The sequence below is a fragment of the Agriterribacter humi genome (genome assembly GCF_009192765.1).
GTDB lineage: Bacteria > Bacteroidota > Bacteroidia > Chitinophagales > Chitinophagaceae > Agriterribacter > Agriterribacter humi.
The window spans coordinates 1-461,373 of the sequence record NZ_VOHQ01000001.1 but is presented as its reverse complement, the minus strand read 5'-3'; the positions used below and the strand labels follow the sequence as shown (position 1 = coordinate 461,373).

The window sequence follows — 461,373 nt, the reverse complement described above, 5'->3', positions numbered from 1 at the left end:
AGGCTTCACTATTCTTTTCAAAAAAATGTTCCATTGTGGTTTCCTGTACAAATGACTTGATCACCCGTATGCCCGAATACGATTCCTGCGCATTGGTAGTAAGGGTGCTGAGCTGCGCCTGGATATTCTCGCTTCTTTTATGAATAATGGTGTTAACAATATAAATGGTTATGGCAAGAATGGGAAGCGGCGCAAGCACATAAATGGTGAGCTCCCAGTTTTTCTGGAACATATAAAAAAGGCTGAGTCCAATAAGGGCTACGAGGTTAATAAAATACATCATGGCAGGACCGGTATACATTCTAACGCGGCTTACATCTTCGGCCATGCGGCTCATTAAGTCGCCGGTGCTGTGTGTTTTATAAAAAGCAGTATCCAATTGCTGGTAGTGCAGGTATACCTCGTTTTTCTGATCAAATTCGATCAGACGGCTCATTACGATGATTGTTTGCCGCATAAAGAACATAAAAACACCCCGTAATAAAGCCAGCACCAGTAAAGTGACGCCACACACCATAACCAGCCAGGTAAAATCGTGGGCTTGTATTCTTTCTTCAGCCTGGTTTATAAAAGCTTTAACAAGAGGGTCATATTCTTTTGAAAAAGCTTTTGTATACACCTGCTGCTCATCATTGATCTGGCTTATTTTTATCTGTACCTTATCCATTACATAACCCGTAACCTGTGGTGCCAGTATGCCAAAATAGTTGGAAACGATTACGAAGATGATGCCAAGCAAAAAACGCCACCTGTACTTTCTGAAATATTTGTTAACGGCTTTTAAATGCTTCAATACAGTTTAATTTGTGCAAATGTAGTAAAACAAGGTCAGGACAGCATGGAAGCGTACATTACATTTTCTATGTGTTTTTATGTTGGTATATTTGAAAGGAATACTGCTATTGTATCACAGCTTATATTCCGGAAGCCTGTTATTGCGTTTTTACCGCTAAGACCGCAACGAAAGTGGAATATTTTTTGTCTGTGTGAAAAACAGTTTTAAAGCTATGAGATTTCTCCTTATATCATGCATGCTTCTTTTCTTTTTTACGCATCCGGGGCTTGCCCAGCAACCGCCGGGGCGTCCTAAAATAGGCTTAACATTAAGTGGTGGCGGGGCAAAAGGACTTGCACATATCGGTATATTAAAAGCAATTGATTCAGCAGGGCTCAACATTGATTATATTACCGGCACAAGCATGGGTGGTGTTATTGGCAGTTTATATGCTGTTGGTTATTCTGCCGATTCCATTGAAAAAATAGCAAGAAACATTGATTGGGAACTCTTATTAAGCAACCAGTCATCCCTTCGGAGTGTGTTTATGGAGGAAAAGGATGAATATTCAAAATATGTGGTAGAACTACCCTGGGTAAACCATCGGTTTACCTTGCCCACCGGTATATTGGAAGGACAGGAATTATGGCTGAAATTTTCAGAATTGTTTTTCCCGGTAAGTCATATCAAAGATTTTTCACAGTTCAGCATTCCTTTTAAATGCATCGCTACCGATGTAGGAACAGGTGAGGCCGTGGTTATGGAAAATGGGGAAATTGTTTCATCCATAAGGTCCAGTATGGCTATACCGTCTTTTTTTACGGCAGTTAAGATGAACGACAGATTCCTGGTAGATGGTGGAATAGTGCGGAACTTTCCTGTTCAGGATGTAAAAAGAATGGGCGCCGATATTGTTGTAGGCAGCAATGTATCTACGGGACTGCTGGCATCTAATAAAGTGCGCAATGTGATACAGGTGCTTTTGCAGGTGGCTTTTTTCAGGGAGGCGGAAGACCACCGTACGGAAGTTCCGCTTTGTGATATTTATGTAACCTACCCGCTGGAAAAATACAATATGGGCAGCTTCGGACAATCCGAAGATATCCTGGAAGCCGGCATTAAAAAAGGAAGGGAATTGTATCCGCGGTTGAAGGAGCTTGCCGATTCCTTAAATGCATTATATGGTACTACCCCGCCTAAAATGAACCGGTTGCCTGAAATGAAAAAGGTTAAAATATCATCCTTTGAATTAAGCGGCCTGAAAAATACCACTATTGAATTTTTTATTAACACCCTTAGCTTGTTTATGGATGAGTGGTACACAGCAAAGGACATATCGGAAATGATACGGCATGCATTTGGTACAAGATATTATAACCGTATATTATATTCATTGCATGAACAACCCGATGGCAGCTATAAAATTGTTTTTGACATTGTGGAGAACCCGCTGACTTTTGCAAAGCTGGGTTTGCACTATGATAAGTTCAGCGGCATCAGCGCTATTGTTAATTTTACCAGTCGTAATTTTATTACTACCAATTCCAGGAGTCTCGTTACACTCAATATCGGCGATAACATTCGGGCAAGGGCGGAACACCTGCAGTATATAGGGAGACATAAAAACTTTTCTTTCTCGCTGGGCGCTCAATACGACAGGTTTGATATCAATACCTACAATTTATTTCAGGCCAATAACGCATACAAGGAAACGGGGTTGTATAAAAGGCAATATTCGGTGTTTAATGCTAAAACAACCTTTTCATCGAACCGGAAATTGTCAACCGGGCTGGGCTTTCGTATGGAGTTTATTAATTATTCACCTGTTATTTCTGCACCGCTTGAATTGAATGGCAACAGTAGTTTTCCTACCGCCTATACTTTTTTAAAATATGACATACTGGATAAACCGGTTTTTCCCACAAGAGGAGTAAAAATAGACGCTGAAATAGGAAGAGTGCTGAAACAACATGAGCATGTTTCTATTCTTAAAGATGGCTTACCTGGTTCCCCCGATCAATACGCCGTTGCTACTCATCCCTATTGGCGGACTTCGTTAAGCATAGAATCCTATTATCATATTACGCACAGAACTACGATGCTGGCTTCCATGCAATCCGGAATTAATTTTAACTATACCAATAATGTAATGAATGAGTTTTCTATAGGGGGGCTTATTCCCCTCTATCAAAACCAGATTACGTTTGCAGGATTGCCTGAAGCCATAACCTATGCGCCTACGGTAGCTGCCTTTATGGGCGGTGCGCGATATGAATTTTTGTCGAACACCTATGCTACTGCCCGGGCCAATGTACTGTTTACCAATTTTATTAGCAGCAGTGTATTTTTCGATAACCCCAGTTTCTTTTCGGGATATGCCCTTACTTTCGGTTACAACTTTGCTTTAGGTCCGCTGGAAATCAGCGCCATGTACAGCGATCAGTTGCGAAAAGTAAGTTCCTATGTGAGCTTAGGCATCAGCTTCTGACCAGTTGTGGCGGGCTTTAATAAAATCACTCACCAGTTCACTGATGAATTTGCCTGCCAGCGGGTTGGTTTGCCCGTTAACCAGTTGTTCGGCCCCTTCGCAAATATGGAGGTAAGCCACTTTGGCGTAGCTGCCGGACAAAGAGATGTATTGCCTGGCCTGCAGGCTGGTAAAGCCCGAAGGCCCGGCAGCGCTGCTCAGCATTTGTGCAATGCTGTCTATGTCCAGTTCTATGCCCGTATAGCCGTCTTCAGTAAACGATATAGCCTGTACCACTGCCTGCCTGAAATTGAGCTTTTCCCTGATGAAAATATCTTCAAATGTGCTGTATTGAATGGTAATGTCATTATACAACTCGTCCAGCATACCCTGGTTGTTGTAATTTTCCTGCAGGCCAATAACAGCGTACCTGTTAAGAAACCCTTCCTGCTTCGCATACCGGAAGCCGTTACCGCTATGCCGCCCTTCCATGCTGCGGTAGTCGGCATGTGCGTCTGCATTAATTACATTTAAGTGGGCAGCAGCAAGTTTTCCCGCTTTAAGAAGTCCTTTAACAGTTCCCTTAATAAGCGGGTAGACGTTGTTGTGACCACCGCCTATTACAACCGGTGTTTTACCGGCTGCGGTAACCAGCTTGATCAGCGCTTCAACTTCTGTATCTATGATATTGGCAACGGCATGTCGGCAGGCATCCACCAGTTCTTCTTCGTTCTTTGCATTGGAAAGTATCATTGACTTAATATCGCTGAAATCAAAATGTCCCAATGCTATTGTTTCTTCTCCTGTAAAGTAATCGGTGCTCTGTATATTGCAAAACGCTTTCAGAAAGGGCAGCCATGCCGTATCTGCCCCGCCCGTACCGCAATTGGCCATTACGCCAATATCTTCCGGAATCCCTATTAAAACAAAAGCTGCTTTGGATTGAAGCAATGATTGAGAAAGATCTGCGTCATCTGCGGTTTGCAAACATTCGCCCAATTTGGTTTCAAAGCGGCGCAGGCGGGTAAGACTGAGTATATCCTGTCTTTTATAAAAACGGAAATGCGGATAACCCATAAGCCGGTTATTTATTTGATGTGTGAATGTGAAGTGCGATATAGCTGCCTGACCATGAGATTTACGTAGTGCAATGGCATCCGCTAAAAATCTTAAGATCAGAAATGCCATCAAAAGATACGTATTTCTGTTCAGGAAATAAATTCTCCGGCAATCATTACCCTGTTGATGCAATTGGTGCTGAATGCATAGGGCAGGTATGCAAGGGAGGAAATGGGCCGGGTGAATATAAGATTGGCTTTTTTGCCAGGCGTAATGCTTCCCAGTGTATCGCCCAACCCCATAGCATAAGCGCCATTTAATGTAGCGGCATTAATAGCTTCTTCGGGAAGCATTTTCATTTGTATACAGGCCAGTGATACCACAAAGTTCATATTGCCGCCCGGCGATGAACCGGGATTATAGTCGGTGGCCAAAGCTATAGCGCAGCCTGCATTTATCAGTTTACGGGCAGGCTGGTAAGACATGCGCAAAAAGAAAGCTGCAGTGGGCAGCAGCGTGCAGATACCCTTCCAGTTTCCGTTGCGTGAAGCATCGCCCACCAATGCAATATCCTGGTCAGTCATTGTTTCTAAATGATCCAAAGAAAGGGCATTGAGTTGAAGCCCGGTTTCAATGCCACCAATGCTGTTCAACTGGTTTACATGCAGCTTGGGTTTTAAACCATATTGCATGCCTGCCCTGCATATCTTTTCTGTCTCCTCCGGGGAAAAGAAATCCTTTTCACAAAATACATCAATATAATCTGCTAATTTTTCTGTTGCAATTACAGGGAGCATTTCATCAATGATCTGGTCTATATAGCCGGTGTGGTTATTTTTATAGGGGAGGGGATAGGTGTGAGCACCCAAAAAGGTGGAACGGATATGAAGTGTAGATTTTTCTTTAAGCTTTTTAACCACCCGGAGCATCTTCAGTTCCCCTTCTACCGTTAACCCGTAACCGCTTTTTATTTCAATGGCGCCGGTGCCCAGCTTGCGTACTTCATCCAATCGTTGCCATGCCCGGGCAAACAACTCATCTTCGGAGGTTTCATTTAATTTTTGAGCCGAATTGAGGATGCCACCGCCATTTGCTGCGATCTCCGCATAACTCAGTCCCTTGATCTTATCCACAAACTCTTCCTCCCTGCTGGCAGCAAATACAAGATGCGTATGGCTGTCGCACCAGGCGGGCAGCACGAATTGCCCGGATACATTGAGGGTTTCCGCTGTATTAAGAGGCATATTGTTCATTGAACCAAAAGCGGCTATCTCATCATCTTCAACCAGCAGCCAGGCATTGTTGATGCAAGGCAGCTCAGCCAGGGCATTGCCATAAAGTATACCCGAAGTTTCGCGTGTGTTTACCAGGCATTTAATATGGGTGATGAGTGTAGAGGGCATTTCGCAGTTTAGATGCCAAAAATCGGAATATTATATGAAATGAGTTTTTTAATATCAGTATCCTGATGTGCATTGTGAGTTCTTCATTCATAATGAATGCTTTTACAGGGTTATTGTATCAATACTGCTACGGCCGGCAAAAGGAATTTCATCAGGTAATACTTCAGCATCAAATCCAAGATTTTTTAAAAAATCTATGAGCAAAGCGGATTGTATTGTTCCTGTTATGCATTTCACACGAAGAATCCGATCACAATCTTCAAGGTCGAAATTAACCTGGTAATTAAAGAAAGATTGTTGTATCTGTTCAATTAGCATATTGGCATCACAGCGGTCGCAAACATTGGTTTTGAACACTTCTATCATTAAGACAAACCTACTATCCCTGAGGCAACAAATGCGGGGGTTAATACGGCAATTTCGGGGGTTGATTACGACAAAAGAATGTTTTACATTTACCCTATGAAACGCGCGTATAAAGAGCTTTTCACACAAGGGAATGCCTAAGGGCGTCCCATCCGACAAAAAATAAAAAACAAAAAATATACGGATGAAACATGTATCCATTCTTGTTCCTTTAGGACACAGCAGCTTACCCAATATTGACGGTACCCACCAGATACTTTCCGAAGCGAATGGTTTTCTCACTGCAATGGGGAGATCTCCTATGTTTAATATCAAACTGGTAGGACTTTCTAAGGAAACAAGCCAGCGTAACGGGTTGTATACTGTGAGCCCTGATTGTTTAGTTGGTGAGGTGTCGAAAACAGACCTCATCATTGTTCCTGCTATGCATGGCGACCTGCCAAAAGCTATAGAACTCAATAAGGCATTTATTCCCTGGATACTGCAGCAATACAGCAGGGGAGCAGAACTCGCCAGTTTTTGCATTGGCTCTTTTTTCCTGGCATCTACAGGATTGTTAAAAGGAAAGCAATGCGCTACGCATTGGCAGTTGGCCAATCAATTCAGAAGTATGTTTCCTGATGTGAACCTGGTAGATGATAAGATCATGACAGAAGCCGATGGCATTTATACCAGTGGCGGCGCCTATTCGTTTTTAAACCTGCTGCTGTACCTTATTGAAAAATACGCAGGGAGAGATATCGCTATCCTTGTTTCCAAAGCATTTATGATTGATATAGACCGGTACAGCCAATCGCCATTTATTATATTCGAAGGACAGAAAGCGCATAAAGATGAGCCTGTGAAAAAAGCCCAGGAATTTATTGAGAAGAACTTCGAAGAAAAAATAACCGTTGACCAGTTGGCGTCTATGTTTGCGCTGGGCCGCAGAAGCCTGGAACGCAGGTTTAAAAAAGCTACCAGCAATACGGTTACGGAATATATACAAAGAGTGAAAATTGAAGCGGCAAAAAAAGACCTGGAAACCGGCCGTAAAAACATTAATGAAGTGATGTATGAAGTGGGCTATAACGATGTGAAAGCCTTCAGAACAACATTCAGAAAAGTTACCGGCTTATCGCCTGTTGAATATAAAAATAAATACAATAAAGAAGTATTGACTGCATAGTATATGTCTTCGACAGGAGATAGTTTTGAATCTTTCATTTTCTTCTAAAGGAAACAGGGGATGAGCATGATGCCAATGGCGGGCTTATGCGTTATTGACATTAATGACGGATAAAAATCGCTTCACGATAATCATCTATTCCAGGTCTTGCTGAATCGCCTTCGAATCCATATAAATGGTTTCCCACAGGTGTCCGTCTAAATCCTGGAAGCCGTGGCCGTACATCCATCCCTGGTCCTGTTTCTGATTTGGGATTGTTGCTCCTGCTTTCAGCGCCTTGCTTACGAGTTCATCTACTTCTTCCCTGCTGTTGGCCGACAATGCCAGGATGGCTTCCGTACTTTTGGTAGCATCGGCAACTTGTTTTTTGGTAAATGTTTTAAAGAATTTTTCTACAAGCAGCATTACAAATATATCCTCACTCACAATCATGCATGCGCCCTGGTCGTTGGTATAGTGCGTATTAAAACTAAATCCCAGTTGAGTGAAAAATTTTATGGACCTGTTGAGATCTTTTACGGGTAAATTCACGAATATTTTGGTTGACATGGTTGGGTTTATTTTGGTTTGGGTATAAATAAATTCAGCGAAATCCATAGTACTTCCACAGGTAACATTGACTATTGTTTCCTGTCATTCCGTTTGCCTTGTGCTATATGCGCCATCTGTTTAATTATATTTCATTCCCGGATAACCCAACAGCCTCCGCCATAGCGCGATCTGTCCGATGCAGTTCGCTTCACGATAAGAACAAAAAGAGATGAGATCATAATAGGTCATGCTCATTCCCGGCATCATCTCAAAAGATTCATCGAGTTTTTTATCGTCTGCACTGATCAGCGCTTCTCTTAAAACAGGCGTAATGTTTTCCCAGTCTTTTTTAAATTCGGTCAGCGAAGGATAAACAACATCATCCTGTATACCCTTATTGTCTTTAAAAAGCTCATGCGCCGACTGTTTAAGATCAGCGCCCAGTATATTCGCAATTTCGTAGCGCTGTTCAACCAGGCTTCCGGTAAGCCAGGCAACATGATTGGCTTTTGTATTCAGCCGCTTATGCCTGTCTTCATCAGAAAGTCCTTCAATGGCATTCGCGAAAAAAGTTGTCTGCATATCATACAACACAACAATAGAAAACATCCGGTTGCTGACTGTTTTTGTTTCCATATTTTTAATTTGTTTGTTACCTGGTTATTCTATTGTTCCAGCATTGGTTTTTTTAGGATCACCTGTTGCGGCGCTCCATTCGGGGTTCTGTTCACTATTGTTCAATGCACCTGCCAGCATTGATTGGAAAATTCAATATAGTACGACAAACCTAATACCATTAAATGGTTTTGTTAGGGTATAAATACGGCAATTTAAGGGGTTGGCTGCGACAGACATTTACCTGGTATTCTATTGTTGGTGGTACTTAGCTGCATAGCCCACTCACACCATGTAACAATAACAGTGCTGCGCGGCACACTAACACATGATCAAAAACGTATCGGCCGGACTAGCAGGCGACCCAACCTTCATTAATGTTCAATGAGAAGCAAAAGTGTGTAAGCCCAATCCTGGCGAAGCGGCATTTTATTTCCCCAAAAGCTAAACATTATCCGTACTGCAATTGCAGTGCGGATAACGGAGAATGGGCTTTTTTTTTAAAGGGCTAACTACTATCGCCTGTTCTCGCATCAGCTTGCGGTAATATTCCGCGGTGGTTATTCTATTGGTATACGTTGCGCATTTTCCGAAAGCCAGGTTTCAAACGATTTTAATTCAGGATTTAGTTCCCTTGAAAATTTTACATCGCGAACGCCGTTGCACACTTCATCAAAATCGCGGTAAAATTGAAACATATTTCCCAGGTCGTCTGCTCCCGGAAAACCAAATCCACGGTAGGTTTCGGGGGTTACATTGTTGTAGCCAACTTCCTGCCCCAAAGCTTTTGTAAGGGCTTCGGCCATTTCTTTGCCGGTAAGCTGTTCGCCGGCAATACCAACCGTTTTACCCAGCAAAGATTTTCCTTTCTTAAAAATGCCATAGGCGCATTTCCCAATATCTTCAGATGCAATGCCCGCCATTTTTTTGTCATCCATTGGAAACGTAATATACAGTTTACCATCTGGTCCTTTTTTAGGACCACTGCCAAAATAAATTAAGTTATCCCAGTAAAAAGAGGCTCTCATAAAAGTAACCGGAAGGCCTTTGTCTGTAAACAACTGGTCGGCTTCGCCTTTGGCGTCAAAATGCGGTACTTTATATTTGCCATGCAGGGTGGGCATTCTGTCATCATTCAGCGGAACCCATTTTCGGGTGTCTTCCAGCGTTGACCATATTAAATGTTTTAAGCCGGCGGCATTAGCGGCATTAGCAAAATTTTTTGCCTGCTCATATTCTTTTTCAGGCGAAAAATGATCCCAGAAAAAAGTTACAAAATAAGCGCCGTAAGCACCCTGTAACGCCCCTGTAACGCTATCTATATCATCAATATCGGCAGCCACTACTTCCGCCCCCAATGCGGCGAGAGCTTTGGCCTTATCGGAACTGGGATCTCTTGTTACAGCCCTAACGGCGAATTCACTATTTTTATCGTTTAGTATGGCGTAAGCAAGTCCGCCACCCTGCGCGCCGGTTGCTCCAAATACAACAATGATTTTTTTAGGCATAAAAAATATTTGCTTTAAAGTTACAGCGCAAATAATGCAATGTTCTTTTTTTAGGCGATTTATATTCTGGGGTATCTACTTTAAAGTGATATAATTTTTTTGCATGTGGGCCATTCCGGACTAAAACAAAGCCTGCAGATGGGTCATTTTTTAAATTTATCACAGCTACAAATTATCTTGCTTTCCGGCATCTTTATGCAGTTATATCGCAAATTATGGCTTGAATTTGGTAGCAAATTTGCAGTCAGTATTCTTTTGATATAAACAAATATTATGACCGATGCCATTTTTAGCGAAGCATTTGTAAAAGAACTGGAAGCAGAAGTTACCGCCACCCGTAAATGTTTAGAGAGGATCCCTGAAAGTTTATTTGACTGGAAGCCCCACGAAAAATCTATGACCATGGGTTACCTGGCTTTGCTGGTGGCGGAAATTCCTAAATGGATCACACATATGATCGAGAAATCTGAAATTGATTTTGCCAGTTTTGAACATTTTAAACCAACAAACGCGGCTGAGCTGGTAGCGCATTTTGATGAAAATGTGAAGGGCGCAAAAAAAGCATTAAGTCTTATTAAAGAAGGGGAACTTGCCGAACCCTTCTCTCTTAAAAACCAGGGAAAGCTGCTTTACAGTTCTCCTAAAAAGGAAAATATCGAATCAACGATTAATCATATGGTTCATCATCGCGGGCAATTAACGGTATACATGCGCCTGAATAATATACCTGTGCCTGCTATTTACGGTCCTTCGGCAGATGACAGAGGGTTTTAGACCATATATCCATACCTTCCTTTAAGCAGGCACCGGCTTTAAAAAGGAACCCAAACTTTTGAATTTGTAACCGTTTTACAGGGAAATTATCAATTTCCCTTTTTGCCGTATCTGCAAACCAACCACATACCTTTGATAAATCTTTACCCCTCTGTTTTTTTAACAAGGGTAAAAATTTAGGGTTGCTGCGCAACCTTTGCTCAGCAAACCCCGTAATTAATAGCAATAAAGTTTACCGCGGTTTGGAACAATTGTTATATCTGATAAAGGGCTGTGCTGCCAATGATGCGAAATGTCAGAAGGTTTTTTACGAAAAATACCTGGGATTTGCATTGAAAACGGTATACCGTTATCTCAGTTCCTATGAAGCCGCCGCTGAAGTTACGAATGATGCTTTCATAAAGATATTCCGGGCTTTCGGCAAATTTGAATACCAGCATGCTGCTAATGTGGAAAGCTTATTGATGGCCTGGATGCGCAGGATAATAGTTAATACGGCTATAGACCATATACGTGTAAACCAGGCACAAAAAAAGTATCAACCTATAACAGAAGATGCGTGGAACGGTCATGAAGCGGAAGTAAGATCGGATGAGCAGTTGCTGTATAAAGAAATCATTGAACTGATAAGAAAGTTGAGTCCCTCATACAGGGCCGTGTTCAATATGTATGTAATTGACGGTTATTCGCACCAGGAAATCGGGAAGATACTGGGCATATCTGTTGGTACATCAAAATCGAACCTTGCCAGGGCCAGGGCGTTTCTGCAAAAATACCTTGTAAAAGATAATAAGGATAATGTGTTATGTTTTACCTGAAGAACGATGATATGGAAGAGGTTTTCCGTAAAGCTGCGGAAAACTATGAGGTGGATACCCAAAAGGCGTCTGACTGGGAAGGGGTGCATGCCACTTTACATGGCGGGCAAAACTTACCGGAAGCGGGCAAAAAGAAGAAACGCCGGTTTATTTTCTGGTGGTTCCTGTTGTTCCCTGCCGGGTGGATGGCGCATAACACCTGGGAAAAAAACTTTAATAAACGCCCGGTAAAAAATGCAGGTGAAGTTACTTACCAGCAGCCCGGCGCCATTAAGATGCAGCCTGCTGGTGCAGCGCATGACATTGATTTTACAGGCGCAAATAAAACAAAATCAGGCAGCAGTTCCGTCCATGACCAAGCCAATAGCAGTTCTTTGATAAGAGATGTAAACAAAACCGGCGATTTGCATTTGGGCCATAACGTTAGTAAAAAGCGGAACAATGCACTATCAAAAAATGATCCTGAAAATCAATATACCCGTTATAAAAGGGCAAACGCCGCACCTTTACCTTATGTTAATGGAAGTTCACAGCATGAAGCCAGTTACAAGGGCAAGTTGGGAAATATGCAGGACAAAGCAGGAGAGTCATTAAGGGGTTTGTCGTATGCACCTGCTTTGCTCCTGCAAAAAATTGGCATGAGGAGCATGGTATTGCCCGCGCTAACAGTGGAACAATATATAATGCAAAGCAGCACGGTTCAACAGGATCCGCTGCCACGGGAACAAACAAAACCGGTTTCACCTTTAACCAAAAACCGGTATTTCTATGTGCAGGCACTACTATCTCCCGATATAAGTACGGTTAAGTTTCAAAAAATATCGGGTTTAGGATATGGTGCGGGGTTATTGTTCGGCTACCGGATCAATAAACGGTGGAATGTGGAAGCCGGGGCATTATGGGAAAAGAAATTATACTATACTAAAGGTGAATATTTTGATAAATCTAAACTGGGTCAATACTGGAACAATGCAGAAATTTATTCGGTTGACGGGAATTGCCATATGATCACTATACCGGTTAATATACGCTATAATTTCAGTACCGGTAAAAGGAACGACTGGTTCATTACGGGCGGCATGTCTTCTTATTTGATGAACAAAGAATATTACGATTACACGTATGAATACTATGGAGATGTACATACAAAAGGGTATACATACAAAGAAAATTCACAAGCCTGGATGGCAGCTATAAACCTGGGGCTGGGGTATGAACGAAGGATCGGGAAATCCTTTCAGTTTCGTGTAGAGCCTTATTTCAGGTTGCCTGTTTCCGGTATGGGCAAGGGTAATCTTTCACTAAACAGTGGTGGTATATTTATAGGTATCGGAAAAAAATTCCATTAACCATAGCAATAGCATTGAAGTATATGCGAAAAAAAATAATTCTTTTTTTGGCAGTGGTAGCCGTATGCCTGGCAGTTGCCTGGTACTGGTACAATAAGCCCCGGGAAGGCATAGCCGGTAAAGACACACAACTGACTATCAGCGCCGCGCTTTTGTATGAAGGTTATAGTACCGATGAGACTGCGGCGAATGAAAAGTTTTTAAACAAAGTAGTTGAAGTTAAAGGAAAGGTGGATGATATTATCCTTAATGGCAATGATGCAGTGTTAATACTGGGTATGCAGCCGGAGGGAGGAGGTATAAGTTGTTTTTTTTCACCGGCATCAGCATTAGAGTCGAATCATGTAAAAAAAGGGATGGAAATAGTGGTGAAAGGAAAATGCACAGGCTTTAACATGGATGTTAACTTAACCGATTGCATCATCATTTTATAAAATCTTAAGCGTATGATCCGTAGTCTTCTATATATATGGGCTCTGATTCTTTTTATTTCAGCTTTGGGTAGCTGTTCCAAAGCATCCGAAGATATGTTGATGACAGTACAGCAATGCGATACCAGCGGCATGAAATACAATGCAGATATTTTACCCATTATTACAACCAATTGTTATTCCTGTCATGCCAATGGTATCGTAAATGGTAATGTTAGTTTAGATGGATATGCTAATCTTAAAACGCAGGCCGATAACGGCAACCTCGTAGGGGTAATTACCCACGCCAGCGGCTATCCTCCGATGCCAGATAACGGAGGCAAGCTCTCTGACTGCGAGATCAATAAAATAAAAGCGTGGATAGTGGCAGGAGCGAAGCAGGATTAGAGACAGGTTGCAGGTTACAGGACAAGTTACAAGTTGCAGGTTGCAGGGTGTCCATCCCTGATGAAGGAAGAGAATCAACCAACCAATCAGCAAATCAACCAATTATGAAGAAATCTGTATTACTTATTGCGTGCTGCGGACTTATAATTTCGGCGGCATCAGCACAGGTGTATATCACCAGGACGGGTGTGATCAATTTTTTTTCCAAAACACCAATGGAAGACATTAAGGCAGAAAATAACCAGGTATATGCCGCTATTGATCTTTCCAAAAAGACAATCGCTTTTTCCATGCTCATGAAAAGTTTTTTATTCAGGAAGGAACTGATGCAGGAGCATTTTAATGAAAATTATGTAGAAAGCGACAGGCATCCCAAATCTACTTTTAAAGGAACATTTACCGGCGATGTTGATCCGCAGAAACCAGGAGTATACAATGTTCAGGCGCAGGGTGTGCTTACATTACATGGTGTGGAAAAATCTGTTAATACTCCGGCAACTATTGAGATTACCGGGGATGGTTTAACGGGAACGGCCCGTTTTAATCTTTTGCCGCAGGATTTTGATATCGAAATCCCGGGTATTGTAAGAGACAAGATTGCCAAACAAATTGATGTGCAGGTAAAAATTGACTGCAAACCTGTAAAATGAATCGTATGAAATATTATGCATTGTTTTTCTTTTTATGCACTGGCTTCGGTAAGATCGCAATGGCGCAGGATTCCAGTTTGCTGAATATGCTGGAAGATTCCATGATGGTGAATAAACAGGGCGGCCATGTTACCGGAACATTCAAGGCCACGCATATCATTAATACACACTCTGTGGAAACACCGGCCAAAGGAGTGCTGTTGTTTATGATCATGCATCGTTTTGGAAAAATAAATGAAGGCGCATACGAATTTTTCGGATTAGACAATGCTACCATGCGTATGGGATTTGACTATGGATTAACCGATGAACTAACGGTGGGCATTGGCCGAAGTACATTTCAGAAAACTTATGACGGATATTTAAAAGGTAAGCTATTGCGTCAATCAGAAGGCCCCGGAGGGCGTATTCCGCTTTCGGTTACCGCGCTGGCAGGTATAGCTTATACTTCGTTAAGGTATACTGATAAACCGTATCTCAATGCCAGATACCGCACCAATTATACTTTGCAATTGCTGGTAGCTAGGAAGTTGAACAGGAATTTGTCAATACAATTATCTCCGGCTTACCTCCATTATAACCTGGTGCCAACGGTAGCCGATAAAAATGATGTATTTGTATTGGGCATAGGAGGTAGAATGAAGATCACCAAACGTTCAAGCATAAATGTAGAGTATAATTACCTGCCGGATAACCAGGTCAATTCATTTAAAGTGTACAATTCATTTTCGGCCGGCTTTGATATTGAAACGGGGGGACATGTTTTCCAGGTGCATGTTACCAATTCGCAGGGTATGGTGGAACCTTTGTTCCTTGGACGTACCACCGGAAGCTGGGGCAAGGGTGATATTTATTTTGGCTTCAATATTTCACGTGCTTTCAATCTTGCTAAAAAACGTTAATTGTTCATCATAAAAAAAATATATGGAACGCAGGGATTTTCTTCATGACATCAGCCAGGCAACCGTAGCCATATGCGCGGGAAGTTTATTAGCGGCCTGTTCCAAATCTTCAGATAATAATGTTACACCTCCTCCACCCGGCGGCGGAAATGCTTTGATTACAGCCAATCTTAATTCGGAACTTACTTCAGTAGGAAGTTCAAAAACCGGCGGCAGTGTAATTGTTATCAGAACGGCAGCAGGCAATGTGCCGGCTTCTTTTGTGGCATTAAGCCTTATTTGCACACATATGCAGTGCACCGTAAATTACGATGCCGGCGCCAGCGGATTCAAATGCCCCTGTCATGGCAGTGAGTATAATCTCAGCGGAGCTGTAACCCAGGGACCAGCTCCATCATCGTTGAAAAAGTATACCGTTGCGGTTAATAACAATACCCTGACGGTTAGTTAAGGTGCAGGGTACAGGTTGCAAGGTGCAAGTTGTAGGGTACAAGTTGCAGGGTACAAGGCATAAGGTGCAAATTGCTGCAGGTTATGACACCATAGCGGTCTTTGCCCGCCCGAATGGCGTTCAGTCGGGCGAAAAATTTTGTATTTCTTTTGCGGTTATATTTTTTACCGCAAACCTGCTTGCCGGCAGGCAGGGAGCACTAAGAAAAAACGCAAAGAATACAAAGTCTGCCGTGCGCCAGCGCTGAAGCCAGAATGATTCGATTCAGCAATAAGCTGAATGGGAGTTCACTTTTAGATATTTAAGAACTGTGATTATTCAAACAGACCTTCTCAATGATTCGCAAAGGCTTATTCCCCTTTCTCCAAAACTTCAAACTGCCTTGTAATCCGTTCGCCCGTTTCGTCTACAATTGTTAAAAAATGTTTGCCTGGTTTGGGATCCAAAGCCATTTGATGAAAATGGACTGTAGTTCCGATATATTCATCGTCTAAGTGCCAGAAAATTTTTGCATCCTTTTTTTGATGGGCGGCTGTAAACACGGTTCGGCCTTTTTCTCCGGTTATCTCACGGGGAACATAAATTTTGGCATAAGGTTCCGGGTAAATAAGCGCCATTGGTTTACGCATTTCCAAAACAGCGCAACCCGGCAGGTATGGGGGCAGCGTCCGGTAATCCAAATGTTTTCTTTTGTAATACCATTCTATGGCGGGTGGTAACACAAACCAGTTTTTATGTACCATAGATGAAGGAGCCGAGCAATTTTCGGTTACCCGGTATTGTTGGGTTACATCTAAGTGAATGATGGTGTGATAGGGGCAAAGCGGGACATTTATGCTATTGGGTGAAACCTTTATCGTATCAATATCACCGCAATTAATATTGGCCCGGAACCCGCTTTGACGGCACATGGCAATATTTGTATATTGTAATCCGGGTTCAGCAAACCATGGCGATGATGGCAGGGCACGCACTATATCAAACATGATGGGCGCTGCAGCCTGCACACCAATGAGCCCGGGCCTTCCTTCTCCGTTACCATTACCTGCCCATACGGCAATTACGTAACGTGGCGTTACCCCAATAGCCCATGCATCCCTGAAGCCGAAGCTGGTGCCGGTTTTCCATGCTACCCGCTGCGATGAACTGAACTGTTTCCACAATCCCTCTTCTCCCGGGCGCATTACTTCCTCCATTGCATGAAACATATACCAGGCAGATAGGGGATCTATAAAGTTGAGGGTTGGCTGGTTGGTTGGCTGAGTAGTTGATTGGTTGATTGGTTGGCTGGTAGCGGAAAGATAATAGGGCGCATGAAAATCCTTTGCCAGTACTTTTCCATTATTTCTTTTTGCATGATTGAGCACTCTGGCCATTCCGGCATATACGCCTGCTAAATCCCATAGTGTCACTTCACAGCCGCCCAATATAAGCGATAGTCCGTAATGATCTGCCGGCTGGTTTAAAGTAGTGATGCCTGTTCTTTTCAGCAAATCATAAAACCGGGAATATTTATAGTCACGCAACATGCGTACTGCGGGCACATTTAGTGATCTTGATAAGGCACGGGACGCCGAAACTGCACCATTGTAATCGCGGTCGAAATTTTGAGGAGTATATCCACCGATCTGTGTGGGAATATCAGGCACTAAAGTATGGGGTAGCAACAATCCATTGGTAAGCATGCCGGCATATAATAAAGGTTTTAAGGCGCTGCCCGGGCTCCTGGCCGATGTAATGATATCAACATGGCTTTGCAGTTCAGGATTTTCGGGATGATAGGCATTGCCCACGTATGCTAGGGTTTTACCGGTTTCAACTTCCAGCACTAATGCACAGGCGTTGTTAATACCATTGCCTTTTAAAAAACGATGGTGCTGCTCAACAATTTGGCTAACCGTGTTTTGCAGGTTGCGGTTAATCGTGGTTTGAACACGGGTATAATCGCCCGGGGCAGCTTCTTTTTTAAAGCGCTGCAATAAATGGGGCGCCAGTTGAGGCAGAGGCTTAGGTTCATCCGGCAAAGGCTCCAGTTTCGCCAATTCACAAGTGGTACTGTCTATTTTTTCCTGTTCTTTCAATCTGTCGAGTAAACGATTTCTTTTTCTTAATAATACCTGCCTGTTTTTTCCCGGATGCACCAATGCCGGAGCGTTGGGCAATACAGCCAGCATTGCCATCTCGCCCCAACTAAGCTTATCCGCACTTCTTCCATAATACCGCCATGCTGCCGCATCCAGTCCTATTATATTACTGCCAAAGGGTGCATTAGATGCATACAATGCAAGGATGTCATTTTTGGAACGGGCTATTTCAAGGCGTACGGCTAAAATACCCTCGATCAGCTTTTGGAAAATATTCCTGTTTTCATTACGTGATAAGCGGATCACCTGCATGGTAATGGTACTGCCACCGCTCACTATTTTGGAAGAGCGTACATTTTGCCGTATAGCCCTTAATATAGCTAAAGGATCAATGCCGGGATGGTGGTTGAAACGCCTGTCTTCAAAACTTATAATGCATTGCCTGAATTTTTCCGGCACGTTTTCATTGTAAGGGAAACGCCATTGCCCGTCGGCAGTAATGCTTGCGCCCAACAATTCACCCTGTGCATCTTCAATAACATAAGAAGTGGGCGAATGAAACAGGGGATCAGGTAAACAAATCCAAAACCATAGCAATCCGGCAATAGCAATAACCCCAATAATTTTGGTTTTTCTTTTCAGTTTGCGGATCCGTTGATATATGGAAGAGAAAAACAGGTTCATTTAAAAATATATCATCCAACCTTTAATTGAGTATTAACAATAAATCACAAATCTGTATTAACAATAAACAATAAACAATAAACCAAAAACTATAAATTGTATTTACAATCTCAAATCATAAGTCACTTTACTTCCACCCACTTCCCTTTTACCCCCGCACTGATGGTATTGTCGTACATGGCTTCACAATAACCTCCCGGTAAAAAATATTTCCCCAGGTAAGCCGCGTTCAGCATTACATAATATGTATTTGTTTCGCCTTCTTTAATGTCAAAGTGCGTATATACTCTGTCATCGCGAATATCCTGGTAATTGAATGGAGAAGGTTTAAAACTTCCTTCATTATCCAGCATCCGTGTATTCAGTATTTCCCACCCGCCGGGAAAAATTTGTGAAAGCGTCATATTGTTGTACCTACCCCGTATACCCGGATTACGAATACTTACTTTAGCAACAAAATCAGTTCCCTGTTCTATAGCTTCGATATTCAGCGGGCTGCCGTTTAGATTAAGGTAGCTTACATGCATTGACAATACATCAGCATTGTTATTTACTGCTATATCTTCCCCGGTAACCGGCTGTCCCTGCGTGATCAGCCGTGCATATAAAACGTTCGTTCCTTTATTGGTAACGGTTATTTTTTTATTGATGTCTGTAACACTTACAGGTGTTTGTGTAATATAGGAGTGTGAATTGATATTTACAGTTTTACCGTTTACACTGGCAGTTGCCACTATTTTTTCTCCACTGACGTTTGTTCCGCAATAAGCGGCAATGGCTATCAGGCTATAGGCCGTGGTTTGTGTGCTGTACCAGCTTTCGGTTGCCAACTGCGCCAAAACAAATTGCAATACAGCAGCTGCTTCTTTCCGCTTACCCATTAATGTTAGTGTTTCCAAAACCATCGCTTCATCGCGCAAGCCGGAGCCATATGTATTGCCTGGCGATTTGCGTTGTTCGAAGCGGGTTGGTAAACCCATGATTAGCGCTGTGGCAACTTTTTGCTGACCTGCCAGTTGATATGCAGCCGCCAGCCGCCATTTGGCTTCGGGCGAAAGATATTTGAATTCTTTCAACCGGTTCATGGCGCCCAGCTCAGGCGATTTGGCTAAAGCCAGAAGGTATAAACGATAGGATTGTGTAAGATCACCGCCGTAAAAATTAGTGGTAGATGGTGACCACCTGTTGGCTTTGCCGCGTTGATAAGTAAGCCACTTTTGCAGCATATCTACCGGTACAATATATCCTTTCTCCCGTGCCTTCAGTAAAAAATGTCCGGCATAATTGGTTCCCCATTCATCACTTTCCGGCAACCCGGGCCAATAACTGAACCCGCCATCCGGAAGCTGAAAGTTTTTATAACGTTCAATACCAGAACGGATATTTCTTTCTGTTTCCGCTTTTTTGCGGTCGCTCAGATCCGTTAGCTGGCCAAGTACCAATTGCGGAAATACTGCAGAAGTAATTTGCTCAATACATCCATGCGGATATTGTATAAGGTAATCTAATCTTTTTTCGAGATTAATAGGTGGTATACTTGAAATTTCAAGTGTAGCTTTTCCGTTTTCCGGAATGCCAACAGGTTTTACTGTTTCATTCCATCGCTGACCTGCATTGAGTACAGATGAAACTACATTGGTTATTGCCGGATTAGGATTGCGCACATCTAATTCCACTTCATAATTAGCCTTTTCATTGCCACTTGTTGCCAGCAATTTCACTTTACCAATGCCTGTATTTTCTTTCACTTTTACGTCAAAATAAACCATCTTTTCACCGGGCGATGCAAAAGATACCTGTTGAAAAGCGCTGCCAACGGTTTCGAGATAAGCATTGTTTTGCAGGGTTACCGTAACATTGCGTACATTATTTTCCATCGCAAAAACTGTTACCGGCAGCTTAATGGTTTCTGTTGGGCCCAATACCCTGGGCAGCGTACCCAATAACATTAAGGGCTTCTTTACGGCTATTGTTTTTTCTGCAAATCCATAGGCGCCTTCTCCGGCGGCAACTACCATTGTTCTTACTGAACCTACATAAGGTGGCAGTTGAAAGTTGTGTGTTTGTTTTTGGCTTTTATTCAAGTGAAACGGACCGAGATATTTTACCACGGGTTTAAAACGGTTGGCTCTTCTTTCCTTTGCCCCGCCACTCGCTTCCTCGTCGCCACCAATGGTTAAAATTCGTTCCAGCCCATTGCCCCATGCGCCAATTACATTATCGAACAGGTCCCAGCTTTTTACACCAAGCGCTTCTCTTGCGTAAAGTGAAGCATGTGGATCAGGTGTTTTAAAACGGGTAAGATCAAGCAAGCCTTCGTCCACAATCGCTACGCAGTAGGTCATCGCCCTGCCTGAAATTTCAGAAACTGTAACGGAGGTTTTTTGTTCCGGGCGTATTATATCGGGCATATTGATCACCGGTTTGATCACTGTATTTTTATCTTCAATTAAAATTGGAATAACACCATACATGCGGATAGGTAAATCGTTTGCGGTTTGTGCATGGGGTTGCAGTAAACTTACATTGGCATATATGTTGGGCGCCATGCCTGCTTCAGCTTTAAATGTATAAACGGTTTGGCCTTCCTGTGTTTCGATCCAGTCTGTTTTTATAATACGGCTTCCCGATTCAATGCTGATCAACGCCCTGCCGCCCTTACTGCTTGGTATATGAAGCGTAATATCTTCATTCACATTATACTTTTCCTTGCCGGAGGTAAACGACAGCATTGCTGCCGCCGAAGGATCGGTGGCATTGCCGCGGGTTTGCCACCAGGGATCATCGAAGTATACTACCTGGCCAGTAGTGTGACCGCTGCTCCTGTCTCTTACTAAAACAAGGTAGCGGCCCCATTCGCTGCCGGGAGCAGAAAAATGCCATTTGCCCGCGCCATTGGTTAAACGAACAGTATCTTTCTGTAATAATTTATTATAGGTGTCCTGTGTAAAATTGCTGAAGCCATCGCCTGTATTATCCCACCACCAGCGCCAGCTTACCCGGTACAGCTCTACTTCCATTTGTTGCGTGCCTTTTAACGCATTGCCATTGACATCCACATTTACAATTGGCAGTTCATAGCTTTTGTCTGTTAGCAAAAAGCCCCAGGGTTTTTGTCCTTCGGGCATATTGATGCCCGCGTAGCTTTTATAAGGGCTGTAGGGTATAACCATATTATCCACGCTGAAAGCGCCGCCCGGCTCAAATACTTTTACCAGCAGGCTGGCGTTGAGCATACCCGGTGCATTCTTTATGGCGCCAAATTTTGTATTCACAGACGCAGCACCTTCTTCATTCAGCTTTCCATCGAAGATGGTTTTGGTTTCAGTAGTATATGCTGCCGTAGGATCATCAAAATGATAGGCCGGGTATTTTTTGAAAACCGTTCTCCTTGCATACAATGAGGCGTCAACCTTTGCTGCAAGGTTTCTTGCCGGCGTGCCAAAAAGCCATTGCGATTGGAGTGTGCCCAAAGTACCATCTTTACCCAATATGGGATCCTTACCAAAATCCAGGTCAATCTTCAGGCGGTTAGGCATTACCGTTTCCACCTTTAACCTTTTTTCGAATACTGCGCCGCCTACCTTAATTTTTGCCAGCCAGTTGCCTGTTGGCGAAGAGGCATCGGTGGATGCAGTAAAAAGATAAAAGCCATGTTGGCCGGAGGTTTCCACCAGGCGTTTGTATAATTGTCCCTGCGGTGTAATTAAATTAAATTCTACAGGATGATCTGCAGGCAGTTTACCCGCTTTATCTTCCATAATAAAATTGATATACATTGTATCGCCCGGACGCCATACCCCGCGTTCCCCGAAAATAAAACCTTTCAGTCCGTTTTTTACTTCCACGCCCGATACATCAAAACGGCTCAGCATAAGCGAACTGCCATCGTCTAATTTCAGGTAACCTCTTTCGTTGCCTTTTTTGGCAACCAACAAATAGGGCTTTTTCTTCAGGTCAAAATTTGCCAGTCCGTTCTTATCACTTTTGGTTTTAAAAATCACCTGCTGCTGGTAATCGAGCAGTTCCAGTTCCACATTGTTCATTGGACTGGCAGTAAGAATATCGGTTACGGCAATAAGCATGCTGTTATCGCCGGCACGCTTGGCCGTTAGCCCAATATTGGAAGCAATGATATTGCGGCTGGCCCATCTTTCTTTATTGTAATAAGAGGGGCTGCAGGGATTATCGCGCTGCTTCCAGTTATAACCGTAGGGATAATACGTGTTGTATACTTTCCAGAAATCATTATCACTATCCAATCCATCCTGATCGCCGCCGTCATACCAACCACCTGGTTCATCTTCCTCTTCACTTGTTTTATCAGCCGCGCGACAGGTATACAACGAATATTCCGGTCTGAATCCTATGGTTATGTGATATATGGCGCCGGGTTCCGCTTTCAGGTATTTGTCAATGTCTAATGAAAATTTCTGCTTACGGTGCAGGTCAAGTGTTTTATCGTTATCCAGCCGCAGCGTTTGCTGTACAACAGGAGTAGCTACCCGACGAAGATCGGATTCGCCGTCAAAATTATTGGACTGAAAAAACTGGGGAATATTATTTTCATATACTTTAATGATGCTGATATCTACGGCGCTGAGGTTAATACTTTCAAAAGGCAATACCAGCTTCCCGGAGTTGGGTAATATAACGCCGCGACCGCGAATGGTGACAGAAGGTAACCGGTTTTCAAAAAACAAGTTGGCGGAAAACGCTTTGTTTAATTTGGTGCCCCACACCGTTTGTACTCCTTCATGTACCGTAACGGTATAATTACCGTCAAAGCTGTCGGGCACATATAATTTAACTTCGCTTCCATCAATACTGTAGCTGAGATCCGTTTTGTTGCTCACGGTGATCAGCCCGTTCAGTTGCTGGTTGGTGGCGATGGCTCCGGAAAATTGTACAAGTACATAATTCTCCGTTTCCTGCACTGCCCGAACGTTCAATATTTTAAAATCACCCACTGCCGGTATTTCTACTTCCTTGCTGTCTTTTTCCTCCAATCCTAACGGAGTGCCATCCCACTGTAATTTTAAGGAAGAAGTGCTGGTGGCCCGTTTAATGTCTTCCACAGTAAAGCGATGGATACGGGTGCTTTCATTGTGTTCCCATTTTATTGCAGGCGATTTACCCCCGTACTCAACAGTCAATATTTTTTCAACTGTGGCAGACGATTCGATATCCGCAGTTTCAATTGCACCATTCAATGCCATCATTTCTTTTGAATTGCCAACTACTTTCAGCCCGGTTTCTTTTACCAGGAAGCCAGGCTTTACAGCCTGTACATTAAATGTAAAAGTTTTAAAAGCATCGGGCACATCGGTTGCCTTGTCGAGTTTGAAATTTACAGTATACAACTGTCCCGGTGTAAGGTATTCATCGGGTTTGAATTCGATGGTTCGGGCATCTACCCAATATGCTTTGCCTTTTATGGAAGGGGAAAAAAAAAATAGAGGATCTTTTAGCACTTCATTCAGTACATGAGCAGAAGGAGCTTCTGCGGCCAGGCGTATCCGTATGGCCGCCGCTTTAGAAATAACGCCCGAAGTATACCCGTCTATATATTTACTGAAAGCAGGATCAACCCCCGCTATTTTTTCTTTTTTATTACAGGCAAACAACAGCACAGAGATTAATAAAAAAGGAATATACCATTGTTTACAAAGAACGATGCAGCGCTTGATAATATTCATGATGCAGGAAAGGTTTAAACTTGCATAAAGCAAGGTAAAAATTTTATATAGTGCAAACCGCGAATTTGGTTAAGATTAAGATAAATAAACCCGGTGATTGCCAAAGGACTGTGCCGGTAATATATAGATCGTTTTTAAAACAGGTCAGGTCATCACCCAAACTAAGCATATCTCCTTAAAATTAATAAAGGGTAGTACCAATGATAAAGTGCGGCGCTTTAAAAACGAACCATTCATCTTTCCTTTTCCCGGTATGGACAGCACATCGTCGAGCGGTTGTAGCCTGATCTGATCACTAAAATCCACTTCACCATTGCCATACCATTTGAAAACTGCTTCTTTTGCACTCCATAACAACGTTAATTTACGGAGAAAAATATCTTCAGTTGCAGCATCCGGTGAAGGAAACGCACTGCTTTCTTTTCCTATATTGGCCAACTCTTCTGCATGCAGGAATTTATGGCGTACACGGGCAACTTTGGGCGTAGGAATTTCAATATCAATGCCCACGCGGTTTGTGCGACTAACAATAGCAGCGGCATAATCGCCACAATGTGAAATGGAGAAATGAAAAGCTTCATCGGCGAGGAAAGGCTTTTTGGTACTGGCGATCTGGATCAATTCGTTGGGGAAATCGGGAAATAAAAAGCGCAGCAGGTAGCGTCCTGCCAAATGTTGCAGACGTTTATGTGGATGAGTGATGTCATGCTGCAGCGGAACCTTGGCCAGAAAGAAATCTTCGGGCTCGGCAATATGCCAAACCCCTAATTTTGTTGATTCGTTGATATTATGTTGATAAAATAAAGGCATTACAAGAAACGAAATCCGAAATTCGCCGCGAAAAGGATTCCGGAAACAAATAAACAAATAAATCAGGGAATGATACTATCTGATACAAGAATACTCGAAGAAATAGAAAAAGGAACTATTAAATTAGTGCCTTACGACAGGGAATGTTTGGGGAGTAACTCTTACGATGTGCACCTGGGTAAATGGCTGGCTACGTACCGCGAACATATATTAGATGCCAAGAAGCATAACGAAATAGAATATTTTGAAATCCCTGATGAGGGGTTTGTATTGTACCCGCATATTTTTTACCTGGGTGCAACGCTTGAGTATACAGAAACCCATGCCCATGTACCTTTCCTGGAAGGCAAATCTTCTACCGGTCGCCTGGGTATTGATATACATGCCACTGCCGGCAAGGGAGATGTTGGTTTTTGCGGTAACTGGACGCTGGAAATATCCGTTAAGCAGCCGGTGCGTATTTATAAAGGTATGCCGATCGGTCAATTGATCTATTTTCCGGTGGATGGTGAAATTGAAGTAAAATACAACCAGAAAAAAAATGCCAAATACAGCGGTCAGCCTGAAAAACCTGTTGAAAGTATGATGTGGAAGAACAGTTTTTAATAGTTACAGGTTGCAGGGCACAAGTTGCAAGCTTTGTACAAACTTCAAACAATAAACCACAAACAATAAATATGAGACTGGTCTTACTGGTCTAATAGTTTCATCACTGCTTCATCACCCATTACTGCATTGGCTGGCCGTGGGTGTGCTGCATTAAAAACTTCCAGCTCTTTCTGATCCAATACTTTTGCGGGTGTTTCATCAATATTTCCATTGGAGCCTGTAACAGCTTCCAGGTTCAGTTTAAGGTGTTTGGCCATAAAAGGGTACATGGCTTTTCGCTTGGATGGGCCGTAATCATGTTTTTCGTTGGCCAGGTGAACCAATGCAACATTGTTTTCTTTTTTATACAAACGATAGACTTTCTGCATAAACGGGTATTCCACCGTGGGATTATTTTTTGTCCAGTCATCACCGTCTGAAATTAGCAGCATGGGACGTGGAGCAGCTAATGCGGCTATCTCCACGTTATTGGTTTGAAAATCGCCTTTCTTGTGAATGGGCATACCACTTTCGCAAGTGCAGCCGCCAAAGAAATGCGCAGATACCATTACACAGGGTACCGAAACTTTAATGCGCGGATCGAGCGCCGTTAGTAAAAAAGTTTGCGTACCACCGCCCGATTCACCCGTCATACCGATCCGGTCAGGATCAACGCCGGGAACAGACAACAGGAAATCCAATGCTCTTGTACTGTTGATGGTTTGCAGCTTCAATCCCTTTTTCAAGCTGTGCTCACATTGCTTTGAATCGCCCTGCCCGATCATATCCCATACAAATACTATGGCGCCCATGCGGGCCAAAGTGGCACATCGTTTTTGGGTTTGTTCGCGAAACCGCCCCTCGGGATTACTGCCATGTCCGTGGGGGCAAAGAATACCAGCGTAGGATTTTTGAGGCCTGAGCGGACGATATAAATTTCCTGTAACATAAAAACCGGGCAAGCTTTCAAACGCTACATTTTCTACTGTATAACCATCCATTATCTTTTTGCTGTGAATGATGGGTTCCGATACGGGCTTAGCCGGCAATGTTTCTAATTGCATGCCTTCGCGTATGCGTGCCCGTATTTGTTCTGCACGGTACTGCCAGTCGTTTAAAGAAGCAGGCGTATGCTCCTCTAAAAATGCTTTACCCTGCGCTTCGGTAAAATAAGCGCCTTTACACAATTCATCCTGGGCGGTCAGATTGCCTGAACAGAGCAAGCAAAAGCAGGCGAGTGCCAGTATTTTATTCATGATATAAAATGAAAAGGTACTTTATACAGATAATAGTAGCTACAATTTAGGATTTTCTTTCTTACTGCCGAAAGGAATAGAATAAATAGAAAACTTTCTGCCGGAAAACCTATTTTTATTAAATGTCTTTGGAATTGCGGGTTAGTCAATTCAACAATAAAAAATTCCAGAATGAATACAAAGCCGTCAGGAATTCGCTTTTTTTCAGCGACTGGTGCCATAGTAGCCTGGTCAGCAGTGATCCTTCAATTATACCTGATCATAGTGAACAGAACCGTTTCCGTTCCCGAAACCCTTTTACGTTTTTTTACCTTCTTCACTATACTCTGTAATATATTGGTAGCAATTTGCTTTACAGTATTTGCATTTAAGCCCGGCTCTGAAAAAGGAAATTTTTTTTCGCGTCCCGGCGTATTAAGTGCAGTTGCTGTGTATATAGCTGTGGTGGGAATAGTATACCAGCTTATTTTACGTCCATTGTGGGAGCCGCAAGGTTTACAAATGATTGTTGATGAATTGCTGCACAGTGTTATGCCTGCCTATTTTATATTGTTCTGGTTTTTATTTGTACCTAAATTAACATTGCGATGGCAACAGATTTTGCCCTGGCTGATCTTTCCGTTATGCTATTTGATCATCATCCTGTTGAGGGGAGCCGTGGCAGGCTATTATCCTTATCCTTTTGTAAACGTCACTAAACTGGGATATGGAAAGGTGTTTTTAAACTGCGGCATTGTGCTGATTGCATTTTTGTTTTTTTCAGTATTGCTGGTAGGTATTGGTAAGCTTTCAAAAAAAGCTTCTGATTGAATTCAAAAGCTTCTTTGATCAGTTATCAGTTGCTGCCATTGGCAGATCGGTGCATTCAAATGCTGTAACCAACCACTCGCCAGCGGTCATCAAGGCAATACCTGATCATGGCTGGACAAAAGCTATTTTAATACCCTGATCTTCAGGCTTCTGAAACTTACTTCATCGCCATGATCCTGCAATAACAACCTTCCTTCTTTTCCCTCACCGAAATTAGGACGGTTTTTAAATTTACTGCCGGCTACCAGTTCGCGAAAAGCCTGTGATCCCCTTTCGTACTCCAATACTTTTACGCCGTTCAGGTAATGTTCTACATGATTATTAGGGTATACAATTATCCTTCCTTTATTCCATTCTCCTATGGGCTTCACAAAACGATCGGTTTTTTTGGCGGGAATCAAATCATATAAGGACGAAAGCGTTCTGTTACCTGCTATACCCATTTTGGCATCAGGATGATTTTTATCATCAAGCACCTGGTATTCTAAACCAAGTGCCGAACCCACATTATTTTCGGAAAGCGTAACAAAATATTTCACTCCGCTGTTTCCACCAAAGGAAAGTCTGAATTCAAAAGAAAAATCAAAAGCACTATATAAATCTGTAGTTACAATATCGCCGCCATTAGCAGATTCTTGTCCTTTTGAAGATAGTACTGTAATATTACCGTCTGCAATTTTCCATCCTTTTTCCGGGAAGCTCATTATTTTGGCGCCCCTCCATCCGTTGGAACTTACACCATCGAATAATAACTTCCACCCATTTCTTTTTTCGAATGCAGTTAATGTATTGTGTTCATTGTTCACTACAAAAACGGTGGAAGGGAAGGGTGCCGGTGAAAGATCACCGGTTTGGATGCGGATGTTTTTCCACTGGATTTTTTTCCCGGCATCTTCGGGTTTATTACCAATGCTATGCACCTGCAAGGCGATAAACCCACTGGCATCGGCATCGTCTACCAGGTAACTGGCGGGTACGCCATTGATCCATGTTTTGATCGTATTTCCAATGCACTCTACTTTTACTTTATTAAATTTTCCCCGTTTGTATGCTTTTTGAGCCTCGTGGTTCAGATCCAGGGGATATAGCCAACCCCGCCTGCCTTCATCATATATTCCGGCTGTCCATGCCCGCGCGGAAGCATCAAGCTCATACTGGTAACCAAATACCCTGCCCTTTCCGTCATTAGCGGCAGGGTCAAAATGACTCCTGATCTGTATGCCGGAATTGGTAACCGTATCCGGGATCAGTACTTCCAGTTCTAAAATAAAATCGCCATATTCTTTTTCAGTTACTAGAAAACTATTAGGCGTAGATGCCACAGTTGCGCCTGCAATAACGCCATTTTCAACGGAATACTTTGCACTGCCGCCAAGCTGTTTCCAACCCTGAAGTGTTTTGCCGTCAAAGAGTTTTGTCCATTTGGTTTGTTGTGCGTTAACAGAAAGCGAGCTAAAACAGAGAAGAAGAGATACAGAGAAAAAAAATACATTTTTCATATCCAAGCTGGTTTACATTTCCGCTAATATATTCATAATATCTTATTTTCAACATTTAAACAGCAATCATTCAAATTAAAAGCGCATTCACCTGATTCAATAAAACACAATGGCAAAAGGGTTAGGAGCAATGCCAACACCACGCCAGGTTATGTCCCTGGATTATGAAATATCATTGGAATAAGTATACCCACCTTCAATGACTACATATAAAAACTAATGAAAGACTATTGGAAAAACGCTGAAGAAACAGTGGGGATATATAAAAAAGCAATAGTGAATGGTTAACGTGACAACGATTCACAAGGTTTCATGCGAATAAAATCAGGTAATTTAAGGCCACCTTGCGGCTTATAGGGTAATATGTATACCATATTGCCTTTTTTATACGAAATAATGGAATTTGGTAATTTGGTTTGCTCGGAAGACGATTTGTAATTTGCTGTTTTCCAATTTTTATCGTTAAAAGTATAATTATCTTTTATTGAAAAGGTAATGGTAGATTTCAGATCAGAAAATACACCGGACGAACGATGTGCTTCTTTATTTTTATCTTTTTCTCCTGAACTCAACCTGATTCCACTCACCGCAAATACATACTGCGCAATTGCAAACATAGCCACCAATATCAGGCTATTTTTAACAATCCTTGAATGTATGTTTTTGTTTGATTTCATTGTTCAGCAAAAATAATGATTTATATTCAGTATTTCCAATACCATTCATCATAAATTTTACATGTTATTTAACGTTTATCTGATAAAAAAGTTACAAAAAAAGATTTTTTCTGAATAAAGGCTTAACTTTCACTAACTTACACAACAATGCAGGACAATCCTTATCGAAACGACAGAGATGAGATGAGAGATTTACTAAGGCAATTTGAAAATCTCCGCGCGGGTCAAAGCCATGGCTTCCTGGAAGAAGAGTCTTTTGAAAAAATTATAGATTATTTTGATGATAAAGATGAAATCGCCCGGGCGCTTGAAGCCGTTGAGCTGGGAGTTGGACAATTTCCTTATTCTGCATCTTTAATGGTTAAAAAAGCCGATTTGCTCATCGTTACCCGGAAATACAATGAAGCCCTTGAAATATTAGAAAGGGCTGAGATACTCGATAGCTCCGATATTGATATTTACATTCTTAAAACCGATGTTTTTCTCGCGTTAGACCAGCATGAAAAGGCTGTTGGGCTTTTGGAAGAAGCTATCCACTCGTTTGAAGGTGAGAACCGGATAAACCTGTTGTTTGAACTGGCAGATGTATATGATGATTACGAAGAATTCGACAAAGTATTTGACTGCCTGGTACATATATTGGAATACGAGCCCAATAATGAAGAAGCGTTGTATAAAATATGTTTCTGGACAGATTTTACGGGCAGGAGCGAAGAAAGCATCCGTTTACATCAGCATATTATTAATGAATTCCCTTATAATGAACTGGCATGGTTTAATCTTGGCGCGGCTTACCAGGGCCTGAAATTATTTGAAAAATCAATTGACGCGTATAAGTATGCCCTTGTAATCAACGAAAAGTTTGATTATGCATACAGAAATATGGCTGATGCATACATCAGGTTAAGAAAGTATCGCGATGCTATTGAATCGTTGGAAAAGGTAATTGAACTTGCGCGGCCGGAAGATGTGATTTACGAAGCAATTGGCCATTGTTACGACAGGCTTAAGCAGTATGCACAGGCAAGGTTCTATTATAAAAAAGCTTCGCATCTCAATAGCGATGACAGTAAGTTGTATTATAAAATTGCATGTACCTATATTAATGAGATGTCGTTGAATAAAGCGGTGCAATACCTGGAGTCGGCTATGCGCATACATCGCATGCAACCCGAATATAATTTAGCTATGGGCGAATGTTTGATGGAACTTGGTAATATAAAGGATGCGATTATACACTTTTCCAATGTTGTAAAGGCGAAGCCCCGTGGAATTGGCGGGTGGGAAGCGCTTATACGGTGTTTATACAAAGAAGATTTCCTGGACGAAGCGATAGAACAGGTTGACAATGCGCAGCAGGTTGCCGGGGATAAACCTTTGTTCCTGTTTTACAAAAGCGCTGTTTTGTTTGCAATGGGGAAAAGTAAAGAAGGGCTGTTGCTTCTGCAAACTGCTATGGAACAGGCGCCACGACTACTTAAGAAGTTTATAGAGTTGAATCCCATTATACTTCAAAACCAGCAGGTAGTTGATCTTATCGCCTATTACAAAAGAAAACGTTCTTTCTGAGGTGGAATATATACATGCATAAGGAAGCAGAATCTTCCTTATTTTTGCGCATTCTTTAAAACATCTCATCTTTCATGAATTTTAATTTAAGTCAGATACCCGAACGAAAAAGTAAACCGCGTCGTTCAGGTATCACAATGGTAATGGACAAAGGCTTAAGTATTGAAGAGTCAAAAAATTTTTTAAGTGTTGCTCATCCTTATGTTGATATTGTTAAGCTGGGTTTTGGAACCTCATTTGTTACGCCTCAACTCCGAGAAAAAATTGAAGTATACCAGTCGTACGATTTGCCTGTATATTTTGGGGGTACCTTGTTTGAAGCTTTTTTGATTCGCAACCAGTTCCAGGATTACATCAATACCCTCAAAGAATACAACATCTCTTATATGGAGGTGAGCGATGGCTCCATTACGATCCCGCATGCCGAAAAATGCGGCTATATTGAAAAACTCACCAAATATGGTGTTGTGTTTAGTGAAGTGGGAAGCAAGGATGCGGAACATATTATTCCTCCGTATAAATGGATTGAATTAATGAAGACAGAGCTGAATGCAGGTTCAACTTATGTAATTGCTGAAGCACGGGAGGCTGGAAATGTAGGTATTTACAGGGGTACGGGCGAAGTGCGGGAAGGCCTTGTACAGGAAATACTGACACAAATACCGGAAGAAAAAATTATTTGGGAAGCCCCGCAAAAAGCACAGCAATTATACTTTATTGAGTTGTTGGGTTGTAATGCTAACCTGGGGAATATAGCTCCTTCAGAAGTAATACCGCTTGAATCAATGCGTGTTGGGTTGCGGGGAGATACTTTTCATTTGTTTTTAAATAAAGATGATGTGGAATGAAATGGTATGGATTGATTGGTTATCCGCTGGGACATTCTTTTTCAAAAAAATATTTTACACAAAAGTTTGAAAAAGAGCAATTGAACTGCCGGTTTGAGAATTTTCCTATAGAAAACATTGAATTGCTTCCTGCAGTATTGCAAAATAATCCTTTATTGCTCGGCTTGTGCGTAACCATTCCTTATAAAGAAAAAGTTATTCCCTTTCTTCATGAATTATCCCCCGATGTTCAGCAGATTGGTGCATGTAACTCTATCCGGATAAGAAATGGCAAGCTTACAGGGTTTAATACGGATACAACAGGGTTTAAACAATCGTTGCTGCAACAACTGCAGCCATATCATACCAAAGCTTTAATACTTGGCACCGGCGGCGCTTCGAAGGCAGTTGAATATGTATTGCAGCAATTGGGTATAGGATATACATTTGTAAGCCGTACTGCAAAGCAGGGTGTAATTACTTATGAAACGCTCAACGCGGATATTGTTAAAAGCCATTTGCTGATAATTAATGCATCTCCGGCAGGCACTTTTCCCGATACAGAAAAGTGTCCTGATATACCTTATGAAGCCATAGGAAATCAGCACTTTCTTTTCGATTTAATTTATAATCCCGGGAAAACATTATTCCTGAAAAAAGGAGAGGAGCGTGGCGCAGCAATACAAAACGGGCACGATATGCTGATTGCACAGGCCGAAGCCAGTTGGAAATTATGGAATGCATAGAAATCCATCCTGTTTAAAGATTGTATTTTCATTTTTCAACGCGTTGTGTTGCATCCATTTACACCGGACTATTCATTTTCAATCATAATCGAAGCAGTGGAGCCTGCATAATTCAACTGTGGAAGGAAACATGTTAATTCTTTTACTTTTTTTGTGCCGGGTAATTTTATTTTAACTGTTATATTGTTGTATTGTTGCGTAGGGTCTGCAATATATAAGGATGTTCCCTTTTTGTTACTTATGTGTTTCAAATATACGATGCAGGGTTTGTCAACTGCAATGCTGAGATCAGAAGTGGTTAATGCAGATGCTTTGTAAAATACACACTGGAGCATATCTAATTTTGAATGCCTGACCGCCTGGATAGAATCTGAGTTCCTTATTATATGAATATCCGCCAAAGAATAAGCCTGCATTTTGGTTTTACTTTCAATTCCCGGAACCACGATATAGGCATAGCTGCCGGAAGCAGACTGTGCTCCATGATTAAACCAGAGTTTAAATACATTACCTGATATTTCATCTTTTGAATTGCGATGGTTTATTTTATGCCAGTTGCCTGTTTGTATGGCATTGCTTATTTGTATATTTCCACCAGCCGGGAAAAAATAGCCTATGCTGTCATGCAGTATCCATCGGGGATTGTTGTATTGCGATGAGCTGTTATCTTGTAATGTTGTTGCATTGCCCGATCTTTCAGCTACGGTTACCTTGCCGTTCAGCCAGCACTGGTTAATAGTAGTAGTAATGTTTTCGGGCATTGTACTGCCGATACCTGCACCGAGGCATACCACTTCATCATCAAAAAAGAACCACGCCTTCTTAGCAGTTACACTGTCATAATTCAATGTATAGGCGGTCGCGCCATATGCGCTATCGGATACACCACCGGCAAAGTTTGTAGTACCTTTAATCCCCCATTCTTTTTGTATGGTTGCGCCTTCATCCGAATCGTAATCCCGGTTTGTAACTCCTGGCAATTTATCCCATTCCCACAGGGGCATTATATTATAATATTCACTTCCGCGACGTTGAATATTTGTAGAGCCATCCGGCAAAAATTTGCCGAGGATATTTTCATTGTTCCCTCTTTCTGTTCTTATAGTACGTGTAGAAACCGTACGTATATTAAATGAATAAGCCGGTCGCTGATGAATATCATAATCGCCTCTCCAAAAATGGGTGTGGGTGGAAGTTACATTATAAGAAGGTGGTTGCAGCCCCCTGGTTCGGGCAATTGCAGCATTCCATGCATCGCTGTGTACAGAGTCTAATAATATGGCTTTTTGCAGGCGTACAATTTCATCTGTTTTTTTAAGAATATCCGGGCGGCTGAGGCCGCGCCCTTCTGTATTAAAATCAATAAAACTCCCCCGGATCGTGCGCAAATATGTATTCCTGTAATACCCGGAAAGTATATTTAGCTTATTGTTTTGCAAGGCATAAGGCGTTCCCAGAAGATAAGCAGCAATCCTGAGTACATCAGATAAAAAAACCGATCCGTAACTGGATATCTGCAACTGATTTCCATGCTCCAGGTTTGAATAATCATATTGCAAACCTTCCGGCTGATTTTTTAATCGTAAAGGAGCAAAAGACTGATCAACGGCAGTATCCAGTAATGTCTTATTTTGTGTAAGGCATGCACGATATAAAAAGTGCAGGGCAATATCCGTTTTATTTGCGCCATGATACTTAAAAGGATCTCCGATAACCATTTTTTTTATCAAATCCATTTCCAGGGAAGGAGGGAATGGCTTTGCTGCATGGCGCATAATAATCAGTATTTGTCCAATAAGCTGCGGATATGATATGCCGTTGTACCACCAGTTTTTGGCCATATAATTAAGACCATTCCAGTAGGATAAGGTCTTTAAAATAACGGATTGCAGTGACCCGTCATTAAAATAGCTGCTTTTGGGTGCCGTATAAGCTATGGCAAAAATCTTTATGCGGCTTAAATGTCCGCCATTTTCATTAATATAATCAAGATCCGACCATGCACTGTCATTATTAATAAGCGTGGACCTGTGGGTGGCTACTAAACGATCCAACCCAGCAATGGAGCTTACAATGTGGAGATCTGCATTTACCCTGTTCATGATAGTATCAAACAGGTACGATTGGCCGAAGCCGCTGACAGAGTGTAGAGAAACTGCTATCAAAAACCACAATGTTTTATATTTAATGGGCAACAATGCTGTTATTTTTTTCATTGGGTTAAATTGGGACAGGCAAATTGGATATCCTGCAAAAAAATATGCATTGAGCCCGGATGATTCCTGTATTTACAAACAAATCATTCTGTTTCCAACAGCTTTTTGATTTGAACCAATATAGGGTCCCAGCTGCCACCGTCTGCTGACTCCCTGTATCTTTTTTCGCCATCACCCACTGTTGCATAATCGCCCTGGGTTACGGTTAAAACAGTTTGTTCGTTTTGTGATGATAGTGTGTAGGTTACTGTGAGATAATTTTCAGGAATATCGGGAATTTCTGAGTTAGGATCCATGGTTGTATAAGCCAGCAATTTTTCCGGCTCAATGTTTACAATATTACCTTTTACAAAAACCATTTCTTTGCCTTCGTAATTACCTTTCCACAATAAGGCACTTCCGGGTTCCCAGTCGGAAACAGTTTCGCAGCCAAACATATATTTTTTCGTTTGCTCAGGATTGATCAACGCATCCCAAACCCTTTCAGGAGTGGCATTGATAGCGACGCTGCTTTTTACAATTAAGGGAGTACTCATTTTTACGATATTTGGTCAGTAATGTGTTTTATAGTTTTGTTGATTAAAGTTAGCTGAACTTTCTTTAAGCCATCATAAATACAACCCGGTGATGAAGTAAATGAATTTTAGAAGTTTACTTTATGGCGCAGATGCGCAATTATAATACCAAAGGTGAAACCTGCAATCAGCAGGTGAGGCGAACTACCCTTGGTGATACGGCTGCGTATGCCGGTAATTGTTGTTAAAGCCTGTTTCAATAACTACCTTTTAACAAAAATGGGCAGGCATTAAATAATTGTATTGCAGTTCCTGCACCGGCATCAATCTATGATAAATCCCTAACATTTTTCCGGATGAATAATGTTATTTGACGAAATGAACTTACATTTATCCTTCTTAAAAAAACGTTTCAACGATTCCACAATGAAGAAAAACTTCCCGCTCCTTTTATGTTGCACTATGCTCTTTTTTTTGTTGGCCTGTAACAAACGCAGTGGTAAACCACGCGTACTGGTGTTTACCAAAACGGCAGGATTTCATCATCAGTCTATACCCGCAGGCGTTTCCGCCATTCAGAAACTGGGTGCTGAAAATGATTTTGAGACAGATACCACATCTGACGCCAATATGTTTGTGGAAGACACCCTGCGTAAATATTCCGCGATTGTTTTTTTAAATACCACAGGCCCTTTATTCAATACGGTTCAGCGCATTGCACTGGAACGATACATACAGGCGGGCGGAGGCTATATGGGAATACATGCCGCTACTGATGCAGAGTATGATTGGGGCTGGTATGCCCGGCTGGCAGGTGCTAATTTCGAAAGTCATCCCCGTCAGCAGGAAGCTAAATTAATTGTCAAAGACAAAAGCCATGCATCAACCAAACATTTGCCGGATGTATGGACAAGAAAAGATGAATGGTATAATTTTAAAAAGCTCAATAAGGATGTTCATGTGCTTATTGCTATTGATGAAAAAAGCTATGAAGGCGGGAAAAATGGAGACAATCATCCCATGGCCTGGTACCACGAATATGACGGGGGAAGAGCGTTTTATACGGAACTGGGACATACGGATGAGTCGTACAGTGATCCCCTGTATTTACAGCACATCCTGGGAGGCATTCAATACGCAATTGGTGGCAATGAGAAGTTAGACTATAGCGGGGTAATTTCACAATATCCTCCTGATGAAGACAGGTTTACCAAAACACCTTTAATTCAGGGTGGTTTTTTTGAGCCCACCGAAATGACCATTCTTCCCAATTTTGATATACTTGTTACACAACGCAGAGGGGAGATCATGTTGTATAAAAATGAAACCAAACAACTGAAGCAGGTTGGTTTTTTAAATGCATACTTTAAAACAAGCACCGCCGGTGCAAATGCCGAGGAAGGCGTTTTAGGCATTAGTAAAGATCCCGATTTTAGCAAAAATCATTGGGTATATATTTTTTACAGTCCTGCTGATACTTCAGTAAACCGCCTTTCCCGGTTTAAATTTGAAAACGATACGCTTGACGTAAAAACAGAACAGGTGATCCTGCAGTTTTATTCGCAGAGAGAAATCTGCTGCCATACCGGCGGCTCTATCGCGTTTGGACCAGATGGATTATTGTATGTGTCTGCAGGTGATAATTCCACACCTTTTAATGAGCCCAATCAAACCTATACTAACCAGGGATATGGCCCATTGGATGATCGTCCGGGACATGAGCAATACGATGCCAGGAGGAGTTCGGGCAATACCAATGACCTGAGGGGAAAAATACTCCGCATCAGAGTGAAAGAGGATGGTACATACGAAATTCCTGATGGGAATTTGTTTGCCAAAGGAACCAGTAAAACCCGGCCTGAAATATATGTAATGGGCAATCGCAATCCTTACCGTATTTCCGTAGATCAGAAGAATAGTTTCCTGTATTGGGGCGAAGTAGGTCCGGACGCCAGCACAGACAGCTTTGGCGTGAGAGGACCACGCGGTTATGATGAACTCAACCAGGCACGCAAGGCAGGTTATTTTGGATGGCCCTTATTTGTAGGGAAAAATTACGCTTATAACCGTTACGATTATGCGACAGGAACTTCCGGTGAAGCATTTGATGCGGAAAAGCCTTTGAATGAATCGCGTAACAATACAGGCTTAAAAGAATTGCCTGCTGTAGCTCCGCCTTTTATCTGGTATCCGTATGCCGCCTCAGCCGATTTCCCACAGGTTGGAACGGGTGGCCGCAATGCCATGGCAGGGCCGGTATATTATACAGATATGTGGCCTGCTAAAACAAGATTGCCTGACTATTACGATGGTAAATTGTTTATTTACGACTGGATAAGAGGATGGATGAAAGCTGTAACCATGCTGCCAAACGGCGACTTTGACAAGATGGAACCTTTTATGGAACATACTAAGTTGCACAATGCGATTGACATTGAACTGGGACCTGATGGTAAGTTATACATTCTCGAATACGGAACCGGGTGGTTTGCGAAAAATGAAGATGCAGGACTCAGCCGAATTGATTATAATGGCGGCAACCGTCCGCCCAAAATAGCTGCAATTAAGGTGGATAAAACTTCCGGAGCCCTGCCTTTAACTCTTAAAGCTACAGTTGATGCAACAGATCCTGAAAATGATGCCATGACCTATACATGGACTACCGGAAGCGGGCAAACGAAAGAAACCCAGTCTCCTGATGCGGAGCTTGTATTGGATAAACCCGGCGATTATATGCTATCGGTGGAAGTGAAAGATAAAAAAGGCGCTGTTTCAAAAAGCAATACAATAAATGTATATGCGGGCAACACGGCGCCGGAGATAACTGTACAAATTACGGGCAACCAGTCTTTTTACTTCCCGGGTAAACCTGTAAACTATACCGTTACAGTTAATGATAAGGAGGAGGGAAGCGCTATTGACGCAGATAATCTTTACGTTACAGCCGACTACTTAGAAGGCGCTGATAAAGCAGCAATACCCCAGGGACATCAAATGGCTGCGGCAACAGTAAGCGGAAGAAGTATTATGCTTTCGTTAGATTGTAAAACCTGTCATAAAACAGATGAAAAATCCATCGGGCCATCCTTCACCGAAGTGGCAAAACGCTATCATAAAAATGGAGACGCGGTAACTTATCTCACAACTAAAATTATTAAAGGCGGTAGTGGCGCATGGGGTGAAGTAGCCATGGCGGCGCATCCCAACCTGCCAGAGGACGATGCAAAACAAATTGTGCAATGGGTGCTTTCACTGGCAAACCCGGCCACTACTAAAAAATCATTGCCTGAAAAGGGATCAATTCCTGTTAAAACGGTAAAAGAAAATGAAGCCCTTTACATTTCTGCCACTTACACTGATAAAGGCGGTGCTTCAATAAAACCCCTTTCGGGAGAAGCGGCTTTTGCATTGCGCAGCAGCAAGCTAACTTTTGGTGGAGTAACGAATATGGATGCATACAGTACGGTTAATGCCGGCGGGATGAGATTTATGGTAGTACCCAGTGATAAACAAGGCTGGTTTAGAATTGACAGCATAGACCTGCATGGTGTAAATGGCGCGGAGCTGTTGGTAGCATGGCAGAACGATAAAGATGCACCAAAGACCGGATATATATTTGAATTAAGGCTGGACGCACCGGATGGCAAAAAGATATCGGAAGGAACGCTTGACGCTGCTTCAGTTAAAGACAAACAAAAAATGACCAAACTTAAATTTAGCTTTGAGACAATTACTGATCTCAAAAAACAAAATCTCTATATACTTAGCCGGCCAAAAGATAAAAATGATGACAGCACCATAGGAGTGGGGCTGCTGGAATTGACGGCGAAGTAGTGAGTAGTGAATAGTGAGTGGTGAGTGAAAAGCAGGATATTAGGTCCTGCTTTTTACCTTTTTTTTGCATGCAGGTAATTGATAGCAAGCACTCCTGCAAGTATAATCAACCCAAAAAATTCCCTTGTGTCTTCTATCCATGGCGTTTCGGCTTTCATGGCTGCTGCAATATTCTCTGCATCATGTTTTGTTAGCCAGTCCCAGGCGCCATCTCTTTCAAACAATTTATATAGCCCATATAGTACATAAGCTCCTACTCCCAGGAGACAGGCACGCGGGTAGTACTTTCCGCGAAAAGCCAACCAGCACAATACTGCGCCATACAGGTATATGGGCATCCACAGCCAGGGGTCGGGGTCGTTGTATTGCAATGCGGCCGAAATAACAAATAGAATACAGAAGATAATATTAAAGAGTTTCATAGCACAATATTAAAAAAAATGAGCACAACAGGTAAAAAGTGAGGATTCATAATGCGATAACCTTGTTTCCTTCCCGAAAACAAGGTTTATCTAAGTTGGAATAATGTAATAAGGGAGATTTGTCCATCCTTTGGTGTCTTTTGTCTATTTGACGGAAGCTATATAATAACCAGTTTTGCATTTCGCAAATATCGAACCTATTATGAACAAACTTTTTAATTATGCTGCGGGGCTGCAGAATGCAGGAATACAGCTTTCAAGATTGGGATTGGTAATTGTGTTGTTATGGATTGGAGGGTTAAAGGCTTTCAGGTACGAGGCAGCAGGTATTGTACCGTTTGTGGCCAACAGCCCCACGATGAACTTTTTTTATAAATATGATGCCCCGGAATATAAAAAGCATATGAACAAAGAGGGAGAATATAAACCGGCAAATATAGAATGGCATAAAGAAAATAATACCTATTTGTTTTCTTACGGATTAGGTTCTGTAATTGTGTTGATAGGATTGCTTATTGCACTCTATCCTGTGTTTCCCGGCGTTTCGGCTGTAGGTAGTTTTTTGTGCTTTGGAATGTCGTTGATAACGCTTTCGTTTTTAATAACTACTCCTGAAACATGGGTGCCTGCGCTGGGCGATACAGAGCATGGGTTTCCTTATTTAAGCGGCGCAGGCAGGCTGGTAATAAAGGATGTGATTATGCTGGGAGCGAGTGTAGTAACCATGGCGCAGGCGGCAAAGGTTCATTTAAAAAGGAGATCGCCAAGTGTAGCCTGATTGATTCAATAATATAAGGGCGAAAAATGTTAAATCCGTGGGAATGCGAAGAACCAGGCGACAAATCACAAGAACCAAACCTGCCTGCGGCAGGCAAGCTTGTCCGCCGGGGTGGATAAATTTCAAACCTCAATTCCGAAGATGATCCCGCATGTGTGGAACAAAATTCGAAGGAAATGCGGTCTTCTCGCCTCTGACCTTGTAACCTGCACCTGTATCAATCTCAAAAATTGTAGCCCATGGTAAAGAATGCTTTGCTGCCATAAGGCGAACGTGACTCCTGCAGTACATCATATTGAAGCATAAGCAGCAGGGCTCCGTTTCCGCCTGTAGGAATGGCGGCGCCACCACCTATTAATAAGGAAGGAATAAATTGACCTTTTAATTTTTCAGTGGAGCGGTTATCAGAGTATTTTATGGAACCCCAGCTATAATTAAGTTCGGGTTGTGCCTGTATTAATATATAAGGAATGGGGTATACCCTGCCAAAAATATTTAAGCCTGTATATCCCGATCTGGTTTTTGTTTCCAGTCCGTTACTCCAATTGGTTGTGTAGCTATAATAATTAAAATTAACGCCTGCACCTGCCGCCAGGTAAGGATTAAATCTGTAACCCACCTGGGGCGATACGATTATCGAAGAAGTATTGCTTCCAAATCCTAATCCAAAATTACCACCAAAAAACAATTTTGATTTGTCGAATCCTTTTGGTGCCGTTTCTTCAGGCTCATCCTGTGAATAAGCGGTTTGAGTCGTTGCTGTAGCGGCAAACAATAGTAAGAATATTATTTTTTTCATCAGTCAAAAATTTTACCCGCATTTAAAATATTATTGGGATCGAATACTTTTTTAATTCCACGCATAAGTTGTAACTGTGTTTCATTCATTACAATATCCATGTACCCTTTCTGCACCAGTCCAATACCGTGTTCGCCACTAATGGTGCCTCCTAAGCTTTTTACCAGCTCAAACAATACACGTAAACTTTCAACCATAGCAGGTTCATTCATACTGTTCGCCGTGCCTTCTTTTTTTATGCGGATATGCAGGTTGCCATCGCCCGCATGTCCGTAACACACAGCTTGGAAATTGTGCTTTTTGCCTAATGTTTTTACGCCTCTTATAAGAGCGGGCAAAGCAGCACGCGGCACTACCGTATCTTCTTCAATAGTATAGCCCTTTACTTTTACCGCTTCCGCCACCCGCCTGCGAAGTTTCCATAAGGTGGCTTTTTGCTGTTCATCGTCTGCAAAATAAATCTCTCCGCAATCATAACTTGTTAAAAGTTCACTAATTGCTTCCATTTCTGCCATCAGCGTTTCGATGTGATTACCGTCTACTTCAATAATAAGGTGTGCTTCCGTATCTGTTGTTATGGGGATAGCCGAACCCTCCGTCATACTGCTTACAATCAGCAAGGCATCTATTTCAACCAGTTCCAGCGCGCTGGGCGTAAAGCCTGCCCTGAATATAGCGCTTACGGCCTCGCCTGCTTTTTCGAGCGAACGAAAAGGCGCCAGCATCAGCAAATCATATCTGGGAAGGGGAATCAGCTTTAGTACTATTTTAGTTACGATAGCCAGTGTTCCTTCACTACCTACTATTAATTGGGTAAGATTATAACCCGTAACATTTTTCAGCACATTGGCTCCCGTCCATATAATATCACCATTGGGCAATACGATTTCAAGATTGAGCACATAGTCTTTTACCACTCCATATTTCACCGCTTTGGGGCCGCCACTGTTTTCAGCTATGTTTCCTCCTATAAAGCAGGAGCCGCGACTGCTCGGGTCGGGAGGATAAAATAATCCTTTAGCTTTAACCGCATCCTGCAACACTTCGGTGATCACACCGGGCTCGGTAATAACCTGCAGATTGCTTTCATCAATTTGCAGGATGTTGTTCATTCTTTCGGTAGAGATCAGTACACCCCCGAGATGAGGCAGCGCGCCACCGCTTAAACCCGTTCCGGCCCCCCTTGGCGTTACCGGGATCAACGCTTCATTGCATATTTTTAAAATTTCGCTTATTTCGGAAGAGCTGTGCGGCAATAATATTATTTCAGGTAGGAACGATAACTCCTCTGTTTCATCGTGCCCGTAATGAATTCTTGATTCTTCATCGAGCAATACATAATCATTGCCAACAATTGATGTAAACAGGTTGATATGTTGTTGTGTAATAAGACCTTTTTCTGTAGAAATGCCCATCTATGCTATATTTCCTGTAAAAATCGGGAATCGCTTTCACTTTCCTTGTTAAAAAACAGCAAGGCTTTTTTCTATAATGCCGGCACATTCTTTTATTTGTTCTGCTGTGATCACTAAGGGCGGAGCAAATCTTATTTTATCTCCGTGAGTGGGTTTAGCCAGTAAACCATTTTCTTTTAACTCCATGCAAAGCCTCCATGCTGCGTCAGCATCGGTGTGCTGAATAACAATAGCATTTAATAAGCCTTTGCCACGAATGGTATGAATATGCGGTGAATTGATTTTTTTCAAAGCTGTTCGCAGTAAGATGCCCATTTGTTCAGCGTTTTCAGCCATTTTTTCTTCTTTTAAAACCAACAGCGCTTCTATGGCTACTTTGCATGCAAGCGGATTCCCTCCATAGGTAGAGCCATGTTCACCAGGTTGTATGGTAAGCATAATTTCATCGTTAGCCAATACCGCGCTTACAGGTAATGCGCCTCCGCTTAATGCTTTTCCCAATAATAATATATCGGGGGTAACGCCATCATGATCGCAGCACAACAATTTACCCGTGCGGCATAGCCCTGTTTGAATTTCATCGGCAATGAATAATACGTTATTTTCTGCACAAAGTTCTTTTGCTTTTTTAAGATAACCCTCATCCGGAACTGCTACTCCGGCCTCGCCCTGTATGGGTTCAACCAAAAAGCCTGCAACGTTTTTATCCTGCAAAGCAGTGTCGAGCGCTGCAAGGTTATTGTAAGGAATAATTTCAAAACCAGGTGTAAATGGACCAAACTGCTTTGTTGATGAGGTGTCGGTGCTGAAAGAAATAACAGAGAGGGTTCGCCCATGAAAATTATGAGCGCAAACAATGATCTTCGCCTTATTTTCGGGTATGCCTTTTACTTTATACCCCCATCGCCTGCAAAGTTTGAGCGCTGTTTCCACGGCTTCAACACCCGTATTCATGGGTAATACTTTATCGTAACCAAAATATGCTGTAATGAATGCTTCAAATTCCCCTAGTATATTGTTATGAAATGCCCTTGAAGTAAGTGTGAGTTGCTGCGCCTGGGATATAAGCGCATTAATGATCCGCGGGTGGCAATGGCCCTGGTTAACTGCTGAATACCCACTTAAGAAATCATAATAACGCTTATCATCAACATCCCAAACAAATACGCCTTTTCCCCTGTTAAGCACTACAGGAATGGGATGATAATTATGAGCGCCATACTTTTCTTCAAGAGTTATATAATAAGTCGTTTTTTCAGTGAGTGATATAGTAGCTGACATAATAATATTGCTTTAAGATTTTTAAAACAATTAAAATGAATAATTGAAAAATTTGCAGCAAACGTACAGAATACAGTTAGCAACTGGGTTGTTAACCGAGCAGTACAGTATGAAAGCTATTGATGATCGAGAAAGTCGAGATTACGATCAAGAAAGGATAATATGTATGCACGTGTTATGATAGCAATAAATTGTGGTGCAAGATACAAATAGTTTGGAAGTTTAGGGTTTGGAAGTTTAAGGTAGAGAGGTGCAGGGTACAGGTCACAAGTTGCAAGGACAAAGGTACAAGTACCCGGATGCCCCCTGATACCTGCAACCTGAAACAACCTGCCTTTATTCCCGGCCTACTGTATTATTTTCTGCGTATAATTTTTATCCCACTTCAGATCAGGTACTTTGTTTTTGCTGAATATGCCATATACCGATGACCCGCTTCCCGACAGAGATGCGTATAAAGCGCCATTATCATAAAGTGATTTTTTTATCTGCGCTATTTGCGGGTATTGACTGAATACAGGTAGTTCAAAATCATTTACCAACTCATCTTTCCATGTTTCAACAGGCTGCTGAACAATCGTTTTAACCGGCTTTGGCGAACGGGCAGGTGTGACCCGGGAAAATGCCCATGCGGTGTTGATATGGATTGCGGGGTACACAATCAGAAAAGAATGCGAAGAAAGGTTGAGTGCTAGCATTTCCATTTTTTCTCCGCGTTCCATTGCATAACAGGGCTGATTATTAATAAAAAAAGGGCAGTCGCTGCCCAATTGCAACGCATATTGGATCAGTTGTTCAGACGAAAGGTTGAGATTGAATTTTTTATTGATCAGCAGCAAAGTAAATGCGCCATTGGCAGATCCCCCACCCAGGCCCGCACCAGCAGGAATTGTTTTATGCAGATGCATATTAACGGGGGGGATTCCCGGAAAATCCTTTTTTAGTATCTTGTATGCTTTCAAACAGATATTATCGGCTTCTTTGCCGGGGATGAGAAGACCCGATTGTGTGAAATGTAAGGATGCAGACAGCGCGTTATTATCGGGAAGCGGCACTATTTCAACTGCGTCATACCAGTGCATGGGATAAAAAACGGTTTCTATATCGTGATAGCTGTCCGCTCTTTTTAAGATGATATTAAGCCCTATATTTATTTTGCAATTGGAAAAAAGAACCACGGAGATTATAATTTGATAAGGATATGCCCATTAATATTTCTTCTTCCTGTGGTTGATCTCGTCGCGGATAGCAATTGCCCTGAGGTAATCTTCCTGTTCAAGCACTTCCCCCAATAACTGGTTGAGCTCGTCTAACGACATAGCTTTCAGGTCGTCTTTTGAACCTGTTTCTCTCACTAATTGTTGCTCTTCCTCCGGCTTTTTCTTCTTACCTGAATCTTCCATTAGTATGCCCGCACTTTCCAGGATATGTTCATAAGTATAAATAGGGCATCCAAAACGAACCGCTAAAGCCAACGCATCGGAAGTACGGGAATCTATTTCAACGGTATCGTGCTCATTGCTGCATAAAAGTTTCGAATAAAATATGCCTTCCTGCAGATCGCTGATGATAATTTCATGAAGTTCTACATTAAATGCCATCATGAAGTTTTTCATCAGGTCGTGCGTTAGCGGCCTGCTGGGTTGCATTCTTTCCAAAGCTACAGCAATGGCCTGGGCTTCAAACCCGCCAATTACAATGGGCAGGCGCCTCAACCCGTTTGTTTCGCCTAGTACAACGGCATATGAATGTGTCTGAGTAATACTGTGCGATAGTGCTACTATTTCCAGTTCTATTTTCTTCATAATCTGTTGCGAATGTACAAGAATTTTGTAAAACGGGTAATGCCGGGCAGGCATTAAATAAAAAACCGTCCCGTTTTAAATCGGGGCGGTTTGGTGTAAAGGAACGTGTTTTCTCATGCTACGCCTTTTAGCTTTTTAACTTCTTCTATTATTTTGGGCACTACTTCAAAAGCATCACCAACAATTCCATAATCCGCGGCTTTAAAAAAGGGTGCTTCGGGGTCTTTATTAATAACAACAATTGTTTTACTCCTGTTTACACCCGCCAAATGCTGTATGGCGCCCGAAATGCCAATGGCAATATATAAATTGGGCGCTATCGCTAATCCTGTTTGCCCGACATGTTCATGATGCGGGCGCCAGTGTGTATCAGCAACCGGGCGACTGCATGCGGTAGCAGCTCCCAGGAGTTTAGCCAACTCCTCAATCATACCCCAGTTTTCAGGGCCTTTTAAGCCTCGTCCTCCGCTCACTACAACTTCTGCTTCACTCAAAGGCACTTCACCTTTCACCATATTGGTTGAAATAACCTTTACTTTGGTTGCATCTATGGTTGCCTTAAATGGAATAATTTCAGCTTTTGCATTTCCCGAAGCTGCTGCAGGAAATGAATTGGCATTTAAGGCAATGATCTTGATCTCAGTATTCAAAGCAATATTGGCAAACGCTTTTCCTGAAAACACCGATTTTTTTACAACAAATCCATTAGCAGCGTCGGGAAGAGCTATTGCACCTGCTACCAGGGCTGCTTTTAGGCGGGCCGATAAACGTGGGGCAATTGTTTTGCCATCTGCATTATTGGCGAATACGATTATTTTGGCGCCTGTTGCCTGAACTGCCTGTGCAATTACATTTGTAAATACCTGCGCATCCAGATGATCCAATTGAGGGTCGGATACATGATGTATTTTTTTTACACCATATTGACCCAAAGCCGGCAGATCATCCTGCACGGAACCTAAAACAATACCTTCCGCCTGCATTCCTATTTGTTCGGCCAGTTTTGAACCGTAGCAAAGTGCTTCAAGGGATGCTTTCTTTATATGTCCTTCCGATTGATCGATAAATATGAGTACTGACATACGTAAATTTGAGATTTTAAATTTGAAATTTGGTAGGGTGGAGGTGCTTAAATCACTTTCGCTTCTTCGTGCAGTAACCTTATCAGTTCACCCGGATCATCTGCAGGAATGAGTTTTACGCCTGCTTTTGCCGGGGGCAACTCAAAATTTACGATGCTGGTTAAGCTATCTGCAGCTACCGGCTCCACTACTTTTAGCGGTTTGGTTCTGGCAGCCATAATACCCCGCATGTTCGGGATTCTTGCTTCAGCCATCCCCTTTTGGCAACTTACCACCACAGGGGTATTTGCTTCGCATACTTCCTCACCTCCTTCAATTTCACGGGTAATAGTTGCTGTATTTCCATTTAATTCAAAATGGGTTGCCTGGGCAACATAGGGTAAACTGAGTAATTCTGCTACCATGCCTCCAACAGAGGATCCGTTGTAATCAATGGTTTCTTTACCAGTAAACACAAGATCGTAACCGCCTTGCCGGGCTATTTCGGCTATTTGTGAGGCAATATAAAAGCTATCCTGGCTGTCGGCGTTTACACGAATGGCTTCATCGCCTCCTAATGCCAGGGCTTTGCGGATAACAGGTTCTGTATCTGCGCCTGCCACGGTTACAAGATGCAGCACAACAGAACTGTCTTTTTCTTTGAGTTCAATAGCTCTCACCAGGGCATACCACTCGTCATAAGGGTTTATGATCCATTGTACACCGGCAGTAGCGAATTTGGTATTGTTATCGGTGAAAGCGATTTTTGCTGTAGTGTCGGGAGATTTGCTAATACAAACAAGTATTTTCATCTGTTGTCCATTTTAAATTATAGCTTGGTCAGTTGGCAGTACCTGAAACTTAAATAAGCATAGTGAGCATTGAACGAAGGTTACACACGCCAATAAAGTTGTTTATGCAACCATTTGTATGTTACAAATATAGCAAGTGATTTATGATTCCGGAAGAATTTTGGAAATTGTTTTTTGCCAAAGTTCGAAGAACTCTGGCAAAAAATTATATAGACTGCTGGTTTATACTATATCAATTTGGAGGCTTCTAAACTTGAGGGATAGATTGTAATTGGAGTGTCTGGGAATGAATACTGTTTATTATTCTTTAAATGGTAAATAAAAAAACTAGGTCAAATTAATTCCTTATAACTTTATCAGTTTATGTATTGTTTCTTTCTTGTTATACTGAACCTTTAACATATATACACCCTGTTGAAGATTTGCAATATTCAGTTCCTGATCTCCATTTACATTTTGCCACTGTTTAAATATTTGTCCTGTTGTACTATAAATGATTACTTTTTCCGCTTTTACTATTCCTCTTAATTTTATAAAATTATTGGCGGGATTAGGTGCTATCGTCAATACACCTTTAACGCTTATTTTTGCACTCACAACGTCACTATATGTAAACATCCCGTCTGCATCTACCTGTTTAATCCGATAAAAATTTATGCCATGCGCGGGAGAATAGTCTGTTGCATCGTAACTGTGCTTGCCAGGTGTATTTGCTGATACCCGGGTGCCGATTTGTTCAAAGTTTTTTCCATCAGTACTTCTTTCTATTTCAAAATGAGACGTATTTTGTTCGTTTTCAGTAAGCCATCGTAAACAAATATTGTCCGAACAATTTACAACAGTAAAATCCAGCCAGTTAAGCGGCAGTATAATATTGCTGCTTACGTCAAGCTGATTGCTGTAAAGTGTTAATTGATCAGCTAAATCATTGGTAACTTCTACCCAGTATTTTCCTCCTTCAGCTACTTGAAAAGCAGAGTCCCCTTTAAGCGTTTCCAGTAAAACACTGTCTTTGTAAATGTAGTAGGTATTATTTGCAAGATTTCCCCCCGCTGTAAGTGAAAGCTTGGAATTTTTATAGTTAAGTGTAAGTTTTTTTTGATTTGGATAAGTATAATCTGCAAACATAGATAGAATAACTTTTTGCCCTACACATTCCATACCATCAAACGTAAATTGATTATTGCTTAACTGCAAAAACTGCAAATCAGGTAAGCTACACAATCCGTCTGGGATGCTACCCGAAAGTTGATTATTCATAAGGTTTAAATGCATAAGCCTTTTCAGGTTGCTAAATGAAGAAGGTATGGAGCCCGTTAATTGATTACTATCAAGTTGTAATGATTGCAATGCGCTCATTTCACTTAAAGATGGGATTTGTCCTGTTAGCGCATTGTTGCTGAGATTAACGTGAGCTAAGGTACTATTACTGCCCAAGTCCGAAGGGATGCCTCCGGTAAGATTGTTTGAACTAAGATCAAATAAATAGCATATAATAGGAGCTAATCCGGTGGGTATTTCACCTGTTAACTCATTATTGTTCAACTTTAAAATTGTGAGATTACGGATAATTCTTAATCTTGCAGGAATGCTGCCACTGAGTTGGTTGTTATTCAATTCCAATTTTTGAACTTGTAAATCACCCAATTCTCCCGGAATGCTTCCTGTTAGTTGATTGTATGCTAATATAAGTTCGTCAAGATTCCCGAGGTTTCTTAAAGTAACGGGTATTTCTCCGGTCAATTTGTTATATTCAAGATGAATTTCTTTTAATGAGGTAATATTGCCTAAAATACTGGGAATATCGCCTTCTATTTTGTTGTTATTTAAGTAAAAAGATATAAGCGCAGATAAATTACCAATGCTGTTGGGTATAGGGCCGTTTATGTTATTACCGCTAAGATATATATATCTTATTGCAGTAAGATTACCCAAAGAGGTCGGCAGGGTTCCACTAAGCTGATTATCAACTAAAGAAAGTCCGGTAACTCTGTTGTCCGTTACAGTAACACCAAACCATTCACTTACTCTGCCATTAAGCCAATTATTATTGTTTTTCCAGGATGTGCCGTTTGTACTGTTATATAAATTTACTAAAGCGATACTATCCCCAATATTTACCTGGGCTATAATTGAGAAATGGATGAACAACAAAGAGAAAATAAAAGCTGTTTTTTTCACAGTGATTTAGGATTTGACTCGGGAATGATTTTTTAGACAGATATCTGCACAAAAAGCATGCAGAATTTTAACAAAATACGAAAAAGCTATTTTATATTATGTGCAGTTTATATATAATTAGAAACCTATAATAAATAAATATTTAAATATATTTACTAACCAATATAATATAAATATATATGTTTGCGTATTTGTAATGATTGATAAAAGTTAAATAAGAAATATCTTATGAAATACATTTGTAAAATGTGTGATCCAAGCTATCCCTGCTAAATCTAACAAGATCGGAATGAATTGCGATAAGCAGGACTAAGTATCTTTGCCGTATTGAAAAGTTATGGGAAAAATTGAAAAATTGTTAGACTATTTAAATGCTTCGCCCAACGATAATTTTTTGCAGCATGCCCTTGCATTAGAATACATCAAAGAAGGAAAAGATACAGAAGCAAAGAGACTTTTTAATGAAATTTTGAAAAGAGATCCTTCTTATATAGGCTCATACTACCACCTTGCAAAATTATTGGAGCGCAATGGAGAAATAATCGCGGCTTTACACTGGTGCCGGAAAGGGATGGATGCTGCAAAAGAAGCTGGTAACATGAAAGCATATCATGAACTGCATGCAGCGTGGGAAGAGTTAAGCTACGAATAGCCCTTCATGAATTGATTTATGAACAGTATATGAATGATTTATTATATTTATTTAAAAGAAATATTCAAAGTGAACGGCTTTTTCAGCCTGGTAATGTATTGTTGCTTGCTGTAAGCGGGGGAATTGATTCCGTAGTTTTATGTGAATTGTGCCATTTAGCAGGATACAGGTTTATTATAGCCCATTGTAATTTTCAGTTAAGAGAGGAGGAAAGCGAACGGGATCAGCGTTTTGTGAAGGCATTGGCTGATAATTATAGAGCGGAAATATTTTTAAAGCGGTTTGATACAGAAGCATATGCCTTGCAAAAAAAGGCTTCTATACAAGTAGCGGCAAGAGAGTTGAGGTATCAGTGGTTTTATGATCTTGCAGCGCAACTGGAGGCCCAAAAATCTATTCCCATACATATCCTTACCGCTCATCATGCAGATGATAATATAGAAACTGTGCTGATGAATTTTTTTAAAGGAACAGGGGTCGCGGGTATGAAAGGAATGTTGCCTAAAACAGGCAAAATAGTAAGACCTCTTTTGTTTGCTCGCAAACGAGTGTTAATTGATTTTGCAAAAGAACGGGAGTTGCTTTTTGTTGAAGACTCCAGTAATGCATCCGATAAGTATTCCCGGAACTATCTACGCCACCGCGTCATTCCTTTTATCGAGGAAATTTATCCCGGAGTTGAAGGTAATATTACTGCTAATATTGAGCGCTTCCGCGAAATAGAATTGTTATATATGCAATCCATCGCAGTACACAAGAAAAAGCTGATGGAACAGCGGGGTAATGAAGTATATATTGCGGTACGCAAACTACTAAAAACAGTACCTCTGAAAACAGTCGTTTTCGAGATTACAAAAGCGTATGGCTTTACTGCAAAACAAGCCGAAGAAGTGATTGCACTTTTGCAATCTGAGACCGGTAAATTTATATTGTCTTCCACACACAGGATCTTACGAAACAGGGGTTGGCTAATTATTTCGCCTTTTCCTCAAAGTGAAATGCAGGTAATGGTTATTCATGAAAATGAGAGAGAAGTGATTTTTGAAGGGGGGAAATTAGATATAAAAACCAATGAGATGAATAATAAAGACATAGAATTGCCTGTTTCCCCTGCTATAGCATGTTTGGATTTAAAATTGATTAAATTTCCGCTGATTTTGCGTAAGTGGCAAAAGGGTGATTATTTTTATCCACTGGGAATGCAAAAGAAAAAAAAAATAGCGCGATTTTTTATCGATAAGAAGATGTCATTGTTTCAAAAGGAAAATACCCGGGTAATAGAAATGAATAAGAAAATTATTTGGATAGTAAATAATAGGATAGACGATCGGTTTAAGATTACAACGAAAACTCAATTTGTTTTAGAGATACATTTTGTAGGTAAAGCCAATTAGTAATTTTCAGGATAGGGCTTTTATGTTGGATAAGGATTTTATTTTTATTTGATTTCGGGATTATCGGCTATAACCATTATGCAGGTGCATATCCTTCATATAAAATTGATTTATTTTAAGGGGATCAATTCAAACAACAGCTCAATATATATTCTCCTATTTTCTTACTTAAAATACGTCCTGATTCTTTGTAAAGATGATTACCATCAGTAAACCGGTATTTGGTAGAATCATTAATGAAACTCAGGTATGCGATATTATTTTCCTTTGCAAGGCTGGTCATAAGAGAGTCGAACCGGGGACTTATTCTGTCTTCTAAGTCTTTAAAATTTGCATGAACCGGAAGGCGAACAAGAAATACATCGCCATGATTACGGAAAAGTTCAATTGTTTTTCTAAGGTATTCATATCTCACAGGAGACAGATGAAAATAAGGCACTTCGTTAGTTTTATAATCATTAATTTTCCTTTCTATTCTTTTTTGTACCTCAGCTGAATCCATACTTACAGATACCTCAAGCCATCCGTCTTTGTGTAAATATAAACGCTCCTTACCATCCATGTGTAAGGCTGATAATGTTTTGGTCATCCAAATCATTAGTAATGGACTGGAATAAGAATGTATGAGATATTCAAAATTTGGATAACAGTTTACATGCCTGGTTTTTCCAACCGCCATATCATTTTCAGGAAAGATATTTTCATCATTCAATTTTTCTTTTTTTAAAGATAGACTCCAGGGGTCTACAGCAATAATAAACTTTCCATCTTTTGAACTTTTGTCAAGCTTCCTTTTTATTGATTCATAATAAGCGGGGCCATAGGGAGAATGCGCAACTGTAAATGAGTAGTTAAATAGAGCAGAGGTTTGTTTGTTCTTATTTAAGATACTGTCAATTATAGAAGGTTGTATACCCTGGGCAGCTCTTGAAGTGCCCACAATCATGCTTTTCTGTTCAGGAGTTGTGAACCGTACATAAAACTCATCTGTTGTTCCATCGGCGATAAAAAACGACAATGCCAGCAAAAGGAAAGGGAAGAGCGAAAATAATATGATTTTATTTATGAAGTATTTCATTGCAGCTAAAATTGAAAATATATGAATTCGTGCTTTTTGCCATAAGAGAGTAAAATAGAAATTATTATCGCGTAATAAAATGCCCATCGGATTAGCTTATGAGATGTTAGCCACATTCTTTCAATAGCGTATTTATTTGACCTGCCAGTCCATTCTATCATCAAAAAAAATATGATCAGGAAAATACAAATTACTGACTTTTTCAGTTCCGGATGAGTGAGAAAAGGAACCGAAAGTAAGTTCTTTGAGAAGATACCTGATATATAACTAAATGCATGATGGAGATCGTTTGCTCTGAAAAATATCCATGCAAAAGTCGTTAAGGAAAATGTAATGAAAATTTGAATGGCCTCTTTGACGGATGGGAATAATTTTCCCTGTGCAACAATATCAAGATGGGTTCTATTGGTCTTAAAAATAATGGACGGCATAATATATACGGCATTTAATAGTCCCCAAACTAAGAAAGTCCAGTTCGCTCCATGCCAAAAGCCACTAACCAGAAATATAATAAGCGTATTTCGCATTTTCATATAAATTCCCCCATGGCTGCCCCCAAGAGGAATATATAAATAATCTCTGAACCATGATGATAAAGAGATATGCCATCGTCTCCAAAATTCTGCAATGTCCCTTGAGAAATACGGAAATGAGAAATTTTTCAGTAATTCAAAGCCCAATAGCCGGGCAGATCCTAATGCTATATCTGAATATCCTGAAAAATCACCATAAATTTGAAAAGCGAAAAGGAGCGCTCCTAATATCAGTGTACTTCCTGAATAACTGTCTGAATTATTAAAAATAATATTGGCATATTCAGCACAACTATCTGCGATAACAATTTTTTTAAATAAGCCCCATAAGATTTGCTTCAATCCATCTACGGCTTTTGTATAATCAAATTTTCTTGGCTTTTCGACCTGGGGCAATAGATGAGTTGCCCGTTCGATAGGACCAGCAACGAGAAGTGGAAAGAAGCTTACAAATAAGGTATAGTTGACCCAGTTTGTTGTTGGTTTAATTTTTTTATTATAAATATCAAATACATAGGAAAGCCCATGGAAGGTATAAAAGGAAATACCAACAGGAAGAATAACGTTAAGAGAAGAGAAATGAGGCTTTAATCCAAATGATTGTAATAATTCTGCAAAGGATTCAATAAAAAAGTTATAATATTTGAAAAAGCCAAGAAATCCCAGATTTATAAAGACACTAATAAATAGCCATATTTTTTCCTTATTCCGGGATGTTGCATTAAAAATTTTCAGGCCGGTAAAATAATCCAGGAATGTAGAGAAAGCCAAAAGAAAAAGAAAGCGCCAATCCCAGAAACTATAAAAAAAGTAGCTTGCTGTGAGCAAAAGAATATTTTGGAGTTTGAGCGATTTTTTGCCCGCTGACCAGTATAAAAAAAAGACGATAGGTAGGAAGATCGCAAATTCAATAGAGTTGAAAAACATACTTTATCTTTCAGAGTTTTTTATAGTAAAGAGATAACGTTTTAGGGGCGCATATAAGTATAGCTAAAAATAGAATATTCTTTTAAAAATAATTCTTGTTGTCCTGAATCCTTTTTCTGCTGATGCAATGCTGCAAACCGGGTTAAAAATTAGTGATGTATGATTTTACAGATTCCATGAAAGCAGATAGTAAATTGTTATCAGCGAAAAGAAACGCTGCTATTATTAGAAACAAAATGCCATACACCGCTCCCCAGATGTGCGCAGAGTGATTAATATTGCCTCCGCCCTTTCTATCTAAATAGGAGGAAAGAATTATGTAGAGAAATCCGAAAATAAAGCCAGGTATCATGAATTCTCTTGGCAAAAAAATTAGCCCTATTCCCTGTAGTGGGTTAAGAAATATAAATGCAAATATTACTGCTGAAACAGCCCCGGAAGCGCCAAGACTTCTATAATGGTAGTTGGTTTTATTTTTAAAGTAGGTGGGCAGCAAACAAACTACAAGGGAGGAAATATACATGAGCAGATAATACCACCGCCCAATAGGCCCAAATACCGTCATGAAAAGTATTTCAACATATTCTCCGAATATCCAGAAGGAATACATGTTAAAAGCGAGATGGGGGACGTTGGCGTGTATAAAACCACAGGTAATAAAGCGGTAATACTGTTTTCTTTCCGTTACTGCTGGTGGATAAAAAATAAGATCATCAAGTAGCTTCTGATTATTAAAAGCAATAATTGAAATGATGCAGGTGAGAATAAGTATAATGAGCGTTATTGACATGTAAGACTTTTGCCGAAGATAGTGGAAACCCTGTTAAGCCTAGTTATCCTTCCTTAAAATTATGCGTGATGATACTTTTCATTTCTAATAATAGTGCAGGCCCGGTAAACCTGTTCGACTAATATTAATCGTACTAACTGATGCGGAAAAGTAAGCGGAGACAAAGACCATACAAAGTTCGCCCGTTTAATAACAGATTCATCTAACCCGTATGCCCCGCCAATTAAAAATACCAGTTGCTTTATGCTTTCATTGGCCCTTGTCTGCATCCATGAAGCCAGCCTGACCGAATTGAGCATTGTACCTCTTTCATCTAACGACACCAGAAAGTCGTCCTTCTTAATGCTTCCCAATATCCAAGCTGCCTCTTTTGCTTTTAATTCCTTTTCCGGTAAACCGGTACTGTTTTTAGGAGTCGGGATGAACTTCCATTCAACAGGATAATAATAGCTGATCCGCCGGGTAAATTCTTCAATTCCGGTCTTGATATTCAGTCCATTCTCTTTACCAGTGCAAAGAAGCTGGATTTTCATGTAAATTTCTTTTAGTTCATTTTACTTATAGCCAATCAGTATTTTCAAATGCAAATGGCTCTCTGCCTATAGCTAATCCCATTTTGCCACTTCTTCCAGAAGTGTTACAAATTTTGCTGCCAGATCTTTCCTTGAAAATTTTCTTTCAGCTATTGCTCTGCTGTTAATACCCATTTGAATTCTACTTTTGCTATCGTTAGCCAATTCTATAACGGCATCGGCAAAAGCATGTGGGTTATCCGGTGGGACAACTACTCCACATTTATATTCGGTTATCATATCAGCCAGCCAGCCAGGATAATTATTTACAATGGGTAATGAGGCTGATATATAATCGAAGAATTTATTCGGGGAAGTACCATAGTAAAAAGCAGGAATATTTTTTAGCACCATAAGTCCGATATCCGCTCTGCTCATTATTCGATTTAATTCGTATTTAGATACCTTATCTAAAAAAATACAATTATTGATTTTTTCGTTGCTTGTCCTATTGATGAGGTGAGGCTTTTGTTTTCCTTTTCCTACAAATAATATTTTGATATGATTGATTTCTTTTTCAATCAAAACTTTTGCCATATCCAGAACCGAATCTAATCCATTAGCTACACCATGAACTCCAGGATAAATAGCAACAATATCGTCCGTTTTAATTCCTTCTATTTCATATTTACCTGTAGTATCTCTTGTAAACAAATCTATGTCACAACCATTTGGAATCATCTCTATTAAATGACCTTTAGGCGTTTTTTTCTTTATACCCTCGCATATACCTGGCGATAGCCCAATACAAGCATCGGATTTTTTATACGATACTTTCTCCAGTACCCCCATGCCCCATAGCAAGAACGGATTCTTTAGACCTAATGCCTTTGGCAGTTCGGGCCATAAATCACGAACTTCAAATACGAATTTAAATTTCTTCCTGGAAAACCATTTCGCAAATATTCCTGGTATGCCGGCACTAAGTGGTGTGGAAGTTGCAAAAAGTAAATCATATTCTTCATTAAAAGCAAACTTAATGCTTAAAAAGCCAAACTTAACGAAATCAATTGCCCGTTTTGAAATCTTGTCTTTGTTTGTAGTATTTATTCGTATTTGGATTACTTCAACTCCATCTACAAAGCCTCTGTTAAAATACCTGGAGACTTTTGGGAGATTGAATTTTTCATCAGCACCACCACATATCATAGTAACATGGTGCCCTTTTTTGACTAATGCCTGGGCAAATTCATACGACCGAATTCCACCGCCTATTGATGGTGTATTAAAGTATTGGTGAAAGTATAAAACCCTCATAAGTATTAAATATTTTATAGTATTTTAAATGGCCGATTATAAAATAAATATTTCAATCAGTTTCCCCACGATCCTTTCCGCCGTTTTCCCATCCCATAAAGGAATTTCCTCCCCTTTTTCCAATTGCCGGCAAATAATTTTTTAATAGCGGGTTGGATGGCTTTGGGGTCAGTACCTAATAATTCATTGGTACCTATTGTCATTGTTTCGGGCCTTTCAGTGTTATCTCTTAAGGTCATACAGGGTACGCCCATAGCTGTAGTTTCCTCTGTAATCCCTCCCGAGTCTGTTATTACAGCTTTGGCTCGCTCTACCAGGTAATTAAATTCGAGATATCCTAAGGGTTCTATTTTATGGAGCCGGGGATAATCAATTTCCAGGTGGGATAGTATTTTTGCTGTTCGCGGATGAACAGGAAAAATCAGTGGTAAGGGATCAGATGCGCTCACAATCTCATCCATCAGCGCTTTTAATTTACTTTCTTCATCTATATTGGCCGGACGATGAAGTGTCATTACGAGATATTCTTTTTCCTTCAGATTCAGCGTATCCCATAGGGGTGGCTTTTTAAAGCGGGGGCGGTGTTTCAGAAGGATGTCAATCATAGTATTACCCACAAAAAAAATACGGTCATCTGACAACCCTGTTTTTTTCAAATGAATAGTAGCAGTGTCAGAAGTAGTAAAGAAATAATCTGTAATGGAATCCGTGACCATGCGGTTGATCTCTTCCGGCATGTTTAAATCTCCTGAACGAATACCTGGTTCCACATGAGCAACTTTAGTACACAGTTTTTTGGCTACAATTGAGTAAGCCATAGTAGCGCTTACATCTCCAACCACCAATACGAGGTCTGCCGGATTTTGCAACAATTCTTTTTCAAAATGCACCATGATGTTAGCCGCTTGTTCAGCCTGAGATCCACCACCACATGCAAGATTCACATCGGGGGCGGGAATGTCCAGTTCTTCAAAAAAGGAAGCACTCATGTTTTTGTCATAATGCTGGCCGGTATGAACCAGGCGATACTGGATATTCTTGCCTTTTTGCGCTGCTTTCTTTATAGCCTCAATAATAGGCTCTATTTTCATAAAGTTGGGGCGTGCGCCCGCGATGACGGATATTTGCATATTCAGGTAAATGTCGACTTGCTATTTAAAAAATTCTCGTAAGTTTTTTTATCAGCCTTTGCGTAATTCAAGACTTGTTCTTTCGGGTTATTGAATGGTATTCTTATTTACTGATTTTGAAGTAAATATGACTGCATGATGTCGATTAGTTAACGAATAGTTGTATCGTTTGATTGTATGTGAGGGAAGATGTTCAAAGAAACTGAGTTGTAAATAGCGCTATATTTTTCCGCAATGCTGGTCCAGTTAAATGCACAGGTAATTTTTTGAGGTTCAAAACAGTATATTGAATAATTTTCTAATATTTTTCGAATCTTGAAACTTATATCGTCTTCGTCATCGCAATTTACCGATTCACCGGTTTCTGGGGGAAAAAAGCCGTCAATTCCTTCATTCTTGGTATAAATGACAGGTATTCCCTGTGACAGCGCTTCCACGTATACCAATCCGAAGGTTTCCTTCCTGGACGGCATCACAAAGAGGTCGGATTCCCTGTAAAGAGATAACAGCGAAGCCTTGTCTGTGATAGCTCCATGATATACCAAAAGTTCCCGATGCTTTTTGATCAAACTGGCAACAGCCTGGTAATATTTTCCCGAACCGCTTCCCGCAATATGCAATACACATTTAATACCACTGCTGTTAAGCCTTATGACCACTGTAATCAGTCTTAAGAGGTTCTTGCCCCTGCTAATTTTGCCTACATAAAGCAGGCGTGCAGGAGCCTGTAGCTTTTGATGAGATAAGATAACGGCATTATTGAGCCAATAGGGGTCAATACCATTAGGTAAGACTATACTCTTTGCTGCCAGCTCATCCCTATAATTCGAAAAGTAGGGATGGGCGAGCAGTCTTTTCCTGTAAGCTTCAGAAATAAATATGATTTTCTTGGCAGACAACAAGGTATTCCTGGCCTGGCTTCTTAAATGTAAAAAATAGCGAAAAAAGAAGTTGAGGTCGGTGTTCCTTATGGCCACTATATAGGGAGTACCATACCGTTTATATAAATTATAAGCTACCCTGCCGTCACTGAATAAGGTGTGCGCATGTAAAACATTGAATTTTTCATCTGAAATATATTTCAGTATATCAGCGGTTATTTTTTTTGTCTTATGTCCATAATTTAGCCGGGTATAGGTATTGAGGATTGGCCGGTATATGATCTTTGAAGCGGGAACTTCCAGTTTGGGTTGATTTGCTCCAACCAGATGCTGTCCGGCAAATGCTGTATAAATAGTTTGTTCCACGCCAATTTGATCTAACGCCAATACAAGGTTTTTGTACACTTTGGCGCCAATGTAATAATTGGCGATATGTAATATTTTAGTTTGCATTAATTATTTAATTGAATATAATATTCATTCAGTGCAAGATTTGCATAATACTGGAAGCTTTGAGCATATTTGTTCAGTAAGTTTTCCTTTGTGGCTGCGAAATGAATATACAGATTCTGGAGGTCCCTGTCGTAACGTCCCAGTTTCAGCCAGCCGTCTGCCTGGAAATTACCACGCTCGGGTGTTATTAACGATGAGGTGCCGTCAACCAGGTCAGAAAAAATATGTTTTTGCCGGTCATAAATCACATATTTAACTGTATTAATGAATTTGTTGATATCCTCCCTGGTCCAGTTTGGACTACCCATTTCAAGTGCTGTGATTATATAGGAGATAACGTGGTTACCGTGTGAAACATCCTGTATTATCGCTTTGCTGTCTTTTCTTGCCTGTACATTATCGTTATCGTCCCATGTACAATTCCATAAATAGGCAGTGGGGTGTGCAGGATTAGGCTGCAGATTCCTTTTTAAAAGGGTATCGTAGGCTGTGTACAGCTCCCTACACTGTTTTTTTATTTCACTGTTTTGAGAAAGCTGCTCCAGCACCAGCGCTATTCCCGCCCAGTGCGCCGCCATGTGGGTACGTATGCCCAGGAATATGCGGTAAGAAAGACCGGATTGCCGGATACTTCTATTCACCCATTTCTCCCAAATATTTTTTTCGGTAAAAAACAAGACATTATTATACCATTGTGTACGCTCCGGAGAAAAGGATACCCAGCCAGATTCCTTTAACTGATATAAGCATTTCACAATATACTGGAAAATATAGCTCTCAAACAACTGCGCTTCATTTTTATAGGCCCGGTCAGGTGTGTTAGATATCCATCCCAGGTAATCATCTTTAATTTTATAAGTGTTTCCGGGGATGGCAGCGGATACTTTCGCTGAACTGATCACATTGTCAATTATTTTTTTTTCATCATTAAAGTAAGTACTGTCTTTTGTAACAGTGTAAATAGCCTGCAATGCATCCAGCCCGGTGCTGACGAACATGAAATCATAGGAATTCGCGGAAATGCTTTGAGTAAAATAGATATTTCTGAAACCAGTGTTATATTCATTTATGGATTTTTCAATAAATAGCGATTGCGTGAAGCATCTGTTACTCAATTGCATGGTAAGAATTAATATGACTATTGATCTCAATTTTTGTGGATTGCATTAATAAAATGAAAGCGTTAAATCGATTTGTATCCGGCAAAAGTACTTGATTGATAAATTAAAAGGAGGCGAGAGGCCCCCTATAATTTACGACACAAAAGCCGATGAGTAAAGATTGGTTTACCGGACAGCAATATGCCTTCAAATTGAAACTCAATATATGCCTGTCTTAATCCAATATACTTTTGCAAAGTTATTTCATCAAATACTCTGTATACAGCAGATTAGCATAGTATTGCAGTTCCATTTCCCGTTGTCTCACCAGAGGTTCCCGGCGAAATGCAAAGTCTATATACAAAGCCCGTACTTCCTTATTAAACCAACTTAATTTAATCCATCCTTCAGCCTGGTATTGACCTCTGCCAGGAAACATTGATGAGGAACTGCCATCTACCATGTCGAAAAAGGAAATTTGTTCCTTATCGTACACAACTTGTTTAAGCGTATTACAAAGGCTGTCCATTTCAGCATCACTCCAATTTGTATCTGCCATTTTTTTTGATATAGCAAGATAGCTCAGTACATGATTGCCATGGGAAACGTCCTGCAGCGCCACATCGTTGGGAATACTTGCCTGTGTTCCACTTACATCATCCCAACTGCAATTCCAGATATACGCCTGGGGGAATTCCGGATTGGATTTTAAATTCCTTTTTAAAAGTAGGTCGTACATGTTATACATTTCGATGCATTGCGTTCTAATTACGGGGTCGCTGGTTATTTCTTTTAAAAAAAGCGCTATATATGCCCAATGAGATGCAGTATGTGTTCTTCTTCCCAAAAAAAGTGTGTAAGGTTTATAATGAACCCTATTGCTTCTGCTAACCCACTTTTCCCAAATATTTTTCTCTATGAATTGCAAAGTATTATTATACCAGGTTTGGTTTGCTTCTGATATATTTGTCCATCCCGACTTATGGAGATTATAAATAAACTGAGTTATATAGCGGAATATATAGCCTTCAAGAAGGGGAGCTTCATTATGGTATGTATTTATGTTCTTTGAAATCCAGCTCAGGTAATTATCCTTATATGGGTAGATGTTATCAGGGATATCCTTTGAGGTAAACGCGGTAGATAGAATGTTATCTATGATTTTTATCAGATCATTGCGATAAGAACTTTCCTCCGTGCTTAGATACATGCATTGCAGCGCATCAATAATATTGCTCATCTCCATGAAGTCGAAAGAATCTCCCGATGCGCTTTTTTCCAGAAAACCTTCCCGAACAGTTTTAGTTGAAATACACATCTCTGAATATTTTTTATCGAAAAGATTTTTCCAGTTTTTCTGAGCTATTGCATCAGAACACAAGATAAGTATCCCTATTAAAAGAGCTATTTTTTTCATGGAATTGAATGAATTAGAAACAATATAAATCAATGATTAATGAAATGCACGGCAGTGTAGTATTTTGTATGTTATTTTTTAACCATTCAGGCAAATATAAAACATATTTTTACATGCAAATATTGTACCCGGTCAGGAAACATTGTTGAAACATATACCCTGTCTTAATTGAGTTTTCCGGTTTATGGAAATAGGGAAGAGGACCGCAACTACTCAACCCCTTCATATTCAACATTATAATTCATGATATATATCAAGGCAAAAAGGCTGAAAATAAATCCCGTAAAAGGGATAACATTCATAAAAACATAGAAAGCTGAATAAAGGCAAAATCCTAAGACGAACAGAATGATAATATCAGCTTTTTTCTTATAATCCGGATTATTTGTTTTTCTCTTAATCGCCAGGATATTTTGAATAGTAGTAACAAAAATCAGGACATAAACAATAAAGGAAAATATGCCGTTATTTACTAATATCTCCATAAAATTATTATGGCTGAATAAGTAATATTGATTATGTAAGCGAAAATTCCCGCTTCCCACGCCAAGAAAAGGATATTCCTGGAATTTCTCAAAAGCGAGTTTAACCAGAACTACTCTTATGGTGTTTTCTCCTTCTTCGGCAAGCACATTGAACCTTTTTCCGATATTTGTTTCTTCCAGTATTGTGTTTGTTGAATAGGTGAGAACCGGAAGAGATATTAGAAGTGTTAGTATAAGCTTTACAGTAGATTTAATGAAGTTGCGGACTTTTCCGAGTCCGATATAAAACCAATATAAAATTTGAATAAGAAGGAAAATAATAAGACCGCCCCTGCTTCCTGAAGAGAAAATGATGTATAAATAAAGTGGAAGAGATAAAAGATAAATGTATTTGATCGCTTTGCCCTTTTGAAATTGAAACAGAAAAAAAAAGGAGAAGGAGGCCAGGAAAATGTAATAAGGGAACATATTTGCATTAAAAGTTTCATCGTCTATTCTGTAATCTAAATTATCTTCTATTTTTAGACTTAACGTATCACTGCTAAACAGGTATATTGCTAAGAAGTAAGTAGTTAAAATGCAGGAGAAGAAAAAATATTTAATATGGGCAGGATTGATGAGTATATAATTAAACAAAGCAATCCCGAAAATAATGCAACCAATTTGTGTTTTTACTTCAGCAAAGAAGAAGTCAGTATTAATGGCGTTATATACAGATGCTAAAGAGAGAAGGAAAAATAAAAGATAAAGTCTTATTTGTGTGGATTTAATAAAATGACGATTTTTGTTCGAGAACAGGGATAAAATAAAGAAAAGAGGTATGTATATGGAAGTAACGAAAGCGCTTATATTATAAACGTGCCCGATCACAACTAGCAAAGGAACGCTTATAATTATTAGTGACTTGATGATTATATTGGCTTTCATATAACCAAAAGAGATTTTAGTTTGTTTACCAGTAAGGTATAATTGTTCTCGGCATTAAATTTTTCTTTCCAGGTCATCTGCGCATTTTTTCTTTTTGCCTGATAGTTTTTATCATAGCATGAAAGAATATATTTTTCAAGCATTTCATCCGTAACGTTTATATCAATTAATTGTCCGTTTGTTTCATTCACTATTTCTGAAGTCGCGCCTGCATTTGTTGCAATAGCTGGTATTCCAAACGAAAATGCTTCCATAACACTTACAGGAACGCCTTCATATTTACTAACATTTATTAGCCATGTTATGTAATGTGAATTGTAAAAACTATATATATCTTCAGTAGATGACCAGCCATGAAAAAAAATGTTTGCATTAATGTTATTATATTTTTTAATTAATGCTTGAATATTTTCCATTTCGGGGCCATCCCCGAAATGGTGCCACTCAATTTTGATATTGTTTTTCCATTTGCATATTGTTGATGCGATAATGTGGACTCTTTTTAATGGAAATAAATTACTGCATGATACGATCCTTATGACGTCACTGGCGGCAGTATCGTTGATGGTTTCATAGTTATTTACTCCGAGATAGTTCAGAAATATTTTTTCTGGAACGATCCTGTATTCTTCGCGTAATATCCTGGCTATGTCATTGGATATCGGAAGCAGTAAATCAGCAGATTGGTATATTTTTTTTCTTAATGGCAAATAGCCGTTATTTCTGTTCAGGTAAAAATCTGCTCCGTGCATACGTATAACTTTCTTATATCGTTTGCACAAGCTTGTAATGAACACCGAGGGGCCTCCCCAGTAGGAATAGAGCAAAGCATCTGCTTCTACCGTTTTTAAGAGTTGATGAAGCTTTTTGTATTTTATTCTGAATACCAAAAAGGCATTGAACCATTTTGCAAAACTTGCTCTCTTTTTATATACTTTATGTTCCAGCATGTCTGCAAGAAAGGGTTTTATTGGGCTTAGATTTAAAATTCCCTGTACAATTCTTGAAACCCCCTGTGGCGAAGCTATCGGTAAAACTATTGTATTCAGAGGTACTTTCCTCTGCGTATTTGATTTTGTAGGATTATAAGCAGGCATGATATAAACCCGGTCAAATGCTTTTGAAAGATATTGTAACTCATTAGCAAAGTAAGTTTCTCTTGTACCATAAGGGTAAGATGCTGTAAAACAGATTATTGTTCTTTTTGGAGAGGAACTCATTTTAATATATTTAATATATTTTTTTAACGGTTTAGTAATAAACGTTTTACCTCCACGATAAATGTTTTCTTTATTACTATATGGATAAACGCTAACAGGGATAAATAAAGTAATAATACAACAATAGCAGTGGAAAAGTTGTGCGCTGGGAACAGAAAATGCAATAGGGGGAAAAGTAAAACTGCGGGAATAAAGCTTAAATAAAGTGGCTCCCAGAATACAGCATTAAACTCAATAAAATCAGCCGCGCAAAGAGGGTTTACCATTACTTTCCAACTGATGATAAATAATATAGATTGGATACCCAGTAGGGTATAGCAAACTCCCAAAATTCCGCCCCGACTGCCTAAGTATACGGCAACTATTAAAATTACAGATTGAACAAGGTTCCAGTAGAATCCCTGATCGGCTCTTCCTCTTGCCAGTTGTAAAGAACCAATGGGATTCATTGTTGAACGTATCATAGCATAAAGTGATAAAATACGTAAAGGCATTGCCGCATCGAGCCATCTGCTTCCAAAAATCAATAAAATAACTGCTTCCGCATAAAAGAACATAAAGATGAAAACAGGAAAATTAATGAATGCCAGAACACTCTGCATTTTAAGATAAATGCTTTTCAGCTTGGGAATATCATTCTGAACTTTTGCCATAACGGGAAAAGCCACTCTGGTAAGAATAGGATTAATTACCTGGAATGGCTTCAAAACAAAGTTTTTGGCAATATTATATATACCAAGTGTCTCAATCCCAAGAAATTTTCCGATGATTAAGGTATCAATATCGCTATTGATATAGTTGATCATTTTTTCTCCCATTTGATACATCCCAAAAGAAAAAAAAGGTTTAATTTCTGTTAATCTGAAATGCAACGAGGGTGAATGTATCTTGCGGCCAAGAATAACGAGCAATAACATATCCAGGAATGCCATTGCAATAGTCGAATAAACCAGGGCATAGATGCCATAACCATAGAATCCTAATAATGCCCCAATAACCAACCCAATAGTTCTCGAAATAATATTTCTTATAGCAAGCTCTTTAAAGTGAAGTTCCTTACGGAGCAAAGTAGAAAACTGCATTCCAAAAGGCTGTATTAGGAAGGTGAGTCCTACCCAACGAATTATGTTCTTTAACAATGGTTCCTTATAAAAACCGGAAATTAACGGAGCAAGGGTGAATAAGAGTCCGAATAAAAAAAAACCAATGATTATATTGCACCAATACAGACTACTTAATTGATTATGTGTAACAGTTTGCTTATGAATAATCGCATTGGATATACCAATGTCTATAAATAATTGAGAGAAATTTATAACGAATAAAGCTATTGCCATTAATCCGAAATCCTTCTTCTCTAAAAAATGAGCCAATACTGCCGTAAGTAATAATTGAGATGCAGCTCCCGCAATAGCCGATGCCGTTGTCCATTTTACCCCTGCTCTTGCTTTTATTGCTAGACTCATTTACAAATTAATTTCAAGTTTTATTTCCACTTATTTTCGCCACCAATTTTTCTTTTTGACCGGGGTGTCAAAATATTCTGAGTACCCGTATCCGTAACGTTTATAGCTTCCGTATTGTTTTTTTTCACCTACCCTGTTAATAACGGTATAGAGGGGTTGAGCGGGATTGTCTGTGAGTTTTTTATTGAGTTCCTGCAGTACCCAGTTAAAAGTAAATCCCTGCCTGAGCACTACGATGCTGATGTCTGCATGAGCACCCAGCAGCGAGGAGTCGGTAACGAGTCCGTAAGGGGGTGTATCCAATATAATATAATCGAACTTTTTATTGAGTTGCTCCATAAGCTGTTTCATATTATCTCCCAGGATAAGCTCAGCGGGATTGGGCGGAATGGGACCTGTAGGCAGGAGCCAGAACCGTTGTTCAAATCCGGGCACTTCATGCAGAATGTCATCAATGGCAGAGGTGCTTCCTGCCAGGTAATTACTGATGCCCGCTTCGGAATGGATATTGAGGGCTGCGCTGAGCCTGGGTTTACGCAAATCAAATTCAAGCACCACCACTTTTTTATTAAGGAGGGCATAACTGGCAGCAAGGTTAAGGCTGGTAAACGACTTGCCTTCTTCGGGCCGGTGTGAGGTAACCAGGATGATCCTGGGGGAATGCCCTGGTCTGGCAAAGCTGATATTGGTTCTGATCACCCTGAACTGTTCGGCGACAATGGAGCGGCTTCCTTTTTGCACCACAATGGGAGAGGCATCTTTTTTCACGTAGGATATCTCTCCGAGTACGGGGGCTTTACATTTTTGCTCTACTTCATCTTTGCTTTCAATTTTATTGTTGAAGTAATTAATGAGGTAAATAATGCCAACGGGAATAAGTAAGCCCAATAAAAAGGCGATGGCCAATATAAGGGCCTTCTTAGGGCTAACAATGCCGGTTCCCCTGGGTTTTTCAATACTCCTGGAATCAGGGGTGGTAGAAGCCAGGGTGATGGCAGACTCTTCTCTTTTTTGCAGGAGTAAAAAGTAAAGCTGTTCTTTTACGGACTGGTCGCGCTGTATCTGCACGAGGTTTTTTTGTATTTGCGGTATATTTCTTATGCGGGCATTAAGTTCAGCATCCTTGCTGGTAATGTCGTTTAAAGCAATGCGGTAAGCCTGTTTGAGGTTTCCGATATTAGCGAGCAGGCTTGCCCTGAGGTTAACGATCTGGTTACCGAGGTCAACAGGTATAGGATTCTTAGGTCCCAGCCTTTCAGCCTGGCGCTCTTTTTCGAGTACCAGGCGATTGTGAGCCTGTATCATTTCAGCCAGGGAGGGTTCAGCGATTCCCGATCCGGAGGGTACAAGTTTGGGATTGTCCTGGTTGGCTTTCAGATTACTTTCCAGGGATTCAAGAATACTTAACTGGGTTTGTTGTTCCGCTTTTTGGAGGTCAACCTGCTTTGCCTGGTCCAGGTATTGCTGTGCTTCTGCCGATACATCGGTGATGCGGTTACTGCTTTTAAAGCGTTCTACCTGTCCTTCTACGGTACGTAATTCTTTTTCTATGATTGCCAGCCTGTCGTTTAAGAACTCCAGGGTATTGGTGGTTACCTTGTTTTTATCTTCGAGAGCCTGGCGGTTATAAATATCAATAAGGGTGCCCAAAGCAGCCTGAGCCCTGGCATCATTATAATCAGTAAGTTCCATGCCGATGATAGAGGCGGTTTTACTAACAGCTTGTATAATTAATGCTTTTGAATAATTGGTAACGGTAGTTTTTACAGGGCTAAAATGCAGTAGATATTCACTGACCCGGCTTACACTGTCGGCATGGATCAAAAAAGCAGGATTATCTGTTGCCTGGAAGAGCAGTCCGTTAATGCTGTACCATCTGCCCCTGGTAAGGGAAAGCCCTTGATTGTGTCCGCCATAGTTTAAATTCCATTTACCGTTGGGTTGCCTGGCGATGCTCCATTGCAGAGGCAGGGTAATGGTATCAGGGTTGGCAACCCGTATAATGAGCGGAACCTCTTTACCAAAAACGGACCTGTTGGTAAGATTGCCCCTGCTTTTGATGTCAAGGAACAATTGCTGCTTACGCACCACATCCTCCATGAGATCATAACTTTTGAGCACTTCAATTTCATTGTCAATAAGCTTACCGCTTCCGCCGAGATTCAGTTCTTCAAGCAGTGGATTGTCCAGCAGCCCGGCGCCACCTTTTTTTTCATCCTTGATCATGATGGATGCCGTAGCCTTGTATACGGGCTCGGCATAGCGGTTATAGAGCCATGCGGCGGTAATGGTTGTTATGCGCGATAATACGATTCATGTCCAGTTGCGCAGGATTTTAAACAACAACTGCCTGATGTCTGCAGACTCTTCGGGCAGGTTACTTTGGAGTACAGGGGGAAGATGGGTATTATTTTGCACAGCCAATATGATTTAGATAGCGTAAATAAAGAGAGACTTAACGGAAACGGGTAATAGCCACGATGATCAAAGAAAGGATGCTGGTAGCCGCGGGCACAATAATGTTTAAACCTTCGGCCTGCAATCCTTTCCGTTTACCGGGTTCTACGAGCACCACATCATTTTGACGGAGGTTATAATATGGGGAACGCATAACGCTGCTGTTATTAAGGTTAAGGTGGGCTACTTCCACTTTGTCGGCAACTTTACGGATGACCTTTATATTCGTTCTTTTGGCGAATACAGTAAGGTCACCGGCCATGCCAATGGCCTGGAGCACGTTGATCTTTTCCCCGGCTACCTGGAAGGTGGATGGGCGGGTAACCTCACCCATTACCGTAACACGAAAATTGATGAGGGTAACGCTTATAACAGCGTCTTTTAAGTATTCACTTACCACTTCTTTGATTTGAGCTTTAGCTTCATCGGTGGTAAGCCCTGCCACTTTTACATCCCCGACTACGGGGATAGTAATATTGCCGGATGGAGATACGGAGTAAACACTCTGCATGTTTTGTGTATTGTTATTGCCTGTAATAACAGCCGACCCCATGAGGTTGAACAGTTGAGATGCCTCAGGACTGATGCTGCTGATAACGATCTGCAACTGGTCGTCGGGCTGCAGGCGCAGGGGATCAAAAGCGGCTGTTCTTACCTGCTGTACTTTGGCATCCTGTTCGGAGTTCAGATCCTGGAATAATGCCAACTCCTTACCTGTACGGCAGGAACTGAACAATAGCAGAATAGCCAATAGCCCCAATAGTGATTTGCATATATAAGGTATAGCTTTAATATTTATTGACATATTCGCAGCAAAATTGCAGGGATTCATCTGATAATTCATATTCTTTTAAAGAATTATTTCATTGATGGATATGATTAAGGATAGTCTGATAGGTAATATTTACTGTAAGATATTTAAACAAGTAATTATAGCCATTTTCTCCCATTTGTTTACGTAATGCAGAGTCATTATAAAGCGTATCGAAATTTTGTTTATATTTTTCCATATCTCCCGTTAACGACCATAATCCTGCACCCGCTTTTTCCAGCAAGGCTCCGTAATCCGTGTTAGCGTCTATCGCAGCCAGCACGGGTATCCTGGCATTAAAATAGGACAAAGTTTTAGAAGGGATGTTGGGAATGGTAAATTTTTCGCTTAACGAAATTAGACCAACATCCGCACTGCATACCAATTTTTGATAATCCTGCCGGGGAACAGCATCTTTTATTACTAAATTGGTTAAAGCATAATCCGCTGCCATTTGTTCGAGATACTTTCTTCTTGTACCGTTTCCCATGACCAGGAATATAATATGATTATTATACAGATACGCCCTGGCGAGGCTTACTATATTTTCTATTTTTTGGGGCTCACCAATATTTCCTCCAAAAATGGCCACGTACTTTCCTGCTAATCCGTATTGCTTTTTTACCGATTCATCTCTTTCAGACAAGGCTTCTGCCTTTTGCCAGTTGGGCAGGAGAAGGAGTTTCCTGGTAAGAACTTCAGGGTTATGGCGTATGACATAATTTATGTTGCCCTGTGACATGCACCCAATATAATCGGAATAACGGTACAGCTTTTTTTCTTTTTTCCTGAAATAATTAAAAAGAAGCGGGTTCTTCATCATTCCCAGGTCGCGTGCATTTTGAGGAAATATATCACGGAGGATAAGATACGATTGTAATGGGTGTTTTTTTTTAAGCCATACTACAACGTCTACAAAAGTTATAGGGGGAGTGGGCGTAACAACCAGGTCGAACTCATATTTTGATAAGTATTTTTTAATTGCCCTTTTAAACTGGTAAGGCATACGCACGGTGGCTATTCCCTTTAAAAGAGGGTGTACATTAAAAATTTTCTGTGTTTTAACCCGCAATACTTCTATATCCTTCTCCCTTTTTAAAGTTGAGGGTTGATTTTCCTTAGCGGCGCTCACTACTGTTACTTCATGCCCGTTTTTTTCGAATTCATCTATCAGGTCTGCATATAGGTTCGATGATTCGTACGGCTCCGGATGGTATAAAAGCAAAAAGAGTACACGCATGCTAAAAGTTTTGCCAGGTTACTCTTTTAATATAATCTACATAAGAAATAATTATTCTAACCACTTTGTCTGAAACATTGGGCATCATATAGTCTGAAACCGGCCTGAAATTACGGGGTTCTTTTTGCTGGTACTCCAGTTGTTTTAATCCCTGGAGTATGCGTTCAGGGTTTAACCCTACCATCATTACAGCAGCTTCTTCCATTGCTTCAGGCCGCTCATGTGCTTCCCGGATATTTAATGCCGGAAAATTAAGTATGGATGATTCTTCTGAGATGGTTCCACTGTCAGAAAGAACCGCTCTGGCATTTACCTGTAGCGATAGATAGTCGCTTAATCCGAATGGCTTTTGCAATTTTACCAGGTCATTAAATACGATGTTCTTTTCCTTAATCATATTTCTTGTTCTGGGATGCGCAGATACAATTACAGGCAACCGGAATATTTCCGCGATGCTATTCAATGATTTGACAAGATTGTTGAAGTTTTTTTCAGCATTGATGTTCTCTTCCCGGTGTACTGACACAACAAAGTAACTGCCTTTTTCAAGGGAAAGTTGCTGAAGTATATCTGAACTTTCAATTTTAGGCATATAATGATGCAGCACTTCGTACATGGGACTTCCTGTTTTAATTATTCTGTCTGGTGGTAATCCCTCTCTGAGCAGGTATTCCCTCGCTATATCGGAATACGTGAGATTGATATCGCTTACATGATCAACAATTTTCCGGTTGGTTTCTTCAGGTACGCGCTGATCAAAGCAACGGTTGCCGGCTTCCATATGAAATACCGGTATCTTTCTTTTTTTTGCAGGGATGGCGCATAAGCAGCTATTGGTATCTCCCAGTACTAAAAATGCATCGGGTTGTTCTTCTTCCAGGACGGGATCAATATTGATCAATATCTGACCAACAGTTGTAGTGGCATTTTTTCCTGCTGCGTTCAAAAAATAATCTGGTTTTCTCAGTTCAAGATCTTCAAAGAAAATCTGGTTCAGTTCATAATCGTAGTTCTGCCCGGTGTGTACCAATACATGATCTATAGCTTCAGATTCATCTAATTTTGCCAGCACCCTGGACAGCCGTATGATTTCCGGCCGGGTACCCACTACCGTAAGCACTTTCAGTTTTTTTGTAATTGTATTCATTAGGTGAAGATGTAATGCTTATTAAACGGTGTCGAAATAGGTATCCGGGTCGGCAGGATCAAAAAATTCATTGATCCAGAATATCGTATACAATTCATCGGTACCTGTATTTGTAATGTTGTGCGTATACCATACCGGCATATCCACATAAGATGCTTCATCTCCGCTTAATTCAAAGTTGAGCACTTCATCTGTATTGTATCTGCGCAGTTGAATCAGCGCTTTCCCTTTTATTACGGCAAATCTTTCAATTTTGCGGGTATGAAAATGATTTCCGCGCGTAATGCCAGGGTGCGTTGTGGAAAATGATATTTGTCCTCCCTGTTGTAATTTTATCAGTTCCACGAATGTTCCCCTGTTATCAGTATTTTGCTTTAGCTTATATGGAAAATAATGTTTAAGGTTTATATAACTCCTAAAGGTGTTGAACAGGTCAACACTGAATTTGTTTTGGAGTGAAGGAAATATCCCGTTTTCGAAATATTGCTTTTTAAATTCCTGTAATTGCAATAATATTTGCGATACATGGTATTCGCTGGTATGCTCAACTTTCCATTCCGGGTTATGGCTGTCATTTCTTATGGCGTCAATAATCACCTTAGCCAGCTCACCTACGTATATTAGTTTAATAAGGCCGTCCGTATCTATTTTAGGTTCCTGGTTGCTGCACAATTGGTGACAAAAAGTAGCTACTACGGAGTTATAAAAAGGTTTGCCAAACGGGCCAAACACATTGGGAACGATGAGTCCCGCAAACTTTCCTCCACGTGCTTCGGCCCAGGCTGCCAATAAATTTCTTCCTTCTTTCTTTGATTTGCCATAGGGATTATCTCTTTCTTCCTGGGTGGATGAAGAAAAAATAATTTGCGGTTTGGTCTGTGTTATTTCCAGTGAAGCCAGGAGTTTTTTTATAAGGCTAATATTGGTATCATGAATTACCTGCGGATCCGTATGCCGGTTCATAGCGGCCAGGTGAACTATCGTATCGCATTGCTTTACCCAATCCTGTAATTGATTTTCGTTTTCAAAAAAAGATTTTTCAAAGGGGATAAGTTGGAATTCATCTTTCAGCAGGCTTATGGCGTTGAAGAGATAAGTGCCTGCAAATCCATTTTGTCCCGTTATTCCTATTTTTTTCATCGTTGCTGCTTATATTAAAATAAGGACCAGTCAAGCCATAGCGACTGATCAAAAGACCAGCGGTCGTTTTCCGAGGCGGCAAGATCAAGGTCAGAATATACACTAAGCACTGAACCTGGCATTAAGGCTTTTATACCATTGGCATACCCCGGTGGGATACACAAAACACACGGCTCATTTTCTGATAATATGCTATGAGAAGCTTTCAGGTGAACGGATGGCGTATTCCAGTCGTCAATGCATACCCAGGCCAAAAGAAATTTGCCATGCGGCACAAAAAAATATTTATGTTCAATGCGATGTCCCTGCCAGGCTCTGATTGTTTCGGTATGGGAATGCATAATATGATAACATCTTTTTACTTCCTTAAAAGTAAAATCATTTACAAAAGATATTCTTCCCCTTTCGTCCGCATAAGCGCCACCCTCATACATCTTTATCTCAGGCATGTATTAAATTTAAGTCCTTTTGAATCATCTCCAGTCTTAATAGTAATTTTTTGGTTTCCTCCAGCCCAATTTGATTGGTATTATGAGAATGGTAATCTTCTATTTTTGAAACATCTGTATCGCCCACGGAAAAGTACTGCTCATAATTGAGTCCCCTGTTATCTGCCGGAATCCTGAAATATTCTCCCATATCAATGGCTTTTGTCATTTCCTCCCTGTTTACCAGGGTTTCATATAATTTTTCGCCATGGCGGGTGCCTATAATTTTAATTTCATTGCCCGCATTATATAATTCTTTTAGAGCTGTTGCCAGCAATTCAATTGTAGTAGCCGGGGCCTTTTGTACAAAAATATCGCCCGGCTCTGCATTAGTGAAAGCATATAATACAAGATCTACTGCATCTTCAAGCGTCATCATAAAGCGGGTCATATTAGGATCGGTAATGGTAATCGGTTTGCCTGCTTTGATCTGGTCAATAAACAGGGGAATAACAGAACCGCGTGAAGCCATTACATTGCCGTAACGCGTACCCGAAAGTACGAGCTGGTTAGCGGAAACTGTTCTGGATTTTGCAACCATTACCTTTTCCATCATGGCTTTGCTCATGCCCATTGCATTAATGGGGTATACAGCTTTGTCGGTACTTAACACTACTGCATTCTTTACGCCGTTTCTTATTGCTGCATCTAAAACATTAGCCGTTCCTTCTACATTGGTTTTTACTGCTTCGAGGGGGAAAAACTCGCAGGAAGGAACCTGTTTCAGTGCAGCAGCATGGAAAATATAATCAACACCTCTTACGGCATTTTCTACCGAATTGTATTCGCGAACATCACCGATATAGAATTTTACACGCGGATCGGTATATACTTTCCGCATATCGTCCTGTTTTTTTTCATCACGGCTGAATATTCGTATTTCGTCAAAATTGCTGTTGAGAAACCGGTTGAGAACTGCGTTGCCGAAAGAACCGGTGCCACCTGTTATGAGAAGTTTTTTATTACCGAACATATGGTATGTTATTATTTTATGCTGTCATTACTTTAAGAGGATACCGGTCAACCGGTCTGCATTTTCCGTACTTAATTCTTCCTGAAAGGATGTTATATTTTTTTGAAGAAAATCATCGGAACGATTCCACCATTCCGATTTTTGCAAAGTCTCAATAATACTATCATCAAACCTGTATTTAATTATTTTAGACGGAACGCCTCCTACTATGGCATAAGGCGGAACATCTTTTGTTACAACAGAATGAGCTGCTATGATTGCACCATTACCAATAGTAATGCCTCCCATTATGGTAGATTTCATCCCAATCCAGACATCATTACCAATCACTACTTTTTCAGGAACTGAATTAAACAGGTCTTGTTTTGACCATGAATAGCCAGTGCCATTTTGTATATTAACGAACAGGGGAGACGTGGATATGAATTTTGTGGGATGTGATGGAAGTCCTATACATACATCTTTTGAAATGGAACAAAATTTTCCTATACTCGCATTGTAAATATTGGTGTTGTAACCTATATACGAATAATCGGAAACAACGCATTTTCTTAAAATTACAAATCGTTGAATGCGTGATTTATTGGAAACGACTGATTCTTTATCGTAGAACATCAAAATAGATATTTTTTTGTTCTGATATTGTTTTTTCAGACGATTAAGACTAAAATAATTTTTGATCAGGCTACACATTCATTATCTGATTATGAGATATGTTAATGCAGAAGTATAAAGCTTTGGCAATGACAAAGCATTCCTTCTTATTTATTAAGTACATATTCTATGGAATCTTTAATAGCATTTGCCATATCAGAAGGCTTTCTAAACTGATCATAATGCGCCTTAGCATTTCTGCCCATGGCCAAAACTTTATCCCGATTGTTAATGATCCAGATAATTGTCTTTTTTAAATCTTCTTCAGTTCCGTTATAGATAAATCCATTCTCATCTTTTTTTATATTAAAAATCTCACCCCCTGTTATTGCATCAAAGCTTGTCAGAAAGGGCACACCATAGCCCATACTCATCAATACGGAAAGCCCTGCCTGTGTAGGAGAAATACAAACCAGGCTTTTTGAAAAGAAGTTTATTAGTATTTTTTGATCATAAATGGCTCCATGAAGAATTACTTTATCCTGTAATTTGTTCACCTCAATCCGTTCTTTTAGCGTGCTTTCCATGGGGCCTGCCCCTATGATTTGTAAAGTGGGAAGTGCAATGGTTTTGTTTAGTTCAATGTATGCATTCAGTAATATATCAATGCCCTTTTGAGGATATAATGTACCAATGAATAAAAAGTCGGTTTTTGAATTTTCTGTTTTAACCAGATTAAAATGTTCATCAATAGCAACCGTATTATTGGCAACGAATAGCTTTTTGGACTCAATTCCGTTTTCGATATATTTTTTGATAGGATAATTGCTGTAAAATAGTATAGCATCTGCCTTTTTTGCAAAGAAGAACCGAACCCTGTCCCAGGTAGTCTTTGAATCCAGCTTGTTTTCATAACTGGCGGATACGCCAATGCCCCACAATATAAATTTAAATTTCCTTCTTCTCAATGATAAAAGCATTAAGGATATCCACCTGACATTGGATATTGCAATGACAACATCATAATCCCCGGCTAATTTTTTTAAATTGGTCTTATGAAAAAACAGGGGGCCAATGTCATAGCCTGGTGTATATACTGTTTTGAAATCAAATTTTTTGTCTACAAAACTTTTATCGGAATAAGCAACCGTCAGGTCGTAGTGCTGATTTAAAATATCAAAAATCTTAAGCCTGTAAGACCAGACCTTATTATAGATTATAAGCACTTTTTTATTTCTCATAAACGGTTTAACGATAAAAGATGTTTTATTATTCTTTCAGCGGCATGGCCATCCCATAAATCAGGAATACTTCCTTTTTTCCAATTTCCCCCGAATAATTTTTCCATAGCCGGTTTTATTGCTTTCGGGTCAGTTCCGATCAATTCATTCGTTCCTAACGTAATCGTTTCAGGTCTTTCGGTATTGTCTCTTAATGTCATGCAAGGTACGCCCATTACAGTCGTCTCTTCAGTTATCCCGCCTGAATCTGTTATTACGGCTTTTGCTTTTTCCACCAGGTAGTTAAACTCTAAATAACCCAAAGGTTCGATCATGTGCAACGATGGGTGCTGAATTCCCATGTTTTGAAGGATTTTTGCTGTTCTGGGATGTACTGGAAAGATCAATGGTAATCCCCTGGAATGCGTAATGATTTCATTCATTAATTCTTTCAACTTTTTTTCTTCATCAACATTTGCCGGGCGGTGCAATGTCATAACCATATATTGACCCCTTTCCAATCCTATCTCTTTCCAAATAGAAGGTTGTTGAAAGCGTTCCCTGTTTTTTAACAATGTATCTATCATGGTATTGCCTACAAGATAAATACGGTCATCCTCAATACCATTTTTTTTCAAATTGTCATTTGCAATTGTAGTGGTTGTGAAAAAGTAATTGGTAATGCTGTCTGTTACCATGCGGTTAATTTCTTCAGGCATTGACCAGTCGCCTGAGCGGATGCCCGCTTCAACGTGTCCTACTTTTACATGCAGCTTTTGTGCAACAATGGCACAAGCCATGGTAGAAGTAACATCGCCTACTACAAGACAGAGATCGGATTTTTCCTGTAGCAATAGCTTTTCATAACCAATCATAATATTGGCTGTTTGCTCTGCTTGTGTTCCCCCGCCGGCGCCTAAGTTTACATCAGGATGCGGGATACCCAATTGCTCAAAAAAGCTGTCACTCATATTTTTATCGTAGTGCTGGCCTGTGTGAACGAGCCTGTATCGAATATCAGCCCCGGTTTGCTGATTCCTTTTGATCGCTTCTATAATAGGTGCAATTTTCATGAAATTTGGTCTGGCACCTGCTATAATATCAATTTTTAAATTTTTCTGCATATAAAGTTTAAAAGAAGTGATTGGAATTATGTTATTGAATGAAGTTATATGAACGGTGTTTGGATTGAAATCAGGCAATGCATTCACTTGCGACATTTATTTTATTTTTTTTAAAACCGTTGCTTTCGAAAAAATTTCATTTTCACTTCTTGCGAAAGCTGCAACTATAGCCATAGACATCATAAGCCAACTGGCTGAAGAAATACTTCCGCTAAACATGTTTTGTGCAAAGCACTGAATAAAAAGGATGCTGATCCATGAATATTGCGGGGTGTATTTTAAAATTTTAAATGATTTCATAAATATTATGATGAGTAAAATAGAAAAGGGAATAAACCCGAGAAAGCCTGTGCATTGCAATATTTCAAATAGAATATTATGCGGGTAAATATTAAAGCCATCCAGCTTTAGCCTGTCTCCCATCACGGGGTTATTGGTAAACTGATTAAAGGCATTTTGCCACATAATTGTTCTTACGGCTGATTCATTTCCTTCGGCTATATCCGAACTTGTACTGGTAAACCTTTCAATTAAACTGCTTCCAAATTTGTCGGAAAAATAAACAATTCCAATCAATCCTATTACCAGCATCAACATCGTACGAAAATTGGTAAATACATTTTTTTTTATGATTAAGATAAAAATGAATGGTAAAATTAAAGCAATGAGTGACCCTCGCGAAGAACCAAGAAAAAATGGAGTAACGGATAGTCCAATTAAAAGCAAAAAGAACAATTTCTGCCTTAAGGATATTACATTTTCTATCCAGTAACTTACTGCAATTCCTATTGTAAGTGAAGAGCAATAAGACAATGCTAAGGGAGAAAGCATTTCAATATCTGCTGTTTCTGAAGTAAGACGTCCGACTGTTCCAATATAATTTCTGAAAAAAATGATAGCCAGAATGGCAAAGAGAAAACCGGAGAGTAGAATCCCTTTTCTGATGATATTATAATCGGCCGCCTTAAATTTTATATTGCTTAGCAATAAAAAAGGGATCATGTCAAATGATAAATAATAGAGTAACAGCCTTGATGTTCCTAAATAGTAAGGCAGTCCTTTCAAAGCATCGCTAAAGATCCTGGCTAAGTAAATCAGTGAAAAAAACAGGAAAATATATGTTTCAGATTTTGCCTTTAACCTGGTGTTTTGTAAAAAAAAAACAGTTAAACATGCCAGTATTAGTAATCGCAGGGGAATAGAAACGCTTAATGACAAAGCCCCGAAACCCATATAAAAAAGCAGCATCAGGCATACATAGTATCCTATGAAGTTTAAAAATGCGGCTGTAAATATGTATCTGCTCCCCATTGATGTATTATGCTATTGAAGATGCTATTTTCTTCGGTTCTTAAAATATCCTGTCCGTTTATAATGTATTTACTGCCATTTTTAAAGTGGGAATCTGTTTAATGCTTAAAACAGAAAGTACAATGAACAATGCAAATAAACCTCCGCTTGCCAACCATAATTCACTAATCATAAAGTTTGCATATATTACTGCGGTGTTAACAAAAAGAAATAGCATGGCAGTATATTTCAGATAATTTCTGGAGATACCTGAAGCTTTTATTGCCCAGGCATTACCCGCTAACGCTAAAAAAATATAGGTAAAAAAGGTGCTAAAAGCTGCTCCTGTAATTCCCCATTTGGGAATAAAAAAGATATTCAACAATATATTTAAAATGGCTGAACCAATAGTAGAAAAAGCTATGAAAGCAGTTTTATTTAATACGGTAAGTTCGTAATTGCTGATGTGATAAAAAGGCATCATCAAATGCGCACCCAAAATAATTGGTAAAACGGTAAATCCCGATATGTAATCTTCAGAGATAAGATGAAATGCGAAATACCTGGTGCCGATCAAAATAGCAATACTAAAAAGTGATGCGCACATTAACACGAAGGTTAAATAGAATTTGAGAATTGTATGATACTTTTCCTTGTCTGCGGAAAATTTGTAAACCAATGGTTCAAAATAAGTAGCCACTGATCCATAAAAGAAAAAGATACTGCTTCCCAGGGAATATGCAAAAGTGTATATGCCGAGTTGGCTTTTGTTTAAGTACCCTTCCACAAAGAAGCGATCAGCATAACTTAGAATGTTACCACTTAATGCATGAAATATCAGTGGCAAACCAAAAACAAATAAAAATTTAAGGTTTTTATCAAAAACAAATATTTTTTTGAAATTAAAATGATAAAATATGTCTTTATAAAATAGGGAAATAAATATAATGCCCGCTACCAGGGATCCGTAAATATAGCCGAGGCCGCTACCTGTATAAAAGCATATACCAATAACAGCCAGCAATTTGGTGACAGCATACCATAATCTTGATTTTCTGAAAAACACCGGGTTATCGGTTGCGAGTGCATGTGAAATCATTAACCCTGAAAGGTTGTAAATTAATAAACTTATAAACAGTATAAAAAAGTGAGGAATAAAATTAATGCCCATGATCTCTTCTCTGAACAAAGAAATAATGACGCATATAAGAAAAAGGCCCAATACTGACAATATGTTTAACTGCAATGCATATGGTAGCATTTTTTCTTTGAAGGTAATGGTATGCCGCAGGATGGCTCTTCCCTGTCCCAATGTTAAAACAGTATTCATTATGCCTTCAATGGCGACCAATAATCCTACTGTACCATATTCTTCTGTAGTCAAAAAAAGAGGCAGAAGCGCAATAGTTAACCAGTTCAATCCTTTGGCGAACCCTTCTATGCCCGCATAGGAAAAGAACTTTTTAAACATGCTGTTTCAGCGTTAATGAATTTAATATCTGTTTTATTTCCACTTATTTTCGCCACCAATTTTTCTTTTTGACCGGGGTGTCAAAATATTCTGAGTACCCGTATCCGTAACGTTTATAGCTTCCGTATTGTTTTTTTTCACCTACCCTGTTAATAACGGTATAGAGGGGTTGAGCGGGATTGTCTGTGAGTTTTTTATTGAGTTCCTGCAGTACCCAGTTAAAAGTAAATCCCTGCCTGAGCACTACGATGCTGATGTCTGCATGAGCACCCAGCAGCGAGGAGTCGGTAACGAGTCCGTAAGGGGGTGTATCCAATATAATATAATCGAACTTTTTATTGAGTTGCTCCATAAGCTGTTTCATATTATCTCCCAGGATAAGCTCAGCGGGATTGGGCGGAATGGGACCTGTAGGCAGGAGCCAGAACCGTTGTTCAAATCCGGGCACTTCATGCAGAATGTCATCAATGGCAGAGGTGCTTCCTGCCAGGTAATTACTGATGCCCGCTTCGGAATGGATATTGAGGGCTGCGCTGAGCCTGGGTTTACGCAAATCAAATTCAAGCACCACCACTTTTTTATTAAGGAGGGCATAACTGGCAGCAAGGTTAAGGCTGGTAAACGACTTGCCTTCTTCGGGCCGGTGTGAGGTAACCAGGATGATCCTGGGGGAATGCCCTGGTCTGGCAAAGCTGATATTGGTTCTGATCACCCTGAACTGTTCGGCGACAATGGAGCGGCTTCCTTTTTGCACCACAATGGGAGAGGCATCTTTTTTCACGTAGGATATCTCTCCGAGTACGGGGGCTTTACATTTTTGCTCTACTTCATCTTTGCTTTCAATTTTATTGTTGAAGTAATTAATGAGGTAAATAATGCCAACGGGAATAAGTAAGCCCAATAAAAAGGCGATGGCCAATATAAGGGCCTTCTTAGGGCTAACAATGCCGGTTCCCCTGGGTTTTTCAATACTCCTGGAATCAGGGGTGGTAGAAGCCAGGGTGATGGCAGACTCTTCTCTTTTTTGCAGGAGTAAAAAGTAAAGCTGTTCTTTTACGGACTGGTCGCGCTGTATCTGCACGAGGTTTTTTTGTATTTGCGGTATATTTCTTATGCGGGCATTAAGTTCAGCATCCTTGCTGGTAATGTCGTTTAAAGCAATGCGGTAAGCCTGTTTGAGGTTTCCGATATTAGCGAGCAGGCTTGCCCTGAGGTTAACGATCTGGTTACCGAGGTCAACAGGTATAGGATTCTTAGGTCCCAGCCTTTCAGCCTGGCGCTCTTTTTCGAGTACCAGGCGATTGTGAGCCTGTATCATTTCAGCCAGGGAGGGTTCAGCGATTCCCGATCCGGAGGGTACAAGTTTGGGATTGTCCTGGTTGGCTTTCAGATTACTTTCCAGGGATTCAAGAATACTTAACTGGGTTTGTTGTTCCGCTTTTTGGAGGTCAACCTGCTTTGCCTGGTCCAGGTATTGCTGTGCTTCTGCCGATACATCGGTGATGCGGTTACTGCTTTTAAAGCGTTCTACCTGTCCTTCTACGGTACGTAATTCTTTTTCTATGATTGCCAGCCTGTCGTTTAAGAACTCCAGGGTATTGGTGGTTACCTTGTTTTTATCTTCGAGAGCCTGGCGGTTATAAATATCAATAAGGGTGCCCAAAGCAGCCTGAGCCCTGGCATCATTATAATCAGTAAGTTCCATGCCGATGATAGAGGCGGTTTTACTAACAGCTTGTATAATTAATGCTTTTGAATAATTGGTAACGGTAGTTTTTACAGGGCTAAAATGCAGTAGATATTCACTGACCCGGCTTACACTGTCGGCATGGATCAAAAAAGCAGGATTATCTGTTGCCTGGAAGAGCAGTCCGTTAATGCTGTACCATCTGCCCCTGGTAAGGGAAAGCCCTTGATTGTGTCCGCCATAGTTTAAATTCCATTTACCGTTGGGTTGCCTGGCGATGCTCCATTGCAGAGGCAGGGTAATGGTATCAGGGTTGGCAACCCGTATAATGAGCGGAACCTCTTTACCAAAAACGGACCTGTTGGTAAGATTGCCCCTGCTTTTGATGTCAAGGAACAATTGCTGCTTACGCACCACATCCTCCATGAGATCATAACTTTTGAGCACTTCAATTTCATTGTCAATAAGCTTACCGCTTCCGCCGAGATTCAGTTCTTCAAGCAGTGGATTGTCCAGCAGCCCGGCGCCACCTTTTTTTTCATCCTTGATCATGATGGATGCCGTAGCCTTGTATACGGGCTCGGCATAGCGGTTATAGAGCCATGCGGCGGTAATGGTTGTTATGAGCGATAATACGATCCATGGCCAGTTGCGCAGGATTTTAAACAACAACTGCCTGATGTCTGCAGACTCTTCGGGCAGGTTACTTTGGAGTACAGGGGGAAGATGGGTATTATTTTGCACAGCCAATATGATTTAGATAGCGTAAATAAAGAGAGACTTAACGGAAACGGGTAATAGCCACGATGATCAAAGAAAGGATGCTGGTAGCCGCGGGCACAATAATGTTTAAACCTTCGGCCTGCAATCCTTTCCGTTTACCGGGTTCTACGAGCACCACATCATTTTGACGGAGGTTATAATATGGGGAACGCATAACGCTGCTGTTATTAAGGTTAAGGTGGGCTACTTCCACTTTGTCGGCAACTTTACGGATGACCTTTATATTCGTTCTTTTGGCGAATACAGTAAGGTCACCGGCCATGCCAATGGCCTGGAGCACGTTGATCTTTTCCCCGGCTACCTGGAAGGTGGATGGGCGGGTAACCTCACCCATTACCGTAACACGAAAATTGATGAGGGTAACGCTTATAACAGCGTCTTTTAAGTATTCACTTACCACTTCTTTGATTTGAGCTTTAGCTTCATCGGTGGTAAGCCCTGCCACTTTTACATCCCCGACTACGGGGATAGTAATATTGCCGGATGGAGATACGGAGTAAACACTCTGCATGTTTTGTGTATTGTTATTGCCTGTAATAACAGCCGACCCCATGAGGTTGAACAGTTGAGATGCCTCAGGACTGATGCTGCTGATAACGATCTGCAACTGGTCGTCGGGCTGCAGGCGCAGGGGATCAAAAGCGGCTGTTCTTACCTGCTGTACTTTGGCATCCTGTTCGGAGTTCAGATCCTGGAATAATGCCAACTCCTTACCTGTACGGCAGGAACTGAACAATAGCAGAACAACTGAAATAAAAAAGAAGAGGAATCGTAATTTATACATAGATAAATGCATATTTAATGGACTTAATATAGTTAAAAAGCACGAAAGCAGTAGCAATGCTATGCTTTTTAATTAAAAATATTGCTCTCATCGTGGCAATAATTACAAAGCTTCGCCCACTCAGCCCCATTTTAATGTTACTGGTATTCAGAGCAATAACGCAGGTTTAGCATCAATATGTGGTATATACCCATATCTTTTTAAGGGGTATAGGAAAATAAGTGGAAAATGACAGAGCAGGCTTTTCTTTTTTAGGCGATCCTGGCAGGAAGGCTTCAAAAAAATGTGTTTTGCATTTAACCCATATGGATACTGGTTATATTACATTATCAGAGGCGCAAAGATAGAGCTACTTTTTAAACCCTATATTATTATTGATCAGAATTTATTATATATCAATATTATAGAAAGAAAACAGTATGGAAGAATTTGTTTTTTAAAAAACACACGATAAACAAAGAAGAAAGAAAAAGGATAGTATAAAAAAACCGTATGGCATTGGTTTACAAAAAATAATATAAGCCGATAATATAAAAAGAATGATATTGGGCAATAAATTTGCATTTATTAAACCTTTGGGTTTTTAAATAAAGAAATAAACATAGTCAAGATATCCTACAAAAACTCTATTTGATTGGAAATAATAAAATTAAAGCAGAAAACAACATCATTTTTTAGATACCAATACGTTAAGTATGTTTTCCTTGTACATATCTGATTTGGGGCTCAGGAGGCGAAGCTGTGTCCTTTAATGATATATAAAATATAATTTATAATGAAGATTTCGGTTGTAATACCTCTGTACAATAAGGAAAAGAGCATTAAAAATACCATCAGGTCGGTTGTAGCACAAACGGTTACAGATTTTGAATTATTGGTTATAAATGATGGATCTACCGATACAAGCCGCGAAATTGTGGCTGGCATACATGATAGTAGAATCAGGATAGTGGACAAACCTAATGGTGGCATATCAAGTAGTCGAAATGAAGGTATTATGCTCGCCCGGCATGACTATATTGCGTTCCTGGATGCGGACGACCATTGGGAACCAGATTTTTTGGAAACGATAAAGGGATTAATTACTGATTATCCGGATGCAGATTGTTATGCAACTGGTTATGCCTGTAAATATAGTAATGCTACATTAAATGTGTTTGGCGCCAATAAGCGTGGTATAATCCGGGATTTCTTTAAGCAGGTGTACAAAGGGCCAGTGATGCACTCTTCGTCAATATGTGTGAAAAAAAGCACGTTTACGAAGGTCGGATATTTTAATACAACCATTCGCCGGGGAGAAGATTATGATATGTGGGCGAGGTTGGGCAGGGCAGCCTGTATAGCCGCAACCCCGGAAGTTAAGGTGTGGTATAGGCTGGATGCAGAGAATAGCGCGATGGCAGCGGTGCACAAGCCGCAAGTACTATGGCTCTATAACATCCCACCTGAAAGTTACAAAGATGAAGACCAGAAAAAATACTATAGAAGATTTTTGCATCGCCAGGTTTTAGAATACTTCATTAAAGGAAAATTTAAGTGGGCATGGCAAATTGCTTCTCACAATTGGAAGGTGGCCGGTTGGTATTCTTACTTACTCTTCCCGGGCAATATTCAATTTCGCCAATTCATCAGTTGGGGGAAACTTCTGGTTGAACGATTTTCTGGAGGAAAAAACAATCTTTCCTCCAGATAGAGGGCCTTTGTCCTTCTCCTTTCTATGATTACGAGAACTAAACAAAATTAAAGATGAGGAAAATTGCTATTGCCGGAGCCGGTGGATTCTCAAAAGAGATTTATTTGACAATTAACGATATTAATAAAATAGAGGATAAATGGGAATTCATAGGTTTTTTTGATGATAATGTTCCTAAAGGAAAACTTTTTATGGATTTCCAGGTACTTGGCAACATGAATGATTTGAATCATATAGATGAAACAATTGATGTAATAGTGGCGGCTGGCAAATCTTATAATATCATCTCGATATTAAAAAAACTCCATTCTGATAAACTGGATTTTCCCAATCTTTTCCATCCCTCCTGCCAGTTTTTACATTTTGAATCACTTAGTATCGGTATAGGTAATATCATTCAGCCTTATTCATCGCTCTCAGCAGATAATAAAATTGGTAATTACAATGTTTTTAATGCGGGAGTACGAATAGGACACGATACTATCATTGGTAATTATAATACATTTGCTACTGCTACTCTTATTTCAGGAGGGGTGGAAGTTGGTGATCAAAATGATTTTGGCATGAATTCTGGGATTTTACAATATAAAAAAGTGGGAAGCAGGAATGTTATAGCGCCAATGTCAATTTTGTTTAAAAGTATTAAGGATGACGGACATTATCTGGGTGTGCCTGCGATGTCTACAGGCGTATGAGATTTTATTAAAAACCGAAATATCATTTCTTAGATAGTAAACTAACTTTAAGAAAATACCGGGCAATTTCAATATTTAAGCTAATTAATATGGATAAAAATCAGTTTTTACAATCTTTTGCAGAGCAATTTGATGAAACCGATCCCTCTGCTATTACTATGGACGCCAGGTTTAAGGAGATAGATGAATGGAGCTCTATGGTTGCGCTAATGATTATCGCAATGGTAGACGAGAATTACAATAAAAAAATAACGGGTGCAGATTTGAGAGAAGCCAATACTATTGAGCAATTGTTTGAACGGATAAACGCAAAGTAGCTCACACCATTTTAATTGAGAAACTGATTGCAGATGACCGAAAAGACACCTTTCTCCCTGCAGGGCAAAAAAATTCTTGTGACAGGCGCTTCCTCGGGCATCGGATTAAATATTTGTAAATCTGTTGTGGCTTCCGGAGGGGAAGTAATTGGCGTAGCCCGAAGAACAGACCGTTTGAGCGCAATGGTAAAGGAATTGGGCGAAACAAGAGCATCTTTTATAAATGCAGATTTATCTGTAGATACCGGTATTGAGAAAATAATTGCCGAAATACCAGAAATAAACGGGCTTGTGTACGCTGCCGGAATAACAAAATTATCGCCATTGAAATTCATTAAGCGGCAAGTCTTGGAAGAGGTAATGAATGTTAATTACTTTTCAATGGTTCTTTTGCTTGCCCAGATTACCCGGCATAAAAAGCTGAAGAGAAACGCAGACTCGTCCATTGTATTGATTTCTTCTGTAGCACAACAAATAGGAACCAAGTCGTCGTTATTGTATACCGGAAGCAAAGGTGCGATGTCTGCTGCCAGCAGGGTTATTGCCAATGAGCTTTCATCACAAAAAATAAGAGTGAACACTATAGAGCCGGGTATGGTGCAAACTGCAATGGCTTCGGAAATGGAAGATATGCTTTCAAGTGAAGCCGTTGAAAAAGACAGGAAACAATATCCCTTAGGCTATGGTACTCCGGAAGATGTGGCAAATGCGGCTATTTTTTTGCTCTCGGATGCTTCCAAATGGATGACAGGTCAATCACTTACCCTTGATGGCGGTAGGTATAAGCTTCTTGATTAATTTCATTTTTATGGCTTTACTTCATAATAAATACGTTACAATAAAAGGTGTTAGCGCATGTGTGCCTAAAAATGTAGTGAAGAATATGGGCAATGCCCATTTTGCACTTAATGATATCAATGCATTTATCAGCAATGTGGGGGTAGAGGAGCTTAGGATGTCGGGAAAAGAAATATGCACTTCGGATTTGTGTGTTGCAGCGGCCGAAAAACTACTGGAAGAATTGCATACCGATAAAAACGATATTGGTATTCTCGTATTTGTTTCACAATCTCCCGATTATTATTTTTTACCCAATACAGCCTGTATTATCCAGGACAGGTTGCAGTTAAGTAAGGAAACGCTGGCTTTTGATGTGCCATTGGGATGCAGCGGCTATGTGTATGGATTAAACCTGATCGCTTCTTATCTTTCTTCCGGGCAAATTAAAAAAGGACTTTTATTAGTGGGCGACACTGCTTCAAAAATCCCTAATCCTAAGGATAAAAGCAGCAGTATGTTATTTGGGGATGCCGGGGCTGCCACGATCCTTGAGTATGATGAAAAATCGGAAGGGGTGCATTTTCATATGGCTACCGATGGCTCAGGATATAAAGCTATTATTGTTCCTGAAGGAGGTTTTCGCAATCGGTTTTCAGAAAAATCACTGGTGGACTACACCAACGATGACGGGTTGGTAAGATCGCCCAATAGTTTACATCTTGACGGGTTTGACGTTTTTTCCTTTGGCATTAGTGAAGCGCCAAAAACCTGCAAAAAATTGATGGAACATCTTGCCATTACCAATGATGATATTGACTACGCTGTATTTCATCAGGCAAATAAAATGATGAATGAAAAGATCAGGAAGAAATTAAGCCTTCCGGAAAACAAAGTTCCTTACTCGCTTAAACATTTTGGAAATACAAGTTCTGCATCAATTCCACTTACAATGGTTACAGAGATGAGAAATGATTTACAGCAAAAAAAGAACAGGCTGCTACTTTGCGGTTTTGGGGTTGGCTTGTCGTGGGGAACTGCTTATGCTCAGTTTAATAATATTGTTGTTCCCGAATTAATTGAAATATAAAGGAAGAATAAATAAATGTCAGGCCATTCATTTGCATATATATCGGGCATCTCGTATTATCTGCCTGCTGCCTCTTTAACCAATGAACAGCTTAGTAAAGCTTTTCCTGAATGGAGTGTAGATAAAATAATGCAAAAGGTAGGTATATCCACCCGAAGGATTGTGGCGGAAGATGAGTTCACATCTGATTTAGCTGTATCTGCATCTCAAAATCTTTTTAAAGAGCACAATCTACAGACATCTGAAGTTGATTATTTAATATTGTGTACTCAAAGTCCTGACTATTTTTTGCCTACTACAGCTTGTCTTGTACATGAAAGACTGCAATTGCCTTCAACAGCAGGCGCTATAGACATTAATCAGGGTTGCTCAGGCTTCGTATACGGGCTTAGTCTTGCAAAAGGATTAATAGGGTCCGGAGATATCAGCAATGTACTTTTGGTTACTGCAGAAACATATAGTCGTTTTTTGCATCCTGATGACAAAGGGAACAGATCAATTTTTGGTGATGCAGCAGCTGCAATATGGGTATCAGCTAGTCCGGGAGGAGCCGCTATAGGAAAAATAGCATTAGGTACAGATGGAAAAGGGGCAAAAAACCTGATTGTAAAAAATGGTGCTATCCGATATGCAAAAACCGCAGATCAATCTTTACAATCTGATAAAGACGGTAATCTTTTTAATGATAATTATCTTTACATGAATGGGTCCGAAATTTTTAATTTTACATTGGAGTCTGTGCCCGCTCTCGTAAGACAAATTCTTCAAAAAAACCAATTACAACAGGAAGATATTGATTTATTTATCTTCCATCAGGCAAATAGATTCATGCTTGAGTATCTTCGTAAAAAGATCAAAATTCCTCAGGAAAATTTTTTTATAGCTATGGAACATTGTGGCAATACGGTTTCATCAACTATCCCTATTGCCATGAAACAGGCTTTGCTTGAAGGAAAAATTAAAATAGGTTCAAAGGTGCTTGTGGCAGGCTTTGGAGTGGGGTATTCGTGGGGGGGCGCTGTACTTCGTTTCTGATTTTTTCTGCAATAATATTTTTGCTTTTATAAATCAATCCCGGGGCAACATTATACTGTTTTAATCTGTTATGTATATATGTATAGGTCTTTTTTTAAAAGATATTTTGATTTCTTGATTGCGACTGTAGTTTTTATTATCGCTTTCCCCTTTTTTGTCATAATAACAATATTGCTTTTTATTGTAAACCGAGGTAAGCCGTTTTTCTTTCAGGAAAGACCTGGTAAAGGTGAGCGCATATTGAAAGTTATTAAGTTTAAGACGATGACTGATGAAAGGGATGCTGATGGAAAGTTATTGCCCGACAATTTGCGAATGACCAGGATCGGAAGGTTTGTAAGGAAACTGTCGCTTGATGAAATTCCTCAACTTTTGAATGTTATTAAAGGAGATATGAGTCTTATTGGACCCAGACCCCTGCTATTATCTTATTTACCTCTGTATAATGAGATACAAAGGCGTCGCCATGAAATAAGGCCCGGTATTACTGGTTGGGCACAGGTAAATGGACGAAATGCAATTAGTTGGGAACAGAAATTTGAATATGATGTATGGTATGTTGAACACTGCTCTTTTTTATTGGATATTAAAATTATTGTATTGACAATATTTAAAGTTTTGAAAAGTGAAGGTATTAATGCAGAAGAGGGCATACCTATGCAAAGGTTTAAAGGAACTCCCGTGGATTCCTCAGAATCTGAGTCTTATACAAATTAATTTTTCAGAAATGCATGTTGTCAATAACTCCACTCTTTGAATAATTCGAAATTAATTAAAGTGATAAAAAATAGATTGATATACCTTATTTATTATATTCTTGAAACACCAAGAGTGCAATTTTTCAAATATTTTTCCTATGTGAAGGAAAAGAAGGCAATATCATCCATTAATTTATACAAAGAGGTTTTTGTTTCGTCAATGAAATATAATATATCATTGATGGATTATTTTCAGCTTCGGTTTTATGAACAGAATGAGTCCCAAAAACAAAAGTATGCGGGTACAGGTTTTATGTATGAGTACCAATTACAAATGAATCCCCCCAGGTACCGTGATATTCTTGAAGATAAAATAAAATTTTTAAACCATTTTAATGCACTCTCCGGAAGGAAATGGGGGACATTGGAAATGATAACAAAGGATGCTTCACTTGCAGGCGAGATAATAAGTGGCGAGCCGTATAAAGTAGTTTTGAAAAAATCAAAAAGTAAAGCAGGGAGAGGTATAATGATTCTGGAATCCAGGAATACGTCTGTTTCTGAAGTTTTACAATTGATGCGGAAAAAAGGATTTGATCTTATTGAAAAATTTGTATTACAGCATGATAATCTTATGCAACTTTCCCCTTCTGCATTAAATACAATAAGAGTTATAACCCAATTACATGATGGGGGAGTAACTGTTATAGCTGCACGGCTTCGTGTAAGTGTGAATTCGAATATAGATAACCTCACAGCCGGTAATTTTGCAGCTCCGGTTGATATAGAAAAAGGTATAGTATCAGGCCCGGGTGTGTATGGTGATATTACAAAGCCTGATGTTTTTATTCATCCTGTAACTGGTGTAGAGATAAAGGGGTTTCTTATTCCACATTGGAAGGAATGCATTGAAATGGTATCAAAAGCTGCCTTATCCATACCTCAAACCAAATCTGTTGGATGGGATGTGGCAATAACGAATGAGAAATCTATTTTAATTGAAGGGAATCATGACTGGGGGCGGGTCTTGTGGCAACTTCCTGTAAAAGAAGGATTAAAAGAAGATCTATTGAAATATTTATAACGCTGTACTAACAAAAATGACTGAAAAATGAATAAGCTAAAACTATTTATAGTGGGTTGCGGAAATGTTGGAGGATTTGTTGCATATAACTTTGATAACTTTAATAAGGAGAATTTTGAGATACAAGGATTTCTTGATGATGATTCCCAAAAGCATGGAAAATTTTTTTTTGGCTATCCGGTTTTAGGCGATATTGGCCTGCTCGAAAATGAAAACCAAAAAATAGCTGTGGTTATAGGCATCGCTGATCCTGTTATGAAAAAAAATGTAAAAGAAAGAATTAAATCACCCAATATTACTTTTCCTGCCCTGGTCTCAAAAGATGCATGGATATCAAATGAAGTGACGATTGGAGACGGTGCTGTTATATATCCCGGTGTAACGATTGATTATCATGTTAGAATTGGAGACTTTGTATTGGTAAATAAAAATTGCAGCCTCGGGCATGATTCCCAACTTTCAAGATTTTCAACGCTTGCACCAGGTGTTTGTCTTGCAGGATTTACACATCTTGAAGAATGTGTTAATATTGGAATCAATGCAGCTACAAAACAAAATGTTCATATTGGCAAAGGTTCCATCATTGGAGGCATGTCTATGGTAATAAAAGATATGCCTGAAAACATTACTGCCGTTGGAGTGCCTGCAAGAATTATTAAGCAAAAAAAAGAATAATAGACATTATTTAAAACACAAAATAATACATCAGGAATATTTTATCTATGCATTCAAAAATATGGCTCTCTTCGCCCCATATGGGTGGTAATGAAAGGAAATTTGTAAATGAAGCTTTTGATACAAACTGGGTGGCTCCCCTTGGCCCGCATGTAAACGGACTTGAAAAAGATATCGCCCGGTTCCTTTTAGCTGAAAATGAAAATAATATTCATGTAGCGGCATTAAGCTCCGGCACTGCTGCCATTCATTTGGGCTTGATATTACTTGATGTTAAGCCTGGCGATGAAGTGATCTGCCAGAGTATGACTTTTTCGGCATCTGCTAACCCTATTGCATACCAGGGTGCAACGCCTGTTTTTATTGACAGCGAATCCGACACCTGGAATATGTCTCCTGAATTTTTGGAAAAAGCGATCAAAGACAGGGTTGCCAAAGGGAAGAAGCCAAAAGCTATTATTCCCGTTCATTTATATGGTATGCCTGCAAAAATGAATGAGATTATGGCAATTGCCAACCAGTACGAAATTCCTGTACTCGAAGATGCAGCAGAGGCATTGGGAAGCCATATAAATGGGAAAAAATGTGGTACATACGGTGTAATCTCAGTGTTGTCATTCAACGGAAATAAAATCATTACAACCTCCGGAGGAGGAGCAATGGTTGCACATCAACCTGAACTGGCGGAAAAGGCCCGCTTTCTTTCTACACAGGCACGTGATGCTGCACCCCATTATCAGCATTCTCACATTGGTTACAACTACAGGATGAGTAATATATGTGCTGGCATCGGGCGTGGACAAATGGAGGTTTTGCAGGAACGCGTTTCGCAACGGAGGGCTAATTTTGAATGGTATAATAAAGCTTTGGCCGATATAGATGCTATACAGTTTTTAAAAGATCCTGAAGGATATTACTCCAATCACTGGCTTACTACTGCACTGATTAAACATCCTGCTATCACCCGGGAAATGCTTAGACTGGCTTTGGATAAAGTAAATATTGAGAGCCGTCCATTGTGGAAACCTATGCATTGTCAGCCTGTTTTTAAAGATGCTCCTTTTTATGGCGATGGAACAGCAGAAAATCTATTTAAGGACGGATTGTGTTTGCCCTCCGGTTCTAATTTAACGGATGAGGAGCGCGACCGCATTTTAAAAGAAATAAAAACGGTCTTTTCTTAGCAGATCATTGTAGAGCGATAAAACGCAAAACAAAAAGGTCAGGGGTGGTATTCCTGACCTTTTGTTTTATATTATATACTAATGTACTGTTGTCATGCGTGCCTATTACTACTACCATCCGGATCCCCCGTTCGATTAATATTTAAATACCTTTCCTCCTGCCATCACTTCCTGTGTTTTTTCATCGAATGTAACCTTTTGCCCTGTGCGGTAAGCCGCATTTGACATGATAACCGCAATGGCATGGTTATAGCCGGCTTCTATCGGTGCATTTGGCTGCTTGCGGCTGCGCACGCAGTCCATCCAGTTGCGTACATGCGATAGCGTTAGGTCATCGCTGCCGGTATTGGCATCGGTGGTTACTTTCGTCGCCATGTCATTCAGCGAAACGGAAGGCAAAAGATTGGCCTTCATTCCCATGGCTTTTGCATGATTTTCATTTAATCCGCCTTCAGGACTAATTTGGTTGGTATCTAAGTTGAGGGTGCCGCCATTGGAATAATAAATCTCTTTAACATCTCCGGCTGCATTGGTCATACGCGAACTAAAAATTACCTGGAATCCTTTAGATGGATCATTAATCGGTCCGTAGTCAAAAACGGCAGTTAAAGTATCCGCATTCTTTCTGCCGTCTTTCCAGGCATAAATACCACCATTAACGGCTGCGCTGCGTGGATGCGGCAGGTTGGCGAACCAATGTACCGTATCAATCTGGTGGCACATCCATTGTCCGGGGATACCGGAAGAATAAGGCCAAAATAAACGAAACTCAAGGTATTTCCTGGGGTCGAATTTTTCGAAAGGACGGTTCAGCAAAAAACGTTTCCAGTCTGTATCTTCTTCCCTCAATTGCGGAACCAGCGAAGGTCTGCGCCAGCGCCCGGGCTGGTTTACATTCCATATGAGTTCCACCATTACAATGGGGCCAAACTTTCCCTGTTGTATAAAATCATACGCGGCTTTGTATGTGGCCCCGCTTCTTCTTTGGGAGCCGATCTGAACAATTTTTCCACTGTCTTTCACCGCTTTTAGCACTGCTCTTGCATCTTCCATGGTTTCGGCCAACGGTTTTTCAGTATACGTGTCTTTGCCGGCTTTTACGGCTTCAACGGTATGCAGGGCATGCTGAAAATCTGCAGTACTGATAAAAACAGCATCAATATTTTTCAAATCGTATAAGGCCTCATTATTCACACAGGCAGTAATGTCGTGCTCCAGTTGCTGTTTAAGATAGGCTTGCCCGTCCTCCCGTCTCTTTTTCCATATATCCGATACGGCAACCATATCAAAGTTTAGTTCTTTATGCAGTTTAACGAATGAGGGTAATAAGGAACCTCTGAACCTGTCGGAAAAGCCGATAACGCCCACGTTCACCCTATCATTTGCGCCTATGATATTACGATAGCTTTTAGCGCTGAGCCCCATGGTGCCTATATAAGTGGCCAAACCTGCCATTGAACCTTTTTTAATGAACTCCCTGCGTGAATTTTTCATATGCGATCCTTTGATGAATAAATTTAAGTGAAAGAATAGTAGTTTTATCTTTTACAGGCTGTAAACAAATCAGATTATAGTATTTTGCAGCACCCGTAACCAATGTTGTCTGGTAATGAGAAGCATTTGTTTAACGGATACTAATTTATAAATGTTTAATTATGGAAAAAAGAAATTCCTTTTTTTTAGGGCAATTGATGCTGGTGCTGGGCTGTATTTTTACTGTAACGGCTTACGGGCAAACTTCCAAAAGCAAGTTACAGGTATATAATATAGAAGTAACGCCGGTTGATGCATCAAAAAAAGTGACCATCACCGCCGATGGCAAACCTTTTTCGGAACTGGTGTATACCGACACGCTCGAAAAACCCTTTTTGTATCCTATATATGCGCCCGATGGACAGTTGATTACCCGCGGCTTTCCTTTTGCACCACGCAAAGATGAACCTACAGACCACCCTCATCATACTGGCTTATGGCTGAACTATGAAAGCGTGAACGGCCTTGATTTCTGGAATAATTCTTATGCGATCCCAGAAGATAAAAAAAGCAAATACGGCTGGATAAAAACAAAGAAGATCGTTAAAACCAAAAGTGGCAAAAAAGGGGAATTAAAGATGCAGGCGACCTGGGAAAATCAGAAAAACCAGGTATTGCTGAATGAAACCACTACTTATTTTTTCAGAGCGGATGAAAACAAAAGAATAATAGACCGGGTAACTACGCTTACTGCAGCACAGGATGTAAACATGCCGGATGTAAAAGATGGGATGCTGGGCCTGCGTTTGGCCCATGAGTTGGAACTGCCGTCTAAAGAGAAGAAGGAATTTAAAGACGATAAAGGAAATGTAACTGTAGTAGAGGGCAGTGCAGACGGAGTTCCATCCGGAAATTATATTACAAGCGAAGGTAAGGAAGGCGATGCCGCATGGGGCACCAGGGCGCAATGGTGCATGTTGTACGGAAAACAGGGGGATGACACTACCAGTATTGTTATTATTGACCATCCGCGTAATCCGGGCTACCCTACCTATTGGCATGCACGGGGTTACGGGTTGTTTGCGGCCAATCCCTTAGGACAAAAAGCATTCAGTAATGGAAAGGAAACGCTGAATTTTGCTTTAAAACAAGGACAGTCTGTTACCTTTCGCTACAGGGTAGTAATAGCTTCGGGAAAACAAAGGCTGAGCAATGAAGACATCAACCTTGTGGCGGGAGATTTCTTTCAGAATACGAGGTAAACTTTTGCAGATATTAGTATTTTGATATGTACATTTACTAAATAAAAACACTACACATGAAGTCGAGAAATCTTATTTTAATTGTTGTTATAGGTGCTATATTGTTGTTGGGTGGTTGTGGTTGCGGAGGATACAATAAAATGGTTGGATTAGATCAAAACGTAAAAGGCAAGTGGGGCAATGTGCAGAGCGAATACCAGCGCCGGTCTGATCTTATACCTAATCTTGTAAACACAGTGAAGGGTGCGGCCAACTTTGAGCAGGAAACCCTCACTCAGGTTATCCAGGCGCGGGCCAATGCCACCAAAGTAAATATTAACGCAGATGACCTTAGTCCTGAAAAACTGGCGCAATTTCAGCAGGCACAAGGTGAGTTAAGCGGCGCATTGAGTCGTTTGCTTGTAACGGTGGAACGATATCCCGAACTAAAAGCCAATCAGAATTTTCTTAACCTGCAGTCGCAATTAGAAGGCACTGAAAATAGGATCAAGGTGTCCCGCAACGATTTTAATACAGCCGTGCAGGATTACAATACCGTGGTAAAAACATTTCCTAATGCATTGTACGCCGGAATGTTTGGGTTCAAAGAGAAAGGATTTTTTGCCGCTGAGCCCGGTGCTCAGACTGCACCGGAAGTAAATTTTTAAATTTTACCCGAATTCATGAGGCTTTTTCCATCCAGAATCAAACACTTTTTTTCTCCGGAAGAGAACCAGCGTATCGTATCCGCTATCCGGGAGGCTGAAAGGCTTACCAGTGGAGAAATACGGGTATATATAGAAAGTCATTGCCGTTTTGTGGATCCTGTTGACAGGGCCATCGAACTTTTTTATGGCTTAAAAATGGAAAAAACAGAGCAACGCAACGGGGTTATATTATATATAGCCATTAAGGATCACCAGTTGGCTATATATGGCGATGAAGGCATTCATCAAAAAGTAGGGAAAGATTTCTGGAACAAAGCGGTACAGCATATTCTCAGCGAATTTAATGCCACCCATTATGGTGATGGCATTACACATATTTTAAAGGAAATAGGGGAGGTGCTGCACGAGCATTTCCCTTATCATTCTGATGCCGATAGAAATGAATTGCCCGATGAGATTGTGTTTGGCAAATAAGCGTAGTAATTTGGGATTTGGTATTTGAAATTTGACATTGGCTCAGCCTGTGCTTTTGAAGTTTATTATACTTCCTTTGGCTTTATGTATTGATTTCGAATTTCGGATTTTAAATTTTGGGGTTTATACAGCCTCTCATCATATGATTGGGATATTTTCTCAGGGTATGGAATTTTATAATTAATGAAGAAGTATTTATTCGTCATATTGTTCTTTCTCTCTCTTGGTGTTTCTGCACAGGTTGATAAAATCATTCCTGCTGCGCCAAATCCGCCACGATTGGTTAACGATTATACCGGTACACTTACTCAACTACAGCAGGAAAATCTTGAGCATAAATTAAAAAATTATGACGACACTACGTCTAACCAGATTGTAGTAGTTATAGTAAAAACGGTTGGTGATTACGACCCATATGAATATGCTACTGCATTGGGGCGCAAGTGGGGTGTGGGCAATAAAGAATTTAATAACGGCGTAGTTTTTTTAATTGCCAAAGACGACAGGAAGGTTTTTATTGCGCCCGGTTATGGATTGGAAGGCGCTTTGCCCGATATAACCTGTAAGCAGATCGTTGAAAATGAGATCCTCCCTAATTTCAGGGGCAATGATTATTACCGGGGCATTGATGAAGGCACCACTGCTATTATGAAAGCTGCTGTTGGCGAATACCAGCCACCTGAAGGATATGCAGACAGGGGAAAGAAAAAAGGAGCACCATTACCACTTATCATATTCATTATATTCATAATCGTTATTATCATTTCCCGCATTGGCGGGGGCGGGGGCGGAGGTTCATTTATGAGCCGGCGTGGTTACCGCGAAACGGGCATCCCTCCTGTATTTTGGTTCCCGGGTGGCGGCGGAAGCCGGGGAGGCGGAGGCTGGAGTGGTGGCGGCAGTTCTGGTGGCTTTGGTGGTTTCGGCGGTGGTAGTTTTGGTGGTGGCGGTGCAGGTGGCAGCTGGTAACAAATGCTTTAACTCTTCAATAAATATTTTATCAATTCCCTGAGCTGCGAAGTTGACTGAAATCCTGTAACGCGTTTAAGCTCCTTTCCGTTTTTATAAACCGCTATTACGGGAATGCTTTCAATATTCAGCTTGCGGGCTAATGGTTTGGCTTTATCCAGGTCAATGCGTGAAAAAATTACTTTGTCTTTGTATTCTTTTGAAAGCTTTTTCAGCGATGGTTCCATTTGCCGGCAGGGAATGCACCAGGGCGCATAAAAATCAACCAGTAATATTTTATTATCAGTAAGCAATTTATCAAAATCAGACGGTGTAAAACTGTTTGCTTCGCTTTTAATGCCTTTCTCAACTGCTGCTAAAGGAAGCTTATTGCTTTCCCACGCCATAATGCCACCCTGCAAATCAAACACAGTAGCAAAACCCAGCTCATGCAATGTTCTGGCGGCTTTCGCACTTCTGCCACCAACCTTGCAGTAAACGAATACAGGCTCTTCTTTGTTTAGCTTTTTAAGCTGATCTTTAAAATCCGCGTCATAAATATTGATATTCTTTGCTGTTGCAATATGGCCGGATTGAAATTCTTCAGGTGTTCGAACATCAACAACTTGTTTTTGCAGAACTGAATCTAAGCTTTGCGCAAACGCTTTTGCAGGTAATAGCTGTACGCCGGTTTCCTGTGCTGCAACGTTCAATGAAAAGACTGCGAAAAAAAGGATGGGCAGGATAAATAATCTATGCATTACCATTATATTGATTAATGATTTGTTGAAGCTGATTGGACTGTACAACGCCGGATTGACGCCACAATACTTTTCCCTGCTTAAATAAAATAAGTGTGGGTACACCCTGCACCTGGTAGGCAGCAGCGGTTTGTGTATTTTTATCTACATCTATTTTTATGATGGTAGCCGCATCGCCGATACTTTTCTTTAAAGTTTCAAGGATCGGTGTCATCATCTTGCAGGGACCGCACCATGTGGCATAAAAATCAACCAACACCGGTTTGTCGCCATTAATAAGTTCTGAAAATGTTGCCATTGTTTCTGTGTGCTATTTGTAGCTGTAACAGTGCAAAGATAAGAAATGACTGAGCTTGGTAAATGTTATATTAAAAGTGGATGTGATCATATCGTTCCCTTGTATATTGCTTTCTTGCTTACAGCAATTCTTTCAGCACAGCCCAAACATTTTCAGCCACTATCTTTTGTCCTTCGGCTGTGGGGTGTATGCCGTCGGACTGGTTCAGCCCTGGCTCACCACCTACGCCTTCCAGCAAAAAGGGCAGAAAGGCAATTTTGTTGCTGCTTGCCAGATCTCCGAAGATTTTGTGGAAGTTTTCACTGTACGGCTTCCCCATATTAGGCGGAACCCGCATACCTGTGAGCATTAGCTTTACATCGGGGTATTTTTCTTTTACTTTATCTAATATCTGTTGCAGGTTTTTGGCGGTTTCTTCAAGCGGTATTCCACGCAAACCATCGTTCCCGCCTAATTCAAGTACAAAAACATGTACAGGTTGCTTCAATATCCAGTCAATCCTGCTGCTGCCACCGGCTGTGGTTTCACCGCTTAGTCCTGCATTAATAACTTTGTAAGGGAGGTTTAATGAATCAATTTTAGCCTGAATCAATGCGGGATAAGCCTCAGAAAGGTCAAGTCCATAACCTGCAGTGAGACTATTTCCAAAAAAAATGATATTTTTTATTGAAGATGAAGGCGGTGGCGTTTCTTTTTGAATACTGTCTTTTGCAGTGCCTGCCGGTGTTGAATTTGGGTTGCTGCAGGCTGCACATAATATCAGCAGTAATATTCCATACGGTTTTATTTTCAGCATAACATCACTAATTTATTCTATAAAGCTGTTAAGTATATTTTAAAAATACATTAATTTAAAGAGCGCTTACCCAAACATAGTAATTTGAATGCTGCTTCTTTCAAAATAAAATCACAAATGGATACTATACTCAGTTTACATGACGTAAGTAAAACCTATCAAAGCGGTACTAAAAGGCTTACCGTGCTTCATGACATTAATTTTACAGTGGAAGCGGGCTCTATTGTAGCTATTGTGGGACCTTCGGGCAGCGGGAAAACCACGTTGCTGGGCTTATGTGCCGGGCTCGACAGGGCCAGTACCGGTACAATTGAACTGAATAAGTTAAAGCTTGATGACAGGAGTGAAGATGAAAGAGCATTTATCCGTAATCGTTATATAGGGTTCATTTTCCAGAATTTTCAACTGATGCCTACGCTTACGGCTCTTGAAAACGTAATGGTTCCTTTGGAACTACAGGGAGAAAAAAATATTCGTTCCCGGTCTGTAACACTACTTGAAAAAGTAGGATTGGCAGATCGTTTACATCATTACCCGGCACAATTATCAGGAGGGGAGCAACAACGGGTTTCCATAGCAAGAGCTTTTTCTACCAATCCTAAAATATTGTTTGCCGATGAACCTACCGGTAATTTAGATGATGAAACAAGCGGAAAGATCGTGCCTTTGCTTTTTGAGCTGAACAGGGAAGCCGGAACCACATTGATCATTGTTACCCACAATTCCGAACTGGCAGAGAGTACCCAACGCATCATTCGTTTAAAAGGCGGGCATATTATTGCAGACGAACGCACCAGCAATACAACACTGGCGGTTTAAAAATTATACATGAGCACAGATCAATTTTTACCCAAAAAAAAACTGAATATCCCCTGGCTTTTAACCATGGCATGGCGCGACAGCCGCCGTAACCGTTCCAGGCTGTTGCTGTTCATGTCTTCTATTGTACTTGGTATTGCAGCGCTCGTAGCCATTTTTTCACTGGGCGATCATGTACGCAACGATATCAACAACCAGGCAAAAGAATTATTGGGTTCCGATTTGGTTATTGAAAGCAATAAGGCGCCTGACTCCACCATACAAAACATGCTGGATACCCTGGGCGACCAGCGTTCGCAGGAATGCAGGTTTGCCTCCATGGTTTATTTTACAAAAAATAATGGAACAAGATTAGTGCAGGTATTGGCGCTTGAAGGAGATTACCCTTATTATGGCCGTTTTGAAACAGTTCCGGCGGCAGCAGGTATTGATTTTCGCAAAGGGAAACAGGCATTGGTAGACAAAACACTGATGCTGCAGTTTGATGCAAAAGTGGGTGATTCCATTCGCGTAGGCGAGCTTAGTTTTGTTATAGCCGGCATGCTTACACAGGCACCCGGCCGCTCCGGGCTTTCAACCACTATTGCTCCGCCGGTATATATCCCTTTTCAATACCTGCAACAAACCGGGCTGCTGCAAAAAGGAAGCAGGTTTACGTATAGCTTTTATTTCCGGTACGATGCCCAGGCAGAAATGGATAAGCAACTTGCTGCTGTGGATTCCACACTTGAAAACAAGGGACTGGATTATGAAACGGCTGAATCCCGTAAAAGAGATACCGGCAGGCAATTCGAGGATGTTTCACAATTTCTTACACTTATTGGTTTTATAGCTTTATTATTAGGTTGTATCGGGGTAGCCAGTTCCATTAATATTTACGTCCGCGAAAAAATACCGGCTATTGCCATACTGCGTTGCCTGGGCGCCAGTACAAAACAAACCTTTCTGATCTATCTTATACAAATAACCGTGCTTGGACTGATAGGCGCAGTAACAGGAGCATTTTTAGGAACAGCGGCGCAGCAGGCCTTACCTTTTGTATTGAAAGATATTTTACCTTTGGATATCAGTACTTCTGTTTCATGGCCATCCATTGCCAAAGGAGTAGGGTTGGGGATTGTCATATCGTTTTTGTTTGGATTGCTGCCTTTGCTTTCCATTCGCAGCATTTCTCCGCTATATACTTTACGGGTATCTGTTGAGCAGGTGCCGGCATGGCGTAACCCCTGGCAGATCCTGTTGTTTGCTGTTATCCTTTTTTTTATCGCCTTATTTGCACGATTGCAGATGCAAAGCTGGCCGCAGGCGCTTGTTTTTACAGCAGGTATACTCGCAGCTTTTTTGCTGCTCACGGCCGTAGCTGTGGTGTTGCGCGGTGCTGTACGCCGGTTTTTCCCATCGGGCCTGAATTATTTATGGCGGCAGGGGTTTGCTAATTTGTATCGTCCCAATAATCAAACGATACTATTGGTAGTTACGATAGGTTTAGGTACACTTTTTATCGGCACGCTTTATTTTATACAGGACATACTCATGAGCCGTGTATCCATGTCGGCCAGTAATAACCAGCCTAATATGGTGTTGTTTGATATTCAAACCAGCCAGAAAGATGCTGTAGCAAAGCTTGTAAAACAATATCATCTGCCCGTATACCAGGATGTGCCTATTGTTACCATGCGCATAGAAGAAATAAACGGAATGAATGCAGCAGAAGCGAAAAGCGATTCCGCATCCGGTATCCGGCCAGGGGCATTTGAAGGAGAGTTGCGTGTTACTTACCGCGATTCATTGACCAACACCGAAAAAATAACCGCCGGCAAACTGGGAACTAAAAAATACGCACCGGGCGATAATATTTACATATCGCTGGAAGAAAGATATGCGCAAAGACTTAGGGTATCCATTGGGGATAGTATTTTGTTCAATGTGCAGGGAGCATTAATACCAACGATAGTGGGCAGCTTCAGGGATGTAGACTGGAGGCGCGTGCAAACCAATTTCCGTGTTATTTTTCCTGTTGGTGTACTGGAAACAGCGCCACAGTTTCATGTGCTCGTTACCCGGGTGTCTTCGAACGAAGCCTCTGCGGCTTTTCAGCAGGCAGTTGTACGCGGGTTTCCCAATGTTTCTATTATTGACCTGGGCCTTATATTAAAAGTATTGGATGAGGTACTGGATAAAATTGGTTTTGTAATCCGGTTCATGGCTGCTTTCAGTATCATTACAGGATTGATCGTGCTCATTGCTTCCGTATATGTAAGTAAGTTTCAGCGCATACAGGAAACCGTATTATTGCGCACGCTGGGCGCCAGCAGGAAACAATTGTTTATTATCGCCGGCCTGGAATATTTTTTCCTGGGTGCGCTTGCTGCCGGCACCGGCATATTGCTTTCGCTTGCGGGTAGCTGGGCTTTGGCCAGGTATAGTTTTGACGCTGCTTTTAGTCCCTCGTTCATGCCCATACTTATATTATTCCTCTCCGTATCCTTACTTACAGTTGCCATAGGACTGTTTAACAGCAGGGGAGTAGTGAATATGCCGCCATTAGAAATATTGAGAAAAGAAGTTTAATTGCAGCTAAAGTGCTTCAGCTCCTCTGTAAAATTTAAATTAGGGTATTGATCCTGCAATGCCTGAACTTTGGTAAAATAACTGCTTAAAAATTGCCGGTGTGCCGCAGATGCAGGATTGAAAGGACGATGTTTTACGGCGATATTGATCTTTTCCATTTCCTTCATTAATGCATAACAGGATGGATCAATACATGCAGCGGTAAATTTCTCCCATACATAGGCCGTGGCCAGGTAATTGGGATGCACCATGTCTTCCGCGTAAAAACGATAATCCCGCAGGTCATCAATTACCAGTTCATAAGCCGGGAAATAAAAATGATTTTCAAATTTTTCAACCATATGATGAACAGCCTGTATCAATATGGCTTTGCTTTTATTATTCTCAACCAAACCATCCCTGGCATGGCGTACCGGGCTTATGGTATATATAACTTTAATGCTGGGATTAAACAGCATTAGCCTGTACCGGAGGTTATCCAATACCGTGAATATCTCTTCGGTGGTCAGCAGCCTTTTCCTGAACCTGTTTGTGGGTACTTTATGGCAATTGGCTACAATATCATTATCCCTGTTTTTTACCGGGTATAATGGTGATGGCTTTTCTATCCATTCATATACAAATGCTGATCCTAAAGTAAGTATCAGCCAGTCGGCCTGTTTTAAAAACGCGTGTGCGGCCTGCTGTGAAGCATTGATTTGCTTTAACGCAGTTAGCTGATCGGGGTCTGAAAAACGGCTGTGATGATCCCAACTGTTCCAAAGCTCATTGTAATAAAACAAGTCATCCTCGCTATACAGTTTTTGCTCTATATAAGATACTACAGATGCTGCAATGCTGGCCGGATTGAAAAGAATACCATTTGGATTTTCAATTGTGGTAAACTTATTATTGCTGAGTTGTTTGGTAATATGTTCTGTAAAGCAGGAGCCCGATAAAAACAGCTTGTGCCTGTGATTAATTTTTTGTGTAAAGGGCGGTATGTTCAATGTTAATCTGAAGTTCGTCATGCTAAACAAAAATTGTCTGGGCCATAATAATGCTTTGCTGCAGGGCTTCTGTATTGATTTGGTTGCATAATTTCAATTTTGAGAAATACGCGATCATTTGTTCCGTATCCATATTACCTACCAGGTCATCATTAGCCATCGGGCAACCGCCAACGCCCATCAATGCTCCATCAAAGCGGCGGCATCCCGCCTTAAATGCCGCATCAATTTTATGTGCGCGGTGAACAGGCGTAGAATGCAGGTGCACGCCAATTTCAATAGCCGGTAGTGTTCTAACCAAATGCCCCGTAATATGATTTACCTGTTCGGGAGTTGCCAGTCCAACAGTATCTGCAAGGGAAATAATATTGATGTCTAATTGTTGTATGGTATTGGCCCAGTTAAATACAATGTTTTCGTTGTACGGGTCGCCATAAGGATTTCCAAACCCCATGGAAAGGTATATTACCAGTTGCTTTTTGTGTTTAATGCAAAGTTGCTGTATCGCTTCTACCCTTGTAAGTGATTCGGCAATGGTGCTGTTGGTATTGCGCAGTTGAAATGTTTCGGAAACAGAAAAGGGAAAACCAAGGCAGCTAATTTCATCGTATTGCACCGCTTCTTCTGCCCCGCGTTCATTGGCTACTATGGCCAGTAATTTTGTGTTTGTGCCGGAAATATCCAGTTGCTTTATCACCTCATGTGTATCTGCCATTTGTGGTATGGCTTTGGGCGATACAAAGCTTCCGAAATCTATCGTGTCAAACCCTACTTTCAATAATGCATTGATATAATCTATTTTTTGTTGGGTTGAAATAAAATGCTTCCAGCCCTGCATGGCATCGCGCGGGCATTCAACTAGTTTTACCGTATCAGTTGGTTGGGCCATATCAGCATGCAATTTAAGTAAAGAATGGAAAAGCTTATGAAAATGAAAGTTCCCGTACATTCAGTTCCCGCATCAGTTTCAGCACGGCTTGCCTCATGTATGTTGAACCGGTTAAGAAGCAATATATTTTCTCAGAAAATTTCCTCAGGGTTATTCCGGTAAAGGAAGTGGCGCCGCATAAATATAAATTGGTACTTCCCGGCGGGCATAATAATTTTTATACTTATAAAAGTATTTTGATATTTTTGCGCCCATCAGACTCCGTAGCTCAGTTGGTAGAGCAGCTGACTCTTAATCAGCGGGTCCAGAGTTCGAGTCTCTGCGGGGTCACGCAGTGAACCCAATCCCGGCAAGCATTGCCGGGATTTTTTTTGCTTTGCAAAAAAGCAGGATCCCGCCGTTGGTATTCATAATGTATTTAACCATTGCCATTTTTTAACTTTCCCCCAATTTCAATAACGGCTTCTATATACCAGTACAGTTCATTGCCGTTCTCCGGCGCTTTGCTCGATTTTAGATCATTGATATCGGAGCGGTACTGCTCATTGAAGCGTTTGTAGTCATCATGAACATAGCAAAGTTCCTGCAGGGTTCTGTCAAATTCAATGGCGAGATTCCGGACTTCGGTTGCATCAGCATTTTTTAGCTGTTGATTTATTTCATGCAGTGTCATAAAAATTAACTTTCAAAAATCGTTCCCTTCAATGCATCCAATTTGTATTTAATATATTATTCTATAAAAAATGTAATATTGCACCAACATTTCAGACATGAATTTTTCAATTGATCACAAAAACCACATACCACTACACATACAGGCGGAGGAGCTTTTGAGAAAGATCATACGTAACCCGCAATACGCAAAAGGAAAGTTACTGCCCAATGAAGTTGAGCTTGCCAAACAGTTGGCTATATCCCGAACCACTTTACGCCTGGCCATAAATAAGCTCGTATATGAAGGGCTGCTTATAAGGAAAAAAGGTGTTGGAACGAAGGTTAGCAACAGTATAGTAAGCTCAAAATCGGTTAATTGGCTAAGTTTTTCCCAGGAAATGGCAGCCCGGAAGATACCCATTAAAAATTTTGAACTCAAACTGAGCTGGGTTAGACCGGAAGAAACGGTAGCTAATTTTTTCGAGATCAGGGCAAATAAAAAGGTTTTGAAAATGGAAAGGTTAAGGGGACGCCCCGAGGGCCCTTTTGTGTATTTTGTCTCCTATTTTCATCCGCGTGTTGGGCTTACAGGAAAGGAAGATTTTCAAAGACCGCTGTATGAAATATTAGAAAAAGATCACCTGGTGGTAGCCAGCCTTTCTAAAGAAGAAATTACTGCAAAAGCGGCCGATAAATTCATCGCAGGTAAATTGAATCTTACTCCGGGTACTCCTGTACTGTGCAGAAAAAGGTTTGTTTTTGACCAGGGGGAACGTCCTATTGAATATAACCTGGGTTTTTACAGGGCCGACAGCTTCGTTTATACCATTGAGAGCAGGAGATAACAATAATTAGAACCTGTTCAAAAACTAAAAATACGTACGAAGACGATCACAAGAAATCAACAACTTACGAAATAGGAACTGCAACATTTTGATTAAAAGTGGGGAAATTCTTATTGGATTAAAAATCCAGCTTCCTTGTTCTGCCTTTGCTATCCGAAATAATTACGGAGGCAATATGCTTATCAATACTCAAAAATCTTGCTGATTGCGACAGAAAGGAAAAACCATAATAACATTCCTGCCTTTGCTTTTTCCCATTTCTGTAAACTATTTCAATACTTACCTCATGCGGTTGCAAAGGAATATTAATAATATCTTTTTTAAGCGTGTACACTTTCAGCGGGGCACGGTTTTGTGCCGCAGCCAGCAGGTATTTGCCATTTGCACTTCTCAATTTTATTAATGCCTTGCCATTACCCGGAATAAAAATGCCGCTTTCAAGAATGGATTGAGGGATGAAGTTTCCTTTGCCGTCTCCTTTCAGTATCAAACCATTCAGTGCATCGTAACGTCCTGTTGTTACTTCCGATCCATAGTCATTGGTATTCATAGCTACATCAAGGTTGCCATCTCCGTCAAAATCATCTGTTATCATACCGTTCAAAGCAGACATTTGAGCCACAAAAGGCAGGGGTACTAAAGTGAATTTACCATCACCATCATTTCTGCAATAGCTCGAACTGAAGTTATTGGCCCTTAATATTAATGCATCTTTTAACTGGTCTTTAGTAAGCAACTGGTCCATCGTAGCCCCGGCATACGATTTGAAATTCTGGAACTTCGCCTTTATGGCTGTCATCTGCTTTATAGCATCATCTCTTAAGTGCGCCGGAAATTCTTTTTTTGCAAGAGAGTCCTGGCTGGCGGGAAGATATAACGACATGAAGGCATCGTAGCTATTGTTTTTATCAAAGTCTTTGGCATACACAGATACCGGGTATTGGGCGCTTGCCTTATAAAAAGAATTCTGACCCAGGTTGCCGGCTATATAATCAATATCTCCATCATTGTCAAAATCGCCTGCCGCAATGCTGTTCCACCATCCAACTTCATTGGACAAACCTGTTTTTGCAGTTACATATTTAAAATTACCCTTATCATTTTTAAAAAAGGTAAGCGGCATCCATTCTCCGGCCAGCACCAGGTCCGGCCAGCCATCATTATCAAAATCTGTAAACAGGGCATCGCACACCAGCCCGATGTTTTTTAATTCACCCGCAATATCGCCGGTTACATCAGAAAATTGTATACGCCCGTTTTTTGAATCGTTCCTGTAAATAGAACTGGATACTGCTTTGGGATAATTCCAGGGTTCTATCCTGCCGGCAATAAAAAGATCAAGGTCTCCATCCTTATCATAATCTGCAACTCTTACACACGATTTGCTTACAAAATTTTTTGGCAGCGCCAGGGAATCGGTTGTAAAATTGCCTTTTCCGTCATTGATGAAAAACTGGTCCCGGTAAGCCGCCGTATTAGGTTTGCTTTCATATCCACCCCGCGCCAGGTAAAGATCCAAGTCACCATCTCCGTCTGCATCAAACAGGATGGTTCCCATATCCTGGTAATGCACATCCCTTAATTCGGTTGGCTGTGTTATCGCTTTTTGTAAAAATGAACCGTTATGCTGTTGCAATAACAGCGTTGTTGCAAATAAAGAATTCCCTCCGGCAATTATATCATCCAACCCATCGCCATTCACATCTCCGGCAGCCAGGGATGGCCCATATTCAGAAAATTTGTGGGGCAATAATTTTTGAATATTAAAATCAATATAATCCATTTGCGAATGTTTATATTGAATGCCCAGTGATGCTGTAACATCTTTAAATAGCGTGTGTTCTGCTATAGCAGGGATTCGCCAGTCATAACGGTCTTTGGCATTCTTTTTATTCAATTTTAATGTTTGGTCAGCGGCTACATTTTTTATCAGCTCTTTGCTTCCGTCGGGCCATTTAATGATCAGGGAGTCTATCAGGGCTACTGTGTCAAGTCCAAAATGAGGATTTAACTGGATAGAAGAGAGGTAGCCCCGGTAAGGCGTTTGCTCATACGCCTGCTGGTTATTACCATAATAAATTTCGATCCACGCACCTATTCCATTTACGTTTAAACTATCACCTGCTAATTGCACGGATAAATAATGCTTCTTATTTTCCTTTGAATCCATCAATGTATTCTCGTAAACAAAAGCCTCATCGTTGATATTATTGATAACCATATCCAGGTCGCCGTCATTATCCAGGTCCGCATATACCGCGCCGTTTGAAAAGGAAACTTTGTTTAAGCCCCAATCGCCCGACACATCGCTAAAGCTGCAATTGCCTTTATTCTGAAAAGCGTAATTGTGAATTTTTACTTCCGGGATCTGCGCCAGGATGCTGGATTTGGAAGCAATAGGTGTAGGTTCCTGCCGGTAAACGATAAAGTCGTGATCCGTTATATCTTTTGGAAAACCATTGGTAACTACCAAATCCCGAAGTCCGTCATTGTTAAAATCGACAACTAACGGAGCCCAGCTCCAGTCTGTTTCCGAAATGCCTGAAAAGAAACCGACATCACTAAAAACCGGGTCGCCAATTGAATCATTTGATTGTACACTTGGTCCCAGGTTAACCTGTAGTGTATTTCTTACATACTGGTATTGGTATTTAAAGAAGTCGTTCAGTTGAAATATTTGATAACTCCCTGAATTGAGCATCATTTTTTTACGGTAATTGTCTTCCGGGCTCATGTCTAATTCTATTATATCAGACAGCCCATCGTTATTGATGTCTATAATATCCTGTCCCATTCCGTTTGCAGAAGTATGTTTAAGATAAGATGCAGCTTTATCTGTAAAAGTTCCGTCATGATTATTTACATACAACAGATCGTTTGAAATAAAATCATTGGTCACAAAAATATCTTTCCAGCCATCTTTATTGATATCTGCAATCGTTACCCCATGTGCATATCCTTCTAAAGTAAGTCCTGCCTGTTTGGTAACATTGGTAAATACGGGATGGCCTGCCAGGGTATCCATAGTATTCCTGTAAAGCCTTCCTGTACTGGGAAAAGATCCGTCTGTAATTTTGGGTTTAAAAACGGAGGGGTTTATGTTTGGGAGGATCTCGTTCACCGCCAGGTACATATCCAGGTCGCCATCGTTATCGTAATCAAAAAAACTTGCCATGGTTGAATGCGTAGTATCATCTAATCCATAAGCGGCAGCCTGTTCCTTAAAAAAAGGCAATCCTTTTTTATCCAGACCCTTGTTAATGTAAAGCAGGTTTTTTCTCCTTTCTGGGTTTTTATCCATGGATGCGCAAACATACATATCCATCCAACCGTCATTATTGATATCCACAACAGCTATTCCCCTGCACCATTTACCATTGCCATCTACCCCCGCACTATTTGTAATGTCCTCAAATTTTAGCTTTCCCCTGTTCAAATACAATTTATTGGGTACCCTGCTTCCCGTAAAGTAAATATCCTGTAAGCCATCATTGTTAAAATCACCCGCACCAATGCCTCCACCGTTATACAAGTTGGTTATGTCAATAGGATTAATAGAATCATTCTCTGTTATCTTATTATTAAAGCGAATGGCAGAATGTTCAGGGGAGATCAGTTGAAACAGTTCAGTATTTTGCCTGCAGGAAGAAAAGAAAAGAAAAAACAGCGTGCAGTAAAAAATGGATTTCATACATTGAATCATTTGGCAATTGAAGTTGTGGAATTAATTTGAGCTGGTTTGATTTGGGGTATAAATATTTTTTTATGGCTGATGGAGCCGAAAAATCATATATGGGGTATAAAATGTTAGAAGTCAATGTCTTACTAAATGGCTCATAAAACTGTTTTAGGAAGAAAACCAATACCATCTCACACCGGATTTTAAAAATAAACAAAAAAAAATGTGAATTGTATTTTTTTCTATTATATTTGAATTAAGTACAAATGTATATACATATTGATTTTTGAGTTTGGCGCTTTGTTGATATGCTACTTACATCGCTACCTGCACTGGCTATAGAATGAATACCCGTAGAATTTTGCTGACTGAACGAAAACCCTCTTTTAAAAGGAAGCCTCTGTAAACAGCCATTTATTATAGTATCAATTGAAACAAAATCAGCAGGTACCAGCATATGGGAAAAAAAATAAACAGCCCTTAGTAAGCCAGGTGAATCTTTAAAATGACTGGTTAGTTGCGAACCCCTGTAACCCCAAAAAACAGATCCAGGTTTAACTTTTATTAAAAATTAATTGCTTGTTATGAAATCAAAACTGCTGCCACGCATTTGGTCCGGAACCAGGTGTGCTCTTTGCGGGTTTATTCTTTCGTTCTTTTCATGTCCGGTATTATTGGCAAATGATAGCAACCCGCCAATAATCAATACCAGAGAAGTCCTCCTTCCTGCCGGGCATAGCGCTTACAATTTTCAGGATATTGTTATTTCGGGAAAAATAACAGACGAGAATGGCGATCCTATAGCCGGGGCCAATGTGCTGGAAAAAGGCACCAGCAATGGCATCATTTCAGATGCGAATGGAAATTACAGGTTAAGCATCAGGAACAGAAGCAGTATACTGGTTGTTTCTTTTGTAGGATATACGGCCAAAGAGATAAAGGTAGGTGCACAAACAAACATAAATGTGGAGCTGGCATCCGTTTCACAAAGTTTGGATGATGTTGTTGTAGTGGGGTATGGTACGCAAAGAAAATCTGAACTCACCAATGCCGTTGTACAAACAACAGGTGCTGAAATAAAAAAATCAACCAATCTTTCTGTTTCCAATTCTTTAGCCGGTAGGCTGCCCGGTTTATTTGTATCCCAGCAAAGCTCCGCTCCGGGTTTTGATGATGCGCAGATTCTTGTACGCGGTGCTAAAACGTATAGAAATACTTCCGCCCTGATAGTAATAGATGGGGTGGCCAATGCCGACCCGGATGGTTTGAACCGTTTAGATCCTAACGACATCGAATCTATCTCTGTTTTGAAAGATGCATCAGCGGCTATCTATGGCGCACAATCTGCCGGCGGTGTTATATTAGTTACTACAAAACGTGGGAAGTCGGGAAAAGCTGCCTTTGATTTTAGTACCTCATTTGGATGGCAATCACCTGCGGCGAAAGTAAAATCAGGAGATGTGTTTGAATATATAGATGTATTAAACAAAAGAAGAGAACTGGAAGGCACTACGCCGGATTTTCCACAGGAAGTGATTGACGCATTTAAAAATGGCACAAGAAGGGCGGAAAACTGGTATGATGCACTGGTTGACGCACCTGCTCCGCAAAACAGGCAATCCATAACCATGCGTGGAGGTACCGATAAAATAAGATATTTTGTATCTCTCGGTACGGCATACCAGGGGGGTATTATGAGGGGAGATGGTAAAACGCAAGTTAAACAATACAATGTAAGAAGCAATATAGATGTTTCCGTGACGGATAATTTTGAAGTTGGCTTTGATCTGTCGGGCCGCGAAAAAAATACGGAACTTCCGCAAAGCGGCCCAGGTGGAGATGTGGGTGCTTTTGCATCCACCAGTCCTTTGCAGGAAGCGTATATCGGAGGGGATTATCGTTATCCCGGCGAGGGATGGTCGCACCTGAATCCCGTAGCAAGATTACTCAGCCCTGGCTACAGAAAGTATAAAGCAGATATTTTGAGTGGTACGATTCGTTTTAAATGGAATATCCCATATGTGAACGGACTGACATTGGATGGATTTTCGAATATAGTTAAAACCTTTAATTACGATAAGGTGTTTAATTATACCTGGCCATATTATGAAAGAGTTCCTAATACTGATTCAATTGTACAGAAGGAGTCAAGGACAGTTGAGGATATAGGCTTAAGAGAAGATTTTTATCAAAGCCAGAGAATTACCAATAATATCAAGCTTTCTTATAATGCAACGATTAGCAGTGACCATAAGATTGGAATTTTTGTTGCTTATGAACAAATGGATTACAAAACCAATAACTTCTGGGCACAACGCCTGGGTTATGATTCTCCATTGCTTGATCAACTATTCGCCGGCAGCACTAACCGCAACAACTGGAATACTGACGGAAGAGCCGCAGAAAATGCGCGGCGAAATTATTTTGGGCGCGCCAGCTACGAATTCAGAAGTAAATATCTGCTTGGGTTCAGTGCCCGTTATGATGGCTCACCTATTTTCCCCAAAGATACCCGGTATGGCTTTTTTCCACAGGCTTCTGCTGCATGGGTAGTCAGCAAAGAATCCTTTATGCCGCAAAACCTGTTCAGTAACTTTAAAATAAGGGCTTCATGGGGGCAACTGGGCAACGACAGGGTAAATCCTTTCCAATATATTGGAGCATTTGGCTATTCAGCAGGATGGGTTGTTAATGGAGCAGATGCCCGCGGCATTGCAGCTACATCAACGCCCAACCCTAATATTACCTGGGAAGTAAGCGAAACAACTGATCTGGGTTTGGAATTAGGTTTTTTGCAAAACAGGTTAACATTTGAACTGGACTTATATAAAACCAAAACGACCAATATCCTCGGAAGGAGACAAGCATCCATTCCCGGGTATACCGGACTGATATTACCGGATGAGAATATTGGAAGAATGGATAATAAAGGATTTGAAGTTCAGGCAGGATACAGACAGAATGTAGGACAGGTAAATATAATGTTAAATGCAAACCTTGCCTATACCGAAAATAAAATTATATATTTTGACGAAACACCGCAATCGGAACCGTACCAGAAACTGGAAGGTCAACCGCTCGGTTCCGCCCTGGTATATAAGGCAACCGGTATTTACAGAACGGAGGCAGATTTAGATAAATACCCCAGCTATCCTGGTGCTACAGTTGGAGCGTTGATCTTTGCCGACCTCAATAATGATGGTGAAATAACCAGCAATGACCGGTATATGTTTAATACAACCGTAAATGCCGGTGCCGTTCTTCCAAAAATGCAGTTTGGATTTAACATTGGATTAGATTATAAAGATTTTGACTTCTCTCTGTTATTCGCAGGGCAGAGTGGGGCTAAGTGGCGCCTGAGCAATGGATTTAATTCGGGCGCCAACGGTAATGGACTGAGGTATGTAGCGCTGAATAGTTTTTCATTAGACGATACAAATGCTGAGCTTCCGATGATTTCTCCAACCGGGTTCGCGGGTTCCAACAGCGATTTTTATTATCACAGTTCAAGCTGGCTGCGTTTAAAAACAGCTCAATTGGGATATACACTTCCCGGAAACCTGATGACAAGATTCAAAATTTCCGCGTTGAGGCTATATGTTTCAGGTGATAACCTGTTTATGGTATTTAATAACCTTAAAAAATATGGCGCAGGAGATCCGGAAACAGCACCGCAAACCGGTAACGGTGGCGTATATCCTATAATGAGAACAGTAAGTGCTGGTCTTAATATTACTTTTTAATAATAGTCGTATGAAATATTTATCAATGGATAAAACAATGAAGAAAATCGCGGTCTTGTCGCTCATTTGCGTTACCACGATTATTTCCTGTAATCGCGACCTGCTGGATAAAAAGCCTTTGGATGCCATATCTGAAGATGCTGTTTTTGGCGATGCCACTTTTTTGCAGAATTACGTATACAATATTTACAATGGTATTAAACCGCCATGGAGTCCCGGCTCAGGTGGTTTTGAAGCCTTAACCGATGTAGCAGTTTCACAACCGGAGACACACGACAGGGCTGCGGGTATCCGCGAATATATAGATGGTATTATCACCCCTGATAATATTACCGATCTTACCAACATCTGGAACGAAGAATACAGCTATATCAGGAAGGCAAATATTTTTTTTGAAAAGGTAGAGACCTCTGATATTGATCAGTCCAAACTTGATCCTATGAAAGGTGAAGTGCATTTTTTGAGAGCATGGATGTACTTTGAGTTAATGCGTACCTATGGCGGCGTTCCACTCATTACAAAAAGTTTTAAGCTCGATGAAGAAAGCTTTGATACACCCCGGAACACCTACGATGAATGTGTTGCATTCGTATTGAGCGAATGCGATGCAGCCATAACGTTGCTGGATGGCGTACCTGTAAATGAAGGAAAGATCAGCAAGAACGCGGCACTCGCTCTAAAAGCAAGAGTATTATTGTATGCAGCGAGTCCTTTAAATAATCCCACCAATGACAAATCAAAATGGCAGGCAGCAGAAGTTGCAACCAAAGCGGTAATAGATGCCGGCTATGCTTTGCATTCGTCAACCGCAGACTTGTTTATAAAGCCATTAAAAAATGACGAGACCATTTTTGGGAAATCGTTTACTCCCGCCACCAGGATACCGGACTGGGGTTATAACTACGATTACTGGCCTTCCGGTTTTGATGCAAGACAACGTTTGATGCCAACGCAAAGGTTTGTCAATATGTTTCAAATGGAAAATGGCGAATATCCCTACCAGGCAGATGGTATAACGGTAAACGCGGCTTCGGGTTATGATCCGCAAAAACCCAATGACAACAGGGACCCCCGGTATTATACTTCTATTCTCTATCCCGGTGCGGGTCCGGTATTTATCCAGGATGGATCAAAAACCACGCACAGGGTTTACGAATATTGGGAGGATGCCAATCCTAATCCCGACAACGCCCCTCCTTATGCCAACCCTAATAAGGTGGATGCCGAAAACGGGCAAACCCTTTTTGATTTTGGCAGGGATTCCAAAACCTATTGGGTAAAAGGGCTAACGCCATTTCACTGGAGAGTGCAAACCGGTTATACATTCAGAAGGCTGCTTGATTTCGATGGTCCTCGTGCAAGCTTTGATTTTAACTATAACCAGGTAACTGTATTTATGCGGTTAACGGAGTTTTATTTAAACTATGCAGAAATTCAGATTGCATTGGAAAACGAACCGTTGGCCCGCGAGTACATCAATAAGATAAGGCAAAGGCCATCTACCAATATGCCGGATATCACCAGTACGGGCGCAGATCTTGTGAGAGATTACAGGAATGAAAGGGCAATAGAATTACAGTTGGAAGATCAGCGTTTCTTTGATCTTATGCGCTGGAAAGCAGCCCCGGGTAACATTGATATTCCTATCAGGGGACTTACCAGTGTTAAGATGGACTGGACCGGCGCTCAGGCAGGCGATCTTTTAGGTAAATTGACCTATACATATGGTGTAATACCTGAAGCGGAAGTAAGAAAGCCGTGGAAAGGAGACCATTACTACCGCTTCCCTATTCCCAATGATGAGATTAAAAAAAGCAATAACGCTTTAGAACAAAATCCGGGCTACTAAAGCTTATCTGTACTGAACGAATTTTTCCGGGTTAATGAAGTTGAAGCCAATGGCGGGGAAACCTGCCATTGGACTTTTATATAAGTGTGGTCTTGAGTTGATATCAAACCCTATGCACCGCCGATACTTTTCTTGAAATAAAAATAAGTAAGCTCAAAAGATCAGTATGATAAAATTATTTTTTTTATGCCTGTTAACGATTTCAATAACGGGATATGCAACAGCAACGGAAAAACAGGATACATTATGGCGTATAGGTGTTGCCGATAATTCGGCAAATGAATTTTCTTTAGCTCCTGATGGGTTCAAAAAATTTATTGAGCATGATTTTGGTTTTGAAGATAAATTTTTCCTGGTTGGGTATTCCCGTGAAAAAAAAGACTTTCCTTATGTGCTTCCCGGCCCGGCGGATACCTGGGGCGGCACCTGGCCAACTTCCGGTTGGCGTACCAACGAGGTTAATATTTTATTTGGCGTAGAAGATGTACCCGGGAAGGGAACCTATACACTTATTATTGAGCTCGCAGATTATGCAAAGAAATTTCTTCCGCTCATCAAAATATCCATCAATAATCAATCTGTAAAACAACAACTAACTGCAACGGGATATGATCCGAGCACACAAAAGTCTCCCTCATTAAACGAGCCTTATATAGATACACTTTCTATAACCGGTAATGGTAAGCATGCAACACATAAAACAATTGAAATTCCGGTTGAAAGCGGGGTAATAAAAAAAGGAGGCAACTGTATTACTATAGAAGTATTGCAGGGATCCTGGATAATGTTTGATGACATCCGTTTGGAAGGCGACCTGTTAAAGATTGAAAAACCCGGTAAATGTTTTGTGCGAAATGTAAAAGCGGCAAACTATGAATTATTACAGGAAGGTAAAAAAGTGCAGCCGCTTTTGGTTAATATCGAACACCTGCAGGGTCTGCCTGGTTTAAACGTTGAACTGGATGGACAAACAATATTTAAAGAGCAGTTGGAAAAAGGCAATTATGAATTTGAAGCGCCAATGCCCGCGGTTGAAACAGCACAGCAAAGTAAATACAGGATACTGGCAGATGGAAAGTTAGTGGAAGAAGGTGTAGTGGAACGTTCTGCCCAAAAATTGCAAACACCGGCCGATTATGTGGATACCCGTATAGGAACCGGGCACTCGCGATGGATGATTGCACCGGGACCGTGGATGCCCTTTAGTATGGTTAAATTAAGTCCCGACAATCAGAATGCAGGATGGCAGGCAGGTTATCAGCCATCGTATGAAAGCATCGGCACTTTCAGCCACATACATGAATGGACGATGGGAGGCTTAGGTATTTTTGCATCCAATGGCACATTAAAAACAACCATTGGCGATGAACTGCTGCCTGGTTCGGGCTATAGATCGGCTATTGATAAAAGCACTGAAGAAGCGCCTGTTGGATATTACAAAGTACAGCTTAAAGATTATGACATCAAAGCGGAACTTACCGCTACTACACGTTGCGGATTTATGCGGTTTACTTTTCCCGCCAACAGGGATAGTTCACGTATTCTTGTGGATTTACACATTCCGTCTGAATATGATTATCAGTTAAAGGAGATCAGTGTTCGCAAGATCAGTGATTACAGGATCGAAGGTTTTGCGCACCAGTTTTCACCCAATGTTTGGAGTACAGATGCCGATCAGGACTACACTGTTCATTTTGTTTTAGAATTTGATAAACCTTTTCAATCCATCGGTGGGTGGACGAATGACAGTGTTAGTTATGGAGATCATTTCCTTGCGAAAGATATAAAAAATGCAGGCTTTTTCCTTCAGTTTGATGCAAAGGCAAACCCGGTTGTACAAATACGATCGGGCATTTCATTGGTGAGTATTAACAACGCCGGATTAAATTTAAAAACAGAAATAACAATGCCTTTCGGATGGGATTTTGAAGCGGTGAGACAGCACCAGTCCCATGAATGGAACGATATTTTTAACCGGGTTAACATTACAACAACGAACAGGCAGGAAAAAGTACGCTTTTATAATTCAATGTACCGGTCAATTTGCAGCCGCAATACCTGGAGCGATATCAATGGACAATGGAAAGGAACAGATGGTAAAATACAGCAATTAAAAAGTCCGGATGATGTGGCTTTGGGCTGTGATGCATTTTGGAATACATTCTGGAACCTGAATCAAATGTGGAATTTAATAACACCCGAGTGGAGCAATCGCTGGGTAAATTCTCAACTCGCCATGTATGATGCCTATGGGCGATTAGCAAAAGGCCCGGCAGGCATGAATTATATTCCCGTAATGGTGGGGGAACATGAAATACCGATGATGGTTGGCGCTTACCAGATGGGTATACGAAACTTTAATGCTTCAAAACTATTAGAGGCGGCAGTTAATATGCAAACAATACCTGCGAAGAAAATATATACCGGTTTTGCAGGCAACCGCGATTTAACGGAATACATGAAACATAAATATGTTCCTTCCGATAAAGGCCGTTTTTCTAATACAATGGAATATTCTTATGACGATTGGACAGTAGGGCAGTTGGCTAAATCATTAGGACAAAAGGAGCTGTATGCAAAGTTTAATGACCGTGGTTATTGGTGGAAAAACACCATAGACGAAGATGGTTACTGTCACATGAAATTGAGCGATGGAAAATGGGCGCCCGATTTTAATCCTTTTCGTAGCGGAGCCAATGAGGAATATGTTGAGGGCAATGCGTGGCAGCTAACTTTTTTTGTGCCCCAGGATGTGCCTGCATTAGTGAATCTTATAGGGAAGCAGAAATTTATTGACAGGTTAGAATGGGGATTTGAAGCAAGCGAACCGTGGCGCTACAATGGAATGAATGACCAGTACTGGGATTACCCGGTGGTGCAGGGAAATCAGCAGTCTACGCATTTTGCATTCCTGTTCAATTGGGCGGGAAAGCCCTGGTCAACACAAAAATGGAGCCGTTCTATTTTGGAACGGTATTATGGATACGGTATTGGAAATGCTTATCTGGGTGATGAAGACCAGGGGCAGATGAGCGCCTGGTTTGTAATGGCCGCGTTGGGATTGTTCCAAACTGATGGGGGATGCAATGCGAACCCGGTATATGAAATCGGCAGTCCGCTTTTTGAAAAGATAGAAATTGACTTAGATAACAGATTTGGCCGGGGTAAAAAATTTGTAATAGAAGCCAAAGGAGCATCCCGCAGGAATATGTACGTTCAAAGCGCGGTGCTGAACGGAAAGGCATTGAAATCGTTTAAATTCCCTGCTTCTGAATTGTTAAAAGGTGGATCTTTAATACTGCAAATGGGAGCAACGCCTAATAAGAAATGGGGAATTGATAATAAACAGAAATAAAAAATGAAAAGAAACTATTTACTGTTGATGTTGCTAATGATCAGCGTAGCAACTTCAGCGCAGGAAAACAAGCATATAGATAAGGCATTGGCTGAAAAAATAAAAAGCAATGAATATTTTAATTTTGTAAAAGCCAAAGCCCTGGAAGTAATGAAAACCGGGTTTAATGCCGGTGATGGTTACCGTGAGGTTTGGATCAGGGATTACAATACGTTTATTGAACTGGCTGCACAGGTGTATGAGAAAGAAGTACTGAAAGAAAACCTGCTGGTTTTTTTAAGAATGCAGGGAGAAGATGGAAATATTATTGATGGGTTTACCCCGGTTAAAAAAGTGGGCGAAGTTGAATATGACTTTATCTATTCACCGCTGGAACCACGATACGCCGGTCATAAAAATACGGTAGAAACCGACCAGGAGAGTTCACTGATTCAGGCGGTTTACAAATATGTGCAACTAACGGGCGACCGGACTATCTTAGATGAAAAGATAGGCAGCAAAACGGTTGCGGAACGGCTTGAATACAGCATGAATTTTTTGATGAACAACAAATTCAACCAGCAATACGGTCTTATTACCGGGGCAACTACAGCCGACTGGGGTGATGTGCAGCCGGAACATGGGTGGGGCGTTGACCTGGATGAAAACACACATCCTGCTATTGACATTTATGATAATGCCATGTTTATAATAGCATTGAATAATTTAATGGAAATGGTTCCTGCAACCAGGCAAAAATGGCAGACCATAAAAAACAATATTGCTCAAAACAGCAGGAAATACCTTTGGGATAAAAACAGGCAGAAATTTATTCCCCATATTTATTTAAAAGGTTCTCCTTTTCCTGCAACGTTTGATGAAGATGAAATCTATTATTTTGGAGGTACTGCTATTGCGATAGAAGCCGGATTGTTAAGTAAGAAAGAAGTAAAGATTTCATTAGACGAGATGATCAAAAGGGTGAAACAGGCCGGGGCGCCATCTATTGGGCTTACGTTGTATCCGCCATACCCCGAAGGTTATTTCGCAAATAAAATTATGAATCCTGTTTACAGTTATCAGAATGGTGGCGACTGGACCTGGTTTGGTGGCCGGATGATACAGCAGTTGATCAGATACGGATTTGTAAAAAAAGCGTATGAGCAGGTATTGCCAATGGTTAAGCGGGTAAAAGACAACAATGGTTTTTATGAATGGTATTCTGTTGATAACAAACCACGGGGGTCGGGAACTTTCAGAGGAGAAGCAGGTGTTTTGTACACTGCTATTGTGATGTTTGAAAAGGCGAAGTAACGTGCATTTGGCCTCATTAGCGATCTATGAGCTTTATGTGTGGAGATATAAACCTCCGGAGAACATAGCAGGCGCGAAGTTGGGAGACTTCACACGGCGGAAATTAAGCACTAAGTTGACGGCTATGGTGGAGACACGTACCAGGGCATCTGAAAATTCGACTCCAAAGGAGTCGCTTTAAACTTTTCTCTTCTTGTTATAAATCTTGTATCCTTTCAGGACAGGAAAGGCCTTTATTCCAATAGCGGTCTGATCCCTTCTGCGGCGGGTGCCGACCGATTTACGTATAAGGACTTGTATTGACCCTAAAAGGGTCTGAACGTTTATAACTACACGATAAAAGCATTACGACCCTGAAAGGGTCGAACAAAATCTTCTTATATATAATGACTCTTTGTTTTTGCCTTCCTTTTCAGTAAATGCGGCTAATAAAAATTATAAATTTTGGCAGCGGGATCCGTTGGCGTTTAAACCTCACACAAAAGAATACAGCTATTCAGAAACTACAATACATTCACGACAATCCTTTGGCAGAACACTGGCAATTAACGGATGATCCTGTTAAGTACTATTATTCATCAGCAAAATATTATGAAACGGGCATTGATGATTTTGGATTTTTGAATAATATTGTGGATATGTTTTGAAGGAATACCATACTGGTACGTGGTGACGTGTACCAGGACATCCGAAAACATCCCGCCCCGGTTCGTGCCTCACGAACCAGGGCATTGGGAATGATTGCCTTCTGCCCCAACGAAGTTCTGCCGTGTCCGTGTTTCCATTATTTCCACGCCTGAATGATTACAGCACTCATTGGAGCGATCATGGGAGCAGCTCCGAATTTTTCAGCAAGTTCTTTTTCCACCTTAATTTTTATCTCATCTATCCAGGCAGGATTACGCTTTTTGATCTCCTCATAAATAAGTCCCCCCTCTACAAGACCATAAGCAGCTTCTTTTGCGGTTGGGCTGACGGAAAAAAGCTTTACTTTTTCAATTGATATTTTTGCAAACCCGGCATCCTGTAATAATGGTGTTATGGCAGCTTCATCACTCATCGAGGTCGAAAGATTATATGATTCAGGCAAGGGCCCTTCCAAATATTCCTGTGCTATAGATCTGGAAGAATAGGACGCAGCGTTATTCTCCAGCTTATCCCAGGTGGTAAATAAAAATAGGCCGCCCGGTTTTAGAACCCGATATACCTCTGCAAATGCCTTCGGCTTATCAGGAACAAACATATATCCGAAACAACAAACAACCAGGTCTATACCATTATCGCTAAAAGGAAGTTGTTGGGCATCTATATTTTGCCAGTCAATATCATGATGGCTTAATTTCTTTTTGGCTACGGCCAACATATCCCCGCTAATATCTGAAGCGATTAATTTTGCCGGGGGTGGAATACGTTCCCGGATATGGCGGGTAACGCGGCCTGTTCCGGCAGCAATTTCCAGCACAATAGATACCAGGGCGGGGTCAATTCGTTTTGCAACTTCTATGGCATATGGTTCAAAGAATAAGGGACCGAAAAATTGATCATAATGAGTAGCAGTTTCTCCCGGCAAATCAGACGAAGAAACTTTAGCCGAAGTATCATTCATAAATTATTGATTTTATTTTTTAAGAAACGGCACAGCGGTTAGCTTCGGCTTCCAATTCATTTGAAGCTGGTCGTGACACGAACCAGGGCATCAGAAATCAGCAGAGAGATTTTTTTATTCCCACAAATATGCAGCCCCAATGAGCGCAGCATTTTCTCCCAATTGGGCAGGCACCAGCATACAGGAAAACATATGTTGCCGGAGCACTTCTTCGCAATAGGGTTTAAATAGATCCAGGGCTTTGGCGATGTTTCCGCCAATAATAATTCTTTCGGGGAAATGATCAAAAAAGCGGTCTTTCAATACTTCACCTAATGTATAACCAAATTCTTCAAACAATTTCCTGGCAGCCACATCATCATTGGCCATAGAAGCCAGTGCTTTTACCCCGGTAACTTTTTCTTTTTTTCTTTTTGCATATTCTGATACAAACCACCTTGAGCTTAAGAATTCTTCGGCCCTGCTCTCACGAAAAGGGAAGCACCAGAGATCTCCCTCGTGGAAAAAGCCATTCTCATACATTGCCGAACCCAATCCTGTTCCCAGCGTAATGCCGGCAACATGATTACAGTCTTTCCCCGCACCTGCTTTCAATTCACCTGCCAGGTAAGCCGTGGCATCATTCATCATACGGATGCTGTTAGAAGCTATGCCCAGTTCAGCAGCCAGCAATTGCTTTACATTCAAACCATACAGGCATTCGTATTTATGCAAACCGGTAATAAGGCTGATGCCTTTTTCATAATCAAAAGGACCGGGCATGGCAATACCCATGCGGTCAATGCTGCTTCCATGCGCTTTGGCACAGGCGGTTATGGTTTTGGCCCATGAGCGGATGACATGCTCCTTATTTTGCAAAGGATCTATTTCTCCCCGCACGCAGGCGCCCTCAATAATTTGTCCGGTATCTGTATTAACCATACACGCTGTAATATGCGTGCCGCCAATATCAACTCCTATAACCAAATTGTCCATCGCTTTTTGTTGATTTGCTTTTAAGGTATACATGCAGGAGGCAGCGCCGCTGTTCCCCATTGTTTGTTGGGTTTATCGCCCATCCACAATTCAAGTATCCCGCCTTTGGTAAAGGTATCATGGCTGAACCAGAAATTATTCAATGTTTGATCATTCAACTTCGCGGACTGTATATAACAATGCTGAGCACTATTGTTATAGGTTTTAATCACAAACTTTTCACCCTTGTAATATTTTCTATCTAATTGAATAGTTACTTCATCAAAAACCGGTGAAGTAATCTCATACACCGGCTGCTGTGCCTGGTTGCCCATAATGTCGAACAAGCCAATTGCCATCAGGGCGCTTACGCCGCCCATTTGTCCCTGGTCTTCATCGTGCCCGCCATAACCCTGGTCTGGCGTTACGCCGCCATACGCCTGCTCTTTCACTCTTCGAACCCAGTATTGGGTAAGCCAGGGCCTGCCGCCATAGCTGAATACATGTGCGTTGGAACATCCCGGCTGATTGGCATAACTAACGTAACCACTGGTATAACCATATACAAAGTCATTCGCCTGCGATTGTTCAAATGCATAGTTCAGTTTATTGCAAAAGCTGTCCGATCCTCCCATCCGGGTTACCAGTTCAGGAATAGCGTGCGACACTCCCCATGTTGCCTGCCAGGCATTCGCTTCTATCCAGCCACTGCCACTCAGCGCATTTTTATGTATGAAAGTGCCCTGTTTATTTTTAGGAAATAATAATTTTTGTGTTGTATCAAAACACAACTCCCAGCCTTTGGATCTTTTATTAAAGAAGGTATAGTCTTTCTTCCTGCCCAGTTTAGCCGCCATCTGAGCGATGCCCCAATCCTGGAAAGCGGCTTCAATGGTGATACCTGCGTTATCCGGCCACCATCCGTTGCGGGTATAAAAATTGATGTCTTCACGGCTGCCGAGCATACCGCCCGGCAGGTGATTTCGCTTCACTACTTCATACGCGTGCTTCACATTTGTTTTGGTTAATAACCCTTTCATGTATGTACTTACGATGAGATTAGAGGCAGGGCAACCCGTCATGATATATGAATACCCGCCGCCGGATGGCCCGCGCGGTAACAGGTAACCATTGTTCGCATATTCAATCATAGAAGACGATAGCTCATCCATCATTTCCGGCCATGCCAAACCCCAGAGTATATTCAGGTTCCACTGGGTAAGCCACCACGCATCGGAGTTATACATGCTGAACATTGGTTTACCTGAAGCATCTTTGGGAACCGTTTTTATTTTAAAAACGGCATCTGTAAAATTGCCTTCTCTTTTACCGGTAGTGCGATCGGGATAATCACCCGATAAATCACTGATTTTTTGTCTGCCCAGTAATACATGCCACAGATCGGTATAAAATTTAATTTTCTGTTCCCGGCTGCCTCCCTGTACGTCTATACGCCCAAGCCATTGGTTCCAGGTATGCTGTGCCTGTTCTTTTACGTTAGCAAAGTCCCAGGTGCTGCATTCCTGCTGCAGGTTATTCCGGGCATTTTCTATTGTGGTATAGGAAAGCCCGATTTTCATTTGTAGCTCATCTCCTTTGTTAAAGTTGTATGCAGCGGCCAGGGTCAGGCTATCGCCGCTTGCGTGATTGATATTTTTTATTGTTTCATTGCCCTGCCATGCATCAAGCGATGTAAAGGGCTTATCGAACCGGATAACAAAAAATATGCGTACATCCTTTGGACCGCCCCAGTATCTTTTTATGGAACTGAAAGATCCTTCTATCGCGGTATCACTGATGCGGGTAATTTTTGCATCAGCCATGGTACTGTTGGACACATGACCAGACAGGTTAATAATGATCCTTCCTGCGGTTTTTTTTGTATAGCGAAACCTGTAATAATTCACTCTTTCTGTGGCTGTCTGCTCTACCCATATCTTATTATTCTGAAGCATCACCCGGTGATAACCCGGCTGCACGATCTCGTCATCGTGACTAAACGCAGATTTCCAGCCTTGTTGACCTTCTGCGGGATTTTCATGTTCAGAAGCGGGCATAATCTCTATCCCGGACATCATCCATGCATGAATTTGTTCAAAACCCAGGATTTCTTTTTCGTTGTAGTTATAGCCTCCGCCAAATTGGTTTTTGTTGCGTGTTAGGGGCGCTGAACTGGCCATTCCAAATGGAAGGCTCCCGGTAATAAAAAAGAAATATCTTCCACGATTGGTTTCAATATAAGGGTCTACCCACGAAACATAATCCTGTGCCTGTTCAGGAGAAGGAAATACTTCTATTTCGGAAAACCCTATATCTCGTCCTGTGGCATCCGTTACCACAAACTTAACCCACTTCACCCTGCGGGCCGTAAACGAAATCGAAATGCCGCTTCCATCGGAAGGTATCTGGTTTACCCATAATATACTGCTGTCGCTGAACATTAGTTTACCTCCGGCAATATTTTCCTTTAACGAAGGACGATCGTATAATACTACTTTATTAATAAGCTGTGTTTGTTCCCATTCTAATTGTATCCATGGCAGCCGGATATAGCCCCAATCGGTGGATACTCCTTCACAAGCCCATTCACCCTTGCCGTCTACACCTATCCAGCCGTCAGTTACATGTTGTGCAGCATACGTTTCACTGGCAATAGTACTTGCTGTAACTTTTGCCAGCGGAGCGATATTACCAGGACCCGCATAACTAAAATTGCTGATGCAGGTTATACAAGACAATAAAAAAATATGACAGAATCGTCTCATGTTTATATTTTTAGAATGGTGATACTACAAAATCCGGACGGTTTTATTAATTGGATACAACGGCAGTTGTTACTTGTATTTCAGTTTTATAAATCGTGGACGGTATAAGTGAGGGAATTTTTTTATATCCCCTAAAAAATCAAACGAGTTGATATTATAACTGATCAGTAATTCACCGGGTTGTGAAAGCACAGGATGCGCCTTGGCATTGTAAGGAAAAAGATTTGGTGAATCTTTCAGATCGTCTTTTACATCATATACGTCTGTAATGTCTCCAAAGGGCCCGGCGGGTGATGTTCCAACCCTTACTGCCACATGGGTTCCGATCGCATCTTTTTGAAACACCATCAGGTAACGGCCATCGGTAAGTGGTGTTACGCTCATTTCGTTGGATGCGCGGTTTGCAATGGGTTGGATGGCTGTTATATCGGCCGTCCACGATTGACCATCCCAGAACTTCCATTCATTAAATTGTTCAATGGCCTGCGGCAGAACCCTTGCTGCTATCACCTCTTTATTTTTACCTCTTACGCCATATATATACAGGTAGCCATCGGCGTTAGGCGCACCGGCTTTTTTTGTGTTAACCAGTACGCCGGCGCCAAACGAACCAAGGGAGTCAGCATGTTCTCCCTGGGAAAAAGGAATTTCCATTTGTGTTATATGCTTGAACGGGGGCTTATCACCTGCTGGTATACGAATGAGCGTATTGCCGGTTTGTTTAAAACCAAACACAGCCTGCCCGGGAATATTTTTTATGCTATAGCCGAAAATATAGATATCATTATTCCTTTCCGTATTTACAAATCCGTCGCCCAGCCAGTAATATTCTCCCTGTTGAGTAACAGGTGTATTGGGTACAAACACGGATGAAGGATGATGATCGGCGCTTTTATTCCAATAAAAACGAATTGCCATGCTATCCGGCTTGCCGCCCGTTAACAGTGCTACGCTGTTGTTGATCATGGTAAAGCCGTTCTCCAGCGAATCATTAATATTTCCCAGCAAGGTATCGCTAAACCATATCAATACACTGTCCTTATTTCCGGTGGCTTCTTTCTCAAGCCCGCTTAAAGCAATTGAATATATACCATCGCCACCGAACCAGCCGTGATTTCTTTTAAACAGTGCCGTCCATTCCGGTGCGGGAACTGCTGTAAATGTCAGCTCAGAAGAAAGTTGTTCATCCTGTTTCGCTTGTGTGAAACAACCGCAGTGTAAAACTCCCGTAAAAAAAATGGATAGACTGATAATAGGTAATCTTAGTATGCGCATCGTTACTAATTGATATGTTATTCCACAAAGGTGAAATGATAAACGTGAAACGACAAGCGTCAGGCATGCACAATCTCCCACGTCTTACATCTCCTTTCTCCTATCTCCGTTTCTCGTTTCACTATTGACCATTCACTATTCACTGCACCTTCCTCCACATCTCCTGTATCTGCTCCAGTGTTTTCCCTTTGGTTTCGGGCACAACATTCAAGATAAAAATAAAGGCCATTACAGAGGTTATCATGTATATCCAGAAAGTGTAAGCGCTGCCTATTGATTCCAGCAGCATGGGAAAGGTTTGTGATACCACGTATACCGAGAGCCATAAAAAAAATATAGCTACGCCCATTGCCCTGCCCCTTATATGGTTGGGGAATATTTCTGCCACCACTACAAATGTGAGGGGTCCAAGAGAAATGGCAAAAAATGAAATGTACAGCAGTATCCCCGCCAGCACCCAGTACCCCCCGGCAGATTCTGTATAAAAAGCCAAACCAACAATTGCCAGGCAAACCGCCATACCTGCAGAACCAATAAGCAGTAATTTTTTTCGCCCGAGCTTGTCTACATATTTTATGGCGATAATGGTAAGCAGCAAATTAATACCGCCAACCCATACGGTTTGCATCAATGCCGAAGAAGAACCGCTTCCTGTAGCCTTGAATATCTCCGGTGCGTAATACATAATTACATTGATGCCGGTGATCTGCGAAAAAACAGATAATACGATACCTATGAACAAAGCCGTACGCAAACCGGGTTTTAGGAGGTCAGAAAAAGGTGCTTGCTTCTCCGTTAATGATTCACGGATGGAAATGATTTCTTTATCAGCATTTTCCCTGCCATTTACTTTGGCAAGTATACGATCGGCTTCATCCCACCTGTTTTGTTTTGCCAGCCAGCGTGGACTCTCAGGTATCGGGAGCAGCAAAAAAATAAATACAAGAGAGGGAACCAGGCCAGAGCCAAACATCCACCTCCATCCGGAATCTACGTTCCAGGCATTATCATGTAATCCTGCGATACCGGCATTTACAAAATAAATCAGCAGTATACCGGTCACGATCCCCAACTGGTAAATAGATATAAGCCTGCCCCTGATAGCGGCCGGGGCTATCTCCGAAATGTACATGGGCGCCAGGATAGAAGCGATACCAATACCTATGCCGCCAATGAAACGGAAGAAAATAAAATATTCAATACCCGAGGGAATAAGTATACCAATGGAAGAAATGGCAAAAGCAAAACCAGATATCATCAGCACTTTTTTCCTGCCCAGTTTGTCACTGAGCACTCCCGCCAGCATGGCGCCTGCCATACAGCCAACCAAAGCACAGGAAGCCGTCCAGCCTGTCATAGCGGGAGAGAGGTTATATTTTTCCTGTATAAAACCGATAGCGCCGGCAACCACAGCAGTATCATAGCCGAAAAGCAAGCCGCCCACAGCCGCTACAAAAGTGTACTGGTATACGTATTTTAAACTATAATTTTCCATATATTAATTGCTGTGATAATCCCCGAGGTTTTCTGTATTTACAAATGCTTTTACCGTACAACAGGTTGTGCCAACACCATCGCCGTATGGGCGAACAGTATATACACCAACAGCAGCCGGTACAATAAAAGTTTCCGCATAATGCACAATAAAAGGTTTAAAAGCGTCTCCGGGACTTTCTACAACCGCTTCCCGGCCTTCTACAAGATTAAGTATATTCACAATGCCATTGGTATTGTGATAAACCTTTCCTGTAAACCAATGCCTTCTTGTTTCTATAAAAGAACCTTTATGAAGTCCGGTCCTTTCTTCTATCCATCCTTCTCCTTCTGCAATTTTTTGTACCTGGTTGAGAATATTATTTTTAGTCCATTGTGTGGTGCGGTTCCATTGAATAGAATGCTGACCGTGCTTTAATGAAATAGGCCTTGGTTTTCCGTCCATGCCCATTCTTCCCCAATCCCACAACTTAAATGTAAAAATGTAGGGCGTGGCGCTGATTTCAAGAACTACACTGTTGGCACCCGAGCAATGCACCGTTCCTGCCGGGATCAGTACATGATCGTGCTTGCGGATCGGCCATTTTTCTACATACTGATCCGCATCAAATGCTATCTTTTTTTCCTGGGCCGCTTCCAGGTCGCTGATCATCCGTTCCGGAACAATTCCTTCTTTAAGGCCGAGGTATACAAAAGAATCATCTTGCGCTTCCAAAAAATAATAGCTTTCATCCTGTGTATAATCCATCCCGAACTTTTCGCGGATGTATTCTTTTAACGGATGTACCTGCAGGCTGAGGTTTCCGCCATGCATCGTATCAAGGAAATCAAACCTTATGGGAAACTCGGCCCCGAAAGCTTCAAATACCTTAAGGCCCAGCAGCGCTTTGGGCTCACTAAAAACAAGATTAATGGACGGTGTTTCAAATAAAATATGATCAAAGCGTATCAGCAAACTGTTTTCTTCCGGCACACAATCAAAGCCCCATGCAAAATTTTTTTCTGTTCTTTCAAGATCACAAACTTCCTTCAGCCATTGTCCTCCCCAGGGTCCGGGATCAAAAAAAGGTACCACCCTGAAAGGCTGGTGCACTATTTCTTTCAACGCATCCTGTAATGCTGATCCGGATACCATCTTAGGGTCATCGGGGTGTGTTGTATCCAGTACATAATCAGCCACGGGCAGTAATTCTTTTTTTAACCTGTCGCATACACGCCAGTCAACAAAAAAAGCTCTTTTATACTGGTACGAAAATGCATCGTTGGGGTTATTGGTTCCCAGGTTACTGATTTCATTACGCCTGAACCGCAGTTGAATTTCCCAGCGGGGCATATCTGCATAAACCAGCATATGCGGAGCTTCATAGACAAGAGAGGCTCCCGTTCCATAAATGCATATTATGCCTTTACTATTTTTAACCTCCTGCTTTAGTTGTTCCAAACGCTCCGGATTAAAGAAGCTTTTTATATTGAGGGAAGTGATACGGCCGAAAACGGGATCATCCGTAACGTAAGGGTATACCAAATGTTCTACCTGCTCTGTTTCGGACATCGCAGGTTGAACCGGAAAAAACTGTATCGTATCGTTGGTATGTTTTTTTAGCTGCTCAACCAGTTGTTCCGCTAACACACCATGATAGCATTCAATAATTATTACGCAGGGTTCTTCTTCTTTTTGATAAATACGGCTTTGCAGCTCGGCTGCAATTTCATTCCAGCCTGTGTATCCGTTATAGCCCTGTATTGCCACCTCGGGGAACTTGTCAAAATTAGAATTATACAAATTATTACTTTTAAAGTGAATGATGAATAATAACAGAGTGCTCCCGCATATGCCTGTGCCAAAGATTTATAATTGAATATAAAACAAAAAAGCAACCCGGAGGATTGCATGCATTATCTGAAAGTGCTCACTGGTAATCGTTATGCAATAAAACAACTCCGTTCATTTAAAATGTACTCCTGTACCGTCTATCACCAAATTAAAAATTGCCATTGCCTCTGAAAGCCGGTGTTTCAATATCCTGGTGCAGATTTGAATGAAAATTGTGCATGGTTATTTAACAGAAGTTCGTAGATTTATGTCTATATGTCCATACATATCAAATGTAGAAACTTTTTTATTCATTCCCAATTATTTTTTAATTTTTGTATGAAGATATTACGCAGATACCATGCGCTTCTTTTGTTGCTGCTGCCATACTGCTTAACTGCTCAAAACCTGCTGAAGTATGTTGATCCCAATATCGGCACAGCACATAGCCGCTGGTTTTTTTACACCCCTGCGGCAGTGCCTTACGGGATGGCCAAGCTGGCGCCTTCTACCAACGGGCATTATGGCAATGCCTCGGGATGGGAAGCTGTAGGATATGATACAAGACAAAATTCTATTGAAGGATTTGTGCATTTCCATGAATGGCAGATAGGTGGGGTTAGCTTTATGCCAACAACAGGAGCATTAAAGGTAAAGCCGGGTAAGTTAGAAGACGTATCCGGTGGTTACCGTTCGCATTTTAACAGGAAGCACGAGGTTGCTGAACCGGGCTATTATAAAGTATTGCTCGATGATTATAATATTACTGCTGAACTAACCGCTACAAAAAGAGTGGGCTTTCACCGGTATACATTTCCTGAAAACAGTCATTCACACATTATACTGGATATTGGAAACAAGCAGGGAGAAAGCGGTGAAGTAACAGATGCAGGTATACATATGATTGATGATACCCGTTTTGAAGGTTTTGTAGTAACGTATCCCCAATATCTTCGTTTGTATGATCCCGAAGGTAAAGTAGCCATGTATTTCTATGGTGAGCTCAGTAAAAAGCCTGAAAGTGTTGGAGCATTTACCGGAAACAGTATCCGGGAAAATACTTTATCTGCCGGCGGAAAAGGAGCCGGGCTTTTTTTAAATTATCAAACCGCTGAAAATGAAAAAATAGAAATTAAAGTTGGACTTTCCTATACTTCCGCGGCCAATGCAAAAGAGAATTTAACGACGGAAGCAGCCGCACTTACGTTTGATGATGCAAAAATAAAAGCGCAAAACGTTTGGCAACAGGAGCTGGGTAAAATTATTGTAGAAGGAACAGATGAGCAAAGCAAGAAAAAATTTTATACCGGTTTGTTTCATGCATTACTGGGAAGAGGTATCGCCAGCGATGTAAACGGCGCTTATCCCAAACATGGCGGGCTGACAGGTCAGTTAAAACGGACGAATGGTAATGAGGGATCCGAATTTATGAATACCGATGCCATATGGGGCGCTTTCTGGAATATCACCCAGTTATGGGCGCTGAGTTACCCCGGGCGGTATAACAGTTATGTGAACACACAGTTGCAGATTTATAAGGATAAGGGGTGGTTTGGAGATGGCATTGCCAATAGTGAATATGTGTCGGGTGTAGGAACAAATTTTGTTGGACTGGCCATTGCAGGCGCTTACCAGGCAGGAATACGGAATTATGATATAGCCCTGGCTTATGAAGCTGTTAAGGCCAACGAATTAAACTGGCGAAGCAGGAAAGTGGGATCGGGAAAGATGGATACCAAAGCATTTGTTGAACATGGCTTCGTTCCCTATCTTGAAAAGAATACAACAGATTCAACCGGGTCGCATTTTTCTGCTTCACATACGCTTGAATATAGTTTTAGTGCTTTTGCCGCCGCTCAAATGGCCAAAGCACTGAGCAAAAAAAAGGATTACCAAACGCTGATCAGGTACGCAGATGGCTGGAAATCTGTTTTTAACCCGCAGTATAAACTCATGCAGCCCAAAAAGGCGGATGGTTCTTTTATAGATGATTTTAATCCACTTGAAGCATGGAGAGGTTTCCAGGAAGGAAATGCAGTACAATACACGTTTTACGTGCCGCACAATCCTGCTGCGTTGATCAGCGCTATAGGGAAGGATCAATTCAATAAACGCTTAGACAGCATTTTTCAATCCTCGCAAAAAAACGGGTTTGGTGGTGGTAAAGAAATAGACGCATTTGCCGGCATAAAATCATTGTATAATCATGGCAACCAGCCCTGCCTCCATATTAGCTGGCTCTTTAATTTTTCAGGTAAACCATGGTTAACCCAAAAATGGACAAGACTGATCTGCAATGAATTTTATGGAACAGAACCCATTCACGGCTATGGCTACGGGCAGGATGAAGACCAGGGCCAGTTGGGTTCCTGGTATGTATTGGCCGCTCTTGGATTGTTTGATGTAAAAGGATTTACAGATGCGAAACCCATCATAGAATTTGGCAGTCCTTTATTTGACAAAGCCACTATCACATTAGGTAATACAAAAACACTGATTATTGAAACAAAAAATAATTCAAAGGGAAATATATATATACAATCGGCTCAGTTCAACGGAAAGCCGTTGAATGATTGCTGGTTGTACAGGGAGGATCTGATGAAAGGCGGTAAGCTCTTATTTATAATGGGAAACGAACCCAATACGGCATGGGGCGTTAAAATACCGCCTCCGTCACAGCAATAATATTTTCCGGGAAGTAGTGTATGATAAAGCCTTTTGCGCTCAGCAGGGCAAAAGGCTTTATAGTATCAAGAACTTAGTTTTTAGCGCTCCAGGTGAAAACTGTTCACTTCATCCATTGTTAACCCCAATGCTTTTGCCACACCCTCTCCATAAGCGGGATCGGCCTTATAGCAATTGCGGATGTGCCGGATCTGTATAAATTTTTGAGCACCACCAACCTGTGCGGCCGTATTTTTAAACAATAGTTCTTTTTTATCATTGGTCAGTAAGCGAAACAGGTTACCCGGCTGTGAATAATAATCATCATCGTCTGCCCTGTAATCCCATGCAGTAGCATCACCATGAAGGGCTAACGGCGGTTCTTTGTATTCGGGCTGCTCCTGCCATTCATTAAAACTGTTGGGTTCATAATGTTTTGTGCCTCCGTAATTACCATCTACCCGCATAGCGCCATCCCTGTGAAAACTGTGATACGGACATTTGGAAGCATTAACCGGTATCTGGTAGTGATTTACGCCCAGGCGGTAGCGTTGCGCATCGCCATAGGAAAATAACCTGCCCTGCAGCATCTTATCCGGAGAGAAACCAATTCCGGGAACAATATTGGCCGGGTTAAATGCAGCCTGCTCCACTTCCGCGAAGTAATTTTCCGGGTTACGGTTCAATTCAAATTCACCAACCGGGATCAAAGGGTAGGCTCCTTTTGGCCATATTTTTGTTAAGTCAAAGGGATGAAAGGGAGAGTTGTTGGCTTCCTCTTCCGTCATGATCTGCACGAACATTTTCCATTTCGGGAAATCACCTCTTTCAATGGCATCAAACAGGTCTCTCTGATGCGTTTCCCTATCGCTGCCAACTAATTTTGCCGCTTCTTCATCCGACAGGTTTTCAATTCCCTGCTGCGTTCTGAAATGGAATTTTACCCAGTGCCTGATGTTGGCCGCATTAATAAAACTGAAAGTATGGCTACCAAAACCATGCATATGCCGGTACGATTTGGGAATTCCCCTGTCGCTCATTACTATGGTTACCTGGTGCAAGGCCTCGGGTAGCAGTGTCCAGAAATCCCAATTGTTATCAGCGCTTCTCAAATTGGTTTTTGGATCTCTTTTAACAGCGTGGTTCAAATCGGGAAATTTCATTGGGTCCCTGAAAAAAAATACGGGTGTATTGTTGCCCACGAGGTCCCAGTTACCCTGGGTAGTGTAAAATTTCATAGCAAATCCGCGGATATCACGCTCAGCATCTGCCGCACCACGTTCCCCTGCTACAGTAGAAAAGCGTACGAACATGTCTGTTTTCTTACCGATTTCAGAAAAAATGGCGGCTTTTGTGTACTGTGTAATATCGTGGGTTGCTGTAAACGTTCCATAGGCGCCCGATCCTTTGGCATGCATACGTCTTTCGGGGATTACTTCACGGTCGAAATGGGCCATTTTCTCCAAAAACCAAAAATCCTGCAATAAGGCCGGCCCTCGTGCACCGGCGGTTTGAATGTTCTGATTGTCGGGAACGGGATTCCCGGTTGTGGTAGTTAATTTCTTATTATTTTCCATGGTTGTTAAATTTGCTGGTTATACAGGCAATATTAGCCTTTTGATACCACAGAAAGGCCTTTAGTGGCTATTTTATATATCTATTGCAGATAGATAACTTCTATCAGTGAATAGTGAAGGGTGAAAGGGGAATGGTGAAAAGTAAATGGTCACAGTTATCAGTTGGTACGCTTTAGCTGAATCTGAATGCTGACGGTTCAGAGCTAAAACAATTCCTGGTAAGCTTTTTCTCCCTGGTTCTTCTCAAATTCATCTATCGCCTTTTTTATAGCGCGTGAAATGTCTCTTTCACTTTCTGCAGAAACGGATTCGCCATTTTTTCGGGCGCCTTTAAGCCATTCCCCTTTTCTTTTTGTTTTGAAAACGAGAAATTCATTTTTGTCTGAAAGCCCTTCCACAATTACGGTATAGGCGATTATTCTCTCTTTGTTCTTGTATTTAAAAAAAAGAAACTTAAAAGGCCGTCTTATTCCAACACGTTTATTAATAACGTGGCCAAGCTTTTTGCTGGGAAGGCTGATATTAAAGGGTTGCATCTGCAGGGTTTGTAACTGCTAAATTATAATCATTTTTTCTGCTGATAAAATTTTGAGAAAACAAAAACGACCAGTTAACAAAATTCTATTCAGCAAACAACAGTAGACCTTATTTCTGACAGAAGGAACTGATCATCTGCTATTTTGCGATTACCGGGCACCTTAATGGTATAATCATTGCTTTATTACTATTACCGGTTATCACTTTTGCATGGATCTGAAGCCTAAAATCATACTTTCCCAACAAGAAATAAACAAGGGATTAAATCTGGTGATCGTTGAAGGGATGACGACAGAAGCGATGATTGTATTTACACAGGGCACCTTTCTTATTGCCTTGGCCCTGCTGACAGGGGCCTCAAATTTTCAGATTGGCTTGTTATCATCTCTTCCCATTTTTACCAATGTTTTTCAACTGGCATCCATCTGGCTGGTGCGGAAATTTAATAACCGGAGGGCGATAAGTATTGTATGCAGCTTACTGGCGCGTATACCGTTAATTATAACAGGATGCATTGTGCTTTTTGCCGGCTCCGCAAAATTGATAAACCTGCTATTATTCTTTCTTTTCTTTTATTATACGTTCGCCTCTGTTTCAGGCCCCACCTGGAATGCCTGGATGAAAGACCTTGTTCCTGAAAATAAATTAGGCGCTTTTTTTTCCCGTCGCGGCCGTAATTCACAAATTTTAAATGTAACGCTGAGCATTATTCTTGCATTAACGGTTGATTATGTAAAGCATTACTTTCCGCGTTTTGAGCTGAATATGTACGGCATCATGTATATAGCCGGCGGAATTACAGGCATAGCAGGCGTATTTTTGCTTGCCAGAACGCCTGAACCACATTCGCATCTTTCACAGGAAAACATTTTTAAATTATTAAAGAGGCCGCTCACCAACAATAATTTTGTAAAGCTGCTTGTATTTAATTCGGCCTGGGTCTTTGCTATAAATATGGCTATTCCTTTTTTTACGGTTTTTATGATGAAAAACCTGGGATTACCGCTTTCATATATTATTAGTTTAACCATCCTGGGGCAGGTATTCAGCATATTAACCATACGTATATGGGGGAAATTTGCCGACCGTTACAGCAATAAAACCATGATTGGTATAGGTGCTCCTTTATACATTATATGTATAGTAGGGTGGTGCTTTGCGGGTGTTTATACGCACCTGTATGCCAATATAATATTACTTGCTATTATTCATATTTTAATGGGCATTTCCACGGCAGGTATTAATGTGGCGCTTATCAATATTGGCTTAAAACTGGCGCCTAAAGAGGACGCCATTGTTTATTTATCGGCCAAAAACATCATCGTTTCCCTGTTTTCTTTTTTAGCCCCGCTTACCGGTGGAATACTGGCGGATTATTTCAGCACACGCCACCTGAATGTTATTGGCCAATGGAAAGGACCGGGGCTCGACAAAACCTTTCATTTATTATTGCTCAATGAATGGAATTTTTTGTTTCTGATTGGCGCACTGCTTGCCTTAATTGCAGTTCAGCTATTACCCCGTGTAAAAGAAGCAGGCGAAGTGCAAAAAGATATCGTGGTAAAAATTATGCGTACAAGTATAAGAAGTAATATAAAGGAAAATTTTATTATTGGCAGTCTGCTTAGCTGGCATTCACTGTTGAAAGACAAAATAAGAAAGAAGCTGTTTTGAGGAATTTAATGCCCAATTTGTGCTTTTGAGAAAACTTATCACAAAATACATCTAATATAAGCCTAACGATGTTTTTTAATTATGGCTCTGGCAACATTCTTGATTGGTAGAGATGTATATTTTTTAAACTCAAAAATTGGATTATGAAAAAGCTAATATTAATAATTGGTGCAGCGCTTTTTATGTTCGCATGCAACAACGCGGGTGATAACAGTAATTTGTCTTCGGATAGCTTACAAAATAACTATGAGAATAACGATTCTATGACGAATAATGCTGATACAACAAACATGCAACAGGATACCAGTATTCAGCAGCCGAATCAATAAAATAGTAAACGTTATACAAACTGATCGCTAACCCGGTCATACCTGTTAAATTAACCAGGCATTATGCTGTTTAATAGCAATCGTCAGGAATCAATTGATTCCTGACGATTTTTTTTCTAACAAATGCTATGGCATATGCTTTGATGCGCTTATGATTAACCTTAATTATCCTATTATGGAAAAAGTCTTAAAAAAAAGAAGCCATGGACCAAGGTTATCTTCTCCCAAAGTTGTAAGACTTTATCCCGGGAAGAAAACGTTGTATGTTAAAAATTCAAAACCTCCTTCAACGAACCCTTTTCCAATTGTACAGATGCCCCCGCAACCGGAAGCTTATTTAAAAGCCAATGAATTTGATTTTTTATAAATATAGCACAGGATGAAAATATTCGCTGTATTGCATCTTTAATTCAAGCTTGTGCAGCTTGTTGCTTAAGCTTCTTTTCCACTACCTGCCTTCTCCTGTTCCATCTGCCAAGTGGTTCGCGGAGAAATAAGGGATTTCCCTTTTTATCGGAAAGCCCGGTTGAGCGAAGAATGGCTTTGCTGAGTTGTGTAATTTTTTTGTTGCCGGCGTGCTTGGAAGAATAATATAAATTTTGAAATGCTTTAATGCCGGCATTAATAACAGCCAGTTCTTTTTTATATTCTTTTTCTTTTCTGAAAATAATCAGCAGCCGGTTATAGGGTAATGCATTGGAAGGGCTATTTTTGATGGACTGCCGGTAAAGAGCGATCGCTTTTTGCAGATCGCCGTCTTTTTCCATTTGCATAGCCTGTTGCTGCCATCCATCACCAGCATCAGTATTACTGTGAATGATTTTCATCTTCAATTATATATTTAAGAAAGAGGATTAAAAAACGTGCCATCCGTTATTTACCGCCGGACGCAGTGGTTTTCAGTACAGGCATTATTATTCCCAAGGCATTCCCAACCTGTGGAAATAATTCCATTCGGCGGTAAAAGCCGTACCCATATTTGTTAGATTGCAAAAATATCTTAGGCATCGCACCCGGCTTTTGAGCAACGGCTTAAAAATTGTGATGGATTGGTTATGGGTATAAGTAAATATTACAGGGAAGGAAATATTGTGGGTTGTATAGATGCGGACAATGAACCGGTCATTTTTAAAATATGCCAGGTATCCGGTGAATGGGTGCGAGGGGTAAATTATTTTACCAATAACGATTTTATAGCAACTGTGCCTGCGCTTATCCCGGTAGAATTAACGGAGGATATACTTTTATTGTGCGGTTTTCAATTTGAGCAGAGAAACAAGGGAAAATATTATGCAAAATTTTGTCATTTTTCAAACGGGCAATACGATGGAATAGATGCCTATACGGATACAGCATCCGTAAAAATTACAAAGCATGACAGGTTTGTTGACTTCTTTTCAACCCTGCATTCTTTTCAAAACACCTATCGCTCCATGACGGGAAAAGAACTTGAATTTTATTTATAGCCAAAGATCATTTTGTATATGAACAATCCTACTATTTTCCAGTTTTTTCACTGGTACTATTCTCCCGAAGGCAATTTATGGAAACATGGCAAAGAAGAAGCTGCCAGGCTTGCTTCCCTGGGCGTTACAGATGTATGGCTTCCTCCGGCTTATAAATCGGCAAAGGGCATTGAAGAACCGGGGTACGCCGTTTATGACTTGTACGATCTGGGAGAGTTTGATCAAAAAGGAACGGTTCGTACCCGCTATGGCACTAAAGCAGAATATCTTGCCTGTATAAAAGCATTCCATGAAAACCAAATCAATGTACTGGCAGATATTGTACTGAATCATAAGCTGGGAGGGGATGAAAAAGAACAGGTCCCCGTTAAAAAGGTAAATGAGGAAAACAGAACAGAAATCATCAGTGAAGAGCGCCATGTTGAAGCATATACCCGTTTTACTTTTCCCGGCAGAAATAAGCAGTATTCCGATTTTATATGGGACTGGCACAGTTTTACCGGTATTAATGAAACCGGAAGCATTGAACTTATCATAAATGAATATGGAAATGGCAACTGGGAAGATGTGATGGAAGAGGAATTCAGCAACTACGATTACCTGATGGGAAACGATATTGAATTTCGCAACCCTCATGTAAGGGAAGAACTGAAAAAGTGGGGCGTTTGGTATACAGAAACTACAGGAGTGGATGGTTTCAGATTAGATGCTGTAAAACATATAAATCCTGATTTTTTCCCCGAATGGCTTGAATACCTCAAAACACATTTTCAAAAAAGCTTTTTTTGTATAGGTGAATACTGGAAAAGCGATGTACAGGCGCTGTTAAAATATATAGATGCAACCAGGGGAATGATCCAATTGTTTGATGTTCCCCTGCACTTTAATTTTTATAATGCTTCGATGCAGGGCGAAAATTTTGATCTGCGAACGATTTTTGATAACACCCTGATAAAAGAAAAACCTGAACTGGCTATCAGCTTTGTTGATAATCACGATACACAACCATTGCAATCGCTGCAATCCACAGTAGATTTTTGGTTCAAGCCGCTGGCTTATGCGCTCATCTTATTAAGAGCGCAGGGCATTCCCTGCGTATTTTATCCTGCACTTTATGAAGCGAAATATTCAGAGATGAAAGACAATAACAAAGTATACGTGGAACTAAATAAGGTGGATGCCGTGGAAAACATGATGAAAGTACGCAAGGACCTCGCCTATGGTACACAGCGCGATTTTTTTGATGATCCCAATACAATTGGCTGGACAAGAGAAGGCATAGATGAAAAGGGCGGCAGCGGATGCGCCGTATTGCTTAGCAATGCCGGAGAGGGATCGAAAACCATGTTGTTGGGTGCGCGGCATGCAAATAAAATTTTTATGGACTGCTGTGGCGGAAGATCAGAAAAAGTGAAACTGAATGATGCCGGGGAAGGAGAATTTTTTGTTAACGGACGATCCGTATCCGTGTGGATACCGGAAGAACAACAAGCGTAAAGCCACTGTAGAAATATTTCCCCCGGCCGGTTAACAGACAGCAGGTTAAAAAATTATTTTTTTAAATAGCGGAATAAACAAACTTGTTTGGGTAATGCAGGCTTGATGCATCTTTAAACACCTTATTGCTTTTAAACAGCGAACTGCTTCCCAGTCCGATTTAGTTGTTATGCAAGCATGGCCTTTGTTTTGAGGAATAGTATGTATTGTTTACCTGACAAGTTTCTTCGCATTCATATTTTTTATCCACTTATAACTTTTGTATATGCCTGTAAAAAAAGGAAAGACTCCGTTAAAAGGGAGTGAAGCAGCAAACCGGAAAACTGAAATAACAAATGAAAAGTTGGATAGCATGGAGCAGCACAAAGAAGCCGGCACCGACCAGTTTTTAACCACTAACCAGGGGTTAAAGATCAATGATGATCAAAATTCATTGAAGGCTGGCGACAGGGGCGCTACCCTGCTGGAAGATTTTATTTTCAGGGAAAAGATCACCCATTTTGATCATGAGCGGATACCTGAAAGAATTGTGCATGCCAGGGGGAGTGGGGCGCATGGCGTATTTAAAGTGTATAAATCTATGGCTACCTACACGAAAGCCAGCTTTCTTAATGATCCTTCAATGGAAACGCCTGTGTTCGTTCGGTTTTCTACAGTGGCCGGGTTTCGTGGCTCAACAGACCTGGCAAGAGATGTTAGAGGATTTGCAGTAAAATTTTATACACAGGAAGGTAATTTTGACCTGGTGGGTAATAATATGCCTATCTTTTTTATACAGGATGCTATAAAATTTCCCGACCTGGTTCATGCGGTTAAGCCCGAACCGCATAATGAAATACCACAGGCCGCCTCTGCTCATGATACATTCTGGGATTTTATTTCTTTAATGCCCGAATCAACCCACATGATCATGTGGCTGATGAGCGATAGGGCAATACCACGGAGCTTAAGGATGATGGAAGGTTTTGGCGTACATACCTTCCGCTTTGTTAATGAAAAAAACGAGGCCTGCTTTGTGAAATTCCATTGGAAGCCATTGCTGGGCGTTCATTCGGTAGCGTGGGATGAGGCGCAGCAGATTTCGGGGAAGGATCCCGATTTTCACCGCCGCGATTTGTGGGAAGCCATAGAGAACGGCGCTTTTCCGGAATGGGAACTGGGTGTGCAGATTGTGCCCGAAAAAGATGAGCATAAATTTGAATTCGACCTGCTTGATGCCACCAAAATTATACCCGAAGAATTGGTTCCGGTGCAAAGGATCGGGAAAATGACCCTGAACCGCAATCCCGATAATTTTTTCGCGGAAACCGAGCAGGTTGCTTTTCACGTAGGACATATTGTACCGGGTATTGATTTCACCAACGATCCTTTAATGCAGGGCCGTTTATTTTCTTATACCGACACACAACTGATCCGTTTGGGCGGCCCTAATTTTCATGAAATACCCATTAACCGCTCCATTGGTACAGTGCACAATAATCAGCGTGACGGCTATATGCGTCAGCAGATCAATAAGGGTAGGGTGAGCTATCATCCCAATTCACTGGGGGGTGGTTGCCCTTTCCAGGCAAAAATGGCGGAAGGCGGTTTTGCTTCCTACGCAGAAAAAATAGATGCGAAAAAAGTAAGAGAAAGAAGCAGGAGCTTTTTTGATCATTTCAGCCAGGCTACCTTATTCTATAACAGCCAGTCGGAACCTGAAAAAAATCATATTATTGATGCTTTATCATTTGAATTAGGCAAATGCGAAGTAGAAGCCATTCGCCAGCGCATGGTGAATATATTAGGCGAAGTAGATAAGGGATTAGCCGCAAGTGTGGCCTATAACCTGGGACTGAGTGTGCTAAAACCCGAAAAGCCCATTAATAAAAGCATACCTGCAGATGGTGTTGAAAAAAACTTTGAGCCATTGAAAGTAAAAAGCAGTTTGTTGAAATCGGAAGCGCTGAGCATGGCAAATACCAAAAAAGATTCTATACGCACCAGAAATATAGCCATACTCGCCGCTGACGGTGTAGACGAAAACGCTGTGACAGTTATGCAAAAAGCATTATTGGCCGAAGGCGCAATGACGGATATTATCGCCCCTAAACTGGGCACTATTACAGCGGAGAGTAAAGCCGTGATCAGGGTTAATCAAAGCCTGCTTACAGCCGCTTCTGTTATGTATGATGCGGTATATGTGCCAGGTGGAACCAATAGTGTTGCTACACTTGCCGGCGAACCCGATGCGGTTCATTTTTTAAACCAGGCTTTTAAGCATTGCAAAGCCATAGCTGCCCATGCCGGAGCAACCCAGGTATTGGAAGCCACTTATTTTGGTAAAAAACTCAGTCCTAAAATACAGGAAGAAGGTTTACTGGTTAACAAAGATGTTAAGGCCCTCGCTAAAGATTTTATTGCGGCCATTGCAAAGCACCGGTTCTGGGAAAGGGAAAAACCACGGAAGGTTCCTGCGTGATAGCCTGCTGAATCCAGGGTAATCTTAAAAATATCCTGGATGCCGGGATCGTCATCAGCAACCAGTATTCTATTGCCATGTATGGCTTGGCTTATATCAAACAATATACCGGTAAAATTCGCCTCACTGCTTACTCAAAAGCGGGTATTTTTATTCGTGGTGATCTTTTGAGATTGATAAGGAGACATAAAATGTCGAACCTTTTCCCTTTTCAGAGGTTACCCATATTTTACCATTTTGACGACGCACGATTTCCGAAGCGATATACAGTCCGAGGCCCAGTCCCGAAAAAGTATTAATCACAGGTTCTGCCACCCTGAAAAAGCGTTCAAACACCAGGTTTAAATGTTCTTTTTCGATGCCCACTCCAAAATCCTGAACAGATATCACAACATTTTTCTTTTCCATTGTGGTCCTTACAATCACCTCACTGGCTTTGGGGGAGTATTTAATGGCGTTACCAAGCAGGTTACTCAATACCTGTCCTGTACGGTACCGGTCGCCTTTCATCAGCACGGAGTGATCTAATTGAGTTATAATAGTATGCTGCTGTGTGGTTCTTTGCAGCTCTTCCGTTAATTCTGCAATCAGTTCATTAAGGTCGTAGCTTTCTTCCCTGAACTTAAGCTGGTTGCCTTCAATACGGTTAAAATCCAGCAGGTCTACAATGAGTGTGGTAAGCCGGTCAACCTGCATGTTCATCTTGCCAACCAACTCTGCCGATTTTGTATCGCCGCTTTTTTTAAACAATGCCTCCAGTATCTGCGAATAGGCTTTAATGCTGGTAACCGGTGTTTTTAATTCATGACTGGCTACACCAATAAAATCATCTTTTTGCTTCTCCAGTATTTTCCTTTCTGTTATATCCCTGTAATTTGCGATAATGCCATTGATCTTATTATTGTTCAAAAAACTTCGGAAAATAGCATCAATAGTGCGGTAGCTGCCATTTTTATGCCGGAGGCGGAACTCACCGCATACATTTTCGTCCGGGTTAGAAGATGCCTTTTTTAATAAGCCCAGTTTATGTTCCCTGTCGTCCGGGTGTACAATCATATCCAATTTAATATTTCGTCCCACCCGCTCATCTGGTTTATAACCCAATACCGCCTCTATTGCCGGGCTTTCATACAAAACGGTGCCATCCTCGGCAAAAACAGTAATGATATCTGAGGAATTTTGCACCAGCAGCCTGAAACGTTCTTCATTTTCAATTAATTTTTCTTCCATTTCCCTGCGCAAAGTAAGATCCTGCGCAGCAAGGATAATCATGGAATCCCGCACATTTTTAAGTATGAATTTAAATCCATTCATCAGCAGGGTCTTACGTCCCACACCACTGAAATTTTGGGTAATCTCCAACTCATTAAAACGAATATTTTTGGTTTGCAATAATTTTAATTTCTGGCGTAGTTCGGGCATATCCCACTGCCCGTCACATAATTCATGCAGGTATAAGCCTTCTGTTTTGCCGGGAACTAATTTGAATGTCTCGTAAAAACTTTTATTGGCATTTTTTATTTTTAAACCGGCTGTCATTATCAGCATTGGGTCATTCAAACTTTCTATGATCAATTTTGGATAATCCCATGCTTCTTTCAATTCTTCATTTCTTTTATTTGATTTTTTATTAATTGCTTTATGTTTTTTATTGGTTGTTCCTGGTTCTTTTTTAGATGTTTTTGAGGCAGGAACAAGAGATTGTTTGGAAGCCTGTTTTGTAAGTATCTGCACTGATTTTTTTTCAGAATGAAGCATTTGCTTTTCCGGAACTCTTTTTTTTGTCATAGATCATCTTTCAGCTTGTTTCAAGCGAAACACAAGTTACAGAAATATGTACCACTATACAGCAAATTGACACAGTGGTTTTGTTTTTTTATTCGTATTCGCCAGGCCGTTTGTAAAAGAGAATAATCCCGCGGGTTTTAGCTGCTGCGCCTGCACTGTACTATTGGATATATTTTTGATGTATACATAAAATATGAACGCAATAAAATGGCATATCGGGTGCTCCGGCTTTCATTACCGGGAATGGAAAAGCAATTTTTACCCGGAAGATCTTCCTCAAAAAAAGTGGTTTGAATTTTATAGCACGCAATTCAATACTCTCGAACTGAATGTTACGTTTTATCGTTTCCCGCAATTATCAATATTGGAGCGCTGGCACAGGCAAAGTCCGCCAAACTTTTGCTTTGCCGTAAAAGCTCCGAGACTAATTACCCATTATAAGCAGTTTAATGGGTGCAAAAGCCTCATAGATGATTTTTACGATACAGTACAGAAAGGGTTAAAAGAAAAGCTGGGTGTGGTATTATTCCAGCTTCCGCCTTCTTTTACTTATAGCATTGAACGGCTGGAACACATTGTTCAAAACCTCCGTTCCGGAGCACATAATGTAGTAGAATTTCGCAATGCCGGTTGGTGGAGGCAGGAAGTATATGAAACGCTGAAAGCAAATAATATAATTTTCAGCGGCATCAGTTATCCGGCACTTCCCGCTATGGTGGTGGTGAACCATACCATTGTATATTACCGGTTTCATGGAGTGCCCGAATTATATCATTCCGCCTATACACACCCGGTTTTAAAGGAAATGGCTGACAGCCTGTTGAAAAATAAAAAAGTAAAAGAAGTATTCCTGTATTTTAACAATACGGCTTCCGTGGCTGCCATTGAAAATGCAATGTGGATTAAAGCGTATATAAATAGCAATAGCCTTTAGGGTTAAAGTCTGCCGCTAATTTTTGATGGATTGTATAGCCCTTCCGGCCGCTTGTGATAATTCTGTTGGTTCAGCGCTGTAATAATCAACCCACACTACCCCGCCATCCTTTAAAGGCATTGCTTTAATAGTAAATATCTTATCGGGTATTGAAATATCATAACTGATGCCCCCATCTTTTTCAAAAGGCGTTGCTGTTGCTGCATATTCCTTCGCGTTGAGCTTAAAGCTGAATTTAAATGAGAGCATATAAATATCTTTAAGCTTAAAAATAAAACTCAATGGAGTTCCTGAATTCTCATTGCATACTAAAATACAAAATCTGAAATTAATATTACAATTCATTCCGTTTTTTCCCGAACCAAAATGCACCCGCCAGATATTTAGGCTAATTAATATTTGAGGTGCTATACCCCTTTTAATTTCAGATAATGTAAAAACCAAGAGGCGTAGCCTCGGCTCAGTTTTGTAACAACAGACTTCAGTCCGTTGCCTAATGAAGATACTAAAGGACAGAGAGCCGTAAGCTCAATTCATTTGCTAAAATGTTTATTTTGCAGTACATCTATGATGTAAACTTACCGGAGAAAGATTTGAAAATCAGGAAGAACATCACCGGATTATAACTTTCAGAGAAATATGTAGAATTACTGAAAGAATTTAATATTATTTATGATTCCTTACAGGTATCTAAATTTTCTATTTGGGGGTAAACCAATTGAAAGCAGTAATATGGAAGCGCTTTGCAAAGAAGCAGGGGCGGATGAACTGCTGAAAAAGCCTTTCGGTATTGCTGAATTGGAACAGATGATAGAGAAGGTAAAATCATAAAGCCACCAGGTCATAAAGGGAAACGCATTGTGTCTTCGTATCTTTGTGGCTATTTTGCTTTTTTTGTTGTAGCTTTTTTGCCCGCCGTTTTTTTTGCGCTGCTTTTTTTGGCTGTCTTCTTTTCAGGCACTTTAGCGCCTTCTTTACGTGCTTCAGAAAGCCCTATAGCAATGGCCTGTTTACGGCTCGTTACTTTTTTTCCGGTCCTGCCGCTTTTTAATTTCCCCTCTTTTTTTTCATGCATGGCCTTTTCAACTTTATCCTGCGCTTTTTTTGAATACTTTGCCATATAAAATAGTTTTATTTATTATTTATGCTGATTAGCCTCCCGTTCTTTTTGTTTATCAATTTGCTTGTTTTCCTTCATGGTTTGCCAGTATGATTTTCCATAATCAACGAGTATTTCTTCACCTGGTTTTATATCCCGGGTGGCTTTAATGTATACCCGTTTTTTTACAGTGGCATACACGGCATTGTTGCGTAAACCCCTGATCTTTCCAACACCCTTTGCATCATTAGCATATCTGGCCAGTGCTTTCTTGTAGGGCAAAGCGTTAATAACATGATCGCGGTTTACATACATAATATAGGCATTGTCCGCTTCTCTTTCTTTTACTTCATTCCACGTTGTTACACGGCCTTTATATTCAATAATATGAGTTCCGGCAGGAATGAAGGATCTGGTAAATAATCCTTTGCCAGCTTGTGGCAGGGTCGAATTCTTTATAACCAATTTTATATCGTTCATCATATACAATAACCTGCTTCAGCTTTATTTTATCGTTTACATGCTTTCCAAAGGTCATACATACCCGGCAACGGCAGACATAAACTTTAGCGTTCAATAAGAAATTCCACACCAACAGGTTCAAGATCCCTGTCTGCTGGTCCATTCAGCACTTTACCTGTATAATGGTACCTGGCGCCATGGCAGGGACAATCCCATGACTTTTCGGCGTTGTTCCATTTTACTTCACAGCCAAGATGTGTACAGGAGGGATTTACACCGAAAAGTTTGCCTTCCTCATTTTTATACAATCCTATTTTGATTTCAAATTATATAAGCAACTGCATTGCTATTTAGTTTAAGCAAGGCTGATCTTGTTCATGTTCATTTGTGTTGAAGCCGTTCCTGTTCCTCCTGCAGATATTTTTTAAGCCAGCGTATAAGATTAGCTCTGAAATAAAGGCAACCTTTGTCACTGCTTCCCCAACGATAAAACCGGCCATCAGGCTCAGTAAATAAGTTGTGCGGCTGATCCCCAAATTGCGGAAAAGGGTTTGGTGGTTTAAAGGTGACAGCATACTTAATTTGTCCTTTATCTTCAAAAGTGCGCATGCAGGAGGCTTCATATTGATTGTATTCCCATTCAAATAAAAAGGTAAACCGGCCAGACATAACAACCATTTTTGATGTTTCCTCTTAGCAAACTTTCTACAGCTAATGTCAATAGAAAAGCCGCAATTTGCAGTTGTTACACGCATCCGTTACACATCCAAACTGATCTGCAAAACTGCGGCTTCACATCACATACACAATAAATCCGTAGGCTGGATGGCTGATAAATTATTGGTTTACGTATGCAATGCTGCATTTTCTGCTTATTCTTCTTCTTCACCTTCCTGCTCTGCTTCCCAATTGATATCATTTTCGGCTATTTCCGTAAGCAACACATCCGTCTGCTTTTCTTCTTCCAGCGTTTGATGCAAAATACCGGCTACATCCTCCAAACCCATAGTACGGGCAAGCTGGGTTAAGCCTCCGTAAGCCGCAATTTCATAGTGCTCTACTTTTTGAGCCGAAATAATAATGCCCACATCTCTTGTCATGCTGCCATCTTCCGTTTCTTCAATAACAGTTTCGCCTTCTTTTACCAGGCCCTCCATGGCTTCGCATTTTTTTGCCTGGGCCTTTTTACCAAGCATTTCAAATACCTCTTCCAAACGGCTTACGTGCTCCTGTGTTTGAGCTAAATGCTCTTCAATAGCATCCTGCAATTGTTCGGTGGTAGCTGCTTTCTTCATTTTAGGTAATGCTTTGGTCAAATGTTTTTCGGCCCAGTAAATATCCTTCAGGGCATCCATGAAAAACTTTTCCAGTTGTGTATTGTTCATTATGGCAGAGGCATTGGCCCCGTCTGCTTTTTGCTTGCGTGCCGGCGCTTTTTTTGTGTTTGGCATAATCGTGAATTTAAAAATGTAATGAATTGTTGAATAGATTGTCTCAAAGTGATTTACAAATGATGTGCCATCGAAAAAAAATGGCTTCAATAATCATATTCACTCCTGTTTTGTTTAATTAAAAGAAATTGTTGTAATGATGCGATTATAATTGGAGGAAAATATTACACAGTTTGTGTAATGGGGAAAGCTGACTCATGATAAAGTGGAAGGCCGGCAGATCCGGGGTAGCTTTATTCTTTAAAATTACGGCATGCCGGATGACTGCTGTACCTGAATTTTAAATTAATGATACTTTACCTGGCAGTTCTCACAAAAAAAGCTTCTTCTGTGGGTTTTACCGCAATGTTTTTTGATGAAGGGAAGATTACACCGGGGGCATATTTTTTTGGTATGCGCCAGCCAGTGTTTTTTTAATTCAAATGCTTTTTTCCATTTTAGAAAATCAAAACTGTAATTACGCGCTTCCGTTATGAGCTCCGTTATTTTGCGGGGTGGAATTTTGCCGAGCATTGTTTCGGGATGAAGCCTTATACGGTACAGCACTTCATTTTTTATAATATTACCCACTCCCGAAAATACCTGCTGATCAAGCAAAGCATCGCATACCATTGTTTCCGGCATTGATTTTAATTTTTTTCTTGCCCGGGCGGCATTCCATACATCACTGAGCACATCGGCTTCCCAGTCATACAACGCATCCAGGTCGCCCTCAATAACGCTTACAGAACAGGTATAGAAATAGACGGACCCATTGGAAAAGACAAGACCCAGCCTACGGCTTTTATCGGGTTTGGTTTGCTCATTTATACTGTATGAACCAAACAGCAGGAAATGAACGCGGATAGTAATGTTTTCAAGGCAAATAAAGATCTGCTTACCCCAACTCCTGATATCCTGTATCTTTTGACCTGCAAAGGAACCAATATCAATCCTGGCATTCCCGCAAGCCATTTTTATCTTTTTACCTTTAAATTGCTGCACCGCTTCCTTAAAAATAACAATACTGGGTCCTTCCGGCATTACCTGTGTTTAATGGTATACCATTCAAATTATAAGCCACAGGTAAAAGTAAAGCGTTAAAGCTCTAAAGTCACGGCACACATCTTGTATATGCATCATTAAGGCAGTATAACCAATAAATTAATTTGCATGGATCTTTTTCCTGGTGGTTATCTCAATAATATAAGCAGTTTTTTACTGGAGCGGAATGAAACGATTGCCGTAGCCGAAAGTGTAACTTCCGGGTTAATGCAGGTGGCTTTTTCTTCAGCGGAAGGATCCATTGGATTTTACCAGGGAGGTATTACAGCCTATAATATTGCGCAAAAGTACAAGCACCTTAATGTGGAGCCCATTCATGCCCTGGCCTGCAATTGTGTATCGGAGAAAGTTGCCATAGAAATGGCTTTACACGTTTGCCCGCTTTTTAGCAGCGACTGGGGGATTGGGATTACCGGCTATGCTACACCCGTGCCCGAATCCGGTAATGAAGTGTTTGCCTGGTATGCCATTGCTTTTAAAGGTGAAATTAAAAGAACAGAAAAGCTTTCACCTCAGAAAGACGAATCATTTAATCTCCAGCTTTTCTATTGTAAGGAAGTATTAAAAACATTGTCGGAAACCATTACCTGAAAGCAATGTATTGAAGCAAAAAAAATGTGTGATAAAATCATGTTGAACCAGTCATTTCAAATAAGTATATGAAAAATATTTTTGTACTTTCGGTATTATCGTTGCCGGGGTTTTCCTGTATGAAAACAGGTGCTATGAGTGTAAGGACACTGCGGGTAATATCAAAGAAAAGGGTTGCGATAAACCGGCAGATGAAATTGTAACATACGGCCAAGCCCAGGGTTGGGAATGCGAAATTTTACCGGATTGATTTTTTTTAACAGGCGACAAGGGAAATGGAATTACCTGACAACCACTATTAATATTTCTAAATCAGCAACTATTTTTGCCTTATGAAAAATAATAATTATCTATTTGATTGCGAGCTTAAAAATTTAGCATAATAATTAGAGCAATGGTTTAACTCAATTTTTTGATGCTCCTGTTTCCTTTACAATATTTTCATACACTTTGCGCGCCCTGTCGTAAGCTGCCCTGGCCGAAGGTTTTTCTTTTGGCCTGATGTTGGGTTCCTTTTTTTCCCAGCACTGATCCAGTGCCTGTATACACCATTCTGCACTTTTTGCTTCGGCTACCGGCTTTTCGTTTACAATAATAAAAATGGGATTGGTATGAGCACTGGCATATATCCTCAATGCCACCCATACGGAGCGGGTTATGCGGCTGGCGAAACTCACCCTGTTGATTTGCCCATCGGCGCTTATTTCAGTGGTGTCAACAGCCCGGCCGTTAACAACCAGCTCAACCCGCACTTTGCGTGATTTACCAATCCTTGCTCTCTCAATATGCCAGTAAGGCGTTTCGGTAAAAGGTCTTTTTTCAATGCCGGTAAATAGCGAAGGCTGTTGTTCGGGGAGCCAGGCAGCAACATCTGCTGTAATATTTATCATTTGTTGCTGCTTAAGCGAAACTTCGTTGTTTTTCGCTTCAACTCCATCCACTTTAAAATTTATAATGTGTGATCCGCCCTCCGATACATAGTTGTTCCCCTTTTTTATGGCTTCCACGAAATTGTCATAATTAACTGTTTCTTTTCCTGCTTTAAAATAAGTACGTGCCTGCCCAATCCGTTCATCGGTAATACACGGAAAATCAGTTTCGCCACTCAATGGTATTTTAAATCCGCAATTAAGGGTATGATACCACATGTTCAATTCCCAGGGCAGAGGTGTATCGCCGGCGCTATAAAAATCTACGGCATTAAGAGCGGCTGTTACAATGTATTCATTGGCTCCTATATAATCCATCTTTGGCACAATATAATTAGGCAATTCACTGGTTGGCTGCATAGGCGCTAAACCCCAGCCGGAATGGGCGTACCCTGCAACAGCACCCTGCAACCTGGCCCAGGTGAGCACAGGCAATGTCCAGCTTGGCCACTCTTCTATTTGAGTGGTACCGGGATAGTCATCTTCCTTAAGCCCCAGCAGTACAAGGTGTCCGGCATGCGATGAGGGGAAACCGGATACTTCCACATCATAACGCATAATGTTTTTTTGGGTAGAAAGCGGATCATCTTTTCCGGTAAAGAAAGATTTTTGATGGTACCAACTTGGGCCCCATGTAAGTACCGAAGCTACATTCAGGTCTTCTCCCAGCGCCTGCCGCCACATGTCTGCAGGCCGAACACCTTCTTCAGGACTGTCGTAATGACTGCAGCCCGCTGCATGCACATGATGGTCGGCGCTGTACCATCCCAGCCGTGACATATTTATCCACCGCCTGAGTGTAAAAGACAACTTCATCCTGTCCACGCCCTGTGGAACAACAACGGTTTTTGTTTGCGGAATATATTCCGGCCCCCTTGTATAAGTGATATGATATTTACCCGGGGGCAGTTGCACATGCTCGCCATTTTTCCGGTAAATCTGCGGCTGAAAGAAAAAATCCGGGTACTCGTCATACGCTGCAACCCTTCTTGAAGGCAATGGATAAACTCCAGATAGCTTTCCGGGGCTGCGGTTAATGCTGTCCGTTATAACAAAGGAAGCCATAACCGGCATCCCGTCCTCATCTTTTACATCGAATATAACGGTTACCGCAGGGCTAATCTCAAAAAGGATACTGATGGTATTGCGAAACCCGATATCCTGCGAACCCTGCCCGGCATTAAACCCCAGCTCCACTTCACGCAGTCCGGCATCTTTACTGTATAGTTGAACAACAGCGTATTCTAATTGCAATCCTGAAAGATGCGGCAATAAAGGCCGGTTGCGATACATTTGTATATCCATGAAGCGATTGGCCACTTCTCCGGCCGTAATCACATTTTCAGGCAATACGCGCGAATCAAACGAGAAACTATGTTGCGGTTTTAACGCATTAGGGCTTTGCACTTCTATTTGTGATGTGGCGCCAGCTTCATTGTACACTTTTATAAGAAAGCTCGTCCAGCCACCCTGCATTAATTTTGCTTTTGCCAATCCGCTCTCTGCTTTTACTCTTCCTTCGGGATTAATATGTACAGCAGCGAGGCAGTAGGGATCCAGGATGTCCTGTACCTGCTTAATGATATCCGGAGTGTGCGGCTGATGCTGCAATGCTTCCAAACGTTTTTCATCGGTGGCCGACAATGAACTGCCTAAAAAAGATAAGGCTTCCTTTAAGCGCAATGCCTGTGCAAGAAAGGGTTGAGCCGCTATACCGCTTTGCGGACTTTGCCTGCCCGGAATGGTTTGCCCGTGGTGCTGGGCGAAAACAAATGCCGGAATGCAAAAACAAAGACTTGCGGTTAAACAAAATAATCTTCCTGTTATTGCCATGGCGTTTTATTTGAAGCAAAATTAAAAACAAAAGAAGCGATAGTTGAGCATATCTGCAAGCCTGCCCATTTTTCCACCGGCAAACAATATAAGGTTAAAAGGCTTAAACTGATAATTACCATTAGTCTTTTTTTTAATAAGTTTGTATTGTTTCTTTACCCAGAAAAACTGGTACATATAATGCGGTAGAATAATCATGAATAATACACTATTCTTATGCCAACAGTAGACAACTTAATTGAAAAGCAATTGATGGCTATTGAGCGGAAATTATGGACCAATGACCCCGTTTTGTATAAAAACAACCTGCTGAAAGGAGCGCTTCTCGTTTTTGGTGAAACGGGGGTAATAACAAGAGATTTTGCCGTGGATGCTATAAAAACTGAAAATGCGGAAAACAGGAAATGGGCTGAAGTTGAATTCGGTGCTATTCATTGTGTGAAACTGACAGAAGACGTTGCGTTACTTACTTATACAGTTTCATCGCGGTGGAATTATGAAAGCACCGCTGTTACGGCACTTGCCAGTAGTGCCTATGTAAAACATGGTCCCGACTGGAAGCTGGCTTTTCACCAGCAAACGCCAATTCCGGTTCATCAAAAAAACAACAGTTGAAAGAATTTTGTTGGGAAATGATATGGATGGACCCGGAATCAGCAGCGGAAGGAACAAATACAGTTGCGGAACAGACACAAGTGCAATAAATTGTAAATACAGGATTGGTATCAGTGTTGGAAACGTATTGAATTATCCTGTAAAATTTTATTCGTAACTTTTGTAAAATCGTTTGGTATGAGTTCCGCATTTGTAAAAGAAGATGATGAACAATGGCTCCATGATGTGGGCCCCGGTATACATGCATTGATTTTATACCTTACCAAGGAAAACAATGGGGTAAGAGTGTACGAAAAGAAAACATATACAGATGCAGCCTCCGGCAAAGATGTACACCTTATGAGCAATGGGTTGAGTTATGCAAAGGATGAAGAAAGCAAATGGTATATATTTTAATGCATCCATTTTACAATGTGGCATTCGAGAGGAGGCTGGAATGCCACTTATTTGTTTTTAAAAGTATATTGGTATTCAATTTTACCTACCAGGCTTTTTTGTTTGTTAAAACAAAGCTCCCTCGTCTTCAATCCATTTTCAGCATATTCATATCTCCAGGTAAGATAATCGCTTCCTCCCTGCTGAACAGCTATCATTTGTGCAAGCCGTCCTTCATCATTGTATTCGAATATATAATCTGGCAGCAGTTTGCCCAGCCTGTTATTGTACCGCACAACATCAGACAAACGATGGAGGGTATCGTAATAATAATATATCTTTTCGTTTGAAATATTATGCCGCCAGCTTTCTTCTTCTGTTACATTGCCCTGCTCATCACAAACAAATTGTACAATAGTGGTATCTGTGCCGTTTTTGATACGAAACATATTTTTGGGGCAGTTATTATCGTATCTCCATTCATGGGTTTCTTTTTGCTGAATTTTACTGGTAAAGCCTTCCGATACATTGGTGGCAGCCAATAGCCTGCCTGTACTATCGTAGCTATATTCATATTTGTTTACCGATTCTTTGCTGCTGTCAACCGAGCGGTATAACTGTCCCTTGAAATTGTAAAAGGCTGTTGATGATGACATTCCGGTAAGGCCTGATTGGGTAAATGTTTTAATTTGAGTGTAACTGTCATTGGAGGTTATGTCGCAAATAAAATCTTCGGATAGCTGTCCGTTGGCTTCATAGCTAAGCAATTTTATACTGACCACGCTGTTTTTTTTGTATAGCTGCCGCTGTTGTTGATTTTGAGCGGTTAGCACGATGTCGTGATAATAATATTGGCTAAAACCCTGCTGACCCGATAGTATGACTATATTTAATAATGCAAGACTGCGTAGAAACGGGAATAAGTGAAGCTTCATAGCTGGCAAAAGTATTATTTTTATCAAAATTTAGGACGGTGTCTCATTTTAAAGAAAGAAAAGAGAAAATTTGTTTGAATTGCGGGGCAGAAGTACAAGGAAGGTATTGTGGTGTATGCGGACAGGAAAATATTGAGCCTCAGGAATCGGCATGGCACCTGGTAACACATTTTTTTAATGATATCACGCATTTCGACGGGAAATTTTTTAGTACGGTTAAATACCTGTTGCTAAAACCCGGGTTTCTTACTGCTGAATATGTTCGGGGCAGAAGAGCCAGGTATTTACACCCAATACGAATGTATGTGTTTACTTCCGCTTTCTTTTTTCTTATTTATTTTTCTTTTATCAGCGGTCGCGGTACTGTTACTGAAAGTGGAAAGGGGTTACAGGAAACCTTAACAAATCAGCAGAACGAACTGCAAACATTGCAGGGCATGTTAACGGCAACGGATGATACCAGTGTAAAAACTGCTATTCAAAAAAGCATGGTCAAATATGAACACCGGATAAGGTTGCTTACCGATAGTTTGAAAAAAGAGAGCGTTCAAAATGAAGAAAATATCAGGCAGGCAGCAGATGCAGCGGACTCTGTTATAACCATCGTTCCCTTCGCCCCCTCCGTTAGATCAAAAATTGACGCTGCCCGGAAAATCAGTAAATCTGACAGTACCAGCAAAGGCAAAGTAGTGATAAATGATAAGGAATTTTTTGACTTTACATTTTACAAAGACGAGGCTACTTATAAAGCCGTGCAGGACGAACTGCCGGCAGAGCGGAAAGACGGCAGGATAGAAAGAGCTGCAAAATTAAAACTGCTCCACTGGCACAATGAAGAAAAAAAAGAAAGCGGCAAATTTTTCAATACCATAATGGAAAAGTTTAAACATTTCTTTCCCACCATGTTGTTCATTTCTCTGCCCCTGTTTGCATTTTTTTTAAAGCTATTATACGTACGGCGAAAATCGTTTTATTATGCCGGCCATGGCATATTTTCCATTCATGCGTACTGCGCGGTCTTTATATTGCTGTTGCTGTATTATATGCTGGATGGGATTCAGATGCAACTGCACTGGTGGTTTTTTTCCCTGATGAAGACAATTGTTGTTTTATATATGATTTATTATGTGTATAAAGCTATGCGTAATTTTTACGGGCAGGGGAGGTTAAAAACGCTGCTCAAATATTTATTATTAAGCTGGATGACTTTTATAGTGATGACTTTTCTGATTGTCATTTTCTTTATCATATCAGCTTACAAAGTGTAAAACAATATATGGAAACAACAGGAGCGTCTTTTTTGCGATTGGTAAAGATCATGGATGAGTTAAGAGCGCAATGCCCGTGGGATAAAAAGCAAACGATACAAACATTGCGATCGCTTACCATTGAAGAAACGTATGAACTGGCGGATGCCATAACGGAGGGTAACTGGAAAGAGATCAGGGAAGAACTGGGAGATATTTTACTGCATATTGTTTTCTATGCTAAAATAGCCAGTGAGCAAAAGCAATTTTCATTAGAGGATGTTATTAATGGCGTATGCGAAAAACTGATCTTCCGGCATCCTCATATTTATGGAGATGTGCAGGTAGAAAATGAAGATGATGTGAAACGCAATTGGGAAAAATTAAAGTTAAAAGAAGGAAAAAAATCTGTTCTGGGCGGAGTGCCTGCAGCGCTTCCCGCAACAGTAAAAGCCATGCGGTTGCAGGAGAAAGCAAAACAGGTGGGTTTTGAATGGGATAACCGCGGGCAGGTTTGGGAAAAAGTTGAGGAAGAGATGCAGGAATTGCAGGAGGCCATAGCGGAAGGCAATGCTGAAAACATTGAAGATGAATATGGCGATCTTGTATTTTCACTCATTAACTATGCACGATTTTTGCATATTGACGCTGAAAATGCATTGGAGCGAACCAATAAGAAATTCATTGACCGGTTTACCCGTATGGAACAGGCGGCAATAGCCAAAGGCAGGAATTTATCGGAAATGTCGCTTGAAGAAATGGATGAAATCTGGAATCTGATTAAAAAGCAAAAAACTGAATCTTGAAAAAATTCTGGACAGATATATTGTATAGCAACGGTTACCTGCTTATTGGAGCGGCATGGCTTTTTACACTATCTTTTATTTTCAGTAATTACTGGTCTTATACTTCTTCACCTGGCGGGGTAAAAAAATCTCTGGAGAAATACATCTGGCGGAATGAGAAAAATTTTGATTCTTTTTTAAGAGATACGGTATTGCTGGGGCGGATACTTAATAAAAAGGAAGATGAAACTGAGGTACAGCGGATCACCCAGCAGGAATATAAAGTTTTTTTGTATGATGAAGTAGTGCCCGGAACCTACAACCTTTTATTCTGGAATACACAATCTGTTTTACCGGAGAATGATTTATTGCAGAAAGAACAACCCAGGTATATCGCTTCCCTGGCAAACGGGCAATATGAAGTGATACGAAAAAAAATCATCTACCAGGGCCGGTCTATTATTGCTTTATACCTTCTGCCTGTTCGCCGGCAGTATGTGCTGGAAAGTGAATACCTTAAGAACGGTTTTGTGAATCATGCCAATATTGAAGAAAATTATGCGCTTGTATTTACGCCCACCCAATACCCGATACAAAGTATCAACGGTACAACCCTTTTTTATCTTCAGCCTAAATCTTTAATTGACCAGCACAATAACGACTGGCTGACCATGCTGTTAAGGATATTGGGATCCTTACTCACGCTCTTCTTCTTACATAATGTGGCCGTGGCTATTTCGAGATCTGCCGGGGCTGTTGCAGGCGTATCTTTCATGGTTATTCTGATGATAGGCTTGCGTGTATTAAGTTATTTTTTTCCTGTACCCGCCAATTTTCGGCAGTTTGAATTATTTGACCCTGTTATATACGGCTCCAGCCTGATATCGCGTTCTTTGGGCGATTTGCTGATCAACAGCATCCTCTTTTTTTGGCTGGTGCTTTTTGCAAGGATCCGGTTTTCAAAGCAAAATATCCGCCTGCAAATACAAAGTATTGCATGGCGCCGCGCAGCAATTATAGCCCTGGCTCTGGTAATGGTGGTGGCCACTCTCATTGGCGGCCATGTAATACGAAGCCTGGTTGCCGATTCACAAATTTCATTTGACGTTACCAATTTCTTCAGTCTTAATATTTACAGCGTATTTGGATTTATTGTGTTATGCTGCGTATCGCTGGGATACTTTATTTTTTCACAGGCCGTCTTAAAAGCCATCAGTATATTAAACCGCAAGTCGCGTTATAATCTCATTTTGATCATTTCCTTTATTGGATTAGTGGGGTTGAGTGTAAGAATGAGCAGCCCTTATATATTGTTTGAATTGTGCATGCTAAGTTGGTTGGTATTGTATGTATACCTTATGAGCAAAGTGGAGCTCAGTTTAAAAAAGAATAATTTCCTGGTAGCGAATGCTCTTTTCTGGTTGTTTATTTTTTCTGCATCCATTGCTTCTATTATTATTTTTCAGAATCGTTCGCGAGAACTGGAATTACGGAAAAGAACTGCAGAGAAATTAGTGATGCAGGCCGACCCTTCCAGTGAGCGGTTATTAAATATAGCCATACAAAGTTTCAGCAATAATTTTTTTCTTACCCATCTCTGGCGGCTTCACGATCCTGTACAGAGCGCCATATTTAAAGACAGTCTTATTAACGCCAACTTTACACCCTATCTTAATAAATACGATACGGAGCTTTTTTTTTATGATGCGGAAGAACGGCCCATTCCCATTGGTGAAAGATTAACTTTTGATGAGTTAAACACAATCTACTCTGTACAGGGCAAAGACACCAAGATACCAGGACTGCGCTATTACGAAACGGCTTTCGATAAATTCAGCTACATCTATCTTAAGGAAATAAAGGATACCATTCATGCTACAAAGTCTTATTTTTTTATGCTGTCCAATCCCAAGCGATATCGCAGCGAGGCTTTGTATCCCGAATTGTTCAGGCAGGCCGAAGATTATTCATTTGAATATGCCCCGGATTATGCCTATGCTATTTACGACAGTGGGGCTTTACAGGTATATGTTAATGACTATAGTTTTCCTACTGCCTTAACGGAAAATGATCTTCCCAAACAGGAATTCTTTGAAAAGATGGTGAATGGGTATAGTGAATTATGGTACAAGTCGGGTAATAAAGTAATTATCATAACGCGGAGAAGCAGCTTCATAATGGAAGCCATTACGCTTTTTGCATACCTTTTTTGTTCTTTTCTTTTACTGGTAGCCCTGTTTCAGGTAGCAAGCATCATTATTCAGTCGGGCTTCCGATGGCGGGCCTTGCGTGAGATCACGGATTTTAATATCCGGTCGCAGATATACGGCACTGTAATTTTTGTAAGCGTGTTTTCTTTTATTGTAGTAGGCGCGGCCACTATTTTATTTTTTACTGCTTCCTATAATAAGAACAACCGCGATAAGCTGAGCCGGTCAATACAGGATATTTCTGGTGCTTTAAAGAATAAGGTAAGCGATCACAGGTTGATGGACGATATAATGCAGGTATATGATTCTGCTTATGGAAAATCGGTACGGCAGCAAATTACGGAAATGGCCCAACTGCATAATGCGGATGTGAATCTTTATAACTCCGATGGGTCACTCCAGATCTCTTCCCAGCCTTTTGTATACAACAAAGGGGTATTAAGCCGTATGATGGATCCGCTTGCCTTTTATAATCTTAACCGGCAAAAAAAGATCCAGTATGTGCAGGAGGAGAAATATGGTAAAATGAATTACCTCAGTATTTATGTGCCGGTGTTGGCCGATAACAGGAAAACCGTTGCATACCTTAATATTCCTTATTTCAATTCTCAAAACCGGCTCAAACAGGAGATATCGAGTTTCCTGGTTACCATTATCAACCTTAACGCCTTTATCTTTCTGTTATCCGGTATTATCGCATTGTTCCTTACCAACAGAATAACCGGTTCGTTTACGCTTATCAGTGCAATGATGAGGGACGTGAATCTCGGCAAACACAATGCAGAAATTGTGTGGACTAAAAAAGATGAGATTGGCGGATTGGTAAAGGAATACAATAAAATGGTTCAAAAGCTGGAAGAAAGTGCGGTGGCGCTGGCTAAAACGGAAAGAGAAGGAGCGTGGCGCGAAATGGCAAGGCAGGTGGCGCACGAAATTAAAAACCCGCTTACACCTATGAAACTGAGTATACAATATTTGCAAAAAGCTATTTATAATAATGCGCCCAACGTGAAGGAATTATCCTCAAACGTAGCTCAAACCCTTGTTGAACAGATAGATCATTTGTCCAGGATAGCTTCCGAATTTTCACAATTCGCCAATATAGGAAACGCCAGGAACGAAGTTTTCGATATGAATAAGCTTTTAAATTCACTGGTATATCTTCATGATGTGCAGGAGAGAGTAACTGTTCAGTGGGAGCCCGGTGAAGAACCTTTATTCGTTGATGCAGATAAAACCCAGATCAACAGGCTGTTTACCAATCTTTTACAAAATGCTATAGAAGCTATTCCTGAAGAAGAAAATGGACTGGTTACTGTAAGAGAAAAAAGAAACGCGCACAATGTAACCATCAGTATCACCGATAGTGGTTTAGGTATTCCAAAAGCAATGCTCATCAATATCTTCACTCCTAATTTCACTACAAAAACTTCGGGTACGGGTTTAGGACTGGCAATATGTAAAGGCATTGTGGAACAATCACGGGGAAGCATCTGGTTTGATACCGAAGAAGGAAAGGGAACTACATTTTATGTGGAGCTGCCTCTTTATGAAAATGGAACAGTGTCCTGATGAGGGGCCAGGTTGCAGGATACATGTTACAGGGCACAGGGTGCAAGTTGCGTGGACAACCTGAAGCCTGCAACCTGCAACTTGTACCTTGTAACCTGCAACTTCCCTGTAACATGTAATTTACTTCAAATTCCTTTTTTCTCTTTTCTCTTTTTTATGAATGCTTCAAACTCAGGGAGGCTATAGCTGCTGAGATTGCTTTGCTTTGTTAATCCTGCTTTTTGTGCAGCAAGCACACCATAGCGTATATCTTTATAACCTTCTGTATTATGCGCGTCCGGATCAATGGAAATAATGGCGTCTTTTTCCAATGCGTAATCTATCCAGCGCCAGTCTATGTCTAAGCGACGGGGGTGGGCATTTAATTCTATTACTACATCATGATCCACGCAGACGTCAATGATTTTTTTATGATTTACAGGGTATCCTTCCCGGCTCAGCAGCAATCTCCCGGTCATATGCCCCAGTATGGTGGTATATGGATTTTGAATAGCTGCGAGTAAACGAAGCATGGCCTTATCTTCCGTCATTTTAAGATTGGAATGAACGGATGCTATTACCAGGTCGAAAGTACCCAATACCTGGCTGTTGTAATCGAGGTTACCGTCATTCAGGATGTCGGATTCAATGCTTTTAAATATTTTAAAGGGATAAAGTTTTTCATTAAGTGTGTCAATATAAAGGTGCTGCTCTTTTATCCTGTCTTCTTTTAATCCATTGGCATAAAAGGCCGATTTGCTGTGGTCGCTGATCACCAGGTATTCAAATCCTTTTTCAATGGCTGCATTTGCCATATCCTCCACGCTTTGCCTTCCATCGCTCCAGTTGCTGTGGCTGTGAATAACGCCTTTTACATCTTCCGGCCGAATAAGTTCGGGCAACGGCCTATTCATTGCAGCAGCTATAATAATTTCTTTTTCCCGGAGACAGGGCAGGATATAGGGAATGCCTGCATTTTTAAAAATCTCTTCTTCGCTGCCATAGGTTTGCATGGCTGGAAATCTTTTTTCCCACTCGTTTAAAAATGCGCCTGCGCAATTGGTATGAAATATAATACTCCCGAAGTTTTCAGTACGGGCAGTATAAAATGTAATGGCAACATTGTTTTCTGCTTTAAAACGAATGCCCGTTTCATTTTTTTCAGTAACTGAAAATGAATTCGCTAAAAAAAACTGTTCCAGTTCACTATTGCCTGCAGTACTTACCCATTCCAGTATGTCAATGGTTTCCGATTGTCTTGCAAAAGCCCCTGTGTGTTCAAACTGATGGTTGGGAAATTGTTTTTTAAGTTGCTGATGCAATTGCAGGGCATAAGGTTCTATTTCAGCATATAAATAGCTTCCTTTGCTGCGCAGGTAAAATTCAATATAGGTTTTTACATTTTGCTGGGTCTTTTCTCCAAACCCTTTAAAGAGCAATAACCTGTTTTCATTGCAGGCATACAGTAATTCTCCAATCGTTTCCAGTCCCATTTCCTTCCATATAACAGCTATCTTTTTAGGTCCCAGTCCTTTTATGTTCAGCATTTCCAGTATACCCACAGGTGTTTTTTGCAGGTATTCTTCCAGTGCGTTTAATTTCCCGGTTTGCCTTATCTCTATGATCTTTTTACCAATAGCATCGCCAATGCCTTTTATGGAAAACACTTTATCATCGGGCAGTTCAGTTAAGGCGGCAGGCATTTTTTCTATGGTATAAGCTGCCACTGCATAGGATTTTGCTTTGAAGCTGTTTTCGCCATGAATATCCATGAGTTTGGAAAGCAAAGAAAAAACATCTGCTATTTGTGAATTATCCATATCGGTAAAAGTTGGCTATTAAATTACAGAATAAAACTTTCGGTATCTGTAACAATAAAAAAAAGTCCCGTAACCGGGACTTTATATTTTTCGCTCTGTAGAGAGAAGCTAAGCTTATTTTTTCTTAGCAGCTTTCTTTGCAGCTTTTTTAGGAGCGGCTTTCTTAGCAGCTTTTTTAGGAGCGGCTTTTTTTGCAGCTTTCTTAGGAGCGGCTTTCTTAGCAGCTTTTTTAGGAGCGGCTTTTTTTGCAGCTTTTTTTGCTGTTGCCATGTTTTTTAGAATTTAATGGTTAGTTAATAATGGATTAACGTCATAAAAGTAAAAACATTTTTCCAACTGCAAAATTTTTTTTTAAGCTGTTGCTTCTACAGCGGCTACAGAAACATAGGTTTTGTTGCTTTTGCCTTTCTTAAATTCAACCATACCATCGTTCAATGCGAACAATGTAAAGTCTCTTCCCACTCCAACATTCTTACCAGGATGGAAAGAAGTACCACGCTGGCGAACGATAATGTTTCCTGCAATAGCAGGTTGTCCGCCAAATATTTTTACACCCAAACGTTTACTTTGCGAGTCGCGGCCGTTTTTTACACTGCCTTCGCCTTTTTTATGTGCCATAATTTTTGAGTTTTTAACTTCAAGAAACAAGAAACAAATTTCAAAAGGTGGTTTGTATCTTGTAATTTGAATTTTGTTGCTTAAGCTATGTCAGTTACTTTAATATGCGTAAACAAAGTACGATGCCCGTGTTTTTTGCGAAAGCCCTTTCTTCTTTTCATTTTAAAGGCGATCACTTTATTACCCTGTACTTCGCCAACTATTTCGGCTTTAACTTTTAGTTTTACATCGGCGCCGGTTGATAAGGTATCACCATTATCTGTCAGCAATACGTCAGTAAACTCTACTGTATCACCTGCTTTTCCATCCAAATGCGGAACGTACAGGTTCTGTCCCTGCTGAACTTTAAACTGCTGACCGGCTATTTTAACTATTGCAAACATGAGGCAAAATTTAAGGAGTGCAAAGGTAGGGTTAATTTTGTTCATGGCAAACAATTGAAAGAAAAAATCTTCGCAGCTTAACGTGCCTCTTTGCAGGCGTAAAGCTATCTTTGCGGTCTCAACTATTCTTGCTGAAAGCACATGAAGATCAAATCCTTTTTGGCAAAGCCGTTTGCCGGATATATACATAAGCAGGTTAAGAAATCTATGTTTACGGCCCTGGCAGACCAGGAACAGATTTTGAAAGACCTGGTTAAAACGGGCAGAAAAACGGAATTCGGGAAAGAGCACTTATTTAACGAGGTAGGTACATACGATGAATTCAGGAAGGCCGTTCCTGTGAGGGACTATGAGGCCTTGAAGCCTTATATTGAACGGATTAAACAGGGTAAGCACAATGTTTTGTGGAAGGGATTGCCTATTTATTTTGCCAAAACCAGCGGTACCACCAGTGGGGTAAAGTACATTCCTATAACAAAAGAATCGGTAGATAACCATTTTGAAACTGCCCGCAATGCTTTTTTTTGTTATATGTCTGAAACAGGAAATTATTCCTCAGCCAATGGCAAAATGATTTTCCTGAGCGGCAGCCCGGTGCTGGAACGGGTAGGCGGCATACCCACCGGCCGGTTAAGCGGCATTTCCAATCATCTTATACCCCGGTACCTGCGTACCAATCAATTGCCCAGTTACGAAACCAATTGCATTGAAGACTGGGAAACCAAACTGGAAAAGATAGTAGATGAAACCATTGACCAGGACATGACCATGGTAAGCGGAATACCGCCATGGATGCAAATGTATTTTGACAGGCTAACGGCACGTAGTGGTAAAAAGATAAAAGACCTGTTCCCCAATTTTAATGTAATGGTACAGGGCGGTGTCAATTTCGAACCATACAAGGCCAGGTTGTTTGAAAGCATAGGTAAAAAAATAGATACCATTGAAACCTTTCCGGCATCGGAAGGATTTTTTGCTTTCCAGGATTCACAGCAGCAGGAAGGATTATTGCTCAATACGGACTTTGGTATCTTTTTTGAGTTCGTGCCTGCACAGGAAATATTTTCTGACAATCCAACGCGCCTTTCACTCAAAGATGTAAAAGCGGGCGAAAACTATGCGCTCATCATTAACAGCAATGCAGGGTTATGGGGCTATAACCTGGGCGATATTATAAAATTTGTTTCAACAGATCCCTACCGTATAGTGGTTACCGGCCGTATCAAACATTTTATATCCGCCTTTGGCGAGCATGTAATTGGCGAAGAAGTGGAATATAGTTTAATGAAAGCGGCTGAAAAAGAAGGATTGAAGATTACGGAATTTACGGTTGCACCTATGATAGACCAGGGCAGGGGTAAAAGCTACCATGAGTGGTTTGTAGAATTTGAAAACACGCCTCAGAGCATTCATGATTTTTCAATAGCAGTAGATAAGAATTTAAGAGAGAAGAATATTTATTATGATGATCTGATCACCGGCAATATTCTTCAAACCTTAAGAATACGGCCGGTTAGAAAAAATGGCTTCATAGATTACATGAAAAGTGTAGGTAAATTAGGCGGACAGAATAAGGTTCCCCGTTTGAGCAACGACAGAAAAATAGCAGATGAATTGAAACATTATCTGCAGGAAGTATAGCCCAAACCGCCTATGTATTATTTGAAATAATGATCAGATAATTTTCACCAATGCTTTTACATGCCGTATCTTGAATACCTGAACTGTATTTGTTCGCAACACAATTGAATGAAAAAACGAATAGCTATATTTGGTTCCACAGGTTCCATAGGCACACAGGCCCTGGACGTAATTGCTTCTAATCCGGATAAATTTGAGGTGGAAATTTTAACCGCCCACTCCAATGATAAGTTGCTGGTGCAACAGGCAAAAAAATTTAATCCCAATGCGGTTGTAATCGTAAACGAAAGCAAATATGCAGCAGTAAAGGAAGCTTTGGCATCCACCGATGTAAAAGTTTTTGCCGGAGAAAATGCATTGGAAGAAGTAGCCGTTTTTGATACCTATGATATGATGGTGGCCGCTATTGTTGGATTTGCAGGACTGAAATCTACCTTAAAAGCGATTGAATCGGGTAAAGCCATTGCATTGGCCAACAAAGAAACGCTGGTAGTAGCCGGCGATATTGTAATGCAGCGAGCGGTAGAAAAAAGGGTGCCTGTAATACCGGTTGATTCTGAGCATTCCGCTATTTTTCAATGCCTGATAGGAGAAACAAGGAATAAAATAGAAAAAGTAGTGCTAACAGCATCCGGCGGTCCTTTTTTGGGTAAAAAACCCAACTTTTTGGTGAATGTAAAAAAGGAACATGCCTTGCAGCATCCCAACTGGAATATGGGTGCTAAAATTTCGGTAGATTCTGCTACATTAATGAATAAGGGGCTTGAAATGATTGAGGCGCGGTGGTTGTTTAACCTGCACCCGGAGCAAATACAGGTAATTGTGCATCCGCAAAGCATCATCCATTCCATGGTGCAGTTTGAAGATGGCAGCATTAAAGCCCAAATGGGTTTACCCGATATGAAACTGCCCATACAATATGCGCTTGCCTTTCCCGTGCGCATACCCAATGCCTTTCCCCGTTATGATTTTTCAAGATCATCTTCGCTGCATTTTGAGCAGCCCGATATTAAAACTTTTCGTAACCTGGCGCTTGCCGGAGAGGCATTACATAAAGGTGGCAATATGCCCTGCGTACTCAATGCCGCAAACGAAATTGCGGTATATGGCTTCCTGCGCAACAGGATAGGTTTTTTAGATATGATGGAAATGGTGGAAAGAGCCATGGAAAAGATACCTTACATAGAAAAACCTTCTTTGGAAGAATATTTTGAGAGCGATGCGGAGGCCCGTAATTTTGCCGCTTCTTTAATCCATATATAACAATCATAATCCTGAAAGCGGAAAATGAAAAAGAGAAGTTTCATTATTATCGTTTCAACTTTCACCAATAAAAAAAGTCAATACACTTAATGATAACATTATTAGCGATAAACTGGGCATCAGTGGGTTTACAGGCAGGGCAATTAATTCTGTCGCTCTCCATTTTGGTTGTGATACATGAGCTAGGGCATTACCTTACCGCCAAATGGTTTAAATGCCGGGTGGAAAAATTCTATTTATTTTTTGATCCCTGGTTTTCATTATTTAAAAAGAAAATTGGCGAAACGGAGTATGGCGTTGGCTGGCTGCCATTGGGGGGATATGTAAAGATAGCAGGCATGATTGATGAAAGCATGGACAAAGAGCAGATGAAAAAGCCTGCTGAGCCATGGGAGTTCAGAAGCAAACCAGCCTGGCAGCGCTTAATTATTATGGTTGCCGGCGTTACCATGAATATCCTCCTTGCATTTTTTATATATAGCATGATATTACTGGTATGGGGAGAAAGGAAAGTGCCGGTAAGTTCTATGAAATACGGACTGGCATTCAGAGACAGTTTAATGTTTGACTTAGGATTTAAGAATGGCGATAAAATATTAGCGGTAAACGACCAGCCTGTAGAAGACTATACCGATATCGTAAAAAAATTGATCCTGGGAAATAATGTAAGTATAGAAAGAGATGGTAAGCTGGAAACGGTTAACCTTCCTGTTGATCTTATAGGCAAATTAGTAGAGAAGAAAAGAAGTCGTATGCCTTTGCTGGAACCGCGCATACCGGTGGTAGTGGATGAGGTATCTGATTCAAGCAACGCCTATAAAGCGGGTTTAAAAAGCGGGGATCAGATAATAGCGGTAAACTCGGCTTCCGCTGTATTTTTTGATGAACTCAAAAATATCCTGGAAAACAGCAAGGAACAAACGGTTCAGGTAAATGTGTTAAGAGGAAAAGATACTTTATCGTTACCTACAGCCGTTACCAAAGATGGCACTATTGGTTTTTATCCCATAAGTGCTATTTCGGATTTAGACAGCATGGGCGTATTGAAATTGCATGTAACCAGGTACACTGCATTGGAAGCATTTCCTGCCGGCGTAAAAATGGCGGGCGAACAGTTGCAATTTTATATAGACCAGTTTAAAAAGATACTATCCCCCGAAACAGGCGCCTACAAAGGAGTGGGTGGTTTTAAAGCGATGGGATCCATATTCCCGGATAGTGGGTGGGACTGGGAGACCTTCTGGAGAATTACTGCATTTTTTTCCATAGTACTTGCCTTTATGAATTTATTACCCATACCGGCATTGGATGGCGGACATGTAATGTTTACCCTGTATGAAATGATATCGGGGCGCAAACCGAGCGATAAATTCCTGGAATATGCGCAAATTGCAGGTATGGTAATATTATTTGGATTGCTTATTTATGCCAATGGCAACGATTGGTTTGGATGGGGGAGAGGGAAGTAATGTGGAAATGGGCAACCTGTCAGGACTGCGGCGTTGTTATGCTGCCTGGCAATCCTAACAGGTTTAGCAGGAGCCTTTGAATTGCTTTGGCATTTAGCGCAGCCGCTTACCGGTTTATTTTTGTATATTTGCAGTTGCTTTGTGAAGAGATTATGTTGCATTCATTTTCAAATTGTCTCATTTTCATATTTTCACATTGTATATCCGGGGCTGACCGGTTTTGACAGCAAAGTTCTTTGTACGTGTAAGCATGCGGTGCGTTGGATAATTAGCACCTTAATCTGAATATTCAACAATTCAAATGGCAATACTCAGTATGCCATGGCTGCCTAATCAGTGATTAGATAGTCATTAGGGCCGCCGGGAAGGTTTACCTGTTACCAATCCCCGCCGCCGACATAAAAACAAAACGGGTTGCTGTTATGAAAGGCTGTGATCATAACTCAAGACCATCCAGCTAAGGGATAGATTGGTTTGTTGATGTCCGGTTTATCTCCGACAATTAATCATCAGATAAGCATGTAGAAAGCGTATGGCGGATTTGTTTGGACCAGGGTTCGACTCCCTGCAGCTCCACGTAAATAAAGTAATAAAAAGCCAGAAATATTGCATTTTCTGGCTTTTTGCTTTTAAGGTACTTGCTTTTATGAAGGCTTATGATGAAAGCATCCGGCGTGATGCGATCATGTTCCTTAGAACTACGGGTTTAGAAATCCCTGTACTCACCGCTTAAAAATTTATTCGCTTCTTCTTCTTTAAAGCGCGCATTTTTCCCGTCCCAGTTAAGGGTTTGACCGGGGAACCTGGCGGCTACTACGCCCAACAAAATCACTTCCGTTAATTTTGCTGCATAAGAAAACGGCGCACTGCATTCAGTTTTTCCCAGGCAGGCATCCACAAATTCATGATAATGCTTTTCGCCTTCAATATCGTAGCTGGTAACGGGTTTTCCGGCTTTGCCTTTTGGATCGTATTTTTTTATATCAATGGCTTCATACTTATCGTTAATAATTAACCTGGGCAGTTCCATAAAATGAGGCAACAACAGGCGTTGTCCATTTTCACCAATAAACATAGCACCCTGATCGGGTAGTTTTTGTCCATCAGGCAACATCAGGTCTTTTTCAAGTTCGGGTGCACCTTTTCCATCAAACCAAACCCACTCAAGCGTTTTAGCCGTATAGGATGTTTGAGGGAACACATAGGTTACATGATTTTTTTCGGGGTGCCCAAATGCATTAGGTGGTCTGCAGGAGTTTTTAACAGTTAATGGAACGCTCAGTTTTAAAGCGTTATATGGCGTGTCAAAAATATGAACACCCATATCGCCTAAAGTACCGCAACCGTAATCAATGCATTTTCTCCAGTTGAGGGGGTGGTAGAACCCTTCTTTATATGGCCTTTCTTTACCCGTGCCCAGCCACAGGTTCCAATTCAATCCTTCCGGTACAGGGTCACTTCCTTCTGGCTCGGGACCGTCATATCCCCACACTTTGGGCGACCAGGCAATTACTTTTTTTACTTTACCGATAATGCCTTTCTGAATTAAAATAGTAGCCAGTTTGTAATCGTAGAAGGAATGCACCTGGATACCCATTTGCGTTACCAGTTTTTTCTGGGCCGCCAATGCGTCCATTTTTCTTGACTCAGAAATATAATGCGTAAGGGGTTTTTGGCAATACACGTTTTTATTCATTTCCATAGCCTTCAAAGCAACCGGCGCGTGTGCATGGTCGGGAGTTGAAACCACTACAGCGTCTATCTCATCGCCTATACTTTTGAACATTTCTCTGTAATCGGCAAAAGTTTTAGCATTGACATAGTTGGCTTTTACTGCATTGAGCTTGCTTGCATCAACATCGCATAATGCCACAATTTCTACCGATGGATGAGATGCAATGTCTTTCAAATCATTTAACCCCATAGAACCCAGTCCAACTTGTGCAACTCGTAGCTTTTTGCCGGGGGCAAATGCTGATGACGGAAATGGAAGCATGAAAGCCAGCGTTCCTGCAGCCGTAGTTTTTATAAAATTTCTTCTTTTCATTGTGCTTGTTTATTTAAAAAGTTTTGCTTTTTATTATCTTTTTCGACAGCTATAAAAATAGGAAACAATTTTGTTATGCTGCTTTTAAATCTCTTCTTCCCCGCAATGAGGAGACATTGCCCGGAAATGCCATAATGTAACCGGCGTCCCCGCACCCCATCATCTCAACTTAGGTCTGCAAAAGAATCATTACCTTAATGCCGCTATAACTATCCTAAAAACTGATGTATGAAATGAGCCGCAAAAAAATGATTATTTTGGCGAATTCCCTGCCCGTCCGGTCAGGCGGGCATCTGACCATTAAAAAATTTAAAAATAAACAGATGAAAACAATCATTGTCTTTTTATTTGCATTTGCCATAAACCACGCAAACGCACAGTTAACAACGCCAGACACTATCGTTACATCACAGGGAAATATTATTGTTCAGCCTGTATTCCATGCAGCTTTGGTGCTGGAATGGAAGGGTAAGTCCATTTACATTGACCCTTATAACGGCGCCGGCGCATATAAGACATTAAAGAAGCCTGATCTGGTTTTGATCACAGATATTCATGGCGACCATATGGATATAAAGACCCTGGAGGCATTGGATCTGAAAAGCGCAATCCTCCTAGTGCCTCAGGCTGTAGCTGATAAATTACCGGGTGAATGGAAAGAAAAAACGGTCATTCTCAACAATGGCAGTACAACCGAACAATCCGGCATTTCAATACGCGCCATTCCAATGTACAATCTTCCGGATGATTCCACTTCACGGCATACCAAAGGCCGTGGCAATGGTTATGTACTCACTTTGGGGGATAAGAAATTGTATATTTCAGGCGATACGGAAGATATACCTGAAATGCGTAGTTTGAAAAATATTGATGTAGCGTTTATTTGTATGAACACACCTTACACGATGACGGAAGAACAGTCCGCCAGCGCGGTACTTGATTTTAAGCCAAAAATTGTCTATTCTTTTCACTACCGCGGACAGGGTGGCTTTAGCGATACAGAAAAATTTAAAATGCTGGTGAATAAGGGTAACTCTTCAATAGATGTGCGGTTGAAAGACTGGTATGCCGGAGAAAAATAATTTTCCGCGGTAATGCATAGGCGATCGCAGGAGCACAGTATCTTCACCAATTCTTATTGTCAACAAAATTGAAGTAATACGAATGGCATCAGGGATATTTGCATTGCTCGATGATATCGCCGCGCTCATGGATGATGTGGCTGTGATGAGTAAAGTGGCTGCTAAAAAAACCGCCGGAATTCTGGGTGATGATTTGGCCGTGAATGCTGAAAAGGCATCAGGTTTTGTTTCGGATCGGGAGATCCCCGTTTTATGGGCCATTACCAAAGGATCATTTTTAAATAAACTCATTATCCTGCCTTTCGCTTTTCTGCTCAGCGCTTTTCTTCCTGCGGCCGTTACCGTTATCCTGGTGCTTGGAGGATTGTATCTCGCTTATGAAGGTGCGGAAAAAATCTACGAATACATTGTCCCGCACAAGCATGCTAAGGTGGTTGCACTGGCAGAAGGTCTCACGAAAGAACAAATTCTATTGATAGAAAAAGAAAAAGTGAAATCTGCAGTTTTTACGGATTTCATCCTCTCAGTGGAAATTGTTATCATCGCATTGGGCACTGTAGTGGGTACACCACTTGCCTCCCAGGTTATGGTGGTTTCATTTATCGCTATTCTTGCCACAGTTGGCGTGTACGGAATAGTTGCCCTGATTGTGCGAATGGACGAGTTTGGGTATAAACTTATCGCATTCAATAAAAAAGACAATAGCTTTTCCGATAAGATCGGAAAAATACTGGTGGCAGCGCTTCCTAAAATTATCAAAAGCATGGGCTTCATCGGCACCGTGGCGCTGATCCTGGTTTCGGGGGGCATTTTTGTACACAACATTGATTTTTTCCACCACCTGTTTCCCATACTTCCGGCTTTTGTGCGTGAATTTATAGTAGGCCTGGCAATCGGTTTTATTGTTTTCCTGATTGTCGAATTGGGAAAAAAGATTTTCAGAAAGGCAGTGAAGAAAAAGGCAGAGTAAATTTCAACTCATAATGACAAATTGTAGAATGTAGTTCGGCTTTTGTACTACAGCCCAACCACTCACTACCGCTTGTCATTGGCATGCAGGAGGAATCTCTCAAAGTGCTTAAGGGCCCGCCTATTGTTTACTCACAGAAGCAAAGCAATGCGACGATTTGAAATGCTCCCAAGTTTTATTCCCGGCTTTTTGCTATATTTATTTTCATACGCTACATTTAAGATAAGTCAATTATGAATATATATCTGCTTTTAACCGGCATCACTTTTTCATTATCTGCTCCTGCGCAGGATAGCATTCCTGTAACAATAAAGGGGAGACTGAATGCTGATACCAATAACGAAACATCCGGTCTTGCCGCTTCATCCGTCAATAAAGGATTGCTTTATATTCACAACGACAGCGGAGATACCAGCAGATTTTTTTTAATTGGAACGGATGGAACATTAAAAGCTATTTACACGTTCAAAGCCGGCCCGCTTACAAAGAATGGTGTAACGGATTGTGAAGATATAGCGGTGAGTACAGGTCCCAGAGGCAAGCGTTATGTTTATATCGGAGATATCGGTGACAACAACGCTAAAAGAAAATACATCACTGTTTACAGGATAAAAGAACCCAAACTTAAGTCCTCCGCAAAACTGTTTACCGGGCACGAAAATGCTGATCCGCTATATCTGAAATACCCCGATGGCGCACGCGATGCAGAAACCCTGATGGTTGACCCGTTAGAGAAATTGTTCTACATCATTTCAAAACGGGAAGATTCGGTAAGCGTGTATACCGCACCGTTACTGTTCAAACGAAATGATACCGCAATGCTTACCAAAAGATGCACTTTATTTTTTGAAGGCGGCAACAATGGTAAATGGATATCCGGCGGAAATATTTCCAAAGATGGAAGCCGGGTGCTTGTAAAGAGTTACCTTAAAGTGTATTACTGGAAGCGCAGAGACAAAGAACCTTTGTGGCAGCTATTGATGACCCCACCCCGCGAAATGCCTTACAAAGTAGAACAACAGGGTGAGGCGATTGACTTTGCAACGGATGGAAACGGTTACTATACGATCAGCGAGGGAATATACCCGGAAGTGTATTACTATACCATAGAGTAATTGCATGAAGGGGTTTACCTCTGTAAATGGTGAATCAGCATATTGTGCAGTATGTTTTTTACGATCTCATAGTATAGCTCCTGCTGCCACATCTCTACTATTTTTAAGCGCGGGCATCTAAACAGTCCGATTTGATCAATACAATCGCGGATTGCAAAAAGATAGGTTCCATAAAAATCAACCTAAAACTTTCAACACAAAATGAAAAGTATTTTTTTATTTATCGCCTGCGCGGTTTTTACCGCCACAGGCATAGCACAAAGACCAGCTCAAAACCCGATGTCGGAAAAACGCTATACCCCTAAAAAATTGGGATATAAATTAATTTGGAAGGATGAGTTTAAAGGGAACAAACTGGATCTCCAAAAATGGGCCGTGCGTGGCATCGGTCCAAGAGCCATAGCATATGTATCGGAAGAAGCGGTTAAAGTAGAAGATGGATATCTTAAATTATATGCTTTGAAAAAAGGCGACAGTTTATTGGGAAGCGCAATTGGTACCCAGGGCTTATTTATGAGTAAATACGGATACTACGAATGCCGGGCGAAGCTGCAAAAATCACCGGGTGTATGGGCGGCATTCTGGATTCAATCCACGGAAATTTCAAAGGGAGAAGATCCGGCGATATTTGGCGCAGAGATTGATATTTTAGAGTTCTTCAAAAAATTAGGACCCGATATTGTTTCGCATAATGTACATTGGGCGTACGGACCCAACCAGCGCACTACACGGGGTATGCAAAGTTATCTTAAAGGTGTAAGCGAAGGCTTTCATACATTTGGTCTGGAGTGGACACCGGAGAAGTATATTTTTTATGTAGACGGATATAAATTTTATGAAGTAACACAGGGTATATCGCATATTGAAGAATATATGATATTGAGCATGGAATATCCTTCTGCCCGGGAAGAAATTAAAAACACGGTATTCCCCGATGTTTTTATTGTTGATTATGTAAAAGTGTACCAGAAAAAAGAAAAGTAAAACCGGTACGGGTCAGCCTATATACCCTATTGGTTTTTCCGGTAATACCGGGCTTTTTTTTAAAAAGAAATAACTTTAATCTCCTTAAATATGCAATCCTTGCTGAATATCAAATGCAATACATGGCGCACTGCTGCACTGATCCTATGCGGCTTACTGTTATTTTCCTGCACTCAAAAGCACTATACTGATGCACTTTCGCCTGAAGAAGCATTGAAACATTTTGAAATTGTTGACGGCTTTAAAATAGAACTGTTCGCATCGGAGCCTGATATAATGTCTCCTGTTGATATGGTATTTGATGAGCAGGGTAATATTTACGTGGTAGAAATGGGCGATTACCCCTATCAACCCGAAGGTGGAAAAGGGAAAGGAAGGATCCGCATGCTGAAAGATACGAATGGCGATGGAAAGCCAGATACTTCTTATGTATTCGCCGATGGTCTTCCCAGCGCAACCAGCATGCTGCCATGGAAAAGCGGACTGATTGTAACAGCAGCGCCCGACATTCTTTACCTGAAAGATACTACAGGCGATTTTCATGCGGATATAAAGGAAGTACTTTTTACCGGGTTTTTTGCAAGCAATTCCGAAGCGCAGATTACCAGTCTTCGTTTGGCGCCCGATAACTGGATCTATGCAAATAACAACGGGCAGGCTGGTACGGTACATGCCGTTAGCAATCCGGATACTGCCGCACTTTCTATGGGAGGAAGCGATTTCCGGTTCTGGCCAGACAAAGGTTTATTTGAAAAGGAATCGGGAAACGGCCAGTTTGGACTGGCGATAGATGATTGGGGGAACCGTTTCTATACACAGAATACCATTCATATTCAACAGGCACCCGTTCCATTGCGGTATTTGCACAGGCATACTTATTTACCTTCTGACCGGCTTGATGTAAACATTTCCGATCACGACCTGGTAATGTTTCAAAAAACGCCACCGCCTTACTGGCGGCTCGAACGCAGCAACCGGCGGCAAAAAGATTATGATGAACGAAAACTGAGCCGGAATGAATATGCTGAAGATCATTTTACCGGCGCTTCGGGGGGCACTTTTTATGGCGGAGACGCCTTTCCTGAATCTTTTCGTAGTTCCATTTTTACAGGAGATGTGGCAGGTAACCTGGTGCACCGGGATTTGCTTACGCTCCAAAATAACAGCCCTTTATTTGTGGCAAAACGGGCTGAAGGAGAGAAAGACAGGGAGTTCCTTGCATCCACTGACCCCTGGTTCCGTCCCGCGAATTTTACCGTTGGTCCCGATGGGTATTTGTATATCATAGACATGTACCGCCAGCATATTGAAACGCCCGTTTCCATTCCGGAAGATCTGAAGAAGGATATGGATTTTACTAACGGTGAACAGTATGGCAGAATTTACCGTGTTGTTCCGGAAGGTGCTGAAAAAAAGCAAACTCAAATTCCCAATCTCAGGAGCAAAGCTCCGGAAGCATTGGTTGCCCTGCTTGCCCATCCCAATCAGTGGTGGCGTTTGCAGGCACAAAGGCTTTTATTAGAATATGGCGATCTGGCTGTAGTTCCTGCATTAAAAAAAATATTTGCTGAGCACACCGATGCAAGAGCACGCTTGCATGCATTGTATACATTAGAAGGTTTAAATGCACTTGATGCCGGATTGATACAACGGGCATTGAAAGACCCGGATCCCGGAATGCGAACCCATGCTATAATACTTTCGGAACGCTACCCGCAATGTCTGCCACAATTGTTAACGATGGTTGGCGATAGTTCGGCGCAGGTAGTTTTGCAGTTGGCACTCAGCCTCGGTGAGTTTGCTTTGCCACAGGTAATCCCGGCATTAGCTAACATTATAGAGCGGTATGGAGAAGCTGCTTTGTTTCAAACCGCTGTACTAAGTTCGGATGCCGGATCCTCTATGGAACTTTTGAAACTGTTGATTAGTCGTGGTAGCTTTTTTAAAGACACCAGTCCTGAAAAAATTGCTTTCGTAAAAGATTATTTATATGTAATTGGTGCACGCAAAAAGAAAGAAGATATCTTAGCATTGATTGCATTGTTATCTCACCCCGAAGTAAAAGAAGCAATCAACTGGCAGCTTGCCGGATTAGAGGGACTCACCAAAGGACTACAAAAATCAGCAAATAAAAGCAAGCCCGACCCGGATCTGATCAGCGCTTTCCAGGTATATGAATCAGGATCAAAAGGGGAAATTAAAAGTGCCTTAAAGGAGGTAATACAGGCGATGGGCGATTCCATACAATGATAACACGGGTATTTGGTGAAAAACGTATAACCGAATAAAAGACCGGACCACAATGCAGGAAATCAATTCACGAAGGTTGTTTTTACAAAAATGTGTTTCTGCCGGCATGCTGCTAACAGGAGGAGCATCAATGCTGCATAGTTGTAATGCTAAAGAAAAATCATCAGCAAAAGAGGAGGGAGGCGCCTCGCCGCCAGATCCGTGCAGCGATTATACAGGCTTATCTGAAAATGATCTGAAAGCACGCGAATCAATGGGATATGTAAAGCAATCACCCATTCCTGAAAAGCAATGCGGTAATTGCAATCTCTGGCTTCCGCCCCTGGCAGGTAAAAATTGTGGAGCATGCCAGCTTTTTAAAGGCCCCGTATATACTGCCGGGCATTGTACCTACTGGGCGCCGCAGGTATAATATTGAGATTACTTCCATACAAATATAAAACAATGGCAAAGGCCTTTTATAAAAAGCATACCGCATTGCATATGTTTTCGAAAATAATATCGTTTTGGCTATTGGTTTTTGTTGTTGCTACAGGCCCGGGACCGGGTTACATTGTTACCAAAATTTCCTATGCACAGGGAAGCTATGAAACCAGCGGTATTGTATCGGGCGTAGCTCCGGAGACGGAAGCCATTATTATGGATGCGATCCGGAAAGTATTGAAGTGAAAATGATCTTCCGTTATCCTGGAGATGAATAAAGACAATACCGGTAACAGTTTTTCTTTTTAAATATTCTTCCAGTAAATGCAGCCCAGGGTATAGCAGTTTTCATCCTGTTGTTTTATCTTTGAAATTACATACAGCAACAGTTTCTTTCGCTGATCCATAAAAACAGGCAGGCATTTTCTTTTTACTTTTAAAAAGATGCATATGCACAGTTTGGCAAACCGGATTAAATTGAAAGGGATCTTCCGGATAACCGGAACCATATTGATTGGGATTGTACTGATCACTCAAAGTTGCAGCACTACAAAAGTGATCAGCCAATACGACTGCGATACTTTTTCCAACAATACTGTATACAAAAGAACAACATGGAGTTATGCATGGGGCCTGGTACAACCAAAGGATATCAATCCCGGCTGTGATCCGAGATTTAATCACCTGAACAAAGTGGTGGTAAAAACCAACCTGGGCTTTGCCATTATTTCCACCCTTACCCTCGGAATTGTTATCCCGCAGCAAGTGGAATGGTGTTGTGCGCCATACAGCCCTCCAACGGATTCATTGGGAAGCAGGCCCTGATCAGACTTTGAAATCTTTTACAATGCCCGACCATATTATTTTACCCGATGGTGTGGAAAAGTTAGACATCACCGATTGGGAGAACGGCCACCAGAATTTCACTCACCGGTTTAAAAAAGGGGCCTCTTTTAAATTAAGGATCCCGTTCCGGCCGGTCACGCCTTCGGATCAGTACAAACAAACCACTTCCAATTTTCAGTGGCTGATCAGCTATGCCATTGAGAATGATATTTCATTACGCGCTATGGGAAATGGCTGGTCCTTTTCGGATGTTGCGGTTTGTGATGGCGGAGTAGTTGATACCAAAGCGCTGCGGTTATCATTCTGGATTCCCCGCAAATTTGTTGCGGATGATTATATCAATACCGGAAAGGGTACTGCCGATCTCTTTATGGCGCAATGCGGAATGAGTATTCTTGACCTGAATGAAAAGCTGGAAAAAGAGGCCAACCCGAAACGGTCTCTTAAAGCATCGGGCGCCAGCAACGGACAATCTATAGCAGGAGCTACGGCCACCGGTACACATGGATCGGCATTCAGGGTAGGAGCTGTGCACGATGCTATAGTGGGGATCCACCTTGTTGTGTCGGCAACGCGCCATGTTTGGCTGGAACGGGCATCTTACCCGGTTGTTTCGGATGAATTTATCGGATGGATGGGCGCTGAACTGATCCGGGACGATGACCTGTTTAATGCAGCGGTGGTTAGCTTCGGAAGCTTTGGTTTCATTCATAGTATCATGATTGAAACCGATCCCGTTTATTTGCTGGCCGAACAACGCGCAGATCAAATGAAATATGACGATGACCTTATTAAAGCAATAGACCACCTTGATTTTTCGGGGATTGAGTTAAAGCTTCCCTATCCCCCCGATGGACCGGATAAAGCATTGTATCATTTTGAAGTGATTATTAACCCGCACAAATTCGAAAAAGACAATAAGGAAAAAGGAGTGTATCTAAAAACAATGTACAAAATGCCGTATACCCCCGGTTACCCTAAAAGAGAAAGGGATGATCGTGGGTTTCAGTATGGCGACAATACCCTCGGCGTTATAGAAACGATTATTGACGGGCTTCCGCCTGATCTGTCGGCAGCGTTGGTTCCGGCTTTGGTAAATGTTATGTTTCCGCTTGCCTTTAAATCGGCCGTTGATGCATTTGGAACAATTGGGGAAACTTTCAGTAATACTAAATTCAGAGGTAAAGCCATCAGTGCCGCGATAGCAATTGCCGCTGAAAATGTGAGCAGGGTAGTGGATGAAGTTATTTTTATCAACGAACAATCGCCATTTCCGGGTGGACTTGCCTTACGTTATGTAAAAGGAACAAAAGCAATACTGGGCTTTACACGGTATGAAAAAACCTGCATACTGGAACTGGATGGCGTGGAATCTGCAGCAGCCAGGAGTTTTTACCAAAAGCTTTGGAACAGGTTAGAATCAAAGAATATTCCTTATACTTTGCATTGGGGAAAAATGAATTTCAATCTCGATCCTCAGCGGGTAAGGAAAATGTACGGCGATGCCGCTGTTGATGCCTGGATTAACTGTCGCCACAGCCTGCTGGGTGAAGCAGAACGAAAAGTTTTTAATAATGCATTTTTGAAAAGATGCGGATTGGATGGGTAAAGTTAAATGCCATTTTAAAGCCGAACCATCCCGGTAAAGCAGGTTGAAAAAAAGACTCCGGGTTGAACCGGAGTCTCTTTTCCTACGCTGGCATTATCCAGATCAGGTATGAGAGTGTATTCTCAGGTACAGCACTTTAAAATTGTCCTTTAATAATTATCAAAATGCGTTTTCATCAGTTTTTCTTCCTGAACAATTCGTATAGCCAGTGGTATGAGATAAAGTGGTAAGCCAACGAACAATGTAAACCATGCCTGGCATATTAATGCAATAGAAATCAGTTCCGGAATAATGTTCAAAAAATAATTAGGATGCCTGAAATATTTGAAAATAGATGATTTATTTATCTTCTGTTCCGGCGCAATCATCAGCTTCATCGTCCACATCTCTTTAAGGCTAAAAATGACGATCCACAACATAGCCATTGAAAAGATAAATAACCCAAACCCCCAAAAGCTAATGCTTTTGATATGCCTGTTCAGCAGAATAGCCTCGCCCAGGCAGGAGATATAGAATAGGGTATGGCAAAAAACAAGCAGTTTTGAATTTTTGCTTCCATATTCTTTTGCACTTGCTTTTTTTAATTTTTTTTCGTTTGCAGCAGATTTAACAAGACTCGCCAGTCTCGTTATTGCAGCCAGCGAAAAGAGGATTAATATGGCAGAATCCAAATGCACATTTAGGAATAAAAGATGAAGATAGTGAATGTTGTTAACCCCGGAGCAGGCGATCACCCTTTAGATGGAAGCGTTTGCCTCCGCCAGTAATTTCCTGCTTCTTTTTATTTGACCGTTCACAAAGGATGCCCGCCGTCCTTTTGCAAAAAAGTCCGGAATCACGCTAAACCTGCCTCTTAGTACATCAGCCATTACCCATTTCATTACGATGGAAGCAGGAATGAAATCAAAAGGTGAAAGCTTATGTTCCATTACAAGGGCTAATTTCTTTTTTAGTTCCGGTTCTTTATCCACATGTTTCAAAACCAGTTTATCCAGGTGTCCGGGCTGTTTAAGTGATCCTTCATCCTGGCCGAAATAAAACAGAGGCATGGCTTCCACATCCCGGGCCCGCCACCATTTTACAAGGGCCATATCAGAGCCCTCAAGAATTGCTTTGGATAAGCGCTTTGCCTGTATCAGCGCCTCTGTAATACCATCGCCAATCACGAATTCTTTATGGTGTCCCGCATCACCTGCCAAAACCCAGCCCGGCCCGGCACCCTGCCGGAAGAAATATCTTTCTTTAATGGTTCCGCGAACTTTACCATCAGGACTTAAACCTTCAATCAATGGAGCTGTTACAGGATCGGAAGAGAGATCGGCGATCAGCGAGCGTAATGGATCAAAACGCCAGGACTGCGCTTTTTCAACCGGAGGCAAACTTCCGATCAATAACTGGTTGTAATCGGTTTGAAAGATAACACGTATATCGCCGGACGTATTTCCCTGGTACATATCAAAAGGATACTGTGAACCGGTCTTCCAGATTTCGGGTGCATTCCAATATGCCCAGTACATGGCCCGGGGTGCATCATATGCGAGGTATTCCGCTGCGCCTGCCATTTGGGCAACTGACGAATGACGACCATCGGCCCCAACGACAAGCCCGGCTGTGAAAACCAGTTCCTGGTTTGTATTTGAATTGATGGCCCGCACGCCTGCCACCCGGTCATTTCCGATTTCAAGTTTAATGAGCCGTGTACGGTCCAACAGTTCAACTCCTTCCTTTAAAGCTGCCTCCTGCAATAGTCTGTCCAAACGTTTACGGCGCGGACAATATTCTGCGCGTCCTTCTGCATGCATAACATCAACCGAATTTCCATTTTTGTTTAAACGAATAATGCGGGATGGGGGGCATGCTTCCCTTATGGCATTACCTATTCCAACCTCATCAAGGATATCTATCCCCGGTGGGTGAATAGTATGTGTTGAAAGGACCTGGTCGCCGGGAAGCTCATCCTTATCTATCAGAAGTACTGATACTCCCTCGCGGGCCAGGTAAACAGCAAGTGTTGCTCCAGTACAACGGGCCCCTACGATAACAACATCAAATTTTTTATTTACCATCGTTACCCAATTTTGTTCAGCTCAGCGCGCCCAATTGCTGCAATAAACTTAATTCATCAAAATTGCTCCAGCATTCCGACACCTTACCATTTTTTATATAATCTATATCAATTGAAGAAACCTTAAAAGATCTCCCGGTAGGAGCAAATCCTTCAAAACTTCCCAGATGCGTGCCTTCCGCAATAAAGTGTGTTACCACTTTATCACCTTCAGCAAACTGGTCTTTAATGGTGAATTTAAGATCAGGGAAAGCAGTGCGCAGCGCAACGATAAAATTCCGGGCACCATCGGGCCCGTGAATTTCCTTATCGGGGTTTAGGGAGTGGATAACGAAATCGCCGGAAACCATTTCGTTCATATGCGTATAATTTCCCCTGTTGTACATCTCCTCAACGGCGCGGCGAATTAGGTTTTTGTTGTGCTCCTGTATTGATTTTCTTTCCTGCACTTCCCCGGCAGTATTCACTGAATTCTGTTCTGTTTTCATGATTGAAATTTTTTTGATTTTAAATATAAAAGATACTGTGGTGTTTGCGCCCGGCATCAACCATGTCGTGCAACACCAACCGTTGGATTATCAGTAGAATTGGGCTGGATTAAAATCGGAGATCATTTTTTAAACTTCAATTGATTTACCAGGGCAGCCACTTTTCTACCTTGCTTCAGGCCTTCGTCCATAGAAAAACGATAGTGAATGCCTGCCTGTAAACGGGAGAACGCGGCTTCTTTGGCATACGCTTCAAACGAATCGAAACTGCGTGGGCCATAACTGTCATCGAAGCTGTGGTCTGTGAACGGGAAATTTTTTCCAAATGCTTCTTCCAGCACAGCAGCATTTGCCACAGATATCGTTGCATGCGCTGATGTATACTCGGGAAATGGCGGAGTATGTATTACAGGGTGCCATTCGCTATGCCCAAGTACGGTACGGATATACGTAATTGGCCGCACCAGGTTATAATAAAATTTTGTTTTAACGCAGGATATAGCAGCGTCATTTGCTGCAATGCCAGCTTTGCAATACAGAATTGCTGCATCCTGCAAAGAAAGTTTTTTTAATACTACCATCTGCGTAGCAATATGGGCTGCATGGGAAGCATCTTCAAATACTGCCACTTCACCGGGAGTAAGCAGTTCATAGGCCCAGAATTTTGCAGTTAATGAATCTTCATGACTAAGGTTTTGAGACATGGTATAAATTTCATTTACTGCATTATAAAAATCTGATCCGGGTTTTTCTGAGTAAGGAGGTGGAGCCGCCGGTTGTGTAGCTTCAGCAAGTTCCGGAATAAAGGTGCGGTTATTGCCCCAGTAAGGGTAAACAGGTTGCGAAAAAGGATATTCACCTGTAGGCACCCATTTACCCGGACCTGCCGGAGGAATATAACTGTCTGAAAAGGGATTTTTATAGGCCTCATGTCCGCCATCTGTTTTGGACCATTCAAAAATGGCACTGGCAATTTGCTTTCCGAAATCAGCAGATCTTTCCAATGTCTGAACATCGTTGCCGGCCCGGAACGCGTTGTAAAAGTAGGCTTCCAGGGAATCAACAGATTGCAGCAATGCCGGGCTTGTATGCGGCAATAAATTTTTGAGCATAAAAGCTAAGGCAGCATTGGCGCTGGCGGGCCAATAGTATAGCTTTCCCTCTGTAATGGCAGGCAATGTTAATGCCCCATTGAGTTGTGGCGCTATGGATTGATAACCCTGCATACCCGGTACGATGGATTCATACATCGCAAGTCCTGTATAGGCACAGACACGCCCGGTAACATGTGGAAGTAAGCCCGGCGTTCCCACAAAAAGCTTTTGCTGCATTTTTATCCAGGCAATAGCTACATCAGCGGGATATTTTTTTGGGGGTGTTCCCGGAACATCATTTCTTTTACAATTGGCAGAAATAAATAAAATTCCGGGTATTAAGAGTATAGCCGCAAATGACAGGACTTTAAAAATTTTCTTTTTCATATCATTTCTTTTTTATGTTATGTTGAATAAACGCAGAGCCGGTATCGCATTACAAAACACACGTTTGCTTTTCAAAAACGGTTGCGTAAATCAGAACATAAAATTAGAATGACAGGAAGAGAACGAAGTTGCTGAAAAGTTTAAAAAAGATGCTGTGAGGTTTTACCCGGGGTAAGACCGTACTTATTCTTAAATGAGCGGTTAAAATGCGACCTGTTCTCAAATCCGCTCATCTCACAAATTTCATCAATACTGCAATCAGTGGTTTCCAGTAAATACCGGCTGTATTCAAGCCGTTTTTCCTGCAGCCATTTACCCGGTGTTGTTTGAAAGATACTTTTAAACTCTTGTTTAAAGGCAGACAGGCTTCTGGCACATAAACGGGAAAATTCATTAAGAGACAGGTTGTTGAAAAAATTGGCTTCCATTATTTCTTTGATAGATGGCTTCGCTGATGTGCAAAGTTCACTTAGAAAACATTTTAAAGTCCGATGGGTATTATTCGAAAGAATATTTACCAGCAATTCTTCAAACTTAAGTTTAAGCAACGTTTCTGAGGGTGGGGTGGGCTGGCGGAAATAGGTAAGTAAAGAATGAAAATAAGCATCCAGCACAGCATCCGTAGTAATGGGAATAATTGTATCTGTTTTTCCTTTAAATTCTGAAGTAACTAAGGGTACTCTATATTTTTGAAATACGTTTTTAATAAAATCGTCCGAAACAAAAACCCGCAACTCACAAAAGTCTTCCTGGATAATATGCCGGTACCCCATTATGCTTCCCTTTTTAATAAATCCGCAGTCACCCGCTTTAACCCTATATTCTCCCCTGAGTGTTTTCAATTCCATTTCTCCGGAAAAGACGTAGGTAAAAAAATTATCATGCCACCAAAGTCTTTCTGCCGGTTCATCTGTCTCAACCGGGCATATAATCTCAACAAATAGCAGTTCATCTATTTTAAATTTTTTGAAGAGGTTGTTATTCCCAATAAAGTCCTGCACATTGATCATGAATCGCTGAATTTATCAGTATATAAAGGTAGGGCTCTTTGCAGCAAATAAAAATAGGGCAGAATATTTACGTTAACAAGTCTCAATCCCGGCGTAGTGCTTATTCATGCGCTGCCCGGGTTTATTTTACCCCATACGGAAAGTAAGTTTTTCCTTCATCATCTCAAACTGTGTAATATTTTCCTCCTGCCAGTAATGCGGGATCTCCTGAAACGTATTATTTATTGCTGAAACCGAAGATGGAAGTATGACGCGCGATGTCGGCATTATTATTTCGGCTCAAAAAGTGGAACATTACGAAATAGCGGCTTATGGGGGATTGGTTCAGCTTGCTCATACTATGGGTCTGGAAGATGTGGCAGGCATTTTACATGAAACATTAGAAGAGGAAAAGCAAGCTGATGTATTGCTTACTGAAATCGCTGAGCATAATATTAATTGGGAAGCTGAGCACGAAGAAATGTAAACACGATATAGGCATAGTACCTGTATGCTTTTAAAACTAAGTTGAAAAAAAACGGGCTGATGCTTATGCATCAGCCCGTTTTTTGTGTAAGCTTATTTGAAAAAAATATTACTTGTTATTGAAAATGGTATAAAATACACTGATTTGTACAGTACTGTTTTTATAATCCGGATTTACACCTCCGCCAAAATCAATATCACCTACCTTGGAAAGTCCCGCTATATAACGTGCACCTATACCCAGACCCATTGAACTGTGGTAACCTACGCCTGCGGCGAGCGCTACATCAAGGTTTTTCACATCTGTATTAACGCCGCTTATCTTATCGCTCACCTTTAATCCAAACTGCGGGCCTGCTTCTACATACAACCCGCCTCCCGGGCTTTGAAGTTTCACCATAATAGGAAGTGTTGCATAAGTTGCTTTAAAATTTTCTTCCTCAGAGGCCTTTTTGAGTTTTGCTCCCTGCGAAGAAACCAATAGCTCCGGTTGAATGGAAAGGATAGATCCAAATTTCATGTTTACAAATGCTCCCGCATGGAAACCAACCATTGTATTGCTTTTTACATCCTGGTAGTCATCGCCACGGAAGTTGCTGATATTAGCACCCGCTTTAAGGCCTAACTGAAAGTTTTGGGAAAAAGCCGGTGCACTGCATAGTGCCACTGCGAGCGATAGCGTTAAGTACTTCATACATTCAAATTTTTTATTACCCTATTCCTTCAATTATATTGCCAATAATGTATTATGAAATGTTATTTGTTATAAACTGTTACCGGGTTGCAGCGTATGCTTAACATCCGGCTTTCGGGCCATTGTAACGGTTTAGATTGGCGGGCTATAATATGTTGTAGAAAATATTACACGTAACTGTTCCTTTTTGTCCTTTATACTACAAAAAGCAAGTGTAAAAAATTGCGGTACGGTTTTTTGAGCTTTTATTTTCGTCCAATGTTGTTCGGATAAGTATATAGGACTAAACCGGGGAATCCGGCAAATGCATATATACATCTTATTGCATGAACAACATTCATTAATCATCTTAAAAAACACAATTATGATCAGTACTGAAAACAATGTGGCTGTATTAAATGATTTAATTCAAATCAATAACGACCGTATAGAAGGTTATGAAAAGGCTGCCAGGGAAACAGAAGTTATTGACGCTGATTTGCGTGCTCTTTTTACACGAATGGCCAATGAAAGCCGGGAATATGTTTCGGAGCTCAGGAGTTATATTCATCAAACCGGGGAGGGAGCCACTAATTCTACCACTGTCAGCGGAAAAATTTACCGGGCGTGGATGGATGTTAAAGCAACTTTTGGTGGAAAAGACAGAAAGTCTATCCTCGAATCCTGCGAATTTGGAGAAGATGCCGCTCAAAAAGCCTATAAAACGGCACTTGACAATGCACCTGATGATGAACTGTCGCCCGATGTAGTGCAGCTCATTGCTGAACAAAAGGCCATGCTCAGAAGATCACATGATGAAATTAAAAGATTGCGCGACAATCAGTCTGCATAATCATTTAAATAATGAATGGCCTTTCTTTTCCGGAAGGGCGGAAATTTTCTGACAGAGAAATGACAGGGAGTTTTGGGATGATTAAAAACCGGAATGGCAACAGGGGACGTTGCTGTTCCGGCTTTTTAAAATGCATTGGATAAAATAGCTGGAATTTTAGCTTTCAGGCATCCCTGGTATATTGCTGCACTGTTGATAATAATTCGTCTATTTCGAAAGGCTTTGAGAGGTAGCCATCTGCCTTGCAATTATGACTGAGTTCCTTAATATTGACGTTGGCAGAAATAATAACTACTGGTATATGTTTGGTTTGGACATTATCTTTTAACTGTCTGCAGATATCTGAGCCATCTACCCCCGACATCCAGAGATCAATCAATAGCAGATCAGGAGCTTTTTCAGAAATACTGTTCAGGTTTTCCGGATTGGCCGAAGTATCTATCTTATATCCTTTAAATTCCAATACCATTCTCATCGAATCAAGGATATCCTTGTCATCATCCAGAATAAAAATTTTTTTTTCTGTCATTTGTTTTGGTCTTTATTAACGGGAAGGCTAAAGTAAAAAGTTGATCCTTTTGTCGGTTCACTCTCGAACCATATTTCCCCCGATTGTTTTCTTATAATTTCAGCCGATATATATAAACCCAGTCCTAATCCCGGGAAAGTATCAAATTTTTCCCCCTCTACCCTGTAAAACCTGCTGAAGATACGGGATTGTTTGCTTTTATCTATGCCAATGCCAAAGTCCTTTACAGCGCAAACTATTGAATCGTTGTGCCTGTTAACTTTTACAATTATTTTATTGGCTTTGGGTGAATATTTAATGGCATTGGTAATAAGATTGATCAATACCTGTCCTGTTCTTTCCCTGTCCCCTGTAAGCAGGCAATTAAAAAATATTTCTGTTACGATAGTATGGCTGGTAGAAATACGCTGCAGTTCTTCTGCTGTTTCATTTACCAGATCGGTGAATGAAAATACTTCTTTTTTGAAGGCCAGTTTGCCTTCATCCAGCCGCGTAATGTCGAGCAGGTCGCTTATGAGTGTATTTAATTTACTTATCTGCACATCCATGCGGCGCATAATGGCAGATGAAGCCTCATCTCCGGCAGTTGAGAACTTCATTTCCAGTAATTGTGTGAAAGCTTTTAGTGATGTTACAGGGGTTTTGAGTTCATGACTTACGATACTCATGAATTCATCTTTTTGCTGCGATAATTTCTTGTTATCCGTAATGTCTGTACAGGATCCTATATACCCTTCAAAATTTTTATCTTCATTATAATTGGGAAGCCCTGAATTGAGAAACCACCGGTAATCTCCTTTTTTATCTTTCAGGCGGAATTCCATTACAAAAGATGTTTCCTTTGGTTTTGCATTAAAAAAAGCGCCTGTTGTAATTTCCCTGTCTGCAGGGTGTACAGCATTAAGCCAGCCATCACCCAGTGCAATTTCCGGTGTTTGACCTGTATAATCGTACCATTGCTTATTAAGATAGGTGCAATTGCCATTGTTATCGGCCATCCAGATTATAACAGGAATGGTGTCGGACAGATTGCGGAAGCGGTTTTCACTTTCAATTAACCGGACCTCCATTTTTTTGGCTTCTGTAATATCAATGCTTACCGTTGTAAGAAAATTAATATTATTGGATCCCTTTATCAGCGATACACTGTTGTTTACCCAAACCACGGAGCCATCGGGTTTGAGATATCGCTTTTCCATTGTAAAGCTTTTCTCTTCTTCTGCACAACGCTTCAATAAAAGTATAATTTGCTGCCGGTCATCCGGATGTGTTACATCCGGAATACGCATTTCTAAAAGGGATGCTTCAGAACGGCCGGTCAACTGGCAATACTGTTCATTTACCGCAATAAACTTACCGGCAATATCGGTTTGTGCTATTCCTGCTCCTACCTGGTTTATAATATTGCCGAATCTTTCTTCACTTAACTGAAGGGCTTTCCGGATTTTTGTATTTTCTGTTATATCCAGTAATAAATTGATAGCGCCGGTTATTTCACCTTCATTGTTCAAAATAGGTTGGGGATAAGGCAATACGTGGCGGCGGCTGCCATCCGGACGTTCAATAATAATTTCAAAAGTTTCAACCCGGTTGTATTTTAATGCAATAGCCATGGGGCATTTATCGAAAGGAAGCAACTCGCCGTTAGTCTGGAATATTTTCCATGATCCGCACCATAATTCCGTACCCACCTTAGGTTCGCGGCCCCAAAGTTCCACGGCTGCATGGTTGTACAGTAAAATCCTTCCTTCTTTATCGCAGGTATAAAGCGCAACGGAGATACTTTGTATTAAGTGGCGGTAACGGAGTTCGCTCGTTTCTATTTTTTTGCGGGCGGTTACATGTTCAGTGATATCATAAGCAGCTATCATTATCCCCAATATGCTTCCGTCTTCTTCGCGGAGCGGTTCAATCACGACCTTTGCAAAAATAGCGTTCGGCTTTCCGTTTCGCAGCAACTGCACCTCTATTTCTTCAATCACCATTCTTCTGCCGGTTTTAAATACGCTGCTGAAAATGGCTTCAAATCCCTGGTTCCTTATTTCAGGCATAGCTTCAAACAGGGGTTGATACATGATTTGTTCCTTCGGCCTGCCTATAATCTGAAGGGCCATTTCATTGATGATCTCAACAATAAAATCAGGTCCATGCATTACAGCTATAGCCACCGGGGCCTGTTCAAATAAATTATTTAGCTGGTGCTCGACATGTTTCCTGGTTTGGGCGATCTTGATTTGGGCATGAACCCTTGCCAGTAGCTCCTTTGCCGAAAAAGGTTTTACTAAATAATCATCAGCGCCGGTTTCGAATCCTTCGATTCTTGATTCTTCACCGGACCGTGCTGTAATAAGCATCACAGGAATATCTTCTGTTTGCCTGTTCTGCTTTATTTCTTCCGTGAGCCGTATGCCATCCATTACCGGCATCATAATATCACTTAAAACAACCAGGGGTTTTTCAGCTTTAATTATGTGTAAAGCTTCCATCCCGTTGCCGGCGGTAAGCACGCGATATTTTTTTTCGAGCAGGCTTTGAAGATATTCCCGCATGTCGGCATTATCATCAACAACCAGTATGCCCGGGGCGCCGATGTTTTTATTTTCATCATCAGTTGTGTCTTTTATTTTTGGTTTAAAGTTTCCCGGTAAAGCAAATGAATCTCCTATATAGGAATCCGAAATGACGTCTTCAATATCTTTGTCGCTGGTATTGATTTGTGAAACGGGCAGGTGTGCTTTGCCGCAAGGTATAGCAACCCTGAAAATGCTTCCCTTTCCTTCCTGGCTTTCCACACTGATAGTACCACCATGAAGACGAACGAGTTCATTGGTCAGCGACAGTCCGATACCCGTGCCTTCATGTGTTCTGCCGGTTACCTGCTGCACCCGGTGAAAACGCTCAAACATGTGCGGCAATTCTTTTTCCGGAATTCCCACTCCTGTATCCTGCACTTCCAGAATAACCTGGTTATTTTGAGCATATAGCGAAACAGAAATTTTTCCGTTGAATGTATATTTAAAAGCGTTCGACAACAAATTAAAAACAATTTTCTCCCACATCTGTTTATCTGCATACACCAGTTCTTTAATGGGCTGTGCTTTTACTTCCAGTGCTAACCCGGCCTTTTCAATAGTGGAACGAAAATTACCGGTAAGGTTAGTGGTGAACGATGCAATGTCTGTTAAGGAATAACGGGCCGTCATTCTTCCTGATTCGATGCGGCTGAAATCGAGGAGGTTATTTACTAATTTAAGCAACCGCATGGCATTGCGGTGGGTGGTTTCAATGCTTTGTCTTTCGCTCTTGTTTAACCTGTCTTCCGGGGCGTTGATCAGTTCTTCAAGGGGGCCCAGCATGAGTGTAAGCGGGGTGCGGAATTCGTGGCTGATATTGGAAAAGAAAACGGTTTTAGCTTTATCGAGTTCTTCAAGCGCATCGGTTCGTTTTCGTTCTGTTTCAAAAATGCGACTGTTATTGATTCCGGATCCTATCTGATCGGCAATAAACTTAAAAAACCTTTGATATTTATCATTAAGAATACGATGAGGATTGATGCCTACTTTTAGAATGGCATAAGGAATTTTTTGCTGGCTATGTGCTACGGGCAATACTAAGGCCTTACGAATTGTACTATCCCATGCTCCTGCAGGTAAATTTCCGAATCTTTCAAGCAAATCATCGGATATTACCGCTACGTTTCCAAGGGCCGCATCGGCCAATCCATGAAACCGGCCCGAATGCTTATCCAGGTCAATTTCATAAGGAAAAAATTTTTCCAGATCCTCCGATGTTTTATCTGCCAGCGAAAGCTTTTTCCCGTCCCGGCTTACCTCATAAATAAGGGCAAAAGGAAAGTCTTTGGGGTTTTGTTTAATGACTTCAATGCTTTTTTGATATACTTCCAGGTCTCCCGTGAGATTTAAAATGTTTTTACCGAGACTGGTAAGTGTTTGCAACTGCCTTTCCAAGGTAACGGCGTCTGTTGTTTCTGTAACGGCGCAGAAAACGCCTTCTACTTTTCCATTCTCACCATAAACAGGACTGTAAGAAAAGGTGAAATAGCATTCTTCCATAAAGCCATGTCTATAAAGCAGCAACAGTTGATTATCGGACCAGGTTGCTTTTCCGGTTTGAAGCACACTCTCCAGCATGGGACCTATAGTATGCCATATCTCCGGCCAAACTTCTTTTCCTCTTGCACCTAATGCATGGGGGTGCTTTGCACCGAGTATAACGCTATATGCATCATTGTAAATTTTTACCAGGTCTTTTCCCCACCACACGACCATTGGAAATTTGGAATTGAGGCACAAACTAACGGCAGTGTGCAGACCTTGGGGCCATTTTTCAAACGAACCTACGGATGTATTGACCCAGTCAAAATTCCGGATACGTCCATTCATCTCACCATCACCTGAAATGAAATGCGTTTTATCAGTTAAAGATTGTGCTGTTGACATAAGTTCAGGAGGCTTATCTATTAAATCATCATAGTAATCAAAATATGTTAAGTTAAGGTTTTATTTATTGCGCAGGATATAAAAACACAACTTTAGCCATTTACAATTTCTCCTCCGTTAGGATGGAGGAACTGGCCCGAAATATAACCGGAATCGGAACAGGCCAGGAATAAATAGCATGGAGCAATTTCAACCGGCTGGCCAGCTCTTTCCATAGGGGCGTTACTGCCGTGCTGCGCTACTTTTTTACTTTTAAAGCTTGATGCTATAAGCGGTGTCCGTACAGGACCGGGCGCCACGCCATTTACCCTGATGCCTTTTTTTATAAGATTGGCCGACAAACTCCTGGTAAAAGAAACAATAGCACCTTTTGTAGCCGCATAATCCATTAAGGAAGGACTCCCACGATAAGCTGTGACGGATGCCGAGTTAATGATGCAACTACCTTTCTTCATATGGGGCAGGCATGCTTTAGTGATCCAGAACATGGAAAACACATTGGTTTCAAAAGTTTTAATCATTTCACGGGTGCTTATTTTTTCTAAAGATTTATTTTCAAAATGCAACCCGGCATTATTAACAAGAATATCTATACGTCCAAATGCTGCGATCGTTTTTTTGATCAGTTCCTTACAATGTTTTTCTTTTGCAATATCGCCGGCAACCAGGAGGCATTTTTTATGATATTGCTGTTCGATAATTTTTTTTGTTTCACCCGCATCTTTTTTTTCGCTGAGATAACTGATCGCTATGTCGGCTCCTTCTTTGGCAAACAAAATGGCTGCTGCTTTGCCAATACCACTGTCTCCGCCGGTTATTAATGCTACTTTATTATGAAGCTTATTGCTTCCTTTTTGTTGAGGGTAATCAAATACAGGCTTAGGTTGCATTTTTTGCTCTGAACCCGGTCTTTGCTGCTTCTGTGGTTTCCTGATCTGCTTTTTTGTTATAGTAGTTGGCATAGTTTATATTTTTGAAAATACAGAATGTTGATCACACAGCTGACTGAAACATGCAGCTTACAATTTTTCCAATTTAGCGATCACAGCTTTCATGCTGATTCCCTTTCCCAGAACCGGCTTAAATAAATCACCTTCCTGCTTTATTCTTGACAACGCATTGTGTATGGTAAAGTCATGCATGCTTAATCCTTTTTTTACTTCCTCCCAATGAAGGGGCATGGATACTGTGGCGCCAGGCTTGGGGCGCAGCGAATACACCGTTGCCAGGGTAGCCTGGGGGCGGTTTTGCAAAAAGTCGAGATAGATTTTTCCTTTGCGTTTTGCAGTAGCTCTTTCAATACTGGTAAACCCGGGTAATTGTTCATGAACAAATGTTACAATCATTCTTGCAAATTCTTTAGACGACTCATAGGTATACGCTGCCTCCAAAGGAATATAAACATGCAGGCCGGTGGAGCCGGAGGTTTTGCAGTAAGATGTAACGCCGGCACTTTCAAGCACCTGTCGTGTAACCTGTGCCGCTTCTATAACCTGGTCGAATTTATTTTTATCCGGATCCAGATCAATAATGCACCAGTCCGGGTGATCAGGCGATTGTATGCGGCTGCTCCAGGGATTCATTTCAATACATCCCAGCGAGGCCATATACAGCAGGCTGGCTTCATCTGTACAAACCATAAAATTCTTATCTCTTTCATCTTCTGCGCTGCGGTATGGAAAAGTTTTTATCCAATCCGGAACTTTACCCGTTACATCTTTTTGGTAAAAGCTTTTGCCATTAATTCCATTTGGATGGCGGTTGAGCGACTGGGGGCGGTCTTTTAAATGAGGCAATATGTAGGGGGCTACCTGGTAATAATAATTCAGCATATCGCGTTTGCTGATCTTTTCTTTGGGCCAATATAACTTGCTTAGGTTAGTAAAAGAAAGCTCATGCCCGCTGATCTTTCTTTTCTGTTGCTGATCATTGGGATTCAGCAGTGTTTTTCTTTCGGTTTTACCCTTTTTTATAAGGATCTTTTTTTCATCCGGCACATGGTTTTTGTTTTTCAGCAATTGTTTGGTTGATAAAGGCTTTTCCGGGTGTACATCCTGTGCTTTTTTATCTTCCCGCATTCCCTCAAAAGATGGATGACGCATTACACCATCGGTGGTCATCTCCGTATAGGATACCTCGCAGATCAATTTTGGCTTAAGCCAGGTAACGGTTGCCCTGGGAGGGTGGGAGCGAAAGCGGGAAGGCTTATTTACGTCAGGTTCAACGGTAAAAGGATTGGTTTTCGTAATAAGGGGTTTAAACCTTTTCATCATTTCCTTTTGCGTCTGCTCCGAAAAACCGGTTCCAATTTTACCGGTATATACAAGTTTATTCTTTTCGTATACGCCTGCCAGTAAGGCACTGAAATGTTTTGGACTGCCTTCATTTTGCGTATAGCCACCAATTACTACTTCATGGCGTTTGGCGGCTTTAATTTTAAGCCATTCTTTCGACCTTGACCCGGGAGTATATAAAGAATCCGCTTTTTTTGCCATGATGCCTTCAAGCTTCATTTTTTTGGCTGCTTCAAAAAATTCCGTTCCCGTAGTGTCAAAGGTCTGGCTGATGTGTATCATAGGATGAGCGGGCAGGGTACTTATTAATTTTTCTCTTCTTTCATTTAACGGAAGTTCCATAAGCGAATAGCCATTCAGCCATAATATATCAAATACATAAAATTTCAGTTCACCGTCAGCTTCACTGCGCCAGTTCTGTAGTTTGCCAAAATTGGACAATCCCTCTTCATCAGCTACTATAATTTCTCCATCGAGTATTGCATTTATTTTCAGATCTTTTAGCGCAGCATAAACAGGGTAAAATTTTTCATTAAAGGATTTATTGTTTCTCGAACGGAGGTCTGTATTTTTACCGTTAAGCAATGCGATGGTACGGTACCCATCCCATTTAACTTCGTAGAGCCAGCCTTCTTCATCAAAAGGTTTATCTACAAGGGTTGCCAGCATGGGTTGAAGTGTGGTAGGGAATTTCATTTTTTTCCCCGTATTGGCTATTGCCTTTTTTCCGGAAAGTGGCTTAATGTTTTTTTGTACTGCACTGAATCTTTTGGTGGTTTTTCCATAAATAGCCGATGAATCATCGCTTTCAATTTGCTTTAAGGTTCTGCCCGAAACCACTGATTTTTCTTTCTTTAATATCTCCGTGGTTTTGGCGTATTTATCTTTTACTTTCATTAGTAACCATGAATTTTCACCGCGGTACGAAGATTTTACGAGCGCAAACTGCCCTTTTAACTTTTCTCCGTTCAGGTTAAAAACGATCTTTCCTTTATGAAGTTGATGCAGTAGTTCTTTTTCTCTTGCTTTTTTTGTTGTAAAATTTCCTTCGGCCAGTTCATAAGTGCCCTCATCCCAAACCATTACTGTACCGCCGCCATATTGTCCTTTTGGAATAACGCCTTCAAAAGTCCTGTAATCAAAAGGATGATCTTCCACCATCATTGCCAGTCGTTTAACCGAAGGGTCTGTGGAAGGACCCTTTGGAACTGCCCAGCTTTTGAGCACTCCGTCCATTTCAAGCCTGAAATCGTAATGCAGGTTGGTGGCCGCATGTTTTTGAACAACGAAGCGCAGTTCATCGCCGCTGGATTTTCCACCGGTAGGCTCAGGAGTTTGGGCGAAGGCACGTTTTTTTTTATAAGTACTGAGTGACATAACATAAGCAGTTTAAAATGCATGCCAAAAAATAATTTTTATCTGCCTGCCGGCAAACATGTTTGAGATTACTTGGGGAATATTTTCTGCAAATGATTTAGCAGCATCTGTTGTTTCCCCGCCTCCCCCTGGGTGATCTGGATAAGGTTCATGGCATGATTTGTGAATCCTGAAGATTAGGAAAGGGAAAGATAATGCAACATTTTCCTGTACAATTTATTTCCAAACACAAAATGAATAAACGTACTTCAAAAAGGAGGGTATCAAATCTTGGACGGGTCTTTAATAAAATTTCTGGTTGGATGACCCGGAAAACCGGGAGCCCCGGGGCTTTTATTCTTGCTTTCAGTCTTATAATCCTGTGGGCGGCATTAGGACCGTTATTTGATTATTCAGACACCTGGCAATTGGTGATTAACACGGGCACTACTATCATTACTTTTCTCATGGTTTTTATTATCCAGCAATCTCAAAACAAGGACACGGCAGCTATCCATTTAAAATTAAACGAACTAATTGCCAGCGATGAAAGGGCGAGTAACCGCCTTGTAGATATCGAGGATCTGACGGAAGAGGAATTAATGATCCTGAAGAAATTTTATATTAAGCTTTCTGAAAGGGCAGAAAAAGAGAAAGATATCCATTCTTCCCACTCGCTTGACGAAACTGGCGATGCTAACTATAAACTGCAACCGAGAAAGAAACCAACGCCCGGGAGGCAGAGATAGACCTTGTTTGTCGGGGTTATGCGGGAAGTGTGACCGGGTTCCTGCTATTTTTATCATTTTTCATCTTCTTTTGCATTCCACCGTTACCGGCACAATAATAGTTTTACAAATCCTGTTTACTTCAAATAAAATATTTGAAATGGAGGCAGATCTTCACTATGCATTAATTACGGGAGCGGCAGATGAGGAAGGCTATGGACTGGCTGATCTTTTTGCAAAAGACGGATTTAACCTGGTAATAATGGCAAGAGACCATGAAGGTTTGAGTAATATAACCGGGGAATTAAAGCAACAATACGGGATTAAAGTAATAACTATTTCCAAAGACCTGTTTTTGTCAAAAAATGTTTTGGGATCTAATAATGAACTTATAACTACTGATATTCAGGTTGATTTATTGCTATCGGTGCAGGGGCGTATTTATATGGTAAGCTTATTGAAACCTATATTTAAAAAAGACTACCGGCTGCTCAATTAACCTGATCTTAAAATATAGATCAATCATTCACCTTATGGAAAGTACTCCCCAAAAGAAAAACATAGTGGTTACTGATGACGATCCCGGGATACGGGATATTTTCAAAATAATTTTTGAAACAGCAGGCTATGAAGTACAATTGATAACAAATGGCGATGACCTCCTGAATAATAAATTTGATATTCCTGATCTTTTTTTGCTTGATAAACAATTGTCCGGTGTTGATGGCATTGACATTTGCCGGTATTTGAAGAAGCAAAATACAACATCTCACTTACCTGTTATTATGATTTCAGCAAACCCTCATATTGGTAAACTGGCTGAAGAAGCAGGAGCAGATGCTTATATTGAAAAACCTTTTGAAGTAAAATATTTGCTTGAAATGGTGGAAAGATATATTTGAAAATTTTCCTTGTCCACTTTACGCCGTGATTTCCGATAAAATCCGGGGCAAACAATTTTTTCATGAAGAGGGGAAATATTTCTACAGTCCCTGTTTTCTAAACAGAAATGCATGCTTCTTCAGCATAACAAGCAGGTGCTTTATTAGGCTGTACTGCCAAAGCTCAACAATTGTTCACTCATATAAACAGATGCATTTTGTTCGATAAAAGCCATGGCAGGGAAATTGACTTATTAGCTGAAAATATTACATATGGAACCTGTTAAATGGGGAATTATCGGACCGGGAAGCATTGCCCGTGAATTTGTATCGGACCTGGCTTTTGTTAAAACGCCGCAGGAGGTTGTTGCAGTGCTTGGGAATAGCAAAGACAGCACCATGGAATTTGCCGGCACATTTAATATTCCACATGTATTTTTTGAGCTCGATGAATTTATTGCAAAAGGAAATATGAACGTGGTATATGTTGCCACTCCTCATACCCTCCATCACGGGCAGGTGATGAAATGCCTGCAACACCGGATACCGGTATTATGTGAAAAACCGCTCACTATTAATGAAACTCAATGTAAAGAACTGGTGGATGCAGCTATATCAGCACAAACTTTTTTAATGGAAGGTATGTGGATCCGGTTTTTGCCCGGTATACGACTGGTTATGTCGTTGCTTAAGGAGGGTAAGCTTGGCGAAATTGTTTCCATCAAAGCTTCCATGGGATATAAAGCGCCGCCTGACCCGGATAGTCGTTATTTTGATCCTGCATTGGGCGGTGGCTCTTTGCTTGATCTTGGAGTATACCCTGTTTTTCTTGCGTTATTGCTATTGGGAGCGCCGGATACCATCAAAGCCGTTGGAACTTTATCGGAAAAAGGAATAGACGAAACCTGTTCGATTCTTTTTCACTATAATAAAGGGCAGCATGCTACGCTGGAATCCTCGCTGAAATCGGAAACGAAGCTGCCGGTAGAAATAGCAGGAGAAAAAGGAACAATTAAGATATTGTATCCGTGGTTTGAAAAAACACCCGGCATTGAGCTGCAATTGTATAATGAGGCGCCTGTAACTTATCCCATACAGTGGGAGGGACATGGACTTTATTTTGAAACAGAAGAGGTACTAAGCTGTATACAAAATAAGCAAATAGAAAGTAAATTGTTATCGCATGCTTTCAGCATCGAAATGATAAAAATAATGGACGAGATCAGAAGCCAGGTAAATGTTAGTTATACCATGCACGAATAGGCGGATCGTTAAGAGAGATTGGGGAATATTATATTTCCCCAATTGGCGTAACAGAACAATAATGATGTTGTTCTATGCTTATACATACAGGTAACAAAAAGAAGGAAACCGCCGCTATTTCTTTCTTGCTTTTGAAATAATCCATAGTATAAGCGCTACAACAATCGCCACCAAAAAGAATGCCCACCACATTCCGGCTTTAAAAATACCTTCCACTACAGTGCAGCCGCTGAATAAAAAAATAACAGCCATAGAAATCATCACGGGAAATAATCTTTGTTTGCTCATACTGATCGTTTACATGATGAATTTCAATTATTGTACCATTTCTATTGTTATTGTGAAACAGGTATGCGGCGGATTCCAATTTTCTTTTTCCTAGTATTACCTAAATAGCTCCTCATACAAAAAATCTGCAGCAAACTGACCAGCTTCCTGCCAGCGGACTTTGGTTGCCTTGCCCGCCCAAAAGGGGTTGAATTTTTTCTGCAGTTCATGCGCATATCCTTCATATACTTTTAAACGGTTGGGAATATGCAGGGCATCCGCATTTTTATGGATAATAAAGCTTCCATAAACGCCATTATCCGTTTTCCTAAACGGTACTATCCTGTCTTTACTGCCATGTACGCTTACTATGGGTACGCCGGCATTTTTTAACCAACTGGTATCGAACATGCCTCCCCAGAAATTAATTACTGCAGCTATATGCAGGGGATTGCGGGTAGCGGATACCGGACTGGAAGCGGCAGCAACCTGCATGCGCTGCCTCATTAATTCCGCATTGCTGTAAACCGATTGCAGGGCTATCATGCCTCCGGCCGAATTGCCGGCCAAAATAATGCGGCTGGTATCAATCCTGTATAAACCATTGTTTTCTTTGAAAAAAGAAAGAACCTGGTTAATATCTTCTATAGCATCCGAACATGCCTTTACCAAAGCTGTGAAATCTGATAAAGTATTTTTTTTACTTAACCTGTAATTTACTGCGGCGCATACGTAACCCCGTTGTGCAAAACGTTTGCTCCATAGGGGTGTTCCTCTTGATTTTTTATTACCGAATTTAAAACCACCACCGTGCATCCAGATGATCAGCGGGCGGCTGCTACTGGTATCATTTTGGGGCTGGTATAAGTCGAGCAGGTAATATTTTTCTTTTGCATGCGCAGGTGGATTGGGCTGATAAACAAGGTCTTTGTTCACTGTAATGCCTGTGAAAACCCGGTCTTTATACCGGGTGGTTTGCCACTGCCCGCCGTAAAGTGGCAGAGTTAAGCATATCATAATACAACCCGTAATAAATAAGTTAAGCATAGTTAAAGTTAAGCGCAATACGCAGAATATCATGCATCTCCCCCTGTTGGTAATGACAATGATCAATTCATCAGGCGCTAATAGCAATTCATACATAGCGTTATAGGCTGCCGCGAAGTTGCACTATACTTTTGATGCCAAATGATTTTTAACTATCAACACTCAATATGATGTTTATGCGTACAATAATTTTTGTTGCTATCTTTTTAATTGCAATTGCTTCAGTTATTATAAGCTGTAATACACGAAGCAAAGCGGAAACAGTTCCCGCCGCAATCAATAAAGACAGCCTTGTAAAAAGAGGGGCTTACCTGGTAACTGTAATGGGTTGCGATGATTGCCATTCGCCCAAAAGGATGGGAACTCACGGACCTGAAATTATTCCTGAGTTAAGACTTTCGGGCTACCAGCAAAATATGCCTTTGGCCCCGGTTAACACCGACGAAATCAAAAAAGGATGGGTTCTCTTTAGTCCGGATCTTACCGCTGCCGCGGGGCCATGGGGCGTTTCATTCGCCGCTAATATTACCAGCGACCTCACTGGCATTGGTAGCTGGACGGAATTGCAATTCACAAAAGCACTGCGCGAAGGAAAGTATAAAGGACTGGATAATACCAGGCCTTTGTTACCACCGATGCCATGGCCCAATTTTGGTCAGTTAAACGATACCGACATTAAAGCGGTTTTTACCTTTTTGCAATCTACAAAACCAGTAAAAAATATTGTGCCGGCGCCGCAGCAACCGGCCCGGATGCAGTAGTATCCGAATGCGTACTATTTGAGAGGGCATGCAGCAGGCTTGTTTGAAAGATACAGTAAGGCAACTTCTTTACGCGTACCCCGCAAATTAATGATTCAAACACCTTGTGGAAGGCTAATTTATACAATTCATACACCGTTTTCCTCAATTCATACAGCCGTAGCCACAGTTTATTTTGTGAAAACCGGTGAAACAGGGAAAAGATGGTAATTTGTAAAAACAAATGAAAATCAGATTACCGCAATATACGAGCAAAGATTATACTGTGATGTTTTGGGTAACCGTTCCCTTTTCATTCATCGTGAATAGTATTATTTTCGGTGGACTGTATTTTTCGGATTGGAGCGTGTTTGTACTGGCTACAATAATAACCTGGGCAGGCGTTTGTGTTGATTTTATACTATGCGGTATTGTAGCGGTTACTTTAAAGAAGCGGTTTCCATTAGAACAGCAGGTAAGTAAAAGGTTGATTCTAATGATACTGAACTTCTGGCTGCTGACCCTTGTTTTTTTATATTCCCTTTTCAGGGGATATGAAAAGATACCATTTTGGGATTACACATTTAATGAAACGGCTTTTATCTGGAGTTGTATCGGTTTGGGTATTCTTAATGTGTTCCTTACTTTTTTAATGGAAGGTGTGGCCCGGTACGATAACTGGAAGGAAAGTATGGAGGAAACGGAAAAATTATCAAAAGCCTATAATCAAAGCCGGCTATTGGGTTTAAAGAGCCAGGTGAATCCTCATTTTTTGTTCAACAGCCTTAACTCACTCTCGAGCCTGATCAGTGAAGATGGCGCTGCAGCCGAAAAATTCCTGGATGAAATGAGTAAGGTGTACCGCTATATGCTTCGCAACGAAGACGACCAGTTGGTTACTTTAGAAACGGAACTGAAGTTTATTGAATCTTATTTTTTTTTATTAAAAGCAAGATATGGCGATGCACTGCAGCTAACTGCAACGATTGAGGAAAAGGATAAGTTAAAATGCATGCCGCCGCTTACTTTGCAGGTGATCATTGAAAATGCATTTTCCCAAAATACGGTAAGTAAAAATGCACCGCTCAAAATCGGCATCAGGTCAAAGGGTAACGGCGTGCTGGAGATCAAAAATAATATCCAGCCTAAAACCGTAACGGAAGAGATGAACTATGAAGCGGGGCTCGACAATCTTGTAAACAAATACCGGCTGCTTGTACAGCTTCCTGTGCGTATTGAAGATAGGGCTGCAGAACGCTGCATACAGGTGCCCCTGATTCATAAAAAAGAGGAGGTAAACTTATGAACAGGTGGATGAGACCAACACTTCTGCAGGTATACTCTTTTTTTACGTCTATGCCGCTTATTGATTTTGTACTCAATTATATCATGTATGACGAAAGAATATTTAAAGATGCAAAAGTATGGCTGATCTCCTTTCCGCTGATATTTGTTATAGGTGTGGCTTCATGGTCGGGGCATGTTGTTATTGGCAACGCAATAAAAAAACGGTATCCCCAACTGGAGCAAACCAGGATAAGGATCATTATTCTTGCCCTGCTTCTTGTTCCCTTTATGTCGCTTTCTGTGACATTCATATTTCTGCTCTACGACCAGCTTGGTATGTTGGGTTATACACTTACGGAAGCTGATCTGAAAGCGGGTTTATTGGTAGGGTTTTGTGTAAACCTGATTTTTGAAACACTTTTTGAAGCCGATTATGTATTGGGCAAGTATAAAGAAAGTATTGAAGAAAAAAACAGGATGCGGGATCTGGCTGTTCAGCAGGAATTTGATACGCTCAAAAGCCAGGTTAATCCCCATTTTCTTTTTAATTGTTTCAACACTTTGTCATCGCTGATCAGTGAAGACAGGCAAAAGGCGGAAAGCTTTTTAAATGAGCTTAGCAAAGTATACCGCTATTTATTAAGGAATAATGAGGATGGGTTAAGTACTGTTGAAAATGAGGTGAAGTTCATTCAATCGTATTACAAACTTTTACGTACCCGCCATGGAGAAGCAGTGCAATTGAACATGGAAATTGATAAGCGATACGAATCGTATTTGCTGCCGTCATTAACATTGCAGTTGCTGGTAGAAAATGTGGTGAAACATAATTCTTTGTCTAAAAATTACCCGGTGGTGATTGATATTTTTACTACCGCGGGAAATAAACTGGTGGTAAATAATAATCTCCGGCACAGGGTAGTAAAAATACAGGGAACCAAAGTAGGGTTGGATAATATAAGCGCCAAATACAAATTATTAAATAAGCAGGGCTTCCAGGTAATGGCGGATGAAAGAAATTTTACGGTGGTATTGCCACTGATATGGAATGGCAGCACCGAAGACAAAGCCGGCCATGCAAACAAAACAAAAACCCTTTAATATGAAAATACTAATTGTGGAAGATGAAGATCTTGCGGTAAAAAAATTGCAGAAAGCCCTGTCCGGAGTAGATGTTTCATCGCAGGTAGTAGGCGTTACCGACAGTATCAAAGCTACGGCCGAATGGCTTCAGCAGCACCCGGCTCCCGATCTGATACTGATGGATATTGAGCTGGCAGATGGCCAGAGCTTTGAGATATTCAACCTGGTGGAAGTAAAAAGCCCGGTAATCTTTACCACTTCTTACGATGAATATGCATTAAAAGCTTTTAAGGTAAACAGTGTTGATTACCTGCTCAAACCTATTCAAAAGGAAGAATTGCAGGCGGCTATGGATAAATATAAAAAGCTGCAATCATCATACAATAACAATAAATCAGGCGATGCCGGTTTAAGCATTGACAACCTTGTGAAAGAACTTCAACGGAAGCTGCAACCCAAAGAGTATCGCAAACGTTTCCTGGTTAAGCAGGCACAGAAATTGGTTAGCATTGAAGTGGATGATATTGCTTATTTCTACAGCGACGGGCGTTTGAACTTTTTTAAAACCACAGATAATAAAAAATTCGTGGTGGATTATACCATGGATGAACTGGAAGAAATGCTGGATGCTGAAAAATATTTCCGGATCAGCCGCGCCTTTTATGTGTCCATAGGTTGTATAGACCAGATCCATGATTATTTTGGCAACCGTTTAATGCTGCACCTGGTTCCTGCTGTAGACAAAGAAGCGCTGGTTAGCCGTGAAAAGGTGACTGAGTTTAAAAAATGGATGGGCAAATAATCAAAGGTTTGCCGGGATTTTTAATATCACTACCGAATGAGATTTATCTAACTGCATCTTAAGCCTGGCGTTAATTTCTTTTAACCGTTTATCCAGGTCGGGTCTTTGCAAAGCGCTACCGAGTTGCTGTATATCGCTGCCATTGTTATCAAACTGGATAGTGCAGATGATATTTGTTTTTTCCAGACCAATATGAATGCGGTTGTTTTGAGCGCCACCTTGAACAATGGTATTGATCACCTCCTTAAATAACAGGAAAGATTCAAGGCGATGTTTCATGTTCAGTTCCAGCCTTTCTACTTTTTTGTCTACCAGTATATCAATTTGCGTGGAATGCCTGTTCTTTAAAGCATCTGTATACTCTTTCATGCGTTCCACTGTTTTACGCATGCTGTCGTTTTCAGGATCAATTCCCCAAAGCATATCATCCATGGCAATGATCATGTTATGACTTTTGGTATGAATCTGTTCCAGGTATTCTATTGATTTAACAGGCTCCTTGCTGGCTTTCAGCTTCGCTATTTCACTCAGTATATTAATATTATTTAAAGCTGTATTTACTTCCTCATGGAGATTGTCTGCGATATCGCTGCGCATTTGCTGCATGCTTTCCTTTCTTTTCATTCTTTCCTTGTCCAGCCAGTATATTATGCATCCTGCCAGTAATGCCAGTATACAGTAAAACAGCCATGTTTGCCAGAAAGGAGAATGCACGATGATTTTAAATTCAGTGGCTTTGGCGCTCAGAACGCCATCTGCATTTTCGGAAATTACCTTAAAAGTATAGGCGCCGGGAGGAAGATAATTGTAAACAGCTTCATTAACTTCACTCGCTTTTTTCCACTCTTTATCAATATTTTCAAGCTTGTAGTAATACGATAATTTATTCCTGTTGAAATAGCTTAAGGATGAAAAACTGATGCTGATGTAATTCTGGGAACTTTGCAATTCGATGCCGCCGTGCTGCAGTAATGAATCAACAGAAAGCGGTTTGTTAAACAGTTTAAATCCGGTAATGGTTACATTCCTGGGCGGTAAATTGGTTTGTATGTCATCGGGGTTAAAAACCAGGAAATCGTTTGTTGTACCGAACAGCATTCTGCCATCGGGTAAATAGTGTGAGGCAATATCGAAGTTGTCGTTTGCTATACCATCATGCCGGTCGTAATATGTAAACGTTTTTTTCTCCAGGTTCATCCTGCATAGCCCGTTTAAAAAGCTTATCCATAAATACCCGTCCATGTCTTTTTGGATGCTGGTTGCGGATTCAGAGGGCAAACCATTCAATGCTGTAATATAGCTGATGGTATGGGTATGGGTATTGTAAATGTTAAGCGCCCCTGTTAGTAAAATCATTATACTGTCATTATACTCCAGTGCAGTTATTGCATCGTTGTTCAATAGCCTTTTTGCCGGCGTACCGTTGCTGGTAATATGTTCAACAATGCTGTCGTTCGCCGGGTTTATTTTGTATATACCTTCAGTTGCAGTACATATCCATATAAAACCTTTGGAGTCTGCTGTGATTCCCTGGATCTTAATATCGGGAATACTATTGACCTTATAAAAACCATCTTCGAAATTTTTTGTTCCGGCGCCGGGTGTCCATTTGTACACGCCTGAGCTATGCATACCGAGCCATATATTTCCCTGCTGATCTTCCGCAACCTGCCTGATGGTGCGCCCCCCGAATATTTTTGGATTGTATTTTTTTACGCTTTGGGTTGGCTGGTCGTATAACATCACTACCGAAGGCTGTCCTACCATCCAGATTGTTTTTTTATCCCTGAGGGTATGCATGTCCCATATGGAATATTTGCAGAGCGAATCCATTCCTTTAATGTTAAACGGAACCGCATTGAGATTGCTGTCATATTGATAAAGGCCATCTCCCCATGTACCTGTTAACAATTGGCCTGAATGAGTGAGTGCAAAAGACATTAAAGCTCCGCGCCCCGCTTTCTGACTGTTGCGGTTAATATGCTTGATGCTGCTAAAGAACTGCTTGGAAGGGTTGAATACATATAACCCGTTATTGTCGGTAGCTACCCAAATGTTTTGTTCGCTGTCTTCAAACAGGCATTTTACGCTTTCATAACTGATACCCTGATCGTTTACATAGCCGTTGTAAACTTGCTGAAAGTTTTTTTGAAGCGCATTGTATTTTATAAAAATGTTCAAACCGGCGATCCATATGGATCCGTCTTTTTGCTGAAGAATGCAGGAGGGTTCAAAATAGCCTTTAACCAAAGGAACCAGGTTGTAGTCTTTAAAAACTGCTTTTTCTTTATTTAAATCATAGCAATAGATCAGCCCCCAGTCTCTTGTATAAGGCCAGCTTAAAAACCACAGCCGCCTTTGGGCATCCACCCCATAATTGCTTAATCCCGTAATATTTCCGAACTGTTCAATAAAAGGTTCCTTTTCTGTATTGTGTCCGCGGTAACTGAGCTGTCGTGTTACTTTATTAAAGACTGCCATTCCCGAATCTGTTGCTATCCAGTATTTTTTTGCAACCGAATCTTCAACCACGTTCCCCACACTCCAGTTGGGGGGTAGGTCAAAAGGATTATGAGCAGCAGCGAATTCATTGTTTTTTTTGCTGAATGTCAGTATCTCTTCATGCGGTATCACGTAAAAGAGGTTGCCACCGCTATCTTCAAGCAAAGACCTGATGGCTGTAAGGTGCCGCTGATTTTTCAGCCTGATCTTCACCTCTTTAAAAATGAACTGGTGGGTATCGAATATGCCAACCTTACCATTGTTTAATAAAACCCACAAATGCTGCTCTTTGTCAATATGCAACTGGTAAATATAATTATCCGGCAAAGCATCCGGATCGGCAGGGTTATGGCGGAAGGTTATGAAGCGGGTACCATCAAAGCGCTGCAGGCCATTAATGGTTGCTATCCACATATAACCCTGCTTGTCCTGCACAATACTTTGGGTATTATAGCTGGCAAGGCCATCTTTTACGGTGTAGTGCGTAAAAGCATATAGCCTGCTGTCCTGTGCAGGCAGGTTTTGAAGGAAATTCAAAAAGCAAAAGAGAAACCAGTATACTTTCCGCAAGTAAGGGAATTTAATAGAGATCAAATTTATATCATGGCCGCTTAATTATGAAATAGTAAGGGCAAAAGCTCAGCATTGGCAGATAAGCAAGTTGTAAGACTTACCGGATGAAACTATTTATCCGGTCTGTGCACTATTTATAACAACTCATTCAGTAAGGCCTTTTCCTTGTCCGTATTCCCGCTGAAATTTGCACTACAATTAAAATGATAAAAAAAATAAAATGAAAAAGTTGTTATTAAAAAAAGTAAAAATGTTCCTGCGGGTATGCAGCGTTTTCTGCCTGCTTACTATCATGTCTTTGTTTATTTATGCTTTTACGTTTAGCAGGCTAAATGACGATTTCTTAAAAGAACTGGGAATTGCCAAAACCGAAGCAGATAAAAAGATATGCGGCAGCATACTGGGCGGATCCCTTGATGTATACGGGGTACGCCATATTAAAAATATAGCTGCCGGCAACCGCAGCGCTGTTGTTAAAGATCTGCTGCTGTATGTAAAGAAATATGTGGTCTCCGGTGGATTTGTTGCTGAATATGCAGCAATGAAGGAAAACAACAAACCCAGGGATCTTCAAAAAGCGGAATCACCCGATGTGATGCGTGCCAATATGATAAAGCAGGGCAAGGAATTTGTGCAGAATGCAGAAGACCTGGTAAAAAAAGCGACCCCGGAAACCAAACCCATGTTCGAGGATGGTCTTAAGGCGGCCAAACAAAATTTAAAAGACGCAGAAGACCCGGAAAATAAATATATAAAAGCATATGCAAAGAACTATGAGGTCTTGCAAAAATCAATTGAACAATCCAATGAAAGCATGCTGAAAGATTGGGAAGCCCGGTATCCTTCCAATCATCTGTTGTTTGTAAAAATAAGACTACAGCAGTTTCTGGATGAAACCGGTGATATAGATTTTAATGCAGGGTTAATAGAAAAAAATGGCAAAAAGTTTTTTGCAAACCCCATATATGAAAGAAAGAGCAACAGGTGGAAAATGGCTTTCCGGGCGGGAAAAGAAGTGATAGAACCAGCAAGGGCATTTGTACAGCAGTGGATTAATGAAATAAAGTAGGGGAATGTGAAAATGTGGAAATGTGAATAGTGAGTGAGGTGAGAAAGAAGTGAGAGGTGAGCGGCCCGTCAATAACGACGGGCTTATGCTTTCATCAATTGTTAACCAGAGCGAAATATAAAAACCAGCAGTATGGCAATCAGCAATAAAATAATTTCCAATTCCAAAACCGGGCAGGTCATCCGCTTTATTCAAACCGCCAAAGATAGCAACGGTGCATTGCTTGAAATGGAATCCGGGTTTGACCCAAAGTCAAAAGAACCCCCGGCCCATTATCATCCGTACCAGGAAGAAGATTTTACGGTTATATCGGGCGAACTGACTGTAAAAATAAATGCGCAAACGATAACGTTAAAAAAAGGCGACAGCTTGCATATACCCCGTAATAAAATCCATTCTATGTGGAACGGTTCGGACAGTAAAACAATAGTGAACTGGAAAGTTCGTCCTGCCATGAAATCTGAAAATTTACTGGAAACATTTACCGGGTTAGCCAATGATAATAAAACAAATGAAGACGGGATGCCCGGTATTTTACAAATAGCGGTAACAGCAAAATTTTTTTCTGATGAATTCCGGCTGGCAAAACCACCCTATGCGGTTCAAAAAATTATCTTTGGGATACTTAACCCCTTTTCCTTTCTCATGGGTTACAAGCCCGTCTATAAAGCATATCTTGACTAACATAAAAGGTCATACGCATTTCAGTATTTGCCAGCTTTAACAGGGCTGGCAATTTTTTTTACAGGATGATTTGCGTTATAGTGTGCGATTAATGAATGATAACTCCGCACTGTTATTTGTCAGGTAATGCTGAAAAAGCAGGCCTGATTTCAAAAAATAGCTTATTTTGACAAATAGTTTGACCTTTAAAGCATGCCATTCCCCTTTTAATATCCCGATATATTGCATAGGGTAATCTCCGCATCTTTAAATAAAGCTACCCTACAGTACAGGTAGGTTCATTAAAAGAAAATACTAATCTTTGGAAGTACTGAAAAAGTTCCTGCCCGGTTTGCCGGGAATTTTATATGTAAATATTAATGCTCAATTATGTATCTAAATTTTTTGCCAGTGAAATCAATTGTAACGGTCGCAGCTTTTGCACTCGTACTTTTTTCCTGTAATGACGGAAAAAGTCCCGAAGCCACAGGCCCTGTAGATCCTAAAGTAGAAAGATTAAAATTACAGCCGGGTTTTACGGCTGAACGTTTGTTTGGGCCTTCTGAAAACGAGGATGGCTCATGGGTTTCAATGACCTTTGATGACAAGGGGCGTATCATCGCTTCCGACCAGTACGGCTCGTTATACCGCCTGGTGGTACCTCCTGTTGGAGATACGACCAAAACTACCATTGAAAAACTGGCCATACCCAATGATAACACACTTGTGGGAGATACCAGTAAAAAGAAAGTAGGTATCGGGTTTGCGCATGGTTTGTTGTATGCATTCAACAGTTTGTATGTAATGGTAAATAGTTTAAATGATGAGGCAACCACCAGAACAAGCGGGTTATACCGCCTGCAGGACACCGATGGAGATGACCAGTTTGATAAAGTAACCTTATTGAAGGCGCTGAAAGGAGAGGGGGAACATGGTCCGCATAGCCTCATACTGTCGCCCGATAAAAAATCCATTTATGTTGTTATCGGTAATCATACTGATATACCGCAGTTGGATGCTTACCAGTTGCCTTCGAACTGGAAAGAGGATAATCTTTTTCCTTTAATAACAGATCCTAACGGGCATGCGGTTGATCGTAAAGCTCCCGGAGGATGGATTGCTAAAGTTGATCCTGAAAGTAACCGTTGGGAATTGATCAGCGCAGGATATCGCAATCCATTTGATATAGCGTTTAATGCCGCGGGTGATTTGTTTACTTATGATTCGGATATGGAATGGGATTTTGGAACGCCCTGGTATCGTCCTACGCGTATTTGCCATGTAACCGGCGGTAGTGAATATGGCTGGCGCACAGGCAACAGCAAATGGTCGCCATCGTACCCTGATAATTTGCCCCCGGTTTTGAATGTCGGGCAGGGGTCTCCTACCAACCTGATGTACAGCGGAAATGCACGGTTCCCTGAAAAATATAAAAATACTTTGTTTGCTTTCGACTGGAGTTTTGGTATTATCTATGCCGTTCATCTTGAAGCCGATGGCGCTTCTTACAAAGCAGCGGGTGAAGAATTCCTTTCCGGATCGCCGTTACCTTTAACCGATGGAGAGATAGGCCCGGATGGCGCAATGTATTTTTTAACCGGTGGTCGCAGGCTGGAATCAGATCTTTACAGAGTATATTATAAGGACAATAAGGAAAAAACAACAGATGAGTTATTGGGCAAACCTGAAGAAACTCCGGAAAGTAAATTACGTAAGCAATTAGAAGCATATCACGGAGCGCCACAAACGGGCGCTGTTGATTTTGCATGGCCTCAATTAAAAAATAGTGATCGTTTTGTACGTTATGCAGCGCGAATTGCCATTGAACATCAGCCGGTGAGCCAGTGGCAGCAACGTGCACTCGATGAAAAAGATCCTGTAACCGCTACGCAGGCCCTTATCGCATTAGCCCGCCAGGGGGATGCCGGACTAAAAAATCAATTGCTGAATGCACTTATGGCCATTGATTATGGAAAACTTTCCGAACCACAGCAAATAGATATTGTTCGCGCCTTTGAACTGGCGTTCTCGCGGATGGGACAGCCCGATGCGGCAACAAAAGAAAAAGTGATTGCATATCTTGATCCGCAATACCCGGCAAAAACCAATGAGCTTAACCGGGTGTTAAGTAAGGTGCTGGTATATATTGAAGCACCTAAAGCCGTGGAAAAAACAATGGCTTTAATGGCTACAGCAAAGGATGAGGATACGCAAAAAACCTTTACTTCGTCTTCCGACCTTATTATGCGTAACCCCCAATATGGAATGGATATCGCCAATATGTTATCGAAAGTGCCGCCACAGCAACAAACCTATTATGCCAATGTATTGAGCAAAGCTAAAACCGGGTGGACACCTGAATTACGCGAAAAATATTTCCAATGGTTCTATAATGCATTTAGCTATAAAGGCGGTCATAGTTTCAGGGGATTTATTAACAAATCAAGAACCAATGCGCTGGAGAATGTTCCAAAAGCGCAGTTTGCACATTTTAATACTATTTCGGGTGATTCGATTGTGAATCGCACAGGAAATGCGCTGGCAGATGCAGCCATACAGCCTAAAGGTCCCGGCAGAAGATGGAAAATGGAAGATGCAGTTGCGGTAATAGACAGCGGCTTGGTTAACCGGAATTTTGAACAGGGAAAAGCCATGTTCGCTGCATCTCTTTGTATCTCCTGTCATACCATGAAGGGTGAGGGGGGTGTAGCAGGTCCCGACTTAACGCAATTGGGTACCCGTTTTTCCGCAAAGGATATACTGGAAGCGATTATTGAGCCGGACAAAACAATTTCCGATCAATACGGATCTACCGTATTTTATCTTAAAGACGGTGGTTCTGTGCTGGGAAGGCTCATCAAAGAAGAGGGTGATAACTATGTTATTTCCCAGAATCCTTTTGCGCCGCAGATCGTCAGGGAAATTCCTAAAAAAGACGTGGCGCGTACAAGGGTGTCCGATGTATCTCCCATGTTGCCGGGCATGATCAACAGGTTAAACAGTGAAGAATTAAAAGATCTGATCGCTTACCTGGTTTCGGGTGGCAATAAAGATCACGAAGTATATACAGGGAAGAAGTAAAATACAGCATTTATAAGTTATCCCGCATAAAAAAGACTTCGCCAGGCTACGATGCCGGGCGGAGTCTTTTTTTACTATTGTTACCTGTTTGAGGAACAGACTCTTTTCAGCGAATGGGCTTTTTCCTTCACTGTAGAAAAACAATTTTCTTCTCCCTGAATTCCCCGTATTTTTTTAAAGCAGCAGCTATTTTTTTAAAGGTGGATTTGTCTGAATTTTCAAAAACTGCGGCTTCAATTTGAATCGTATCTTTTTTTTCTGTTCGTGACCATGTACCGCTTATTCTTCCATTGCGGATAATGATGGGTTTCAGCCCCGAACCGGCTGTTGTGAAAAACTTTGGATACAGGATAGCTGTACGGTCTTTATAGGCAACAGCATATTCATCAAATCCCGGCAATAAAAAAACAGCGTTGTTCTTTAACTTTGATGCTGGTTGTTCAACAGAAAACCAATACGTATTTCCATTTATGTTTGTAAAGTCCAGTTGTCTTTTATTCATTTCAATTCCCTTGCGCGACTCTGTTATACTTAACCCGCTCCACCATGCAAAGTCCTCCATAGTTGCCGGTCCCCTGCTCCTGAAATAGCGACTGGCTAAAGTTGCGATAGCTTCATCCCTGGTAAATGACTTTTCTTTTTTCGATGGTTCATCAAGCAATATATAAGTAAATTGTTTCCCATCTCTTCCGGCATTGCAGATCAGCGCATCTAATTCCGCATCCATTAATATGGCGCCGATTCTGCCATTACCGGTATTTATTTTTTCTTTGTTCAGCAGTAAATCCAATGCTTCACGTGTCATTTTTTTATTTTTTTCCAATGCGCGGGTGATGATGGTTTTGCTGCGCTTTAAAATACCGGGATCAATACCCAGTTGCTTATTGTATCCTTTACTGAAAGATCTGATTTTGGAGGCAGTGAGATGCAGCATCCAATGAATATCCTTAGGCGAAACAAAATGCCAGGTGGGCCGCAACACATGCGTACGGAGGATATTTCCTTCATTGAAATGTTGTTCAATGGCTGCATCAGTAATTTTTTTTATCCTGTTGCCTATCGCCCATTTGGCCCCAGCATAGTCCTGCGCTTGTACACATCCCATCCAACTGACCAGTTTAGCGGGTTGTGTAAATACCTGACCTGCTATTTGCTGATTTGCTAAACGTAACCGGACTATATCTTTGATTGTCATATCTCCTGGGATTGTGTAAAATTATTTATGACTATGAAAACAGTATTGTTTTCAACAGGGGCTGGTTTTTGGGGAATAATTTTTTATTGGTTGTCAGCTACTTATGATTGAGTTATTTATTTATCTCCAAAAAGGCTATATTCTTCCTTAAAATTAATGTTTAAACATTAATTTTGTATTCTAAAACTAAAATAACCAAAAATGAAAAAAGTATTTTTTTCTCTCTCTATTGCTGCCCTTGCGGTAAGTTGTGTAAGCAATCCCGAAGGCGACAAAGCCGAAACGACAGATGCTGCGGTAGCGGCAGCCGTTGAAGGTGATAAATTAACGGTTGATACAGCAGTTTCTACCATTGCATGGCACGGGAAAAAAGTAACCGGGGCGCACACCGGCAGTATTGAACTGCAAAGTGGCGACCTGATCATAAATGAAGGTAAGCTCACAGGCGGCTCTTTTATCATTGATATGACTTCTCTTGAAAATAAAGATATTACTGATCCTGAATTTAAGGGAAAGCTGGAAAATCACCTGAAATCGGATGACTTTTTTGCTGTTGAAAAATATCCAACCAGCAAATTTGAAATTACCGGAGTAAAGGACCTTGGTAATAATAAAATAGCTATAGCAGGCAATCTTACCCTGCGCGATGCAACAAAAAATATTACTTACGAAGCCGATGTAATTGAAAGCAGCGCCGGTAAGTTCGCCGCTAAAGCCGACTTTAATATTAACCGTAAAGATTGGGGTGTAGCTTATGAAGGGATGAAAGACGATCTGATCAGCGATGAGATTAATTTTAAAATAAACCTGGTAGCAGGCGAATAATGCGTTCACAACCTTTGGTACTTCCCCCACCGGATTCCGGTGGGGATTTTTTTGCCATATAATAAGGGATTTTTAAAACTTACCGCTATGAGGCTTAATATTCTCCACTCTTCAAATGAAGGAATAGCAATGCTAAATTTTAAATGGCCTCGACTGTTTGTTTCCTGTGGCCGGAAATGAAATATCTTCACAAAACCAATGGCCGGCATAATTGTAATTCAAAAAGATATTTAAAATGATACAAAAGGTGAATATTATAAAGAGTGAAATCCTGTCTGATAACTGGTACACGCTTAAAAAAATAACTTATGAATATGTAAAGAAAGATGGAACAACGCAAATACAAAGCAGGGAAGCTTACGACAGGGGTAATGGCGCCGTGATATTACTTTATAGCAAAGAACAAAAGACCATTATCCTTACGAGGCAGTTCAGGCTGCCCACGTTTATTAACGGCAATAGCAGTGGAATGCTGATTGAAGCCTGTGCGGGTTTGCTGGATAAAGACAACCCTGAAGATTGTATTAAAAGAGAAACAGAGGAAGAAACAGGATATAAGGTTACAGATGTTCGTAAAATATTTGAGGCGTATATGTCTCCCGGTTCGGTAACAGAAATCTTATACTTTTTTATTGCGGAATATGCGGCATCTATGAAAGTGCATGAAGGAGGTGGGTTGGAACACGAGCAGGAAAATATTGAAGTGCTGGAGATCCCTGTTGAACAGGCGATGCATATGATTGACAATGGAGAAATCAAAGACGCAAAAACAATCATGCTGCTTCAATATATAAAGCTCTATCAAATCTTATAACCAACAAAGCTTTTGGGAACAGTTCGATTGATATGTTAAAAGCATTTGAATTTATTTTGAATGAGATTGCCTGGTCCATCAAGTGCATTTTGGCTGAACAATCCGCAAGTACCTATAGTTCTGGTTAGCGGCATTGTTCAATTGTTAACTTTTTATAGCAAACAAAAATGGTGGTAGTGATAAAGCAAAACACAGCACATATCATCCGGATGTTTTTTAAGAGGCTGAGAAAATATGCCGGGAAAATGAAAAAAGATGGCAGTGCGGAAGCGATTCATCTTTTCAGGGTTGAAATTAAAAAACTGAGGGCATTCCTGCGGCTGCTGTCATTGGAGTTAAAAAAAGAAGATGAGCTGAAGCTTCCATCCAAGATTAAAAAGATGTATAAATATGCAGGAAAAGTGCGTGACAGGCAATTGCGCCACAAACGAATGAAAGCTGCCATTAAGAACAACAAACAGCAGTTCCCGGAAATAAAGATGGTATGGAATGATGTTGCTGAAAAAAGGGGGAAAAGGGAAAATAAATTGCTGTCAGACGAAGATTTCTTAGCAGCAGAACTAAAGTTGAAAAAGAAATTGCCAAATGAAATAGGCGCTGCTGCTGTAAGGACATTTTTTAGGTTAAAGCTGGATAATATTTTATCCATCGCCAATAAAGGATCTTATTCTAATGAAGAATTGCATACGATCAGGAAGGGCCTCAAAGATATCATCTATATTATAAAACTATACCATTCTGAAATGAAAATAAAACTGCCTTTCACTTTCTGGAATAAGCGCCAGGAGAAAGCGGCGGAGCAATTGGCTCAGGCGTTAGGAATATATAATGATCTTTGTGTTGATCTTTCTTTTCTTAAAAGAGCAATGAAGAAAAACGATCATACTAAAAAAAATGAAATGCAATCTTTGCGTAATATATGGCTGGCTGAGAAAAGAAAATTGAAAAAGGAAATTGTGAACAGCATTGCAATGCCGGACCTTTTTTAAATTAAAAAAAGTGGTTTAGAAAAAGATGACAATTGAATTACAGGGTATTACTTTTATTAAATGTTATTCTATATTATGACAAACCAGGCCCACTCTGCAGTCAATACGCTTAAATATCTGCAGATCATATTTTTTGCAGCTATTATACTCTATTTCGGGAAGACGCTTTTTATACCCTTGTTTCTGGGGCTGCTCATTGCCATGATATTGTATCCTGTTTGTAAATGGCTGGAGCAGCGCCATTTTCCCAGGAGTGCTGCCATTGCTGTTTGCCTGTTGATTGTAACGCTTCTTTTTGCGGGGGTTGCAGCGCTGTTGATCTGGCAGATCAATGTATTTCGCCAGGATGCGCCCGAACTAATAAAAAAATTGCGGATTACAGGGGAGGAAGTACAACAGTGGATCACAGAAAGCTTTGGGCTTACTACAGCCAATTGGATGGAGCAGGGTATAGGCAACACTGGCGGAATTGTAAAAGCGGCGATTGATAATACGCTGAACATGCTTTTTATGTTGTTCCTGATCCCTATATACAGTGCATTGTTTTTGTATCACCGCCGTGTATTTGTTCGGTTCCTTCAGAGGATCGTTTCCAGCCGCTACCTGCCGCAACTGAATATGGTTTTGCAGAAAATGATTGATGTTTATTTTAATTATATTAAGGGCATGGTACTGGTATACATTATAGTAGGAGTGCTTAATAGCATTGGCCTGCTTGCGCTTGGTATAGAACATGCTTTTTTGTTTGGAATGCTTTGTGCTATCATGACCATCATTCCTTATATTGGTATTGTTGTGAGTGCTTTGTTGCCTATCTCAGTGGCATGGTTGTCTACCGGTTCAATATGGTACCCGATCGGCGTGGTGGGTATTTTTGCAGTTGTGCAATATCTTGAGGCCAATGTTATTTTCCCGAGAGTTGTGGGTGTGCAATTGAATGTAAGCACCTGGGCTATGCTGGTGGCCATTATTGCCGGGGGTATTTTATGGGGTGTTTCGGGTATGATATTATTTATCCCGTTTGTGGCGCTATTAAAAATAAGTACAGATTATATTGAGGAATGGGAACCGCTGAATATACTGCTTAGCAGAAGCGATGATGCCGGCAAACTGCGGCGGTCAACAAAATAGGGACGTGAACAGTATTACCTCCACAAAGCTATACCACCCATTTCCCTCTGAGCTGCCAGGAGAGTAAGAGGATAAATAGCCCTGCTCCCAAATACAACACCTGCATCCCGCTTACGGTTTGGATCAGGATCATTTGCGCAATGATCCATCCGGTTATTATTGCTCCGGCAGTAATTGACCAACGATACCAGTTGCTTTTTTTCAATAATAGCAGGATTGCCGCAATAACGTTTGTTAATCCAACCAGTAACAGTATCAGGCCTGGTATAAAAAACCCTTTAAATGGAGTGGGTTTTAGAAGATCGCGTGATAATTGAAGTATACTGCCATCAGGATTTGTAATCATAATAATACTGCAAATAACCGAGGTAATTCCTACGGCTGAAAGCAGCAACAATAAAATAATTTTCATGATGCGCTATTTTGGAAAGATGACTCAGGTAGCAAAAAAATTTCTATCCTTTATTTTTTCAAAGCGCCCGGTTTTTTCTGTTACACGTATACGAAAAACAATTCCTTTAATATTGTTTATATCTTCTGGCATAAAAGGCCATTGGGGAGTAAGGTGCATGGTTTCACTGGAAACAATAGGTAAAGTGCGTTCTGTGAGCTTCCTTAGGGCCTGGGTCCTTTCTGCTCCTTCCAGTTCTTCAAATACTCCCCACAAAATTACACTTTGCCAGTTAGAAAGATCATTCGTATTGTCTGTTTGGAAACAAACGCTGGGATTTTTTCGCATCATATTTATTTTCATACCTTCAAAACTACGTGCATAAATATAAGTTCCATCGTACGCGTAACTAATTGGTACAAAATAAGTTAAGTCATCTGCGTGGCATCCGATCCGGCCAACCGGCTGCTGCTGAATTACTGCTTCTATTTCAACGGCATTTAATTTTCCAAACATGTTTTCAATTTTTTTCAAAACTAAATGATATCCGGTTTTGAATAGATGACCCAGATCAGTTTCAGCAGTATTTTCTGTGATTATTATCATACTTGGAGCTACCTGATAAAACTCATGATCAATAATGATACTGGTTCTTTTATGTGCCGGAACTTTTAGAGATATTTGAAAGTAAAACCGCGTCATGCATTTGCGTATTTCTTCGAAGCTGCCAATTAGTGATGTACAAAAGACGTTCAGCAGTACATTTCCTTTTTTGAAAATTGAGTTTTTCAAAAGTAATGGTATGCGCCCCCTGTTGCCAGGCGATCATAACATTGCAGAAGCCCAAAAAAAAATTACAGAAGGCAGCATAGAAATTGTAGGAGAGATGAAAGTAAGGGAACTGGAGCAGGCGCTTGACAAACTGTTTCCTTTACATGCACAGGTTTTTAGGCGCTCGGGGAATATATGGCTGGAAACTACCATGACGGATGACTGGACCCTTGCCCAACAAAATGAGCATGGCAGGGAAATTTCAGCATCAGATAACAAAAAAGATGCTATAAAAGATGATTATGATCTTAGCAGGGATAATGATTAATAAAGCAGGTTACTAAGCTGGTCTGGCTGAGAAACAATGATTTTGCCCTCCCTGATTTCGATCAGTTTCTCGGATTTAAAATCGCTTAAAGTCCTTATCAGCGATTCGGTGGCCGTGCCTACATACTGAGCGATGTCCTCTCTTGATATTTCAATGCGTTTTGAAGGTGTACCTGCATTGAACTTGGTATGGATATCTACCAGCGCCTTTGCTACGCGTTTGCGCAGTGAACTGTATGCCAGGTTCAGTAACCGTTCTTCTTTTTCTTTTACATTTTGTGTTATCAGGTGAATGAATTTTGTAGCTACGGCAATATCATTGTATATCATTTTCTGAAAATCTTCCCTGGGCAACTGCAAAATATCCGCATCTTCAAGTATGATAGCACTATCGTTGTAGTTTTTATCTTCAATGATAGGGGAATAGCCTATAAAATCTCCATCACTAAAGAGGTCGGTAATATATTCTTTGCCATCTTCATGGGTTCGGAACCCTTTTACTTTTCCTTTTACTATATAATATAGAAACCGGGAGCGCTTTCCTTCCTGGTAAAGAAATTGCTTCCTGGTATAAGGTACTACATCATATTGATTGGTAAGTTGTTGTATAAGTCCCGAATCATTTACATCTTTCATGAACTGTGTGATGCCTGAAGCACCCGGTACATATTTCTGAGATAAAATTTCTCTTTTTTTGAGCCGCACTTCCACAGCATTCAGTAGTTCAATTTCTTCAAATGGTTTGGTAATATAATCATCAGCACCCATTTCCATGCCTTTACGCAGATCGGATCTTTCGGTTTTTGCGGTTAAAAAAATGAAGGGGATATTACGGGTATCGGCATTTTTTTGCAACAGGTGCAATACGCCGTAACCATCTAATTCGGGCATCATAATATCGCAGATAATAATATCCGGTTTTTCCCGAAGCGCTATTTCAATTCCCTTCTTTCCGTTTTCCGCAGTCAGGCTTGTATATCCTGCAAGCTCCAGTATTTCTGCAGTATTATCGCGAATATCCGGATTGTCGTCAATAACTAAAACAGATGCCATGGCTTATGATTTTTGACCGGTTTGAGGAATAATAACTGTAACAGTAGTTCCTTTGCCCAAAGTACTTTTTATTTTAATGGTTCCATTTAAAATGTCGGCATATCTTTTTATAATATGAAGTCCCAACCCTGTTCCCTGTATATTAACCGCATTTCTTCCCCTGAAAAAGCTCGAAAACAAATGTTCCTGGTCTTCTTTGGCAATACCAATGCCATTGTCTGCAATTTCAATTTCAAACTGCAAAAGGCTTGTCTTGCTCCTGATATCAATGGATGCGTTTTCGGCTGAGAATTTAATAGCGTTGGCAAGAAGGTTAATGATAATATTTTTGAGCAACCGCTTATCGGAAAAGAGCTCCGGATTTCCTTCGCAGGAAAAAATGACCTGCTGTCCTGCTTTTTGTAAAGGTTTCATCTCCTCAGCCAGTTCTTCCATAAATTCTTCCAGGTTAAACAATACGGGATGTATTTCCACTTTACCCTCCTCTAATTTTCCAAGAGACAGGAAATCATCTAAAATGTCATTTAAATTTCTTACAGCATTTTTAATTTTTTCTACGTGGCGGTCTCTTTTATCCTGCTCGGCTGTAGTGGTATATTTTGAAAGTAAAGAAGCCGAAGATAGTACTGTGCTGAGTGGTGTACGAAATTCGTGGGAAGCTATAGAAACAAACCGGCTTTTAATTTCACTGAGCTGCTTTTCTTTGCTGAGTGCATCATTCAGTTCTTTCTGGGATTGTTCAAGTTTTTGCAATGCTTCTTTTAATATCAGTGTTCTTTCCTCCACTTTTACTTCGAGCTGTGTGTTTAGTCTGCGCATATCGCTGGTCATTTTTTCCAGCTCCATTTGCTGCTGCAGCATGTTTTGCTCTATCTTTTTTCTATGCGTAATATCTACAATAAAAGCAGTTACAAACAATTCATCTCCTCTTTTATAAAAGCTTAAGCTCACTTCAACCGGAATTTCCGATCCGTCACTTCTTTTTCCGTACAGGTCTCTTCCCGAGCCCATAACCCGGTTTTGCGGATGATGGTAAAAACCTTCCCGCTCTTCTGCATGATGCGAGTGAAAACGTTGAGGGATCAGCAATTCAATGGGTTTCCCGATGATCTGGCCGGCTTCATAATTAAACATGCGTTCAGCAGCGGGATTAACGATCGTAATTTGTCCTTTACCATTGGTAAGTATAATGCCTTCGGTTGCATGTTCAAATAAAGATGCGAGATGCGCTGTATCCAGTTCCGTCATATTAATGATTATTGCTGATGCCTGCTATATGAGTGCGTGCACTACCCTTTAATTTAAGTAAGCCACCCGTTTTATACACTGATAGCAGGATATAATTGCCAAAATATAACAATTAATGGAAGTCACCAGCATTTTATGCCCGATCTTTCTGGCTTATTGGTTCGGTTTCCATAGCCATCACTCCCAGATAAAGTATATCATACTCCTGATATAAGTCTTTTTCTTTTCGCCCATTTCCATACTTCAAACCATAATACGGAAATGGCTGCTGCGAAGCAGCAGGTAAGCAAATCCTTCAGGGAAAGCGGTGTAATGGTAAAGAATCGCGCTATTGGCTGAACATACAGCATCAGCATCAGCATAACTACCGTGGCTGAAATTATATACAGCATCAGGGTATTGCGGTTACGCATTTCGGATAGTAACGAATAGTAAAAGGAACGGTTAGCCAGCGTAAGGAAAATGTTGGCAAGTATCACTGTAGAAAAAACCAGGCTTCTTGTCCCGGCTTCATCATACCCATTTTGTACACCATATTGATACATCAGCAGTACGCCGGCAGTAATTGCCAGTCCCTGCACAATACTGATCGTCATTTCATGCAGGGATAAAAAAGTGGAAGTAAACGGACGCGGAGGAACATGCATGGCATTCTGTTCCATCGGTTCATTTTCATATACAACGGAACAGGTTGGACCCATGATCAGTTCCAGGAAGATGACATGTACAGGTGTAAAAATGGCCGGGTATACCCATCCCAGGAAAAGCGGTAATGATACCGTTAGTATAATAGGTATGTGGATGGAAACAATATATTGTACCGCCTTTTTAATATTGGTATATATGCGGCGTCCTATGCCCACTGCATCTGCCATTTTTGATAAATCATCATCCGCCAAAATAAGCGCTGCCGCCTGTTTGGCTATTTCTGTTCCCTTATTTCCCATGGCAATTCCAATATGGGCAGCTTTTAAGGCGGGAGCATCATTCACGCCATCACCCGTCATAGCCACAATTTGCTTATCGTTTTTTAATGCGTTAATGGCAGCTAATTTTGCTTCGGGAAACATGCGGGTGAAAATATTTATTTCTTTAAGCCGGTTTTGCATTTCTGCTTCTGAAAGCTGTAGCAGGTCTTCTCCATTCATGGTTACTCCCGCGTTTTTTAATCCCGCCTGCTGTGCGATAGCCCTGGTAGTAACTTCGTTATCGCCTGTTATAATTTTAACAGCAATGCCTGCCTGGTAAAATTTTTCAAAAACCGATCTGATATTTGCTTTTGGAGGATCGTAAAACGCCACCAGTCCCAACAATTGAAAAGGGAAATCCTGTTGCTTTACCGGAAAATCAGTTCCCTCAAAAGAAGATGAGGCTACACCCAATACACGACACCCCTTTTCCGCTAATACATTCACCTGTTCCAGCATCGCTGTTTTATCTTTTTCAGAAAGCCGGCTTACGGCTATAATAGCTTCGGGTGCACCCTTGGCAGCTATGATGCGTTTGCCATCCTTGTTTTCAAACAAGTGTGTCATCATTGGTGGCTTACCGTTCAGCGGGTACTCATGTATCATATTGTGCCCTTTACGCTCATCTTGCGCGGTACTGTTTTCGTAAGCCTTGTGTAAGGTTTTTTCCATCGGATCGAAAGGAACGGGTTCGCTTGCCCACATGGCATACCGTATTACCAACCGCGCAGCATCATCCTGCCAATTGTTGTTTTCATAAAGGGTGTGGTTGGCGTATGCATATACCGACTGTAAGCTCATCCTGTTTTGGGTAATGGTACCGGTTTTATCTACGCATATAACCGTAGCACTGCCAAGCGTTTCCACTATGCGTATTTTTTTTACGATGATACCCAGTTGCATTAACCGCCATGAACCCAATGCCATAAAGGTGGTGAATGCAACGGGTATCTCTTCCGGCAAAACGCTCATGGCCAGGGTAAGTCCTTTTAAAAGGCTGTCGGCCAAACTCCTGCTTTCCCAATAGTTTACCAGCCATACCAATAAAAAAACAACAACTCCTGCAACCGCCATTGTTTTTACAAACTTTTCAATTTGCAATTGCAGGGGCGTAGCTTCTTCACGAATGCGCGATATGGATTCTCCGATTTTCCCAATTTTTGTTTGTTTGCCTACCTGCTCTACCTGGCATACTGCAAGACCGGAGGCTACCAATGTGCCACTGTATATCAAGTTATCCTTTGCGTCGGGAGATTTAAATACCGAATAGGCTTCGCCGGTGAGCATGGATTCATTAACGGAAAAATCATTGCTATGTACTATTTTGCCATCCGCGTTAATGGTATCGCCCTCTGCTACCAGCAACATATCACCCACCACTATATCCTTAGTGGGTATATTTTGCAGTTGACCGTTCCTTATAACCTGGCTTGAGGGTTGATTTATTTTTTCGAGCGCTTCCAGTGCTTTACGGCTGCGGTTATCCTGGTAAAACGAAATACCAGAGACAATGATAATAGCTACAAGCATAAAATAAGCCTCGCCATATTCACCCATTGCAAAATAAATGGCAGTTACCGCAATTAAAATAAGCAGCATGGGTTCTTTCAGCATCTCCAGCAATACACGCCACCATTGATTAGTATCAGGGGTTATCTGGTGGTTGGCGCCGTACTGTTTTCGGGCTGCTTCAACTTCGGATGCACTTAATCCTGTAATGGATTCGGGTATATTGATGTTGTCGGGCATGATGACTTTTGTATAATGCGGTAACGCAACAGGAAATTATTGATATACCCGCACATAATCAATTAAAAAATATTGGGGTAAATTATCGTCATCTAAATTTCAGCCCATTTGTCTACGATTCCTGCTCCAGTGTTTCTTTTACTTTTTTCTTGGGCTGGCGAAGCCGGTAATTGAAGGTAAGATTAACCTGCCGCAATCTTCCCTGCGACATGTTTTCCGTGTAAAAATTAGCGCCTTCGGTAATGGAGCGGTAACGGCGTGAATTAAAAACATCTAAAACATTCAGCGTAAGGGTGGCTTTATCTTTAAGAATATCTTTACTAACAGCCAGGTCCATTGTAGCTATTGATTTGCGTCTGCCCTGCGGTGTTTGTTGTGGCGCTTCGTAGTTGCCGCGGATTTGTATATCCGTATTCTTCCAAACAGTAGCCCGAGAGAGTAAACGCACCAACCAGCTATACGTATCGCTCCTAAATTCATCATCAAGGTTGCTGCCATCGGTAATGGCGCGAAAAAAATTAATGCTGGCATCTGTTTTCCACCAGGTAAAAGCCGAATATGATCCTGTAAATTCAGCGCCAAACGAATTTTCGGTTGCCAGGTTTTGCGGAAGGGTAACCGAGTTGCCCTGTTCATCCACTCTTTTTACATACAATATCTTTCCTTTCGTATTCCTGTAGTATAATGATGAACTGATGGATGCCCTATCGAGATATTTTATATGGCCTATTTCAAAAGAATGAGTGAATTCCGGATCAAGATCAGGGTTGCCGCTCCAGTAATTGCGGTTATCGCTATAGGTCATAAACGGACTGAGATCATTGTACTGAGGGCGGCGTACCCGCCTGCTGTAGCTTACCTGTATAGCATGTCCTTCGGGCAGATCATACGTAACATGCGCACTCGGGAAAAGGTTCAGGTATTTGCGCGGATTTACTTCATTGGTTTGTTTGAGGGTGGTGGTTACATTGGTGAGCTCACTGCGAAGCCCCAACTGATAGGAAATTTTTTTAACCTTATTGCCCAATATGGCATACAGGGCATTGATGTTTTCTTTGTATAAAAAATTATTCGTCAGCCCCGGCAGTTCAAACCAGTCGCCGTTTGCATCCTCTTCGGTTACCGTATAATTATTGGTCATATTACGGAAGCTGCTGCGCAGTCCCGCCTCAAGCTTTCCCTTTTCTCCAAAAGGATGGATATAATCAATTTGGGTGAGGTATTGTTTTTCAGTTTCATCATTTACGGAGCGCTGCAATATAAAAGGTATATCTGTGTGGCTGCCATCCGGGTTAAAGCTTTGCTGCCCGAAATATTGATCAGAGTTTTCCCAATTATCAAGGTAGCGTACATCGGCGGTTAATTCCTGTCCCTGCCGGGCAAAGGTTCTTTTATAGCTGAGCGCATATTCCGAATTGGGTTCCGTTTCTGTTTCGTCCTGTGTGCGGTGGGTAATGCCGGTAAGATTTTTTATGGTCGATTCATAATCGTGGTAAAAGATATCGGAAAAACGTTTGCCTTTGCTGAGCCGGTAGGTATAGGCGGCCGTTAGTATATTTTTATCATCGAAGAAATAGTCTAATCCTGCTCTTGCGTTATTGTACATGCCTTTTAAATGGTGCTCCATATTTTTGGTGGAGATGAAAGTGCTGTCGTTGCGGTATAGTTCCTGGTACAGGTCATTTTTTCCCGGCGCATTGCGGTAAGAGGCGGAATAATTAACGAAAAAATTAAAATCTTTACGGCGGTAATTTACGTTGGCTGCTATTCCAAAATTTTCAGGATATCCTGCCACTACATCAAAAGAACCGTTGAACCCTTCCTTGCGTTCCTTTTTTAATACAATATTAATGATGCCGCCCATGCCTTCCGCTTCATAACGGGCAGATGGGTTGGTGATGATCTCTACTTTTTCTACCATGCTTCCCTGCAGTTGCTGCAGGCCGCTTCCGCCTTTGATGCTCACTAAACCTGATGGCTTTCCGTCTATCAGTATCCGCACACTGTTGCTGCCTCTCAGGCTTACATTGCCTTCCACATCTACTGCTACTGAAGGGATATTGCTCAAAATATCGGCAGCGGTTCCCCCGGCATTTGCCAGGTCTTTGCCTACATTGAATATTTTTTTGTCGAGCGATAATTCCATTGAGCTTTTCTCGGCCTGAATATATACTTCTTCAAGCGTTTTAGAAGCAGAAATGAGTGGTATAACACCAAGGTTGAACGGTGTATTACCCGGTGTAAGTGTGATAGTAGCGGTTTTAAACGGATTGTAACCAATAAATTCAATCAGGGCATAGTATGTACCCGCAGGTGCTTCAAGGGTAAAATTGCCCGATTCTCCGGTGGTAACAGTAGCAACCGAAGAACTGTCGTGCAGCTTATACAGTTGAACGGTGGCGTATCCAAGTGCCGTGTTGTTCCGTGCCTCCGTAACCTTGCCGGTTATTTTCAGATCCTGTTTTTTTTGCGCCTGCAGTACCGGGCATATGAACAGTAAAAGAAAAAAGAAAAAATTACAAATAATAGTTGAAGAAGAAAGCTTTCTAAAGCGGGCAATCCTTTTTCTTTTAATAATGGCAGATAAATGTTGGTTCAATGGAAACAAGTTTAAAGATGCTGTTGCAAAAGCATAAAATTAATCAAAACTCGTCTCTATTCCATCCGGTACTTACCTGTTAAAGGGATGTTGGAGATCGCTGTTATCCGTAAGATTGCATTAAGAAAAAAGCGCCTGTTCAAAAAAAGTTAAGCGACAAAGTCCGGGGAGAGCATATTTGGCGCTCTCCAAGTGGGGAATTCGTTCTACGTTATGAGCTAAATAAGACTATGGAAGCAAAAATCGGGAGAGCACAAACTTGCTGAAATCGGCTCATGCGATTGCTCGGTCAGAATTTCATCGCAGAACAGCTTATGCATTTATTCTTTCCGTCCGTGTCTGCTCCTTTCATTTTGAAGAAAAATATTAAGGGCGTGTTCCTCGTTATTACAGTAAAATGCGTATGATCTTTTAATTAAAAAAGCTTTCATCTCAATAATCATCAGAATAAACCTGCTTCCGATTTAAGATATATCGGACACTAAAAGCAGCATTAACTGTGGTAAAGCCCTTTTCGCCGGCAAAATAATAACCTGGACTCCAATCCACCTGAAGATTAAGAGGGGAATTCAAAATCCTCCAGTCAAAACCGATAATAGCGGCTAATCCAAAACTATTTCTTTCAAAATGATAGGAAGGTCCACCTCCAATCAATGCCGAAAATCGTTTGCCGGCAAGGGCAGCATGTTTTTCAAATAAACCGGAAATAAAAATACCATCGTTATCTTCTGGAAAATCCTTGGCGGCAATTACCTCAAAAGCGAAATTGCTATTAAAGAATTTTTTGTAAGTAATACCTGTTGCACCTCCGGCACGAATGCCTAATGCTGATTCCCTGGCCGTGTATTGAGCAAAGGAATTATAGTGTTGCACCATGCACAAAAAAATCACACAGAGTATTTTCATGATAAGCAAATATTAATTTTTTGAATTAAAGCAGGTCGCTATTATTGCTTTCCTCTTGGTACAATAATCCTGTATCGAAGGATCAGAACCCCTTCAGCAGGCTTCGTATCTAATCAGGTGGTTAAACCAGGAACGTTAATTTCATAATAGTTCTCTTCAATTAATACTTAGAATAAAATCATGCCAGAATACCGTTTTTTCACATTTCCCGGCCACCCAATGTTCCTAAAGCCGAAGTGTGCGATGCGGGAAATGAATTAATGCCTGGAAATCGGCAATTGCATTAACACACGATTCATATGATGTGAAAGGTATACGGCATAAGACATGTTATACAACCCTGAAAGGGTTGCAGGTCTATAATCCTGCTAACATCGAAATGGTGCGACTCCGAAGGGGTCGAAGACTTTCCCCATAGTTCTTTATAAACCTTGTATCCCTTTGGGATAGAGTGGGGCTATATTGAAGCAATTCGGGGCAGCCTATGGTTAGTCATGCACATTGCTTTTGCTACAGACCAACGGGAGTGAGAGATGTTACTCAACGTTCCCGGCAACTTTGTGCAAATGCTCAACTTTTTTAACCATCGTTGGCGTTAAGCTGAGCCTTGTGATTGACAATGCTTAGTCGTAGTGTTTAAAGCCAATTTTGTTTCGGGTTGCAGGTCTGGCATCTTTTTCTATCAACTCTTTTAGTACGCCAAAAATATTTTCGATGTCTTTGCTGGCCATCTCGAACATAAAATCTTTAGGAAACCGGTCCGCATTTCTTTTAACCGCCTGTTTCAGCACTCTTGTTTCTACTCCATACAGTTCGGCAAGATCTCTGTCCAGCATTATTTTTTCGCCTCGCACCACATAAATGTGATTCAATATTTTTTGCTCCATTACCAGGATTTGTATTTCCTTCTTTGCCATCACTATTGACCAGCGCGAGTGAGAGCGCTGAATTTTACAGTGCTGATAATTAACCTTTCATAAACGTCATTGGTAACCTGCCCGCCAGGGCGGGGCACGAGGAATCTATGGGAATACTTTCCCGTGCTGGCACAGGTTTGATAGCATAGCTTTGTGATTAGCCAGACCTTCTGCCTTTACCGTTACTGCTCTTATTGCTAAACAAGTAATAGATAAGCACCGGTCGGCTCTGCTCTTTGCGCTGCTGCAGACCGGCGCCAGTGCGGGGAGAAGAGAAAAGCAACAATACAAACGACAAGCCCGACAGCACAAACGTAAATTGAGACTTCTTACGGCAGGATATGCCCTCTTTTTAGCACGGCAAATGGATTGAATCCGGCGCTATAAACTCATGCGTATAATCATTTTTCAAAAAACTGATCGGATCATTGGGAACTGTAATAATGTCTTTTTTTGTAAAGCCCCACGGTCTCCAATGCTCTGCCAAAACCTGTGCAAAAATAGAATCATCCCATTTACCGAACAACGGTTTGCCGGCATCTGCTGCTACAGGTAATGTTTCAATGGTAATGCCTGCATTATTCTTCTCAATGTTGTATTTTGGTTGATAATGCAAAAGATAATTTGAATAGAAGAACCTTGCGCATAGCTCCTCAAATTGAACAGGATGCAATACTGCATCGTTTATCTTATCAAGAATCTCTTTTTGCGTTTGCTTTACCAGACCGCTGTCCTGGAGACAGGCTATGAGTCCAAACCCATTCATGCCAAGCGAGAAGATAAGGTTGACGGGATCATCACGGTAATTAAAAATGTCTTTTGAATATTTTAGTCTTACAACGGAAATACTCCAGGGCTCTAACCCTTTAAATGTAACAGGTGAAACCAATGACTGGAGCATCAGGTGAAACAAACCCAACCGTTCTTTTAAACGGGATGAAAGCCGGAATACTTTGTCTTGCTTTTGCAGTCTTGTCTTTTCAAGAAGCAAATCATGATACAAAACACCATATACTATTTTACTCATCCATAAAAACAGGTTTTCAGACGATATGGACTGTACCCCATCATAGCCGTTATTAAAAGCTTCCTGGATTTTAAATTCCAGGTCGTTGAAAGCCTTGGCTACTTTGGCGGAACATGGCAACTTCAGATCTCCGTACAAAATAGAAGTTACCTGATCTATCATTTTAAATTTTTGATCTCTCAGCAGAAAGCGATCAAGTATCCAGGCAGGGAAAACGGTAATATTTTCGTCTGGGTGTATAATATCCACGCCCGTAAGAAAGCAGGTGCTGTCGTTAAGATGTAAATTTTCGAAAGGATTATAAAACCGAAATGGCATAGTGGCAAAAGTATCACATTATCCCCCTTCATACCGTTTGTTGATCTAAATCTGTAATAAATTAGCAAAAAAAGTTCGCTGTATTACAGACCTTTCCCATCATCATTAGGATATGTTTGTAAAGCCGGGTAATATTGCAAAGCTGGAAGTTTAGATCATGACGTTTTATAATTTTCTTTTGTTGATCCATGTTTTTTCTGCCATTTTGGGTATGGGGCCGGGCTTTGTTATGATTTATATTGTGACAAAGGCAAAAACAATGGCAGAGTTAAAACATGCTTACCTCATCCGGAACCGGTTACACCATTTCGTGATGGTGGGGGGAACACTGCTGCTGCTTTCTGGTGTAACGATGGGCGCAATTCGTCCGTATTTATTTCAAATGGGATGGTATGTTACCAGTTTGGTGCTCTTCATCATTGCACTGACATTCGGACCGGTTATTTTATCACCAAGATCGAAGCCGGTAAAGGCATTATTGAAAAACAGTTCAGATGATAAAATACCGGATGCCTATTATGTATTAGCCGGTAAATTGTTCTTTTATGAACGAATAGAGAATATGATTTTCTTAATGATCATTGTACTGATGGTGTTGAAGCCATTTTAAAGCGGATTTACGTGCAGTTCATTTGGATTCCTTTACACCACAGATATGCCTTCGGTGAAAAACAGCGGGTACCGGCGCTCGTCCCGCGCTGACGCAGGGTTGGTCGCACTGTTTTGTGTGTAGCCCGGAATACTTGCGCCAATGGGCATCAGCTTGCCGCGCAATGCTCCTAACGTACAAGTGTGCGACGCAAGGAAAGATGCTACCCGTACCGAACGTCGGGGCCATAAAAATCTCCTTCTTCTTCACATTTATCCCGGTAATACCAACATCCTGCAATCCCGGTCATAAATCCCGCTGCCATTTCGTAATTTCGCGGCTTCCTATACTTTGATACATACTTTACATGGAAATAACAGTTGAAACAGCCGAAAAATTAGGACTTCGCCCGGAAGAATTTGAGATGATCAAAAAGATACTGGGCCGCACTCCCAACTTTACCGAATTAAGCGCTTACTCCGTAATGTGGAGTGAGCATTGCAGTTATAAAAATTCTATTAAATGGTTGAAAACACTTCCACGCGAGGGCGCCAAACTATTGGTGAAAGCAGGCGAGGAAAATGCCGGCCTGGCAGATATTGGTGATGGCTGGGGCGTGGTGTTTAAAATTGAAAGCCATAACCACCCTTCAGCTATTGAACCCTTCCAGGGCGCGGCTACAGGCGTTGGGGGTATTCACCGCGACATTTTTACCATGGGGGCACGGCCCATTGCAGCATTAAATTCCCTCCGCTTTGGCAATATCGGGGAAGAAAAGACGCAACATTTATTAAATGGGGTAGTACACGGCATTGGTCATTATGGCAATTGTTTTGGTGTGCCTACCGTAGGCGGCGAAATATATTTTGAGGATTGCTATCATACCAACCCGTTAGTAAACGCCATGAGCGTGGGCGTGGTAAAAGCAGGACAAACCGTAAGCGCCACCGCGGAAGGGGAAGGCAACCCGGTGTTTATTGTAGGTTCGGCAACGGGCAAAGATGGTATGGGCGGAGCGGCTTTCGCTTCAGCCGATATTACCGCCAGCAGTGTGGAAGACCTTCCCGCCGTGCAGGTAGGTGATCCTTTCCAGGAAAAAAAATTATTAGAAGCCTGCTTAGAGCTTATTCCAACCGGCGCCCTGGTGGGTATGCAGGATATGGGTGCGGCTGGCATCATTTGTTCTACGGCCGAAACCAGCGCCAAAGGTGGCGTGGGTATGCGCATTAATCTGGATAATGTACCTACGCGACAGTCGGGCATGAAAGCCTGGGAATTGCTGCTGAGCGAAAGTCAGGAACGTATGCTGCTGATCGTTAAAAAAGGAAGGGAAGAAGAAGTGCTGACTATATTTGATAAGTGGGACCTGCCCTGTTCACAAATAGGTGAGGTAACTACCGATGGCATGCTTCGCTTTTATATGCATGACCAATTAGAAGCCGAACTGCCTGCAGAAAGTTTGGTGTTGGGTGGCGGAGCTCCCGTATACGAAAGAGAATACCGCGAGCCGGCTTATTTTAGTAAGGTGAAAGCCTTTGATGCTGCTACCATACCGGTTCCTGCCGATTTGAAAGCCGTTGCTGAAAAAATAATTACCATTCCCAATATCGCTTCCAAGCGCTGGATATATACACAGTACGATAGCATGGTGGGTACGGGCAACACCTCTACCAATGCGCCCAGCGATGCGCAGATCGTAAAAGTAAAGGGTACAACAAAAGGACTGGCGGTTACTACAGACTGCAACAGCCGCTATGTTTTTGCCGATCCGTTTGTGGGTTGTATGATTGCGGTAAGCGAAGCGGCAAGGAATATCGTATGCAGCGGCGGTACTCCCTTAGGCGTTACCAACTGCCTCAACTTCGGTAATCCTTACGACCCCGAAGTATATTATCAGTTTGTATATGCGATTAAGGGGATGAGTAAAGCCTGTATAAAATTTGATACGCCTGTTACCGGTGGTAACGTGAGCTTTTATAATCAAAATCCCGAAGGCGCGGTGTATCCCACGCCAACCATTGGCATGGTGGGATTGCTGGATGATATCAGCGATAAAATGACGCTGGACTTTAAACAGCCGGGTGATTTGATTTTCCTGGTAGGACAAAGCAGGAATGATATCAATTCTTCTGAATATATACATAAGCTGCATGGTGTGGAATATTCACCGGCGCCATATTTTGACCTGGAGGAAGAATATCGCTTACAGCAGGCTGTTAGCGGCTTAATTAAAAACAACTTAATTCAGTCTGCACACGACATCAGTGAAGGCGGACTTTTTGTAACGCTTTGCGAAAGCGGGTTTAACCGCGAACTGGGTTATGATGTTCAAACCAATAATACATTCAGACGGGATGCGTTCTGGTTTGGTGAAGCGCAAAGCAGGGTAGTGGTTTCCGTTAGTAAAACACAAACTCCGGCATTGGAAGAAAAACTAAAAGCCGCCGGTATACCCTTTGAAAAAATTGGCGTGGTTACGGAAAATGAAATAGTAGTGGATGGAAAAAGTTGGGGTGAAATAGAAGTATGGAAGGATAAATACGATACGGCCATAGAAAAATATATGCAATATGAGGATCAGGCGGTTTAATATACCCATTTTATTACTGGCAGTTTTTTTCTGTGCGTGCAATACTTCGCCTGATCGTACGAATACCATAGCGGAGCCGGAAAATCCATCCGTAACGATACAAAAGTTACAGCAGGCAGTAAAGGCAAAGCCCGACTCTGCCGGACTTCGCTATCTTTTAATGGATGCACTGTTAAAGAACAACAGGTTTAAAGAAGCGCTTACGCAAAATGATACCATGCTTGCTGCTGACAGTTTAAATGCCGGGCTGTGGTACAGGCGGGGAGCCATTTTTTTGCAGAGCGGGGATACGGTTAACGGCATTACTGCATTAAAAAAATCTGTGGAAAGAGCACCCATGTTCGCGGAGCCTTTATTGCAATTGTCGGCAGTATATGCGAACCAGTTAAAACCAGAAGCGCTTGCCATTGCCGACAGGATCATTAACCTGGCGGAAGAGCCGCGTGTTGCTTCGCAGGCAAGATTCATTAAAGGATTGTATTATTCCAATATCAATAATAAGGCAAAAGCCATTGAGCAGTTTGATGAGTGCATTAAAAATGATTATACTTTTTTAGAGGCTTATATTGAGAAAGGCTTGCTGCTGTACGACCAGCAAAATTATGCTGAGGCACTAAAAGTGTTTGAGCGGGCCATACAGGTGAGCAATACTTTTGCCGAAGCCTATTACCAGTCGGGCAGGTGCCAGGAAGCGCTGGGCAATAAAGCGGAAGCAACATTGTATTATCAAAAAACCCTGGGACTGGATAAAGATTTTGCTGCCGCAAGGGAGGCTTTGGAAAGATTGAAGTAGTGCCTGGGAGTACAAGTCGCAAGTTGCAGGGGAGTAACCAGAAGGAAATACAAAGCACCAGGAAACAAATGAAAAGAACCAAACCTGCCTGCTGGCAGTGAATAGTGTTTTCACTTCTCACGTTTCACCTCTCATTTCTCACCCCGGGAAACGATAAACGTGAAACGATAAATTTACCATTCACCTTTCACTTTTCACCATTCACCCTGAGAGCGGTAACGCAAAGATGCGGTCTGACCCTCCTTATGCCGGGTACCGACCGCATCTTCCTGCAACCACCACTAACCACTAACAACTAATATCCCACCATTCAAGCGTTCATGCTGTCGTTAGTGGCTCCTTGTACCCTGCAACTTGCAACCTGCATCCTGCAACCTGCACCCTGCAACCCGAACCAATCTCAAATTTCAAATCCGGAACACAATGCAACGATAAACTACAAACCACAAATCATAAATAAACTCCCTGTCACTCTTTCCGTTTAAACCGTATGGTTCCGCTTAATTTTTCTGTTGAAGTAATGTATACTTCGTAGCGTTTACCACCTACCGTTACAATCATTAGAGCGGTGTTGGGAGGAATGGCGCCCAGGTTATCGGCATACATTACCAGTTCATTTTCTTCGCGGGTAGTATCAAGTTTAATTGTTAAAGAAAGCGGCTGATCTGTTAAACGGTGATGTGATAACAACAATTTGTTGTTGTAAAAAACGGAGATCGTATCACCGTCAATTTCTCCATTATCATAAAAGTCTACCTTAAATTCCCCGTCTGTTGGAATTTCTATGACCTTTAGAATGTTTTTACTTCTTTTGGCATATCCCGGAAGCTCAGGAGCTGTAATATCTGGTAGCTCAGATCTTGTAGCGCCTTGAACCCTTTGGGTTTTAGGAACGATCGTTTCTTTATCGGGTGTTGCAGCTTTAGGCTTTGTATTATTCTTTTTTACAACCGGTGGATTTTTTTTGGGCGCGGATTTTTTAGTTGTACCCGAACCGGATTTGGGTTTATGAATAAGGTTTTGCTGAGTGGTGGTTTTTTGTTTTGCTATTGACGGAGTGTTTTTTTGGGGTGAAGATTTACGGGGAACAACCCGTGTAAGGGTCTTTCTTTCCAGTTCAGTACTGCCTACCCCACAACCATCCGGACGGTATCCCCGCCATCTGCCTACTAATTTTTCCGTGCTGCCCTGCTTTAAAAAGGTAAGGATATGCGTTTGCAAACAATCGCCCCAGTCGGGTGGTGTATTGCCTTTAATTCTTTCTTCTTCATTTACCACCACCGATTTGCTCGAAGATTCATAACTGCCTTCCAGCCTGCATATCACATAATACTTTTTTTCGGGATAATTAAAATACGAATAAGAATACCCGCTAACCTTGTCGCCCTTAATATACAGCTCCAGCACATATTCTGTTTCTCCTTCCATGGCAACAACATTGCCTGCCGAATTGAATGAGCCACGCCATTGCCCGCTGAGATTCTGACCTATACCATGATAGCTACCCAATACTAAAATCAACACAAACCATCCTTTCATTGCATACAAAACTTTCATAAAGCAAAAATAATCTCAATACTAAGGAAATTGGTGCGGTAAATGAAATGATACGCCAATAGTTCGTTAAATTTGCACTCTTTTTAAGGAACAGGAGGAATTATATATGGTGAAAATTACTTTTCCGGATGGCGCAGTACGCGAATATGAACCAGGCACTACTGCATTGGATATTGCAAAATCTATCAGTGAAGGACTATCAAAAAAAGTACTGGCTGCGGTTGTAAACGGGCAGGTATGGGACGCTACGCGTCCTGTTTATAACGACAGCACATTAAAATTACTAACCTGGAATGAAGCAGAAGGTAAATCCACTTTCTGGCATTCCTCTGCGCATTTATTGGCCGAAGCGGTTGAGGCGCAGTTTCCTGGTGTAAAGTTTTGGGTGGGCCCGCCTGTTGAGAACGGCTTTTACTATGATATGGATTTAGGCGATAGAAAAGTAAGTGAAGAAGATCTGGCGGCCATCGAAAAAAAAATGTCGGAACTGGCAAAGCAGGGCAACCCATATATCCGTAAGGAAATTTCGAAAAAAGATGCCATAAAATATTTTGAAGATAAGGGAGATGAATACAAGCTTGACCTGTTGCAAAACCTGGAAGATGGCAATATCACTTTTTACAGCCAGGGAGCATTTACCGACTTGTGCCGCGGGCCGCATATTCCCCAAACGGGTTTAATAAAAGCCATCAAGCTTACCAATATTGCCGGTGCATACTGGAAGGGCGATGAAAAGAATAAGCAACTTACCCGCATATATGGAATAACCTTTCCCAATCAAAAAGAATTGGATGAATACCTGCATATGCTGGAGGAAGCAAAAAAGCGGGATCATCGCAAGTTGGGTAAAGAGTTGGGCATTTTTGCATTTGATGATGATATTGGACCGGGGCTGCCTTTGTGGCTACCCAATGGGGCAATTGTTATTGAGGCGCTCGAAAAATTAGCCAAAGACACAGAAGAAAGAGCAGGTTATAAAAGAGTGGTTACGCCGCATATAGCCAAAGAAAGCCTGTACCTCACCAGCGGACATTTGCCCTATTACCAGGATAGCATGTATCCGCCTATGGAACTGGATGGCACCAAATACTACCTAAAGGCGATGAATTGTCCGCACCATCATAAAATATTTGCTGCTGAGCCCAAAAGTTATAAGGACCTTCCATATCGTTTGGCCGAATACGGAACCTGCTACCGTTACGAGCAGAGTGGGGAGTTGTTTGGTTTGATGAGGGTTCGCTGCCTCCATATGAACGATGCGCACATTTACTGTACTAAAGAACAATTTTATGAAGAGTTTAAGTCGGTAAATGAAATGTACCTTAAATATTTTAAGATTTTTGGCATTGATAAATATGTCATGCGGCTTAGTTTACACGATGCTTCCAAACTGGGAAAGAAATATGTGGATGAGCCGGCATTGTGGCTGGAAACCGAAGCATTGGTTAGAGATGTGTTGATACGCACCAATACACCTTTTGTGGAAGTGCAGGATGAAGCTGCCTTTTACGGCCCTAAAATTGATGTGCAGATATGGAGCACCATCGGACGGGAATTTACTTTGGCAACCAACCAGGTAGATTTTGCACAGGGCAGGCGTTTTAAGCTGGAATTCACCAATAAGGATAATGCGCCCGAAATACCGCTCATCATTCACAGGGCGCCATTAGGGACCCATGAACGCTTTATCGGTTTTTTGCTGGAACATTATGCAGGTAAATTTCCGGTATGGCTGGCGCCGCTACAGGTAAAGATTTTACCCATCAGTGACAAGTTCATGGAATATGCACAAAATGTTTTGGAATCGTTGAAAAATGCGGATATTCGTGCTGAGATTGACGACAGACCTGAAAAGATAGGCAGAAAGATACGCGATACCGAGTTGGCCAAAGTACCTTATATGCTGGTTGTGGGAGAGAAGGAAGTAAATGAAAATAAAGTGGCGGTAAGAAGACAGGGCAAAGGCGACACTGGCTCAAAACCGGTTGACGATTTTATTAAAGAAACAGTCGTTGAAATAAAGAACAGGGGATAGGGGAAGGAGAAAGGTTAAAAGTGAGAAGAGAAACAAAAAACAATAGCTCATCCGGTTAAACAGATTATTTCAAATCTTAACAATAACAATTAAAACCTCCCTGAAAAGGAGTATCACTTTAAAAATTGTAAATGGCATTTCCACCACGACCGCAATTTACCAGGGGTAATTTCAACCCCCGTTTCAGAAAAGAACAACAGCAGGAGCATCGCACTAATCACATGATAAGAGTGCCCCAGGTAAGACTGGTAGGCGATAATGTGGAAGTAGGCGTATATTCTATACAGGATGCATTAAAGCTTTCTATTGAACAGGGACTCGACCTTGTAGAAATTTCTCCAAATGCAGATCCCCCTGTATGCAGGATCATTGATTATAATAAGTTCCTGTACGAAAAGAAGAAGAAGGAAAAGGAAATGAAAGCCAATTCCAAAGTTTCTGAGGTAAAGGAAATACGGTTCACACCCAATACAGATGAGCACGACTTTAATTTTAAAGCCAAACATGCCGAAGATTTTTTGAAGGATGGCAATAAAGTAAAAGCATATGTGCAGTTTAAAGGCCGTGCTATTATGTTTAAAGAGAGAGGCGAATTGCTCCTCCTTAAGTTTGCCGAAAGATTGAACGAAATGGGCGCTCCTGAAGGATTGCCTAAATTAGAAGGTAAAAGGATGATGATTATTTTTGCTCCTAAAAGCCAGAAGAAGAAAAAGTAATAAAATTTCATATAGTTTTTCAGAACCTGTAAGATTTGCACGGAATATAAGTACGGCAAGCTTACAGGCTTTTTGTTTGTACAGGATCCTGCAGGCTTTTTGTGCCTGTTTTTTCAGCGGTAAAACATTTATTGTTCGACCCTTCCAGGGTCGCAATACATAATCCAACTTTAAATTAGGGGTTGCTCAAAAACTAAAAATACTTCCGAAGACGATCATAAAAAAAGCAATATAGCCACAAAACGTTTTCCTTTGTGATCTTGTAACTTTGTGGCAAAATCACCAATTAACGAAATATGAACTGCAAGTACTGAATCAATTATTAATGCTGCTTCGGGCGGCCATTAACAATTTCTTTTATACTGCGGAATAATTTTTGAATAGCTTCGTTATCATTTCTTACATATAATAATGATAAACCGAATAGCTATATTGTTCTGCATCTGCCTGTTGTGCAGCGTATCTTTCGCCCAGCAATATGATCCTCAGAAAATAAATAAAAAAGCGATTAATTTTTATAACCTGGGGCTCGACCAGGCGCAAAATGGTCATTACAAAGAAGCCCTGCAATTTATAGATCGTGCCCTCGGAGCAGATGAGCGGTACGTGGATGCGTGGCTTACCAAGGCTGGCATTTACGGCGAAATGAAAGCATACGACAGTTGCATAGCTGCTTACGAAAAGGCTTTTGAAATGGACATGCAATATACGGAAGATTATAAGCTGCCCTATGCTATTAACCTGGCAGGAGCAGGACGGTTTGAGCCGGCGCTTAATGCGGTGAATGAATTTCTTGCCAATCCCGATCTTAATGAGCCCAGCCGTAAAGCAGGCGAATACCGCAAACGTTCTTTTGAGTTTGCTGTGCAGTACGATAAGGATCACCCCACTAAAAATTATGTTTTTGCTCCCCGTAATGCCGGCGACAGTATTAATAGTGCAGATCTCGAGTACTATCCTTCTGTTACCATAGATGACAAAACATTGGTGTTTACCCGGCGCGTGAAGGGGTATAATGAAGATTTTTTTGTGAGCGACCGTAACGATAGTCTTTGGTCGAAAGCAAAAGGGATTGATGGAGACATTAACAGCAATTTCAATGAAGGAGCGCAAAATATTTCCCAGGATGGTGAGTGGCTGGTATTTACAGGCTGTAATTTTCCGGAAGGGATGGGAAGCTGCGATTTGTTTTTTTCATCTCTTACCAAAAGAGGATGGAGCACGCCCGAAAACCTGGGAGAATCCGTAAACAGTGAATTCTGGGAATCTTCGCCATGCCTTTCGCCCGATAAGCGGGAATTGTATTTTTCCAGCAACAGGCCCGGCGGATATGGCGGTAAAGATATTTATGTTTCAAAACGTATGCCCAACGGGCGCTGGGGCAAACCCGAAAACCTGGGCTCAAAAATAAATACAGGCGGTGATGAAAGCTGCCCTTTTATTCATGCAGATAATCAAACCATGTATTTCACTTCTAATGGATTAACAGGATATGGTGGCGATGATCTGTTTCTTGCCCGCAAACAAAGTGATGGTACCTGGGATAATATTGAAAACTTAGGCTATCCTATTAATACTACCGAAAATGAAGGCAGCCTGGTAGTGGCGGCAGATGGTAAAACCGCATATTATGCCAGCGACAGGTCGGACACACGTGGCGGACTGGATATTTATACTTTTGAAATGCGGGAAGATATACGGCCCAACAAAACATTATGGGTGCAGGGAAAAGTATTTGACAGCACAACCAAAGAGGGATTGCCCTCTGCAGTGGAATTAATTGATATTGCTTCAGGACAAACCCTTGTAAAAGTACAAACCAATGAAAGCGGTCATTATCTTATTACACTGCCATTGGGCAAAGATTATGCATTTAATGTAAACCGGAAAGGATACTTATTTTACTCAGGGAATTTTCCGTTCAGCCAAAAAACGCCCGACGCTACCTATACCATTGATATTGGACTGCAGCCTATAGAAGCAAATGCTTCTGTTATTCTCAACAATATCTTTTTTGATGTTAACGAGTTTGAATTAAAACAGCAATCCATAGCCGAACTAAACCGTGTAGTGGAATTACTTAACGATAATCCCGGTATTAAGATACTGATCAGCGGGCACACCGATAATACGGGTAAAGCAGCCGATAATGTAAAACTGTCTGACAACCGTGCAAAAGCAGTGGTTGATTATCTTATTACCAAAGGCATTGAAGCTGTACGCTTGCAATACAAAGGCTTTGGCGCGTCTCAACCTGTAACCAATAATACTACGGAAGAAGGAAGAGCCGGGAACAGGCGCACGGAACTGACTATCTTGTCAAAATAAGATTTTGATGATCATAAACTCACTTTTTTGCCGCAGCGTTTTCTTTTCCAATTAGAACAGTATAAAGAAACTATCGTGTTGTTGTTATATTGCAGTCTGCAATATGCATATTAAAAAGAGCAATAGCGATAATCCTTCCAATGCCGAAATTATTTACCACATATTTCAGCGTAGCTTTTTCGATAGCAATGATGACAGGCATGGCGACCTGAACGGGTTGATACAAAAGTTAGACTATTTGCAGGACCTGGGTGTTACTTCCATTTTACTTACTCCCCTCTACAGGTCCGCCTATTATCACAATTATTTTGCGGATGATTTTGAATCCATTGATCCTGCATATGGAACGGCTGAATCTTATTTTACATTAGTAAGGGAAGTACATCACAGGGGAATGAAAATATACATGGATATGGAGATCCAGTATATAACCGAAGATCATGTATGGTATAAAGATACTTACGAAAATCCATCTTCTCCATTTAGTGAATATTTGCTGTATAAAGATGAAGAAAACAAAATACCGGAAACCATAATATTTGATATCAATGGCGTGCATGGGTATGACGCGGTTTACAGGAACATTACCACCGTTAACCTGCATAATAAAAAAGTGCAGGATTATATGTACAGGCTATTCAGTTACTGGACTAATCCGGGTAATGCGGCGGATGGTGTGGATGGTTTTCGGCTGGATCATATGATGGATACGCTCGACAATAAAAAGCGGCTCAGTAATTTGTTTGAAACATTCTGGAAGCCATTGATCAGTAAACTAAAAAAAGATAATCCGGAACTGATCTTTATTGCCGAACAAACCGATTGGAATTCGTTTGGCGAAGATTATATACAAAAGAGTGGTGCAGACCGCGTATTCGCTTTTCCGCTCAGGGAAGCAATGCTTGCATTTGAAAAAGAAAGAATAGCTCAAATAGCTGAAACTACTTTCAATATTATACCTGACATCAGCCAAAATATTGTATTTATAGAGAATCATGACACACAACGTTTCGCTTCGCATGTGTTGAGCGATACCCATAAATTACGTACGGGCGCTGCCTTAAACCTGTTGTTGGGTGGAACAGCAGCTATTTATTACGGGCAGGAACTGGGTATGACAGGAGAGGGGGGATTTGGAAAATATGGCATATCCGATGGAAATGATATTCCACGGCGCGAAGCATTTAAATGGTATAAAGATATTTCCCGGAAAGGAATGGCTTTGTGGTACAAAGATACCGGTCCCTGGTGGCACGACAGTAACCTGAGACAGGATGATGGTATTTCATTGGAAGAACAAAAGAATGATGTGCATTCTTTGTGGAATTTTTATAAACAACTCATGGTTTTAAAAAAATCAAATGCAGCTATTGCACACGGGAAATATAAAACATTGGCCAACCATTCGGACAATGCATATTCCTTTTTGCGATATAGTGAAGATCAGGTTATCATAATAGTAATCAATTTATCGGGCAATGCTGAAATGGTGTACATCAATTCCAGTGCTGATAAAATTTCATTTGCAAATAAACGCCTGCAACATTTATATGGTGAAGCTGCTGCCCTTGTGAAAACGGGGAGTATAGAGGTAGTCGTTTCGCCATACGCGATTGAGGTTTGGGAACTCATTAACTGATGCAAGGTTTTGTAGGAACAGAGGGAAGTAATGATGTAGCTTTTGTACTGCTAAGTATTCAGCTTCATTTCACTGCTGTTCCTCATTTCGCTTCGTTCTTCGTATCCCCTCTCCGCTTTGTGAAGAGGGCTGGGGGTGAGGTATTTTTTTTTGGTTTGATAATTTATTGGGAACTTGTTTCTTTAATATTGTTTCTTCCCTGAATATTTAAAACAAACGTTACTATATGAAAATAGCATTTCACGGCGCAGCCCGTACCGTCACAGGTTCAAAGCATTTGATTACCTTAAAAAGCGGTAAAAAAATATTATTGGATTGCGGAATGTTTCAGGGATTGGGTAAGGAAACAGATGTATTGAACAGGGATTGGGGCTTTAATCCGCCGGAAGTAGAGTACCTGGTCTTGTCGCATGCACATATAGATCACAGCGGATTAATACCCAAATTAGTGAGAGATGGTTTCAGGGGAAAGATATTCTGTACACCCGCCACCCGGGAGCTAACGGAAGTATTGCTTGAAGATTCGGCCGGCATACAGGAAGATGAGGTAAAGTACATCAATAAGCGAAGGGCAGCAGCCGGCCAGGGATATTTGCAACCCTTATACGATACAGAAGATGCAAAAAAAGCCAGTGGTTTTTTCAGAACAGTAGAATATGGCAATTGGTTTACAATAGAGGATGGTATTGAATTATTGTATACCGATGCCGGTCATATTATTGGCAGTGCCGCAGTGCACTTGAAAATAACAGAGAGTGGCAAAACTACCCGTATCAGTTTTAGTGGTGATGTGGGGCGTTACAGGGATGTTATTTTGCGTTCACCCCAAACTTTCCCCCAGGCAGATTATATTTTACTGGAATCAACCTACGGCAACAGCCTGCACGACCAGCATGCTACTACACCCGACCAGATCCTGCAATGGATTGAAAAAGCATGCATACAGAAAAAAGGCAAGCTGGTAGTGCCTGCTTTTAGTGTTGGCCGTACACAGGAAATTTTATTTGCGCTTAACCAGTTGGAGATAGAAAAAAGATTGCCCGACCTGGATTATTTTGTGGATAGTCCGCTTAGTGTCAAATCTACTGAGATCGTAAAAAAATATCCTCAATACTTTAATAATGCTATTCAGAAGATATTGCAATCAGACCAGGATCCCTTTGGGTTTAAAGGGTTGAAGTTTATTAAATCGGTTGATGAATCGAAGCTGCTCAATTTCCGCAATGAGCCCTGCGTCATTATTTCCGCCAGCGGTATGGCCGAAGGTGGCAGGGTAAAGCATCATATCAGCAATACCATTGAAAACAGCCGCAATACTATTTTGTTTACCGGCTATTGCGAACCTCATTCCCTGGGTGGCAGGCTAATAGCTGGCGCAAAGGAAGTAACTATTTTTGGAGTTTATCACCAGGTGAATGCAGAAATTGGTTCCATCCGCAGTATGAGCGCCCACGGCGATTATGAAGATCTGAGCCAGTTCCTGGCCTGTCAAAATCCGCGGGAAGTAAAAACTTTATTTCTTGTTCATGGCGAGTACGATGTGCAGCAGGATTTCAGGAACCGTTTGCTAAAAAAAGATTTTTTGGATGTGCAGATACCCGAAAAGCATTACGAGATTGGATTGGGATAGCCTGATTTGTTATTGTTTGGTTATGCTCAAACTTATTTTAAGAATGCCCTAATCTATGCTTTCCACGAATATGGGCTATAGATTAGCGGCTCAGTAAAATCTTAAAAGTTTCACATCTGTCATCAGCCTCCTCTTTCTTAGTTTTCTTACCTTTGCAAACCTTCTGCCATTATGACTGCCCTTAAAAACAGCATTATATTTGTCAGGAAAAAAGGATAACTCGTGTTAAGTTAATCATATATAACGTATTGTATCGTGAAAAGTGAGAGGATAAAGGTGAAAAAGTGAATAAGCAATGGTGAATGGCAATTCATTCACTTTCACATCTCACTCTCATCTCTGACAACAACCCGGCATATTACAATTAACTCAGCACTATATCATAAGTACATCTTTATTAATACATTCTCAATATGTTGCAATTTATCTCTAAGATATTTGGAGGAAACAAATCGGAAAAAGATATTAAGAGTATTTCGCACTACGTGGAAGAGATCAACACGTATTTTACTTCTTATGCATCACTTTCTAATGATGAACTGAGAAGCAAAACCACGGAATTCAAATCCCGCATTAAACAGCACGTTTCAACAGTTGACAATGAAATAGCGGAGCTTAAGAAAAAGGCAGAAGAACTGGCATTTACCGAAATAATGCAAAAGGATGAAATATACCAGCAAATAGATAAACTGGGCAAGCAGCGCAATGAAAAATTGGAAGAGGTGCTTAATGAAATTCTGCCTGAAGCGTTTGCTGTTATGAAAGAAACAGCGCGTCGTTTTGCAAACAATACGGAACTCGTAGCCACTGCTACGGAACTCGACAGGGAGTTAAGTGTTAAAAAATCGCATATTATTATTGAGGGCGACAAGGTAACGTATAAGAATAGCTGGCTGGCAGGCGGCAATCTTGTTACCTGGAACATGGTGCATTATGATGTACAGTTGCTTGGTGGTGTTGTATTACACCAGGGAAAAATTGCCGAGATGGCTACCGGTGAAGGTAAAACGCTGGTATCTACATTACCGGCTTATCTGAATGCCCTGGCCGACCAGGGAGTGCATATTGTTACGGTAAATGATTATCTCGCCAAACGTGACTCGGAATGGAATGGCACTTTATATGAATTTCTTGGGCTGACGGTAGATTGTATTGACCGGCATTATCCCAACAGTGCAGAACGCAGAAAAGCGTACCAGGCAAGCATAACCTACGGAACCAACAACGAATTTGGTTTCGATTATCTGCGCGATAATATGGTTCATAATCCTGATGAAATGGTACAGCGCAAGCATCATTACGGTATGGTGGATGAAGTGGATAGCGTATTGATTGATGATGCCCGTACGCCACTGATCATTTCGGGTCCCATATCGAAAGGCGGCGATGATCAGCAATATATCCAGTTAAAACCCCGTGTACACCAGTTGGTGGAAGCGCAGAAACAAGTGGTGAACAAAGCGTTGATTGAGGCCAAAAAGTTAATAGCTGAAGGCAAAGATGATGTTCGCGAGGGAGGGCTTGCATTGTTGCGTTCCTTCCGTGGTTTACCCAAGAATACGGCAATAATTAAATACCTGAGTGAACCCGGCATTCGTGTAAAATTACAGAAGGTGGAAAACTTTTACATGGCCGACCAGGGAAAGCACATGCATATTGTAGACGAGGAACTATTTTTTCATATTGACGAAAAAAACAACCAGGTAGAACTTACGGATAAAGGACTGCAATACATTACAAAGGGAGGCGAAGATCCTAACTTTTTTGTACTCCCGGATCTCAGCATCCAGTTATCTGATATTGAAAAGGGCGATGATACTCCGGAAGACAAGTTGCGCAGGAAGGAGGAAGTGTTAAATGAGTATGCGCAAAAAGCCGATCGCATACATACGGTGCAGCAATTACTGAAAGCATATACTTTATTTGAGAATGATGTAGAATATATTGTAGTAGAGGGGCAGGTGAAAATTGTGGATGAACAAACCGGCCGTATTATGGAAGGCCGCAGGTACAGCGATGGTTTGCACCAGGCTATAGAAGCCAAAGAAAATGTGAAGGTTGAAGCTGCTACGCAAACCTATGCTACGGTTACTTTGCAGAATTTCTTCCGTATGTATCATAAACTGTCGGGTATGACGGGTACTGCGGAAACGGAAGCAGGTGAGTTCTGGAGCATTTATAAATTAGATGTGGTTTCTGTTCCTACCAATATACCAGTTACACGTAAAGATGAGCAGGACCTGGTATATAAAACCAAACGCGAAAAGTATAAAGCGGTAATTGAAGAGATTGAGAAATTGCGAAACAGCGGCCGCCCCTGCCTGGTGGGTACTACTTCTGTTGAAGTAAGTGAATTGCTGAGCAAAATGCTGCAGGCAAGGAAAATACCGCACAATGTATTGAATGCAAAACAGCACGCCCGTGAAGCGCAGGTAGTGCTGGAAGCCGGTTTAAACGGGGCTGTTACCATTGCCACCAACATGGCGGGTCGTGGTACGGATATAAAATTAGGACCTGGTGTTAAGGAAGCGGGGGGTCTTGCTATTATTGGTACGGAAAGACATGAGTCGCGCCGCGTAGACAGGCAGTTGCGCGGCCGTGCCGGACGCCAGGGCGATCCGGGTACTTCACAATTTTACGTATCGCTCGAAGACGACCTTATGCGTATGTTTGGCAGTGAACGTATTGCTTCCCTGATGGACAGGATGGGATATAAGGAAGGCGAGGTGATTCAACACAGCATGATCACCAAAAGCATTGAGAGAGCGCAGAAAAAAGTAGAAGAAAATAATTTCGGTATCCGCAAACGCCTGCTTGAATATGATGATGTGATGAACAAGCAGCGTAATGTGGTATATACCAAACGTGAGCATGCATTGTTTGGCGACCGGCTGGCACTTGACCTGGATAATGCATTTTATAATGTTTCGGAAGGGTTGATAAATTCTTTCCGCGAGCAGGAAGATTTTGAAGGCTTTAAACTGGCTGCCATCATTCATTTTGGCATTGATACTACCATTACGCACGATGAGTTTATGAAAGGGGATATCAATAAGATAGCGGATCATTTGTATAGTGAAGCATCTGCGCACTACCAGGAGCGTAAGGAAAACCTTACGAAGCAATCAATGCCCGTATTTCAGAATATTAAGCTCATGCAGGGCAATCATATTGAAAATGTGGTGGTGCCTTTTTCGGATGGCAAAAAAGGAATTCAGGTACTGACAAACATGAAAAAAACCTTAGAATCAAAAGGAACAGAATTGGCAAACGCCCTGGAAAGAACCATTACGCTTGCCGTGATAGATGATGCCTGGAAGGAGCACCTGAGGGCAATGGATGATTTAAAGCATAGTGTGCAAACAGCAGTATACGAACAAAAAGATCCTTTGATTATATATAAAACTTCTGCTTTTGAAATGTTCCGTAACATGGATGGAGAGGTGAACAGGGATATCGTTTCTTTCCTCAGCCACGCTGCTATACCTGTTGAGCAAAATGCGGGACAGATAAGAGAAGGCAGGGAACAGAAAACCGACATGAGCAAGATGAAGGCCAATAAGGACGAGATTGATGCCCGTGGCGATGATTATGCGGCAAATGAAAATGATTATTTTGATCCTTCCGGTGCAGCCACAAAACAGGAGCCGGTTAAAGTTGGACCCAAGATCGGTCGAAATGATCCTTGTCCCTGCGGCAGTGGTAAAAAATACAAGCAGTGCCATGGAAAGGAAGCCTGATGATAGCATACATGCGAAGAAGGCTGTCAGCAGTCGGCGGTCAGCAATGGGCAAAGCATGAGTGAAAAGAGAGAAGTGAAAGAAGGCGTTTTCAGCCTGTCGTTAGTAGTTTACTCAACTATAAACAATAAATTATAAACTACAAACTACAACTAACCTTCGAATTGAATAATATCGCCTCGTATATTGATCACACTTTTTTGAAACCTGATACAACATTAAAAGATGTTGAGCGGGTTTGTGGCGAAGCAATTGAATACCGTTTCGCTGCAGTATGCGTTCCCCCTTTATACGTAAAGAAAGCTGTAAAATTACTTGCTGGTTCAACAGTACAAACAGCTACTGTAATAGGATTTCCATTTGGGTATTCGGCTATTGAAGCAAAGCTGGCGGAAGTAGTATTGGCCATAGTAGATGGAGCAGATGAGCTGGATATGGTAGCTGATATTGCGGCTATAAAAAACAGCGACTGGCAATTTATTGCCGGCGAAATCAATGCTATACTGCCTGTGATCAGGAACAAGAGCCGCGTAATAAAAATTATTATAGAATCGGGGTTATTAACCATTGACGAGATCATTAAATGCTGCGAATTATATGGCGCTGCAGGTGTAGATTTTTTAAAGACCTCTACGGGTTATAGCGGAAAAGGCGCCACGGTTGAAGCTGTTCAACTCATGAGGCAGTATCTTCCGCCGCATATCCAGATAAAGGCATCTGGTGGGATACGTAGTTTCACATTTGCCCGCGAACTCCTTTCTGCGGGAGCAAATCGTATCGGATGCAGCAGCAGCATTGATATTATGAAACAATCGGGCAATAACCTGGTATGATTTTTATATTTAACATTATTAAAAGCTAAAGTGCATTTCTGCGCTTTGGCGCGTATGTAAAAGAGTATGTACATTAGCATTCAGCATCAATGTCATTAAATCGCTCATCATGAAAAAAATATGTATTTCCGCCATCGCTTTTTTTATTGTTTTGGGAGCAATTGCGCAAGATTTGGTAAATGATTCCCTGCAGCATGTTTCCGTAAACAGCGATCCGAGGGTAAATGCACTTGTAAAAAAGAACAGGGAGATTAATGAAGCCACCTATTTAAAAACAATCAGGAATATGTCGGGATTCCGTTTACAGGTAATCAACACCAATGACCGGAAGAAAGCGCTTTCGGTTAAAACCCGGATGTTAAGCGATTTTCCGGGTGAGAAAACGTATTTCATTTATCATTCTCCTTATTTCAAAATTCAAATGGGTAATTTCCGAACGAGGGAAGATGCGGAAAGTCTGCTACAGGAGGTAAAAAAAATTTATCCTTCCGGCGTATTTATTGTGCCATCAAAGATACAGATAAAGCCTTCTAAAGACGGGGAACTTATATTGGGTGTCGTAAGTGATAAGCCCTAAGTAAGCAGTCAGGTTATTATATTATCCCTGTTTTACAGCAACAATTTCGGTTGACCCGGTTTCACTTACGGTTTTAACAATGCCAAATCCGGGGGCATACCATTCCGTTGCATTATAGTTCAGTGGTATGGCAATGGGACCTGTTTGAATATTCAGGTTTACCCGGTAGCTTATCGCTATACAGTTCCAGGTACCGGCCTTTGTGCTTACTTTTTCTGTACCGGTTACTCTCCTGTTAAAGATCTGCATTTTTAAAATTTGCTTTAAACCGTTATTGTCAATCTCCATATTAAATGCCCCGTCTTTTAACTGGTCGCCGGTTTTCATTACAGCGGGATATTCAAGAAATGCATTTTTAACTTTGGCATGTGCTTTATTAAATTGTTCGGTTTGTTGCTGTGGAAGAAATAAGTTCATGTCAATCATGATGATACCATTGCTGCATTTTACATTACTAACTCCCTTATTCACAGATTTTCCTTCCTTATCAAGCAAGTTGGTATGTATGGTGGCTGTAGTTGTATTGCCTTTGGCAGGTTGACTGGAAATTTTATAAATGATTGTTCCGTTTGCGTTTCCTTTTTTGTTGTATACTGCAAGCTCTACAGTTTTATTATTTTGCAAAAGGTAGAACGATGCACAATTTTGTGCACTGGTATCCTGGTTTGCGAATGCAAAAGCAAGGACAAGCAATAAATTTTTCATAAAATGCGGGTTGTTCACTTACGAAAGATAGAGAATTATTCCCTATAAGAGAACAACCATTGAAAACAATGACGGAGAAGTGACGGCAGGAAGAGCTTTAGGCCGCTTTTTTATCTTTAGTGAACAGACTGGTAACGAATTTTTTCCAGATAGATATTTTCGTACCTATTTCTTTGCTGGTTCCTAATTGCAGTGCCGCCCCAATAGCTTTTTTTGCAATGCTTCCTGAAGGATTCCAGAATAAACGGCCGCCTGCATATCCGAGTCCGAATTTAAGAACTGTGTTAAGTATTCCGTTTTTAAATCCCTGATCTGAAGTAATTCCATGAAAGGCGCTTTTTATCAGGTTAGCCGGCTTAAAACTTTCGTAAGTTTCTTTGAACTTTCCTTTTAATTCTCCCTCCATAACAAGGGTTTGCTCTTCCAGTACTTTAATCCTGGCTTTAATATCTTCTGAGCGTAATGGAATATTCATTTCAATATTTTATTGATAACAGCATTATAAAATGGTGTTTTTATCAGGCTCTTCCGTGCCAGGTACAGGATCAGGCCCAATAAAAAATAAAAACCGGCGACAATAAAAAAACCATAATATACTTCACCAAGCCATTTTCCCAATAACAATGCGATACCGGTATTCAACGCTACAATTCCAATAAAAGCAGTAAAGATGACAATAAGCTGCGAAACGAGCGATGCAGCCATCTCCGTACTTTTATCAACTGCTTTTAATTTCCACAGTTCCGTTTTTGCTTCTATATAGCGGCCCGTATCTTCAATTAACATTGTTATATTTTCAGAGACTGATTCTTTCATTATTATGAGTATTTTATGCCGCCGGAATATTAATGGTTGTTAGCGCCACATCAGTGTGGTTTTTTAAGTCATTGAATTTTTTGCCTGGCCGCCAAAGGTGCTCACCTTGCCTTTTTCGGCTACGTCTTCCACTTCATTTTTTGCATTGCGGTATTTGTCTTTTACCGTGTCAACAAAATCATCGAAGCTGTGTTTCAACTGATCACCCATGTCAGTGGTATTCTTCGATATTTTTTTCCTGGTTTCAGAACCTTTGTCGGGAGCGAAAAGAATACCCGCTATTGCACCTATGGCTGCGCCTGCCAATAAGCCCAGCAATACTTTAGAATCTGCTTTCATAATAGTTGATTTTAATAGTGATAATAATCATTTATTTTTTATTACTGTATAGTAATACATTTTCCTGCCAAAAATAAATAGTAGGTTTAACCGCCCCGGTATTGGTTTGTAAAGAAGTGCCCCCGTTTTTTATGAGCAATAAATTCCCCATCCTGTGGAATATCTCCTATGAAAAGCAATAAATGATAGTAAAGTTACACTTTAAAACCGGCTAAAAAAATACTGGCATATTTATTCGATAGTACTATTGTATTCAGGAAGTTAGTTTAGGGGTTTATAAAAGGCCGGGCTTTTTCAGTCCGGCCTTTTTATGTAAAATATTTTATCGGGTGTGCTGTCTACTGTTTAAAAATCTATGCCCAGCCATTTCTTTTTTTTCGTTTTTCCATATTTTTCATAATCAAATCTGTATAATTTTCCCGGCCGGTGAGGTACATTATTTTCCAGCACACCCGTATCAATGAGCAATCCCATACTAAAAAATTTTTTCCGGAAATTTCTTCTGTCCATTTTTTCACCCAGAATATTTTCATATAAAAGCTGGAGATCGCGCAACGAAAATTCTGTTTCCAGTAAGCGTAATCCTAATGGGTGTTCCTGCATCCGGTACTGAAGCCAGTTATAGCATGCGTCTAATATCTCCTTATGGTCAAAAGCCATTTCTTTAATTTCATGCACATCATGCCAGTGTAATTCATTATCCAGGATTTTTAATTCATTATGCCTGATATTAATAAGAGAGCAATAGGAAATGGTTATTACCCTTCCTTTGGGATGCCGGTTTACCTTGCCAAAAGTGCGTACCTGTTCCATATATACATCATTTAACCCCGTGCGGTCTTTTACAATCCGCGAAACAGCAGCATCAATATCTTCATCTGGTTTAACAATATCTCCAAGCAGCGACCAATGATCTTTATAGGGTTGCATATCGCTTTTAATAAGGAGAACTTTCAGTTTATTGTCGTCAAAACCAAAGATCACGCAGTCTACCGACACGCCAACTGTAAAATCTGGTACATGTACCGGTTCACCGGGAATAGGATTGCCGGAAATAACTTGATTTTTTTTCATGATGTAAAACGTTTGCTTTTCTGTGTGCACGGCTCTAATATTGCCGCAAATATAGGTTGAAGATATATAGTAAACCATACATCCGGACAATGGCAGAGCGCATCGCAGAGCGAAAGCACCCTATTTTTACAACTCAAGTACCCATGTAGTATTGGCAGGTATTGAAAATACTTCAGATTGTATTATATCACCTGTAGTAATATTCTTCGCATACAAAAAACAATTGGTACGTTCGGCAAATCGTGCAGATGCTATTGTCCTTGCTTCTTTGGAGTTATTGGATACAACAGCTATGGTTTGCTGCTCATTGTAACGGAAATAAACGTATACCCCGTCTGCAGGAACAAACTGCATGAGCTTACCGGTAGTAAGCGCAGGAGAATGCTTTCTAAAAAGAGCCAGCTTTTTAACAAAAATTGATTTGCATGGTTTCGTCGGCAATATCAAATCCGGCATGTAATAATAATTGTAGTTTGGGATTGTTCATTCCGGTCCACCAGTTGGATGGATATATTTTTGCATACTGGGCACTGGCTTTTGCAGCAAACACAATAAAAAAGATGAAAACTATTTTTTTCATAGTCCGCTTATTTGCGCCTAACCTTAAATGACCAGGTGAAATTAAACACGGCCACTAACTCTCCTGCCTCATTGGTTCCGGAGGTTTGTACAGTAATCATATTATCGCCATTGGCGGCGATGGCTTCCTCTATTGCATCCCGTAGCGCTATCCCGTCTCTGCATACAAAGGATGTAAGATCAGTAGCTTTTTTATAATAGGCTGCGCTCATATCTGTTATCAGCATGGATACAGAGGGGCTGCGCTTGTAAACATTAGCCAGGCATAAGGCACCGGTACTCATTTCGGCGGCCATAGCCAGGCAGGCAAAATATGTGGAACCAAACGGGTTTCCTGAAAACCACTTATACGGTACCGTTACCACGCATTTTTCTTCTGAAATAGATTTTATTCTTACACCCGAAAAATAAGCGCCGGGCAACTTCAAAAATAAGAACATGCGGAACTTTAGCGGGTTACGGACCAGTTTAATAAATGCGTTCATACGGCAGGTTTGTTTTCAGGAAATATTTTTGGCAATACGGTTATTTATTGTTTGCTTATTTCTACCACACATGTGGCTACCTGGTTATTTCCTGCAGCACTCTGGAATTTAATAGTACCTGTTGCTGTGCTTTCGTACCGGATATTGGATGTACTTTGGGTACGTAAAGCATTATTTACCCGTACAGCATAATCAGTTTGTGGTTGCTGGCTGATCGTTTGATTGAGCTTATACCAATCCAATGGCTGTTTGCTTACCACCACCACCATCATATCTTTGGTGCCAATACTGTCGGGCATCATGCTTTTATCTTTTGGAAACAGCCGGTAGCCGGTAATGCCGCAAAAAGGTGAGTACTTTGTTGTCGAAGGATCTTTGGCGTTGGGATAAGGAAATAAGGTATAACTGCTGCCATCGGTTTCCTTACCAAATACATAGATGTAGCATTCGGTAGTATTCTTCACTTCCATTTTAAATTTTGTACCGACTTTAACGGGCATAGTGGTTTCGAAACGATTGCCGGCATTTACGCGTAATGGGATGTAACTCTTCGGACTTGTTTTTTTTCCATCGTATTGCACTTCCATCAAACCAATTTCACATGCAAAAGGGGTATTGGCGGCGCTACCGGCTTTTGCCATAGGTTCTAATCCATAGGCTTCTCTTACGTATCTGTTAAAATCAGGATAGCGCACCCAGGCAAATCCGTTGTTTCCCCATTCGGGTCCCCAGCTATTCATGATTAAAAAAGAGCCGCCATATTTTGTATCGTCATAACCTACTACGCATTGTGCATGGCCGCCAAAGCCCATCATGCCGGCATCACCCGGCCCGGGATACCACACATCTTTTCCCAGCATGTTTTGCATATAACTTTCTCCAACCATCATTCCTATTACAACAGGGGCGCCCTGGGCAAGATTTTCTTTAATAGCCCGCATATCCAGTTCTTCGGTGTTATCCCCTTTGGTTAGCCTGTTAAAGCCGCGCATTTTAAATTCGCCTGCCTGCTGAATTAAATTGGTTGAGGGCTGCTGGGTGCAATTCTGATCATTGTACGGAAATTGTTCATAAGGCAATGAACCCTGCCTGGTCATGTATTCCATAGCCTTTATGATATAAGAGCCCTGGCAGCCATCGAGCCCGATCTGGTTGTACAAAAAAGCGGGGCTGAATTTTACCTGGTCGGCAGCTTGCCCCGTACGGGCGGCTTCCAGTATGCTTCTTGCTGCGTAGGCACTGCTCCAGGCCACGCAACTTCCCTGTTCTCCCTGGTTGCCTACCTGCGGCGCATAGCGTTGCAGGTTAGTAGCTTCGGGTAATGGGTTTTTTGTATCATCTTCTTCTAATGCTTCATAAATGCTGGCTTTCTGAAATTGCCGTGGATCGAGTATTCCTCCGGTAGCCAGTTGCCCTGCCTGGCTTACGATATTCCCGCAACCACTGCGCCCCAGTAAAAAATAACCTCCTATTCCAATAGCTGCGATTACCAAAATTCCTTTAATTCCAAAAATCCGCAGTAAAAGGGGTAAAAAAGCCAACAGCCCGCCACCACCGCCACGTAAACCGCCTCCGCCTCTTTGTTCGCCGCCACCATCATTAAATTGTTCCTGTTGATCCTGCGGATCGTCTGTCATCCGTATGGGCATAACACGATTAGTTTAGTTAACCTAAATGTAAGCGATTTTTTATTGATTTGATGTGTATGCTTTCAGCCCGCAGTTTAACCAGTCTTCGTATTTTTTAACGTCTGGCGTATAGCCAACAGGATGGGTCATTAATTTGCCTTCATGGTTTAAGATAACATACAGTGGCTGGGTAGATTGCCCGAAATTTTCAGATTGAAAAGTAGCCCATTTGTCGCCTATGGTTTCAATATCCTTCTCTTTTCCACCGGGGAAAGTATAGGTGAATCTTTCGGATGGGGGGAGTTTTTTACGGTCATCAACATACAATGAAACGAGGATGAATTTTTCTGTAAGAAGAGATGAAATCTCAGGCTTGGTCCAAACCTGTTCTTCCATTTTGCGGCAGTTTACACAGGCCCACCCGGTAAAGTCAATAAGAATAGGTTTGTTTTGCTCCGCGGATAGCTGCACCGCTTTTTCATAATCATTTATTACATGTGGTTCAACACCTTTGCCATGCACGTTTTTTTTGCCATATACACTGTAGCTTAATGGTGGCGGAAACCCGCTTAATAAGGTAAGATTGGCATAATGCGAAGGAGTGAGGCCCGGCACAAGATATACCGCAAAAATAAAGGATAATATGCCCAGCACTTTGCGCGTTGCCGATATTTTTTGTCCTTTATAATCATGAGGAAGCTTTAACCATCCAAAAAGATAACAACCCAGTCCCAATGCAATCAATAGCCAAATGCCTATAAATACTTCCCGTTTCAACAAGCCCCAGTGTTCTACCAGGTCGGCATTGGAAAGAAACTTAAAGGCCAGTGCCAGTTCTGCAAATGCAAGTATTTTTTTTACCGTATCCAGCCACCCGCCACTTTTGGGCAGCGATTTTAACCAGTTGGGAAACATGGCAAACAACGCGAAAGGCAATGCCAGGGCGGTTCCAAATCCTGCCATGCCGGTGGTGAGCGACCATGCACCTTCGGATGCGGTACCCACAAGCAAAGTGCCCAATATTACACCGGTACAGGAAAAAGATACAATAACAAGGGTTAGCGCCATAAAGAATATACCACTTATACTACCCAAACTACTTTTTGCATCTGCTTTACCGGCGATGCCTGCAGGCAGGTTTATTTCGAAATAACCAAAAAATGAAACAGCAAAAAAAATGAAAACGGCAAAGAAAAAAACATTGAGCCATGCATTGGTTGAAATATTATTAAATATTTCGGGTTGCACATTGCCGATAACATGAAATGGGATACTGGCTAAAACGTAAATAAGGAAAATGAAAAAGCCGTATAATATACCATTGCGTATCGCCTGATTTTTATTTGATGCCCTGTTGGTAAAAAAAGAAACGGTAACGGGGATCATAGGAAATACGCACGGCGTAAGCAGGGCGATTATTCCCCCCACAAGGCCTAGAAAAAAAACAGTAAGTAAACTCTGACCTGATGCATGCGCATCGCCGCAGGGTAATACGGGATGCTTAAGATCCACTCCCTGCAATTTAATCTGGCTGGCAGCAACAGGCGCTATGCCACCTTCGAACTGTATGTTTTTTGTTTCTTCAAGCGGAATAAACGCTTCATTGTTAGAAGCAAAACCATGTAATGCTATTTTAAGCGACGCAGGAACATCGCCTGTAATATTTATTTTTTGGACGAGTGTAAAATTGCCGGTATATACATGCAGTTCCCGGTTTTCAAAAACGGGATCCTTTATTATTGTTGCCCCGGGGGTGGCAGTAGTTTTTCCGTCTTTTTGAATATTGTCGTTGTCCCAGCTTATATGCAATCCTTCCAGTTCCAGATCTGTAATAGAATCTGCATACACATGCCATTTTTCGGCAAGGCTGGCCTTTATCGTAATCGTATAGGAAGCGGCACTGTTTTTTTGGCTGTTTGCCTCCCATTGCAAAGGACTATCCTGCGCAGCACAAAACAGGGGCAGCAGAAAAAGAAGAAAAAGGATAGCGTTTGATTTCATGTAATAAAAATAGTAGCCGTTTGGGTTGTAAATGCTTTTGCAGAGATTATGGCAGTTAGCGATCGGCTTTCAGCGATCAATTCATATCGTTAGTAATTACTCACCCGATAGCTGACGGCTGATAGCTGGCAGCTATCATTCCCCTACTTCATCAAGAGATACCAGTTCCTCCCTGTTTTCATTCCATTCCACGATAAAATTGTTTCTGCCTTCACCGGTAATGATGCTCATGTATTTTTGTTGTACCAGTTCAAGCAAAGAAAGAAAAAGAAAAATGGCGTGTATACGGTTCTCACAAATTTCAAAAACCTTTTCGAATGCCGCCGTTTTTTCAGCATGTACCATATCAAGCATATATTCCCTGCTGCTCTCCATGGTATAATGATAATTATATACCACATGCTGGGGCTTGTTATTGCGATCATGCAACCGTTGCATTACCCTTTCAAAAGCCTTCATCAGCTTAAACATGGTAATGGTTTGTATTTCGGTGCCTTCACCTGCATCTTCACCCACCTGCACCATTTCTTTTTGAATATTACCCCGCTTTACCATCAGCATGCGAATCGCTTCCATTTCTGCCATTTTTATAGAAGCTTCCTTAAACCGTTTGTATTCAAGCAATTTATCAATCAGTTCCTGGCGCGGATCAATTTCATTACCCTGCTCATCTATTTCCTTGCGGGGCAGCAGCATTTTTGCTTTGATGCGCATAAGTGTGGATACAAAAAGTATGAACTCACTGCTCAATTCTATACTTAAATCTTCCGCACCGTGCATGTAGGTTACAAAATCATTGATGATTTTTGTGATCTGTATATCATAAATATCAAGTTCATCCCTTTCGATAAAGAATAATAAAAGGTCAAAGGGACCTTCAAATTGGGGTAGCTTGATCTGGTATGATTCTGTATTCACTATGCAATATTTAAATACTACGTCCCGCCGGTTTTACACAATGTAACCGAAACGGGACGCAGCAAATGTAAGAAACGAAAATCAGTTTTTAAAACGATAAGATAAACCAATGCCCATCAGCTCTTTGAGCTGAAGTTTTGGACCACGCGGATTACCGTCTGCATCAATTGTTTTTACATCATCATCATAAATCATATCCAGTGAAAGACTTACCGTAATCAGTTTGTTTACCTTTACCAGCAGCATATTGGTCATATAAAGATCAATATTCTGTGGATTATTCAGGTAGTTTGAAAACAAATCAAGCCGCCCCACATAAGATGCGTTTTCGCTGATATTGGCTTTGTAATTTACAGAAGCAAAAGCGCCAAATTCAGTTTTTACCTTTTCTCCCGGATCTACACCAAATGCCCCGGCATCCGATAATCCATCATCGTTTACAATCGTCCATCTTGCTGTTGCAGGAGAAAGCGATACGGAAAAATTTTCATTGGGCTGATAAGTTACACCCGGTGAAAGCAATATATAGGCCGGCGAAAGAAAATTTGAAGTCAGTATTTTGTCCTGGTCTTTAGGATAAGCATATCCTTTTGATAGCTGCGTTCTGAAATTAAATAATGCACTGGCATACCAGTTTCCTTTGCCAAGCTGGTAGCCGTATTTGGAAAGAAAATCAAATCGGTCATCTGCTTTTCTGCTTCCAAGGCTGGTTGTGTTTACAAAACCATAAGCAATGTCTAATGTGTTATCCCAGATATGCCTGTCTTTTTTGTAAAAAGCATATAAGTTGAGAAGAGCAGCAACGGATAAAGATGACTTGTCGCCACCCGCAGCCCAGTTGCTTAAAGCGCCCTGGTTTACATTAACACTGAAAAGTCCGCCCTTTTTCCAAACCTGGGGAATCGTATCATTCGGGTCTTTGGTGATAGCTCTTCCTGCCGCATCCCGCATTTCTGATACGGTAGGATCCTGTGCATATAACACAGTGGTAAAAACAAAAGAAACAAGGAAAGCACTAAGTAAGATTTTTTTCATGGTTGTAAAATTTGCGCGAAAGTATAAAAAACGTTTTGTTCCTGTATAAAATAAAAACCTGGTACTCAGGAATACCAGGTTTTTACACAAATAATGCACCAGAGTGGTTGCTACCAATTATTTTTTTAACTCATCGCGTATCTCCATCAGTAATTTGTCGGTAGAAGAGGGAGCGGCAGGAGCAGCAACTTCTTTTTTCTGCAAGCTTTTCATGGCCCTGATAATGAGGAACAGGATGAATGCAATAATCACAAATTTGATGATCGCCGAAAGAAATTTACCATATTTTACAGCGCCCCACATTAACTGGTCGAGGTTTTCTGCATTCGCGGCTTTTAAGGCAGGCGTGAGCAGTAAAGGAGTAATAACGTCATCCACAAGTGAGGAAACAATTGCTCCGAAAGCACCGCCAATGATTACGGCAACGGCCAGGTCTACTACATTGCCTTTTAATGCAAAATCTTTAAAATCTTTAATGAAGCCCATAGTGTTGGTTTTTTAAGATTAGAAAAAAAATCTCACTGAATATAATACTAATATCTATTTCAATGTATAATTTTTTTAATTTGAAGGGAGAGGGGTTATACACAAAAAATACACCGGTAGTTATTATGCTACTTCTTTAAACCGGGATATTGCATGTTGAGCTGTTTCAGCGTGGAGTGCAGAGCAGAAGCAATGAGGTGCTCCTTATACCAGTTTTGATCTGCCGGAATGATATGCCAGGGTACGGCATTGCAATGTGCAAAGCAATCCTCATACATCTTCATATAAATGTCCCAGTGTTTGGCTTCTTCGAAATCTTTCTCATTGTACTTCCACATTTTAGCCGGGTCATGTATTCTTTCGTTTAATCTTTGCTGTTGTTCTTCGGGAGAAATATGAAGGTAGAATTTAAGAATATGGGTATTGTTGTGCTGCGTAAGCAGGGACTCGAAATCATTGATGGCCTTCATTCTTTTTTTAGCCGTTTCATCATCGCACCATTTATGCACCCTGGTTACCAGTATATCCTCGTAGTGCGACCTGTTGAATATCTGTATTACCCCTTTGCGGGGTGCGGCGGCGTGTACTCTCCATAAAAAATCATGTGCCATTTCTTCCTCAGTCGGTACTTTAAATGACTTAACGGTTACGCCCTGCGGATTAAGTTCTCCAAATACATCCCGTATAACCCCGTCTTTTCCACTGGCGTCCATACCTTGTATTACTACTAATATGGCATGCTTGCCTTCTGCAAAAAGCAGGTTTTGCAGGTCATCCAATTCAAGTAGTATTTCTTCTGTCTTTATTTTTGTTTTTTCCTTATTATAACGCTTAGGTGCGCGGGTACTGATGTTTTTTAATTTTATAACAGCCATGATTACCTGATTAAGATTCATCTCGCACCCTGTATTTACTCATCACTCACTATTTACCACTCACCATCTCACCACTCACGTTTCACCTCTCTCTTCTCACCCATGAAACGATAAACTCTATTTATCACTCACTTACCACTCCTCACCACTTACTACCTGCTGTTTACAATCACACCGCCATCATTTCTTTTTCCTTGGAGGCAAGATAATTGTCTATTAACGTAATATATTTATCGGTGAGTTGCTGAATTTCTTTTTCTGCATCTTTGCCCGCATCTTCACTTAACCCGTTTTTCTGCAACTTTTTAATATCTTCTATTGCGTCCCGGCGTATACTGCGCACAGCTACTTTCGACTGCTCTCCTTCGGCATGCACTTTTTTAACCAGTTCCCTTCTTCTTTCCTCTGTTAGCGGGGGAAGAAAGAGGCGTATAATTATTCCATCGTTTTGCGGGGTTACGCCTATATTGGCTCCAATAATAGAACGTTCAATGGGCTGGAGCATGTTTTTTTCCCATGGCTGAATGGTTAAGGTACGGGCATCAGCTACTGAAATATTTCCTACCTGGCTAATAGGCGTTGGCGATCCATAATAATCTACAACCAGTCCGTCAAGCATCTGGGGTGTAGCCCTTCCGGCCCTGATCTTTCCCAGTTCCACTTCCAAATGGCTGATTGCTTTTTTCATGGCATCTTCACCAACATCTAAAACAAATGATACTTCTTCTGACATAATTAAAAAAATTAAATACGTTGCAAAGCTAACAAATGGAAAGAATAAAATGAATATGGAAATCAGTTACGTTCAGCCGCTTTTTTTGCAGGAGTTAAAGGCATGATCCTGGAAGGCTTGGGCTTGGTAAGTTGCAGGATATCTTCAGTATTCCCATTGGCAACAACCATAAGCCTGGGTTTGCGCAGGTATACCAATGCAAAGCCCGCAAATGCAAGTGTTATTAAAAGCGGGATAAGAATATTAATGCTAAGAAAACTTAAGAAATACGCAACGGCAACAAAGAAAATATTTACCACAATTAAAGTAAAACTCACCGCTTTGTGCGTCATTCCTCTGTCTAACAGAATGTGATGAATATGGTTGCGGTCGGGACTGAATGGTGAACGCCGGTTAAATATACGGATGGAAAAAACTCTTAGTGTATCGAACAAAGGAATGATAAGCAGGGCAATCGCAATTGCAGGAGACGCATGCAAAGGTACTGTGGCTCCGGGTGAATCTGCAATATTGATGAACTGAACTACCAAAATGGCATTGATCAATCCTATTAATAAAGAACCGGTGTCGCCCATAAAAATACGTGCGGGTGACCGGTTGAAAATTAAAAAAGCCAGCAGGCTGCCGCACATGGCAAAAGCAAGGGCCGCATATTCTGCATGGGCGGCAACATAAAAATATACTCCAAAAGTTAATGTGGTAAAAATCCCCAGCCCCGCCGCAAGCCCGTCAACACCATCAATAAGATTAAAGGAGTTGATAATTACAATTACGGTAAGATAGGTTAAGGTTAAACTAATTACTTCGGGCAGTTCGTTTACCCCAAGAAAACCGTGCATACTTTTGATAACAATCCCTCCCTTATAAATAATAATAAAAGCGGCTATAATTTGCCCTATGATCTTTTTCATTGGGGTAAGGATAAGAATATCATCCTTCAGTCCAAGAAAAAATATAACCAATGCCGCCGCAAAATAATATTGAAAACCGGGAGCAGAGCTGAAAGAAATGGTCATGAGGCAGGAAATGATAAAACCTGCAAATATGCCCAGTCCGCCCAGTGAGGGAACCGGCATAGCGTGTATCTTTCTTGCATTCGGCAGATCGTACAGCTTCTTTATTTCAGATACATTAATAATTACAGGTATTGCAGTAAATGTAATAACGAAAGCTAAAATAGTTGCCAGCAAAATGATTTCCATCCGGTTCGCTTTAAAGGTGCGAAAATATGATAATTATTTTATTTGCATAAATACAATGCAAAGAACGAAAGATTATACACTGTACTACTGATACGTACTGCCTGTATAAAACGGTTGGCATAATATGTTAGTATTGAGAAATAAAACTATATTTCTCAAAAAATGCAATCCTATCTACTTATATCCAACAGTTTATTTAGCTTTGGCACCATTTTAAAAGCGAAAAATTATGCCAGAATTAAAAGACATAGCCACACAGATCCGGAGAGACATAGTAAGAATGGTACATGCCTGCCAAAGCGGACACCCGGGAGGATCATTGGGATGTGCTGACTTTTTTACCGCACTTTATTTTGATATTATGAAACACGACCCTTCATTTAATATGGATGGTAAGGGTGAAGACCTGTTTTTTCTTTCAAACGGGCATATTTCACCGGTGTTTTATGCTACGCTTGCCAGGTCGGGCTATTTTCCGATCACTGAGTTGGCCAGTTTTAGAAAAATAAATTCAAGGCTTCAGGGGCATCCGGCCACCCATGAGCATTTGCCTGGTATAAGAGTGGCTTCAGGATCGCTGGGGCAGGGAATGAGCGTGGCTATAGGTGCGGCACTCGCTAAAAAATTGAATAATGACGATAAACTTGTTTTTTCCCTGCACGGAGATGGTGAATTAGACGAAGGACAAAACTGGGAAGCTATTATGTTTGCGGCCCACAATAAGGTAGATAATCTGATTTCCACTATTGATTGGAACGGTCAGCAAATTGATGGTCCCACGCAAAAGGTGATGGATTTAGGCGATATAGGCAAAAAGTTTGAAGCCTTTGGCTGGACAATTCTTCAAACCAACGGTAATGATATTGATGACCTGATCGGCACTGTAAACAAAGCAAAATCACTTACCGGAAAGGGTAAGCCCATTGCCATAATGATGCATACTATTATGGGAAAAGGGGTAGATTTTATGGAAGGTCACCACGAGTGGCATGGAATAGCTCCAAACGATGAACAATTACAAAAAGCGTTGGCCCAATTGCCGGAAACATTGGGGGATTATTGAGAGAGGTAGGTGAATTTTAAGATTGATTCAGGTTGCAGGTTACAAGTTACAGGGGAACATCCGTTTCAATTTGAGTTTATCGTTTATTTCAACACTTTTTTAATAGCTTTCATTAATACCTTTTCAACTTCGGGCGCCGTACCTGAAACAATACCACTGGTTTCGTAACCGCCCTGGGTATAGGATATTTTAGTACCAATATAACCCGGACCGTAATCTTCATAGGCGGCTGTGCATACCTGTGCACCCGGTTTTATTTTTTGGGCCGCTAACTGGTATTCTACAAACAGTTCGCCCGGTAAATTCAGCAACCATACCTTGCCTAACCGCAGAGCGGATATATTTACTTTTTGGCCTGCTACAGACCGTTGGTACCAGGCTAATTTTTCTGCCGCCGCCACTTTTTCCGCTGCTGATTTTTTTTCATCCGATAAGGTGGCTCTCAATTCCGCCTCCAATATGTTTTTTCCAAGGGGGAGTTTTACCTCCGTATTTTTCCAGCTCATATCTTTTCCGCTTATTGCTGTTTTTTTAGTTTGCTCCCAGGCTTCATGCATAGCAGTTTCTACCCGGTTTGCCAGCACTGGTCGCATGGCTTTAGAGCCATCGTTGTATTTGCCGGCTGCAATATTGCCGCTGGCGCCGTTAAAATGAATATGTGGAATGCCCCCCGTTTCTTTCTCTCTTGCATTACGGGCTATGCCAATAAATTCGCAGGTTACATCACCGTCTCCATAATAACTTTGAGGATGTGTAGTATAATATGTCATTATGGCTAACGGATTTTCATTATTCCAAAAACTCACGCATTTCAGCCAGGGGTCAATCAGCCCTTCCGGAGCGGCTATAGCGGCGGAATCGGTAGTGGCGCTCCAGCGAATAATTTTCACCTTACCGTTTTCGTCTAATATGCGGCGGTTGGAAGCTACCTTATCAACCTTTGCTTGTCCAAAACCAAGATGCGTAACGGGCTGTGTATTTTTTACAGCCTTACTAATGGCATCGGATACATGCTGAATAGCCGCGTGTAAAAATGCGGTATCAAAGCGGATGCCGCCCATACCATATTCATCCATAATCCTTGCCATGGTAAAATCGCAATGAATACCATCGTGCTGATGCAGTGCATGTACCGACACCCGCTCAATGCTGGTATTAGCCGCTTCCGCCAAACGCCGGCGCCATACTTCCAGCCCTTCATTTCCAATACCTATCCAGTCTACAGCGCATAATACAATGGGCTTTTCATCCGAAAGAATAACGATTCCCCTGGCGCTGAGCGAATCCATAATGGATCGGGCTGTAGCATACGCCACCGGGCTACCGATTGGTGGCGTAACATTCGCATTAAAAACCCCAATGCGTATTTGCTGGGCAAAAGCTGTACCTGCACCAATAAAAAAAATAAAGAATCCAAGCACAATCGGTTTCAGTGGCGGCTTATGCGACATTTGTTTTTTATTACAGATTTTAAGTTTCACTTTCCTGTTCATTGAAGTAAGATAATGGCAGATTCTATACTCACCGTGTCCGGTAACCGCAGTATTAGCGGGATACTTTTTTTAGCAGGCTATCCCCGCTATTCTGTACTTATTGGCGTGAGTTCGATCCGTCTTATCAGCATTTCCGCGCCTTCGGATTGAATTTGTATCCGTCCTTTTGCGGGTTTAACCTGCATGGCCTGATTTACCAGCACGCCATTTAAAAATATAGAGATATCATTTCCTTTGGCAACAACTTCCATCCTGTTCCATTCCCCCACTGGTTTTTCAACATCGCTTTTCCCCCTAAAATCAATTACATCCTCCCAGTCTGCATCGCGGCCATACCAGTTAATGCGCCCGCCATGAATAGTAACAGGCTTGCCATCCGGCTGAAAAAGATAACTGCCTCCCTGTTTTTCAGTTGCTACCGGGCAGGTAATAGCAAACTTTTCAGTTTTATCGCCAACCACCAGTAAGTCGCCCGTGCCGCCTTCTATAATCTGGCATTCAATTCCGTGCATCCAGGTACCATCATAACCGCCATCCATTCCGGTAGAATGTACCAGTATACCATTGTCTCTTGCATTCTTTACACGTGGTTCCCATGTTTTTGTTCCCCATTTAAATTCAACAGTTAGCGTGAAGTTTTCATATTCTTTGTTGGTAGTAATGCAACCCCATTCCTCACCCGAAACCCTAATCATCTTATCGTTAACCGTAAATACTTTTTGGGGATCGCTGCCTCTTCCCCGCCCTTTAATAAAAGTGTACCAGCCTTTTAGATTTTTGCCATTGAAGAGCTCAATCGTTTTGTTGGTTTTTGTGTCTCTGGCACTTAATAAGGATGCATTGGTTTGCGCAAAATTTCCTGTCGCGATAAATGTTAATGCGCAAATGAATGCCAGAAAAATAAGGATTCTTTTTTCCATTGTCTTCAAAGTTTAGTGACTTTTTATTTGTCCCAGTCCGTCAGGTAAAGAAACCAGGTAGGCCATCAGGTTAGCCAGTTCCTGTTTGTCTAATATCTTGTCTAATCCGGGTGGCATCATAGAAACATTTTGCAGTTCAATGGAACTGATTTCGCTGCGCGGTACCCGCATGATGGAACCGGGGCCGGTTGCTACTATGATGGCATCCGGCAATTGTTCGGTGATGATGCCTGTGTACGTATTGGTTTTGGTTATTATTTTTGATGTTTCATGCTCCCGTGCAAAGCTGGCATTGGGGTATACAATGGCTTCCAGCAAATCGTGCCGCGATCTGATTTCACCGATATTTGTCAGGTCAGGCCCAAACTGCCCCCCATTCTTTTCTACAGAGTGGCAGGTGAAACAGGTGGCTTTGCTAAAGAAAAGATTGCGCCCTTCTCCCACATCGCCTCTTTTGAGCGAGGCCTCTAATTGTTCCAACTGCGATAAACGTGACGCCTGCTGATCTTGCAGTGTTTTCATAAGGGGTTCGGCCAATGCCTGCACGGATGACGGGTATGCGTCAAACAATTTTTGCATGTCCTTTACAGACAGGCTGCCCAACCCGTTGGTGGAAGATTGCAGTGCTGCTATCAGTGCCTTGCCTACTTCTTCACTTTTGCTTTTTTCAAACGCAGTAATAAGCGAAGGCAGTAAAAAAACATCCGCCTGCGCCACTTGTTCTTTTGCCAGGGATAGCAATTGCGTGTCGCTTACATTAGACTGGGCAAGCAAACGCACTGCAGATTGCCTGACGGGCGATTCCTGATCTTTATCTAAGAAATGAAACAGCAATTGAAATTCCGAATCGGAAAGTAATTTCTCCGACTTTAATCGTGCACTGAAAGCTTTAAGCCTGAAAGCAGTGGGAGGCTTTGTGTCCTGTATAATTTGATTGAGTTCTTTGTTCAATGTATTAATGCCATGCGATTCAATTAAATCTAATACCGCGGAACGGAGTGTTGCATTATCGCCTTTTAATAGATTACCCAATGGATTTATCCATGCAGAAGGAATGTTTTGAACCGCACTGCGGCCAATTACATCCATCAAAAACATTTTCTTTTCAACCGGTGTTGCTGAACTTGATAACTGGGCTCCAATGAAATTTTGCAAGGTCTTGTCGTCGTTGCTGAACGCTACCATGAGCTCACGTAATGATGATCGTTCTTCCACCGGCAATGCCGCTGTATTTAATTGTTTTTGCAGGAAGTTGGTTACAATGTCGCTCCAGTTGGGATGATGCAGCGCCACCCATATACCTGTATTACGGATTGTTTTGTTTCCATCGGACAGAAAAGCTGTTAACTGATTTTTTTGCAGGGGTGAACCGTCCATCTGATCGAGCGCCACCAATGCCGCCTTACGCATATTAACAGAGCTATCGTTTAATGCAAGTGTCAGTGGTGCCACTTTTTTCAGGGTGATGAGCGAATAAATTATTGCATGTTCTACAAAACGGTCATCAGGGTTTTTGGAAGCGCTTAGAAGTGCCGCTACCGCCTTTTCATCGCCAATTTGGCCAAGCGCTGTTGCGGCCTGCCGCCGGGCGGGGGCTTCATCTTGCCGCACCATTTGCATTAACTTACTCAGTGCCTCTTTGTCTTTTGCTATACCCGCCATGCGCGCTGCCGCGGTACGTACAATAACGCTTTGATCATCCAATGCTTTACGCACACCCTCTTTTGCGGATGCGGTGTTTATGCGCGAAAGGGCAAACACTGCTGCCGCACGCAGTTCTTCATCTTTAATAGTGGGTATTGCATTTTTAAGTGCATCAACAGCCGGTTCACCGGTTATAACAATTTGTTCTATAGCATTGTCGCGAACAAAAGGCCGATCATCCATCATATATTTAACAAGATCAGGTACGGGCATCTCTTTAAAATTCAATTTCCTTCCCCAGGGATCGTTTACAACCGGCGCACCCGTTTTGCGAATGCGGTAAATGCCACCCAATACGTTGGTTTTAGCCACCACAGAAAGTGGGCAGCCCGCAATAAACCAGCCGCCGGTATTCACCATCAGCAAACTGCCATCCGCATCTTCCAGTATATCCGTTGGATGCATATCCAAACTATCGGATTGCATAAAAGGTTCGTCTGCAGTTTTAAACGTAGCGCCTTCCGGGGTAATAATATGCCGCATAATTCGCCCCGTATTAAACTGGGCGGTAAATAGATTGCCTTTGAATGCGGCGCCAAACGCCGATCCGCGATAGCGCATTATACCCGCATGAGATATCCGCGCCAGCTTTGTCATCACAGGCATCAGTTCACCCGTTAACTTCAGGTGGTCTTCTTCAATAACGCTGTTGGGCTTGGGATACACGCCGCCTTCCACCCAGTGCATCACGGCATCACGAAACCCGTCTTTAGGATCGGTGAAATAGGTCATTGTTCCTATTGTTTCGCCCGAAGGCATAAAAGCAATCTCTACGGAGTTGTCGAAGCCTCCGCCCGAAACAGATTCCAATCCCGTTCCATCGGGCCGGCAACGCCAAATTCGTGCACCCTTTCCCGTTAGGGAGTCGCCTTCTTTTGTTTTAATGCTAAATCCGCGCCGGGCGTCGGCTAAATACAACCAGCCATCGGGCCCCATAAAAGGTCCACTCAGCGTGGCCGCATTATGATGCAGCACCCATCCGCTCAATACTGCTTCCCGCTTTTCGGCTATGCCATCTCCATCCGCATCCGTAAAGCGCATGAGGTTAGGCGGCGCGGCTACATATAAGCTCCCCCGGTAAAAATAGCCACCCATTGGGTAGGGAATATGATCTGCGTATACGACGCTCTTATCATAAATTCCATTGCCATCCATATCTTCCAAAAGCCGGATTTGAAAAGTTGGGTTCTCTAATACATCTTCAGTAGACGTTGTTTTTCCGCTCGATTCAATTACAAAAAGCCGGCCCTGGTTATCAAAACTGGCAAACATGGGGTAGGAGAGCAGATCTGGCCCCGCTACCCGCTCTATCGTATATCCTTCCGGAACCCTTAACCCGTCTGTCGCTGCTGGCGGTTTTTGTTTGCAGGAAGTGAAAAGGCTACTTGTTCCCAGTAGGATAATTAATATTACCGGTGTATAAGCATTCCATTTAGATTTTGTGATTATGGGGTTAGCGAAGACACTAACCGCGGAGGCGGCGATCATGCGTTTGATAATATGGTTTAAGGTGAATGGGATACTATTCATATATGCAGTCTTTTAAAAATGCAGGCGTATATCCTTTTTCCACCGCCCATTTTACCGCGGTTAATACTTTTTGCCGGTAATTGGGTTGATAGTTATGGTAACCCGGATAAAAGTATTGTTCATGTATCAGTAAATCTGCATAAGGTGGTTTACGGCCTTGTTGTTCATATTGATCTAAATAAGGAATGATGTGCTCTGTTTTTTTTGTATCTATAATGATACTGCTTTTTATAAAACCAATCGCTTCTTTATTATCTCTCCATAAAAATCGTTTATTAATATGTCTTCTTTGCTCCACATTTAAGTAATAGGAACAAGGAGACAAATTATCGTCTACATTAAAGTCGCATAGTTGTCCCGTATACCCCGCGTCTCTCAGCGCCCTGGATACTTCAACCGGCACTTCGCCCCAATGCAGGGTGGTAACTGGTCCCGTTAATTCATCTCCTGCAAAACGCCTGATCTGTTGGATTACCGCATCGCATTCTGTTTTTACCTGGTCATAACCGGCGTGTATATAAGGATTGTCAGGAAACTCCGCTTTTGCATGAAAGCTAAGCTGCAACCAACTGGCATTAGCCCGCCATTCATTTTTAAACTGATCGGTCATTTGAGAAAGGTTGAAGCCATCGGTTTCGTAAAAGATATTGATATGCACTTTAGTGTCATACGCATCATGTACCTCTTTTAAAAATCCGAGAAAGGGGTTGTTGAAGATTGAACTATACGTGGATGTATTGGCGTTGATGTCTTTTAAAAACCATACCGCATCATCAATAGAAAGCCTGTAATTATCTGCCAGGTTTTTAAGCCAGTATACCGTGATGTTTTTTTGTATTCCGGTTTTTTTATCACTCAGTTCAATTGCATTTTGAAAATTAGCCAAAGCTATTTCAGCCGTAAAAATTCCATTACTCTTTTTTGCCTGTATACCATTCACGGTAATAGAACTGTTGGCAGGCGCCGCAATTTTTACCAGGGCCTGTAATGTTTCGCCCATTACTATACCATCATGTTTATGCAGCATGTCTCCGTCAATGGGGCTAATAAAATGGAGATTGCCCCCGCCTCCTGTTTCGCCGGCAAACTGCAAAGGGCTGAAGGCCAGCCCCAGTGCCGCCAGCGAATTGTGTTTTATAAATTGCCGCCTGTACATTGCCGATAGTTTTGTGGTTTAACCTGAATGTTTTATTTGAAATTAAGACAAATGCAATAATGAGTCCATATATTTAGGTCAAATATTTCTTATCGCCCCGCATCAATTGGGGAGGTAGATATAAAATCGGTACCTTAATTTTTTATTGTTTAAGATGCTAACTCAAATTAAATATTTTAAAGCCCTTTAAAACAGCATATGAAAAAAATCTTCCTGTCATTCCTTTTTATAAGTTTCATGCTTCATGCAGTTGGGCAGGTAAACAAAAAAAATGGTTCCGGAGATTATACCCATAGCCGTGCGCCACTCCGGCCAAACCCATATACGGAACTTCCATTGGGAGCCATTAAACCGCAGGGATGGTTAAAAGAGATGCTGACCAGGCAAAAAAATGGCGCAACAGGAAACCTGGATACCCTTTATCCGCTGGTAATGAACCACAGGAATGGCTGGCTGGGTGGTGACGGAGATCAATGGGAGCGCGGCCCATACTGGATAGACGGACTTTTGCCGCTTGCCTATATTTTGGGTGATAAGGCGCTGATCGCAAAAACAAAGCCCTGGATTGAGTGGGCTATAAACAGTCAGCAGCCAGATGGATATTTTGGGCCTGCTAAAGACTATACCGCTGAGCCGGGCCTTCAAAGAGACAATAGCCGTGACTGGTGGCCAAAAATGGTAATGCTTAAAATCTTGAAGCAGTATTATAGTGCAACCCATGATCAAAGAGTGATTACACTCATGACGAACTATTTTAAATATCAATTGAAAGAACTTCCCCAAAAACCGCTTGATCACTGGACTTTTTGGGCACGTTACCGGGGAGGTGATAATTTAATGATTGTTTACTGGCTTTATAATATAACAGGCGATCAGTTTCTGCTTGAATTGGGCGATCTGCTTCACAGGCAGACCTTTGATTATACAAATGCATTTTTACATACCGATATGCTTTCCAATCCGGGAAGCATTCATTGTGTAAACCTTGCCCAGGGAATAAAAGAGCCCATCATTTATTACCAGCATCATCCTGAACAAAAATACTTAGATGCAACGGAGAAAGGTTTTGAAGATATCCGGAAATACAACGGGATGGCACACGGACTTTATGGCGGCGACGAAGCTTTGCATGGAAATAATCCAACACAGGGCTCAGAATTATGTTCTGCTGTTGAAATGATGTTCAGTCTTGAAAATATACTTGCCATTACAGGCAAAGCAAGTTATGCGGATCATATTGAGAAGATAGCTTTTAATGCTTTACCCGCTCAGATTTCTGACGATTTTATGCGGAGGCAGTATTTTCAGCAGGCAAACCAGGTAATGATAACAAGGCATACGCGAAATTTTGATGTTAATCATGGCGGAACAGATCTGTGTTATGGATTGCTTACAGGTTATCCCTGTTGCACATCGAACATGCATCAGGGGTGGCCAAAATTTACTCAAAACCTGTGGTATGCCACACCCGATAAAGGACTTGCAGCACTGATTTATTCACCAAGTTCAGTAAAGGCCATTGTTGCAGGTGGAACAGCCATATCGTTCAATGAAGAAACCGATTATCCGTTCGGGGAGTCTGTAAAATTTACTTTACAGGTGGATAACAAAAATAAACCGGTTACTTTTCCTTTTCACCTGCGTATACCCGCATGGTGCAAAAAAGCTGTCATAAAGATCAATGATAAAATTTGGCAGGAAGCCGTGGGAAACCAGGTTATTAAAATTAACCGTGAATGGAAATCGGGTGACAGGGTTGAATTAGCGCTGCCGATGCATATCTTTAAAAACACCTGGCATGAAAATTCGGTTTCCATTGAACGCGGACCAATCGTGTATGCGCTAAAAATTGGCGAAGAAGTGAGGGAGGTTAAAAATGACAAAGATCCGGTAGCCTATGGAAACAGTTATTTTGAAGTGCGGCCCACCACGCCATGGAATTACGGACTAAATGATATAGCAGATAATAAGCTGGATGAACATTATACGTTTGAGAAAGAGAAAGCAATTTCAAACTTTCCCTGGAATGCGGGTAGTGTGCCCGTTTCCATAAAGACCAAAGCCAGGCTTATCCCATCCTGGCAATTGTACAATGAAATGACGGGGCCTATTCCATACAGCGTCACTTACCAGTTGGAGACGGCAAAAGAAGAAGAAGAAATTATTTTAATACCTTATGGCGCTACCCGTTTAAGAATTGCCCAGTTTCCGGTGATTGCAAGGTGACAGGATAATATCATTTCAGTAAATGTAATTTTACCGGCTATAAATACTGGTGTTGCCGGATGGATAAAGCATTGTATTTCTCACATGGTCTTTAATGAAGAAAATAAATCCTTTGCCGGGTTTTAACCGGGTTACAAAAAATAGCGCAAACGATTGCCATAAGCGAAGACATCCAATGCATACATTGCAAAAAAATGTGTTATTGTTTTTTTAATAAAAATAACAATAACTTCATTGTGCCAATAAGTCCTAAACTATCTGTAATGACCGGAAAAGAGATATTTGCGCTGCAGGAACAGGTTGCTCTTTTTAGTGATCAGCATGCTTTTAAACAGTTATTCAGGCATTATTACACCGGGCTTTTTCAGTTTGCTGCATCCATTGTGAAAATTAAAGAAGTAGCTGAAGAAATCGTAGAAGATCTTTTCGTAAAAATCTGGAATAAACGTTCCACTATCACCAATATTTCCAATTTGCGGGTTTACCTGTACGTTTCAATCAAAAACCAATGCCTCAATTATATCAACAGGCAGACGGATACCCATGTCATGGGTCTGAATCAATTAGATGTAATTTGCAGTGAGCTGGTACCTAACCCCGAAGATTTGTTGGTTGCAACGGAGCTGTTGCAATTGGTAAACAAAGCCATTCATGAACTGCCGCCCAAATGCCGGATTGTATACAAACTCGTTAAAGAGGATGAGCTCACCTACAAAGAGGTTGCAGAGATACTGAATATTTCCCCGCGCACTGTAGAAAACCATATTGCTGTGGCTGTCAGAAAAATTGCCGCATCACTCCACCATGTCGATTTCTACCCTTATCATAAATCTTCTCCGTTTTTATCGGGTCCGAAATTATCCTGAAAATAAATTTTATTCATCTATAGGGGATGCAATGGTTTATTGTGTCCTTTAGAATACAATGCTCAAAATGAAGGAAGCCAGGATTTTTATTTTACTGGGAAAAAAGCTAAGTAATGAAGCAACCGACAATGAACTGGCTGAATTGGGGCAACTGCTGCAGGATGAATCAGTTCAACCCTACCTGTTGGAGATGGTACAGGAGATCTGGCAGAAAAAAGCTAAGGTAAATGAAAAGGAGCTGGACGAAAAGTGGGAGCGTACCGTGCAGCGTTTTCAAACGGAACCTGAAAACGGGGAAGCCGTACCCTTGTTTCGGCCAAAAACAAAAAAAATGTTTTTTTTCAGGGCCATGGTAGCGGCATGCGTGGCCGGGCTTGTGCTGTTGAGTGTGTGGCTGCTTTACGCATCGGATAAACAAAAACTTTCTGCCGTTGTTGTTGCACAAAGCAGGGATTCGGTAACAGTGGCTTTGAAAGGTGAAAGAAAAAAAATAATGCTGCCCGACAGTACAGAGGTTCATTTGAACAGTGGCAGCAGCCTGGTATACAATAAAGACTTTGGTAACAAAAACCGTGAAGTGTGGTTAAAGGGGGAAGCTTTTTTTGAAGTGACCAAAGATGCTTCCCACCCGTTTTTGGTTAATACCAAACGCATGATGGTAAAGGTGCTTGGCACCGTGTTTAATGTAAAAGCCTATAACACAAAGGAGGATATAGAAACAACAGTAGTAGAAGGTAAAGTGGAAGTGAGCCTGAAAGAGGATGATGAAAAAAAAGTGATTTTATTACCCAATGAAAAAATTTCCCTCAGGAATAACAGCACAATAAAAGAGGACGGGTATGCGCATACCCCCATTACCATTACGCCGCTTAACTATGAAGTGCAGGCTGTAAAGCCCGATAAAAAGGAAACGAACATGCCGGAAGAAGCGGTATGGGTAAAGGAAAAAGTGGTTTTTACCCAGGAGCCGCTTGAAATAGTGGCGCTGAAAATGGAACGCTGGTATAATGTGCATATTCATTTTAAAAACGAGAAAATGAAAGACATACTCATGACCGGCGACTTTGATAATGTAAGCCTTGATGAGGCAATGCATGTATTACAGATCATGGTAGGGTTTGAGTACGATATAAATGGCAACGATGTTTTTATCAGGTAACGCTTATACATACATATTATAAACCCAAAAACTTGCTTATGATTTATTACGATCCGCCATAAACAATCCATTAAAAAGGGAAGAGGTTGGAACTCTTCCCCAAAAAAGCTAATGTACTTAAACAGTGGAATCAGCCAGACTGTAGGGCCAGCTCATTCCCCTTTATTAACTTTTCAATTCAAATATATGAAAAAAAGCAGGTACAGGCTGCATGATATATGCAGTCCGGTATTTAAGAATTTACTGTGTATGAAAATAACTGTTTTGCTACTGGTAATTCCTTTTATCCAGGCCGCTGCCAAAGGGTATAGCCAGGAGAGGTTTTCACTGAATTTGGAACAGGTTGAAGCGACAAAAGTTTTTTCGAATATCCAGAAAAAGAGCGCTTACCGCTTTTTCTATCTGCAGAACGATATCAAAAAAATTGGTAAAGTAAACATCCATGTTACGGATGCTACCATACCGGAGATCATGCAGAAAGTGCTGGGTAATGCACTGGCTTATAAAATTGTAAATGATTACCTGGTGGTGATTTCTCCCAGCCAGTCAGACCTGTTGAACCAGCTTGAGCTGCGAGGTAAGATAACAGATGAAAACGGCAACCCGCTGGAAGGAGCATCGGTAAAAGTAAAAGGTCAGAATATTGGTGTTACCACTGAATCAGACGGCTCTTTTTCTATTGCCGTAGACGCAAAAGCCATATTGGAAGTAAGTATGGTAGGATATGAAACCATAGAAATACCGGTAAACGGAAGAAACCAGCTAAACAATATTGTACTAAAAGTAGCCGCTTCAGGGTTAGATGAAGTGGTGGTAGTGGGGTATGGCACGCAGAAGAAAGCATCCGTCACTGGTGCTATTGCTGTTATGAAATCTGAAGATGTTAAGAATATGCCGGTACCTAATCTTTCTAATGGACTTGCCGGCCGGTTAAGCGGTGTATATGTGAACCAGGGCTCTGGCGCACCAGGATATGCTGCATCTATTCGTGTACGTTCTGTAAATACCTGGAAAAGTACTGGTAATGATCCATTATATGTTATTGATGGTGTAGTTTCTGATAAACGGCTATTTGATGCGATGGATTATTCAGAAGTGGATAATGTTACCGTCTTAAAAGATGCGGCTTCGGGAGCTATATATGGCGCCCGCGCGGCGAATGGCGTTATTCTTGTAACCACCAAAAAAGGCACATCGGGAAAATTCCAGTTTAATTATAACTATTCATATAGTTTTGACAAACCTTCTAAGATACCTGATTATGTAGGTGCTAAAGATATGGTGAGACTAAACAATTACGCCCGCACAAACAGGGGCATAGCGCCCATGTATGATGATGAAGAGGTAGCCTTTTTTAACGATCACGATCCTGCCAAAGCCTGGTATACTTTAGCATACAAGGATCCCGTGTTGCAAAAGCATTCACTTACAGCCAGTGGCGGCTCTGATAAGATAAAGTATTTTCTGGGTGGTTCTTTTTTCGATCAATCAGCCTTTATTAAAAATGCTGATTTTAATAAATACAATTTTCGGTCAAATATTGATGTGAATTTCACGAAGAATCTGAGCGGGGTTTTTAATATTGCCTATAACCAGGGAACAAGAAAAAGGTTTGCCATGCAGGAAGATCTTATTGGTTTTGACGTTAACCCCCAATTTGGTAATCTGTGGGGACGGCTACTTTATTATCTGCCAAATGTGCCGCCCAAAACATCCGATGGAAAATTCATCAACCCGGGCTGGATTGGAAATCCTTTGGCATTTGTTGAAGAAGGCGGTACAAATACCAGGGTTGAGCGTAATGTTGCCATGCAGCTTGGACTGACTTACAAAATTCCGGTTATAGAGGGGTTATCGGTGTCTGGAAAATACAGCCCGAATTATGAAGCTACCACCATGAAGCTACATGAACTTAAAACGACTTTATATGATGTAGTAAGAAAAGGTACCAATGGGGCTATATACACAGACGAGATTACAGGCTCAATAAAATCAGCATATCCCAATAAAGAAAGATTGGCGAAAATCCAGGAGGCAACCAATAACTATCAATTGAATTTTTCTGCAAATTATGCCAGGAAATTTGGAGAACATAATATTGACGCGGTTGTGGTTTACGAGCAAAGTGAAGGGAAGTACGATTATTTCTATGGGGTAAGAGAAGGGTTTCCTTTGGTGCAGAACGACCAGTTTTGGGCAACATCAGCCTCCAGGAATGACTCGTACGTGAATGGTAGTGAAAGTGAATTTGGGCGCGCCTCTTACATAGGAAGGATTTTGTATAGTTATAGTGAAAAGTATTTTGTAAATGTTACCGCCCGGCGGGACGGTTCAATGCTTTTTGGCCCTGGTCATCGCTGGGGAACATTTCCTTCTGTTTCGGCCGGTTGGGTAATGTCGAACGAAAATTTTTTCAAAGTAAAAAGTATTGATTTCCTGAAACTACGTGGTTCCTGGGGGCTTGCGGGAAATGACGCTGTTGGTGGCTGGAAATGGAGTGAGTCTTATGCAGTTAATGGCGATTATTTATTCGGTACCGCTCCTCAACCCCGTGTAACTTACAATGGAATAGTGAATCCAAATTTAACATGGGAAAAAACCAGGGAGTTGAATCTTGGTTTAGACGCTCGTTTATTTAATGGTTTTTTGTTTTCTGCGGAATATTACCAGAGGCACAATTACGACATTCTTGATTCGAGGATCGCTTCTTTGCCTGTTTCTTTCGGTGGAAGCATGCCGCCCGAAAATTATGGAATTGTTGACGCACATGGATATGAACTCGAATTAGGTTATAATACTAATTTGGGTGAAGTAGAGTTTGGAGTAAAAGGCAATTTTTCATATGCGGCAAACAAGGTTAAATTAAGAGATGTTGCTCAAAATGTACAGAAAGTTGATGACCCCAATGGGCGTCCTACTGATTATATACGGATGCTGGTTGCTACAGATATCATCCGTACTCAAAAAGAAATAGATGATCTTCCTGCCGGTTATACAATTTATGGGCACACACCCGCTCTTGGCGCACTTAATTTTGAAGATGTAAACGGGCAGGACGGCATTCCTGATGGAAAAATTGACGATTATGACAGGCAGGTACTAAAGGGTAAACACTCCCTGAATCCATATACATTTGGATTGAGCCTTAATGCAAGGTGGAAAGGGATTGGCATAGATATATTTCTTCAGGGCGTAACGGGGGGATCGAAATTGTATGATGATGGATATGGCAGACGTTTTTTTGATGGAGCAAGGCCACCATCTTTCTGGCTTGATTCATGGTCGCCAGATAATGTTGATGCTAAATACCCGCAACCAGTTACCTGGGATTACACTGTGGACCATTTGCCATCAACTTTCTGGTTAAAGAATGGCAGCTTTTTACGTTTACAGTATGTAAATCTTACATATGCACTTCCCAGAAGTATCTGTCAAAAAATGACGATTTCAGGCGTGACATTCTTCGTTTCGGGAACAAATTTAATTACACTCTCGAAATACAAATATCACGATCCCAGTGTAGGCAGCATGAATTCATACCCGACTATGAAAACATTTACACTGGGTGCAAATGTTGCGTTCTAAATCAATTTTATTATTGTTTTATTAAAAATAGCAATATGAAAGTAGTAAAGATATTATTGAATAGTTTTTTCATATTAGTGTTTATTGGGTGCAATCCTTTAAACAAAAAAAACCTGAGTTCACTGGGAAGTGATGACGTGTGGTCAAATCCGGCAGTCGCAGAAGCATATATAAATGATATATACGCCAACTTTATGCCGGCTCCATTTACTGTTGGCAGAATAACAGATGAAACAATGGTCGTGAACGGGGAGTATGCAGAAGCACTAAGCGCATACCTGAACGGTACTTTAACTTCAGATTCTTATAATGATTTTCCTTATGCGAACATCAGGAAAATCAACATATTCCTTGCAGAAATAGACAAAGCATTATTTGCTGATGAAATTAAAAATTCGTTAAAGGGGCAGGCGCTTTTCTGGCGTTCATGGGCATACTTTAGAATGGTTAAGGCTTATGGCGGAGTTGAGTTAATTTTAGCCCCTGAGTCACCGGGTGATGAGGACGCTGTTTTTGTTCCACGGAGTAAAACTTCTGAATGTATTGCTCAAATTTTAAAGGATGTTGATGAAGCTATTGCTTTATTAGAACCGGTTAGTACAATTGGTCGTATTGATAAGTGTGTTGCCATGTCTTTTAAAGGCAGGGTGCTGCTGTATTGGGCCAGTCCTCAGTTTAACCGTGCCAATGACCTTTCACGCTGGACTGATGCATATAATGCGAATAAAGATGCCCTTTCATTTTTAGATGCACACGGCAAAGGTTTGTACAGCAATTATAAAGAACTGTGGACCGATGAAATGAACAAAGAGGTAATCATGGTAAAAAGATTCCAATATCCGGGATTTGCCAATGGCTATTCTCAGGCTTGTATGCGCCCTCTGCTATATGCACGTGGTTGTGTAGGAGGAAATATTCCTTCACTTGAATTAGTGAATGCATACCCAATGAAGGACGGTTCGAAATATGATCCGGCAACAATGGACTACAGGAAATTGTTCCAAAACCGGGATGAACGTTTTTACGCTTCCATTGCATATAATGGCGCTGATCCTTTCCTGGCTGAAATGTTTGGGAAGGAAAATATGTGGACTTATTTTTATGATGCGGATGGTAATGCAGCTACTGGTATTAATGGTAAAGAAGCCAGGGCTGATAACAGTGAAAATTTATTTTCCCATTCAGGATTTTATCCCGCTAAAATGCTCGACCGCAACATAACCAGAACGACTGTAGAAGATGGACAGGTTGACTGGATTGAGATCAGGTATGCAGAAGTATTAATGAATATGGCGGAAGCTGCTAATGAGATAGAAAACACTTCTGAAGCACTTACTGTACTTTACCAAATCCGTGAGAGAGCAGGGATAGAGCCAGGTGCCGGGGGGAAATACGGGATTACTGCTGCAACAGTTCCTGATATCAGAAAAGCTATAATGGACGAACGTTTAGTTGAATTCGCTTTTGAAGGCCAACGTTTTTGGGACCTGCGCAGATGGCGTATTTATGCTTCCACTTTTAATAGTTTTAAAGACAAATACTTTCACGGTTTAAGGTTTGAATGGAATGGTACCGCTGCAAACCGGCCAACGGGTTTAACTGATATTAATACAATCTGGGATCAATTCACAGTAACAGAAAACCGCGATTACCGTCAAATAGTGATGCTGGATGAAGACAAGTATTCCTTCTTTGGTATACCAAAATCAGTTTTAGATCGTAACAGCAAGATTGAGCAAAATAATACCTGGGGAGGAGATTTTGATCCTTTGCAGTAATTAAAATATATTCCACTCCTGCTATAAAAATTGCAGCGATATGTATTGTTTATGCGTAAGCCTCTGGTTAATAAACGGAGGGCTTACGCATACTATACTCTTTAATTTATGGTATGGCTTAATATAAACTATACAAAAAAGCCAAAAAACTGCCGGTTAGTAATAATACAAATAATAATGAAAATTTATTTGCTTGTTTTTTATATGCCATTCTTATCCCTGTTTCTTTTTTTAGATGGAAAACGGGATGTATCAACCATAGTTATGCTGCCTCTGATGGCTAATAACGGGTATGTACAACATCCTGCGCTATTAAAAGATACTGTGCCGGAATTAAAGAGCCGGATTCCTGCTGAAAGAGCGGGTAATACAGATTGGTTTAAAGCGGCCGGGTGGGGCGTTTTTGTACATTACCTGTATAGTGTGCAGTGTGCGGGTAACCGTATTAACGCCATGGATGGCACAACCGATTGGGATGCCTGCGTGAATGAATTTGATACGGAAAAATTCGCAGCGCAAATACAATCCACAGGTGCCTCGTATGTAATCTTTACCATGATGCAAAGAACCCGTCACCTTATAGCACCGAATAAAACCTTCGATAAAATAACCGGGTATAAACCTGGCGAAGCCTGTTCTACACGCGACCTGGTGGAAGACCTGTATGCATCGCTTCATAAGAGAGGTATTAAATTAATGCTGTACTGGACGGGTGATGGCCCGCGTGATGATGAAAAAGCCGCTAAAGCTATGGGCTATACGGAGAAGGTTTCCGAACATTATGTGCAGCAATGGGCGAACGTAGCAGCGGAATATGGCGAACGTTATAAGGATAAAGTGGCGGGATGGTGGACAGATGGATGTTATGAATATATTGGGTACAACAAAGAAAAGTGGGCTATCCTCGCAAAAGGTCTCCGGGCAGGCAATGCAAAAAGGATCATTGCATTGAACAACCCTAAAATGACAAGCTCCAACTCATCAACGCCGGAAGATGATTATACTACGGGTGAGCAGAACAAGTTTGGTGAAGTGCCGCTTTCCCGTTGGCGCGATGGTGTGCAGTGGCATATCTTGTCTTACCTGGGTAGTGAGTGGGCCGCACCGGGTTTGCGGTATACTCCTGATTTTATGGCCGATTACATCCGTAAATGTAATGCGAATGGTGGTGTTGTGAGCATTGATGTATGCTTGTTTAGAGATGGTAGTATAGAAACATCACATCTCGAGTCCCTTAAAGGCATCTCACGCCGGCTGAAGGGGAATAAATAATCTTGTAAAAAAATCAATGAAATAAACAGGTGATTGCGTATGCATGTCATTGCTAAGATCACATTAGTCAATATTATTTTTTAAGCGGGGGTAAATGTATAACCGTCCGGTAAATTTTCTTTAGTAATGAGTAAAATGTCTTTGGCGCTTATATTAATCAGTGTAGTGTTCTGTACTCAAAGCTATGGACAATTGGTTACGAAAGCTTATTACAATATGGGCAGATCGGGTGCGGTTACTTTTGCGGCTGCGCCGGAATCCTTAAAGGATTTGAGCGGAAACGGGAATGATTTAAAAAGTTCAGGTACTCCTTTATTTTTCGCAGATGCACCCGCTGATAAGAAACTGAATGGCGAAGGATCTGTTTTATTCAAAGGGAATGCCTCGTATGCTCTTAAAAAAGAGATGGGAGAAATTTCGGGTAAATTTATTTTAGAAACCTGGGTAAAGGCAGCTACGCTCGATAACAATGATGATCACCTGGGAACAAACTTTGGTGTGATAGCTTTCGGAAACCTTTCAAAAGGATATGTTATCGCACAGCAGGGATCTAACTGGGTGGCCGTTGTTGATGGCAAAGAATCTTATGTGATGGCGCCGGTTGCGCCCGAAGTATGGGTCCATCTGGCACTGGTAAACGAAAATGGCAATGGAAACTTATATGTGAATGGAGAAAGGAAAGGCAAATTCCGTTTATCAAAACAGGTAGCGGATAATTTTTCTCTGGCTAATGCAGGCAATAACGCCAATTTCAATGGGTTGATTTATGCTGCAAGATTAAGCACGTATGCTTCAAAGTTTGATGTTAAAAAATATTTATTGCTCAATGTGGAAGAACTGCATAAAAAGCAAAAACAGATTACCGATAAACAAAGATCGCTGATCACATCCTTAGCAGATATTCCGCAGGTAACAATGGTTGATGAATTGAGCGCTTCAGTTGTAAAGGAAGACTGGCTGGTTACACCGGTTAACCAGCAAGTAAAGTTATTATTGCAAAAAAACAAGGATGGCGAAACAGCCAAGCTAATGCTTACCAATGGACTGGCCAGCAGAACATTTTATATAGCAGGTAATATCGGTTGTATCAGCTTTAAAAATTTATCCGATGATGCGGAATATATCCGTGCTATTAAGCCGGAGGCCCGGGTGATGCTCGACAGCGTTTGGTATAATATAGGCGGTTTGGTTGGACAACCTGAAAAAGCATATTTTTTAGAACAATGGTGTGCATCCCTGGTTGCGGAGCCTGATGCTTTTTATTTTTCCGGAATGGAGATCAGTGATCCCGAACCCCGTTATCCATGGCAGGTTAAATACAATGCGGTAAATACAGGGTGGCCGCCAAAAGGATTACATATTATCATGCATTACCAGCCACCTGCCGCTATGAGCGGAGTAACCATTGATGTACACTACGAAATGTATGAAGGAATGCCGGTTATCCGTAAATGGCTAACGGTAAAAAATAATATGGGAAGGGAAATTGTGGTGAATAAAATGGAATGTGAGGTGCTTGCAGTATCACAAGACCAGAAAAGCCGCCTGCATGTGGAAAGCGATTATGCTTTCGCCGCCGTTAACAATACGCCCGAAGCAAGTGGTTCCACACTTTATCCTTCTGATGATAAAAATAACACTGCCCGTTTTGGATACGGTACCACGCATTGGGTAGTAGACCCGGATTATAATACCTGGGCCACCCATAACCCCGCAGAAGATCTTTTTCTGAAGAATCCGCATTTCAACTTGTTACTGAGCACACTCCATTTTGGACCTTCGGCTCATGTGGCTAAGGATTCTTTGTTTCATTCCTTCAGCACATTTGAATTATTGCATGATAATGATGATCAGGAGCGGCAAACCTTAGCCAACCGAAAGTTATACCGTAAACTGGCGCCCCAGGTATCTGAAAGTTTACTCACAGGCGGTATTACTTCGCAAGATCCCGTGAAACTAAAACAATTTATTGACCAGATGAGTGAGCTGGGGTTCGAAAGGCTGGATGTGATGGCCTGGCCGGGGATCAGCCATGATAACCTTGCCCCGGCATACCTGTCTTTATGGAAAGAGGTAGCGGATTACGCAAAAACCAAAGGCATTATAACAGGTGGTTACGAGCTGCAGGTAGCTTCGCGTGGAAGAGGTGCTGCATATGATTGTATTGACCCGGCCACAGGTAAGCCTGGCAGCTTTTTCGGGCAAAGTGTATGTATTGCCAGTAAATGGCAGGATATATACTACCCTAAAATGTGGAAATTTTTTGACACTACAGGATTAATGTCTTTAAATGTGGACGGCCCTTATCATGGTGATGCGTGTGCAGCGGTTGATCATCCCCATCATCACAATTATTATGATTCCCAATGGGAACAATGGAAATTTCAAACCCGTGTGATACATGAGCTGCAACGCAGGAATATGTACACGCCTATGCCGGACTGGTATTTCTTAAACGGGCAGGCTGCCACTGGTATGGGTTACCGCGAAGCAAGCGCCAACCTTACACCGCAACAGCAGTTGTTGCTGGGGAGGCAATATATTTATGACGGCACCTGGCACAAGGCGCCAACAATGGGCTGGATGACGCTTCAACTGGTGGGGTTTTACTCCAATGATCCCCGAATCGGGCTGGAACCACTTTCGGAAAATATGGATCGCTACGAAGTTGGGCTTTTTCAGCATCTTGCCAGTGGTTGCCAGTTTACGGTAAGGGGCAACCGCTTATATGATACACCCGAAACAAAAGCGATGGTAAAAAAGTGGACAGGCTGGTTCAAAAAGTACAGGAGTATCCTTACTTCGGATATCATTCATATTGGACGGCCAACGGGCAGGAACCTGGATGCGATGTTTCATGTGAACCCGGAATTGGATACCAGGGGGATGGCGATTATATTTAATCCTACGGATCAGCCCATCAAAAAAAATTTCCGCTTACCCTTATATTATACCGGGTTAAAAACTGTAGCAAAAATAAGAGAACAGGAAGGCGCTCCGAAAATCTATACACTGAATCATAATTACGAAGCGGAGGTGCCGGTTGAAGTCCCTGCTGGCGGGTTTACCTGGCTGGTGGTAGAAAAAGGATAATATATTTTGTTTCTGTTGAACCTTTTAAAAGGGTTGTGGATGAGCTTAGAGAATAAAGAATGAAAAACTTTCAGGCCTCCGGAGCCATTTGCTTAACGCATCATGGGCGCTATTAATATAAATGATAGTATTACTATTGATAGTAAAAACAAATAATATGGTGAAAATGAAAAATAGCTTTTTATGCCTTTCGCTATTCATTAGCGTAAGCGTTTATAGCCAATCCGGAACGGAAAATTACATTTCAGCGGAAACCGCAGCAAAAACGTACACGGCGTTATCCAAGCAGCCGTTTTACATTTTTCCCGAAACAAGAGAGCATCCCATCAGGTGGAATGATTCTTTGGAGGTATCGTGGTTGGAAAAGAACTCTTCAAAAAATGACTTCTTTTTACAGGCGCAGCCGGGTGAATACTTTGTTTACCAGGTGGGCGTATGGGCCATAAAAAATGAGTTGAAAAACATACAACTCCGTTTTTCCGATCTGAAAACCAAAAATGGGAAAACAATTTCTTCCCGCAAGGTGAGTTGCTTTAACGCGGGTGGCATTGATTACCTCGGAAATCCGTTTACAAAAAAGATAGCTATTCAAAAAGATAAGGTACAGCCTTTGTGGATTGGCATGGATCTTTCGGGTGTTGCAAAAGGAACCTATTATGGTACCGCAACGGTATCGGCTAACAATAAAGCGCAAACGATAAAAATACAGTTGGAGATTGATGGTGAGGTGGTGGAAGATCACGGCTTCAACGAGGGCAAACGCTTATCGCGGATGTACTGGCTGAATAGTACACTCGGTATTAATGATGAGGTTACCAAAGGATACAATCCCGTTAGCCGTCAAGGCAATACGCTGCATATTTTAGGACGGTCGGTGGATATTGCTGCCAATGGTTTGCCGGCGGCAATTGCCAGTTATTTCACCGCTTCCAATCAAAGCATATCACAAAAAGGCGAGCCCATACTTAGCGAAGCATTCCGCTTTGTAATTGAAAAGGAAAATGGTGATACCATCGCTTTGCAACCCGGTCCATTGCAGTTTACAGCACAGGCTCCCGGGTATATAGCGTGGCAGGTAAAAAACAGCTCGGCCGAATGTGAATTGATTTGCTCGGGCAAACTTGAGTTCGATGGCTTTGTGGATTACAGGCTCGCATTAAAAGCGCTGAAGCCTTTGAAGATCAGGGATATTCGCCTGGAAGTACCGGTAAATAAAGAAAAAGCTGAGTATATGATGGGGCTGAACCGCGAAGGTGGCTTGCGTCCCGCTTCCTGGCAATGGCAGTGGGATACCACAAAAAACCAGGACGCTTTATGGCTTGGAGCAGTTAATGGCGGACTGAGGCTTAAGCTAAAAGCGGAGAATTATACCCTGCCGTTGGTTAATATTTACTACAAGTTTGGACCATTACATCTTCCCCCGTCATGGGGCAATCACAACAAAGGCGGTGTGTATGTAGATGAAAAAGATAATACGGTATGGATCAATGCCTATTCAGGAAACCGCCAGATGGCCACAGGCAGTATATTAAATTATGACTTTGAATTATTGATCACTCCTTTCAGAACCATCAGCAATGAAGTAAAATATGGCGACAGGTATTTTCACGGCGGGGGAACAGATGCATTCAGCAAAATTGAAAAGGCTAAAAAAGCAGGCGCCAATATCATCAATATCCATCATGCCGAAAACATCTACCCTTTTATTAATTACCCTTACTTAGATGAAAATACTGCGGAATTAAAAGCTTTGGTTGATAAGGCGCATGAAGAAAAACAGCGGCTGAAACTGTATTATACCACCCGTGAGCTCACTAAAAACATTCCCGAGTTTCAGGCTTTTTACAGTTTGAACGGGGAGGTGCTGTTTCCCGGCCCGGGCAATGCCAGCCGCACGGAAGCATTGCATCCCAAGGGGCCCAATGAATGGCTCATTAAAAACCTCAGGGAGAAATATATTCCCGCATGGTACAATGTTGTGAAAGAAGGAAAATTTAAAGGAGAACTGGATCTTTCTGTTATTACTACACCCAACAGCAGGCTGAATAATTTTTACATTGGCGGGCTTGACTGGATGCTGAAAAATTTGAAAATTGATGGTGTGTACATTGACGATGCAGCGCTCGACCGGTTTACATTGCGCCGCGCAAGGAAACTGATTGACCAGTACCGCCCGGAAGGCAGAATGGATTTGCATAGCTGGAATCATTTTAATAAGTGGGCCGGGTATGCCAACTGTTTGAACCTGTATATGGACCTGCTTCCCTATTTCGACCTGGTATGGATAGGCGAAGGAAGAGATTATAACCGCCTGCCCGATCATTGGCTGGTTGAAGTGTCGGGTATCCCTTTTGGCTTGCCCGGGCAAATGCTGGAAGGCGGAGGAAATCCATGGCGGGGAATGGTATACGGCATCACCAACCGTGCGGGCTGGACAGGCAATACGCCGGATGAATTATGGAAGTTCTGGGATCAGCACAACTTTGAAGAAAAGGAACTGACCGGCTATTGGGATAAAACCTGTGCGGTTACTACCAACAATGAGCACATCAAAGCATCTGTATTTAAAGGAAATAAAGAAAGCATTATTGCGGTAGCCAACTGGAGTAAAGAAGACCAGGTGAGTTCAGTGATCATAGATTGGAGTGCGCTTGGTTATGATCCATCCAAATGCACGATCAGTATACCCTTTGTAAAAGATTTCCAGGATGAACAGCCGCTGCAATCATTGAGTTCAGTAAGTATTCCAGGTAAAAAAGGATATATGATTGTTGTTAAGGAAAACCAGTAATGGATATGAGACATTTTGATTTTTTATTTGTTCGGTGTGTATCATAAGAGAAAATACCAGGTTGAAGCAAATGAAGCAGCAGGTGATAATTTATCCGGTTTTGCAGTAATCCGCGGCAGTTAGTTTTGGGCTTTTATATACCGGTCTGGCATCAACACCAGGCCGGTTGTTTTTACCGATAATCAAATGCGTTAATTAATTTTTTATTATACTGTTTCGAAAAACGTTGTTTTCTTTTTCCTAACACTTTGAAAATATTGTATACATGATGAAAGTGTCTTTTATTTTTCGGTTGCTTTTAGCATTCGGTTTTCTGTGTTTATCTTATTACACAAAAGCCCAGGTCACATTTGAAACATCTACCCTTCGTATGGAGATTAATGCAAAAGGGCATCTTACCAGCTTGCAGGATAAAACCGGCAAAGAATATTTTGCAGCAGGGCAACCGGCGCCATTATTGGCTGTGCAGGTCAACGGGAAATTATTGTCGCCCGAACGTATGGTTTGGCAGAAACGTTCATCATCGATAACACTGTATTATCCGGCCTGGAAAGGCAGTGCAATTATCCGCGTTGTAAATAAGAAAGACTATGTTACGTTTGAGCTGCAGAAAATACAGGAAAATGAATCGGTAGAATTAGTGGTATGGGGGCCGTATCCTACCATCATTCATAAAAGAATAGGAGAAACCGTAGGTACAGTATGGGATGAAAAATTTGGTATTGGATTGCAGGCACTCAATATTAAAACATTGGGTGGCTACCCCTCCACTGACGATGATGTAGATCCTTCGTTTGATATTTTTAATTATGAAGGAAGCCTGGTGGATATTCCGGGAGATCAGAAAGCTTTATTCAGAGGACAAACGGCTAAGCAAACCGATTATGGAAGCGTAATCCAGGCATATTGCCGCAACCGGAATGTAAGCAGGATTATCAGTAACTGGGGGCACGATAAATATATAGCGCCTGCATACACACAGGATGGAGGCGTTACAGGATCTAAAATAGCTTTATGGGGCGCTCCGCAGGAAATGCTGTTGTCTGTAATTGAAAAAATTGAATTGCAGGAAAAGCTTCCGCATCCAACCATTGATGGTATCTGGGCCAAAAAATCTCCACTTGCCACATCCTCTTATTTTATAATGAGTTTTGGAGAAAAAAATCTCCAGGAGGCGCTGGATCTTACTAAAAAGGCAGGATTAAAATATTTATACCATCCCGGACCCTTTGATACATGGGGACATTTCAAATTGAATAAAACAACTTTTCCTGATAACTGGCAGAGCATGAAACGTTGTGTTGAAACAGCAGCTCAGCAGAAAATAGACCTTGGTGTACACACCCTGTCTGCATTCATTACCACCAACGATCCATTTGTAACACCTGTACCGGATAAACGACTTGCGAAAGTTGGCAGCAGCACAATTACAGGCGATATAGACGATAAGGCTACCACTATACCAATTGCATCGCCTGATTTTTTTAACCAGATGAAAAACAACAATCTTAAAACAGTGATGATAGGTACCGAACTTATCCGTTATCGTGCTGTAACAGATAAGGAGCCCTGGTTGTTGGTAGATTGTGTAAGGGGCGCTTTCAGTACGCATATACAGAAACATGAGAAAGGAGATACTATCGCCAAGCTGATGGATCACGGCTACAAAGTTTTTCTGCCGGATATGAGTTTGCAGAATGAGATTGCTACAAATATTGCCAGCCTGTTTAATGAAACCGGGCTGCGTCAAATATCTTTTGATGGATTGGAAGGGAGCTGGTCTACCGGAATGGGACAGTACGCTACACAGTTATTTGTAAAAAAATGGTACGATCTGCTTAAGCCTGAATTGCAGGGACATGTAATCAACGATGCCAGTGGTCCTGGTCATTATTTCTGGCATATTTTCACCAGAATGAACTGGGGGGAGCCATGGTATGCAGGATTTAGAGAAAGCCAAACGCAATACCGGCTTAAAAACCAGGACTATTATTACCGCAACTTTATTCCGCGAATGCTGGGCTGGTTTAAACTTGACCCCACTACCGGTATGGAAGACCTGGAATGGCTATTGGCAAGGTCTGCTGGTTTTGATGCAGGATTCGCGTTGTCGACCAGTATAGAGAATATCAGGAAGAATGGATTGGGAGAACAACTGTTAAACACAATAAGGGAGTGGGAAAAGGCCCGGCTGTCAGGCGCATTTAAAGAATCGCAAAAGGAAGCATTGCGTGATATTAAAAAAGAATTTCACCTGCAAAAGATCAATGACAATACCTGGAACCTGCTGCCGGTACAAACTGCTATACTCCTGCATAAACAAAAAATTAAGCAGCCCGGAGAGCCGGTATATTCAGCCCTTTCATTTGATAACCCTTATAAGGAGCAGCCGTTGCAATTTGTGATACAGCTCCATTCAGAAGGCAGTACACCTGCTGTGTGGGAAACTCCTGCAATTGAACTTAATAATTATGCGAAACTGGAGATACCCTTTGACGTTAGTAAGGGACAGATACTGGTCAGCGATGGCAAAAATATTCGTTTGCTGGATCAGCACCGGAAGCTCATAAAAGAAGCACCAATAAAAACTGTTCCCACACTTGGTAATGGCATTAATAACATCATGGTTGATGGTGTAATATCCGGAGAAAATTCACCTGAGGTAAAAATAGAAATAAGGGCAATTGGTGATGGTGAACAGATCAGCTCAAAATCGAAATAAAAAATATTGATAAGCCAATACAATGTTGCGGATAACAATAAATTGATAACTAAAGTTTATAAAAATGCATCTTAGGTCGGTAATATTCTTTGTTTGCTGCTTTGTAAACGGTGCTTTGATTGCGCAGGAAATTCAATATGCAGCCGGGCGATGGGATCGCGAAGGGCTCGGTAATCACCGGGTAGTTATTCGTGTAGACAGCAATGCAGATGCAGTGCATGTGCATATTCCGTGGCGGCGCAGGGATGCAGAACCAGAAAAAAAAGATTTAATATTGATTGATGCTGCAACAGGAAGAAGAGTTAATAATATTTTTAGAACTGCCATTAACGCGGAATATGGAGATATTATTTTTCAACCTGTTACCGGCAAAGGATTATATCATCTTTATTATCTTCCTTCCAAAAATACCGGCAATAGTTGGTTGCCCACAGTTATTTATCAGCCGGCAAAAGACATCAGCGAACCAGGATGGCTGAAAAAAAACCATCTTTCAACTGATCAAAAAAGACAGGAAGTGTTGCAGCGATTGCCGGAAGCTACTGTTCTGCGGTTTGAATCAGTAAGTGAGGAGCATAGTTTTTTCCCAATGGAAATACCGGCTACTGCAGCAGAAACAAAGGCGTTAATTGCACGGTATCCCGGAAAAGATTTTATAGTATTTACAGAAGATCGAAAATTTCCTATCCGTATGACGGAAGCGCTTCCTCAGCGGTGGATAAAACAAGGCGACACTGATCAATTTTCAGGAACAGCCCTGCGCAATGAATTTTATGTTTTTCAATTAGGGGTGTTCGCCATTGGCAAAAATTTGAATGATGTCCAACTTAAATTTTCTGACCTCAAAAATACCCGGGGAAATAAAATTCCTTCCAGCGCCATACGTTGTTTTAATACGGGTGGGAAAGATTGGTTGGGTAATCCTTTCCTCAAAGAGGTAGCGATAATAAAGAATAATATTCAACCTCTGTGGATAGGCGTAGATATTGCTACAGACGCTTTGCCAGGTAAATATACCGGAACTGTTGAAGTAAGGGATGGAAATGATGTTTCGGAAACCATAAGTGTTAATCTTACTGTTAAAGATGAAGTGATAACCAATCGTGGATATGATGACCTTGCAAGACTGGCGAGGCTCAACTGGCTTGATTCTGATATTGGGCTGGATGATAAAGTGTTCAAACCATATACGCCTGTAACAGTTCATGAACAAACAGTGAGTGTTTTAGGCCGTTCCCTTACCTTCGATAAAACTGGTTTTCCCAAAGAGATCATAAGTACCTATACTGCTGATAATGCTGCAGTAAATGGTACACCAAAGCAAATTCTTGCAGATGCTATACGTTTTACAGCGCTTATAAAAGGAAAAGAATTGCGCTGGAAAACGAATAGGCCAGTCATCACACAAAAGTTGAGCGGGGCGGTATACTGGAAAACGGTAAACACCAGTGATGTTGCTGATATGGAAGTTTCTGCAAAAATGGAATGTGATGGATACATAAATTACTATGTAACGCTGAAAGCCAAAAAGGCTGTTGGTTTTGATGATCTTCGTTTGATTATTCCATATACTAAATCTGCATCCACCTATATGATGGGAATGGGAAAAAAAGGAGGGATGCGTCCTTCAAAATGGGAATGGAAATGGGAAGCAGACAAAGCCAATAATATGGTTTGGCTGGGTGGTGTAAATGCGGGTTTGCAATGCAAACTCAAACATCAAATACCAGATTGGAAAATGTATGGGTTTGATGAAACCGGAACATATAAAGACTGGAGCAACGACGGACTTGGAGGTTGTTTGATTGAAGAGAATGCACAGGATGTGCAGATGCATGCTTTTACAGGAAAAAAAACAGTGAAAGCAGGCGAAATACTTCATTTTAATTTTGGATTATTAATTACCCCGCTCAAGCCACTGGACAATGAACATTGGGCCCAACGTTACTTTCAGGCCGATCCTCCTGTTAATAACTGGCTGAGCCGCGCTGAAAAGGGGGGCGCCAACATTATGAATATTCACCAGGGCAATCAGCTCAATCCCTATATTAATTATCCTTTTGCTGCAACACGAAAGCTCAAAGCTTATATTGATCAGGCTAAAAGCAAAGGAATCCGTTCCAAACTTTATTACACCGTAAGGGAATTGAGTGTTACCAATACTGCAGAGCTTTGGCCACTGCTGAGTTTAGGAGATGAAATTTTCACCCGTGGGGCCGGAATACAATTGGCAGATCAGTTTGCGGAAAGCCCGGCCGTTTTAAAAAATCCAACAGGAGCTGCATGGTTAAAAGAGCACCTTATAAAGAATTATGATCCTGCCTGGCACAATCCCCTCGAGAGTGGCGAAATGGATATATCTATCCGCACAACAGGGTTATCAAGGTGGCATAATTACTATATTGAAGGACTGGGCTGGTTGGTAAAAAATACAGGAATGAAGGGAATTTATCTTGATGGCGTTGGCTATGATCGCGAGATTATGAAACGGGTAAGGAAAGTGATGGATAATGCTGCAGATAGTTGCCTTATCGATTTTCACTCAGGCAACAATTTTGAACCTACGTATGGACTAAACAGTCCTGCCAATCAGTATATGGAACTTTTTCCGGCAGTAAATAGTCTTTGGCTGGGTGAAGGATATCAGTATGAGAAAGAGCCTGACGATTATTGGCTCATAGAAATTTCAGGTATTCCTTTTGGACTTTATAGTGAAATGCTGCACAATTGCGGTAATTTTTATAAAGGAATGATATACGGAATGACTTCCCGGCTTGGATGGACAAATTGTAATCCAACGCCGGTGTGGAAATTCTGGGACGAAACCGGAATAAAAAACAGTGCAATGAAGGGTTATTGGAATAAGGAAAATCCTGTTGTTACCAATAATCAATGGATTAAAACTACTACCTATCAACAGGAAAAAGAGGCAGTAGTTGTATTGGCCAACTGGTCGAAAGAGGATCAATTGGCAGATATTCTTGTGGACTGGGATAAGCTGAATATGGAAAAAGAAAATGCAATAATAACATGTCCTTTCATTTCCGGATACCAGGAAGAACATCCTGTTAATTCAATCGAAAAAATAAAACTCCCGGCAGGGCAGGGATTAATAATTTTTATTAAAAAACAGTAACAAATACTGTGCTGCATAATTAAAAAAATATCATTTGAAAAACTATTCTGTTTCAAGGAATGTGCGATTAAGCGTATTGTTTATTTTTATTATAGTGGCCTGTAGTCTGGAACAAGGATGGTCGCAGGTTACTTTTCAGTCGCTGCTGCATGAAATGGCAGACAGGAAACAGCTTGCGCAATTTCCTCAGCCTGCGTATCAATCTATGCAGGCGAGTAGCTACAACCGTGAGTCAAAAATAAAAGATGCAGCAGGATGGTTTGCAGATAGTGATGGTATTGGTTTTATCCGTAAAGAAAAGAACAACGGGCAGGAAGAATGGGTAGTAATGGAACATGAAGGTGCAGGGGCAATTACCAGGATGTGGGCTCCTTATTTTTACTATGGTGGGTTAGACGATTTGGAGGGACCGGATATTAATATTTATGTTGACGGGAATGCTCAACCCGTTATTAGTGAAAATTATTTTAAACTAATCACAGGCAAAGGCTCCATTCCTCCCCCATTTGCGCAAAAAACTGCCAGGGCCGGAGATTGCTACCTGCCCATTCCTTTTGCGAAGAATTGTAAGATCACCTTTAATAAAAAGCCATTTTATCATATTATAAATTACCGGGCTTATCCGCCAGGAACAATTGTTGAAACCTTTACACCCGGTAAATTACGTATGTCCCTTCCTGTTATGGATTCGGTTAGCCGGTCTCTGCATGCGGTTTACATCACTGAAGAAACAGCGGCTGTAAATGCACGGGGAAGAATAGGTCCGGGTAAAGCGCTGCAACTTGATATTAATAAAACGGCATCTGTGCGGCAACTGGAAATAAAATTTGATCCCGAACAGTTCAAAATGCACCCGGAACTTTTACGCTCCGTAGTATTGGTTGCTTCTTTTGATGGCGAAGAAGCAATCTGGACTCCGTTGGGAGACTTTTTTGGCAGTGCAAATGCGGTTAACCCTTTTAAAACATTTACAAGAACCGTATCTGCGCTGGGGCAAATGATCTGCACCTGGGAAATGCCATTCCGGTCTTCCGCCCGTTTTTATCTTAAAAATATGGGTAAGACGGGGCTTGATGTGGAAAGATTTGAGGTAAAGTATGGTGATTGGAAATGGAATGACCGTTCCATGCATTTTCATGCAAGTTGGCGCAGCAATGAACTGGTGCAGGGCAATGTATTTAAAGACTGGAATTTTATTGATATAAAAGGAAAGGGTGTTATTGTGGGTGATGCATTAACTGTATTGAACCCCGATGAAGGGTGGTGGGGAGAAGGAGATGAAAAGATTTACATTGATAATGATTGGGATAAAAAATTTCCCGGTCATTTTGGTACAGGAACTGAAGATTATTATGGATGGGCCGGTGGCGAAAATCCCGGAAAAGACGATGTGTTTTCCCATCCATATCTGGCCAATATAGCGGTAGGTACTGCTACAGCAGGAAGAAGGGGCGCTAAAGGATTCAATATTTGTACAAGGGTAAGAGCCTTAGATGCGATACCTTTTACCAAACGCCTGGTTTTTGATATGGAGGCATCACCGGGAACACAGATACGCAATCCCTGGGATATCCTGGATTATTCTGCTGTTGTTTTCTGGTATGCATTTCCCGGCGCAGTAAGCAACAGGCAGCCAATGCCGGATGAGGTAACCAAACCCCTGATTACACTTCGGGAAATAGATAGTATAGCAACAAAAATAAAAGCGAATCAAAACAGGCGTTAGTTTTAAACGGGTGCAGACTATTTTAGGGTGACTTTCGGCTTATCATGTACAATAAATAAAATGCTTGCACGGTGAACCAACACAAAGGATTACGGAACAATTTTATCTCTTTTATCATGAAGAACCTTTTTTTATTTTCTTTTTTTATAATGGGCCTTTTTCCCGGGGAAAACATCGCCCAAATCCGGGATATTTCTATTATCCCCGAACCTGTGCATATAGTAAATGGAAAGGGTGAGTTTATACTCGATAAACAAACGGTTATTATAGCCCCTTTGGATGATACGGCATTGAACCAGTTGGCTCACATGTTTGTTCAATGGTTGGCGCCGGCTACTGGTTTTGACCTGAAGATTAAAAGCGAAGCCAGGTCTTCAGAAAAACAAGTCAGGTTGGCGTTAAATGGTTCATTAAGGGATGTGAAAGATGGGGAAGGCTATGCGCTTGAGGTTACAACCCGTTCTATTACCTTAACCGCCCGGCATGCTGGTGGAATTTTCTATGGGTTGCAAACCTTGCGGCAACTGCTTCCCTCTGCTGTAGAAAAGAAAATGGTTCAATCTGCATCGTGGATCATTCCCGCCGTACGGATTACGGATTACCCCCGTTTTGGATGGAGAGGATTATTGTTGGATGTAAGCCGTCATTTTTTCTCCAAGGCGTTTGTGAAAACGTATATTGACCAGATGGCCCGCTACAAGTACAATGTATTGCACTGGCATCTTACAGATGACCAGGGCTGGCGGATAGAAATAAAAGCCTTTCCAAAATTAACAGAAGTGGGGGCGTGGCGGGTACCGCGTATGGGGCAATGGTGGACCTATGATCAACCCCGGAAAGACGAAGAAGCTACAGATGGGGGATTTTATACACAGGAAGATATAAAGGAAATTGTAGCGTATGCCCGTGAGCGTAATATTGCTGTTTTACCTGAAATTGATGTGCCGGGTCATTCCCTGGCTGCCATCGCGGCCTATCCTTATTTATCCGCTACAGGTTACATCTATCCTGTTAATCCGGGGAGTAAATTTTATAATATACTTGACAATACGCTGAACCCGGCTGATGAACGGGTATACGAATTTTTGGATAAGGTATTTGAAGAAGTGGCGGCTCTTTTCCCCAATGAATATATTCATATTGGCGGGGATGAATGTACGAAAACATTCTGGCGGAAATCGGCAGAAGTGCAGGCTTTCATGCAGCAAAAGGGTATTAAAAACGAAAATGAACTGCAGAGCTATTTTATTAAGCGTGTAGAAACCATATTAAAAAAGAAGGGTAAAAAACTCATCGGCTGGGATGAAATCCTGGAAGGAGGACTTGCCCCCGAAGCAACGGTAATGAGTTGGAGAGGTATGACGGGTGGAATAGAAGCGGCGAAACAAGGTCATAAAGTGGTCATGACTCCTGCCCAAAAAGCGTACCTTGATTTATACCAGGGAGATCCCGCCCTTGAGCCGGATACCTACAGTATGCTGCGGCTAAAAACTTCCTACCAGTGGAACCCTGTGCCGGATAGTGTAAATCCTTCGCTTGTACTCGGCGGACAGGGAAATTTGTGGACAGAATCTGTTCCCACCGGTCGTCATGCGGAGTATATGACATGGCCGCGCGGATTGGCTCTGGCGGAAGTGTTCTGGTCGCCGGAAGCAAAACAAAACTGGACGCATTTTCAACAAAAGCTGGAGCCTCATTTTAATCGGCTCGAAGCGGCTGAAATTAACTACTCAAGAGCAGCTTTTGATATATTGGCTGATGTAAAGCGGGATGAAAAGAATAAGCTCTTTGTAAGTTTAAGTACAGATATAGATGACCTGAAAATTTATTACACATTTAATAATACGAATCCTGATTCCTTTTCAAATGAATATAACGGGCAGCCTGTGGAAATTCCAGAAGGAATATACCAGTTACGGGCCGTGGCCTTTAAAAATAATATAGCTGTTGGAAAAATCTTAATAATAAACAGGGAAGATTTGGAAAAGAGAGCTAAGAAATAAATGTTCTGCTAATGCTGAAAAATGAAATTCACCTCGTATTGCCGGTTAAAGTATTTGTCAATATAAACGAGCAGTTAGTTTAGGGAAATGTCCACTAAGGTTAAACAGGCGTTTGTTTCTACTTACGCCTTTTTATTATCTTTCAACTTACTTTTAAAGTAAGACACACTTTAAATAATAAATTCTTAAATATGAAAAAATTGTTTTGCCTGGCAGTTTTTTTAATCTGCTGTCTAACAACGGTTGTAGCCCAAAAAATAACTCTTGTGAAAAAAGGCAGATCCGCCTATAGCATTGTAATACCTGAAAAAGCCACGATAGTAGAAATCCAGGCAGCTAAAGTGCTGCAGGATTATTTGTTCAGAATTACAGGCGTAAATTTACCCGTAGTTGCCGATAACGAAAAAAGCACACCCTCCGAAATTTTGATTGGCAGGGTAAACAGATCTGAGCAGGATCAGATAGATTATAATCGGTTAAAGCAGGACGGACTTTTAATTAAAACCGATAACACTAAATTAATCTTAACAGGAGGCGATAAAAAAGGAGTGATATACAGTGTGTATACATTCCTGGATAAATATCTGGGCTGCAGAAAATACACATCAGATTTTACGCATCTGCCTCAACAAAAATCTATAGTACTTCCGGCGATAAATGATGTACAATTGCCGGCTTTCAGTTTTAGGGAGACCTATTACAATGATGTGTACGATCCAGAGTTTATGAACTGGCATAAACTGCATTCCTTTGAAGGAAGAGGCGGCGATAAAACGCAGTGGGGCTATTGGGTACACACGTTTCACAGCCTGCTTGATCCCAAAGAATACGGCGAAGCACATCCTGAATATTTTAGCTTCTATGATGGCAAAAGACATGCAGGTACAATCCCTTCGTGGGACGGTTCCAGCTACCAGCCCGAAGCGCAGTTATGCTTAACAAATCCTGATGTGCTTGAGATCGTTTGTGAAAATCTAAAAACTGCCATGGATAAGAAGCCGGAAGCATTATACTGGTCTGTTAGCCAAAACGATAATGTGAATTATTGCCGATGCGATAACTGTGCTGCGCTGGATAAAAAGTATGCTGCCTTTGCACCGGAAGAAAAATTACTTTCTACTCATGGCGGAGAAAAATATCCTGCATTAGGTTCAGGTTCAATTATCGCTTTTGTGAATAAGGTGGCAGAGCGCTTCCCCGATAAAATTATTTCAACTTTGGCCTACCAGTATTCACGTGTGCCACCTAAAGGCATTATACCCCGCAAAAATGTAAACATTATGCTGTGTAGTATTGAGAGCTCCCGCAATGATCCTATGGAAACAGGCGATAAGGCTTTTAGCAAAGACTTAATGGGCTGGGGAAAACTTACTGATAATATATTGGTATGGGATTATGTAATTCGTTTTTCAAACTTGTTCGCTCCATTTCCCAACCTGCGTGTATTACAACCCAACATCCGGTTTCTCAGGGATAATAATGTATCTGCATTATTTGAACAGGGCAATATTCAGTCCGGTGGTGATTTTGCGCCGTTAAGGGCCTATATGATCGCTAAAATGTTGTGGAACCCGGAAATTGATATAGAAAAGGAAAAAAATGAATTTCTCAATGCGTATTACGGTCCCGCCGCTGCCTGTATAAAAGAATATATCAAACTGTTGCACGATAATAACCAATCCGGCAAAGGTGTCAAAATGTCCATATTCGGGTCTCCGGTGCAGGAGAAAGAAAGCTTTTTATCGGAAAAATTAATTGCGGAATACAACCGGATTTTTGACAGAGCGGAAAAGAAAGTGCGACATCAGCAGGAATATTTGGTAAGGGTCAAATCTGCACGCCTTCCGGTATACTATGCCATGCTTGAGATAGCAAAAGAAGTTAAAACCGGGAGCAGGGGGGCATTTGCTGCGGGAGAAGATGGAGCTTTAATCCCCAATCCAAAAATAGTAAACATATTATACGAGTTTGTTTATCACTGTGTGCGTACCAATGTAAGCAGAACCGCGGAGTGGCATACGCCACCTAAAGAATATATGGAAAAATACCTTTCATTTTTGGAACATCCATCAGCTAGTAATTAGCGTATTAACTAAAATAAGCATAGCATGAAAAGAAATATTTTAAAAACGGTATTAGCATTTGTTGCAGCATATCAATACATTGTTGGTAGTGTTTGTGCGCAAAATATGAATGTTGGTACCCTTCCGCTGTATAACAAAACGCTACTGCGCAGTAAAACCGACTGGCTGATAAGCAATGCCGGACTGCAATCCGCGGTATACAAAACGCCGGAAGGATATATGGCACTGAGCAACGGGTTGATAACAAGAACTTTTACAATGACACCCAACGGCGCTACCATTGGGCTGGATAATTTAGTTACCAATGAAGCGCTTGTTCGGGCGGTATCGCCCGAAGCTGTGCTCTGGATAAACGGACATGAAATAAAAGCTGGTGGATTAACGGGGCAGCCTATTGGCAACTATCTCTTACCCGAATGGATACCCGAAATGAAAGCCGACCCTTACAGTTTAAAGCTGGTATCATACGCCACATCTCCCATCAAAGCACGTTTTGAATGGAACCGTCGTACCGAATGGTCATCGCAGCAACTGCCCTGGCCGCCCAAAGGAATTGAAGTAGCTTTTACCTACAAAGCCGATGAAGCCATCATTCGAAATTTCCAAAACCTTACTGCCGGAGATGCACAAAGAAAGGTTTTACTGAAAGAGGATTTTATTACACTGTCGCCCAATTGGAATATCGTTACGATCAATGCAGCCGCAAATGCTTTTAATAACGAAGGTAAGGCCGGTGAAATAATGGCGCCTGCCAATGCAGTGGTGTTTGGCGAACAGCCTTTACCTGCCAATACGAAAGTGATTATATGTAAACTGAATACAGGCACAGATCAAAGCAGCGGGTATGGTCCGGGTATTGCGCTCCAGTTTGAAGGGGAAAAATCATCCAAATTCTATCTTTCTCCCCGCAACAAAAAATTTGGAATATTTCATGACGGCAAAGCCCAAAGCTTCGAAGGTTTTGACCCTGGCAAATCGTATTATTTGAAGATTTTGCTGGCTACCGGTAAAATGATATGCAGCATATCAGCCGATGGTAAAAACTATACAACACTTACTGAATTGCCCTATGCAAATATGCCTACGCATATCCGTGTGGGTAAGACTGATCCCCGCGGTGGCAAAATGGTACGTGGTGAAGCCGGGACAACGGGGCGCAGCAAAATAGAGCAGGTATTGCTGTTGGGCGAATCCGGCGAAACGCATGCGGATTTTGATTTTCTGAGCGGACTCACCGTAAAAGTGCATTACGAGTTATACGATGGATTACCCCTGCTGAGTAAATGGGTGAGTGTGGAAAACAACAGCAAACAGGAAATTATAGTAAATAATATAAAAAGCGAGCACCTGGCAGTAACAGAGGCAGAAAGCGCGGTAGAACATAAAGAGCGCTGGGAACTGCCCCCTATATTTACAGAAAGTGATTTTGCGTTTGGCTCTATGTCGCCCAATGCGGCGCAAAACGCCTGCGTAGAATGGCAAACCGATCCTTCCTACACCACCCAGGTAAACTATGCACTGCAAACGCCTTCACTGCTGGTATGCATGCCCAAAACCGGCATGGGACAGGAACTGGCGCCCGGTGCATCTTTTGAAAGCATGCGGCTGTGGGAGCTGGTATACGACAGCTACGACAGGGAGCGGAGAGGATTAAGCGAAAGAAAGCTATACCGGACCATCGCACCGTGGGTAACCGAAAATCCCATCATCATGCATGTAAGCAGCGCTGCGGATGAGCCTGTTAAAAAAGCAATAGATCAATGCGCGGAAGTAGGGTTTGAAATGGTGATCATGACTTTTGGCAGCGGGTTTAATATTGAAGATACTTCGCAGCACAACCTGCAGCGTATGAAAGCGCTGAAGGAGTACGCGAAATCAAAAGGCGTGGCTCTTGGCGGATATTCGTTGTTGGCCAGCCGTTCCATCAACGCAGCAAACGATGTGGTAATGCCCGAAGGTATGAAGCCTGCATTTGGCAGCTCACCCTGCCTGGAAAGCAAATGGGGACAGGATTATTTTAAAAAACTGTACCGTTTTTATGAAACTACGGGGCAGGATCTGCTGGAACATGATGGCTCTTATCCCGGTGATGTTTGTGCTTCCACTGATCATCCGGGTCACAGAGGCCTGGAAGATTCGCGCTGGAAACAGTTCAGGGAGATACAGGAATTCTACCAATGGTGCAGGAGCAAAGGCATTTATCTTAATGTACCCGACTGGTATTTTTTAAATGGCAGCACCAAAATAGCGATGGGCTATCGCGAAACGAACTGGTCATTACCGCGGGAATTGCAGGAAGTTATTGAGCGTCAGAATATATATGACGGTACCTGGGAAAAGGCGCCTTCCATGGGCTGGATGTTTGTGCCGCTTGTGCAATACCATGGCGGCGGCGCTGCAGCTACAATAGAACCACTCAAAGAACACCTGCCGCATTATGAACAGCGCCTGGCCAATTTATTTGGTGCGGGTGTGCAGGCCTGTTATCGTGGACCCCAATTATATGATGCACCCCAGACAAAAATACTGGTGAAAAAATGGGTTGACTTTTACAAAAAGCACAGAAGAATATTAGATGCCGATATCGTTCACCTGCGCAGGCCCGATGGCAGGGATTACGATGCCATACTGCATGCCGATCCTAATGGCAAAGAAAAAGGGTTATTGATGGTTTATAACCCGTTGAATGAATCCATTACCAGGAATATTGAAGCGGACCTGTACTATACCGGGTTAAAAAACCGGGCAACCATGAGTGAAAATGACGGGCCGGCTAAAAAAATAACGTTGAACGGAACCAGGCTGAACTTACGGGTAACCATACCTGCCAAAAGCCAGCAATGGTTTGTATTTACGCCGTAAAAAATGTCATTTGAAAAACTGTTTCGTGTGGACTATCGCGTTGGGCGTTCAGGGCGTTCGTAAGGACACGGTCGTTCGGCAAAACCCTGTGATGCAGCCTGCAACAGATATTTTTTTACAAACCATATGACTAAATTTTGAGAAATGTTCAAAGCAAAACTTCTTATTTTCCTGCTGGTATTGGTAGGTGTTGCCTGCACACAAAACAATGATCCTGCGGATACTGTATTGCCTTCGGAACCGCACGTACAATGGGCCGATGCAGAAATTGGCGCTATGTTTCATTTTGATGTTGTGAATTATGTGCCTGATTATAATTGGCGGAAATGGGGCACACATCCCCCGGCTTCTGTTTTTAATCCTTCTAAATTAGATACCGATCAGTGGATACGTGCCGCTAAAGCGGCGGGGGCCAAATACGCAGTACTGGTTGCAAAACATTGTTCCGGATTTAGTTTGTGGCCAACAGCAGCCCATGAATACAGTGTTAAGCATAGTCCATGGAGAGATGGTAAAGGAGATATTGTAGCTGATTTTATCAGGTCGTGCCAAAAGTATGATCTAAAACCAGGTCTTTACGCCAGTGCGTCTGCGAATGGGTATTGCTATGTTGATAATCCCGGTTTGGTTCAACCCGGAAGTCCTATGGATCAGGAAACCTATAATAATGTAGTGATAAAACAATTAACGGAGTTGTGGAGCAATTATGGAAAATTATTTGAAATATGGTTTGATGGCGGGGTATTGCCTGTGAAGGAGGGCGGACCCGAACTGGCTCCTTTGTTAAAGGAACTGCAACCCGATGCCGTTGTTTTCCAGGGACCTGCAGACGCTAAAAATCTCATTCGCTGGATCGGTAATGAAGAAGGGCTGGCGCCTTACCCTAACTGGAGCAGAACCAATGCTACAACTTCCGCCACCGGGACCATTAAAAGCGATGATATGAAGGGTGATCCGGGAGGTACGATATGGTGTCCGGGGGAGTCGGATTTTCCCTTGCGTACAGGTTGGCAGGGTGGCTGGTTCTGGAAAGCCGATGGACAGGAAATATTATCAGTTGATCAGCTGGTGAAAAACTATACTACCAGCGTGGGGCGCAATTCGAACATGCTGATCGGTATTGTGGTAGACACCAGCGGGCTGGTGCCACAGGAAGATATGAAACGGCTGGAGGCCTTTGGTAACGAAATCAAAAAAAGATTTTCTGTGCCGATTGCTTCCACAAAAGGAAACAGCGAAACGCTTGAATTGTCGCTTGGCAGCACGCCACTCCCTGTTAACCATGTGATCATATCAGAAGATATTACAAAAGGAGAGCGCATCAGGAAATACATCATTGAGGCCTGGAAAGATAATCAATGGATACAAATAGCGGAAGGCAGCTCGGTGGGACATAAGCGCATTCAAAACGTAGACAGTATAACAACAAATAAAGTACGGCTAAGCATAACCGAATCGTCTGCTCAGCCGCAAATCAAAGATTTTTCTGTTTATGAAATGTAGGATACCGGAGTTTACTCTTATCCAATCACCTGCCATGATTTGTTAAGGAATTTAAACGGATGGTTTGTATATTGAGGATCATTTATATCTTCAAATTACTAACTATAAACTTCAAACTAACATGTCATCGAGAAGAAGATTTTTAAAATCGGCCACATTGGCCACTGCAGGATTGGCCGTGAGCGGGTTGCATTCCAATGCAAAGAGTTATAGCCGGATCATTGGTGCAAATAAAAAAGTTAATCTTGCCTGTATTGGTATTGGCAACCGTGGCGGCGAGATCCTTAAGGCCTTGCATGGCACTGATCTTGCAAATATTGTAGCACTTTGCGACATAGATATGGGTGCGCCCCACACACAAAAGAATATTGATCAATTTTCCGGTGCAAAAAAATTCCAGAACTTCCGTGAAATGCTTGATAAGGCGGGCAATGAGATAGAGGCGGTTTCTATTGGGGTGCCCGATTTCTCACATTTTCCCATCACCATGATGGCCATGGGGCTGGGCAAGCATGTGTATGTTGAAAAGCCAATGGCGCGCACTTTTTATGAAATAGAGCTGATGATGGCGGCTGCAAAAAAATACAATAAAGTGGTAACCCAGATGGGTAACCAGGGACATTCGGAAGCCAATTATTTTCAGTTTAAAGCATGGAAAGACGCCGGTATTATAAAAGATGTTACCGCAATTACTGCACACATGAATTCAGCCCGCCGCTGGCATGGGTGGGATACTTCAATCAAAAAATTTCCTGCAGCGGAACCTGTTCCTGCCACTTTGGACTGGAACAATTGGTTGACCACGGCACAGTATCACGATTATAATAAAGATTATCACCTGGGGCAATGGCGTTGCTGGTACGATTTCGGTATGGGCGCCCTGGGCGATTGGGGAGCGCATATTTTGGATACCGCGCACCAGTTTTTAGAACTCGGGCTACCATATGAAATTAGCGCGCTCAAAGCGGAAGGGCATAATGAATTTTTCTATCCCATGTCTACCACACTGCTGTTTAGATTTCCGCAGCGCAAAAAAATGCCGGCGGTTGATATTACCTGGTATGATGGTGTGAATAATATTCCTGCGGTGCCCGAAGGGTATGGCGTGTCTGAACTGGATCCCAATATTCCTCCTGCAAGCAATGGAAAAATTCAACCGGCTAAACTCAATCCCGGTAAAATTATATACAGTAAGGAACTGACGTTTAAAGGTGGTTCACATGGCAGCACCTTATCCATTATTCCCGAAGAAAAAGCAAAGGCAATGGCGTCCAAACTACCGGAAGTGCCTAAAAGTCCTTCAAACCATTTTGCCAACTTTTTGCTTGCCTGCAGCGGATCGGAAAAAACCCGTTCCCCGTTTGAGATTGCCGGCCCCTTAAGCCAGGTGTTTTCATTGGGCGTAATGGCGCAACGGCTCAATACCAAAATTTTGTTCGACAGGGAAACAAAGCGCATTACCAATAACCGCTTTGCCGATGCCTTACTAACGGGAGCGCCACCACGCAAAGGATGGGAGCAATATTATAAACTATAGGAAGCCCCGGTTTGTGTCACGAACCGGAAGTTGGAAGCTGGTTCGTGCGGACACGAACCAGGGCATCAGTATTTTGTCATCAAAATCATCTTTTATTTTCCATAGCTTTTAAAACAATATACGGGCAGGCAACTGTTGTTAAATAAACAGGACCGCGGGTATAGGAAGGCGGATAGATACATTCAAAAGGACCTCCAAAAGAGGGTCCTTTGCGGTAATCCGTTTCTCTTAAATGGGTTATATATTCCTTTATTAACTGTTGGGCATAAGCGCTGTTTACTTTGGCAAGGGCAAAGGCAACCCAACCGGTGGGCGTTCCCCAATAGGCGCCGTTCTGGTATTCATTTTTAGGAACCAAAGATTTTTGCCAGGCGGTTTCAGTATTGTAATCCTCTGTTGTTATAATATGCCGGATATTGCCTTTATAGGCCAAAGTGCCGCTTTTATAAGCATCCGCAAGATGCCGGCTTGCTTTCAAAGCATCCTCTCCTTCAAGAATATTTAAATAGATGGCTAAGGACGTAGCCCATACATCCGGCTGCCTGCTTTTAGCCGTTGAAGCCAGCAACATCCCCTCTTTATTTATGAAAATTACGGGCAGTGCTTTTTTTATGGATTGGGCAATTTGTTTGTATTGATCTGCTTTTGCTCTATTTCCCGATAAGGTAAAAATATCCGACAGGTTATTTGCCGCCACATATTTTAATATAGATGCGTAGCACAGGTCACCGGTAATTTCAACCGCATCCCTGAAGCCAAAATCTACACCCCTGAAAGCCTCATTGGTATAAACAATATGATTCTCCTTATGGGAAGGCGGTACTCTGAAGGCGGTTTCCAGCCGGTCAATGAGCTTTATTCCATTTATTTCTTTGAAAAGCATTGCAGTGTCGCCGGTAGATTTTATATAGTGATCAGCCATCCTTATAAAATAGAACTGGTCGCAATAGGGAGGAAACATACCAAATTCCTTTACGCCCTGCTCTTCCACATCGTAGGTGCCCGGAAAGTAAACAGGCAGGCTGTTGTCAATGCGGATATGATCGGCAATGGCCCCAAAAGGCACCATGCTCCCTCCTTTGGTGATCCAGGTTTGATCGCATTGTGTAGCTGCGGTTAATAGCAGCATGTGCTTTTGCTCTTCTTTTTTTACAAAACCCGTTTCAAGCGACATGGCGTAATCCCTGATCCAAAAAGCAGGGTAGGTTATTCTTCCGCCGGGCCGGATCAGTATTCCCCCGGTTTGATTGGACCCAAATGACGGGATACTTTGGTGAGGGTAAATGCGCGAACTATCCATCACTGCTTTTGTAATATTTTCAAGGAATGAAAAATCTTCTTTATTAATGATGCGCTCTTTTTGCTGACCCAACAATATGCCTGAGCAAAGTATATCCACGACAAGTAAAAAAAAGAAATGTTTCATTTTGTAGATTATTATATTGCGAAGATGTAGTTTTTTTTAGCAGATAGATATTCAACCTCATAAAATATATAACCCCGAATATGACGACATATGAACACTTGTTTGACAAGTAAGGGTTTCCTTCTACGTGGCGATAAGTGTGAAAGGCTGAGTGGCTGTAACCCTTACTACAAAGAAATATCTGTATCATAGTATGATCTTCCGCATTTTACCTCTACACTGTATAAACACTGCATACTTTGCATACGCTACGAACATTAAACACGTTTATGAGTATAACACAAAACCTTTGAATGCAGTTTGAAAAACGTTTGCCATGAAGCGTGAAGGAAAAATTCTGATTCCCATCCTGTTTATACTAACGGCTTTCATGCTTTTTTTAGTCTGCTGCCGTAATCACCGGCAGGAAGACGGGCATCAATCGTACGAAAATTTCAACTTCAGAAAAATACAGAAATATATTGAAGACAGCGCCCTTTATCTCAGCGCTATTGATTCGGTATATAAAGAGCTTCCCTATGCTGAGCGATTATATGAAATATACGGCTGCAAAAGAGGCTATTATTATACGGAGAGAAGAGATTATGCCAGGTCTTTGATTTATTCGGACAGCATGCTTATGATTGTTAAGCAGCTTAAGCATAAAAAGGGATACCTGTACTGGTATTCTACTGCCTTATCGTATAAAGCCGATGACCTGCATGCGCTTAAACGCTACAATGAAGCATTTGGATTTTATTTCCTGGCCCGTGAGGCTATATTTAAAACTGGCGATAGTTGTCTTTTTACAACGTATAGCGCGAGACTTGGATTGGTGGCCTATAATCATAAGCGCTATGCGGAGGCGGCTGAATATTTTAGAGAGGCCTTTGAGCAACAGGCAAATTGCAATTTTAATAACGATCCAAACAAAGAGCACACCATATTTGCCAATCAGCAGGCCAATCTTGATAATATTGGATTGTGCTATAGCAGGCAGAACATGCATGACAGCGCTGTGTATTATTTTGACAGTGCCTTGAATTATATCAATCTGAATGCACACAAAGCCTTCCGGTACAATGCACAAAACCAAAAGATTTTAGATACCATTTTTATTGCAACTGCAAAAGCCGTTATTTATGGTAACCTGGCAAAAGATTTAATGGAGATAGGAAATGATTCTGCTGCTGAACGATTGCTTAAAGCAAGCATTCGCAACAACAGCTTACCCGGCCGGGCGCCGGAGGATGTATCCTGGTCGCTTTCCAAACTGGCTGATCTCTATGTCCGGAATAACCGGCTGAAGGAGGCCGGCGAAACACTGCGATCGTTGAAAATGGGACTGGACAGTTTTCCTAATCCCGAAGTACTGAAAAGATGGAACCTGCTGCAATCGCAAATAGCCGGAAAAAACAATGATTTCCGCAAAGCCAGCAGCTATCTCACACGTTATACCGAAATAAAGGATTCAATGGATATTTTAGAGCGGGGTATACTCGCTCCGGATATTAATAAAGAACTCGGCTATTTAAAAAACGAGTATGAATTGTATGCGCTTCAAAAAGAAGATGAACTCAAAACCATATACCTTATTATAACCGCGATCGGCGCAGTTATGGCAATGCTCGTAACGCTTTTGATCTGGCGGAACAATCGCCAGTCTAAAAAGCATATAGTTGTGCTGGCTGCCCTCAATAAAAAAGTGTCTGACAAGAATACCCATCTGCAGAAAACATTCACAGCCCTTTCAAAAAGCCATGCAGAAAACAGCAGGATGATGAAAGTGGTGGCCCATGATCTTCGCAATCCTGTTGGCGGTATAGCAGGTATGAGTGATTTTTTACTGAAAGATGATAATTACCTGCCCGGTCAGCGCAAAATGCTGGAAATGATCAGCAAAGCAAGTCACCATGCTGTTCAACTGATAGAGGAGCTTTTGCATACCAGTCAGAAGCGAAATGACGTTAATAAAATACCGGTGGATTTGGCCGTACTGGTTTCCTATTGTGTGGATATGCTTGCGCCTAAAGCAATGGAGAAAAAGCAAATCATAAAATTACAAGCCGTTCCGTGTACTGTACACGCAGACAGGGAGAAACTATGGCGCGTTTTCAGTAACCTCATTGGGAATGCTTTAAAATTTGGACCGGAAAAGAGTGATATTAATGTTGATTTTACACTCAAAGACAACTGCGTAACAGTAGCCATAAAAGATAGAGGCATTGGCATCCCGGAAAACCTGAAAGAAAAAATATTCATGATGACAGACGATTCTAAAAGACAAGGTAGTTCCGGGGAGCCTTCTTACGGCCTGGGGCTGGCCATATGCATGCAGATCATGGATGCACATGAAGGCAAGCTGTGGTTTGAAAACAGGAAGGGTGGCGGTACCATTTTTTATGTTTCTTTTGCATGCGCGACTTCAACGGCTCATCATACAATAATTCCTGCACACGGGTAAGATGCAATGAGACAACATTGGCAATAGGGTTTGGATTGGCGTGAAAGAAACAGGACTTGCTGCATCAGTGCATCTTATTTGTATGTTAATCAGATAATATTTTATCAACATTGCTTTGATTACTCATTTCTATTTTTTAATATTACTGTCCCCCCTGAGTAAGGTCCTATGTTCCGCCTCTTCCGTTCCTTCTTTAAAATTCAACTTCCTTTAAAATTTTAGTAAAGGCAAACCTGCAGGGATTTGCAGTATACGATACTCGTTTGCCTGAACGCATTTTTTCATTGATTAAATCATTTTTGATGACGCAGGCGCAATTATCCGCTATGCTGGAAAGCATAACCGGGCATCTTACTGTAAAAGAGAAAGACCAGGAAAAACAATTGCAGGAGGCAAGGGAACGGGTAGCGGCTTCACTCGTCAGCCAAAAGATTGAAGATACAGGAACGGAACGCCTTTTTGCCAATTCCAATTTGTACAGCCGCGACAATATCAGCGTTTCTGCGCTCAGCAATATTAACGATATTTCTACAGGAGTGCTGGGCAGAGCAACTGCGCCGGAAAAAGCGTCCGGGGAGCGTATTTTCGTACGCAGTGTGCCCGTGTTAAATGCCGCAGTAGCGGGCAGTGTGCCCGACTGGGCGGCGGGAGCCAGTCCTGCTGAAACATTCGGACCCTTCTTAAATAATGAGGGCCGGGAAATATGGATAGATGTTTATCGCTATGAAAAATTAATTACACTATATATAGGTGCGCAGCCGGTATTGTTATTTAAGGCTTCCTTCCGGCAGGGAAGGGTGCTTTTTCCAGGCGGTTTGCCTGCAGAGCTTGCTACAACCTATACAATAGTAGCAGGTAGCTGCTGGATAAATGCAAAGTTAGTTTCTGCTGCGGCACCGGCAGACCGGTTCATTGGCGTAGCGGTTAAAGGAGGCAGCATAAAGCTGAGCCTTGCACCTACTGTACAAAATAGCCAGATAACGTTAAACCCTTCCGTTATTATACAGGTGTCGCTCAAATTGGCACAGCATACAGAAGAAGGTGCTGCAGAAACCTCACCTTACGGAAGAGATGCAAGAGAAGCCACTTATCAATTACCGGAAATATGGGAATTTACGTGGCAGAATAACAAATGCAATATTACCCAAATTGGACTGGCAACATGCCAGATATACGGACAGCCTTTTGCATTCAGCTTTACACCAGCCCCCAATATATCGCCGGCATACAATAACAACCAGGTACTGATACCATGGAAAGCTGACGTGAATGAATTTGCGATCGCACAATACAAAAGCCCGTGGACCAATCTTTCCGGTAAAGTTCCTGTTAAAAAAACGTATTGGGCTTTTGCTGCAACCGCATTAAATATTAGCGATCCTGTGCAGGCAACGGGCAACGGGGCGGTACTATTGCAATGTGGTGAAGGTTTTCGCATGATTTGGAACGGGTTACAAAATGAAGACATAAGATTAAAGCAACCTTCAGTTTCAGGTAAGCCCGGTGAGCTTGTTATCACCGATATGGAGGCTGATGCCATCGGCGCTTCACATCACCTGGAATTATGGAAAGATGAGCAAAACCCACATGGTACCACCGCGGATATGGTATTGTTAGAAAAGGCGCCTTTCATTTTTATTATAAACAGCAAAAACGCGCAGGAACTGTTGATTACAAATTGTGCCGCCACTATTTATACCGACCGCCCGGTTAAGGTAAACGGAGAGCCTTTTCCCGTACGGTCGTCTTCCTGCAGCATGATGCTGAGCGCAGGAAAAGCCGGCAGAAGAATAATGCTGATGGAAGAAGATATGCAGGCCGACCAGGCTGCTTCTGGTAATGCCGGAAACATTCCTGGCGCAGCGGCCCCCAACCAGGTATTAAATCTTTTCTCCATTGCACTCGAAAATGCATTGTTCACTGTTTCGCCGGTAAAATCGTTTATCCTTTTCGGTGAGTGCGATGACAAGATGGAAAATGTAATACGCGGAAATTGTATTCTCATTTTCTCGTTGTACAGTTATTTACCTACTTTACCTGATCCTTATGTGGCCAACCTTGGGCTATGGCGGCGGGGTGTTTCTTCCGAAAGATACGGCAGCATTGCCGGGGCAAACGGTATAAACAGCCTGCTGATTTGTGTGGTGGGCTTTATAGAAGCGGAAGGCCAAACAGATGATGTAAGCGTTAACTTTTATTTTGGCGGAAGCACCCTTCCTGATATGTTAACCTTACCCGTAAAAAAGTCCACAAGCAAAGCAGCAAAGAAAAAGACGGTTACGCAAAGAGCGGTTGCCCTTTCCCGTAAGCCATCACGAACAGCAGCCACAACACTTAAAAAACCATTATTTGGCAGTATCGCTACTGCGGTAAGGCTGACCAATGAAAGCTTTACACCTGAAACTGTTGCCGAAAGGTTTCCCGGCGTTATTCTTAAGGAAGAGCCTTCGATGAATATTGATCTGCTGGCAGGGTTTAAAAATGCCAATGGCGCCATTTACAGCCCGGAAGAACTGTTTAAGATGAAGAAAGATGTGGAAGATGTATGGGATAGTGGTTTACAGTTGCAGCGGGAATTCTTTTCGCTTTTAGATGTGAGCAGCAATGCCAACCAGATGGGGGTGAGCTTTGGCACGGCATGGCAGCTAATAAGAACCGGCAGCGTTCGGGGCGAAGATGGCGAAGTGCATAATGTGGATTATAACAGAAGTGCCTTGAACAATGCATTTCCGTTCCTTGTGGAAGGTATGCAGGTTAAGTTGCCGGCAAACAGGGTGCGGGCATTTACATTGCCACTGATGGCGTGGGAGCCAGAAATAAACTTAACCCCGCCCGACAGGGATAATCCCCTCGATCCCAACTCACCCAAACTCTTAATGGATCCCGAAGCGGGTTTTTTATATTATGCCGATGATGGCGGCCCGGCGCGTATCTGGAATAACAACATGGCTCCCGTGCCTTTGGCGCCCATACCGGTTACCAACGGGCTGATTGAAGATTTTAAATCGCAGCCCGGTAATTATACGCTCGCTGCTTTTACGCTGCCCTTCGGAATGAAGGCTATCAGCTATATTTCAAAACATTTTGTTGAGCCGCAGAAACCGGCGATTGAAAATATACGTCCGAAGTTCAGGAAGAATGAAGAAGATAATACCTATAAGCTTGAAGGCGGTATTCAGATAAGCCTGCAGGCCGGAAGATTTGGCAAGCCCAATCCTGCTAATCCAACAGAATACGATAGTGATATGTTCCCCGGCTATACGGTGCAGGCCAATAACCTGCTGAACTGGTTTGGAATGGCTTCTTATGCCAGTAATTTGGGTCACCGCGTAACGGAGATTTTCAACAATGAATTCCTGTTTGGACCATTAAGCCTTTCCTCATTGCTCAAAGAGTCGCGTGGCGTGCCGGTATCGCGTATGGATATTACCGGTTATGGCGCCAGCATGTTCAGCAACTGGTTAAGTCCGGGCGCTGCGATGGCGCAAACCAGCCAGGCCCGGTTTGATGTAATGCTCGGCCGAACAGGGCATGAAGTGATCCAGGTAAAAAGTATTATTTATCCCTGGGGTATCCGGGTGGTAAGAACCATTACCGTTTTCCGCACAGGCTCCGGCTATGTATTTCGTACCGACAGCGGATGGAAAGCGGAAAGCGATGGGCTTTTTGATTTTTCCTATAGCTACCTGAAAAAAGGGAAAGATCCTTTTGCTAAATTAACCGTGGCCGATTTTGAAAACGTTGAAGCGCCATATGAATTTCATCCCGGTATCATCAGGGGATTGTTTAATGTGCGCAATATAAAAGATGCGCCATCTGTAACAGAGTATACATCCGAAAATATTATAGCGCCCAATGCAGACTATGTGAATGGAGTAAAAGGGCAGATGTATACCAATGGCGCAACAGAAAAGCATGAGCCTGTTAAGTGCGGCGGTGTATATTTTGATGCCGATGTGGAAATAGAAAATGTAGTGCAGGGACATATTGATAAGAAGGTAGTTTCCAAAAGGGTATTGGGATATGTGCAGGTGGCGCCCGCCGGCAAACCTTTAACAGCGGAGCAGTTGAAAGCGTTGCTGCAAATACAAAACGGCAGTATAGGCGGTGAAGTAGATTGTGTGTTAGACATCAACAAAAGCAACCAGCAGATCCGTGTTAACCGGTTCGATGTAAGCGCCTCCATTAATAAGGCGGGTACAATACCCGTATTTGTGGTAGCGGCAAGAGGTAATGTTTTTTTACCCAAAGATGGCAGTTGGGCAATCGTGCAGCACAATGCCGGCACAGGTGAAGTGATACCGCTTCCGCAGGATATAACGGTTCCGCTTATACGCACTGCCGCATGGAAAAAGGGAAATGCAGTGGATGCCGCCACATTACAGCAAAAGCTCATTCGCATCGCTCATCCTTTGGAAATACTTCGCGACCCTTCTGCCGATACCCTCAACTTTGGATACCTGCAAACTACCGCCACGCAAAAGGCATTATTTCTTACACCGGCGTATGGACTGAACATGGATAAAATGCTCAGTAAAACGCCGCCTATTTTTGCGGATGCATACCGGCTAATGACTGGTAATGGTATATTTCCCAATATTGGCAATGCCATTACTGATTTTGGCAAGACGATTCCTTTACTCAACAGTAAAGACGCCAATGGAAATACCTTCCAGGCTTTTGTTGAGAACGCTTTGGAAGACGGAGGTGAAAAAGTGTTGGAGCTCATGAAAGTGGAAGCGGAAAAAGCGGGTGAAGCAGTCATTAAGCAGGGCATGAGCATGTTAAAGAACGGCGCCAACGGCGTATTGGATAAAGCATTAAAATTTGATGTACCGTCTTTTGAAATTCCGCTTGTAGACACAGAAGCATTGCGGATTTACATCGAATACAAAACCGGTAAAAAAACCGATGCCCCTGCGGACTATGTAGACAGCAAGTTAAATTTTGATGTAAATTCCTTTGCCGGCGATATGGCTGACCAATGGAAGAGCCGGATGAATAACCTGGCAATGGTGATAGACCTGGGAGACATGAAACGGCTGATGACCATTAAAGGCAACTTTGATGCGCAGAAAGGAAAAGAAAGCAGTTATGAGGGTGGCAGTAGTCCAACGGAAGGCATACCCACGCCTGAAATTGAATTCAGTGATGCGCTGCAGCCTGTAATTGATATACTGCAAATGCTCGCTTCCTTAAGCTCGGGCGATTATGGAGAGGCACTAAAAAAGGGTTTAAAGTTAGCCATGAGCAACAGCGGTGAAATATGGGAATATAAATTTGAAGCTACCAAAGAGATCGCCCTTATCCGTTTTCCGCCAACCGATGAATTGTACAACAGCGCACAAACACCGCTCAAGCTGGAAGCCTCACTTTCCGTTGGCGTATATTTTAACGCGGCGCTTAAAGTAACGAGCGACCCATCCCAGTTACTACCTACAGCAGGCGCTTTCCTGCAATTCCACGGCGGGTTAAGCGTAATGTGTTACTCGGTGGGCGTGGGTTCCATTTACGCTATAGGTTCGGTGGATGTACGAATTGCAGCAGATACAAAGGTAGGTCCAAGCCTCACTTTAAAATTCGGCTTTGGGGTATCCATAGTAGTGAGTTTACCTGTAGTGGGCAACGCCAGCGTAACGTTTATGGTAGGCGTAGAAATGTATGCGGATAAAGATAAAGTGGTGCTGGCCGCATTGATGCTGTTTCGCGGGCAGGCCAATCTTTTGGGCGGACTGGTGTGTGTGTGTATTACCATCGAAGCAAAAGGCATTGTAGTAAGGCAGGGTGGTAAAACAGATTGCAGCGCCCAGGTTACGTTCGCTATTGACATCAGCATTTTTCTGATCATTGATATCAGTTTCTCTAAAACATGGGGTGAAGACCGGCAGGTGGCATAGAGCGATCAGCCGTCAGCAATCGGCGATCAGCAAGAATGCTATATGAAAAGTGAGATGTGAGAAACCTGTAACCTGAAACCTGTAACCTGAAACTTGTAACCTGCGACTCGAAAATAAACATACCCCTATAATTTGATCAATACAACATTATGGAAAAGAAAAGGAGATATACAACGATGGTTTTTCCACAAGGTTATGATGGAACAACTTTGCATCTCAATATCGTTGTTATACCACGCAACCAGGATCCGTTTGCGAACCATCCAACCGGATTACCGGCGCCTGATAATACCGCTGTTCCTTTTGCAGACCTTGTTCCTCAATTTGAATTAAAAGTAGTAAAGGGGCTGGATGAATGGCCAATCGGCAATGCGCTGGCTTTAACACGTAAACCTGTGGATGTGCCCGTAAATGTGGATGCAGCCACCAACAAAAATGCCTTGCTACAGGCCATTGCGGCTGAATTGGGCGCTAAAATAAATATCACTGCTTCCGATAAAACGCCGGATATAATGCCGGATTCACCAACGGTAAATAAGTACCTGCCCGAAAGTTACCGGGGTGCTTTTAACTTTACCTCACCGCGGGTGCCGAACGCCAAAACAGATGACAGTTATCACTGCGCTATAAAAAAGGATACTCCACTCGTTGCCACCTGGAAGAACAATGATGATTTGAGCTGGGGCCAGGTATTCGCTTATATACTGCGTCAGCCTTTGCTTGCCAGGGCCTGCGGCATGGTATATGAAACTGAGATTACAGTTGAAGGCGGCAATGCAGCCTTATTCGAAAAGGGCTGTTATATCTATGCCGATATCGTTAACGAAGATTATAAAAGCATACAGGAAAAATTGATGGTGGACGCAGACGGCCCATTTATAAAACCATATGCAGCCCGCATTCCCAAATTAAAAACAGGTGCTGAAAATAAACGCCCGGTTTTTGCACCCATACTTTTTCCTGTTTTATTTGTAAAAACCGGCGAAATAGTAGATCCGGAACCACCGGCAGCGCCGTGGGATAAAATTTTTGCTGAACTGAATGAATACAACGATGGCTTTGCTAAAATTGTACATGCCGCTCAGCCTGTGAGCACCATACTACTCAGCGAAAGGCAGGATGGAAGCCATCCCGTAAAAGATGAGGGTATACGCCTGGCATGGGACGATGAGCAGATTTTGATATGGTATATGCGCCAGTTGGAAGGATATCCCGCCAAAACCGGGCCGCGGGTTGACGCACCACTGGGTGTATTTGGCTACCGCATTGATGTAAAAGAAGATGCGTTAAACGCAGACTGGAGCAGTTTGAATTTAGTAAGAAGCAAACAAACCTATTCCCTGGGAGGCGCGAGCCTTGGTAATGCAGCCAATGAAGAGCTGGAATTGCCATTCCAGGTTTTCCCAACCCAGTTGGACAATGATACAAAAGCGCCCTACTGGCTACCCATGTATTTTACCAGTTGGATCGGCAAAAGCGTGGTGTTGAAAGATAGTGATGCGGTGAATATTCATCAGAGCGATGAAGCCCGGTTAAATCCTTTGGATCCCACACCTACCAAAGCCGTTGACCCCAATAATATGTTCGACGAAGTAGCAGCGGCTACGCTATTGCGTTATGGCAACCGTTACCAGTTCCGTGTTCGCATGATGGACATCAGTGGCGGCGGCCCTGTGATTGCTGAAGATGTGTACAATAATGCCGCTGCGCCAACATCGGAATGGAGTTTTAAGAGATATGTAGCGCCATCATTGTGCCGCATTGAAAAATCTAAAGATTTAAGAGAAGCCAAGGCTGATTTTTTCAATGAGATCATAGCCGGTGATCAGACTTCTTCCTTCAACAGTAATCCTGTGCTTTCCATCCAAAGACCGGTGCTGAATTATCCCGCGGTTGTTTTTACAGGAAAATACCAGTCATTGGGTGCAGATCCTGTGCAGCTATTGATCCAGTCGGCACAGGATCAGAAACAGGGTGGTACGGCAGCAAATCCCAAAAACATCGTTCCTGCCATAGCCGATCCGGATGTGGCTGAGGTGGAAATAAAAGTAGAAGTGGAAACCTTGCGGTTGGATAACCTTGCCAGCGAAAGTGGTAATGAAAATTATATTACGTTGTATACTACGTCAAGAAATTTTCCTGCTGTAAATGCCGCGGCAGATATGGAGGATACCCTGTCACTTAACGTTGTATTTCATGATGCACCAACGCTCAACCTGGGAAGCAGCGATGATCCTTTTAATACGCCCGGACTGAATAAGGCAGCTATCAATGCCATGACGGATATTCCATTGCCCACGGCAAGAAAGATCAGGATGACCATTCGTGCTGTTTGCGAAGGTGAGGACAGCACTTATTATGGGTTTATTAATGAAGCGAACCCGGATCTCGACAGCCGGTATGGCAAAAAAACACAGTTCTGGTTCTATAAGGAACTGATCAATGAAGACGCTCCACTATTGTTGCCTAAAGCCAATGTGCCCGCGTTGCAGGGGCTATACCTGCAGCCCGATCCTGAGTTTATCCGTAAGGGAATAGTCAATCAATTCTTTTTCTTTAATGCGGAAACCAGCAACCGCCCGGATATTATGCAACGGCTTGCGCAGCAGTTGGGCGTAAAAGTAAACGGACTTACCCTGGTTGCTGAAAAAGGGGAGCGGGTTGTTTTTGGATGTAATAATAAAATCCGCCATCACCTGGCGCCGGATGGCAGCAGCATTACTTTTTCTACCAAAGCCGATCTGTGTAATCATTGGATTGGCTGTTTAGTGTATCGCCTGAACCGCGACTGGAGCTGGGATGGCCTGCAGGATACGGCGTTTATTATCGGGCGGCAAAAAAAATTCAGTCGCGATGATGCAGGTGAAACGGAAACACTCAACAATATCGGCGATATTGAGATCAAGCATTCCGCATCCTTCGAATCCCTGCAAACGGATCCTTTTGGCAATATCAACAGGAGCAGCAGCACTATTATTTTTATTGATGCTATCGAACCCAAATCCGCACTGCTTCAACCCAACGGGCAGCTTCGTTTTCCCGATAAAATAGAAGTGCAGTATACCATTGCGGCAAAGTTTAAAGAAGGACATGGAGAAGATCAAACAGAGCAACCCGATAAGTTGATATTGCCGGCTACGGTTATCCCTGCACAGGTACCCAAAATCGCCAGCGTTGGCCTGGCCTTTTCTCCTTATCGTAAAAATGAAAAATACAGCGCCACAGAAGCCAGGCAAAAATACTTGTGGGTAGAGCTGGAAGAGCCTGTTCAAAATCCCGCGGATACTATATTTTGTCGCGTATTGCATTATGCGCCCGATCAGTTGATCGGAAACAATAAGCAGTTCGCTGAGCTGTTACAGGCTACCGTTGAAGATCCGCCTTTGCCCATTGATCCGGAATATATACGGATGATCACTCCGGGCCAAACAGATGACATGGCCGGACTGGGTGCCATGCAGGCAATGGAAAAAGCCAGTGATGATGACAATATCCATTATTTACTGCCGCTTCCCCCGGGATTGCATCCTGAGAGTCCTGAGCTGTTCGGTTTTTTTACTTACGAGTTCCGCATTGGTCACGGCCATTGGAGCAATGATGAAGCAGGAAAGGAAAACCTGTGGAGTACCGCCCAGGGCAGGTTTGGAAGGCCTTTGGTGATTGCCGGTATGCAGCATCCTGCTCCAACGCTGTTGTGTAATGTAAACCGTGATATTGACAAAGTGTATGTGAATGCACCCTATGCGAAAGCGGTATGGAAAGGAAAGAATGTAACCAATGATCCGCCGCGTACGCAACTGCATTGCATATTGTATGCGCAGGTAAAGCAGGCCGATGGCACAACATACCGCAATATTCTTTTAGATGAAAAGCTGATGACATTGGTAAGGCCTCAGCAACCGGAAGTGCAGACGCCTGCCGGTACAGGGTTGTTTAATAATGCTGTCCTTTCTGAGATTGTACACACCTCCGCTATATGGACGGTGGATAAGACAGATGAAGCAGCGAGGGCGAGTGTTGTGCTGAGTAACCTCACGCTGATGAATGAAATAAACCGTTTGAAAATAGATAAAGTGTATGAAGCAAGGTTAAACAAAGCCATGCGCGATTACAAATCAGGTAAAGCTGTAAAGATAGACAAGACAATGGCCGCAAACATTCTCCATGCTTTTGAAAACCTGAAAGATACGGGTACGACAGCACCGCTACCCAAAGCTGCGAAATTTACAGCAGCAAGCCTGCTGGCAGGCGCTGTTAAAGCTATATACAAAGATCAGCCTAAAACCGCCACTGCCATGTGGGCGAATAAAGAGATCGCTGTGCTGTTAAAACAATTAGGGCTACCCGAAGACGCTCCGCTGAGTGTGCTGGTTGTAGAAGTGTTTGGAAATATTACCAGCATATTCGATCATTTTTTACCATTACCGGATGAAAGGCTGGCGGCTTTATCTTCGCAAAGAGCCACAAAAGATTTGGCTGCAACGCTGCTGGATCGCAGAAACAGGAACAGGCAGGCATTGGGTGATGAGTTGGGCAATTACCGCATCTTACGCACATCGCCGCTTACGGAAGTGCCTTTTGTATGCTGCCCTACCTGTTAGATTTGCCTTGCAAACCTAGCAGGTTTTGATTGGCCTATCCCATGCGCTAATATCCGGATAGGGTTGGAGCGATAAAAAACACTTGTTGTAAACGTTGCTGTAATACAAATCCATCTTCTGCTACTGAAAACACAAAATAAATATCATGGCTGCCATGTGTGGGTTGCAGATCAGTTGTTACGGATTGCAGGCTTTTGCTATTGGAAATATGCGCTTTTCCTATCACCGGTCCTTTCTCTGAGTCTATCCGTATTTCTATAGGTCCACTTGACCATATTTTAATTTTTCGTATACCGGAAAGATCAATGTCTTTAAGATATGCAAAAGAAAAAGTTCTGCCTGTTATGATTCCATCAGATATCGTGGCATCGGAAATGTGGTCGAAGTCGGCACCTCTTACCAGCGCATTGCGCAGTATACTACTATCGCTGAAAATGAGGCCCCTGAATGGAAGTGCATTGCTGGTATAATTTCCTTTTAGTTTATACCGTCCACTTTGCGCCTGCGTTTTTCCCGCAGCGGCCACTGCTACCCGGCCTTTTGCCGGAAGTTCTTTTACGGGACTTTGCTTTTCACTGAGCGAATAAATATATCTCACAATCGCGGTAGCCTGCTCCACAGATAACTGTGGATGAGCGATCATGTTATTACTTCCCCACACGCCGCTTCCGCCCTTCAGGATCTTTGATGCAAGGGGAGCTATCATTTCGGGTTGCGTGCTGTATCTATCCGCTATCTGCATAAAACTCGGGCCAACTGATGTAAGGTCGTGGTGATGACAGCCTTTACAATCGCTTTCATTCATTAATACCTCTCCATTTATATCAGCATTTGCCCCTGTTAACCGGGGGTTGCTGCCGGCCGGAAGATATTGTAAAAAAACTTTAGCGTTTTCAGCGGCTGCTATTTCTTTTTTCTCATTCTGCACAGATAACGCATATTGTATGGTATCCCAATAGAAGGAGCGGTTAGGTAATTGTAATGCTACTTCTGTTGTTACGCCTGCCGTAACAAAACTATCTTTTACCGTAACGTTGCCATTGCCGTCTGCTACTTCAAGTCTTATACCATATCTCCCCGGCTCATCATACACGGCAGAAAATGACTTATCCTTTCCCGTTATATTGCCCTTGTGATCCTTCCAGGTATACCGGAGCGCGTCTCCATCATAATCAAACGAACTGTCAGCGGAAAGCGGGATGGTCAGTTGGTCTTTACCGGTCTTCTTCCCGATCTGTATTTGTGCAACAGGGGGCCGGTTACCGGGTATATATTCAATACGCGACAATTTTATATCCGCATTATTACTAGCCCAGGTAGTGCCGTACTCCAGCATATACAATGCGCCATCCGGTCCGAACTTCATATATATGGGCTTGGTGAATTTCGTTCCGGGCAAAAAATCATCAACGCGGAGGAGATCATTGTTTTTATTGAAATGCACCACCTTTACCCAGTCCCGCATCCAGTCGCCAATAAACCAGCAATGATCAAAGTAGTCCGGGAATTTTATTTTAGAATCAAGAGCAGGATCAAAAGTATATACGGGTCCTCCTATAGCAGTTCTGCCGCCTGCACCAAAAGAAGGGAAAGTTTTAGAGGAATCGTACGGGTACCATATAAAGGCAGGTTGCGCCGGTGGCAGATCACGCAGGCCGGTATTGTTAGGTGAGAAATTAACAGGATGTGCAGTATCAAATTTTTCTGCAACGCGGTTTACCGGCATATTGTTTTCCGGGGTTTGATTTTCGCCGTAAATAACATGCGTATATGCTTTATTGTTAGCGATGATCAAAGGCCACCCAAAATTACCTGCCTTTCTTGCCTGGTTAAATTCATCATATCCCCTGGGCCCGTAACTGCTGTCTCTGCCCGCGTCGGGCCCAACTTCACCCCACAATAAATAACCTGATCTTTTGTCAATGGTCAGGCGATAAGGGTTCCGTAACCCCATAATATATATTTCCGGCTTTGTTTTAGCTGTTCCTTCAGCAAAAAGATTTCCTTCCGGAATCGTATAATTGCCATCACTTTCCGGGTGGATGCGCAGAATTTTACCCCGGTAGTCGTTGGTGTTTCCCGAGGAGCGTAATCCATCATCAATCAGGTGACCCGGAAGAATTGCCGTGGGTGAATATTGAGAGAAAAAAGCGCCGGTGTTGTCTCCGGTGGAAATATACAGGTTGCCTTTTGTATCGAAATCCATTCCGCCTCCCGTATGACAGCATTCATACTCGTATGGTATCTGCAGGTAATTTTTTTCAGTGGCTTTATGGAGTGTATCGCCCTGCATGGTAAACCGGGAAATTTTCATAATACGGCGGCTTATACTATCCGCATATCTTGTCGTATCCGCAATAAAATACTGAAGGTATATATATGCATTCCTGTTAAAATCAGGATCCAGTTTCATGCCGATCAGCCCGTATTCACCGCCATCAAATTTTGCAGCTTTAATAAATGACTTCGTTTGGGGATTAAATATTTTAAGATATCCCACCAGGTCAATAATATAGATGCGGCCATCAGGGGCAAAATCGAATTGAATAGCCCCTTGTAATTCTCTTGTGGCTTCCGCTATCACTACTTTCCTGAAGCGGTCTTCCGGCGGCAGCTTCGGCGATGAAGACTCTTTGCAATTAATAAAACACTGTATACTTAAAAACAATACTATCGTAACATGAGTCCTGGTAATCTGCATTGGTTAATCTTTTTCAACTATGATGTGTAAGCCATTTCCTTTTATCGTAATTATTTCTCCCTGGGTGATCGTTCTTACTTTTTCAAAGGGTGAATAAAGCAATGCTTTGGTGACTGCTTTATGGGTAAACGCCCAGTTGTATTGCACAGGCTCTTTACTATCGTTGGCAATAATGATGGAGCGCTGATCACTATTTACTGCACCGTGTACCTTATAATGTATTGCATCAGTGCCTTTTAGTTGCGTAACCTTTGCACCAAGGTTATCATAATATTTACCCAGGAATACCTGGTTGGCCAATTCTTTGCGGATGCGTTCTATTTCTTTGATATATCCTCCCAGCTCTTTAAACATGGGCTGATCTATAGAACCCTGGTAGGTATTGGGTTCCACACAAAGTACTGCACCGGTAAGCACGGCGCCATTTACTCCTCTGAAATCCTGGGGTTCCGAAATATGCTGGCAGGCTGTCCATTCGGGAAACATATAGCGCATAGGAGAGATGCCATAAGCACCGTTTGTATTACGGTACCCAACATCAAAATATGGTATGAACCTGTCTGTGCTGAATTCAGACGCCATCCTGACATCAGGGTTGATGGCTCTGCATTTTTGTACCAGTGTGTCAATGGCGTTTACCAGTTCCTGGCAAAGGGCTACATCGGGCTTGGCCGTATTCAACGGATTAAAATCAAGAGATGAGCCAACCACCAACTTATCAATCTGGAAGGCCTGCGCCCCGTCTTTTACCAATTGAACATAAAAATCATCCAGTATTTTCCGGATGCCCGGAACAACCGAAGAACGCACATGATACCGTACACTCAATTGTTTTCTGGCCAACAGGGTGCTCTCGCCCCAACCCATCCAGATGGCCTGGTTGCCAAACTGGTCCTGGCTCATGTATTTATGCAGGTCTTTTTTATACCAGTCGGTACTCATATCCAGCACATTGTAATTCATAAATACAAGACAATGATCGCCCCTGTCTTTAATGGATTTGAGCAGTGTTTTAAATCCTTCCCTGCCGCCGAGTTTGTCTTCGGGTATGTATAGCGGATAGTTTCTTTCCAACCCGCCATTATCCCATCCTATCAGTTCGTGGCAGTTGATGCCATATTTATTTGCTTCTTTCGTCCATTGATCGTATATCTTATAGTCGGCTATAATTTTATCTTCGGGCTGGTAAAGAATAGAGGTAAACCAGGCACTTTTTTTTCTCAGCCAACTGCCGGATTTATCAATCGGGAAATGTGAAACAAACCATTTGCGGTATCCAAGCGCACCATAATGCCAGTCGCCCTTACTTACGCTGATGATAAATTCTCCGGATTCAAACGTTTCTCCTGAATGAATGAAGGGATATCGCACATGTGAAAAAGTAATGCCTACAGGTTCGCCTCCCGCCTGTTGCGGCGTTAGCCAGCTACCTTGCGGGCCGATGTTGGGCGTAAGATAAGTATGCCATGTGCTGTAACGGAAAGTAGTATCATGATAGCCCATGTAAAGGCCCACATCATTCTTTTCATCATATAAATACCACCAGGGCATAGTCATTCCCGGGTAATCAGACGACCACTCGGCGGCTTCCGCGCCAAAGCCCCTGGTGGACGGGAATTTTTTAAAAAGCGCTATGTTTTGACGGCAATCATTGTTGTAACCCGGTAAAGCCAGTTTTGCTTCGCGATCCTGTCCAAAGCCTGTCCATCCTCCGATGCGGGGAAACCAGAATTCGGAGATCGGTTGTTCGTTATGGTTAGTAAGCTTTGCGTGAAAAGATATTGCATCTTCAGTCATTTTTATCCGGTATACCAGGTCAACCGCATAGGTTCCTTTGGGAGAATTCATGCCGGAGAATGCTACTATTATGGTATTGCCTTCTTTGGTCACCGACTGTGCTTTCTGTTCCGAACCATCAATATAATTTGCGAGATAATCTTTTAAGGGAAGTCCTATCCTGAAATTTGCCGCTAATTTTTTTTCACTGACAAGCTCACTATTGTTTTTTTTGACCAGGAAAGAAGTAATTACACCGGTCTGCTGATCAACAGCAATTTTAAAATTTGAATTTTCCAAGGTTACCGGGGATTGTGCCCCGGCAGAACCAACATAGCTTAATAGTATCAGAAGTGATAATATAAAACGCATAGAAGAGGAAATTATAATAAGAAGAACCCGCGCCAGGCTCTTATAGCAAGATCTTAGCGCAGGTATACATTATATTGTTAATAACCGGGGTTTTGAATCAACAGGTTGTTTTTATTGATTTCCGTGCGCATAAGAGGAAAGAAATAATCTTCATTATTAAAGATCCGCACATCAACACCATTTTCCTGGTTGGTAATGATAGCTGGTCCCCAGGTTGTTCCATCCGGTTTGCGGTATGCAGTTACCGTGGCGTTGGTTACGTATTTCACATCAGCTTTGTGCATGGTGCGGGTAAGCTGCTGCGGGCCGATGAGCCAGCGACGTACATCCCAGAAACGGATGTCTTCAAAAGCCAGCTCTACACGGCGCTCGTGCCTGCATGCCTGTCTCAGTGCATCGCCTGCGAGTGATCCATCGAGGTCCGGAAGCCCTGCACGTTTACGGATCATGTTGATATATGTCCTGGCCTCTGCATCTTCCCCTGTTTCCACGCAGGCTTCTGCATAGTTCAGCAATACTTCGCCATAGCGCAAATGCCGGAAAGGCACATTCTGCATGGCGGATCCGAAAGTAGGATCATAGCTGATATCAACAGCTTTCCTTAGATAATACCCGGTATAGCCGCCATTGGAAGTATTGATCGGCCCTTCGCGGTTATCCAGTCCGCCTTTAACAGTTTGTCCCGAGGTATTTACCACAAGACCAACCTGGATTTTTCCAAACGGGTCAATGGCGCGTACATCCGCGGGGCGTTCTCTCCACTGTGCACCTTCATACAGAATACTGGAATACAGTCTTGCTTCCCTGTTGGCGTATGGATCGGCTGCATGAACGGGATTGTTCCAGTCGAATTTGGTTCCGTCACTCATTTCATAGTCATCTACCATTTCTCCGACCGGTGTCGTTGACCCATGACCGTTATATCCATTGGGTGCAACACGCAAAGCCGGGTAATCATCATAACCAAGCAATGAAATATATTGTAATAAAATATCTTCTTCCGTGCCATTGGTAGATATAAAATACGCAGTAAGATTTTGTTCGGCTTCTGCAGGTGTGGCAGGATCTGGTTTATACAGGCTGTACCGGTTAAGATCAATCACCGCTTTGGCAGCAGCTTTTGCAGCCTGCCAGCGTGCCGTAGCATCGCCGCCTGTATATCCCAGCAATTCCGGATTTGAATAACCTGCCACAACTGAGCCATTCTTCTCGGGATTGTGCAGATCGCTTGCCGCGTACAGCAAAACCCTTGCTTTTAAAGCGAGGGCCGCACCTTTGGTGGCACGTCCTAATTGCGCCGCAGGATAAGTATCCGGTAATAATGCCGCAGCAGAATCAAGTTGTCCTGCAATAAAGTTGATGCATTCTTCGTATGTATTTCTCGGGGCAGAAAAATCGTCGTTCAATTCATGTGCTTTTGTAATGATGGGCACGCCACCGTATAATGATACAAGATGATGATATGTGAATGCCCTGTTGAAATATACTTCGCCCTTCAACCTGGGAATCCAGGCGGGATCGTCCGATTCGGCTCTGTCAATATTAGCAAAGAACAGGTTGGTGCGGCGCACGTTGGCATAGAGCCTGTTCCATGTAAAATGTGCAGTATGATCGCTGCCAAAACCAAATTCCCATTCCAGGTAGCTATCGGAGGTTATCAGCGATTTGTTCACGTTAAATGCATTGCCGTATAAAGCATTTACTGCTTCATCTGTATAGCAGGCGAGCCGCATATAGTTGAAAGGTGATCCTAATGTACCCGCATAAATGGTATTAACAAAAGGCTCAATCAGTGCCGGATCTTTCCATACAGCTACTTCAGAATATTCACCTAACGGGTCTTTATCAAGAAAAGGGGCTTTTGTGCAGGAGGTCAGCAGTATAATGGCACTTAGCACTATCAATATTTTTGTTATAATCTTTTTCATATTGTTCTGGCTTAAAAAGTGATGGATACACCCGCGTTTACAATCCTTTGGGGTGGATAATTAATACCGAGCTGATCTGCCATGGATTCAGGATCTATAAGCGTTCCCTTATCTATTGTGAGCAAATTCAATCCATTCAGGTAAACCCTCAGCGCCTGGATGCTCTTGCTTTCTTTTCTCAACGGAACATTATAGCTGATCTCAAGACTTTTTAACCGCATATAGTCGGTTGATTGTATCCAATAGGTATTCAACTGGTTTCTCCAGTATTCATTACTACCGTTAAATGTTCTGGGATATGTAGCGCCTGGGTTTTCGGGTGTCCAGCGGTTTTCCGCAAAGTCCTTATAATAGTTACCATCATCGCCCGATTCCGGCCTAACATATTGCTGCGCTCCTGCTGCTCCCTGAACCAGCGCGGTAAGTTGAAAATTTTTATAAATAAGGCTAAGGTTAAAGCCGCCGGTAAAACGGGGTAAAGCATTCCGTTCATTTCGAACCAGGTCAAGCCCGTCAATTTTATTGTCGCCATTCACATCTTCAAAAATAACATCACCTGGCTTCGCACCCGCCCAATGAGGATACTTATCTACATCTGCCTGGTCTTTAAATATACCTATGGCGTTGTAATACAGGTTGCTGCCCATTGGCCTGCCTGTTGATTGCTGATATTCCGGAACGCCGGGCGTTTCATCCCAGAAAACAATTTTGTTTTTGGAATAACTTCCGTTTACGGAAATATTATACCCGAAGTCTCCGGCCTGATCGCCATAACCTACTGTTATCTCAAAACCTTTGTTGCTTACCTTCCCGATATTTTCAGGCGGAAGGGTGAATCCGGTGGAACCAGGTACCGAACCATTTCTGGTGGTGAGGATATTAGATCGCCTGTTAATAAAATAATCCGCTTCAATGGTCAGTTTTTTCCGGAGTAACTGCATATCAAAACCAATATTGGCCTGCTCTGCTACTTCCCAGGTTACCTCCGGGTTGGGCACACGCAATTCCACCAGTCTTTTGTTGTCATGGTCTGTTCCCAGTATATAGGGCTGATTCTGGAATCCATAGGATGAGAGATACTGGTATTCCGCAATACGATCGTTACCGGTTTGTCCGTACGTTCCACGAATTTTAAAACCATCAATGAAACTGAGATTTTCTTTCCAGAAATTTTCCTCTGAAATTCTCCATCCCAGTGAAACACCCTGGAAAAAACCAAAGCGTTTATCCTTTGGAAATATATAAGAGCCATCATAGCGCCAAACATATTCAAAAAGATATTTTAGTTTGTAATCGTAGTTTAAACGTCCAAAATAATTCAGCCTGGCGCTTTGGGTTCCCAGACCGTTATTCGACATAAACTCATCGCTTGCCCCTGCAAATAACTGGTCAATTTCAGCCGACAGGTAATTTCTGCGGAATGCAGTAAAATAACTATTGTTACCTTCCTGTCTTTCCGTTCCCGCCATTATCTTAATATGATGATCTGTATTTATTTCTCTTTCATAAGTAGCGTATGCGTTTAAAGTAGTAGTCTGTCCATCGTTATTTATTTGGGTTAACTGAGGCGCGTCTACACCTTTTTTGCCTTTGTTTAAAATATGATCGGGGTTTCCATCCCATGTATACAAATACCATGGCGTTATGAATACTTTGCGGGATTCAATGGCTTTATCTATAGAAGCGTTACCCTGGATCGTCAATCCTTTAACCCAGGGAACATTAAATGTAATGTTTACCCTGCTTTCCAACCTGTACCATTTGTCTTTATCGTAACCTGTAGCATTGGTGCTGGTAACAGCCGGCTGATCTCCGAATTCCAGTTCAGGACCGGGGCTGCCATCGGGCCAAAATGCAGGTCTGTTTGGTTTGCCACGCATCAAGGCTCTGAAAATACCTACAGAAGAAACAGTGGGAAAATTAGCCACTTCCTGCCTGCCGGAAACATCAAAGGAGACAGAAATGCTTTTGGAGATTTTGCCGTCTATATTGGTTCTGAAATTGTATTGGTCGTATTTAGTAGCACTGTTTTTGTAATAGCCATCCTCGGTTCTGGCGCCTATGGAAAGCAGGTACCTGAAATTGTCTGAGCCGCCCGAAAGCGTTACATTTCCATAGGTCTGGGGAGACCATTTCTTAAATACTTCTCCGAACCAATCCGTATTAGGATGACCCCATGGATCCGAGCCATCGCTGAATTGCCTGATATCATCGTCCGTGTATCTTTGATTACGTCCTGCACCGGGATTGGCGTAGTACGATATTTCGTTCAGCATAGTGGCATATTGTGCCGCGTCTGCCATCTTTGGAATCCTGGTGGGCTGGTTATAACCATGGTTAAAGTCTACGGTTATTTTTGGCTTTCCTGTCTTTCCTCTTTTGGTGGTAACCAGTATAACCCCGTTGGCCGCCTGTGCGCCATATATGGCCGCCATGGCATCTTTTAAAACCGTTATGCTTTCAATGTCGGCAGGATTAATACGTTCCAGTGGCCGGTTAGCGATGCCGTCTACTACAACCAGCGGACTATTGTTGCCCAGTGTATTTGAGCCGCGTATACGGATGGTAGCACCGGTAGTTCCGGGTTCGCCGCCTGGTGTTACCACAGACAAACCGGGGAGCCGGCCCACCAGGTTATTGGAAATATTGGTTGCCGGAGATCGCCTGATATCGTCTCCTTTCACGGTAGCGATGGCTCCTGTAAGCGTAGCTTTTTTTTGTGTGCCGTACGATATTACTACCGTTTCCTCCTCTCTTACATCGAAGGCTAAGGAAATAGTGATCTGCTTTCTTTTGCCAACGGCAATGGTCTGCGTAGTGAAACCCACTGATGATATTTCCAGTTCTGCATTGTCACCCACATCTGTTAAAGTAAATGTTCCGTCTGCAGCAGTAAATGTTCCTTTATTGCTGCCTTTTACTTTTATGGAAACACCGGGAACCGGCTTGCCTTCGGGATCAATTATTTTTCCGCTTATATCAACCGGTGGCGGAATAACGGGGGTGGGAGGCGGATCTGCCGCTAGTGGTGGAGGCGTTGATAAAGATTTAACGACAACTGTTTTATTAATGATGGTGTAAGAAAGTGGCTGACCATTAAAACATATGGAAAGCGCTTTTTCAATACTTACCCGCTCTACCTGGATGTCAACAGGTTTTGCTTCACCGATTTCTTTTACATCGTACCAGAATAAATAGCCGGTTTGTTTATGGATTTTTTTTAAAATTTTTTGAAGCCTGGCTCCTTTTTCCGAAAGAGATACTTCCTGTGAAAGGCCTTTTGCGGCAACCTGCAGGAAACCGACCAGCATAAGAAAGAAAGTAAGTTTCATGACAAACAGCGTTTTGTTGAGCATCTCCCTTCTGAAATGCGGGAGTGTAATAGCTTTGAATTTCATAACTTTGTTTTTTAGGCTCGCCTGCATCAGTGCAGACGGGCAGTTGGGTTTAAAAAGAGCAGTCCGGAAGATTGCATATTGGCCCACTTTACTTGCCGCTTCGATTCGCAGTCGGGGCGGTTTTCTTTTGGACTAATGGTATAATACAAAAAAAATTATTGGCTATCTACTGGCATCTATCATGATCACGGCATCAGGATCAGTTGTTTTCCATTGATCTGAAAGTGCACATTGCTTTCTTTAAGAATATCAAGGGTTACAGAGAGGTTTTCATCCCTGCTCATCTGCCCCGCAAATTGTCTTTCCGGAATTCCAGGCATGTAAACCACATCTACATCGTACCATCTGGCCAGTTGTCTCATCACGGTTTTCAGATCGGCTCCTTCAAACTGAAAAAATCCGTTTTTCCATGCCATCACTTCATCGGTATCAACATCGGCTACTACATTAATGGTACCTTGTTTGCCAATCTGTGCCTGCTGCCCCGGTTTCAGCGTGGTAGCCTTGCCGTCCCGGGTCAATCTTACACTTCCTTCTATCAGGGTTGTTTTAACGGCTTCTTCATCATCATAGGCGTTGATATTAAAGTGGGTACCCAATACCGTTACTTCCATTTCATTGGCCTTTACCCTGAATGGTTTTGATTTGTTGTGTATGATCTCGAAATAAGCTTCGCCGGTTACATGCACTTCTCTTTGATTTCCGTTAAAGGCGGTGGGGTACTTTATAGAAGAGGCTGCGTTCAGCCATACTTTGCTTCCATCCGGCAGTGTGAGTTTAAATTGGCCGCCTTTGGGGGTAGTGAGCGTATTATACACCGCCTGCATTGCCTTTCCATCAACATGGTATACCAACTGTCCATTCGACAATTTTGTTATCCGCGTATTACCCTGTTTGGCAACCTGTCCATTGGTTGAATCATCTAATACCACCACGGAATTGTCTGATAATGTAAGGATGGCTTTATTGATGCCGGGCAACACATCCTTATTATGCATTGGTGGTTGCTGTACTGCCACGGGATCTGACACACGCGGTTTCAATACATAATAACCTATTGCCACGGAGATGAAAATAATTACCGAGGCAGCGGCTATTCTATATAAAAAGCGCATGGATATTATCCTGCCCTGTTTATTGTCTCTTTTTACGCCCAGATCGTGCTGATCAAGCGCAGCTTCAATCTGGGCAACGAGTGTTTTATCAACTTCCTCACCAGGAGGATGTTTTTCTTTGATGATACGACTGTATTTGTCCAGTATAGCGCCCACTTCTTCAGCAGGCGCGGTTTGCAGCCATTCCGCAAATTGTTGTCCCTCTTCTTCGGTTGCCGTGCCGGTCGCTAATTTTTCAAGAATAAGATCAAGTTGAGATGGTTTCATATGTTCGTCTTGGCAATAAAGACGCACCACTTTAATAAATGCACCCCTCTTACTGTATCTTTTTTATTTTTTTGCGGAGATCAAAAGCATGATATGCCGAGTGTGGTAAGAAGCGACATGGATATCTCTCCATGCTTAACCAAGTATGCCCGTACAAAATAGGAGGCCTTATATATCTGTTTTTTAACAACGGAATCGGAAATGTTCAGGTGCCTGGCGATTTCTTCGCGTGAATACCCGTTTTCAATGTTTAAGCGGAAAATCAGTTTTCGTTTTGGAGGCAGCTTTTCGATTGCTTGCTGAACAAGCAGGTAGTATTCTTTATATGCCGACTGGTCGCTGGTGGTGGATGCTGATACTTCTTTTGATCTTTTAATCTCAGAAAATACACGCTGCTTCACTTGCTGACGACGGATATTATCGAGTAATTTATTCTTGGCACAGCGAAATACATAATTTTCAAAAGAATCTATTGCAACCAGCTTAGACCGGTTCTCCCATATCCTGATAAAAACCTCCTGGAGGATTTCCTCTGTTTCTTCTTTCGACCTGGTAATAAGAAATATATAGCGGAACAAATTATTGAGGTGATCAGTGTAAAGCTGTGTAAATGCGTCTCTGTCACCCCCTGCAACTTTAGCAAGTAGCTTGTCTTTATTTTCTTTCAAAGCAATTGGCATGGCAGGCAAATTAAAAAACAGGAACCGGCTTAAAAGGGCAGGAGTTCCTGCTTTCTGATCTTAATTCAAACTGAAAGTAAGCATTACGATTTAAATGTCTATCCTGTTCTATGCTGATTTAAAAAATACTTTTGGATACTGCCCTACCTTATCAATTTCACCAATCCGTATACTGCGATCGTTGCTATAGACAGTACACTAAGCCAGAATAATATATTGTAGAAAAGAGAGGACTTTAATGAAGGATAGTTTTTGTGGTAACGGAAGCACAGCGCGGCAAAAACAACAATCAGTAAAAGTACCGAGCCTACCACACCGCCGGATATGATCATTAAAACCGGTAACTGAATAAAAAGGTATGCTATTACCCAAACTGCAGGGAATGTCCACGATAAAAGGGCAATCGTTTTTTTTCTTTTGACGGGGTTGTAAAAATCTATCCATCCAAACTGTCCGAAAATATCGGAGAACAATCTCGACCAGTAAGCAAGGGTAGCAAATACACTGGAAAACAGTACAAAGAAAGCGCCAATAAGATACGCCGTTCTTATGCCATTGCCCAATGATTGCGTATAAATATGGGCAAGGGTCTCTATCAAAGCATTTCCTTCCGGTATCTCTCCGCGGTCGTACAATATAGAAGCGCCCAGGAGGTAAAACGCGGCCGTAACGGCTGTGTATATGATCATGGCTACCAATGCATCAAGATACATCACGCTGGTCCAGCCTCTTGCTCTTTTATTCCATGCTGCTGTATTATCGGCCGGGCCGGTATAAGCCGCATATCCTTTTTCAATGCACCAGTAGTTATAAGCGATGATCTCATCGCTGGCCACGCCGGTAATGCCAAATGCGCCAATAGCAAGAATAACCAGGTGCGCGGGCAGCTCAAATTGTAAGCCGGAAGTGATGTCGTCCATTGTAAAACGGTAAGGTGTAAACGAAACTGCTATCAGGGATACAATGGTTAATGCAGTGAAAGCCACCACCATGATCAGCGAGGATTTTTCAACCAGCGTGTAATAATTTTTATAGATAAGCACAGCAATCAGTACAGCGATAACAATTGCCCATGCAAAAACCGGCAATGCCGGAAAAAGCATGCTTAAAACAATAGCGGATCCACCAAGCATACCGCCTACCTGTATTATTTTAAGTAAAGTAAGTAAAAACACAACCGTTACTGTCCAGTTGGTTTTCCCCACCCGGGGGCCGGGAAGTTTTGAAAAGGATTGCATAGGCGTTTCACCGGAAATAACCGCCCTTTTACCAAATTCCAGTTGTATGGCTACTTTTACAAGGCAGCTTACTATGATGATCCAGAATGCAGTAAAGCCTGCCCTGGCACCGAGTACGGTGGTAGCAATCAGTTCTCCCGATCCTACAATAGACGCCGAAAGAATAAAACCCGGGCCGAGGAACTTGAGTTTCGACCCAAAAGATACCGGCGGTTCTTTAATGCTTTTATGTGTGATGATATAATTATCCGCAATCATTGTTTGGTTGTATGCTGTTGATTTATTTTCCGGGTTTCTATAAACTGAGATAAGCGGTCAGCTCTTCAAAAAAATATAAGTTGCCTAAAGAAAGTACATTTTTATCTAACCACCTGTACGAATATTTTTGTTTTCACACATTTTTTACCGGCTTCGCTCAACTCGCCTTATATTTAGGATAAACCTGGTTTGATTGATAAAACAAAAAACGCAGAACCTTGAACAAAATCATTTTTATTTTTTTATGCGTCGTACTGCTAAAGGCTGATAAGGCAAATGCCCAAAAGGAATATGACGTAATACGGAACAATTGGATTGAGTTCAGTGATGCCCCCAATGCATTGTATCATCGTTTTGCCCGACAAGCCTATGCGCTTTTGAATAAACGTACTGCTGCAATGAAAGATATCCATTCATTGCAGGGTTGGCAGAACAGGCAGCAATATATACGTAAATCTTTACAGGATTTGGCAGGTCCTTTTCCCCAGAAAACTGCTTTGAATGCAAAAACAGCAAGAACAATATATAAAGAAAACTATAGGATAGAACATGTCATTTATGAATCGCAGCCTGGTTTTTTTGTTACAGCATCGTTATATATTCCTTCCGCACAAAAGAAAAATAAGCTGCCGGTAATTATCTATTGCAGCGGGCATGCCAATGAAGGCTACCGTAGTAGCGTGTACCAGCATGTAATTCTTAATCTTGTAAAAAAAGGCTTTATCGTATTTGCATTTGATCCGGCAGGGCAGGGCGAACGTTTGGAGTATTTGGACGCCGCAACCGGCAAATCAACGGTTGGCGGGCCGGTTGATGAGCATTCCTATGCCGGTGCACAGGCTATTATTACCGGTAGTTCACAGGCAAAATATATGATTTGGGATGGTATAAGAGCGGTGGATTATTTACTTACCAGGAAAGAAGTGGATCCGCAACGTATAGGCATAACCGGCCGCTCAGGCGGCGGCACACAATCCGCGTATATTGCTGCATTTGATGACCGCATAAAAGCCGCTGCGCCGGAATGTTATATCACCAGCCTCACCCGTATATTTCAAAGCATTGGTCCCCAGGATGCGGAACAGAATTTGGGTGATGCTGTTTTGCGCGGGATAGATCATGCTGATCTTTTGCTGGTGAGGGCGCCCAAGCCTGCATTAATGATAACCACCACACGTGATATGTTTAGTATTGAAGGTGCAAGAGAGACCGCAAAAGAAGTGTCGGGTATTTATAAAGCATACGACAAGGAAGACAATTTTGGCATGGTGGAAGATGATGCGCCACATGCGTCTACCCGAAAAAACAGGGAAGCCATGTATGCTTTTTTTCAAAAGCATTTGAACAATCCCGGTAATCCCTACGATGGAGAAACGGATACATTAACTGTAAAGGAATTACAGGTCACTGAAACGGGGCAGATAGCTACCGCATTGAAAAGTGAAACGGTTTTTAGCTTGAACCGTAAACACGCGGAGCAATTGGAACAGCGGTTGCAAACTTCCCGCAGTGCGTTGAGTAGCCATCTTGTAAATGCGGTAGAGGCGGCACGCAAGCTTTCGGGCTATGAGCCGCCACTGCAAATGCATGAACCTGTTTTTACCGGGCGATTTCAAAGAGATGGTTATGTAGTAGAAAAATATTTTCTGCAGGGCGAAGGGAATTATATTATTCCTTACCTGTTAATGAAACCGGACAAGCCCAACCACAAGGCCTTGTTGTATTTACATCCTTCAGGGAAGGAGGCAGGAGCCCCGGAAGGTGGTGAGACGGAATGGTTTGTGAAAAAAGGGTTTATGGTGCTGGCGCCAGATTTAATAGGAGTGGGGGAAATGGGCCCGGGTGTTTTTGAAGGAGATTCCTATATTAAAGGCGTCTCCTATAATGTATGGTTTGCTTCCATGCTTATTGGCCGAAGCATTGTTGGTGTGAGAGCGGGAGATGTGGTAAGGCTCGCCCGGCTATTGCAGAAAAATAAAAATGTGCAAGCCATTTACGGGGTTGCCAAAAAAGAAATGGCGCCGGTATTATTGCATGCTGCTGCTTTTGATTCATCAATCAACAGCGTAGCGCTTATCGAACCTTATACTTCTTACCGTACAATTGTAATGCATCGTTTCTATAACCCGGCTTTCATTCACAGTACAGTGCCTAACGCGCTTACAGCTTATGATCTTCCCGATCTTGCCGCCAGTCTTGCCCCACGAAAATTGTTGATTGTTGGCGCTACGGATGGAGCAGGAAATACGTATGACCCAGAGACAACGGATGAAGATTTTGCGGTTATCAAAGCTGCTTACCATCATAAAAATGCGGGTGAGCAACTCCGTATTATACCCGGTAAGTCAACCGGTAAAAATGTTGATCTTTATTTGGAATGGATAGAATAAGAATTGATAACTCGATTGTGCAAAATGAGGCTGATTAAAGCTTTGCGGGAATTTTTTAATTATACATTTTTTTTAAATTGAAGACTTTGAATTTTTTGCAGGAACGCTTTATGTTCCATAGGAACATTTTATGGGTAGTAAACGTAAAAAAGTGAGCTCGTTCCGTAGGAACGTTTGGTGTAATTATCTTATATTTAAATAAATAATAGGAATTAGGCATTTTGTTCGCAAATCTTGTCATTGAAGGTGCTGTTACTTTTTGCCTGCAATTATTTAATTGCAATAGCACCAGACGTTCCGAAGGAACGTTTTTATGTATTTCTCCGGATTCCCTACCCACCAAAAGTCCCGATGGGGCTAAGAAAAAAATTAAAGTTATTACTACTATTTTTTGCGAACAAACTTCCTGATCCTATAAATAATTAATTATTAAAAAAGATCTATGCCAAACACCTATTTCAAATTACATATTCAGCTTGTCTTTGCCGTAAAATATCGCGCCGGGCTTATACATAGAGAATGGAAAGAGGATTTACATAAATATATAACCGGTATTTTCCAGCAGAATAATCATAAGATGCTGCAAATAAATAGTATGCCTGATCACATTCACATTTTTCTTGGAATGCGGCCTCATCAATCTATTTCTGCGTTGGTCCAAAATGTAAAAACAGAAAGCAATAAGTGGGTAAAAGCAAAAAAGCTTTGCAAAGGCTCTTTTAACTGGCAAGAAGGATATGGTGCATTTTCCTATTCAAAAAGTCATGTACCTAATGTAATACGTTACATCCAACTCGCTTAGCACAATTTTCCTGCTGAGCGAACAGCAGGTTTAAAAAAATAGAAATACCTTGCTGTAATGAAAGCGTTAATATGCAGCCGTCCCGGAGCTTTTGAATATAAAGACCTGCCGGCGCCGGTATTACAGCCTGGGCATGCCATCATCAAAATAAAACGCATTGGTATTTGCGGCACTGATCTGCATGCTTACCAGGGAACACAACCTTATTTTAATTATCCAAGAATATTGGGACACGAATTAGCAGCCGACCTGGTAGATGCCGATGCGCTAAGCGGGTTTGTGCCCGGGGAAGCCTTAACCTTTATTCCCTATTTCAGTTGCGGGAAATGCATAGCCTGCCGCAATGGCAAACCCAATTGCTGTGTAACTATACAGGTATGCGGCGTACATGTGGATGGCGGGATGGCAGACTATTTATCTGTGCCGGAAGATACGCTGGTAAAAAGCGATGGGCTAAGTTATGATGAACTGGCGCTGGTAGAACCGCTGGCTATAGGAGCGCATGGTATACGGCGTGCGAATGTTATGAAAGATGAATTTGTGCTGGTAGTTGGCGCGGGCCCAATTGGATCAGGCACTATGGAATTTGCACGGATAGCCGGGGGGCGTGTAATTGCACTGGATATTAATGACGGACGGCTGGAGTTTTGTAAGCGCATAATTAACGTGGAGCATACCATTAATGCATCAGCCGAAAATGTAGTAGGCCGCCTGGAGGAAATTACAAATGGCGATATGCCAACCGTGGTTATTGATGCAACGGGTAATCGTAAAGCGATCAATAGCGGCCTGCAATACCTGGCGCATGGTGGCAGGTATGTATTGATCGGGTTACAGCGGGAGGAATTCTGCTTCAGTCATCCTGAATTTCATAAACGGGAAGGAACGTTAATGAGTAGCCGAAACGCCACCCGCCAGGATTTTGAGCATGTTATCCATACGATAAAAGCCGGGTTGATTCATCCGCTTACATATATTACGCACCGGGTGCAATTTGATGAAGTAAAAGATGTGTTTGAGGAATGGCTCAATCCATCCGCAGGTGTAATAAAAGCAATGGTGGAAAAGGAGTAAATTCTGCGTTGTATACAATAAAATATTTGGTTATGATTAAAGCTATTCTGGTTGCAGGTGTTTTTATTTCCGGGGTTGTGGCCGTAACGGTAAAACAGCAGGCTGAAAAGAATGTGCACGATTCCTTTTTGCCCGTTTCCGGGGACGCCGCGTTGCAGCAGCAAAAGGATGTTATTTTGACAATAACCATCGCCAGGGCAGATACCAGTGTTAACCTGTCAAAGCTCATTAAACGCGGTGCGGTATTACAAAAGATATCTGATCAGTTTAGTTTTACTGAAGGTCCTGCTGTTGATAAAAAAGGAAATATATTTTTCACCGATCAGCCTAATGATAAAATATGGAAGTACGATACAGAAGGAAAGTTATCGGTTTTTATGGATAAATCCGGTCGCTCCAATGGTTTGTATTTTGATGAAAAAGGCAATTTAATTGCCTGCGCCGATGAAAAAAATGAATTATGGTCCATCAGTCCGGCAAAAAAAGTTACGGTGCTGCTGAATGGCTTCCGGGGACTTCGGTTCAATGGCCCTAATGATGTATGGATTGACAAAAAAGGAGGTATATATTTTACCGATCCTTATTACCAGAGAGATTATTGGGAAAGAAAAAAGCCGGATATGGAAGCACAGAATTTGTATTACCTGGCAAAAGGAGCAAAGGAAGCTATAATAGCGGACAGTGACTTTGTGCGGCCAAATGGTATTATTGGCTCGCCCGATGGTGAATGGTTGTATGTGGCGGATATAGGCGCTGACAAGACCTACAAATATAAAATAAACGAAGACGGTAGTTTAATCAACCGGCAACTTTTCGTACAGCAGGGTTCAGATGGTATGACGCTCGATAGTAAACGTAACCTGTATATAACAGGTAAAGGTGTAACTGTTTATGATCCATCGGGAACAAAAATCGGTAATATTCCTGTTCCCTCAGATTGGGTAGGCAATGTTTGTTTTGGCGGAAAAGACAGGAAGACATTGTTCATCACAGCATCAGCATCTGTTTATACTTTGCAGATGCAGGTGAGGGGAATGAAATAGGTATCAGGTTTCAGGTCTCAGGTTGCAGGTTTCACGGGAAGTGCGTTTTGCCGTTCCGGCAGTCAGGTGAGTAATTGCCAACGATTGGACGATACTCTTTTTTCACCTTCTCCTTTGAGTTTTTTAGTTTATCGTTTTTGGTTTACCGTTGGGATTTCGCTTCGGATTTTATCCGTCATTACAAGACCCTAAACTGATCCGAATGATGCGTAATATTTTTTAAGGGTCGAAGCCTGCCTAAAGGGCAGGTAGGTAATCTCCCGATGGCGGAGGCAGATTATATTCCCTGGATTGGTCTATTACTCCGCGTCTGTGTGCGGTCTGACCCTCCTGGGGTCGAGAACCGACCGCACCCTCGGATTTCGGATTTCTGGTAGTCGGTTATCATGTGAGTAACTACTAATGATGGGGTGAATACTCCTTCTTTGTACTGTTGATTGCTGATAGCTAATTGCTGACAGCCTCCTTCGGATTTGAATTTTGCCTGTCATGGTAGGCACGAACCATCTGTATTTATTTGCTTCTTGTCATTTGGTTCTTGTATTTTCTTCCTTTCCATAACCCGGCTGTTTTCTGAAAAATAATACTATAAATCCGGACAAAAGTAACATCTCCTAAAATGCAGGACTGCTAATTTTGGCATGCTATGGGAATCTGTATGTAAAAATTAAAAACTAATGTATGGGAAAGACAGGTGTTCATCATCCCGACAGGGATATTTCTTTTGTTACCGGCGCTTATTCGGATGCCGTATTAACAGGCGGTTTTTTATTTGTTAGCGGACAGGCATCGGTTGATTTCAAAACTTCAAAATTTATATTGGGAACGATTGAAGAGGAAACACGGCGCACCCTTGATAATATCAAAGCCATTGTTGAAGCTGCGGGAGCTACAATGCAAGATGTAGTGAAATGTACAGTACACTTAAGCGATATCAATGAATTTGATCGCTATAACAAAGTATATGCTACTTATTTTCCGGGCATTAAGCCGGCAAGAACCACTGTGCAGTCTGTTTTGGCTGAAGGCATAAAAGTGGAAATTGATTGTATTGCCAGATTATCCACCCAAGCTTAAGTGAATGACAGATATTAAAGACACCAATATAGGGATTGTAGGCGTAGGTTTGATGGGCAGCAGTATTGTGGCTTCGCTTCTCGCGGCCGGCCATACGGTAAAAGCCATCGCTCCGCTTACAGGGGAGCACGATCTCGCGGCCATGCGCATTAAAGAGCAGCTCCAGCTTTGTGAAAAAGGATCGCTCTTAACAGAACCGGTAGCGTTCTATTTATCTTCGTTAACGATTTCAGAAGATTATAATGCGTTACATGATTGCAGCTTAGTAGTGGAATGTATCATTGAAGATATTGAGATTAAAGAAGCGGTTTTCAAAAAAATTATAGCCTCGGTTGGTAAGGATACTGTTTTAGCGAGCAACACATCTGCCATACCGATCAGTATGTTGCAGACATTTATTCCCAATCCTGAAAGGTTCATTGGTATTCACTGGGCGGAGCCTGCTTTTGCCACCCGCTTTCTTGAAATTATTTGCGGTGAAAAGACCGCTCCTGAAACTGCTGATTGGGTATTTGAGCTGGCGCATCAATGGGGAAAGGAACCTACATTGCTGAGGAAGGATATCAGGGGATTTATTACCAACCGTCTGATGTATTCGGTGTACAGGGAAGCTTTGACGCTGGTAGAGAACGGGCATGCAACGATTGAAGATGCAGACAAAGCTTTCAGGTATGATGCAGGTTCCTGGATGACGCTCATGGGTATTTTCAGGCGAATGGATTTTATGGGTTTGCAGGATTTTCAGGTAATATTCAATTCCTTATTTCCCGGTTTGAGCAATTCCGGCGAAGTGCCCGCTGTTGTGCGGGAATTGATGGACCAGGATGCGAGGGGTACGCAGAATTGTAAAGGCTTTTACAGCTACACAGAAGAGGAATGCAGGAACTGGGATAAGGCTTTTGAGGCTTTTAACCAGGATATATACCGGCTGGCAGCCTTATATCCGTCTGAAGCAATTAGTCCCGTATTGAAGTAGTGCTTATTTTTAAAGCGGTAGTACGGTGGGTACCCGGCGAAAGGAGGGTCAGACCGTACGTTAAAAAACACCCGGAGATTTAAATCAATGGAAAAAAATAAATATACACAATCTGCAAACCTGCTTGAAAGGGCAAAGAAAGTAATGGCCGGTGGCGTTTCTTCCGAATTCAGGAAATACAATCATCCCCATGCCATCTTTTATACGCATGGCGAAGGAAGCCGGGTATATGATGTTGACGGCAATGCCTACCTCGATTTTACGCTGAGTCAGGGTCCGCTGATCCTGGGACATTCCCATCCGCATGTGCTGAAATCTGTAAACGAATATTCGCAACAGGGGCAATTGTTTGCAGGACAGCATATCAAAGAAATAGAGCTGGCGGAAACCATCAACCGCTTAATTCCTTCGGCGGAACTGATGCGCTTTTGCTTAGATGGATCGGAAGCCGTGCAAACCGCCTTAAGAGTGGCGCGTGCTAAAACAGGCAGAAAAAAATTTTTACGTTTTGAAGGACATTATCACGGCTGGCTCGACAACATGTGCTGGGGCATCTCAGCGCCTTCCGCAGCCGCCCTCGGCAGCAGGGAACAACCGGAAGCATTTCCATGGACAGAAGGTCTGCCCGATCGCGTGAGAGACGAATTTATTATAGCGCCATGGAATGATCTGGATACGCTGAAGAAAATTATAGCGGCGCACCATAACGAAATTGCCGCCATTATTACGGAGCCCGTGATGTGCAATAACGGCTGTATTATGCCGGCGGAAGGCTTTTTACCGGGTCTTCGTGAAATATGTGACCAGTATGGAATGGCATTGATCTTTGATGAGGTCATTACGGGCTTCCGGTTAGGGCTTGGTGGCGCCCAGCAGTATTTTAATATCAGTCCCGATCTTTCCATCTTTGCCAAAGCTATCGGCAGCGGATACCCGATAAGTGTAGTGGCAGGAAAGAAAACATGGATGCATTTGATTGAAGAAGCAAAAGTAATTCATGCTGGAACAATGAATGCGGGCAATCCTACTGTTGCCGCAGCGCTTGCTACCATTGATGTGCTGGAGAAAGAAAACCCATATCCCGGGATGTTTCAATACGGAAAAAAAATAATGGAAGGCTTACGTGAAGCGGCTGCCCGATGTGGGCACAGCCTGGTTGTTCAGGGCCCCGGCCCTATGTTTCATATGGCTTTTACAAATAAAACTGAAATAAAGGATTACCGGGATACACTGGATACAGATCGTGTTAAATTAGGAAAGTTCGTTGCAGGCATGCACGACAGGGGTATAAGAATTATTGGAAGAGGCTTATGGTATATCAGTGCAGCACATACTGCTGAAGATATAGACCATGCTGTTGATACCGCTGCAGAAGTGTTCAGCAATATATAAACCGGTATGAGTTACATTACTTATGCTCAAATAAAAAAGCATGGCATTAAACGGAGTTAAGAAAGAAACAGTATTAATAACGGGAGAGGGGAGACTGACATTTAGTATTGCTGCTTGTTTGTTGCAGTCGGAATATTCGGTGGTACTGTGCACGGAAAATAAGAATGAGGCTAAAAAAAATATGGCCATTCATTATACCGACTTACTCCGGCATACTGGTCAATCGTTTAACAGAAAGCAATTGGAAGTTACAGATATCCTGGATACTGAATTGCACTATAAATTGGTTGTGGCTGTTACAGGTGAAGATGTGCCCGGGAAAAAATTGCTGATACGGGAATTGGAAAGAAAGCTGCCGGCAGGTTCGCTAATTGCTGTTAATACGGAAAGTATTCCGTTGTGTATTTTACAGGAAGGCGCCAGGCATCCTGAGCGTGTCATAGGACTTAACTGGACAGAACCTGCGCATACCACTTATTTTATGGAGATCATTGCCAATGCAAAAAATGACAGTGTGCTGGTTAAACAATTGGCCAACGAGGCAAAAACATACTGGGGTAAAGACCCTTACATTATTTCGGGCGAACTTGGTATTCGCGCCAAAATGATGGCTGCTATGACAAGAGAAGCTTTTTACCTGGTAGAGAAAGGTTATGCTTCCATTGAAGATATTGACCGGGCGTGCAGAAATGATCCCGGCTATTATTTGCCTTTTGCAGGAAACTTCAGGTATATTGATCTGATGGGAGGCGCCGGCGCTTATGGAAGGGTGATGAAAGACCTGAATCCTGAACTGTCGAAATCAGGAAAAGTGCCTGATTTTTTTACAAACGCTGCTCAAAAACCCGATGGGTTTAAAAGAAATACAGGACTCTATGAATACCAGGAAGGCGATATGGAAAAATGGGAAGAAACATTCCGGGAATTCAGTTACCGGATAAAAACGATCATTGATAAATATCCTTTTCAGTATTTGAAGTGATATTCCTTTTAATAAAAGGTGATATTACATGTATACTTATCAGTTTAATATATGACTAAGCGATTTATTATTGATGCGCATCTTGATCTTGCAATGAACGCGATAGAATGGAACCGTGATCTCGCGCGTCCATTGGAAGAGATAAGATTAAGAGAGATGAATTTAAAAGATAAAAATGACAGGAGCAGGGGAACGGTATGCCTGCCGGAATTGAGAAAGGGAAACATTGGACTGGTAGTAGCTACCCAGTTATCGCGGGTAACGGCTTTTGGAAGCTCATTGCCGGGATCAAGCTGGAATTCACCGCAACAGGCATGGGCTATGACGCAGGCGCAGCTTGCCTGGTACAGGGAGATGGAAGCTTTGGGGGAGATGGTACAGGTTACCAATTTGCAACAACTTGAAGATCATTTGTCATTATGGAACGATGCAAGTATAGCCGATGAAAAAAAAGCCATTGGATATATACTGAGTTTGGAAGGCGCAGATTCTTTAGTGGATGTTTCTTACCTGCACAAAGCGTATGATTATGGGTTAAGAGCAGTTGGGATATCACATTTCGGCGCAGGGCGATATGCGCCCGGAACAAAAATGACCGGCCCGCTTACTCCTTTGGGCATTGAGCTTTTGAAAGAAATGAGCAGGTTGAACCTTATCCTTGATGTAACCCATTTAACGGATGAAGGCTTTGGCCAGGTAATGGAAATATACCAGGGACCGGTGTGGGCAAGTCATCACAACGTGAGAGCGATAGCGCCAACCCAGCGGCAGTTGAGCGATGACCAGGTAAAACGTTTAATAGAAAGAGATGCAGTAATTGGCGGTATGCTGGATTGTTGGGCAATGGACAGCCGCTTTATTGATACGGTATCCGATCCCTGGCAACTGAATATTCGCCTTGAAAACCTGGTGGATCACTGGGATCATATCTGCCAGATTGCGGGCAATAGTTTGCATGTGGCTTTTGGAACCGATTTAGATGGAAATTTTGGTACGGAGCAATCTCCCTGGGATATGAACTCCGTTGCCGATTTGCAGAAATACGAGGCTATTCTTTCTGCCCGTGGGTATACAACTGATGACATTGACAATATATTTCATAAAAACTGGCTCAGATTTTTACGGAAGGCGTGGGGGAAGATGGAAAGATAGTAAGATGGTAAGACGGGTAAAATGGTAAGATGGGTAAAATGGTAAGAGGGGTAAGATGGGTAAAATGGTAAGACGGGTAAGACGGGTAAGATGGTAAGAGGGATGAGATGGTAAGATAGCAAGATGGTAAAAGCTTTCTTACGGTCTTCCAATATTCCGGTCTTACGATCTTCTAATCTTACGGTCTTACGGTCTTTCAATTTTACGGTCTTACGGTCTTCCAATCTTCCGGTCTTACGGTCTTCCCGCTTCTCATGGTTTTATAACAAATTGTAAATTCTGATGAATACAACTTTTTTCGCTGGCGCTGCCCAGGTTGACATCACTCCTCCGCTGGGAACCATCATCAACGGTGAGTTTGTGGCTTTTTATGCGCATACCATTCACGATCCATTGTATTCAAAAGCATTGGTGCTGCAAAATGAAGATACAACGCTGGCTATTGTTATTGTTGACATCTGTGCTATGGATAGGAATTTTATCGGCGAAGTAAAAAAAGAGATACATGAAGAGACAGGCATAAAACCAGATCATATTTTAATAGCGGCTACACATACCCATTATGCAGGTTCAATAGTTGATTTATTGGGCGGGCCCTGCGATCTGGCATACCGGAAAAGCCTGGGCGCTAAAATTGTTCAATCCATAAAAAGCGCTTTAGTGCGGTTGCAGCCTGCAAAAATAGGACATGTATCTATTGACGTTCCGGAGCATGTAGTATGCAGGCGCTATTATATGAAGCCGGGTTACAAAGCGCTAAATCCTGTAACGGGTGGTTATGATATAATTAAAACAAACCCGGCGGGCGGCGAGGATTTTATTGAAAAGAGAGCTTCAGAGCCGGATCCGGAATTAAGCGCAGTTGCTGTAATGTCAACTTCAGGCGAATGGATCAGTGTATTGGCAAACTATTCCATGCATTATGTGGGCGATTGTGCTAACGGCACCATAACAGCGGATTATTTTGGTGTGTTTTCCCGGCATATCGCTGCAAACTTAAAAGCGGGAAAAGATTTTGTGGCCATGTTAAGCAATGGAACCAGCGGGGAAGCCAATATCTGGGATTTTTTGCAACCCGACCGCTATCCAAAAGAAGACCATCAGAAGAAAGAAGTGATAGGGAAAGACCTTGCGGCGAAATTAAGCGAAGCGATAAAAAATATACAGTGGCAGTCCAATTCTTTACTGTCTGCAGCTTTTAAGGATGTACCACTGGGTGTTCGCAAGCCATCCGTTGCGGAAGTGGAAGCCGCAAAAGAAATCGTATCTCAAACAGACTACCGGCTCATTACTCCCGACCAGGAAGCAATGGTTAAAATATACGCACGGGAACAGGTGCTGCTGAATGAATATCCCGATACGATTGAATTTCCTGTGCAGGCATTAAAAATCGGCGAGATTACTATCGGCGCACTGGGAGGAGAGTTCTTTGCAGAAACAGGTCTTGCATTAAAACATCATATCAGCACCGGAAAATATTTTACGATCACCATGGCCAATGGATACATCGGTTATATACCTCCTGCGCATGAAATAGAAAAAGGCGGTTATGAAACATGGCGGTGCAGGAGCAGTCATGTGAAAGAAGATGGGGAAGGAATAGTGAGAAATACGTTGTATGAAATGGTGAAGATGTAAGACTGTAAGACCGTAACATTGTAGGACCGTAAGAGAGTAAACCGTAAGAGAATAAGAATTTTCATCTTACCACCTTGCTGTCTTACCATCTTACGGTCTTACCATCTTACCATTTTACTTGTCTTACCATTTTGCTATTTTGCTATCTCGCTATCCTCGGGTCTGCCTTTGTTCTGTATTAAGGTTTAGAATAAATTGTGGAAGCCAATAATGAATAAATGATGAAGCTGCTGTATAGTATCATATTTTGCTGGTTTGCTATTTTGACGGCTTGTAATCACCCGGTTGAACCAGTCACTGTAAAGCATCGGCTCATTCACAACAACGATGGCACTGAAATACTGGGAAATAACTGGTTTGGCAAGCGCCCGCTTACCCCGGCAGATGTTAACCGGTATGTGGATATGATTGCGAATTCTCAGGTTACCACATTTATGATATGTTCCGGCAGTGACTTTTTTTACTACCGCTCAAAATATGGTAGTATAATGGGCGATGATAAAAACGGGCAACTGAACTGTGGAAAAAATACAGAGCTATATAATACGCTTCGCCGTTTTTATCATAACGCAATGGTGCTGGATAAAGAAGGAACAGATATAGTAGAAGCTACATTGAAAAGAGCTAAAGAAAAAAAACTGGAAGCGTTTATTACTTACAGGATGAACGACCTGCATTTTGCAGATACGAGTGCAGGCTGCCCATTGCAGTACGGAGCATTTTGGAAAGAGAATCCCCGGTATTGGACAAACGATACCACACTGAATGGCTGGAATGCCCGGAATGCGCTTGATTTTGCTCATCCGGAAGTACGGGAATATAAATTGAACATCATAAAAGAACAGTTTGAAAAATATGGCGCACTGATAGATGGCTATGAGCTCGATTTCATGCGCTTTATAGTTTATTTTAAAAAGGACCAGGCTGAAAAAAATGCCTCGCTTATAACAGAACTGGTTCAGGCTGCAAAAAACATCGCTGACTCTGTTGGCAAACTTCACAATAAAAAAATCTTATTAACAGCCCGTATACCTCCAACCATAAGCGATTGTAGAAAGAAAGGGCTGGATGTGCAGGAGTGGGTAAAACTGGGGTTGATTGATTTTTTAACGCTGGGCGTTCACTGGCGCGGTGAACCTGCTATGCCGGTAGCGGAGTTTAAAAAGCAATTAGGTTTGGAAGTTCCTGTATATGCAACACTCGATGACGGCACCTATAACCCGCGGGAAGCTTATTCACATGGCATGTACAGGGGCATGGCATCGCACGCAATGGCACAGGGTGCCGGCGGTATATATCTTTTCAATTATTTTTTAACCAGCTATAACGAAGCCAATCAAAAGCTGCAACCCAAAGAAGGAACGCTGGTTTGTCGTACCATTGCCCCGCAATTATTGCAGGAACTCGGATCGTTGGAAACGCTGAGAAAGAGAAATAAAATTTATGCGCTTTCAGATGGCGCTTCCTCTTACGATTTAACATCCAACAGTCCATTACCATTAAGGATGAAAGGAAATGTTGCTGCTACCATATTTGTAGGTGATGATGTAAGTGCTGATGAGCCGCAAGAAGTGATCCTGTTCATCCGTACTAACACGAAAGACTCTTTTTCCGTATCAATTAATGGGAGCCCTTTACAACACATTAATGCTGATTACCCCAGGTTGTATGATAAACTGCCTGGTATAAAGGAGCCTCAGAATGTTACTGCGTTCATCGTGCCTGCAAATGTGGTAATACAAGGCAATAACAAAATTGTATTTTCTGCATCCGCAAACGAACTGATTTTGCAACGGGTTGAACTTGCATTGAAGTATGGTTCTGTAGAGGAGTGCGGATATTTCTGACAGCCCCCGTACCTCTGCCTTAGCTTGTCATCCCAACGAAGCAACCTCTTTCTTTACAGCGAATACTGCTTACCCGCCGCAATATGCATTTGCAGCCTGATGTGTTATTGGCATGCAGGAGACATCTGCGTTTGAAAACTTCGTTCTCACTACAGGTAAACATGTTCTTTTTTGTTTCAAAATTCTTAATACTATTTTTTGAAAAATAGTATTAAGAATGTAAATAAAAGTAGCAGATTTTAAGCGGTACTAAAATTAGATTTGGATAATGAAATTATTGTTAATGATTCTGTTTGTATTATGACGTTGAAATTTTATTTAAGGCAATATTTTTTAATGGAACTACCAAAATCTGCGATTATGATTCGAGAACTCTGTAAAAATGTACGAACATTTTATTTGTTGTACAACCAGGCATGCAAAATGCTACCTGTTATGCTCCTTCTCCTCATTTTTAACCTGGCATCAGCACAGGGGCAATCTGCTACTGTAACCGGAAAGGTGACAAATGAAAGTGGCGAAGGTTTGCCGGGCGCTACTATTAAGGTAAAAGGAACCATTACGGCAACCCAAACCAATGGTGATGGTAGTTTTTCAATTGTGGTGAACAATTTAAATGCTATACTGGAATGCAGCTTTACCGGATTGGAAACAAAGGCAGTGCCGTTGAATGGAAGATCAACGGTAAACATTGTTTTGTTTGATGCGGGCGAGAGTACTTTATCTGAAGTGGTAGTGGTGGGATATGGTACACAATCGAGAGAAGCGCTAACTACTGCAGTCACAAAACTAGATATCAAAGTATTGGAGAATGTGCCATTCCCTAATGTGGCTTCTGCTATGCAGGGTGCATTATCCGGCGTACGGGTTCAAAGTACTTCCGGCCAACCTGGTGCGGCGCCCAGAGTAATTGTAAGAGGCGGCACTTCCATCAATAATCCCAATGGTGCGGCTCCATTGTATATAGTAGATGGCATCATCAGGACCAATCTGAATGATCTTGCATCAGACGATATTGAAAGTTTGCAGGTATTGAAAGATGCAGCTTCCACAGCCATATATGGGGCAAGAGGTTCGAATGGTGTTGTAATTGTTACAACCAAATCAGGTAAGGCAGGCAGAACACGGATTACTTATTCTTTCGATCATACTACATCCAAAGTGGGTAAGATGTATGAACTGGTGAATGCAACGCAATACCTTGAGCTGAACAGGTATGGACTTGCCAGCAGGGGGGCTAAATTTCCTGATGAATCCGGCAGGCTCATACTGCCGATGGGCTATGGCATTGGTAATAATTTAACCAACGGTACTGCGTTTACAACACAATACCTTACACCCGACAATGAACACAAACTACAGGAAGGATGGCTGAGCATGCCGGACCCTGCAGATCCAAGTAAAACTATTATTTATCAGGATAATGATTTTCAGGCGCTCAATTACCAAACCGGTATTTCACAAAATCATCACCTAACTGTTTCGGGTGGAACCGACAAGGGCACTTTTCATGCAGGAATTGGGTATCTTGATAATGTAGGTACGGTGATTACTACCGGCTACAAAAGGTTGAGTTTTGATTTGAACGGTGAATTAAAAGTGAGAGAGAATCTGAAAATCTTTGGAAGGGTGCTGTATTCTAACTCCAGACAAAAGAATTCTCCTTTTAATACTGCTACTACTTTTTATCGGTCTGCAGGTTTGGCTCCAACAGGGAAAGTATATTTCGAGGATGGAACCCTGGCACCCGGTACCAATTCAGGCATTGGAAATCCGTTGTATCAAATGAATACAATGATTAACAGGAATTCACTGGATAACCTTACTATAGCTTTTGGTGGTAGTTGGGAGATTTTACCAGGTTTGAGTTTCGATCCTCAGGTCTCCTTATTTAATACTTCAAATGATGCATATTCTTTTCAGAAAGCATTCTGGAATGGTCCTGTTTCCTATGTAACTACCCGTAATGCCAGCGGTAGTAATTCAAGATGGCGCCAGTATCAGGCCGATGCGGTTTTCTCCTATGTAAAATCTGTTGGTTCTGGTCATAACTTTGACGCGAAAGGAGGATTCTCTTTTTATTCAAGACAACAAACCAGCCTGAGTGCATCCGGCAGAGGTGCATCCACTGATCTGATTCCAACGCTCAATGCTTCCGGTGAACCTACAGCAGTAAACAGTTCCATGAGCGATCAGGTAATTGCAGGATATTTTGGGAGAATCAATTATGATTATAAACAAAAATATTTATTGTCGGTTAATGCCAGATATGATGGTGCGTCCAACTTGGGAGCCAATTACAGGTGGGGGCTTTTCCCCGGTGTATCTGCCGGATGGAACCTGCACAACGAAAATTTCTGGAATGCCATGCCTAAAGAATTAAGCTCCTTAAAACTTAGGGCCAGTTATGGTGTGAATGGAAATATCAGTGGTCTTTCCGATTTCCAGTCGCAGGGTGCTTATAGCGTAGGCGCACGGTATAATGGACAGGCCGCGATTCAAAATACAGTATTACCTAATCCCGATTTAAAATGGGAGCAATCCAAAACCTTTGACATAGGTTTAGACCTGGGTTTGCTGAACGATCGTATCAGTTTCTTGTTTGATTACTTTCAGCGCAGAACCGATAACCTGATCACTAGCTTATCACTTCCACGTTCAACAGGCTTTGCAAGTATTCTTACCAACCTGGGCAGCCTCCAAAATCATGGACTTGAGTTTGAAATAGGAGCCAGGGTATTACCTGCAACCTCTGCATTCCAATGGCAGTTGTCGTTTAACGCGTCAAAAATCAAAAACAAAATTATTAAGCTGCCTGATAATGGTGTTCCCAACAACAGGGTTGGTGGTGATTTTGTATGGGATGAAAATAGTAAAGATTATGCGTGGAAGGGCGGACTCCAGGAAGGTGGAACAATTGGCGATATGTATACTATACTGCAGGAGGCGATTTATGCTACAGATGAGGAAGCAGCACAGGGTCCGGTATATTCTTACATTGTAGGCGCCAACAAAACACAGTATGGCGGCGATGTGAAATATTACGATGCAGATGGCAATAATATCATTGATAGCCGCGACCAACGGTATATGGGAAATATTTACCCGGTATGGACGGGTGGCTTTAGCAACACACTATCATATAAGGGACTTAGCCTGTATATAAGAATGGATTATACTACCGGGCATACGATATTTAACTATGGGAAACTCTTTCTGGATATGAACGGCTATTCTGACGGAAGTTTTACATTAGATAAATATGAGCATTCGTGGAAGGAACCTGGTGATATTGCAACGCAATCCAGGTATTATTGGGGAGGAGAAAGAGTGCAGAGAAATAATTTTCTGGGAGTAACTGACCGGGGTAATTCGATTTTCTATCAGAAAGGAGACTTTTTGTGCCTTCGGGAAATAACATTAAGCTATTCTTTGCCAACGGACTTCCTGAAGAGGTTTAAAATAAGCGGTTTAAGATTAAATGTAACCGGCAACAATCTTCATTATTTCACCAAATATGATGGGTTGAACCCTGAAGAGGGGGGGAGGGACGATGGACGTTATCCTATGCCTAAGAACTTAATTTTTAGTGCGAGCATTTCATTCTAATCTTAAATCTATCTGAACATGAAACTTATTAATAAATTAACCTTAGCTTTTGTTTTAATAACATTGGGTTTGTCCTGCTCCAAAACATTGGACGTAGATCCAACCAGTGTAATTACCACCAACTCATTCTGGAAAACAGAAGATGATGCCAAAGGCGCATTGGTGGGTATGTACATTGATTTCCGGAGCATAGCTGAAGCACTTTTTACTACCGGTGATGAACGTAGTGAGATATATACAGGTGGCGTGTTTGGCGGTGGTACCTATACTTTGTTCAATAATGCCATGACACCCGATGCGCCAGGGCATGCCGACTGGTATGGATATTACCGCGTAATCAATAGCGCCAATCTTTTGCTGAAATATGTACCGGGTATTACTTTCAAAAATGAAACAGATAAAAATAATATCCTGGCACAGGCTTACGCTATGCGGGCATATGTGTATTTTAATATGACTAAAATCTGGGGAGATGTGGTAATTCGTACAGAGCCTACTGAGAGTGCAGATGCAGAAGTAACCCAAAAAGAAAGATCGCCGCAGGATGCCGTCTTCACGCTTATTAAAGAAGACATTGAGAAGTCTTTACAGCTTTTCCAGGATAATGGTTTCACGAGTCTTCGCAGTATGTGGTCGAAGCCAGCCGTTAATGCTTTAAAAGCCGATGTGTTTTTATGGACCGCTAAAGTAAAAAATGGTGGAACGGCTGATTTTACTACTGCTTTAAACGCCTGTACAGAAGTTGAAACTGCCGATGTACAGTTATTGCCTGTTTTTGCCGACATCTTCAAATACTCCAATAAAGGAAATAAAGAAACCATCCTCAATATACATTTTGAGGAATTGGAAGGCGGTAACTATTTCTGGCATATGTGGATCATTGGTTCTGCGGTTCCTGCCAATATCAGTCAGCAGGCAAAGGATCTGCTGTTGCCCGTAGGTGGAGGCCAGGGGCTGATGATCATGTCTGATTTAGTAAGAAACCAGTTCACCAACGATGACTCCCGGAAACACGGAACATATTTTGATGTGTATACATTTGATGCCAATGGTGACAGCACCTACTATACCAACGTATGCTTAAAAGGTACCGGCATTGTTACAAGCGGGAACAGGGTGTTTTCGAGCGATATGATATTGTACAGAATGGCCGATGTGCTGTTAATGAAAGCTGAAGCTAAAAACGGTCTTGATATGGATCCTTCATTTGAAATAAATGAAATACGTAAAAGAGCTTATGGGGCCGCATATAATGATCATGTTTTTATAAGTGGAAGCAAGTCGGAAAATGACGATGCAATATTGAAAGAGCGTTTGTTAGAGCTGGCATTTGAAGGAAAAAGATGGTGGGACTTATTGCGATTTGACAAAGCTTTTGAGTTGGTTCCAACATTACAAACACAAACCGATAAGCAATATTTAAGACTTTTTCCTATTGCGAATTCTGTATTGAGCCTTGAGCCTAAAGTACAACAAAATCCAGGGTACCAGCAGTAATGCTAAATAATAATGGGATAGAGTAAACCGCTCAATATCCCCTTTATGTAATTATTTGTAAACTCAATTGAAATGAGGGTTTTTACCTTTAAGAATATTTTTTTCCCCTTACTCGCTCTTTTACATACTTCTATATGTTTTGCCGAACAGGAAAATGATTCAGTTGAAATACTGAAACGTTATATTTCTATAGACAACGTATGCGCCTGGCCAAATCTTACCACTTTGAAAGATGGAACACAAATCGCTACTATTTTTAATAAACCCAGCCATGGCAGAATGCAGGGTGATGTGGAATGCTGGGCAAGTGTTGATGGCGGAAAGTTCTGGCAGAAAAGAGGAACGGCTGCTCCGCACAAGCCAATGACCAACAGAATGAACGTTGCAGCAGGGTTAGCTGATAACGGCGATCTGATTGTTATTGCTTCAGGTTGGTCATTAAAAGAAAGTGGTAAACAGGATGGGTTGTTTAATTTAATGTCCATTATACGTGCGTGGGTATCACGATCGAAAGATGGCGGTAAATCCTGGAAGGTAGATGAAAAAGCATTTCCTGCAGCAGAAACCGGCTTTACCGGATACATTCCCTTTGGGGATATACTGAAAGCAAATGATGGAAGTTTACGGGTACTGGCATACAATCAATCCAACGACAAAGCTATCAATACTGTTTCTATGTTCAAAAGTAATGACGATGGCAGAACCTGGAAATGGTTTGCCCGGATGAGTGATGGTAAAAATGCAACAGCATTTACCTCAGGACACAATGAAACTGCTTTTTTTCACACTGGTAATGGTAAATGGATTGCTTCTGCAAGGAGATGGAAGGAAGGGCAGGCGATGGATCTATTTAGTAGTGACAATGATGGAAAAACATGGAGAATGGAAGGTCCGCTTACAGGAGCGAATCAGCATCCGGGGCATATTACCCGGTTAAAGAACGGAGATTTGTTATTGACCTTTGGGAATAGAAAAAAGGGAGTTAATGGAGTTGCTGTAAAAACAAGTAAAGACAATGGTAAAACGTGGGGTGAAACGGAACAAATCCTGGACGACCTGGCATCATTCGATTGCGGATACCCGGCAAGTGTTCAACTGGAAGACAACAGTATTATGACCGTGTATTATGCTAATGCGAATGCGGTTCATCAGCGGTATCATATGGGTACCGTGATATGGAGGTTTAAATAGTTATAAAATGAAATTTCGATTGATATGAAAAAAATGTATGCCTTTAGCCTTTGCATGATGCTACTTTCATTGCATGCCGCTGCCGGTGCGGTATTCGTTAAAGATTCCATGATTGTGACAAAAGTGTGGGATAAAGCGCCTCATAATGCATTCCCGGATTTGTTTCAGCATAAAAAATATTTTTACATCACTTTTCGGGAAAGTACCAGCCATGTGGGTAACGAAAACGATGGCAAAGTGCGGGTTATGCGTTCGAAAGATTTGAAGAAATGGGAGACTGTTAATTTGTTTGAGCTGCCTGGTATAGATATACGGGAAGCCCGTTTATCTGCTATGCCCGATGGCAGAATGCTGGTTACTGTAGCCGCCGGTGTTTGGAAGGATAAACAGTATTTATCGCTCAATCCTTATGTTTCTTTTTCGGATAAGTCAGGTAACACATTTACTGCATTGGAAAAGGCAGAGATTGATCCTGCAATAAAAAGAGAACTCGATTGGATATGGCGCGTTACCTGGCATAATGGAGTAGGTTATGGTGTTATGTACCAAACTTATGCAGGGCATCGTGGTGGTGAATGGAAAGCGCAGTTACTGAAAACAACCGATGGAAAGAAATATGAGCGGGTACTTGAATTGCCTGTTGATGGAAACCCAAATGAAAGCACCATTCGTTTTGATAAAAGCGGGAAGATGTATATACTAATACGGCGCGAGAGTAAGGACAGGATGGGCATGCTGGCAACTGCAGGTTATCCGTATACACAATTTTCATTCGAACCCTTAAAATGGCGATTGGGCGGGCCCAACTTCTTATTTCTTAATGAACATGAATTGGTTATTGGTTCCCGCCTGCATGAGGAAAAGGTTTGCACTGCCTTATTTCTAACCGATCTTAATGGTAGCGCAAAGAAAATTATACGGCTGCCCAGCAACGGCGATTCCAGTTACCCGGGTATGATTATCTATAAAAAAAAATTATGGGTAGTATATTATTCCAGTCATGAAGGGAAAACTTCTATATATATGGCGGAAGTTCCTTTAAGTGAACTTCAAAATGTATAAGGAAACAGTTTGGATCAAATATATTTTTTAATGAGAGATAATGATACCTGGCCGGTGCAATTAGATAAAAATCGTGTGCTGGGGGCTTATTATTTTAGCAAGAATAACAGAACCCGGCATATTGCAGGAAGTATTTTAGAAATCAAATAATTGCGTTACGACAAATTCACCCTTACAATGAGACAATATTGTTGTATAGTCTTTCTTACGCTTTGTATTGCTGTTACAGCTAATGCAGAAAACGGTAAGTACAAAGATTCCATACAAATCTCAAAAATTTGGGATAAGGGTGAACACAATGCGTTCACAGATTTGATTCGTGTTAACAGCAGGTTTTATTGTTCTTTCAGGGAAGGAGCCAGTCATGTGGGCTCAAAAGGGAAAAACGGAAAAGTGAGAATTCTTACCTCAAAGGATGGAAAGAAATGGGAGAGCATTGCATTGTTGGAAGTAGATGGAGTAGACCTTCGTGATCCCAAACTGTCTGTTACGCCAGAGCAAAAAATTATGGTGATCATGGCGGGGGCAACTTTTAATGAAAATGTTATAGAGGAGTTGTATCCTATGGTATCTTTCTCCGGTACCTCAGGCAAATCATTTTCGATGCCCGAAAAGTCCATTATTGATCCTGCTATATCGCCTTCAAAAGATTGGATATGGCGGGTTACCTGGCATAAGGGTGTCGGCTATGCTATCAACTACCAACTCAAAGAAAACGGGCCCAATCGCTCACTTTTAAAAAGAGGTGCATGGTTGGTTTATTTAATGAAAACAGTTGATGGGAAGTATTTTGAAAATGTTTCTCAGTTAGATGTTCTGGATCTTCCCAATGAAGCAACGGTTCGCTTTGACCGCAACGATAACGCTTATGTTTTGGTTCGAAAGGAAGCGGGAGATAAAATGGGTGTACTTGCTAAGAGCAGTTTTCCCTATGTTAACTGGGAGTATAGCAATCTTAATTTTAGATTGGGCGGTCCCAACTTTATATTTTTAGATGATGATAAGCTGATTGTTGGAACGCGGTTATACGAGTCAATAACATCTACGGGTATTTTAATTACAGACCTGAACGGAAAAGTGATAAAAACCATTAAATTACCAGGCAGCGGCGATACAAGCTACCCTGGAATGTTAATGTATAAAAATAAATTATGGATTTCTTATTATTCCAGTCATGAAGGGAAAACAAGTATTTATTTGGCCCAAATACCTTTAAATGATCTGCAGGTACGATAGAGGAGCTAAAGCATTTAAAAACACGGAAGTGCAATGGAAGCATTATCTGTAAATAATTTGAGGGGAAGTTGGGGTACTTTATTAATTCCTGTGAATACTGATAATAGTATTGATTACGGATGCCTCGAAAACCAACTGGATTTTCTTTGTAATTCCGGTATCAGTGGAATTTATTCTAACGGAACAGCGGGTGAGTTTTTTAATCAAACGGAGGATGAGTTTGACAAAATCCAATTTTTAATGGCTGAAAAATGTAACAAAAACAATATTCCGTTTCAAATTGGCGCCTGCCATATGAGTCCAATTATATCCTTTGAAAGAATTGAACGAAGTAAATTTTTGAATCCAGGTGCTTTTCAGGTTATTTTCCCGGATTGGTTACCTGTAACCTCTGGAGAACAAATATTATTTTTAAAAAAAGCTGCAGAAGCTACAGCCCCTGTCCCTATAGTTCTTTACAATCCTGGGCATTCCAAAACGGTATTGCAACCACAGGATTTTTCAAGGTTACATAGGGAAATAAGTGCATTGATAGGAGTGAAAGTGGCGGCGAAGGAGCAAAGCTGGTTTGACGCAATGAAAGTGCACGGGGAAGGATTGTCTGTATTTATACAAGGGCATCGTCTTGCAACAGGGATTAAAGAACGTGTGGCGGCAGGCTCCTATTCTAATATCGCCTGTCTTAATCCTTTGGGAGCTGTAGCGTGGTATCATTTAATGCAGGAAAATATACAGGAAGCGTTGGTGGTTGAGAAAAGGATTGCAGACTTTTTTGAAAACTGTATTTTCCCGTTTGCCAAAGCAGGATATTCGGATCCCGCACTCGACAAGCTATTGGCTTTTGCAGGTGGATGGAGTTCCATGAGTACCCGGATAAGATTCCCCTACAAGTGGGTGGATGAAGAAGATGCTTTAAAAGTTCGGCAACAGGCAAAAAAAATGCTGCCGGAATTGATAACCAGATTCTAATTTTTATAGCAGATCTGCATTGGCTAACCTGGGATATATGAAATATTCTAAAACAGGTAAATATTGATAACAATAAATGGAGTACAAATCATGATTGGATTATTTAAAAAAATCGGAGCATTAGTAACTGCTATCTGCATAGTATCAGGCGGAGTTGCTCAAAATCCTTCTGTTCCCGGTGTAAAAAAAATAAAGGATGTGTTGATTTATAAGGACAGTGCATATTACAATTCGTTTCCTTCAATTGTTAAAAAACCAGATGGAGAATTGCTGCTTGCATTTAGACGGGCACCCAACAGGATGATTTTTGGCGAGAAAGGAAACAATCATACAGATCACAATAGCTATCTGGTTTCTGTAAGATCTACTGATGGGGAGAACTGGACAACTTCTCCGGAATTGATCTATGCACATGCTTTTGGAGGTTCCCAGGACCCTTGTTTATTGCAATTGAAAGATGGCACCTTACTGTGCGCCAGCTATGGTTGGCAGGCTGTTCGTCCGGATGGAGTACCTAATTTAAAGCAACCTTATTTTGGTACCAGCGGTGGATATATATTTTTGGGCGGCTACCTGGTACGATCCGGCAATGGTGGGAAAACATGGCAGGGGCCTTACTATCCACCGAATATTAAAGCTGAACGTAATTATAACGCTTATGGAGTAAAGGTACCAGCCTATAACCGTGGCGCATTGTATGAGGCGAAAGATGGAAGAGTATTGTGGATCGTAGCAGCGCATGATGGTGTTAATAAAACATCTAACTATCTTATAACTTCAAAAGATAAAGGACTTACATGGGAATACACTGGCGAGGTGGCGAAAGATCCTAAGATATCGTTCAACGAGGCATCTGTATATGAAACTCCCAAAGGAGATATCGTTGGTTTCCTCAGAACAGCAGGATATGATGATCAGGCCGTTATTGCCCGTTCGAAAGATGGTGGCAAAACTTTTAAATGGGAGTCGATGGGATTCCAGGGACATCCCATGAATGCATTGCGTTTGCCCGACAATAGGGTGTTGATTACCTATGGTTACAGGCACAAACCTTTTGGTATAAGGGCACGCATTCTGAATGCAGAGTGTACCGATTTTAAAACTGCTCCGGAAGTTGTTCTTCGCGAAGACGGCGGTAATGGAGATATCGGTTATACATGGCCGGTACAATTATCGGAAGATAGAGTATTGGTGGTATATTACTATAACAATGAAAATGGTTTACGCTATATCGCCGGAACTATCCTTGAAATAAAAGCTAAATAATATTTGTGGGTAGTTATTTCAGAAATAGGATTCGTTATTGGAGCTTAATATTGCCTGCTGTATTGATGCTGGGTAATATCCATTTATTTGCGCAAGATTCCAGGCCCTTACAAGTTGGAAGCAACAGGGAGCTTTTTGTAGATCAATATCTGATCTATAAGCTGAATAATGTAACGCAGGAACTCCATACTCCCAGGAATGAAGGCGTTGTTTTAAAGTTTGATAATCCCTGGGAAGGAAATTTTTCTGGTTATTGTACTATCATAAAGGACAGCAGTCAATATAAATTGTACTATCGGGGAATAAGGGAAGCTGGTAAGGATGGGAATGACAATGAAGTAACCTGTTATGCCGAATCATCTGATGGCTTCAACTGGGTAAAGCCGGATCTTGGCATCTATACGATTAATGGTACCATGAATAATAACGTGATCCTGGCTCATGTGGCTCCTGCAACGCATAATTTTAGTCCCTTCCTGGATGCCAACCCGGATGCAAAGGCAAGTGAGAGATTTAAGGCTGTTGGAGGAACCGGCAAAACAGGGTTGTTTGCATTTGTTTCGGCCGACGGAATTCACTGGAAAAAAGCACAGGAAGCGGCTGTATTTAAAACAGGGGTTTTTGATTCGCAAAATGTAGCGTTCTGGTCGGAAAGCGAGCAACAGTATGTTTGCTATTTCAGAACATGGAGTGATGGGGGCTTTACGCTGTACAAAGGCTACAGGTCTGTAAGCAGAACTACTTCTAAAGATTTTATCAACTGGACAAATCCCGTTAACATGACTTTTGGTAATACACCGTTGGATCATTTGTATACCAATCAAACAAGTCCTTATTTCAGAGCTCCGCACATTTACCTGGCCATAGGTGCAAGGTTTATGCCTAAAAGACAAGTGCTGACGGATGAGCAGGCGAAAGCGTTGAATGTAAATCCTAATTATTTTAAAGATTGTTCCGATGCCATTTTAATGACCACCCGCGGCGGAAATAATTATGACAGAACTTTTATGGAATCATTCATTCGGCCTGGCATCGGCTTGGAAAATTGGGTATCCCGTTCTAATTACCCTGTATTGAATGTAGTACAAACCAGTCCTTCAGAATTATCGGTATATGTAAATGAAAGCTATGCGCAGCCAACCGCGCACATTAAACGGTATTCATTGCGTTTAGACGGCTTTGCATCGTTAAATGCCGGCTTGAAAGGCGGTGAAGTGATAACAAAACCCTTCAAATTTAAAGGAAAGGAACTGGAAATTAATTATTCAACATCTGCTGCAGGATCCGTTCGCATAGAAATACTGGACGAAAAAAACAAACCTGTCCGGGGTTATACATTAAACGATTCGCAGGAAATTATTGGAAATGAAATTAAACGCATTGTATCATGGAATGGGAAGGAGGATGTTTCCTCACTGGAAGGAAAGCCCGTTAAGCTAAAAATTTATTTGAAGGATGCTGATTTATATTCTTTAAAATTTAATTAATAAAAACTTATGTCGGCGTTGAATTTTAAAACCCTGAAAGAATCATTTGACAGAGACGGCTATGTATTCATCCCCGGGTTTCTTTCCCCGGAAGAGGTTAAAACCATGAATGAGAATGTAAAGCGGTTTATTTCGGAAAAAATTCCTTCTATGTCAACCGGACATTATTTTTATGAAGATCAAAATGATCCTTCTACATTAAAGCAAATGCAGGATATGGAAAAGTACGACCCTTATTTCCAGTCTCTTGCAGTAGGCAGCAAATTTGAAGAAATTGCAGAAACATTATTAAGCGATAAGGCGATTGCAAAAACAGTGGAGTATTTTAATAAGCCACCACGGATTGGAAAAGCCACACCCCCGCACCAGGACGGATATTATTTCATGCTGAAACCTGCACACGCCGTTACGATGTGGCTTGCACTTGAAGAAGTGGACGGAGACAATGGCTGTGTGCATTATGTAAAAGGTTCACATCTTAAAGGTATGCGCCCGCATGGTAAAACGCAGACGCTTGGTTTCTCGCAGGGCATAACAGATTTTGGTACAGAAGAAGATATTGCAAACGAAGTACCGATGCCTGCAAAACCAGGAGATCTTTTGATTCATCATGCGCTTACCATTCACCGCGCGGAAGGAAATAAAAGTATTACGCGTTCCCGCCGCGCCATGGGACTCATTTATTTTGGTGCATCGGCAAAGGAAGATGTGGATGCAAAGGAAAGATATATGAAACAATTGCAGGAAGAAAGAAGGGGTGAGGTATGAGGTAGCAGGTATCAGGCATGAGGTATAAGTGTTGAAGTAAGGATGTAAATGAGAAGAACCAAATCACAAGAAACAAATAAAGTGCGGATGGGTAATGCCTGCCAAAGACAAACTGTAGAGATGGAGTTCGGATCTTGTACTACAGTTCAGCCACATACTATTGCTTGTCATGCTGACGCAGCTTGCCTGCCGGCAAGGCAGGGAAGCATCTATCTTCGCTATGATCAAACGATAAACAATAGATGGTTCGTGCCTGCCAATGACAGATAAAATTAAATCCGAAACCGGGAATCCGAAATCCGAATAGAATTCCCAACAAACTATAAATAGCAAATTTTAATCGAACATCTTAAACCACATATTCGTTGATCAGGCTATCTTTTCTAATCCTTTTTATATTTTACTTTATGACGGGTTGTGATAATGCTTCAAAAAAAACATCAATCGTAAACCCTGAACTAAAAGAAGAATCTATTGAAGCACTTCGAACGGTCATGCGAACACAATCCGAGTGGGTAAAAGTGCATGCAGCAGAGTTTTTAATATGGACAGGAAATGCACCCGGCGTTAAGCAAGCTTTTTTAAAAGAGTTGGAGTTGTTTCACGAAAAACCACAATATCGTATCGGTATATGGAGGGTGCTTGCGCAGCTTAGCGATAGTGCTGAAGCCGCCCAATACAAAAAACAAATTGTAAATGCTTTTTTGGATACAGCAGGCAGAGACAGGATACATGCCATTGAAACCATGGCAAAATTAGAAATGTCGCCGTTGCCTGATTATCCGTTTGAAACGCAGGACGCGTTGAAAAGTAGCATTAAAAGCCTTGCCGCTTATGCGTACTGGGCTATTGCTTATACCAATACCGATTCTATGCAGTCGGCTAAAAAATATTTCCTGGGCAGGCTGCTGGATGCAAATGAGGATATATTACAGCAACGTATAGCCGCATATGTGCTGCGCAATAGCGGTAACCTGGAAATGGAAGACTGGGACATTTTACAGGATAGGGCGCTGGCGTTGCCTGCTGGCGCAGAAGCTGAAATCAGCTTTTTAAATGCGGCATTGCTTACTGCTCCCCCGGAAGCGAAGACCGGAGAAACGTATAAAAAGATCTTCGGCAGGTTGCTTGCTTTCAGCAGCAAAAAAGATAAAGGGGTAAGAATGGATATAGCGGCAGGACTGGTTGTTGCAGGCGGCGAACAACATTTGCCTCTTCTTACGGGTTGGATGCGTAATACAGATCCAACAGGCGTGGCAGCAGATGATGCCGATGTGCAGGCATCTGCTGCCTATGCCATTTTAAAGATATCCGGCAGAATGAATAACAAAAATTAGTCTGTATATATCATGTTTTTTCAAAAGGAGCTTACTGATACTGATCGTGTGCTTGCTGCTCAATTGCAGGGTTTTATTCCCGGAGAGGTATTCGACATTCATGTGCATCCTTATCGTGCAGCACATTTTCCAAAAGGAGAGTGGGTGTTCCTGGATGGCATTGAACAACTGGGTTGTGAGGAACACCGCAATGCCCTGCAGCGTTATATGCCTGCCAGAAAAATTCATGGACTCTATTTTGGAATGCCCCGAAAAACCGCTGATCGCGATGCGATGAATGCATGGGTGGCAAAGGAAGTCCGGCAAAAAGCCACGGAACTGAGCCGGTCGTTGATGGTGGCTTCGCCCGGAGATGACCCGGTTCAGGTTGCAGCGCAATTGCGAAGTGGTTTGTTTTGCGGACTTAAAGTATATCATTGTTACGCTTCCCGTCCGGATACCATGAATGCTTCTATAACCGAATACGCTCCGGAATGGATGTGGGAAATATTACACGAGATAAAAGGAGTGATGTTGCTGCATATTGTTCGTGACGGAGCCATAGATGATGCGGATAACCAGAAAGAAATACGCAGGTTATGCCGTACCTATCCCCGGGCACAGTTAATTTTGGCGCATATTGCGCGAAGCTTCAATTACCGCAATGCCCGGAGCGGTTTACATGCAATTGCTGATCTGGATAATGTAGTAGTGGACACATCGGCCATTTGCGAAGCGGAATCTTTTAAAGCGGCCATCAAAACATTAGGCCCGAAACGCATACTCTGGGGATCTGATTTTGCGGTAAGCGAAATGCGGGGACGGTGTATTACCACCGGCAACCATTTCTTCTGGCTTCACCCGGAACTTATTCAAAAAAACTACCAGCCGCCGACCGCCAATGATATGACGTTGATTGGAATAGAATCTCTCCTGTCGCTTCGTGAAGCCTGTGAAGACGAAGGCTTAACAAAAAAGGATGTGGAAGATATTTTTCTGAACAATGCGCTGCGTTTACTAAAACCCCATCTCCCACAGCAATCAGTACCGGAAGATATATCCGGGCCGGGTTTATGGAAACAGGCACGTACTGTTATTTCCGGCGGAACAGGTTTGTTATCCAAGCGGGCCGAAATGTTTGACCCACAGCAATGGCCATCTTATTTTTCCCGTTGTTCGGGCTGCGAAGTGTGGGATATGACTGGCCGGCGTTTTATTGATTTTGCAGGAGGGATTGGGGCTGTATTATTAGGTTATGCCGATGAGGATGTTAATGCCGCTGTACAAAGGAGGCTGACAGCCGGTACTTATTGTTCGCTTGTTAATCCGCAGGAAGTAGAATTAGCGGATAAGCTACTCCAACTGCATCCCTGGGCCGGTAAAGTACGTTATGCGCGTGGCGGCGGGGATGCGATGGCGATGGCGGTACGCATAGCCAGGGCTTCAACCGGTAAAAGCGGCATAGCTTTTTGCGGGTACCATGGCTGGCACGACTGGTATCTTGCTGCCAACATAGGTGCTACCGGTGCATTGGACGGACATTTGTTACCGGGCTTACAACCAAAAGGCGTACCACGGGAGCTGGCAGGAACTTCAGTACCTTTTCAATATAATGACTGGAATTCTTTTGAAGCGGCGATAGATGCATTGGGCGATAATTTTGCCTCGGTTGTGATGGAGCCCATGCGATCGCAGTTTCCCCAGGATGATTTTTTGAAAAGGATCCGGGAAAAGTGCACACAAAAAAATGCGGTGTTTGTGGTGGATGAAATTACCAGCGGATTGCGATATGGATTTCCGGGAGCACTGTCAAAAACAGGAGTGGAACCCGATATGGTTGTGTATGCAAAAGCCATGAGCAATGGTTTTCCTTTTGCGGCTATCATTGGCCGTGAGGAGGTGATGGATGAGGCCGATACCAGCTTTATTTCATCCAGCTACTGGACGGATGGCGTGGGTACCGCGGCGGCCTTGGCTGTGCTCAAAAAAATGCAGGATTTAAATGTGCAGCAGGTGGTGTGGGAGAAAGGTATAAAATTTCAACGGGCATTAAAGGAAATAGCAGGCCGGTATCCGTCCTGTGCAATTGAAATAGGAGGAATGCCTTCCACGCCTGTGTTAACTTTTCGACTGGCAGAAAATGCGCCGGCAGCGAAAACCCTCTATATCCGCAAAATGCTGGAAAAAGGATTTTTGGTTTCATCAATCTTTTACCTGATGTATGCGCATGAAGAAAAGCATATGGCACTATTGCTGGAAGCTTTAGATGATGTGTTTGCCGGTATGGAAAAGATCATTACGGATGGCACCCTCGCGGAGGAAACAGGAAGCCATACTGCCGGCACAGGTTTTACACGGCTTGCATAAATAAATGCCGGGTACCGGTATAAAGCCACGAAATCGCGGGTTCTCCGGATAATGCACAACCACTACCGGCTGCCTGCGCTGAAAAATAGTATCATATATCTGGATGAAAGTAACAGCGGTGTTAAAACAGGAAAGGTATTTTTGGAAAGGAGTAACTATTCATAACAGCAGATATTTGGCTAAATAAACCTCAACAAATGATTTTTCACCTGATCAAAGTCCCCGTTACCGGCACAACACTCACTTTTGTAGACTGGATCGTTTTGCTTGCTTATGGTGCTGGTATGCTTTTTATCGGCTGGTTTTATTCGCGTAAAAATAAAACGAAGGACGACTATTTGCTGGGCGGAAGGAAGATGAATCCTACCGCCGTAGGTATATCGCTGTTTGCCACGTTGATGAGTACACTGAGCTATCTCACTTATCCAGGGGAATTGATCCAGCATGGGCCTGTAATTTTTACGGGTATACTTGCATTCCCTTTAGTATACTATGTGGTAGGGTGGTGGCTTATTCCACGTTTCATGAAAATGAATGTAACAAGCGCTTATGAAATACTGGAACAAAAGCTGGGATTGAGTGTGCGCATGCTGGCTATTTTCATGTTTCTTTCGCTGCGGCTGCTATGGATGGCCACTATCATTTATGTAACAGTAGATGTGGCCTTGTATTCCGTAATACAATTCGACCGCTCGTATGTGCCCTGGATTGGCGCTTTACTTACTGTTGTCACCATTTTTTATACTTCTATGGGTGGATTGAAAGCCGTAGTGGTAACCGATGTTATACAATCGTTTATTTTTCTCGGCGGTGCATTGCTGAGCATTGTTGTGGTATGTTTTCAATTGGGATCATTTACGGCGATATTCCCTGCCGAATGGCCGGCGCACTGGGACGCCCTGCGGCTGGGTTTTGACCCCTTAGAACGCACAACCCTTGGAAACGCCGTGCTGGTGCTTTTTGTATGGTATGTGTGCACTTCGGGTTCAGACCAGATGGCAGTACAACGTTACCTGTCAACGAAAGATATCCATACGGCGCGCAAATCATTCAGAATATCCCTGTATTCCAATATCATCGCATATATTCTCCTTGCTTTGGTTGGGTTGGCAATGCTTGCTTTTTTTACCAGCAACGAGGATTTTCTGCTTGAAGGCAAAAGTCTTAATGCGCAGGCAGATACACTTTTCCCACGGTTTATAATGATAGGACTGCCCCCCGGCGTATCCGGGCTGGTTATAGCGGGCTTACTGGCAGCGGCCATGTCGAGCATGTCTGCCGGGCTGAATAGTGTTTCCTCGGTTATAGCGGAAGATATCGTTAAAAGGTTCCGGAAAAAGACGGCGCCTGCTCCGGATCCGCTGAAGCAGGTAAAAAAACTTTCTTACCTCACGGGGATTATTGTAATGGCCCTTAGCTTTTTTGTGGGGGAAGTGCCTGGTAATTTATTGGATGTGATTATGAAGGTGGTTAATCTTTTCGTTGCTCCTTTGTTTGTGCTTTTTTTCATGGCGCTTTTTGTACCTTTTGCAACCGGAAGAGCAACTTTTTGGGCGGGCATTATAGCGGTAGCGGTAGCTATTGCAGTTGCGTTCTGGAGCGCTTTTGGAATTACTGTATTATGGATCATGCCTGTATCGCTGGTAACGGGTATTGTTGCGGGTATTGTATTAAGTTATGCAGACCGGTTATTGTTTAAACCTGAGCCGGGGCGTTCCTGAAAAAATGTTATCCGGAGTTTGTTTTTAGCGAAATATCCGGAATAGAAGTTGAAAGGGATATTTAAAAGTTATTCAATTATGATGCAAATGCGAAAAAGCAGGGTACTAAAAAAACTTCGTGCAGGCGAAACCGTCAGTTGTATTAAAATCAATCTCACTGACCCTAAGGTATGTGAAATAGCAGCCCTGGCGGGATTTGATTGCGTGTGGGTAGACCAGGAACATATTGGCCAGGACTGGTCGGCACTTGCGGCTTCCGTTTGGGCTACCAAAGCGCATGATACGGATATACTTGTTCGTGTGCCGCGCGGGGCGTATAACAACTATATAAAACCATTGGAGTTAGATGCTACAGGCATTATGGTGCCGCATATTATGAGCCTGGCGGATGCAAAGGAAATTGTGCATCACACGCGTTTTCATCCCGTGGGCAGAAGAGCGATTGATGGTGGCAATGCCGATGGTGGTTATACAGGCGTTGATTTTAATGTGTATTTAAAGGAAGCCAACCAGCAAAGGTTTACCATTCTGCAAATAGAAGATCCGGAACCATTGGAAGAGCTGGAAGCTATTGCCGCGTTGCCGGGATATGATATGTTGTTTTTTGGTCCGGGCGATTTCAGCCAGGGCATCGAAGCTCCCGGTGTATGGGATCACCCGAAGCTAGTTGAAACAAGAATAAGAATTGCAGAAGCAGCGAGGAAGCACGGGAAGTTTGCCGGTACAGTGGGTGGTGCGGGTAATTTAAAAGAACTGAATGAAACAGGCTACCAGTTTGTAAGTATCGGAGCTGATGTGGTAGGGTTAAAAAATTATTACAGCTCATTGATCGAAGCTTTTAACGGGTCAAACCAAACAAACAATAGTTCCTATTTAGAAAAACAATAAACGATGCAGCGTAGATTTTTAGGAAATACCGGCATAGCAGTTTCGGAGATAGCCTTTGGTGGGGTAGAAATTGGATTGCCCTATGGCATTGGAGTAAAGTGGGAGGAAGATATGCTGCCGGAAAGAGATGCGGTGCAACTTTTACTAACGGCGTTGGATAGTGGCTTTAATTTTTTTGATACGGCAAGATTGTATGGTGTGAGTGAAAATATTATGGGAAAGGCGTTTGCAGGGCGAAGAGATGAAATTGTACTATGTACCAAGTGCAGGCATTTCAGGGATGAGAAAGGAAATCTGCCGGACGATGAGACGTTAAGAAAGATCATTCATCAATCGCTTGAAGAAAGCTTGAAAGCGCTGCAAACAGATTATATTGATTTGTACATGTTGCACCAGGGTGATATGGAGATATTAGACCGGGATATGATTGCTGAGGAAATGCAAAAGCTGAAAGCAAAAGGTATGGTGCGGTCTATTGGCGTATCCACCTATTCAGCCGAAGAATCAAAAAGGGTAATAGCGCATGGTGTATGGAATGTAGTGCAATTGCCTTTTAACCTGATGGATCAGCGGCAGCAATCTTTGTTTGGTCTTGCGGAAGAGAAAGGTGTGGGCATAGTAGTACGGTCGGTTTTATTAAAGGGCTTGTTGAGCAACAGGGGCACGGGTTTGCATCCCATGCTGGCGCCGGTGGAGAAACATATTCAACAGTACCAGGGCCTGTTAAATGGCAATTTTACGAACCTGCCTGAGCTGGCGGTAAAATTTGCGTTGTCTTTTCCACAGGTGTCATCGGTGCTGGTTGGTATGGATAAGCTTGACTATTTAAAGCAATCGCTTGCAGCGGCCAATGGTTGTTATCTTAAAAATGACCAACTGGCTGCCGCACAATCACTGGCTTATCCCGATCCGGCTTTTCTTAACCTGCCCTATTGGGATAAAATGGGGTGGCTGAGATAAGGGATGTGGAAATGTGAGAATGTGAAAATGTGGAAATGTGAAAATGCAGCGGTCGGTACGCGACAAAAGAAGCGTCAGACCGTGAAGAGCTATAAACCATCCTATACAGTCCGCAATTCTTTGTAACTACGGGAGCAAATATTAAATCTCAAATTTCAAATCTCCAATCTCAAATGATAAAAGTCGGAATAATAGGAATGAGTGCCGGTAATGCGCACCCTTATTCCTGGTCTTCTATAATAAATGGAAAGTATGATGGCGAAGCAATAAGCAGGGTGGGATACCCCGCGGTTGCAGCCTATCTTAATGCCAACCAGGATACCCTGGGTATGCCGGATGCGCGGGTAACGCATGTGTGGACGCAGGATATGTCTGTTTCTAAAAGCATCGCCGCTTCCTCTGGTATTGAACATATAGCGGAAAGCGCAACAGATATGACAGGACAGGTAGATGCAGTTATACTTGCCCGTGACGATGCGGAGTTTCACAGGGAAATGGCGGAGCCTTTTATCGAAGCAGGGATCCCGATATTTATTGATAAGCCCTTAGTCATTACACAGGCAGACTTACACTGGTTTGAAGAACAGCATGAGGCAGGAAAATTTATCATGTCATGTTCCTCTATGCGGTATGCCAATGAGTGCCGGATAGTAAAACAGGAACTGGCTTCACTGGGCAGGCTGGAACTGGTAACGGCTGTAGGTAAAAAAGACTGGCTGAAATACGGGGTTCACATGGTTGAAGCGATGTTTGCCACATTAAATGATCCGCCTGTTGCTACAGTGCAGCACCTTGGCGAAAAGGGAAAAGATGTAGTGCATATTGTTTTCGAAAACGGGTTACCGGCTACCATCCATTTGTTTATGGACATCTCCGGTACATTCCAGTTAACATTCTTTGGACAGCAGGCCTGGCGGATGGCGGATATCAAAAATTCATATTCCATGTTTCGCGATAATATTATAGAATTTGTACGAAGCGTACAGGAAGGAAAACCGAGACTGGATTTCTATAGAACAAAAAATATCATTCAAACTGTAATCGCCGCAGAAGAAAGCAGGCTGGCAGGTGGAAAAATTATTCATCTAAAATAACGTGCATGAACGTAATGGAGTTGTTCAGTTTAAAAAATAAGGTGGTGTTGGTCACCGGAGGAGCAGGTAACTATGGCCGTTCCATAACAGAAGGGTTGGGCGAAGCCGGCGCTACTGTTGTTATAGCCTCACGCAACCTGGATGCTATTGAAAAAACGGCTGCAGATTTCCGGGCCAAAGGATTGGATGTACACGGCATGCAGGTAGACCAGGTGGATACAGCTTCTGTATTGTTCTTAAAAGAGCATATTCGAAAACAATTTGGTAAGCTCGATGTATTTGTCAATAATGCGGTAAGCCGTCCGATGAAGGGATATGCCGCTCCTATTGAACAGTTTGATGAATCAATGAAAGTGAATGCCACAGGAATGATGTTCATATTGAGAGAGATGACGGATTTGATCATTGGGTCAGGCGGCGGGAGTGTGATTAATATAAGTTCGATGATGGGCATGTATGCACCTATCTATTCTAATTATGAGGGAATACCAGGCATGGGAGATATCGCGCCGGACTATTGTTTTCATAATGCAGGATTGATAATGCTTACGCGTTTTATGGCGAAAACACATGCAGGAAAGCATATACGTTTTAACACCGTCAGTCCGGGCGGATTGTTCAACAATCAACCTGAAAAATTCGTAGAAAATTATTGTAAGAAAGTTCCGCTGGGCAGGATGGCCAATAATGATGACATAAAAGGATTGATCGTATTACTGTCTTCAGATGCAGGTGCATATATCAATGGTGAGAACATTTTGATTGACGGTGGATTGAATGCGTAAGCGAGTGGTAAGTGGCAAGTAGTAAGGGAAAAGTGAGAGGTGAGAGGTGAGAGGTGAGAGGTGAGTTGTGAGTTGTGAGTGGTCAGGAGAAAAGTGAGAAGTGAAAAGTGAGAAGTGATAGATGAAACAAGGACCATTCATCCTATCGTTAGTAGTTATTTACCTTACGCCTTATACCTTACACCTGGTAGTTGATACCTGCTACCGTATCTCTTCGGCCTTTTGTCTGACAACTTACATTCAAAGCAGAGCATATGAAAATAAAAGCTGCGGTATTATATGAGATGGGAAAATCCCGTCCGTATGATGAAAGCAATCCCTTGCAAATAGAAGCGGTTGATTTGAGCACTCCGGGGTATGACGAAGTACTGGTAAAAATTCATGCAGCAGGATTGTGTCATTCCGATTTGTCTGTTATTGACGGAAGCCGTGCAAGACCATTGCCCATGGTGTTGGGACACGAAGCATCCGGGGAAGTTATGGAATGCGGAGCGGGAGTAAATGATCTAAAGCAGGGTGACCATGTTGTTTTTTCTTTCGTTCCCATGTGCGGTCATTGCATACCCTGTACAACGGGCCGACCTGCACTATGCGAACCCGGAGCATTGGCTAATACAAAAGGAACTTTACTGGAGGGTGGCATGCGGTTAAAGAATCATAGCCTTGATGGCCTTCGCCATCACCTGGGAGTTTCTGCCTTTGCCGAATACGTTGTTGCATCAAGACGTTCGCTCGTGAAAATTAACACCGCGATTCCGTATGAAATATCGGCTCTCTTTGGCTGTGCTGTTTTAACCGGCGTTGGCGCAGTAATAAATACGGCAAGGCTTACTGCCGGGCAAACCATTGTAATTGCAGGGTTAGGAGGAGTGGGACTGGCAGGGGTGTTGGGGGCTTTATCAGGAGGAGCCGCATCGGTAATTGCTGCGGATATCAATCCATACAAAAGAGCAATGGCATTACAGTTGGATGCTCATCATGTAATAGATCCTGCAGATTCAAATGCTGTACAACAAGTACAAGACCTGACTGGTGGCGGCGTGGATATTGCCGTTGAATTTGCCGGGGCTATTAAAGCGCTTGAGTTTGCGTATGCCGTTACCAAACGTGGAGGTACAACGGTTACCGCCGGGCTGCCGCATCCTTCTCACACTTTTTCTTTATCACCTGCTATATTGGTGGGAGAGGAGCGAACACTGAAAGGCTCGTACCTCGGCAGTTGTATTCCCTCACGCGATATACCGGCTTTTATTTCGTTATATCAAACAGGACGTTTACCCGTTAATAAGCTTTTGTCTCATACCATCGCCCTGGAACAAATAAATGAGGGCTTTGAGCGGTTGGCCAACGGCGATGCGCTAAGACAGGTTGTTTCTTTTGCATAGCAATGCAGGAACATTGGTCCTCACATTACATCATAAATCAAATCATATGAGTAAAGAAATTACCCCCATTTTTCATCTGCGCAATAAATTAATATGGGTGGTTGGAGGTGCGGGCTATCTTGGACAGGCAACTGTGATTGTGCTAAAGAATGCAGGTGCTAAAGTAATTTGTATTGACCTGGAGGATCGTGCCGCTGCATTTGTACAATCTGCAGCATTGGACCCGGATGTTATTCCTGCTACTTTGGATGTCAGGGACGGTGCCGCTATACAGCGATTTGTAACGGAGCAAATTAAACAGCACGGCGTGCCTGACGGGCTGGTGAACCTGACATTTGGTTCTACCTCAAAAAAGCTGGAAGACCTGAGCGAAAAAGAGTTTGATGAAGTAAATCATACCGGACTGACGGCTACATTTTTATTGGCAAGGGAAGCCGGTACGCAAATGGCCAAGCGTGGTAGTGGAAGCATCGTATTGTTCTCCAGTATGTATGGTTTGGTGTCGCCACACCCGGAGGCATATGAAGCGCCGATGAACAAAAACCCCATCGAATATGGTGTGGGCAAAGCCGGTATTATTCAAATGACGCGATATCTCGCGGTTCATTGGGGAAAGATGAATGTGAGATGCAATTGTATTTCACCAGGTCCTTTTCCTCACCCTGCTGTGCAAAGTGATAACCCGGCTTTTATAGAAAGGCTGGCACAACAATCGCCCATGGGGCGTGTAGGAAAGGCGGAAGAAGTTGCAGGATCAGTGGCCTTTTTGTTGTCTGAATCCGCTTCTTATATCACAGGTCATAATTTATGCGTTGACGGCGGATGGACAAGCTGGTAGGAGGGAGATGGAGTAAGGTGGAGGGTGTAAGGCGGAAAGGCTCTATACCCTACGCCTTATACCTCATACCTTATAAGTAACAACAGGCAATGGTGAAAAGTGAGACAATAGATGTGAAACCTTCACCATTCATTTTTCATGTTTGACGTTTCCCCTCTCCTGCAGTACGAGGCGTCATCGCCTCATACACAATTTACTGTCGCCTCCCGGCGACCATCAGTAATAATATATTTTGATAGTATCTTACATAAATTAAACCAGTTTTCTTCATGCATTCCAGCGTAATAATAATAACCGGGGCGGCGGGTGGTATTGGTCTGGCTATCGCAAAAACCTTTTTGTCTGCCGGCTACATAGTAGTTGTTTTGGATATTGAACAGGATAGTGTTGACGCTGCTGTAGCAGCATTAGGTGGCAGCCGGGTTACCGGTTATGCCTGTGATGTTACCCATGAAGAAAGTATTCAAAAAATATTAGGCGCCGTCTATGACCTGTATGGAAGCATTGATGTGCTGGTAAACAATGCCGGGTTGCAGCATGTAGCGCCTGTTGAACATTTCCCTACAGAAAAGTTCAGGCTCATGCTGGATGTGATGTTAACCGCACCTTTCATTGCCATCAAACATGTGCTGCCTTATATGAAAAAAAGGGGTTTTGGAAGAATTATTAACATGGCTTCCATTAACGGGCTGGTTGGTTTTGCGGGAAAAGCGGCCTATAATAGCGCGAAGCATGGCGTAATTGGTTTAACAAAAGTTGCTGCATTGGAAAGCGCCGGTCATGGCATTACCGTTAATGCCGTATGTCCCGGTTATGTTGATACCGCGCTGGTCAGAAATCAATTTACCGATATAGCCAGAATGCGAAACATCCCGTTTGAAAAAGTATTGGAAGAAGTGATCTATCCCCTTGTTCCTCAAAAGCGTTTACTTAGCGTAGAAGAGGTAGCGCATTATGTATATTTCCTGGCGGGTGATAATGCAAAAGGCATAACAGGGCAGGCGGTTGTAATTGATGGCGGGTATACGATACAGTGACCTCACCCTCGTTCCCTCTCCACGCAGTGTAGAGAGACGGCGCTATAGCATAATGCCAGTCATGGGTTCTTCCATTTCAGCTATTGAATAATCTCTGAAAAGTGAGAAAGCAGCAGCAAAACGAAGCTTAAAGCAAAAGATAGATAAAACCTGTCCGCCGTGGCGGATAAAATTCAAACAACAAAATTCAAATCCGAAGCGAAAATGCAACCATAAACCATAAACTCGAAACTCCCCATTACGCATAAATAATCCTCCTGTATTCAGTTGGGGTCATTTGCTTGTACTTTTTAAATTGCCTGTTAAAATTGGCTAAGCTGTTGAACCCGCATTCATACGCTACATCAACAATATTCTGATCTTTTTCCGAAAGTTTTTTACAGGCATAACCAATTCTCAAAGTATTTAAGTATTCAACAAAAGTTACCCTGTAGTTTTCCTTGAAAAAATTACTGAAGGTAGTAACCGCCATATTTGCTATGGATGCCACTTTCGATAAAGTAATGTCCTGGTCAAAATTTTGTATAAGATATTCGGTTATTTTGTTCAGCCGGTCCGAACTTTTTACATTCACTGTTTTTGCAAAACCAGGACTTGCCAATAATTCATATTCAGCCGTACGGGATAATGTATCAAAAATGAGCAGGAGAGAAGACAGGCGTTGAAGCCCGTTCATATCAGGCATTTTTTCCATTAAAGCAGTAATGCCGGCTTTGGCTTTTCCGTTAATGACCATACCGCGGTTAGATGATTTCAAAAAATGCTTAAAGTTTTCCATCTCAGGAATATTAAGAAAGTTTTCACCCAGGAAATCGTCTTTGAAATGAATCACAATGGCTTCTGCCTGGTAATCAACCTGCCCGTTAATAAATTTCGGATCGTTTACCCATACATGTGGTAAAAAGGGACCCATGCACACCAGGTCGCCTTCATCAAACTTCCCGATATTATCGCCCACCATGCGGCGGCCGTTGCTTTTTAAAACCAGCACGATTTCATATTCAGGATGGTAGTGCCAGGGGCATGGAAATGATTTTCCAACTTCTTTAAATACAGTAAATGATTTGTCAAAATCCTTCGGCAGTCGCAGTTCAATAGATTTCATTGCTCATTTAGTTTAAAGTTAAAAAACGCCACCCCTAATATATTGAATTATAGTGTAAGCCTTCAATTTTATGAAAAATAGTATAAGAATTATAAGAAATAGTAGGAGGCTGTAGTGCGACGAAAATGGGATAGCTGGAAATTCCGGTTTTATCCTGGTTTCTTTTCCCTATGAGAAATTTTCTTTGCAAAGGAGCGGTTGCTTAATGCAAACATTGTGCTTATCCATGTTCCGTTATTTTCCTTTTTCCTAACTTGTAGCTGTTCTGTTCAGAAATCTTTATCAAAAGAAATGAATGCTGTCCATTTTTTTTTTAAGGCTTACTGTGTTTAAAAGCTGCTTTTTATTGCTTAGGGTTTTAATGACAGTTGGTTCCCTTATGGCAATGCTTTCGTGTAATAAACCGAACCTGGATTTAAAAACAACTTATGCTGGCAGTGATTCTGTTCTCCTGGCAGAAAACTTATTTCGCCAGGGCATACGTTATAAGAATACCGGCAGTGATTCTCTTCAATGGTATGCACAAAGGTTGATCCGCTTGGGTGAAAATCAGGAAGATGACCGGATTATTGTAAACGGGAAGCTGTTGCAAGCCAATTATGAATGGAGGACGGCAAATTATATCAGGGCTATGAAAGTAGCGGTGGAAACGCTGAGAAAGGCCGAAAACAATGCGTTTACGAAGGTGATTCCCACACTGTATGGCCTTATCGGAAATTTGTATAAAGAAAATGAAAACTATCCGCTTGCGCTAAAAGCCGCGGAGAAGGGGATACGTGCGGCAACTTTTATAAAAGATACCGTGCAGATGATTAAGATAATGCTGAACAGGGCGATGTTTACACATAGCTATGGTATGCGTAAACACGATCCTGAACTCAGGAAAAAAGGGCTGAACAAATATCTTGAGGGGTTAAAAATTGCTGAATCCTCTCCTGCATATGAACAGCTCCGCATACCCTATTATAATAACATCAGTCAGTATTATAAAATTGCAGGCAATTATCCGAAGGGATTGCTTTATGGAGAAAAGGCCGAAGCGCTCGCTAAAAAGTATCATCAGTATCTTTCCCTCACCTATACCTATAACTGGCTTGGAGAAATTTATTTTTACAGCGGGGATCGTGATAAAGGCATCCATTACCTTAATCGTGCGCTTGATATTACCATAGCACAGCATGCGCCTTTCCGCACGGCGGAAATATACAAGGCATTACACAAATGTTACCATGATGCAGGCAATGCCGAAAAGGCGCTTGATGCTTTCAGCCGGTCTGTGATTATAAATGATTCATTACAGTTGCTCAGGAACACGAAACAGATAGGGAGGTTGCAAATTGAATATCAAACGGAAAAAAAAGATGAACGTATTGCATCGCTCCGGCTCATCAATCTCGAAAAAACAAGAACAGCAGGAGCGATAACCGTTGGAATGATCCTTTTTATTTTGTTATCCGCATTCCTGTATGTTCAGTACCGCGGCATCAGGCAAAGGAACCGCATGCTGGCGGATAACAACAAGAAAATTAATGAACAGTCGGAGCAGCTAAATTTCCTTATGAAAGAGCTGCATCACCGGGTAAAGAATAACCTGCAAATTGTTTCCAGTCTCCTTAGTCTGCAGTCTAACCACCTGTCCGACCAAGATGCCCAGCAGGCTGTAAAGATAGGCCAGCAGCGCATTGAAGCCATGTCGCTGATTCACAGGAGCCTTTACCAGCAGGATAACCCGAACATGGTGAACATGAAAGAATATGTAACCGACTTAGTAGAAAGTATTTTGCAAAGTTTCGGAATTGATAAAGATAAGTTCGATTTACAACTCGATGTTCAAATAACAGAAATGGATGTGGATAGGGCATTGCCATTAGGGTTGATCATCAACGAGTGGGTAACCAATGCGTTCAAATACGCTTATAAAGAAGTACCGTATCCTTCATTAATGCTTTCCTTAAAGAAAGACCGGGAGATCATACTGGAAATTAAAGACAATGGTCCGGGTATGACCCGGGAAGAATGGGAAAAACCACGGGGGTCATTTGGAGTAAAATTGGTGAAGGTGTTGAGCCGGCAATTAAATGGTACATGCAATATGGAGAGCAGGAACGGTACGTTGCTAAACTTGCAAATACCGGTGAAGCTGGAGAAAGCAGGATGAAGGTAAACGTTTCTTTACTTCTCTCTTTTCACTTTTCTCCTTTCACCTCTGTCAGGGAGGAACGCGGCATAGTATGATTAGCTAAGCAATAGTATAGAAGTATATTTTAATAATCATGTTCATCATTAATTCATGGAAAGTAAAGTTAGCATCCTGATCGTTGAAGACGAAGGCATCGTAGCGCTTGCACTGGAAGATACGCTGCAGTTGGAAGGCTACCAGGTTTGTGGCATAGCCGATAATGGCAAAGAGGCTTTGCGTATTGTAGCAAAGGAAACCATAGACTTAGTGCTGCTTGATATTCAGCTCAAAGGCGATTGGGATGGAATAGAAACTGCCCGGCGTCTTACTGCACTAAAAGAGATCCCCTTTATTTACCTCACCGCTTTTTCTGATGATGAAACACTTGAACGGGCCAAAGAAACCACGCCGGCAGCTTATCTTATCAAGCCCTACCAGCCCAGGAACCTGCTGATCGCTATAGACCTCGCTCTGCACAATTTTGCTTTTCACAAGTCGTCTGCCGTGCCAGTTGTTTCCATTTCCGGGAACGGATGTGCTTCTGAAATTACGGAGAAGGAACCTGTGCTGTGTTTTAACGATGCCATATTTATCAAGCAGAATTATAAATTCATTAAAGTGAGTTTAAATGATATTTATTACTTAGAAGCGGAAAATAACCACACGCATATTATTACAAAAGATAAGAATTTCATCGTCAGGCATCCGCTTAATGTAGTGATGGATAAGTTTAACCGGCAATATTTTATAAGAGTGCACCGGTCGTATGCCATTAATATGGATCACCTGGATACCTTTAATAACCACAGTATTTTCCTGAAAGACCATGAAATTCCGCTCGGAAGAAATTATAAAGAAGAGTTTCTGCAGCGTTTCGATTTTCTGTAATTTATCTTCAGCCGAAGCGCTTTTAAATATTTTACCGCTTCCTGTTAAACTGCATCTGTTTTCTTTTATTTTCTGAACTATGCTATTCCTCTATAGCAATTGGTATTGGAATGATCGTTCGTTCACATACAAAATACGGCTGTTCACATACATCTCCGGTGGCAACCACCGATGGAAGATTAGCTTTAGCTGGTTTTCTCAAAGCGCGTACCTGAAATATTCTTAAGCCTGTTAAAATAAATCATCATGAACAAGTTATTGCTTTACATTATAGTTTGCCTGGTAACAGGGCTGGCTATTGCATCCTGCAAAAAAAATAAAACGGATGGTCCAACCCAGGCCGTAGTTACCCCGCTGGATACGAGTACACTGAATATACCCGTGAGCCAGGGTCATCTTGGCCTCATATTAGATACAAGGCCTATTGTGAAAAAAGGTTATAAGCCGGCTTATCTTTCTTTATCCATAAACGGGGCGTTATCTTCTTTTTCTGATGATCACATGGAAGTGGATGAATTTACCAACCTCGCTATATTGCGTATTCCAAAAGACAGTGTTTCAGAAAGCCAGGTGACTCAATTTGCCAAAGGCGTTCCCGCCACAATAAAAGTATACAATGAAGCCAATGAACTGCTGGCTGAATTACAGGAAAGTTTGCCTGTAATGGCTGATGCTGTACCGGTACATATAGAAACGCTGAAGCCAAAGATCGTACCGCCTTTAAAGATAATTGCCGGTACACCTTATGTTATCCAAGCGTTGCCAGCCGACGGTTATGAAGGCGGAGGTATATGGACATATACGTACAATATGATAAATGGCGGACTGTTAGGAAGAGATCCGTTAAAGGTGTACGAGAACCCATATATAGGATTGGGAACCGGGTATATTAAGACAAGTGATGAGGCAGGGCAAATCTTCACATTTGAATCTGCAGGGAATGATTCCACTTTTTATATAAAGGCTGAGGGTAAAAAGAAACAGTATATTGATGTTTTCAAGGAACAGGTGCAAACTTTTACAGGCCCCCCGGAGTCGTCTGATAACTATAAATTTATTCTCAGCCAGGATGAGGAAGGAGCAATTACCATTAAATCGCATGATCATTATCCATTAAAGATTAATAAAGATGTTACATTAGGAGGTTTGAGAACCGATGGAATTACTCCCGTAAAATTCAGGTTAATTCCCGTAGATATTATATGGACTGCCCAGAACATGGGGATCACTTACGACCAGCCTATTATGCCACCTGCTCAATTAGATTTTGCACTCGCTACCACTATTAACAATTGCGGGGCAGGCACTATTTCTCAGGAGGTTGGGAAGGCTGATAGCAGGAGCACTACCATTACGGCCGGAACAGAGGAAAGTTTCTCTATCGCCACAGAACATTCGGCAAGTGTGGATATGTCGCTAAGCATGGGCGTTAGCGCCGACCTTTTTGGCGTAGCAGGAATGGAAAGAAATCTTACCTTATCCGTAGGGTACACGTTTACTTATATGGAAACGAAAACAAGTACAAGCCGTGTTGAAACAAGCACAACAGAGAGGACTGAGATTTCGCTAAAAAGAATGGCTGATGTCCCGCCATATACATCCAAGGATATTTATGATGCAGTGCAAACTTACCGTAATGTGGTTGCGTACTACGTGCAAAAGATAAGGGTGTCGGGTAAGCGTGATGGTATACCCCTTACGGGAGATGAAATTGCATCGCAACTCGTGGCTAACCAGTTTGGCGGCGTGGTTACTGAAACAGGAGATACTTATGCGACCATAACGGTTAGGGGGAAAGTAAATATCGAAAATTTGATGGCGGCCCAAACGGATGCAATATCAAGACCGTGTGGCGGTTAACAGTTGGTAAAATAATAAAAGAGGTGTTCGAACCTGTATCATTTGCGGTGATTCGAACACCTCCGGTCCACGCATGCTTCGCTTTTATTTGATGTTTATCAGAGAATTGCTGTTCCAATATCACTTGTTACTGTTGTTGCATGGTATTGGGCTGTGTGCGGTTTACTGTATCGGTCTGGTTCATATTGGTACTGTCTGCGGATGATTCCGTAGTGGGTTCTGGTGTACTGCAGCCATAGGCCGCGGAAAATGCGATGGCTACTGCGATAATAAGCTTTTTCATACAAGCAATTTTAAACCGGTTAATGATAATAATGTAAACAAATATTGCAATAATGTGGCCGTGCTGATTTTTAACGATCAAAAAAATGTTAAGTACTGCATTTGCGGTTTAATAAGCGAAATTATACCCTATATGCAGATAATTTTCCCGGGTTCGGCCGCACTTCAGCGCTGATTATCTTAAAAATATTGGGCATTTAAGCTACGAACACATATTTTTAGGATTCAAAACCGAACAATTGAAATGACAAACCCTCACACAAAAAGTACTTCAACCCTGGTATTTTTATTTGGATTAATGATCGCTGCATTTACTGCCTGCCGCTCTGATCAGTCTGAAACACTCAAAATTAAAAAGCATGCCAGTATCGCCCTGGTAGGCAATAACCTGGGGTCGAGAATGATGAACTTCGGGCATTTTGAAACTGAAATGCAGGTACGCTATCCCGATAGTATGCTGTATATCCGTAATTTTTGCGATGGTGGCAATACCCCCGGCTTCAGACCACATGCTGCGAGAAATGATCCATGGGCTTTTCCCGGAGCGGAAAAATTTCAAACCGAACTTGCTAAAAATTCCGGAAGTGAAGGCCATTTTGAATCGCCGGATCAATGGCTTACCCGTCATAAAGCAGATGTGATCATTGCTTTTTTTGGATACAACGAATCTTTCCAGGGAAAGGAAGGATTGGACAATTATAAAGCGGAGCTGGACGCTTTTATCAAACATACGCTCAGCCAGCATTACAATGGCGATTCATCTCCTGTGCAACTTGCTATCGTATCGCCGATCGCTTTTGAAGACTTGTCTGCTAAGTATGATCTTCCCAACGGCAAAAAAGAAAATGAAAACCTTTCGTTGTATACCCAGGGTATGAAGGCGGTTGCTGATTCGAACAAAGTGCTTTTTGTGGATGCTTTTATGCCTTCCAAAAAATGGTTTGAATCCGCTAAAGAATCTTTAACGATTGATGGTTCGCAACTGAATGATGAAGGGTACAAAAAATTATCCGTTTTGCTGGCGGATGAAATCTTTGGTAAGGTTTCAGCTAAAGCTGAAGCGAACAGGGACCTGGTGCTGGCCGCAGTAAAAGAAAAAAACTGGATGTGGCATGATGATTACAAAATCCCGAATGGCGTGCACGTATATGGCCGCCGCTATAATCCTTTCGGACCCGATAACTATCCTGCCGAAATTGAAAAGATCCGTCAAATGACAGCGATCCGCGATACCGCCGTATGGCTGGCGGCGAGCAAAGGAGAACAAATGGATATCGCCGCTGCTGATAAACACACCAGGACATTGCCGCCGGTTAAAACCAATTATAATCCTAAAGCAAATGGTAGTTTAACTTATTTATATGGTGATGAAGCATTGAGTAAGCTTAAGGTGCCCAAAGGATACAAGATTGAGCTTTTTGCTTCTGAGCAAGAATTTCCTGAGCTGGCAAAGCCCATGCAAATGTCTTTCGACAATAAAGGCCGCCTGTGGGTAGCTACCATGCCCAGTTACCCGCATTATAAGCCGGGCGATCCCAAACCGGATGATAAGATTGTTATTCTTGAAGATACAAATGCGGATGGAAAAGCGGACAGGCTCAAGATTTTTGCGGATAAATTGCATCTGCCACTGGGTTTTGAAATGGCTCCCGAAGGAGTGTATGTTTCACAGGGTACCAATCTTAAATTATTTACCGATACTGATGGCGATGATAAAGCTGATAAAGTGGAGATTTTGCTGAGTGGATATGATGATCATGATACGCACCACAATAGCCATGCTTTTACAGCCGACCCCTCCGGCGCTATTTACAGTGGTGAAGGTGTTTTCCTGCATACCAATGTGGAAACGTCTTACGGTCCTGTACGCGCCACCAATGGCGGGTTTTACAGGTACGCTCCGCAGCTTCATAAGCTGGAACGTACGGCACAGCTTTCCATTCCCAACCCGTGGGGCATAGCGTTCGATGACTGGGGACAGCCATTCTTTGCCGAAACTTCTGGTCCCGATGTGCGGTGGATGATGCCCGGTACCGTGTTGCCAAGATATGGAGAAGCTACGCACAAATCTTTCAATTTAATAGAGGAAGCCCATAAGGTACGGCCTACTTCCGGACTGGAATTTGTTTCCAGCCGTCATTTTCCCGACGAAGTACAGGGCGACATGCTCATCAACAATACCATTGGTTTTTTGGGAACAAAGGAGCATGTGATAGAAGACAGTGGCACAGGATATAAAAGTCATCACCGCGTAGACCTGTTGGTTAGTGAAGACCGGAATTTTAGACCCGTAGATATGGAGTTTGCTCCTGATGGATCGCTTTACGTGATTGACTGGCATAATATACTGATCGGGCATATGCAGCACAATGCCAGGGATCCGCTGCGCGATCATATGCACGGAAGAGTTTACCGGATTACGTATCCTTCCAGACCATTGGTAACACCGGCTAAAATAGATGGCGCTTCTGTTGAAGTGTTGCTGGATAATCTCAAACTACCGGAATACCGTACCCGCTACCGTACGCGCCGTGAGCTGAGAGGCAGAGATGCCGGTGAAGTGCTGCCCAAGCTGAAAAAATGGGTTAGTGCGCTTGATAAAAATGATCCGCGGTACGAACACCATAAGTTGGAAGCATTGTGGGTAAGCTGGGGACTGGATAAGGTTGACCAGGATTTACTAAAGGAAATGCTCCATGCAAAAGATTACCACGCAAGGGCGGCTGCGGTTAATGTAGTCCGTTACACCGGTCACCAGGTGGCCGACCAGGCAGACCTGCTGATGCAGGCAGCCCGGGATGAAAATGGAAGAGTGCGTCTGGAGGCGATTGTTGCCGCTTCGTGGATCGGAAAGGAAAAAGGAATGCCTATACTGGAAGAAGCCGCTAAAATGCCATTGGATGAATGGATGGTGCATGCTCATGAAGCTGCGGTGGCGCATCTCAACGGAAAGCTGGTGCAGGAGCACAAGGAAGAGAAAATAATCTCATCCTTAAAAGGAAAAGACTTTGAACTTTTCAAGAAAGGCAAAGAAATTTATGCCAGGGATGGATATTGCAATACCTGCCACCAGCCCGATGGTAAGGGATTATTTTCTTCGGGATATCCGCCATTAGCAAATTCGAAATGGGTAGACGGTAATGAAGATCGCTTAATAAAGGTAGTTTTGAAGGGGCTTCTCGGTCCAATAGAAGTGAATGGAAAAAAATATCCCGGCCAGGTGCCGATGACACCGTTTGAAGGTTTGCTTAATGATGAGGAAGTGGCGGCAGTGTTAACCTACGTCAGGAATTCGTTTGGTAACCAGGCTTCGGCTATCCAACCCGAAAAGGTTAAGCAGGTAAGAGCCGCTGTGAAAAGTGTGGAAGGATTTTATACGCCGGAAAAATTGCTGAAGGAACATCCTTTGGAAAAATAACTGAAAACAAATGTATATGAACCTGTAAGGGATGCTACAGATTAGCAAATCTTACAGGTTTTCTTATTTCTCATACCTTATACCTTATACCTTATACCTCATACCTCATACCTCATGCCTCACACCCCATACCCTAATACCCCATGCCTTCCATTAACCGATTGTTAACATAGATGCGGCTTTTATAAATCAGCTTACATTTGCATCTTTTAATTTGCTGGCAGTAATAGCGATTCGACTATTTTAAAACGTAAAAGAACAATGAATCAAAAGCCCGGAGTGCTTAGCTTATTGAGACCATACAGGGGCCTTGTGATGGTGTTATTGCTGTTTACACTTCTCAGCAATGCTATAAACCTGTTGCTTCCAAAGATCATTGCCGACACTATAGATGCATTTACAGCCGGTGTGTTTGCATTCAACCCGGTGGTTATTAAATTTGGACTGGCTATACTCTTTATATTTATTTTTACCTATCTGCAGAGCATCATACAAACCTATGCTTCGGAAAGGGTGGCCCGGGACCTGAGAACAAAACTCTCCAATAAGATATCCATACAATCGGCCGCTTTTATTGAGCAGGCCAATCCTTCGAAACTGCTTACCAATCTTACGGCGGATGTTGACTCTATCAAGATGTTTATATCCCAGGCCATCGTGTCGGTCATTTCTTCCATATTCATTATTATTGGCGCCAGCATATTGCTCATCAGCATCAACTGGAAGCTGGCTTTATGTATCATAGCCATCATACCCATTATCGGGATCACTTTTTTTCTTGTGCTGCGCAAAGTGAGGACCTTGTTTATTCAAAGCAGGGCAGTTATTGACCGGTTAAATAAGGTGATCAATGAAAGTATTTTGGGTGCGGCGCTGATACGTGTAGTAAATTCACAGCAACTGGAGTATAATAAATTTCTTGACGCAAATACAAAAGCCAAAAACTTTGGGCTTGCTATCCTGCGGCTTTTTGCAGGGCTCATTCCGGTAATCACCTTTACTGCTAATATGGCTGCATTAGCTATCCTTGCAATGGGTGGTCACTTTGTGATCAGCGGCAGTATGAGTCTCGGTGATTTCGCCGCTTTCAACAGTTATTTATCCATGCTCATCTTTCCCATACTTATTATTGGTTTCATGAGTAATGTGATAGCCCAGGCTACGGCTTCGTACGATCGTATAAGAATGGTGATTGAAACCCCCGACCAGGCTGAAACAGGAACAATTACAACAGCGTTACAGGGTGAGATTGAGCTGAAGGATGTAAACCTGGTATACGAACAGAGTCCTGTTTTAAAAGATATATCTTTTAAAATACAAAAGGGATCAAAAACTGCTATCATTGGGCCCACTGCTGCCGGTAAAACGCAATTGCTTTATTTACTAACGGGACTAATAAAGCCAGGCTCCGGCGCTATAAAATTTGATGGTAAAAATATTGAACAATATAAAAGTGAATCATTTTACAGCCAGGTTGGATTTGTTTTCCAGGATAGCATTATTTTCAATATGAGCATTCGTGAAAATATTGCTTTCAGCGATACGGTAACCGATGCTTCACTTGAAAAAGCGGTGGAAACAGCAGAGCTGAAAGAATTTGTTGACCTGCTGCCTGATAAATTAAGCACTGTTGTTTCTGAAAGAGGATCCAGTTTATCGGGCGGACAAAAACAAAGGATCATGCTGGCCCGCGCCCTGGCCATTAATCCCAGGATATTATTGTTAGATGATTTTACAGCCCGCGTGGATAACAACACCGAAAAGCGGATCCTCGAAAACCTGCAACGGAATTACCCCGACCTGACCCTGATTTCTGTTACGCAAAAAATTGCCTCTGTTGAGGAATATGACCAGATCATATTGTTGATGCAGGGTGAGCTCATCGCTAATGGCAGGCATGAAGCACTGGTGCGTACCAGTCCCGAATATGTACAACTATTGAATGCACAACAAAGTACCAGCCATTATGAATTACAATCTTAATACGCTTTCGGGGCAGCAGCAAAAAACATCAACCTATGCCGCGCTTAAAGGTTTGCTGCAGCTCATTGCGCACGAGAAGAAGAACCTGTTACTTGCCCTGCTGGCTATAGTGCTGAATGCTGCATTCAACCTGCTGGGCCCGTTTTTAATAGGGTATGCCATTGATCATTATGTACAGCAAAAACAGTATCAGGGCGTGCTGCAATTTTCGGGCATATTACTGGGCATTTACTTACTGGCGCTATTTACCAGTTATTACCAAACACAACTAATGGGAGGAGTGGGGCAACGCCTGTTGTTTACGCTGCGCAATGCCATATTCAATAAGTTGCAGGTTTTGCCTGTTGCATTTTTCAATGCCAACAAAGCAGGTGATCTTATTTCCCGCGTTAATAACGATACGGATAAGCTCAATACATTTTTCTCGCAATCCTTAATGCAGTTTATCGGCAGCATTGTAACCATGACAGGAGCCGGAATTTTTTTGCTGATCATTAATGTAAAGCTGGGTGTGGCCACGCTTATACCGGCATTGCTTATTTTAATATTTACAAAGCTGGTATCGCCGTGGGTAAAAAAGAAGAATGCCGTAAACATGGCGAGCGTGGGCGGTATGAGCGCTGAGATCCAGGAAAGTCTGAACAATTTTAAAGTGATTGTTGCATTTAACCGCCGCGATTATTTCAGGAAACGTTTTGATAAAGCCAACCTGCAAAACTATACCACGGCTGTAGGCGCAGGGCTCGCGAACAATATTTTCCTTCCTGTATATAGCTTATTGTCGGCCCTGGCACAACTGGTTGTATTGCTATACGGCATATACCTGATTGCTTCGGGTAGTTTTTCTATCGGACTATTGGTAAGTTACCTGGCCTATGCTACGCACTTTTATAACCCGCTGAGACAACTTGCCACATTGTGGGCCAGCTTCCAGGTGGCATTGGCTGGGTGGGACAGGATAGGGCAAATACTTTCATTGGATACCAACCTTGCTGTGGTAAAAGGCACAACTGCCGAACCGGCTACTCATTCAATAGTGGAATTCAGGAATGTGCACTTTGGCTACACAGCGGGCAAGGAAATTTTGCACAATATCAGCCTGCAATTGCAAAAAGGAAAAACCTATGCTTTTGTTGGGCCAACAGGCGGCGGCAAAACCACTACGGCTTCGCTGATCGCACGGTTATACGATCCCACCTCGGGCACTGTATTGCTTAATGGCAAAGATATCCGCGGATACAATCCTGAAACACTTTCGAAAAAGGTTGGATTTATACTACAGGATCCTTTTTTATTTTCCGGTACGGTAAAGGATAATATTTTATACGGCAACGAACAATATCATCAGTACAGTAATGAACAACTGGAGCAGGTGATCAAAGAAGCCGGACTGGAAACCCTGCTTACCATTTTTGAAAATGGATTGCTCACCAATGTATCTTCAGGAGGGGAAAGCATAAGCCTGGGGCAAAAACAACTGATCGCTTTTATGCGTGCCGTGCTACGCAATCCGGATATACTTATTTTGGATGAAGCCACCGCCAATATTGATACCGTTACGGAGCAATTGCTTGAAGAGATATTAAAGAAACTGCCTTCTCACACTACCCGCATCATCATTGCGCATCGCTTAAACACCATCCGCAATGCCGATGAAATATTTTTTGTAAATGCGGGAGAAGTTACCCGTGCGGGCTCTTTTAATGAGGCGATAGATAAGCTCTTAAATGATAAAAGAGTAAGCTGATACTGAAAAAAGCTGCTGTACGATGTCTCTGACTTCGTACCCAGTATGTTCTTCCGGGACTCCGTCCCTGCGAAGTATTTATGCATCTTAAAAATACTCTTTTCTGGTTTCTGAATTTTAGGTTGAATATGTATAGAGTCGCGGCGGGGTCTTCATAAAAAGCCATTGTGTGCGCCCATGACCCTGGCGCTAATCACTCACCGGGGTCTCACTCTCCACACAATTGCCGGGCTGTGAAGACCCCATCGGGAAGAAAAGAGTCGCGCTGAGGTCTTCATGAAAAGTACTGCTGTACGATGTCTCTGACTCCGTCCTGCAAAGTATTAATACCATTTTAAAATCTTTTTTCTGATTTCTGAATTTTGGACTGGATAAGCCATTGGTTGCGATATGCTATCCTGCAACATGCTCAAATTATTTTAGTACATTGAGCTACAAACTTCAATCCCGCACAATGATGAAATATGCCTGTTTCTTTGTGATGCTATATACTACGTCTGCATCATTTGCCCAAACAGATACGATCCCTTCAAGGGTGTATTATATAAATGAATTGCCGGTTCTCAAAGACTCCAGCCGTTACAGGATACAGATCATGGATGGTAACACACCTTATCTTTCCAATATGGAAGTGCACATCACCATGCTGGAGCCGGGCAAATCGGCACATCCGCCCCACAAACATGCCAATACCGAAGAACTCATTATTGTAAAAGCAGGAAAACTGAAAGTAACCATTGCAGGGGAAACGAAAATATTAGGACCGGGAGGTGTAGCTATGGCTATGCCGGGCGATCTGCATGGAGCCGTAAATGAGAGCAGGGAGAAAGTAAGTTATTACCTGCTGAAATACACAAAAAAAGGAACTGATTCCATTGTAACAAACACAAAAGCAATACCATCCATACTGGTTGACTGGGATGAAGTGGCTGTGCAAAAAAACGAAAGGGGTTTCCGGCGTCAGCAGTTTAATCAACCTACGGTTTTGTTTGAAAAATTTGATATGCATGCCACCACGCTTAAACAAAATCAGGTCAGCCACCCACCACATACCCACCGGCAGGAAGAAATTATTATTGTAAGGAAAGGAAACATTGAAATGCAGATTGGAGATACTTTCCAAAAAGCCCAGCCGGGAGATCTTATTTTCCTGAACAGCAATATTCCACACGCTTTAAAAAATGTAAGTAAAGGAGAATGTGAATACTTTGCATTTCAGTGGCAGTAAACATAAAGCCCCACGGGGCTAACTTTTGGTAACGTATAGTGCACCGCAACGAAGAAAGCCCGATCGGCACGATTGTTTTTTATACAGTCCTCATGTCGCGCCGGGGTCTTCATCAAAAACCTTTGTAGGCGGACATGACACCCCATTGAACTTTGTCAATTTTGAACAATTACAAATTCACAGATCAGCAGTACCTTTCAGTTAATTCCTTTAGTACACCTTTTCTTAGCTATCATTAATAAGGGAACAATTAATCCTGACAGACCTTTGGATTTTTGAGACGCTGAATTGTATAATTAGCAGCTTCGGCAACATCAGTTGGCAAAAATGCGGGCGGAAAGCCTTCTTCACCTTTTGGTTCATGAGTTTGCGCCGGGTCTTCATTAAAAGCCATTGCGCGCATGCCAATGCATAAAATCAATTCAGATGAAGTAATTTCGACCGCAGGCAAATGGGGTTCCATTCGAAATCTTCGGAGATTACATTTGCGTTTAACACAAGAAACCATGACAGAATTTTGGGAAGAGGCCTTCAGGAGCAAGCAGGAAATGTGGGGATCATCGCCTGCAAAATCTGCTATATTGACAAGTGATTTTTTTGTTTCCAATGGCGTGAAAAATGTTTTAATCCCGGGAATTGGCTATGGACGTAATGCTAAAATTTTCAGAGACAGTGGAATGACAGTAACAGGAATTGAAATTTCTGAAACCGCAATCAGGATAGCTACACAACATTTTGGCAACGACTTGACCATTTATCACGGTTCTGTAACTGAAATGCCTTTTGACAATGAACAATATGACGGAATATTTTGCTACGCATTGATTCACTTACTTGACAAAGACGAAAGAGCAAAGCTCATTCAGGACTGTTATAACCAACTGGCAGAAAACGGTTATATGTTTTTTACAACAATAACAAAAGAAGCCAAAACTTATGGTCAGGGAACTTATATCAGCAAAGACCGTTTTGAAATGTTTGGCGGTGTAAAGCTGTTCTTTTACGACAAAGAAACCATACAAGAAGAATTTGGGAAAGCAGGGCTTTTTGAAATTGCTGAAGTGAATGAGAACTTTCCGTTTTATCTCATTAAGTGCAAAAAAGCGAGACAAAAAGTTGAATTTGCGCCGGGGTCTTCATCAAAAGCCTTTGCGGGTGGCCATGAGACCGTTCGTTGAGCTTCGTCGATTTTGAACCATTACAAATTACATATCAGCAGTACCTTTCAGTTAATTCCTTAAGTACACCTTTTCTTTCTGCTTTCTTAGCTCTCATCATTAACAAAGGAACAATTAATCCTAACAGACCTTTGGCTCTTGTATCAGAAACTTTAAGTAATAATGCTAAATGATCAAGTTTTTTAGGAATTCCTGTTGCATTTGTTAATCCTTCTTCAGCAAGACCATAAGCAATTTTAATCCCTTGTAAAAATCCTTCATGACCCGGAACGATCTTTACATGAAAACGAATTGCCTCATTCCCGGGATTAAAAAAATGATGTAATTGACCAGCTTTTACTGTTGAAGTGTTCCCTGGCTTTAATATAACTTTGTTCTTTCCGAGTCTTACTCCCAAATCTCCGTTCACGGGAATAAATTCTTCTGAAAAAGAAGTATGATAGTGCAAGCCGTTTCCTCCCTTTGGATCCAATTCGATTTCCAGGAGTAGATATTCATTATTTGTTTCCTTTGGAGATTTTAAAACAGTAACTCTATCCTTAAACTTTGAATTTTGAAATACTCGTTTTTCCATAATTTTTTTTGCAAAACTATTACCCCTATTAAAACATGCTCTGCCTGATTGAATGAATTGGATTTTTGAGACGCTGAATTGTATAATTAGCAGCTTCGGCAACATCAGTTGGCAAAAATGCGGGCGGAAAACCTTCTTCACCTTTTGGTTCATGAGGTGGCGGCAGGATCTTCATTAAAAGCCATTGCGCGCATGCCATGTGACCTTCGCGCTGATCATTCACCGGATATTACCTGCTGTTTGTGATGTCGCAATCGCCTCTTAGTATTGTCGTTTTAGCCCCCTGTGGCTTGAGAAAGAGCTGGGTACATTTGTGAAACAATTCATTTGGCTATGCGAAAATTAATAATGAAGATGTCGGTTTCGGTTGATGACTTTGTAAGCAGCGCCGACGGCGCGAAGGATTGGGTCTTCAAAACCGGGGATGAAGAGTCATTGGACTGGAGTGTCGGGCAGATCCGGCAGGCTGGGTTAATTATCATGGGCAGGAAGTCGTTTGAGACTATGTCCCCTTACTTGCCGACCGCGACCGGGCCGTTTGCCGCGCCGATGAACGGGATTCCCAAGGCCCTGGTTATAAAAAAAAGGATTCCAAGGCAAGGCTTTTCGGGGAGGAGTCATAGCAATCACTTACAGCGTGCAGGTTTAGTTTCAACCTCATAAAGAGAAATGAAATTATGATACCAAAACAAAATCCGGTGAAAATCAGAAACCTCGTTGAACTGTATACGCTCCTTCCCGATGACGAAAAATTAATGCTGGATGTGTTACGGCAAATAATTATTGAAACGCTTCCCGGATACTGCAAAGAGAAAATATCATATAATGTTCCATTTTTTTATGGGAACAAAGGTATCTGTATCATTTGGCCGTCAACTGTTCCGAGGGGAGGCATCAAAAAGGGAGTTTTGCTGGGTTTTTGGTATGGTCACCAATTAATTGACGATGATGGATTTTTATCGCATGGAACAAACAAGCAAATTTTTTATCGGATCTACCAAACCCCCGAGGAAATTGATGAAAATCCAGTAAAAAAACTTTTAAAAGAAGCGATCAGGTTGGATAGCACCTTCAAAAAACATCTTAAGCCGTAGATTTTAAAAGCCAAAAAAATGCAGAACCGATCAGGGCAGCGGGAAAAATAAAGAAAGGGGTCGTTCTCCCTTTTTGATGTGGGGCAGGTACCAAAACAGGCAAATCACCATTTGAGTGTTTTATCTTTACTATCAGATAATTGCATAAATTATATGAACATGTTAAATAGTGCGTATATTTCGGGTTAGCGGTCATTGTAAAAAGACAGTAACAAACCCCGCCCGACGGCGTCAGCCCCGCCTGAATGGCTCAGTCGGGCAGGCAGGCGGGCATAGACAACAATAAAAAATAGAATCATATGAGAAAAATAATTTCATTTATGCACATATCGCTTGACGGTTTTGTAGCAGGAATGAACGGAGAAATGGACTGGATTAAAGTTGATGAAGAAATTTTTGCTCATGTCGGTAAGCGGATAAGCGAAGGCGACACTGCATTATATGGGCGGGTAACGTATCAGATGATGGAAAATTACTGGCCTACCGCAGCAGACAAGCCGGGAGCGACCAGGCACGACATTGAACATTCCAAGTGGTACAGCAAAGTGCACAAAATTGTTTTATCAAGAACAATGAAAGAAGCGGGCCTGCCTGCCGGACAGGCAGGTTTGACCAACACAAAAATTATCAGTGACAACCTTTCGGAGAGCATAAATGAAATAAAACAATCCCGTCCACCATTAGGTGGGAGTGAAGACATCTTGCTTTTTGGTAGCCCGACAGCAACACATTCACTTATTCAACTGAACTTAATTGACGGCTACTGGCTATTTGTTAATCCAATTATTCTTGGACAAGGCATTCCATTGTTTGCAGGTATCAAAGACAAAATAAAATTAAAATTATTGACTACCCGGCAATTTACTTCCGGGGTAACTGAACTGAATTACACAGTGGATAGACAATAAGTCGCGGCGGGGTCTTCACCAAAAGGCGTTGTGGCTGCCATAAAACCCTGTTGCTAATCATTCAGGTTTCAGGGGCAGGCCTGGAACTTGTACCCTGCAACCTGCAACATGCCGGGGCCTCACCCTGCATGCGGTAGCCTGGATGTGAATATCCCTTTGGAACATGCCTGGAAGTTGCATTACAGGTCAGATGATTTTTTTTAAGGATTCGACAGGGTTTCGCTCTCCAGACGGTTGCACATATGCTGATAGGAGTACTGTACCGTTGAGGCAAAATCGTTTATAAATGCTAAGAAATATTTCGAGCGTTTATAGATACTTGAAATAATCTTTATTGCGTAAAGCAAAGCGTTAGGCATCATCGTAACCATCCCTTCGGCAACAACTAAACTTCCCGGGATTTTATCCCGGCAAAAATAATTGCATAAAAATTTGCGCAACTCGAAAGTTGCATATATATTTGCAACCTGAAAGTTGCGTAATTAAATATTGAAAATGAAACAAGACATATTCCAAGCCATAGCTGACCCAACCCGTAGGGCTATTTTAACTTTAATTGCTATTCAGGCATTAACGCCAAATGCAATGGCGGAAAAATTTGATATGAGCCGACAAGCGGTATCAAAACATATTAAAGTATTACAGGAATGCGAATTGATTAAACCTGAGCCGTCTGGCAGAGAAATCTATTATCACTTTAACCCAAAAAAAATGCAGGAAATTGACAAATGGATAGATCAATTCAGAAAAATTTGGGAAACGCAATTTAATCAACTTGATAAAGTATTATCAACCATGTCTGCCGACAGGCAGGCAATTAAAAAACAAAAAAAATGAAATCGAAGATTCACGAACACCAAAAAACAAATAGTGAAAAAGTGAGTAAAAACCATTTGCTATTTGATTTTACTGTTGACAAAGCAGCGAAAACAGTATTCATAACCAGGGAATTTGATGCCGGCCTTTCGCTGGTATGGGATGCATTTACCAAAGCAGAAATCCTTGACCAATGGGTGGCACCTAAACCCTGGACATCAAAAACAAAATTTATGGATTTTAAGGTTGGCGGACGAAGATTTTATGCGATGGTAAGTCCGGAAGGACTGGAACGTTGGGCAATTCAGAAATACACGTCCATTAGCCCAAAAACCAACTTCAAACTATTCAATGCTTTTGCAGACAAAGATGAAAACCCTGAATTACCGGGTTCTGATTGGGATTACACTTTCAGCGAACAAAACGCCCGCCCGCCCGCCCAACTGCATCATTCCCGTCCGACCGGGTCATCCGGGCGGGCAGGCGGGGACGAGCCGGTTGGACGGGGAAAGACAACAGTGCATATTACTATTTATAATGAATCGCTTGCCCGTATGGAGAAGATGATTGAAATGGGCTTCACAGAAGGATTCAAAGCATCAATGAACAATTTGGAAAATCTGTTGGCGGGTTTATCGCAACGACAACAGTAGAAACATACGAAATGGTTGAAGTTTTTAAAACAAATGTTCAGAAAAAGGCACAAAGCAAAATGCTGCTTTGCATTTTGTCTGAAGCATTCCCATCGTTTAAAATAAATTTTGACTTGTCAGATTGTGATAAGGTACTTAGAGTTGAAGGAGACAATGTAAAATCGTTAAGGATAATGATACTCGTAAAGGAGTATGGATTTAACTGCGAAATATTATTAGATGAACAGCAAAATAACGGGGAAGCTGAAAACCGTCCCGATAACTATCGTGGAGATTAAGTATAAAAGTAAATAACCAAAAAAAATAAAAATTATGGCACTTATCAATCCTCACATTAACTTCAACGGAAATGCCGAAGAAGCATTTACCTTTTACAAATCAGTATTTGGCGGAGAGTTTGCAAAGATTATTCGTTTCAAAGACCTTGCAAGTCCTGAATTCCCGGTAGCGGAAAAAGAAGAAAATAAAATTATGCATATTGCTTTGCCTATCGGTAGAAGTAATATGTTGATGGCAAATGATGTTCCGGAAATTATGGGAAAAACAAACGAAAATGAGAACAGAAGTAAAATTGTAGTAAGTGCAGAAAGTAAAGAAGAGGCAGACAAATTATTTAACGGGCTTTCAGAGGGGGGACAAATAGAAGGGCCTCTTGGTGATAGTCCCTGGGGTTCATATTTTGGTTGTTTTAGAGACAAATACGGTATTGAATGGATTGTGGAATTTGACCCAAAATATAGCGGAAAAGTGTAAGCGAAGAACAACTACCGATTCGTTAGCGGTCATGCTAAGGTGAGAAGTCATCTTCTGATGCAATTGTACATATTTGTCGCGTTACCCCCTGAATTTGTCGTATTTACACCTCTCCGAAGCCTAATACACGTTCCATCTTTGCATTGCCAATCAACTCGTGGCTAAATTTGAGACAGTTATGAGCATTTTATTAAAAGCACATAATTTTATTCAATCAATACTGCTAATTGGAATCGTTATGTCCACACACCAATCCATCGCACAGCAAAACAAACCTTCCGGCAGTGGCTATGCACCTGTTAATGGCATTAAAGTTTACTATGAAGTTTATGGCGAAGGTATGCCTGTAGTTCTGCTGCACGGTGCGTATTACACCATTGATATGAACTGGGGCCAATTAATCCCTGAATTGTCAAAAACAAGAAAGGTAATTGCCATTGAAATGCAGGGCCATGGACATACACCGTTTTCGGACAGAAAATTATCCCGCGCTACTTTGGCAAGTGATGTTGAAAGTATAATGGATCATCTGAAAGTTGACAGCGCGGACCTTGTAGGATATAGCTTTGGTGGCTCTGTAGCCTACCAATTTGCTATTCAAAGCCCTAAACGGTTGAGAAAATTGGTAATTATTTCCGCTGCTTATAAAAGCAGTGGCTGGATGCCCGAAGTAACGAAAGCATTTAAAAACCTGAAGCCTGAACTTTTTGATAACACACCCTTGAAAGCGGCCTATGATGCGGTAGCACCCGATAAAACAAAATGGACGGAATTCCTGGAACAAATGATTGGCTCCGCTACAACGCCATACGATTTGGGAGACTCCAACATTGCAAAGATTGCTGCTCCCGTATTACTGATTTCGGGTGACAACGACGGGATGGATAAAATTGAGTTGATCAAAACGTATCAATTACTGGGAGGCGCTGTAACCGGTGATTTTGGTGTCATTCCAAAATCACAGTTGGCTATTGTTCCCGGGCAGGGACATGTTAGCCTGATGATGCAGACCCAAACGATATTAGGCTATTTGAATAGTTTTTTAAAATAATGGTAACAGCATATGAGAAAAGTAATTGCGGCAATAAATATGACAATTGACGGAGTTTGTGACCACACGGCGGGGCTGCCGGACGAAGAAATTCATCAGCATTACACTGACCTTTTAGACAGTGCAGACATTATACTTTATGGAAGGATAACTTATGAGCTCATGCAATACTGGCAGACACTGATAAAAAATCCTTCAGGCGAAAAAACAGCAGACGACTTCGCTGTAGCAATAGACAAAATTCAAAAAATTGTTTTCTCACACAAACTCAAAAACACAGACTGGGACAGTGCGAAACTTGCAACTGAACCTGTTGAAGAATTGGTTAGCGCATTGAAGCAGCAATCGGGCAAAGACATTTTGGTTGGTAGTCGTAGTTTAATTACACAACTGTTGAAACTGAATTTAATTGACGAATTTCAACTTTGTGTTCATCCTGTTGTTGCCGGAAACGGATTGCCGTTGTTTGAAAATGTAAATGGCCGGACTATTTTTAAACTCACAAAGACTAAAACCTTTATTAGCGGGGCAGTAACGCTTTACTATGTACCGACCAAATAATGTCTGAAATATTGACCGGCACATCTTCATGCAGAATAGTACGAATCGCTGGCATCGTATCGGCTAAAAATCAGCAACAAGATATTCAAAGCCGTAAAGATTTTTTGAAGCAAGTGAAAATGCTAAAAGAGTAACTATGCAAAGAGGTTTTGCTGGAGTGTAAGTAAAGGTTTTGGGGATTTGACAGAAGAGATCGAAAATGGAGATTAGTCAGAATCTACGAGCCGTGAGAGCAGACAACCAGGTACCTCAGCTAACCTTGCATCGGCAATATGCCGGGTCACCGAATATAGTCTCAACTTTTGTCCGCTAACCGGCCGCACCTCCGGAAGACGAATAACACCAAATAATAGAATAAACAATGAACTTTTAGTCATACATTTAGTGACAGTGAAGGGCGCACGATTTTCAAACACCTCCACATCGCGAAGCCATATCCGCTGTGCGTAATTTTAAGGAAAATGAACAAAAGAACGAATGAGTTAACAATAGACAACTATTTAGACAGCCATTATATACATAGAAGTAATTGGTTAAGGGCAGCTGTACTGGGAGCAAATGACGGCATTATTTCAATTTCAAGTCTTGCCATTGGTGTTGCCGCTGCAAGTTCTGCAAGAGCGCCTATTGTGTTAGCGGCAGTTGCTGGACTGGTTGCAGGAGCCTTATCAATGGCGGCAGGAGAGTATGTTTCTGTAAGCTCCCAGATGGATATAGAAAAAGCTGACATTAACAGAGAAGCGAAAGAACTTGAAGAAATGCCAGATGAAGAACTTCAAATTCTGACCCAGATCTATGAAAAAAGAGGTTTGAAAAAAGAGACTGCTTTACAAGTTGCAAAAGAGTTGACGGAAGCGGATGCTTTAGGTACCCATGTAAGAGATGAGCTAGGTATCAATGAAATAAGCAAAGCAAATCCCCTGCAAGCTGCATTCGCTTCCGGAGCCGCTTTTACTGTTGGCGGACTTCTGCCGGTTGCAGTTACGTTTTTAGCACCTGTAGATCGTATGGAATATTGGCTTTATGGTTTTACCATGTTGTTTCTAATGATTTTAGGAACCATTTCAGCAAAAACGGGTGGTTCAGGTATTAGAAAGGCAATTATAAGAATTACAATTTGGGGCACCATTGCTATGGGACTATCTGCTGTAGCAGGTTATCTGTTTGGAGTTAAAGTTTAAGATAATAACATTCCTGGAAAACAAAATGACGGGTATTGTTGTTTTATTCGGTTCCCTTATTCGTTTCGGCTTAGTAGCTGGAACAGGATATTGAGATGGGCAAATAGCACACACAGAAATGAATTGCAATCCAGTCTCACCAGCACAAGACAGCGTTAATGAAGAACACGATTAATAATAAAGTTCATAGAAGATTAATATCCGGTACGAATATTTTTGAACTTTGTTAAGACAGGTTTACTACGCACATTATGGGGTTATACAATAGCGGCCCTCGGCACGCAGCATTATCTTTTAGTTTGCTGATCCGCTTCTGTTCCAGCTTGCGAATAACGCCGGGCAGTAGAATAAACAAAGAGCTTTTTATTTATAAATTTGGCAATGGTTCGGGCAGAAGGAAATCTATTTCCTCACCTGCTGCAAGCCCTAAATGTTATATGCTACTTATCAAAACAGTCTTAAATGCATGAGACGATATAACCAAATTTCAGGACAAAATATTCAACGCATTGAATTTTTAAGTGATGGAGTGTTTGCTATTGCAATAACATTACTTGTCCTTGATATCAGAGTGCCAATCCGTGACAATATATCTTCCGAGAAAGACCTGATCATTGCATTTTTTAAACTTACGCCAAAACTATTGACCTATTTCTTAAGTTTTATGACGCTTGGTATTTTTTGGACGGCACACTCCACACAATTTCATTTCATTGAAAAAAGTGATAGGAACTTTAACTGGCTTAATCTTTCTTTTTTGCTTTTTGTTACCACAACTCCGTTTATCACTGCTTTTTTAAGTGAGTATATTACCTTCAAGTTTGCAATTGCCGTATATTGGCTTAATCTTTTTCTGCTTGGCACAATGCTGCGCCGAATGTTCAGGTATGCTGACAAACACGATTTTTTTAAAACTGACATTATCGAAAAAGCAGAAATAAAGAAGGCAATGATGCTAAGAGGAATTGTTGCCCAATCTTTATATGCACTGGGCGCTTTACTCTGTTTTATTAACACTTATCTAAGTATCACCTTTCTAACAATGGTTCAGCTTTTCTTCGCTTTGGCATTATTTTCACGATCGCAATCAAGAGTTGAACTTAAAAATGGATAGCGTTTAAAGCAGCGTATAATAGTAGGGCTGGACGGAAAAGCAGCGGCAGCAAACCGTTGGCAACAATGCCATGAAACAGACAAACATGAGAATGTTGATCATAATAAGCCTCTTTATTGGAGGATATTCAACAGAAAGCATCAAACAAATATCCCGTGGGGGATATATTGGTTATACAATTTAAATTTTCAAAGAAACGAGATTACAAAATTGAGTTTACTGAAAATGAAAAGCAGATGAAAGAATTTTGGAGCGTGATTGAGAAAAAAAACATTGGTGATTTTGACGATGAAATCAATTTGAGTATGGGAAAGATTTTACCACTTCAGGAAAATTGTTATTAAGCAGCCATAAGGAACAGTTGCTAACAGCGGTTGAGTTCGCGCCGGGGTGTTCATCAAAAGCCATTGCGGGCAGACCCTGGCGCTGAACTGTTATAATACTTCTCATACATCCGTACAATGCAATGGCTTAAAATGTTTATGTTTGTCTAATTCATAAAATGCGGCGCTGCTGTGTTCATAATCTGTATAATTACGAACCAATCGCCACTTCCCGCTTACGGGGTTGTAATGGATGTAGTCTATTTTTTGATGTAAAAATTTATCCGAAAAAATAACTTTAGCGTCAAAACTATCTTTGAATACTTTATGCAACTGTCCCTTCTTCTTTTCCCTTTCGGTAACCGATTCAGATAGTAAATTTGGCAATGGTTCAGGCAAGGAATTCTATTTCCTCACCTGCTGCAAGCCCTAAATGTTATATGCTACTTATCAAAACAGTCTTAAATGCATGAGACGATATAACCAAATTTCAGGACAAATATTCAACGCATTGAATTTTTAAGTGATGGAGTGTTTGCTATTGCAACAGCGCGGGGGCGGCGTGCAAATCATTGGCTATAGTTCGCTATCTGCTATAGGTTCCGTCCGGATATTAATAATTTGGCTTTTGTGCGTATATTCATATCCGTTTTTCAATCATCGGCAGTTCAGACATACAATTTAAAAAGCCATTCCATCGCCACTGCTTTGCCGTTATGTGCCGTTTTACGAACTACGGTACAAAGATCAACAGACAGACGAAATATGAACATTCAGTTGCTAAACAACAAAAAAGTAGCCATTATTGGTGCAGGGCCCGTTGGGCTGACAATGGCAAAATTGTTACAGCTAAACGACGCAGATGTAAGTGTTTATGAAAGGGACAAAGATCCACAGGCAAGAATTTGGGGCGGAACGCTTGACCTTCACAAAAATTCAGGACAAGAAGCAATGAAAAAGGCAGGGCTGCTACAAACTTATTATGACCTGGCATTGCCTATGGGAACAAATTTTGCTGATGAGAAGGGCAATATTTTATCAACGAGAAAGCCGACACCCGAAAATCGGTTTGACAATCCCGAAATAAACAGAAACGCTTTAAGAAAAATGTTGCTTGGCAGCTTGATGAGCGGCACAGTTGTTTGGAACAGAAAACTTACAGAACTTGAAGAGCAAAACGGAAAATGGGTTCTGGGTTTTGAAAGCACACCAGGTGCCAACGCAGACTTTGTTATCATAGCCAATGGCGGAATGTCCAAAGCAAGGAACTTTGTTTCGGACAGCAAGGTGGAAGAAACGGGGACTTTTATTATTCAGGGCGAGATCCATCAGCCTGAAACAAACTGCCCTGAATTTTTTCAGTTGTGCAACGCCAGCAGGCTAATGACCGCCCATCAGGGAAATTTATTTGTTGCAAACCCATTTAACAACGGTGCGTTATCTTACGGCATTATTTTCAAAAAACCAGGAGATTGGAGTAACGGAAAAGGATTAGATTTTCAAAATACCGATAGCGTTATCGCCTTTCTTTTAAACAGGTTTTCCAATTGGAGTGAGCATTACAAAAAGCTAATTCGCGCAACAACTTTTTTTGTTGGTTTGCCAATAAGAAAATTTCCTTTAAACAAACCCTGGAAGAACAATCGTCCATTGCCAATAACGCTGATTGGCGACACTGCTCACTTAATGCCACCCTTTGCGGGACAAGGTGTAAACATTGGACTAATGGACGCTTTAATTTTGTCAGGCAACCTCACGAGCGGAAAATTTAAAACCATCCAAAGTGCTATTGACGACTATGAACAAAGCATGTTTGTTCTTGCAAAAGAAGCACAATCGGAATCAAGTAAGAATGAGATAAAAATGCTTAATCCCGACTTTTCGTTTCAACAACTTATTAATGCATCAGAACGCTGAGCGCGCAGAAAAACGGCGCCTAAAAAGGCGTTGTCAAAAGCAGTCCGGAATGCTAATGGACGGAAGTAAATCAACGTTTGAGTTCGCGCCGGGGTCTTCATAAAAAGCCATTGTGCGCGGCCGTGAGACCCTGGCGCTGAACGATTTCGCATGGTCTTGCTCCTTCAGATAGTTACCGGAAGCTTGCCATTACAGGCAAGAATATTTTTAATTTTTGAAAATAAATGAATAGGTTTGATAACCGTTTCCAGTCTGCACCCTATATAATACCCAATATTCAACCCATCCAATTCCATGCATATGAGGTTAACGGATACGAATTGAACCAAAAAAAATCATTCTTAAAATCCTTCCTGTTTTAGCAATCATTGGGTACATTTTGAGGGCACCCCTAAAATTCAAAAAGAGATTTTAACAAAAAGATGGAGCCATATCAATCAAAACAAAAAATAAAACTTAGGCTAATACGAAATCTGGTTATTGGTTTATCTGCCATCACAGCAGCATTTTATTTTGTTTATTCAGCAGCAGGAAATCCATACCATGAATATTTGCTTATAACAAAAGGTGTAACAACAAATGGATTTATTGCTGATGCGGAAGAAATTGTTGAGGATGGAGACGATGGAAGAGCGCATTTTAGTCACTATTATAGCTATACTTTTAGAGTATCCAGCGGCAAAGAACTTACTTCACATGGTGAAGGTCAAGGCAGACTACCGAATGAGTTGAATGATTTAAAAAGGCCATATCCAATTAAAGTTATTTACCTCAAAAAGAATCCAGAAATAAACAAAGTGAAAAATACTATTTCCGAAAGCATAGGTGAATTGCTTTGGCGAAAGATTGGTCTTGGTGCTGTTCTATTTATTGCGTTCTCATCCATCGGCATTTTGCTATTAAAAAATGCCATAACAGAATATTCATCGGCAATAAAAATGCAAAACTCGTAAACCGTTATTTAGCGAGGCCGCTTAGATCGGTTTACAGTAAGTGAGATGGGAATAAAAATAGTCTTTTATAACATTATTGAACATGATTTTCGGCTGACAAAACTCTGTTCAACAACAAAATTGGCGATGAACTTTTAATTCTATATTTGGCTACGGGCGAGTAGGTGGAACCCTATTTTTCCACCTGCTGCAAACCGTAAACCGTTAGGCACAATTATTATGCAACAACTAAAACTCTGGTTAATCGAAAAATCACGCACCCAGACATACGTAATCGTCACTGTAATTGTGTTGACAATTGCTTGTAATTATTTAATTAATCGACATATTCGAAGAACTCAAGATTTTTATACACCTTTTATTTATTTTATTCTTATCCTTTGGGTTTATTATTCACTATTTTATACAGTAAAAGTTGGCGGTGACATAAATGAAAAAATTATTTTGAAAAGGCAATTTGACCAGCCACAAGCCCTATTAGGAAAATTTTTGAAATTGAGTATTCTGATTTTTTTTGGCTATAGAACATTCTTCATATTTGGAAGAACTGGAGTTCTAATATCACTTTCCCTAATTACAGTTACTGGATTATTTTGTATTTATGTGATTGCTCGCAATGCATGGAAAGAAAAATCAACACATAAAGGTTTTACTGAAACATTTGAACGGTTTGCTATAATAGCAGGAATAGTTGGATACATCTATTTTATTCTCTGGAAGAATTCCTTCTGCCACGAATTTGGCATTAAAGAAATTGGGAATTATTTTGAAAAAGATACCTATGAAGCTAAATACATTATTGAAATTAGTAGAATTGGCGGAGATAAAACTTACAAATTGCCTGCCGACCTTCTAATTTCAAACGACTTTTCTACATATGAAGATTATGATACTGAGACTGGTATTGGTGCTTATTCGTATGGGTCAACGCAAACCTCCGAGACAAGATTTGCTAAGATTAAAAAAGTATATTTTAAAAATGGTGGTTCGCTCTATTTTAATGAGTGTTTGGTCTCAATTGACAATTCATATGATGATACTTGCGTTGATCAAAATGGAGAAGAATGGCAAATTGAAATAACCAAAGAAAAAGCAAAGTAACTGTGCATATCCGAATTGGCATAAATGCCGGACGGAAAACGTTTTTCAACTTTTGGTTCTTTTTTCTTGAGTCGCGGCGGGGTCTTCATGAAAAGATATTGTGTGCGGCCATGAGACCCTGGCGCTGAATGATTCGACATATTCTCGCTCTTTTATATAGTTGCCGGAAGGTTTGCCATTACAGGCCAGACATTTTTTATAATTTTCAGAAATAAATGAATAGGTTTGATAACCGTTTTAAGCGTTTATAAATATTTAAAAATGACTTTTGTTGCGCAAAGCAAAGTGTTGTGCGTCATGCGTTAACAAACTTTCAAGACATAAAACCAACTACTATTTGACATGAATAAAAAGGACTTAGAGAGGTTTGCGAGAGTGGAAAAGCAAATTAGCGAGCAAAGCGACACCCACAAACTCAGTCAACTTCCTGACTTTCCTTATAAAACATTAGACGAGTTAAAGACTGCTCATCGTAATAAGGACATCGTGTTGGGTAGTGACTATAGCGGCGACTTTTTACAAGTGATTGGAACAACAGCGGACAATGTAATACACATGTTTTGGATTTCACTACCAATAATTATTATAATCATTGACATTGTGCTTGCAATTATGCTAAAAAAATGGATTTTACTTTGGGGGATTTTATTTGCATCTATTGGGTTCTTTTCTTCATCCCCTTACAACGCTCTTAAGAAACCAATATCAGGACTTGGAACAATATTCTTTATTTCCTCATTCTTTTTCCTTGACTGGACTTGGTCAGTTCTCATTGGTTCAATGTTATTTTCACAGATTTTTGCAATGACTGCAAGAGAGCAATATCGTTCTGTTGTCGAAGAAAGAGCTCTTCAATCAGAAATATTCTTCTGTTATATGTTGAAAACGAAACACCTTCTTGTAAAGGACACTAAAACTAACAAAGTGTATCAGCCATCAGAAGGATAGCACGAACGCACAACATCGGTTTGCAGCAAGGTGGGGCTGAAGGAATAATGATGAGCATTTGTAATATTATTGGGCAGTATTCCCGGCTGAAAAAACTCTATTGAGCGATAGAATAAACGATGAACTTTTTATTATAAATTTAGCAGCAGTTACGGGCTGACGATTTTCAAATACCGCCACATCGCCAAGGCCGTGTCCATTAGCAGTAACTTTATGGAAATCCGTTTAGGCATATTGGAAGAAAAGGAGCGAACTCAATTTCAACTCCTGGACATCATTTCCACAGATGAATATAACAAGCTACAGAAATGCATAATAGACATTTCACACTATTCTCAAAGCCTGCAATTACTCGAACTTGTTTTAATGAATGAAAGAGATATTCATGACTTTATAACTCAAACTCTTACAGAAGTAGAACAAAAAGCAATAAAGTGGAATGGTGTATCTTTTGAAGATATGTCGAGGTATCGGCTAGAAGCTAATAGATTCCTACTAAACTACTTAAGTTCGTTTAAAACCTTTCTTGACCATTCGGAAACGATTTTGAAGAGGAATTTTGGACATGTCTCAAAGGAAGTTACCGAATACAAATCAGCACAATCGAATATTTATGATAATAGTTTTTCTTATAGATTCTTTTATAAACTACGAAATTATGCGCAGCATTGCGGCATACCAATAAACTTTGACCACACATTACGTGACATAGGCTCTGACACTCCACAGATTCAAATCCTTTTATACTTTACTAAGACCGAACTATTAAAAGAGTATGACTCTTGGGGACCAATTAAAACTGATATCCAAAATTTGTCAGAAAAAATTGATTTTTTTCCGCATTTCAATGAAGCTACTAACTGCATAGTTGATATTTCTGAGAAATTTAAAGCCTTAATTACTCCAGAAATAATCGATTCAGCTAAACACGTTTTAATGAAGACTCAACATTTAAGAACTCCACACAATAAAGTCGCAATGTTTTCAGAGATTGAAGTAGATGAAAAGGGGCATTACAAAAGTTTTTTAATCCAGTATTTCCCGTATGAAATAATAGATCAAATATTAGATGAGAAAAGCTACTGCTAACAAATAAGACTTCGTCGGGCACGAAGTGCCTCAGATGAAGTCCCATTTAAATTGACTTCACTCCGGGGTCTCAACACAGTTCCCTGGCTCTTACCTCGCAAAAAAATCTCTTTTTAAAGCCGCGCCGGGGTCTTCATCAAAAGCCATTGTGGGAAAGCCATGAGACCCTGGCGCTGAACTGTTATAATACTTCTCATACATCCGTATAATGCAATGGCTTAAAGTGTTTATGTTTGTCTAATTCATAGAATGCGGCGCTGCTGTGTTCGTAATCTGTATAATTACGCACTAAACGCCACTTCCCGCTTACGGGGTTGTAATGGATATAGTCTATTTTTTGATGTAAAAATTTATCCGAAAAAATAACTTTAGCGTCAAAACTATCTTTGAATACTTTATGCAACTGTCCCTTCTTCTTTTCCCTTTCGGTAACCGATTCAGATAGTAGCTTTAGTATGATGTTTTCCTCCTTTTCTTCCAGTCTTCTAATAATTTCATATGCCATAAACCGCTTCCCATTGGATATTATTTTATTGAGATTAAAGCCCGTTTCTTTAAAATGTAGTATACAGTGCATATGGTTGGGCATAATTACGTAGGCTATTATTTCGCTATTACATTCGTTTTTTAATATGGAGAACCAATTATACACCAAATCATAGGAGTTGGTAATTTCAAATAAATGCAACCAGTTATAGCATGTAAATGTGCAGAAGTAAGTACTGTATACATCGGAGTGTTTATAGCGAATAGCCATCGGTAGTGTTTTTCTATAAATGATCACTAAAGTTAAATAATTTCTCTTATTCGCCGGGGTCTCAATCTCCGCACAATTGCCGGGCTGTGAAGACCCCATCGGGAAGAAGAGATTCGCGCCGGGGTCTTCATCAAAAGCCATAGTGGGAAGCCATGAGACCCTGGCGCTGGGAATATCTACAAATGATCGCTAAAAATAATTTTCTTTTTATTCGCCGGGGTCTCACTCTGTGCACAATTGCCGGGCTGTGAAGACCCCGTCGGGAAGAAGAGATTCGCGCCGGGCTCACTCACAAGTTACCCGGCTCTCACTTCCCCCAAAAACCGCTTTAACAATTATTTTTTAAAAAAAATATTTCATGGTTTCAGAAATGTCATTACTTTTGCTAACACCGTTAGGTAATTTATCATGAGTATTGTTGAACGAAGAAGAAGGGAGAAAGAAGCTTTAAGCAGCCGCATCCTTACCACTGCCTGGCAGATCGTAAAGGAGGAGGGGTGGCAATCGCTTTCCATTCGTAAAATTGCTGATGCGGTGGAATACAGTGTGCCGGTGATATATGATTATTTTGAGAACAAGGAAGCGATACTCCTGGAATTCGGAAAGCAGGGCTTTGAACTGGTTATTAAAAAGCTGAAAGCTGCCAGGAATACATCGGCCGATCCTGCGGAGCAGTTGAAAGCCATTGCAAATGCCTACTGGAACTTCGCGTTTAAGAATAAAGAGTATTATCAGTTGATGTGGGGACTCAGCATCCCCTGTTGCGAAATGGATAAATGCATTCCGGAAAGATCCGTTTTTAAGGATCTGATCATGGAGCCTATGACTGCCATCATTGAAAAAGGGAAAAACAAGAACGTACAAGCCTGTATTAAATACCATACTTTCTGGTCTATTCTGCACGGTTTGATCTCCATAAAAATGGTTGCCCCCCCTGGTGATACCGAAGAACTTAATAAGTTGGTGCTGGATGATGCCATCGCTGGTTTTATTAAGAACCTGAGCAGTTAATTTTTTTGCCATATTAAATTAACAGTGTTAGTAAAAATAGCGGTAATAGAAGACGTAAAGCGAAACGTCTTATTTTTTTCGATATACGTATAACGCTGTTAGCTTTATTAGTATCGTTAACAAAATTTGAAAAAAAATCTTTCACTAATACATTCAATAAACATTAAAACAACAACCACATGGAACAAGGATTTTCGGGCGCCGCAACACGCTACAAAGCTGTTGCCTCCATGACAAATAAGCTACTGCTGCTTTCACTATTTTTTGCATTGTTGGTTGCGTACTCCTGCACAACTACTTCCGGTAAGGAAAATATGGTGCAGCCACCGCTGGATCTACCGGTACTTACGCTGCGGCCTACGGCCGTAACCACTTACCAGGAATTTCCGGCTACGCTGGAAGGAAGCAAGGACATTGAGATCCGTCCCCAGGTAGACGGGCAACTGGAACATATTTACGTGGATGAAGGAGACTATGTTCACAAAGGACAGCGGCTGTTCAAAATCAATGCGCAGGTATATTCCGAGCGGTTCAACAATGCCAGTGCAAATCTTTCCGCTGCCAGGGCCAATCTTTCCAACGCGAAAATCAATGTTTCCAAACTAACGCCGCTGGTACAGAACAAGGTCGTTTCCGAAGTGCAGCTAAAATCGGCCGTAGCGGCCCGCGAGGCTTCCGAAGCCAATGTGTTACAGGCGGCATCCATGGTTGGAAGCGCAAAGATCAATCTTGATTATACGCTGATCACCGCGCCGGCCGATGGTTACATCGGGCGCATTCCTTTTAAAACAGGAAGCCTGGTAAGCACCATAAATCCGGAAGCGCTAACCGTGCTTTCAGAAATAAAAAATGTGCTTGTATATTTTTCTTTGAGCGAAAATGATTTCATACAGTTCAAGAAAGAATTTTTCGGGAAAAACATCCAGGAGAAAATTAAACACTTGCCTCCTGTTGATTTGTTGCTGGCCGATGGCAGCCTGTATCCGCACAAAGGAAAAATAGAAATGGTTTCCGGGCAATTTGATGTCAGCAAAGGGTCAATCAGTTTCCGGGCAAGCTTTCCAAATAATGAAGGGCTGCTGCGTTCAGGCAATACGGGCAAGATCCGCATCCCGCATTTGTTGTCATCCGTAATACTGGTTCCGCAGGAAGCAACCTATGAAATACAGGACAAAGTTTTTGTTTTTGTAGTAGGTGATGGAAATAAAGTGACGAGTAAACCTATTGCGGTTTCGGGAAAGAGCGGCACGTATTACCTGGTTGAAACAGGAATACAGGCAGGCGATAAAATTGTTTACGCCGGGCTTGAAAGACTAAGGGATGGCGCTGTAATAAATCCCCGGCAGGTAAGCCCCGACAGTTTGAAAAAGACGATGTAAGACAGCTTTTTTTGTTCTATTTATTTTATACCAATACCTGCTTACGGAATAGCCGGAAGCGGGATGGCCAAACATTTTTCTGATGTTACAAAAATTCATTGAAAGACCGGTTTTATCAACCGTTATATCCATACTGTTGGTTATACTGGGTATCATTTCTGTAAGCACATTACCCATTTCACAATTTCCCGATATCGCTCCTCCAACCGTTGTAGTAACCGCCACCTACCCCGGGGCAAATGCCGAAGTGGTAGCCCGCTCAGTGGCCACACCCATAGAAGAAGCAGTAAATGGTGTGGAAAATATGACGTACATGACATCCAATTCAAGCAACGACGGAAGTATGACGCTGAATGTATTCTTTAAGCAGGGTACTGATCCTGATATTGCGGCCGTTAACGTGCAAAACCGGGTTTCCAAAGCCAGTAGTAAAATTCCCCAGGAAGTTATCCAGGCCGGCATCTCCACGCAAAAGCAGCAAAACAGCTTTTTAATGTTCGTAGCGCTCACCAGTAAGGATAGCCTGTATGATGAAGCTTTTATACAAAACTATATCAAGATCAATCTTATTCCGCAAATGCAGCGCATTCCCGGTGTGGCCGAAGTACAACCTTTTGGCGGCCGTGAATATTCGATGCGGATCTGGTTAAAACCTGACCGGCTTGCGGCTTATAATCTTTCTCCGCAGGATGTACTCGGTGCAATAAAAGAGCAAAGTCTTGAAGCATCACCCGGGCGCCTTGGCCAGAGCAGCCAGGAAGTATTTGAATATGTTTTAAAATATAAGGGCAAGCTGAATAAAGGCGAGGACTATGAAAATATTATTGTAAAAGCAAATAACGATGGTTCGGTTATCCGGTTAAAAGATCTTGCCAGGGTAACATTTGGTTCATTCTCTTATGCTACCAACAGCAGGCTGAACGGGGGGCCTACTTCGGGCATTGCTTTATTGCAAACAGCGGGTTCCAATGCCAATGAAATTCTTACGGAAGCCGAAAAGCAGATAAAAGAATTTTCAAAAACATTGCCAACGGGCATTGAACCTGTTATCATGTTCAACGCTAAAGACTTTTTAGATGAGTCCATAAGCCAGGTAAAAGAAACGCTTATTGAAGCATTTATACTGGTGTTTATCGTTGTTTTTCTGTTTTTGCAGGATTTCCGCTCTACACTCATCCCTGCCATTGCCGTGCCGGTGGCTATTATAGGCACATTCTTTTTTATGCAATTGTTTGGATTCAGCATTAACCTGCTTACTTTATTTGCATTGGTGCTGGCCATTGGTATTGTGGTAGATGATGCTATTGTTGTGGTAGAAGCCGTTCACACCAAAATGGAGCGAACGGGTTTGCCTGCCAAACAGGCCACCATTGAATCCATGAATGAAATATCAGGCGCTATTGTTTCTATTACGCTTGTGATGGTGGCCGTATTCGTTCCCGTTACTTTTATGCAGGGACCGGCCGGCGTGTTTTACAAACAATTTGCTTTTACATTGGCCATCGCCATTTTAATTTCAGCGCTCAACGCACTAACACTCAGCCCGGCATTGTGTGCCCTGTTTTTAAAAAACAATCATGCAGAAGGGGCAGCCGGTACCGGTGGAAACAGTTTTGCAAAACGGTTTTTCAGTGCCTTTAATGTAGCATTCAATGCAATGACCCGCAAGTATACAGGATCGCTTAAGTTTTTGTTCCGTCAAAAATGGGTAGCGCTTTCAGGACTGGCATTGGTATCGGTGGTCACTTATTTTATGGTTAAGCAAACACCCACAGGGTTTATACCAACAGAAGACCAGGGATTTGTGTTATACGCGGTAAACACACCCCCCGGCAGTTCGCTGGAAAGAACGCACCGCGCCATGAAAAAAATTGAAGATATTGTAAGCAAACAGTCTTTCACCAAAAATCATTACCAGGTAGATGGCTTAAACTTTATTTCCAATGCCAATGCCGCGCCTTATGGAGCCGGCTTTATTCGTACAAAAGCCAAAGAACAGCGTGGCGAGGTGAACGATTATTCGGCGATGGCTGCTTATCTTACCCAAAAGGTGCAGGCAGAAGTGAAGGGCGCTAACGCGGTGTTTTTTACCTTCCCTACCGTTTCCGGTTTTGGTAATGTGGATGGTTTTGAATTTATGCTCCAGGACCGTGGCAATGGTTCGCTGGAAGCATTAGACACTACAGCAAAGAATTTTATTGCAGCCCTGATGAAGCGGGAGGAAATTGCTTTTGCCTTCACCACTTTTGCCGCCAACAATCCACAGTATGAAATTGAAGTAGACAATGAAAAGGCAAAGCAACTGGGCGTAAGCGTGAGTGATTTGCTGCAAACACTGCAGGTATATTATGGAAGCACTTTTGTTTCGGACTTTAACCGTTTTGGAAAATTTTACCGCGTTATTGCACAGGCCGATATCAGTTACCGCGACAATGCATCCTCACTCAATGAAATTTATGTAAAGAACAACAATGGTGAAATGGTTTCGGCCAATGCACTGGTAAGTTTTAAAAGGGTGTATGGCGCTGAAACGGTAACAAGGAATAATTTATACAATGCAGTTACGATAAATGGAAAACCCAAGCCGGGGTTCAGTACCGGCGATGCTATTGTTGCCATTGAAGAAACGGCAAAGGAAGTGCTGCCACGTAATTTTGGTTATGAGTGGACAGGCATGACCCGCGAAGAGAAGAACGCAGGATCGCAGATTACCATTATATTTCTGATGAGCCTGGTATTCGTTTATTTTCTGTTGGCTGCTCAGTATGAAAGCTATATTCTTCCTTTTGCCGTGGTATTAACGATTCCGCTGGGTGTATTTGGAGTGATGCTGTTCATTAATTTACTGGGCATCGAAAACAATATATATGTGCAGGTAGCATTGATCATGCTGATTGGGTTGCTGGCAAAAAATGCGATCCTTATTGTAGAGTATGCTGTGCAGCGGCGCAGGGCGGGAAAAACAATTGTAGAGGCGGCCCTGGAAGCATCGCGCCTGAGGCTGCGGCCGATATTAATGACATCTTTTGCATTTATTGTTGGAATGATACCATTAATGCGTGCCAGCGGAGGCTCTGCCCTGGGTAATCATTCCATTGGAGCAGGTGCGGTGGGAGGCATGCTTACCGGTGTGTTATTGGGCATATTTATCATCCCGGTGCTGTATGTTATTTTTCAATACCTCCAGGAATCAAAAATAAAAATGCCCCGTCGTTTGCTGTCTTTACTGCTGATACCGCTCTTTTTGTATTCCTGCCAGGTAAGCAGGGAGTATAGCCGGCCGCAAATAGAAATAGCGCAGCAGTTCCGGAATGCTGATGATAGCCTTGTTGCTGCACCGGTAAACGATACCAATGCTGTGGCAAATATGGATTGGAAACAATTCTTTACCGATGTTAGCCTGCAAAATATTATTGACAGCGTATTGAACCGCAATTACGATATGCAGGTGGCATTCAATACGGTTCGGTTGAATAATGAATTTTTAAAGCAGGCCAATGCAGCCTGGCTGCCCGCCGTACAGGCTGGTGTTACCGCCAATTCATCGCGTCCTTCGGAAAACAGTTTGAACGGCCTCAGTTTAAAGGACTTTATTGGCGCCAGTCATGTTGAAGATTATACCGCAGGCCTTAGCCTGAGTTGGGAAATTGACATATGGAAAAAGATCAGCCTTCAAAAGAAAGCTTCATTAGCTGATTATCTGCAAAGTGCTGCTGCCGTGGATTGGTTGCAAACCCGGTTAATTTCCGCTTCGGCATCCGCCTATTATCATATCGTAATGCTGAAGGAACAATTGGATATTGCCCGCAGAAATTTAGCGCTTCATGAAAGTACATTGCGTATTATTCAACTGCAGCAGGAAGCGGGTGAAGTAACCATTCTAGCTGTTCAGCAGGCCGAAGCCCAAAAAAAGGCAACCGAGGCATTGATCCCCGAACTGGAGCAGGCATTACAGATACAGGAAAATGCGCTGAGTATTTTAATGGCACGTGAACCTCAGCATATTGCCATCGAAGGAAAACCAAGCGGTTTTCATATTCCCGGAAAATTTCTAACAGGTGTACCTGTATCGCTCCTGAGTCGCCGCCCGGATATACGGCAAAGCGAGTATGCATTGCAGGTAGCCGATGCAAAGGTTGGCATAGCGCGGGCAAACCGGTACCCTGCCTTAAGCATTACCGCGGCGGGAGGGTTAAACGCTTTCAAAGCCAGTAACTGGTTTTTAATGCCTGCCTCGTTGTTTGGCACTGTGGCGGGAAATTTGGTTCAGCCCATTTTAAACGGACGCCAGTTAAAAACACAGTATGAGGCTGCCAAAATACAAAGGGAAAACGCTGTCATTGATTTCAGGAGCAGGGTGCTTAATGCCGTGGGCGAGGTATCGGATGCATTGATACAGCTCGATAAATTAAAAAAGAAAATTGATATTATACAATCACAGAAAGATATTCTGCAGAAAGCTATTCCTAATGCACAGTTGTTGTTCAACAGCGGCATGGCCACTTACCTGGAAGTAATTGCAGCACAGCAGAATGCCATACAAAACGAATTGGCTTTGGCCGATTTGAAACGACAGCAGATCAATGCTTACATTTTGTTGTACAGGAGCCTTGGTGGAGGATGGGACAATGAGAATTCAAACCAGGAAAATTTATAAAAGAAAAATAATTACTATTGTCCGGCGAAAAATTCCGCGAAATAATATCGAAAAATATAGTGTTGAAACTCCCAACGCTTATATGACGGAGTTTCTATAGGAATTACTGAAAGGCTGGTTCTATTACGCTGATAAAGAGTTTTACGGAGTTGCCGGACAATACTGATATGAAAATTTATATAGTGGATATGGATTTTGAAAATGCAGTAACCGCTTATTGAAAAGTTTGGTTCAATGAACTGGTTATTATGATAAGTGGTCTCAATATGCCAACAATCTGCCGCAGGCTATTACAGCTATCCATAAAATAATAGAGCACACCGCGTTGGCTTTTCCTGATTTGGACCAACTGCTGCTGTGATGGTATTGTTCTTTTGGACGCAAAACAAAGGCATGGAAGATCCACGCATTTATTCCCGCAAGTGCAAGCAGGATCAGTTTTGTATGAAAGGTTGGGTCGTATCCCAGCGTTTCGGCATTTGTAATAAACAATAGTATGCCTGATGGAACGGCCAGGATCAGTCCTCTTTTAGACCAGGTTAATAAATGCCCTGCCATATCGGCCAAGGCTATTTTTTTTGACATGCCTAACAAACGAAGATCAAAAAATATGGCTCCGCCGGCTACCAGTACAATACCGGTGATATGAATGATCTCAAGTGCGGGGTATAACCATAAAGACTGGCGTACGCCAACCGCCCATGAACTGTTTTGCAGCCATTGGAGCCATCCGGCAATGCTTTCAGCCATCATTAACGGAGTTCAAATTTAGCGCCATCTACAAATATTCGCTCGGCTCTCATTTCCGTCTTTATCTTTTTGTGAGGGTAACCCACGACCCTAACCGAAGCGCCCTTTTTGAGTCTATCTACAGGCACTCCGCGGCTTTCCATTCTGCTGGTAGGGGCTAATACCACGAACCAGGTTTTGTTCTTATGCTTTATTTTGGCCGTGGCATGAGGATTTTCATAAGTAAATTCCTGGATAGTGCCCGTATAATCCAGGGTGTCTTTTTGATTGTAATTGGCCCATCCGTGATGAAACGGCCGGAAGGAAACAAAGCACAATACGAGCGTGACCAGCAAACCAGTTTTTAAATAGGTCATAACGATATATTTTATATGGTTAGGAAACTATACTTAAAGTTACCCATTAAATTGGTAAATTTATTCTAAGTGCCCATTGCACAATTCGGAAAATTGCATTAAGTTTATGTTCAACATTTTTTTCCACTACATCTCGCTACTATCTCTGTGCCTCAACAAAAAGTATTGCGCTTCTGAACAAGGTGATTCCTGATGTCGTATCGTATATGCTGATGCGTGTATAACCCTTTTGAACGACCGGAGGTTTAATAGTATCCAATCCTGGAATATCGCTGTATTTTTTATTTACAATAAAACCTGTTTTATGCGTAAGTTCTATTCACCCCTTCGTATAGGCCTGGCATTGGCCTTAATCCTTTTTACCCAATGTAATGAAAGCCAACAGGCTGAGCCGATCGCCGCATCAACCCCGGTGGCAGAAAAGAGCAATTTCGGCGGTTATGAAACCCAGGTCGAATGGGGCGAACACCTCGTTATAATCGGCGGTTGCAATGATTGCCACACGCCCAAGAAAATGACAGCCATGGGGCCTGTTGATGACAGTTCTTTATTGTTATCCGGGCATCCCGAAAAATTGCCTGCACCGGATGTAGACCGGAAAGAAACAGAAAGCAAAGGACTTGTGGTAACCGCAGATTTCACCGCATGGGTTGGTCCGTGGGGGATTTCCTACTCCGCCAACCTCACACCTGATGAAACGGGTACGGGTAAGTGGACCGAAAGCCAGTTTCTGTATGCTATTAAAAATAGTATCAGCAAAGGGCTTCCGGGATCAAGATCGCTGTTGCCACCCATGTCGATGATGCCCGTTAAGCATATGACCGATGATGAGCTGAAGGCAATATTTGCCTACCTGAAAACCATTAATCCCGTTAAAAACCGTTCCGTGCAGCCTACGCCGCCGGCATTGGCTATGAAGTAATGTTATCATTTTGTGGTGTTTTATTAAATGATTCGCACCGGGGTCTTCATGAAAAGCTCTTGCGGGCAGACATGACCCTGGCGATGAGAAAACTGTTAATGCGTACCAGGCATCAAAGTTGATTTTAATAATACGGGCTTTTCAAAATCTTCCTCCATCGTATAGGGAAGTTTCCAAACCTTATTTCCTTTTTTATTACAGAAATAGAGCACCGACTCCGATAAGGTATCCGCATTGCCATCGGCCCAAAAAGCATAAAAATCTGCTTTGGCCGAAACCGGCCTGCGGGCATAGGAATGATTGCGGGTACTCTTTGCTGTGAGTTGATGTTTCTTTTCCCAGGTTTTGCCGGCATCCTTACTTTCCCACATCACCATTTCACCACCGGTGCCATATTGCTGCGGACCAGCATCAGTCGGACCAACAATCCGCCAATGATTTTTTTCGATATGCAAAGAACCCATGTCGTAGTTATGTGTAGAAGTACAAACTGTATCAAATCGCCAGTTTTTGTTGGTCCAATGCATTACAATCCATTGTCTCGGGTCACCGCCAGGTCCGGGTTTGTAATCATTACTTACCACTGCCAGTATAACCGGGTTTCCTTCCTCATCAAAATTGAGGTCGTTCAGGTATACCAATTTACCGTCCGTTTCATAATCTTTTACCAGTGCATTGTTCTGCGGGGTCAGCAGGGGTGTTTGTAAAGGCTCCCCATCAACAGTCGTCCAGGTTTTTCCCATGTCGGAAGTTTGCACAGCATATACGTTCGTTCTTTTATCAACATTGCCACCAGGATGATAATTAAAAACCGATACCAGTTTTTCGTTCCATACATTCGACACCTGGTAGTGACCGCCCATGCCCGCCAGTTTTTGCCCGTGTGCCCATTGCTGCCCATCCTTACTGGTACTCCAGTACAACTCTCTTCCTTTGGTATATTTCGTAAATAAATACAGGAAACCTTTCCTGTTAATCCACCAGGGTTGGGGATAGGTCATGTCTCCCTCTTTTATTTTATCAAACTCATTTATCGAATAGGGTTGACGGCCTTTGAAAATAATGCCCTTGCGTGAAATATTTCTGCCGCTTACAAATACCCAGATATACCCTTTGTTATCAATGGCAATGGAAGCGTTATCGTGCGGATCATCCACGCCCTCTTTATCGTATACAATTACCGGCTTCGGCACACGCTTTTTTGCGTGATCATAATAAGATATCATGATCAACAAATGCTTTTGATCCTTTTGGGTAGTGCCGCCGTATACAAAAAAAGTTTTATTGGCCGGTTTGCTGTAAATAGCTACTGGCACGTGGCTGGAAGTATAGGTGCCCAGTCCGCCCGAATATTTATCGCCGTAACCTGAAAATTGGCCTAACGTAAACCAAATCCCTTTGTAACCGTCTGCCCTGGCATTTTGGGCGAATAGGTTTGTCTGGATAAACAATAGAAGGCACGCTGATACAATGCCATTTTTAAAAAAAAATTTCTTATTTCGCATCGGCACTACTTTCATGAGTTGATTAGAAAACCAGTATCTGTAATATTTTATTCGGCCAGCGAAAAAATCATTTCATTGTATCCCTTTAGCTTCGGATTTATAAATTCCATCATTACCCTGGTTACACCTTTTGGCCAATATGTATTTAACTTTTTGTCTGTTACCTCTATGTACTCAATTTTGGGCTTTACTTTTTTATCGTCATAACGCATGTTAAGCGTGAAACCATCTCCTTCAAATTGTAAAAGTCCGCTTTTAATGAGTGTTACTTTGCAATAGGTTACCAGGTTTGAGCTTGTAATTGAATCGGTGAACGCGGATAATTCATATGTATCGGTAATCACAAAACTTTTGCCCCTGTTTAAAATATAACCGCGTAACCAGCTTTTAACACGGGCATCTTCAGGATATGCGCCTGCGATGTCGGTAGAAAAAACCGCTTTTTTATCAGACGCCTTAAAAGTGGAATGCTTTGCTTTAAAATCGGCGCCGGGCAACTGACCTTTTCCACTGATGACCGGAAGGTTATGATATTGCGATTGCATCGTCCATATTTCATAACGACGGGAGCTGAACGTTTTTGCATTATACTCTTCGTGCCCCAAATCAATGAGGCAGGGTTTTCCATCATAATAAAGTACACAGGAACCTGCATCATTATGATTATGACTTTCGGCATTAAAGCCACCCTTAGCGCCAAAGAAAAATCCCAGGTAGCTCCCTTCTTTATCGCGGGCTCCGGCTACCTCTGTTTCCGGAAGCCAGAAATCTGCAACAAGGGCCTCTTTGGCATCGGCATTTTTGATCTCATTAAGCAGTCCAAGATTCCTGATCTGGTCGCAGATTTTTCCACCTAAACTATGTTGGCCCCAATTACTTATTTTGGCAAGGTATGCCCCAAATTGTTGCATCTCCACATCATGAATGGCTTTTCCATACCGGAAAACAGTGGGCGGGTTTCCGTATGTTGTAGCATCTGCATCGGCAAAATTGATGAAGTAGGGTGCATGGATATTGACTTTATAAAAGTATTGGCCAATATTCCGGATCAGGGGGTCATCAAACACGTCAAATTTATTATTGGTGGCTATCTTTAAAATATCGAGGCTTTCATACAACAGCGCCCCGGCAGCGCCCCAGTAAGACGGGCCTTCATCGCAACCCCCGTCATCGGAATATCCGTTCAGAAATTTATCAAGAGTGTTGATGATTTTTTGAACTTCAGCTACTTTTTTTTGGGGATCGTTTTCAAGTAAAAGAAAACTGTTCAGCATATTGTAATTAACCCAGGGATTCCAGTTGTTGGGCCTGCCACCTTTAAAACCCATATAGCCAAAATCATTTCTTTCAAAATAAGGTTTCAGAGCTTTGTTTGTAATTTCCTGCTTCAAACGCTTTGCAATCAAAGGATGCACCTTGTCGAATTCTTCCTTAAATAAATATAGTGTCCAGGAAAGATTACTGGTAACCTCGCCAACACCAAGGTCAACAATCGGGTCATTCACATCAGGCAATCCTGTACCTGCTTTCTGCGGGCCGAGGTGTGCCGACCACCCCCACCATGTTTGTTCGCTGTAATACCATACTGCATTAATGATCTGATCCATAAAGCGGCCTTTGCCCTCCACCAGTTCGCCCATAACAAGCGAAATAAGTGCATTACTGCAAGCCGCATACACTTCCTGGCGCCGGTTGCCCGAACGGATATATTCCAGGTAGTCTGTTGCTTTTACTACCGGCCAGTTATAATCCAGGTATCCTTCTGCTTTACTTATATATTCCTGACTGATGTTTGCAGGCAGTTGCTGCCAGAATTGCCTGTCTTTATAACCGGCAAGTTTATTCCACGAATCATCTGTTATCAGGTTTTTCTCCAGGTCTATGGCTTTGGCTTCGGTTGCCAGAATATTTCTTTCTTTAATCACTGGTTCTCCACACAAAGGATTTGCAGCAAGAAGGAGGATTAATGTGAGGCAAGCGAATGAAAATATCTTCCGGTCGTATCGAATAGCTGTTTTCATGCGATCAAAATTATTTTGAAAATAAACTTATGATTTATTAACAGGAACAGCAATCAGTATATGTTTTTTATTCGTTGTGCTGTATCATTCCGGCGAAGATAATCTGACCTTTATCGTTCCTTTTTTGTTCGGAAAAAGATAAGCAGGAATGCGTATCTCAATTCTTTTCAGGTTTTCAATCTTTCTATCCAGCGCCATTGGCGGAGGGTCCATTACAATGGTTGAAATATTCATATTAGCGGGAGAAAGAATGTCGAGGTGCAGCATTCTACCATCCTGCTTCAAAAGCGCCCCATCCTTTGTAGATGTAACTTCCGCAGTTGTCATAATGGCCCATGTAATATTTTTTGTTGAGTCATTCAATACCAATTCGTCTTGTATAACTATTGAATGATCTGAATCTTTTGTGAAAGTCCGCTGTGCGCTTTTTAGATGACCTGTAAAAATCTCCGTCATGTCTATGGTAGCTTCCGGATTTTTACCGTCTTTAAAACGGATTAAACCGGCGTTGCCTTTAACATTGAACCTGGCATCATCAACAGTAAGGGTACTGTGACCGAAATTGCTTTTGGTAAGTAAAGTCCAACGCTCACAGTTCTGGCACATACCCCATAAATTAAAACCTGTTTGCTCAAGCGTATTATAATCCTGCACCCCCGGGTCAATCACCCATCTCACACCATCTAATTCAAACACAAAACTTCCGGCATCCATATTACCATGGCTCAGCGCTGCGCTACCTCCTTTTCCTCCAAAAAAATACTGACGTTTATCATTTCCTTCATTGCGGAAAATAACCATTGGATTAAGCCCATCACCCTTCCATACCGGGGGAAGAAGATTGGTATTGTTTTGGAGTTCAAACTGCGATAACCAAACCAGTCCAAGCCCTGCCAGCCGGGATAATTTACCCATGGATTCAGGCGTACGCAGAAATTTTTCTTTCTCCAGGTAGATGGCATTACCGGTTTGTTTGGCAAACCATGCCAGGGTAATATCACCATTTTCGCCCGGGCTGTCGCCACAATCGGCAAAATTAAAATACAAGCCTGAAGGGGCAACCATTTCCAACCTGAAATCAGCGCTCTTCAAAAATGAGGGATAAGCTGCAATACCAAAATCGGTACCGAACGCGCTTTCAAGTAAAGATGCAGTAGTAACCGAAAAGCTGGTGCCATAACCCCAGTAGGTGGCACCTTCGGGATAAACGCCATCCGGTGCGTATTGTTTTAAAGCATTGGGCATTCCGTTCAGCGACCGGCTAATGGCTTTTGCAGCCAGTTCAGGATCTTTATCGGCGATTACAATGGCAGCGGCAATCATTCCTCCATTACACACCTGGTTCCAGTTGTTGGTTCCTGCCACCCATCCGGGATCTTTATCGCCAAAACTGGCCTTTATTCCTTTTTCAATCAATGCGCTTTTTGCCAGGTCCACGGTAGCTTTGGGCAAATCCTGGCCGGTCCAATCCGTTGCAATAGCCACTGCCAGCGACATCTCCGCCACATCTAAAAAGTGGGAGGGGTTCCAGTCAGAAAAATGACAAACTGCCGTGAGCTCATCATTGATTCGTTTCAGCACAACCGGATTTCCTTCTATCCTGTACACCATGGAAAGAATAGTCATCCGGTATAGCATTTCCCTCGATATCCCAAGCAACCTTCGCCCTTCCAGTTTCCGTTCCAGGAAAGGCTCGCTGAAAATGCCATCCGCATTCAATTTGATGGCTTCGTAATAGTTTTTTACGATCGGGTCTGTTTTAATTTCTCTTTTAAGATTTTTTTCAATTGAGGATGTAAGGATCAAACGGGGACTCGATTTTTTTAATTTGGTTTTGAGGTATTGAACAGTAATTGGATTGTTCAGTTTTACTATTTCCGCATTGCCGGTTTCATATCCCTGACCTTTTACGGAAAGAACGATTACATTCATTAATAGCAACCAAAAAATTTTATTTTTCATTGTCAAATATATTCATGTGGTTTTACCTGTATTCAAACTAAATACTATTCCACGTGACATCGTTTAATATGCCGCGTGGAATAGTTAAAACAATCTTACCAACCTGGGTTTTGTCCTATTTCAGGATTTTGCGATAAAGCGCTTAGCGGGATTGGCCATAAATAGTGTTTACTTTCGTCGAATACAGGATTGTCCCAATCCGAATCTTTATACACATCAATATATGTTTTGCCGGAAACCGGATCAACCGAAGATTTTGGCGTAGCTCCCGTATAACGGGCAATCGCTGCCGCATCCCAAAGTATTCCCATAGATTTGATTTCGAGCTTTTTGCCCTGTTTCCAGCGCCTCAGGTCATCGTAGCGGAACCCTTCCATAAATAGCTCAACCCTTCGTTCTCTCCTGATTTCCACAATCAACGGAGAAACCCCGTCACTTGTATACCGCGGGTCAACCGGAATATTGCCAAGATCCATATGAGGCATTGCTACCCTGTCGCGCAATTTATTGAGCGACATATCCAGATCGGCTTGTGTAAGTGTACCTAACTCTGCTTTAGCCTCGGCGTAGTTCAGTAATCCCTCACCTAAACGCAGCACAATGACTGGAGTAGTGGAGATATTGTACGCATTGCCTGCCGCAACAGATTCATATGTTTTAATAATGGCGTAGCCTGTAGTACTGGCCTGACCGCCTGCCATACCGGTTAACCTGGGATAGCTAAAAGCAAGACTTCTTTCATAGTTATAGTAAGCCTGGTCGGCAGGATAAAGGATGGTCTGGCGTAAACGCGGATCCCTGTTTTCAAATATATCTTCATATTGCGCATCGCCTTTATAAAGCGGCGAAACGGAAATAGGTTTACCATCGGTACACAAGTAATCTTCTACCATACTTTTGGTAGCCCCGCCATTGTATCCCTTCCAGTAATTTATCAGGTGGTTGGTAAGAACGCCGGTCTGAAATTTTCTCCAATAGATTATCTCCGAATTCCCGGTAAAGTCCTTCCCATACTCAGGGCGTTGATACGAATTATAATCATGCATCGGGTCGCCGGTGCTGTATACCCTGTATGGTCCATTTTCAATCAGGTCCTGGGCGGCATCCGCAGCTTCCTGAAGCCACATATCGGCATCAGAGCCGCCGTGGTATTTGCGCCAGGTGCCTTCAAAGAGGCAAATCCTCGATTTTACTAATAAAGCCGCCCATCTGTTGAGTCTGCCCGGTGCACCTCCATCGCCCCAGTTGGCCGGAAGGTTAGCACAGGCAAAAGTGAGATCTGCCAGTACGCTGTCCATGGCTAGTTCCCTGGATGTTCTGCCCGCAAACAGCTCATCTGAATCAATATTCAGCTCATGGCCTACCCAGGGAACATCGCCGAATTTTGACACCTTGTCGCCATAAAACCAGCCGCGGAAAAGCTTTGCTTCTGCTGCATATTTGTTGATGGTTTCCACAGGAAGATCTGCACTATAGTAATGATCAAGTCCAACATTTATGGCGCGAACAAAATCCCATCCAATCCAGCCATACTGTTGCGGGCTCGAAGGAATAGTATGTTTGCCGGAACGGGTCTGCGCGTAAAATGCCTCCCGCGAGTGGGTGGGAGCAATATTGTCCGAATATTGATCAAGATACCATGTGCCACACCAGTTACTCTCGAAACCATCATCAACGCCCATCATTATAGGAACATTCTGATGGTTTCTTGCCATATTATACAATCCATTGTTGTAGATCTTCAGGTCATTTTCCGTATGCCAGAAAGTGGAGTTGCTAATCTGGTCAAGAGGATACCTTTCCAGGAAGTCTTTTTTACAACTGCCTAAGAGTATCGCTGCAAAAAAGCATAAACTAACCGGTATAATATAATTTTTCATTATAAGAAATTTATAAATTTTAGAAATTGAGTTTTGCCCCAAACGTGAATATCCGCTGTAAATAATATTCCTGTGTAAGGGTGAAAACACTTTCCGGATCCATTGGTTTATGCATTTTTGTTGCTTCCCATAAGTTCATTCCCGCAAAATAAATCTGCGCCCCGCTCAGTTTCACTTTCGAAACGAGTTGCCGGGGAAAGCTATAGCTCAGGCTGATATTCTTTAACCTGATATAACTGGCGTTTTGCACGTAACGCGATTGCGGGTGAATATTCTTTTTGGTATTGTAGCCAAATGTGGGCGCCGCGAAGTAGGCATCGCGATTGGTTTCGCTCCAGGATTCTGAAATCATGTATTTTTCCAGGTGTCCGTCGTTATAGGGATAAAAAGCATTCCAGTTGTCGTTAGCGGGCAAATAATCTCTTTTTGCTATACCCTGGAAAAACAGGTTCAAGGCTAAACCTTTCCAACTCACATCAGCATTAATACCAAAACTATATCTTGGAGTAGTGTTACCAACGATCAGAAGATCACCATGATCATCCAGGGTTCTAACTCCCGGAGTAATTTTACCATCCTTGTTCAGGTCGGCATACTGCATGTCGCCCGCCTTCCATGCGGCGCCCAACTGGTCCTGGTTGGCAGCAGCAGCTATTTCTGCATCTGTTTGAAATATGCCTGCTGTTTGGTATGCCCATATTTCCCCGATGTCTTTTCCTACATAATAATTGTCAATGGCACCGGTTGGATTAAGATACTTTGTAATTTTTGACGTGTTGTCAGACAAGGCTAGAGTTAAGCCGTAATTCCAATCCGTGCCAATTTTATCACGCCAGCTTGCAGATATTTCCCAGCCTTTTGTTCTTAAATCGGCAGCGTTCGACTTAGGTGCAGCGGTCCCCAAAATATCGGGATAGGTCACATTCATCAGCATGTCTTTGGTATCCCTGGTAAATAAATCAAACGAAATATCGAGCCTCTGGTTGAGCACGGTAAAATCCAGTCCCAGGTTCTTGGCAATAACCGTTTCCCAGGTTAGCGTAGGGCTTACCAACCCGGCTGGCGAAACATAAGGGATAAAGCCGCCCGACATGATATAAGGAGCGGACCCGGTACTCATAGTGGAGATATAAGGATAATAAACAGGGTTGTTATTAGCATCGGTAATTAACTGATTGCCCAGAGTTCCGTAAGATGCGCGTATTTTCAGGTTATCGAGCCAACCTCTCGTTTCGCTCATAAACTTTTCTTCCGAAATTCTCCATCCTGCAGACACGGAAGGGAAAAACCCGAAACGGCTGTCTTTCGGAAAACGGGAAGTACCATCATATCTGCCATTGGTTTCCAACAGGTATTTGTCTTTATAGATATAGTTCAGGCGGTAAAACAAACCCTGTAAAGAAACGTGCGATTTTCCACCGGCTGTTTGCTGGTTTCCTGAAGTAGCATTAAGGTCGGGAACGGTAGGTGTAATCAAGCTCCTGGCCGTTGCCTGTATCCAGGAATTTCTGCCCCACTCTTCGTTGTAGCCCACCATGGCTTTTACGAAATGATTCTGAAACTTATCGAGTGTGTATTCGGCATACGTGTTAGAAACGTAGTACTGGTTGTAATCACTGCGGTTCCTGATAAAATCGTCGCCGCTAAAACCGTTGGTTATCATAGGCGTCGCCAAAAGGTCGGATGATACAATATCCACTTTACTGGCTACTTCCTGGCGTGTGCGATAAAACTGGTTGAAGGAGAAATCGCTCCTGATTTTTAATCCTTTCAACGGCGTTAGGGTTATGCCCTGGGTAAGCCAGGTATCGTTATTGGTAAAACCATCGCGGCCACCATCCTCTAAATAGGGAAAGAAGTTAGTTCCTCCAAAACCTTTTCCTATATATTGTGCGTATACATCATGATCGCCGGGCGTAATATAATAAGGTAGATCGGGAAAGGTAACCAGGGCCAACGGACTCATCCTTGCGCTTGAATTGATATTAACATCCCAGTTGTAAAAATAGGGCTTGTCGCTTACCTGTGAATTGAATACTACCTTTTCATGAAAAGTCAACCATTCAGTTGCCTTAATATCTGCTTTCATTAAAACATTGTAGCGCTTAAAGTTTTCATTTTTTGCTTCGTTTCTCAGGTATCCGTCTTTATTCAAAAAGCCAAAGGATGCATAATAATTAATTTTTTCTGATGCGCCCGAAACAGACAGGTCGTATTGCTGCTGAGGTGCATAGTCAGTAATCAACCTGTGCTGGTAATCGTTATTGCCGTAATAACGAAAACTACCATTATACACTTCCCATTCATTTTCGAGTGTTGGATTGTCCACCCACTGTTTGGTTTTCGCTACATACGCATCATCGTACGACGGCTGACCACCTGCGCGAATAGAAGCTACGTTATATGCATTCACATAATCGTATGGATTGGTCACCACGTCCATCAGAAATATAGGTTTAGCAAGCGATTGCTCTGTGCTTAACATCACATTTATTTTCCCGCCACTTTTCCCGTTTTTCGTTTCCACCAATATCACACCAAAGGCCGCTCTTGCGCCGTAAATGGCGGAAGCTGCAGCATCTTTTAAAACCGTCACACTGGCGATATCATCGGGGTTGATCAACTGCAACGCCATGGGTACGCCGTCTACCAAAATCAAAGGACTACCACCGTTGATGGAGGTAAAGCCCCGGATATTAAATTCCGGAGAACTTGTAGGGTCGCCATTGCGTATACTCACATTCAGCCCGGGAATTACTCCCTGCAATCCCTGCCCGGCATCCACTATCGGGCGATTTTCCAATCTTTCGTTTGTTACCGTTCCTACAGCACCAGTAAGATTTACCTTTTTCTGAGAACCGTACCCTACCACTACTACCTCGTCCAGAGCACTGGTTCCCGTAACCATTGAAATGCTGAACGATGACTGGTTATTGACTTTAACCTCCTGGGTTTCAAAACCGGTGAAGGAGAAAACCAGGATGTTTGTGGGTGAAGCAACAATGGTAAAATAACCGGAGGAGTTTGTAGTGGTTCCCTTTGAAGTGTTTTTTATAAGTACAGATACGTTTCCTAATGGGTTTCCGCTATTGTCTTTTACTGTGCCCGATATATTGCGTTGCGCGAAACCAGGTATAGCAAAAGTCCCAAGCACAATGAAATAGAGAAGAATAATAATCCGTCTTTTGAAAAACCGATTATTGAAAAACAATCGTTTACTCATAATGGCAAGTTTTAGTTATAAAAAATAGGAAATCGTCCACCTGGTACGAAAAAAAGAAGTTATCTGCCTGGTACGGAAAAAAGGAAGTCATTTTGCCGGCACGGACATATTAAATTGGGTACATTATATTTTCCCTTTCTTATTCAAGGCTTTGAGGATACTAATCGTTAAAAATAGGGGGTCCAAAAAGGGTATATAAATTTAATACTTTAGCAATTATTTAACGAAATATTTTTTTTTATGTGAAATTTTCTCTTTTCGGGTTAGGAATCATCATATAATGCCTGGGAGGTAAAATGAGGGGTTATATAGTTGTAAGTCCAGGTTTTTTGATTTGCCCTCATTAATGGCCGCGATGGGAGTTGAACGCCGTGGTGGATAGATTCACGGATGTTGGCCCTGGTAATAACGATGACGACAGAACGATAACCTTGTTGATGAGGCTTGTCCTTAAGGATTGTAGTAGCGGAACTGATTCTATGCCATTCAATAGCAAACAGGTAAATATTTCCGGCTGTTGGGATCCAGTATTATTGTTACGATTATTTTTTGATGATTGCCGGATACCCATTTTTTCTGCAGTAAAACCATTAATCATCTTCACTTTCTTCGAGGTTATTGTGTTCATCTCCCCCCAGGCTGTAATAATTATTTTCTTCATCTTCTTCACCAATCGCTTCATCCTTATCGTCCAGTTCTGAGCCCGGAACATCAAGATCGGGTCCATCAGCATTATTGGCGTCTTCATCTTCTAAGGGTTCTTTCTTTTCTTTTTCATAAATATCCTCTTTATCCGGATAGTGCGGATAGCCGGGAAGATCTTTATCATCTTCAACTTTGGTTTCTGCCTGCTTCATTTTCTTTCCCATACAATTATTTTTTAGGTTCATTTATTTTTACCTGTCACAAATCTCCTGAAAATTATCAGATGTTTCAACGGGTATTTTGCGTCCATGCTTTTTTAAATCGTTTCCCATCAGATATTATTTTATATTGTATGCATCGAAGTGTTTATAGTGAATAGCCATCGGTAGTGTTTTTCTATAGATGATCACTAAAATTAAGTAGTTTTCCTGTTCGCCGGGGTCCCGCTTTCCGCACAATAAGATTCGTGCCGGGGTCTTCATCAAAGGCTATTGTGGGCTAGCCATGACCCTGGGGCTAAACGATTTGCGGGGGTATTGCTCTTCACACAGTTGCCCGGCTGTGAAGACCCCGTTGGAATAAAGGATGGCTGCTCCATAGCATTACCGGCCCCGGAAGAGAGTAGCCCCGGCTTTCCTTCGAAAGCATTCGGAGTCATCGGGGCAGGCTCCCCAGGCGATGCTATGAAATGCCAAAGTTCGTAACCAAAAATTTACGGTCTGACCCCTTCTTTTATCGGGTACCGGCCCTATTAACTAAACAACATTGCATAAAATAATAAAATGAAAAACTGCTTTAAATTATTTGTTGTTTTGACAGCGGCACTTTTTTTAAAAACTTCCCTGGCTCAAACAAATGATCCCGGTAATTTAAAAATAGTTGAATACAATAACCCCGGTCTGGTAGTTGAGCTTGGCGTTGGATTATGGGCCTGGCCAATGCCGATGGATTTTGATGAGGATGGCGATATGGATTTATTGGTTTCCTGCCCCGATAAACCCTATAACGGAATTTATTTTTTTGAAAATCTCACAGGAGGAGCGGGGCCTGTATTTTCGCCCGGGCAAAGACTGGCAGGCGCTTTAAAAGATGTGCAGGTTTCTTATATTAATAACCAAGCCAGGGTATTGGTTCCAGGTTATGAACTCATCCATTTTAAAAAAACAATAGGCGCCGAAAAAGATTCATTGTTCCCCATTCAGGAAATTTTAAAGGATTTTAAAAAAAAACCCCGTTTCAATCAGTGGAAGCTGGTGGATTATGATAATGACGGAGACGCTGATATAGTGGTGGGTGTGGACGACTGGAGCGATTACGGCTGGGACAACGCTTTTGACAGCAAAGGAAACTGGATCAATGGTCCGCTTCATGGGTATGTATATTTAATTGAAAATACAAACGGAACATATATTAACAAGGGAAGGCTCAAAGCAGGGGGAAAAGAAATTGATCAGTATGGTGCACCTTCTCCCAACTTTGCCGATTTTGATGGCGATGGTGATCTTGATTTAATATGTGGTGAGTTTTTGGATCAGTTAACCTGGTTTGAAAATACAGGAACAAGAGAAAAACCGGTTTATGCAAGTGGAAAAATATTAAGCAATGAGGAAGGCGTACTTAAAATGGATCTCGAAATGATCATTCCTGTTGCTGTTGATTTTGACCGCGACGGGCATATAGATCTGGTGGTAGGCGATGAGGATGGGAGGGTGGCTTTGATCAGGAATACAGGTAAAGTAAAAAAGGGTATGCCGGTATTTAAATCTCCTGTTTACTTTAAACAAAAAGCGGAGCATTTAAAATTTGGCGCTTTGGTTACGCCCTATAGTACAGACTGGGATGATGACGGAGACGAGGATCTTATTGCAGGAAATTCCGCCGGGTATATAGGGTTTATTGAAAATCTTGGAAATTATGATGGCATGCCGCGCTGGGCTGCACCGGCATTATTAAAATCTGCCGGTAAAACCATTCGCATACAAGCCGGATCGAATGGATCTATACAGGGACCTGCCGAAGCCAAATGGGGATATACCACGCTATCGGTAGCCGATTGGGATGGCGATGGTTTAAAAGACATTATTATCAATTCCATTTGGGGAAAAATTCAGTGGTATAAAAATACAGGTAAAAAAGGGTCGCCTGTGCTAAGCAACATACAAGATGTAAAAATAGACTGGCAGGGATCGGCGCCAAAACAGCCTAAATGGAACTGGTTTAAGGCTAAGCCCGATCAACTGGTTACCCAATGGCGAACAACGCCATACACTATAGACTGGAATGACGATGGTTTGATGGATATTGTGATGCTTGATCATGAAGGATACCTGGCATTTTTTGAACGGTTTACGAACGCAAAAGGTAATTTAATGCTAAAGCCGGGGCGAAGGATTTTTTATGGCAGCCAGGCATCCGGTTTCGACTCCAGGCACTCGGTGATGGAGAACACACCGGGTCCGTTAAGGCTGAACCTAAAGGAGAATGGATCCAGTGGAAGAGTAAAGCTTGCGATCACCGATTGGAACAATGATGGAAAACCTGATATCATATTAAATAGCCTCAATGCTTCTGTATTGATAAACCAGGGAGAGGAAAACGGAAATGTATATTTTGAAGGAATAGGGCAGGTAAGTGATAAGGTACTTGCGGGCCATACCACCAGTCCAACCATTGTACACTGGGGCGGCAATGATGCGCTTGCCGGGCTGTTGATTGGCGCTGAAGACGGGCATTTTTATTTTATGAAAAAGTAAGTTACCGGATAAAGTCTTTTTGGTACACGGAGACACAGTGACACGGAGGTATTGGTTTGACGAGGGAATTGCATCAAATTGATGCCTTATGGGTACGCCGGGGTATTCAAAAAAGTCATGCGGGCGGCCATAAGTACCTGGGGGGCAACAAGAGAAAAAAAGCGCACCTGCTAAAGAAAAGGAACTGTCTTCATTGATTTTTCTAAGCTCAAATTCAACTCCTGTTAGCAGAATGTTAGCAGCAAATTTTATGTATTAAGTGCTAAAATCAGCATAAAACGAATGGAGGAAAGCAATAGTAGAATGAGAAATAATATTATTGCAATCAAAGTTATCATACTGATTAAAGGTTGCGAACAAAAAATTATTCCTTTTCAATTAATATCTCAAAAATTGCCTGCTGGTGGCCCGGCTTGCCGCCACCAATATCGTAGGTCTTGCTCAGGCGGAATGTTTGCGCTGTCGTTTTTTCTAACAATTGATTCCAGGGCAGGTATTGCCCTTCCTGCGGTTCATGGGAAAGCACCGCTGTTAATGCGCGGGTAAAATAGTATGTAAATATGCTTCCTATTTTTGAATCGCTGATGGCAAACTGGCCGCGCTGTGACGAAGCCACCAGTATGGAAATAGTATGATTTTCATCCGTAAAAAGTTTTTTAGTCATTGCCGTACCAACGGGAGGCAACAGGTCTTCCACAATATCCATTTCCACATGGCTTTCATTCGTGCGTTTATAAGGGACATTGCTATTGCAGCAATCGCCTATAACAATATTGATGCGCCCGCCCCGGAGCCGCATGCGTTGCAACATCACCGCCAGGTTTTCGGTATGTTCATTAATAAAATCTATATGGTTATAATTCATTTTATTGTTGTGCGCCCGCAAATCTATCTGCGGATATTTCCGGCTGGTGTCTTTTTCATAACTAAAGCCGTGGCCCGAATAATAAAACAGGGTTACATCATTATTAAAAGGTTCAATACTGTCAATAGCCTCCAGTAAATTTTCGCGGTTGTAATCTTTGCCGGAAATTTCTATTTCACAAAAATCAAAATCGGTATGCCGGCAGATATTTTTAAATACAGTGTGCACCGCTTTTACATCTTTTGCACAACCTTTGGCAATTTCAGGGTCGTGGGTATTTGCCATAACAATAAGAATGAGTTTGGGTGTAAGACCAGATCTGTCTTTTTGCAATGCTTCCCTGAACCTGGCTAACCGGCGGGTAAAAGATAAAACTGTGCGGGCACACATAATTCATTAAATTTAGATTATTGCTGTTGCAGTGGATTTTAAAAAGCCGATACACAACCCATTAAATATAATTGAAAATAGCAAGAATGGATAATAATCTGCAACAACAAACCCTAACACGATAGCACATGCCCCGGTATTGTTGTATCCTGGTCTTTTTTGCCTGTTGCACGGCCACCATTGCGCAACCTTTTAAAATGGATAGTCTGCAAAATGCATTGCGAACAGAAGCGCAGGACAGCAACCGGGTAAGCTTGTTGTGGAAACTGGCTGAGCAATACCAGTTTTATAAACCCGATACCACTTTGCAACTGGCACAACAGGCACTGTTACTCGCAAAGCGCATCAGGTATACAGAAGGCGAAAGCCGTTCCCTGGCCGTAATGGCTACAGCACAATACCTGCTGGGCAATTACTCCGGCGCACTCAATAATTACGTGCTCAAATTGCAGATCGAAGAAAAAAGAAACAGCGCCCGGAACTATGCAAGTGCGCTCAACAATATCGGGCTTATGTATATTTTACTGGCAGATTATGCCAATGCACTGAGTTATTTACACAGGGCCGATTCTGCCATACATGCTGCCGGCGGAGAAGTAAAAAAAGAATTGAGGAACAGGATTTTGATCAATCTTGGAGAAACCTTTTACCGGATGAAAAAAGCGGATTCGGCAAATTATTATTTTTCGGAAGCGCTAAAACTGGGGCTCAGTAACCAGGATGGTTTTTACCAGGGCGCAGCATTGCTGGGCCTTGGTAATGTAGAGCTTGCCGGAGGAAACGATAGCACAGCCACGGATAACTACCGTAAGGCTTTGGTTTTTTTGAACGATGGAACCAATAATGATATGTTCTGCGAAGCAACACTGGGACTGGCCAATGTTTTTCAGAAAAACAACCAGCCCGATTCAGCGCTGCATTATGGCAGGCTTGCTTTTGAAACGGGGCGCAAGGATGGCTTCCTGAGCAGGGAACTGGATGCCGCTACTTTTCTCAGCCATTTTTACAAGAATAAAAAAAAATACGACAGTGCTTTTGTTTACATGGAACAGGCGGCAATGCTGCAGGATTCATTAAAGGGCCAAGCCAAAACAAAAGAAGCAATGATCATTAGCAGTAATGAACAATTGCGGCAGGCAGAATTGGCCGAACAAAAACAAAGAGAAAATGAAACAAGGATACAACAGTTGCAGATACTGGCCATTTGCATTTTTATACCGGTATTTTTTATGCTTACTGTGGCCGTGAGCAAAATACGCATCCATAAAAATGTGGTGCGTTTTATGGGTGTGGTTTCACTGCTGTTGCTGTTTGAATTTTTGGTGTTGCTGCTTCACCCGCCGATAGGAGAGCTTACGCATCATAACAAAGTACTGGAGTTGCTGATATTGGTAGTGATAGGCGCGGGGTTGGTACCACTGCATCATAAGCTGGAGCGCCTGTTGATAGAAAAGCTCACAAAGCCCCGTGTACATAGGGAGGTAGCGCCTGGGGCAGAAGAAGTGCAGGAAGATATGATTGCCGCCAATGAAGCAACCATAGAAGATATGCCCTGGAAAAAAAGCGAAGCAACAGCGCAAAAAAAATCTGCTTCCGCAGACGAAACTACAGAAGCAGACAAGCAATAATTTACCATCTTTAAGAGCTTGGAATAACGGGCTTAATGCCGCCTTTCTTTAAAAGTGGTTTTTTCGCCGCTTTTTTTGCTGCCGCTTTTTTAGCAGCGGGTTTGGTATTTTTTTTTGCAGGCATAATAAAAATTTAATACTCCTAATATAAACATTTATTTTGGCAAAAGGATATTGTTGAAAAATGTTTTATTAGCCATAGTCGCGCTGGGTATTCATCAAAAGCTATTGCGGGAAGCTATGAGACTCCCGCGCTGAACGATTCGCCGGGGTCTGCTCCATACGCAATAGTGTCATGTCAACCGATAATTTTGGGGTAAAGTTTCTTTGGTTTTCGCGTATCTTCAGTTTGCTCAAGTTGTCCACTACCAATGTTATCTTCTTTGCAGGCGGGTACCATTCATCGGCAATTTGCTTAATAAACGCCGCCCAATCTTTTTTTGTCTTTTTTTCTGTTACTTCTATGAATGACGGACCAAAAAGCTGTTTATTATTGCAAACAAAATATAAAAAAATTATAGCTAATTTTTATTCCCATAGGTGTTGGTTAAAATACATAACAATGCACTGCGCCCTGGATATAAAAGGCGGGAAAATACCCTTCATTTATTTATTGCTTTATCCAGGGAATTGTTATGTCACTGCTGATACTGCTTATTTTAAGAAGATAGTACCCGTGTTGCAATTTGCCTACATCTGTTCTTATAATAGCATCGGTTGATTTCATCTTCCTATCAAGCAATATTCTTCCAGACATATCTGCTACCTGCAGTTGCACCACCTCAATATGATTTCCGTTTACCAGTAATAGTTCATCAGCTACAGGATTCGATCCCAAATAAAACCCGGCGATTTTAAAATTTACTTTGAGTTGCAGGGTTTTCGACAAAGTATACCTGCCATCTTTGTCTGCCTGCCGGATGCGATAAAAATGTAAGCCTGGCGCCAGTCCGCCATCCAAAAATGAATACAATAATTTGCCCGGAACTGTTGTAGTGCCGTCCCCATCACGGAGTGTTCCCTTTTTTATAAAATGACTTCCATCTGTTGAATGTTCTATTTCAAAATGATCATTGTTTTCAACCGCTTCCACCTGCCATTGCAGTTTTGCCTGGTTTCCCTGCACTTCGCCTGTGAAGGATATCCAGCGGAGCGGCAGAATCACACTACTCAAATGTGTATATAGGTTTGTTACTTCAGTACTGCTCAGCACGCGGTTGTAAAAAACCATATCATCAAGATCGCCGGTATACACACAGGTGGGAGCGCAGGGATTGGATCCGAGGCGAATGCTATTTGGTGCGGTTAATGAAGCGGTGGTGGTACCGGACGATGTAGCTACCTGCACGCCGTCCATGTATAAAATGATGGTGCCGCTTGTTTTGTTGCGGGTTGCTGTTACAAAATGCCAGTTACCGTCGTTGTACCCTCCCACAGTTGATTTGACGGTGATATCGGGATTGCCAATGCCAAAGCAAACTTTACCTCCATCTATCAGCGCTGTTCCCCAGTCGGTAGTACCGCCGCAAACTTCAGCATCAACAAGTGCATTGCCGCCATACCACTGACTACTTGACGATGCAGTCATCGTAGTCCTGAACCAAAAGCCAACGCTAAAATCATCACTTACCGCAGTTACCAGTGCCAACGGCAAAGTTCCAACTGAAGAGCCTGCAGTAAATGCAGTGGCAGAATTACTATTGCTAAAGCGGTTCGTGACGGCTGAAGTGGAAGCGAGTGATCCGTTGTAACCATTAGCGCTGATATCGGTAGCAGTATTGTTGAGTTCGTAGATTGCAATGGCACCAGCAGGCATCTGGGCAATCAGAATAACCGGAAAGGTTATAATTGAAAGAGCTAATAGGATAGATTTATTCATGATTTGGTTTTTTTAAATTAATTGGAAGCCGAAGCTACATACAATAGTTAATAACATGCTTACAAATGCACATACAGTTATAACATTGGCGCGGATGGCAGGAGAACAGCAACTAAAGGGCTGGTGTAACTTTGAGTTCTGCCGGGTGCTGATACTCCTGAATTGTCGGGTCATTTGCTTTAGTTCCATTTCTCTCAGCAGATTTAATTTTAGCTGATATTTGACTTCTTAGGTATCCATTTATAATTCTTACAATCAAAAGCGATGTGAATATATTTTGCTCATTAGAACTTATTTGCTTTTACTATTCAATACGATATATCCTAAAACACCACCAATAATAGAAGCTGTAAAAATACGAATGCCTGTACCTAAATTTAGAATTCTTTCCTTTTTCCGGAGCCGCAGTGATTAAAATCAATACATGCAATATTCCCAATCATCATTTTACAACTTTGGTCAAAATACTTTTGACATACAATCAGCAGTATGAAAAGAATATTACTGGCAACTAACGCCGCGCAGGCAAAATTGCATGCTTTGGATTTTGCTTGTTTTGTTGCCAAAGCAACAAAGTCTGAACTCACAATACTTTTCCTGGAGTCCACACGCTATGAAAAGGTTCCTGTGGTCAAAGAGGTACATAGTATGCCGCATGTGCAAACAATAATAGATAATGATCTGCCGGAAAATCATGAATTGGAAGACTTATATGCGCACAACAGGAAGCTTTTCTCGGACGCCTGTCAATCAAGAGGTGTGAATGCTTCTGTATGTGCGTTCAGAAAGCTTAGTTTAGAAAAGATCATTCTGGAGAGCCGGTTTGCTGATGTGCTGATCGCCGACCCTGATTTATCTTTCTCCAACAACACGGAATCAACGCCTACAGTGTTTATAAAAGAGTTGCTTTTAAAAAGTGAATGCCCGGTTATTCTTGCCCCGTTTAGTTTCGATGGTGTTGATGAAATTGTGCTCGCATACGATGGAAGCAAATCATGTGTTTTTGCCATGCGGCAGTTTACTCATCTGTTTCCGGCATTTTCAGCCAAAAAAATAATCGTGCTGCAGGTAAATGAAAATGAGTCCGATAATTCAGTAATCCATATGGAGATGATCCGGAAACTTTTGGCCTTACATTATGTTAACGTGGAATTCAAGACCTTACATGGACAACCTGGAGATGAACTACTTTTATACCTGATAGGTAAACGGAATACTTTTGTAGTGATGGGGGCATTTGGCAGGAATATGCTCAGTAATTTTTTTAGAAAGAGCATGGCAGAAAGAGTGCTTAGTATGTTGAACTTACCCGTTTTGATAGCACATCGGTGATTTATTTACTAAAAACAATATTAAATATGTTCGGCAATTTAACGGATAATGAGATAGAAACATTGTTGCAGTCCCAATTGGTGGGACGCATTGGCTGTCATACCAATGATTTTATTTATGTAGTGCCTATCAGCTATGCGTATGATGGTCAATATTTGTATGCTCGTACTTTTGAAGGATTGAAAATGAAGATTGTCAGGGAGAATCCAAAGGTTTGCTTCCAGGTAGACGACATGCAGGATATGGCCAACTGGCGAAGTGTAATTGCCTGGGGCGAAGTGGAAGAGCTTTCAGATGAGAAGAGTCGTAAGAAGGCATTGGAAATTCTTTCAGCAAGAGTATTGCCTTTCCAGAGCAGTGAAACCACTCATCTTTCACCCTTGTGGCCTTTTTCGGTAGAATCCGAAAGGGTGCCGGGCATTTTTTTCCGGATTTTACTTACCGGGAAAACCGGTCGTTTTGAAAGACGCGAACCTTCGTCCCTTTTTGCAGGCTAAGCAGTATACGATGACTGATAACAACCATTTTGAAGGAGTCGAGCTGAAGTATGCGGCCGGAATGCCAGAGCAAGGAATATACATATATCTAAGATGCCGCAATACAACAAAAAAAAGCTGTTGAAATGGACGTTAAAGGCGTAAATGATAAACGTATACAACAGGTATAAATGCAGCCCCCCAAATATAGAAAGCCTTTGCCTTGTTCCGGAAAACGCGCGCAGTGCATATGACCAGTGCGGGTACAACCAATACGCTGTCTATGATGTCTTGCCCGATGGCTTGAATTTGCCAGTTATGGGATTCCAACTTGTACACCGATGGCTGCAGCACGCTTAGTATGGAAGCCGTAAGAATCATCGCCGCCTGGAGGAAGGACAAAGACAAAAAAATATTATCTTGTTTTGTACGTAAGTCTATTGGATTGCTATACATACTTTGTATTTTTCAGTGAAAAGAACCGGGATGATTTTCCAGGCCTTTCATCGTTTTAAATATTGTTTGTAATGATGACCGGTGAACTGGATTATCTAAGAACTATTATGTTCATCTGCGACAATAGTGGACTAGTACTGTTTAATCAGCACGGCACCCCCATGTTCGGCAAGCATTCCATCATCTACAAATTCCACGTCCCCACCATTTAATAATATTTTTTCGATTATATCGTCAATGGCATCGTGTATGTTTGAAAACTTACTGTAAGATTGGGAGGAGACCGGAACGATTTGAAGCGTATTCTGCTTTTCGGCGGTAACAAAATAATTCTTTTCTACTATCAAAAGTTTCCCTTTACCACTCATAGCCTCTTTCCAGATTTCCGCTGGTCCTGTCACTAATTTATGTTTATCTGCGGCGGCATCAATTTTGTGTAACAGGTTTGTTTGTTTTACCTTTTCCCAATTGTGAATCAGGGGTTCTAAGAGTTCCTCCAGTTCCCTGACAGGGGATTCATGATAGTTGCCTGTCAGGTATTCTATCACATGGGCTCCCTGATGGGTGATTTTTTTAAAATGTCCCAACACCCGTTCCGGGCCAATAACAAAGAGTGGTAATTTATAAGCGTCTACGATTATCTTCAGTGAGGCATCGGTATGGCGAAGAAATTTTTCCATAAGGATCTTTTTGCGCTCCGAAACCTCGCTGAAATTCGATACGCGTTCGGCAAGATCGTTTCTGTAGGTATATGCCGGCCTTAGCGGTGGCGATACAATAAGTGTCAATTTGTTGTTTTCGCCAAGATAAATCTTGCCGTTTGTTCCGCTCAATAGCAAAACAAGATAGTTCTTCCTCAGTTTTTTGTTATATAGCAGATCTCTTATCTCAAATGTTTCATCAATTACAACTTTATGCTCCATCTCAATATCAAGGTATAAAACCTTTTCAAAAACAGGTGAAACATAAATAGCAATGCTTTTTTTGTATGTATTATAATTGAGGTTGTTTACAAGTGTCTGCAACTTCTGCATGATGAGTATTGCAACTTCAGATGGGTAATCCTGCAACAGTTGTCGCTCTACGTGGTCAATCGAGGCTTTGATAGTGTGAGAAAGTATCGTTTTTGAGGTCATAACGGGCTTAAATGGCAGGAATATAGAAACAGCGGGGCGATAATGCACTGTCTCTATCAGTTCTTGTATCTGCGGTTGCAATACGGAGTTCATAAAAAATGATTTAGATACCGAAGCTACTTCCAATCATTTGTGCAGAAGTTGATGACTGTCACAAAAACTGTTGATTGTCCTCACTGCTGTCGGTATAGGAAAATGCCTGTATTCGATCTTGTTACTCTTTCAGTTGAATATTCCATTTTCCCTTCATCCGCAAATGGAGAGGAACCCTACCGCTCAACCATGCATTACCCCAGAAGTTTTGAGAACATTCAAAGTAGTTATAACTGCCGGATGGGAAGGGATGCGTACCGCGCAATATTTCAAAAGGGGAGTGGTGGGAATATTAAAATTACAACAGAATGCACTTATAGTAATTTTCGCTTTTAGCAGATTGTGACTATATACTGTAGTGCTATTCTTTTTTCCGTGGTATGAATGTGTTTGATTGCTACATTTATGAAAAAATAGATAGAACTACAGGAAATACCAGTGATCACCTGGCCAATGAAAGAACTTTTCTTGCCTGGATCAGAACAGCTATCGGTATCATGGCATTTGGTTTTGTAGTAGTTAAGTTCTCATTGTTTGTCAGGCAATTAGCACTTATGATGGGCAACCCGCAGGTTGTATCTCACAGAAGATATTCAGAAACGGTTGGCATTATCCTCGTGGCAGCAGGATTGCTAACCTGTATTTTAGCCTTTTTGCGCTACCGTAAAACTGCGAAGCAAATTACTTCAGGCAACTACAAGCATTCAGCCATGCTGATTATTATTGTTATGGGGTGCATTGTATTGGTCGGCGTTTTGTTAATTGCATACCTTATTGAGACTACCTGACCATGTATTTAATTTTATTCGGGTAGTGTCTATGAAAAATTATCCCAATCCTGGATAATTGAATACTGGTGCGATAGATTTCTCTCAATTGCTCATACTATCAAGTACGGGTTAAAGCGCTCAACGCTACTAATCCAATCCGAACAGCAGCCAGCCATAGAATTTTCCATGGTAACTTTTTAGAGCATAAAAGTAATGGGCTCAAAAGAGAAAAAGCAAATACGGGGAAACCACTTGTTTTCTACTCCTTGTAAATATTATTCCACATCTATGATGAAAATCATACAAGCCCTTAATTTGGATCAATACAGGACTGGAAATGGAAGAGTATCTTGCAGCCAAACTTGTTTATGAAAGCTTTAGTATACCACGGACCGAAACAAAAGAGCTGGGAGGAAATGCCTGTACCTGTTATCCGGCAAGCCACCGATGCAGTCGTCAGGATCACAAAAACTACCATTTGCGGAACGGATCTTCATATACTCAAGGGGGATGTTCCTGAAGTTACAGACGGAAGGATTCTCGGTCATGAGGGTGTTGGTGTTGTTGTAGAAACGGGAACTGCCGTCAGCAATTTTAAAAAAGGAGATAGGGTATTGATCTCTTGCATTACATCCTGTGGCAAATGCAGTTATTGTAAAAAAGGAATGTACTCTCATTGTGAAGACGGAGGATGGGTTCTGGGACATTTAATAGATGGCACTCAGGCAGAGTATGTAAGGATACCTCATGCGGACAATAGCCTGTACCATATTCCCGACAACAGTGACGAAGAAGCCCTGGTAATGCTGAGTGATATATTGCCTACGGGTTTTGAGTGCGGTGTATTAAACGGTAAGGTTAAACCAGGTGCTACGGTTGTCATAGTCGGGGCAGGGCCTATAGGGCTGGCATCTTTACTTACAGCCCAATTTTATACGCCTTCAGAAATTATTATGATTGACACTGATGATAACCGCCTGGCCGTTGCGGCAACATTTGGTGCCACGCATATCATTAACAATGTAAAAGAAAATGCCGTTGAAAAAGTAAAACGGATAGCTGCCAGAGGTGCGGATACAGTCATAGAGGCGGTAGGCATTCCTGCAACCTTTGAGTTGTGCGAATTGCTGGTGGCCCCTGGCGGAACAATTGCCAATATCGGAGTACACGGAAAAAAGGTTGATCTTCATCTCGAAAATCTTTGGGCGCATAATATTACAATCACAACCGGTCTGGTGGATACGGTAACAACTCCCATGCTGTTAAATATTGTACACTCAAAAAAACTGAACGCAAAACAACTGATTACGCACCGGTTCGCATTAAGCGACATTATCATTGCCTACAATACATTTGAACAGGCCGCAAAAGAAAAAGCATTAAAAGTTATTTTAAACAATACATAACACTCCATTAAAATATATACATGTTACAATAGCAGAACAGGCAATACCACTGATTAGGTGCCGAATGAACGCCTGGGCGCTACGGGCCATTTAGCCTTCTCTGTAATGTACAAAAAAGCTAAAGATTTTTAAACCTTCCGAAAGCTTCCCTTTCCAACATTTCTCTATGATCGGGGTGTGCAATATGGATTAAAGCTTTTGCCCTTTCCCTCATATTTTTCCCGTACAAAAATGCCACGCCATATTCTGTAACAATGTAATGGGCATGCGCCCTTGTGGTAACAACGCCTGCGCCCTGTTTCAAAAAAGGGACTATCTTAGAATCGCCTTTGGAAGTGGTGGAAGGTAAGGCTATAATTGGTTTCCCACCTTCTGATAAGGCTGCTCCCCTGATAAAATCAATCTGTCCGCCTACGCCCGAATAATGATAGGTACCAATAGAATCGGAACAAACCTGGCCCGTAATATCTATTTCAATGGCGCTATTGATAGCAGTAACTTTTGGGTTAGAGCGAATCACAGCGGTATCATTTACATAATCAATATTCATCACCAATACACCCGTATTATCATCTACAAAATCATATAACTTTCTGCTTCCTAAAATAAATCCGGCCACAGTTTTTTCAGGGCATTTTTTTTTATGTTGATTGGTGATAATTCCTCTTTCAATCAATGGGAGTACACCATCGGAAAACATTTCCGTGTGCAGCCCCAGTTCTTTATGATTGGAAAGGCTTGCCAGAACTGCATCCGGAATAGCTCCGATTCCTGTTTGGATTGTGGCGCCATCTTCAATAATTTCCGAACAAAAGGCGCCAATTTTTAAGGCAATATCAGAATGCGATTCATCGGAAATTACTTCCGGTAACTCCTGCTCTGTATAAACGAGACTATCAAAATCTTTTATATTTACCAGTCCATCCCCAAAAGTTCTTGGCATTTTGGGATTTACCTGTGCTATTACATGCTTTGCGGCTTTGATAGCGGCGGAGGTTGCATCAACGGAAAGTCCAAGAGAACAACATCCATGCTTGTCGGGCGGTGAAATCTGTACCAATGCCACATCCAAAATAATTAATTTTCTTCTGAACAAATTCGGGATTTCGCTCAAAAAAACAGGGATATAATCGCCCCGGCCTTCATTCACGGCCTGCCGTACGTTTGCCGAAACAAATAAAGAATTGATCCGGAAATTATTTTTGTATTTTTCATCTGCATAGAGCGCCTCACCGTAGGTACTCATACTGATGATTTCCACATTGGTAAGTTCTGGCGCACGCGCTACCATTTTTTTTAATAAAAAATGAGGTGTCGCCGCACCGCCATGCACAAAAACGCTATCGCCGGATTTGATGATTTTTACCGCATCTTCGCCTGAAATATATTGTTCCAATTTTTTCTGATTTTAGTAAGAAAATGGGATTAATGGACGCTTAAAGGTCATTTTCGGTCTCAATTAAAATAATGAGCACTATCAGCCAAATGAATGATCTTTGTGCGTAAAATATATGGCTGCAAAATTTTAAGATTGTAAAGGCCATTTTTAAACGTAACCGATATACTTTATCGCAAAGTGATGGTACGAACCCGGGAATATTCACCGGATTTTGCCTGCTGCATAAATCATGGGCGCAACCTGTTCAATCGTTTATGAAAATGAACCTTTGAAAAGAACAGCATGTTACAAAAGTCACGACCAATTACAAATACTTTTTTTAATTGAAAGAGTTAAGTCTCATAATTTTGGTGCCTAACGGTTTAATAGACCATCGCCAAAAAGCCGGGAGCGGATGCAATGAAGGTTTCTGAACAGATTTTAAATAAAGTAAAGCATCTTTAAGATAATATCATCCCTTCTGATGTGCATGTAAGTACTACCCGAAATTATGGAGAAGCTGCTTCGGAAAAGGTAGCGGAATTATTGCTGCATTTGTTTATCGCAATTGTGGTAGTTACCATATTTGTGATGATGGCCATGGGCTGGCGGGGGGGACTGGTAGTATTTCTTTCTGTACTTGTTTTTGCCCGTTGGAATGGGGGCTCAAAAAAATTGGATGTGGAATCCGGTGGCGGAAAGTGTTGCTAAAAAATAGTATCCCCGTAAATTATAGACAGGGATGGTATTCGGGGAATTGACCACGAAAAACCTGGCAACTGAAACAGGATTTTCAGAGGCGGCATTATTACAATATGCAATTTAAAAATTTCAATGGGTATTTCATCAGACATAACGATAGAAATAAAGGGAAGTATTTGCAAATGCCTAACGAATGTCATCTTAAAACATAACTCATATCATTTAAAAGAATAGCATAGAAGTTTACATTCGTTTTAAAAAATAGAAACAAGAAAATCGTTGTATTATTTGCTTCCGTTTATCATTCTTCATTTTTGGGGGTTTACTTGCTGAACTGGTTTCACAAAGAAAGAATTATTGCTAAAATGATTAGTGGTAAAAATATTCCTTACTTGTGTAACATAAGTTCCCGACCGGGGTTTTTAATTGATGCAACTTTGTAAAATAATTATTTAATCACTTTGAAAATATAAATAAGATGAACTACCATTTTTCAAAAATAGTTACTGGTGATTTTGATGCCACTATTTCAAAAGTTACGCAAGAATTAAAAAAAGAAGGTTTTGGCATACTTACAGAAATTGATGTGAAAGAGACTTTAAAAAAGAAATTGGATGTTGATTTCAGAAGGTATAAGATTCTTGGCGCCTGCAATCCGCACTTTGCACATCAAGCTCTGTTAGCTGAAGATAGAATCGGGACAATGCTTCCATGCAATGTAATAGTTCAGGAGAGGGAAAATGGTAAAATAGAGGTTTCTGCAGTGGATCCGGTAGCTTCTATGATGGCGATACAAAATAAGAAATTAGGCGAAGTTGCTGATGAGGTGAGAGAGAAATTAAACAAAGTGATGCTTAGCATTTAAATTATAAATGCAAGAAGAAAATCTGAGTAACCCGGATAAAACCATCCGCATCGTTGAGTCCATTGCACTTCTGTTCTTTACCGGTATTATTTTCCGGTCTGGCAGTGTAACCGTTCTTGTGGTTACAGCGCTTATAGCTTCTACCTTATTTACTATTTTTTCAATATATCAACGAAGAAAATCAAATTTGGTTACACGAAAAATGAGCAATTTATGGCACACGAAATAGATGTACAATGGATGGGCAAAATGCAATTCAATGCATTGGTAAACGGGCATACTATTGTAATGGATGGCCCCGAAAAAGTAGGTGGGGAAGACAACGGCCCTATTCCAAAACCTTTTGTACTAACGGCTCTTGCGGGTTGCACCGGAATGGACATTGCGGCAATATTGAGAAGGGGTGATAAAAAAGTGGATGATTTCGACATGAAAGTGATTGGAGAAATCAGCAAAAGAGTACCGATTGAATACATCGCAATCCATGTTATTTACGAATTTAAAGGCACTGCTGAAAACAAAGAAGCTGCGCTAAATGCAGTAACAGATTCACAGGAAAAATATTGCGGTGTAAGCAGCATGCTGAAGAAAGCGCTGCCTGTAACCTGGGAAGTTAAATATAACGGCGAACTGATTTTTAATAATAAAAAAGAAGAAGCTGCAGCATTAAATTAACCAAATATAAAAACATGACCGGAATAAAAGACTTTCTTTCTAAATATAAATTTACTATTGCGGGAGTATTTATTGGAGCCATTGGTGGCTATCTCTATTATCATTTCATCGGCTGCAATTCCGGAACCTGTGCCATTACATCAAAACCATTGAACAGCACACTGTATGGTGCTTTGATGGGAGGATTGTTTTTAAATATTTTCAAAAGAAAATAAAAAAATCACAAAATAAAATGTTAGAGTCAATAAAAAAATATTCGGATTTGGAACTAAAACAGATTACAGCGAATTAATAAAACAGGGAGCTATTGTTTTAGACGTCAGAAGCAAAGATGAATTTTCAGGTGGCCACATCAAAAATTCGATCAACATTCCGGTAGATCAGTTGAGCAATAGTTTATCAAAATTGAAGGATAAAAATAAATGCATTATTTGTTGCTGCACCTCAGGAATAAGAAGCGGTACAGCCAAGAGGATACTGGAATCCAACGGATACAAAGCTGTTTTGCTGCAATATTAAAATGGTATAAATGGCAATGGATATGGCAAACAAATGGAGGAATGAAATAGTCTAAAGGTGCAAAAATTTAAAATAGTTCCGGCAATTTAATCCGACCTGTACAATCAATCTAAAAAAATCAGGTAATGGGATATTATTCCACTGGCGAAAAAAAGAGATGATCAAGATCATCGTTGTTAATGATCCCGATAATTGGATTGCAAAAAGCATAATAGTAACTTGGTAAGGATATATGCACAACAGTCTTTCACATACAACCCATTTGTCGGTTTACCCGGGTGAATATGTTCCCCTGTTTAAAGAAAATGATTTTAAGCAGAAAACAAAACATTTTTCCAAAGGAAACGGGAATATTCTTCCTGTAAATATTGAAGAGGCGGCAAATTACTATAAAATTGAAATAGCTGTGCCAGGCGTGAAAAGAGAAAAGTTTTTGATAAAGGCTTTTGGTAATGTCTTGACGATATCTGTAATTCATGATCGTTGTGATTTTACTGAACAGGACAATTTTCAGGCACATGAATTTAAGTATTGTTTTAACCGCAGGATTGTATTGGCTGACAATGCAGATACGGCATTTGCAAATGCAAATTATAAATCAGGCATTCTGCAAATGTATATTCCCAAATCAAGCCATCCTCTAAAAACAGCAAATACAAAAATTGCAATTTATTAATGCAGCTTTATTATGAGCTTTTCTATTCCCTTTTCTGCTCATCCTTCTTTTCAAAAAAAAATTGCTTATTTCTGTATGGAATTCGCAATACATCAGCCTTTAAAAACCTATGCCGGTGGATTGGGCTTTTTGGCCGGCTCCCATATGCGAAGCGCTTATGAATTACAGCAAAACGTATTGGGAATAGGTATTTTATGGAAATATGGATATTATGACCAGGTCAGAAAACAAGACCAGGCAATGTATGTATTGTTTCAGGAAAAAGTATATGGCTTTCTAAAAAAAACAGATATAAGATTTTCCGTCAACGTTTCCGGCCATGAAGTATTTGTAACGGCTTATTATTTGGCACCCGAGATTTTTCATACAGCGCCGGTGTTTTTCCTCAGTACCGATATCCCTGAAAATGATTACTTATCCAAAACTATTTGCCACAGGCTTTACGATTCTAACCCGGAAACCAGAATTGCTGCTTCTATTTTGTTGGGTAATGGAGGTGCAAAATTATTAGAGATCATAAACTGGCTGCCCGATGTATATCATATGAATGAATCTCATGGTTTGCCGTTGGCATTTCATCTTTATAAAAAATACGAGGATGTAAAGGAAGTTGAAAGGAGGTTAAGATTCACCAATCATACACCGGAACCCAGTGGAAATGAAAAAACCAATCTTTTATTGCTGCAAAAATTTGGATACTTTGAGGGTATTTCCCCGGAAGAGGTACGAAAAATTGCTCAGGTAAAAAACGATCTGCTGGACCATACCGGTACAGCCATCCGGCTGGCTGGCAGGGTAAATGCTGTATCCAAGCTGCATTGTAAGACCCTGGAAAGTATGTGTAAAGAAACGCAAAGCAGTGGTAAATTAATCGCTATTACCAATGCACAAAAGTTTGCGTATTGGGCTGACGATGAAATGTATAAAGCTTTAAGTGAAAATGATGATAGGGCGTTGGCAACGAGAAAAAGAAAATGTAAACAGGTTTTGTTTGAAGAAGTGGCAGATCAAAATGGTGAGATATTTAATGAAAACGTTCTAACCATTGTCTTTGCAAAGAGATTTGGCGGTTATAAACGGCCGGAATTATTGCTTGGTGATATGAATCGTTTTGAGCGATTGGTTTCCAATATCAACAGGCCTGTACAAATTATCTGGGCTGGAAAGCCTTACCCAATGGATTATACGGCAATTGCTTTATTTGACAGGATCGTTGATATTTGTAAAACATATCCCAATTGCTCAATCATAACAGGCTATGAAATGAAGCTATCAAAATTGCTTAAGCAAGGCGCAGATGTTTGGCTCAATACGCCGAGGATGGGTCATGAGGCAAGCGGTACCAGTGGCATGACGGCAGCTATGAATGGCGCAGTAAATGTTTCCATGCCGGACGGATGGTTTCCTGAGTTTGCAAAGGATAAAAATAATAGCTTTATTATCCCGGCAGCGCCATATGATTTAGCCGTTCATCAACAGGATGAGGCCGAGGCCCGTGCCTTATACGACTTGTTGGAAAAGGAAATAATACCAATGTATTATGATAATCCTGACAAATGGATATCCGTTATAAAAAACGGAATGCGGGATATTATGCCCCGGTTCGACAGCAATAGGATGGCCAGGGAATACTATGAGAAGTTATACGCAGAAGTATAAAAATGCATACGGCTTTCTGAAGAAGAATAATCAAGACTATCCGTAAAATATAGCGCAATAGATGGATGACTCACATCATTGGATATGCTGATATATAATTTCTCATCTTTTTACTCAGCGTTCAAAATTAGCACATCAAAAACACTGACCAATCTCATTGCTTTCGTTGATTAGCGATGCCTGTTTCGGAAAATGGCCGACATATTTTTGCTGTATAAACAATATTTTTTAACAATCAAAGCAAACAATTATGAACACGCGAACATTGACGAAAAGAACGGAGAGCATACCCTCCCTATTTGGAGATTTTTTTAACAAATCTTTGCTGGACCTGTTTGACGGTGATTTTCCATCAAGGATATTGAATGTGCCTGCGGTAAATATAGTCGAGAGAAAAGAGGATTATCTGGTATCTATGGCTGCACCGGGATTGAAAAAGGAAGATTTTAAAATTGATGTGGAAGGCAATATGCTTGCCATCAGAAGTGGAAAAGAAGAAGAGAATGAACAAAAGGATGGAAGATATACCCGCCGTGAATACAGCTATTCTTCTTTTGAACGCAGCTTTACGCTTCCTGATGAAGTAAGCAAAGACAAAATTGATGCGCATTACCAGGACGGCGTTCTAAAGCTTGTTTTACCTAAAAAAGAAGAAGCGAAAAAAATGGCAGTGAACAGGCAGATTACAGTTAAATAACACTGAAAGATTTGTACAATATTAATGCCCCTCATTATAAGAATGACGGGCATTTAATAAATTCAAACGCTCAAAAGGCAGTTGTTTCTGTGCAAATTGTCCGGGGAAGGTTATTTTAAAAAATCATTAATTTTCAATCGGTATTTTTAAATTGTAATCGGAGGATTATTCTAGTAATTGCCAATCAAGTTTTTATTTATTTTTTCCCATTGATAAACTTTATGAAAGAAAAAAGCCCTTTGAAAAGTAAATCCGCATGGAATCAGAGTACCGAAACGGGTATAAGGCAATTTCAAACTGAGATTGAAGCATGGAAGCAGTTGCTTAATTCGAGGATGGAAGAAAACGTTTTGCTGAAAAACGAAATTTCGGACATTCTCAAAAACAACTATGATCAAAATTTGCTTGAAGAAATAGAGGGCTTTCAAACTCAATTTATCAGAGAAGACGAGTTGATTCATTTATTGAGAAGCGATGCCAGTGATATAGAGAATGTATTGTACAGTAAAATATCTGATAGTGGAAAAATTGAAAAATTATTGGACACAAAAATAGAAAACCTGCGCAAAGACATGGCTAATTCTACAATCAGGTTTCGGATCCTAAAATCAGCTTTTAATGATTTTCAGCAAAGAATATCCAACGGGCGTGATCGTTAGAACCTGTAAAGTCGGTGGGGTTTTCCTATTAACGATTCTGTCTGTTTTTACCGCTTCTGCCCAACTTAGTCCCGGCCTGCTTCAGCAATATCTCTTAGACAATTTGGATAGAAAGGAATTGAAAATAAATTATCAGGAAGAGATTAGGGATTTTTATCCGCGCATCAACTATCAACCGGTATGGATGCAACAAGAGAAAACGATTAACCTTGCCTGTTTACTGGATAATTTATCATCGTCCCCAAAATGGGGACTCAGGGAAAAAGATTATCAATATAGCTTCATTTCAGCATTTAAGAACGGTACTCTTCGTTTGCAAAACCTGGGAGATTCGCTTAAAGCAGAAGTTCTCATTTCTGATGCCGCTATTCACTTTTACAGCGATATTGCTTATGGCAATGCCAAGCCATCGTTGGGATACATGGGAATTAAGTACGCTCCTGATTGCTGTAAGATACCTGCAAGCCTCGCCGAATATATTTTAGAAAACAAAATTCACTTTCTTGCATCTTTTCTTTCACCGCCAATGGAAGAAGTGAAGGTGATAGGGGATAAGATCAATTGGATTACGGAAGTAATGGAGAAAAAGGATTTTAGTGAAAAGATTATCATTTCCAAAAAAGTGAATACTGAAAATAAATCTCTTTGGCAAAAACTTTACCAGTTGGGCATCCTGGATTCAACCAATGAGGACACTTCAGAAAAAAGTTTAAAACAAAAAATAGAGGAAGCACAATTGATGTTTAATCTTTCGGTAAATGGTGAATTGAATCAGGAAATCATCCGGGAGTGCAATGTGCTTTTAAAAGTTAGATTAGATCAATTGGCGCTTTCAATTAATTATTACCGGTGGCTATCTTGCCTTACTCAAAATCAGTCCGTAATTGTTGTCAATATTCCGGCTGCATATCTTAAAGTTTACCGGGATAATAAAGTGATCCTGGAAATGAGAATCGTAGTTGGTAAGCCATCTACTCCCACGTTTACACTCGCAAGTACAGTGAACGAAGTAATCTTATACCCCTTCTGGCACGTGCCACTTAGCATTGCTGCCAAAGAGTTGTTGCCTGCTATTAAGCGAGATCCTTCCTTTCTTGATGCTAATAATTACCAGGTTTTAAACAAATCAGGGCAAACCATAGACCCGCATTCAGTTAACTGGTATGCTTTGAGCCGTAATTATTTTCCTTATACTATCAGGCAGGGCACTGGTTGTGATAATGCATTGGGATTACTGAAACTTAATTTCCATAATCCTTTTGGCGCATACCTGCACGACACGCCCGATAAAAATTTATTTAAACGGCGCCGGCGATTTTACAGTCATGGTTGTATGCGCATGGAAAAGCCAATGGAATTGGGGCATCTTGTTTTAAATAATAACCACCTTGCGATAGACACGCTTACTGAAGCTGGTTGTTTGAAAAATCAATCTCCGATTACTGTACCCGCGGATGTAAAAATGCCGGTGATCGTTTGGTACAATACGTCAGGGGTGGATTCAAGCGGACATGTTGTGTTTTTTGAAGATGTTTATAAAAAAAAGAATTGGAGTAAATAGGAAACAGGTTTGTATTATATTTTCTTACACTAAAATGCAATCAATGGAAAGTAAAAGAATATGTCAGAGTTGCTCAATGCCATTGAGCGACCCTGAACTTTTTGGAACCGGGAAAGATGGTTCCAGAAAAAAGCATTATTGTAAATATTGTTACGAAAACGGGCAGTTCACAGATCCGCATATTACCTTAGAGGAAATGAAAACGAGGGTAAGAGATAAGATGGAAGAAATGAAAATGGATGCAGATACCATTGGTATTTCCCTGAATAGTTTGCCCAATCTAAAAAGGTGGAGAAAGGTTGAAACCATTCAATTGACGGCATAATAATAATTTTTAAATTGATGATACCTGAAGCAGGTGTCGGTCTATTTTTTATTGACTGTAATAAAGGTATCGCTGGTTTTAGGGCTACGTTCTGGAAAAGATACGGGATAAAAATATGGGTGCATGAGGGTACTGTTACAGGATTGAGTAACCTGTTAAGCCTGCAGGTATAAGAAGAAATTTGCGGTGTGGTTAATATTTAAAAACAATCTATGCCTTTTGTGGAGACACTTCACCCACAAGTGTTTTATACTGTTCCGAGTTCTTTTATATAACTTTCCAGCAGGTGGAGATATTTCTTCACCATAGCCAGTGAGTTTGATCTTTCTTCACCTGTTGCGCTCTTTGCCCGAAGGCTGTTTACTTTTGCCCGTATATTGGCGCGGTAACTTTTATAGTAAATAAAAAGATTATGTTCAGCTTTTGTTTTTATAGTTGGGAAAAAATGATTATAATGTTTAAGAAACAGGGCTGATAAGTTCTTATGGGCAAAGGCATCCAGGTCCATACAAAGAAAGGCTACTTCGTTCAATACATCAATTTGGCGGAAATCATCGTTGAATTCAATGCAATCAAAAGGTACGGGATCCGGCAATAAAAAAATATTTCTCGAATGTAAATCGCCGTGGCAATCCCTGTAAAATCCATTTCTCAGCCTGCCTGCCATCAACGCTTTATTCTTGATTAGAAACTTATCAGAAAATTCAATAGCGTCCGCTATGATCACGCCCAATGTACTATCGGGTTGATTAGATAAGAGTTCCTTTTCTGCTTCCAGATCATTGAATTTTGCCTGGATTTCCAGTAAATCCTTCTGATAAATGATCTTTGTGCTTTTATGAAAGGAAGCTATTTTTTCTGCCAGTTTTTTTATATCAGCTTCGGTTACTAAATGCTGAGTTAATAATACATCCATTCGTTTTCCTGTATCCAGTTTATGCATTTTTACGGCATAATCTATTGTGATGCCTTCTTTCCCACCTATTGCAATCTCATCTTCCCATTTTTTTACAGGCAACACTTCGAGATAGACATTGTTGGTAAGCCTTTTATTTAATTCTATTTCTCTTTTGCAATAGTGCCTGCGGAGCGCAGCAGTGGAAAAATCAAGAAAGGAATATTGTACTGGTTTTTTAATTTTATACACGAATTGATCGCATAGTATCACCCAGGATATATGTGTTTCAATTAATTCCTGCTTGCTGGTTTGCTCAGGGAACTTTCCACGGGATAACAGGCTATTGATTTGTTCTGTTGTCATTATTTGTTTTCAAATAATCGGTTGCCGTTTGGATCATTTCGTTTATGTTGTCGGTTGACTTTAATATCAGGTGAGGTTCATTCAATGGTTCATTTTGCTGGCTGATGATTTTGTAAACTTCAAAATCTGCATCACTGTATGGCCTGGGCCTTTTTAATCGTTCCCTGATTGTATTTTCATCAGCCTGTATTTCAATAAAGGAAATCCCGCCCTTATCTTTCATTTCTTCAACAAAGGTTTTCCTTGTATTCTCTTTATGAAAAGTGGCATCCAGTACTACATTTTTATTTTGCTTTACAGACAGCTTCATCTGTTCCAGCATTTTATCATATACTGCTTTTTTTTGCAGGTCAGAATATACGCTTTTCTCAAAGGTTTCTTTTCTCACCTTATCGCTATTGATATATGCGGCATTGATCACTTTTGCGAACCTGGAAGCAAAGTAGCTTTTACCTGAACCCGGTAGTCCGAAAATAATAATGACCATATTATATTATTGTTTAATCATGATATTCTTCAGCCCTTTTCAATCGTTATTATCCATTACCAGCACTGCAGCCCCATGAACCATTCCGTATCTAAGATCGTTTAAGGCGTCGTTTGCCTGATGTAAAGGATATGTTTTTATTTGTGTATTAATTAAAACCTGTGAAGCCAGCTTCAAAAAGTCTTCCGCATCTTTGCGGGTAAGATTTGCCACGGAGCGAAGTACTCTTTCCCCCCACAACAAACGATAAGGAAAAGACGGAATATCGCTCATGTGTATGCCACCACACACTACAGTACCACCCTTATTGGTATTGCTCAGGGCTTTGGGTACCAGGTTGCCCGCAGGCGCGAAAATAATAGCGGCATCCATTTTTTCCGCTGGCAATTGTGAGGAATCGCCTGCCCATACAGCTCCCTGCTCCATGGCAAATTTCTGTGCTTCAACATCCCCGTCGCTTGTAAACGCGAATATCCTTTTATCCTCATGTATCGCAAGTTGAACCAGGATATGTGCAGCGGCTCCAAATCCGTAAATACCAAGGTTCTTTGCATGTTTGCCGGTCATGGTATAAGAACGGTAGCCGATAACCCCGGCACATAAAAGTGGGGATCCGGATGCATTTGCATATTGTGAAGGAAGCGGAAAGCAGTAACGTTCATCAGTCACTGCATATTCAGCATAACCGCCATCAATAGTATAGCCCGTGAATAAGGCGCTTTCACACAGATTTTCCTGTCCCTTCCGGCAATATTTACATTCGCCGCAGGTATAGCCCAGCCAGGGAATCCCAATTATTTCACCTGTTTTTACGCGTGATGTTTCCCTACCTGCTTTTACAACTCTTGCGACTATTTCATGCCCGGGAATAAGTGGCAATTTCGGCGCTGTAAGTTCCCCATCAATAATATGCAGATCAGTGCGGCACACACCACAGGCTATTATTTTTACAAGCACCTGCTGACTGGAAGGTACCGGAATAGGAAATGTTTTCATTACCAATGGCTGGCCGATGGTCTCCAAAACCATAGCCTGCATGCTTGCGGGTATTTTTAATCTGTTACCGGTTGACTGCATTAAATGAATATTTTGTAATTGATCGTTACAATATACCTGCCCAAGCAATTATTGCTTGGGCAGGTATATTAAGGTTAAAGTGAGGCACTGCTGGCAAATTCTATTAAAAAGATCACTCTTCTTCAAATTCATATTCAGGTACTTCAATTTCAATCTTGTTTACCACACTCATAACACCGGGTGCAAACCAGGCAGCGTTTTCTGCATCTTCTTTTTCGGCTATGGACCGCACTGTGCCACGAAGTGTAACCTTGGTTCCTTCTACTTCAGCTCTAATTTTACTTGAATCAACGGTGGCGCTTCTGTGAAAGGCGGCAATGATTTTTTCCTGGATGTCGGAAGGTGAAATTTTTGGTTTTACAGTAATTAAGTTGATGACAAAGCGCACACCGGCCAGGTTTTCAATGGCGGTTTTGGCCATGGTACGCTGGTATTCCCACTCTACTTCGCCTTCCAGCTTTACATTCCCATCTTCAACCTTAATCTTAATTTTTTCTTCCTGAACTGCGGTATGCCATTTTAGGGCATCCAGTACCGCTTCTGCTATTTCAGCATCTGTTCTACGATAGATAGGGGAAATGCCTACTTCTATATCTTCGGCAACAGCTTTTACTCCGGCAATTTTTTTAGCAGCGTTTTCTGCTGCCAGTTTCTTCGAGTAGGAATCTACATTGCCGGAAAGTGTTACAACACCATTTTTAACTGCCACACCAATTTCTGATGCCTTTAAAAAAGCCTGCCATTTGAGTTCCTCCATTACGTCTTTCTGGATTTGATAATCGCTTTTCATGATTTAAAATTTTTGAAATGGTTAATTTGTTTTACTACACAAAGGAACAATGGACCATACCGGCAATCAATGAGTGCTGTCAGTATGTTTGGTGATAGTAATTAATAAAGCAATAAAGGATATTGTTTGAGATGGGCCTCACCTGATATGTAAGTTCCTTAGCTGATTATCCTGCGGTATAACTGGTTAAATTTATTTTCTTTTGCCGGATATAGCCTGGCTGCGCATCCTTTCAATTGACCAAAAACTCAAGTTTTTTCAAATTTAAAATAAGAATGCTTCCATCATCTTTTATATCAATGAGCTTTTCATTTCTAAAATCGCTGAGGGTTCGTATTAAGGACTCCTTTGCGGTACCCGCAATGGTTGCAAGGCTGCCGCGGCTTATGATCATCATATCGGACTCTTCGGTAGTTTGGTGGTATTTTCTATACAGCATTAAAAGCGCATCAGCCACTTTTTTGCGTAATGAATTGTAAGCGATATTTACCAGTTGATTTTCCCTTTCAGAAATATTTTTTGCAAGCAGCCGGATGAATTTTTGAGCTACTTCTTTATTTGTATTGATCAGTTGATCAAAATCTTCGCGTGGAATTATAGCCAGTTCGGTTTCTTCTAATGCAGCGGCAGAATCTTTATACGCCGTGCCTTCCAGCAACGCTACATAGCCCAGGAAATCTCCCGTAGAAAAAAGTTCTGTAACCAGTTCCTTTCCGTTATCATTACTCTTGTACGTTTTTACTTTTCCCTTTAAAACATAATAAAGCCGGTTTGGATGATTTCCTTCCGAATAAATGATTTGTTTTTTGCTGTATTTATTGATATTCCGGTCTTCTGCGAGTAGCTTCATATGATCTTTACCAAGTGATGCCTGCATTAAATATTCCAGGCCTTCCATATCAGGTGATAATTCTTGCTTTAGCAGATCAATTTTTTTTAACCGGCTGTCCACTGCATTTAGCAACTCTGTTCCGCTAAACGGTTTGGTAATATAATCATCGGCGCCCAATTCCATTCCTTTTCGAAAATCGCCACGTTCGGTTTTGGCAGTGAGGAAAATAAAAGGGGTATTTTTTATTGTACTATTTTTATGAACAGCATGAAGCACCCCGTAGCCATCCAGCACAGGCATCATGATATCGCAAATGATCAAATCCGGTAAATGCTCCAGGGCTTTTTGAACTCCGGTCATACCATTTTCGGCTACAATGACTTTATAGTTTGACAATTCAAGTATTTCCGCAGTATTATCGCGAACATCGTCATTGTCCTCTATCAAAAGTATTTTTTTCATGATGATTTGTTTTAGTGTTAAATGTCACTACAAATTCAGCCCCTTTATCAAGCTCACTCTTGCATTGAATATTTCCATTCATCATTTCAGCATATTTGGATATAATATGTAATCCGAGGCCGGTGCCTTGTATGTTTCCGGCATTGGTACCTCGAAAAAAACGTTCCATTAAATGTTGCTGGTCTTCTTCCGAAATGCCTATTCCATTGTCCTTCACGGATAATATGATCTTTTCATCTTCATTGATGGTTTTTATATCTATCGTGGATGTATCCGAAGAAAATTTGCTCGCGTTGGAAACCAAATTCATTACGATGTGTTTAAGCAAGGACTTATCTAAAAGGATACCTGGGTTGCCTTCATGCTGATAGTTGATTTGCTGTGCCTTTTTCAGATTATTTTTAATTTCTTCCAGGGTTACATGAATTATCTCTTCTATGTTAAATGCTGAAAATTTTGCCTGCAATTTCCCTTCTTCTATTTTGCCCAAGCTAAGAAAATCGTTTAAAATATCCGTCAGCATATTAACCGATGAAACAATCCGCTGCACATGCTTTTCACGTTTTGGCTGGTCTTCACCAGTGGTATATTTTTCTATCAAATACGCTGATGAAAGCACTGTACTGAGAGGCGTACGGAATTCATGCGAGGCCATAGATACAAACCGGGACTTTAATTCACCTAAATTTCTTTCTATTTTAAGCGCTTCACGTAAACCTTCTTCCGCTTTTTTTAATTTAGAAATATTTTTAATAATAACACCGATGTATTTCACCGAACCATCCTCTTCTATTAATGGGAAAGCATCCATTATATAAATGTGGTTTACAATAGGATAGGGAAGTTCGAAATCAGCAATAAACACCTTATCCTGAAATACGTTTTCAAGCATTGCGAAAATAATCTTGCGCAAAGGTTCAGGAAAGCGCGGATACATTTCTTTACCTATCAATTGTTCGATATTTGAATGGAGACGTTTATGCAGTTCACCGCCAGTATAAACGAAATGGTAGTTTTTATCAATAATACTGATAATGCCATCGGGATAATTATGCAATAATTGCAGAAATAGGCGCTGTACATTTTTTAACTCTTTTTCGGCTTTTATTCTCTCCGATATGTCAATGGCAATACCAACATACCCTGTAATATTTCCTTTTATATCTCTTAGGGCCGTAATGGTTAGTGACACAGGAAATGAAGCACTGGCTTTGGTTACATAATTGAACTCTTCTTCTGCATGGATATTGCGACTGGCTTTTTCTACCAGTACAGAGAAGCTATTTTTTACTTTTATGCCAAACAACTTCAATAATTCTTTTCTTTTTCTTTCAATGTCTTTTTTAGCATGAAATAATACGAGAGTTTTTTTATCAACAACCTCTGATTCGTTATATCCGAGCTTGCAGGCCGCTTCGGGATTAAAGAGTTTGATAATCCCATTTTCATCGGTAGCAATAATCATAGCGCCCGCAGTATCCAATAATGTTTTTTGAAATGACAAAACATTTTCAAGCCTCCTTTTTGCTTCCTGCAAATCCTTTGTCCGGAGCAATACTGTATTTTCCAGTTCAATATTTAATTTTTCAATTTCAGTCTCTGCTGCTTTACGTACCGAAATATTAGTAATAAAAGCTACAATGTATTTACTGCCGTTGTTTGTGTAATGGCCAAGGCTCACCTCTACGGGAAATTCTGAACCATCCTTCCTTACACCAAACAAATCCAGTCCCAATCCCATGGGCCGGGTTTGCGGATTTTCGGCATATTGCTCACGATGATGAACATGCTTATTATAAAATCTTTGAGGAATTAATATTTCAACCATTTTCTCAATCAACTCTTCTTCTGCGTATCCGAATTCCTTCAAAGCAAAAGGGTTAATTGCGATAATCCGGCCACGGTCGTCAGTAACTAAAATTCCCATAGTGGCGTACTCAAAAAAAGCCTCAAAATGGTAGGAACTTTCAATGCCGGTAAACATTTTATCAGGTTGGAGGTTAGTGAAAAGACACCAAAATTCAATTTTACCTTCGTAAAGCTATTACAAATTGGAAATAGATTTACCGAATTCGGACTAAAAAATCATTTGATTGTAAAATAGACCGAAAGTTTCTATAGCAATATGATTTTCGTCATCTTTCCCCGTGATTTAAATAGTATTTTTTGCTCTTCATATTGTTTTTGCAGAAAACGGGTAACTTATTAAAAATATAACCGGAAATCGCTTTTTGTTATAATTCGGGTTGACAGACTGATCTCAATCATTGAAATTGGCAATTAAGAACATCGTTACAAAACAAAGCAGCATTTATTTTTACATCGGTTTTTTCATAGGATATTGGATTAGTATAGGGGTGGATTTGTATCCGGCCCCTTTTTAATATAACATCTTGTATTTCATTTTGGTTTTCAAAAAGTGCCTTAAGCAAAAAGTCTTCTGCATTATTTTTCGGAACGGGTCAGGAAATGAAGTGGGAAGTATAAAGAATCAAAAAGCAATAATTACTAAGCACTAACTAAGCAATCAAGACCGTCAATGCAAAGCATTCAAATAAACGAAAACGTCATCATTAAACTGCGCAATGCGTCCGGAAAAAGATGCCAATTCAATATATGCCATGAAACCTGGAAGCTGTTTTTATGGCAAGATGACAAATGACTATTGCCGGATGATACATCCATCCTCCATTTCAATGATACGATCTGTGGCCGCGGCAAAATTGTTGTCGTGTGTTACGACTAAAAGTGTCTGATTAAATTCTTTGGTAAGTTGCATAAAAATATCAAACACCAGAGCCGAGTTAGTTTTATCGAGGTTACCTGTAGGCTCATCACACATGATGATGTGGGGATCATTGATCAATGCCCTGGCTATCGCTACGCGTTGCTTTTCCCCACCTGAAATTCTATTGGATCTTTTATTTGCCAGGTGAGCAATACCGAGTATTTTTAATTTTTCAATCGCTCTGCTTTCAATTTCCTCTTTAGAGTATTTATTTAGTTTTAGTGCAGGGAGCATCACGTTTCCCAACACTGTATATTCATGTAAAAGGTAATGAAACTGAAATACAAAGCCGATCTTTTTGTTTCTAACAGCGGCAAGTTGGGCCTCTTTTTTCATGGTCATGCTTACGCCGTCAATGAGCAGGTCTCCTTCAAAGTCTGTATCCATAGTAGACAATATATAAAGCAGCGTTGACTTGCCACATCCTGATTTGCCTATCACAGAAACAAATTCACCTTTATCTATAGAAATTGAAATATCCTTTAAAATCTTGATTTTTACCGGGTCGTAAAAATATTTTGAAATACGCCGCGCCTCTAAAATGGGTGTGCTCATATTATTTTCCTCTTATGATATCCACGGGATCTACGCGACCTGCTTTGCGGGCTGGAAATAGTCCGGCAAGATAGGTGGTTAATAAAGCAAAGAGAATCCCAACAATATAAAATACCGGGTTGTGATTTACAGGATATGTTTTTAGGGTTGGCAGGGCCTCGGTTTGAAAGGGTATTTGATTAATGCCGGTGGCGAGCAAATAGCCAAACAATAAGCCCGGCAAGCCGCCTGCTATTCCAATACTCACAGAGATAGCAATAAAAATATTTTTTACATCATTGCCTGAAAAACCAGTGGCTTTCAGGATGGCAATCGAATCCATTTTTTCATAGATCATCATGTTCAGGATATTGTATATCCCAAATCCTGCCACAAGCAACAGCGTAAAGGCAACGGAATATGAGATCACCAGGCGTACATTACTACCCGTCTCATATTGTGCATTGGCAGTCTGTATATCTTCCGCGTCTGTATGATACCTTTTTTTATATTCCCTTGCCATTGCCGGAGCAGCATCCATGTTCTTCAGTTTAATTTCAATATCTGTAATATAGTTTCCTGGCCTGCCTAATATTTTCTGTGTGGTGGCAATAGTTGCAAAACTCTGTACCTTATCAATGTCACGAATTCCCGATTGGAAAAAGCCCACCACTTTTAAGGGATACCGGTTACCATCGGCCGTGATTACCTGAATCACATCATCAATGCTCACCAGCATGGTTTCGGCCAACGCTTTTCCTAAAATGATGCTGTTAGAAATATTATTCAGATCCGCTACCTTACCTCCAACTATGTAATCTGTAAAGTGAAAAAGACTACTTTCCTGATCAGCATCTATCCCATTAATTACTCCATTGATATCTACCACGCCGTTGTTAAAAAATGCTCTGGCGGTAATGCGCGGGGTAACGCCGGCAACACGATCGTCTTTTTTTATCGCCTCCATAATATAACCGCTGTTATAAATTGAAAGTCTTACATTGGAGGCTTTTAATGAACGGATAAAATTATAGGAACCTTTATACTTTTGAGACTCATTGACCGGTTGATGATCGTTGGGTTTCACTTCATTATACAGACGGATATGGGGTGTGCGATTGATGACCAGCCCATCAAGTAGCTTGTTAAGCCCCGTCATAAAACTTTGCATGGTTATAAACATCGCAATGCCAAATGTTACGCCAGCCGCTGCCACAATGGACTGCCTCATGCGAGCGAGCAATAATGAACCGGTAACATTCAATAATAGTTTAGAATTCATTTTTCCGGGTTATAAATAACATCATTGGCCGTGATACCCTGGATAATTTCTACTTTCTGATAATCTTTCAACCCTGTTACCACTCTTTGCGTTTTATTGTTTTTTATTATTACCAAAGTGTCGTCTATCAAATAGTCCCTGGGAATAGTTAGCACATTTGCTTTGGATCGGATCACAATATTTGCCTCGGCTGTTAGGTTCGGAAACAGCATTTCCGGTTGTTTTATAAATTCGGCCTCTGCTGTGAATGTCCTGGTCAGGTCATTTAATAAAGGATATAATTTTGAAAGCTTCGCTTCAAATACGCGGTCTCTATAACTGTCCATCGTGAGTAAAACTGTTTGCCCCAGTTTGATTCTGACAATATCATTTTCATCAATTTGCAACTCAACAAAAAAAAGAGATGCATCCCCGATGATAGCCAGAGGGGCTTGTGGGTTAACCGTTTCTCCCCGCTCTTTTGTTAGAGAATATACCTTACCTTCCAACGCACTTTTAATCACAAAATCGCCTTCGTGATATTCGCTAATAGCAAGATTGGTTCTTGCCTGTTTTGCCCGGAAATCAAGTTCTTTGCGCAAATCACTATAACCCATAGTCGCAGAATTCAGTACCGTTTTAGAATTTTTATATGCCAGTTCACGCTGTTCTAATTCTATTTTTGTTCCAATATGTTCACTCCATAAGTTTTTCTGGCGCTCATACAAGAGCGAATCATTGTCAAATTTTCTTTGTGCTATGGAAATATTATTTTTTGCTTCAGCTAATTTTTCCATGTTGGCACTTAAATCTGCATAGCTTGCCGCAAGGCTCGCATTCGCACGGTTAAGTGTTACACTCTTATCTGATATTTCAAAAAGCGGTGTTCCTACTCGTACCAGGTCATTCTCCGCTACCAGTCTTTTATTGATGATGCCTGAAACGGTACTAAAAACCTGGTATTGATTTTTGGCCTTTATAAGGCCGGAGGCATAGACTGATTCAGTAATATTTTCTGTAACCGGCTTAGTTGATTCCCGTTTTCCTTTACAGGAAAAGATGAGAATTGCAAAAATTGATAAAATTAATTTATCCATACAAGTCATTAGAATGTAATCTCCGCACTTCTTACCCTGAAAAATTATATCTGACATTCATATTATTGAAGGTCAGTTTCTTCTTTTTTTATTTGATCAAACAGTCTCTCGACATCCTTTTTTTTGCACAGGCCGGTACCATTATTTAGGGTCGCTGCGGTACCGCAGGCTATGCCGTATTGAAATGCTTCATACAAATTTTTTCCTTTTGAAATATAGAAAACAATTCCTGCAACCATACTGTCACCAGCGCCAACAGTGCTCTTTATTTTTACTGCAGGCGCAGCGATTTTAAATACGTCTTTTTTTGAAACCAGCATGGCGCCTAAAGGGCCCAACGATACTACCACTATTTCGCATTTCCCACTATTGATTAAATCTTTTGCTGCCGGTTTAATTTCATTTACCTGCAATTCTTTTTTTCCCAGAAGCCCGCTTAGTTCTCTTATGTTTGGTTTTATCATGTAAACGCCTTCTTCCAATGCAGGTTTCAGCGCTTCTTCTGTACTGTCAACGATCAGTTTTCTCTTTGCCTTTTTAGCCATTTTGCTGATCCTTGCAAAAATATCGGGAGGAACACCTGGCGGTAAACTTCCGCTGGCAACGATAAATTCAGAGTCGTTTTCCTGTAGCTTATATAAGCATTCCTGCCATTCCTTTTTAAACAGGTCCGGACCGGGCATATCAAACCGGTATTGCTGGTTAGTGGCCTTGTCGAGCACAATCATATTTTCCCGGGTATGGTGTTTTGTCTCAACAGTGAGTACAGAAAGATTTTCTTCTTCCAAAAGAAAGTTCAGAAATTTACCCGAATAGCCACCAGAAGGATAAATAGCAATGGCTTCACCACCAATTTTTTTAATTGCTCTTGCAACATTGATTCCACCACCGCCTGGCTCAAAAACCGGGGAAGTGCATCTCAGTTTCCGGTCAGCCTTAAGAGCGCTCACCGTTGTGCTTTTATCAATACACGGATTAAAAGTGATGGTTATAATATCCGGCATGGTGCTGTTTTATTATGAATGCTTTCGAAGAAAGGTTTATTCATTTGAAGAATCTGAAAAAGTAAATTCACTTAAATTAGTAAACTTAATGTGTATGGAATCCAGTGTGGCTGACAACCGATCTCTTAGTTCTTTCTTTTTACTTAGCCAGTCATCTTCCATTTTTTTTAATATTTGTTTTTCACTTTCATCCAGTGCTTCTGTTCCAAAGGTTTGCAAAAGCGAGAGCGCAATACAATTATTTCGGTAATTATTGAATAACTCGAGACAAACGTCAATTTGTTTTTCATTAAATAAGTCACTTTGTTGCTGAGTAATATAAGGCTTAATGAATGTGTAATTATAATAAATGTCTTCCATGAATTTCCTTGCGTTATCCAAAGCAACATCATCCAATCTGCCGGAGATGGTATTCAATTCATAAAGCGTATAATGAATAAATTTTTTAATGGATGTTTGAGTCAGTTTATCCGGTAAAGTGGAAATCATTTCTTTTTTGTCATTAAGAAAAGAGTAGTCTGTATCTATATAATCTTTGCTTAATTGTTTCCAGTAATTTAATTCCTTTTTCAGGAGATTTTCATAACAAACAGGCAAGGGAATCACGGATTCTTTTACATATTCTTTTGTTTTTTTTAATTGTAATTGAAAATTTTGTACGATACCCAAATATCCATATATCGTTTTTATCCGTTTGGTTATCCGGCACGATGATCCATTTTCTGATTCCATGCTGAGTAAATGAAGGAAAACTTTAAGCTTTTTTATTTCAGCTCTGAATTCGCGGATATCTTCCGGTTCAAAATTATCTATGGCTTTACGAAAATGACCGGCAATTTTTTTAAACCTGTCTTCGATAAATCCATCTATTTCTTCTTTTTTCATAAAATAAATTTTAAGCCTCAATGAATGATATCTTTATTTTTCAAAGGCATGCTGTATGAATAGCTCATACAATTTTAGAAGAATTGAAACAATAACACCTTTAAGTAATGGTAAGCCAGCTATCATCAGGGCTATAGTCATTAACCACGCAAATTGAATTTCAATTTTCAACCAGCTAATATCATGGTTTACTATTTGCATTTGTTCAGATATGGTAAGTCAAAATTCCAAATGCAATGTAATAACCGCAATGACTGAGGTCATTAAAAGGAATGATATTTGTTTTCAAAATGGAATTGGTGCGAATTAAATGTTCCCTTTTGAGGTTGGTCAAAATATTCTATTGAAAGGTCAGAAAACCCGGTAAATTATCTTTACATACATTGAGTTAAGCCGTTGTATTTGTGATAAGTGTCAAATACCACAGTGATTTCTGTCAGTCTTTTGTCCGGGTTTTCGAATAATTTTAGATTCATTTTGTCGGATTGAAAATCAGTTTCATTTGGTAAACCTGAAAAGTTTCCTTTCATGAATTATGATTTAAAAACAATTGCTTCGCAATCAAAGGATGAGGTTTTATGCACGTTGCAAACGAACATAGATATTGGTCTTAGCTCAACTGACGCCGGTAATCGTTTAAAAACGAATGGCCTTAATGTGATTCCTTCTCATAAAAAAGAAGCCTGGTGGCGGGATTTGCTGCGACATTTTAAAAGCCCACTGGTTATTCTTTTATTAACTGCTGCCGGTATCTCTTTTTCCATTTCAGAAAATATTAATGCCTCTATTATCATTTTGATTGTGATAGCCAGTGTATTAACCGATTTTTTTCAGGAAAGAGATGCAAGGAATGCTGCAGAAAAATTAAAGCAAACAGTAAAAAGCAAAGCCACCGTGATTCGCAACGGCGCAGAAAAAGATATTTTACCGGAGGATTTATGCCCTGGTGATATCGTATTATTAAACGCGGGCAAAATCGTTCCGGCAGATGTGCGGATTCTGATGGCAAATGATTTTTTTATTAATCAGTCATCGCTTACCGGTGAATCTTTCCCCAGTGAAAAGCACGCTGACGCCATTGCCGGCGCCACCAACGATTTGGATGCACTGAATAATATGGCCTTTATGGGTTCCAGTGTTATCAGCGGTACGGCAAAAACGGTAGTGGTAAAAACCGGCGCCGGCACTGAATTTGGGAAAATAGCTAAAAAATTAATCAGCCGTGTGGAAGAAACCAACTTTAGCCATGGTATACGTGAGTTTGGTTACCTGATTATGAAAATGACTATCGCGCTGGTGTTGTTTATTTTTCTGATCAATGCGCTGATGAAGGAAAATATACTGGAGTCTTTTATGTTCGCTATTGCAATTGCTGTTGGGCTCACGCCCGAATTGCTTCCCATGATCATGTCGCTGACCATGTCTAAAGGTTCTTTGCAAATGGCAAAAAAGGGAGTAATTGTAAAACATTTATCCGCTATTCCCAATTTTGGCAGCATGGAAGTTTTGTGTACCGATAAAACCGGAACCTTAACAGAAGATAAAATAAAGCTGATAAGATGTGTGGATCTTTCGGGCAATCATTCAGACCATGTTTTCGAGTTGGCATACCTCAATAGTTCGTTCCAGACCGGCATAAAAAACCCGCTGGACGATGCAATCCTTATGTTTAAGAAGCTTGACATTTCTGCCTGGCACAAAACGGATGAAATTCCTTTTGATTTTTACCGAAAGCGTATGAGCGTAGTGGCAGAGCAGAACAAACTGGTAACACTCATTTGCAAAGGTGCGCCTGAAGAAATATTAAAAGTATGTGTTCAGGATAAAGCTTTTATTGCGGCGGCGGTAAAGCAATATGAATCACTGAGCGCTGACGGTTTTCGGGTATTGGCCATTGCAGTTAAAAACATAAATGGGAATCAAAAGTTTTCAAAGCATGATGAGGTTATGCTTACTTTTGAAGGTTTTGTAGCATTCCTGGACCCACCCAAAGAAGACGCGGATGATGTAATTAAGGAGCTTGCCGGTATTGGTGTGGAAGTGAAAATTATAACAGGCGATAATCGCCTTGTAACCCAAAAAATATGCAGAGAAATCAACCTGCCCGTCAAAGGCATTATGGACGGTTATGAAATGGATACACTCACCGATGATGCACTTAAAAAAAGAGTAGTGAATACAACGATATTTGCCCGGTTTTCTCCGGAGCAAAAAAACCGCATTATCAGCGCACTCAAAGCACATCATCATGCCGTAGGTTATATGGGCGATGGCATTAATGACGCGCCTTCTTTGAAAGCCGCTGATATTGGTATTTCCGTAAATAACGCTAGCGATATAGCGAAAGAATCCGCTGATATTATTCTTACGGAAAAAAGTTTACTGGTGCTTAAGGAAGGAATTCTTGAAGGAAGGAAAATCTTTGGGAATACGATGAAGTATATCCTGATGGGACTTAGTTCCAATTTTGGCAACATGTTTTCGGTGGCCGCCGCCACTTTGTTCCTGCCCTTTTTGCCTATGCTGCCGGTACAGATTCTGATCAATAATTTCTTATACGATACTTCACAGATTACCATTCCGTCTGATAATGTGGATGACACTTATACCAATCGTCCTCAACAATGGAACCTGAAAATAATTTACCGTTATATGTTTATCTATGGCATCACCAGTTCCGTTTTTGACTTTATTACTTTCTGGTTGTTATATAAATATTTCTCGGTAAATGAAGCGCAGTTTCGTACCGGCTGGTTTATGGAATCACTTGCCACGCAGATTTTGGTTGTATTTATTATCCGCACCCAGCATAGTCCTTTTTATGAAAGCAGGCCGTCAGGAAAACTTATTTTCAGCGTTGCTGTATGTCTTTTTATAGGATGGGCATTGCCTTACCTTCCTTTTGCGGGAAAAATTGGTTTCGAAGTATTGCCGGTTGAGATAATTATTTTTATCGTGGTATTGGTATTTGTTTATCTTTTCAGTGCTGAATTTGTAAAGCGGTTTATTTACAAAAAAATTGCAATAAAAGGTCTTTGAAAAAAGATCACTAAAATAAAAAACCATTGCTTGTTACCCGAAAGACTTATTTATTGTTTCTCAAATGACTTTATTTTAATAGCAAAATCGCGTAACCTTGATTTTAATTCACTATTAAAGTTCCTTTCCGTTATTTTTATCTTTTCAGATAGTTTTGGACTCCATACTTTATTCTCAGGGTTTACCAGGGAAGTTGAGAAAGCTTCTGTAGTTCTGACGAATTTGTCTCCCAAACCTTTGGCCTCCCTCAATACTTTTGCATAACCATACTTATTATTCTTTTCCTCATCTTTGGTTTCGCAGGTAACAGCAAAATGAATATTTTTGGAGGCCCTGATGCATTTTTTAAGCGTGTTTCTTAAAGGGGAAATTAAAAGTCCGCCCCAAACGGGACCTACAATTACAACCTCACTGTAAACTTCAATTTCTTTTTTTGAGATATTTGTTGGAATACCTATTTTCATTAACGATAGAAGAAATAGCACCGCTACGCTATCAATTATGGGCGTTATCCTCTTCGAATTACAAATCAATCCGGCAGACAATTTTTCAGCAATGAATTTGCTGTTGCCAGTTTTCGAATAATATAATATTAAATAGACCGCCATAAATTTGATTTTTAAAAATTGATAAATGACACTTAGTCTTATAAATGCTATAACAATTCGCCATGGCTTATTTCCGATGCCCAATAACAGATAATGTTTATCAATAAAACAAACGGGCAAATAAGCTTCAAAGAAATTATTACCACAAGCAACGTAAATTCTTTTTAGCCACAAAAGACGCAGCGACAAAAATTATTATTGTTTTATCTAAAAATGCATACTAAAGTGTGTACGCTATGGGTATCCGGTTTATTTGCATTTCTTCAGCTTTCCGGATATTTTGGATTCCCTTCAATACCGCATCAGGATTGAATGAAATGCTATCTATTCCTTCTTCTACCAGGAATTTGGCAAATTCGGGGAAATCACTGGGCGCCTGTCCGCACAATCCGATTTTTCTTCCGGCCTTTTTAGCTTTGGAAATCATGGCAGCAATCATTTCTTTAGGCGCTTCGTTTTGTTCACTGAACAAATCGCTTACTATGGCCGAATCCCGATCTATACCCAAAGTGAGTTGTGTCAAATCATTGGATCCAATAGAAAAACCATCAAATATTTTTGCAAATTTTTCTGCCAGTATCACATTGCTGGGTATTTCTGCCATCACATAAATTTCAAGGTAATTAACGCCTTGTTCCAATCCAAATCTTTTCATTACAGCGATCACTTTATTTCCTTCCTCAACGGTTCTGCAAAAAGGAATCATCACTTTAACATTCGTCAGTCCCATGTCCTCTCTTACTTTTTTAATAGCTTCACATTCAAGCCGGAAACCTTCCTTATATAAATCATTATAATACCTTGATGCCCCACGGAATCCAAGCATGGGATTTTCTTCAT

Annotated in this window: 358 protein-coding genes, 1 tRNA gene, 1 other RNA gene and 1 pseudogene (1 of these 361 only partly in view); 195 read left to right on the top strand and 166 right to left on the bottom strand. The window is 41.6% G+C overall.

Annotated elements, in window-relative coordinates; all coding sequences use genetic code 11:
• Positions 1 to 793, bottom strand: partial view of an ABC transporter ATP-binding protein gene (locus tag FRX45_RS01790; RefSeq protein WP_152266675.1) — the start only. The gene continues 1,061 nt to the left of window position 1, outside the view; 793 of the gene's 1,854 nt are visible here — the first part of the coding sequence; its start codon is at positions 791 to 793; its stop codon lies off the left edge, out of view.
• A 214-nt stretch (positions 794 to 1,007) separates the two neighbouring features.
• Between FRX45_RS01790 and FRX45_RS01785 the strand changes: the two genes are divergently transcribed.
• Positions 1,008 to 3,263, top strand: a complete 2,256-nt coding sequence (locus FRX45_RS01785; RefSeq protein ID WP_152266674.1) for a patatin-like phospholipase family protein — start codon at positions 1,008 to 1,010, stop codon at positions 3,261 to 3,263.
• Here the strand turns inward: FRX45_RS01785 and FRX45_RS01780 are convergent.
• From FRX45_RS01780 to FRX45_RS01770, 3 genes are all read right to left on the bottom strand, one after another.
• Positions 3,246 to 4,319 carry an arginase family protein gene (locus tag FRX45_RS01780; RefSeq protein ID WP_152266673.1) on the bottom strand — a complete coding sequence of 358 codons (1,074 nt, stop codon included), beginning with the start codon at positions 4,317 to 4,319 and terminating at the stop codon, positions 3,246 to 3,248. The genes FRX45_RS01785 and FRX45_RS01780 overlap by 18 nt on opposite strands.
• Before the next feature lie 131 nt (positions 4,320 to 4,450).
• Positions 4,451 to 5,704, bottom strand: coding sequence for an imidazolonepropionase (gene hutI / locus FRX45_RS01775; protein WP_152266672.1), 1,254 nt, complete (start codon positions 5,702 to 5,704; stop codon positions 4,451 to 4,453).
• Between the two features lie 102 nt (positions 5,705 to 5,806).
• Positions 5,807 to 6,061 (bottom strand): hypothetical protein, encoded by a 255-nt coding sequence (locus tag FRX45_RS01770; RefSeq protein ID WP_226804844.1) that lies wholly within the window; start codon positions 6,059 to 6,061, stop codon positions 5,807 to 5,809.
• A 193-nt stretch (positions 6,062 to 6,254) separates the two neighbouring features.
• Here FRX45_RS01770 and FRX45_RS01765 point away from each other — a divergent pair, with 193 nt between their 5' ends.
• On the top strand, positions 6,255 to 7,238 hold the full coding sequence (locus tag FRX45_RS01765) for a GlxA family transcriptional regulator (RefSeq protein WP_152266670.1): 984 nt from the start codon (positions 6,255 to 6,257) through the stop codon (positions 7,236 to 7,238).
• 135 nt (positions 7,239 to 7,373) lie between these two features.
• Here the strand turns inward: FRX45_RS01765 and FRX45_RS01760 are convergent, their stop codons facing one another.
• The 3 genes from FRX45_RS01760 to FRX45_RS01750 form a co-directional block, all read right to left on the bottom strand.
• A complete protein-coding gene (locus tag FRX45_RS01760; protein WP_152266669.1) occupies positions 7,374 to 7,787 on the bottom strand; it encodes a VOC family protein in 414 nt (137 codons plus the stop codon).
• A gap of 120 nt (positions 7,788 to 7,907) precedes the next feature.
• Entirely contained in the window at positions 7,908 to 8,405 is a 498-nt protein-coding gene (locus tag FRX45_RS01755) for a DinB family protein (protein WP_152266668.1), read from the bottom strand.
• A gap of 539 nt (positions 8,406 to 8,944) precedes the next feature.
• Positions 8,945 to 9,892 (bottom strand): NmrA/HSCARG family protein, encoded by a 948-nt coding sequence (locus FRX45_RS01750; protein WP_152266667.1) that lies wholly within the window; start codon positions 9,890 to 9,892, stop codon positions 8,945 to 8,947.
• Positions 9,893 to 10,165: 273 nt separating this feature from the next.
• Here FRX45_RS01750 and FRX45_RS01745 point away from each other — a divergent pair, with 273 nt between their 5' ends.
• The 8 genes from FRX45_RS01745 (at position 10,166) to FRX45_RS01710 (ending at position 15,654) form a co-directional block, all read left to right on the top strand.
• Positions 10,166 to 10,666: a DinB family protein gene (locus FRX45_RS01745; protein ID WP_152266666.1), complete on the top strand. Its 501-nt coding sequence runs from the start codon at positions 10,166 to 10,168 to the stop codon at positions 10,664 to 10,666.
• Positions 10,667 to 10,908: 242 nt separating this feature from the next.
• On the top strand, positions 10,909 to 11,484 hold the full coding sequence (locus tag FRX45_RS01740) for an RNA polymerase sigma factor (RefSeq protein ID WP_152266665.1): 576 nt from the start codon (positions 10,909 to 10,911) through the stop codon (positions 11,482 to 11,484).
• Positions 11,472 to 12,833, top strand: coding sequence for an outer membrane beta-barrel protein (locus FRX45_RS01735; protein ID WP_152266664.1), 1,362 nt, complete (start codon positions 11,472 to 11,474; stop codon positions 12,831 to 12,833). The genes FRX45_RS01740 and FRX45_RS01735 overlap by 13 nt, the downstream gene beginning before the upstream one ends.
• A 23-nt stretch (positions 12,834 to 12,856) precedes the next feature.
• Positions 12,857 to 13,267 (top strand): OB-fold protein, encoded by a 411-nt coding sequence (locus tag FRX45_RS01730; RefSeq protein WP_152266663.1) that lies wholly within the window; start codon positions 12,857 to 12,859, stop codon positions 13,265 to 13,267.
• Between the two features lie 12 nt (positions 13,268 to 13,279).
• Positions 13,280 to 13,651, top strand: a complete 372-nt coding sequence (locus FRX45_RS01725; protein ID WP_152266662.1) for a c-type cytochrome — start codon at positions 13,280 to 13,282, stop codon at positions 13,649 to 13,651.
• A 104-nt stretch (positions 13,652 to 13,755) separates the two neighbouring features.
• Positions 13,756 to 14,301 carry a YceI family protein gene (locus tag FRX45_RS01720; protein WP_152266661.1) on the top strand — a complete coding sequence of 182 codons (546 nt, stop codon included), beginning with the start codon at positions 13,756 to 13,758 and terminating at the stop codon, positions 14,299 to 14,301.
• 5 nt (positions 14,302 to 14,306) lie between these two features.
• On the top strand, positions 14,307 to 15,203 hold the full coding sequence (locus tag FRX45_RS01715; protein ID WP_152266660.1) for a DUF5777 family beta-barrel protein: 897 nt from the start codon (positions 14,307 to 14,309) through the stop codon (positions 15,201 to 15,203).
• 22 nt (positions 15,204 to 15,225) lie between these two features.
• Positions 15,226 to 15,654: a QcrA and Rieske domain-containing protein gene (locus tag FRX45_RS01710; RefSeq protein WP_152266659.1), complete on the top strand. Its 429-nt coding sequence runs from the start codon at positions 15,226 to 15,228 to the stop codon at positions 15,652 to 15,654.
• A 350-nt stretch (positions 15,655 to 16,004) separates the two neighbouring features.
• Here FRX45_RS01710 and pbpC read toward each other — a convergent pair whose 3' ends face one another.
• The 3 genes from pbpC to FRX45_RS01695 form a co-directional block, all read right to left on the bottom strand.
• Positions 16,005 to 18,422: a penicillin-binding protein 1C gene (pbpC, locus tag FRX45_RS01705; protein WP_152266658.1), complete on the bottom strand. Its 2,418-nt coding sequence runs from the start codon at positions 18,420 to 18,422 to the stop codon at positions 16,005 to 16,007.
• Positions 18,423 to 18,544: 122 nt separating this feature from the next.
• Positions 18,545 to 24,121, bottom strand: a complete 5,577-nt coding sequence (locus FRX45_RS01700) for an alpha-2-macroglobulin family protein (protein WP_152266657.1) — start codon at positions 24,119 to 24,121, stop codon at positions 18,545 to 18,547.
• Positions 24,122 to 24,265: 144 nt separating this feature from the next.
• Positions 24,266 to 24,931: a 4'-phosphopantetheinyl transferase family protein gene (locus FRX45_RS01695; RefSeq protein WP_152266656.1), complete on the bottom strand. Its 666-nt coding sequence runs from the start codon at positions 24,929 to 24,931 to the stop codon at positions 24,266 to 24,268.
• Between the two features lie 69 nt (positions 24,932 to 25,000).
• Here FRX45_RS01695 and dcd point away from each other — a divergent pair, with 69 nt between their 5' ends.
• On the top strand, positions 25,001 to 25,537 hold the full coding sequence (gene dcd / locus FRX45_RS01690; protein ID WP_152266655.1) for a dCTP deaminase: 537 nt from the start codon (positions 25,001 to 25,003) through the stop codon (positions 25,535 to 25,537).
• Between the two features lie 83 nt (positions 25,538 to 25,620).
• Here dcd and FRX45_RS01685 read toward each other — a convergent pair whose 3' ends face one another.
• Entirely contained in the window at positions 25,621 to 26,775 is a 1,155-nt protein-coding gene (locus tag FRX45_RS01685) for an alpha/beta hydrolase family protein (RefSeq protein WP_152266654.1), read from the bottom strand.
• A gap of 171 nt (positions 26,776 to 26,946) precedes the next feature.
• Between FRX45_RS01685 and FRX45_RS01680 the strand changes: the two genes are divergently transcribed.
• Positions 26,947 to 27,585: a Pr6Pr family membrane protein gene (locus FRX45_RS01680; protein ID WP_152266653.1), complete on the top strand. Its 639-nt coding sequence runs from the start codon at positions 26,947 to 26,949 to the stop codon at positions 27,583 to 27,585.
• A 122-nt stretch (positions 27,586 to 27,707) separates the two neighbouring features.
• Here the strand turns inward: FRX45_RS01680 and FRX45_RS01675 are convergent, their stop codons facing one another.
• Both FRX45_RS01675 and FRX45_RS01670 read right to left on the bottom strand, forming a co-directional pair.
• The gene (locus FRX45_RS01675) at positions 27,708 to 29,084 is read right to left on the bottom strand and encodes a 3-keto-disaccharide hydrolase (RefSeq protein ID WP_152266652.1); all 1,377 of its coding nucleotides are present in this window, start codon (positions 29,082 to 29,084) and stop codon (positions 27,708 to 27,710) included.
• A gap of 284 nt (positions 29,085 to 29,368) precedes the next feature.
• Complete coding sequence (locus FRX45_RS01670) at positions 29,369 to 29,761, bottom strand: hypothetical protein (RefSeq protein WP_152266651.1); 393 nt, start codon at positions 29,759 to 29,761, stop codon at positions 29,369 to 29,371.
• Positions 29,762 to 29,908: 147 nt separating this feature from the next.
• Here FRX45_RS01670 and FRX45_RS01665 point away from each other — a divergent pair, with 147 nt between their 5' ends.
• The 3 genes from FRX45_RS01665 (at position 29,909) to FRX45_RS01655 (ending at position 32,903) form a co-directional block, all read left to right on the top strand.
• A complete protein-coding gene (locus FRX45_RS01665) occupies positions 29,909 to 31,330 on the top strand; it encodes a tetratricopeptide repeat protein (protein ID WP_152266650.1) in 1,422 nt (473 codons plus the stop codon).
• Positions 31,331 to 31,404: 74 nt separating this feature from the next.
• Entirely contained in the window at positions 31,405 to 32,178 is a 774-nt protein-coding gene (locus FRX45_RS01660; protein ID WP_152266649.1) for a phosphosulfolactate synthase, read from the top strand.
• The gene (locus FRX45_RS01655) at positions 32,175 to 32,903 is read left to right on the top strand and encodes a shikimate dehydrogenase family protein (protein ID WP_152266648.1); all 729 of its coding nucleotides are present in this window, start codon (positions 32,175 to 32,177) and stop codon (positions 32,901 to 32,903) included. Before FRX45_RS01660 ends, FRX45_RS01655 begins: the two co-directional genes overlap by 4 nt.
• Positions 32,904 to 32,971: 68 nt before the next feature.
• Here FRX45_RS01655 and FRX45_RS01650 read toward each other — a convergent pair whose 3' ends face one another.
• Both FRX45_RS01650 and FRX45_RS01645 read right to left on the bottom strand, forming a co-directional pair.
• Complete coding sequence (locus FRX45_RS01650) at positions 32,972 to 35,119, bottom strand: polysaccharide lyase 8 family protein (RefSeq protein ID WP_152266647.1); 2,148 nt, start codon at positions 35,117 to 35,119, stop codon at positions 32,972 to 32,974.
• 83 nt (positions 35,120 to 35,202) lie between these two features.
• Positions 35,203 to 35,655, bottom strand: coding sequence for an SRPBCC domain-containing protein (locus FRX45_RS01645; RefSeq protein ID WP_152266646.1), 453 nt, complete (start codon positions 35,653 to 35,655; stop codon positions 35,203 to 35,205).
• A 441-nt stretch (positions 35,656 to 36,096) separates the two neighbouring features.
• On the opposite strand from FRX45_RS01645, the gene FRX45_RS01640 reads away from it, so the two are divergent.
• Positions 36,097 to 39,468 carry a ThuA domain-containing protein gene (locus tag FRX45_RS01640; protein ID WP_152266645.1) on the top strand — a complete coding sequence of 1,124 codons (3,372 nt, stop codon included), beginning with the start codon at positions 36,097 to 36,099 and terminating at the stop codon, positions 39,466 to 39,468.
• Between the two features lie 53 nt (positions 39,469 to 39,521).
• Here FRX45_RS01640 and FRX45_RS01635 read toward each other — a convergent pair whose 3' ends face one another.
• Positions 39,522 to 39,890 carry a transmembrane 220 family protein gene (locus FRX45_RS01635; RefSeq protein ID WP_152266644.1) on the bottom strand — a complete coding sequence of 123 codons (369 nt, stop codon included), beginning with the start codon at positions 39,888 to 39,890 and terminating at the stop codon, positions 39,522 to 39,524.
• A gap of 202 nt (positions 39,891 to 40,092) precedes the next feature.
• Here FRX45_RS01635 and FRX45_RS01630 point away from each other — a divergent pair, with 202 nt between their 5' ends.
• Positions 40,093 to 40,668, top strand: coding sequence for a DUF417 family protein (locus tag FRX45_RS01630; RefSeq protein ID WP_152266643.1), 576 nt, complete (start codon positions 40,093 to 40,095; stop codon positions 40,666 to 40,668).
• Positions 40,669 to 40,891: 223 nt separating this feature from the next.
• Here FRX45_RS01630 and FRX45_RS01625 read toward each other — a convergent pair whose 3' ends face one another.
• The 8 genes from FRX45_RS01625 to FRX45_RS01590 form a co-directional block, all read right to left on the bottom strand.
• A complete protein-coding gene (locus FRX45_RS01625; protein WP_152266642.1) occupies positions 40,892 to 41,467 on the bottom strand; it encodes a hypothetical protein in 576 nt (191 codons plus the stop codon).
• A complete protein-coding gene (locus FRX45_RS01620; protein WP_152266641.1) occupies positions 41,467 to 42,882 on the bottom strand; it encodes an FAD-binding oxidoreductase in 1,416 nt (471 codons plus the stop codon). Before FRX45_RS01620 ends, FRX45_RS01625 begins: the two co-directional genes overlap by 1 nt.
• A 48-nt stretch (positions 42,883 to 42,930) precedes the next feature.
• Positions 42,931 to 44,163, bottom strand: a complete 1,233-nt coding sequence (rocD, locus tag FRX45_RS01615) for an ornithine--oxo-acid transaminase (RefSeq protein ID WP_152266640.1) — start codon at positions 44,161 to 44,163, stop codon at positions 42,931 to 42,933.
• Between the two features lie 347 nt (positions 44,164 to 44,510).
• The gene (gene ispE / locus FRX45_RS01610; RefSeq protein WP_152266639.1) at positions 44,511 to 45,341 is read right to left on the bottom strand and encodes a 4-(cytidine 5'-diphospho)-2-C-methyl-D-erythritol kinase; all 831 of its coding nucleotides are present in this window, start codon (positions 45,339 to 45,341) and stop codon (positions 44,511 to 44,513) included.
• Between the two features lie 30 nt (positions 45,342 to 45,371).
• Positions 45,372 to 45,968, bottom strand: a complete 597-nt coding sequence (locus FRX45_RS01605; protein WP_152266638.1) for a bifunctional nuclease family protein — start codon at positions 45,966 to 45,968, stop codon at positions 45,372 to 45,374.
• 113 nt (positions 45,969 to 46,081) lie between these two features.
• Complete coding sequence (locus FRX45_RS01600) at positions 46,082 to 47,050, bottom strand: electron transfer flavoprotein subunit alpha/FixB family protein (RefSeq protein WP_152266637.1); 969 nt, start codon at positions 47,048 to 47,050, stop codon at positions 46,082 to 46,084.
• Between the two features lie 47 nt (positions 47,051 to 47,097).
• Positions 47,098 to 47,841 (bottom strand): electron transfer flavoprotein subunit beta/FixA family protein, encoded by a 744-nt coding sequence (locus FRX45_RS01595; protein WP_152266636.1) that lies wholly within the window; start codon positions 47,839 to 47,841, stop codon positions 47,098 to 47,100.
• Between the two features lie 345 nt (positions 47,842 to 48,186).
• The gene (locus tag FRX45_RS01590) at positions 48,187 to 50,022 is read right to left on the bottom strand and encodes a T9SS type A sorting domain-containing protein (RefSeq protein WP_152266635.1); all 1,836 of its coding nucleotides are present in this window, start codon (positions 50,020 to 50,022) and stop codon (positions 48,187 to 48,189) included.
• Between the two features lie 337 nt (positions 50,023 to 50,359).
• Between FRX45_RS01590 and FRX45_RS01585 the strand changes: the two genes are divergently transcribed.
• Both FRX45_RS01585 and tilS read left to right on the top strand, forming a co-directional pair.
• A complete protein-coding gene (locus FRX45_RS01585; protein WP_152266634.1) occupies positions 50,360 to 50,674 on the top strand; it encodes a tetratricopeptide repeat protein in 315 nt (104 codons plus the stop codon).
• Positions 50,675 to 50,703: 29 nt separating this feature from the next.
• Positions 50,704 to 52,068, top strand: a complete 1,365-nt coding sequence (gene tilS, locus FRX45_RS01580; protein ID WP_152266633.1) for a tRNA lysidine(34) synthetase TilS — start codon at positions 50,704 to 50,706, stop codon at positions 52,066 to 52,068.
• Positions 52,069 to 52,192: 124 nt separating this feature from the next.
• On the opposite strand, the gene FRX45_RS01575 is transcribed toward tilS, so the two are convergent.
• From FRX45_RS01575 to FRX45_RS01450, 26 genes and pseudogenes are all read right to left on the bottom strand, one after another.
• Positions 52,193 to 53,146 carry a hypothetical protein gene (locus tag FRX45_RS01575; RefSeq protein WP_152266632.1) on the bottom strand — a complete coding sequence of 318 codons (954 nt, stop codon included), beginning with the start codon at positions 53,144 to 53,146 and terminating at the stop codon, positions 52,193 to 52,195.
• Between the two features lie 5 nt (positions 53,147 to 53,151).
• Positions 53,152 to 54,606 carry an MBOAT family O-acyltransferase gene (locus FRX45_RS01570; RefSeq protein WP_152266631.1) on the bottom strand — a complete coding sequence of 485 codons (1,455 nt, stop codon included), beginning with the start codon at positions 54,604 to 54,606 and terminating at the stop codon, positions 53,152 to 53,154.
• A gap of 142 nt (positions 54,607 to 54,748) precedes the next feature.
• Entirely contained in the window at positions 54,749 to 55,396 is a 648-nt protein-coding gene (locus tag FRX45_RS01565) for a rhomboid family intramembrane serine protease (protein ID WP_152266630.1), read from the bottom strand.
• A gap of 59 nt (positions 55,397 to 55,455) precedes the next feature.
• Positions 55,456 to 55,929 carry a 23S rRNA (pseudouridine(1915)-N(3))-methyltransferase RlmH gene (locus tag FRX45_RS01560; RefSeq protein WP_152266629.1) on the bottom strand — a complete coding sequence of 158 codons (474 nt, stop codon included), beginning with the start codon at positions 55,927 to 55,929 and terminating at the stop codon, positions 55,456 to 55,458.
• 72 nt (positions 55,930 to 56,001) lie between these two features.
• A complete protein-coding gene (locus FRX45_RS01555; RefSeq protein ID WP_152266628.1) occupies positions 56,002 to 57,225 on the bottom strand; it encodes a glycosyltransferase family 4 protein in 1,224 nt (407 codons plus the stop codon).
• Positions 57,226 to 57,281: 56 nt separating this feature from the next.
• A complete protein-coding gene (wecB, locus tag FRX45_RS01550; RefSeq protein WP_226804837.1) occupies positions 57,282 to 58,355 on the bottom strand; it encodes a non-hydrolyzing UDP-N-acetylglucosamine 2-epimerase in 1,074 nt (357 codons plus the stop codon).
• A 149-nt stretch (positions 58,356 to 58,504) separates the two neighbouring features.
• A complete protein-coding gene (locus FRX45_RS01545; protein WP_152266627.1) occupies positions 58,505 to 59,689 on the bottom strand; it encodes a glycosyltransferase family 4 protein in 1,185 nt (394 codons plus the stop codon).
• Complete coding sequence (locus tag FRX45_RS01540; RefSeq protein WP_152266626.1) at positions 59,689 to 60,810, bottom strand: hypothetical protein; 1,122 nt, start codon at positions 60,808 to 60,810, stop codon at positions 59,689 to 59,691. Before FRX45_RS01540 ends, FRX45_RS01545 begins: the two co-directional genes overlap by 1 nt.
• Positions 60,811 to 61,048: 238 nt before the next feature.
• Positions 61,049 to 62,206, bottom strand: coding sequence for a hypothetical protein (locus tag FRX45_RS01535; protein WP_152266625.1), 1,158 nt, complete (start codon positions 62,204 to 62,206; stop codon positions 61,049 to 61,051).
• Between the two features lie 209 nt (positions 62,207 to 62,415).
• The gene (locus tag FRX45_RS01530) at positions 62,416 to 63,618 is read right to left on the bottom strand and encodes an O-antigen ligase family protein (protein ID WP_152266624.1); all 1,203 of its coding nucleotides are present in this window, start codon (positions 63,616 to 63,618) and stop codon (positions 62,416 to 62,418) included.
• Positions 63,615 to 64,838: a glycosyltransferase gene (locus tag FRX45_RS01525; protein ID WP_152266623.1), complete on the bottom strand. Its 1,224-nt coding sequence runs from the start codon at positions 64,836 to 64,838 to the stop codon at positions 63,615 to 63,617. Before FRX45_RS01525 ends, FRX45_RS01530 begins: the two co-directional genes overlap by 4 nt.
• A 23-nt stretch (positions 64,839 to 64,861) precedes the next feature.
• Complete coding sequence (locus FRX45_RS01520) at positions 64,862 to 66,304, bottom strand: MOP flippase family protein (protein ID WP_152266622.1); 1,443 nt, start codon at positions 66,302 to 66,304, stop codon at positions 64,862 to 64,864.
• A 30-nt stretch (positions 66,305 to 66,334) separates the two neighbouring features.
• Positions 66,335 to 68,530, bottom strand: coding sequence for a GumC family protein (locus tag FRX45_RS01515; RefSeq protein WP_152266621.1), 2,196 nt, complete (start codon positions 68,528 to 68,530; stop codon positions 66,335 to 66,337).
• Between the two features lie 229 nt (positions 68,531 to 68,759).
• Complete coding sequence (locus tag FRX45_RS01510; protein ID WP_193311548.1) at positions 68,760 to 69,566, bottom strand: polysaccharide biosynthesis/export family protein; 807 nt, start codon at positions 69,564 to 69,566, stop codon at positions 68,760 to 68,762.
• A gap of 58 nt (positions 69,567 to 69,624) precedes the next feature.
• The gene (locus FRX45_RS01505; protein ID WP_152266619.1) at positions 69,625 to 70,812 is read right to left on the bottom strand and encodes a glycosyltransferase family 4 protein; all 1,188 of its coding nucleotides are present in this window, start codon (positions 70,810 to 70,812) and stop codon (positions 69,625 to 69,627) included.
• A 1-nt stretch (position 70,813) separates the two neighbouring features.
• The gene (gene wecB, locus FRX45_RS01500) at positions 70,814 to 71,959 is read right to left on the bottom strand and encodes a non-hydrolyzing UDP-N-acetylglucosamine 2-epimerase (RefSeq protein ID WP_152266618.1); all 1,146 of its coding nucleotides are present in this window, start codon (positions 71,957 to 71,959) and stop codon (positions 70,814 to 70,816) included.
• A 21-nt stretch (positions 71,960 to 71,980) separates the two neighbouring features.
• The gene (locus FRX45_RS01495; protein WP_152266617.1) at positions 71,981 to 73,099 is read right to left on the bottom strand and encodes a polysaccharide biosynthesis C-terminal domain-containing protein; all 1,119 of its coding nucleotides are present in this window, start codon (positions 73,097 to 73,099) and stop codon (positions 71,981 to 71,983) included.
• Between the two features lie 14 nt (positions 73,100 to 73,113).
• Positions 73,114 to 73,548 carry a cupin domain-containing protein gene (locus FRX45_RS01490; protein ID WP_152266616.1) on the bottom strand — a complete coding sequence of 145 codons (435 nt, stop codon included), beginning with the start codon at positions 73,546 to 73,548 and terminating at the stop codon, positions 73,114 to 73,116.
• Positions 73,541 to 74,560 (bottom strand): polysaccharide biosynthesis protein, encoded by a 1,020-nt coding sequence (locus FRX45_RS01485; RefSeq protein ID WP_152266615.1) that lies wholly within the window; start codon positions 74,558 to 74,560, stop codon positions 73,541 to 73,543. The genes FRX45_RS01490 and FRX45_RS01485 overlap by 8 nt, the downstream gene beginning before the upstream one ends.
• Before the next feature lie 158 nt (positions 74,561 to 74,718).
• Positions 74,719 to 74,890, bottom strand: a pseudogene (locus tag FRX45_RS23450) (DapH/DapD/GlmU-related protein); the annotation flags it as partial.
• 431 nt (positions 74,891 to 75,321) lie between these two features.
• On the bottom strand, positions 75,322 to 76,395 hold the full coding sequence (locus tag FRX45_RS01475) for a glycosyltransferase family 4 protein (protein WP_152266613.1): 1,074 nt from the start codon (positions 76,393 to 76,395) through the stop codon (positions 75,322 to 75,324).
• A complete protein-coding gene (gene wecB, locus FRX45_RS01470) occupies positions 76,392 to 77,498 on the bottom strand; it encodes a non-hydrolyzing UDP-N-acetylglucosamine 2-epimerase (protein ID WP_152266612.1) in 1,107 nt (368 codons plus the stop codon). Before wecB (FRX45_RS01470) ends, FRX45_RS01475 begins: the two co-directional genes overlap by 4 nt.
• Positions 77,499 to 77,594: 96 nt before the next feature.
• Complete coding sequence (locus FRX45_RS01465; protein ID WP_152266611.1) at positions 77,595 to 78,809, bottom strand: O-antigen ligase family protein; 1,215 nt, start codon at positions 78,807 to 78,809, stop codon at positions 77,595 to 77,597.
• A gap of 58 nt (positions 78,810 to 78,867) precedes the next feature.
• Positions 78,868 to 80,259, bottom strand: coding sequence for an oligosaccharide flippase family protein (locus FRX45_RS01460; RefSeq protein WP_152266610.1), 1,392 nt, complete (start codon positions 80,257 to 80,259; stop codon positions 78,868 to 78,870).
• Between the two features lie 43 nt (positions 80,260 to 80,302).
• Complete coding sequence (locus FRX45_RS01455; protein ID WP_152266609.1) at positions 80,303 to 82,690, bottom strand: GumC family protein; 2,388 nt, start codon at positions 82,688 to 82,690, stop codon at positions 80,303 to 80,305.
• A gap of 37 nt (positions 82,691 to 82,727) precedes the next feature.
• Positions 82,728 to 83,513 (bottom strand): polysaccharide biosynthesis/export family protein, encoded by a 786-nt coding sequence (locus FRX45_RS01450; protein ID WP_193311546.1) that lies wholly within the window; start codon positions 83,511 to 83,513, stop codon positions 82,728 to 82,730.
• 775 nt (positions 83,514 to 84,288) lie between these two features.
• On the opposite strand from FRX45_RS01450, the gene FRX45_RS01445 reads away from it, so the two are divergent.
• The 10 genes from FRX45_RS01445 to FRX45_RS01400 all read left to right on the top strand — a co-directional run bounded on the left by FRX45_RS01445 (position 84,289) and on the right by FRX45_RS01400 (position 92,761).
• Positions 84,289 to 85,206: a glycosyltransferase family 2 protein gene (locus tag FRX45_RS01445; RefSeq protein ID WP_152266607.1), complete on the top strand. Its 918-nt coding sequence runs from the start codon at positions 84,289 to 84,291 to the stop codon at positions 85,204 to 85,206.
• 53 nt (positions 85,207 to 85,259) lie between these two features.
• Positions 85,260 to 85,901, top strand: coding sequence for a PglD-related sugar-binding protein (locus FRX45_RS01440; RefSeq protein WP_152266606.1), 642 nt, complete (start codon positions 85,260 to 85,262; stop codon positions 85,899 to 85,901).
• 89 nt (positions 85,902 to 85,990) lie between these two features.
• Positions 85,991 to 86,218 carry an acyl carrier protein gene (locus tag FRX45_RS01435; RefSeq protein WP_152266605.1) on the top strand — a complete coding sequence of 76 codons (228 nt, stop codon included), beginning with the start codon at positions 85,991 to 85,993 and terminating at the stop codon, positions 86,216 to 86,218.
• A 33-nt stretch (positions 86,219 to 86,251) separates the two neighbouring features.
• On the top strand, positions 86,252 to 87,016 hold the full coding sequence (locus FRX45_RS01430; RefSeq protein WP_152266604.1) for an SDR family NAD(P)-dependent oxidoreductase: 765 nt from the start codon (positions 86,252 to 86,254) through the stop codon (positions 87,014 to 87,016).
• Positions 87,017 to 87,026: 10 nt separating this feature from the next.
• Positions 87,027 to 88,085 (top strand): 3-oxoacyl-ACP synthase III family protein, encoded by a 1,059-nt coding sequence (locus tag FRX45_RS01425; RefSeq protein ID WP_152266603.1) that lies wholly within the window; start codon positions 87,027 to 87,029, stop codon positions 88,083 to 88,085.
• A gap of 15 nt (positions 88,086 to 88,100) precedes the next feature.
• Positions 88,101 to 89,120 carry a 3-oxoacyl-ACP synthase III family protein gene (locus FRX45_RS01420; RefSeq protein WP_152266602.1) on the top strand — a complete coding sequence of 340 codons (1,020 nt, stop codon included), beginning with the start codon at positions 88,101 to 88,103 and terminating at the stop codon, positions 89,118 to 89,120.
• A 78-nt stretch (positions 89,121 to 89,198) separates the two neighbouring features.
• Positions 89,199 to 89,837 (top strand): sugar transferase, encoded by a 639-nt coding sequence (locus FRX45_RS01415; protein ID WP_152266601.1) that lies wholly within the window; start codon positions 89,199 to 89,201, stop codon positions 89,835 to 89,837.
• Between the two features lie 201 nt (positions 89,838 to 90,038).
• Positions 90,039 to 90,902 carry a sugar-transfer associated ATP-grasp domain-containing protein gene (locus FRX45_RS01410; protein ID WP_193311545.1) on the top strand — a complete coding sequence of 288 codons (864 nt, stop codon included), beginning with the start codon at positions 90,039 to 90,041 and terminating at the stop codon, positions 90,900 to 90,902.
• Positions 90,903 to 90,929: 27 nt separating this feature from the next.
• Positions 90,930 to 91,577 carry a NeuD/PglB/VioB family sugar acetyltransferase gene (locus tag FRX45_RS01405; protein ID WP_152266599.1) on the top strand — a complete coding sequence of 216 codons (648 nt, stop codon included), beginning with the start codon at positions 90,930 to 90,932 and terminating at the stop codon, positions 91,575 to 91,577.
• A gap of 47 nt (positions 91,578 to 91,624) precedes the next feature.
• Positions 91,625 to 92,761 (top strand): DegT/DnrJ/EryC1/StrS family aminotransferase, encoded by a 1,137-nt coding sequence (locus FRX45_RS01400; protein WP_152266598.1) that lies wholly within the window; start codon positions 91,625 to 91,627, stop codon positions 92,759 to 92,761.
• 135 nt (positions 92,762 to 92,896) lie between these two features.
• Here the strand turns inward: FRX45_RS01400 and FRX45_RS01395 are convergent, their stop codons facing one another.
• Complete coding sequence (locus FRX45_RS01395; RefSeq protein WP_152266597.1) at positions 92,897 to 94,255, bottom strand: Gfo/Idh/MocA family protein; 1,359 nt, start codon at positions 94,253 to 94,255, stop codon at positions 92,897 to 92,899.
• Between the two features lie 161 nt (positions 94,256 to 94,416).
• Between FRX45_RS01395 and FRX45_RS01390 the strand changes: the two genes are divergently transcribed.
• The 4 genes from FRX45_RS01390 (at position 94,417) to FRX45_RS23675 (ending at position 97,586) form a co-directional block, all read left to right on the top strand.
• Complete coding sequence (locus FRX45_RS01390; protein WP_226804834.1) at positions 94,417 to 95,496, top strand: DUF6807 domain-containing protein; 1,080 nt, start codon at positions 94,417 to 94,419, stop codon at positions 95,494 to 95,496.
• Positions 95,497 to 95,552: 56 nt separating this feature from the next.
• Positions 95,553 to 96,143 carry a LemA family protein gene (locus FRX45_RS01385; RefSeq protein ID WP_152266596.1) on the top strand — a complete coding sequence of 197 codons (591 nt, stop codon included), beginning with the start codon at positions 95,553 to 95,555 and terminating at the stop codon, positions 96,141 to 96,143.
• A 15-nt stretch (positions 96,144 to 96,158) separates the two neighbouring features.
• Entirely contained in the window at positions 96,159 to 96,617 is a 459-nt protein-coding gene (locus tag FRX45_RS01380) for a TPM domain-containing protein (protein WP_152266595.1), read from the top strand.
• A 183-nt stretch (positions 96,618 to 96,800) separates the two neighbouring features.
• On the top strand, positions 96,801 to 97,586 hold the full coding sequence (locus tag FRX45_RS23675) for a TPM domain-containing protein (RefSeq protein ID WP_152266594.1): 786 nt from the start codon (positions 96,801 to 96,803) through the stop codon (positions 97,584 to 97,586).
• A gap of 8 nt (positions 97,587 to 97,594) precedes the next feature.
• Here the strand turns inward: FRX45_RS23675 and FRX45_RS01370 are convergent, their stop codons facing one another.
• From FRX45_RS01370 to FRX45_RS01360, 3 genes are all read right to left on the bottom strand, one after another.
• Positions 97,595 to 98,326 carry a thioredoxin domain-containing protein gene (locus tag FRX45_RS01370; RefSeq protein WP_193311544.1) on the bottom strand — a complete coding sequence of 244 codons (732 nt, stop codon included), beginning with the start codon at positions 98,324 to 98,326 and terminating at the stop codon, positions 97,595 to 97,597.
• Positions 98,319 to 98,624: a thioredoxin gene (gene trxA / locus FRX45_RS01365; RefSeq protein WP_152266592.1), complete on the bottom strand. Its 306-nt coding sequence runs from the start codon at positions 98,622 to 98,624 to the stop codon at positions 98,319 to 98,321. Before trxA ends, FRX45_RS01370 begins: the two co-directional genes overlap by 8 nt.
• Before the next feature lie 118 nt (positions 98,625 to 98,742).
• On the bottom strand, positions 98,743 to 99,420 hold the full coding sequence (locus tag FRX45_RS01360) for an arylesterase (RefSeq protein ID WP_152266591.1): 678 nt from the start codon (positions 99,418 to 99,420) through the stop codon (positions 98,743 to 98,745).
• Between the two features lie 117 nt (positions 99,421 to 99,537).
• Here FRX45_RS01360 and FRX45_RS01355 point away from each other — a divergent pair, with 117 nt between their 5' ends.
• The gene (locus tag FRX45_RS01355; protein WP_152266590.1) at positions 99,538 to 100,239 is read left to right on the top strand and encodes an ABC transporter ATP-binding protein; all 702 of its coding nucleotides are present in this window, start codon (positions 99,538 to 99,540) and stop codon (positions 100,237 to 100,239) included.
• Positions 100,240 to 100,248: 9 nt separating this feature from the next.
• Entirely contained in the window at positions 100,249 to 102,810 is a 2,562-nt protein-coding gene (locus FRX45_RS01350) for an ABC transporter permease (RefSeq protein ID WP_152266589.1), read from the top strand.
• Here FRX45_RS01350 and FRX45_RS01345 read toward each other — a convergent pair.
• Together FRX45_RS01345 and FRX45_RS01340 are read right to left on the bottom strand one after the other, a co-directional pair.
• Positions 102,807 to 103,820: a GSCFA domain-containing protein gene (locus FRX45_RS01345; RefSeq protein WP_152266588.1), complete on the bottom strand. Its 1,014-nt coding sequence runs from the start codon at positions 103,818 to 103,820 to the stop codon at positions 102,807 to 102,809. The two genes, FRX45_RS01350 and FRX45_RS01345, sit on opposite strands and share 4 nt — an antisense overlap.
• Before the next feature lies 1 nt (position 103,821).
• Complete coding sequence (locus tag FRX45_RS01340; RefSeq protein ID WP_152266587.1) at positions 103,822 to 104,688, bottom strand: hydroxymethylglutaryl-CoA lyase; 867 nt, start codon at positions 104,686 to 104,688, stop codon at positions 103,822 to 103,824.
• Positions 104,689 to 104,945: 257 nt separating this feature from the next.
• Between FRX45_RS01340 and FRX45_RS01335 the strand changes: the two genes are divergently transcribed.
• Positions 104,946 to 105,018, top strand: a tRNA-Lys gene (locus FRX45_RS01335).
• An 88-nt stretch (positions 105,019 to 105,106) separates the two neighbouring features.
• Here FRX45_RS01335 and FRX45_RS01330 read toward each other — a convergent pair.
• Complete coding sequence (locus FRX45_RS01330) at positions 105,107 to 105,361, bottom strand: hypothetical protein (protein WP_152266586.1); 255 nt, start codon at positions 105,359 to 105,361, stop codon at positions 105,107 to 105,109.
• 97 nt (positions 105,362 to 105,458) lie between these two features.
• Between FRX45_RS01330 and FRX45_RS01325 the strand changes: the two genes are divergently transcribed.
• Positions 105,459 to 106,187 carry a GntR family transcriptional regulator gene (locus tag FRX45_RS01325; protein WP_152266585.1) on the top strand — a complete coding sequence of 243 codons (729 nt, stop codon included), beginning with the start codon at positions 105,459 to 105,461 and terminating at the stop codon, positions 106,185 to 106,187.
• A 118-nt stretch (positions 106,188 to 106,305) separates the two neighbouring features.
• On the opposite strand, the gene FRX45_RS01320 is transcribed toward FRX45_RS01325, so the two are convergent.
• Positions 106,306 to 109,878, bottom strand: a complete 3,573-nt coding sequence (locus FRX45_RS01320) for an FG-GAP-like repeat-containing protein (RefSeq protein WP_226804832.1) — start codon at positions 109,876 to 109,878, stop codon at positions 106,306 to 106,308.
• Positions 109,879 to 110,450: 572 nt separating this feature from the next.
• On the opposite strand from FRX45_RS01320, the gene FRX45_RS01315 reads away from it, so the two are divergent.
• From FRX45_RS01315 to FRX45_RS01295, 5 genes are all read left to right on the top strand, one after another.
• Positions 110,451 to 113,609, top strand: coding sequence for a SusC/RagA family TonB-linked outer membrane protein (locus FRX45_RS01315; protein ID WP_152266583.1), 3,159 nt, complete (start codon positions 110,451 to 110,453; stop codon positions 113,607 to 113,609).
• Between the two features lie 10 nt (positions 113,610 to 113,619).
• Entirely contained in the window at positions 113,620 to 115,458 is a 1,839-nt protein-coding gene (locus FRX45_RS01310) for a RagB/SusD family nutrient uptake outer membrane protein (RefSeq protein WP_152266582.1), read from the top strand.
• A gap of 166 nt (positions 115,459 to 115,624) precedes the next feature.
• Positions 115,625 to 118,813 (top strand): GH92 family glycosyl hydrolase, encoded by a 3,189-nt coding sequence (locus FRX45_RS01305; protein WP_152266581.1) that lies wholly within the window; start codon positions 115,625 to 115,627, stop codon positions 118,811 to 118,813.
• Positions 118,814 to 118,816: 3 nt separating this feature from the next.
• Positions 118,817 to 120,106: a GH36-type glycosyl hydrolase domain-containing protein gene (locus FRX45_RS01300; RefSeq protein ID WP_152266580.1), complete on the top strand. Its 1,290-nt coding sequence runs from the start codon at positions 118,817 to 118,819 to the stop codon at positions 120,104 to 120,106.
• A 419-nt stretch (positions 120,107 to 120,525) separates the two neighbouring features.
• Entirely contained in the window at positions 120,526 to 120,753 is a 228-nt protein-coding gene (locus FRX45_RS01295; protein ID WP_152266579.1) for a hypothetical protein, read from the top strand.
• Between the two features lie 137 nt (positions 120,754 to 120,890).
• On the opposite strand, the gene FRX45_RS01290 is transcribed toward FRX45_RS01295, so the two are convergent.
• The 6 genes from FRX45_RS01290 to FRX45_RS01265 all read right to left on the bottom strand — a co-directional run bounded on the left by FRX45_RS01290 (position 120,891) and on the right by FRX45_RS01265 (position 129,983).
• Positions 120,891 to 121,712, bottom strand: coding sequence for a class I SAM-dependent methyltransferase (locus tag FRX45_RS01290; protein ID WP_152266578.1), 822 nt, complete (start codon positions 121,710 to 121,712; stop codon positions 120,891 to 120,893).
• Between the two features lie 114 nt (positions 121,713 to 121,826).
• A complete protein-coding gene (locus tag FRX45_RS01285) occupies positions 121,827 to 122,747 on the bottom strand; it encodes an ROK family protein (RefSeq protein ID WP_152266577.1) in 921 nt (306 codons plus the stop codon).
• The gene (locus FRX45_RS01280) at positions 122,708 to 125,431 is read right to left on the bottom strand and encodes a GH92 family glycosyl hydrolase (protein ID WP_152266576.1); all 2,724 of its coding nucleotides are present in this window, start codon (positions 125,429 to 125,431) and stop codon (positions 122,708 to 122,710) included. The genes FRX45_RS01285 and FRX45_RS01280 overlap by 40 nt, the downstream gene beginning before the upstream one ends.
• 69 nt (positions 125,432 to 125,500) lie before the next feature.
• Positions 125,501 to 126,706 (bottom strand): DUF4185 domain-containing protein, encoded by a 1,206-nt coding sequence (locus FRX45_RS01275; RefSeq protein ID WP_152266575.1) that lies wholly within the window; start codon positions 126,704 to 126,706, stop codon positions 125,501 to 125,503.
• 139 nt (positions 126,707 to 126,845) lie between these two features.
• The gene (locus tag FRX45_RS01270; RefSeq protein WP_152266574.1) at positions 126,846 to 128,201 is read right to left on the bottom strand and encodes a sugar porter family MFS transporter; all 1,356 of its coding nucleotides are present in this window, start codon (positions 128,199 to 128,201) and stop codon (positions 126,846 to 126,848) included.
• Positions 128,202 to 128,204: 3 nt separating this feature from the next.
• A complete protein-coding gene (locus FRX45_RS01265) occupies positions 128,205 to 129,983 on the bottom strand; it encodes a class I mannose-6-phosphate isomerase (protein ID WP_152266573.1) in 1,779 nt (592 codons plus the stop codon).
• Positions 129,984 to 130,352: 369 nt separating this feature from the next.
• Between FRX45_RS01265 and FRX45_RS01260 the strand changes: the two genes are divergently transcribed.
• Positions 130,353 to 132,698 (top strand): GH92 family glycosyl hydrolase, encoded by a 2,346-nt coding sequence (locus tag FRX45_RS01260; RefSeq protein WP_152266572.1) that lies wholly within the window; start codon positions 130,353 to 130,355, stop codon positions 132,696 to 132,698.
• 80 nt (positions 132,699 to 132,778) lie between these two features.
• Here the strand turns inward: FRX45_RS01260 and FRX45_RS01255 are convergent, their stop codons facing one another.
• Together FRX45_RS01255 and FRX45_RS01250 are read right to left on the bottom strand one after the other, a co-directional pair.
• A complete protein-coding gene (locus FRX45_RS01255) occupies positions 132,779 to 134,254 on the bottom strand; it encodes a catalase (protein WP_152266571.1) in 1,476 nt (491 codons plus the stop codon).
• 203 nt (positions 134,255 to 134,457) lie between these two features.
• The gene (locus FRX45_RS01250) at positions 134,458 to 134,790 is read right to left on the bottom strand and encodes a hypothetical protein (RefSeq protein ID WP_152266570.1); all 333 of its coding nucleotides are present in this window, start codon (positions 134,788 to 134,790) and stop codon (positions 134,458 to 134,460) included.
• Positions 134,791 to 135,001: 211 nt separating this feature from the next.
• Between FRX45_RS01250 and FRX45_RS01245 the strand changes: the two genes are divergently transcribed.
• The 3 genes from FRX45_RS01245 to FRX45_RS01235 all read left to right on the top strand — a co-directional run bounded on the left by FRX45_RS01245 (position 135,002) and on the right by FRX45_RS01235 (position 137,161).
• Complete coding sequence (locus tag FRX45_RS01245; RefSeq protein WP_152266569.1) at positions 135,002 to 136,465, top strand: MFS transporter; 1,464 nt, start codon at positions 135,002 to 135,004, stop codon at positions 136,463 to 136,465.
• Positions 136,466 to 136,608: 143 nt separating this feature from the next.
• Positions 136,609 to 136,794: a hypothetical protein gene (locus FRX45_RS01240; protein ID WP_152266568.1), complete on the top strand. Its 186-nt coding sequence runs from the start codon at positions 136,609 to 136,611 to the stop codon at positions 136,792 to 136,794.
• A 175-nt stretch (positions 136,795 to 136,969) separates the two neighbouring features.
• Positions 136,970 to 137,161 carry a hypothetical protein gene (locus FRX45_RS01235; protein ID WP_152266567.1) on the top strand — a complete coding sequence of 64 codons (192 nt, stop codon included), beginning with the start codon at positions 136,970 to 136,972 and terminating at the stop codon, positions 137,159 to 137,161.
• Between the two features lie 43 nt (positions 137,162 to 137,204).
• Here the strand turns inward: FRX45_RS01235 and FRX45_RS01230 are convergent, their stop codons facing one another.
• Positions 137,205 to 137,621, bottom strand: coding sequence for a hypothetical protein (locus tag FRX45_RS01230; RefSeq protein WP_152266566.1), 417 nt, complete (start codon positions 137,619 to 137,621; stop codon positions 137,205 to 137,207).
• 228 nt (positions 137,622 to 137,849) lie between these two features.
• On the opposite strand from FRX45_RS01230, the gene FRX45_RS01225 reads away from it, so the two are divergent.
• The 3 genes from FRX45_RS01225 to FRX45_RS01215 all read left to right on the top strand — a co-directional run bounded on the left by FRX45_RS01225 (position 137,850) and on the right by FRX45_RS01215 (position 142,218).
• Positions 137,850 to 138,260: a hypothetical protein gene (locus FRX45_RS01225; protein WP_152266565.1), complete on the top strand. Its 411-nt coding sequence runs from the start codon at positions 137,850 to 137,852 to the stop codon at positions 138,258 to 138,260.
• 18 nt (positions 138,261 to 138,278) lie between these two features.
• Positions 138,279 to 139,757: an alpha-amylase gene (locus FRX45_RS01220; RefSeq protein WP_152266564.1), complete on the top strand. Its 1,479-nt coding sequence runs from the start codon at positions 138,279 to 138,281 to the stop codon at positions 139,755 to 139,757.
• A 265-nt stretch (positions 139,758 to 140,022) separates the two neighbouring features.
• Positions 140,023 to 142,218, top strand: a complete 2,196-nt coding sequence (locus FRX45_RS01215; RefSeq protein WP_152266563.1) for a catalase — start codon at positions 140,023 to 140,025, stop codon at positions 142,216 to 142,218.
• 150 nt (positions 142,219 to 142,368) lie between these two features.
• Here FRX45_RS01215 and FRX45_RS01210 read toward each other — a convergent pair whose 3' ends face one another.
• Positions 142,369 to 144,006, bottom strand: coding sequence for a sensor histidine kinase (locus FRX45_RS01210; protein ID WP_152266562.1), 1,638 nt, complete (start codon positions 144,004 to 144,006; stop codon positions 142,369 to 142,371).
• Between the two features lie 193 nt (positions 144,007 to 144,199).
• Here FRX45_RS01210 and FRX45_RS01205 point away from each other — a divergent pair, with 193 nt between their 5' ends.
• A complete protein-coding gene (locus tag FRX45_RS01205) occupies positions 144,200 to 144,940 on the top strand; it encodes a DUF72 domain-containing protein (protein ID WP_152266561.1) in 741 nt (246 codons plus the stop codon).
• Between the two features lie 15 nt (positions 144,941 to 144,955).
• On the opposite strand, the gene FRX45_RS01200 is transcribed toward FRX45_RS01205, so the two are convergent.
• The 7 genes from FRX45_RS01200 to FRX45_RS01170 all read right to left on the bottom strand — a co-directional run bounded on the left by FRX45_RS01200 (position 144,956) and on the right by FRX45_RS01170 (position 148,975).
• Positions 144,956 to 145,189 carry a hypothetical protein gene (locus FRX45_RS01200; protein WP_152266560.1) on the bottom strand — a complete coding sequence of 78 codons (234 nt, stop codon included), beginning with the start codon at positions 145,187 to 145,189 and terminating at the stop codon, positions 144,956 to 144,958.
• A gap of 631 nt (positions 145,190 to 145,820) precedes the next feature.
• On the bottom strand, positions 145,821 to 146,060 hold the full coding sequence (locus tag FRX45_RS01195; protein ID WP_152266559.1) for a DUF6496 domain-containing protein: 240 nt from the start codon (positions 146,058 to 146,060) through the stop codon (positions 145,821 to 145,823).
• A gap of 18 nt (positions 146,061 to 146,078) precedes the next feature.
• Complete coding sequence (locus tag FRX45_RS01190; RefSeq protein WP_152266558.1) at positions 146,079 to 146,522, bottom strand: SET domain-containing protein; 444 nt, start codon at positions 146,520 to 146,522, stop codon at positions 146,079 to 146,081.
• A gap of 83 nt (positions 146,523 to 146,605) precedes the next feature.
• The gene (locus tag FRX45_RS01185; RefSeq protein WP_226804830.1) at positions 146,606 to 146,809 is read right to left on the bottom strand and encodes a Rieske 2Fe-2S domain-containing protein; all 204 of its coding nucleotides are present in this window, start codon (positions 146,807 to 146,809) and stop codon (positions 146,606 to 146,608) included.
• A 73-nt stretch (positions 146,810 to 146,882) separates the two neighbouring features.
• Positions 146,883 to 147,170: a hypothetical protein gene (locus FRX45_RS01180; RefSeq protein WP_152266556.1), complete on the bottom strand. Its 288-nt coding sequence runs from the start codon at positions 147,168 to 147,170 to the stop codon at positions 146,883 to 146,885.
• Positions 147,171 to 147,373: 203 nt separating this feature from the next.
• The gene (locus tag FRX45_RS01175; RefSeq protein WP_152266555.1) at positions 147,374 to 147,952 is read right to left on the bottom strand and encodes a YciE/YciF ferroxidase family protein; all 579 of its coding nucleotides are present in this window, start codon (positions 147,950 to 147,952) and stop codon (positions 147,374 to 147,376) included.
• Between the two features lie 285 nt (positions 147,953 to 148,237).
• Positions 148,238 to 148,975 (bottom strand): DNA-formamidopyrimidine glycosylase family protein, encoded by a 738-nt coding sequence (locus tag FRX45_RS01170; RefSeq protein WP_152266554.1) that lies wholly within the window; start codon positions 148,973 to 148,975, stop codon positions 148,238 to 148,240.
• 129 nt (positions 148,976 to 149,104) lie between these two features.
• Here FRX45_RS01170 and FRX45_RS01165 point away from each other — a divergent pair, with 129 nt between their 5' ends.
• Positions 149,105 to 149,587 (top strand): CinA family protein, encoded by a 483-nt coding sequence (locus FRX45_RS01165; protein ID WP_152266553.1) that lies wholly within the window; start codon positions 149,105 to 149,107, stop codon positions 149,585 to 149,587.
• A 404-nt stretch (positions 149,588 to 149,991) separates the two neighbouring features.
• On the opposite strand, the gene FRX45_RS01160 is transcribed toward FRX45_RS01165, so the two are convergent.
• Positions 149,992 to 152,349: a CehA/McbA family metallohydrolase gene (locus tag FRX45_RS01160; protein WP_193311543.1), complete on the bottom strand. Its 2,358-nt coding sequence runs from the start codon at positions 152,347 to 152,349 to the stop codon at positions 149,992 to 149,994.
• A gap of 21 nt (positions 152,350 to 152,370) precedes the next feature.
• Positions 152,371 to 152,526, bottom strand: coding sequence for a hypothetical protein (locus tag FRX45_RS23115; protein ID WP_193311542.1), 156 nt, complete (start codon positions 152,524 to 152,526; stop codon positions 152,371 to 152,373).
• Between the two features lie 39 nt (positions 152,527 to 152,565).
• Here FRX45_RS23115 and FRX45_RS01155 point away from each other — a divergent pair, with 39 nt between their 5' ends.
• Together FRX45_RS01155 and FRX45_RS01150 are read left to right on the top strand one after the other, a co-directional pair.
• Positions 152,566 to 152,964, top strand: a complete 399-nt coding sequence (locus tag FRX45_RS01155) for a nuclear transport factor 2 family protein (RefSeq protein WP_152266552.1) — start codon at positions 152,566 to 152,568, stop codon at positions 152,962 to 152,964.
• Between the two features lie 177 nt (positions 152,965 to 153,141).
• Complete coding sequence (locus FRX45_RS01150; protein WP_152266551.1) at positions 153,142 to 153,360, top strand: hypothetical protein; 219 nt, start codon at positions 153,142 to 153,144, stop codon at positions 153,358 to 153,360.
• A gap of 47 nt (positions 153,361 to 153,407) precedes the next feature.
• On the opposite strand, the gene FRX45_RS01145 is transcribed toward FRX45_RS01150, so the two are convergent.
• The gene (locus FRX45_RS01145) at positions 153,408 to 154,274 is read right to left on the bottom strand and encodes a hypothetical protein (RefSeq protein ID WP_152266550.1); all 867 of its coding nucleotides are present in this window, start codon (positions 154,272 to 154,274) and stop codon (positions 153,408 to 153,410) included.
• Positions 154,275 to 154,312: 38 nt separating this feature from the next.
• On the opposite strand from FRX45_RS01145, the gene FRX45_RS01140 reads away from it, so the two are divergent.
• Genes FRX45_RS01140 through FRX45_RS01130 form a run of 3 tightly spaced genes read left to right on the top strand, consistent with a single transcriptional unit; the run spans position 154,313 to position 160,088 of the window.
• Positions 154,313 to 155,542 (top strand): DUF3667 domain-containing protein, encoded by a 1,230-nt coding sequence (locus FRX45_RS01140; protein WP_193311541.1) that lies wholly within the window; start codon positions 154,313 to 154,315, stop codon positions 155,540 to 155,542.
• Positions 155,543 to 155,550: 8 nt separating this feature from the next.
• A complete protein-coding gene (gene mazG, locus FRX45_RS01135; RefSeq protein WP_152266548.1) occupies positions 155,551 to 156,327 on the top strand; it encodes a nucleoside triphosphate pyrophosphohydrolase in 777 nt (258 codons plus the stop codon).
• Positions 156,324 to 160,088: a sensor histidine kinase gene (locus tag FRX45_RS01130; protein ID WP_152266547.1), complete on the top strand. Its 3,765-nt coding sequence runs from the start codon at positions 156,324 to 156,326 to the stop codon at positions 160,086 to 160,088. The genes mazG and FRX45_RS01130 overlap by 4 nt, the downstream gene beginning before the upstream one ends.
• Before the next feature lie 125 nt (positions 160,089 to 160,213).
• On the opposite strand, the gene FRX45_RS01125 is transcribed toward FRX45_RS01130, so the two are convergent.
• From FRX45_RS01125 to rplU, 4 genes are all read right to left on the bottom strand, one after another.
• Positions 160,214 to 161,887, bottom strand: coding sequence for a DNA polymerase/3'-5' exonuclease PolX (locus tag FRX45_RS01125; protein ID WP_152266546.1), 1,674 nt, complete (start codon positions 161,885 to 161,887; stop codon positions 160,214 to 160,216).
• A gap of 114 nt (positions 161,888 to 162,001) precedes the next feature.
• On the bottom strand, positions 162,002 to 162,157 hold the full coding sequence (locus tag FRX45_RS23110; RefSeq protein ID WP_193311540.1) for a hypothetical protein: 156 nt from the start codon (positions 162,155 to 162,157) through the stop codon (positions 162,002 to 162,004).
• Between the two features lie 81 nt (positions 162,158 to 162,238).
• Positions 162,239 to 162,505, bottom strand: coding sequence for a 50S ribosomal protein L27 (gene rpmA / locus FRX45_RS01120; protein ID WP_152266545.1), 267 nt, complete (start codon positions 162,503 to 162,505; stop codon positions 162,239 to 162,241).
• An 80-nt stretch (positions 162,506 to 162,585) separates the two neighbouring features.
• Positions 162,586 to 162,888: a 50S ribosomal protein L21 gene (gene rplU / locus FRX45_RS01115; RefSeq protein ID WP_152266544.1), complete on the bottom strand. Its 303-nt coding sequence runs from the start codon at positions 162,886 to 162,888 to the stop codon at positions 162,586 to 162,588.
• A gap of 141 nt (positions 162,889 to 163,029) precedes the next feature.
• On the opposite strand from rplU, the gene FRX45_RS01110 reads away from it, so the two are divergent.
• The 4 genes from FRX45_RS01110 (at position 163,030) to ssrA (ending at position 167,840) form a co-directional block, all read left to right on the top strand.
• On the top strand, positions 163,030 to 164,529 hold the full coding sequence (locus FRX45_RS01110) for a GH3 auxin-responsive promoter family protein (protein WP_152266543.1): 1,500 nt from the start codon (positions 163,030 to 163,032) through the stop codon (positions 164,527 to 164,529).
• Positions 164,530 to 164,637: 108 nt separating this feature from the next.
• Positions 164,638 to 165,792, top strand: coding sequence for a 1-deoxy-D-xylulose-5-phosphate reductoisomerase (locus tag FRX45_RS01105; RefSeq protein WP_152266542.1), 1,155 nt, complete (start codon positions 164,638 to 164,640; stop codon positions 165,790 to 165,792).
• An 89-nt stretch (positions 165,793 to 165,881) separates the two neighbouring features.
• Entirely contained in the window at positions 165,882 to 167,261 is a 1,380-nt protein-coding gene (gene rseP, locus FRX45_RS01100; protein WP_152266541.1) for an RIP metalloprotease RseP, read from the top strand.
• A gap of 206 nt (positions 167,262 to 167,467) precedes the next feature.
• Positions 167,468 to 167,840: a transfer-messenger RNA gene (gene ssrA / locus FRX45_RS01095) on the top strand.
• Positions 167,841 to 167,967: 127 nt separating this feature from the next.
• Here ssrA and FRX45_RS01090 read toward each other — a convergent pair.
• The gene (locus FRX45_RS01090) at positions 167,968 to 169,308 is read right to left on the bottom strand and encodes a Gfo/Idh/MocA family protein (protein WP_152266540.1); all 1,341 of its coding nucleotides are present in this window, start codon (positions 169,306 to 169,308) and stop codon (positions 167,968 to 167,970) included.
• 323 nt (positions 169,309 to 169,631) lie between these two features.
• Between FRX45_RS01090 and FRX45_RS01085 the strand changes: the two genes are divergently transcribed.
• The 9 genes from FRX45_RS01085 (at position 169,632) to FRX45_RS01045 (ending at position 178,587) form a co-directional block, all read left to right on the top strand.
• Positions 169,632 to 170,390 carry an MBL fold metallo-hydrolase gene (locus FRX45_RS01085; protein ID WP_152266539.1) on the top strand — a complete coding sequence of 253 codons (759 nt, stop codon included), beginning with the start codon at positions 169,632 to 169,634 and terminating at the stop codon, positions 170,388 to 170,390.
• 82 nt (positions 170,391 to 170,472) lie between these two features.
• Positions 170,473 to 171,360: a DUF808 domain-containing protein gene (locus tag FRX45_RS01080; RefSeq protein ID WP_152266538.1), complete on the top strand. Its 888-nt coding sequence runs from the start codon at positions 170,473 to 170,475 to the stop codon at positions 171,358 to 171,360.
• A gap of 233 nt (positions 171,361 to 171,593) precedes the next feature.
• Positions 171,594 to 172,475: a lactonase family protein gene (locus tag FRX45_RS01075; RefSeq protein ID WP_152266537.1), complete on the top strand. Its 882-nt coding sequence runs from the start codon at positions 171,594 to 171,596 to the stop codon at positions 172,473 to 172,475.
• Between the two features lie 201 nt (positions 172,476 to 172,676).
• Positions 172,677 to 173,459: a glycoside hydrolase family 16 protein gene (locus FRX45_RS01070; RefSeq protein ID WP_152266536.1), complete on the top strand. Its 783-nt coding sequence runs from the start codon at positions 172,677 to 172,679 to the stop codon at positions 173,457 to 173,459.
• A gap of 90 nt (positions 173,460 to 173,549) precedes the next feature.
• Positions 173,550 to 175,709 carry a PVC-type heme-binding CxxCH protein gene (locus FRX45_RS01065; RefSeq protein WP_152266535.1) on the top strand — a complete coding sequence of 720 codons (2,160 nt, stop codon included), beginning with the start codon at positions 173,550 to 173,552 and terminating at the stop codon, positions 175,707 to 175,709.
• 52 nt (positions 175,710 to 175,761) lie between these two features.
• On the top strand, positions 175,762 to 176,121 hold the full coding sequence (locus FRX45_RS01060; protein ID WP_152266534.1) for a high-potential iron-sulfur protein: 360 nt from the start codon (positions 175,762 to 175,764) through the stop codon (positions 176,119 to 176,121).
• A gap of 32 nt (positions 176,122 to 176,153) precedes the next feature.
• The gene (locus tag FRX45_RS01055; RefSeq protein ID WP_152266533.1) at positions 176,154 to 176,378 is read left to right on the top strand and encodes a hypothetical protein; all 225 of its coding nucleotides are present in this window, start codon (positions 176,154 to 176,156) and stop codon (positions 176,376 to 176,378) included.
• 204 nt (positions 176,379 to 176,582) lie between these two features.
• A complete protein-coding gene (locus tag FRX45_RS01050) occupies positions 176,583 to 176,957 on the top strand; it encodes a hypothetical protein (protein ID WP_152266532.1) in 375 nt (124 codons plus the stop codon).
• 22 nt (positions 176,958 to 176,979) lie between these two features.
• On the top strand, positions 176,980 to 178,587 hold the full coding sequence (locus tag FRX45_RS01045) for an FAD-linked oxidase (RefSeq protein ID WP_226804828.1): 1,608 nt from the start codon (positions 176,980 to 176,982) through the stop codon (positions 178,585 to 178,587).
• A gap of 149 nt (positions 178,588 to 178,736) precedes the next feature.
• On the opposite strand, the gene FRX45_RS01040 is transcribed toward FRX45_RS01045, so the two are convergent.
• The 5 genes from FRX45_RS01040 to FRX45_RS01020 all read right to left on the bottom strand — a co-directional run bounded on the left by FRX45_RS01040 (position 178,737) and on the right by FRX45_RS01020 (position 183,631).
• Positions 178,737 to 179,258, bottom strand: a complete 522-nt coding sequence (locus FRX45_RS01040; protein ID WP_226804826.1) for an isoprenylcysteine carboxyl methyltransferase family protein — start codon at positions 179,256 to 179,258, stop codon at positions 178,737 to 178,739.
• 66 nt (positions 179,259 to 179,324) lie between these two features.
• Positions 179,325 to 180,653, bottom strand: a complete 1,329-nt coding sequence (locus FRX45_RS01035; RefSeq protein ID WP_152266531.1) for an NAD(P)/FAD-dependent oxidoreductase — start codon at positions 180,651 to 180,653, stop codon at positions 179,325 to 179,327.
• 16 nt (positions 180,654 to 180,669) lie between these two features.
• Positions 180,670 to 181,140, bottom strand: a complete 471-nt coding sequence (locus tag FRX45_RS01030; protein ID WP_193311539.1) for an ester cyclase — start codon at positions 181,138 to 181,140, stop codon at positions 180,670 to 180,672.
• Between the two features lie 122 nt (positions 181,141 to 181,262).
• Positions 181,263 to 182,621, bottom strand: a complete 1,359-nt coding sequence (locus FRX45_RS01025) for a vanadium-dependent haloperoxidase (protein WP_152266529.1) — start codon at positions 182,619 to 182,621, stop codon at positions 181,263 to 181,265.
• A gap of 140 nt (positions 182,622 to 182,761) precedes the next feature.
• On the bottom strand, positions 182,762 to 183,631 hold the full coding sequence (locus FRX45_RS01020) for a helix-turn-helix domain-containing protein (protein WP_152266528.1): 870 nt from the start codon (positions 183,629 to 183,631) through the stop codon (positions 182,762 to 182,764).
• 223 nt (positions 183,632 to 183,854) lie between these two features.
• Here FRX45_RS01020 and FRX45_RS01015 point away from each other — a divergent pair, with 223 nt between their 5' ends.
• Positions 183,855 to 184,097 (top strand): YciE/YciF ferroxidase family protein, encoded by a 243-nt coding sequence (locus FRX45_RS01015; RefSeq protein WP_317163082.1) that lies wholly within the window; start codon positions 183,855 to 183,857, stop codon positions 184,095 to 184,097.
• Positions 184,098 to 184,205: 108 nt separating this feature from the next.
• Here FRX45_RS01015 and FRX45_RS01010 read toward each other — a convergent pair whose 3' ends face one another.
• Complete coding sequence (locus FRX45_RS01010) at positions 184,206 to 184,790, bottom strand: porin family protein (protein ID WP_152266526.1); 585 nt, start codon at positions 184,788 to 184,790, stop codon at positions 184,206 to 184,208.
• A gap of 364 nt (positions 184,791 to 185,154) precedes the next feature.
• Here FRX45_RS01010 and FRX45_RS01005 point away from each other — a divergent pair, with 364 nt between their 5' ends.
• Positions 185,155 to 185,622 (top strand): PA2169 family four-helix-bundle protein, encoded by a 468-nt coding sequence (locus tag FRX45_RS01005; protein WP_152266525.1) that lies wholly within the window; start codon positions 185,155 to 185,157, stop codon positions 185,620 to 185,622.
• Between the two features lie 163 nt (positions 185,623 to 185,785).
• Here the strand turns inward: FRX45_RS01005 and FRX45_RS01000 are convergent, their stop codons facing one another.
• The 4 genes from FRX45_RS01000 to ligD all read right to left on the bottom strand — a co-directional run bounded on the left by FRX45_RS01000 (position 185,786) and on the right by ligD (position 194,282).
• A complete protein-coding gene (locus FRX45_RS01000; protein WP_152266524.1) occupies positions 185,786 to 186,151 on the bottom strand; it encodes a response regulator in 366 nt (121 codons plus the stop codon).
• Positions 186,148 to 190,611: a PAS domain S-box protein gene (locus FRX45_RS00995; protein WP_152266523.1), complete on the bottom strand. Its 4,464-nt coding sequence runs from the start codon at positions 190,609 to 190,611 to the stop codon at positions 186,148 to 186,150. The genes FRX45_RS01000 and FRX45_RS00995 overlap by 4 nt, the downstream gene beginning before the upstream one ends.
• 92 nt (positions 190,612 to 190,703) lie before the next feature.
• Entirely contained in the window at positions 190,704 to 191,573 is an 870-nt protein-coding gene (locus FRX45_RS00990) for an SDR family oxidoreductase (protein WP_152266522.1), read from the bottom strand.
• Positions 191,574 to 191,630: 57 nt separating this feature from the next.
• Positions 191,631 to 194,282: a DNA ligase D gene (ligD, locus tag FRX45_RS00985; RefSeq protein ID WP_152266521.1), complete on the bottom strand. Its 2,652-nt coding sequence runs from the start codon at positions 194,280 to 194,282 to the stop codon at positions 191,631 to 191,633.
• Positions 194,283 to 194,476: 194 nt separating this feature from the next.
• On the opposite strand from ligD, the gene FRX45_RS00980 reads away from it, so the two are divergent.
• The 4 genes from FRX45_RS00980 (at position 194,477) to FRX45_RS00965 (ending at position 197,133) form a co-directional block, all read left to right on the top strand.
• A complete protein-coding gene (locus tag FRX45_RS00980; protein WP_317163077.1) occupies positions 194,477 to 195,010 on the top strand; it encodes a low affinity iron permease family protein in 534 nt (177 codons plus the stop codon).
• Between the two features lie 139 nt (positions 195,011 to 195,149).
• On the top strand, positions 195,150 to 195,488 hold the full coding sequence (locus FRX45_RS00975) for a Rossmann-fold NAD(P)-binding domain-containing protein (RefSeq protein ID WP_152266519.1): 339 nt from the start codon (positions 195,150 to 195,152) through the stop codon (positions 195,486 to 195,488).
• A gap of 34 nt (positions 195,489 to 195,522) precedes the next feature.
• Complete coding sequence (locus FRX45_RS00970) at positions 195,523 to 195,891, top strand: response regulator (RefSeq protein ID WP_152266518.1); 369 nt, start codon at positions 195,523 to 195,525, stop codon at positions 195,889 to 195,891.
• A 252-nt stretch (positions 195,892 to 196,143) separates the two neighbouring features.
• Positions 196,144 to 197,133, top strand: coding sequence for a Gfo/Idh/MocA family protein (locus FRX45_RS00965; protein ID WP_152266517.1), 990 nt, complete (start codon positions 196,144 to 196,146; stop codon positions 197,131 to 197,133).
• Between the two features lie 114 nt (positions 197,134 to 197,247).
• Here FRX45_RS00965 and FRX45_RS23105 read toward each other — a convergent pair whose 3' ends face one another.
• Positions 197,248 to 197,421 carry a hypothetical protein gene (locus FRX45_RS23105; protein ID WP_193311567.1) on the bottom strand — a complete coding sequence of 58 codons (174 nt, stop codon included), beginning with the start codon at positions 197,419 to 197,421 and terminating at the stop codon, positions 197,248 to 197,250.
• A 96-nt stretch (positions 197,422 to 197,517) separates the two neighbouring features.
• Positions 197,518 to 198,447: an alpha/beta hydrolase gene (locus FRX45_RS00960; RefSeq protein ID WP_193311538.1), complete on the bottom strand. Its 930-nt coding sequence runs from the start codon at positions 198,445 to 198,447 to the stop codon at positions 197,518 to 197,520.
• A 176-nt stretch (positions 198,448 to 198,623) separates the two neighbouring features.
• Here FRX45_RS00960 and FRX45_RS00955 point away from each other — a divergent pair, with 176 nt between their 5' ends.
• The 4 genes from FRX45_RS00955 to FRX45_RS00940 all read left to right on the top strand — a co-directional run bounded on the left by FRX45_RS00955 (position 198,624) and on the right by FRX45_RS00940 (position 202,359).
• Entirely contained in the window at positions 198,624 to 199,208 is a 585-nt protein-coding gene (locus FRX45_RS00955; RefSeq protein ID WP_152266515.1) for a c-type cytochrome, read from the top strand.
• Between the two features lie 223 nt (positions 199,209 to 199,431).
• On the top strand, positions 199,432 to 200,493 hold the full coding sequence (locus tag FRX45_RS00950) for a sensor histidine kinase (RefSeq protein ID WP_152266514.1): 1,062 nt from the start codon (positions 199,432 to 199,434) through the stop codon (positions 200,491 to 200,493).
• Positions 200,490 to 201,575 (top strand): sensor histidine kinase, encoded by a 1,086-nt coding sequence (locus tag FRX45_RS00945; protein ID WP_152266513.1) that lies wholly within the window; start codon positions 200,490 to 200,492, stop codon positions 201,573 to 201,575. The genes FRX45_RS00950 and FRX45_RS00945 overlap by 4 nt, the downstream gene beginning before the upstream one ends.
• Position 201,576: 1 nt before the next feature.
• Complete coding sequence (locus FRX45_RS00940; RefSeq protein WP_152266512.1) at positions 201,577 to 202,359, top strand: LytR/AlgR family response regulator transcription factor; 783 nt, start codon at positions 201,577 to 201,579, stop codon at positions 202,357 to 202,359.
• Here FRX45_RS00940 and FRX45_RS00935 read toward each other — a convergent pair whose 3' ends face one another.
• The gene (locus tag FRX45_RS00935) at positions 202,360 to 205,431 is read right to left on the bottom strand and encodes a ligand-binding sensor domain-containing protein (protein WP_152266511.1); all 3,072 of its coding nucleotides are present in this window, start codon (positions 205,429 to 205,431) and stop codon (positions 202,360 to 202,362) included.
• A 223-nt stretch (positions 205,432 to 205,654) separates the two neighbouring features.
• Between FRX45_RS00935 and FRX45_RS00930 the strand changes: the two genes are divergently transcribed.
• The 3 genes from FRX45_RS00930 (at position 205,655) to FRX45_RS00920 (ending at position 210,247) form a co-directional block, all read left to right on the top strand.
• Positions 205,655 to 206,503: a hypothetical protein gene (locus FRX45_RS00930; protein ID WP_152266510.1), complete on the top strand. Its 849-nt coding sequence runs from the start codon at positions 205,655 to 205,657 to the stop codon at positions 206,501 to 206,503.
• Positions 206,504 to 206,635: 132 nt separating this feature from the next.
• Complete coding sequence (locus FRX45_RS00925) at positions 206,636 to 207,187, top strand: cupin domain-containing protein (RefSeq protein ID WP_152266509.1); 552 nt, start codon at positions 206,636 to 206,638, stop codon at positions 207,185 to 207,187.
• Between the two features lie 390 nt (positions 207,188 to 207,577).
• Positions 207,578 to 210,247, top strand: a complete 2,670-nt coding sequence (locus tag FRX45_RS00920) for a c-type cytochrome (protein ID WP_226804824.1) — start codon at positions 207,578 to 207,580, stop codon at positions 210,245 to 210,247.
• A 127-nt stretch (positions 210,248 to 210,374) separates the two neighbouring features.
• Here FRX45_RS00920 and FRX45_RS00915 read toward each other — a convergent pair whose 3' ends face one another.
• Positions 210,375 to 211,442, bottom strand: a complete 1,068-nt coding sequence (locus tag FRX45_RS00915) for a winged helix DNA-binding domain-containing protein (RefSeq protein ID WP_152266507.1) — start codon at positions 211,440 to 211,442, stop codon at positions 210,375 to 210,377.
• 201 nt (positions 211,443 to 211,643) lie between these two features.
• On the opposite strand from FRX45_RS00915, the gene FRX45_RS00910 reads away from it, so the two are divergent.
• The 4 genes from FRX45_RS00910 to FRX45_RS00895 all read left to right on the top strand — a co-directional run bounded on the left by FRX45_RS00910 (position 211,644) and on the right by FRX45_RS00895 (position 215,201).
• On the top strand, positions 211,644 to 212,267 hold the full coding sequence (locus FRX45_RS00910; protein WP_152266506.1) for a YceI family protein: 624 nt from the start codon (positions 211,644 to 211,646) through the stop codon (positions 212,265 to 212,267).
• A gap of 235 nt (positions 212,268 to 212,502) precedes the next feature.
• Positions 212,503 to 213,081: a GDP-mannose pyrophosphatase NudK gene (gene nudK, locus FRX45_RS00905; RefSeq protein WP_152266505.1), complete on the top strand. Its 579-nt coding sequence runs from the start codon at positions 212,503 to 212,505 to the stop codon at positions 213,079 to 213,081.
• 176 nt (positions 213,082 to 213,257) lie between these two features.
• Positions 213,258 to 214,070, top strand: coding sequence for a CHAD domain-containing protein (locus tag FRX45_RS00900; protein WP_193311537.1), 813 nt, complete (start codon positions 213,258 to 213,260; stop codon positions 214,068 to 214,070).
• A gap of 75 nt (positions 214,071 to 214,145) precedes the next feature.
• Positions 214,146 to 215,201 (top strand): AI-2E family transporter, encoded by a 1,056-nt coding sequence (locus tag FRX45_RS00895; protein ID WP_152266503.1) that lies wholly within the window; start codon positions 214,146 to 214,148, stop codon positions 215,199 to 215,201.
• 28 nt (positions 215,202 to 215,229) lie between these two features.
• Here the strand turns inward: FRX45_RS00895 and FRX45_RS00890 are convergent, their stop codons facing one another.
• Positions 215,230 to 215,613, bottom strand: coding sequence for a hypothetical protein (locus FRX45_RS00890; RefSeq protein ID WP_152266502.1), 384 nt, complete (start codon positions 215,611 to 215,613; stop codon positions 215,230 to 215,232).
• Positions 215,614 to 215,637: 24 nt separating this feature from the next.
• Positions 215,638 to 216,108 carry a pyridoxamine 5'-phosphate oxidase family protein gene (locus tag FRX45_RS00885; protein ID WP_152266501.1) on the bottom strand — a complete coding sequence of 157 codons (471 nt, stop codon included), beginning with the start codon at positions 216,106 to 216,108 and terminating at the stop codon, positions 215,638 to 215,640.
• 184 nt (positions 216,109 to 216,292) lie between these two features.
• Here FRX45_RS00885 and FRX45_RS00880 point away from each other — a divergent pair, with 184 nt between their 5' ends.
• Positions 216,293 to 216,691 (top strand): hypothetical protein, encoded by a 399-nt coding sequence (locus FRX45_RS00880; protein WP_193311536.1) that lies wholly within the window; start codon positions 216,293 to 216,295, stop codon positions 216,689 to 216,691.
• On the opposite strand, the gene FRX45_RS00875 is transcribed toward FRX45_RS00880, so the two are convergent.
• The 7 genes from FRX45_RS00875 to FRX45_RS00845 all read right to left on the bottom strand — a co-directional run bounded on the left by FRX45_RS00875 (position 216,688) and on the right by FRX45_RS00845 (position 227,475).
• Positions 216,688 to 217,743: a response regulator gene (locus tag FRX45_RS00875; RefSeq protein ID WP_152266499.1), complete on the bottom strand. Its 1,056-nt coding sequence runs from the start codon at positions 217,741 to 217,743 to the stop codon at positions 216,688 to 216,690. The two genes, FRX45_RS00880 and FRX45_RS00875, sit on opposite strands and share 4 nt — an antisense overlap.
• A 3-nt stretch (positions 217,744 to 217,746) precedes the next feature.
• On the bottom strand, positions 217,747 to 218,991 hold the full coding sequence (locus FRX45_RS00870) for a PAS domain-containing sensor histidine kinase (protein WP_152266498.1): 1,245 nt from the start codon (positions 218,989 to 218,991) through the stop codon (positions 217,747 to 217,749).
• 197 nt (positions 218,992 to 219,188) lie between these two features.
• The gene (locus FRX45_RS00865) at positions 219,189 to 221,708 is read right to left on the bottom strand and encodes a cation-translocating P-type ATPase (protein WP_152266497.1); all 2,520 of its coding nucleotides are present in this window, start codon (positions 221,706 to 221,708) and stop codon (positions 219,189 to 219,191) included.
• Between the two features lie 112 nt (positions 221,709 to 221,820).
• Entirely contained in the window at positions 221,821 to 224,307 is a 2,487-nt protein-coding gene (locus FRX45_RS00860; RefSeq protein ID WP_226804822.1) for a TonB-dependent receptor, read from the bottom strand.
• 432 nt (positions 224,308 to 224,739) lie between these two features.
• Positions 224,740 to 225,222, bottom strand: a complete 483-nt coding sequence (locus FRX45_RS00855; protein ID WP_152266496.1) for a hypothetical protein — start codon at positions 225,220 to 225,222, stop codon at positions 224,740 to 224,742.
• 614 nt (positions 225,223 to 225,836) lie between these two features.
• Complete coding sequence (locus FRX45_RS00850; RefSeq protein ID WP_152266495.1) at positions 225,837 to 226,130, bottom strand: ORF6N domain-containing protein; 294 nt, start codon at positions 226,128 to 226,130, stop codon at positions 225,837 to 225,839.
• Positions 226,131 to 226,482: 352 nt separating this feature from the next.
• Complete coding sequence (locus tag FRX45_RS00845; protein WP_152266494.1) at positions 226,483 to 227,475, bottom strand: hypothetical protein; 993 nt, start codon at positions 227,473 to 227,475, stop codon at positions 226,483 to 226,485.
• 157 nt (positions 227,476 to 227,632) lie between these two features.
• Here FRX45_RS00845 and FRX45_RS00840 point away from each other — a divergent pair, with 157 nt between their 5' ends.
• The 3 genes from FRX45_RS00840 to FRX45_RS00830 all read left to right on the top strand — a co-directional run bounded on the left by FRX45_RS00840 (position 227,633) and on the right by FRX45_RS00830 (position 231,447).
• Positions 227,633 to 228,085 carry a DUF2269 family protein gene (locus FRX45_RS00840; protein ID WP_152266493.1) on the top strand — a complete coding sequence of 151 codons (453 nt, stop codon included), beginning with the start codon at positions 227,633 to 227,635 and terminating at the stop codon, positions 228,083 to 228,085.
• 346 nt (positions 228,086 to 228,431) lie between these two features.
• On the top strand, positions 228,432 to 230,654 hold the full coding sequence (purL, locus tag FRX45_RS00835; RefSeq protein WP_152266492.1) for a phosphoribosylformylglycinamidine synthase subunit PurL: 2,223 nt from the start codon (positions 228,432 to 228,434) through the stop codon (positions 230,652 to 230,654).
• A complete protein-coding gene (locus FRX45_RS00830; protein ID WP_152266491.1) occupies positions 230,635 to 231,447 on the top strand; it encodes a tetratricopeptide repeat protein in 813 nt (270 codons plus the stop codon). Before purL ends, FRX45_RS00830 begins: the two co-directional genes overlap by 20 nt.
• 468 nt (positions 231,448 to 231,915) lie before the next feature.
• Here the strand turns inward: FRX45_RS00830 and FRX45_RS00825 are convergent, their stop codons facing one another.
• Positions 231,916 to 233,004 (bottom strand): hypothetical protein, encoded by a 1,089-nt coding sequence (locus tag FRX45_RS00825; protein WP_152266490.1) that lies wholly within the window; start codon positions 233,002 to 233,004, stop codon positions 231,916 to 231,918.
• Between the two features lie 106 nt (positions 233,005 to 233,110).
• Between FRX45_RS00825 and thrS the strand changes: the two genes are divergently transcribed.
• The 8 genes from thrS to FRX45_RS00785 all read left to right on the top strand — a co-directional run bounded on the left by thrS (position 233,111) and on the right by FRX45_RS00785 (position 246,502).
• Positions 233,111 to 235,039: a threonine--tRNA ligase gene (gene thrS / locus FRX45_RS00820; RefSeq protein WP_152266489.1), complete on the top strand. Its 1,929-nt coding sequence runs from the start codon at positions 233,111 to 233,113 to the stop codon at positions 235,037 to 235,039.
• Positions 235,040 to 235,170: 131 nt separating this feature from the next.
• Positions 235,171 to 235,755: a translation initiation factor IF-3 gene (gene infC / locus FRX45_RS00815; protein WP_152266488.1), complete on the top strand. Its 585-nt coding sequence runs from the start codon at positions 235,171 to 235,173 to the stop codon at positions 235,753 to 235,755.
• Between the two features lie 411 nt (positions 235,756 to 236,166).
• Positions 236,167 to 238,083, top strand: a complete 1,917-nt coding sequence (locus FRX45_RS00810) for an OmpA family protein (RefSeq protein ID WP_152266487.1) — start codon at positions 236,167 to 236,169, stop codon at positions 238,081 to 238,083.
• A gap of 103 nt (positions 238,084 to 238,186) precedes the next feature.
• Positions 238,187 to 239,722 carry an alpha-amylase family glycosyl hydrolase gene (locus FRX45_RS00805; protein ID WP_152266486.1) on the top strand — a complete coding sequence of 512 codons (1,536 nt, stop codon included), beginning with the start codon at positions 238,187 to 238,189 and terminating at the stop codon, positions 239,720 to 239,722.
• 226 nt (positions 239,723 to 239,948) lie between these two features.
• Positions 239,949 to 241,352, top strand: a complete 1,404-nt coding sequence (locus FRX45_RS00800; RefSeq protein WP_152266485.1) for an MBL fold metallo-hydrolase RNA specificity domain-containing protein — start codon at positions 239,949 to 239,951, stop codon at positions 241,350 to 241,352.
• Between the two features lie 413 nt (positions 241,353 to 241,765).
• The gene (gene secA, locus FRX45_RS00795) at positions 241,766 to 245,092 is read left to right on the top strand and encodes a preprotein translocase subunit SecA (RefSeq protein WP_152266484.1); all 3,327 of its coding nucleotides are present in this window, start codon (positions 241,766 to 241,768) and stop codon (positions 245,090 to 245,092) included.
• A 164-nt stretch (positions 245,093 to 245,256) separates the two neighbouring features.
• Positions 245,257 to 245,925, top strand: a complete 669-nt coding sequence (deoC, locus tag FRX45_RS00790) for a deoxyribose-phosphate aldolase (protein ID WP_152266483.1) — start codon at positions 245,257 to 245,259, stop codon at positions 245,923 to 245,925.
• 109 nt (positions 245,926 to 246,034) lie between these two features.
• Positions 246,035 to 246,502, top strand: coding sequence for an SPOR domain-containing protein (locus FRX45_RS00785; RefSeq protein WP_152266482.1), 468 nt, complete (start codon positions 246,035 to 246,037; stop codon positions 246,500 to 246,502).
• Between the two features lie 21 nt (positions 246,503 to 246,523).
• Here FRX45_RS00785 and FRX45_RS00780 read toward each other — a convergent pair whose 3' ends face one another.
• The 16 genes from FRX45_RS00780 to FRX45_RS00705 form a co-directional block, all read right to left on the bottom strand.
• On the bottom strand, positions 246,524 to 247,207 hold the full coding sequence (locus FRX45_RS00780) for a TapB family protein (RefSeq protein WP_152266481.1): 684 nt from the start codon (positions 247,205 to 247,207) through the stop codon (positions 246,524 to 246,526).
• Between the two features lie 97 nt (positions 247,208 to 247,304).
• Positions 247,305 to 247,682 (bottom strand): hypothetical protein, encoded by a 378-nt coding sequence (locus tag FRX45_RS00775; protein WP_152266480.1) that lies wholly within the window; start codon positions 247,680 to 247,682, stop codon positions 247,305 to 247,307.
• Positions 247,679 to 248,023 (bottom strand): hypothetical protein, encoded by a 345-nt coding sequence (locus FRX45_RS00770; protein ID WP_152266479.1) that lies wholly within the window; start codon positions 248,021 to 248,023, stop codon positions 247,679 to 247,681. Before FRX45_RS00770 ends, FRX45_RS00775 begins: the two co-directional genes overlap by 4 nt.
• 63 nt (positions 248,024 to 248,086) lie before the next feature.
• On the bottom strand, positions 248,087 to 248,362 hold the full coding sequence (locus FRX45_RS00765) for a YtxH domain-containing protein (protein WP_152266478.1): 276 nt from the start codon (positions 248,360 to 248,362) through the stop codon (positions 248,087 to 248,089).
• Between the two features lie 345 nt (positions 248,363 to 248,707).
• Positions 248,708 to 249,436, bottom strand: a complete 729-nt coding sequence (locus tag FRX45_RS00760; RefSeq protein ID WP_152266477.1) for an NUDIX hydrolase — start codon at positions 249,434 to 249,436, stop codon at positions 248,708 to 248,710.
• A 126-nt stretch (positions 249,437 to 249,562) separates the two neighbouring features.
• Positions 249,563 to 249,892 (bottom strand): cyclomaltodextrinase C-terminal domain-containing protein, encoded by a 330-nt coding sequence (locus tag FRX45_RS00755; RefSeq protein WP_152266476.1) that lies wholly within the window; start codon positions 249,890 to 249,892, stop codon positions 249,563 to 249,565.
• On the bottom strand, positions 249,843 to 250,016 hold the full coding sequence (locus FRX45_RS00750; protein ID WP_152266475.1) for a cyclomaltodextrinase N-terminal domain-containing protein: 174 nt from the start codon (positions 250,014 to 250,016) through the stop codon (positions 249,843 to 249,845). Before FRX45_RS00750 ends, FRX45_RS00755 begins: the two co-directional genes overlap by 50 nt.
• 7 nt (positions 250,017 to 250,023) lie before the next feature.
• On the bottom strand, positions 250,024 to 250,500 hold the full coding sequence (locus FRX45_RS00745; RefSeq protein ID WP_152266474.1) for a DUF4442 domain-containing protein: 477 nt from the start codon (positions 250,498 to 250,500) through the stop codon (positions 250,024 to 250,026).
• A 44-nt stretch (positions 250,501 to 250,544) separates the two neighbouring features.
• Positions 250,545 to 252,149 carry a C1 family peptidase gene (locus tag FRX45_RS00740; protein ID WP_152266473.1) on the bottom strand — a complete coding sequence of 535 codons (1,605 nt, stop codon included), beginning with the start codon at positions 252,147 to 252,149 and terminating at the stop codon, positions 250,545 to 250,547.
• A gap of 39 nt (positions 252,150 to 252,188) precedes the next feature.
• Positions 252,189 to 254,129 (bottom strand): protein-disulfide reductase DsbD family protein, encoded by a 1,941-nt coding sequence (locus FRX45_RS00735; protein ID WP_152266472.1) that lies wholly within the window; start codon positions 254,127 to 254,129, stop codon positions 252,189 to 252,191.
• A 135-nt stretch (positions 254,130 to 254,264) separates the two neighbouring features.
• Entirely contained in the window at positions 254,265 to 255,047 is a 783-nt protein-coding gene (locus tag FRX45_RS00730) for a segregation and condensation protein A (protein WP_226804815.1), read from the bottom strand.
• Positions 255,048 to 255,128: 81 nt separating this feature from the next.
• Positions 255,129 to 256,082 (bottom strand): DUF3078 domain-containing protein, encoded by a 954-nt coding sequence (locus tag FRX45_RS00725; RefSeq protein ID WP_152266470.1) that lies wholly within the window; start codon positions 256,080 to 256,082, stop codon positions 255,129 to 255,131.
• A gap of 117 nt (positions 256,083 to 256,199) precedes the next feature.
• On the bottom strand, positions 256,200 to 256,568 hold the full coding sequence (gene mscL / locus FRX45_RS00720; RefSeq protein WP_152266469.1) for a large conductance mechanosensitive channel protein MscL: 369 nt from the start codon (positions 256,566 to 256,568) through the stop codon (positions 256,200 to 256,202).
• Between the two features lie 128 nt (positions 256,569 to 256,696).
• Complete coding sequence (locus FRX45_RS00715; RefSeq protein ID WP_152266468.1) at positions 256,697 to 257,443, bottom strand: PPK2 family polyphosphate kinase; 747 nt, start codon at positions 257,441 to 257,443, stop codon at positions 256,697 to 256,699.
• Positions 257,444 to 257,612: 169 nt separating this feature from the next.
• Positions 257,613 to 258,176 carry a ribosome recycling factor gene (frr, locus tag FRX45_RS00710; RefSeq protein ID WP_152266467.1) on the bottom strand — a complete coding sequence of 188 codons (564 nt, stop codon included), beginning with the start codon at positions 258,174 to 258,176 and terminating at the stop codon, positions 257,613 to 257,615.
• 62 nt (positions 258,177 to 258,238) lie between these two features.
• The gene (locus FRX45_RS00705) at positions 258,239 to 259,378 is read right to left on the bottom strand and encodes an MraY family glycosyltransferase (RefSeq protein ID WP_152266466.1); all 1,140 of its coding nucleotides are present in this window, start codon (positions 259,376 to 259,378) and stop codon (positions 258,239 to 258,241) included.
• 229 nt (positions 259,379 to 259,607) lie between these two features.
• Here FRX45_RS00705 and FRX45_RS00700 point away from each other — a divergent pair, with 229 nt between their 5' ends.
• Positions 259,608 to 260,441 (top strand): transketolase, encoded by an 834-nt coding sequence (locus FRX45_RS00700; protein ID WP_152266465.1) that lies wholly within the window; start codon positions 259,608 to 259,610, stop codon positions 260,439 to 260,441.
• Positions 260,442 to 260,524: 83 nt separating this feature from the next.
• Here the strand turns inward: FRX45_RS00700 and FRX45_RS00695 are convergent, their stop codons facing one another.
• The 4 genes from FRX45_RS00695 to FRX45_RS00680 all read right to left on the bottom strand — a co-directional run bounded on the left by FRX45_RS00695 (position 260,525) and on the right by FRX45_RS00680 (position 267,244).
• Entirely contained in the window at positions 260,525 to 261,934 is a 1,410-nt protein-coding gene (locus FRX45_RS00695) for a hypothetical protein (RefSeq protein ID WP_152266464.1), read from the bottom strand.
• 86 nt (positions 261,935 to 262,020) lie between these two features.
• On the bottom strand, positions 262,021 to 262,854 hold the full coding sequence (locus tag FRX45_RS00690) for a 3-keto-disaccharide hydrolase (protein ID WP_152266463.1): 834 nt from the start codon (positions 262,852 to 262,854) through the stop codon (positions 262,021 to 262,023).
• A gap of 12 nt (positions 262,855 to 262,866) precedes the next feature.
• Positions 262,867 to 266,088 (bottom strand): PVC-type heme-binding CxxCH protein, encoded by a 3,222-nt coding sequence (locus FRX45_RS00685; RefSeq protein WP_152266462.1) that lies wholly within the window; start codon positions 266,086 to 266,088, stop codon positions 262,867 to 262,869.
• A complete protein-coding gene (locus FRX45_RS00680) occupies positions 266,081 to 267,244 on the bottom strand; it encodes a hypothetical protein (protein ID WP_226804813.1) in 1,164 nt (387 codons plus the stop codon). Before FRX45_RS00680 ends, FRX45_RS00685 begins: the two co-directional genes overlap by 8 nt.
• A gap of 198 nt (positions 267,245 to 267,442) precedes the next feature.
• Between FRX45_RS00680 and FRX45_RS00675 the strand changes: the two genes are divergently transcribed.
• From FRX45_RS00675 to FRX45_RS00600, 16 genes are all read left to right on the top strand, one after another.
• The gene (locus FRX45_RS00675) at positions 267,443 to 269,470 is read left to right on the top strand and encodes a beta-L-arabinofuranosidase domain-containing protein (protein WP_152266461.1); all 2,028 of its coding nucleotides are present in this window, start codon (positions 267,443 to 267,445) and stop codon (positions 269,468 to 269,470) included.
• A gap of 263 nt (positions 269,471 to 269,733) precedes the next feature.
• Positions 269,734 to 270,336: an RNA polymerase sigma-70 factor gene (locus FRX45_RS00670; protein WP_152266460.1), complete on the top strand. Its 603-nt coding sequence runs from the start codon at positions 269,734 to 269,736 to the stop codon at positions 270,334 to 270,336.
• 67 nt (positions 270,337 to 270,403) lie between these two features.
• Complete coding sequence (locus FRX45_RS00665; RefSeq protein WP_193311535.1) at positions 270,404 to 271,495, top strand: FecR family protein; 1,092 nt, start codon at positions 270,404 to 270,406, stop codon at positions 271,493 to 271,495.
• Positions 271,496 to 271,744: 249 nt separating this feature from the next.
• Positions 271,745 to 275,080, top strand: a complete 3,336-nt coding sequence (locus tag FRX45_RS00660; protein ID WP_193311534.1) for a SusC/RagA family TonB-linked outer membrane protein — start codon at positions 271,745 to 271,747, stop codon at positions 275,078 to 275,080.
• 35 nt (positions 275,081 to 275,115) lie between these two features.
• Positions 275,116 to 276,858 (top strand): RagB/SusD family nutrient uptake outer membrane protein, encoded by a 1,743-nt coding sequence (locus tag FRX45_RS00655; RefSeq protein WP_152266457.1) that lies wholly within the window; start codon positions 275,116 to 275,118, stop codon positions 276,856 to 276,858.
• Positions 276,859 to 277,035: 177 nt separating this feature from the next.
• Positions 277,036 to 278,130, top strand: coding sequence for an alpha-L-fucosidase (locus FRX45_RS00650; RefSeq protein WP_193311533.1), 1,095 nt, complete (start codon positions 277,036 to 277,038; stop codon positions 278,128 to 278,130).
• Positions 278,131 to 278,256: 126 nt separating this feature from the next.
• Positions 278,257 to 281,223, top strand: a complete 2,967-nt coding sequence (locus FRX45_RS00645; protein ID WP_152266455.1) for a LamG-like jellyroll fold domain-containing protein — start codon at positions 278,257 to 278,259, stop codon at positions 281,221 to 281,223.
• A gap of 157 nt (positions 281,224 to 281,380) precedes the next feature.
• Entirely contained in the window at positions 281,381 to 284,014 is a 2,634-nt protein-coding gene (locus FRX45_RS00640) for a glycoside hydrolase domain-containing protein (RefSeq protein ID WP_152266454.1), read from the top strand.
• Positions 284,015 to 284,384: 370 nt separating this feature from the next.
• Complete coding sequence (locus tag FRX45_RS00635; protein ID WP_152266453.1) at positions 284,385 to 286,736, top strand: hypothetical protein; 2,352 nt, start codon at positions 284,385 to 284,387, stop codon at positions 286,734 to 286,736.
• A 64-nt stretch (positions 286,737 to 286,800) separates the two neighbouring features.
• A complete protein-coding gene (locus tag FRX45_RS00630; RefSeq protein WP_152266452.1) occupies positions 286,801 to 289,872 on the top strand; it encodes a glycoside hydrolase domain-containing protein in 3,072 nt (1,023 codons plus the stop codon).
• Between the two features lie 34 nt (positions 289,873 to 289,906).
• Positions 289,907 to 291,598: a glycoside hydrolase family 172 protein gene (locus tag FRX45_RS00625; protein ID WP_152266451.1), complete on the top strand. Its 1,692-nt coding sequence runs from the start codon at positions 289,907 to 289,909 to the stop codon at positions 291,596 to 291,598.
• Positions 291,599 to 291,714: 116 nt separating this feature from the next.
• Complete coding sequence (locus FRX45_RS00620) at positions 291,715 to 293,601, top strand: beta-N-acetylhexosaminidase (protein WP_152266450.1); 1,887 nt, start codon at positions 291,715 to 291,717, stop codon at positions 293,599 to 293,601.
• A gap of 266 nt (positions 293,602 to 293,867) precedes the next feature.
• Entirely contained in the window at positions 293,868 to 295,685 is a 1,818-nt protein-coding gene (locus FRX45_RS00615; RefSeq protein ID WP_226804811.1) for a DUF4838 domain-containing protein, read from the top strand.
• A 24-nt stretch (positions 295,686 to 295,709) separates the two neighbouring features.
• Positions 295,710 to 298,547: a hypothetical protein gene (locus tag FRX45_RS00610; RefSeq protein WP_152266448.1), complete on the top strand. Its 2,838-nt coding sequence runs from the start codon at positions 295,710 to 295,712 to the stop codon at positions 298,545 to 298,547.
• 144 nt (positions 298,548 to 298,691) lie between these two features.
• Positions 298,692 to 300,050: an alpha-L-fucosidase gene (locus FRX45_RS00605; RefSeq protein WP_152266447.1), complete on the top strand. Its 1,359-nt coding sequence runs from the start codon at positions 298,692 to 298,694 to the stop codon at positions 300,048 to 300,050.
• Positions 300,051 to 300,171: 121 nt separating this feature from the next.
• Complete coding sequence (locus FRX45_RS00600) at positions 300,172 to 301,587, top strand: Gfo/Idh/MocA family oxidoreductase (RefSeq protein WP_152266446.1); 1,416 nt, start codon at positions 300,172 to 300,174, stop codon at positions 301,585 to 301,587.
• A gap of 85 nt (positions 301,588 to 301,672) precedes the next feature.
• Here the strand turns inward: FRX45_RS00600 and FRX45_RS00595 are convergent, their stop codons facing one another.
• Complete coding sequence (locus tag FRX45_RS00595; RefSeq protein WP_152266445.1) at positions 301,673 to 303,013, bottom strand: hypothetical protein; 1,341 nt, start codon at positions 303,011 to 303,013, stop codon at positions 301,673 to 301,675.
• Between the two features lie 316 nt (positions 303,014 to 303,329).
• On the opposite strand from FRX45_RS00595, the gene FRX45_RS00590 reads away from it, so the two are divergent.
• The 3 genes from FRX45_RS00590 (at position 303,330) to FRX45_RS00580 (ending at position 315,954) form a co-directional block, all read left to right on the top strand.
• Positions 303,330 to 305,456: a tetratricopeptide repeat-containing sensor histidine kinase gene (locus tag FRX45_RS00590; RefSeq protein ID WP_152266444.1), complete on the top strand. Its 2,127-nt coding sequence runs from the start codon at positions 303,330 to 303,332 to the stop codon at positions 305,454 to 305,456.
• 302 nt (positions 305,457 to 305,758) lie between these two features.
• A complete protein-coding gene (locus FRX45_RS00585; RefSeq protein WP_152266443.1) occupies positions 305,759 to 311,353 on the top strand; it encodes a hypothetical protein in 5,595 nt (1,864 codons plus the stop codon).
• A 149-nt stretch (positions 311,354 to 311,502) separates the two neighbouring features.
• Positions 311,503 to 315,954, top strand: coding sequence for a hypothetical protein (locus tag FRX45_RS00580; RefSeq protein ID WP_152266442.1), 4,452 nt, complete (start codon positions 311,503 to 311,505; stop codon positions 315,952 to 315,954).
• Positions 315,955 to 316,000: 46 nt separating this feature from the next.
• Here FRX45_RS00580 and FRX45_RS00575 read toward each other — a convergent pair whose 3' ends face one another.
• The 7 genes from FRX45_RS00575 to FRX45_RS00545 form a co-directional block, all read right to left on the bottom strand.
• Positions 316,001 to 318,655, bottom strand: a complete 2,655-nt coding sequence (locus FRX45_RS00575) for a PQQ-dependent sugar dehydrogenase (RefSeq protein WP_152266441.1) — start codon at positions 318,653 to 318,655, stop codon at positions 316,001 to 316,003.
• 3 nt (positions 318,656 to 318,658) lie between these two features.
• The gene (locus tag FRX45_RS00570; RefSeq protein WP_152266440.1) at positions 318,659 to 320,803 is read right to left on the bottom strand and encodes a DUF6259 domain-containing protein; all 2,145 of its coding nucleotides are present in this window, start codon (positions 320,801 to 320,803) and stop codon (positions 318,659 to 318,661) included.
• Between the two features lie 77 nt (positions 320,804 to 320,880).
• Positions 320,881 to 322,731 carry a RagB/SusD family nutrient uptake outer membrane protein gene (locus FRX45_RS00565; protein ID WP_152266439.1) on the bottom strand — a complete coding sequence of 617 codons (1,851 nt, stop codon included), beginning with the start codon at positions 322,729 to 322,731 and terminating at the stop codon, positions 320,881 to 320,883.
• An 11-nt stretch (positions 322,732 to 322,742) separates the two neighbouring features.
• Positions 322,743 to 326,129 carry a TonB-dependent receptor gene (locus FRX45_RS00560; RefSeq protein ID WP_226804809.1) on the bottom strand — a complete coding sequence of 1,129 codons (3,387 nt, stop codon included), beginning with the start codon at positions 326,127 to 326,129 and terminating at the stop codon, positions 322,743 to 322,745.
• A 185-nt stretch (positions 326,130 to 326,314) separates the two neighbouring features.
• On the bottom strand, positions 326,315 to 327,511 hold the full coding sequence (locus FRX45_RS00555; protein ID WP_152266438.1) for a FecR family protein: 1,197 nt from the start codon (positions 327,509 to 327,511) through the stop codon (positions 326,315 to 326,317).
• Between the two features lie 80 nt (positions 327,512 to 327,591).
• Complete coding sequence (locus tag FRX45_RS00550) at positions 327,592 to 328,191, bottom strand: RNA polymerase sigma factor (protein WP_152266437.1); 600 nt, start codon at positions 328,189 to 328,191, stop codon at positions 327,592 to 327,594.
• Between the two features lie 143 nt (positions 328,192 to 328,334).
• The gene (locus FRX45_RS00545) at positions 328,335 to 329,687 is read right to left on the bottom strand and encodes an Nramp family divalent metal transporter (RefSeq protein WP_152266436.1); all 1,353 of its coding nucleotides are present in this window, start codon (positions 329,685 to 329,687) and stop codon (positions 328,335 to 328,337) included.
• Between the two features lie 218 nt (positions 329,688 to 329,905).
• On the opposite strand from FRX45_RS00545, the gene FRX45_RS00540 reads away from it, so the two are divergent.
• From FRX45_RS00540 to FRX45_RS00395, 30 genes are all read left to right on the top strand, one after another.
• Positions 329,906 to 332,077: an alpha/beta hydrolase gene (locus FRX45_RS00540; protein WP_152266435.1), complete on the top strand. Its 2,172-nt coding sequence runs from the start codon at positions 329,906 to 329,908 to the stop codon at positions 332,075 to 332,077.
• A gap of 442 nt (positions 332,078 to 332,519) precedes the next feature.
• Positions 332,520 to 332,879, top strand: coding sequence for an IS200/IS605 family transposase (gene tnpA / locus FRX45_RS00535; protein ID WP_226804807.1), 360 nt, complete (start codon positions 332,520 to 332,522; stop codon positions 332,877 to 332,879).
• Between the two features lie 57 nt (positions 332,880 to 332,936).
• On the top strand, positions 332,937 to 333,953 hold the full coding sequence (locus tag FRX45_RS00530; RefSeq protein WP_152266434.1) for a zinc-binding alcohol dehydrogenase family protein: 1,017 nt from the start codon (positions 332,937 to 332,939) through the stop codon (positions 333,951 to 333,953).
• A gap of 32 nt (positions 333,954 to 333,985) precedes the next feature.
• Complete coding sequence (locus FRX45_RS00525) at positions 333,986 to 334,996, top strand: SMP-30/gluconolactonase/LRE family protein (protein WP_152266433.1); 1,011 nt, start codon at positions 333,986 to 333,988, stop codon at positions 334,994 to 334,996.
• 681 nt (positions 334,997 to 335,677) lie between these two features.
• Entirely contained in the window at positions 335,678 to 336,073 is a 396-nt protein-coding gene (locus FRX45_RS00520) for a RidA family protein (protein ID WP_152266432.1), read from the top strand.
• Positions 336,074 to 336,077: 4 nt separating this feature from the next.
• Complete coding sequence (locus tag FRX45_RS00515) at positions 336,078 to 337,049, top strand: 3-hydroxyacyl-CoA dehydrogenase family protein (protein WP_152266431.1); 972 nt, start codon at positions 336,078 to 336,080, stop codon at positions 337,047 to 337,049.
• Between the two features lie 87 nt (positions 337,050 to 337,136).
• Positions 337,137 to 338,441, top strand: a complete 1,305-nt coding sequence (locus tag FRX45_RS00510) for an aspartate aminotransferase family protein (RefSeq protein WP_152266430.1) — start codon at positions 337,137 to 337,139, stop codon at positions 338,439 to 338,441.
• Positions 338,442 to 338,481: 40 nt separating this feature from the next.
• Complete coding sequence (locus tag FRX45_RS00505) at positions 338,482 to 339,423, top strand: 3-hydroxyacyl-CoA dehydrogenase NAD-binding domain-containing protein (protein WP_152266429.1); 942 nt, start codon at positions 338,482 to 338,484, stop codon at positions 339,421 to 339,423.
• 51 nt (positions 339,424 to 339,474) lie between these two features.
• Positions 339,475 to 340,575, top strand: coding sequence for a dipeptidase (locus tag FRX45_RS00500; protein WP_152266428.1), 1,101 nt, complete (start codon positions 339,475 to 339,477; stop codon positions 340,573 to 340,575).
• A 282-nt stretch (positions 340,576 to 340,857) separates the two neighbouring features.
• Positions 340,858 to 342,213, top strand: a complete 1,356-nt coding sequence (locus tag FRX45_RS00495) for a hypothetical protein (protein ID WP_152266427.1) — start codon at positions 340,858 to 340,860, stop codon at positions 342,211 to 342,213.
• A gap of 218 nt (positions 342,214 to 342,431) precedes the next feature.
• Positions 342,432 to 344,060 (top strand): glycoside hydrolase family 10 protein, encoded by a 1,629-nt coding sequence (locus FRX45_RS00490; protein ID WP_152266426.1) that lies wholly within the window; start codon positions 342,432 to 342,434, stop codon positions 344,058 to 344,060.
• 435 nt (positions 344,061 to 344,495) lie between these two features.
• A complete protein-coding gene (locus tag FRX45_RS00485) occupies positions 344,496 to 347,669 on the top strand; it encodes a SusC/RagA family TonB-linked outer membrane protein (protein WP_226804801.1) in 3,174 nt (1,057 codons plus the stop codon).
• Between the two features lie 18 nt (positions 347,670 to 347,687).
• Positions 347,688 to 349,166, top strand: a complete 1,479-nt coding sequence (locus FRX45_RS00480; protein ID WP_152266425.1) for a RagB/SusD family nutrient uptake outer membrane protein — start codon at positions 347,688 to 347,690, stop codon at positions 349,164 to 349,166.
• A gap of 72 nt (positions 349,167 to 349,238) precedes the next feature.
• The gene (locus FRX45_RS00475) at positions 349,239 to 350,357 is read left to right on the top strand and encodes a sialidase family protein (protein WP_152266424.1); all 1,119 of its coding nucleotides are present in this window, start codon (positions 349,239 to 349,241) and stop codon (positions 350,355 to 350,357) included.
• 24 nt (positions 350,358 to 350,381) lie between these two features.
• Positions 350,382 to 351,419, top strand: a complete 1,038-nt coding sequence (locus tag FRX45_RS00470; protein ID WP_152266423.1) for a hypothetical protein — start codon at positions 350,382 to 350,384, stop codon at positions 351,417 to 351,419.
• Positions 351,420 to 351,596: 177 nt separating this feature from the next.
• Entirely contained in the window at positions 351,597 to 352,655 is a 1,059-nt protein-coding gene (locus tag FRX45_RS00465; RefSeq protein ID WP_226804794.1) for a hypothetical protein, read from the top strand.
• A 33-nt stretch (positions 352,656 to 352,688) separates the two neighbouring features.
• Positions 352,689 to 353,624 (top strand): dihydrodipicolinate synthase family protein, encoded by a 936-nt coding sequence (locus FRX45_RS00460; protein ID WP_152266422.1) that lies wholly within the window; start codon positions 352,689 to 352,691, stop codon positions 353,622 to 353,624.
• A gap of 90 nt (positions 353,625 to 353,714) precedes the next feature.
• Positions 353,715 to 354,890 (top strand): sialidase family protein, encoded by a 1,176-nt coding sequence (locus FRX45_RS00455; protein WP_152266421.1) that lies wholly within the window; start codon positions 353,715 to 353,717, stop codon positions 354,888 to 354,890.
• Positions 354,891 to 354,940: 50 nt separating this feature from the next.
• A complete protein-coding gene (locus FRX45_RS00450; protein ID WP_226804792.1) occupies positions 354,941 to 356,377 on the top strand; it encodes a hypothetical protein in 1,437 nt (478 codons plus the stop codon).
• A 9-nt stretch (positions 356,378 to 356,386) separates the two neighbouring features.
• Positions 356,387 to 357,145, top strand: a complete 759-nt coding sequence (locus FRX45_RS00445) for a phytanoyl-CoA dioxygenase family protein (RefSeq protein ID WP_152266420.1) — start codon at positions 356,387 to 356,389, stop codon at positions 357,143 to 357,145.
• A 407-nt stretch (positions 357,146 to 357,552) separates the two neighbouring features.
• On the top strand, positions 357,553 to 358,482 hold the full coding sequence (locus tag FRX45_RS00440; RefSeq protein ID WP_152266419.1) for a hypothetical protein: 930 nt from the start codon (positions 357,553 to 357,555) through the stop codon (positions 358,480 to 358,482).
• Between the two features lie 12 nt (positions 358,483 to 358,494).
• Complete coding sequence (locus FRX45_RS00435) at positions 358,495 to 360,828, top strand: aminotransferase class III-fold pyridoxal phosphate-dependent enzyme (protein WP_152266418.1); 2,334 nt, start codon at positions 358,495 to 358,497, stop codon at positions 360,826 to 360,828.
• Positions 360,829 to 361,025: 197 nt separating this feature from the next.
• The gene (locus FRX45_RS00430) at positions 361,026 to 362,549 is read left to right on the top strand and encodes a sodium:solute symporter family transporter (protein ID WP_152266417.1); all 1,524 of its coding nucleotides are present in this window, start codon (positions 361,026 to 361,028) and stop codon (positions 362,547 to 362,549) included.
• Between the two features lie 78 nt (positions 362,550 to 362,627).
• On the top strand, positions 362,628 to 363,437 hold the full coding sequence (locus tag FRX45_RS00425; RefSeq protein WP_226804790.1) for an HpcH/HpaI aldolase family protein: 810 nt from the start codon (positions 362,628 to 362,630) through the stop codon (positions 363,435 to 363,437).
• Positions 363,438 to 363,440: 3 nt separating this feature from the next.
• Positions 363,441 to 364,397, top strand: coding sequence for an aldo/keto reductase (locus FRX45_RS00420; protein ID WP_152266416.1), 957 nt, complete (start codon positions 363,441 to 363,443; stop codon positions 364,395 to 364,397).
• A 173-nt stretch (positions 364,398 to 364,570) separates the two neighbouring features.
• The gene (locus FRX45_RS00415; RefSeq protein WP_152266415.1) at positions 364,571 to 365,491 is read left to right on the top strand and encodes a Gfo/Idh/MocA family protein; all 921 of its coding nucleotides are present in this window, start codon (positions 364,571 to 364,573) and stop codon (positions 365,489 to 365,491) included.
• Positions 365,492 to 365,496: 5 nt separating this feature from the next.
• The gene (locus FRX45_RS00410) at positions 365,497 to 366,276 is read left to right on the top strand and encodes an SDR family NAD(P)-dependent oxidoreductase (RefSeq protein ID WP_152266414.1); all 780 of its coding nucleotides are present in this window, start codon (positions 365,497 to 365,499) and stop codon (positions 366,274 to 366,276) included.
• A 254-nt stretch (positions 366,277 to 366,530) separates the two neighbouring features.
• Positions 366,531 to 367,661 carry a zinc-dependent alcohol dehydrogenase family protein gene (locus FRX45_RS00405; protein WP_152266413.1) on the top strand — a complete coding sequence of 377 codons (1,131 nt, stop codon included), beginning with the start codon at positions 366,531 to 366,533 and terminating at the stop codon, positions 367,659 to 367,661.
• A gap of 46 nt (positions 367,662 to 367,707) precedes the next feature.
• Complete coding sequence (locus tag FRX45_RS00400) at positions 367,708 to 368,499, top strand: SDR family oxidoreductase (RefSeq protein ID WP_152266412.1); 792 nt, start codon at positions 367,708 to 367,710, stop codon at positions 368,497 to 368,499.
• A 269-nt stretch (positions 368,500 to 368,768) separates the two neighbouring features.
• Positions 368,769 to 369,536 (top strand): 3-hydroxybutyrate dehydrogenase, encoded by a 768-nt coding sequence (locus tag FRX45_RS00395; protein WP_152266411.1) that lies wholly within the window; start codon positions 368,769 to 368,771, stop codon positions 369,534 to 369,536.
• Positions 369,537 to 369,774: 238 nt separating this feature from the next.
• Here FRX45_RS00395 and FRX45_RS00390 read toward each other — a convergent pair whose 3' ends face one another.
• The gene (locus FRX45_RS00390; RefSeq protein ID WP_152266410.1) at positions 369,775 to 370,641 is read right to left on the bottom strand and encodes an AraC family transcriptional regulator; all 867 of its coding nucleotides are present in this window, start codon (positions 370,639 to 370,641) and stop codon (positions 369,775 to 369,777) included.
• 295 nt (positions 370,642 to 370,936) lie between these two features.
• Here FRX45_RS00390 and FRX45_RS00385 point away from each other — a divergent pair, with 295 nt between their 5' ends.
• The 3 genes from FRX45_RS00385 (at position 370,937) to FRX45_RS00375 (ending at position 375,568) form a co-directional block, all read left to right on the top strand.
• Positions 370,937 to 372,799 carry a histidine kinase dimerization/phosphoacceptor domain -containing protein gene (locus FRX45_RS00385; protein ID WP_152266409.1) on the top strand — a complete coding sequence of 621 codons (1,863 nt, stop codon included), beginning with the start codon at positions 370,937 to 370,939 and terminating at the stop codon, positions 372,797 to 372,799.
• A 132-nt stretch (positions 372,800 to 372,931) separates the two neighbouring features.
• Complete coding sequence (locus FRX45_RS00380) at positions 372,932 to 373,708, top strand: response regulator (protein ID WP_152266408.1); 777 nt, start codon at positions 372,932 to 372,934, stop codon at positions 373,706 to 373,708.
• Positions 373,709 to 373,954: 246 nt separating this feature from the next.
• The gene (locus FRX45_RS00375) at positions 373,955 to 375,568 is read left to right on the top strand and encodes a hypothetical protein (protein ID WP_152266407.1); all 1,614 of its coding nucleotides are present in this window, start codon (positions 373,955 to 373,957) and stop codon (positions 375,566 to 375,568) included.
• Between the two features lie 127 nt (positions 375,569 to 375,695).
• Here FRX45_RS00375 and FRX45_RS23100 read toward each other — a convergent pair whose 3' ends face one another.
• A complete protein-coding gene (locus FRX45_RS23100) occupies positions 375,696 to 375,851 on the bottom strand; it encodes a hypothetical protein (protein ID WP_193311532.1) in 156 nt (51 codons plus the stop codon).
• Positions 375,852 to 376,094: 243 nt separating this feature from the next.
• On the opposite strand from FRX45_RS23100, the gene FRX45_RS00370 reads away from it, so the two are divergent.
• From FRX45_RS00370 to FRX45_RS00355, 4 genes are all read left to right on the top strand, one after another.
• Positions 376,095 to 379,268, top strand: coding sequence for a PVC-type heme-binding CxxCH protein (locus tag FRX45_RS00370; protein WP_152266406.1), 3,174 nt, complete (start codon positions 376,095 to 376,097; stop codon positions 379,266 to 379,268).
• Positions 379,269 to 379,529: 261 nt separating this feature from the next.
• Complete coding sequence (locus FRX45_RS00365; protein WP_152266405.1) at positions 379,530 to 381,251, top strand: ABC transporter ATP-binding protein; 1,722 nt, start codon at positions 379,530 to 379,532, stop codon at positions 381,249 to 381,251.
• Positions 381,235 to 382,998: an ABC transporter ATP-binding protein gene (locus tag FRX45_RS00360; RefSeq protein ID WP_152266404.1), complete on the top strand. Its 1,764-nt coding sequence runs from the start codon at positions 381,235 to 381,237 to the stop codon at positions 382,996 to 382,998. The genes FRX45_RS00365 and FRX45_RS00360 overlap by 17 nt, the downstream gene beginning before the upstream one ends.
• Before the next feature lie 454 nt (positions 382,999 to 383,452).
• Positions 383,453 to 384,226 carry a cupin domain-containing protein gene (locus FRX45_RS00355; RefSeq protein ID WP_152266403.1) on the top strand — a complete coding sequence of 258 codons (774 nt, stop codon included), beginning with the start codon at positions 383,453 to 383,455 and terminating at the stop codon, positions 384,224 to 384,226.
• Positions 384,227 to 384,476: 250 nt separating this feature from the next.
• Here the strand turns inward: FRX45_RS00355 and FRX45_RS23095 are convergent, their stop codons facing one another.
• Positions 384,477 to 384,833 carry a hypothetical protein gene (locus FRX45_RS23095; RefSeq protein WP_193311566.1) on the bottom strand — a complete coding sequence of 119 codons (357 nt, stop codon included), beginning with the start codon at positions 384,831 to 384,833 and terminating at the stop codon, positions 384,477 to 384,479.
• On the opposite strand from FRX45_RS23095, the gene FRX45_RS00350 reads away from it, so the two are divergent.
• Positions 384,733 to 385,404 (top strand): class I SAM-dependent methyltransferase, encoded by a 672-nt coding sequence (locus tag FRX45_RS00350; protein WP_152266938.1) that lies wholly within the window; start codon positions 384,733 to 384,735, stop codon positions 385,402 to 385,404. The two genes, FRX45_RS23095 and FRX45_RS00350, sit on opposite strands and share 101 nt — an antisense overlap.
• Before the next feature lie 34 nt (positions 385,405 to 385,438).
• Here the strand turns inward: FRX45_RS00350 and FRX45_RS00345 are convergent, their stop codons facing one another.
• The gene (locus FRX45_RS00345) at positions 385,439 to 385,978 is read right to left on the bottom strand and encodes a cupin domain-containing protein (protein WP_193311531.1); all 540 of its coding nucleotides are present in this window, start codon (positions 385,976 to 385,978) and stop codon (positions 385,439 to 385,441) included.
• A 333-nt stretch (positions 385,979 to 386,311) separates the two neighbouring features.
• Here FRX45_RS00345 and FRX45_RS00340 point away from each other — a divergent pair, with 333 nt between their 5' ends.
• From FRX45_RS00340 to FRX45_RS00285, 12 genes are all read left to right on the top strand, one after another.
• Complete coding sequence (locus FRX45_RS00340; protein ID WP_152266401.1) at positions 386,312 to 386,641, top strand: dihydrofolate reductase family protein; 330 nt, start codon at positions 386,312 to 386,314, stop codon at positions 386,639 to 386,641.
• Between the two features lie 92 nt (positions 386,642 to 386,733).
• On the top strand, positions 386,734 to 387,072 hold the full coding sequence (locus FRX45_RS00335) for a DUF1801 domain-containing protein (protein WP_193311530.1): 339 nt from the start codon (positions 386,734 to 386,736) through the stop codon (positions 387,070 to 387,072).
• Between the two features lie 299 nt (positions 387,073 to 387,371).
• The gene (locus tag FRX45_RS00330) at positions 387,372 to 387,980 is read left to right on the top strand and encodes a dihydrofolate reductase family protein (RefSeq protein WP_152266399.1); all 609 of its coding nucleotides are present in this window, start codon (positions 387,372 to 387,374) and stop codon (positions 387,978 to 387,980) included.
• 495 nt (positions 387,981 to 388,475) lie between these two features.
• Positions 388,476 to 388,817, top strand: a complete 342-nt coding sequence (locus tag FRX45_RS00325; RefSeq protein WP_152266398.1) for an ArsR/SmtB family transcription factor — start codon at positions 388,476 to 388,478, stop codon at positions 388,815 to 388,817.
• Positions 388,814 to 389,449 (top strand): SRPBCC family protein, encoded by a 636-nt coding sequence (locus tag FRX45_RS00320; protein ID WP_152266397.1) that lies wholly within the window; start codon positions 388,814 to 388,816, stop codon positions 389,447 to 389,449. Before FRX45_RS00325 ends, FRX45_RS00320 begins: the two co-directional genes overlap by 4 nt.
• 11 nt (positions 389,450 to 389,460) lie before the next feature.
• Entirely contained in the window at positions 389,461 to 389,727 is a 267-nt protein-coding gene (locus FRX45_RS00315; protein WP_152266396.1) for a hypothetical protein, read from the top strand.
• A gap of 34 nt (positions 389,728 to 389,761) precedes the next feature.
• Positions 389,762 to 390,202: a VOC family protein gene (locus tag FRX45_RS00310; protein WP_152266395.1), complete on the top strand. Its 441-nt coding sequence runs from the start codon at positions 389,762 to 389,764 to the stop codon at positions 390,200 to 390,202.
• A 238-nt stretch (positions 390,203 to 390,440) separates the two neighbouring features.
• Entirely contained in the window at positions 390,441 to 391,253 is an 813-nt protein-coding gene (locus tag FRX45_RS00305; RefSeq protein WP_226804782.1) for an alpha/beta fold hydrolase, read from the top strand.
• A gap of 12 nt (positions 391,254 to 391,265) precedes the next feature.
• Positions 391,266 to 391,814, top strand: a complete 549-nt coding sequence (locus FRX45_RS00300; RefSeq protein ID WP_152266393.1) for a dihydrofolate reductase family protein — start codon at positions 391,266 to 391,268, stop codon at positions 391,812 to 391,814.
• 461 nt (positions 391,815 to 392,275) lie between these two features.
• Positions 392,276 to 392,995: a VIT1/CCC1 transporter family protein gene (locus FRX45_RS00295; RefSeq protein ID WP_152266392.1), complete on the top strand. Its 720-nt coding sequence runs from the start codon at positions 392,276 to 392,278 to the stop codon at positions 392,993 to 392,995.
• A 466-nt stretch (positions 392,996 to 393,461) separates the two neighbouring features.
• The gene (locus FRX45_RS00290; RefSeq protein WP_152266391.1) at positions 393,462 to 394,109 is read left to right on the top strand and encodes a TMEM175 family protein; all 648 of its coding nucleotides are present in this window, start codon (positions 393,462 to 393,464) and stop codon (positions 394,107 to 394,109) included.
• A 116-nt stretch (positions 394,110 to 394,225) separates the two neighbouring features.
• On the top strand, positions 394,226 to 394,453 hold the full coding sequence (locus tag FRX45_RS00285) for a hypothetical protein (protein WP_152266390.1): 228 nt from the start codon (positions 394,226 to 394,228) through the stop codon (positions 394,451 to 394,453).
• 102 nt (positions 394,454 to 394,555) lie between these two features.
• Here the strand turns inward: FRX45_RS00285 and FRX45_RS00280 are convergent, their stop codons facing one another.
• Entirely contained in the window at positions 394,556 to 394,831 is a 276-nt protein-coding gene (locus tag FRX45_RS00280) for a hypothetical protein (protein WP_152266389.1), read from the bottom strand.
• A gap of 366 nt (positions 394,832 to 395,197) precedes the next feature.
• Between FRX45_RS00280 and FRX45_RS00275 the strand changes: the two genes are divergently transcribed.
• From FRX45_RS00275 to FRX45_RS00255, 5 genes are all read left to right on the top strand, one after another.
• On the top strand, positions 395,198 to 396,349 hold the full coding sequence (locus tag FRX45_RS00275; RefSeq protein ID WP_152266937.1) for an FAD-dependent oxidoreductase: 1,152 nt from the start codon (positions 395,198 to 395,200) through the stop codon (positions 396,347 to 396,349).
• A 422-nt stretch (positions 396,350 to 396,771) separates the two neighbouring features.
• Complete coding sequence (locus tag FRX45_RS00270; RefSeq protein ID WP_152266388.1) at positions 396,772 to 397,302, top strand: DUF3592 domain-containing protein; 531 nt, start codon at positions 396,772 to 396,774, stop codon at positions 397,300 to 397,302.
• A gap of 219 nt (positions 397,303 to 397,521) precedes the next feature.
• Positions 397,522 to 398,403 carry a hypothetical protein gene (locus tag FRX45_RS00265; RefSeq protein WP_152266387.1) on the top strand — a complete coding sequence of 294 codons (882 nt, stop codon included), beginning with the start codon at positions 397,522 to 397,524 and terminating at the stop codon, positions 398,401 to 398,403.
• Positions 398,404 to 398,745: 342 nt separating this feature from the next.
• Complete coding sequence (locus FRX45_RS00260) at positions 398,746 to 399,351, top strand: hypothetical protein (protein WP_152266386.1); 606 nt, start codon at positions 398,746 to 398,748, stop codon at positions 399,349 to 399,351.
• Between the two features lie 213 nt (positions 399,352 to 399,564).
• Positions 399,565 to 400,440: a hypothetical protein gene (locus FRX45_RS00255; protein WP_152266385.1), complete on the top strand. Its 876-nt coding sequence runs from the start codon at positions 399,565 to 399,567 to the stop codon at positions 400,438 to 400,440.
• A 193-nt stretch (positions 400,441 to 400,633) separates the two neighbouring features.
• On the opposite strand, the gene FRX45_RS00250 is transcribed toward FRX45_RS00255, so the two are convergent.
• A complete protein-coding gene (locus tag FRX45_RS00250; protein WP_193311529.1) occupies positions 400,634 to 401,197 on the bottom strand; it encodes an REP-associated tyrosine transposase in 564 nt (187 codons plus the stop codon).
• Between the two features lie 408 nt (positions 401,198 to 401,605).
• Between FRX45_RS00250 and FRX45_RS00245 the strand changes: the two genes are divergently transcribed.
• From FRX45_RS00245 to FRX45_RS00235, 3 genes are all read left to right on the top strand, one after another.
• On the top strand, positions 401,606 to 402,208 hold the full coding sequence (locus FRX45_RS00245; protein WP_152266383.1) for a TetR/AcrR family transcriptional regulator: 603 nt from the start codon (positions 401,606 to 401,608) through the stop codon (positions 402,206 to 402,208).
• Positions 402,209 to 402,387: 179 nt separating this feature from the next.
• The gene (locus FRX45_RS00240) at positions 402,388 to 403,587 is read left to right on the top strand and encodes an efflux RND transporter periplasmic adaptor subunit (RefSeq protein ID WP_226804780.1); all 1,200 of its coding nucleotides are present in this window, start codon (positions 402,388 to 402,390) and stop codon (positions 403,585 to 403,587) included.
• Between the two features lie 82 nt (positions 403,588 to 403,669).
• Positions 403,670 to 408,244, top strand: a complete 4,575-nt coding sequence (locus FRX45_RS00235) for an efflux RND transporter permease subunit (RefSeq protein ID WP_152266382.1) — start codon at positions 403,670 to 403,672, stop codon at positions 408,242 to 408,244.
• A 261-nt stretch (positions 408,245 to 408,505) separates the two neighbouring features.
• Here FRX45_RS00235 and FRX45_RS00230 read toward each other — a convergent pair whose 3' ends face one another.
• Positions 408,506 to 408,997, bottom strand: a complete 492-nt coding sequence (locus FRX45_RS00230; protein WP_226804778.1) for a DUF6644 family protein — start codon at positions 408,995 to 408,997, stop codon at positions 408,506 to 408,508.
• The gene (locus FRX45_RS00225; protein WP_152266381.1) at positions 408,997 to 409,350 is read right to left on the bottom strand and encodes a DUF6152 family protein; all 354 of its coding nucleotides are present in this window, start codon (positions 409,348 to 409,350) and stop codon (positions 408,997 to 408,999) included. Before FRX45_RS00225 ends, FRX45_RS00230 begins: the two co-directional genes overlap by 1 nt.
• Positions 409,351 to 409,654: 304 nt before the next feature.
• On the opposite strand from FRX45_RS00225, the gene FRX45_RS00220 reads away from it, so the two are divergent.
• The gene (locus FRX45_RS00220; RefSeq protein ID WP_152266380.1) at positions 409,655 to 410,272 is read left to right on the top strand and encodes a c-type cytochrome; all 618 of its coding nucleotides are present in this window, start codon (positions 409,655 to 409,657) and stop codon (positions 410,270 to 410,272) included.
• A 95-nt stretch (positions 410,273 to 410,367) separates the two neighbouring features.
• Here FRX45_RS00220 and FRX45_RS00215 read toward each other — a convergent pair whose 3' ends face one another.
• The 6 genes from FRX45_RS00215 to FRX45_RS00190 all read right to left on the bottom strand — a co-directional run bounded on the left by FRX45_RS00215 (position 410,368) and on the right by FRX45_RS00190 (position 421,732).
• A complete protein-coding gene (locus tag FRX45_RS00215; protein WP_152266379.1) occupies positions 410,368 to 411,777 on the bottom strand; it encodes a BNR-4 repeat-containing protein in 1,410 nt (469 codons plus the stop codon).
• A 47-nt stretch (positions 411,778 to 411,824) separates the two neighbouring features.
• A complete protein-coding gene (locus tag FRX45_RS00210) occupies positions 411,825 to 413,798 on the bottom strand; it encodes a heparinase II/III domain-containing protein (protein ID WP_152266378.1) in 1,974 nt (657 codons plus the stop codon).
• 84 nt (positions 413,799 to 413,882) lie between these two features.
• A complete protein-coding gene (locus FRX45_RS00205; protein WP_152266377.1) occupies positions 413,883 to 415,760 on the bottom strand; it encodes a heparinase II/III domain-containing protein in 1,878 nt (625 codons plus the stop codon).
• A gap of 95 nt (positions 415,761 to 415,855) precedes the next feature.
• Positions 415,856 to 417,640 (bottom strand): RagB/SusD family nutrient uptake outer membrane protein, encoded by a 1,785-nt coding sequence (locus FRX45_RS00200; RefSeq protein WP_152266376.1) that lies wholly within the window; start codon positions 417,638 to 417,640, stop codon positions 415,856 to 415,858.
• 19 nt (positions 417,641 to 417,659) lie between these two features.
• A complete protein-coding gene (locus tag FRX45_RS00195) occupies positions 417,660 to 420,863 on the bottom strand; it encodes a SusC/RagA family TonB-linked outer membrane protein (RefSeq protein ID WP_152266375.1) in 3,204 nt (1,067 codons plus the stop codon).
• A 590-nt stretch (positions 420,864 to 421,453) separates the two neighbouring features.
• Entirely contained in the window at positions 421,454 to 421,732 is a 279-nt protein-coding gene (locus FRX45_RS00190) for a hypothetical protein (protein WP_152266374.1), read from the bottom strand.
• Positions 421,733 to 422,290: 558 nt separating this feature from the next.
• On the opposite strand from FRX45_RS00190, the gene FRX45_RS00185 reads away from it, so the two are divergent.
• A complete protein-coding gene (locus FRX45_RS00185) occupies positions 422,291 to 424,261 on the top strand; it encodes an FG-GAP-like repeat-containing protein (RefSeq protein WP_152266373.1) in 1,971 nt (656 codons plus the stop codon).
• Positions 424,262 to 424,625: 364 nt separating this feature from the next.
• On the opposite strand, the gene FRX45_RS00180 is transcribed toward FRX45_RS00185, so the two are convergent.
• Positions 424,626 to 425,516: a caspase family protein gene (locus FRX45_RS00180; protein ID WP_152266372.1), complete on the bottom strand. Its 891-nt coding sequence runs from the start codon at positions 425,514 to 425,516 to the stop codon at positions 424,626 to 424,628.
• 128 nt (positions 425,517 to 425,644) lie between these two features.
• On the opposite strand from FRX45_RS00180, the gene FRX45_RS00175 reads away from it, so the two are divergent.
• Positions 425,645 to 427,144 (top strand): tetratricopeptide repeat protein, encoded by a 1,500-nt coding sequence (locus tag FRX45_RS00175; RefSeq protein WP_152266371.1) that lies wholly within the window; start codon positions 425,645 to 425,647, stop codon positions 427,142 to 427,144.
• Between the two features lie 610 nt (positions 427,145 to 427,754).
• On the opposite strand, the gene FRX45_RS00165 is transcribed toward FRX45_RS00175, so the two are convergent.
• Positions 427,755 to 429,023 (bottom strand): LamG domain-containing protein, encoded by a 1,269-nt coding sequence (locus FRX45_RS00165; protein ID WP_152266370.1) that lies wholly within the window; start codon positions 429,021 to 429,023, stop codon positions 427,755 to 427,757.
• Between the two features lie 489 nt (positions 429,024 to 429,512).
• Between FRX45_RS00165 and FRX45_RS00160 the strand changes: the two genes are divergently transcribed.
• Complete coding sequence (locus FRX45_RS00160; protein ID WP_152266369.1) at positions 429,513 to 430,355, top strand: universal stress protein; 843 nt, start codon at positions 429,513 to 429,515, stop codon at positions 430,353 to 430,355.
• 26 nt (positions 430,356 to 430,381) lie between these two features.
• Positions 430,382 to 430,852: a pyridoxamine 5'-phosphate oxidase family protein gene (locus FRX45_RS00155; RefSeq protein ID WP_152266368.1), complete on the top strand. Its 471-nt coding sequence runs from the start codon at positions 430,382 to 430,384 to the stop codon at positions 430,850 to 430,852.
• Between the two features lie 566 nt (positions 430,853 to 431,418).
• Here the strand turns inward: FRX45_RS00155 and FRX45_RS00150 are convergent.
• Positions 431,419 to 432,516 carry a baeRF3 domain-containing protein gene (locus tag FRX45_RS00150; protein WP_152266367.1) on the bottom strand — a complete coding sequence of 366 codons (1,098 nt, stop codon included), beginning with the start codon at positions 432,514 to 432,516 and terminating at the stop codon, positions 431,419 to 431,421.
• Positions 432,517 to 432,896: 380 nt separating this feature from the next.
• On the opposite strand from FRX45_RS00150, the gene FRX45_RS00145 reads away from it, so the two are divergent.
• On the top strand, positions 432,897 to 433,304 hold the full coding sequence (locus FRX45_RS00145; protein WP_152266366.1) for a YidH family protein: 408 nt from the start codon (positions 432,897 to 432,899) through the stop codon (positions 433,302 to 433,304).
• Positions 433,305 to 433,654: 350 nt separating this feature from the next.
• Positions 433,655 to 434,692 (top strand): zinc-dependent alcohol dehydrogenase family protein, encoded by a 1,038-nt coding sequence (locus FRX45_RS00140; RefSeq protein ID WP_152266365.1) that lies wholly within the window; start codon positions 433,655 to 433,657, stop codon positions 434,690 to 434,692.
• 118 nt (positions 434,693 to 434,810) lie between these two features.
• Here FRX45_RS00140 and FRX45_RS00135 read toward each other — a convergent pair whose 3' ends face one another.
• The gene (locus FRX45_RS00135; RefSeq protein WP_152266364.1) at positions 434,811 to 436,088 is read right to left on the bottom strand and encodes an acetyl-CoA hydrolase/transferase family protein; all 1,278 of its coding nucleotides are present in this window, start codon (positions 436,086 to 436,088) and stop codon (positions 434,811 to 434,813) included.
• Positions 436,089 to 436,556: 468 nt separating this feature from the next.
• Here FRX45_RS00135 and FRX45_RS23435 point away from each other — a divergent pair, with 468 nt between their 5' ends.
• The 11 genes from FRX45_RS23435 to FRX45_RS00080 all read left to right on the top strand — a co-directional run bounded on the left by FRX45_RS23435 (position 436,557) and on the right by FRX45_RS00080 (position 444,408).
• Positions 436,557 to 436,781: a hypothetical protein gene (locus FRX45_RS23435; RefSeq protein WP_226804776.1), complete on the top strand. Its 225-nt coding sequence runs from the start codon at positions 436,557 to 436,559 to the stop codon at positions 436,779 to 436,781.
• Between the two features lie 469 nt (positions 436,782 to 437,250).
• The gene (locus FRX45_RS00125; RefSeq protein ID WP_152266363.1) at positions 437,251 to 437,637 is read left to right on the top strand and encodes a DUF302 domain-containing protein; all 387 of its coding nucleotides are present in this window, start codon (positions 437,251 to 437,253) and stop codon (positions 437,635 to 437,637) included.
• Between the two features lie 213 nt (positions 437,638 to 437,850).
• Positions 437,851 to 438,312 carry an OsmC family protein gene (locus tag FRX45_RS00120; protein WP_152266362.1) on the top strand — a complete coding sequence of 154 codons (462 nt, stop codon included), beginning with the start codon at positions 437,851 to 437,853 and terminating at the stop codon, positions 438,310 to 438,312.
• Between the two features lie 14 nt (positions 438,313 to 438,326).
• Complete coding sequence (locus FRX45_RS00115; protein WP_193311528.1) at positions 438,327 to 438,527, top strand: DUF6132 family protein; 201 nt, start codon at positions 438,327 to 438,329, stop codon at positions 438,525 to 438,527.
• 37 nt (positions 438,528 to 438,564) lie between these two features.
• Positions 438,565 to 438,831 (top strand): rhodanese-like domain-containing protein, encoded by a 267-nt coding sequence (locus FRX45_RS23790; RefSeq protein WP_152266933.1) that lies wholly within the window; start codon positions 438,565 to 438,567, stop codon positions 438,829 to 438,831.
• A 232-nt stretch (positions 438,832 to 439,063) separates the two neighbouring features.
• On the top strand, positions 439,064 to 439,507 hold the full coding sequence (locus FRX45_RS00105) for an Hsp20/alpha crystallin family protein (RefSeq protein ID WP_152266361.1): 444 nt from the start codon (positions 439,064 to 439,066) through the stop codon (positions 439,505 to 439,507).
• Between the two features lie 75 nt (positions 439,508 to 439,582).
• Positions 439,583 to 441,166, top strand: coding sequence for an alpha-glucan family phosphorylase (gene glgP, locus FRX45_RS00100; protein ID WP_226804774.1), 1,584 nt, complete (start codon positions 439,583 to 439,585; stop codon positions 441,164 to 441,166).
• Positions 441,167 to 441,416: 250 nt separating this feature from the next.
• Positions 441,417 to 441,863 carry an Hsp20/alpha crystallin family protein gene (locus FRX45_RS00095; protein WP_152266359.1) on the top strand — a complete coding sequence of 149 codons (447 nt, stop codon included), beginning with the start codon at positions 441,417 to 441,419 and terminating at the stop codon, positions 441,861 to 441,863.
• Between the two features lie 221 nt (positions 441,864 to 442,084).
• Complete coding sequence (locus FRX45_RS00090) at positions 442,085 to 442,522, top strand: hypothetical protein (RefSeq protein ID WP_152266358.1); 438 nt, start codon at positions 442,085 to 442,087, stop codon at positions 442,520 to 442,522.
• Positions 442,482 to 444,083 (top strand): L,D-transpeptidase family protein, encoded by a 1,602-nt coding sequence (locus tag FRX45_RS00085; RefSeq protein ID WP_152266357.1) that lies wholly within the window; start codon positions 442,482 to 442,484, stop codon positions 444,081 to 444,083. Before FRX45_RS00090 ends, FRX45_RS00085 begins: the two co-directional genes overlap by 41 nt.
• Positions 444,084 to 444,126: 43 nt before the next feature.
• Entirely contained in the window at positions 444,127 to 444,408 is a 282-nt protein-coding gene (locus tag FRX45_RS00080) for a zinc ribbon domain-containing protein (RefSeq protein WP_152266356.1), read from the top strand.
• A gap of 247 nt (positions 444,409 to 444,655) precedes the next feature.
• Here the strand turns inward: FRX45_RS00080 and FRX45_RS00075 are convergent, their stop codons facing one another.
• The 11 genes from FRX45_RS00075 to FRX45_RS00020 form a co-directional block, all read right to left on the bottom strand.
• Positions 444,656 to 445,669, bottom strand: a complete 1,014-nt coding sequence (locus FRX45_RS00075) for a hypothetical protein (protein ID WP_152266355.1) — start codon at positions 445,667 to 445,669, stop codon at positions 444,656 to 444,658.
• The gene (locus FRX45_RS00070) at positions 445,647 to 446,156 is read right to left on the bottom strand and encodes an AAA family ATPase (RefSeq protein WP_152266354.1); all 510 of its coding nucleotides are present in this window, start codon (positions 446,154 to 446,156) and stop codon (positions 445,647 to 445,649) included. The genes FRX45_RS00075 and FRX45_RS00070 overlap by 23 nt, the downstream gene beginning before the upstream one ends.
• Positions 446,157 to 446,195: 39 nt before the next feature.
• A complete protein-coding gene (locus FRX45_RS00065) occupies positions 446,196 to 447,233 on the bottom strand; it encodes a zinc-dependent alcohol dehydrogenase family protein (RefSeq protein ID WP_226804771.1) in 1,038 nt (345 codons plus the stop codon).
• 112 nt (positions 447,234 to 447,345) lie between these two features.
• Entirely contained in the window at positions 447,346 to 448,023 is a 678-nt protein-coding gene (locus FRX45_RS00060; RefSeq protein ID WP_152266353.1) for a BON domain-containing protein, read from the bottom strand.
• A 232-nt stretch (positions 448,024 to 448,255) separates the two neighbouring features.
• Positions 448,256 to 449,317, bottom strand: a complete 1,062-nt coding sequence (locus FRX45_RS00055; protein ID WP_152266352.1) for a response regulator — start codon at positions 449,315 to 449,317, stop codon at positions 448,256 to 448,258.
• Positions 449,286 to 451,301, bottom strand: a complete 2,016-nt coding sequence (locus FRX45_RS00050; RefSeq protein ID WP_152266351.1) for a sensor histidine kinase — start codon at positions 451,299 to 451,301, stop codon at positions 449,286 to 449,288. Before FRX45_RS00050 ends, FRX45_RS00055 begins: the two co-directional genes overlap by 32 nt.
• 678 nt (positions 451,302 to 451,979) lie before the next feature.
• Entirely contained in the window at positions 451,980 to 452,660 is a 681-nt protein-coding gene (locus FRX45_RS00040; protein ID WP_152266349.1) for an ABC transporter ATP-binding protein, read from the bottom strand.
• Between the two features lies 1 nt (position 452,661).
• Positions 452,662 to 453,921, bottom strand: a complete 1,260-nt coding sequence (locus FRX45_RS00035; protein WP_152266348.1) for an ABC transporter permease — start codon at positions 453,919 to 453,921, stop codon at positions 452,662 to 452,664.
• Entirely contained in the window at positions 453,918 to 454,997 is a 1,080-nt protein-coding gene (locus FRX45_RS00030) for an efflux RND transporter periplasmic adaptor subunit (protein ID WP_152266347.1), read from the bottom strand. Before FRX45_RS00030 ends, FRX45_RS00035 begins: the two co-directional genes overlap by 4 nt.
• A 62-nt stretch (positions 454,998 to 455,059) precedes the next feature.
• Positions 455,060 to 456,001 carry a 1-phosphofructokinase family hexose kinase gene (locus tag FRX45_RS00025; RefSeq protein ID WP_152266346.1) on the bottom strand — a complete coding sequence of 314 codons (942 nt, stop codon included), beginning with the start codon at positions 455,999 to 456,001 and terminating at the stop codon, positions 455,060 to 455,062.
• A 36-nt stretch (positions 456,002 to 456,037) separates the two neighbouring features.
• Entirely contained in the window at positions 456,038 to 456,886 is an 849-nt protein-coding gene (locus tag FRX45_RS00020; protein ID WP_152266345.1) for a hypothetical protein, read from the bottom strand.
• A 528-nt stretch (positions 456,887 to 457,414) separates the two neighbouring features.
• On the opposite strand from FRX45_RS00020, the gene mgtA reads away from it, so the two are divergent.
• A complete protein-coding gene (gene mgtA / locus FRX45_RS00015; protein WP_152266344.1) occupies positions 457,415 to 459,925 on the top strand; it encodes a magnesium-translocating P-type ATPase in 2,511 nt (836 codons plus the stop codon).
• Positions 459,926 to 459,975: 50 nt separating this feature from the next.
• Here the strand turns inward: mgtA and FRX45_RS00010 are convergent, their stop codons facing one another.
• Both FRX45_RS00010 and FRX45_RS00005 read right to left on the bottom strand, forming a co-directional pair.
• Positions 459,976 to 460,533: a hypothetical protein gene (locus tag FRX45_RS00010; RefSeq protein WP_152266343.1), complete on the bottom strand. Its 558-nt coding sequence runs from the start codon at positions 460,531 to 460,533 to the stop codon at positions 459,976 to 459,978.
• A 220-nt stretch (positions 460,534 to 460,753) separates the two neighbouring features.
• On the bottom strand, positions 460,754 to 461,373 hold a 620-nt coding region (locus FRX45_RS00005), incomplete at its 5' end, for a putative PEP-binding protein (protein ID WP_317163076.1).

Excerpts from the sequence above, each read along its gene's own strand:
- FRX45_RS00235 (WP_152266382.1), top strand. The coding sequence starts at position 403,670 with ATGTTACAAAAATTCATTGAAAGACCGGTTTTATCAACCGTTATATCC.
- FRX45_RS00745 (WP_152266474.1), bottom strand. The coding sequence starts at position 250,500 with ATGAACGCATTTATTAAACTGGTCCGTAACCCGCTAAAGTTCCGCATG.
- FRX45_RS01505 (WP_152266619.1), bottom strand. The coding sequence starts at position 70,812 with ATGCGTGTACTCTTTTTGCTTTTATACCATCCGGAGCCGTACGAATCA.
- FRX45_RS01250 (WP_152266570.1), bottom strand. The coding sequence starts at position 134,790 with ATGCAACCCTTTAATATCAGCCTTCCCAGCAAAAAGCTTGGCCACGTT.
- FRX45_RS01730 (WP_152266663.1), top strand. The coding sequence starts at position 12,857 with ATGCGAAAAAAAATAATTCTTTTTTTGGCAGTGGTAGCCGTATGCCTG.
- FRX45_RS01295 (WP_152266579.1), top strand. The coding sequence starts at position 120,526 with ATGCGGCTAATAAAAATTATAAATTTTGGCAGCGGGATCCGTTGGCGT.
- FRX45_RS00165 (WP_152266370.1), bottom strand. The coding sequence starts at position 429,023 with ATGAATAAATCTATCCTATTAGCTCTTTCAATTATAACCTTTCCGGTT.
- FRX45_RS00040 (WP_152266349.1), bottom strand. The coding sequence starts at position 452,660 with ATGAGCACACCCATTTTAGAGGCGCGGCGTATTTCAAAATATTTTTAC.
- FRX45_RS00665 (WP_193311535.1), top strand. The coding sequence starts at position 270,404 with ATGAAGGAAGCCAGGATTTTTATTTTACTGGGAAAAAAGCTAAGTAAT.
- FRX45_RS00570 (WP_152266440.1), bottom strand. The coding sequence starts at position 320,803 with ATGCGTTTTATATTATCACTTCTGATACTATTAAGCTATGTTGGTTCT.
- FRX45_RS01385 (WP_152266596.1), top strand. The coding sequence starts at position 95,553 with ATGAAGTCGAGAAATCTTATTTTAATTGTTGTTATAGGTGCTATATTG.
- FRX45_RS00035 (WP_152266348.1), bottom strand. The coding sequence starts at position 453,921 with ATGAATTCTAAACTATTATTGAATGTTACCGGTTCATTATTGCTCGCT.
- FRX45_RS00850 (WP_152266495.1), bottom strand. The coding sequence starts at position 226,130 with ATGGCAAAGAAGGAAATACAAATCCTGGTAATGGAGCAAAAAATATTG.
- FRX45_RS00650 (WP_193311533.1), top strand. The coding sequence starts at position 277,036 with ATGAAAATTTATTTGCTTGTTTTTTATATGCCATTCTTATCCCTGTTT.
- FRX45_RS01665 (WP_152266650.1), top strand. The coding sequence starts at position 29,909 with ATGCAGGACAATCCTTATCGAAACGACAGAGATGAGATGAGAGATTTA.
- FRX45_RS00275 (WP_152266937.1), top strand. The coding sequence starts at position 395,198 with ATGAACATTCAGTTGCTAAACAACAAAAAAGTAGCCATTATTGGTGCA.
- FRX45_RS01200 (WP_152266560.1), bottom strand. The coding sequence starts at position 145,189 with ATGCTCTCATTTAAATTCAGCTTTAAGCTCAACGCGAAGGAATATGCA.
- FRX45_RS01645 (WP_152266646.1), bottom strand. The coding sequence starts at position 35,655 with ATGAGTACTCCCTTAATTGTAAAAAGCAGCGTCGCTATCAATGCCACT.
- FRX45_RS00315 (WP_152266396.1), top strand. The coding sequence starts at position 389,461 with ATGGTTGAAGTTTTTAAAACAAATGTTCAGAAAAAGGCACAAAGCAAA.
- FRX45_RS01415 (WP_152266601.1), top strand. The coding sequence starts at position 89,199 with ATGTATAGGTCTTTTTTTAAAAGATATTTTGATTTCTTGATTGCGACT.
- FRX45_RS00965 (WP_152266517.1), top strand. The coding sequence starts at position 196,144 with ATGGAACCTGTTAAATGGGGAATTATCGGACCGGGAAGCATTGCCCGT.
- FRX45_RS01030 (WP_193311539.1), bottom strand. The coding sequence starts at position 181,140 with ATGAAAACAGAACAGAATTCAGTGAATACTGCCGGGGAAGTGCAGGAA.
- FRX45_RS23105 (WP_193311567.1), bottom strand. The coding sequence starts at position 197,421 with ATGAGCAAACAAAGATTATTTCCCGTGATGATTTCTATGGCTGTTATT.
- FRX45_RS00910 (WP_152266506.1), top strand. The coding sequence starts at position 211,644 with ATGAAAAAAGTATTTTTTTCTCTCTCTATTGCTGCCCTTGCGGTAAGT.
- FRX45_RS01715 (WP_152266660.1), top strand. The coding sequence starts at position 14,307 with ATGAAATATTATGCATTGTTTTTCTTTTTATGCACTGGCTTCGGTAAG.
- FRX45_RS01325 (WP_152266585.1), top strand. The coding sequence starts at position 105,459 with ATGAATTTTTCAATTGATCACAAAAACCACATACCACTACACATACAG.
- FRX45_RS00400 (WP_152266412.1), top strand. The coding sequence starts at position 367,708 with ATGAGTAAAGAAATTACCCCCATTTTTCATCTGCGCAATAAATTAATA.
- FRX45_RS01620 (WP_152266641.1), bottom strand. The coding sequence starts at position 42,882 with ATGGGCATTTCTACAGAAAAAGGTCTTATTACACAACAACATATCAAC.
- FRX45_RS01520 (WP_152266622.1), bottom strand. The coding sequence starts at position 66,304 with ATGAGTCTAGCAATAAAAGCAAGAGCAGGGGTAAAATGGACAACGGCA.
- FRX45_RS01055 (WP_152266533.1), top strand. The coding sequence starts at position 176,154 with ATGGCAAAGGCCTTTTATAAAAAGCATACCGCATTGCATATGTTTTCG.
- FRX45_RS00330 (WP_152266399.1), top strand. The coding sequence starts at position 387,372 with ATGAGAAAAATAATTTCATTTATGCACATATCGCTTGACGGTTTTGTA.
- FRX45_RS00825 (WP_152266490.1), bottom strand. The coding sequence starts at position 233,004 with ATGAAAGTTTTGTATGCAATGAAAGGATGGTTTGTGTTGATTTTAGTA.
- FRX45_RS01765 (WP_152266670.1), top strand. The coding sequence starts at position 6,255 with ATGAAACATGTATCCATTCTTGTTCCTTTAGGACACAGCAGCTTACCC.
- FRX45_RS01370 (WP_193311544.1), bottom strand. The coding sequence starts at position 98,326 with ATGCATAGATTATTTATCCTGCCCATCCTTTTTTTCGCAGTCTTTTCA.
- FRX45_RS00605 (WP_152266447.1), top strand. The coding sequence starts at position 298,692 with ATGTTCAAAGCAAAACTTCTTATTTTCCTGCTGGTATTGGTAGGTGTT.
- FRX45_RS00700 (WP_152266465.1), top strand. The coding sequence starts at position 259,608 with ATGCCAGAATTAAAAGACATAGCCACACAGATCCGGAGAGACATAGTA.
- FRX45_RS01110 (WP_152266543.1), top strand. The coding sequence starts at position 163,030 with ATGAAGATCAAATCCTTTTTGGCAAAGCCGTTTGCCGGATATATACAT.
- FRX45_RS01430 (WP_152266604.1), top strand. The coding sequence starts at position 86,252 with ATGACCGAAAAGACACCTTTCTCCCTGCAGGGCAAAAAAATTCTTGTG.
- FRX45_RS01080 (WP_152266538.1), top strand. The coding sequence starts at position 170,473 with ATGGCATCAGGGATATTTGCATTGCTCGATGATATCGCCGCGCTCATG.
- FRX45_RS01785 (WP_152266674.1), top strand. The coding sequence starts at position 1,008 with ATGAGATTTCTCCTTATATCATGCATGCTTCTTTTCTTTTTTACGCAT.
- FRX45_RS01760 (WP_152266669.1), bottom strand. The coding sequence starts at position 7,787 with ATGTCAACCAAAATATTCGTGAATTTACCCGTAAAAGATCTCAACAGG.
- FRX45_RS00870 (WP_152266498.1), bottom strand. The coding sequence starts at position 218,991 with ATGACGGAACTGGATACAGCGCATCTCGCATCTTTATTTGAACATGCA.
- FRX45_RS00655 (WP_152266457.1), top strand. The coding sequence starts at position 275,116 with ATGAAAGTAGTAAAGATATTATTGAATAGTTTTTTCATATTAGTGTTT.
- FRX45_RS01315 (WP_152266583.1), top strand. The coding sequence starts at position 110,451 with ATGAAATCAAAACTGCTGCCACGCATTTGGTCCGGAACCAGGTGTGCT.
- FRX45_RS01440 (WP_152266606.1), top strand. The coding sequence starts at position 85,260 with ATGAGGAAAATTGCTATTGCCGGAGCCGGTGGATTCTCAAAAGAGATT.
- FRX45_RS01215 (WP_152266563.1), top strand. The coding sequence starts at position 140,023 with ATGCCTGTAAAAAAAGGAAAGACTCCGTTAAAAGGGAGTGAAGCAGCA.
- FRX45_RS00750 (WP_152266475.1), bottom strand. The coding sequence starts at position 250,016 with ATGAAAAAAATAGTTTTCATCTTTTTTATTGTGTTTGCTGCAAAAGCC.
- FRX45_RS01625 (WP_152266642.1), bottom strand. The coding sequence starts at position 41,467 with ATGAAAAAAATAATATTCTTACTATTGTTTGCCGCTACAGCAACGACT.
- FRX45_RS00060 (WP_152266353.1), bottom strand. The coding sequence starts at position 448,023 with ATGAAAAGCGATTATCAAATCCAGAAAGACGTAATGGAGGAACTCAAA.
- FRX45_RS01225 (WP_152266565.1), top strand. The coding sequence starts at position 137,850 with ATGGGTATAAGTAAATATTACAGGGAAGGAAATATTGTGGGTTGTATA.
- FRX45_RS01515 (WP_152266621.1), bottom strand. The coding sequence starts at position 68,530 with ATGATCAAGGATGAAAAAAAAGGTGGCGCCGGGCTGCTGGACAATCCA.
- mazG (WP_152266548.1), top strand. The coding sequence starts at position 155,551 with ATGGAAACAACAGGAGCGTCTTTTTTGCGATTGGTAAAGATCATGGAT.
- FRX45_RS00455 (WP_152266421.1), top strand. The coding sequence starts at position 353,715 with ATGATTGGATTATTTAAAAAAATCGGAGCATTAGTAACTGCTATCTGC.
- FRX45_RS00495 (WP_152266427.1), top strand. The coding sequence starts at position 340,858 with ATGAATACAACTTTTTTCGCTGGCGCTGCCCAGGTTGACATCACTCCT.
- FRX45_RS01735 (WP_152266664.1), top strand. The coding sequence starts at position 11,472 with ATGTTTTACCTGAAGAACGATGATATGGAAGAGGTTTTCCGTAAAGCT.
- FRX45_RS01600 (WP_152266637.1), bottom strand. The coding sequence starts at position 47,050 with ATGTCAGTACTCATATTTATCGATCAATCGGAAGGACATATAAAGAAA.
- FRX45_RS00325 (WP_152266398.1), top strand. The coding sequence starts at position 388,476 with ATGAAACAAGACATATTCCAAGCCATAGCTGACCCAACCCGTAGGGCT.
- FRX45_RS01710 (WP_152266659.1), top strand. The coding sequence starts at position 15,226 with ATGGAACGCAGGGATTTTCTTCATGACATCAGCCAGGCAACCGTAGCC.
- FRX45_RS01400 (WP_152266598.1), top strand. The coding sequence starts at position 91,625 with ATGCATTCAAAAATATGGCTCTCTTCGCCCCATATGGGTGGTAATGAA.
- FRX45_RS00260 (WP_152266386.1), top strand. The coding sequence starts at position 398,746 with ATGAATAAAAAGGACTTAGAGAGGTTTGCGAGAGTGGAAAAGCAAATT.
- FRX45_RS00220 (WP_152266380.1), top strand. The coding sequence starts at position 409,655 with ATGCGTAAGTTCTATTCACCCCTTCGTATAGGCCTGGCATTGGCCTTA.
- FRX45_RS00940 (WP_152266512.1), top strand. The coding sequence starts at position 201,577 with ATGAAAATACTAATTGTGGAAGATGAAGATCTTGCGGTAAAAAAATTG.
- FRX45_RS00010 (WP_152266343.1), bottom strand. The coding sequence starts at position 460,533 with ATGGCGGTCTATTTAATATTATATTATTCGAAAACTGGCAACAGCAAA.
- FRX45_RS00155 (WP_152266368.1), top strand. The coding sequence starts at position 430,382 with ATGTTCGGCAATTTAACGGATAATGAGATAGAAACATTGTTGCAGTCC.
- FRX45_RS01220 (WP_152266564.1), top strand. The coding sequence starts at position 138,279 with ATGAACAATCCTACTATTTTCCAGTTTTTTCACTGGTACTATTCTCCC.
- FRX45_RS00960 (WP_193311538.1), bottom strand. The coding sequence starts at position 198,447 with ATGCTTAACTTATTTATTACGGGTTGTATTATGATATGCTTAACTCTG.
- FRX45_RS01660 (WP_152266649.1), top strand. The coding sequence starts at position 31,405 with ATGAATTTTAATTTAAGTCAGATACCCGAACGAAAAAGTAAACCGCGT.
- FRX45_RS00755 (WP_152266476.1), bottom strand. The coding sequence starts at position 249,892 with ATGCCGGATTTGATATTGCCGACGAAACCATGCAAATCAATTTTTGTT.
- FRX45_RS00980 (WP_317163077.1), top strand. The coding sequence starts at position 194,477 with ATGCAACATTTTCCTGTACAATTTATTTCCAAACACAAAATGAATAAA.
- FRX45_RS01485 (WP_152266615.1), bottom strand. The coding sequence starts at position 74,560 with ATGTTCGGTAATAAAAAACTTCTCATAACAGGTGGCACCGGTTCTTTC.
- FRX45_RS00695 (WP_152266464.1), bottom strand. The coding sequence starts at position 261,934 with ATGAACAGGAAAGTGAAACTTAAAATCTGTAATAAAAAACAAATGTCG.
- FRX45_RS01490 (WP_152266616.1), bottom strand. The coding sequence starts at position 73,548 with ATGCCTGAGATAAAGATGTATGAGGGTGGCGCTTATGCGGACGAAAGG.
- FRX45_RS01510 (WP_193311548.1), bottom strand. The coding sequence starts at position 69,566 with ATGTCAATAAATATTAAAGCTATACCTTATATATGCAAATCACTATTG.
- FRX45_RS00500 (WP_152266428.1), top strand. The coding sequence starts at position 339,475 with ATGACTAAGCGATTTATTATTGATGCGCATCTTGATCTTGCAATGAAC.
- wecB (WP_152266618.1), bottom strand. The coding sequence starts at position 71,959 with ATGAATACAATTACAAAAAAACTGAAAGTGCTTACGGTAGTGGGTACC.
- FRX45_RS00295 (WP_152266392.1), top strand. The coding sequence starts at position 392,276 with ATGAACAAAAGAACGAATGAGTTAACAATAGACAACTATTTAGACAGC.
- FRX45_RS23675 (WP_152266594.1), top strand. The coding sequence starts at position 96,801 with ATGAAGAAGTATTTATTCGTCATATTGTTCTTTCTCTCTCTTGGTGTT.
- FRX45_RS00765 (WP_152266478.1), bottom strand. The coding sequence starts at position 248,362 with ATGAAAGCAGATTCTAAAGTATTGCTGGGCTTATTGGCAGGCGCAGCC.
- FRX45_RS00690 (WP_152266463.1), bottom strand. The coding sequence starts at position 262,854 with ATGGAAAAAAGAATCCTTATTTTTCTGGCATTCATTTGCGCATTAACA.
- FRX45_RS00490 (WP_152266426.1), top strand. The coding sequence starts at position 342,432 with ATGATGAAGCTGCTGTATAGTATCATATTTTGCTGGTTTGCTATTTTG.
- FRX45_RS01540 (WP_152266626.1), bottom strand. The coding sequence starts at position 60,810 with ATGCAATTGAGTAACAGATGCTTCACGCAATCGCTATTTATTGAAAAA.
- FRX45_RS01755 (WP_152266668.1), bottom strand. The coding sequence starts at position 8,405 with ATGGAAACAAAAACAGTCAGCAACCGGATGTTTTCTATTGTTGTGTTG.
- FRX45_RS00550 (WP_152266437.1), bottom strand. The coding sequence starts at position 328,191 with ATGCCAATTGCTTTGAAAGAAAATAAAGACAAGCTACTTGCTAAAGTT.
- FRX45_RS00140 (WP_152266365.1), top strand. The coding sequence starts at position 433,655 with ATGAAAGCTTTAGTATACCACGGACCGAAACAAAAGAGCTGGGAGGAA.
- FRX45_RS00610 (WP_152266448.1), top strand. The coding sequence starts at position 295,710 with ATGAAAAGAAATATTTTAAAAACGGTATTAGCATTTGTTGCAGCATAT.
- FRX45_RS00685 (WP_152266462.1), bottom strand. The coding sequence starts at position 266,088 with ATGAATAGTATCCCATTCACCTTAAACCATATTATCAAACGCATGATC.
- infC (WP_152266488.1), top strand. The coding sequence starts at position 235,171 with ATGGCATTTCCACCACGACCGCAATTTACCAGGGGTAATTTCAACCCC.
- FRX45_RS00760 (WP_152266477.1), bottom strand. The coding sequence starts at position 249,436 with ATGAAAAAAAATCAAGTTATTTCCGGCAATCCTATTCCCGGTGAACCG.
- FRX45_RS01000 (WP_152266524.1), bottom strand. The coding sequence starts at position 186,151 with ATGACAGAAAAAAAAATTTTTATTCTGGATGATGACAAGGATATCCTT.
- FRX45_RS01525 (WP_152266623.1), bottom strand. The coding sequence starts at position 64,838 with ATGAGTTCCTCTCCAAAAAGAACAATAATCTGTTTTACAGCATCTTAC.
- FRX45_RS00885 (WP_152266501.1), bottom strand. The coding sequence starts at position 216,108 with ATGTTTGGAAAATTAAATGCCGTTGAAATAGAAGCAGTAATTCAGCAG.
- FRX45_RS01025 (WP_152266529.1), bottom strand. The coding sequence starts at position 182,621 with ATGAAAAAGAAAATTTTTAAAGTCCTGTCATTTGCGGCTATACTCTTA.
- FRX45_RS01060 (WP_152266534.1), top strand. The coding sequence starts at position 175,762 with ATGCAGGAAATCAATTCACGAAGGTTGTTTTTACAAAAATGTGTTTCT.
- FRX45_RS01235 (WP_152266567.1), top strand. The coding sequence starts at position 136,970 with ATGGAAAAAGTCTTAAAAAAAAGAAGCCATGGACCAAGGTTATCTTCT.
- FRX45_RS01190 (WP_152266558.1), bottom strand. The coding sequence starts at position 146,522 with ATGATGAACGATATAAAATTGGTTATAAAGAATTCGACCCTGCCACAA.
- FRX45_RS00395 (WP_152266411.1), top strand. The coding sequence starts at position 368,769 with ATGCATTCCAGCGTAATAATAATAACCGGGGCGGCGGGTGGTATTGGT.
- thrS (WP_152266489.1), top strand. The coding sequence starts at position 233,111 with ATGGTGAAAATTACTTTTCCGGATGGCGCAGTACGCGAATATGAACCA.
- FRX45_RS00025 (WP_152266346.1), bottom strand. The coding sequence starts at position 456,001 with ATGCCGGATATTATAACCATCACTTTTAATCCGTGTATTGATAAAAGC.
- FRX45_RS00925 (WP_152266509.1), top strand. The coding sequence starts at position 206,636 with ATGGCAATCAGCAATAAAATAATTTCCAATTCCAAAACCGGGCAGGTC.
- FRX45_RS01695 (WP_152266656.1), bottom strand. The coding sequence starts at position 24,931 with ATGCCTTTATTTTATCAACATAATATCAACGAATCAACAAAATTAGGG.
- FRX45_RS00565 (WP_152266439.1), bottom strand. The coding sequence starts at position 322,731 with ATGAAAAAGATTATAACAAAAATATTGATAGTGCTAAGTGCCATTATA.
- FRX45_RS01535 (WP_152266625.1), bottom strand. The coding sequence starts at position 62,206 with ATGAAAAAAATAGCTCTTTTAATAGGGATACTTATCTTGTGTTCTGAT.
- FRX45_RS00475 (WP_152266424.1), top strand. The coding sequence starts at position 349,239 with ATGAGGGTTTTTACCTTTAAGAATATTTTTTTCCCCTTACTCGCTCTT.
- FRX45_RS00645 (WP_152266455.1), top strand. The coding sequence starts at position 278,257 with ATGAGTAAAATGTCTTTGGCGCTTATATTAATCAGTGTAGTGTTCTGT.
- pbpC (WP_152266658.1), bottom strand. The coding sequence starts at position 18,422 with ATGAACCTGTTTTTCTCTTCCATATATCAACGGATCCGCAAACTGAAA.
- FRX45_RS00545 (WP_152266436.1), bottom strand. The coding sequence starts at position 329,687 with ATGATTGCGGATAATTATATCATCACACATAAAAGCATTAAAGAACCG.
- FRX45_RS00355 (WP_152266403.1), top strand. The coding sequence starts at position 383,453 with ATGATGAAATATGCCTGTTTCTTTGTGATGCTATATACTACGTCTGCA.
- FRX45_RS00085 (WP_152266357.1), top strand. The coding sequence starts at position 442,482 with ATGATTTTCAGCAAAGAATATCCAACGGGCGTGATCGTTAGAACCTGT.
- FRX45_RS00620 (WP_152266450.1), top strand. The coding sequence starts at position 291,715 with ATGAAGAACCTTTTTTTATTTTCTTTTTTTATAATGGGCCTTTTTCCC.
- FRX45_RS00875 (WP_152266499.1), bottom strand. The coding sequence starts at position 217,743 with ATGGCATCTGTTTTAGTTATTGACGACAATCCGGATATTCGCGATAAT.
- FRX45_RS00385 (WP_152266409.1), top strand. The coding sequence starts at position 370,937 with ATGCTGTCCATTTTTTTTTTAAGGCTTACTGTGTTTAAAAGCTGCTTT.
- FRX45_RS00410 (WP_152266414.1), top strand. The coding sequence starts at position 365,497 with ATGAACGTAATGGAGTTGTTCAGTTTAAAAAATAAGGTGGTGTTGGTC.
- FRX45_RS01330 (WP_152266586.1), bottom strand. The coding sequence starts at position 105,361 with ATGACACTGCATGAAATAAATCAACAGCTAAAAAATGCTGATGCAACC.
- FRX45_RS01685 (WP_152266654.1), bottom strand. The coding sequence starts at position 26,775 with ATGAATAAAATACTGGCACTCGCCTGCTTTTGCTTGCTCTGTTCAGGC.
- FRX45_RS00630 (WP_152266452.1), top strand. The coding sequence starts at position 286,801 with ATGCATCTTAGGTCGGTAATATTCTTTGTTTGCTGCTTTGTAAACGGT.
- FRX45_RS01175 (WP_152266555.1), bottom strand. The coding sequence starts at position 147,952 with ATGCCAAACACAAAAAAAGCGCCGGCACGCAAGCAAAAAGCAGACGGG.
- tnpA (WP_226804807.1), top strand. The coding sequence starts at position 332,520 with ATGCCAAACACCTATTTCAAATTACATATTCAGCTTGTCTTTGCCGTA.
- FRX45_RS00065 (WP_226804771.1), bottom strand. The coding sequence starts at position 447,233 with ATGCAGTCAACCGGTAACAGATTAAAAATACCCGCAAGCATGCAGGCT.
- FRX45_RS00120 (WP_152266362.1), top strand. The coding sequence starts at position 437,851 with ATGGCACACGAAATAGATGTACAATGGATGGGCAAAATGCAATTCAAT.
- FRX45_RS01240 (WP_152266568.1), top strand. The coding sequence starts at position 136,609 with ATGAAAAAGCTAATATTAATAATTGGTGCAGCGCTTTTTATGTTCGCA.
- FRX45_RS01360 (WP_152266591.1), bottom strand. The coding sequence starts at position 99,420 with ATGCTGAAAATAAAACCGTATGGAATATTACTGCTGATATTATGTGCA.
- FRX45_RS00715 (WP_152266468.1), bottom strand. The coding sequence starts at position 257,443 with ATGGCTGTTATAAAATTAAAAAACATCAGTACCCGCGCACCTAAGCGT.
- nudK (WP_152266505.1), top strand. The coding sequence starts at position 212,503 with ATGATACAAAAGGTGAATATTATAAAGAGTGAAATCCTGTCTGATAAC.
- FRX45_RS01350 (WP_152266589.1), top strand. The coding sequence starts at position 100,249 with ATGAGCACAGATCAATTTTTACCCAAAAAAAAACTGAATATCCCCTGG.
- FRX45_RS00340 (WP_152266401.1), top strand. The coding sequence starts at position 386,312 with ATGCGAAAATTAATAATGAAGATGTCGGTTTCGGTTGATGACTTTGTA.
- FRX45_RS00635 (WP_152266453.1), top strand. The coding sequence starts at position 284,385 with ATGGAGATTAATGCAAAAGGGCATCTTACCAGCTTGCAGGATAAAACC.
- FRX45_RS01435 (WP_152266605.1), top strand. The coding sequence starts at position 85,991 with ATGGATAAAAATCAGTTTTTACAATCTTTTGCAGAGCAATTTGATGAA.
- FRX45_RS01585 (WP_152266634.1), top strand. The coding sequence starts at position 50,360 with ATGGGAAAAATTGAAAAATTGTTAGACTATTTAAATGCTTCGCCCAAC.
- FRX45_RS00445 (WP_152266420.1), top strand. The coding sequence starts at position 356,387 with ATGTCGGCGTTGAATTTTAAAACCCTGAAAGAATCATTTGACAGAGAC.
- ligD (WP_152266521.1), bottom strand. The coding sequence starts at position 194,282 with ATGTCACTCAGTACTTATAAAAAAAAACGTGCCTTCGCCCAAACTCCT.
- FRX45_RS00030 (WP_152266347.1), bottom strand. The coding sequence starts at position 454,997 with ATGGATAAATTAATTTTATCAATTTTTGCAATTCTCATCTTTTCCTGT.
- FRX45_RS00335 (WP_193311530.1), top strand. The coding sequence starts at position 386,734 with ATGCTGGATGTGTTACGGCAAATAATTATTGAAACGCTTCCCGGATAC.
- FRX45_RS01345 (WP_152266588.1), bottom strand. The coding sequence starts at position 103,820 with ATGACGAACTTCAGATTAACATTGAACATACCGCCCTTTACACAAAAA.
- FRX45_RS00415 (WP_152266415.1), top strand. The coding sequence starts at position 364,571 with ATGATAAAAGTCGGAATAATAGGAATGAGTGCCGGTAATGCGCACCCT.
- FRX45_RS01630 (WP_152266643.1), top strand. The coding sequence starts at position 40,093 with ATGAACAAACTTTTTAATTATGCTGCGGGGCTGCAGAATGCAGGAATA.
- FRX45_RS00725 (WP_152266470.1), bottom strand. The coding sequence starts at position 256,082 with ATGAAAAAAATCTTACTTAGTGCTTTCCTTGTTTCTTTTGTTTTTACC.
- FRX45_RS01155 (WP_152266552.1), top strand. The coding sequence starts at position 152,566 with ATGCCAACAGTAGACAACTTAATTGAAAAGCAATTGATGGCTATTGAG.
- FRX45_RS00265 (WP_152266387.1), top strand. The coding sequence starts at position 397,522 with ATGCAACAACTAAAACTCTGGTTAATCGAAAAATCACGCACCCAGACA.
- FRX45_RS01650 (WP_152266647.1), bottom strand. The coding sequence starts at position 35,119 with ATGAAAAAAATAACAGCATTGTTGCCCATTAAATATAAAACATTGTGG.
- FRX45_RS01465 (WP_152266611.1), bottom strand. The coding sequence starts at position 78,809 with ATGGGGAGCAGATACATATTTACAGCCGCATTTTTAAACTTCATAGGA.
- FRX45_RS00915 (WP_152266507.1), bottom strand. The coding sequence starts at position 211,442 with ATGACAATCAAAGATATAGTCCGGTTACGTTTAGCAAATCAGCAAATA.
- FRX45_RS01105 (WP_152266542.1), top strand. The coding sequence starts at position 164,638 with ATGAAAAAACGAATAGCTATATTTGGTTCCACAGGTTCCATAGGCACA.
- FRX45_RS01750 (WP_152266667.1), bottom strand. The coding sequence starts at position 9,892 with ATGCCTAAAAAAATCATTGTTGTATTTGGAGCAACCGGCGCGCAGGGT.
- FRX45_RS00780 (WP_152266481.1), bottom strand. The coding sequence starts at position 247,207 with ATGAAAAATTTATTGCTTGTCCTTGCTTTTGCATTCGCAAACCAGGAT.
- hutI (WP_152266672.1), bottom strand. The coding sequence starts at position 5,704 with ATGCCCTCTACACTCATCACCCATATTAAATGCCTGGTAAACACACGC.
- FRX45_RS00070 (WP_152266354.1), bottom strand. The coding sequence starts at position 446,156 with ATGGTCATTATTATTTTCGGACTACCGGGTTCAGGTAAAAGCTACTTT.
- FRX45_RS01780 (WP_152266673.1), bottom strand. The coding sequence starts at position 4,319 with ATGGGTTATCCGCATTTCCGTTTTTATAAAAGACAGGATATACTCAGT.
- FRX45_RS00215 (WP_152266379.1), bottom strand. The coding sequence starts at position 411,777 with ATGCGAAATAAGAAATTTTTTTTTAAAAATGGCATTGTATCAGCGTGC.
- FRX45_RS00945 (WP_152266513.1), top strand. The coding sequence starts at position 200,490 with ATGAACAGGTGGATGAGACCAACACTTCTGCAGGTATACTCTTTTTTT.
- FRX45_RS01495 (WP_152266617.1), bottom strand. The coding sequence starts at position 73,099 with ATGAAAAAAATAGGAATAACGGGACAAAATGGATTTGCAGGCACTTAT.
- FRX45_RS00290 (WP_152266391.1), top strand. The coding sequence starts at position 393,462 with ATGAGACGATATAACCAAATTTCAGGACAAAATATTCAACGCATTGAA.
- FRX45_RS00090 (WP_152266358.1), top strand. The coding sequence starts at position 442,085 with ATGAAAGAAAAAAGCCCTTTGAAAAGTAAATCCGCATGGAATCAGAGT.
- FRX45_RS00770 (WP_152266479.1), bottom strand. The coding sequence starts at position 248,023 with ATGAAAGAATCAGTCTCTGAAAATATAACAATGTTAATTGAAGATACG.
- FRX45_RS01270 (WP_152266574.1), bottom strand. The coding sequence starts at position 128,201 with ATGGAAAATTATAGTTTAAAATACGTATACCAGTACACTTTTGTAGCG.
- FRX45_RS00520 (WP_152266432.1), top strand. The coding sequence starts at position 335,678 with ATGGGAAAGACAGGTGTTCATCATCCCGACAGGGATATTTCTTTTGTT.
- FRX45_RS00675 (WP_152266461.1), top strand. The coding sequence starts at position 267,443 with ATGAAAAAAATCTTCCTGTCATTCCTTTTTATAAGTTTCATGCTTCAT.
- FRX45_RS00240 (WP_226804780.1), top strand. The coding sequence starts at position 402,388 with ATGGAACAAGGATTTTCGGGCGCCGCAACACGCTACAAAGCTGTTGCC.
- FRX45_RS00510 (WP_152266430.1), top strand. The coding sequence starts at position 337,137 with ATGGAAAAAAATAAATATACACAATCTGCAAACCTGCTTGAAAGGGCA.
- FRX45_RS01050 (WP_152266532.1), top strand. The coding sequence starts at position 176,583 with ATGCACAGTTTGGCAAACCGGATTAAATTGAAAGGGATCTTCCGGATA.
- rseP (WP_152266541.1), top strand. The coding sequence starts at position 165,882 with ATGATAACATTATTAGCGATAAACTGGGCATCAGTGGGTTTACAGGCA.
- FRX45_RS00580 (WP_152266442.1), top strand. The coding sequence starts at position 311,503 with ATGGAAAAGAAAAGGAGATATACAACGATGGTTTTTCCACAAGGTTAT.
- FRX45_RS00125 (WP_152266363.1), top strand. The coding sequence starts at position 437,251 with ATGAACTACCATTTTTCAAAAATAGTTACTGGTGATTTTGATGCCACT.
- FRX45_RS00390 (WP_152266410.1), bottom strand. The coding sequence starts at position 370,641 with ATGAAATCTATTGAACTGCGACTGCCGAAGGATTTTGACAAATCATTT.
- FRX45_RS01005 (WP_152266525.1), top strand. The coding sequence starts at position 185,155 with ATGATCAGTACTGAAAACAATGTGGCTGTATTAAATGATTTAATTCAA.
- FRX45_RS00225 (WP_152266381.1), bottom strand. The coding sequence starts at position 409,350 with ATGACCTATTTAAAAACTGGTTTGCTGGTCACGCTCGTATTGTGCTTT.
- FRX45_RS01575 (WP_152266632.1), bottom strand. The coding sequence starts at position 53,146 with ATGAAATACTTCATAAATAAAATCATATTATTTTCGCTCTTCCCTTTC.
- FRX45_RS00865 (WP_152266497.1), bottom strand. The coding sequence starts at position 221,708 with ATGCCCGACAACATCAATATACCCGAATCCATTACAGGATTAAGTGCA.
- FRX45_RS01670 (WP_152266651.1), bottom strand. The coding sequence starts at position 29,761 with ATGAAATCAAACAAAAACATACATTCAAGGATTGTTAAAAATAGCCTG.
- FRX45_RS01180 (WP_152266556.1), bottom strand. The coding sequence starts at position 147,170 with ATGTCTGGCCGGTTTACCTTTTTATTTGAATGGGAATACAATCAATAT.
- FRX45_RS00080 (WP_152266356.1), top strand. The coding sequence starts at position 444,127 with ATGGAAAGTAAAAGAATATGTCAGAGTTGCTCAATGCCATTGAGCGAC.
- FRX45_RS00890 (WP_152266502.1), bottom strand. The coding sequence starts at position 215,613 with ATGAAAATTATTTTATTGTTGCTGCTTTCAGCCGTAGGAATTACCTCG.
- FRX45_RS01285 (WP_152266577.1), bottom strand. The coding sequence starts at position 122,747 with ATGGGGAACAGCGGCGCTGCCTCCTGCATGTATACCTTAAAAGCAAAT.
- FRX45_RS00095 (WP_152266359.1), top strand. The coding sequence starts at position 441,417 with ATGAACACGCGAACATTGACGAAAAGAACGGAGAGCATACCCTCCCTA.
- mscL (WP_152266469.1), bottom strand. The coding sequence starts at position 256,568 with ATGGGCTTCATTAAAGATTTTAAAGATTTTGCATTAAAAGGCAATGTA.
- FRX45_RS00435 (WP_152266418.1), top strand. The coding sequence starts at position 358,495 with ATGTTTTTTCAAAAGGAGCTTACTGATACTGATCGTGTGCTTGCTGCT.
- FRX45_RS01255 (WP_152266571.1), bottom strand. The coding sequence starts at position 134,254 with ATGGAAAATAATAAGAAATTAACTACCACAACCGGGAATCCCGTTCCC.
- FRX45_RS01160 (WP_193311543.1), bottom strand. The coding sequence starts at position 152,349 with ATGGCAATAACAGGAAGATTATTTTGTTTAACCGCAAGTCTTTGTTTT.
- FRX45_RS00775 (WP_152266480.1), bottom strand. The coding sequence starts at position 247,682 with ATGAATATTCCATTACGCTCAGAAGATATTAAAGCCAGGATTAAAGTA.
- FRX45_RS00990 (WP_152266522.1), bottom strand. The coding sequence starts at position 191,573 with ATGCCAACTACTATAACAAAAAAGCAGATCAGGAAACCACAGAAGCAG.
- FRX45_RS01320 (WP_226804832.1), bottom strand. The coding sequence starts at position 109,878 with ATGAAATCCATTTTTTACTGCACGCTGTTTTTTCTTTTCTTTTCTTCC.
- FRX45_RS01680 (WP_152266653.1), top strand. The coding sequence starts at position 26,947 with ATGAATACAAAGCCGTCAGGAATTCGCTTTTTTTCAGCGACTGGTGCC.
- FRX45_RS00210 (WP_152266378.1), bottom strand. The coding sequence starts at position 413,798 with ATGAAAACAGCTATTCGATACGACCGGAAGATATTTTCATTCGCTTGC.
- FRX45_RS00785 (WP_152266482.1), top strand. The coding sequence starts at position 246,035 with ATGAAAAAAATATGTATTTCCGCCATCGCTTTTTTTATTGTTTTGGGA.
- FRX45_RS23100 (WP_193311532.1), bottom strand. The coding sequence starts at position 375,851 with ATGAAAAAGCTTATTATCGCAGTAGCCATCGCATTTTCCGCGGCCTAT.
- FRX45_RS00585 (WP_152266443.1), top strand. The coding sequence starts at position 305,759 with ATGACGCAGGCGCAATTATCCGCTATGCTGGAAAGCATAACCGGGCAT.
- FRX45_RS00350 (WP_152266938.1), top strand. The coding sequence starts at position 384,733 with ATGACAGAATTTTGGGAAGAGGCCTTCAGGAGCAAGCAGGAAATGTGG.
- FRX45_RS00370 (WP_152266406.1), top strand. The coding sequence starts at position 376,095 with ATGACAAACCCTCACACAAAAAGTACTTCAACCCTGGTATTTTTATTT.
- FRX45_RS00185 (WP_152266373.1), top strand. The coding sequence starts at position 422,291 with ATGAAAAACTGCTTTAAATTATTTGTTGTTTTGACAGCGGCACTTTTT.
- FRX45_RS00115 (WP_193311528.1), top strand. The coding sequence starts at position 438,327 with ATGACCGGAATAAAAGACTTTCTTTCTAAATATAAATTTACTATTGCG.
- FRX45_RS01640 (WP_152266645.1), top strand. The coding sequence starts at position 36,097 with ATGCTCTTTTTTTTGTTGGCCTGTAACAAACGCAGTGGTAAACCACGC.
- FRX45_RS01355 (WP_152266590.1), top strand. The coding sequence starts at position 99,538 with ATGGATACTATACTCAGTTTACATGACGTAAGTAAAACCTATCAAAGC.
- FRX45_RS00845 (WP_152266494.1), bottom strand. The coding sequence starts at position 227,475 with ATGCCATTTCGGTTTTATAATCCTTTCGAAAATTTACATCTTAACGAC.
- FRX45_RS00995 (WP_152266523.1), bottom strand. The coding sequence starts at position 190,611 with ATGTCAACAGCACAATCTTTAACTGATAAAACGCATTTCATTTCAGGT.
- purL (WP_152266492.1), top strand. The coding sequence starts at position 228,432 with ATGGAAATAACAGTTGAAACAGCCGAAAAATTAGGACTTCGCCCGGAA.
- FRX45_RS00560 (WP_226804809.1), bottom strand. The coding sequence starts at position 326,129 with ATGAAATTCAAAGCTATTACACTCCCGCATTTCAGAAGGGAGATGCTC.
- FRX45_RS00360 (WP_152266404.1), top strand. The coding sequence starts at position 381,235 with ATGAATTACAATCTTAATACGCTTTCGGGGCAGCAGCAAAAAACATCA.
- FRX45_RS01450 (WP_193311546.1), bottom strand. The coding sequence starts at position 83,513 with ATGTATAAATTACGATTCCTCTTCTTTTTTATTTCAGTTGTTCTGCTA.
- FRX45_RS01420 (WP_152266602.1), top strand. The coding sequence starts at position 88,101 with ATGTCAGGCCATTCATTTGCATATATATCGGGCATCTCGTATTATCTG.
- FRX45_RS01065 (WP_152266535.1), top strand. The coding sequence starts at position 173,550 with ATGCAATCCTTGCTGAATATCAAATGCAATACATGGCGCACTGCTGCA.
- frr (WP_152266467.1), bottom strand. The coding sequence starts at position 258,176 with ATGTCAGAAGAAGTATCATTTGTTTTAGATGTTGGTGAAGATGCCATG.
- FRX45_RS01020 (WP_152266528.1), bottom strand. The coding sequence starts at position 183,631 with ATGATCAATGTGCAGGACTTTATTGGGAATAACAACCTCTTCAAAAAA.
- FRX45_RS00020 (WP_152266345.1), bottom strand. The coding sequence starts at position 456,886 with ATGAAAAAAGAAGAAATAGATGGATTTATCGAAGACAGGTTTAAAAAA.
- FRX45_RS00515 (WP_152266431.1), top strand. The coding sequence starts at position 336,078 with ATGACAGATATTAAAGACACCAATATAGGGATTGTAGGCGTAGGTTTG.
- FRX45_RS00555 (WP_152266438.1), bottom strand. The coding sequence starts at position 327,511 with ATGAAACCATCTCAACTTGATCTTATTCTTGAAAAATTAGCGACCGGC.
- FRX45_RS00310 (WP_152266395.1), top strand. The coding sequence starts at position 389,762 with ATGGCACTTATCAATCCTCACATTAACTTCAACGGAAATGCCGAAGAA.
- FRX45_RS00930 (WP_152266510.1), top strand. The coding sequence starts at position 205,655 with ATGAAAAAGTTGTTATTAAAAAAAGTAAAAATGTTCCTGCGGGTATGC.
- FRX45_RS00405 (WP_152266413.1), top strand. The coding sequence starts at position 366,531 with ATGAAAATAAAAGCTGCGGTATTATATGAGATGGGAAAATCCCGTCCG.
- FRX45_RS00465 (WP_226804794.1), top strand. The coding sequence starts at position 351,597 with ATGAGACAATATTGTTGTATAGTCTTTCTTACGCTTTGTATTGCTGTT.
- tilS (WP_152266633.1), top strand. The coding sequence starts at position 50,704 with ATGAATGATTTATTATATTTATTTAAAAGAAATATTCAAAGTGAACGG.
- FRX45_RS01395 (WP_152266597.1), bottom strand. The coding sequence starts at position 94,255 with ATGAAAAATTCACGCAGGGAGTTCATTAAAAAAGGTTCAATGGCAGGT.
- FRX45_RS01275 (WP_152266575.1), bottom strand. The coding sequence starts at position 126,706 with ATGCGCATACTAAGATTACCTATTATCAGTCTATCCATTTTTTTTACG.
- FRX45_RS01700 (WP_152266657.1), bottom strand. The coding sequence starts at position 24,121 with ATGAATATTATCAAGCGCTGCATCGTTCTTTGTAAACAATGGTATATT.
- FRX45_RS01260 (WP_152266572.1), top strand. The coding sequence starts at position 130,353 with ATGAAGATATTACGCAGATACCATGCGCTTCTTTTGTTGCTGCTGCCA.
- FRX45_RS00595 (WP_152266445.1), bottom strand. The coding sequence starts at position 303,013 with ATGAAACATTTCTTTTTTTTACTTGTCGTGGATATACTTTGCTCAGGC.
- FRX45_RS00970 (WP_152266518.1), top strand. The coding sequence starts at position 195,523 with ATGGAAAGTACTCCCCAAAAGAAAAACATAGTGGTTACTGATGACGAT.
- FRX45_RS00270 (WP_152266388.1), top strand. The coding sequence starts at position 396,772 with ATGGAGCCATATCAATCAAAACAAAAAATAAAACTTAGGCTAATACGA.
- FRX45_RS01635 (WP_152266644.1), bottom strand. The coding sequence starts at position 39,890 with ATGAAACTCTTTAATATTATCTTCTGTATTCTATTTGTTATTTCGGCC.
- FRX45_RS01425 (WP_152266603.1), top strand. The coding sequence starts at position 87,027 with ATGGCTTTACTTCATAATAAATACGTTACAATAAAAGGTGTTAGCGCA.
- FRX45_RS00680 (WP_226804813.1), bottom strand. The coding sequence starts at position 267,244 with ATGTACAGGCGGCAATTTATAAAACACAATTCGCTGGCGGCACTGGGG.
- FRX45_RS00160 (WP_152266369.1), top strand. The coding sequence starts at position 429,513 with ATGAAAAGAATATTACTGGCAACTAACGCCGCGCAGGCAAAATTGCAT.
- FRX45_RS00525 (WP_152266433.1), top strand. The coding sequence starts at position 333,986 with ATGATTAAAGCTATTCTGGTTGCAGGTGTTTTTATTTCCGGGGTTGTG.
- FRX45_RS01745 (WP_152266666.1), top strand. The coding sequence starts at position 10,166 with ATGACCGATGCCATTTTTAGCGAAGCATTTGTAAAAGAACTGGAAGCA.
- FRX45_RS00050 (WP_152266351.1), bottom strand. The coding sequence starts at position 451,301 with ATGTTTACCGGCATTGAAAGTTCCTACCATTTTGAGGCTTTTTTTGAG.
- FRX45_RS00055 (WP_152266352.1), bottom strand. The coding sequence starts at position 449,317 with ATGAAAAAAATACTTTTGATAGAGGACAATGACGATGTTCGCGATAAT.
- FRX45_RS00840 (WP_152266493.1), top strand. The coding sequence starts at position 227,633 with ATGACGTTTTATAATTTTCTTTTGTTGATCCATGTTTTTTCTGCCATT.
- FRX45_RS00175 (WP_152266371.1), top strand. The coding sequence starts at position 425,645 with ATGCCCCGGTATTGTTGTATCCTGGTCTTTTTTGCCTGTTGCACGGCC.
- FRX45_RS01340 (WP_152266587.1), bottom strand. The coding sequence starts at position 104,688 with ATGGCCCAACCAACTGATACGGTAAAACTAGTTGAATGCCCGCGCGAT.
- FRX45_RS00575 (WP_152266441.1), bottom strand. The coding sequence starts at position 318,655 with ATGCAGATTACCAGGACTCATGTTACGATAGTATTGTTTTTAAGTATA.
- FRX45_RS00955 (WP_152266515.1), top strand. The coding sequence starts at position 198,624 with ATGCGTACAATAATTTTTGTTGCTATCTTTTTAATTGCAATTGCTTCA.
- FRX45_RS01445 (WP_152266607.1), top strand. The coding sequence starts at position 84,289 with ATGAAGATTTCGGTTGTAATACCTCTGTACAATAAGGAAAAGAGCATT.
- FRX45_RS00830 (WP_152266491.1), top strand. The coding sequence starts at position 230,635 with ATGAGGATCAGGCGGTTTAATATACCCATTTTATTACTGGCAGTTTTT.
- FRX45_RS00810 (WP_152266487.1), top strand. The coding sequence starts at position 236,167 with ATGATAAACCGAATAGCTATATTGTTCTGCATCTGCCTGTTGTGCAGC.
- FRX45_RS00375 (WP_152266407.1), top strand. The coding sequence starts at position 373,955 with ATGAACAAGTTATTGCTTTACATTATAGTTTGCCTGGTAACAGGGCTG.
- FRX45_RS01605 (WP_152266638.1), bottom strand. The coding sequence starts at position 45,968 with ATGAAGAAAATAGAACTGGAAATAGTAGCACTATCGCACAGTATTACT.
- FRX45_RS01410 (WP_193311545.1), top strand. The coding sequence starts at position 90,039 with ATGAAATATAATATATCATTGATGGATTATTTTCAGCTTCGGTTTTAT.
- FRX45_RS00950 (WP_152266514.1), top strand. The coding sequence starts at position 199,432 with ATGAAAATCAGATTACCGCAATATACGAGCAAAGATTATACTGTGATG.
- FRX45_RS01555 (WP_152266628.1), bottom strand. The coding sequence starts at position 57,225 with ATGAGGGTTTTATACTTTCACCAATACTTTAATACACCATCAATAGGC.
- FRX45_RS00590 (WP_152266444.1), top strand. The coding sequence starts at position 303,330 with ATGAAGCGTGAAGGAAAAATTCTGATTCCCATCCTGTTTATACTAACG.
- FRX45_RS00075 (WP_152266355.1), bottom strand. The coding sequence starts at position 445,669 with ATGACAACAGAACAAATCAATAGCCTGTTATCCCGTGGAAAGTTCCCT.
- FRX45_RS00200 (WP_152266376.1), bottom strand. The coding sequence starts at position 417,640 with ATGAAAAATTATATTATACCGGTTAGTTTATGCTTTTTTGCAGCGATA.
- FRX45_RS00660 (WP_193311534.1), top strand. The coding sequence starts at position 271,745 with ATGAAAATAACTGTTTTGCTACTGGTAATTCCTTTTATCCAGGCCGCT.
- FRX45_RS01090 (WP_152266540.1), bottom strand. The coding sequence starts at position 169,308 with ATGAAAAGAAGAAATTTTATAAAAACTACGGCTGCAGGAACGCTGGCT.
- FRX45_RS00895 (WP_152266503.1), top strand. The coding sequence starts at position 214,146 with ATGACAAACCAGGCCCACTCTGCAGTCAATACGCTTAAATATCTGCAG.
- FRX45_RS01405 (WP_152266599.1), top strand. The coding sequence starts at position 90,930 with ATGAATAAGCTAAAACTATTTATAGTGGGTTGCGGAAATGTTGGAGGA.
- FRX45_RS00705 (WP_152266466.1), bottom strand. The coding sequence starts at position 259,378 with ATGGAAATCATTTTGCTGGCAACTATTTTAGCTTTCGTTATTACATTT.
- FRX45_RS01565 (WP_152266630.1), bottom strand. The coding sequence starts at position 55,396 with ATGTCAATAACGCTCATTATACTTATTCTCACCTGCATCATTTCAATT.
- FRX45_RS01475 (WP_152266613.1), bottom strand. The coding sequence starts at position 76,395 with ATGAGAAATAAAAAAGTGCTTATAATCTATAATAAGGTCTGGTCTTAC.
- FRX45_RS01145 (WP_152266550.1), bottom strand. The coding sequence starts at position 154,274 with ATGAAGCTTCACTTATTCCCGTTTCTACGCAGTCTTGCATTATTAAAT.
- secA (WP_152266484.1), top strand. The coding sequence starts at position 241,766 with ATGTTGCAATTTATCTCTAAGATATTTGGAGGAAACAAATCGGAAAAA.
- FRX45_RS00670 (WP_152266460.1), top strand. The coding sequence starts at position 269,734 with ATGACCGGAAAAGAGATATTTGCGCTGCAGGAACAGGTTGCTCTTTTT.
- wecB (WP_152266612.1), bottom strand. The coding sequence starts at position 77,498 with ATGCAGAAAAATTTAAAAATTGATATTATAGCAGGTGCCAGACCAAAT.
- FRX45_RS00380 (WP_152266408.1), top strand. The coding sequence starts at position 372,932 with ATGGAAAGTAAAGTTAGCATCCTGATCGTTGAAGACGAAGGCATCGTA.
- wecB (WP_226804837.1), bottom strand. The coding sequence starts at position 58,355 with ATGCAAATATCCGTCATCGCGGGCGCACGCCCCAACTTTATGAAAATA.
- FRX45_RS01075 (WP_152266537.1), top strand. The coding sequence starts at position 171,594 with ATGAATATATATCTGCTTTTAACCGGCATCACTTTTTCATTATCTGCT.
- FRX45_RS01010 (WP_152266526.1), bottom strand. The coding sequence starts at position 184,790 with ATGAAGTACTTAACGCTATCGCTCGCAGTGGCACTATGCAGTGCACCG.
- FRX45_RS01165 (WP_152266553.1), top strand. The coding sequence starts at position 149,105 with ATGGATCTTTTTCCTGGTGGTTATCTCAATAATATAAGCAGTTTTTTA.
- FRX45_RS00305 (WP_226804782.1), top strand. The coding sequence starts at position 390,441 with ATGTCCACACACCAATCCATCGCACAGCAAAACAAACCTTCCGGCAGT.
- dcd (WP_152266655.1), top strand. The coding sequence starts at position 25,001 with ATGATACTATCTGATACAAGAATACTCGAAGAAATAGAAAAAGGAACT.
- FRX45_RS00195 (WP_152266375.1), bottom strand. The coding sequence starts at position 420,863 with ATGAGTAAACGATTGTTTTTCAATAATCGGTTTTTCAAAAGACGGATT.
- FRX45_RS01070 (WP_152266536.1), top strand. The coding sequence starts at position 172,677 with ATGAAAAGTATTTTTTTATTTATCGCCTGCGCGGTTTTTACCGCCACA.
- glgP (WP_226804774.1), top strand. The coding sequence starts at position 439,583 with ATGGAATTCGCAATACATCAGCCTTTAAAAACCTATGCCGGTGGATTG.
- FRX45_RS00640 (WP_152266454.1), top strand. The coding sequence starts at position 281,381 with ATGGTGAAAATGAAAAATAGCTTTTTATGCCTTTCGCTATTCATTAGC.
- FRX45_RS00250 (WP_193311529.1), bottom strand. The coding sequence starts at position 401,197 with ATGGCTATTCGCTATAAACACTCCGATGTATACAGTACTTACTTCTGC.
- FRX45_RS00530 (WP_152266434.1), top strand. The coding sequence starts at position 332,937 with ATGAAAGCGTTAATATGCAGCCGTCCCGGAGCTTTTGAATATAAAGAC.
- FRX45_RS23110 (WP_193311540.1), bottom strand. The coding sequence starts at position 162,157 with ATGGCAACAGCAAAAAAAGCTGCAAAAAAAGCCGCTCCTAAAAAAGCT.
- FRX45_RS00425 (WP_226804790.1), top strand. The coding sequence starts at position 362,628 with ATGATGCAAATGCGAAAAAGCAGGGTACTAAAAAAACTTCGTGCAGGC.
- FRX45_RS01205 (WP_152266561.1), top strand. The coding sequence starts at position 144,200 with ATGAACGCAATAAAATGGCATATCGGGTGCTCCGGCTTTCATTACCGG.
- FRX45_RS00470 (WP_152266423.1), top strand. The coding sequence starts at position 350,382 with ATGAAAAAAATGTATGCCTTTAGCCTTTGCATGATGCTACTTTCATTG.
- FRX45_RS00600 (WP_152266446.1), top strand. The coding sequence starts at position 300,172 with ATGTCATCGAGAAGAAGATTTTTAAAATCGGCCACATTGGCCACTGCA.
- FRX45_RS01305 (WP_152266581.1), top strand. The coding sequence starts at position 115,625 with ATGATAAAATTATTTTTTTTATGCCTGTTAACGATTTCAATAACGGGA.
- FRX45_RS01170 (WP_152266554.1), bottom strand. The coding sequence starts at position 148,975 with ATGCCGGAAGGACCCAGTATTGTTATTTTTAAGGAAGCGGTGCAGCAA.
- FRX45_RS00300 (WP_152266393.1), top strand. The coding sequence starts at position 391,266 with ATGAGAAAAGTAATTGCGGCAATAAATATGACAATTGACGGAGTTTGT.
- FRX45_RS01720 (WP_152266661.1), top strand. The coding sequence starts at position 13,756 with ATGAAGAAATCTGTATTACTTATTGCGTGCTGCGGACTTATAATTTCG.
- FRX45_RS00145 (WP_152266366.1), top strand. The coding sequence starts at position 432,897 with ATGAATGTGTTTGATTGCTACATTTATGAAAAAATAGATAGAACTACA.
- FRX45_RS01595 (WP_152266636.1), bottom strand. The coding sequence starts at position 47,841 with ATGAAAATACTTGTTTGTATTAGCAAATCTCCCGACACTACAGCAAAA.
- trxA (WP_152266592.1), bottom strand. The coding sequence starts at position 98,624 with ATGGCAACATTTTCAGAACTTATTAATGGCGACAAACCGGTGTTGGTT.
- FRX45_RS01390 (WP_226804834.1), top strand. The coding sequence starts at position 94,417 with ATGGAAAAAAGAAATTCCTTTTTTTTAGGGCAATTGATGCTGGTGCTG.
- FRX45_RS01150 (WP_152266551.1), top strand. The coding sequence starts at position 153,142 with ATGAGTTCCGCATTTGTAAAAGAAGATGATGAACAATGGCTCCATGAT.
- FRX45_RS01035 (WP_152266531.1), bottom strand. The coding sequence starts at position 180,653 with ATGGTAAATAAAAAATTTGATGTTGTTATCGTAGGGGCCCGTTGTACT.
- FRX45_RS00420 (WP_152266416.1), top strand. The coding sequence starts at position 363,441 with ATGCAGCGTAGATTTTTAGGAAATACCGGCATAGCAGTTTCGGAGATA.
- FRX45_RS01290 (WP_152266578.1), bottom strand. The coding sequence starts at position 121,712 with ATGAATGATACTTCGGCTAAAGTTTCTTCGTCTGATTTGCCGGGAGAA.
- FRX45_RS01210 (WP_152266562.1), bottom strand. The coding sequence starts at position 144,006 with ATGACAAAAAAAAGAGTTCCGGAAAAGCAAATGCTTCATTCTGAAAAA.
- FRX45_RS00480 (WP_152266425.1), top strand. The coding sequence starts at position 347,688 with ATGAAACTTATTAATAAATTAACCTTAGCTTTTGTTTTAATAACATTG.
- FRX45_RS01045 (WP_226804828.1), top strand. The coding sequence starts at position 176,980 with ATGCCCGACCATATTATTTTACCCGATGGTGTGGAAAAGTTAGACATC.
- FRX45_RS00735 (WP_152266472.1), bottom strand. The coding sequence starts at position 254,129 with ATGAAATCAAACGCTATCCTTTTTCTTCTTTTTCTGCTGCCCCTGTTT.
- FRX45_RS01310 (WP_152266582.1), top strand. The coding sequence starts at position 113,620 with ATGAAATATTTATCAATGGATAAAACAATGAAGAAAATCGCGGTCTTG.
- FRX45_RS00205 (WP_152266377.1), bottom strand. The coding sequence starts at position 415,760 with ATGAAAAATAAAATTTTTTGGTTGCTATTAATGAATGTAATCGTTCTT.
- FRX45_RS01545 (WP_152266627.1), bottom strand. The coding sequence starts at position 59,689 with ATGCAAACTAAAATATTACATATCGCCAATTATTACATTGGCGCCAAA.
- FRX45_RS00505 (WP_152266429.1), top strand. The coding sequence starts at position 338,482 with ATGGCATTAAACGGAGTTAAGAAAGAAACAGTATTAATAACGGGAGAG.
- FRX45_RS00365 (WP_152266405.1), top strand. The coding sequence starts at position 379,530 with ATGAATCAAAAGCCCGGAGTGCTTAGCTTATTGAGACCATACAGGGGC.
- rplU (WP_152266544.1), bottom strand. The coding sequence starts at position 162,888 with ATGTTTGCAATAGTTAAAATAGCCGGTCAGCAGTTTAAAGTTCAGCAG.
- FRX45_RS01380 (WP_152266595.1), top strand. The coding sequence starts at position 96,159 with ATGAGGCTTTTTCCATCCAGAATCAAACACTTTTTTTCTCCGGAAGAG.
- FRX45_RS01530 (WP_152266624.1), bottom strand. The coding sequence starts at position 63,618 with ATGAAAGCCAATATAATCATCAAGTCACTAATAATTATAAGCGTTCCT.
- FRX45_RS00245 (WP_152266383.1), top strand. The coding sequence starts at position 401,606 with ATGAGTATTGTTGAACGAAGAAGAAGGGAGAAAGAAGCTTTAAGCAGC.
- FRX45_RS01675 (WP_152266652.1), bottom strand. The coding sequence starts at position 29,084 with ATGAAAAATGTATTTTTTTTCTCTGTATCTCTTCTTCTCTGTTTTAGC.
- FRX45_RS00485 (WP_226804801.1), top strand. The coding sequence starts at position 344,496 with ATGCTCCTTCTCCTCATTTTTAACCTGGCATCAGCACAGGGGCAATCT.
- FRX45_RS01195 (WP_152266559.1), bottom strand. The coding sequence starts at position 146,060 with ATGGCAAAGTATTCAAAAAAAGCGCAGGATAAAGTTGAAAAGGCCATG.
- FRX45_RS00430 (WP_152266417.1), top strand. The coding sequence starts at position 361,026 with ATGATTTTTCACCTGATCAAAGTCCCCGTTACCGGCACAACACTCACT.
- rocD (WP_152266640.1), bottom strand. The coding sequence starts at position 44,163 with ATGTCAGCTACTATATCACTCACTGAAAAAACGACTTATTATATAACT.
- FRX45_RS00345 (WP_193311531.1), bottom strand. The coding sequence starts at position 385,978 with ATGGAAAAACGAGTATTTCAAAATTCAAAGTTTAAGGATAGAGTTACT.
- FRX45_RS01560 (WP_152266629.1), bottom strand. The coding sequence starts at position 55,929 with ATGAAAATCCAGCTTCTTTGCACTGGTAAAGAGAATGGACTGAATATC.
- FRX45_RS01725 (WP_152266662.1), top strand. The coding sequence starts at position 13,280 with ATGATCCGTAGTCTTCTATATATATGGGCTCTGATTCTTTTTATTTCA.
- FRX45_RS00230 (WP_226804778.1), bottom strand. The coding sequence starts at position 408,997 with ATGATGGCTGAAAGCATTGCCGGATGGCTCCAATGGCTGCAAAACAGT.
- FRX45_RS01460 (WP_152266610.1), bottom strand. The coding sequence starts at position 80,259 with ATGTTTAAAAAGTTCTTTTCCTATGCGGGCATAGAAGGGTTCGCCAAA.
- FRX45_RS01655 (WP_152266648.1), top strand. The coding sequence starts at position 32,175 with ATGAAATGGTATGGATTGATTGGTTATCCGCTGGGACATTCTTTTTCA.
- FRX45_RS00805 (WP_152266486.1), top strand. The coding sequence starts at position 238,187 with ATGCATATTAAAAAGAGCAATAGCGATAATCCTTCCAATGCCGAAATT.
- FRX45_RS01085 (WP_152266539.1), top strand. The coding sequence starts at position 169,632 with ATGAAAACAATCATTGTCTTTTTATTTGCATTTGCCATAAACCACGCA.
- FRX45_RS01245 (WP_152266569.1), top strand. The coding sequence starts at position 135,002 with ATGGATCTGAAGCCTAAAATCATACTTTCCCAACAAGAAATAAACAAG.
- FRX45_RS00880 (WP_193311536.1), top strand. The coding sequence starts at position 216,293 with ATGCATTTGCGTATTTCTTCGAAGCTGCCAATTAGTGATGTACAAAAG.
- FRX45_RS00255 (WP_152266385.1), top strand. The coding sequence starts at position 399,565 with ATGGAAATCCGTTTAGGCATATTGGAAGAAAAGGAGCGAACTCAATTT.
- FRX45_RS00180 (WP_152266372.1), bottom strand. The coding sequence starts at position 425,516 with ATGTGTGCCCGCACAGTTTTATCTTTTACCCGCCGGTTAGCCAGGTTC.
- FRX45_RS01570 (WP_152266631.1), bottom strand. The coding sequence starts at position 54,606 with ATGTTTTTCAACTCTATTGAATTTGCGATCTTCCTACCTATCGTCTTT.
- rpmA (WP_152266545.1), bottom strand. The coding sequence starts at position 162,505 with ATGGCACATAAAAAAGGCGAAGGCAGTGTAAAAAACGGCCGCGACTCG.
- FRX45_RS00975 (WP_152266519.1), top strand. The coding sequence starts at position 195,150 with ATGGAGGCAGATCTTCACTATGCATTAATTACGGGAGCGGCAGATGAG.
- FRX45_RS00440 (WP_152266419.1), top strand. The coding sequence starts at position 357,553 with ATGACGGGTTGTGATAATGCTTCAAAAAAAACATCAATCGTAAACCCT.
- FRX45_RS23115 (WP_193311542.1), bottom strand. The coding sequence starts at position 152,526 with ATGTACCAGTTTTTCTGGGTAAAGAAACAATACAAACTTATTAAAAAA.
- FRX45_RS00105 (WP_152266361.1), top strand. The coding sequence starts at position 439,064 with ATGCACAACAGTCTTTCACATACAACCCATTTGTCGGTTTACCCGGGT.
- mgtA (WP_152266344.1), top strand. The coding sequence starts at position 457,415 with ATGAATTATGATTTAAAAACAATTGCTTCGCAATCAAAGGATGAGGTT.
- FRX45_RS00190 (WP_152266374.1), bottom strand. The coding sequence starts at position 421,732 with ATGGGAAAGAAAATGAAGCAGGCAGAAACCAAAGTTGAAGATGATAAA.
- FRX45_RS00150 (WP_152266367.1), bottom strand. The coding sequence starts at position 432,516 with ATGAACTCCGTATTGCAACCGCAGATACAAGAACTGATAGAGACAGTG.
- FRX45_RS00320 (WP_152266397.1), top strand. The coding sequence starts at position 388,814 with ATGAAATCGAAGATTCACGAACACCAAAAAACAAATAGTGAAAAAGTG.
- FRX45_RS00460 (WP_152266422.1), top strand. The coding sequence starts at position 352,689 with ATGGAAGCATTATCTGTAAATAATTTGAGGGGAAGTTGGGGTACTTTA.
- FRX45_RS01300 (WP_152266580.1), top strand. The coding sequence starts at position 118,817 with ATGAAAAGAAACTATTTACTGTTGATGTTGCTAATGATCAGCGTAGCA.
- FRX45_RS00800 (WP_152266485.1), top strand. The coding sequence starts at position 239,949 with ATGAAAATAGCATTTCACGGCGCAGCCCGTACCGTCACAGGTTCAAAG.
- FRX45_RS00740 (WP_152266473.1), bottom strand. The coding sequence starts at position 252,149 with ATGCCCATACGGATGACAGACGATCCGCAGGATCAACAGGAACAATTT.
- FRX45_RS01230 (WP_152266566.1), bottom strand. The coding sequence starts at position 137,621 with ATGAAAATCATTCACAGTAATACTGATGCTGGTGATGGATGGCAGCAA.
- FRX45_RS01125 (WP_152266546.1), bottom strand. The coding sequence starts at position 161,887 with ATGGATAATTCACAAATAGCAGATGTTTTTTCTTTGCTTTCCAAACTC.
- FRX45_RS01280 (WP_152266576.1), bottom strand. The coding sequence starts at position 125,431 with ATGAGACGATTCTGTCATATTTTTTTATTGTCTTGTATAACCTGCATC.